Source organism: Ferrovum sp. JA12, assembly GCF_001431705.1.
Lineage (GTDB): Bacteria > Pseudomonadota > Gammaproteobacteria > Burkholderiales > Ferrovaceae > PN-J185.
In genome coordinates this window covers 280722-742094 of the sequence record NZ_LJWX01000001.1, presented here as the reverse complement: position 1 = coordinate 742094, position 461373 = coordinate 280722, and the positions used below count along the sequence as shown (strand labels likewise).

The following is a 461373-nucleotide window of genomic DNA, read 5'->3' as shown; positions in this document are numbered from 1 at the left end:
ATCAGAGTTGTCAGTGGTAATGACGTTGGCTCCTGACTCTGGAAAGTGGAACGTGGTGTAAATGACACCAGGCTGCATTCTTTCAGAAACGAGGGCCCGTAACACTGTCTCACCTGAGCGTGAAGCAATACCCACCCAGTCACCAGAGACGATTCCTCGCTCTTTAGCATCATCGGGATGAATCTCTAAACGGTCTTCATCATGGAAATGAACATTTTCTGTACGTCTGGTTTGCGCCCCCACGTTGTATTGAGACAAAATACGTCCCGTGGTCAAAATCAAAGGGAATCGTTTAGTAACGCGTTCTTCCGTTGGCACATACTGAGTAATGATGAAACGACCTTTACCGCGGACAAAATGATCCACATGCATTAAGGGAGTCCCCTCAGGATGATCATCATTGCAGGGCCACTGTACGCTACCCAAACGATCCAACTTTGCGTAGTTAACGCCTGAGAAGGTGGGTGTTAAGCGTGCAATCTCAGCCATAATTTCACTTGGATGATGATAGTTCATTTCGTAACCTAAGGCTTTAGCAAGAGCCACCGTGACTTGCCAGTCAGCAAGACCTGCCTTGGGTTCCATCACCTTTCTAACCCGTGAAATACGACGCTCTGCATTGGTAAAAGTACCATCTTTTTCTAAAAAGCTTGAGCCAGGTAGGAAAACATGGGCATATTTTGCCGTCTCATTCAAGAAGATATCCTGAACGATCACACAATCCATGGCTCCAAGGGCAGCTGTGACGTGTTGTGTATCAGGGTCTGACTGAACAATGTCCTCACCTTGGCAATACAAGCCCTTGAATGATCCCTCGAGAGCCGCGTCAAACATATTGGGAATTCGTAAACCAGGATCTCCTCTTAAGGAGACTCCCCAATCTTGTTCAAACAGTCCACGGGTTGTGTTGTCAGACACATGACGATAGCCTGGGAACTCATGGGGGAATGAACCCATATCACAGGATCCCTGTACGTTATTTTGACCGCGTAAAGGATTAACCCCCACCCCTTCACGACCGATATTACCCGTGACCATGGCAAGATTTGCAATACCGATAACGGCCGTAGAGCCCTGAGCATGCTCGGTAACACCCAAGCCATAATAGATAGCAGCGTTACCACCCGTGGCATATAATCTTGCGGCTTGACGTACTAAACCTGCAGGAACTCCGGTGGTAATTTCCAAAGCTTCAGGACTGTTTTCTTCCTTAGCAACCCAATTACGCCAAAGATTGAAAGACTCCATATCACAACGTTCGCCGACAAAATCTTCTTTAACCAGACCTTCCGTGATAATCACGTGAGCTAGAGCTGAAACAATAGCCACATTGGTACCGGGTCTTAACTGTAAGTGATAATCGGCTTTAATATGGGTGGTACTCACGAGCTCAATGGCTCGAGGGTCAATAACAATTAACTTTGCCCCTTCGCGTAAACGTTTTTTCATACGTGAACCAAATACCGGATGAGCATCGGTTGGGTTGGCACCCATGACTAAAACTACATCAGAATACTCGATGGATTTAAAAGTTTGTGTCCCAGCAGAAGTTCCATAGGTTTGTCCTAAACCAAAACCTGTGGGGGAATGACAAACTCTAGCGCAGGTATCCACGTTGTTGTTGTGAAATACCGCTCTAACCAATTTTTGCACTAGGTAAGTTTCTTCGTTGGTACACCGTGATGAGGTGATACCTCCAATGGAATCAACACCGTATTTCTCTTGAATGCCACGCAATTTTTTAGCAGCGAATTGAATGGCTTCATCAAAACTTACTTCTTTCCATGGGTCAGTGATGTGTTCACGAACCATGGGTTGCAACATACGGTCTTTATGAGTGGCATAACCCCAAGCAAAGCGCCCTTTAATGCAAGCATGACCTTCGTTAGCTTTACCGTCTTTCCAGGGAGTCATACGAACCACTTCAGAGCCTTTCATGTCCGCTTTAAAACCACAACCTACCCCACAGTATGCGCAGGTTGTAATGACACTATGCTCTGGCTGTCCTTGGGCAAGGATTGTTTTTTCAACCAAGGTGGCGGTTGGACAGGCATCCACACAAGCACCGCAAGAAACACACTCGGAATCCATAAAAGCTTGACTTTCACCTGGTGAGACGCGTGACTCAAACCCTCTCCCAGAAATAGTTAAAGCAAAGGTCCCTTGAGTTTCTTCGCAGGCCCGCACGCAACGATTACATACAATACATTTTGATGGATCATATTGAAAATAAGGGTTAGAGATATCTTTATCCGAATGAATATGATTTTTTCCCTCATAGCCATAGCGCACTTCACGTAGGCCCACTGCCCCTGACATATCCTGTAATTCACAATCACCGTTACTGGCACAGGTCAAGCAATCAAGGGGATGATCGGAGATATAAAGCTCCATCACCCCGCGCCGTAACTGACCTAATTTGGGGGATTGTGTACGAACCACCATGCCACTTTCAGCGGGGGTAGTACAAGAAGCTGGAAAGCCACGTCTTCCTTCAACTTCAACGAGGCACAAACGACAGGAACCGAAGGGCTCCAAACTATCTGTGGCACAGAGTTTAGGAATTTGCGTGCCAAGCTCCATCGCCGCACGCATAATTGAAGTGCCCTTCGCCACTGTAATGGGAAAACCATCAATGGTCAGAGTCACTTGTTCTTGAGAGTTAACTTCTGGGGTACCAAAATCTATGTCATGTACTGATACTGTATCCATTTCGCCTCCAACTTAAGCTGCATGCTGTTCGGTTTTTGCTACATTAAAATCCTCTGGAAAATTATCCAGAGCTGACAAAACTGGGAAAGGAGTCATGCCACCCATGGCACACAATGAACCATTGAGCATGGTGTCACACAAATCTCTTAATAATATAGTTTGCGTCTCAGCCTGTTCTGGGTGGGCTTGAATCTTAGCAATGACTTCCGCACCACGGGTTGAGCCAATGCGGCAAGGAGTACATTTACCACAGGATTCCAACGCACAGAACTCCATGGCATATTTTGCTTGTTCAGCCATATCCACAGTATCATCAAAGACCACTACTCCGCCATGACCTAAGACTGCCCCTTTTTGAGCCAAGGCCTCATAGTCCATGGGAATATCCAGCTTATCAGCAGGAATATAAGCCCCTAATGGCCCACCTATTTGAACGGCTTTGATAGGGCGTTTTGAGTAAGTGCCGCCGCCATACACATCAATTAATTCTCGAGCCGTCACACCAAAGGCTTTTTCAACAAGTCCACCACGAGCAATGTTACCCGCCAATTGAAAAGGGAGCGTTCCTCTTGAACGCCCCATACCAAAATCCGCATAAGCTTTAGCTCCCTGGGCTAGTACATAGGGAACAGCAGCCATGGTTAACACGTTATTAATAATAGTAGGACGGCCGAACAATCCCTCAAGGGCTGGCAAAGGAGGTTTGGCGCGAACAATACCACGCTTTCCTTCTAAACTCTCTAACAGCGCCGTCTCTTCACCGCACACATATGAACCGGCCGCCTTACGAATCTCTATGTCAAAAGTAAAAGAAGAGCCAAGAATATTTGAACCAAGATAATTAGCAGCCAAGGCGCGTTCTACCGCCTCATTCATAGTAGCCACTGCATGGGGATACTCTGAGCGAATATAAACATAACCCTTGGTTGCCCCCACCGCAATTCCAGCGATGATCATGCCTTCAATGAGCATGTAAGGGTCATCTTCCATGACCATACGGTCTGCAAAAGTGCCAGAGTCTCCTTCGTCAGCGTTGATCACTATATATTTCTGCTCTGCTTGAGCTTGCATCACTGTACGCCATTTAATGCCAGCAGGAAACCCAGCACCACCGCGACCACGCAATCCCGAGTCTAATACTTCTTGCACAATGTCAGAGGGCTTGAGTGTTATGGCCTTCTTAAGCCCTAACCATCCTTGATGTGTCTCATAATCCTCAAGTGACAAAGGCTCGGTCACCCCAATACGAGCGAAAGTGAGTCTTTCTTGGTTCTTTAAATAATCAATATCCTCAGTGACCCCTTGATACAAAGGATGCTCTCCAGCGTGAAGGAAGTTTGTTGAAAACAAATCAGCAACATCTTCTACGCTAATGGGGCCGTAAGCATGTCTTACCCCTTCCACAACCACTTCCACTAAGGGCTCTAGCCAAAACATTCCGCGCGAGCCATTGCGTTTTATATCGAGATCCACACCAGAGTCCTCCGCTAAACGAGCGATCTCTTTTGCTACCTCGTCAGCGCCAGCTGCTAAGGCCGCCGAATCACAGGGTACGTAAACAGTATGTTTCATAGGCTCTCCTTGGCTTGCTTGATCCACTTTTCTAGTTTCTCAGTGGTAGCATGAACTTTTAATTGACCATCAATCTCCACAGCAGGCCCTGTAGCACAAAGCCCTAAACAAAAAGCATGTTCCACATGCCAATCATGGTCATCAGCCAACAGGTCTGTCATTTCTTTGGTAAGTGTGCGACACCCCCGAGCTTGACAAGCCTCTGCCTGACATATCGCTAGAGTATGCTTAGCTGGTGGGGTCTTTTTAAAATGGTGATAATAAGTGATCACCCCGTGAATCTCGGCTCGCGATAAATTGAGTAGGGGAGACAACTCTGTGGCAGTTTGACTTGGAATAAAACCAAGACTGTCTTGGATATGATGCAAAATAGGTAAAAGCGCCCCTGGCACATCATGGTAGTGCTCCGCCGCTTGGCGTATTACTGATTCATATTGAAATTCGACGGTATCCAAGGATTCCCCCCACAATAAATGATAAGTTGTTGCATATAATTGCAAATATATCTTGACACCAAATACAACAATAACGTAATGTTTTCTAGGTTATTCCTAATAAATCTAGAAGTCAATTGCAATTAAAGAAAAACTTATCCTAGCTATAATTGCAACTTATTTCAATTTTAAAACGATTGTTTTATAAGGAGTTACACACTTTGAGGATCAATATCCTTCCTGAGTTCCATTTATCCTCTAATAATGGCATTGATCATTTTCCCTTATCCCGTACTTTAAAGCTTTTACGAGCTATTGAAACCTTAAATAACATGAAAGAGGCCAGTCAATCCGTGGGGCTCTCCTACCGACACGCCTGGAATTTGCTTGAGCAAGCGCAAGAACTCTTTGGCGGTCCTATTTTAGAGAGCGTCCCTGGTCGCGGTTCAAGGCTCACTGAGCTAGGGAAAAAACTGGTTTGGGCGGACAAACTCACTGAAGCCCGTTTAGGGCCATTGTTAGAGAGCATTAGTTCTGAGATCAGCGAGGATATTGAAGCTTTAACGAGACGCTCTAGACGAGTGCTACGTCTTTTTGCCAGCCATGGCTTTGCCGTAGCTCTACTAAATGACTATTTAAATCAACGGGGTATTGAATTAGACTTTAACTACCGAGGAAGCCGAGAGTCCCTTGATGCCTTTAACCGACAAATTTGTGATATTGCCGGCTTTCACGTCCCCTTAGGTGAACTTGAACAACCTTACTTAGACCTCATCAACGTCCCATTACCAGAAGACATTCGCTATATAGAACTCGCAAGGCGTAATCAAGGACTGATCGTAGCCAAAAACAATCCTAAATCCATTCGCCACATTGAGGATTTGTCTAGACCTGACGTGTTATTCGTTAATCGACAACCCAGTTCGGGCACACGACTCATCTTGGACATGCTATTGGATAAACATCAACTGGCCGTTAATTCCATCCAAGGATATGGCAATATAGAGTACACCCATGCTGCAGTGGGAGCCTACATTGCTAGCGGTAAAGCCGACGTGGGCCTTGGTGTTGAAACTGCCGCCAAGCTGTTTGGTCTAGATTTTATTCCCTTATATGCAGAGCGTTATTTTTATGTTTGTAACGAATCCTTGTTAAATGATAGCCGCTTCACTCCTATCCTATCAACTTTGTACGATGCTGACTTTTTGCAAGCCATGGGCCAGTTAACCGGCTATAGCGCCCAATACACCGGGCGAATCACACAAACAAAAGACACCTTCGGCCATGACAATCATTAAATACGATATCACCCAGTCCTTAAATAGCATTAAGCGGGAGGACTGGCAAATACTCTGTGAGGATCACCCCACACTTAACTATGACTTTCTAAAAGCCATGCATGACAGTGGCAGCGTGAGTCCCAAAACAGGTTGGGCTATGCTCTACCTGAGCGCTTGGGCTGACCAGCGTTGTGTTGGTGCTATTCCCTGCTATCTAAAAAGTCATTCCTATGGAGAGTATGTGTTTGACTGGGCTTGGGCGGAAGCTTATGAACAAATCGGCCAACCCTACTACCCCAAGCTACTGATGGCCATTCCTTTCACTCCTGTAACAGGACCCCGAATTTTAGGACGAGAAAACACTATTCGCCAACAACTGGTAGATCGCTTACTGGCCCTGGAGTCGGATTCAAATCTCTCTTCAATCCACTGCCTGTTCCCCCGCGAGGAGGATTGCGATCTTCTCTTGCATAAAGGTTTTTTAACCAGAGAGGGCGTACAGTTTCATTGGCATAATCAGCAGTACCAAAACTTTGATGACTTTCTAGCCACCATGAGTCATGACAAACGTAAGAAAATCAAACAAGAAAGGAAAAAAGTTCAGGCACAGGGTATTACCTTTAATTGGTTAACAGGTCGAGAGATTACTGAAGAACATTGGCGGTTCTTTGCCCAATGCTATCGACACACCTATCAAGCGCATAGCTCAACGCCTTATTTAAACCATGATTTTTTTACTCACTACCATCAAAGCGGCTTGCCAGAGTGCTGTTTAATTGTGGCCTATGAAGCGGGACAGATGATTGCCTGCGCCCTGAATCTCTTTAACCAGGAACGAGCCTTTGGGCGTTACTGGGGAGCCATCAAGTATGTGCCAGGACTACATTTTGAAACGTGTTATTATCAAAGTATTGAGTTTTGCATTCATCATGCTATAGGAGTTTTTGAAGGCGGCGCTCAAGGAGAGCACAAACTAGCTCGGGGCTTATCTCCTGTGCGAACCCAGTCCCTGCACCATTTACGCGATCAACGATTTCAACAGGCCGTGGAAGATTTTCTGATTAGAGAGGGCAAACACATTGAGCATTACCATTCAGAACTCAATGAGCATGCCCCCTTTAAAAAAACCTCACCTACTAATTAGCCCGTTGTCCAAAGAGTATCTTTTTGGACTCTTCCGTAACCGTTGGAGCGCTGTTAATGTCTTTGGCTCTTGCATAAGCGTTGACAGTGGCAGGACGCGCAGCAATCTCCTTAAACCAACGCTGTAAATGAGGAAAATCGGCTAAGTTTTGCTGTTGTCGCTCATGGGGCACAATCCAAGGGTAAATAGCCATATCAGCAATCGTATAATCGTTACCCGCCACAAATTGGCGATCAGCAAGTCGTTTGTTAAGGACCCCATAGAGGCGGTTGGTTTCATTGATATAGCGCGTCATAGCATAGGGAATCCTTTCTGGGGCGTATTGAACAAAATGATGGTTTTGTCCCGCCATAGGACCCAAGCCGCCCATTTGCCAGAACAACCACTGTAAGGTTTCCGTGCGCTGACGAATATCTTTACTTAAAAAGTAACCTGTTTTTTCACCCAGATACCATAAAATAGCACCGGACTCAAAAATTGAAATCGGCTCTCCTCCGCCTTGAGGGGCATGATCCACCAAAGCCGGAATACGATTATTGGGTGCAATTTTTAAAAAATCAGCCTTAAATTGATCTCCAATACTGATGTTAACGGGAACCAATTGGTAGTTTAAACCTGTTTCTTCTAGAAACATGGTGACCTTGTGGCCATTCGGTGTGGTCCAATAATACAGATCGTAAGTCATTCATTCCTCAATATGTTTTTATCATAAAGTTTAAGTTTTTATTATATTAACAGACCTTGTCCATGAAAATCCTCTTGAATCAGTTAAAAAAGTGAGGTAACGTAATCAGTTAGATTCATTTTGGAGCATACAATGACTAGTTTTGAACTACCCAAAGAATCTCTAGATCAACTGTTTATCACAGCTAGAACAGCTCATGCTTTTAAAGCAGACCCTTTACCTGAGGGAATATTTGAACAGCTCATTAGTCTCACACAGTGGGCGCCCACAGCTTTTAACTCATGCCCTGCCCGATTTGTTTTTATTACTTCAGAGAAGGCTCGTGAAAAACTGATTCCAGCCCTCTCGGCGGGAAACGTTGCTCAGGTACGCTCAGCACCAGTGACAGTGATTGTGGCTTATGACACAAAATTTTTTGACAATTTACCTGAATTATTTCCAGCCTATGATGCCAAAGCACTCTATGACAAGAACCCGACACTCGCTGAACAGGTCGCTTTTCGCAATAGTAGCTTACAAGGAGCCTATTTAATCATGGCTGCGAGAGCGCTTGGTCTTGATGCGGGACCTATGTCAGGTTTTAATGCTGAAGCAGTGAACAGTACTTTTTTTGCTGACGGCCGCTTTAAAGCTAACTTTTTATTAAATTTGGGTTACGCTGATCATTTAGCCACCCACCCCCGTGGTCCGCGACTAACCTTTAGTCAGGTGTCACAAATTTTATAACGCAATATTAAATAGTAATTTGGAGGTAAAAGATGACTTGGAGCGCTCTGAATAGAGAAAATACCATTGCTGGTCCTAAATTCAACCGATGGCTTGTACCGCCAGCGGCCTTAGCAATTCACCTTTGTATTGGTATGTCCTATGGTTTTTCCGTATTTTGGAAACCCATGGTAAATCTATTACCTAACGCAGATGCTCTGGCCTGCAAAAACCTAAGTACGTGGGACATGTTGTTTACCACCACTTGTAATTGGACCATTCCCATGGTAACTCCCATTTTTGAACTATTTATCGCGGTATTAGGCATTGCTGCGTTTATTTGGGGCGGATGGTTGGAGCATGCTGGTCCTCGTAAAGCTGGTTTTATTGCTGCCATAACTTGGGGTGGAGGCTTGGTTTTAGGTGGAATTGGTGTCATTAACCACCAACTCTGGCTTCTTTGGCTAAGCGGCATTGTTGGAGGGATAGGGCAAGGATTAGGTTACATTAGCCCCGTTTCTACCTTAATTAAGTGGTTCCCCGATCGCCGTGGCTTAGCTACGGGTTTTGCAATTATGGGGTATGGTGGTGGAGCCATGATTGGCGCTCCTCTGGCCGTTGCCCTGATGAAACACTACGCAGCCATCCCTGGCATTAACAACGTGGGTTTAACTCTGATTACCATGGGTATTCTTTACTTTATCATCATGTCCTTGGGTGCTTTTGGTTTCAGAATTGCACCAACAGGATGGAAACCCTTAGGTTGGACCCCCAAAGATGATGGTGGTAAAAAATACATGATCACCCAAAATCATGTGCATTTAGACAAAGCTTGGAAAACACCTCAGTTTTGGTTGGTATGGGGGGTTCTGTGCTTAAATGTGACGGCAGGGATTGGGGTCATTTCTATGGCAAGTCCTATGTTGCAGGATGTATTTGGTCCACATTTACTTGGCTTAGATATTTCATTTGATGCGGTCTCACCAGCGCAAAAAGCAGCTATTGCAGCCTCCGCCGCTGGTTTGGTTGGTTTAATCAGCTTATTCAACAGCTTAGGTCGTTTATTCTGGGCGTCAATGTCTGACTTCTTAGGTCGTAAATCCACCTATGCGGTGTTCTTTATTTTAGGTATCGCTCTTTATATAGCCATGCCTTCCATGGGTCACCATGGCAGTGCCGGTCTCTTTATAGTAGCAGTATGTGTGGTTTTATCCATGTATGGTGGAGGGTTTTCTACAGTACCAGCTTACCTCGCGGATTTATTTGGCACTCAAATGGTGGGGGCTATCCATGGTCGCTTACTCACCGCTTGGTCCGTGGCTGGAATTGTGGGACCTACATTAATTGCCAGTTTGCGTCAGGCTCAAATTGATGCTGGGGTTCCCCATAACTTGGTCTATGACCGTACTCTCTATATCCTAGCTGTACTCCTATTAGCTGGTATGGTGTGTAATTTACTGGTTCGTCCTGTGGATCCTAAATACCACATGACGGAAGAAGAATTAAAGGCAGAACGCTCAAAAGCTCATGAGCAAACAGCAGGAAAAGTTGCCGTTGAAGACACGGCTAGGGGTTCACTAGGCTTAGGCGGTGTCATCGCCTGGGCTGCCGTGGGAATTCCCTTTTTAATCGGTGTATTCATCGCTATTCAAAAAGCAGCCAAATTGTCCTAATTAACACGTTAATCGAGCCCCGCTAGAAACATTGCTAGCGGGGCTTTTTTATTTGATTGGCAGATTATCACCACCGGGCAAGATGGAGGGGACATTTATTCACCATAATGTACAAACCAAGTTGGCAGACCTTCGCGAAGGCTCACCGTAGGGAATCTTCTTGGATTCCAATGGGGAAAATCCAGTTACCACCAGTTCGACGTCCATACGAGTAGCGATGGTGTGTCAAGCAAGAGGCAGAGTTCAGATTCGCCCAACTCAGGTCTGCGAAATAGGATCTGCATCAGCTTCTCAAGATTGATTAGGGCGTAGCCGCGGGTATCCGTTACGGACAATAAGGCCCAAAAGCGTCAGTTGTTGAAGTTGAAAACTCTGACCTTCCAGCCGGGAAAGTTAACGGCTTGTTATTCTAAAACAGTTGCTGCAGCTTGTTGAGTTGTATCTCGATTTCCTGCAACTCTTTATCGGACAATTGACCAAAGACCTGTGATAAATACTCAAGATGCGGCTGAAAGGTCGTGTTAAAAGTTTTTTCACCAAGCTCTGTCAGCTTAATTAAGGTGCTTCGCTTATCTTTTGGATTTTCCACGCGCACAATCATCCCCTTTACCTCGAGGCGATCTAACACTCCCGTTAAGGTACCCTTGACCATTAAGGTTTTTTCACCAATCTCACCACAGCTCATGCCTGCTGTATTACCTAAGGTTGCGATCACATCAAATTGTCCAGTTGTTAAACCAAGGCTTTTTATATGGCGCTCAGAAAAGTTATCAAAGGCTTGATAAGTTCTCACTAAGGCACGAAGTGTAGGAAGAAATTGACTCATAGCAAAAAATCATCTTTTTAGTTAAAATGGTACGAATACGTACATTATAAGGAGTTTTAAATGCCCTACGCAATCGATCTTGAAGCAGGGAAAGAATATTGGTTTTGTACCTGTGGTAAAAGTGGCACTGGACTCTGTAATGGCGCCCATCAGGTCACAGACAAAACGCCCCATCACTTTATCGCGACAAAAAATGAAACTGTTTATATTTGTGGTTGTGGGGAAACCTTTAATAGTCCGTTTTGTGATGGAACCCATAAGGCGTCCACACAAGGGGTTATTTAACACAATTTTATAAGGTTTAAAGATAATGCGAATTTTACATACCATGCTACGAGTAGGACATCTAGAACAATCCATTGCCTTCTATCGCGATGTATTAGGCATGCAAGAGTTACGCCGCCGGGATTACCCTGAAGGGAAGTTCACCTTGGTTTTCATGGGCTATCAGCCTGAATCAGAGGGCGCAGTCATTGAACTCACCTATAACTGGGATACCCACTTTTATGATCTCGGTAACGGCTACGGCCACATCGCCTTGGAGGTGGAAAACGCCGAGGAAACCTGTAACAAAGTTCGCGCTCGTGGCGGTAAGGTTGTTCGTGAGGCAGGGCCCATGAAACATGGTTCTACCGTGATTGCCTTTGTGGAAGACCCGGATGGTTACAAGATTGAGTTTATCGAACGGCGCTCTCACTTAAGTGACTGAGCGCAAGCATAAGCGCTTGACCAAGCCCATTGGAAGTTATGTCCGCCTAAATGACCTGTCACGTCCACGCATTCTCCAATAAAATAACATTGAGGAATTACCGTGGAGGCCATGGTTTTACTATCCATCTGATGGGTATTAACCCCCCCAAGCATCACCTCAGCTTTATTCCATCCCAGGGTGGCCTTGGGGTGGAAGATCATATGTAACAGCAGCTCTTTCAATGAACTGCGCTCTGTGCGAGTTAATTCAGCAAAGCGACGTTGCTCTAGTTGACATAGGCTGGTTAAATGTTTTGCTAAGCGTTGCGGCAGATATTGCGCTAAGACGTTCTCTACCCATTTGCCTCCTGCCGACTCCATCATTTCCTGCCAGTGATGCTCCTCTAAAAATGACACCTCAAGCAGTTCATTCTCACGCCAATAGCTGCTGGCTTGCAATACAGCCGGGCCTGATAACCCTCGATGGGTGAATAACAAGTCTTCATTAAACCGAGCCACCCCATAATGTTCCTCGGGTCGGCCTGCGGCGATGCTAACGGGTACGCTTAATCCTGAGAGTTGAGTGAACGAACTCTCCGACTGATCAGTCAAAGAAAGGGGAACTAAAGCAGGCCTTGGCGTGACAACCTCCTGCCCCCACTGCTGAGCAAAGCGAAGGGCTCTATCGCTAGCACCAATTTTAGGCACAGGCAAACCACCCGTCGCCCATACCAGAGCATGGCTCTTGACCGAGCCTTGAGTGGTTTTAATGTGCCATTGGTCTTTGATGAACTGACAGTTTTCCACACTCACAGGGAAGCGAAGAGCAACTGAATGATTAAGGCATTGTTGTAGCAGTAGATCGATAATATCTTGGGCAGAGTGATCGCAAAATAATTGCCCACGATGTTTTTCATGGTAAGCGATACCCGCTTGCGTTAACCAGTCTTCAAAATCCGAAGGGCGGTAACGTGACAGGGCACTTTTAACAAAATGAGGATTACTGGATAAAAAATGTTGTGCGCTAGAATAACGGTTAGTAAAGTTACAAAACCCCCCACCACTAATTCGAATTTTTTCTCCGATTTTACGAGCGTGATCCAAGAGCAATACCCGTTTGTGACGCAACCCCGCTTGACCTGCGCAAAACAATCCCGCAGCCCCCGCGCCCACCACCACGGCGTCCCAAACAATTTCGTCATTGCCCTGCATGAATCCTCCTCAAACAGGATAGAATAAGCTATGAATGCTCCTTCTGAAACTCTTTTTTTTCAATCTGAGACACCCTTTATACAACTGTCTCAACCCTTTGTTGAAAAAGTCACCACACAGCCACTCCCGCAACCTTATTGGATCACTTGGAATAGTCGCCTTGCCCAGTCATTACATTTATCTCTGACCCCCACTCACCAGTGGCTGAATGTCTGCGCAGGACATATAGATCAAGCTTGGTGCAGTGTGTATTCAGGACACCAATTTGGAGTGTGGGCGGGACAGTTAGGCGATGGCAGAGCTCACCTCTTAGGTTCTGTTCAAGGTGCCCAGGGTCATCCTTTAGAGATTCAAATAAAAGGAGCTGGACTCACTCCCTTCTCACGCATGGGTGATGGGCGTGCAGTGCTGCGTTCAAGTATTCGCGAATATTTAGCCAGTGAAGCCATGGCAGCCCTACACATTCCCACCACTCGCGCTCTGGCATTGGTGGGCTCAAACCTAACCGTGCGTCGTGAGCGCTTAGAGACTGCAGCGGTACTCACCCGTCTTGCCCCCAGTTTTATTCGTTTTGGCCACCTTGAGCATTTTGCCCATCGCGGCCGTATGGCTGAACTCGTGAAGTTACTGGATTTTGTGATACAACATCACTATCCACAAGTGTTAGACAGTGATACCCCTTATATTGATTTATTTGAACAAATCGTAAGTCACACCGCCCGACTTATGGCCCAGTGGCAAGCGGTCGGGTTTTGTCATGGCGTGATGAACACAGACAATATGTCCGTACTGGGTATCACCCTTGATTATGGTCCCTTTGGTTTTTTAGATCATTTCGATTGGCAACACCGTTGCAATCATACGGACCAACAGGGTCGCTATGCTTATGATCAACAACCCCAAGCGGGCTACTGGAATTGTGCTGCCTTAGCCTCTGCCTTTTGGCCCTTAATTGCCGATGAAAACCTCCTGGCGGATAGACTAGAACGCTTTCATGAACGCTACCAATGGAGTTATTTGCAATTGTTTAGAAAGAAGCTAGGGTTACGTCAGGAGCAAAAAGATGACGCTACATTAATCAAAGATCTACTCGATTCATTACATGCTCATCAGGTAGATTTCACTCTATTCTTTCGCCTATTAAGTGACCTGACGCTGGCCCGCCCTGAGCTGGATAGCTCGCTTTTTGCTCCCCTTAATAGATCAATTAGCCTCTTTAACCTGTGGCTTGCCCGCTACCGCCAACGGTTGCATCAAGAGGAGTCTATAGATCATCTACGTCAGCCTCAAATGAAGCGCACTAACCCACGCTTTATATTGCGTAACTACCTCGCACAACAAGCTATTGAGCAGTCTATGGAGGGGGACTTTACCATGGTAAAAGAATTAAAAAGTGTGTTGGACACTCCCTTTGACGAGCACCCAGAGCATGAGGATTGGGCCGCGCTACCTCCCTCATGGGCGAGCGAGATCAGTGTCAGTTGCTCATCCTAACGCCATGCCAAATACCTCCTCCCTGCCAGCTCACACTCCACGCCACTACCGCTACTATGATCTCATCATGGCTGCCTTTGTGTGCATTTTACTGTGCTCTAATTTAATTGGTGCTGCCAAGCAAACCTATATCACCTTACCGTGGATAGGAACTCTCACCGTGGGGGCGGGGGTACTATTTTTTCCGATCTCCTATTTCTTTGGTGACATCCTCACCGAAGTCTACGGTTACGCCCGAGATCGCAGAGTGGTGTGGGCGGGCTTTGTGGCGTTATTATTCGCCTCCCTCATGGCCATGATTATAGTTCACCTCCCTCCTGCACATAATGCTTTCATGGCTACTTTCCAAGGGCAACTGGAAGGAGTTTTTGATAATGCTTGGCGCATAGCCGTTGCCTCTATTGTGGCGTATTGGTGTGGCAGTTTCTCTAACAGCATTGTCCTCGCTAAAATGAAGGTTGCCACTAATGGGCAATGGTTATGGATGAGAACCATTGGCTCCACCGCTGTGGGCGAACTGATTGACTCTTTACTGTTCTACGCCCTAGCCTTTTATGGCGTTTGGACCACCCATGACTTAGTCCAGATTGCGTTGTTAGAATATACTCTTAAAACACTCTGGGAAATTCTTGCCACCCCTCTTACTTACTGGTTAGTTAATCGGTTGAAGGCGGCTGAAAAAGAGGATTACTTTGACCGCGATACGCCTTTCACACCCTTTTCTTTGGATGTATAAAAGTGCCTGAATTACCTGAAGTTGAAGTCACGCGTTTATCACTACTGCCCCATCTCATCAATCATCAGGTGGAGAGAGCACAAATCCTCGTTCCAGCATTACGCTATCCTATAGATAGCGAACTCAGTAACAAAATAGTGGGCGCCACCATCACCGATATTGAGCGACGTGCAAAGTATCTCACCATTAAAACTACCCAAGGAAGCTTAATGGTGCACCTTGGTATGACGGGGACTCTCACCATCAACGCTCCAGGGACCCCTTTAAAAAAACACGATCATGCCTCATTTACGATTGGACAACATACTTTAATCTATAACGATCCCCGTCGTTTTGGTGCGTTAATTTGGGCAGAGCCTAATGAAGAAGAAAAGCGTTTTTCACCATTTTTTAAGAAATTAGGCATTGAACCCTTTGCTACATTGTTTAACGGTGACTATTTATGGCGTCATGCTCATACGCGAACCCAAGCCATTAAACCTTTATTATTAAGTGGGGAAATAGTGGTGGGGGTAGGTAACATTTACGCCAGCGAGGCCTTATTTAAAGCCGGTATTCTACCTCAAAGAAGCGCTAAACGAATCGCTAAAGAGCGCTATCACACTCTTGCCGCAACCATTCGAGAGACTCTGCATGAGGCCATTGAACTGGGTGGCAGTACGCTAAAAGACTTTCAGCATGGAGCTGCGCAACAGGGCTACTTTCAAATCCATCATCAAGTCTATGACCGGGCTGAACAACCTTGTTACGTCTGTCACACCCCCATTCGCCGCATCCGCCAAGCGCAACGCTCCACTTTTTATTGTCCTCAATGTCAACGATAATATGATATGACCTCACCTATTACCCTCTTAAGCGATCTGGATATTGCCCGTGCCTTAGCTCAACACTTAACACATTGGAGCTATCATCCCCCTGCCCTATGGCGCAAATGGTCTACCCATAACTGGCAACAGTCCATGGATCTAGCCCTTAAAATTAGTGCCATTGCTGAACGCTTAGACCATCACCCGAATCTTACTATCAAGTATGGGGAAGTTATTCTAGAACTATATAGTCACGATGTGACAGGGATTACTCAGCGAGACTTGGAGTTCGCCCGTATGGTTGAACAAAGTATTTAACATCATACCCTAGATAACTACTCGCTATGGATCGCGGCAATAGTTTTTGGGTAAAGCTCGTTTAATTCTTGGTTGTTAGATACGGTAAAGCCCAGATCACGAATTAAACCATCTTTAACACCGTAAACCCAAGCATGCACATTCACCTCTTGGCCACTGTTCCAGGCGTCTTGAACCATAGTAGTTTGACAAACATTGAGCGCCTGTTCAATAGCATTATATTCACATAATCGGTCGTAGCGTTCATGCTCGCAACTCACTGCGTCGATAAACGACTGGTGCTTGTCATGCACATCACGGACGTGACGCAACCAATTGTCAGCTATCCCAATACGCTGACCAAGCAGTGCAGCATGAACACCGGAGCAACCATAATGACCCACAACGATAATATGCTTCACTTTTAACACGTCCACAGCAAACTGAATGACCGATAAGGAATTTAAGTCCGTATGCACCACTACATTAGCCACATTACGGTGAACAAATACCTCACCCGGATCAAGACCCGTAATTTGATTGGCAGGAACTCTCGAATCTGAACAGCCGATCCATAAATACTCTGGTGCCTGCTGGGTGGCCAAATGACTAAAAAAATCAGGGTCTTGGGCTAATACCTCACTGACCCACTGACGATTATTATGAAATAGATGTTCTAGTGATTTACTCATTGGCCTAGTTTAACATGTGCGGAGGAAGGAGACTCAAGACTACTTAGTTATCTTAAACCTAGGCCCCCGTATATTGCCAAAGATAAGCGGCCACGAGAGCGCGCCAAGGGCTAAATTGGGCTAGCCAATGTTCCGTTTGTTTGTCTGACACATCATCAGGATGTTGCCACATGATTTGCAGAGCACGGCGCAGGGCAATATCACCATGTAAGGAACCATCAAGATAACCATAACCACGAAGTAGTCCATAATTGGCAGTCCAAGGACCTATGCCCTTAACACTTAATAACTGATGACTGAGTTCGTGCATGTGCCTAGGGTTATTACCATCTAACTCATCTAAAGAGTGACCTTGAGCAAAATCACATAATCGTTTAAGTGTTTCAGCCTTGGCTTTTGGAAAACCAATGGCTGATAAATCAGCTACAGATATGGCTGACAAGGCCACAGCATCTGGATAACAATACAAACCACTAGGAGTAGTTAGATCACAAAGCTTAATCATTCGGTGACGTAATTTAACAGCTGCCTTAACGCTGATTTGTTGCGATACCACCGCCCAACTTAGCGCCTCAAACACACTGGGAGTTAAGGCAAACCTTAAATCAGTGCCCATAGTAAACAACGGCTCTAATAGCTCACTACTTCCCCATTCTTGAGCAAAGGCATGAATGGGTTGGGTCAGGCCACACATTCTTTGAACACAACGTAAGAATGCAGCATTTGAATCGCGCTGAGGATGGCCGCCGTATTGAATACTAGCTGTCACTTGATGATTCTGAAAATTCAGCATTAGCTCAGCAATTGATCCGTACCAAACGACCCCCTTGCGTAAACTCTGACCGCTGACTACTTCTGCTAAGGCCTCCTCATCTCGCTGATGATAGGGCAAAATATCAGCAATTCGGTAACCTGAAGGCAGAGGCAGAATTAACTCGTGCCTAACACAATAAGAATCACTCAAGACTACAACCCTAAATCAGAAAGGCCAGGATGCTCGTCAGGGCGGCGCCCTAAGGGCCAATGAAATAATCGATCTACGTCATGGATTGGTAAATCATTAATACTTGCAAAACGGCGCTGCATCAAACCCCATTCATTAAATTCCCAGTTTTCATTGCCATAGCTGCGAAACCATTGACCCGAGTCATCACGCCATTCGTAAGCAAAACGCACTGCAATGCGGTGATGGGTAAAGGCCCATAATTCTTTAATCAATCGGTAATCAATCTCGCGCGCCCATTTGCGTGTTAAGAATCCATGAACCTCAGTTCGTCCTTTGGGGAACTCAGCACGATTGCGCCATAGCGTGTCCTCTGTATAAACCTGAACAACGCGATCAGGGTCACGACTGTTCCAGGCATCTTCCGCCATTCTGACTTTTTGTTTAGCAGTTTCTTCATTAAAGGGCGGAACGGGAGGCTTGGGTGTTGTCATAGATTCTCTCTTCTCAAATAAAAATAGACACTCTGAATAGTTAAAGTTCAATAGTTAAAAGACATATGATACCCCTATTGTAATGGGCACTTAACATGGTTAGCTATAAGCTCTCAATACCCGTCGACAGTTTTACCGTATTTCACCACGTAATATTACTTCCGAAGTAATCTGACAAAGAGTCTTACCCAGACATTCCAATCACTGCAATGTTAATTCAAAAAACAGTCTTAATCCCTTTTAATTCAGGGCTGCATTTCTAGACGCACAAATCTTTGATGATGCTAGCATCACCGGCAGTCTTAATCCCTTTTAATTCAGGGCTGCATTTCTAGACGCACAAATCTTTGATGATGCTAGCATCACCGGCAGTCTTAATCCCTTTTAATTCAGGGCTGCATTTCTAGATGGCGATGCCGTCGTATACAACAACGCTGTCATTTGTCTTAATCCCTTTTAATTCAGGGCTGCATTTCTAGTTAGCAACGCCAAGGTATTTGATGATGCACGAGCGTCTTAATCCCTTTTAATTCAGGGCTGCATTTCTAGTTAGCAACGCCAAGGTATTTGATGATGCACGAGCGTCTTAATCCCTTTTAATTCAGGGCTGCATTTCTAGATTGCTAGCGACAATGCTAGCACTAAAAAGCAACAACACTATAATCATGACCAACCCTAGAAGCATTGCGTATCGATTCAATGGCATGCAGAATGCCCCCAACCAAGGCCACCATGAAATAAACTAATATCTAATAACAATCGTTCTACGATTTGATATTTATGTTGATGGCTCGGTACAGAAAAAAATAACAGCCAATATCAATTAGTTGCTATATTAGGTTGGCGGAAGCGGTGAGATTCGAACTCACGGTGGGGTATCAGCCCACGCTTGTTTTCAAGACAAGTGCCTTAAACCGCTCGGCCACGCTTCCAAACTGACAGTGATGTGTATTACTTATTAAGCTCGCTATTCTACACTTATTTAATGCTTTTCGTCTAACACTTGAATTTTTGATGTATCATCCCTACTTGCAACTTATCAGACTCTCACGTAGTCTTAACTAATAATAATAACACTTCACTGATTTAACAATTACTGCAAGGAGTTTAATTATGGCAGGATCCTACAACACTTATACCCCCTCTGGACAACTGGACACGATGACTCACCGTGTGTTGAGAAACACCTACTGGTTATTGGGTTTATCCATGATTCCTACGGCCATTGGCGCGCTAGTAGGTATCAATATGAGCTTTTCTTTCATGATGGTATCGCCCATCCTCTCCAGCCTGTTATTTCTGGGAGTGGTCTATGGTCTATTCTTTGCTATTGAAGCCAATAAATACAGCTCAACCGGGGTATACCTACTGTTACTTCTTACCTTTATTTTAGGGGTTATGTTAGGACCCTTGTTACAGTTTGTATTGCATTTTCGTAACGGTGGTCAACTGATTACTTTGGCAACGGGCGGCACTGCCGTGGTCTTCTTTAGTTTAGCGGGGTTAGCGGGTACAACGCGTCGCAATTTTAGCGGTCTTGCCAATTTCCTCATCATCGGCTCCATTGTGCTCATGGTTGCAGTGATAGCTAACATTTTCTTGCAACTTCCCTTAATGCAAGTGGTACTGTGCGCTGGATTTATTCTCTTCTCGTCCTTAATGATTCTCTTTAATGTGAGTCAAATTGTGCATGGCGGAGAGACTAACTACATTACGGCTACCTTAAGCTTGTACATTAATATTTACAATATCTTCACCAGCCTGTTGCAGTTGCTAGGCATCTTCGGTGGTGAACGCGACTAAGCGCGCTCAAAAATAGCCACTGATTCAACATGGGCGGTATGGGGGAACATATTCACTACCCCAGCCGCCCTTAACTTGTATCCCTGTTGATGCACCATAACCTGAGCATCACGGGCCAAGGTTGAGGGATTACAGGACACGTATACCACCTTCTTCGGTAACACCTTGCCCAGTGAATTCACCACCGCTATGGCCCCATCCCGCGGCGGGTCAATGAGTAACTTATCCATGGGCCCCAACTCGGAAAAACTCTCTTCCGTCACGGTGAACAAATTCATGGTCCTAAATTCAACCAAGGATCTGAGGCCATTAAATTCAGCGTTATGATAAGCGCGCTCAATTAATTGTGGGTTACCCTCAACGCCCAGCACCCTCGCCCCTCCCCTCGCAATGGGTAGCGTGAAATTACCTAAACCACAAAAAAGATCCACAATACGTTCACCTGGCCGGGGGTCAAGGTGAGTCATTGCCCTTGTAACCAGCGAGCGATTGACCTGCGGGTTCACTTGGGTGAACTCTGTGGGGGAAAAGGGCATGGTAACGCCAAAGTCAGGCAAGCTATAGGTTAATCCTGGAAAATCCAGCGGATAAAAAGCTTGAGCGCTATCAGGTCCTTTGGTTTGAAACCAGATCACGAGATGATGACTATCAGCAAAAGCTTTGATCAGATGTTCATCTTCATGGCTTGGTAACGCTAAGATACGTAATACCAAAATAGTGACTCGCTCCCCTACCGCCACCTCCACCTGGGGTAATCGATCATGGATAGATAATTGAGTAATCAACTCTCTCAGTGGATCAATTAAACAACCAATATGGGGGGGCAATATATGGCATTCATGCATATCCGCCACAAAGCTCGAGGATTTTTCATGAAAACCCACCAATACCCCACCTTTTTTAGCCACATAGCGGACGGATAAACGAGCGCGATGACGGTACCCCCACTCGGGACCGTAGATGGGCGGTAAAATCGTTTCACTTTTCACTTTACCGATACGCTCAAGGTTATCCTCAAGAATGCGTTGCTTAAAAGCGACTTGAGCATCCGCTTGGGCGTGCTGCATATTACAACCCCCGCACCGACCAAAATGTGGGCAACGCGGTGTTGTTCGGGTGGGGCTAGCCGCGAGAATGGTGTCAATTTGGGCCAGATTAAAGGCGGTTTTTTCTTTGGTAATAGTGGCCTTCACTCGCTCATTAGGGAGCGCTCCATCCACAAACACCACCTTACCGTCTAAACGCGCCACGCCCATGGCTTCATGATCCACCGACTCCACTAACAGCGTTTTAGTGTGGCGGGACAAAGAGAGTTTTTCTGCCATGAATTAATAAGGTCCTAAGTCGATAACAAGGGGCGCCATCCCACCTTGGCGACGTTGTTCAAAAAAATGCTTTAAAGTTACTGTCACGGTCTCAAAAGCCAAATCCTGCCAAGGGATATCCTGCTCATCAAACAGTCTTACTTCACTGCTCTCAGAGGTCACTGAAAACCCCTCACTCACCATGGGAGCATTAAAAATACAGTGTACTTGATTAATATTAGCGATACTAATCACGCTGATTAATTCGCCCACCTCAATTTGTGCGGCGCACTCCTCAAAGGTTTCTCTTTGGGCTCCAGCCCTCAAGCTTTCACCATTCTCCATAAACCCTGCGGGCATTGTCCAATAACCCAACCGTGGTTCAATGGCACGGCGGCAAAGTAAAATCTGATTCTGCCAATGGGTGACACAGCCCACTACCACTTTTGGGTTTTGGTAGTGGATATCGCCGCAGGCGCCACATACGTGTCGCTCACGTTGATCCCCGTCAGGGACCGTCAGCGTAACTTGCGCACCGCAGGAGGAACAATATTTCATAGTTTTGATTACTCTCAAAGAGTGTTAAAATGAATTAAGTTAACATTTTAAACTATGCGCACACTTTTTTTTATTCTTCTCTTGTCTTTTTGTGCCTCACTCTCCTACGCTGAAGTGACTGTTGTACTTAACTCAGGGGATGGCACCATAAGTCTTATTGACCGCCATACCTATCAACCCATCAAACACTTTTATGTGGGCAAGGAGCCTCATCACCTCATGAGTCTGCCTGACAACAGTGCCCTGATTGTGGCTGACGCAGTGAGTAACGATCTGGTGTTTCTGAACCCCAGCACTGGTGAAGTAGAAAAACGTATCCCGCGCATCAGCGATCCTTACCAAATAGGTTTTAGCCCCGATAAAAAATGGTTTGTGGCCAACTCCCTGCGCCTTGATCGAGTGGATATCTATCGTGCTGAGGATTTTTCATTGGTGGCCCGTATTCCTCTGTCCTCTATGCCGAGCCACTTAGCCTTTACTCAAGATAGCAGTATGGTCTTCATTACCCTGCAAGGCAGTAACCAGTTGGCTGCCATTAATTTAAATACACAAAAAGTCGCTTGGATTATTCCCGTTGGCAACACTCCAGCGGGCATTATCATGACCCCTGATCAAGCGTATCTCTTGGTAGGAGCCATGGGGGATAACGGCGTGGAGGTGATCGATTGGCGCCTCGCCCGGGTCATTAAAAAAATCCCCACTGGAGTGGGGGCCCATAATTTTATGCCCCTTGGGGACAAGCGCCATATCTTGATTTCCAATCGTGGCGCGGATACGATCTCTATCATTGATACACAACATCTAACGCTCTCCCATACCTTCCCAGTACCAGGGGGCCCTGATGACATGGAAGTCTCACAGGATGGTAAAGAGTTATGGGTAACTTGCCGCTGGCTGCGGGAAGTGCGCGTGATTAATCTTACCAATGATCAGATCACTCATGTTATACCCGTTGGTCGTTCTCCCCATGGCCTGTTTTTTATGAGTCACGCACCCCGTCAATGAAGTACGGGTTAACTATATTGCTCCTGCTCTTACTGTCTTGCGCGGCGCAAGCCATAGAAACCTGTCAGCGTACCGTTTACCTAACCTTAGATAGCGGCAATATGGTTAGCGCCGAAAAAATTGCTGGCATATTGCAGCGCCATCATATTCTGGCCACTTTTTTTGTGACCAACAAACCCACTTACCGGGGGGATCATACGCTGGATGACAGCTGGCGCGATTATTGGTTAGCGCGTGTCAAAGAAGGTCATCAATTTGGCAGCCATACTTGGCGTCATGGCTATTTCAGGGGCGACCTAAAGGATGGGACAGTGCTTTACGTGACCGCTACAGGACACAGGGAGCATTTCAATCAGGCGGCCCTGTGCGAAGAGTTACAACACGTCAATCGTCGTTTTACTGAACTCACCCATCACCCTATGAGTCATCTTTGGCGTGCGCCTGGTGGCCATGTGACACCGCGCACTAACGAATTTGCTCAGTCCTGCGGTTTCTCGAGCGCAGTGGGCTGGGCCAAGGCGGGGTTTTTAGGTGATGAACTGCCCTCCGAGCGCTACCCTAACTCCCTACTCTTAAAGCGGGCTCTGGAGCATATTCAAAACGGTGATATACTCATGATGCACCTTGGTATTCAATCTCGTCACGATCCCTTTGTGAACGTCTTAGAGCCACTCATCGAGGGTCTTGAAGCGAAAGGTTTTTGTTTTAAACCCTTAACAGAACAGCCATGAACGAGCTATTAACCCCTCTTCAAGCCTTCATTTTTGAGCATTGGATCGAACCTCTGTTGGCGTGGTTAGGGCTTCAAGCTTATGTAGAAAATGCCTATGACGCACTGTATTTGGTTTTGCTTGGTATCATTGAAATAAGCCTGTTGGTGCTGGTTTTTCGCCCCTTAGAAGCCCTGCGTCCCGTAGAAAAATGGACTGATCGGCGTGCGCTGTCCTTGGATGTTCTTTATACTCTTTTGCATCGCTTGGGTTTTATTCCCTTGGCTCTCTTTTTTCTGCTCTGGCCCATCACCTACAGTCTTGACCGTACCCTGCGTATCCACGGTTTTATCCCCCTCTCTCTTGAGGACCTGTGGCCAGTACTCTCCCGCCATTTATGGCTCAGTTTTATGGCCTATCTCATTATGTTAGACTTTATCGGTTACTGGATCCATCGCTTGCAACACCGCCTGGAATGGTGGTGGGCTCTGCATGGTTTACATCACAGCCAGCGTCAAATGAGTTACTGGACCGATGATCGTAATCATTTATTGGATGACTTACTCACCGCCGCCATTTTCTCTCTTTTCGGATTATTCATGGGCGTCCCCCCCAGCCAACTGGTTATTCCCATGATGCTCACCCGCTTGGTGCAGAGCTTTGCCCATAGCAATGTCAATATTCGCTTTGGCTCATTGGGTGAAAGGCTCTTAGTGAGCCCCTATTTTCATCGTGTACATCATGGTATTGGACAGGGCAGTGAAAGTGGCGATAAAAGTTGTAATTTCGCCGTACTCTTTCCTGTCTGGGACATTCTCTTTGGCACAGCCAAATTTAATGAACCCTTAAGCGCCACGGGTATTGAAGACCAGCTTCAGGGGCGCTCCTACGGTGAGGGGTTTTGGTCACAACAGTGGCTGGGACTCATACGCTTAACCCGCGCTCTACAGGGACTAAAAGCTTAACTTGCCACTTGAAATCCTCTTAAGCATCCCCACCTACTAAAAAAATTATTTTCTTTTATAGAATTCGGAGTACATCTACTATGAGCGACAAACAGTCCATGCAGTTTCAAACAGAAGTGAATCAGCTGTTACATCTAATGATTCATTCTTTATACAGTAATAAAGAAATTTTCTTACGGGAACTCATCTCGAACGCCTCAGATGCCTGTGATAAGTTGCGTTTTGAGGCCATTAAACATCCTGCCCTATGGGAGGGGGATACTGAGCTGACAGTGCGTATCGCCCTCAATAAAGAGGAGCGCACCTTAACTCTCATTGATAACGGTATTGGCATGAGCCGTGATGAAGTTATTCATAATATTGGGACCATTGCCCACTCTGGCACCAAATCCTTTCTGAACCAACTCACCGGTGATGAAGCCCGAGATGCAGCACTCATTGGCCAATTTGGTGTTGGTTTTTACTCAGCCTTTATTGTGGCCGATAGGGTGACCCTCACCACTCGCAGAGCGGGAGCCCCCCTTGAGGAGGCAGTGCGTTGGGAGTCTCAGGGCGATGGCAGTTTTACCTTGGAAACCGTGACCCAAGCTGAACGTGGCACCACCATTGTTTTACATTTGAAAGAAGAAGAAAACCAGTTCCTAGAACCTTGGGAAATTAAAAATTTAGTGCGTCGTTATTCAGACCATATCCAACTGCCGATTGTGATGAAAACCGCGGAAGAGGATGAAACCCTAAACCAAGCCAATGCTTTATGGGCGCGCTCTAGGCAAGAGATTACCGATGAGGAATATAAAGAGTTTTATAAGCATGTTTCCCATGACTTTGAGGAGCCTATGGCTTGGACACACGCCAAGGTTGAGGGTAAACAGGAGTATACACAATTACTCTATATTCCCTCACACCCGCCCTTTGATCTGTTTGATCGCGAACAACGCCACGGTATTAAACTCTACGTTCGTCGCGTATTTATTATGGAAGATGCTGAGAAGCTGTTGCCTCACTACCTGCGTTTTGTTCGTGGGGTCATTGATTCAGCGGATTTACCGCTCAACGTGTCCCGTGAAATCCTGCAAGAGTCAAAGGATATTGATGCGATCCGCTTGGGCTCCACCAAAAAAATATTATCCTTGTTAGAGGATATAGCAAAAGACAGCACGGAGCGCTATCAAAAATTCTGGAACTCCTTTGGTCAAGTTTTCAAGGAGGGGGCAGCGGAGGAACATGCCAACCGCGACAAATGGGCAAAATTACTACGCTTTTCCAGTACTCACTTAGACGATGCACAGCAAAGCGTATCGCTGAGCGACTATCTCTCGCGCATGAAGCCGGAACAAAAGGCTATTTATTACGTGACCGCAGACAGCTGGACAGCTGCTAAAAACAGTCCTCATCTAGAAATTTTCAAGCGTCACGGTATTGAGGTGTTATTACTGAGCGATCGCGTTGATGAATGGGTAGTGAGTCATTTACATGAGTTCGAAGCTAAACCCTTGCATTCCGTGGCTAAGGGAGATCTTGACTTAAGCGCCTTAGGGGTTGACTCTCCTACCATTGAAACTCAGGAGAATGAAAAACTCAAACCCTTAATTGATGCCATAACCGAAGCCTTGGGGGAGCGCGTTAAGGAAGTACGAATTAGTCAGCGCTTAACAGAGTCTCCCGCTTGTCTTGTTATGGAAGAAGGTGCCATCTCCGGGCATTTGGAGCGCCTACTCAAAGCAGCAGGACAGGAGGTCCCTCAATCCAAACCCATTCTTGAAATTAATCCAGATCACCGGTTAATTACGCGTCTTCAGCTAGAGACCGATAATGAAAAAATCAAAGAATGGAGTTTGCTACTCTTGGAACAATCTCTCATTGCTGAGGGAGGGGTGTTAGAGGATCCGGCAGGTTTCGTTAGACGCATTAATCAGCTTATTGTGTAACTTTTAACAATTGCCATTAACTCCCCATTAATCCTACTTAATATAGGGTTAATGGGGTCGTACCATGTCATTCACGGGATCCATTAAAACGCCCTAGATCCTTAACAAATAATGAAAGGGGACTTTTTCTCGAAGCTATTAGTCATCACCACCAGGCTTGTACCTATTAGAGTAAATGCTGACCAAAAGCTTTTAACCATAACAGCCCCGCCACCGTTTTGGCATCATTGATACGTCCGTCAGCAACCCACTGAAAAGCATCCTCTAGGGGAAGCGCCAGAGTTTCAAGAAACTCCTCCTCATCACGATCATGGGCTTCGAAGTGCAAGCCACGGGCTAAAAAAAACTCAATTTTTTCAGTAGAATAAGCAATACATAAATGTAACGTAGTGAGATGTAACCAGTGATCTGCGCGGTATCCCGTTTCTTCCAGCAATTCTCTCTGAGCGGCCACCAGGGTGGGCTCATGGGGCTCTAATTTACCAGCAGGAATTTCAATATAGTGACGTTGGTTGGGATAGCGATATTGGTACTCGAGGAGGACACTGCCGTCCTCCATTAACGGAATTATGGCAGCAGCACCACTGTGCACAATATATTCACGCACGGCCTCAGCTCCGTTGGGAAGTGAGACAGAGTCGCGGCGAACATCTAATAGTCGCCCTTTAAATATCTCTTCAGTGGTTAATTGTGATTCAGTGAAATCGGGGAAACCATCAAGAATATTTTTCATAATCATTATCTGAATGAACGGGTAATGGAATTCACACACAGATCAATCAGAGACTGAGGGATTATACCCAACACAAAAATAACTAAACCATTTAAGCCAATGAGAATTAGATGATCTGGTTCTGCGACCAAGGGCTCCTCAGATACAGGATCATCCATATACATCAGCTTGATCACTCTGAGATAAAAGAAAGCCCCGATCAGTGACATAATCACTGCATACACCACCAGCCAAGTATAGCCTGCGTCCAGCACTGCGCTTAACACCGAGAGTTTGGCAAAGAATCCCACCGAGGGAGGAACACCGGCCATGGAAAGCATCACCAGCAACATCATAAAAGCGATCCATGGGCTACGATTATTGAGGCCCTTAAAATCCTCCAGTCGATCCCCCTCAAAGCCATGGCGGGAGAGCAACATCACAATCCCTAAGGCGGCTATTGACACAATCACGTAAGAGGCCACGTAAAACATGGAAGCAGCATAGCCGGCAACGCTGGCGGAGAGAATCCCTAGCAGTAAATAGCCCATATGCGCAATGGTAGAATAGGCCAACATGCGTTTAATGTTGGTTTGTGCAATGGCCACAATATTACCCAGGCCAATAGAGAGTACTGCCATAATGACCAGCATGGGTTGCCAATCACTCACCATGGCACCCAGTGCCCCTACTAATAAACGAATAATAAAAGCAAAGGCAGCAATCTTGGGTACTGAAGCCACAAATAAGGTGACGGAGGTGGGAGATCCCTCATACACATCAGGAATCCACATATGAAAAGGAACTGCTCCAAGCTTAAAGCCTACTCCGGCTACCACAAACACTAAACCAAACACCAAAATGGCTGGATCAATGGTATTCGCCGCAATGGCGTTGGCCACTTCTGGAATCATTAAGGAGCCCGTGGCACCATAGAGCATGGATAAGCCATAGAGCAATAAACCGGAGGCCAGAGCAGAGAGCACAAAATACTTCATGGCCGCCTCTGTGGCTTGTTTAGACTCTCTTTGTAGAGCAATCAAAGCACATTGAGCGAGTGATAGCATTTCAAGACCCAAATAGAGAACCAGGAAATGATTAGCAGAGATCATTACCATGATGCCTAGTAGGGCAAAGAGCATTAATACAAAAAACTCTCCCTTAAACAACCCTCGTTGTTGCGAATACAAGCGGGAATAGGCAAACACAAAGCCCATGGTAATCAAAGAAAATATATTTAAAGTACGGGTTAATTCATCACTGATAAACATGCCACCAAAGGCCGTCATCGCAGTCCCAGCGCTAAGCGTCAAGACACTAATACCGGTAGCAATTAAGGATAATTGGGCCAGCACATAGGTATAAAACCGATTTTCATCATTAATCCATAGATCCAATAACAATAGCAAACACAGTGCTGTTAAGAGAACTATCTCAGGAAGTGCTGGGGCAATACTGGCAAAGGCAAAGTTCATTGATGCTCCATTAATACTTAATCGCTGACGACTGTTGAATCAACTGATTCACAGAAGTGTGTAACGTACTCGTAATTAATTGCGGATAAAGCCCCATGGCAATAATTAACACCACGATAATGGCCAAAAAAAACTTCTCGCGGGCGGTAACATCTTCTAATTGTGCCACCTCAGCGTTGGCCACTTCCCCAAAAATCACGCGTTTATACATCCATAATATATAAGCTGCCCCAAACACTAAATTGAGAGAGGCCAGTAAGGCATACCAGAAGTTCACTTTAATGGCGCCAAGAATTACGGTGAACTCTCCTACAAAGCCGCTTGTTCCAGGTAGTCCCGCACTCGCCATGGCAAAGAGCATGAGAAACGCTGCAAATACTGGCATTGTATTGGCAACCCCTCCATAGGCCTTAATGTCTCGCGTGTGCATCCGATCGTATAACACCCCAATACATAAAAACATCGCAATGGAGACAAAAGCGTGGGAAATCATTTGTAGAATACTGCCCTCAATACCCAGGGTATTAAACATAAAAATACCTAAGGTAACAAAGCCCATGTGCGAGACAGATGAGTAGGCAATGAGTTTCTTCATATCCTTTTGTATTAAGGCCACTAAGGCCACATAAATGATCGCCACCAAGGATAAACCAATCATCATACCCGACAAGGTATGGGCTGCGTTAGGGGTAATGGGTAGGCTAAAACGCAAAAAGCCGTAGGCTCCGGTCTTCAGTGTAATGGCAGCTAAAATTACCGAGCCTCCGGTGGGCGCCTCCACGTGAGCATCGGGCAACCAAGTATGAAAAGGCCACATGGCAGCTTTCACGGCAAAGGATGCAAAAAATGCCAAGAAAATCATAATCTGTACAGGTAAAGCTAAGCTTAGGGCTTGAAATTTCAAAATATCAAAGCTGCGACCCGCTTCAAAATAGAGATAAATAAAAGCCGCTAACATCAATAAGGAACCCATCAGGGTATACAGAAAGAACTTGATGGAGGCATAGACCCGTTGTGGTCCTCCCCACATACCAATAATCAAGAACATGGGGATTAGGGTCGCCTCAAAAAATACGTAAAAGAGAACCGCATCAAGGGACTCAAAAATACCATTAATTAAGCCCGATGAGATTAAGAAAGCTGCCATATATTGCGCTAAATGCTTGCGAATCACGACCCAGCCGGCAATCACCACTAAAATCGTTACAAAACTGTTTAGCAAGACAAACCACAGAGAAATGCCATCGATACCTAAAGAATAATTAATATTATAGGCTTTAATCCAGGGCACCAATTCCACAAACTGCATGCCTGGGGTAGTAGATGAAAATTGGGCATACAGCGGCAGGGTGACTAAAAAGCTTAACACCGCCCCTAACAATGACAGACTTAGGGTGAGACGCCGTACCTCGTGCTCTGTAAGCGCCACGAGACAGCCCATGATAATGGGTAACCAGATACTAAATGACAAATAGGCATGGAAATTCATATCAACCGTTCACCCTTACCCTCTTATAAACCAAAGACTCATGAGCGCAAACACACCAAAGATCATGATAAATGCATAATGATAAATATAGCCCGTTTGCAACTGCCGCAAACGACCCGCAAAACGACTTATGGAGCGCACTGAACCCATGACCATGGTGCCATCAATTAACGTGATATCGCCATAGTGCCATAACTTGTCACCCAAGAATAACGTCCCCCGTGAGAGCACTCGATCATTAAACCAGTCAAAGTAATAGTTATGGCTTAAGAGAGTATAAACAACGCCTGCATGGGCTTTGATTTTCTCGGGCAAGGCTGGCATGAATACATACAACACCGCTGCCAAGACAATGCCAGCAAGGGCTAACCACAGAGGGGCTGAAGAGAGAGCACTGATCATAAAGGCCACCGGCGTCGTGAACTCCTCCCGCAACAAATGCACCGCCGTGTGCTGGGGATTAATCATTATGGCTGTACCAAAGTAATCACCCATGATCATGGGGCCGATTAACAAATAGCCTGCAATCAAGGATGGGATAGCCAACAGTACTAAAGGCAAAGTAATCACCCAAGGGGATTCATGTAAATGCTCTTTAGTGTGATGATCCATTCGCTCCTGCCCGTGAAAGGTCATAAAGAACATACGGAACGTGTAAAAAGCCGTGATGAATACCCCAGCGGTCACAGCAAACTGCGCATACCCTGCCCCATACAAGGTGACGGTACTCAGCGACTCAATAATTAAGTCCTTAGAAAAAAAGCCGGCAAAGGGAGGAATACCTGAGAGGGCTAGGGAGCCGATTAAAGCAGTCAGATAAGTAATCGGCAAATATCTTCTAAGCCCCCCCATATGGCGCATATCCTGATCGTGATGCATGGCATGGATGACGGAGCCTGCTGCTAAAAAGAGCAGGGCTTTGAAGAAAGCATGGGTACCCAAATGAAAAATCGCCACAGGATAAGCTGAAGCGCCCAAGGCCACTGTCATGTATCCTAATTGCGACAGGGTGGAGTAAGCAATGACTCGTTTAATATCGTATTGAATAACTCCTAAAAAGGCCATGAATAGCGCAGTGGAGGCGCCGATAACTAAAATAAAGGAGCGCGCTGTATCAGAGACTTCAAAAAGTGGCGACATTCTGGACACCATAAAGATCCCAGCCGTCACCATGGTGGCCGCATGGATTAAGGCCGATATGGGAGTGGGACCCTCCATGGAATCGGGTAACCAAACGTGTAAGGGCATTTGCGCTGACTTACCCATAGCGCCGATAAAAAGTAAAATACAAATAACGGAGATTAAGGACCAGCTGTAGCCACTGATCAACATGATGTGTTGATGTATAAGCTGCGGCACCATGGAGAACACCGTGGCGTAATCCAGTGAATGAAAGTAAGCTAGAATCAAACCAATACCTAACAGAAAACCTAGATCACCCACCCGGTTGACCAAAAAAGCCTTGATGTTAGCTACCACAGCCGTAGAGCGCTGAAACCAGAAACCGATTAGTAAGTAAGACACGAGTCCCACCGCTTCCCAACCAAAGAACAGTTGGAGGAAGTTGTTTGACATGACCAGCATGAGCATAGCAAAGGTAAAGAGGGATATATAGCTAAAAAAACGTTGATAACCCGGGTCGTCTCGCATATAGCCCACGGTATAAATATGCACTATGAGAGAAACAAAGGTCACCACCAACATCATGGTCACTGTTAATGGGTCTAACAAAAACCCCACATGAAAGGATAACTCCCCAGCACTCATCCAGGTATATAAGTTACCGTTAAAGGTGTGGCCCGCCAACACATCTTGGGCAATGGCGAGGGACGCCACAAAGGATACCAATACTCCGGTGATAGTCAGTACATGACTGAGAGTTCGACCTAGGGTCTTACCCAGCAATCCGGCCAAGAGGGCGCCCACCAGAGGCGCCATCGGAACGATGAGATAAAGCGATATCATGCTCACAGCTTATTCCTTGAGTTGGTTAATATCATCCACATTAATAGTGCGGATATTTCTAAAGAGCACCACTAAAATAGCCAGCCCAATCGCCGATTCCGCCGCGGCTACCGTTAAAATAAAAAAGACAAAAATTTGCCCCGCCGTATCGTTCAAATAATGGGAAAAGGCAATGAAGTTCAAATTAACAGCAAGCAGCATTAATTCAATACACATTAATAAAATAATGACATTTTTACGGTTTAAAAAAATCCCCACGATACTGATAGCAAACAGTACCGCAGCGAGCATCAAATAATCAGTTAAATTCAAACTCACAGATCTCTCTCCGCCGGCATTTTAATGATTTTAATACGCTCTGAGGCTTTCACACCCACCTGCGCGGCCGGATCCATATAACGCGAATCCTTTCTACGCCGATGAGTCAGCGCAATGGCCGCCACAATGGCTAAAAGTAAAATCGCCGCCGCTAACTCAAAAGGATAAACATACTGGTTATACAACAATAACCCTAACTCTTGGGTATTACTCACTCCTGTGGTATTGCCCACAGTGGTCATCTTGGCAAACTGTTTACTGCTCACCACCAGCACCATCTCAACAACCATTAAAATCGCTACCCCAGCACCCAGTGGTAAATGTCTCCAAAATCCCTCACGCAAGCGATCAAGATCAATATTAAGCATCATCACCACAAACAAAAAGAGCACCATCACGGCGCCAACATAAACTAAAACCAGGGCAATTGCTAAAAACTCTGCCTCCAGCATCATCCACAGGGCCGATCCCGTAAAAAAAGACAACACCAAAAACAGCGCCGCATGCACGGGGTTACGGGCAGTAATGACGCCCAGTGCCGCCACAATCAAAATCACAGCAAAGGCCGTAAATAATAGAACAGAAGAAGTCATCAATCTCTCATTCCTTTAACGATAAGGAGCATCTTGGGCTCGATCCTGGGCGATCTGTTCTTCATAACGATCACCAATAGCCAATAATTTATCCTTGGTCATTAATAAATCTCCACGTTGTTCCCCGTGATATTCAAACACGCGGGTTTCCACAATAGAATCCACAGGACAGGATTCTTCACAAAAACCACAGAAGATACACTTGGTGAGATCAATGTCGTAACGGGTGGTGCGTCTTGAACCATCGGCACGCACCTCAGACTCTATGGTAATCGCCATGGCTGGGCAAACTGCTTCACATAATTTACAGGCAATGCAACGCTCCTCACCGTTAGGATAGCGTCGCAGGGCATGCAGTCCTCGAAAACGTGGCGACTGAGGGGTTTTTTCTTCCGGATATTGTACCGTGATCTTACGTGAAAAGAAGTGTTTTCCCGTCACACCCATACCCTTAATCAGCTCACTTAACATTAAGCTTTTAACAAACTCTGCGATGGCACCCATCATCTACTCCTATCCATGGAACCAAATATTCAGTATGGGCATGGAGCGAAAGGGGGCTTGCACCAGAATCCCCACTACCACTAGCCATACTAACGTCAAGGGAATAAACACCTTCCAGCCTAAACGCATGATTTGATCATAGCGGTAGCGTGGAAAAGTGGCTCTAAACCATAAGAACAAGAACAACACAAAGGCCATTTTAGCAAACAGCCAAAGAATACCATCTGGAATAAAGGACACAGGAGAGAGCCAGCCTCCCATAAACATAATAGAGGTGAGTGCGGCAATTAAAATCATGTTGGCATATTCTGCTAAAAAGAAAATAGCAAAGGCCATCCCTGAATACTCCACATGAAAACCCGCCACAATCTCTGACTCACCCTCCGCCACATCAAAGGGTGCACGATTGGTTTCCGCGGTGCCTGAAATCACGTAAATCACAAACATAGGAAATAAGGGCACCCAATTCCACTGCAGCAAGCCATAGGCACCTCGTTGAGAGAGGACAATGTCCGTTAAATTCAGGCTCTTTGACATCATCAACACTGTAACTAGAGCAAACCCCATAGCAATTTCATAGGACACAATTTGCGCTGCTGAGCGTAAGGCCCCTAAAAAAGCATATTTAGAGTTAGAGGCCCACCCGGCGATCACTACCCCGTAAACGCCCACGGAAGTAATGGCCATGATATAGAGTAAGCCGGCATTGACATTAGCTAACACTAAATCAGGACCAAAGGGAACCACCGCCCAAGCAGCTAAGGCTGGCATGATGGCTAAAACTGGGGCTAACACAAACAAAAAACGGTTAGCTCCGGTGGGCACCACGATCTCTTTCATGAGCAATTTAATCGCATCGGCAATCGGTTGCAGTAAGCCCTTAGGTCCCACGCGATTGGGACCAATACGTATTTGCATATAGCCAATGACTTTTCGCTCAGCCAAGGTCAGATAAGCCACCGCTCCTAGAAGAGGCAGTACAATAACGATGATTTTAAGCAACGTCCAGACGAAGGGCCAAAGAGGGCCAAAAAAGTCCATTAAAAATTGCATTAACTGATGGCCTCCACAGTAATAGTTGGGTGCTGAATAGCCAATTCCTGTGTCTCTTTGAGCCCACTGGGAATCCAAATAACCTGATCAGCCAAGTGATTATTTATCTTTAGCATTAATTGTGTTGTGCCAACACCCTGCCCAACTCGCACTAATTGCCCCTCTGTTAGACGCAGTTTGCTCGCAGTGAGCGCGGAGAGTTCAACATGACGACACTGCCCCAGCGCACTCTCTTGCAAGGGCACAGAATGACGCGTTAGTGCATCGATTTGATAGGGTGGTACCTCAGTTAAACGTTCCAGCATATTGAGGGAAGCGCGCATTTTTAAAGCTGGTAAATACTGTTTATGGTTATTTAATTTTTGTTCAATCACCGACACCCAATTGTTTTCGCTATCGCGATATACTTCCTCGAGGGTATCGTATTGATAACCAGGCAGCTCAAAGAGGTTCGCCAGCACCCGTAATACTTTCCACAGGGGTCGACTCTCACCCTTGGGATGAATAGCAGCCTTAACTGTTTGCACATGACCCGCCATATTAATAAAGGTCCCTGGCGTTTCAGTGAAGGCGGCAATGGGTAAAATGACATCGGCCCAGTTAGGCAAATCTCCCTTAAAGGCATGCATCGCCACCACAAACTCTGCGGCCTGTAATGCCTGCACAGCCCCCTGCGCATTGAGTGCGTCAAGATTTGGCTCAAGCCCTAATACCATTAGGGCTTGGCGTGGTTGGTCCAACATTTGCTGGAAATTCATACCTTGATACTGGTGCGCTCCAAGACTTCCTTGATAAGGCAGCACGCCAGCGATATAGGCAGCCATCGCGTTAGCACCTTGCGGCAAGTAGGACAAGGTGGCACCCGTTAAACGACACAGCTCTTGGGCCAAGCTCCATAACGTGGCATAGTCCTCGTGCTGCTCAGCCAAATGACCCAGCACCACGGTCTTAGGGCCATCAGCTAACAAGCTGTAGGCAATGGCTAAGGCCTCAGGACTCACCACAGCTCCCATCATGGGCGCACAATTGGCGCTAACCGACTGCCCTGATTGCTGGGCAGCGGCCTCAACTACTTGTGCTAATAAGCTGGGCAAAACACTGGGAGTGCCCACCAGCTGTTGGCCCGTAGGCATTGCCAAATCATCAGTAAAAGAGTTAATCAAGTGAACGTCAGCACCATTTTTTACGGCATGACGAAGGCGCACTGCCAGTAAAGGATATTCAAGGCGAAGTCTGGAACCCACCAACAAGACAGACTTTAATCGCGACCATTCATCAATGGCCATCCCTAACCAAGGTACCGAAGCCTCAGCATGGTCCATAGAAAAATCACGTTGGCGCAAACGGTGATCAATGTTAGAGGAGCCCAAATCACGCAGCAGTTTTTGCGCCAACCATAATTCCTCTAAAGAAAGTTGTGGGCTTGCCCACAACCCTAGAGCGTTAGCACCGTGAGCTGATTTAATTTTACTGAAGGCATCCACCACCACTTGCAGAGCCTCTACCCAATCCGCCTCACGCCATTCACCTTGGTCTTTAATCATGGGTTTTAACAAACGATCGTCACTGTTAACCGCTTCAAAACCAAAACGATCTCTATCAGACAACCAACATTCATTAATACTATCGTCTTTACCAGGCACCACCCGCACTACTTCCTTCTTCAACTTAACTTCCACCATAAGTTGACTACCCATAGCATCATGGGGACTGACACTGGGTGAGCGTTGTAGCTCCCAGGTCCGCGCACGATATCGGAAAGGTTTTGAAGTAAGGGCCCCCACCGGACATAAATCGATAACGTTACCCGAGATTTCAGAGTTAACGGTGCGGTCGACAAAGGCTAACACCTCAGATCGTTCACCCCGACCACCAACACCTAATTCCATCACCCCTGCAATCTCCTGACCAAAGCGCACACAGCGCGTACATAAAATGCAACGCGTCATTTCTGTTTGAATCAAGGAGCCTAAGTTTTTATTACTGACCACTCGTTTTTCTTCTTTAAAACGAGAGGCACTACCACCATAGCCCACACTGATATCTTGCAATTTACACTCACCCCCTTGGTCACAAATAGGGCAATCCAAGGGGTGGTTGATTAATAAAAACTCCATCACCGCTTTTTGAGCATTAATGGCGTATTCAGAATGAGTAAACACTCTCATCCCCTCAGTAGCCGGGGTTGCGCAGGCAGGCAGTGGTTTGGGCGCCTTTTCAACCTGCACGAGACACATGCGGCAATTAGCGGCAATGGAAAGTTTTCTGTGATAACAAAAATGAGGAATTTTAATACCCAACTTTCGTGCCGCATCCATTACCGTGCGACCACTTTCCACTTGGGTGGTTTGACCATCGATTTCAACTGTCACCAGAGCCATGATTACGCCGCCTTTTCAGAAACTTGTGTCGCCCCCACAAGACAATGCTTGTGCGTAATGTGGTACTCGAATTCATCGCGATAATGTGTGACAAAAGCGCGTACAGGCATGGCTGCTGCGTCCCCTAGGGCGCAAATGGTTCGCCCTTGAATATTGTTGCTTAAGGATAACAATAAATCCAAGTCGTCACTACGTCCCTCACCTTTTTCGATACGGTGAACAACACGATACAACCAGCCTGTGCCCTCTCGACACGGAGTACATTGACCACAGGACTCTTCATGATAAAAGTAAGACAATCTCTCCAATGCTCTGACCATGCAAGTACTCTCATCCATGACAATAACAGCACCGGAACCTAGCATAGACCCTGCCTTAGCAATAGAGTCGTAATCCATATCCGTGTCCATCATGATGTGTCCAGGAATAACAGGCATAGAGGAACCACCGGGAATCACCGCTTTAATTGTCTTACCCCCTCTCATACCTCCCGCCATCTCCAATAATTGAGCAAAAGGAGTGCCCAGGGGGACCTCGTAATTACCGGGGCGATTCACATGTCCTGATACGGAAAAAATTTTGGTACCACCGTTATTTGGACGACCCAAATTCAGATAAGCTTCCCCCCCCTGACGGATAATCCAGGGAATATTAGCAAAGGTTTCTGTATTATTAATGGTGGTAGGCCGACCATATAAGCCATAGGTGGCTGGAAAAGGAGGTTTGTAACGTGGCTGACCTTTTTTTCCTTCCAGTGACTCTAACAGGGCTGTTTCTTCGCCACAAATATAAGCGCCATAACCATGGTGATTAAACAATTCAAAAGAAAAGTCACTGCCTAAAATACGCTCGCCTAAAAACCCTGCCGCTCTTGCTTCGGCAACCGCTTCTTCACAACGCTCATACACTGACCAAATCTCGCCATGAATATAGTTGTAACCGCGGGTAGCACGCATCGCAAAACCCGCTATAATCATGCCCTCAATCACCGCATGGGGATTATAACGCAGGATATCGCGATCTTTAAAAGTACCAGGCTCTCCTTCATCTGAGTTACACACCACATAGCGTTCACCACTCACTTCTTTGGGCATAAAGGTCCATTTGGTGCCAGTAGGAAAACCCGCTCCGCCTCGTCCGCGCAAACCAGACTTTTTCACCTCATCAATCACCGCCTCAGCACTCATGCCACTTAATATTTTTTTAAGGGCTTCATAGCCACCGCGTTTCACATAATCATTTAAACGCCACGTATGTTCTTTGTTGTCACCTAGTTGACCTAATATCACTTGGGTCATGACTGTAACTCCTTTAACAAGTCGTCTAATTTCTCTTCACTCACAAAAGAGCGCATCTCATGGTTATTGATTAAGAGCACAGGCGCATCGCCACAGGCCCCAAAGCATTGCCCTTCCTTAAGACTAAAGAGCCCATCTGCAGTCACTTCGTTAAAGTCAATGCCTAATCGCTCCTTGAGTTTTTTACATACAGCATCCGCACCAGAGAGAGCGCAAGGCAAATTAGTACAAAGAGTAAGCTTATACTTACCCATAGGTTTAGTGTTATACATCTCATAGAAGGTGGCCACTTCATACACGGCGATGGTCGGCATACCTAAATAAGCCGCCACACTATCCATAACCTCTGTAGATAACCAACCATGCTCCTCCTGAGCAATTCTTAAGGCTGACATCACAGCCGATTGTTTTTGCTCGGGAGGATACTTGTTTATCTCGTGATCGATTTTTTCAAGGGATGCTTTAGATAATAAGCTCACCGGTCAATCTCCCCAAACACTATGTCTTGCGTACCAATAATAGCCACCAAGTCAGCAATCATATGCCCCCTCGTCATTTCATCCAAGCCTGACAAATGTGCATAACCGGGTGCACGAATTTTTAAACGATAAGGTTTGTTGGCGCCATCTGAAATCATGTAAATAGAAAACTCCCCCTTAGGCGCTTCGACACTGGCTAACGCTTCACCGGCAGGAATATGCATCCCCTCAGTGAATAATTTAAAGTGATGAATCAGTTCTTCCATATTGGTCTTCATATCCGTCCGGGAAGGAGGAGCCACCTTATGATTTTCCGTAATCACCGCCCCTGGGTTAGCCCGTAACCAATTGACACACTGGCGGATAATCAGGTTTGACTGACGCATCTCCTCAATGCGGACCAAATATCGATCGTAACAATCACCGTTAACCCCCACTGGAATATCAAACTCAAGATCTCCATAGACCTCATAGGGTTGTTTTTTACGCAAATCCCAGGCCACCCCAGAGCCCCTTAGCATGGGACCCGTGAAACCTAAGTTGAGTGCTCGTTCAGGACTGACCACACCAATCCCTACGGTTCTTTGTTTCCAAATACGGTTATCAGTCAGTAAGGTTTCATATTCGTCTACCAAGGCAGGGAAACGCTCAGTAAAGTCCTCAATGAAATCAAGCATGGAACCATGACGGTTAGCATTGAGGTGATGAGCTTTACTGTCACTGCGTCCGCCTTTATTGGCCAAATGCTGGGGCATGCGCTCTGGTAAATCACGATAGACGCCACCGGGGCGATAATAAGCAGCATGCATTCTGGCCCCAGAAACCGCCTCATAACAATCCATTAAATCCTCACGCTCACGAAAAGCATAAAGAAAGACGGTCATGGCGCCCACGTCCAGAGCATGGGCTCCAAGCCATAGCAAGTGATTTAAAATACGCGTGATCTCATCAAACATTACGCGAATATATTGAGCACGCCGCGGCACCTCAATGTGCAATAACTTTTCCAGAGCCAACACATAACCATGCTCATTACACATCATGGACACGTAATCCAAACGATCCATGTAAGGTACGTTTTGTAAGTAAGTACGGGTCTCAGCAAGCTTCTCAGTAGCACGATGCAATAAACCGATATGAGGATCAGCGCGTTCAATCACTTCGCCATCTAACTCCAGCACTAAACGTAATACACCATGGGCCGCAGGGTGCTGCGGGCCAAAGTTCATGGTGTAATTTCTAATCTCAGCCATGGTGCTCATTATCTCCATAATTATCTGGGCGCGTGATACGCGGGACTATTTCTCTTGGCACCAAGGTTAACGGCTGATAAACCACCCGTTTTTGCTGCTCGTCATAACGCATTTCCACGTAACCTGATACCGGAAAATCTTTTCTAAAGGGATGCCCGATAAAACCATAATCCGTTAACAAGCGACGTAGGTCAGGATGCCCCTCAAAAAGAATCCCAAACAAATCAAAGGCCTCTCTTTCCATCCAGTTAGCCGCTGACCAAATGGACTCAACGGACGACAAAACAGGTAAGGTATCATCTTGAGCAAACACTCTAACCCGTAAACGAAGATTATGTTCAACGGACAACAGGTGACAGACAATGGCGAAACGCGGCCCCCTTTCACGCCCTTCATATGTGAGATAATCGACGCCACACAAATCAATGAGTTGCTCAAAGTGAAACTCATCTCTCAAGATTTTCGCGGTAGCGGGCCAACTGGCAGCCTGCACTTCTAAAGTTAGTTCTTTTAAACGAATAACGCTGTTATCCAGTGCCTCAGCCAAACGCTCAGTGAGTTCCGCTTGTAAACGCTCTAATCGGACATTTATCATGATCAAGCCGCGCGTGCGATGGTAGTGGTACGGCGAATTTTTTGCTGCAATTGAATCACCCCATAGAGTAACGCTTCAGCAGTGGGAGGGCAGCCTGGAACATAAACATCCACTGGCACAATACGATCACAACCCCGCACCACTGAATAAGAATAATGATAGTACCCGCCACCATTAGCACAGGAACCCATGGAAAGTACCCAACGAGGTTCTGCCATTTGATCGTAAACCTTGCGTAAAGCAGGGGCCATTTTATTGCAGAGAGTACCCGCTACAATCATTAAATCTGACTGACGTGGACTGGGACGAAAAACGATACCAAAGCGATCCAAGTCGTACCTTGCCGCCCCGGCATGCATCATTTCAACTGCACAACAAGCCAAACCAAAGGTCATGGGCCACAGAGACCCTGTACGCGTCCAATTGATAATAGTATCGAGACTTGTGGTCACAAACCCTTCTTTTAATACCCCTTCCAGAGCCATAGCGCGACGCCTCCTAAAACAATAATTTGCCTATTCCCACTCCAAAGCTCCCTTTACCCACTCGTAAACAAAACCTACCACGAGAATTAACAGGAAGACCATCATGGCCACAAAACCAAACCAACCGATATCCTTGACCACGACAGCCCAAGGAAATAGGAATGCAATTTCCAAATCAAATAAAATAAATAGAATAGCAACGAGATAATAGCGGACGTCAAAACGCATGCGAGCGTCTTCGAAGGCTTCAAAGCCACACTCATAGGGAGAGTTTTTTGCTTCATCAGGGCGACTAGGGGCCAATAGCTTGCCTAGCAAGGGAGGTAATACTCCAATGGCTATTCCTACCAGAATAAATAGTAATACAGGCAAGTAATTTTGCACCATCACCTACAACTCCCCCTCGTAATGGTGCCGATGAGCAGACTCGAACTGCTACGGCTTTCGCCACCGCCCCCTCAAGACGGCGTGTCTACCAATTTCACCACATCGGCAATATTTTTAATTTATTCGTACGTTTTGCGTACAATTTTACACCTCTTTATTTCGGAATTTCAGAGGATTTAGAATCCGAAACCGACGGTACTTGCGGCGCCACTTTTGGTTGCGCCGGCTGAGTAATTGTCGTTTGTTGCATCACGCTAGTTGAGTCATTTGCATGACCTGAGAACCAAGTTAATAATAAACTGGTAGCAAAGAATACCGCAGCCAATATCGCTGTGGTGCGGCTTAAAAAGTTACCGGCTCCTGAGGCACCAAACAACCCTCCCGCTGAGCCACTACCAAATGCAGCACCCAGATCCGCGCCCTTGCCGTGTTGTATTAAAACGAGACCAATGACCCCGATTGCCGCTAAAACATGGACAACCCATATAACAGTATGCAACATTCTTAATTTTCCTGTACTACTGCAGACTTAGGCTGCAGCTTCAATAATCGCAATAAAATCCTCTGCCACGAGGGAGGCTCCGCCAACGAGGGCACCGTCCACATCGGGTAAGGACATCAATTCTAACGCGTTCGACGGTTTCACGCTACCACCATAGAGAATATTTAATTCCTGCGCGCTGACCCAATCTAGCGATTCAACGCGCTGACGCAAGGTCTGATGAACCTCCTGAACCTGTTGAACCGTGGCACTCTTTCCAGTACCAATGGCCCAAATGGGCTCGTAGGCAAGCACCACCTGTTGCAACTGCTCAATAGCTAAAGTATTGAGCACTGCATCTATCTGACGGGATAAAACCGATAAGGTTTCCCCTTTTTCACGCTCTGCCAAAGTTTCACCAACACACACGATGGGTTTTAGATGGTTATCAACGGCAATCTTAGCCTTCCGAGCCACCTGCTGATCCGTTTCGTGATGACGCTGACGACGCTCAGAATGTCCTACAATTACATACTCACAACCAAAGTCCTTAAGCATGCCAGCATTCACTTCTCCTGTAAAGGCACCATAACCCGTCTCAAGACTCACATCTTGAGCTCCCCAAACAATCGTGCTGGAGTGAAGTAGTTGTTGGGCTTGCGCCAGATAGGGATAAGGGGGAATCACCGCCACTTGAACAGACTGAAAGCGCGCTGACCGATGAATCAGGGAGTTAATTAGCGCCTCGTTTTCAGTTAGAGAACCATTCATTTTCCAATTACCAGCCACTAACTTTTTGCGCATACTCTCCCCTTTATGCTAATTATTAATTATCCAAATTTACCTGTGATGTAATCTTCTGTGGCTTTTTGATTGGGTTTTGTAAATATTTTATCGGTCTCATCAAATTCAATGAGTTCGCCCAGGTACATATAAGCCGTGTAATCAGACACGCGTGCAGCCTGCTGCATATTATGCGTCACAATCACAACAGTGTAATCGGTTTTAAGGTCATCTAGCAATTCTTCAATGTGTGCGGTGGAGATTGGATCCAGAGCTGAGGTGGGTTCATCAAGGAGAATTACCTCAGGTTTAATGGCAATACATCGAGCAATACATAGGCGCTGTTGCTGCCCACCAGAGAGGCCGTAACCGCTTTGATTTAACTTATCTTTCACTTCTTTCCATAAAGCGGCCTTGGTCAACGCCCACTCCACCCGCTCGTCCATTTCTGCGCGCGATAACCGCTCATAGAGCTTTACCCCAAAGGCGATGTTGTCATAAATTGACATGGGGAAAGGCGTGGGTTTTTGAAACACCATACCCACCCGCGCACGAAGCAGCGTCGGGTCACTGCGGCTATTGAGTACATTCTTCCCATCCAAGAGTATCTCTCCAGTGGCACGATTTTGTGGATAGAGTTCATGTAATCGGTTAAAGGTTCTCAATAAAGTGGACTTTCCACAACCCGATGGACCGATGAAAGCGGTAACTTTATTTGACTTAACGTCCATCGAGACATTCTTGATAGCGTGGTACTTACCGTAGTAGAAATTTAAGTTTCTCACGGAGATACGTAAATGAGGATCAATATGCTGTTGAGTCATTGGGACACCTATTTAAAACTAGCCATGAGTCTTTTGACGAAAAAAAACACGCGCTAAGATATTTAATAATAATACGCTAAAGGTGATTAAAATTGCCCCACCCCAAGCTAATTGATGCCAGTCATCATAGGGACTCATGGCGAACTGAAAAATGACCACAGGTAAATTTGCCATGGGTTCATTCATATTGAGTGAAAAAAACTGGTTGTTTAATGCGGTAAAGAGTAGGGGGGCAGTTTCACCACTAATCCGAGCTACGGCCAACAGTATCCCCGTTGCTATCCCCGCCCGAGCCGCACGATAGGACACCATAGTAATCATCTTCCATTTTGGCGCCCCCAAAGCAATGGCCGCCTCTCGTAAACTGTCAGGAACCAGTTTCAGCATATCGTCCGTGGTTCTGACTACCACCGGAATGACAATCAGTGACAAGGCAAAACCACCCGCAAACCCTGAAAAATGTCCTACCTTGGCAACATAAACAGAGTAAATAAACAAACCCAAAACAATGGAGGGGGCGCTGAGTAAAATATCGTTAATAAAACGGGTCGCAGAAGATAACCAATTATTGCGACCGTATTCAGCCAGATAAGTCCCCGCCAAAATACCAACTGGAGTACCCACTAAGGTGCCAAGACCTGCCATCAACACACTGCCTATCATTGCATTGAGTAACCCACCCATTTCACCAGGAGGAGGGGTAGAGGAAGTAAACATTTGCCAGTTGATGGCACCCATCCCTTTTATGAATAGGGTAGCTAAAATCCATGTTAACCAAAATAAACCAAAAGCCATAGCAAGGGCAGAGGCAAACATATTAAAGTTATTCACATAACGACGGCGTCGATAGATTTTACGTGAAGTAATACTCAGATGTTTTTGCATATTAGCTCTTCGTTCCCTCTAAACGGTTCATGCGCAGTAACATCCATTTGGCAAGGGCCAGCACTACCGTAGTAATAAAAAACAAAATTAAACCCAATTCAATCAAGGAGGAAGTATAAAGAGTTCCCACCGCCTCTTGAAACTCATTAGCGAGAGAGGAGGCAATACTATTGCCGGGTGCCAATAAGGAGGTTTGTAAGCGCTGCGCATTCCCTATCACAAAGGTAACTGCCATGGTTTCCCCTAGCGCTCGCCCCAAACCCAGCATAACACCGCCTACCACGCCAGCTCTAGTATAAGGCAACACCACTCGCCAGATAACTTCCCAGGTAGTGGACCCCAGTCCATAGGCTGACTCTTTTAAAACGACAGGCACCAATTCAAACACATCGCGCATCACAGCAGTAATAAAAGGAATAATCATGATGGCCAATATAATCCCTGCCGCTAACATGCCAATGCCAATAGGTGGGCCTGAAAACAGGAAAGCTAACCCAGGAATCTGACCAAAGGCCTCCTTCAATAAAGGTTGTACTGTTTTTTGAAAAATCGGGGCAAAAACAAACAAACCCCACATTCCATAGATAATACTAGGGATGGCAGCCAACAACTCTATGGCCGTACCTAGAGGACGTCTCAACCATTTGGGAGACATTTCGGTGAGAAAAATAGAAATACCAAAACTAATGGGTAAGGCGATCACCATGGCTATCGCAGAACTCACCAAGGTGCCATAAATCTGCACTAAAGCGCCAAACTTCTCTTGCACGGGGTCCCAATCATCAGAGAATAAAAAGCCTAAACCAAAGGCCTTGATGGAGGGCATGCTAGTCACCACCAAGGAGACTAAAATAGCCACTAGGGTGAGTAAAACTAACAACGCAAACAAACGAGTGAGGTTTTCAAAAACCATATCGCCAAAGCGATACAACCGCTCCTTTGAGGAGCGGTTGAGAATTGGTAAGGTTGGCTGTAATGGGGATTCGTTTAATTTCATATTATTTTTACTGCATTTTATTAACCCTGTTTCCTCAAAAACAGCCCATACCGACTGATACCAAACACTTTTAGTAAATAGATTTACCAGAAGTATCTTTAATATTTTTCCAAGACTCTTCAACCTGTTTCACCACAGATTTAGGCATTGGAATATAGTCAAGTGATAAAGCGGCCTTTGCTCCATTATTATATGCCCAGCTGAAAAACTTGAGGGCAGCTTTTGCATTCTCAGGCTTTTCCTGAACTTTGTGCATTAAAATAAAAGTAGCGGCGGTGATTGGCCATGAATCTTTTCCTGGTTCATCAGTTAAAATCTCATGGAAACCTTCTTCAGCCACCCAATGGGCATTTGCTGCTGCAGCGGCAAAGCTCTTGCTTTCAGGACTAACAAAACGACCGTCTTTGTTTTTCATAACAACATAAGTCATTTTATTTTGCAAGCCATAAGCGTATTCAACATAACCAATAGAGCCATCTTGCTGTTTAACGTAAGAAGCCACCCCTTCATTACCCTTACCGCTAATGCCAACAGGCCATTTAACAGAAGTGCTGCTGCCTACTTTGGCTTTCCATGCCTCGCTAACTTTAACGAGATAATTGGTGTAGTTGAAAGTGGTTCCTGAACCGTCAGAACGGGAGACCACAACGATATCTTCATTGGGTAACGCTACTCCTTTATTTAAGGCGGCAATAGCAGGATCATTCCATTTTTTTACGGTTCCCAAGTAGATATTAGCCAACACTTCACCAGTTAATTTTAATTCACCCGGCTTAATACCCTTAACGTTAATCACTGGAACAACACCACCGATAACCATTGGCCACTGAATTAAGCCATTTTTTTCTAAATCTGCTTTTTCCAAAGGTTTATCCGAAGCGCCGAAATCAACGGTTTTCGCTTCAATTTGTTTAATTCCCCCACCCGAACCAATGGATTGATAATTCAAACCAACGCCTGTTTTGGTTTTGTAAGCCTCGGCCCATTTTGCATAAATTGGGTAGGGAAATGTGGCGCCAGCACCGGTGATATTGGTTGCCGAGGCAGCCAATGCAAAGGACATCATGCCCAGCGTTGCTAACATTCTAGATAAGGTTTTTGACATATTCAAAACGCTCCAATCAAAGATAAAAATAGATAACTCTTGATAGATTACAGTCAGTTTGTGACATTTTCATGACGAAACCGACTCGTTCACGTTATTTATCGACCACCAACAACCGACCCAAATCACGCCAATGTTGCGATTCCATCTCAAGATTGGCTGCGCTCAAGGGATTGCGTTGCAACCAACGGGAGCTGATCTTGAGCATGTAGCCACGATTTAGGGTAATTAGTGTCATCTTAGGAACGGCCAATTGATGACGATCGCGATGAATGAGCACAGCTAAACGCAAAGCAAGTATCATTGCCCAACCAATCTCATTAGTGACCCGTGGTACCACCTTATTGAGACGGCCACGTTGTGCTTGCAATAACCCCCCCACAATGGCCTGCTCTTGTTTAGAAAAACCCGGCATATCGGCATTATCAATAATGTAAGCAGCGTGACGATGGAATCCTGCATGGGCGATGGACAGTCCAATTTCATGCAATTGCGCCGCCCACGACAAATAGAGGGAGTAACGCTGAAAATTGTCCTTATCTACCAGTTGTTTAAATAATTTTAAGGCTAACAACTTGACCCGCTCCGCTTGCGCGTGGTCCGTGTGATAGCGTTGCGAGAACTCATTGACTGTCACCACGCGAATATCATCTTGGTGCTCAATGCGCCCAAGCATTTCATAGAGCACCCCTTCCCGTAAACCGCAATCAGTGGTACTCATTTGTGTGATGTTGAGTTCCTTGAAAATAGTCAACATAATAGCGAGGCCACCCGCTAAAACTGGAATACGATCTATTTTCAATCCTGGCAGCTTGAGTTGATGGGTATTACCCACTTCAATTAAGCATGTTTTAAGAAACTCGAGCCCATCAAGGGTAATCACCCCTGCTGGATAACCATTTTGTTCAAGTAATTCTGTGAGCGCCTTAGCTGTCCCGGAGGATCCCACAGCCAATTGCCAATGACGCGAGGAAAACTGCTTTTTCAGTATCTGACATTCTGTGGCAGCCGTTAATTCTGCCAGCTTAAAGGCCTTTTGACTGACCTTACCACCAGGAAAGAATCTTGCTGAGTAAGTCACGCAGCCCATGTAAAGACTTTCTACCACCAAAGGACGAAAACGTTGGCCAATAATAAATTCTGTTGAGCCTCCACCAATGTCAACCACTAAACGTCTTTCGTTGGTACGGGGTAAAAAATGAGAGACGCCAATATAAATAAGGCGCGCTTCCTCATGACCGGCAATAATTTCAATAGGCACACCCAAAATCGCCTCTGCCTGCTGTAGAAACTGTTGCGCATTTTTAGCTACTCGGAGGGTATTGGTCCCCACTACGCGTACTGCGTTACTAGGTAAACCCCTAATGCGCTCTGAAAACCGTTTTAAGCAGTTAAGCGCCCGCTGCTGGGAGGGTTGATCGAGGGTTTTATCTTTTTTTAATCCCGCCGCCAAACGAATCGTTTCTTTTAAGGCATCAAGAGTATAGAGTTGGCCGTTAATTACCCGTGCCACTTCCAATCTAAAACTGTTCGAACCAAGGTCAATGGCCGCAATCACTGAATGAGGCATAACTCACTTTGTATCTATACAAAAGCCATAGTCTATCAAATAACACAGCGAACTATGGCAATTTATTCTCAACTAAAACCCAAGTAAAGAAAATTTGACTCAAAAAAATGAGATAGCTCAGTAAGCCATCTCATCGGTAACTAATCATATCGTGCATCACTTGACACACGCATAACCTAGGAGATAGTCATGAGTACACAATGGGACAATCTCACGCTTGATGAGCGCATCATCGCCGTTAAGCTATACTGTTTGCGACACAGCGACTTCGTACAGCTCGCTACCAGCACACAAGTTGGCAAGACGGTACTTAAGTAAAGACATACCCACCGTGCGCACCGACGAGTGTGACATCGAGTTCGGGCGATCGTTTGTACAAAGGCTCAAACGGGGGCATTGGCGCGCCCATGGATGAGCACGCCATAAATGAGATCGCCGAGTTCGTCAAAGGATCTTTCTCAGAATTACAGTAATTTTTCGGCAACCGATTGCTTCATAAAATGGCGTGAGTAACGGTGATCCATAAACGCCGTAGGTAACAATAATAAGCAATCTGCGGTATTAAAATCAGGATCCCAAGCAGGTTCACCACACACATAGGCCCCCACACGTAAATAAGCTTTAATCAAAGGGGGAACTTCTGCTTTAACTAAACCAGCTACCTCAAGACGCTCTAGAGGCAAAGCACATTTAGGAAAAACACGCCATTCAATAGGCGCCAAATGATTATCTGCTAATTGCCGATAAATATTAGCTGCCGCGTAACCACCATCTATCATACTGATGCTTGCACAACCCATTAAATATTGTACTTGATGAGATTTAATATAGTCCGCCAAACCTGACCAAAGCACAGCAATGGTGGCTCCGCTGCGATAATCTGGATGAACACAAGCGCGCCCTACCTCCATCACACGATCGCGCAAATAGGACAAACGTGTTAAATCAAATTCTGTATCCGAGTAAAAACCGCCCGCTTTCTCGGCTTGGTTAGCATTTAAAATACGGTAGGTACCTACCACCTCATTGGTTCGCGTATCGCGTGCCAACAAGTGATCACATAATGCATCAAAGCGATCAATATCTAGACCTGGTTCTGGGCTATTCAAACAAGCTCCCATCTCTTCAGCAAATACGCGCCAACGTAATTTTTGAACAGCACGAATGTCTGCCTCAGAGCGTGCATACTGAAATACCAATCGGGGCTGTTTAGGGGTAGCTAAATTTTTTTCAATTTGAAACATTAATGACGTCCTTTTGTCATGTTTGTAGGGTTAATATGTAACTTTGCCTTTACTAAAACGTTAAGCTTTTATTAAACTTTTATGAAAAACCCAACCAACCCCTCACAAAAACAATTTTTAAATCGTGAATTAAGTCTCTTGGCCTTTAATCGACGGGTGCTTTACATGGCACAAAATGAAAAGACACCCTTACTTGAGCGCCTTCGTTATCTGTGTATTGTGAGTAGCAACCTAGATGAATTCTTTGAAATACGTGTAGCAGGCTTAAAAGAGCAAATCAATCAGGGAATCACCTCATCGGGTCCTGACGGCTTGTCACCCCAGCAGGTTTATGAACTGGTTAGCCAAAAGGCTCATGCTTTAATTGACGAACAATACGAATTACTCAATAACATTATTTTACCACGCTTGGCGCAAGAAGGCATTTGCTTTCATCGTCGCGGTAAATGGACTGATGAGCAAAAAACATGGGCAAGGGATTACTTCTTTCGCGAGATCTTTCCTGTATTAACACCAATAGGTTTAGATCCTGCCCACCCTTTCCCACGTATCCTTAATAAAAGTTTAAACTTTGCTGTAGAACTCAGTGGGATTGACGCCTTTGGGAGAAATGCTACCCATGCCGTGGTTCAAGCACCTCGTTCGCTGCCACGTTTTATTCGCCTCCCAGAAAAAATTGCCGGCTGTCCCTATGGCTTCATTTTTCTCTCTTCTGTGTTACATGCAAACGTTGGTGAGTTGTTTCAAGGCATGACTATCAATGGTTGTTACCAGTTTCGAGTCACCCGTAACAGCGAATTATTTCTTGAAGAAGAAGATGCTAAAAATTTACGCTTAGCCTTAGAGGGGGAGCTTAGCCATCGACAATTCGGCGATGAAGTTCGCTTGGAAGTGGCAGAAAACTGCTCAGAGGACATGGCACAATTTTTATTGAACACCTTTAACTTATCCCACCGTGATCTCTACCGAGTGAATGGTCCAGTTAATTTAGTGCGCCTCATGCAAGTAGCTGACATGGTGGATCGCCCTGACCTTCGTTTTCCACGATTCAAACAAAACCACCCTAAAGAACTCGCCGGTAAAAACCAAGATATTTTTGCTTCGCTGAGAAAAAAAGATATTTTGCTCCACCATCCTTTTCAATCCTTTTCATCAGTGGTTGATTTTATCGCTCAAGCCGCCAACGATCCTCAAGTATTAGCGATCAAGCAAACCGTTTATCGTGCAGGGACTGACTCTGAACTGATCGATGCCTTAATTGATGCCGCTCATCAAGGTAAAGAAGTGACCGTAGTAGTGGAGCTTCTTGCGCGCTTTGATGAGGAAGCCAATATTAATTGGGCGGCTAAATTAGAGGAAGCTGGGGCACACGTGGTGTACGGCGTATATGGTTTTAAAACCCATGCAAAAATGGCCCTAGTGATTCGTCGAGAAAACGGTCAATTAAAACGCTATGTGCATTTGGGAACCGGTAACTACCACTCAAAAACCACTAAAATTTATACTGATTTTGGTTTGCTCACTAGCCATGAAGGAATCACCAGTGACGTTAATGAGGTGTTCTTACAAATCACAGGACTAGGTAAACATGCTCCCTTAAAGCATCTCGCCCAATCTCCCTTTACACTGCATTCAGAACTCATGAATGCCATTCAACATGAAATAAAAATTGCTTCCCAAGGTCGCCCCAGCCACATTATTGCCAAGATGAACTCACTAACCGAACCCTTAATCATCAGCGCTCTCTACGAGGCCTCACTGGCGGGGGTAAAGGTGGATTTAATTGTTCGCGGGGTATGTCTATTACGCCCTGGTGTTAAGAATTTATCTGACCATATTCGAGTGTTTTCTATTATTGGTCGCTTTTTAGAGCATCATCGTATCTTTTACTTTTATAACGATGCCAAAGAAAGTGTTTATATTTCAAGTGCAGACTGGATGGAAAGAAATTTCTTTAGACGCATTGAGGTATGTGTCCCAATTCTAGACTCTAGTATTAAAAGGCGGGTAATTAGTGAAGGATTAAAACCTTACCTGCGCGATACATTACGTGCCTGGCAAATGGACAGTGATGGCAGCTATCACTTACGTCGACCCCGCAGTGGCTCAGGTTTTAATGTTCATGAATATCTATTAAATCGTTATCAGGACAGTAAGGCATCATGACCGTCTTCATTCCTATGGAGTAATACATGGATTTAATTTTATGGCGCCACGCTGATGCCGTTGACAGCTCTCCCGATCACCTGAGGCCACTTAGCGCTAAGGGAGTGGATCAGGCCACACGAGTGGCTAATTGGTTAAAACTATCTTTACCACAACAACACTACCGGCTAATTGTCAGCCCTGCACTGCGCACACAAAGTACTGCCAGAGCGTTGAGTGAGCATTTTGAAACTAACCGCTTATTGGCAGTTGGAGGCAGTGCCGAGGATATTATTAAAGCTAGCCAATGGCCCCACTCACCGCTTCCTGTCATTATAGTGGGACACCAACCCACCCTAGGACAAGTGGCCTCATTACTGATTGCTGGACAAAAAGATTCTTGGAGTATTAAAAAAGGGGCTATCTGGTGGCTAACCTACAGAGAGCGCCGTGATTCACCGCAAGTGGTGTTACGTGCGGTATTAAACCCCGACATGGTATAACGCTCAAAGCTATGCTACCAATTGTTTGGCGATGGTATCAGCCCAATGATTGACGCGATCAACATCCTGACCCTCGACCATGACTCTAATCACCGGCTCTGTGCCAGAGGAACGTAATAACACCCTCCCCTGTTGCGCTAAATCCTGTTCGGCCTCTTTCACCACTGTCCACACAGCGGCCTCCTCGGTTAACTTAAACCCCTGCGGGGTAGGGACATTAATTAATTTCTGTGGATAGAGTGTTAACTTACCCAACCATTGAGACAGGCTAGCATTTTGATATGTCAGAGCAGCGAGCACTTGAAGGGCAGAAACAATCCCATCGCCAGTACTATGTTTATCTAGACATAAAATATGACCAGAGTTCTCGCCACCATACATCCAGCCACGCTCAAGCAGTGCTTCAAGAACATAGCGATCCCCCACCTTAGCCCGATAAAAAGGTACCCCAAGCTGGACAAAAGCATTCTCCACGGCGAGATTAGTCATCAAGGTACCCACTACCCCTCCTGCAAAAACGTGGCGAACCAATTGATCTTTGACTATGGCAAACAGTAATTCATCACCATCGTAAATTCGCCCCTGTTGATCCACCATGATCAAACGGTCGCCATCGCCATCTAAGGCGATACCAAGGTCAGCTTGTTCGAGCAGTACTTTTTGTTGTAAGGCGTGGGGATCAGTGGCTCCCACCCCATCGTTAATATTTAGCCCATTGGGCTGATTACCCATTGTAATGACTTCTGCCCCCAATTCATGAAACACCAAAGGAGCCACATGATAAGTGGCGCCATGGGCGCAATCCACCACTAGCTTTAACCCCTTCAAATCAAGCTGACTAGGAAAGGTACTCTTACAAAATTCAATATAACGTCCTGGGGCATCATCAATACGTTTTACTCGACCAAGATACTGAGACTCAAGACAGGTAAAAGACTTTAGTAATTCTTCCTCAATGGCCATCTCGACCCCATCAGCAAGTTTGGTGCCCTGTTCCGAGAAGAATTTAATGCCATTATCAGGATAAGGATTATGGGAGGCGCTAATCATGATGCCCGCCTGTAATCGTAGTGCCTTTGTTAAGTAAGCCACCGCAGGCGTTGGCATAGGCCCCACCAAAAGTACATCCACTCCCGCAGCAGATAATCCAGCCTCCAGTGCTGACTCCAACATATATCCTGACACACGGGTATCTTTTCCAATAACCACCCGTGGACGAGTGGTGGCAGAGTGATAGGATTGCGTCAACACTTTCCCAGCAGCAAAACCTAAACGCAATACAAACTCGGGGGTAATAGGCGTCACCCCAACTCGTCCACGAATACCATCTGTACCAAAATATTGTCTTGCCATTATGTTGCCACTCCTTGTGTGATGGCCTGCCACAGCAGTAAGGCTTGGTTGGTTTCTTTCACATCATGGACACGTAGTATTTTAGCGCCACACAGGGCAGTCCAAAGAGCCGCCACCACACTGGGAACTAACCGCTCATGGACCGCTGTATGAGTGAGCTTACCTAAAAAGGTTTTACGTGATACACCAATTAACATTGGGCAACCCAAGTCCTTAAAACGTGGCAGTGCATGCATTAAACTTACGTTGTGCTCCACAGTTTTACCAAAACCAAAACCCGGATCAATATAGATTTTATCTTGATTTATCCCCGCCGCCGTCAACTCGCTGATTTTATTTTGCAAAAAGGTATACACTTCATCCACCACATTGATATAGTGTGGCTGATTTTGCATATTTCGAGGGTCGCCCTGCATATGCATAATGCACACCTCCACCTTAGCCTCTTGGCAATATTGTATGGCCAGAGGATGGCTGAGTGCACTCACATCGTTAATCATATTCACGTCATATTGCAAAACTCTGGCCATGACCTCATGATGCCTGGTGTCCACTGACAGGGCCGCACCGCAACCCTTTAATGCTTTGACGACAGGCAATACTCGACGAATTTCCTCGTCGATACTAACCGGCGAAGCCCCAGGTCTCGTGGATTCACCACCTATATCTAAGAGGGTTGCGCCCTCAGCAATTAATTGATGGGCATGACTGATGGCTCGATCAAGAGTATTAAACTGCCCGCCATCAGAAAACGAGTCTGGCGTGACATTCACAATACCCATGATTTTAGGCAAGGAATTGAGGGGGAATGAAGACATGAATGATACAAAAATAAATAAACAATCCCGGTGAAACCGGGATTGTTTGAGTTTAACTTATACTTCTTCCGCAGGACGTGTGGTGGGAGCGACTGCAACACCCGATGTCCCTGTGGGATTTTGAGGCGGTGATTTTTGTGAAGCAGTAGGCTTTGGAGGACGTGGTGGACGCCCTTCCATAATATCCTCAATCTGCTCTGAATCAATGGTTTCCCATTCCAACAAGGCATGGGTCATGGCTTCAATTTTATCGCGATGACTTTCAATTAGGCGACGGGCTAGGGCATATTGTTCGTCAATAATGCGTCTAATTTCAGTATCCACTTTTTGCATGGTAGACTCTGATACATTTTTATGGGTTGTAACACTTCGTCCCAAGAAAACTTCACCCTCATTCTCACCATACACCATGGGTCCTAAAATATCCGACATCCCCCATTGGGTCACCATACGGCGAGCCATATCAGTAGCCCGCTCGAAATCATTGCTAGCTCCCGTAGTCATCTGGTTCATAAAGACTTCTTCAGCAATGCGCCCACCAAATAGTACGGAAATATTCTGTAAAATTTGTTCGCGATTCATACTGTAGCGATCCTCAACTGGTAATTGCATAGTTACTCCGAGTGCACGCCCCCGAGGAATGATCGTGACCTTGTGAACAGGATCAGTTTTATTAAGTAACCGAGCGACCACAGCATGACCTGATTCATGATAAGCAGTATTACGACGTTCATCCTCAGGCATTACCATGGAGCGACGTTCAGCACCCATAATAATTTTATCTTTTGCTCGCTCAAAATCATCCATATCCACTAAACGTTTGTTGAAACGTGCAGCAAATAAGGCAGCCTCATTAACGAGATTCGCTAAATCAGCTCCAGAGAACCCGGGGGTTCCGCGAGCAATAATGTCAGCTTTGACATCAGGCGCGATAGGCACTTTACGCATGTGTACCAAGAGAATTTGTTCGCGACCACGAATATCAGGCAAAGGCACCACCACTTGCCGATCAAAACGTCCTGGTCTTAACAAGGCAGGATCCAATACATCGGGCCGGTTAGTAGCCGCGATAATAATGACACCGGACGTTCCCTCAAATCCATCCATTTCAACGAGCAATTGGTTAAGCGTTTGTTCACGCTCATCGTTACCCCCGCCCAAACCTGCACCCCGTTGGCGACCAACAGCATCGATTTCATCAATAAAAACGATACAGGGAGCATTTTTCTTGGCTTGTTCAAACATGTCACGCACCCGTGCTGCGCCCACACCCACGAACATTTCCACAAAATCAGAACCAGAAATACTGAAAAAAGGAACTTTAGCCTCCCCAGCAATGGCTCGGGCTAAAAGAGTTTTACCCGTTCCCGGACTACCCACCATCAATACACCGCGGGGTATGCGACCACCCAGTTTTTGGAATTTACTGGGATCTCTTAAAAACTCGACCAGCTCACCCACTTCTTCCTTGGCCTCATCTACTCCAGCCACATCAGCGAAAGTAACGGGGTTGGTGTTTTCATCTAACATTCTTGCCCGGCTTTTACCAAAGGAAAAGGCCCCGCCTTTTCCACCACCTTGCATTTGTCGCATGAAGAAAATCCACACGGCAATTAATAACAACATGGGGAACCATGACATGAGAAGGTTCATGAATAAAGAAGGCTCTTCTTCCGGTTTAGCGGAAACATTGACACCATACTTTAATAGATCACTAACCATCCATGGATCAGAGGGAGTATAGGTAGTAAAAGACTTACCATCACTTTTCTCACCGCGCAGCGCATGGCCGTCAATAACTACACGGCTAACATGACCAGCTTTCATTTCATTAATAAATGCGGAATAGGAGAGCACCTCTCCAGAATTTGATCGCCCCTGGAATTGGCTCACAAGCAACATGAGCACGACGCCAACAAAAACCCAAGCCAACACATTTTTGAAGATATTGTTCAAGACAGCAACCTCCAAGACATTGCAAATTTACCGTGGGACATCCCCACGTTAACCCATTGTACTACTAAATAACTGAATTATTCAGCCCCTAAATACCTATCGAGAGCACTTTGAGCATTCTCCCGTAGGGTTTTTCCCAACAAATACACTTCCGTAGACCGATCCCTTGACGCAGCGGGCTTACGCGTCTGTAGCGTCACAAAAACAGCGCGCATTAACCTGACAAAGTCTTCAAAATCAATACCATGAAAAACTTTGACTAAGAACTGGCCATTTGGTTTCACACTCTGTACAGCAAATTCCAATGCGGCAACCCATAATTCTGTTGCACGTGCCTGATCATAAAGGGCTACACCACTTATATTGGGGGCTAAATCTGATAAAACAAGGTCAACCTTAGGCTGAGGCAGGCTATCCATCAGTTTTTGACGAATCACTGGATCATTAAAATCACCCTGTAAAAAATCCACCCCAACAAGTGGATCCATAGGTAAAATGTCAATGGCTATGATGCGTCCTTTACCTTTCAATCTTTCCTTGGCCACTTGCGACCAACCACCGGGAGTCGCTCCCAAATCCACCACCGTCATACCCGGCATCAATAACTTATCACGGTCATCAATCTCCATGAGCTTATAGGAGGCTCGCGAGCGATATCCCTCCAGCTTTGCTTTTTTAACAAAGGGATCGTTGACATGCTCACGCATCCACGCTTTACTGGTGCGCGTCGGCTTCATTAAGAGGGCGGTAAATAACCAAGATTTTACCCACTTGCTGGACCCAAGCAGCACCTAGACGCTGACAAATGGTTAAAGCCCATTGATCACGTTGCTCTTTATCATCACTGGAAAGTTTAATTTTAATCAACGGGTGAGCCAGTAAGGTGCGATGGGTTTCTAAAAGTACCGCCTCAGTGAGTCCCGACTGACCCAATAAAATCACCGGATTAAGAGCGTGTGCTCTAGCGCGTAGCAATGAGCGCTGCTGTGAACTCAAGAGTGGTGCCACAAGGCCCTTAGGAATCACTTTAGACGTATCTGACATCGAGGATTTCATATTCTTTCACCCCTCCTGGAGTGATAACTTCAACTACATCACCTGCGTACTTGCCAATTAAGGCCCGTGCTATGGGAGAACTAATGGATACTTTGCTCTCTTTAATATCCGCTTCATCCTCTCCTACTATCTGATAAGTAAACTTTTCACCAGAGGATAATTCTTCAATATCCACAGTAGAGGCAAACACACAGCGACCTTCTGCATCTAAGAGTTTAGGATCAATGACTTGAGCATTAGATAGTTTGGCTTCAAGCTCAATAATTCTACCCTCTATAAATGATTGTCTTTCCTTTGCTGCGTCGTATTCAGCATTCTCAGACAAATCACCCTGGGCACGAGCTTCGCTAATAGCCTGAATGACGTTGGGTCGCTCCACATGTTTTAAACGATGCAACTCCGCTTTTAAGCGCTCAGCCCCTACTACGGTCAGTGGAATGGTGCTCATACTGTTACTCCCTACTTCACTATAGATTGTTGTAATGTTTGTAAATCATAGACAGCGAGATTCTCTGTCTGCGCCAAAGCCATACCCAAACAAGCGGCCTTAGCGCCAGCAATGGTGGTGTAATAAGTAATTCTGCCCTGCAAAGCGGCATTTCGAATCGACCAAGAGTCTTGAACCGCACGAGAGTGCTCTTCTACCGTATTAATAATCATATCAATCTCACGATTTTTGATCATGTCAACAATATGTGGTCGACCCTCCGCCACCTTATTAACTGAAATCGCCTCAATGCCTGCTCCATGAAGAGCCTGAGCAGTCCCCTTGGTGGCCACCAAAACAAAGCCAAGGGCTGACAGGCGTCTCGCCACATCCACCGCATTGGCTTTGTCCATGTTTTTAACACTCAAAAACACCTTGCCGGAGGTGGGATATTTTACTCCTGCGGCAATTTGCGACTTTAAAAATGCTTCGGCAAAAGTAACCCCCACACCCATTACTTCACCAGTGGATTTCATTTCAGGACCTAAAATCGTATCCACGCCGGGGAATTTAATAAAAGGAAAAACCGCTTCTTTCACCGCGTAATATGGTGGAATAATTTCATTCACCACCCCTTGTGAGGCCAAGCTCTGCCCCACCATGCAACGAGCAGCGATCTTAGCGAGTTGACGTCCTGTGGCTTTTGCCACGTAAGGAACCGTCCGTGATGCACGGGGATTAACTTCTAAGACATACACACTCTCGCCTTGAATAGCGAATTGGACGTTCATCAATCCCACCACTCCCAAAGCTTTGGCCATGGCTACAGTTTGACGACGTAACTCATCCTGCAAAGCCTCACTCAAACTAAAGGGTGGCAACGAACAGGCGGAGTCACCCGAGTGAACCCCCGCTTGTTCGATGTGCTCCATAATACCCCCAATAATCACACTCTCGCCGTCACTGACCGCATCCACATCGACTTCCAAGGCATCATTTAAAAAACGGTCTAATAAAATAGGGGAATCCTCTGTCACTGCCACCCCGTTCATTCCGTCCGTATCAGAAATGACTTCACGCAAGTATTTTTCTAAGTCTGCTTGAGTGTGCACAATTTGCATGGCACGACCGCCCAGTACATAACTGGGCCGCACCACAATCGGGTAGCCTAATTCTTGCGCTAACTTCAATGCGCTCTCACGATGAAAAGCAGTCCGATTATCGGGCTGTTTTAACCCTAGTTCATGCAACAACTGCTGAAAACGTTTTCTGTCTTCAGCACGATCAATACTGTCAGGTTGAGTACCAATAATAGGAACTCCCATCCTCTCCAATCCCTTGGCAAGCTTTAAAGGTGTTTGTCCACCAAACTGAACAATAACCCCTTCAGGTTTTTCAATGGCGACAATTTCCAATACATCTTCAAGCGTTAAGGGTTCGAAATAAAGACGATCGGAAGTATCATAATCCGTTGAAACCGTTTCCGGATTACAGTTCACCATAATGGTTTCATAACCATCTTCACGTAAGGCTAGAGCCGCATGGACACAACAATAATCAAACTCGATCCCCTGGCCAATTCGGTTAGGGCCTCCACCCAGTACCATAATTTTTTTACGTTCACTAGGATGAGCTTCACATTCCTCCTCATAGGAAGAATATAAATAGGCGGTAGCAGTGGCAAATTCGGCAGCACAGGTATCCACCCTTTTATACACAGGATGAATATGATGCTGGTGACGGGCTTGACGAACCTGTTCTTCAGATCCCTTGATGAGCGATGCGATACGACGATCAGAAAACCCTTTACGTTTTAATCTTTTCAGGGTCAGCGGGCTAAGAGCCTCCTGAGGATCATGCTTAATTCTTTGCTCTTCAACAATCAAATCCTCAATCTCAGCTAAGAACCAAGGATCAATATGACTTAGACGATAAATTTCCTCGATACTCAAGCCCTCGCGCATCGCCTGACCCACATACCATAAGCGATAGGGACCGGGGTTCGCAATCTCAGCCTCAATGGTGGCCATCTCACCTGGCATATCATCTAAGCCTTGGGCTCCCGTTTCTAAACCGCGTAGCGCTTTTTGCAAGGATTCTTGAAAAGAGCGGCCAATCGCCATCACTTCTCCCACAGATTTCATTTGCGTTGTGAGTCGATCGTTGGCCTGCGGAAATTTCTCAAAGGCAAAACGAGGGATTTTAGTGACGACATAATCAATTGCAGGCTCAAAAGAGGCCGGAGTTGCTCCCTGCGTAATGTCGTTACTTAATTCATCTAAGGTATAACCTACCGCAAGCTTAGCTGCCACTTTAGCAATAGGAAAACCGGTGGCTTTTGAGGCCAAGGCAGAGGAGCGTGAGACGCGGGGATTCATCTCAATAACGATCATTCGTCCATCCTTAGGATTGACCGCAAACTGCACATTAGAACCGCCGGTTTCCACCCCAATCTCTCTTAAGACTGCCAGAGAGGCATCCCGCATAATCTGATATTCTTTATCCGTTAAGGTCTGAGCAGGGGCCACCGTAATAGAGTCCCCCGTGTGCACACCCATGGCGTCCAAATTTTCAATGGAGCAGATAATAATGCAGTTGTCTTGTCGGTCACGCACAACTTCCATTTCATATTCCTTCCACCCGATGACCGACTCTTCCACCAATAGCTCTCGGGTGGGTGAAGCATCAAGACCCCGCTCACAAATCGCCACGAACTCCTCATGATTGTAAGCTATACCACCACCGCTACCGCCCATGGTAAAGGACGGCCGAATAATAGCCGGATAACCCACAAGGGCTTGAACCTGTAAAGCTTCCTCCATGCTATGCGCAATGGCGGAACGGGGCGTAGCTAAACCAATACGGGTCATAGCCGCTTTAAACTTTTCACGGTCCTCTGCCTTATCAATGGCCTCTTTACGGGCACCAATCATCTCCACGTGGTAACGCTCCAGAACTCCCTCGCGTGCTAAATCCAAAGCGCAATTTAAAGCTGTCTGGCCACCCATAGTAGGCAGTAGCGCATCGGGCTTTTCTTTAGCGATAATTTTTTCAATGGTTTTCCAGTGAATCGGCTCGATATAAGTGACATCCGCCATCTCAGGGTCGGTCATGATGGTAGCAGGATTTGAATTCACTAAAACAACCCGGTACCCCTCTTCCCGCAAAGCTTTACAAGCCTGCGCGCCTGAGTAATCAAACTCACACGCCTGACCAATCACAATCGGGCCGGCACCAATGATTAAAATCGAATGAATATCAGTTCTTTTTGGCATAACACAATCTCAAGGTGAGTTGGCTTTCATCAAATCAATAAAATGATCAAACAGAGAAGCAGCCTCGTGAGGGCCTGGACTGGCTTCCGGATGACCTTGAAAACTAAATGCGGGACAATCGGTGCGCGCAATACCTTGCAAACTCTGATCGAACAAGGACACATGGGTAACCCGACAATGATCAGGCAGTGTTGTGGCATCCACCGCAAAACCATGGTTTTGGCTAGTGATCATCACCCGACCCGAGGTTAAATCCTGCACAGGATGGTTGGCCCCATGGTGACCAAACTTCATTTTCATGGTCTTCGCGCCAGAGGCAAGGCCTAACAGTTGATGCCCCAAACAAATACCAAACAACGGAACTTTCTGAGCAATAAACTCTTTGATGGCTTCGATTGCGTAGTCACAAGGCTCTGGGTCTCCCGGACCGTTGGACAGAAAAATACCATCCGGCTTATAGGACAAAGCCTGGGTCGCTGACGTTTGCGCAGGCACCACCGTTACTTCACAACCGCGCTCAACCAACATACGAAGGATATTTTGTTTTACGCCAAAATCGTAAGCCACCACTTTAAACTTCCCTGCGACAGAGGCCAAAGGCTTAGGTTGGCTTGCCAACTGCCACACGTTTTGGGTCCATGTATAGGGCTCTTTTATGCTCACTACCTTAGCTAAATCAAGACCAGCAAGACCTGTAAAAGATTGCGCCTTGAGGAGTGCCTCCTCAATATTTATATTATCCCCCGCCATCAAGCATCCTGACTGAGCCCCTTTTTCTCTCAGTAGGCGAGTCAGTTTACGTGTATCCACGCCAGCAATTGCTACCACATGTTGATTTTTTAAGAAATCAGGCAATGACTGTTGTGCTCTAAAGCTGGACAATAAACGAGGTAGATCGCGAATAATTAAGCCAGCTGCCCATACCCTGGTGGATTCTGCATCCTCATCATTCACCCCTACATTACCAATATGGGGATAGGTTAAGGTCACCATTTGCTTAGCGTAAGAGGGGTCAGTCAAAACTTCCTGGTAACCTGTCATGGCAGTATTAAACACCACCTCACCTACACTAGCACCTTCCGCACCAATGGACACACCACGAAATACCGACCCATCTGCTAATACTAAAACAGCAGGCACAGTCATATTATTTGATCTATCCAAGACCATGACAATGAACTCCAGACGGGATTAGATATGAAAAACGGGAAGGACGTTTTAGTTCACGTCTTCCCGTTTCCGATTGTTAAAATTCTACCAGATTAGGTCAATCAAATCAAGATGATGTGGGGGGAGTGTAGAGAACAAGTGCTTTTATCCGGGTTTGATAGCCAATGATTTGTCCGGTTTTAATTATCTTTCAAGGACAGTTAGTAACGAAACGGGCAGTCCATACTAAAGCTTTTTGTCCTATGGGCTATGAGAGTTCAAACAATTACTTATCACGCCCCTTAAACTCACTGAGTAGGTGATGCAAGGGCTTTAAACCTAACACATCTTCCATGTCATACAATCCAGCATTTTTCCCCTGTAAAAACTTCGCCGCCTTGATTGCTCCCTTAGCAAAGGTATCCCGACCACTGGCTTTATGAGTAATCTCTACTCTCTCCCCATCCCCTAAAAAAGAGACCGTGTGATCGCCCACCACATCACCACCGCGCAAGGTTGCAAAACCAATAGTGTCGGGGTGACGCTCACCCATTATCCCTTCGCGACCATACAAGGCGACATCCGCGAGTTTGACCCCACGCGCATGAGCGACCACCTCACCCAATCGCAAAGCGGTTCCTGAAGGAGCATCTACTTTATGACGATGATGGGCCTCGGTAATTTCCACATCAAAACCCTCGGTTAATAGGCGCGCCGCCAAATCCAGTAAAGATAGCGTTACGTTAACCCCTACACTCATATTAGGCGCCATCATAATCGCTATAGTCTCTGATGCCTTAAAAATAGTTTCACGCTCATCAGGACTAAAACCCGTGGTACCAATGACCATAGGGATGTTTAAATCCCGGCATAACTCTAGATGCCGCAAGGTTGCTTTAGGGCGGGTAAAATCAATGAGCACTTGAGTGGATTCTAAACTCTTGCGGCTCGCTGCACTAATTTGAATCGTAGTACTCACACCGGACCAATCCCCAGGATCGCGGCCAATTAAGATATGCTCCGGGCGCTCAAGAGCAGCGCTTAATGTTAAGGAAGCATCAGTTAATACTTCATCAATCAACACCCTACCCATTCTGCCAGTACTGCCGGCAATAGCTACCCGAATACTCATTTCACAATCTCCGCATCTTGATATTCCACCGCTTTTTCAGGGGGGTAATCATTAATAAAGTGGTCCAGCCGATCATGCTTAAAGTAAACAGTTAAATGATAGGGCTTACTCAATAATCCCTTGTCGCGGGTATAAAAAACATAGTCCCACTGATTGGCATGAAAAGGGTCTGCCAACAGGGGAGTCCCTAAGACGAGACTGACCTCATTTCTGGTCATGCCAGATTTTAACTTCTCCACCATATTGGTATTAATGGCCGTGCCCTGCTGTATACCCATTTTATAGGGATGTAAACTACAGGCAGAGAGCAACAGCCAGCACAGTAAATAACAATTTTTAATCCACTTTATTTTAACCACAGGCAATTTAACCTCAACTATAACCCACAGATTGACAAGAATTTGCCTATAATACCTTATCTTGATACTAAAACACGACTCATGAGTGATCCACATAATTTAAAAGATATTGGTCTTAAGGCTACATTGCCGCGACTCAAGATATTAAGCTTATTTGAACACTCAGAAGTTCGCCATATGAGTGCTGAAGAAATCTATCGCCGTTTATTGCAAGAGGGCATGGAAATAGGTTTAGCCACAGTCTATCGCGTATTAACTCAATTTGAACAGGCAGGTCTATTGGTACGTCACCATTTTGAAGGCAATCGCGCCGTATATGAGCTCAATGGGGGTGAACATCATGACCATTTAGTCTGCATGCAATGCGGGCACGTGGAGGAATTTCACGATCCTGAAATTGAAAAAAGACAAAACAAAGTCGCCAAGGATCGTGGCTTCGTTATTCATGATCATTCCCTTCATCTTTACGCGGACTGCATTCGTGAGAATTGTCCGCGTAAATCAAATCACGCTATTTAATTACAGACTTCAGGGTTTTCCCCATTTCAGCAGGGTTACGGGTAACTTTAATACCACACTCTTCCATCACAGAAAGCTTCTCCTGAGCCGTCCCATGTCCGCCCGATATAATCGCTCCGGCATGACCCATGCGTTTGCCTGGGGGAGCTGTAACCCCGGCAATAAAACCAACCACAGGCTTCGTCATGTTGTCCTTAATCCATCTGGCACAGGATTCTTCATCCTCTCCACCAATCTCCCCCACCATAATCACTGCTTCAGTGGCGGGATCATCATTAAAGAGTTTCATGACATCAATATGCTTCATCCCATTCACAGGATCACCACCAATGCCCACGCAGGAGGATTGACCTAAACCTAATTCACGTAATTGTCCCACTGCCTCGTAGGTCAGCGTTCCTGAACGAGATACAACACCAATGGGACCTTTTTTATGAATATGCCCTGGCATAATACCAATCTTGATTTCCTCTGGCGTAATCAACCCTGGGCAATTGGGACCAATTAAGATGGTTTTCTTACCTTGCATATTATAACGAGTACGAATCATGTCACGCACCGGGATTCCCTCAGTGATACAAATCACCAAATCCATCTGCGCTTCCACTGCCTCATCAATGGCTGCAGCGGCAAAGGGAGGCGGCACGTAAATGACTGATACCGTGGCTCCGGTCTGCTCCTTAGCTTCTTTCACTGTCTCGAAAATAGGAATTGCTTCATAAAATTGGCCACCTTTTTTAGGGGTCACTCCGGCCACAAAACACTCTCTTCCGAAGGCGTACTCTTGACACATCTTGGTGTGGAACATGCCTGTTTTACCAGTAATGCCTTGGGTGAGCACACGCGTATTACGATCGATCAGTATTGACATATCAACCTCTTGCGGCGTCAACTACTTTTTGAGCAGCTTCAGCCATATTGTTTGCAGAAATAATGGGTAATCCAGATTGGGCCAATATTTGCTTACCTAACTCCACATTGGTCCCCTCAAGACGCACCACCAAGGGAACAGACAGATGCACTTGCTTAGCCGCCTCAACAACACCGGTGGCAATCACATCACATTTCATAATGCCGCCAAAAATATTGACCAAAATGGCCTCAAGATGTGGGTTTTTAAGCATTAATTTAAAGGCTTCGGTAACTTTTTCTGTAGTAGCCCCTCCACCTACATCAAGAAAGTTGGCTGGACTGCCCCCATAGAGCTTAACTATATCCATGGTGGCCATGGCGAGCCCTGCCCCATTGACGAGGCATCCTATGTTGCCATCAAGCGAAATATAGGAGAGATCAAAACGAGAAGCCTCAATCTCACTGGGATCCTCTTCATCAAGATCACGAAGCCCTACAATTTCAGGATGACGATAGAGCGCATTACTATCAAAATTCATTTTGGCATCCAGGGCCAACACCCGTTTATCTCCTGTGACTACCACGGGGTTAATTTCCGCTAAACTGGCATCTTTTTCGTCAAACGCTTGATAGAGACCTTGAAGCAGTTGGGCTGATTGCGACCATAGGTCACTCTCAATACCAATAAATTTAGATACCGCAAGACACTGATCCAAGGTTAAACCCTCGACCGGATCAATAAAAATGGTCATGATTTTTTCAGGGTTACGTGCGGCAACCTCTTCAATGTCCATCCCCCCTTCAGGACTGGCCATCAACGCTACGCGCTGAGACTGGCGATCTACCACCATACCGACATACAGCTCTTTTTTGATATCCGCCCCTTCTTCAATAAGGAGACGACGCACCTTTTGCCCATGGGAATCAGTTTGATGGGTAACTAAATTCATACCAAAAATCTGTTCAGCATAGGTATGCAGCTCTGTTGGCGTCTTGGCAACTTTTACGCCCCCTCCCTTTCCTCTCCCCCCTGCATGAATTTGTGCCTTGACCACCACCACGGGAGAAGCCAAGGTTTGCCCAGCTAAAACAGCCTCATCAACACTAAAACAAGGAATACCACGAGGAGTGGGAACACCGTATTGGCGAAGTATTTCTTTTGCTTGGTACTCATGAATTTTCATGGATTACCCTTATTTGTATACAAGTTAATCAAAAAAAGCCCAGCTTAAAACTTTCATTTTATCAGATCACGCCTCGACAAAGAGAGGCTTTCAACGCTCTTTTTTCTTACTTTTTGGCCACATGCCACTGCGGATAAAACTGAGCCACCACGGGCCCTGTGGTATCCAGTGCATGGCAACCATCTAAATGGGGAGGTTTGTTGGGAGAATGGGATTCAGCTGAGCCATAACGGGTTTGGAAGGCTACGGTGGCGAGGGCACCAATCATCTCTGTTAAATGAGTGCACCCTTTGACGCCGCCAAAACGCTCTTTAACTGCTCTCGTAAAACCTGGAGCAATCCTTAATCCTTTGAGAGATTGGTAATGATCAGTAATGGATTCGCAAAAACCGGGGTAGGGCCTCGCCTCAGTTTTTGCATAGGCGTTAACAATGGTCATCTCTGCGTCAATAGTGATGCCAAGAAACATATCGTGAATCGGCTCTCCTGTCTGACGAATACCGTTCATAACAGGGAAATCATAACCTTTTATATCAAGCAAATGTCCTTCAATGTCGTAATGACCATCCTCTCTCTCATACCCCTCAATCACGATACTTCTGCGGTGTAATAATTTTCGTCCACTGGACTTTTCAGATACCATAAGTCACCCCGTAAAAAAACAATTCCAAAGAACTCCACTATGATACTCTTGAAGTTACTATTTCAACTTGCTACAAAGGTAAGTATAAAAGAAGAAAGAGGTCAGTCTTGAAAGTTTTTCTGATTGTTCTATGGCTATCGTTACTGACATTACCACGCGTGATCTGTGCTAACGATTTATCATTGCCTGACAATCTATTAATTAGAGCCTATCACGCTCATCTCCAACAGCAACTCAATGTATTGCAATCAGTGATCACTGAACTGGGGGATGACGAACTCGCTGATTATCCTCGTTACTGGTATCTGGTTGATAAAATCAATCAGGGAGGGGCGGTTACCACTGTCAACCAGGTCTGGCAATTCAAAAAGGATTTTCCACATAGCCCGCTTTACAAGTCACTGCATAACGCCTTAGCTTACGCCCTGTACAATAGTCATCAAGAGGCTCTTTTTCTAGCTACTCTAGAGGAACCTGATCAGCATAACGTCAACTTGCTATGCGCTAAACTTTCCCTTACCTTAAACGACTCCTCTTCCGCAGCACTCGTCCAGGAAGCCAAACGATTATGGCTTGAAAACCCTGACAATCATTTTTGTTCGCTGTTAATCGGCCCACTTCGCAGTGTAATGGCGGTTGACCAACATGAACTATGGCAATCTCTCAATGAGGCCCTTTATAACCATCAAGACCTACGCTCGCGTTTGATTAATGAGGCGCTACCCAAAGCAGAGCAGTTACGTGAACGAGACTGGCGGCAAGCCAATAGCGATCCCAAACACTTTCTTAGTCATATGTTAAGCTACGCCCATCTTAATCCTGGACAAACTGTACTCCTTCTTCACGCGCTACAACTTCTGGCCAAGGAAGATCCCATAGAAGCCTCACACTGGTGGCACAATCACGCCTCGATAGTGGATACCAATGGGCGTGATTGGGGATGGGCAGAAATTGCTTATCAAGGAGCTCTAAAACTAGATCCCCACGCCCTGTCTTGGTTTCATCTTGCTAAACTTGGCATTGATCAAGAGGATTACCGCGCCTCTCATGTGCGCACCGCCCTCAGAGAAGAGCAATGGCAAGAGGTGCTTAAGGTCATTGATTCCATGCCCTTAAAAGAACAAAAACTACGTATGTGGCAATACTGGAAAGCTCAATCACTCAACCACTTACACCAAGAATCCACAGCACAACCCATCCTCCAAGCACTGGCTAAGGAATCGGACTTTTATGGTTTGTTAACGCAAGATGAATTGCATTTAGAGTTACCCCATAAAGTAGCTATCCCGCCTGTTAGTAAACAAGAAATCGCGACGCTAGAGCCAACCTTACAACGGGCCATAAGGTTACATCGCTTAAATATTAAACCCATGGATAGACTTGAGTGGAATCTTGCTAACCAACCCTTTAATGCTCGTCAACACTTGATCGCAGCGCACATCGCCTATCAATTACAGTGGTTTGATCGAGCTATTTTTAGTGCCAGTCAAGCAGGCCCCATGGAGGACATAAACTTAAGCTACCCCACCCCATTTGCCAGCACGCTTGAGGAGAGTGTAAAAAAACGCCACCTTGATGAGGCCTGGGTTTATGGACTCATTCGCCAAGAAAGTCTGTTTGCCCCCCAAGCCCGCTCAAGAACTGGGGCGCAGGGTCTCATGCAAATCATGCCCCCTACGGCGCGCTGGATTGCCAAGCATTTATCCCTTAAACGCTTTTTACCAGATCAGACCACTGAGCTAGCCACCAACCTTAACCTTGGCACCTACTATTTACAACACCTGCTAGACCAGCTCAATACTACCGCTCTTGCCACCGCAGGCTACAATGCCGGCCCCAGACGCGTGAAGCAATGGTTAAATCCCACACCCATGGACGGCGTTATTTTCATCGAAACAATTCCTTTTAATGAAACCCGGGATTATGTAAAAAGAGTCATGGCTAACACTGTTCTTTACAGCAAACGATTAAATAAACCCTATATTCCCCTAAAGGAGCGTATTGGTATAGTGCCTACGGTAGCCAACCTACAACCCATTCACGGCGGTGAACCATAATGGAAATCTACCAAGTGGGCGGGGCGGTACGGGATGAAATATTGGGGCTCAAGGTGCAAGATCGTGATTACGTCGTGGTGGGCGCTAGCATTGATGACATGGTTGAGCAGGGGTTTAAACCCGTGGGCAACGACTTTCCGGTATTTCTTCATCCTTTGACCCACGAAGAGTATGCGCTAGCTCGTACTGAACGCAAACTGGGGCGAGGCTACAAGGGCTTTATTGTGCAAACAAGCCCCGATGTCACCCTTGAGGAAGATTTGCGCCGCCGGGATCTTACTATCAATGCCATGGCACGCTCACTGGATGGACGACTCATTGACCCCTATGGTGGCATACAGGACTGCCAGAATCGGACACTGCGTCACGTTAGCGAGGCCTTCATTGAAGACCCTGTGCGTATTCTTCGAGTAGCCCGTTTTGCGGCTCGCTTTAAATCCTCCCTGGGGTTTACTGTGGCCCCTGAAACCCTCACCTTAATGAAGCAGATGAGCGCCTCTGGCGAATTAGACTCTTTAGTACCCGAACGGGTATGGCAAGAGATGGCACGCGGTCTTATGGAAGAGACCCCTTCGGAGTTTTTTCGCGTATTAGACAACTCGGATGCTCTGTTTAAAATCTTCCCCGCGATCATAGAGGGTTGGCCCCATTATCAACAGCGCTCTTTGGATTTTCTTGATCAACTCGCCTCACTAAAGAGCCCACTTTGTCAGCGCTATGCGGGTTGGCTCCTGGCATTGTTCGCCGCCGACCACTCTAAGAAGCCAATGATTGAGCGCATTGCTCAACAACTCAAGTGCCCAAAAGAGTGTCAAGACTTATCTCTTCTCGCCTACACCCTGTCGCAAGAAAAGCTCGATCTTATTACGCACTCTGCAGAACATACCCTCTCTCTCGTCGAGAAAGCCGATGGCCTTCGTCGAGCGCAACGCTATCAAGAGGCGTTAAGGTTAGTGTTACTACTTCAGCAACACACTGTGGCAGAGGTTGCCTCGCACCCGCTTTATCAGGCCGCCTCGTTGCTCAAGCAGGTGAAACTACCCACCGACAACACTTTGAGTGTGCCACAAAAAATCGCTCTACTCAGAGCATTACGCATTGCAGCCTTACATCAAGCATTCTTCTACTAGAGTCCCAATTGCATTAAGGCATGGCTGTTCTCCGTGCCACGCCCTAAAACTAATACCTTAAAGAGCTCACCCATCTCAGCGGGACTCATTAATAAATTAACCTGCTGTGATTGGCGCAGGGTATTTTCATTGACGGTTAGGGTGGGGCTTGTCAGCTCATCTAGAATGCCATGCTTAAGCAAAAACTGGGCTTGCGTTGCATATTCCATCACTACCAAACCCTCTTCTCTAGCACGCTTGGCGAGGGCGGTAAAGTCTACGTGGCTAGTGATATCTTGTAGGCCTAATAAAAGTAGTGGATTAGTATGGGCCAGATGGCGGTAATGGCACATGAGAGTTCCTTGATGGCGTTGCGGGTGATAGAACTCACGTGCCGGAAAGCCATAATCAACAAAATAAGCAGCTCCTTCCCTCAAACTGCTCGCCACATTGCCCATTAAAGCCAAGGCACTCAGGTTCACCTCCGTGAGATAAGGTAAGAATTCCGGGTTTAAAGAAGGTAGTACCTTAACTAAGGCTGGATTATTAAGAGGCCGCGCTTTTTCAACCAAATCTCCTGCGTCGGCAGCCACCCCCCACTGCCACCACCCTTCCTCTCTTAACTCAACGCGGTGTACGGCAAAGGCATCTAATACCTCATTAGCGATGATGATCCCATCTAAGTTTGATGGCCATTGACTAAGCCACTCTACCCTCTCAGCGAGGGGTTTTGGTAGAGTGGCGATGGTTTGGCGTTGACGCTCTTGCAACTCAGGACTCACTTCTAAAATAAAATAGCGTTGTGGTAGCATTGTTTGGGCCTCAAGACTCAGCAATAAATCTACCGCAAGCTGACCTGTTCCCGCTCCTAACTCTAAGATTGCTCTACTGTTTAGGTCAATTTTTTCCAAATAAGGTAAAAAGCTACGCGCTAAGGTTTTGGCAAAAAGGTCCCCCAATTGCGGAGCAGTGACAAAATCTCCAGCGCCACCTAATTTTGTGGCGCCCGCTACGTAGTAGCCCAGTTGCGGCTCATAGAGTGCAAGATTCATATAAGTCGCAAAATCAATCCAACCACCATGATCTTGAATCACCTGTAGGGTTCTATGAAGTAATTGTGCACTATGGGCTAACTGATTATCGTTAGGGAGCATAGACTGGGGTAAAATAAAGGGTGTTAATTTATTCATAAGCATTATTCTATGTCATTTTCAGAGATTCCACTGTCCGCCACCATCATTCGTTTAAGAGAACGATTACTCTCGCAAATGGGCAAGGCCATTAGTGATTACCAAATGATCGAAGAAAACGATCGGTTAATGGTATGTTTAAGTGGCGGGAAAGACTCTCATACTTTATTCGACTTACTGCTTGAGATGCAAAAAAGATCGCCAGTTAAATTTGATTTAATTGCGGTCAATCTTGACCAAAAACAGCCCGGCTTTCCTGAGCATATTCTCCCTGATTATTTAGAACAACGAGGGGTGGCCTATCGCATTATTGAAGCGGACACTTACTCTTTGGTGAAAGAAAAGATCCCCTTAGGAAAAACCACCTGCTCTCTATGCTCCCGTCTGCGCCGAGGCGTACTCTACCGAACAGCCAAAGCCTTAAAGGCCACTAAAATCGTCTTAGGACACCATCAAGACGACATGTTACAAACGTTCTTCCTGAATTTATTCTATGGCGGGCGCTTGAAGGGAATGCCGGCCAAACTGGTCTCTGATGATGGTCACCATGTGGTTATTCGCCCTCTGGCCTACAGCCGAGAAAAAGATATTGCACGCTACGCCAAACACCGTCAATTTCCAATTATTCCTTGTGATTTATGTGGCTCACAGATGAACTTAAAAAGACAACATCTCAAAGAGTGGTTGCTAACTATGGAGCAAGATCATCCAGGCCGCCTGGAGAGCATTAGCCAAGCATTACAACAGGTGAGTCCTTCCCACTTGAATGATCGGAACCTCTTTGACTTCATGACACTCAAAGCTACAGGACGCGTTGATGAAAACGGTGATACTCTGTTCGATGATCAGGAATTAGAACGCGGTGCATTTCGTTTAAATGAACAGCTAGAAAAACGGATACGTTTCATGAGAATACCTAATTCTGATAAAATAAACGATTAGATTAAGGAAGTGAGAGTTATGAACCCCAATATTGCTTATTTACCCCCTAAAAAAATTAATTCTTTTTATCCGCCACAACGCACCATGATGGGACCCGGCCCTTCTGAAATAGCGCCGCGCGTGTTAGCCGCCATGTCTTTGCCCTGTATCGGCTACTTAGATCCTATTTTTGTGGAAATGATGGATGAATTAAAATCTCTGCTACGTTACGTTTACCAAACAGACAATGCCCTTACCTTCCCCGCTTCAGGGCCAGGCTCCGTGGGCATGGAGATGTGCTTTGTCAACATGGTAGCGCCTGGAGACAAAGTCATTGTCTGCCGTAATGGAGTCTTTGGCGGACGCATGATTGAGAACGTAGAGCGCTGTGGTGGGGTCCCTGTAGTAGTGGAAGATACTTGGGGAGAACCCGTTGATCCCAATAAATTAGAGGACGCTCTCAAACAACACCCCGATACTAAAGTAGTGGCCTTTGTATTAGCAGAAACCTCCACAGGCTGTATGTCTGACGCTAAAACCTTAGTTGATATTGCTCATCGCTACGGTGCGTTGACTATCGTTGATGCAGTGACTCAGCTCACCGGTGCACCCCTGTTTGTGGATGCTTGGGACATTGACGCGATCTACTCAGGGAGCCAAAAGTGTCTCTCTTGCACACCCGGATTATCCCCTGTGTCCTTCGGTGAGCGGGTAGTGGAACTGGTTAAAAATCGCCAAGGGAAAAGTCAAAGCTGGTTTATGGACTTAGAGTTAGTATTAGGTTATTGGGGTAACACGAACCGTACCTATCACCACACTGCCCCCACCAATGGACTTTACGCACTCCATGAAGCGCTCCTTCTGGTTCGCGAAGAGGGCTTGGAGAATTCCTGGGCAAGACATCACCGCCATTACTTGGCCTTCAAGGCGGGCATTGAAGCCATGGGACTTGAATATTTAGTTAAAGAAGAGCATCGTCTGCCGCAAATGAATGCAGTAAAAGTCCCTGAGGGGATAGATGAGGCTACCGTTCGTAAAACTCTTTTAAATGAGTTCAATCTTGAGATAGGCGCAGGACTCGGTCCCTTAGCCGGAAAAATATGGCGTTTCGGTTTAATGGGCTACTCCGCCAAGTCTGAGAATGTTATGCTTTGTTTATCGGCTCTAGGCTCTGTATTGCTTGATTTGGGTTACCCCATTCAATTGGGACATCCTGAAGCAGCAGCCCATCAGTCCTATGCTGAACAGCATGCAGCTGAAGCACTACGCAAAAAAATTAAAGTCGCTTAATTAAAAACTTTAGCGGTAGCTTGATAAATGCAGCCGGTCCCAGATAACACTGGTGAGACCGGCTGAATTCATTGTATAAAAGTGTAAGCCTGGCGCTCCAGCACTAAGTAATGTATCACAAAGATGAGTAACAACATCCAAGCCAAACGCACGAATGGAAGCACTGTCATCGCCGTAACCTAACATTTTTTGACGTATCCAGCGCGGAATTTCTGCCCCACAAGCTTCAGAAAAACGACTTAATTGACTGAAATTTCCGATGGGCATTATCCCCGGTACAATAGGGATGGTAATGTGTTGTTGTTCGCAGCGCTCGATAAAATCAAAATAAGCATCTGGATTATAGAAATATTGCGTAATAGCCGCGTTGGCTCCAGCCACCACTTTTTCTTTAAAGTGAATTAAGTCTTCCTGAGCCGAACGCGCCTGAGGATGAGTCTCGGGGTAGGCGGCCACCTCAATAATAAGCTCTTGACTCACCTCTTCGCGAATAAAACGCACTAACTCACTGGCATAACGAAAATCTCCGCCGCCATAGGTACCAGAGGGTAAGTCACCCCGCAAAGCCACCACATGACGAATACCATGCTCAAGGTACTGATCAAGGGTATCCTTTAGCATAGCTTTGGTACTACCGATACAGGAGATGTGGGGAGCTGCGCTGTCACCAGCCTTAAGAATATCCAATACCGCACCTAGGGTTCCCTCACGCGTGGACCCCCCCGCACCAAAGGTGACGGAGAAGAAAGCAGGGTGAAGCTGCGACAACTGACGCTGAGTATGACGCAACTTCTCAACGCCTTCCGCTGTTTTGGGCGGAAAGAATTCAAAGCTAAATAATTTGGCAAATCCCTTTTGACTTTCCACTATTAGTAACGATAATGTAAAGGTTTAAAAGGACCCTGTGGACTAATACTTAAATAAGTAGCTTGCTCTTGGGTTAACGTGGTGAGATGAGCACCAATTTTTTTAAGATGTAACCTCGCTACTTTTTCATCCAAGTGCTTAGGAAGAATATAAACTCCCACCTCATACTTGCCAGGGTTGTTCCACAGCTCAATTTGAGCCATGACCTGATTCGTGAAAGAGGCTGACATGACAAAGCTTGGGTGACCTGTGGCACAACCCAAGTTCACTAAGCGACCTTCAGCCAACACGATGATACGTTTCCCCTCTGGGAAAATCACGTGATCCACCTGCGGCTTGATATTTTCCCACTGATATTGACGCAGTGAGGCAATATCAATTTCCGAATCAAAATGCCCAATATTACACACAATAGCATCATGCTTCATGGCACGTAGATGGTCATGGGTTACTACATGAACATTTCCGGTTGCGGTCACAAAAATGTCTGCTAAGGGTGCTGCCTCGTCCATGGTCACAACTCTAAAGCCTTCCATGGCAGCTTGCAGAGCACAAATTGGATCAATTTCAGTAACCCATACGGTGGCCCCCATACCTCTAAAGGCTTGAGCACAACCTTTACCCACATCCCCATAACCCGCCACCAAGGCAATTTTACCGGCCACCATCACATCGGTAGCGCGTTTAATCCCATCTAGCAAGGATTCACGACAGCCATACAAGTTGTCGAATTTAGATTTAGTCACGGAGTCATTAACGTTAAAAGCGGGGCATTTTAACTCACCTTTTTTCAACATCTCATTTAAGCGGTGAACTCCAGTGGTAGTTTCTTCGGAAATGCCGCGAATATTTTCAAGTAAATGAGGGTATTTATCATGCAACACCAGGGTTAAATCACCACCATCATCTAAAATCATATTGGGAACCCAGCCATTGGGACCAAAGATAGTTTTCTCAACACACCACCAAAACTCTTCCTCGGTCTCTCCTTTCCATGCAAACACAGGAATACCGACTTCAGCTATGGCCGCGGCAGCTTGATCTTGGGTAGAGAAAATGTTGCAAGAACTCCAGCGCACATCAGCGCCCAAGTCCACCAAGGTTTCAATTAATACGGCGGTTTGAATCGTCATGTGTAAGCAACCAGCAATACGCGCGCCCTTAAGGGGCTTGACACCAGCATACTCTTCACGCAAAGCCATTAAGCCAGGCATTTCACGCTCGGCAATTAAAATCTCTTTCCGACCCCAGGCAGCAAGGGATATATCGGCCACTTTAAAATCTGCTTCATTCTGTGTTTGGGCTAAGGCACTCATTGGTATCACTCCTTAAATTGCTTGTTTTAGGGCGCTGACGCGATCTAACGCTTCCCAGGAAAATTCTGGTTCTTCACGACCAAAATGGCCGTATGCTGCAGTTTTGCTATAAATGGGACGTAATAAATCAAGATCTTGAATAATGCCCTTGGGCCGTAAATCAAAGTGATTTAGTACCAATTCAGCTAAGCGTTCATCTGAGAGTTTTCCTGTTCCAAAAGAATTGACCATTAAACTAACTGGTTTTGCGATGCCAATGGCATAGGCCACCTGAACTTCACAACGCCGAGCTAAACCCGCTGCCACAATATTTTTTGCCACATGCCGCATCGCGTAAGCCGCAGAGCGGTCCACCTTGGAGGGATCTTTACCTGAAAAGGCTCCCCCACCATGACGGGCAGCACCACCGTAAGTATCAACAATAATTTTGCGTCCAGTTAAGCCACAATCGCCCATGGGGCCACCCACTACAAAGCGTCCCGTAGGGTTGACCAAATACTTGATATCCCCATGAATCAAATTGCTTGGTAGGACGGGTTTAATGATCTCTTCAATCACGGCTTCTTTTAGATCTGCATGGCTAATCGCAGGATCATGCTGTGTAGAGAGTACCACTGTATCAATGCCTACCGCTTGGCCATCTTGATAACGAATAGTAACTTGGGATTTGGCATCTGGTCTTAAAAAGGGCAATCGTCCATCTTTTCTTAATTGTGATTGGCGCTGAACCAAACGATGGGCCAAATGAATGGCCAAGGGCATAAAAGTATCGGTCTCGTCAGTGGCATAGCCAAACATTAGTCCTTGGTCTCCTGCCCCTTGATCAAGATCGAGACCCGATCCCTCATTAACCCCTTGGGCAATATCAGGACTTTGACGATTGAGTGCCGTTAATACGGCGCAGGTTTGATAATCAAAACCTATATCAGAACTATTATAACCAATGCGTTTCACCACATCACGGGCCACATCGATATAATTGATATTAGCTGTAGTAGTGATTTCTCCAGATATGACGATCAGTCCGGTACTCGTTAGTACTTCACAGGCTACACGAGCACGTGAATCCTGAGCTAGAATAGCATCTAATACGCCGTCAGAGATTTGATCGGCAACTTTATCCGGATGACCTTCGGAGACGGACTCCGAGGTAAAAAGATATTGACTCATGGCGACCCCCGCCTTTTCTCAAAAAAATGAGTATAAATAATATTGTTATTGAAAGCAACTCTGGAATAATTGACACACAATATGAAAATTAGTTTGTTTTTTTTATGGTTATTACATTTTTTACCCTTAAGCGTCATTAATACTTTGGGTATACTGGTGGGTAATCTTGCTTACCTTGTGGCCAGTCAGCGGCGCCGCGTCACGCTCACCAACCTCGCTCTGTGTTTTCCACAGTGGAGCGAAGCAAACTGTCAACGTATCGCAAAAAAACATTTTCAGGCCTTTGCCACCCATATTCTCTCCCAAGGAATGGCCTGGTTTACCCCCCTTCATCAAATGAAAAAAATCATTCACTACGAGCATTTTGAGTACTTAGAAGAAGCGCTCAGGGAGGGACCAGTTATTATTTTAGCGCCTCATTTCTTCGGCATGGATACAGGGGGGATTTGTTTGGCCGCTGATGTCAACCTTCTCTCCTTATACGCCCGACATAAGAATCTTGATATCGATCAACAAATACAACGTCATCGACTGCGCTGGGGACGAGGCAAAATGTTTTCTAGGCAAGAGGGTATTCGTCCCATTGTGCGTGATTTAAAAACTGGCTGGGCTTTTTATTATCACCCCGATCTCGACTTTGGCCCCAAAGAGTCTATTTTTGTGGATTTCTTCACTCAACAAGCAGCCACTGTCCCGGCCTTAGCGCGTCTGAGTAAACTGACTCAGGCCAAAGTGATTCCCAGCTACGCCTATCAAGATTATGCTAACGGTCGTTTAACTATCCGCTTTTATAAAGCCTGGGATCATTACCCCAGCGATGACCTCACCTTTGATACAAGACGCATGAACGCTTTTATTGAACAGCGTATTCTAGAAAAACCTGAGCTGTATTTATGGAGTCATAAACGATTTAAAACTCGGCCCCCAGGGGAATCGCCTGTCTACAAATAAAATAGGTAAATGGCTAAAAAAGCGCTAGCATTTCTTTACATACAAAATATGAGGAGTTTCATGCAGTTTCAGTTCACCAAAATGCAAGGCTCTGGTAATGACTTTATTGTTATTAACGCCATAGACCAACCTATCAATTTATCTGTACAAGATTGTCAATGGTTGGCCGATCGCCACTTTGGCGTGGGCTGTGATCAAATCCTCTTGGTTGAGAAGCCCCACCATAGTGACCATGATTTTCGTTATCGAATACTGAACGCCGATGGTAGCGAAGTGGAAAATTGCGGTAATGGAGCACGCTGTTTCGCCCGTTTTGTGGTAGATCAACAACTCACCACAAAACATCAACTATTAGTTGAAACGGCGGGAGGCGTTATCTCGCCTCAGTTACTGGCTGATGGACGAGTGTGCGTGAATATGGGAGTCCCGCAATTTAATCCTGTGGCCATTCCCTTTGTGGCTTCACAAGAACAATTACTCTACTCTCTTCAGGTCGGGGAGCTCGACAGAGAGATCGCTGCGTTATCTATGGGAAACCCTCACGCGGTACAAATTGTAAGTGATATTAATAATGCACCAGTAGCCAGCGAGGGGCCTCTTATTGAACATCACGAACGCTTCCCCCAACGAGTGAATGCAGGGTTCATGCAAATCCTTGACCGCGGTCATATTCAACTGCGCGTGTATGAGCGTGGCGCCGGCGAAACACTGGCCTGCGGGACAGGGGCCTGTGCTGCGGTGGTCTCTGGTATTCGCCAACATCTTCTTGATCAACGCGTTACAGTCTTCACACGAGGGGGGGAACTCACTATTGAATGGGCAGGTGGCATCTCCCCTGTGTTGATGACAGGTGATGCTATAACAGTTTTTGAGGGTAGCGTGATGCTACCCAAACACACGAGGTAAATATGTCTTTTTCATCGGCACAAGTAGCCAATTGGCTCACCCTTCACCCTGATTTTTTTAACGAACATAGCCACCTTCTCACCGAGCTATCGATTCCCCATCCCCACGGCACTCATGCCGTATCCTTAAACGAAAGGCAATTAATTGCTTTACGTGACAACAACCGTAGCTTAGACAAAAAATTAAGTGAATTGATCGGTTACGCTAAGGAGAATGATGATATCAGCGCTAAAATTCATCGCTTTAGTTGTGAGTTAATCAGCCAGCGCCTCCTCTCAGGAGTACTAGCAACCACTTACCACAGTCTGTCAGAACACTTTCACGTGCCCCATCTCACTATGCGACTGTGGGCAGTAAGCTCTGATGAGCGAGAAACACAAGAAGCCATTGAATTTAGCACCACGAGTCGTGAGACACAACATAGCGTTGAGCAGTTAAACGCTCCTTTGTGTGGTGATCAATTACCGCACCATATTAGCCAATGGTTATTAGGAGAAGAGAAGCACTGCGGCTCTTTTGCGTTGTTGCCACTCAAACAGGAACGCACCTTTGGCGCGCTCCTGTTGGGCGCTGAAGATAAGCAACGTTTTTATCAGGGTATGGGTACCCTATACCTAGAACGTTTAGCGGAACTCATTGCTTATAGTATAAAACGTCACTCCCATGGACAAGATATCATTGACTGAGGACACGGTTAATGCCTATTGCGCTTATCTAGAACATGAGCGACGCTTATCTGCTTTAACAGTGAAGCATTATCGCCGTGACCTCTCTCTTCTCACCGAGTATCTCTCGCCACGCAGTGTGATGGAGGCAACCCCCCAACTGATCCGTCATATGATTGGTAAACTGCACGCCAAAGGCCTTGGGGAGCGCAGTCTTAGCCGACTATTGTCTGCTTGGCGAGGGTTTTATCAGTTCTTAATCCGGCGGCAATTGATGACGAATAACCCCTGTCATGACGTGCGCTCACCTAAGATTAAAAGGAATTTACCCCACGCCCTCTCTCCTGATAGGGCGCAACAACTCATGGCAGAGCTGGGGGAGGATGCCCTGTCTTTAAGAGACCATGCTCTATTAGAATTGTTGTATTCCTCGGGACTACGTCTGCAAGAACTGGCCTCATTAAATCGCGGGGATATACAATGGGATGAGCATACACTCAGAGTGACTGGTAAAGGTTCAAAAACACGGATAGTCCCTATTGGGCGCTTTGCTGAGGAAGCGCTCAAGGTTTGGTTAGGTGTTGCTATGGAACGCCATCCTGAGGCCACTGCTCTTTTTTTAAGTCGCCATGGACAGCGTTTGAGTATGCGCAGTATTCAGCAACGAGTGAGCCTACGAGCGCAACAACTAGGGCTCGACGATCATGTACATCCCCATGTATTAAGACACTCTTTTGCATCCCATGTTCTACAATCAAGCGGCGACTTAAGGGCTGTACAAGAAATACTGGGGCATGCAAGTATCGTCTCAACACAGGTTTACACCCATCTTGATTTTCAGCACCTAGCTCAGGTCTATGACAAAGCACACCCACGCGCAAAAGTGAAGACTAAAAAGGATAACTCATCGTCATCAGAATAGTTCGTCGGAATCCATACTGCGGCGCGCCCACGCCGATACCTGTTCCATCACGAAGCAAATAACTGCGATCAAAGAGATTTAATACGGTTAAGCGTGCCTCAATATTATGGTAATCCTTAAAGTGATGACTTAAGGATCCATTTAAGGTGGCGTAAGCAGGCAGGGTTTGTGTATTGGCAAAACCACTGCGCAAACCACTACCAAATAGACCATCTAAAGAATAGTTAAGGAACTTACCTCGGTATAAGAGAGAGCCTGACAACGTATAGCGTTGATCATGATCCAGGTAGACCCAGTTTTGTGCAATATAGTTAATTTCATTTGCTGAGAAATTGTATTGTCCTGTCGCAACACCGTTAGCCTCAGCACGACTCACCGCAAAATTTACATTACCAGACCAGCGCTCATGATGATAACTCGCTGACCACTCACTACCGTAGATCACGCCCTCATTGTAATTAAAGGCTGAATAAATGAGCGCATTACCAAACTGCCCTTCATCCTGTAAGTCTTTCACGTAGCTGTAATAACTATCCCAACTTAAGTTCCAATCACTGTTTAAGCGATAATCCACCCCCATATCAAAATACTGAGTACGCTCAGCCTGCACGGTTAAATTAGCCCCCGAGGGCGATTGATTGGTGGTATTGGCGTAGGCCGCTACGGTGGTGGTATTAATTAACTCATTGGCGGGAGGAGTAAAGTAATTGGCATAGCCCACATGCCAACTGGTGCGCTGATTTGGTTGATACAGAAAATTGACTCGTGGACTTAGTTGATTAGCGTTAGTGATCCCTGCCACTTCATCAAAGCGTAGGCCATAGTTCATGGTCCAGTGGCGCATAAATTGCCACTTATCAGAGAGATACAATCCTAGATAACGACTATTTGAATTACTGTTATTGGTTACCGTGACAGGCAGTGATGAAGCATAGTTAGCATTATTTAATTGATTTAAGTAATACACCTGCGAGGAGTTGTCCGTTAAAAATCTTTCGTTTTGAGCCATCAGCCCCCAGGATAAAGTGTGCTCCGTATTCACCTCGTAATGGGTATCGTTTTGAACTCCCAAGGCCTCATTACGACGGGTGATGTGACTACTCACGCCTGTATAAAATAAATCGCCCAACTGCGGATCAGGTAAATATTGGATTTGACTCATGCGGTGATACAAAGACCACTGTGTGTTAAGGGAAGACGACAAACGACTTTTAAGACTTAACACTTGAAAACTATTGAGCTCATTTTGCTGATCATTTAATTGACTCGATAATGGAGTCGATGTTAACGTAGAATTATATTGTGGAGCCAAGCCGATACGATTAGGAATTTGGAACGCATTACTAGCTTGACCAAACATAACACTAATTTGCTCGTCCGTATTGACATCATAGGCCAACAAACCAAAACCATTAGTCTGCTGTGTACGGTCATGTAAGGCATTCAGCCCACCCTGTGGATTTTGAATGCCGAGCCCATTGGTGAGCCATGAAGCGGAAAGGTTATAACTGAGTTTGCCTCGGGTCCCGTTAGCCAGAATACCTGTCTGAAAATAATCCCTTGAGCCGGCACTCACAGCAATCTCCCCATAGGGATCAGAACCCGCTCCCGCCGTATGCATATCCACTACTCCTGCCGTATCATAGCCATAGTCAGCAGGCAAAGCACCAGCCAGTAAATTCATGCTGGAGATCATGCGTGAATCAAAAATCTGACCAAAACCACTTAACCCAGAGGGGATGAGAATACCATTAAGACGATACTGTAAATTTCCATGGTTACCACGCACATGAATTTGTCCAAAACCATCTTGTACTACGCCCGGTGCCTGAAGGAGTATTTCATTCAATGGAGTGTTATCCCCTTGAGGTAAGGATTGAATATCTGTATCAGAAAAATGGTATTGAGAGACCCCTTGAGTACTCACTTGATTGCGGTTGGTTTTTTCAGGTGGTGTCGCATTCACAATGACAGGACTCATCATCACAACAGGAGGATCCTCCTCAGCCTGAACGCAAAACGGAGAAGCAGTAATCAGTAACACAGTACAAAGTATAAAAGGCGCTTTCATGGGCCTAGGCTCCTTATCTCAATTCATCACATAACATAACATCACGCCACCTATTAGCCAGTAGCGAAGCATCTCATTAATATGGGGGAGGAGCTCGGGAGAAAAAGACAATAAGAAGAGTAGAAATATATTGATCACATAGCGCATCAATGGTGATGAGTGAAATTAAATACCAGTTTTGTGAGGCGATCGGGGGGGCACCTCCTCCCTCATGAGTCACTTGATGAGAGACTAATTGACACACTACGCAATCATGATCCAACACACTAAGGTGGTAATGGGTGCTTTCTAACCACTGAATGGCACAGAGCAGGCATACCAATACCAATACTCTTAAATATCGACATGAATAGGGTTTGAATAGCGTCTTGATCATGACAACACATTAATCTTTTGCCACGCTTGAGATTGCCAGCGCAACCATAAGGAAATACCTAAGCATATAGTATATACCAAGGCGGCCACCCAGCCACCCACTGCCCCCCATCCCCACTGAGGTAGAAAATTCACCCAACCTTGATGGGGCAAAAAGGTCAGCATATGGCATAAGGGCATGAATACTAACCAAGATAATAGGAGTAGCATCAGGGTTGGAAAGCGCACATCTCCAGCACCACGCAAACAAAAGGAGCTAGATAAGTTTAAGCCATCAAACACTTGGTATGCTGCTGCAATCCATAACAGCTTTTGTCCTAAATCCACCACATTGTGATCAAAGCGTCCCTCAGCAGTAAACATTCTCATCACCCAAGGACCATTTAACGCAAGCAATAATCCCGTGACCCCCATGTAGATCATGGAAATCAGCATAATAACGCGAGCGCAACGCATCGCCCAATCTTTATTACCCGCACCAATGGATTGCCCCACCAGCGTTGTCCCAGCCAACGCAATACCAATGGCTGGCATATAAGCCACGGATGTCAACATCATCACAATTTGTGTTGCAGCCCCATCCACAGGACTCAAGCGCACTTGCATTAACTGAAAAAGAGCCAGCCCAATGACATCTACTGCGGGAAACAAGCCCGTAGGGATGCCTAAACGAAATACTTGTATTAAACCTGATAAATCCGGCTTCCAGCAAGAAAGACTTTGAAATTCTCGGTGAAACAAAGGACCCATAAAAAACATTAAGCCCACTAAAATCCCAATTAATAAGGCCACAGTACTGGCCCATGCAGCTCCTCGAATACCCATGTGTAAATGCACAATAAATAACTCATTAAGTAGTGCATTGGTGAGCATCACCGTCAGCATGACCCAAAGAGTCACACGCGGTCGACTGATGCCATTAAAAAAAGAGTTAAGCGAGTAGAGAATTGCCGATACAGACCCTCCCAGAAGTCGGGGCATCCAGAACTGATCCGCCAACTCACCAATGTGGCCATTGAGCTCAAAGTGCCCTAAAAACCACTGGCCATGAAAAGCTACTAATAAAAAGAGGGGAGTTGTTAACAATGAACCCCAGATACCACTCCAGGCGGCACCAGCGGCCTTGGTATAGTTGCCAGCTCCGTAGGCTTGCGCCACCAAGGTTTGAACACCCATACCCACACCGCCGATCAGAAGAAAGAATACAAATACCAAGTAATAACATGCCCCCATGGCGGCCATGGCATCGGTGGAAAGTTTACCTATAAACCAAGTATCTGTTAAGTTTAAAACCACTTGTAAACTACTATTAAAAAATAGTGGGGCCGCCAAAGTGATAATGGCGGGAACATCCACGTGGGCTACCCCCCTCTCATCGATGCGTTGTGCCGGTAACTGACGGACCATTAGCTTTGCCTTGAATGTTGCTGAGATACCAGACTCGGCGCACCAATCAGCATTAGTACTAAAAACATTGCGTTAAGGTAACCCAAGACTCCAAACATACGGCTAATGGTTAAACCCTGTGATAAACCTACTAGAATCAATAAAGAAGCGGCAATCATAAACAAAGCATTAAACATATTAGTTAAACCCAATACGGCAGCGCGATGATGCAAAGGAGTATGTTGTTGAATCCAAACATACATAGGAACAATATACATTCCTGCAAAAAAACCCAAACCAACTACCTCAAGTAAGGCATAGATAACTCTATTGGAACTCGGCAGAGTATCTATGACACTCAAACAGAGTGATAGCACACTCATAGCAATTAAAGATGCGGCAATTAGCAGACGAGATAGCCGGGTGGATAACAAGCGGCCAGACAGAAGTGAACCCGCAGCCACCGATAAGGACAACAGTGTCCAAAATAGCGTCACCAAATAGGAACTGCCAGAGAGAACTTCTTTGCAATAATTAGGTAATTCCGTGAGATAGATAGCCCCAAAAAACCAAAACCAAGAATTACCTACCATCGCTGCCCATAAACCAGCCCCTTGCCTCACTATGGCCAAGTGGGTGAGAAGTCCCTGAAAGGGATTGGCACTAATTGATACCGACTGATCACACACTTGAGTACTGGTTATTTTAAGGCTCGCCCATAAACCCAGCAGAGCCATGAATATCACCGCCAAAATAAGACAATAAATTCCCCTATTACCTAAGGGAATTAACAACGCACTTAAATTAGTCCCCAAAATAATCGCTAAAAAAGTACCGAGCTCCACCCAGCCATTGGCTAAGGCCAAGTTATGTTTCCCCACCAACTCTGGCAGGACGGCATATTTCACGGGCCCAAAAAATGCTGAGTGCACCCCCAACAAAAAAATAATGCATAAAATACCCCATAAGGAATGCTGCAATATAGCGAGGGATCCCAGCAGCATTAAGCCCACCTCTAGGCCTTTAAGAAGGCGAATTAAACGCGTTTTAATCAGTCTATCCGCAAGGCGTCCCGCCATAAGAGAAAAGAGTACAAAGGGGGTAATAAATAACGCTGCAATGATATTGACCCACCAAGCACCCTCCTGAAGACCCCAACTCTCCGCCTGAAAGGTGAAAATAATAATCAAGGCATTTTTATATAAATTGTCGTTGAAGGCGCCACAAAACTGCGTCCACCACAGGGCAGTTAATGTTTTGCGCAAACTCATTTTAAAGGCACTTCACCTTGGCAAACTTACGTTTACCCACTTGAATTATGCCCACCATCCCAGATAAAAATAAGAAACTCTTATCTAAAACAGGTTCACCATTAAACTTGACGCCATTATTGTGAATTAAACGAATGGCTTCACTGGTGCTCTCCACAAGATGAGTCTGTTTCATGACTTGCGGAATGGCTAAACCCATCTCTCCCACCACGATGTCAATCTCCACAAGATTCTCTGGAACGCCACCATGGCGAAAACGAGACTCAAAATCCTCCAGCGCTTGTTTGGCAGCGGCAAGACCATGAAACCTCGCGACAATCTCCTGCGCTAGTAATACTTTAATGTCCCGAGGATTACGTCCCTCAGCAACTTCTTTGCGGTAGTTAGCAATGCTTGAGAGTGAAGAAAAGGACAACAACTCATAATAGCGCCACATCAGTTCGTCGGAGATAGACATCAGCTTACCAAACTGATCACTAGGCGCCTCATTGATACCAATATAATTGTTTTGTGATTTCGACATTTTGTTAATGCCATCAGTGCCCTCTAATAATGGCATTGTTAATATAGTCTGGGGAGGTTGCCCGAAATGCTTTTGCAGTTCACGGCCCATTAACAGGTTAAACTTTTGATCCGTGCCACCCAATTCCAAGTCAGCCCTTAAAGCAACGGAGTCATAGCCTTGCACCAAGGGATAAAGGAACTCATGAATGGCGATGGGTAATTCTGCCTTAAAGCGTTTAGCAAAATCATCGCGTTCAAGCATTCTGGCCACCGTGTGGGTGGCGGCCAGTTTAATTAATCCGGCGGCCCCCAGCTCATTCATCCAAGTGGAGTTAAAAGCTACGGTAGTGCGCTGGGGATCTAAAATTTTAAAAACCTGAGACTGATAGGTTTCAGCGTTTTGCGCCACCTGCTCTAAAGTGAGTGGCGGGCGAGTGGCATTGCGCCCTGTGGGATCGCCAATTAAACCCGTAAAGTCTCCGATTAAGAAAATAACGTCGTGACCCAAGTCCTGCAATACCTTAAGTTTATTAATGAGTACCGTATGGCCTAAATGTAAATCAGGTGCCGTAGGGTCAAAGCCAGCCTTAACTCGCAGAGGTTTACCGCTCTCAAGACGTTCTTTAAATTGCGTTTCTGGCAGAATTTCCTCTGCACCACGTTTAATTTCATCAAAATCAGTATTTACAATCATTTAAATAGCTTAACCTTACTAAAAAACCCAAAAAAAGACCCTGAAGGGAGCGTTTGTCCAAAAACCAGGGTTCTGGTAAACTTAAAGATATGGATATAGTAAAAAATATTATTGAATTCCTTAAACATTGGATTTTAACTCAAAACTCACTCACTAAGGCCTCTGATTCACGCCGCAGTGGTATGGTCGCAAGTTTACTGATGTTACTCTTTGGTGGAGCAACAGCCTTCGGTATCACCCCAGGGTTATCCACCGGGAGTCACAGCGTCACCCCAGTGATTGAAGATATTACCCGAACACAATTAACAGGGGTGATGACTCCTGGCCTCTATACTCAGCAAGACAGCGTTCACAACGGCGATACCCTAGCCTCTCTCCTATTTAGAATGGGGGTTGACGACCAGGAAGCTCTCGCTTTTATTGGTAAGGATAAGACGGCAGTAACTATTTTTAGAAGCATGGCGCCAGGTAAACCCATAAGTATTCAAAAGAACAATAATGGTACCTTAATTAGCCTGCGCTTTCCTCTTAATGAGAAAGACACCCTTAAGGTTACTCGTGTCGCTGATCATTTTGTAGCCAGTATTGTAGTCTCCCAAGAGACCAAAGAGCTATTACAAGCCACCGGTACCATCAATAGTTCGCTTTTTGCAGCGGCTGATAATGCTGGGCTACCCGATAGCATCACTCGTCAGCTAACTCATTTGTTTTCTACAGATATTGATTTTCATAATGATCTTCGCCGTGGAGATACTTTCTCAGTGATTTATGAAGCTGCCAGCGACGAGTTTGATCAGATTAAACCTGGACGAATTATGGCGGCAGAATTTGTTAATAAAGGACAGGCTTTTCGACGAGTATTTTATGCCACGAATGATGGGGGAGATTACTTTACCCCAGAGGGTGTGGGCATTAAAGCATCCTTTTTACGCTCTCCCATCCCCTTCTCACGGGTTACCTCAGGTTTTACCATGGAACGCTTCCACCCTATTTTTAAAACATGGCGCGCCCATAAGGGGATTGATTTAGCCGCTCCCATGGGCACCCCTGTTGAGGCTGTGGCTAACGCTGTCGTGGTGTTTGCAGGTTGGAAAAATGGCTATGGGAATGTGATTGAATTGCGTCATAGTAATGGAGTGGATACCGTATACGGTCATCTTTCAGGTTTTGTACGCGGTTTACGAGTGGGTGAACATATTCGCCAAGGTGAACTCATTGGTTATGTAGGGATGACGGGCTGGGCAACCGGTCCGCATCTTCACTATGAGTTTAAAATTAACAACGTACAGCGTGACCCACAGGGTCCTGAAGTACGACGCTATCTTAATGCTTCCATTAACATCGCAGGGCGAGCTAGAAACCAATTCTTAGTTTCTACGGCCCCTTTAATTAAAGAATTAAACGCCATCCGTGGCACAGCAAGCGCCGCAGCTAACTTCGAGTAGCCCCTCATCCACTCTCTACATCGGTTTGATGTCAGGAACAAGTATGGATGGAGTGGATGGTATATTAGTTGACTTGGGTAATGCTTTGCCAAGGGTACTCAAGCATACTCATCTTCCCTTTCAAGACAGCTTAAAACAAGACCTCATCCAACTCAATGATTCTGGCAAAACAGAGCATGAATTAGAAAAGGCCGCTCTCACTGCCAATACCTTAAGTCAACTTTACGCCCAATGTGTGGAACAGCTGACAGATGACCCATCATCCATTAAGGCCATTGGTTGTCATGGACAAACCATACGTCATCGACCGGAAAAAGGATTTACTGTTCAATTGGTTAACGGGGCACTCTTGGCCGAACTTACTGGAATAAATACTATTTGCGACTTTAGATCCAGGGATATTGCAGCGGGCGGACAAGGGGCCCCTCTTGTTCCCATAGTGCATCAAGCGTGGTTTAGTGACAAGAACAAACATCGTATCATCCTTAATTTAGGCGGCATTGCCAATCTCACCAGTCTTCACCCTCACCAATCTGTGTTAGGTTTTGACTGTGGCCCGGCAAACCTTTTGTTAGATGGATGGATTTACCGCTCAACGGGTAAGTCATTTGATAGTGCTGGGGCATGGGCTAGGGGCGGTCAGATCAATACTCAACTATTAAATCGGTTACTAAAACATCCTTTCTTGTCTCTCCCTCCGCCTAAGAGTACAGGAAGAGAGAGCTTTAATATATCGTGGCTACTTAATATTGAAGGAGTCAACCAAATCAAGGCTCAGGATGTACAGGCCACCCTCACTGAATTCAGTGCGCTATGTATTATTGAATCTGTTACCGTGCTAAAAAGTGATCTTCCTTTAGAGATAGTGTGTGGCGGTGGAGGAGCTCTGAATTTATTTTTGTTAGAGAGAATCGCCAATCACTTACAAGACATTCCCATTATCACCACAGAAAAATTGGGTATGGATATTCACCAAGTGGAAGCAGCAGCTTTTGCATGGCTTGCCTATGCTTTCGATCAAGGTTTAGCAGGAAATGTCACTTCAGTGACAGGCGCCAAACACCCAGCGATCCTTGGCGCCCTCTATCCTGCTTAAATCTTCTTAATTAACCCTGTCCGCGATTGGCCGAAGCGCCGCGAATTAACGTACCTATACCCTCATCAGTAAGCACTTCAAGGAGTAGCGCATGGGGAACCCTACCATCAATAATATGGGAAGTTTTAACACCATTTTGTACCGCATCTAAAGCGCAATCCACCTTAGGGAGCATCCCCCCTGAAATGGTCCCGTCGGCAATTAATGCCTGAACTTTTGCGGTGTTGAGACCCGTTAACACTTGCCCTTCCTTATCGAGTACCCCCGAGGTATTTGTGAGCAATAGAAGCTTTTCCGCTTGCAGGGTTACTGCAAGCTTTCCTGCCACCAAATCAGCATTGATGTTATAGGCCTCACCATTTTCTCCCACTCCCAAGGGAGCGATCACAGGGATAAAGTTCTGTTTCGAGAGTAAGTTAACGATATTAGGATCAATACTCACTACCTCCCCCACTTGGCCAATATCAATTTCCTCATCGGATTGCTGAGGATTACGAATTTTAAGTTTTCTGGCATGGATAAAGTTACCATCTTTACCAGTTAACCCCACAGCGTTGCCGCCAGCGCGATTAATTAAGGTCACGATATCTTGATTAACTAAGCCACCCAACACCATTTCCACTACATCCAAGGTTTCCTCATCCGTAACGCGCATTCCTTGAATAAACTCACTTTGTTTCCCCACTCTCTTTAAAAGCTCCCCAATTTGCGGACCACCGCCATGCACCACCACTGGGTTCATACCAATTAGCTTTAACAACACCACGTCTCTAGCAAAGCCCTCTTGCAGCGCCACATCAGTCATGGCATTACCACCGTACTTGATCACAATAGTTTTACCATGAAAGCGTTGAATGTAGGGTAACGCTTCAATTAATACGGTAGTTTTAAATTCAGGAGAGATGAGACTTGTCATGGCGTGAACTCGAAGTGATAAATTGTGCCCATTTTATGACAAAATGGCCTTAAACCCAATAGACAGTTTTAGTCATTAATTTTGAGCTGATTGCCATAGCCCTTTTAATCCACTCTGGGAACTCAAAAGCACCCAGTGATTCGGCAAGCTTAGCGTGAGATTGTTCATCTTTACGCATTACCTCAATGATAGCTCTTGTTTTAAGATCTTCATTATTTAATTTCTCTAAATGAGAGTTAAGATGGAGTTCAACTTGTTTTTCTGTTTCCTTCAGAAAGGCCAAGTTCCATCCGTCTCCAGCAATCCCAGCACTAATACCCATTAAAAAAGCACCTGTATACCATACTGGATTTAAGTAACTCACTCGACCACCTAATTCTTTAATTCTCGTCTCACACCAGGCGAGGTGATCAAGTTCCTCCTGTGCCGCCTCTTTCAAAGCATCACGTGTATAAGTTTGCCTAGCTGTCAAAGCCTGTCCCTGATAGAGCGCTTGCGCGCAGACTTCACCTGTGTGATTAATTCGCATCAAACGAGACGCAAAGCGACGATCTCGCTCAGATAAATCTAAATCTCTAAGTTCCCCTCCAGGGGTGGCTCTTCCAGCTTGCTGTGAGGTTACTAATACTCTAAGACTGCGGTCAAAGGCAATGATGAGCTGATCTAGCAAAACGGCCATGGCTTACTATCCTTAAAGTGTTTTATTGATGGTGAGACAGGTTTTTTAAATAACAGTTACAAGTATTTTATCTGAATTCAAAAAATCCTTTTCAAATACGTTAAGTTTTTCTAAATCATTAAAACAATATTTGTTAATTTTTGTTAACAAAAAAATACGGCGATATTTAAATATGAAAGAATTGTGACAATTTATAACTTTACTATCCTGAAAGAGAAAAACTCCAGATCATTTGTAAATTATCAAAGTGTTAATTTTGTATCAAAAATTCATTAAAGCCATCATTTTTTCATTTGTAAGCTATTCTTATTAATAAGAAAATTAACCCATTGATTTTATTGATTTTTTTAAGAAAATAAACTTTCATCTGTAATGGATGGAGTTTACACATGAAAAAATCGCTACTCGCTTTAGCAGCCCTAGCATCTGTTGCTGGTATAGCTAACGCTCAAGATGGTGTTCAGTTATACGGTGTGTTAGATGCAGGTGTAGTTCAAGCTACCAATGCAGCTGACATTTCACCAACTTTCGTTACTGGTTTAGTTCCTACAGGTTCTTCAGCTAAAGCCGCTGATCGTGGTACGGTTCTAGGCATGATGAACGGTGGAGAATCTGCTACTCGCTGGGGTATTAAAGGTTCTGAGGATTTAGGTTCTGGTCGTAAAGTAAGCTTTACGTTAGAGTCAGGTTTTAGCATTGGTAATGGTACCTTAGCCCAAGCAGGATTAGCAGGTAGCAGCACTAACCTGTCTGCAGCTGACACCAGCTTAAATGGCCAACTATTTGGGCGCCAAGCTCACTTGGATTTGTCTGATCCATATTATGGCGAATTACAGATTGGTCGAGTATACAACTTACAAGCTGATATCGTTTCTGGTGGATACGATCCAGTTGATTTTCAAATGTTCTCACCTATCGCTTTCTCAGGTTTTTACGGCGGTGGCGGTACAACAGATAATTTCCGTATTGATAATTCTTTGAAATACATCAAAGCCTACGGTAATTACAAGTTCAAATACTTGCATTCCTTTGGTGGGATCTCAAACAGCTACAACGCAAGAAGTTCCGATCAAGCTACCATCGGATATGAAAACACACGTTTTGGCTTACAAGGTGGTTATCAATACACCCACGATGTATCAGAACTTGCTGTGCCTGGAACTTTAACGGGTACAACCACACCAATTCCAAATGCCGTGGCAGTGACATTTAATGATTTAAGGTCATATATTCTAGCTGGTAAATACAACTTCAATCAAAAACTTACCGTTAAAGGTGGTTATGAATTTGTACAATATTTACCTCCAAGTAACTACAGCGCTGACCAACAACTCAACAGCATTTACACCTACACAGTAGCCTCAAGCACTGCTGGTGGATCTAAACAGTACAATGTATATTGGTTAGGTGCTGATTATAACCTTTCAGATAGAATCAAATTATCTGGTGGTTACTATTGGGTAACGTTACAAGCCGGCGGCACAGCTGGAGACGGATACGATAAATATGCGTCTGTTGCTGCTGAGTACTATTTGAGCAAACGTACCAACTTTTATGCTGCAGTGATGAATGATACCAAACAAGGAGCAGCAGCAGCTGGTGCCGCTTATCCTTCAACATTCAATACCTACGGTATTGGTGTACGTACCAAGTTCTAATCTCTTGCTTGTTAAGACCAGTCTAAGGCAAGAATGCAGTAAATTAAACCCACTGTGGCAACGCAGTGGGTTTAATATTAACTATGTATGTGATCAATTTTCATTTCTGCACTAATTTCACTCGCGTAATACTTATCAATCATTTCAACACTAGTTCGTGAATTTCTTGCGAGTGTTAAGAGATCTGTTTTCTTACCATAAAGAAGACGATAGGTAATTGCAGAATGTCTTAATGAATATAATGTTCTTTTCAATCCATTAGAAGAAAATCTTAAATTACAATTAATTAAAAGCTTTCTAAAGTTATTTTCAAGGATGGTAATGGCTGCTTGACGATCACTCACTTCAGGAAGAAATAGATAATCCTTTGGTTTATTTAAACCAAATTGTTGATAATATTCAACCAATCGCTGATATGCAAAAACAGCTCCGGGCAAGGTAATGGTTTGTCCAGTATGACGTTTGGTTTCAGGTAAATTTAACCTCAAATAAACATATTTACCTTTAATTATTTCCACATGTTGATGTTGAATGATTTTAAGATCAACAGGCCGAATAAACGAGTTAATCATAAACCTTATAACCCAATTTAATCCAAACATTATATTTTGTTGATTAGTAAAAATACCATTTTTTATATTTCTATGAGTTGGTGGGTAGGGTAATTCATGCAACGATGAGTATCTAATACTTTCTTTACAAAGTGTTTTATATTCATTTAAGGTAAACCAACCCCTTGGCTTTTTTTGAACTTTTATTTTAGGTATGTAGGGGATATCGTTTATCCAATCGTTTAATTTGGCGGTTACAAATATTTTTTTTAAAGCAACCAAATACTGAGATATTGTCACATTATTATATTCAAAGGTACTTAAATAGTTTAGAAAAGAACTAATATCTTGATGAGTCACTTCGTCAATGGAATAACGTTTAAAGTAAGGAAGAATATGTTTAAGAATTCTTGAGCATGTCATTCTAAACGTGTGAGAGGTGATTTCATTGCGTAATACCTTTGAACGCTCATTATTTATGGTTAGGTCAGTAATCGTCTTAAAACTAGGAATTACGTTAGGAGTCTTTAGGAAGTTAAAATGGCTTTGTTTAAGTTTAATTTCCTGATTATTTTTCTTGTTTATACCTGTAGTGTTTAAAGTTATAGTTTTCGCTGGAGCGTTACTCTGATGACTCTTGTCTTCACTAGTGAAAGTATTTCTTGGGATCACTCCAATATGACTGTTTTCAATGGGAATAAAAAACTCATGACTATTATTAGTATTATTTGTCAAACTCAAGATGCTGGGTTTATCAAATAGAATGCTATCTAAATTACTGACATGGAGTAACTTTCCTCGAACTAGTATAAGAAAATTGTCCATAATCAATTGATGGTCAATTTTTTCACCTAACTTATATTCTTTTATAATCATATTAATATCTTTTTTAATTGTCTATTGTTGAAAATATAATAAAAAAAAATTGATTAGAAAAAAAATTTGTAATTTTTTATTTTCAACAAGTTTTTACATTTAGTAAAAATGTAATAAAATATGTAAAAAAATGTAACAAACGAGTTCGTAAAAAAACCCCAATATCAATTGAGGTTTTTATTTAATTAGCTGGTCATTTCCATTCAATTAACTCATAAGCCAAATAATCTTCATTTCCAGTTCCCCCTCTTCCTGGTATTAAAAACGTTCCGTTTTGCACCCTTAATACCCAGCGTCCAATTTCTGGAACAAACCATATATCGTCAAATCGTTTATTTTCTTTTTTGTAGTAAAACTCATTACTCTCAAAACGTATATTACTTCTAATATGAAAGGCATTAAATTTCCCAGCTCGAGTTGTTATAGACTCCCAGCCTACATACTCAACATCTTTATGCCAAGAATATAAAGAGAATGGATCATCAACAACAGAGTATTGATTATCTGCACTTATTTTTCCAGGTAATAGTTCTTTTGGCCAGATTTGATCTGGATTTTGAAAGACAACTTCCGGTTGCCAATGAGGATCTTCTTTTATTTCTCCCCATGATGTCTGGACCTCATTAGGAAGTTTTCCGTTTTTCTTACTTATTCTTTGAATAACAATGTCAGGGCTAACAGAAACTACCGTTTCAGTGATTTCGTCTACAATTTGATTTTTATATTTGTCCCTAACTTGATATTTCCAAAATTGACCAACTTCTGGATGACGTACTGCTTTGACATTGTTTGTAGAAGATATTTTTTTTAAATCGTAGGTATTTTCTTGAGTAGCACAAGAAGTAATTAACAAAGAAACTCCGAAGAATAAAAGACTTCTTCTGAATTTAAGAAATTTACTCATAACTTAACCGCCATTATATTTTTCAAGTAAACCCCTTACGTAAACATGTAAGGGGTTTATTGACGTCATTAATTTAGTTTTTTAAAAACAAAAATTAGAACAAGTGGCGAACACCCACTCCATAAGTATTAAATACTGATGGGTAGGCTGAGACGGTTGGATATCCAACTGCAGCAACTCCTGACTTGGTGTCGTTCATCACGGCAGCATAGAAGTTGGTTCGTTTTGACAAATAATACTCATAGGCAACAGAAGCATATTTATCATATCCGCTTCCACCATCAGCACGTACTGTAATCCAGTAATAACCTGCGGAGATTTTTTGTTTTGGTGTCAAATCATAGGTACCACCAGCAAAGAACACATGGAAGTCTTTGTTAATACCGTTTTGTTGACCAACGATAGTATAAGAATATACGTTTGTAAGAGTAGCATCAGCTGCATAGTTGCTCGCAGGAGTATAAGTAATATATTCGATACCACCTTTCAAAGAAAGTCTTTGATTAACATTATATCTTCCAGCCAACAAAGCTGCTCTAAGATCGTTATAGGTTACGTTCACACCATTTGGTACAGGAATACCATTTGTTGGAGCTGCATAGCCGGTAGAAGGAGTATAAGAAGTTAACGAACCAGGGAAAGAAATACCTGTTACGTCATGAGTATATTGGTAACCAGCTTGAACACCAAAACGGCTATTTTCATAACCTACGCTTGCTTGATCTGAGCTTCCAGCATTGTAGCTGTTAGAGATACCACCAAAAGAATGTAAGTATTTAACTTTGTAATTACCGAAGGTTTTTTCATACTTCAATGAGTTGTCAACACGGAAGTTATCTGTTTGTCCACCACCACCATAGAAACCAGAGAAGTTAATTGGTGAAAATTCTTGGAAATTAACAGGATCGTATCCACCTGAAATCACATCAGCAAACACATTATATACACGACCAATTTCCAATTGACCTAATTGGTTGTCAGATAAACCTAAATAAGCTTGACGACCAAATAATTGACCATTCAAACTTGTATCAGCATTTGAAAAGACATTTGAGCTACCAGCCAAACCTGAGGTAGCTAATTGACCATTAGCTAGGTTGAAACCTGACTCTAATACAAAGAAAGCTTTACGACCAGAACCTAAGTCTTCAGAACCTTTAATACCCCAACGAGTAGCTGATTGACCACCATTAATAAGCCCATCAACTGTTCCAGTTACAGGCGATTTACCTAAGTAAGGCGCGCTTGTTGGAGTCAGTCCGGTTACAAATCCATTTTTGGAGATGTCTTGGTTATTGGTGGCCTGAGCAACGCCCATATCTAAAACACCATACAACTGAATGCCGTCTTGTGCGTGAGCTACGCTGGCGACTGAAGCTAATGCTGCTAAAGCGAGTAGCGATTTTTTCATGTGTAAACTCCATCTATTAAAAATGAACTATGTAAAACTTCATACAAAAGATTTACAAAATATGTAAAAGCCTAGATAACTAGGCTTTCATGAGTGAACTATAACTTGAATTAGGTGAGTTCATCCATGTTTGGAAGTGTAATTTGTAAATTAACAACAAGCGTGTTGCGTATAAACAACATTTGAATATTACCAATCACCGCCAATGGCTTTTACAAAGCTGACAACGGCAATCATTTGCGCTGACCTCACTTTAGTTTCAGCAATCTGAGTTTGAAGCTTGGTATTCTCAGCATCAATCACTTCTAAATAACTACTGGCCCCCTCAAGGTAGCGGTTTACCGCCAAATCATAAGTGGTTTTTGCAGCGATAGTAGCCTTTGATTGTTCTGTGAGTTCAGTTTGTAGATGATTTAAAGAGGCCATACTGTCCTCTACTTCTTTAAATGCTGTTAATACTGTTTGACGATAGGTAACGATTAACTCTTTATTTTGTGCATTAGCCAAATCCACCAAACTCTGTCTTCTACCTTCATCAATTATTGGTAAAAAGGCCAGCGGACCCAACGCCCAAGTACTATTAGGCACTGATAACAAGTTACCATAGCCACTGTTTTGGTAGCCCCCAAAGGCAAATAAATTAATCGTTGGGAAAAATGCCGCCTTTGCCACCCCAATTTCTGCGTTGGCTGATGCCACTCGACGCTCAGCGGCGGCAATGTCCGGTCGACGTTGTAGTACTTGAGAGGGAAGAATAGTTGGCAAGTTAGGATAGGTTTCAGAGAAACTAGTGACTGGTTCTATCCTAAAGGTACTAGGATTTTCACCCACCAAAACTGCTATCGCATGCTCGTAAATGGCTCTCTGCGCTAACAAACCCTGCAATTGTCCCTTAACTTGATCCAATAAACTCTCAGCTCGAGCCACGTCCAAGCCTGACACGACTCCCTCGTCATGACGATTTTTAATAATTACAAACTCTCTCTCGTAGGCTTTGATAGAGTCATCGAATATAGCTATTTGTGTGTCATAACCTCTTAACTGAAAATAAATTGAAGCCAATAGGGCTTGTTGGCTCAAACGAACAGTTTCTATGTCAGCTCGGCTAGCCTCTTCCAGTAACGCCGAGGATTTGGCCTGATTACGCAACCTACCCCAAAAATCAAGCTCGTAATTAATCCCTGCACCAATTGCCGTATTGCCATAAACACTATAGTTTAAGCTGGAGCTTCTTAGAGGTCTGTTTAAGGACTGTCTATTAGTTAAATAGTTACCGGTTGCATCGATCTCGGGATACAGTTGAGCGTTATTCTCATTAGCGATAGCGAGCGCTTGATCATGTCTTGCAAGAGCAATACCCAATTGCAAATTGGCTGTATCTATCTTAGCCTCTAGATGGGTTAGCGTTGAGTCATTAAAGTAGTGCCACCAATCCCCTTTGGCTTTATCGTCCATGGGGGCTGCTGTGCGCCAAACACCATCCTCTTTAAAATGAGGAGCTATCTCAGCCTCAGGACGCTTATAATCTGGCGCCAGTGAACAGCCGTTAAGAACCAGAGGTAAAACAACAAATGCTGAATACCACCGTTTCATGATTAGTTCCCACCCGGCTGTTGAGTAGTAGAGACTTGAGGTTTTACCAAGTCCCCGGTTTCAATAGAGTCAGAGGGACTGTCCACCACTTGATCATTAACACTTAAGCCTTTGATCACTTCCACTTCACTACCATAATCTCTTCCAACCACAATGGGTTTTAAGGTGATATGATTATCTGTACCTAATACCGCCACCTTCAACCCTCCTGCTCTAAAAATCAAACAACTTGAAGGAACTCTTACGGCGCTACTATTTTCTGGCAAATCAAACTTAACCTGCGAATACTCTCCAGGTTTTAATGTTTCATCTTTATTTTCAACTAACAACTCCACCAGCATCGTACCACTGACGTTACTGATTCCTCCGGAAGTAGTTTCCACCTTAGCGGTAAAAGTACGGTTAGGAAACTCAGGCACCGTAAGCGTCGCAGTCAGACCATTTTTAATTCGATCACTGTATATTTGAGGAACGGGTACATAAAGGCGCAGTGGGTCAACACTTGACACATTAAATAACTCTGTTCCTTTACCAGCGCTGATCAAAAACCCAACATCGGTTTTTCTAGCAGTAATAATGCCATCAAAAGGGGCAATAACGCGTTTAAAACTCTCAAAGGCTTCTATTCTTGCCACATCCGCTCTGGCTGCCAAGACATCTGCTTTACGTGCTTCATAATCAGCAATATGGACATCAGTTTCTTGTTTTGATACAGAGTCTTTAGCTAACAGGGCTTTCCACCGTTTCATGGTAACAAAAGCTAAATTCTCATCGGCCTGCCTTCTCACCAAATTAGCCTGAGCTTGACTTAATTGTTGATCCAATTCTGGCGTATCAATAACAGCCAGTAATTCACCTTTTTTTACTTTAGCGCCTATATCGTGATACCAAATCTTCAAATACCCATCTACACGAGCTAAAATCGGTGCGTCAATAAAAGGCTGCAAGGTTCCAGGCAACACCAGAGTATTACCGTTACCCCCCACATGAGGGTGAATAATAGCCACCGACTCAATTGCCTGCTCGGCGCTCCAAGTGGCCTGTTTTTTGTAGTCAATATAACGCTTAATTCCGCCCCACAGCGCAATCAGTAAAATCACTGCAACGGCAATGATTAATTTACGCTTTAGGTTCGGAACACTCTTAACTTCAAAATGTACTTCTTCCGAATCGTGATGCATTCCAACACTCCTTTAAAACGATGCTAACTTACACGGGATCATGTGACTCGTCGTCCCATGTTTGTTCAACTTCATCAAATCGATCATTACGATGTACCAAACTAAACACAGCCGGTACAAACAATAAGGTGGCAAAGGTGGCAAATAACAAACCACCAATGACAGCTCGCCCTAAAGGCGCATTTTGCTCACCGCCATCCCCTAAACCGAGAGCCATGGGAATCATACCAATTACCATAGCTGCTGCCGTCATTAACACAGGACGAAAACGAGTTACCCCAGCCTCTAATGCTGCTTGAACAGGATGCTTGAGTTCTTGCAAACGTTCACGGGCAAAACTCACCACTAAAATACTGTTAGCTGTGGCCACCCCCATGCACATAATTGCTCCAGTTAATGCAGGAACCGACAAAGTAGTGTAAGTGGTAAATAGTATCCATACGATACCGGCTAAGGCTGCAGGTAACGCTGTAATAATCACAAAAGGATCAAGCCAAGATTCAAAATTAATCACAATCAAGAAGTAAATTAGGACAATAGAAGCAATCAATCCTAAGCTTAACCCCATATAAGAGTTTTCCATAATAGGTACCTGACCACGGAGTATCACACTAGCACCCCTTGGCAAATCTTTCTTATTTTGATCAATAATAGTTTGGATATCCTTAGCGACACTCCCCAAATCGCGCCCTTGCGTTGACGCATAAATATCAAAGGCTGGCTTAATGTTGTAGTGAGAAATCACGGAGTCTGACTGGGTACGAGTTATGGACCCTAGCCCTCCTAAAACTTGCAAACCTTTAGAGTTAGGAGCTGTAATAGGAATATTTTCTAAGTCAGCCAAAGAATTAATACGATACTGCGGCATTTGAATAACAATAGGATAGGACACTCCATTACTTGGATTTAACCAGAAAGTAGGAGCCACCTGACTCGTTCCCGCCAACGTTGCCACTAGGCTATTGGTCACATCCGCTTCCGTCAAGCCAAAGTTATTGGCCTGAACGCGATCGATGTCGATATTAAACTGCGGATAATTGGTGGCTTGCTGCAGACGAACGTCAGCGATACCAGGAACCTCCCTGGTTTGTTTCTCGATTTTTTTAATAAAAGCCAAATTCTCAAACTTATTGGGGCCATTCACTTGTATATCAATAGGTGCCGGCGCGCCAAAATTCAAAATTTGACTAGTAATGTCGGCGGGTAGAAAGGCAAAACTAACTCCAGGAAAATCGCGCGGCAGAAACTCACGCAGATGCTTGACATAGGCACTAGTAGACGTATGATTTTCATTTAAGTGAATGAGAATGTCCCCATCTTGAGGACCTATCGTCCCAGTATTACTATAAGAAGTATTAATACCACTCACCGATAGACCAATATTATCTACAATAGTATCTAACTGATCACTAGGAATATGTCGCCTGATATCATCTTCTATTAGGTTAAACAATTTGGCTGTTTCTTCAATACGCGTGCCCACTTGAGCACGGACATGAATTTTCATATCCCCAGAATCCACAGTAGGGAAAAAATTACGTCCTAGCATGGGATATAAACCAATACAAGATATCAACACAAAAGCGGTAAATCCCCAAGTAAATTTCTTGGGGTTAGTTAACACCAGTATTAAGAAAGAACGATATCCTTCACGAAAAGCAGCAAATTTTCTTTCAAATTGCTGTTGAAAGGTCGAGAAAAAATGCAATATTAAACGTAATTGAGAACGCTTAACACGAACCGCCTCGTGACCTTCCTCAGGGAGTGCGTGATGAGCTGTATGCACCCTTAAGAATTTATTGGCCATCATCGGTACAAATGTTTGCGACAAGATAAAAGAAGCCAACATTCCAAACACTACCGCTTCAGCCATTGGTACAAAAAGATATCTTGGCACTCCGGTGAGAGAGAACATAGGCACAAACACAATGCAAAAACAAAGAGTGGAAACAAACGCTGGCTGAATAATTTGCTTTGCTGCATCAATAATCGCCACTCTCACCTGCTTACCCTGCTCCAAATGGTAGTTAATGTTTTCAATGACTACAGTAGCATTATCTACCAGCATCCCCACGGCGAGTGCCAAGCCGCCTAAGGTCATGACATTCAGAGAATTCCCAGAAATCGATAACAAAATGACTGCTGATAATAGGGACAACGGGATTGACAGAGAAATAATAATGGTTGAGCGCCAGCTGCCCAGAAACAATAGAATCATGACGCTAGTTAGAACAATGGCGATCAAACCCTCGCGAACCACACCAGCTAAGGCTGCCTTCACAAAAATCGACTGATCTCCAACTAAGTCAACATGTAAACTCTTTGGTAGAGTTTCCTCTAGTTTTGGAATAATGTCTTTCGTTCCTTGAATAATATCCAAGGTTGAGGTGGCACCATTTTTAAGAATCGTCATCAATACAGAGCGCCGACCATCATTTCTAACAACGTTGATCTGGGGCGGAAAACCGTCTCTTACATGAGCCACATCACGAATAAAAATAATGGCGCCATTAATTTTTTTAATAGGTAAATCGTTTAACTTTTGAAACGCTTCAGGGCTATCGTTAATCTTAATATTGTACTCAAAGGTCCCGATTTTTTCGGTTCCAGCTGACAAAATTAAGTTCTGGTTCTTTAAGGCTGTGGACACATCATCCGGCGAAATCCCCTTTGATTGCATAGCTTGAGGATCCAAGTCAATTTGGATCTGTCTCACCTTGCCACCATAGGGTGAGGGAACAGCGCTGCCTCTGACCGTGGCTAGCTGTGGGCGAATAAAGTTTTGACCCAAGTCAAAGATACGGTCCTCAGAGAGAACTTTACTCGATAAGGCCAACTGTAAAATAGGTACTGTTGCCGCGTTATAATTCAAAATCAACGGAGGGGTAATACCAGGAGGCATTTGTTTTAAAACGGTTTGAGAGATGGCGGTGACCTGAGCATTAGCAGTTCGAATATCCACATCAGGCTGAAAGAAGATTTTTACAATCCCGTAACCAAATAAAGATTGGGACTCTATATGTTCGATATCATTCACAGTGGAGCTTAAGGAGCGTTCATAGTAGTAAACAATCCGCCCAGCCATGTCCTCTGGAGGCATACCACTATATGTCCATACGGCACTGATGACGGGGATATTAATTTGAGGAAAGATATCAACCGGTGTTTTAAAGGCAGAAATGACACCAAATAATGTAATGATTAAAGACATCACAATAAAGGTGTTAGGTCTCTTCAGCGCAAGCTTAACAATCCCTATCAAAACTCAAACTCCTCAAATCTAATAGACAATCATAAAAGGTGATGCATTGTGACACAAGAAATCAAAACTTCTGTTACCGATTGTAAATGGATCAATTTAGTCTGAATAATTGCCTCAAAGCTATCCCAGGCTCTATGGCTTTCATAAATGCTTCGCCGATCAAAAAGCTATTCACCCCTTGAGAGCGCATCATATTAACGTCTTCTCGGGTTAAAATACCACTTTCAGTAATTATGATGCGCTCTTGCGGAATATGTTTCTGTAAATTTAGCGTCACATTTAATGAGGTTTCAAAGGTTTTAAGATTGCGATTATTAATACCCATCAATTGTGTGGGAACTCGCAGGGCTCTCTTTAGCTCAATCTCATCGTGGGACTCCACAAGAACGGCAAGACCCAAGCTTTGCGCTAATTGACACAGAGTATGCATCAGATCATCTTCCAGAATGGATACTATGAGTAATATGGCGTCAGCCCCAATGGCTTTAGACTCATAGATTTGATATTCATCTATTATGAAGTCTTTTCTTAGAATTGGTAAAGTAGAGGCGTAGCGAGCCTCTCTTAGGTATTCAATACTCCCCTGAAAGTACTCCTCATCAGTTAATACAGACAAACAGGCTGCTCCATTTTCCTCATAGCTCTGGGCAATGGCAGCAGGATCAAAGTCATGACGAAGCACCCCTTTACTAGGACTTGCGCGTTTAATTTCTGCAATGATGGCGGCCTGTTGAGTGGTTAATTTACGCTCCATTGACCCCACAAAATCTCGACATAAGCCAGAAGACATAGCCATCTCTCGCATTACCTCTAACGATACTTGTTCTTTAGCTGCAGCCACTTCCTCAAGCTTAGTCTCGACTATTCTCTTTAAAATATCATCCATGATTAGCTGCCTTTTTAATTTGATCCTTCAGTTTCTTTGCGTCCCCTATGGCAATCACATCTAGGGCTTTTTGCACGCCAGCCTCAAAACTCTCTACTAAGCCAGTGATATATATTGCAGCTCCCGCATTCAGAGCAACAATGTCTCTGGCAGGCCCCGGGAAATTATCCAACACCTGATCAATAAAAAACATGGATTCCATGGGGTTATTCACGAGCAGAGGATTGAGAGGCATCCTTGTAAAACCAAACTGCTCTGGAGTTATCTCATAATACCGAATTACCCCATTTTTTAGCTCGGCAACACTGGTGGGGCCTGCTAAAGAAATTTCATCCAGCCCATCATGACCGTGAACCACTAAAGCCCCCTCACTTCCTAACTCTTTTAACACTTCCACCATAAGACGAGTTAAATGAGGACTAAACACCCCCAGTACTTGAAAAGGAGCATTGGCCGGATTAGTCAGGGGTCCCAGAATATTAAACAAGGTTCTAATACCCAATTCTTTACGCACATGAGCCGTATACTTCATTGCTGTATGATGATTTGGGGCAAACATAAAAGTCCAGCGATAACGCTCCAAAAAATCTTGTACACGCGCTAAACTCCAAACACTGACTGGCAACCCCATTGCCTCCAAAACATCCACGCTGCCACTCAAAGAGGATACTGAACGTCCGCCGTGCTTCGCCACAGCAGCGCCTGCCGCGGCCACTACAAAAGATGAAGCCGTAGAAATGTTAAAGGTATGTAAACCATCACCCCCCGTGCCACAGGTGTCAATCACTGGGGCATCCATCCTCACTTCTACCCGCTGGGATAACGCTCGCATCACTTTGGCAGCGGCAACGACTTCCTCAATACTCTCCCCTTTCTTTGCCAATAAACTCAAAACCGCTGCAGTTTGTATTTCTGAAATGCGGCCAGTTAGAATCCCTTCCATGACGTCGGTCATCTGTTGGGAGTTAAGAGAATTTCCCGCCAAAAGATGTGTTAACACTGATTTCACGACCATTACATCGCCTCGCGAATTTCAAAATCATGAGTTACCGAGGCGGTTTTACCTAACATAAAAGTTGCCGAACAATATTTTTCCGCTGAGAGCTTAATCGCCCGTTCCACTAATTCAGGCTTCAAATCTACCCCTGTTACAATAAAATGAAAATGAATTTTAGTGAATACCTTAGGGTCCGTTTCAGCCCGCTCACTGTCAATTTCAACCACGCAATCAGTAACTTGCGCTCTTGAGCGCTTTAAAATTAACACCACATCAAAAGAGGTACAGCCTCCGGCGCCAAGGAGCATAGCCTCCATGGGACGAACACCAAGGTTTCGCCCCCCAGACTCAGGGGCGCCATCCATTAAAAAAGTATGGCCACTGCCACTTTCCCCCAAGAAACTCATTCCTTCAACCCACTTTACCCGTGCTTTCATTATTGCGTCCTTTAGTCTTAGCATACTTGAACATTATAACAACGCATTGACATTAGGAAAGACTCAAGTTTATAATAGTCGGCTATCGAATAACATTGTTGGTAAAGTGCCATGAAAACCTTTTCGGCTAAAAACCATGAAGTACAGCGCGACTGGTTCGTCGTTGACGCACAAGACTTAATCTTGGGGCGTCTTGCTAGTCAAATAGCTCTCAGACTTCGCGGCAAACACAAACCTATTTACACCCCACACGTTGATACGGGTGATTTTATTGTAGTGGTTAATGCAGATAAAATCCGTGTTACCGGTAATAAAGGTGAAGATAAAAAATATTATCGTCACTCAGGCTACCCTGGTGGGATCTATGAAACCAATTTCAATAAAATGCGTGCACGTCATCCCGCTCGCGTTCTTGAAAAAGCAGTTAAAGGCATGTTACCTAAGGGTCCTTTGGGTTATGCCATGATTAAAAAAATGAAAGTGTATGCTGGAACTGACCATCCACATGCAGCTCAACAACCTAAACCTTTAGTTATCTAGGCGTTATTATGATCGGACAATATTATTATGGTACCGGCAGACGTAAAAGTGCTGTGGCCCGTGTTTTCATTAAAAATGGTTCTGGTAAGTTTATCGTCAACGGTAAACCTCTGGATGTATATTTTTCCCGTGAAACAGGTCGTATGGTAGTGCGTCAACCATTGGAGCTCACTAATCATATGGGTGGATTTGATATCCGTGTTAATGTGGCAGGTGGTGGTGAATCAGGCCAAGCCGGTGCAGTTCGTCACGGAATTACCAGAGCTCTAATAGACTATAATCCGGAACTTAAATCAGCACTTAAGCAAGCAGGTTTAGTTACCCGAGATGCCCGTGAAGTGGAACGTAAGAAAGTGGGTCTACACAAAGCTCGTCGTCGTAAACAGTTTAGCAAACGATAACAGTATTGAAAGTAAAAAAAGCCGGTTCTACCGGCTTTTTTTATTGCTGCGAAAATCTTTTTTTAAGCGATAATAGCGTAAAGAGTTAGGGAGATCTCAAGGATGATTAAAGTAGGTATTGTTGGCGGAACAGGGTATACAGGAGTTGAGCTATTGCGTCTGTTGGTCCAGCATCCTGAGGTTAACCTGACCGCGATCACTTCAAGACAAGATGCTAATAAACCAGTCGCTGATGTTTTTCCAAACTTGAGAGGACGCGTTGATCTCGCCTTTGTTGACCCCCACAGCCAAGAGCTTTCTCACTGTGACGTGGTGTTTTTTGCTACCCCGAATGGCATAGCCATGAAAGACGCACCTAGTCTTTTGAGGAAGGGCGTCAAAGTCATTGATCTGGCGGCGGATTTTCGCATAAAAAACATTCCTCTCTGGGAAAAGTGGTACGCCATGGAGCATGTAAGCCCAGAGTGGGTAAAACAGGCGGTATATGGTCTACCCGAAGTCAATCGTGATGAGATTAAAAAAGCTCAATTGGTGGCTAATCCGGGTTGCTACCCCACCGCTGTGCAATTGGCGTTTATTCCTTTAATCAAGGCAGGGGTTATTCATGCTAATACGCTCATCGCCGATGCCAAATCTGGAGTATCTGGCGCCGGCAGAAAAAGTGAAATACAAACACTCTTTTCTGAGGCCTCCGATAATTTTAAAGCCTATGGTGTCAGTGGCCATCGCCATCTTCCTGAAATTAGTGAACAACTCAGTAACCACCATCAAGGCCCCGTTAATCTTATTTTTACACCCCATTTGACGCCTTTAATTAGAGGGATTCATGCGACCTGCTACGCCACATTAAAGCACACAGTAGATCTGCAACAACTATTTGAAAACCATTATTCTAATGAGCCTTTTGTTGATGTGATGCCCTTTGCCAGCCATCCTGAAACACGTTCTGTGAGAGCATCAAACTATTGTCGTATTGCCCTTCACCAACCGCCTCACAGTGAGGTCGTGGTAGTTTTATCGGTCATTGATAATCTCGTGAAAGGAGCCGCTGGACAGGCTGTACAAAACATGAATTTAATGTTTGGACTCAATGAAACCATGGGTTTAACGCAAGTTCCTGTGTTGCCTTAGGTGATTCTCTTAAACCTCACTCAATTTAGTCCATGGCGCCTAACCTTACAATCCGTTACAAGTAGTGCCGCTAACTTATGCCACACTAAGGCCACCTAAAATACAAGAAATTCCGTTTTATTAATTAGGGTTTGGAATCCGCTAAAGATGCTTGAAATTGTTAAGTTAGCTCTAAGACGTCCTAATACATTTATTGTCATGGCGTTGGTGATTTTTTTATTTGGAGTTATTTCCATTATTAAAACACCTAAAGACATTTTTCCGGAAATTAATTTACCGGTGATCAGTGCCGTATGGACATATAGTGGTATGCCTCCAGAGGACATGGCTGGGCGGATTGTTTACTACTATGAACGCTCCTTAAGCTCCACTGTGAATGATATCGAACATATAGAGTCCCAATCTTTATTTGGTTACGGGATTGTAAAAATCTTCTTTCAGCCTGATGTGGATATTCGAACTGCTAATGCTCAGGTCACCGCCATCTCTCAAACCGTTTTAAAACAAATGCCTCCTGGTATTACCCCTCCGTTGATTTTGAATTATAACGCGGCAACAGTACCTATTTTACAGTTGGCCTTATCGAGTAAAGTTCTCTCTGAGGACCGTATCTTTGACTTGGGTCAAAACTTTATTCGCCCACAGCTAGCCACGGTCAGAGGCAGCGCTGTTCCCTCACCCTATGGTGGCAAGGTGAGACAGATCCAAATTGACTTGGATCCTCAAGCTATGCAATCAAAAAGAGTTTCACCGGATGACGTCGCAAGAGCTCTGAGCCAACAAAACTTAGTACTCTCTCCTGGAACCGAAAAAATTGGTTCCTTTGAATACAACGTAAAGATTAACGACAGTCCAGATGAGTTTACTTTACTCAACAATCTTCCCATTAAAAACGTAGGGGGAGTCACTATTTTCATTCATGATGTAGCCCATGTCCGTGATGGTTTCCCTCCACAAATTAATGTGGTGAGAGATGATGGTCGGCGCTCTGTATTGATGACGATTCTTAAAAATGGTGCCACCTCAACCTTGGATATTATTCAAGGAACGAAAGAATTGATTCCTAAATTAAAAGAAACCTTACCTAACAACCTCGTTTTAAAAGTGGTAGGGGATCAATCCATTTTTGTAAAATCTGCGATCAGTGGTGTAGTACGCGAAGGAACTATTGCCGGCATTTTAACTAGCGTCATGATTCTATTGTTTCTGGGCAGCTGGCGCTCAACGATTATTATTTCCATGTCTATCCCTCTCGCCATTTTATCGGCAATTATCTTTCTTTCTCTCACCGGTAACACGTTAAATGTGATGACGTTAGGTGGTTTGGCTCTTGCCGTGGGGATGCTGGTAGATGATGCTACGGTGGTGATTGAAAATATTAACCATCATTTGGAAATGGGAAAACCCACTACCAAAGCTATTATTGATGCAGCAAGGCAGATTATTCAACCTGCTCTGGTTTCAACATTATCTATTTGTATTGTATTTGTGCCCATGTTCTCTCTAACGGGGGTACCCAGATATTTATTTATTCCAATGGCTGAGGCCGTTATCTTTGGTATGCTCTCATCCTTTGTATTGTCGCAAACTTTCGTACCTACGGTGGCCAACAAGTTACTTAAATATCAGACTCAACACTTTAAACATGAGCATCACACTGATGCACATCGTCCCGAACATGATCCAAACTTTAAAGTTCATCGCTCTGTTAAAGCATCTATCTTCCAGTTTTTCATCAATATTCAGCAAGGCTTTGAGAAACGTTTCACTAAAGTGAGGTTGGTTTATCGCTCCATATTACATTTTGCACTGGACCACCGTAAAAAATTTATCACTCTATTTTTAGGCTTCGTCATTGTTTCCTGCGTGACTTTATTTCCCTTGTTGGGGAAAAACTTTTTCCCAGAGGTGGACTCAGGCGATATGAAAATTCATATCCGCGTACAAGTGGGAACGCGTATTGAAGAGACCGCCAAACAATTTGATTTAATTGAAAACACCATTCGACGTCTGGTGCCTCAAAATGAACTCGATACCATTGTGGACAATATTGGGCTATCCGTGAGTGGTATTAACACCGCTTATAGCAGTACTGGTACCATTGGTCCTCAGGATGGAGATATTCTCATTCACTTAAATGAAAACCATCATCCCACGAAAGAGTATATGAAAAAGTTAAGAGAAACTTTACCCAGAGCCTTTCCTGGTGTGAGTTTTGCCTTTCTACCTGCTGACATTACGAGCCAAATACTAAACTTTGGTGTGCCAGCTCCCATTGACATTCGAGTAGATGGCCCCAATCATGATAACAACCTTAAATTTGTCAGGGCTATTTTAAAAGATATTCGTAACGTGCCTGGAATTGCTGACCTTCGCGTGCAACAGGCCACTAACTATCCTCAGTTTAATGTGGATATTGATCGCTCTCAAGCCAAAAACTATGGTTTAACAGAAGGGGACATTACCAACAGTTTGGTGGCCACCTTGGCAGGCACCAGTCAAGTGGCGCCTACTTTTTGGTTAAATAATAAAAATGGGGTTTCCTACCCGATTGTAATTCAAATGCCACAATATAAAATCAACTCTCTGGCAGACCTTGCCAACATTCCGATTACCACTAAAGAATCCTCCTCGATGCAAGTGTTAGGCGGTTTAGGATCCATTGAACGTGATCAATCTGACTCGGTGATTTCCCATTACAACATTAAGCCTTCTTTTGATATTTTCGCCTCCTTGCAGGGCAGGGATTTAGGAAGTATTTCTGGTGACATTGAAACTATTATCCAACATCACCATCAAGAGCTACCTAAGGGAGTCAGCGTTAAACTTCAAGGACAGGTGCCTATTATGCAGGACTCTTACCGTGGTCTTAGTTTAGGCTTGGTAGCATCCATTATTTTAATTTATTTCTTAGTCGTGGTGAATTTTGAGTCATGGCTTGATCCTTTTGTAATTATTACAGCGTTACCGGCAGCCTTAGCTGGGATTGTGTGGATGCTCTACTTGACCGGAACCACTTTATCCGTTCCTGCCTTAACTGGCGCTATTATGTGTATGGGGGTGGCTACGGCCAATAGTATTTTGGTGATCAGCTTTGCTCGGGAACGATTAGCTATTGTCAAAGATTCCACTCAGGCTGCCCTTGAGGCCGGTTATACCCGATTTAGACCTGTGCTCATGACCGCTTCAGCTATGTTAATTGGTATGATCCCCATGGCTCTCGGGTTAGGGGATGGGGGTGAACAAAACGCTCCACTTGGTCGGGCAGTGATTGGTGGTTTGCTTTTAGCAACTATTGCTACCTTGATTTTTGTACCCGTGGTCTTTAGTGTTGTGCACGCCAATGACACCTTTGAGGATGAACCAGAAGCTACGGGTAACCTGTAGTAACTTGAGTTGCGCACAATGATGAGATTAGCAGTATAATGTAGTACAACTTTAGTACTATTTAATTGAGGTATAGCCATGAACGCACCATTAGATGAAGCTCTATCCCCGGTTTTATTGTCAGATAGCGCCACTGTAAAGATTCGCTCTATTCTTGAGGAAGAGAATAACCTCGACTTAAAACTCAGAGTGTTTGTTTCAGGGGGGGGCTGCTCAGGTTTTCAGTACGGTTTTACTTTTGAAGAACAAAAAGCCGAAGATGATACCGTTGTACAAAAAAACGGCGTCGAGCTTTTGATTGACCCCATGAGTTTTCAGTATCTAGCAGGCGCTGAAATTGATTATAAAGAGGATTTAGAGGGAGCACAGTTTATTATTCGTAACCCCAATGCCACCACCACCTGTGGGTGCGGCTCATCCTTCTCAGTTTAAAGGCTAAAGATATTCTTTAATCTTTAACACAGCAGCACGGTTAGTTTCTGAAAAACACTGATCGGCAGCTTGTTCAATGGGTAACCATACAAAATCAATATGCTCCCGTGGCGCCAGGATAATCTCTTGGCGCTCAGGTAAACATAAGCCAAACACATGCTCCGTATTATGAATCACCCCCTCGGCATAGCGATGTCGCCAATGGGGATAAATTTCATAAACCTGTTGCCAATGCCAATTCTTTAGCTGAAAATCTTGACAATTAAGTCCTGTCTCTTCCATCACTTCACGACAGGCAGCGCTCTCAAGGGGCTCCCCTACATAATCACAACTGCCCGTGACCGATTGCCAATAACCGTGGTGGTCAGCACGGTTTAGTAACAACACTTCACCGTGCCGTGTGTAAATGACCACCAGCACTGAAATGGGGATTTTATTGCCCATACCAATATTTACTTCGCGGGGTGCTTATTAAAATCACCCGCCATAACTTCTGCAAAACTAGCCGGAGTCACCCATTTTCTGAAGGCTGCATTGACATCATTGACACTAACCTGTTGCGTCTCTTTTTCTAATTTATCCACATAGGTCATATCATGATTATCAAACAACAATTTTGTTAACAGTTCAGCTAACCCGTCATCCTGAGCACGCCCTAAGGCAGCGGACTGCAGTAAGGATTGCTTAGCTTCTTTTATTTCAGTCTCGCTAAAGCCGTCCTTGAGGGCTTTATCTGTTTCTTCCTGAAAGGCATTCTCTAGACGAGCGAGGTTTTGTGGAGCATAAATGGCATAGGCGCCGAGAGTACTGTTTTTAGTCAGATTATTGAGCCTTAAAAAGGAACCTACGCCATAACTAATACCCTCTTTTTGGCGGATCCGTGTGGCGAGACGTGAGCTTAAAAAACCACCCCCGAAAATAGTATTAGCCACTTTTAAGGCAGGTGCCGTGGGATCATCCTCCATGATGGGTAACGGCAATTTCATAATAAAGATGGCGTTGGCCTTATCGGGAGTATTCAGCACATCTTTAAATGCTACAGGGGCCACATATGTGTTTAATACCACCTCATAGGACGATTGACTCACCCACTGATCGAGACCTTGATTGAGTACCGCCTTAATTTTTACGGGATCAAAGTCACCCACTACAGCCACTTCCCCATGGTTAGCACCGTAGAAATCATGATAAAACTTCTGAATTTTATCAAGAGTCACCGCCTTTATATTCTCTTCAGACTCATCGAAGGTAGGACTATAGCGAACATCCCCCTTAGGATAATGATTAAAGTGACGTGACAGGGCATTACCGGCGATAGCCTGAGGATCAGTTCTCTCTTGCTCAATCGAGGCAATAGCTGCAGCTTGTAACTGCTTAAACTCACTTTCTGGGAAGCTCGGATGACGTAAAATCTCTGTGACTAACGCTAAGGTGTCGGAGAGATGATCGCGATCCGTTAACATACTTACCGACACTCCTGTAGGTCCACCGCTGAAACTGACCTGCGCTTTTAATTGCGTAAAGCGGTCGGAGATTTGTTGACGCGTCATCTTATCGGTACCACGATCAAGAAGCCCTGCCACCATATTCGCTACGGAACTTTGATCTATTAAGTTCTCTGCATTACCAAAATGCAAGTTCAGTTGAGCAAATACCGTTGCTCCTCTGGTTTTCTTAGGGAGCAGTGCGTAGCGAATACCGGAGGGTAAACGTCCCCATTGTGTGCGTTGTTGGATATTCATGGGAGAGACATCAAAGGCTTCAGCATGGTCTATCTGTTGTTTACCCGTGAAGTCTTTTAATTGCTCCTTCGCATCCACTCGTGCGGCGAAAGGCACTCTATCAGGCTTTGCGGTGGGAATAAACTCACCCATGGTACGATTACTGGATTTAAGCCACGTCTCTGCCACTCGCTGAACGTCTTGAACGCTGACTTTTTGAATTCGGTCGCGATTTAAGAAAAACAAACGCCAGTCGCCGTTAGCAATGGCCGTGGATAGAGAAATCCCAAAACTTTCAGGATCATTAAAAGTTTGCGTTATATCATTTAATAAATTGGCTTTAGCTCTTGAAACCTCTTGCTCGGTAATAGGCTCATCATGAACGCCTTCAATGGTTTTCATGAAAACTGGAGCAGCCTTATCCAGAGATTGTTCTTTACTTAAATCAGCCTCAAAGTAAATGACTCCCGGTTCATCTAAGTTAAAGCTCTCCGCAGACACGGCAGTAGCCAGCTCTTTTTCTACTAAGGCTTTGTGTAAGCGCCCCGAAGGCGTATCGCCCATAATATAAGACAATACTCTGAATGCTGCATTATCTGGATGGGCAGCTGCTACACTGTGATATACCGCTTCAATATATTTGACATCGCCTACGCGCCTTAAGGTCACACTTCTCTCGCCATCTTGAATAGGGTCCAAGGTATAGGTAGGTTCAATGACTCTTTTGGGTTTAGGAATCACACCAAAATCTTTACTGATCAGTGCCAAGGTTTTATCAGGATCAAAACTACCTGCCACCACTAAAGTGGCGTTATCTGGTTGATAGTATTTTCTGTAGAAGGCTTGCAAATGGGGAATTGAAACGTTTTCAACATCGGTACGAGCACCGATAGTGGATTTACCATAGTTATGCCATTGGTAGGCGGTAGCCATCAATTTATCCATGAGCACACTGCTGGCATCATTTTCGTCTTTTTCCATTTCATTGCGCACCACGGTCATTTCACTGTCTAAATCTTTGCGCGCAATAAAGGAATGCACCATGCGATCAGCTTCCATGGCGAGAGCCCAAGAAAGATTACTCTCTGAGGCAGTAAAGGTCTCAAAATAATTAGTGCGGTCAAACCAAGTAGTGCCGTTAGGACGCATCCCACGATGGCTCAAGTCAGCGGCAATGGTGGGATGCTTGGGGGTTCCTTTAAACATTAAATGCTCAAGTAAATGAGCCATTCCTGTCTCACCATAGTTTTCCATGCGCGACCCTACGCGATAGGTAATATTCACTGTGGTGGTGGGTTTTGAGCTGTCCGGCGCTAAAATCACTTGTAAACCATTTTTTAAATGATACTCAGTGACCCCTTCCACTGACGTCACTTGTGTGACACCAGCAGGTAGAGCGGGGCTCTTAGCCCAGCCTGCCAGTGACAGTGTCATCAACCCAAGAGCTAGAATGTGGCGCATCTTGACCATTAAACGACTCCTTTAGCGTAAAATACTTAACTTGAAAAACCTAATATAAGAACTTATTTATGGTTCAGGGTTCCCTGTGACTTGACTCATTTTAAAGAGTAGAGCTCAAGAATAACAAGGAACTATGCTATCATTGATCTGTTGTGGAGGATAGAATGCCTTTATATGAATATCGTTGCCAAGCCTGTGGCAAAGCCAGTGAAATGCTGCAAAAAATGTCAGACCCACCTAAAACTCTTTGCCCACACTGTGGCCAAGAGGCTTTGGCCAAACAAGTGAGCGCCGCGGGCTTTCAGCTCAAGGGTTCAGGTTGGTATGTGACAGATTTTCGTGGTCAAAAAAGTGGTTCCACCAGCGCCACTCCAAGCACGGCCAGCGCCGACAGCGCTCCTGCCACGAACAATACTAACAGTAATAATAATTCATAATGAAACGTTATTTTTTGACTGGTATTGTGGTTCTCATTCCCGTGGTCATTACCGTTTGGGTGTTGCGTCTCGTCATCACGAGCCTTGATCAAATCTTTGATATTCTTCCCATTGCATGGCGGCCTGAAACCCTGGTTGGGCTGCATATACCAGGACTTGGTGTGCTTGTGGCACTGTTAATTGTCATTTTAACTGGCGCCGTGGCCACCAACTTTCTGGGTCGAAAACTCCTTGACATGCTAGATGACATACTAGGTAAGATCCCTTTAGTAAAAAGTATTTACTCGGGTGTTAAACAAGTCAGTGATACTTTGTTTTCAAGTTCGGGACAAGCTTTTCGCCAAGTGCTACTAGTGCGCTACCCGCATAATGATGTCTGGACCATCGCCTTTCAAACCGGCGTCCCAACCCAAAGCATCGCCAGAGAGTTCAGTGAACCCCATGTGAATGTTTATGTCCCCACCACGCCCAATCCCACCTCGGGATTTTTTCTAATGCTCCCTAAAAGTCAAACCATTGAACTGGATATGAGCGTTGATATGGCCTTAAAATACATTATTTCTATGGGCGTTGTGGATCCCACCTCACACACTAAAGCTGCTATCCATTCCATTAATCCATCTAATTAATTTCTTCTGAGACACAGATACTATGCGTACTAATTATTGTGGTCTAATCGACGACCAATATCTTAACCAAACCATTACTGTTGAGGGCTGGACCCATCGTCGCCGCGACCATGGTGGAGTGATTTTTATTGATCTGCGTGATCGCGAGGGGCTATTGCAAGTGGTTGTGGACCCTGATAATGGAGCGGCCTTTAAACAAGCCGAAGAGATTCGCAGTGAATTTGTCTTAGCCATTACCGGCAAAGTGCGCAGCCGCCCAGAGGGGACCGTTAATAGCTCCCTTAAAAGCGGGGCTATTGAACTGCTGGCTGAGCGCATTACCATTTTAAATAGCTCATTACCACCCCCATTCCAAATTGATGATGATTACATTTCAGAGCCGGTACGCTTAGAGTATCGCTACTTGGATTTACGGCGTCCCATGATGCAGCATAATTTTAAACTACGTTATCGTGCGGCCATGACGATGCGTCACTATTTAGATAAACAGGGTTTTATTGATATTGAAACCCCCATGCTCACCAAATCCACTCCTGAGGGAGCCCGTGATTATTTGGTTCCAAGCCGTATTCATGACGGTCAGTTCTTTGCCCTCCCCCAGTCACCTCAATTATTTAAACAATTATTAATGGTATCGGGCTTTGATCGCTATTATCAAATTACCAAGTGCTTTAGAGATGAAGACTTGCGTGCTGATCGACAACCTGAATTCACACAGGTGGATATTGAGACCTCCTTTCTAAACGAAGAAGAAATCATGACGCTGATGGAAGGCTTGGTTCAACACTTGTTTCATGAAACCATCCAAGTAGATTTACCCAATCCCTTCCCACGCATGAGTTGGCATGAGGCCATGCACCGCTTTGGCTCCGACAAACCTGATTTACGTATCCCCTTGGAGTTTACCGAACTCACGGACTTGATGAAGCAGGTGGATTTCAAGGTTTTCCGTGCTGCCGCTGATCTCAAAGATGGTCGCGTCGTGGCGCTCAATATTCCAGGCGGAGCAACCCTTTCTCGTAAAGAAATTGACGACTACACGCAGTTTGTCAGTATTTATGGAGCAAAGGGCTTGGCTTACATTAAGGTCAACGATAAATCAGCACTCAATGAAACGGGCTTACAGTCCCCGATAATTAAATTTCTTACCACTGATGTATTACAAGAAATCATCAGCCGTACCGGTGCTAACAATGGTGATCTCATTTTCTTTGGCGCCGACCGCACTAAAGTGGTGAATGATGCCATGGGTGCGCTACGCCTCAAAATAGGCCATGAAAGAGGGTTTTCTCAAGGGGGATGGCAACCCTTATGGGTAGTGGATTTCCCCATGTTTGAATTTGATGAGGAAGAAAACCGCTGGGTCGCCCTACATCACCCCTTTACCGCCCCCAAAGATGGTCATGAGGACTTTCTTACCTCAGACCCCAGTCAAGCAGTAGCTAAGGCCTATGATGTGGTATTAAACGGCTGGGAGATCGGTGGTGGATCCGTGAGAATTCACCGCGAAGAAGTGCAATCCAAGGTATTTCGTGCCTTAAACATTGGCCCTGAGGAGGCGCAAAGTAAATTTGGCTTTCTATTAAAAGCACTCCAATATGGCGCACCACCCCATGGTGGCATTGCTTTTGGTTTTGATCGATTAACCGCTATGATGACGGGAGCCGAACAAATTCGCGATGTGATTGCCTTTCCTAAAACACAACGGGCACAATGTTTATTAACGCAAGCACCCAGTGTAGTGGATGAAAAACAACTCAGAGAACTGCATATTAAATTACGTTAATTGTCGACGAGTTGGGATCGGTGCGCCACGGGTAAGTCTAGCGCGCCGATAAATCACTGAGTAAGGTTTTACCAAGTTCAACACCCCACTGATCAAAGGGATTGATTTGCCAGATCACAGACTGCGTAAAAACCTTGTGCTCATAGGTGGCAATCAATGCCCCTAGCGTGTGAGCATTTAATTGATCCAGCCAAATGAGATTACTGGTGGTCCCTCCTTCAAAACAGCGGTGAGGGACTAAGCGAGACAACTGTGGTTCACTATAGCCTTCCTTAATTAAGCGCTGCCGGGTCGTCGCCTCATCGCGGCCAAGAGCCATGGCTTGCGCCTGGGCCATCATGCTTCTATGGATAAGTGTCTGATGTTGATCAAAACGCGGTAGTGAGTCATCTCTGTCAGATCGCACTGCAATAAAGTCTACAGTCGTGTTCAGTCGCCCCTGGTGGACTGCTTGGTAATAGGCATGTTGCCCATTAATACCTAGCCCCCCCCACACCAAAGGACTCGTCCCATAATCTATGCTTTGACCTAATTGATTGACATGCTTGCCATTGGATTCCATATCAAGCTGCTGGATAAACTCCGTGAAATAACTCAAACGGCCATCGTAAATGGCCATTAAATGGGCATCTTTATGTAAGAAATTACGATTTAACACGCCTAATAGGGCGAGCATAACAGGTAAATTCTGCTCTGCTGGCGCATGTTTAAAATGCCAATCCATAGCGCTAGCGCCTGCCAAAAGCTCTTTAAATACGGGCCAGCCATAGGTTAAAGCAATGGACAGACCGATGGCTGACCACAGAGAATACCTGCCGCCAATATGGTCCCACATTGCAAACAAACGCTGTTCAGAAAAACCCATTTCACGGGCTGTATCTTGAGCGGAGGTGACTACCACAAAGTGTTTTTCTAAATCTTCGTCGGTACAGCCCTGTGCCTTTAGCCAATCCACAATGGAGTAATAGTTTTCAAGCGTCTCAAGGGTACTTAAGGATTTTGAGGAAAGAATAAATAAGCTCTGAGGGGCATGAAGTTGGCTTAACAATTGTTGTAGGGCCCAAGGATCAGGATTGGCTAAAAAATGGGTTGCCTTGGTGTAATGCTGATAAGGCTCTAGGGCTTTGACTACCATTTTAGGACCCAGATCTGATCCGCCAATACCAAGGTTTACCACTGTGTTAAGAGTGTCTCCAGAGAACCCCTTCAACACTCCTCCTTGAAACTGTTTGGTTAACGTCTCTAAACGCTGCAGCTCACAATCTATCTCACGCTGAATAGAATCAGGCCAAGTGGGGCTGTTAGGTTCACCGCACCTTAAAGCCATGTGTAGCGCTCCACGCTCCTCAGTAAAATTCATTTTTTCACCGGCAAATAACCGTTGCCGCGCCATGTCAAAGCCCACCTCATTAAGTAACGCCATCAGTTGGCCTAACAAAGATTGATCGAGGGCCTGATAAGCATAGTTAAGCGTTATGCCTAAGACACTGAACTGATAGCTTGAAATACGCTCTTGATGACTTCTAAAAAGATGGGGTAGGGAGTAGTGGGGCTGTTGGAGAGTCGCTTCTAAGCGATTCCATAGCGGCGTCTGATTAATTAATTGAATATCCATAGATGTTAATATCGCCTACCCATCATTAAGAAAAATAAATTTTTATGGGTTCACATAGCTCACCCATTCTTTATTGGGATGTTTATATCCCGTAACAACTCGCTATAATAGAACTTTATTGATAGAAATGCCACGATGATTGCCCACAACACCCTCTCACCCTATCAAAAAAACACTGCTTTATTGGTGGTCCTGTTACTACATGCCTTGATACTCTATGGTTTGATAAAGCAAACTAAGCATTTAACGCTTCGTCATCATTCCATTATGGTAGAGACACTTGTTTTTTCGTCCCGCAACAATAGCGCTCAAAGTATTAATCTTAATATTCTTAAACATAGCGCTCCGTCTAAACCATTAATCAGTACAACACCCATTAAAGAACCCCTATCCAAACCACCCATTCATGCTCCGGTAACACTACCCACTTCACCAGCCAAAGCCGCTGTAAAAGAGAGTACTAATACCCCCACTCAATCACCCACTAAAGCACCTAGTACAAGCTCAGTCAAACAGGCCCCCAGCATTGATACTCACTATCCCTGCCCCCCCCCCCTAATTATCCCGCTTCAGCAAGACGTAACGGTGAAGAAGGTGTCGTATTACTGAGTTTTTTAATTAACCAAGCAGGGCAAGTGGAACTCAGTAAAGTGTTACAATCAAGTGGTTCCAGTGCCCTTGATGAAGCGGCGCTAAGCGCTTTGAGCCAATGCCGTTTTACTCCCGCCACGGAGAATGGTAAAGCTATCGCTATAAGGGTAACTATTCCCTATGTATGGCGTCTTAATCAATAATTAAGTAGAAAAGGTCAACATGCAACGTAACGTTTTTTTCTTCCTTAATCGGGGATTGGTGTATTTACTTATGCCCCTCAGTTGTTTCAAGGCTTCTGGTGCAGAGATATCTCCCTCAAACAATAACGCTCTGAGTAATCCCTATGGGCTGGATGCACTGTGGGCAAATGGGGATCTCATTGCTCGAGGTACCCTCGTGATTCTACTCATCATGTCAGTGGCCAGTTGGTATATGTTAGTGATAAAACTCCTAGAGCAAAGACGTTTATTTCGCACTTCCGTTGAAGAGAAAAACGCCTTTTGGCAAGGCCCATTAAATATGAGCGTCTTAGACCAATTACCCCCTCACTCGGCTTATCGTTTTCTGGCTCAGTCCGGTATTCAAGCGAGGGAAGAGTATCAGGGGCAACTGTCGCAACATATTTCTTTAAATACTTGGGTGGAAAATAATTTAAACCAAGCCTTTGATCAAGTTCAAGCGCGCCTTCAAATTGGTTTGGCTTTATTGGGAACAGTGGGCTCAACGGCTCCCTTTATTGGTTTATTTGGAACGGTATGGGGCATTTATCACGCTCTGACTGCCATCGGTATTTCAGGGCAAGCCTCCATTGATAAAGTGGCAGGTCCCGTAGGAGAGGCTCTCATTATGACTGCTATCGGTCTTGCGGTGGCAGTGCCTGCGGTACTCATTTATAACTGGCTTTTAAGACGTAATAAAAACGCCATGACAGCGCTTCACGGTTTTGCCAACGATTTAGAAAAAGTCTTGTTAGGCGGCAGAACCCCACAACGTTAAGACGAATTATCTATGGCCATTGATCTTAAGGATTCAGGAGAGGGTGAGGAAATTATCGCCAGCATCAACACGACCCCTTTAGTGGATGTCATGTTGGTTTTACTGATTATTTTCTTAATCACCATTCCGGTGGTCGTCCATACTCATCAAGTAGTGCTCCCTAAAGAGACCACCACCCGGGAAATCATTGCACCACAGGATATTAACTTAGCCATCACTAAAACAGGTTCTCTCTATTGGCAAGACCAAAGGATTGACGTGAAAGCGCTGGGGATAAAGCTTAAAACCATAGATGGTAAAACAGTACATATATTGATTCGCGCTGACGCCAATACTCCCTACCACTTTATTGCGCCAATACTCCATCAATGCCATGAAGCGGGGATCAACACCATTGAATTCATTACTGAACCTGTGCATTCGTCATCATGACTATTCGATTAAAAGACAATGAAGCTGCGCCATTAATCGCCATCAATACCACACCATTGATTGATGTAATGTTGGTGTTGCTGATTATGTTAATTATTACCATTCCAGTCCAATTGCATTCGATTAATATGAGTACTCCACACAACATGGTCAGTAGTCGCACCATAACAGCCCCTATCATGACCATCACCATTAATGCATCAGGGCAGTACAAAGTGAATCAACGACCGGTTACCCAAGATGCTTTAGATCAGCAATTATTAAGTCTTTCAAAATCCTCCAACCCACCAGAAATACATATCAAACCCAGTGGTGATTCGCCCTTTACAAACCTTGCGCATATCCTAGCCCTGGCACAAAACCTGAAAATTTCTAAAATAGGTATTGATGACACACCCTAAATTAAGAGTTTTTCATGCAGTATTCCACGGCGATCGTTGAAAATAAAAACCCCTTGTAAAACGCCGTCTTACAAGGGGTCAAATAAGATGACTTAACTATTACGTTGGGGGTCAGAAAGGGATATCGTCCGCAAAATCATCAAACTTAGTGGCAGCTTTAGTAGTTCCCCCTGAGGCCGGGCTGGGATGCTCAGATTGCATATCCATCGGAGGCTCACTGCTACCCCCTGCCATAGAGCGCCCACCCAACATTTGCATACGGTCCGCAATCACCTCAGTGGTATAGCGCTCCTGGCCTTCTTTATCTTGCCACTTACGGGTTTGCAAACGTCCTTCTAAATACACTTGCGAACCCTTTTTTAAATATTCTCCTGCAATTTCTGCTAAACGCCCAAAGAATGCTACCCGGTGCCACTCGGTTTTTTCTTGTTTTTCGCCGCTTTTATCTTTCCATACATCCGTAGTGGCCACACTAATATTGGCAATGGCAGCGCCATCAGAGGAATAACGCACCTCAGGGTCGCGGCCTAAATTACCCACTAAAATCACTTTATTTACCGATGCCATACTCTACTTCTCCCTTGATTCATGACTGGCTTTAATTTTCATGGGCAACGCCACAATTAACCAAGTCAACATTAATATAACGCAAAACAAAGGGACGCTTGAGGGGCCAAACTCTTTGGCCAGCAGACCTGCCACCGAGGCCCCAACAAATGTCCCCATAAACTGAATTGAACTGTATACCCCCGATGCTGCCCCCTTGATATCGGGTGGAGCAATGGTGGTAATAAATGAAGGTAAGCTTGCCTCTAACATATTAAAACCCGTAAAAAACACAAACAATGCTGTCACCAGGCCATAAAAGCTATGCATACCCACCCACAATATCACCTCAGCCATCAATAATACCGCAATCGCTGTCAAAAAGACTGTTTTACGGTGCTTACCATGGGACAGCGCCACTCCTGGAATCATCAAAACAAAAGAGCCAATCATTACGGGCAAATAGAGCTTCCAGTGCTCTACAGCCTGAAAGCCGGTTTGCACAAGAGCTTGGGGAAGAACTACAAACATGGCCATCAATGAGCCGTGTAACACAAAAATCCCCCAATCCAAGCGCAATAACTCACTGTGAGTTAAGACTGTTTTGATGCTCTCCCAAGTGCCACGAGCCGGGATGCGATGTTGTGGATTCGGGGTCACCCAACGCACCATGACAATGGCAAATAAAGCCAACACTCCCGTCATGGCAAAAATTCCCGGAACCCCAATTTGTGGCTCTAATACCGGCGCTAAAATCATTGAACCGCTAAAAGTGAGGCCAATGGTGACTCCTATCATAGCCATGGCTTTTGTACGCTGCTCAATTCGAGTTAAATCTGCGGTCATGGCGATAATCGCCGAAGAAATTGCCCCGGCCCCTTGAATCATGCGCCCAATAATAATCCCTTCAATACTGTGAGCGCCGGCCGCCACAAAACTGCCCACAGCAAAAATCAATAACCCGCCCATAATGACTGGCTTTCGTCCAATGCGGTCAGATAGCCAACCAAAGGGAATTTGTAATAGAGCCTGGGTTAATCCATAGGCCCCCATAGCCAAACCAATTAATGTTTTATTCCCCCCACCCGGAAGATGTGCCGCATACAAGGCAAATACAGGTAGAATGATAAACATTCCCAACATACGCAAGGCGAACACACTAGCAAGACTTAAAGTGGCTCGGCGCTCAATAGGTGTCATAGTAACTTTAGTTCTCATTTTTCCACAGGATAAAAAAGTAAAATATTTATCTTATATTAACAGGTTAAGCCTTTCATTTTATACCATGAAAAAGAAACAAATTGTTGAAAGTCCCGTGATCCGAATACGGGGGGCCAGAACCCATAACCTAAAAAATATTGATATTGATATTCCCCGCCATCAGTTAGTGGTGATTACCGGTTTATCAGGATCCGGTAAATCCTCTCTTGCCTTCGATACTCTCTATGCCGAGGGACAAAGGCGCTATGTGGAGTCTCTCTCTGCCTATGCCCGTCAATTCTTACAACTCATGGAAAAGCCAGATGTTGACTTAATCGAAGGGCTCTCTCCTGCCATCTCCATCGAACAAAAAGCTACCAGTCATAATCCCCGTTCGACAGTGGGTACGGTCACTGAAATTCATGATTATTTACGCTTACTCTTTGCCCGGGTAGGGGATCCTTACTGCCCCACTCATCAACAAAAACTGGAGGCGCAAAGCGTGTCACAGATGGTGGATCATGTATTAACATTACCTGACAATACGCGCATCATGATTCTCTCGCCACTCGTGGTGGGACGCAAGGGACAACAGGTAGACTTAATTAATGAGTTGCGGGCTCAGGGTTTTGTGCGCTTACGAGTGGACTCCGTAGTGCAAGACATTGACAATATTCCCCCCCTTGATAAGAACAAGAAACACTCAGTGGACATTGTGGTGGACCGCTTAAAGGTTAAACCTGATATGCAGCAGCGTTTGGCTGAGTCTTTCGAGACCGCACTGCGACACAGTGATGGGCGAGCTATTGCGGTAGATTTAGATCAGAACACAGAGCATCTTTTCTCCTCCACCTTTGCTTGCCCTATTTGTAGTTTTTCAATACAAGAATTAGAGCCTCGCCTCTTCTCCTTTAACAACCCTATGGGGGCCTGTCCCAAGTGCGATGGACTGGGCGAGATTAGCTTTTTTGATGCTAAACGAGTAGTGGCTTTCCCACAATTGAGTTTAGCTGGCGGTGCTATTAAAGGTTGGGATAAGCGTAATCAATTCTATTTTCAATGGTTAACCGATCTCTCTAAACACTATCACTTCAAACTCGATACCCCCTTTGAAGAGTTAGAGGAGTCTATACAACATCTATTACTTTTCGGCTCCGGTAAAGAAAAAATCACCTTTCATTACCCAGGCGACAAAGGACGACTGCGCAGTCAACAGCACCCTTTTGAAGGAATTATTCCGATTCTTGATCGACGTTATAAAGAAACAGATTCCATGGCTGTACGCGAGGAACTCGCTAAACTGTTAAATGACAAACCATGCCCCGATTGCCAAGGCTCACGCTTACGTATTGAGGCGCGGGAGGTCAGGATTAATCAATACACGCTTCATCAAATCAGCGCCTTACCCTTGCGCGAAACCTTAAGTTTATTTCAGCAACTGACTCTTAAGGGTAAAAAACAAGCCATCGCTGATAAAATCTTGAAGGAAATTATTGCCCGCTTACAATTTTTAAACAACGTCGGCTTAGAGTATTTACAGCTTGAGCGCTCCGCCGATACCCTCTCAGGAGGCGAAGCTCAGCGTATTCGTCTTGCGTCACAAATTGGTTCAGGGCTCACGGGGGTGATGTATGTGTTAGATGAACCCTCCATTGGTCTACATCAGCGTGATAATCATCGACTACTTGAAACCTTAAACCGTCTACGCGACCTCGGTAATTCCGTTATTGTGGTTGAACACGATGAGGATGCTATTCGTGCGGCAGATTTTGTGGTGGACATGGGACCAGGTGCAGGGGAACACGGCGGTGAGGTGGTGGCAAAGGGGACCCCTCAGGATATTGAAAACAGCCCTCACTCCCTCACGGGAGAATATTTAAAGGGTAGTAAAGCCATTGCAGTACCTGAGCAGCGTCATCAGCCCGATGAGCGCCGGTTGATCATCCGCGGCGCCCAAGGCAACAACCTCAAGAAAGTGAATCTTGAGCTCCCTGTGGGGCTATTTATTGCCATCACAGGGGTCTCGGGTTCAGGTAAATCCACTTTAATTAACGACACTCTCTATCACGCCGTGTCCCGTCACCTCTATCACAGCAGCACAGAGCCAGCTCCCTTTGAGGGAATCCAAGGCTTAGAGCATTTTGATAAAATCATTAATGTGGATCAAAGTCCAATTGGTCGAACACCGCGCTCTAACCCTGCCACTTATACGGGATTATTTACTCCCATCCGCGAACTCTTTGCCGGCATTCCCCAATCCCGTGAACGCGGCTATGGTCCAGGTCGTTTCTCTTTTAATGTGAAAGGAGGGCGCTGTGAGGCCTGCCAAGGGGAGGGCATGGTGCGCGTGGAAATGCACTTTTTACCTGATATTTACGTACCCTGCGATGTGTGCCATGGTAAACGCTATAACCGTGAAACCCTGGAGATTCATTATAAAGGGAAAAGTATTGATGAGGTATTGGCCTTAACCGTCGAAAAAGCCCTGGAATTTTTCAATGCGGTCCCCATTATTGCCCGTAAATGTCAGACCTTGATGGATGTGGGCTTGGGCTATATCACCCTTGGGCAATCGGCCACCACCCTCTCAGGGGGAGAAGCGCAGCGAGTTAAATTATCTTTAGAACTCTCTAAACGCGATACTGGGCGTACGTTATTTATTCTTGACGAACCCACCACCGGCCTTCACTTTCATGATATTGACCTGCTTCTCAAGGTTCTTCATAGGCTGCGTGACCATGGCAATACGGTAGTAGTCATTGAACACAATCTTGATGTCATCAAAACCGCAGACTGGATCGTTGATTTAGGGCCTGAGGGTGGAGCACTAGGTGGCCATATTTTAGTGGCTGGAGCGCCACAGGATATTGTTAAAAATGAAACTAGTTATACGGGACGTTTCTTGGCCCCCTATTTAAAAAATAAGGTTATTCAGTGATTAATTTACGTTCACCTTGGCGCCGACATCGTTGGGGAATACGCGTTGTGTTATGGGGTTCCGCCATCCTTGCGGGACTGTGTGTAGTGGGTTTTTCCCAACTAGCCAACAAAGCCTTAGATATATTTTTCAACCTGTATACTCACCATTGGTGGTCTCCTTTCATTTTAGCCCCCGGCGTTGGCATGCTGACAGTCTTTTTAACGCAACGCTATTTTCCAGGCAGTCAAGGTAGTGGCATTCCTCAAGTAATCGCAGCCACTGAGCTTGCTCGAAAAAACAAACCCGTCAACAGCTTAGTCTCCTTAAGGATACTAATTGGTAAAGTTTTTTTAGGTTGTTTCGCACTAATTGGTGGCTTTTCTGCTGGCCGCGAAGGCCCATCAGTACAAGTGGCTTCCTCGATAATGGCCCTTGCTCATCGTTTTTTACCTCACGCTAGAGCCATCAGAAAAGCTGATTTAATTTTAGCTGGCGGTGCCGCTGGCATTGCAGCAGCCTTTAATACGCCTTTAGCAGGAGTTATTTTTGCTGTGGAAGAATTAGGTCGCCGTTTAGAAACCCGTACCAGCGGGGTATTAATTAGTACTATTATTCTCTCCGGGCTGGTATCCATTGCCCTGTTAGGTGATTATCAGTATTTTGGTCGCCTGAGCATGCACGAACAAGAATCTTTTGCCATTATTCCCTCCTTGATCATTTGCGCAGGAGTGTGTGGTTTACTGGGCGCGCTCTTTAATTTTTTATTACTTTCGCCACAAAAGTCAGCCCATTTACCTATCTGGCTGTGGCGTCAGGCTCACCCAGTTTTATTTGCCGGGGTATGTGGTGTAGTTGTTGCCATCTTGGGAGTGGTCGTTAAGGGAGCCTCCTTTGGCAGCGGCTATGGTATTACTAAATCAATTATTGAAGGACATCAAAGTGTCAATTGGGCCGTACCTATTTGCCGTTTTTTAGCCACTATAGTCACTTATTTCTCAGGGATGCCGGGCGGAATTTTTGCTCCAGCGCTCTCCGTTGGGGCCGCCTTGGGTTATAACCTCAGTCATGTTCTGGGAGGGTTTAACAGTGCGGTTCCTATTATGACACTGTGCATGGCAGGTTTTCTTGCAGCAGTAACTCAAGCTCCTATTACCTCAGCCATTATTGTGATGGAAATGGTGGATGGCCATGGTTTATTGATCAGTCTCATGGCGGTCTCTCTCATGGCCAAGGGAGTCAGCTCCCGCTTTGGAGGAGAGTTATATCAACAGTTAGGACATTACTTTTACATGAACACCCTGACAAAGTTGGATGATGAAGTCAACCCGTCAACTCTTCCTGCCGAAGATCATAGTAAACCTTGAATATTGTGTCTTTGTATTTGGGCGTCAAGGTCTTTCTCACTACTCTAGTTTGTAGTATGTTGATTGCGCTTAATCATTTCTTGAGCCATAGATTGAAACTGAGTGGTGACTTCACTTTCAATAAAGTCACTACCAAAAATATCAGCAAGCCACGAATCAGGCTCAATAATAGCCTGGTAATCTAAATTAACCTCTTGCCTATTATCCAAGGCAGTGATTCGCATGGTTGTTTGCATACTTTTAACGGTTCCTGAGAGGGTTTTACTGATAATACTGAATTCAGGAATGACCTTGATTTCTCGGATATTTTGATAATCCATAGAAATAATTCCCCACTGTGCCTCACCCACCTCGCGAATACGATACAAGTTATCTTCGTGATCTAGGATAGTCACGCTCTCCACATTATGTAAAAACTGTGGGAAATGGGTGAAATCTGTTAACACTCCCCATGCAACACTCACTTTTACAGGAACATGTATCTGAGCAGTCACCTTAAAGACCGCATCTTGGTGATCCACATGAACCCTCACAGAGGTTGTCGTCTCCTCGGCATCAGTCAAGGCAGGCCATAGGCAAAAAAAGCCTACAGCACCGAGATACAGAAACCATTTAATAAGTTTTATAGGGTAAAAACTTGCCTGATAGCGTAATGTGTACTCGATCCCCTGCTTCATTCTTTTCACGCTCAAGGTCCATTTTAAAGTCTATTGCAGACATAATGCCATCGCCAAACTCCTCATGAATAAGCTCCTTAAAGGTAGTGCCATATACTTGCACTAACTCATAGAAGCGATAAATTAAGGGGTCTGTAGGTACCGCCTCGGGCAGTGATCCTTTATAGGGCACTTGGGTTAACCAGACCAATGCCGCCGTGGGTAATTCAAAATAATCTACCACAATCTGCGCTTGACTGGGAGTAAAGGTCATTTGTCCAAGACAGCCTGCCGTCACCCATTCTTTTGATAATCCTAATTGGTTTGCTAAGCCTTTCCAAGTTAAATTTTTATTAACCTTGTTTTGTAAAATTAATTGCGTGACTTCATGACGATCCATGGACAGCTCCTCTTAACAATGAACAACGGAAAACATAAGAAAAAACAGACCAAAAAAAACCCCAATTAAATAATTGAGGTTTTGAATGGAGTATATAAGACAAATAAACCTTAAACTTCTTGAGCCTCTGCCTGAACTTCACCTTCTAAGGGGCGATCAAGTAACTCAACTAAAGCCATGGGAGCATTATCACCCTGACGGAAGCCAAATTTTAAAATACGAAGATAACCACCATTACGGGTTTTATAGCGTGGGCCTAACTCATTAAATAATTTAGTGACCATATCGCGATCACGTAAACGATTAAACGCCGTACGGCGATTATTTAAGGTTGCCTCTTTTCCTAAAGTAATTAAAGGTTCTGCGACGCGACGCAGCTCCTTAGCCTTAGGCAAAGTAGTCTTAATGACTTCATGGCGTAGTAAGGAGTTGGTCATATTACGCAACATGGCCAGACGATGGCTTGAAGTGCGATTTAATTTACGGTTGCTTAAGCGGTGACGCATAATTGTATTCCTTTCAACAAATCTGTCTTAGCGACGTTCGGCCAAATTAGCTGGTGGCCAGTTCTCAAGTTTCATTCCTAACGTCAAACTTTTAGACGCCAAAACTTCTTTAATTTCATTAAGGGACTTACGTCCTAGGTTAGGTGTTTTAAGTAATTCAGTTTCTGTACGTTGAATCAAATCACCAATATAATAAATATTTTCAGCTTTTAAGCAATTGGCAGAACGCACAGTTAACTCCAAATCATCCACAGGCTGCAATAAAATTGGATCCACTTGCGGGACTTTAGCTGTCTCGGTGGTCATGGGGGTGCCTTGCAAATCAGCGAAAACATTCAACTGTTCCATCAGAATGCGAGCAGCAAAACGCACTGCTTCCTCAGGATCAATAGCACCGTTAGTTTCAATATCCATCACCAATTTATCGAGATCCGTACGTTGCTCAACACGGGCGCTTTCTACGGAGTAGCTCACTCGATGAATTGGACTAAAGGAGGCGTCAAGTTGAATCCCCCCCACGGTACGCGACTCTTGATCCACACCACGCATAGTAGAAGGCTGATAACCACGACCTTGTTCAACTTTAATCTGCATATCAATCTTCCCACCCGCAGTTAAATGGGCAATGATATGATCAGGATTAATGATTTCAACGTCATGTTGAGCTTCAATATCACCCGCTCTTACCACCCCAGGACCTACTTTAACCAGTTTCAAAATAGATTCTGTGTGATTATGTAACTTCAATACAATGCCCTTGAGGTTCAACAGGATATCTACAACATCCTCTTGAACACCTTCCACAGTAGAGTACTCATGTAATACCCCAGCAATCTTCACTTCTGTTGGGGCAAAACCAGACATGGAAGATAAAAGAATACGACGTAGCGCGTTACCTAACGTATGCCCATAACCACGCTCAAAGGGCTCCATAACAACCTTAGCATAGGTTGGTGAAATGTTTTGAACCTCAATACTGCGAGGTTTTAAGAAAGAGGCGTTTTGGTTTTGCATCATTTGTCCTTGTCAACTTCTAACAGGAAATCATCCCAATTATTTAGAATATAGTTCGACTACGAGTGATTCATTCATAGTAGAAGACAACTCACTGCGCTGAGGACGTGCTTTAAACACTCCCTTCATGGCTTTGGCGTCAACCTCTAACCATTCTGGAAAACCGCGGTTTTCAGCAGCCTCAACAGCACCTTTAATCCGTAACTGAGCCCTTGATTTTTCAGCAATTTCCACTGAATCTCCAGGACGCAAAATAAAGGAGGGAATATTCACACGGCGGCCATTGACGAGAACTCCATTGTGACGAACCACCTGGCGAGCTTCGGCACGTGATGCACCAAACCCCATTCGGTAAGCCACATTATCAAGACGTGACTCGAGATTTTGCAATAACACCTCACCGGTAATACCACGTGAGCGTTCTGCATCATGATAAACACTGCGAAACTGTCTCTCCAACACGCCGTAAATACGACGGATTTTTTGTTTTGCCCTTAACTGACCACCATAGTCAGATAAACGGCTTTGTTTCTGACCATGTTGGCCAGGTGCATAAGCACGTCTTTCAATTGCACATTTATCAGTGAAACACTTCTCACCTTTTAAGAAAAGTTTTTCACCTTCACGGCGACACTGACGACATTTTGCATCCAGGTTTCTTGCCACAATCGTTCTCCTGATCCTGGGTTAAATACGACGCTTTTTAGGGGGACGGCAACCGTTATGAGGTACCGGCGTCACATCTGAAATACTGGTGATTTTAAAACCAGCAGCATTCAAAGCACGAACCGCTGACTCTCGTCCAGGTCCAGGTCCTTTGATTCTGACTTCAAGATTTTTCACACCACACTCTTGAGCAGCTTTACCGGCATGCTCAGCAGCAATTTGCGCTGCAAAGGGAGTACTTTTACGAGATCCTTTAAATCCATTACTGCCTGAGGTAGCCCATGATAGAGCATTACCTTGTCGGTCTGTAATGGTCACAATGGTGTTATTAAAGGACGCATGAATATGAGCGATGCCTTCTGCTATATTCTTTTTAACCTTTTTGCGAACACGGTTTGCTGTATTTGCCTTAACCATTCAAATATCCTTTCAATTACTTCGTTGAACGTACTGCTTTACGTGGACCCTTACGTGTCCGCGCATTAGTTCTTGTGCGCTGACCACGGCAAGGAAGACCACGACGATGACGGCTACCACGGTAGCTACCAAGATCCATTAACCGTTTAATATTTAATGACACCTCACGGCGTAAGTCACCCTCGACGGCATACTTGGTGACTTCCACGCGCAATTTTTCCATATCGGCGTCAGAAATATCTTTAATTTTAGTGCTAGCATTAACTCCTACTGCCCCACAAATATTGCGTGCAGTGGAACGTCCAATACCATAAATTGCTGTCAAAGCAATTTCTGCATGTTGATGATTCGGGATATTAACCCCAGCAATACGTGCCATAAAACGACCTCGATCTTGTTACGTTAAATCACCAGATTAACCCTGGCGCTGTTTGTGGCGAGGATCTTCACAAATCACTCGCAATACCCCTTTGCGTCGCACTAACTTGCATTTACGACATACTTTTTTTACTGATGCTTGTACTTTCATGTTTTTCTCCTACATTCTCATTACTTGGCCCGGAAAGTGATCCGACACCTTGTTAAATCATAAGGGGTAAGTTCAACTGTCACCTTGTCACCTGGCAAAATACGTATATAGTGCATACGCATCTTTCCAGAAATGTGCCCTAACACCACATGATCGTTTTCGAGTTTGACGCGAAAAGTTGCGTTAGGCAGCGTCTCTAAAATTTCACCCTGCATCTCGATCGTATCTTCTTTAGCCATCGACTCTGGTCTTATCCTTTAAAGTTAGCTTTTTTTAACATACTTTCATATTGCTGGGCCATGGCATAGGATTGAACCTGAGACATAAAGTCCATAGTTACCACCACAATAATCAATAATGAAGTACCCCCAAAATAAAAGGGAACGTTAAACTTTACAATTAAAAACTCAGGTAGCAAACAGACTAAAGAAATATAAATAGCCCCCGTTAAGGTTAATCGCGTCATAATTTTGTCTATGTAACGCGCTGTTTGTTCACCGGGACGAATACCAGGCACAAAAGCACCACTTTTCTTTAAATTATCTGCTGTTTCCTTACTATTAAATACTAATGCAGTATAAAAGAAACAAAAGAAAACTATGGCTGCGGTGTATAACAACACATATACGGGCTGTCCAGGGCTTAACACCGAACTAATATCCTTTAACCAGTGAAACTTTTCATGGCTACCGAACCAACCAGCCAAGGTCGCTGGAAATAAAATAATACTACTAGCAAAAATTGGAGGGATAACTCCAGCCATGTTTAACTTGAGGGGTAAATGGGAACTTTGACCACCATAGATTTTATTACCCACTTGGCGCTTTGCATAATTAACAATAATCTTTCGCTGACCTCGTTCCACAAAGACTACTAAAGCAGTCACCATGGCCACCGCTGCAAACAGAACAAGGGCCGTAAACCATGAAAAAGCACCCGTTCTCACTAGCTCTAAGGTACTGCCTATCGCGCGTGGTAAGCCCGCCACAATACCAGCAAAAATAATCATTGAAATGCCGTTGCCTATACCACGCTCAGTAATTTGTTCACCCAGCCACATTAAAAACATGGTGCCAGTGACTAGAGTAATCGCAGTGGTTAAACGAAAGGCTAAACCTGGGTCAATCACTAGACCAGGCTGCGCTTCTAAAGCCACCGCAATGCCCACCGCCTGAAAAAAAGCTAACACCACAGTGCCATAACGGGTGTATTGAGTAATTTTTCTGCGTCCTGCCTCACCTTCTTTTTTTAAAGCCTCAAAGCTTGGCACCACCGTACCTAATAACTGCATAATAATTGATGCAGAAATGTAAGGCATAATCCCAAGGGCGAACACAGTAAAACGTGATAAAGCTCCCCCTGAGAACATATTGAACATACCTAATATGCCACCTTGCTGACTATTAAATAATCGAGCCAATTCTACCGGATTAATACCAGGCACAGGAATATGCGCCCCAATACGATAGACCACCAATGCGCCCAAAACAAACCATAGTCGACGTTTTAAATCACCAAATTTATCTTGATTCATGGTGGAAGAGGTAACCATTAGTTTGCCTCTGCATCCACGGTAACGCTACCACCCGCTTTTTCAATAGCGTCTTTAGCACCTTTTGTCACTAAAAGACCTTCTAACTTAAGAGCTTTGGTAATATCGCCTTTCAAAAAGACTTTTGCAGCGCCCGCCGAAGTTGAGACTAAGCCAGCCTGCTTTAAGGATAATAAATCAATCACTTCTGCATTGACTTTCATCAAATCAACTAGACGAACTTGCTCCGTTTCATGACGGTTAACTGGTTGGAAGCCGCGTTTTGGTAAACGGCGCTGCAGAGGCATTTGCCCCCCCTCAAAACCAACCTTGTGAAAACCACCAGATCGGCTTTTCTGACCTTTATGACCGCGACCAGCAGTTTTACCAAGACCACTACCAATACCACGGCCAACACGTCGACGATCTTTTTTTGCGCCATCAGCAGGTTTAATTGTGTTAAGTTCCATATTTCTATCCTTAATGATTACACCACACGAACCAAATGACTAACTTTGTTAATCATGCCTCGGTTCTCAGGAGTATCGATGACTTCTACCACATGATGCATACGCTTTAATCCCAAACCTTTCACGCAGGCTTTATGAGATTGAATAGCACCGATGGTACTTTTGAACAAAGTCACCCGTAATGTTTTGTGTTGCGTTACTGACATAGCTAATTACTCCGTAATTTCTTCTACAGTCTTACCACGCTTAGCAGCAATTTCCGAGGGGCGACGAGTAGCGAGCAGACCGTTTAAAGTTGCACGAATCACATTGTAAGGGTTTGTAGAACCAATACATTTTGCTAACACATCGGTTACTCCCATCACCTCAAACACTGCCCTCATCGGTCCACCCGCAATAATACCGGTACCCTCTGAAGCAGGTTGCATAAATACTTTAGCTGCGCCATGCTCACCGATTACTTGATGATATAAGGTTCCATTTTTCAGATTCACCTTAACCATTTTACGGCGAGCCTGCTCCATGGCTTTTTGAACAGCCACAGGAACCTCACGGGATTTACCTTTACCCATTCCAATTCCACCATCGCCGTCACCCACCACAGTCAATGCTGCAAAGCCTAAAATACGACCACCTTTCACCACTTTGGTTACACGGTTAACTGCCACCATTTTTTCGCGCAGACCGTCGCCACGCTCATCTGTATTTTCAATTTTCGCCATTTGCTATCCCGCTGGGTTTCGCTAATTAAAACTTCAATCCGCCTTCACGGGCAGCATCAGCCAAGGCTTTAATGCGACCGTGATAACGGAAACCTGAACGATCAAAGGCCACACTTTCAACTCCAGCCTTGAGCGCTTTTTCAGCAATGCGCTTACCCACAGCACTTGCTGCCATGATATTGCCACCGTTGGCAATCTCTTTTCTTACTTCAGGTTCCAGAGTAGAAGCACTTGCTAATACTTTAGCCCCTGTTGCATCAATAATCTGCGCATACACATGCTGATTGGTACGATGTACAGTTAAACGTACCGCGCACAACTGAGTGATTTTTGCACGGGTTTTACGTGCGCGCCGAACTCTTCCGTTGTCATGCATCATGATCTAGTCGCCTTATTTCTTCTTAGTTTCTTTCAAAATGATTTTCTCATCCACATAACGAATCCCTTTACCTTTATAAGGTTCAGGTTTGCGATATGCGCGGACTTCTGCAGCCACTTGACCGACTACCTGACGATCAATCCCTTTAATAATGATCTCAGTTTGGCTAGGTGTCTCAACTTTAATACCTGCCGGCATTTGATGAACCACTGGATGGGAGAAACCAAGAGTTAAATTTAATTTGTCACCCTGAGCCTGAGCACGATAACCCACGCCTACGAGAGTTAATTTCTTTTCCCAACCTTTAGTCACACCATTGACCATATTAAACACTAAGGCACGAGCAGTACCTGACATGGCATTGGCAAATTGACTATTGTTAGCCGGTTTAAACGACAAGACGTTATCATTTTGTTCAACGCTCACCGCGTCACCAATATGCTGACTTAGAGCGCCCAAAGGACCCTTTACCACCACCTCACCTGCCGCAAAAGTAATCTCAACCTTTTCGGGAATGACAACTGGGTTATTTGCAATACGTGACATAGTCTTCTCCTTACGCCACGATACACAACACTTCGCCACCCACATTCTGGTGTCGTGCTGCTCTATCAGTGATTACGCCAGCCGGAGTAGAAACAATAGCTACTCCTAACCCATTCATTACCTTTGGAATATCTTGGCAACTCTTATATATACGTAGTCCAGGACGGCTTACTCTCTCAATCAACTCAATGACTGGACGGCCTGCATAATATTTAAGAGCCAACTCAAGAGTTGGTTTGTTATCATTTTGATGGACTGAATAACCATCAATATAACCCTCTTCTTTAAGTACCTTAGCAATAGCTATTTTTACCTTAGAAGAAGGCATTGATACACTAGTTTTTTCCGCACGCTGGGCGTTACGGATACGAGTTAGCATATCGGCGATTGGATCTGTCATGCTCATTGAATGCGCTCCTGGTCCTACCAACTGGCTTTGATCATGCCTGGAATTTCTCCACGCATAGCGATCTCACGGAGCTTATTACGCCCCAAACCAAATTTTCTATACACACCACGCGGCCTTCCCGTTAATGCACAACGGTTGCGCAGTCTCGTCGGGCTTGAGTTACGAGGCAAATTTTGCAAAGCAACTCGAGCTTGATAGCGGGCATCGTCAGTTGCCTTGCTATCGTTAATCACACTAAACAATTGAGCACGTTTTTCAGCAAACTTCTTAACCAAATCACGGCGCTTTTGTTCTCTATTAATTAGTGAGAGTTTAGCCACATCAAACCTCAGACTTTCAAAGGAAATTTAAAGGCAAGCAAAAGCGCTTTCGCTTCTGCATCTGTTTTAGCACTAGTGGTAATTGTGATATTCATACCACGTACTGCATCAATTTTGTCATACTCGATTTCTGGAAATATAGTTTGCTCTTTTACCCCCATACTATAGTTCCCACGACCATCAAAAGAACGACCGGAAATGCCTCGAAAGTCACGAATACGAGGTATAGCAATCGAAATTAAACGATCTAAAAACTCATACATTCTCTCGCGTCTTAAGGTGACCATACAACCTATGGGATAACCTTGACGAATCTTAAAGCCTGCTATAGATTTCCGTGATTTGGTTACCACAGGTTTTTGACCAGCAATTTTTTGCATATCGCCCACAGCATGCTCAATGACTTTTTTATCAGCCACCGCCTCACCAACACCCATATTCAAAGTAATTTTGGTTATCTTGGGCACTTCCATTACTGAATCATAACCAAACTCTTTCATCAAGTTTGGAACCACTGTTTCTTTGTAAAAACTATTAAGACGGCTCATATATTAATCCTTACGCGTCCACCACTTCACCATTAGACTTAAAGAAACGAACACGTCGCCCATCTTCAAGTACTCGAATACCTACTCGATCTGCTTTCTGTGTGGCAGGGTTGTACAACGCCACATTAGAAATATTAATCGGCATTTCTTTTTCAATAATGCCGCCTTGATCACCCTTTACAGGATTAGGTTTCTGGTGTTTTTTAACACGGTTAATACCCTCTACCACCAAACTTAGTTCAGCAACGCTACGAACCGTACCGCGCTTACCTTTATCTTTACCTGTGATAGCTATAACTTCGTCACCTTTGCGGATTTTACGCATGAGACACTCCTATAAAACTTCCGGCGCCAGGGAAACGATTTTCATAAATCGTTCTGTACGCAACTCACGGGTGACTGGCCCAAAAATACGTGTACCAATGGGCTCCAGCTTTGCATTAAGCAAAACTGCCGCGTTGCCATCAAACTTAATTAAAGAGCCGTCTGAACGACGAACACCTTTAGCAGTTCTCACCACAACAGCGTTGTACACCTCACCTTTTTTAACACGACCACGAGGTGCAGCAGATTTAATGCTGACCTTGATCACATCACCAATATTGGCGTAACGGCGTTTTGAACCGCCCAACACTTTGATGCACATAACAGATTTAGCGCCGGTGTTGTCGGCGACATCTAACATTGATTGCATTTGAATCATGGCTTATGCCTCACTCCAACTTGTTCCGCCGACATATTGTCTTAGTGCCGACGGGGTTATTTTGACCCCACGGCGCGACGGCTAGTTTTGGATCCCGTTAGGGACTGAAAAAACGTTGCTTCCGAAGAATCGACAATTCTAACCTAAGAACTTACTTTACGCAAGCCCCTTTTATCTTAAACTGTTTCTGCACGAGAAACTAAATGAGCTACTTTCCATGTTTTTGTTTTAGATATGGGGCGGCACTCTTCAATAACCACTACGTCACCGTTGTGATAATCGTTAGCCTCTGCGTGAGCGTGGTATTTTTTTGATCGACGAATAACTTTCCCTATAACTGGGTGCGTGACTGTTCTTTCTACCAGCACCGTCACTGTTTTATCCATCTTATCGCTAACGACGGTTCCCGTTAAGGTACGCGCATTAGTGGTTTTTTCGCTTTTCATTTCTGTCATGATTGAATAGCCTTCTCACGAATCAAAGTTTTCACTCTAGCGATATCTCTTCTTAACTTCAAAAGATCACTAGTCTTATTACTCTGTTGGGTTGCAATTTGAATCTTTAAACCAAATCGAGCTTTCATTAAGGAAACGAGCTCTTGGTTTAGTTCTTCAACAGATTTACTACGTAATTCTTTAGCTTTCATAACCCTTACCCTAACTGTCTGGTTACAAAGGTGGTTGCTATTGGCAACTTCGCAGCAGCCAACGTAAAGGCCTCACGAGCCAATTTTTCATCCACACCATCCATCTCATACAGCACTTTACCTGGTACAATTTCAGCCACGAAATACTCCGGACTACCTTTACCGTTACCCATACGTACTTCAGCAGGTTTGCGGGAAATAGGCTTATCTGGAAATATACGAATCCAAATACGACCACCTCTTTTAATATGACGCGTCATAGCTCTACGAGCAGCTTCAATCTGACGTGCAGTTAAACGACCACGTTCAGTGGCTTTCAAACCAAAATCACCAAAAGAAACTTTGGCACCACGGGTAGCAACACCTGTGTTTCTACCTTTTTGCTGTTTACGATATTTTGTTCTAGCTGGCTGCAGCATTTCGCGCTCCTGACTTACGTGGTTTTTTCTCGGGCTCAACCTGTGGCGCAGGAGCTGCTGCCACTAAAGATTGTTCACCACGACCCATAATCTCACCTTTAAACACCAGTACTTTTACACCAATAATGCCGTAGGTTGTCTTGGCTTCGGAGAAACCATAGTCAATATCAGCACGTAATGTATGCAACGGTACACGACCTTCGCGATACCATTCAGTACGTGCAATCTCAATACCATTAAGTCGTCCACTACTGGTGATTTTAATACCCTGGGCACCTAATCTCATGGCATTTTGCATTGCGCGCTTCATAGCGCGACGAAACATGACACGTTTTTCTAATTGACTGGTAATACTGTCCGCAATAATTTGTGCGTCCAGTTCTGGTTTACGAATTTCTTCAATATTGACGTGGACAGGGACACCCATCAGCTTTTGTAAACTGCTACGTAACCCCTCAATGTCTTCACCTTTTTTACCAATTACCACCCCTGGACGGGCACTAAAAATGGTGATTTTGGCATTTTTAGCAGGGCGTTCAATTAATATCTTCCCGACGGAGGCATGAGCTAATTTTTTCTTTAAAAAATCGCGCACCTTAATGTCATCTTGCAACATCTTTGGAAATGCTTTTGAATTCGCAAACCATTTAGAAGACCAATTTTTTAATACACTTAAACGGAATCCCGTTGGATGAATTTTCTGTCCCATATCTATTCCTTATCAGCCACAGTGATGAAGATGTGGCAGGTTGGTTTAACGATACGATTGCCACGACCCTTTGCACGGGCAGTGAAACGTTTCATCACTGGTCCTTTTTCCACATAGATGGTGGATACTTTTAATTCATCCACATCCAATCCAAGATTATGTTCGGCGTTAGCTATTGCTGACTCCAATACTTTCTTAATAATCTTGGCACCTTTTTTAGGACTAAAAGTTAATAAATTTAACGCTTGATCAACTTTCATCCCACGTACCTGATCAGCCACTAAACGACCTTTTTGTGCTGACAGTCTTACACCTTTTAACATCGCTTGAGCATTCATGAATTACGGCCTCCTACTTCTTACCAGGCGCCGCTTTCTTGTCAGCCGCATGGCCTTTAAAAGTGCGCGTCATTGAAAACTCACCTAATTTGTGACCTACCATGTTCTCTGTAACATAAACAGGAATATGTATTTTCCCGTTATGAACAGCAATGGTTAAACCTACAAAATCAGGCAATACGGTTGATCGACGTGACCAGGTTTTAATGGGCCGCTTATCTTTAGAAGCAATCGCGGTTTCCACTTTTTTAATTAAATGCCCGTCAACGAAGGGTCCTTTTTTTACTGAACGTGCCATAGTCGAAATCCTTAAGCAGAATGACGGCGGCGAACAATCATATTGTTCGTGCGTTTATTCTTACGAGTACGATAACCTTTGGTTTGTACTCCCCATGGGCTGACAGGATGACGTCCTGCGGCCGTTTTACCTTCACCACCACCGTGTGGGTGATCAACTGGGTTCATGGCAACACCACGAACTGTTGGGCGAATACCACGCCAACGTTGTGCACCCGCTTTACCAATTGATCTGAGGTTATGCTCTTCGTTACCCACCTCACCGATGGTGGCGCGACATTCTACATGTACACGGCGAATCTCACCGGAACGTAAACGTAGTTGAGCATAAGCCCCCTCACGGGCCAATAACTGCACTGAAGTTCCTGCTGAACGGGCCATTTGAGCCCCTTTCCCTGGTTGCATTTCAATGCAATGAATTGTGCTACCCACTGGAATATTTCTCAAGGGCAAGCAATTACCTGGTTTAATAGGTGCCTCAGAACCACTCATTAATTGCGCACCTTGTGCCACCCCTTTTGGAGCGATAATATAACGTCTTTCTCCATCGGCATAACACAACAAAGCTAAGTTAGCGGTTCTGTTTGGATCATACTCTAAGCGTTCTACCGTTGCTGGAATACCATCCTTATTGCGACGAAAATCCACTATACGATAATGTTGACGATGCCCCCCACCCTGATGACGAGTAGTAATATGTCCGTTATTGTTACGACCAGCATGTTTGTGCTGTTTTTCTAACAAACTGTGAACGGGTTCGCCTTTGTGTAAATCTGGGTTAACTACCCTAATCACACTCCGACGACCGGGAGAAGTGGGTTTCATTTTAACAATAGCCATTTCTTATTCCCCCGCTACCAAATTAATTTCTTGACCTGGCTTGAGACATACATAAGCCTTTTTCCAATCTTTACGTTTGCCATTAAAACGTCCTGAGCGCTTCACTTTACCCTTAACGTTAACAACTTGAACGCTTTCAACTTGCACTTTAAAAAGCATTTCTACAGCCGCTTTAATTTCAGGCTTGGTTGCATCTGGAACGACTTTAAAAATCACCTGCTCGTTTTTGTCGGCCACAAAAGTGCTTTTTTCCGAAATTAAAGGAGCCTCGATGATGTTAAGCAATCTCTCTTCTTTGAATGCTAGACTCATGACAATACCTCCTCGAATTTCTTCACTGCCCCACGGGTTAAAATCACTTTAGGAAAGCGTATTAAACTAACGGGATCTGCCTCTTGAACCTCCAAAACTAAAGTGTTAGGTAAGTTGCGCGAAGAGAGATATAGGTTTTCATCTAAGCTATCGGTAATAATCAAAACACGATCAAAGCCCATGTTCTTGATTTTGCCAGCTAATTGTTTGGTTTTTGGTGACTCTAACTCAATATTTTCTATCACGGAGAGCCTGTCTTCACGTACTAGTTGTGACAAGATGGAACAGATCCCTGCACGATACATTTTTCGGTTGATTTTATGAGTAAAGTTTTCATCTGGACTTGATGGGAAAATTTTACCACCACCTCGCCATAATGGACTTGATGCCATCCCGGCTCGAGCACGACCGGTACCCTTTTGACGCCATGGCTTACGAGTTGACTTTGCAATTTCAGCACGGCCTTTTTGAGCACGCGTACCCTGTCTTGCATTGGCTTGAAAAGCAACCACCAGTTGATGCACTAAAGCTTCATTATACTCACGAGCAAATAATTCATCAGAGGCAGCTACAGTAGAGGTAGCCTGTCCATTATCATTAATTAACTTGAGATCCATATTACGCCCCCCCTTTTACAGCAGGCTTGACAATCACATGCCCGCCCTTAGAACCGGGGATTGAGCCTTTAATCAGTAGCAATTGACGTTCGTTGTCAATCCTTACTATCTCCAGATTTTGAGTGGTACTCTTCACATCACCCATATGACCTGCCATGCGCTTTCCTGGAAACACACGTCCTGGATCTTGCGCCATACCGATCGAACCTGGGCTATTATGGGATACAGAGTTACCATGACTAGCACGGTTTGAACTAAAGTTGTGTCGTTTAATTGCGCCAGTGAAACCTTTACCTATGGAGGTTCCGGTGACATCCACCATCTGACCCACTTGAAAAACATCGGTAGTTAGGGTTGCACCAGCTGAAAAACCTTGTGCCACCTCTAGGGTTACTGGAAATTCGCTAATAATCGTACCTGCAGTCACCCCTGCTTTGGAGAGATGCCCTGCAATAGCTTTATTGATACGGCTAGCACGACGATCACCAAAGGTTACCTGAATGGCGCTGTAGCCATCATTAACAGGCGTCTTGATTTGTGTGACGCGATTGTTGCCCACCTCAACTACGGTAACAGGAATAGAGTCACCGTCGTCGCTGAAGACACGCGTCATGCCGATTTTACGGCCGACGAGTCCTAGAGTCATTCTACTATCCTTTATGTTTGTTAACCCTTGCGGGTACCGATTACAATTGATCGGTGAATAATTACTACAACCAAGGGGCTGAATTATACCCCTATAAATCTAAAATTACAACTTAATTTCAACATCCACGCCCGCAGGCAGATCTAATTTCATTAAGGCATCCACCGTTTTATCGGTTGGGTCCAAAATATCCATTAAACGCAAATGGGTACGAATTTCAAACTGATCACGAGAGGTCTTGTTCACATGAGGTGAACGCAACACATCAAAGCGTTCAATGCGAGTAGGCAAGGGCACTGGTCCCTTGACTACAGCACCAGTTCTTTTGGCGGTTTCAACAATCTCTAAAGCTGACTGATCAATTAAACGATAGTCAAAGGCTTTTAAACGAATGCGAATTTTTTGGTGAGCTATTGCGGTTACCATAATTTATCCTTACTCAATCACTTTAGCGACCACACCGGCACCAACCGTACGGCCACCTTCACGAATCGCAAAACGCAATCCTTCTTCCATCGCAATCGGCGCAATCAATGTCACCGTTACAGATACGTTATCACCAGGCATCACCATCTCGGTTCCTTCTGGCAACTCAATGGCTCCCGTCACATCCGTAGTACGGAAATAAAACTGTGGACGATATCCTTGGAAGAACGGCGTATGACGACCCCCTTCATCTTTTGATAATACATAAATCTCAGCCGTAAACTTAGTGTGTGGCGTAATAGAACCTGGCTTAGCCAATACTTGACCACGCTCCACATCCTCACGCTTGGTACCACGTAACAATACCCCAACGTTATCACCTGCCTGACCTTGATCAAGCAACTTGCGGAACATCTCAACACCTGTACATACCGTCTTCTGAGTAGCCTTCAAGCCCACAATCTCAAGCTCTTCACCTACCTTAACTACACCACGCTCAACACGACCAGTCACCACCGTACCACGACCTGAAATAGAAAATACATCCTCAACCGGCATCAAAAACGCACCGTCAATAGCACGCTCAGGCTCAGGAATATATGTATCCAACGCCTCAGCTAAACGCCAAATTGCCGGTTCACCAATCTCAGACTGATCGCCTTCCAATGCCTTCAATGCACTACCAATCACAATCGGCGTATCATCACCTGGAAAATTGTATTTCGATAACAGTTCACGAACTTCCATCTCCACCAACTCAAGCAACTCTTTATCGTCTACCATGTCAGCTTTGTTCATGAACACCACAATATATGGCACCCCAACTTGACGTGCCAACAATATGTGCTCACGGGTCTGTGGCATAGGACCGTCCGCAGCAGACACCACTAAAATCGCTCCATCCATCTGTGCCGCACCAGTAATCATGTTCTTCACATAATCCGCGTGACCAGGACAGTCTACGTGCGCATAATGACGATGGTCCGTCTCATACTCCACGTGTGCCGTGTTAATCGTAATACCTCGGGCCTTCTCTTCTGGCGCTGAATCAATCTGATCGTAACTCTTCGCCTCACCCCCGTACTTCTTCGACAACACAATCGTTAATGCCGCCGTCAAAGTCGTCTTACCATGATCCACGTGACCAATCGTCCCCACGTTTACGTGTGGCTTCGTACGTTCAAACTTGCCTTTTGCCATGAATGTCGTCCCTTAAAAAATGACTTTACTTCTTGTTAATAATCGCCTCAGCCACGTTTCGTGGAGCTTCAGCATAATGTTTAAATTCCATCGTATAAGTAGCCCGTCCTTGGGTTGCAGAACGAAGAGTCGTGGAGTAACCAAACATCTCAGCCAGTGGCACCTCAGCCTTAATGACTTTAACTCCAGCCACATCTTCCATTCCTTGCACCATACCGCGACGTGAGGACAAATCACCCACCACATTACCCATGAACTCGGGAGGAGTTTCTACCTCCACCGCCATCATAGGCTCAAGTAATACGGGGCTCGCTTTCCTCATACCATCTTTAAAGGCCATTGAAGCCGCCATTTTAAAAGCGTTCTCATTAGAATCCACATCGTGGTATGAACCAAAGTGCAGAGTTACCTTTACATCTACCACTGGAAAACCTGCTAAAACACCATTAGGTAATGTGTCAACTAAACCTTTCTCAACAGCAGGAATAAATTCGCGCGGTACTACGCCACCCTTAATCGCATCCACAAATTCAAAACCTTTACCTGCTTCATTGGGCTCAACTTTCAAGACTACGTGACCATACTGACCCCGGCCTCCAGACTGCTTGATAAATTTACCTTCTGCATTATCCACTTTACTGCGAATCGTTTCACGGTAAGCCACCTGAGGTTTACCTACCCCCGCTTCAACACCAAACTCTCGTCTCATACGGTCAACAATAATCTCTAAATGTAATTCACCCATACCAGAGATAATGGTTTGACCTGATTCTTCATCGGTGTGTACACGGAAAGAGGGGTCTTCTTGTGCTAAGCGATTCAGCGCAATACCCATCTTCTCTTGATCTGCCTTGGTTTTAGGCTCAACTGCTTGCGAGATAACGGGCTCAGGAAATATCATCTTTTCAAGAGTAATAACGTGCTGCGGATCACATAATGTGTCTCCGGTAGTCGCTTCTTTTAGCCCTACTGCAGCGGCGATATCCCCTGCACGAACTTCCTTGATCTCTTCACGTTGGTTTGCATGCATCTGCAAAATACGTCCAACACGCTCTTTTCTACCCTTAATAGGGTTATAAATAGTGTCGCCTGAGTTAATTACCCCAGAGTATACACGGAAGAAAATTAACTGACCTACGAATGGATCCGTCATAATTTTGAAGGCCAAACCTGAGAAGGGCTCATCATCAGAGGCTTTACGCTCGCCCATTTGACCATTCTCCAATTCTCCATCCACAGGAGGAATATCAATGGGTGAAGGCAAGTATTCTACTACCGCATCCAACATGGCCTGTACGCCCTTATTTTTGAACGCACTACCACAAAGCATAGGTACGATTTCACCTGCAATGGCACGGGTGCGAATACCTAAGCGAATCTCTTCTTCAGTGAGTTCGCCCGACTCAAGATACTTGTTCATTAGCTCTTCAGAGGCTTCAGCAGCTGCTTCCACCATTTTTTCACGCCACTCTTGAGCCACTTCTTGCAAATCAGCAGGAATTTCTAGAAATTCAAATTTCATGCCTTGCGAAGCTTCATCCCACAAGATTGCTTTCATGCGAACTAAATCTACCACTCCGGCAAATTTATCTTCTGCACCAATGGGAACCTGAACAGGTACAGGGTTACCACGCAAACGTTCACGAATCTGGTTGTATACTTTAAAAAAGTCAGCCCCTACACGATCCATTTTATTAACGAAGGCTAAGCGGGGAACGCCGTATTTGTTAGCCTGTCGCCACACTGTCTCCGACTGAGGTTGAACACCACCCACAGAATCGTATACCATGCAGGCGCCATCTAATACACGCATGGAGCGCTCCACTTCAATAGTGAAATCTACGTGCCCAGGAGTATCAATAATATTGATTCGGTGCTCCGGGAACTTACCTTCCATACCACGCCAAAAACAGGTGGTAGCAGCTGAAGTGATAGTAATTCCACGCTCCTGCTCTTGCTCCATCCAATCCATGGTAGCAGCACCGTCATGCACCTCACCTATTTTATGCGAGACGCCAGTGTAAAACAGTATACGTTCAGTGGTGGTTGTTTTACCCGCATCAATGTGGGCAGATATACCAATATTACGATAACGCTCAATAGGAGTTTTGCGAGCCAATTTATTTACCTTCCGATTGTTTCAATTAATACACCTTGGGCCCAGTCTTTATACTGAGCCCAAGGCGCCTTTACTTAACAGTTAGGATACAACTAGTGTTGTCGATATCTGCTTGACGCCTTAGAGTTGGCAGCAGATCAACTCCTAACTTAAAAACGATAATGCGCAAAAGCTTTATTAGCTTCAGCCATACGGTGAACTTCTTCACGCTTTTTAATTGCGCCACCGCGTCCTTCAGCGGCATCTATTAATTCACCAGCCAAACGCAGACCCATAGACTTCTCACTACGTTTTCTGGCTGCTTCGCGCAACCAGCGCATAGCCAAGGCCGTACGGCGACTAGCGCGAACTTCAACTGGCACTTGATAGTTAGCCCCTCCAACACGCCGACTCTTAACCTCAACAATGGGCTTTGCGTTATTTAGGGCAGTCACAAACACTTCCAATGGATCCTTTCCTGATTTAGTGGAAATGGCGGCCATGGCACGATAAACAATCTGTTCTGCAACAGATTTTTTACCTGAATCCATAATAACGTTTACAAATTTGGAAATGTCAGTGTTACCGTACTTTGGATCTGGTAGCACTTCACGTTTTGGCACTTCGCGACGACGTGGCATAAATCTTCTCTCTAATTAATTAAGCTGCTTTAGGGCGTTTAGCACCGTACTTAGAACGGCTCTGCTTACGATCTTTAACACCCGCTGTATCCAAACTACCACGAACAGTGTGATAGCGAACACCAGGCAAATCTTTCACACGACCACCCCGTATAAGAACCACCGAGTGCTCTTGAAGGTTGTGACCTTCACCACCAATGTAGCTACTGACTTCAAAGCCATTGGTTAGACGAACACGAGCCACTTTACGTAACGCAGAGTTAGGCTTTTTAGGTGTTGTCGTATAAACACGAGTACATACGCCACGTTTTTGAGGAGAACCTGCTAGCGCTGGCACTTTACTCTTGGCTTTCTTCAAAGCTCGTGGCTTACGAATTAATTGGTTAATTGTTGGCATTGTTAATCCACTTTATCTCTACTAATAGTCGATTTGGGATAAATCGCATTTATCCCAAAAAAGACTGTTGATTTTATGGCCTATTGGCCCCCTTGTCAAGCCACTTGCTCATTATTGGTGGCTTCACCTAGCGGAATATCTGCAATATCTAGGTTTAAGCCAGCATTATTAGCACTTTTAGGTTGTTTTTTACGTACATTGTGATATGCCAATCCTGTTCCCGCAGGGATGAGTCGACCGACAATCACATTCTCTTTCAAGCCACGTAGTTCATCACGTTTACCCATAATTGCGGCCTCCGTGAGAACACGAGTGGTCTCTTGGAATGAAGCGGCCGAGATAAAGGAATCTGTTGAGAGTGACGCCTTGGTTATACCTAAAAGAATATTTTCATAGGTGGCAGGACGCTTATTCTCAGCAATAATTTTATCATTCTCATCCAGCAACTCTGCACGCTCCACCTGCTCTCCAGTGATAAAGTGTGTTTCACCCGGATCCAGAACTTGAACGCGTCTTAACATCTGGCGCACAATCACTTCAATATGCTTGTCGTTAATCTTAACCCCTTGCAGACGATACACATCCTGTACTTCATCAGTAATGTATCTCGTCAGCGCTTCTACACCCAGCAGGCGCAAGATGTCATGGGGGTCTGCGGGGCCATCAACGATCACCTCACCCTTATTAACAATCTGTCCGTCATGAACTGTCACATGCTTATCTTTTGGTATCAGGTAATCATGGGCAATACCATCCATATCAGTGATCACGAGACGCTGCTTACCTTTCGTTTCCTTACCCGTTGATACGGTACCAGTCATCTCTGCTAACAGACCAGCATCTTTGGGTGAGCGCGCTTCAAACAACTCAGCTACCCGTGGCAGACCACCAGTAATATCCCGAGTTTTCGAAGACTCTTGAGGGATCCGTGCTAACACATCACCGACTCCCGCTTGCTGGCCATTCTTCACTGTGATAATAGCCCCGATTTGGAAGGTGATATTAACCGCTTGATCAGACTGGGCTAATTTCACTTCCTTACCTTTATCGTCGAGTAATTTAACCTGAGGTCTCAACCCTTTAGATTGAGTCCCTGCGCGACGCTTAGGATCGATTACTACTAAGGTTGAGAGTCCAGTAACATCATCGATTTGTTTGGCAACCGTTACGCCTTCTTCAACGTTTTCAAAACGAACTTCACCGGCGTACTCGGTGATAATTGGTCTGGTATGAGGGTCCCAGTTAGCCAGCACCTGCCCAGCCTTGACTTTATGACCATCTTGAATTAACAGTGTCGCACCATAAGGTACTTTATGACGCTCACGTTCACGACCAGACTCCTCAGTGATAATCACTTCCCCACTTCGCGAGATAACAATTTGCTCTTGGCGCGCATTGGTCACATAGCGCATTCCGGGAGAGAAGCGAATGACACCATTTGACTTACTTTCAACTTGAGACACCACAGCAGCACGTGAAGCAGCCCCCCCAATGTGGAAGGTACGCATAGTTAACTGGGTACCTGGCTCACCAATGGATTGAGCGGAAATCACACCCACTGCCTCACCCACATTCACCAAACCACCACGTCCTAAGTCTCGGCCGTAACACTGTGCACATAAGCCATAACGAGTCTCACAGGTTAATGGGGCACGTACTTTTACCTCATCAATACCCGCTGCTTCAATAGCATCCACGGCATCCTCATCAAGTAATGTTCCAGCAGGAATCAATACCTCTTGCGTATCAAGACTGATCACGTCAGTGGCCGCTACGCGACCTAAAATTCTATCTTTTAAAGGCTCAACAACTTCACCGCCTTCTACCAGGGCTTTGAAAATCATCCCTTCTTCGGTACCGCAATCTAGCTCAACAACCACCAAGTCTTGGGTTACATCCACCAAACGTCTTGTCAGATAACCTGAATTAGCAGTTTTTAGTGCAGTATCTGCCAGTCCTTTACGAGCACCGTGAGTAGAAATAAAGTACTGCAATACGTTAAGACCTTCACGGAAATTCGCCGTAATAGGTGTTTCAATGATTGAGCCGTCAGGCTTAGCCATCAGACCGCGCATCCCCGCCAATTGACGAATCTGAGCTGCCGAACCACGGGCGCCTGAGTCTGCCATCATATAAATGGCGTTAAATGACTCCTGAGTGGTGGTTTTACCGCTGCGATCAACCACTGGTTCACGACCCAGTTGATCCATCATGGCCTTAGCTACTTGATCGCCTGCGCGCCCCCAAATATCAACAACCTTATTATAGCGCTCACCTTGAGTTACTAAACCCGAGGTGTATTGAGATTCGATTTCTTTCACTTCTATTTCTGCTGAAGCAATAATACTTTCTTTCTCTTTAGGTACTAACATATCATCAATACAAATTGAGATCCCAGCACGGGTAGCCATGCTGAAGCCTGTATACATGAGTTTATCAGCAAAAATTACTGCCTCACGGATACCGCAACGCCTGAAAGCAGCATTAATTAAGCGTGAAATTTCTTTTTTCTTCAGTGTTTTATTAATAAACTCAAAAGGTAGCCCCTCTGGCAAAATCTCAGACAACATGGCACGGCCAACCGTGGTTTCATATCGTGTGATTTTTTCCACGCGCTCACCAGATTCATTACGGAAAGCTTCTTTAATTCTGACCATAACCTTCGCCGTAACATCTGCCATGCGCGTTTCAAAGGCACGAACCACCTCTGATACATCCGCAAAAACCATGCCCTCACCCTGTGCATTGACACGCTCACGAGTAATGTAATAAAGACCTAGCACGATATCCTGGGAAGGCACGATGATCGGGTCACCGTTAGCAGGAGACAAGACGTTATTAGAGGAGAGCATCAGTGTTCTGGCTTCCATTTGCGCTTCAAGGGACAAGGGTACGTGTACCGCCATTTGGTCACCATCAAAGTCAGCGTTAAAGGCTGCGCAAACTAATGGATGCAGTTGTATAGCCTTGCCTTCAATTAATACTGGCTCAAATGCTTGGATACCTAATCGGTGAAGAGTAGGGGCACGATTCAACAGTACGGGGTGTTCACGAATAACATCCTCAAGGATATCCCATACCTCTGGTATCTCTTGCTCCACCATGCGCTTAGCAGCTTTGATAGTGGTAGCTAAACCCATCACCTCTAAGCGATGGAAAATGAACGGTTTAAATAACTCCAGCGCCATTTTCTTTGGCAAACCACATTGGTGAAGTTTTAACTGTGGCCCCACGACAATCACAGAACGACCTGAGTAATCCACACGTTTACCCAACAGATTCTGACGGAATCGACCGCTCTTCCCTTTGATCATATCAGCCAATGATTTAAGCGCACGTTTATTAGCGCCTGTCATGGCTTTACCGCGACGTCCGTTATCCAGCAATGAATCCACTGCCTCTTGTAACATACGTTTCTCGTTACGGACAATAATTTCAGGGGCTTTCAACTCCAATAAACGTTTTAAACGATTGTTACGGTTAATCACGCGACGATACAAATCATTTAAGTCACTGGTAGCAAAGCGACCACCATCTAACGGCACTAAAGGACGCAACTCGGGCGGCAATACTGGCAATACTTCCATCACCATCCAGTCTGGCTTAATGCCGGACTTTTGGAAGGCCTCAAGAATTTTGACACGCTTTGCATATTTTTTAATCTTAGTATCCGAAGCGGTACCTGAGAGTTCTTGTCGTAAACGCTCAATCTCAGAATCTAAATTAATTTGACGCAATAACTCGCGAACGCCCTCAGCACCCATACTTGCTTGGAACTCATCACCATACTCTTCAACTTTTGCTAAATAATCTTCTTCCGTAAGAAGTTGGCAACGCTGCAAAGGGGTCATTCCTGGATCTGTGACCACGAACGCTTCAAAGTAAAGAACACGCTCAATATCCCTCAAGGTCATATCAAGTACCATACCGAGACGGGAGGGAAGTGATTTTAGAAACCAAATATGTGCTACGGGACTCGCGAGCTCAATATGACCCATGCGCTCACGACGCACTTTGGATAGCGTGACTTCAACATTACATTTTTCACAAATAACGCCACGATGTTTAAGACGCTTGTATTTGCCACACAAACACTCATAGTCCTTCACTGGACCAAAAATCTTAGCGCAAAATAAACCATCTCTTTCTGGTTTGAAGGTGCGGTAATTGATGGTCTCAGGTTTTTTAACCTCACCATAGGACCATGAACGTATCTTTTCTGGAGAAGCGAGTCCAATACGAATTGCATCAAACTCTTCTTCTTGCGTTACTTGTTTAAATAAATCTAAAAGTGCTTTCACTTTTTTACCTCCAACGGTTATGCCACGAGGCTTACAATGATGTTATCGTCAAATATGTAACCCATTAATTTCTTTCTAAATCAATATCAATACCCAGTGAACGGATTTCTTTCACTAACACATTAAACGACTCAGGCATTCCTGCAGAAATCTTATGTTCGCCTTTAACAATGTTTTCATAGACCTTAGTACGTCCTGCTACATCGTCAGACTTAACGGTTAACATTTCCTGTAACGTGTAAGAAGCACCATAAGCCTCAAGTGCCCATACCTCCATCTCACCAAAGCGCTGTCCACCAAACTGAGCCTTACCACCAAGAGGCTGCTGCGTGACGAGACTATATGGTCCCGTAGAACGAGCATGCATCTTGTCATCAACCAAGTGATGCAGCTTGAGAATGTGCATGTAACCCAAGGTTACCGGACGATCAAAACCTTCTCCTGTACGCCCATCAAATAAACGCATTTGTCCATTTCTTGGCAAACCAGCGAGCTCAAGCATGTCCTTAATCTCAGCCTCTGTGGCTCCATCGAATACGGGGGTCGCAAAGGGAACGCCTTTTCTCAAGTTTTTAGCTAGTTCCATCAGCTCTTCACCCTCAAGATCAGCTAACGCTTCTTGTTTACCGGTACCGTTATAGACACGCTCAAGGAATTGACGCATTTTGATAGCATCAGTTTGTTGGTCAATTAATTGACCAATAACATGACCCAATCCTTTGGCAGCCCAACCCAAATGAGTTTCAAGAATTTGTCCCACATTCATTCGAGAAGGAACGCCCAATGGGTTTAGCACAATATCAACCGGCGTGCCATTGGCAGTAAAGGGCATATCTTCTACCGGAACAATTTTTGAAATAACCCCTTTATTTCCGTGACGACCTGCCATTTTGTCCCCGGGCTGTAAACGACGTTTAACAGCCAAGTAAACTTTTACCATTTTTTGGACACCAGGCGGCAATTCATCGCCTTGGGTCAATTTTCTTTTTTTCTCATCAAAGAAAGCATCAAATTCTTTTCTTTTTTGATCAAGACTCTCTTTGAGTTGTTCGAGTTGCAATTGCGCATCATCTTCAGCAAGACGAATATCAAACCAATCGTAACGACCCACTTCCGTCAAATACGTCTTAGTAATCTTGGTACCCTTAGCTAATTTCTTTGGTCCACCTTTAGCTGTTTTACCTGTTAACAAGCGTTCAATACGGCCAAATGTATCATTTTCAACAATACGCAACTGATCGCCTAGGTCTTTTTTATACTGAGATAACTCATCATCAATGATTTGCTGAGCACGGGCGTCACGATCAATTCCCTCACGGGTAAAGACCTGTACTCCAATCACCGTCCCTGACATACCGGATGGAACACGTAAACTAGTATCTTTCACATCCGAGCTTTTCTCACCAAAGATAGCACGTAACAGTTTTTCTTCAGGAGTAAGCTGTGTTTCTCCCTTCGGAGTCACCTTACCAACTAACACATCTCCTGCTTCAACTTCAGCACCAATATAAATAATACCTGAGTCATCCAAGCGCCCTAACATTCTCTCCGATAGGTTTGAAATATCACGGGTAATCTCTTCAGGACCAAGCTTAGTATCTCGCGCCACAACAGAGAGCTCTTCAATATGAATTGAAGTAAAGCGATCCTCCGCCACAATACGTTCAGAAATCAGGATTGAATCTTCAAAGTTAAATCCATTCCATGGCATAAAGGCTACTAATAAATTTTGGCCCAGAGCCAACTCACCCATGTCAGTGGAGGCACCATCGGCTATCACGTCATCACGTGCAATTCGGTCTCCCACTCTTACGATTGGACGTTGGTTAATATTAGTGTTTTGGTTGGAACGACGATATTTAATTAAGTTATAAATATCTACGCCTACTTCCCCTGCTTGTGTTTCATTATCATTAACCCGCACCACAATTCGAGAGGCATCCACATAATCCACGATTCCACCACGACTTGCTTGAACAGTGGTACCAGAGTCAACTGCTACAGTTCTCTCAATACCGGTCCCCACTAAAGGTTTCTCAGCTCGTAGACATGGTACTGCCTGACGCTGCATGTTAGAACCCATGAGCGCTCGGTTAGCATCATCATGCTCTAGGAACGGAATCAGCGAAGCTGCCACAGATACAATCTGCGCTGGCGCAATATCAATATGTGTAACCCGATCGGAAGTCGCTAAAGTAAATTCGTTATGATGACGGCAAGATACCAAGTCATCAACAAACCGCCCTTTACTATCAACCTCAGCATTGGCCTGAGCAATAACATATCGTCCCTCTTCAATAGCAGAGAGCATTTCAATTTCATCAGATATGCGACCGTTATCGACTTTTCTGTAGGGGGTTTCTAAGAATCCATACTCATTGGTTCTAGCATACAACGCCAATGAGTTGATCAACCCAATGTTAGGACCCTCTGGTGTTTCAATAGGACATACTCGTCCGTAATGAGTTGGATGAACGTCACGGACCTCAAATCCCGCACGTTCACGCGTAAGACCACCAGGCCCTAGTGCTGATACACGACGTTTGTGGGTAATTTCAGACAAAGGATTTGTTTGATCCATAAATTGCGACAGCTGACTTGAACCAAAAAACTCTTTAATAGCAGCTGAAATTGGTTTTGCATTAATTAAGTCATGGGGCATTAAGTTTTCTGACTCAGCCTGAGACAGACGCTCCTTGACCGCACGCTCAACTCTTACCAGTCCTGATCTGAATTGGTTCTCAGCTAGTTCTCCCACTGACCGAACTCGACGATTACCAAGATGATCAATATCATCAATTTCACCGCGACCGTTTCTTAATTCAACTAGGATTTTAATAACATCAACAATATCTTCATTTGACAGCACCGCCGAGCCCGTCAGTTCATTTCGACCAACACGACGATTAAACTTCATGCGACCCACAGCGGATAAATCATAGCGCTCTTCATTGAAGAAAAGACCTTGAAATAAAGCTTTTACTGCCTCTTCAGTGGGCGGCTCACCGGGACGCATCATTCTATAAATAGCAACCTTGGCAGCCATCAAATCAACGGTATCATCCACTCTTAAGGTTTGTGAAATGTAAGGGCCTTGATCTAAATCATTGGTATAAATAGTTTTAAATTGTTTTATACCCGCCGCATTAAACCTAGTTAATGTAGCCTCAGTGATTTCATCGTTCGCTTGAGCCAATAATTCACCGGTGTCGGTATCTATAATGTTGTGGGCAATAGCACGACCTAATAAGAAATCCTCTGGCACTTCAATACTCTTTAGTCCAGCCTGCTCCATTTCACGTATATGTTTTACAGTAATTCTTTTATCGCGAGGAACAATTACTTTACCTTTCGATACGATATCAAATCGCGCCACGTCACCACGCAGACGCTCAGGTACAAGTTCCATAGAAATAGAGTTCTTTTCCATGTGAAACGTATCAAATGCAAAGAATGAGTCAAGAATCTGCTCGGGAGTGTAACCCAGTGCTTTCAATAATATAGTCACCGGCATCTTCCTGCGTCTATCCACACGGAAATAGAGATAATCCTTGGGATCGAACTCAAAATCTAACCAGGAACCGCGATAAGGAATAATCCTTGCTGAAAAAAGCAACTTACCCGAGGAGTGTGTCTTACCGCGATCATGCTCAAAGAACACACCAGGGCTACGATGCAATTGGGAAACAATCACTCGCTCTGTACCATTGATCACAAAGGATCCATTCTTTGTCATCAGAGGGATTTCACCCATATATACTTCCTGCTCTTTAACCTCTTTAACGGTAGGTTTAGAGGCTTCACGATCCATAATTTTCAAACGGACGCGAGCGCGCAGGGGTGAAGCATAGGTCATGCCACGCTGCTGACATTCAATTACATCAAAAGCAGGGTCACCTAACAAATAACTCACGTACTCCAAGCTGGCATTACCAGAATGGCTAACAATCGGGAAAATAGAACGAAAGGCCGCTTCAAGACCTTGATTTTTTCTATTATTAGGGACAACTTCCGCTTGCAAAAATTCTGAGTATGAATCAAGCTGTGTAGCAAGCAAAAACGGAACTTCGAGAATACTTTGACGTTTAGCAAAACTTTTGCGGATACGTTTTTTCTCGGTGAATGAGTAACTCATGTTATCTCCATGTCGTTAAGACAAATGCGTACGGCGACCCCTCCAAAGGGACCGCCACTAACCAGGCCGCTTATACTTCAAGCCAGATGAATGGCGCCCCATTCATCCTGCCCACATAGATCAATTACTTGATTTCGAAAGTAGCGCCAGCTTCTGCTAATTGCTTAGCAATAGCATCTGCATCTGCTTTTGACACACCTTCTTTAACAGGTTTTGGTGCACCATCTACTAAGTCTTTAGCTTCTTTCAAACCAAGACCTGTAATGGTACGAACAACTTTAATTACGTTAACTTTGTTATCGCCTGCGCTGGTAAGAATAACGTTAAACTCTGTTTTTTCTTCAACAGCGGCAGCAGCACCTGCAGCTGGAGCTGCAGCAACTGCAACAGCCGCAGCAGCGGAAACACCAAATTTCTCTTCCATGTCTTTGATTAACTCAGACAATTCAAGAACCGTCATTCCTGCGATTGCATCTAAAATTTCAACTTTACTTATTGCCATTTTCTAAACTCCTAAATTAAACAGTAGCTTGTTTTTGATCTCGTACAGCGGCAACACCACGTACGAACTTAGCCGGAACTTCGTTAAGCGTCTGAACGAATTTCGCCACCGGTGCTTGCATTGTTCCCATTAACTGAGCAATGAGTTCATCACGACTTGGCATCGAAGCAAGATTAGCGACTTCCTTGGCGGACATGACATAATTTGCCATGGCTCCACCCTTGATAATCAACTTATCATTTTGCTTGGAAAATTCATGTAACACCTTAGCAGCCGCCACAGGATCATCTGAAATACCATAAACTAATGGTCCAATCATATGATCGGATAACATTGAAAAAGGTGTATCAGTTACTGCACGGCGAACTAAGGTATTTTTCAGAACACGGAAGTAAACTCCCGAAGCCCTGGCCTTGGCCCTTAAAACAGTCATGTCACTGACTTCCATTCCACGATACTCTGCCAGAATGATGGATTTTGCATTGGCCACTTGGCCTGCAACTTCAGCAACTACCGCTTTTTTCTCTTCAAGATTAAGACTCAAGGTCCGTCCTCCTTACCAGAATTACAGAATCACAAAATTATGATTCCAACCACGGCGACCTTCATTTCAGGGCTTCGGCGCTAAACAAGCCACCATTACTACCAGACCTTCCATCAGGGACCGCCATCTGCGTAGGCTGTTTTTCAACGATTAAACTCAACTGAGTCCCTACGGTCTTTGATGTCCAGTTGAATCAGCTTCCCGACTCAACCGCCCAAAGTTCTTTACACTCTTATCAAGCAGCCACCACAGAGGAGCCATCCACACGAATGCCAACGCCCATGGTACTTGATACTGAGATTTTTCTTAAATAAACACCTTTGGCTGTACCCGGACGCGCACGATTGAGAGCACCCAGCAATGCCTGAAAGTTTTCTTCTAAGGCTTCAACACTAAATGAAGCGCGTCCAATAGAGCAGTGCACCAAACCGGCTTTGTCTGTACGGTATTGAACTTGACCAGCTTTTGCGTTAGCCACGGCACCTGCTACATCTGCTGATACCGTCCCCACTTTCGGGTTAGGCATTAACCCACGAGGACCTAATACTTGCCCTAATGGCCCGACAATTCTCATGGCATCTGGGGTCGCTATCACTACATCAAAATCCATGAAACCATTTTTAATTTTTTCCGCGAGATCTTCAAAGCCAACGTGTTCCGCGCCAGCCGCTTTGGCTTTTTCAGCATTTTCACCCTGCGCAAAAACAGCCACCCTCATGGTCTTACCGGTCCCTCTAGGCAATACCACTGAACCTCGTACTTGCTGATCGGATTTCTTAGCGTCAATACCTAAATTAATCGCCACATCCACTGATTCATCAAACTTTGCTGTTGCTGTTTTCTTAACCAATTCAAGAGCGTTAGCAATTGGGTAAACTTTTGTCCGATCTACCTCTGCCAACAAGGCTTTTAGTCGTTTTGATTGCTGTGCCATTATTTCACTCCCTCAACTTCAATCCCCATACTGCGTGCGCTACCGGCAATAGTGCGCACCGCCGCATCCATATCTGCAGCGGTCAGGTCAGGCATTTTAGTGGTTGCAATAGCTTCTGCTTGAGCACGAGTTAATTTACCTACTTTATCGGTATGGGGTTTTGGACTACCTTTGGTCACACCAGAAGCTTTCTTAATTAAAATAGTCGCTGGTGGTGTTTTCATCACAAACGTAAAGCTCTTGTCAGCAAAAGCCGTGATCACGACAGGTACCGGTAAACCAGGTTCCATGCCTTGTGTTTGTGCATTGAAAGCTTTACAGAATTCCATAATATTGAGACCACGCTGACCTAGCGCTGGACCTACAGGGGGGCTTGGATTTGCTTTTCCTGCAGGAATTTGTAGCTTAATGTAGCCTACAATTTTCTTTGCCATAATAACTCCTTAATATGGGTAATAGCGGATCCCTAAAGACCCTTCCCGTTAGTTAACCCTAATTGCTTAGGACTTTTCTACTTGCCCAAACTCTAATTCAACCGGTGTTGCACGACCAAAGATTAGAACTGAAACACGTAATTTGTTTTTATCGTAATTAACTTCTTCAACATTGCCATGGAAGTCTGTAAACGGACCATCCTTCACTCTAACTGACTCACCCACCTCAAAAAGAATCTTAGGACGTGGTTTTTCCACTCCTTCTTGAACTTGATGCATGATCACGTCCACTTCTTTATCCGTGATAGGAGAGGGCTTATTAGCCCTACCACCCACAAAACCTGTGACTTTAGGCGTACTTTTAACTAAGTGCCAAGACTCATCGGTCATATCCATTTGCACTAAGATGTAGCCTGGAAAAAACTTACGCTCACTAATACTTTTTTGACCACCTTTCATCTCAATAACTTCTTCCACTGGCACTAAAATCTCTCCAAACAGCTCTTGCATTCCGGATCGAGCAACGCGCTCAAGAAGAGCTTTTTTAACACTCTTCTCAAATCCTGAATAGGCATGCACCACATACCATCTCATTGTCATCACTCAGTCCGTCCTAATAATCGTTGCACCAATGCAAGTAACCCCCAGTCAACTAGCCAAAGAAATAATCCCATAACTAACACCAGAGCAAATACTACTAATGTTGTTTGATACGTTTCTTTTTTACTGGGCCACACAACACGTTTAGTTTCAGCCACTGCATCTTGAGAAAAACGAAAGAATTCCTGACCCGATGCTGTAAACCAAGCAACCAGTACGCCAAGCCCAAGACCCACCAACACCGAAAGAACCCGAAACAACAGGGCGTGTTCTGATAGTTGATAATATCCAATGAGCCCTGCTGCTACCAATACCAAGGCAAAAGCAAACTTAAGCTTATCCGCCATCAAATTTATTAATCCTTATCTATGCTTACGCACTTTTGGCAGGCCAGGAGGGCCTCGAACCCCCAACCTACGGTTTTGGAGACCGTCACTCTGCCAATTGAGCTACTGGCCTGTTACCACAACAACACTGGTGGGTATTTGATCGCTTAAATACCCACCTAAACAGTCTTACTCAATCACTTTAGCGACCACACCGGCACCAACCGTACGGCCACCTTCACGAATCGCAAAACGCAATCCTTCTTCCATCGCAATCGGCGCAATCAATGTCACCGTTACAGATACGTTATCACCAGGCATCACCATCTCGGTTCCTTCTGGCAACTCAATGGCTCCCGTCACATCCGTAGTACGGAAATAAAACTGTGGACGATATCCTTGGAAGAACGGCGTATGACGACCCCCTTCATCTTTTGATAATACATAAATCTCAGCCGTAAACTTAGTGTGTGGCGTAATAGAACCTGGCTTAGCCAATACTTGACCACGCTCCACATCCTCACGCTTGGTACCACGTAACAATACCCCAACGTTATCACCTGCCTGACCTTGATCAAGCAACTTGCGGAACATCTCAACACCTGTACATACCGTCTTCTGAGTAGCCTTCAAGCCCACAATCTCAAGCTCTTCACCTACCTTAACTACACCACGCTCAACACGACCAGTCACCACCGTACCACGACCTGAAATAGAAAATACATCCTCAACCGGCATCAAAAACGCACCGTCAATAGCACGCTCAGGCTCAGGAATATATGTATCCAACGCCTCAGCTAAACGCCAAATTGCCGGTTCACCAATCTCAGACTGATCGCCTTCCAATGCCTTCAATGCACTACCAATCACAATCGGCGTATCATCACCTGGAAAATTGTATTTCGATAACAGTTCACGAACTTCCATCTCCACCAACTCAAGCAACTCTTTATCGTCTACCATGTCAGCTTTGTTCATGAACACCACAATATATGGCACCCCAACTTGACGTGCCAACAATATGTGCTCACGGGTCTGTGGCATAGGACCGTCCGCAGCAGACACCACTAAAATCGCTCCATCCATCTGTGCCGCACCAGTAATCATGTTCTTCACATAATCCGCGTGACCAGGACAGTCTACGTGCGCATAATGACGATGGTCCGTCTCATACTCCACGTGTGCCGTGTTAATCGTAATACCTCGGGCCTTCTCTTCTGGCGCTGAATCAATCTGATCGTAACTCTTCGCCTCACCCCCGTACTTCTTCGACAACACAATCGTTAATGCCGCCGTCAAAGTCGTCTTACCATGATCCACGTGACCAATCGTCCCCACGTTTACGTGTGGCTTCGTACGTTCAAACTTGCCCTTCGCCATATCAATTTCCTTAACAATACTCAGCCTTAAGCCGATCAAAAGTTAATAAAGAGTTACCAATACCTTGGAGCCCATGACCAGGATTGAACTGGTGACCTCTCCCTTACCAAGGGAGTGCTCTACCACTGAGCTACATGGGCCATGTTTACCCAAAATCTGGAGCGGGTGAAGGGAATCGAACCCTCGTCGTAAGCTTGGAAGGCTTCTGCTCTACCATTGAGCTACACCCGCGTAAAATCCAGCACACATTTTGTTCACCATCTTAAAAAAACTGGTGGAGGGAGAAGGATTCGAACCTTCGAAGGCAGAGCCGTCAGATTTACAGTCTGATCCCTTTGACCGCTCGGGAACCCCTCCAAAATGAACCAATTATTGTGTACTACGTTACCCTCTCTTGTCAATGAAAGTTAAGAAAATTTCTAAAATAATAGTTAGATTCTGCGTAAAACTCTTATTTATGCCTATAAAATCATTTAAATACCCAAGTTTTAGAAGCAAAATAATTGAATACCATACCTCCGAGAGAGCCAGCCGCCACCGCTACAACTGGATATTCTTTTGGAAAAGCAAACAGGATGACGAGAAAAACATATAAGCCATTATTTATAATAGCTCCTATTATATTAGCTGAAAAGTAATGAATCCATTCCAAAAAAAGATTTTTTTCCAACGTCTTTCTAAAAGTATAGGTGCGGTTAATCCACCAAGTTACTGTTACAGCGAGAAAAAAACTAATTACTTTAGCGCTAATTAACCCCGCTCCACACCATTTGTGTAGCACTGTAACAACGCCAGCATCTACGACAAAACCACAGGAGCCCGCTAAAATAAAAAAGAGGTAATGACGGTTCGCTAACTGCTGGACACGCATTGCAACCACCTTATTTGTTTTTTATTCATCATGTTTCATCTTTTATCACAGGGTATAATCTATTATTCATTATAAAACAAGCGACTTGAATGAACCCGACTCTTTCTCTCATTGTTCCCATGCACAACGAAGCCGGTAATATTGAACTTCTTTATGAGAGACTTCATCGTGTGTTATCTCCAATGCAAATTACTTGGGAAATGTTATGTATTAATGACGGGAGTACTGATAATACTCTTGACGAGCTACTTAAAGCACAACTCCATCATTCACAAATCATTGTGATTGATTTAACCAGAAACTTTGGCAAAGAAGCGGCACTGTCGGCAGGGATTGACTTTGCAAAAGGCGAGGCGGCTATTCCTATCGATGCTGATCTACAAGACCCCCCTGAAATCATTCCACAAATGATTGATCTGTGGCACAAGGGTTTTGATGTAGTGCTTGCAAAAAGAAAAACACGGGATGGAGATTCATTTGTTAAACGAAATACCGCTCACTGGTTTTATACAATAATTAATCAACTCAGTGAGGTAGATATACCCCAAGATACCGGGGATTTTAGGCTCATTTCTCGTCCAGTTCTCAATGCATTAAAACAACTTCCAGAACGTAGACGGTTTATGAAAGGACTCTTTGCGTGGGTTGGATTTAAAACTGCTGAAATAGAATATGAGAGACCTGAGCGGCATACTGGTCAAACTAAGTTCAATTATTGGAAACTGTGGAATTTTGCTTTAGAAGGGATCACCTCGTTTAGTGATGCTCCCCTTAAAATCGCTTCATATTTTGGAATACTCGTTTCCTTACTATCTTTTCTCTATGCCATCAAAATAGTCGCTGATACTTTGTTATACGGCAATCCAGTAAAAGGCTACCCTTCACTCATTGTTGCTATTTTATTTTTTTCTGGCGTACAGCTTATTGCTCTTGGGGTTATTGGGGAATATCTTGGAAGAATCTACTCGGAAAGCAAACAAAGACCAATCTACTTAGTACGTAATATTTGGCAAACAAACAATCATGACAATACTTAAATTTACACAATAAATCTAATTGTTTAGTACAAATAATAAATTTAAGTAATCACCAGGGATCCTAAGCGTGAGTTCAATTCAGCATAAATTAAAAATAGATGGCTTAAGGGGTGTAGCCATTTTATTCGTACTAATATTTCATTTTTTTCCAGAAAAATTTCCCGCTGGCTTTATTGGAGTAGACATATTCTTCGTCATCTCAGGGTTCTTTATGACGAAAATTATTTTTACAGATTTAGATCAGCATGACTTTCAGTTGGTTAATTTTTACCATAGAAGAATAAAAAGATTAATTCCGTCAATATTAACAGTTGTGACATTAACCTTTTTGGTAGGCTACTTTTTTCTAGGTTCCCATGCATTTACAGAACTATCCAAAGAATCCCTAGGAAGTCTTTTTTTCTATTCAAACATTCTCTTCTTAAAGGAAGCAGGGTACTTTGATCAACATAGTCTTTATAAACCTCTCCTTCATTTTTGGAGTTTAGGAATTGAAGAACAATTCTATTTCATCTGGCCATTATTATTAATTTGGATCTTTAAAAATAAGGTGAATCGCCTTTATTTTTTGATAATCATAATCACTTTCTCTTTTTCTCTTAATCTATTTTATTTCTTGTCTGGAAATTATAATATTGATTTTTACTTACCTTTTACACGTTTTTGGGAATTAGGTATTGGCGCTGTCATTACACTTGTAAATATCAAACCATTAAAAATCTCTCTCTCATATTTTGGTACATTACTGCTCATTCTCTCCCTATTTATAATTAAAGATTCTTCGCAATACCCTGGTTATATCGCATTGATACCAGTATTCGCTACTTCTTTGATTATTTTGGCTGATGATTATTCGATTATTAGTACTTATCTCTACTCAAATAGGTTTCTAGTTTGGACTGGAAAAATCAGTTTTAATTTATACTTAGTCCATTGGCCGATCATAGTTTTCTTTTTTTTATTTAACGCAGAAGTAATAAAACATCTTAGATTTCCTCTACTAGTATTATCGTATCTTCTTGCGTCCTTAATTCATTATTTTATTGAAAACCCACTAAGGTATAGCACGTACAAACCGCTAGCACCATTACTCATCTTTGCTAACATTGCATTAGGTTTATTAGCTGGATTCTCTTATATGAATCACGGTCAAATCTTTAATAAGCCTGTTTCTTTGATCGAAGAAAAAAATATTCAACAAATTACATGGAATGATACCAGTGACGATTTATGTAAAAAATTCACTTCTCTGAATACTACTTTTTGTAAAATTTATGGCAATAAAAACAATATAACTGTAGCTATTATTGGAGATAGTACAGCCAATCATCTAGGTCCTGGAATAGCCAAATATATGGACTTAAATAAAGAAGGATTAATTAACTTAGGAGATGGTACTTGCCCAATAATTTTGGGATTAAAAGAAAATAGTGGCTGGGGAGGACCCCGCTCAAAAGAGGGAAAAAATTGTGTACAAGACACATCGCTGATTATTAATTATTTGTTATCTACATTACAAATTAAAACCGTTATACTAGGATTCTGGCTTCATGAAATGGACTTTTGGGGCGTCAACAAAGACGAGGTAGGAGTAGCGCGTTTAAGCACTTTAATTATCAATGAAGCCAATCTGTTTCATCGCCATAATATAAAAACAGTTGTTACATTTGGTAGTCCTTATACAAATGCAGACATAATAATATGCATGAGACCTACCATGTCAGAAACATCTTTTTGTAAGAATAAGTTTTATTTAATCTACGAAGATAATCTTTTTAATTCTTTACAACGTAAACTTGAAAATCAAGTGATTACTTTCAACCAAGCACAGTATTTAGAAAAATTAAATATAAATTATATTTATGACTCTAGCGACTTACTCATATTAAGAGATGATCATCATTATAGTTACCACGGCTCAGCATTAATTGGAGAAAAGTTAATTCAATTAATCAAATAAAGTTATCAACTTTTATTATTTAACCGCCTAATATCACTAAATTTTTTTTCTAATTCTTTCCTCATCTCTCTTCTGATGAGAGCTGCCTCATACCTTCTCACTTCATCGCTAGTTACTGGAATAAACTTAGGGACCGCTGTGGGTTGGCGATTCTCATCCATGGCCACCATAGTTAAAAAACAACTGTTTACGTGACGCACTACTTTCGTCAAAATATTTTCCGCAATGACCTTCACCCCCACCTCAATGGATGAGGTACCAGTGTAATTCACTGAAGCCAAGAATGTTAATAGCTCCCCCACATGAATGGGCTGTTTAAAAGTTACTTGGTCAACACTCAATGTCACCACATGTCGACCCGCATACCGACTAGCGCAAGCGTAGGCTACTTGATCCAGTAATTTTAGAACATCACCACCATGCACATTACCAAAGAAATTGGTTTTATCTGGCGTCATAAGTACTGTCATGGTCAGCTGATGTGAGGGGATTTTCATGTGATATAACTCTTTTTAAAGATCATAATTGAAATATCTGTTGCTAAAGGCTATTTTGATTCACTCTTAGAGACAGTTCTTCTGCTCTCTCTCGGCGTTCACTATATCGATCTGTTAGATAGATTGAAATATCGCGTGTCAATAACGTGAACTTAAAGAGCTCCTCCATCACATCAACGACTCGTTCATAGTAAGAGGAATCTTTCATCCTACCCATCTCATCAAACTCTTGAAAAGCCTTTGCCACCGAAGATTGATTAGGAATGGTAATCATCCTCATCCATCTACCTAAAATTCGCATCTGATTCACAGCGTTAAAAGATTGCGAACCACCTGACACCTGCATTAAGGCTAAAGTTTTACCCTGAGTTGGGCGAAGCGCTCCTTGAGAGAGTGGGATCCAATCTATTTGAGCTTTCATGATTCCTGTCATAGCACCGTGACGCTCGGGCGAGCACCAAACCATACCCTCGGACCAATTTGCAAGACTTCGTAACTCAATCACTTTGGGGTGAGTGTCAGGCTGATCATCAGGCAAAGGGAGACCACTGGGATCAAAAACTTTAACTTCGCCCCCTAGTGCCTCTAGAAGTCTTGCTGCCTCCATAATTAACAGTCGACTGTAGGATCGCTCCCGCAAAGAACCATATAATAGAAGAAAGCGTGGACGGTGAGAGGATATACCAATCTTTGCAAAATTCTCAATCCCTGGTAACTCAAATAATGCTTTATCAACATTAGGAAGATTAATCATTTGATTTAGCACTTTCACTCCCTATATTAATGACTATTTCACCATCTTCTTTAACAAAAGTATTTTTTTGTGGATTAGGGAGAATATCTAATACCAGTTCTGAAGGCCGGCATAATCGTGTTCCTTTATTTGTGACAACAAAGGGTCTATTGATTAGAATGGGATTAGCCAACATAGCCTCTAATAATTCATCATCTGATAGGGTGGGGTTCCCAAGCCCTAATTCTTCATAGGGTGTCCCCTTTTGACGTATTGCTCCGCGCACATCTAACCCTGCACCCTGAATCAACTGAATGAGTAGCTCACGGGTTGGGGGAGTGTTCAGATATTCAATGATGATCGGCTCCTCTCCGCTGTTACGGATCATAGCCAAGGTATTACGAGACGTTCCACATGCTGGATTGTGATAAATAGTGACCATTAAAAAATTACCTTAAATTAATAAAAATTTTGGCTCTCCACCAAATAAGGGGGCACTTTAATCAATTTAGCCCAAACTAAATCCTTGATTTTGCGATAAAAAAGGGATTAAAACCCCCAAGAACAATATTATCCTAAATTGACCAGGTTTTTCTACAGTAAAAGTCAGTGGTTATCAACCTCTATGATGAGAAGTGAAATACAACCGCTTAGCCCGTTGTAGCCACTGCCACAGCAAACAGGTTCGTAAAAAAGCATATCCTATAATTCAACATCAGTGCATGATGACTTATAGAGAACCCAGTGGTGAGATAAAAAACAATAGAGGGATCTTGGCGTTATTGAGAATCAGGCCAGACAATCTCACTCAAGATAAACAGACTAACAGAGATCTGTTCTTAGACAGGTATCCAGCTATTGCAGCCATTTATCCCTTCCAACAACCACTTCATACGCTATTGATGAAAAGAGCTTTAACGCAACGGGCATGTGGTGAAGTGATTCCTGTATTCCTAACGATGTTAACTGAGTTAAAACAAAGTGCCTTTAAACCAGTGGCTGCTTTAGGTAAAACACTCAGCTCATGGAAAGAGGAGAGTGCCAGAATGTGGCGGTTTAGTAAATCTAATGGCATTACAGAAGGATGCCACCGTAAGATGAAACTGATTCAAAGAAGAGCTGATTGATTCAGAAACTTTGAGAATGTCAGAGTGCGTGTTAAGGGGCTCTGTGGATGATTAAAACTGCCCCCCTAAATGAGAAAGAGCCAAAGAACGCACTGATGGGTTCCAGGCCATTAAGAGTGGTGCGACGGAGGGAGTCGAAGATAAGCCTGAAAGCCTTTATACAATGGAATTAAAATAATTACTAATTTAAAATACCAACATAAATACCAACAACTAACGTTGTTCAATTTTTAAATTATATTAATGAACAACGGCCTTCTCGCCACATTTAACAACTTTCCCACAGACGTACACAATGTGCCGAATTCTACGCTATTTTTCAGCATCTATCCAGATTAACAATAGGCATTAATACATAATTTTAAATTAGAAACTATGTTCTATAGTGCCTTTTAATTTGCATAACTTTAAGTGTATGAACAGGTCTACCAGGTACACTTAGTTCAACCTCATCACCCTCTGCCATCTCAAGAAGTGTTTGAGCAAGTGGTCTGTTCTCATTAATAATGCCTGCATCTAAATTATCTGGTCCAGAAACAATCTGTACTTGGATATTTACATCAGGCACAGCTATATCAATGTAAGTGACATGATCTCCCGATTGCACAACTAATGATTCAAAATCATGAACCGGCAAACCATTGCGCCCTACCAAAACAACCAAGTTATCATCCACTGAATTTTCGAGTGGATTTACGCCGATTTCCTTATCTTGTTGATCCAGATTAAAGATTTCGTTATCAGTTTTTGATTGTTGCTCTGAAGCTTTGATCGAGGAATAAGTGCGAAATTCCGTATAAACACTTCTCGGTGCATTTTCAGCTCCAATTGGTTCAATTCCACGTTCAGATAAAGTTTTAACAAGATCCTGAAGGACCTCGCCTTTGTGCATTACATAAGTTGAAGCAAAACAACGCCAAAACCTCCAGCCGGCACGCTCTAAAATACGTTGGCGATTCATGTCTGCGTCCCACTTGTCTGGTCCATGATAGCGATCCCCATCACACTCGACGGCGAGCCTTGCATCATGGTTCCCCTCAACGACCATATCGATTCTAAAGTCTCCCACCTTAATTTGAGGGATTACACGATAGCCCCGTTCAACAAGCTCATCATAAACATCCCGTTCAAAAGGTGACTCACAAAGTTCTCGTAAGTCATCTACTCGTTGTTCGTCTTGTGCAAATGGGTAAACAAAGTGAGAAACCAAACCTCTGCGTAAATGGTCTTTTTCACTTAAATCATTCAGTTCAGCGCTTCTTACCAAATACATTCGATCTCTAGCACGAGATGCAGCAACATTAAATCTTTGAGAAAACGTATCACGACCTAATGCTGTAATTGATGAATTTGGAGCTACTACCATTGAGAGAAACATAATGTCTCGCTCTTTACCCTGAAATGTTCTGGCATCACCACAGGCTATCTTGAACTTTTCAATGACCTCTGGACCCAACTCATCTTCTAACATCTGCCAAATTTTCAAAGCCTGTTTTTCCCCCAGCAAAGATACAACACCTATGCTACGGTTAACCATTTTAGGGTCAGCACATATTGCTGCAATTTCATCAACAATAAAATGCGCTTCAGCAAGGTTGGTATTATCGGTCTTATTGACGAATCCATCCTCCACAAACACATCAATCAGTGGGGGATCAAGTCGCTCTGAAACCTTGGGTAAGCGCAAGGGTTTAAGTTCGTTATTGTAAAACTCTCTTTTAGAATATTCGATAATTGGACTTACACAACGGAAATGCTCTTTAAGCATCACAGAGTGTTGAGCAAAAACCACTTTACAAAGGTCGTAAATAGAACGCTCCGGAGTCATTTGCGCGCGGAAATTTGCTACTTGATTAGTTAGAAACCGTGCCATAAGACTTCGAATTTTCTCCTCTTCAATACCCACGCCCTCAGGAGAAACTTGCTTATCATCTCCAACAATTAATATTTTCTTGGCGCGCAGAATCGCGGGTAGAGCTGTTAGATCCGACTGGGAAGCCTCATCAATGATAACAAGATCAAACACTCCTAATTCAGGTGGGAGAGACTCAGACACTCTATAATGCGGCATTATCCAGCATGGAATAGCAGGATTTGCTTGTGCTGCTGCATGACGAGCGTCCTGACGGTATCGAACTGCACGTTTTCCAGTGCCTTTACCAATTTTGCTAATTGCATTCGAGAAAGCAGCAAGTGCTTGGCGAATGTTAGGTGTGGCATTGCATGCTAGTTTATGCCAAGTGCGTTTAGAAACAACATCTTGATAAGCTCTCGCTAAATCTGCTTCGGCTTCGGATCTTTGAACACTTAGTTGTTTAAGGTCCTTACGTACATCTATGCTCTCAAGATAATTGGATAAACGTCTTAGGCGCCAAGCCTGTGCCCAAGAGCCAGGCAGAAAATCATCTACTGTCTGAGTCACGGGAATAGATTCAAGTTTTGAAGCCCAATCAGGTGCGCCAGACTCGCGAATGAAAATACAATTTTCAGACACGACTTTAAGATGTGAAGATAGCCCATGCAAACGCCTTAACTCTTCCATTAAAGCTGTCCATTCCGCTTGCATTTGAGCATCAGGTATTTGTGGATTACCAAGTGTTTCCGTGCAAAATGAATTAATTTCTTCAATAATCCGGCCATTACAACCGGCAGTAATTTCTTGAAATCGTTCTTTGAGAGCCCATGTATCCGCTAATCTATTACGTGTGAGATGATGAATCAGGAAAGACTCAAATCTTTGCAAGTTTTCTTCGTTATTAGTAGTTTCATCCCCATGAGTCCAAGAAGGTATTATTACCTTAGCTTTTTCATCTAATACTCTTTCTACTGCGATGAGGTTTTTTGTAGACCTAAACACGCCTAATGCGTCAACAGCCAAATGAAAATGTGAGGGGTCATTAGCTGGTAGATTTTTAACATACACTTCAGAAGCCAATACATTCCATCTTGTGACTAGCGTTCTAAGGCATTTAATATGGCTTATATAATCAAGTATATGCGCCCAATCTAAATTTCCGTTTGGTGGTGCACTTAAAACCCGTATCGTTTGTAAAGTCTTTTTCTTATCAGCTTTTCCGATAATCCCTGTAATTCCAAATGGAGACTTACCAAGAGCTAAATTATTAACGGCTTGAATTAGCTCATGATCTTGATCAATGTCATGAGGTGCTTCAACAGGTTTTTCAAGGAAACGCCGCCTATCTTGATTTGCCGAATCTATTTCTTCTAATAATGTTTCAAACATCTGGAAAATGTCTTTTGAGTGACCATTTTTTAATTTCACTCGGAGAGTTTTAAACCAATCATGTCCAGATTGATGAAGTTGTGTTTTAAGTAGCTTTATATTAGAAATTTGCTCTGCAAGTGACGACGCTAATTGAAACGTTTCTTTTGATGAGTTCGCCAATGGTGGGACTGTCCCATCTTCAATAGCAGATTTAAGTTTGCTCAACTGCCCTAAATCTTGATGTACACGCAAGAGATCTCTAGAATCTGGGAAAGAAGATACTACAGGTAATTTCTTATCTAAATAGTCAAGGTCTAAACCTAAATGTCTTCTCGCCTCTCTCAAAGCGGCGATATTATTCTCATTAAATTGAGGCTTATGCTCGTCACCAATAGTGAGATCATCTTCGATCCATTCGAAGCTGCCTTGCTCAGTAACAAGTTCTTTAGCCGCTTCTTGCGGATCTATAGCCTCTCCATCAATCAATAACTTGCTTAGGTTTGCCACAGCCAATTTTGTTATTGCACGATCAAGACTAGATATCCGCCCATGGAGTCCATCGATATGTGTTTCAAGTTGAGATATTTCACGTCCTAAGGATACTCGGTCAATACGTTGCACTTCTGATGCTATTTTGCTAACCGCAAACTCAAACTGTTTCATTCCTTCCTGCTCGCTACTCAACAAGCTGATTGCTAAAGGACGAATATCTTCTGGGAGATATTCTCGCAACACACTCAGTGCGGGATCTCGCATGGACGTTACTAAAACTCGCTTCCCCAATGCCAGATTGTGGCAAATGATATTTGAAATGGTATGTGTTTTACCTGTACCTGGGGGCCCTTGGACAATCACGCCAGGTGATTGCTCCAGCAACTGAATAATGCGAACCTGTTCTTCGTTATAGGCTTTAGGGAAAAACAAGTCGGCCACTGAAGAGGTTTGGGTCAATCCACCGCCATCTGAACCATACACATTAGAAAGCCCCCTAAAACTCGGCAGCTCTATTTCAACATTTACGTTTGATGGTTCTGTCACAACACATGCAATAGCTTCAGGTAATATAACCGCACCTTCAGAAAGATGTTGTTTGAATCTCTCTAAGTCTTGAATATACACACTAGTACTGCGCGGCCTCGCAAACAATACCCAAGTATCGGTAACCTTCAAGCCTAATTCGGCTTTAGGAAGCATCCTGTCATCTGAGGCAGTTTCGTTTGGCCAATAAACGCCCTGCGAATCAAGATATGTAACTGCTGAAGTAAGCAAAAACTCAAAAGTTGTGTGATCAAAGGGAGAGAAAGTTTGTTTAGCATTTAAGAAGTGCTCTTTGCTGATATGCTCTAAATCTGCAACTCCCTGATTATCTGCCGCGGAAAATATTTCAAGCTCTAGCCTAGCATCTACATCTCTTGGCCTGACCTCTATATCCATAGTCAATTCATTAAATGAAATTTCAACCAGCCTAGTAATTAATGGGTATGAAACTAAAGTATCCCCCATCTTCCAAACTGCTATACCAGTGCCCCAAACCAGCTCTAATTGTGACTCAATTATTGAACCCTCTAATTGTTGCTTTAGTGTAAAGAGAGCCTTATAAAGACTAATTGATTCGCGGCGAATTTTTTCTTCAATTGACCAAGGAGTCCACCGATTTTTAATATAGATTTCCAGTTGCGTTTCTACTTCTTTTTTCTGTTCATAACTATCAAGAAATACAAGTTGCTTAGGATCTAAAGGCTTATATTCAACATTTTTAAATGTCATTTCTAGTCCCAACTCGATGAGCTGCTGGGCTTCGATATATTTCTTAAGGGAAGGCTCCTTTGTAGGGTTATTGGTGAGATCTATCCAAGCTTGGAGTATATGGCTGAGAATATCAGGTGGTTTTTGTTCATGAAGTCGGTTAAGGATTAACCATACTTCATCCCCACTATCTTCGGTTGAAATGTTAAGGTGAACGCCTGGTAATTTTGCAATTCCATTTTCATGTCTACAAAAAAGATGAGAGGCAACATTCGTAGCATGCTTGCTGTTCATTGCAGCGCTTTTTTGAGCGTAATCGATTAAGGCTAGCAGTCTTTCTTGTTCTATTGCCATACATCACCCTACATAAATTATTTCTAAATTGTATTATGAATTTACTTGTTTGAAGTATAAATAATGTAATAACCGCCTTTTATGTGATTAAGATTGTTACAGAAGCTGATCTTCTTTGTAGAGTGTCGGCCAGAAGGCGATTGCACCGTCCGAAAACCAAATTCTGAAAGCGCACACAAGCGGTAGCAATTGAACGTGCAAAAAAATTAAATCCAAAAGCGGCTGTTAATATTAATGAGTTCGAAATACAAATTCTGGGAATCCAGATAAGTGGCGTAAACCATAAGGGTAATGCTGTAACTACATATCCGCCGTATTGCACGAAGCTTGACGCTGTGATGGCATAGCGTAAACTATGACTTATGATGATTAATGGCGAATTTGTTGAAACGGCGTTTACAGTCGATGAAGTGAATCAGGCAATTGCTGAGGAAAAACGGCGCGGAATTCAAGACGCGCCCTGCACTTTTCTAAAAGATGAGCAGTTAGATGCCGCCAAACGTGAGCAGCAAGATCGTTAATGGGCGTTGGTGCAGAGTGGTGCCCGCACACAAGAATCCATGTTTTTTATTCATTCCGATATTGCAAAATCACTCAAAATTCGCCACAGGACTGTTGAGTTTTAAACTTGCCTGCGTTTTCTGGGCTCGTTAGCCCCCATTACTCATGAGAACCCTTCATAAATGTTTCTCGCATACGGAATTTCAAAGCAATAGCTTCCCCATCACCAGGGGCTCTATCGCCTTCTTGCCTATCGGCGAAGGCAATATCGTCTGGACCAAACCCACGCTCACTCAACATATCGGCCAACAATCTTGGATCTTCATTGAACAGAACTTCTCCAGAAGGAAGCTTAACAGACAATTGATTAGCCACTTGATAAACTCTGAGTAATGGAGAATCTGGATACACTAACAAAGGGTCTCTGGCTTCTCGGCGTAAGTGAGTAAGCAGCTTGTGGTGCGGGAAACGGTCTTGAAATTTCGGGATAAGGCAATTAAAAATTTCATCAGCCATTTCGGCATTGCCCTGGCAATTGTGCATCGTCCATGCGCCAATTGCTGCCAATACTTCTTGCATCGGGTCTTTATTTCCATTATTTTCATTGTTCATTTTTTCTCATCCAAGTTACCAATTAAGATCATACCGCCATACATATCTGTCACGCTTCGCAAGCCCACACCATGTGCGCTAAAGCCTAATGCTTCCTCATAAGCTGAATAATTAAATCGATCATGGTGGTGACCATGAAAAGTGAATTTAACTTTCATGCTCTGTGCCAATACATCAATACCTCGGAATCCGTGAGGGTGACAAGTAGGGGCTTCGTGCGTAACTAAAATATCAGCTTGTTGGCCGTACAACTGTATCCAGTCATTCCAGAAAATAGTACTCTTGTGCAGCAGTGCTTTGCCCACCAAGGGTGGTGCAGGCAATCTGTCTGGTTGATTGCCTTCCTTGCTCATTTGACGGTAAAGTTTCCAGCGCTCAGCATCCAACATCTTTCTGGTATAGGTTTCGTAATCTGGATAAATAGGCTCAATTTCGGCGCTTGCTTGTGGATACCAAACTGACTCACGGAAAATACCGCCTAGCCCTGCTACACGTAGTCCATCAATTTCAACTACGCGGCCATGCAGGTTCCTGTCAGCCAATGCGGATCCAAACAGGTTGTCATAATCAGCTTTGCTATCTGTATCATGGTTGCCAGGAATGAAATAGACCTCGGTAAGTTCTATAACCTCTGCAAGTTCTTGTTCAAGTGGACGCTGCGCTTGGATGTCGCCTAAGAAAATAATAGCTGCAGGCTTCTCTGCTTGCACCACTGGGAGCACATGGCGAAAGTCACTGTGTACATCACCAAACATTAAAATCATTTTCTCTTCCCTTGGGGCGCATACTCAACTCCATGTAACATGCGAACTTGTTTTAACCCCTCACTTGTTAGGCGATAAATGCCTAAAAGTGGTGGAATACATAGAACAAGGTCACGCGTACTTCGCTCTTTTTGGTATTCATTTTTCTTCATTGCCAACTCCTTTGCTTTGCTTCATGTAATGAGAGTGGAATCAACGTCCCTTGTCTACACCCTTGTGTTTATTAACCTTTGTGGGCTCTGGTGGCAACTTAACGACAACATCTTCGGCAACGCGCATCTCTACAACCTCTACCTGTGGTAGGACGGTCTCAAGTGCAGACTCTTTGATCCGCGCTTGACGTGCTAGCTCGTCTGCCGCCCTCGCTTGTGTTTTCGCAACTTTACGCTCAGCCAAAATTCTCTCAGTGTTGGTCATACCGAGATATGGATCAGATTCTTGCACTCGCTTCTCTATGGTTGGTGGTGTGCGAGATAACTGACGTTTTTCACTTGTGAGCTGCACGCGCATTGCTTCTAGCTGAGGATCTACAAACTTGATGGCAATGCCTTGGGCTACGGCAACCTCAATCACGCGCTTCTGGAAGGCAGCAGAACCAGTAAGTGTTAAATTGCTACCAAACTTTTCACGTGCCAGCAACAAGCCTGCAACAATGGCTTCATCACTGTTTTCATCCAAAACTGCAAGGTGTCTACCTTCATCTCTAAGGACCGCATGACCACGCAGTCGGTAGGTAATGTCGCTGTTTTTATCTACAGTCTGCACAAGGTTTGATAACACCTTTGCCGCATAATCTCTTCTAGCAAGACGCCTGCGCTTTTGCTCATCCTCATCATCCACTAGAATAATGGTGCCAATTGATGGTGTAGTAAGCTGTACGGCGCGCGCGGTATCGTCTAGCTCTCGAAAGGCCACAAGCGCCTCTTCGTTGCCATCTTGAGCGCGGTCCTGCAAGAAAAGGCGCCAGGCATTCGCCTGATTTGGTTGGATAGAATCACGTAAGATCTGGCGCTCTTCACTAAGTGCGACATTAAGTTCTGCTTTTGCAGTAGCAGCTTTGAGTTTTCCTAGTGAATGTGCAGCTTTTCTAGCCGTGCCTGAAAGTCCGGCAAGGGTGGCCGCCTGCTCTGCTTTAAGCTTTTCAGCAAGGGCCGTGCGGTGTGCTTTAGCTACACCATCAAACACCTTAAGACGCTGAGATAGCTCTGCGTCAGTTACTTTGCGCATGGCTTTGAAGTCCATCCAAAGAATCGATGGTGCTGCCTTTACGTTACGTGGCTTTGTTACCTGACTATTAATTTGATGTTCATAAACTTGGCGCAAAATCGGCGCAGCCTCTTTCCATGGCAAGCCCAATTCCTTCATCAAAAAATCACTTGGTGTGAGAGCACGGCTTCCAGCTTGGATACGTGGACTGCCATCTGTTGCGGTCGCTACTTGGTACTTCTCAAGGTTGAGGCCATGACTGTGTGAAAGTAGACTTAGTAGCTGTGCGCAATCCAGATTCTTGCGAATCTCTGCATATCGCTCTTTATCTGCCGCCAACTCGTAGCGCTCGCGCTGTTCGGCAGTAACACGCCCGATTATGCTGGATGGTTGAAGTTCATGAAGCTGTTCGGTCCGGCTGGCTCTGCTGGAGATTTGATGTCCATATCCTCGAACAGGCTTACTGGTGCTTCCTGAGTTTGTATGATCTCCTCTGTCACTACTGCCGTCTGACTCTCTGCTTGTCGAATCGGTGGCACCGCTGGCATTGGCTCCATCGCCTCCTCCACGCTCATCTGCTTGTCGCAAGCCCAAACGATCTTGCTCTCGTGATGGCTCGGTTCGTACATCCACGCCATCGTTATCGCGCAGTAACATTTCACTCCGGCTTTGAATTCCATCCATGTCGCGTGGCTGCAATCCTGGCAGGCGATTTCTGGTGGGGGTATTTTCTTTTCGTCCATGATTTGAGACAGAACTGGTGAGGCCATGATGTTTCCTTTCGATTTCGTCTAAAAGTTGCTGACGCGTTTCGGCATCAGCAGGTTTGTATACTTCTTTGTAGAATTTGCTGCTTTGATGGATATAGCGAATTTCGCGCGCCTTGGTTTGGTGCCACTCCTCCAAAATTGACGCAACATATTTAGGTTCTTTTCTGGGCTGCATTTGTTCAAAGTATGCAATTTTTGCTTTGTCGGAAATAACAGCAAGTTTTTCATCGGTTGAACGCTCGATGAATTGACGCTGAAAAAACACACCTTTTAATCGCATAGCTCGATCTGATCCGTGTGGCTTTATCCTGAAACTCTCATTGAACTGGCCTTCATGCATCTTGGAAACGACCCCATGAACTTCAAGCAACTTGCCAAAGTCATCCCAAGTGGTAATATTTTTCGCTAGTATTTCCTTCTGCAGAGTAATTTCAAGACTGGCTTTTTTTTCGTTAAAAGTTCCGAGTGCATTGGGCTTTGCGCCGGTGTAGCGCGCTAAAATATCGACAGCATTCTCTGGCGTGATTTTTGGATTATCTTTAGGACTAGCAAAGCCATGCCTCGCATTAAATGATTCTTGGAATGCATCAATGTATTTAAGGTTGTCTGAGGCTTGCCCGAGGAATCCAAGTGGCTCAATAGATTTACCTGTGAGTAAATCACGCTTGCCAATGCCGATATGAATATGCGTCAGGCGTTCTACATTTTCACCTGTAAGTGAGTTGGTGTAACTAAGCATCTTTGGACGATGAGCTTCTGCATAGAACGCGATTCTGTGTCGCTCTGATTCTGGCCATGCTGCAAACGTATGGTTACGGAACTCATCAACGGCACGTTGGAGCATTTCATCTGTGACGTGATTTTCTGAAAAAGACAAGGTAACGTGATCATAGCGATGACCCTTACCTTCATGTGCCGAAGTGGAAATTTCAAACACGTCTAAGTCCCCGAACAATGGAATCCGTTGATCGAGCTGGTCGCGATGAAGCTCACGCCCTTTCTTGCGGCCAGTTTCCAAATACTCTTTGAACCCGCCATCAGCTCCGCCAACTTCAACAATCATTGACTGGCCTCTTGCACCTGAGACAACATGAAGTCATTGAGAAGTTGTAATTGGGTTGAGATTACCTTGAACGTATCATCGGAAATTGTTCTTGAAAGATTCGCAGCATTTGCTCGGTGTGCAAGCTGATTTAAATTATTGGATGCTTTGGACAGAAGCAAAACAGCTCGCGAGGCAGTAGGTGATTTAGCGACAACTAGAGTTGTATTGTTAACAACATGGAGTCGGAAAAATTCAGACTGCTTTAAACCGGCAGCCATAAATTTTCTTTCGTACATCTTGAACGTGCCTTCAGTCATCCGAAAGGCAACTGATTTTGTGAACTTCTCTGCATCCAACTTTTCTGGCCTTGCCATGATAATTTTCTCCTTTTAGTAGGCTTGCCCACGTCCATCCGCACAAGGATGGTACCTAGCGAAACACACCCTAAAGGTGGTGTGGAGCGTAAGGGGTTAAGGGGAATATCCCCTTAGCACAGGTCAAAGTTTCAAAAATCGTAGATTTTTGTAAACATTGACTGTCGTGCCTCTGTTTGCAATGTAGGAATTGTATTTATAAAGTCAGGAAGACATTGTTATAAAAGGAGAAGAACACGGAATACATAGGAGTATCACGGAATATGGATTCCGTGGTTTTCAAACTATTTATACAAATTCGATCAGATTCACTAAATTGCTTAGAGAAGGTGTTGTTTGTACTTCATAAAGTTTGGTACCTGTACCTGCATATTTTCCAAACTGAATTTTGTTATTAGAGATTGTTCTTAGAGAGCTGATTGTTGGAAGTGCTTTCTTATTTTCCCACCGCCCTAATATCATTCTTTGGCTACCAATCGCATTGGCAAGCTCACTACAATTATTCACCTCTAAAACATTTTTTAAAGAAATAACCCATTGTGAAACGAATCGTTTCGCAATTTCAATGCGCTTTAATTCCTCTTCTGTTTTTTCTTGACGTCCAGGTAGCCTATTATTTAATAGCCTGTCGGTATCCCTGAACTTTCGAATTACTTTTTTTGCTGCTCTGATAATATTTTCTTGTCCGGCCAACTCGTCCTGTAGCTCTAATATCCTTTTTTCGGCACGCTTAACATCATGTTTCGCAGCATCTGCATCTGCCTCAAGCATTGATTTATAAGAGCCATTTTGTGACCTAAATAAATTAGTACAGAACTCTATATTCTGTATTTTCCTCTCAAATTCCATCTTCGAGAATTCATTGTGTGTCGCTAGTTCTTCAGGCGTATAAGGTTTTACGCAAAGTAAATCTTCAGAATCTTCTTGCTCAATTTGATCCTCAATCCACGGATGTTGGACCCAATTATTGGATGTTAAAACCACATAATCAATTGCAATTTCGCTATTCAGTTGCGACCTAAGTTGAGTAAATGAAATTTTTGGTAACTCTCGCTCTTGGAAATTGGCAACCCAAGCATTGCGTAATGCCATTAGTTTCGCTGCTTTTCTTAAACTTATATTCAACTCTGTAGCAATTGGCTTCAAATAACTCTCATTGAAGCTTTGTTTAATTACCTTTTTTGGTAATTCATTTGCGAGTTTTCCAGATAAATAAATCGAATAAACAATATCTGTTTTGAAGCAGCTTATATAAGGAACACTTTCCATCCATGTTGTTTTTAAGCTTTCAGCAAAAACCTTGAATGAAATCGACAACCCATCAAAAAGCATAATAATTTAACCTCTCATATTGTAACTTCTAAATACATATTTATATTATATATAGATAATACAGTAGTTACAACGTAACTTATATAGTCATATTTCAGGAATAAATCGATATACAACGAAAGCAAACTAATTAAAAAATGAATACGGAACGAGATAACGTCAAAGCTGCATTGATAGAAGTTACAGGTGGGAGCCGACGAAATAAGACCGCCCGATTACGTGATTATTACGATTGGGTGATGGAAGCAAAAGCCGCAGGTGCGAGTAATAAAGTTTTGGTAAATGCTTTAGCAAAAAATGGACTTATTTTTGATATTGATACTTTCAAACATGCACTTCACAGAATCAAAAAAGAGCGAGTCATCGATGCCTTAATCATTAAGTCAGCTGCAGAAGTAATACCAGTAGTAGAAAAATCAAAAAAAATTGAGCACAAAAATGTTAGTTATCCAACTCTGAACTCAGAAAAACCCAATAAAGACGCGGCAATTAACAGAATTGAAGATGTAGATTTAATCAATAAAACAAGCCTCCCAGGATTTGGGAAAACTAAACCAAAAGCACCAAATTAATTAAGGATAATAAAATGAGATCTGTCGTATTGAATTTGAATGGGAATGTGGGTAAATCTACAGCTTGTAACGAAGTGGTTTACCCACGATTGCCAAAAGGCACTGAAGTAATTTATGTAGAGTCGGACAACTCAATCCCTGGAAAAATTGCAGGCAGTAAAGAAATTGAGGCTACGTCTGAAGAGTGGGCTTGGCTGATTGAATACCTAGCTACCAACATTGTGGGGCATGACATTATTGTTGACATTGGCAGCACCGACTCAAAAAAAATCAAAGCATTATTCACTGAGTTTCATGGTTCTGTGGATGAATTTGATTTGTTTATTGTGCCACACAGCCCTGATGGTAAGTCTGAGGATACTGCCCTGACAATTGATTTCTTGCAAAACATGGGTGTCCCAGCAGAAAAAATAAAAATGATATTTAACATGGTTCCTGTCGGTGCAAAATTGGAAAAGATATTTGCCGACTTATTTGCATACCATGAAGAACATAAAAATTTTGTAATAAATACTTCAGCAGTTATCTACAAAACGGGGTTGTTTGAGCGCATTAAAAACACGGACAACACTGTTGAGAGTATCAATTTAGACAAAACAAATTGGACACAACAAATAATTGATGCGCATCCTAAAAAGGATGATCCCAAGGTAAAAGAAGCTATCGCATATTACTCATGGATGAAAACCAACAAAATGATGGCTACCTCTCTAGTAGCAGATTTTGATCGTGCATTCAAAGCAGTTATGGGAAAACCTTTACAGGCAGAAGCTACCAAAAAGGTGAGTAGCCATGCTTGATAAAAAACCAGATCATTTTGATGGGCTTGTCGCTGAATGGATTGGTGAAGTCGGGCAACTCCACCAAAAAATACAACAATTACCAAAAGCAATGGATGAGGCTTTATTACCCACCATAAGATTGTTAAATGATTTATCTAAACAGCGCGTTGACGTTAAAACATACTCAATGCAATCAACCTATTTGCCATCAAACCCAATTTCATCCTTGCAAACAGTGCTTATTGCAGGACTATCCTTTGGTTTCGGATTTGGCGCACAAGCTATACATCTTTCAGCGTTTGGTGCTGCCACAGTGGGAATAACCGTTGGCGTTATCGTCAGTCAGGCTACTTTGTATTTTCAGAAAAACCAAGAAAATCGACTGAAACTCGTAAAGCCCAAAAAAGCCTCAACCTCATGGACGGAAGCTGATTTCCAACGAGCAATAGTCAATACAAAAATATCGATTAGAACGGTAGCTGCATGTCGTGATGTGCTTGTTGACAATGCATCCATTGGCGCAGCCGCGATCACACATCAAATCTTACCAGGTCAAATCTATAAAGCTTTACCTGAACTTCGTGAACGCGAGATGTTATCCAGAATTTAAGAGTCAAAAGCGCTGTACCCAATCGCGACAACGACCAGGCACAGCTGACCAAGGCAATCTAACCAGGAGATCACACATGGCTACAAATATTTTAACACCAACGCAATTGCAATACAGACTGCCAAAAACGGATAAGCAAAAACTTCTCGCAAGCATGCCATGCGAAATCCAATATCCACATGGAATTGTTCCTGATTCAGTGCTGCAGCAAAGTTCGGAATACTTCCCAGCGCTTCAGGGACAAACCAATATTTCTAAAACTGAAATGATTCAAATCATGACCACAGAAGTCGAGTATCAAAAAGCTGTTTTCGTTAAAAAATACGGCAATATTTTCGGCTAATTTACTAAGGAGATTCAAATGAAAGATGAAGTGAAAGTTGTAGATAAAGAACTTGAAGAAATTAAGGGCAAGTTAAGAATAATTGGAATTATGTTTGTAATTTTCATTGCTCTTTCTCCACTCAAAAATCACTTAGAACTTATTACAAGAGCGGGCCTGTCAGTATTTTTGTCACCATTAGCGCTATATGGAATTTTTAAATATAAGGAAAGGAAAGCTAAATGAAAAAGCGTCTTTTAACACTCGCACTGCTGGCAGTAATGACTAATGCTAATAATCCTGCTTATGCAGTTTTCTGCGCAAATTGTGCTACTGAATGGACTCAGGTATTAAACAGGATTCAGCTTGCTGCCCAGTACGCTAAGCAAGTGGATCAATATACAACCCAGTTGCAGGAATACCAAGCTCAGTTGCGGAATTTGGAATTGAATCCCACCAGCATCATGAGCTCGGACGTTTCACGGCTAATGAATGGTATTGGCAGCATCATGCAGTCAGGGCAATCCATTGGTGGTTCTATGGCTAAGATTGATGAGAACTTTACTAAAGAATTTAAAAATCCGCTGGATGGGAATTTTTCAGAAAAATTCAAAACTTGGACAACAGCAAGCCAAGACACACTGGGTGCAGCAATGCGTTCTGCTGGTATGCACCGAGATTCTTTCGCATCAGATACTGAGGCTTTAACTGCTTTGTTTAACAAGACACAAACTAGCCAAGGCACAGTTGCTGCCGTTCAAACTATGAGTGAGATCAATGTAATGCAAGTCCAACAGATGCAGAAGCTCCAGGATCTGATTGCTACCCAAAATATTGCTACTAGCAACTATATGGCTGGGCAAAATGCCAAGGCTCAAGCCGCTGTAGATGGTGATTCTGCCATTCAAAAGGGATTTTTGGCAATTAAACCAAAGGAACTGCCAAAACTTGATACATCCCAAAAAACTTACAAAAAATGGGATTTGTTCCAATAAACAGTTATTTATCTGAAAGGTTTTTTATTATGAAAAAGATATTTTTGTTATCCATTCTACTTTCACTGTCCGCATGCGGATCTAAGCTCGATAGCTCTAAGCTAGACGGTACATACGTTAGTGATTTTACTAAATCAAGTTACACCTTCAAAAATGGCACAGTTATTGAGAGCAGAAACGGTATGAAACTGGATGAGAGTCCATACCTTATCGACGGTGATGCTATAAAAATTCATGGATTTCCATTCACCTTATTTAAAGATGGAACTGAAGATTTAAATGGTGGATCTGCGTTTGGAAGATTGGTGAAAAAATGAAAACTCTCATATTTTTAATTTTGTTATTTTCTTTCAAAGTCGCACATGCTGCCGATACACCAGATATTTCAATAGTTAATACTGTTAATGAGGCGATTAAACTCGCAAGTGCATCCATCATGCCGCAGGCGCTGATCTGGCTCGGATCACTCATGTCCATACAATTTGTAGTGACAAACCTCCACGTACTAAAAAGTGAGGGTGATTTGACCTCTTTTTGGGCAAAATTTTTAGGCAGTTTGATGTGGTTCAGTTTTTGTATCTATGTTTTAAAAAATGGACCTGAATACATTGACTCTGTAGGTAATGGTGTATTGACTAAATTTGCGCCTAATTTACCTAGCCCAGGTTCAGTCATTACTGCCACACTTAGCCTATGCTCTTCTATTTTAATTGGAATAGCCGCGACTGGCACATCAATAGCAGGGGTTGGAAATAGCTCTATCGGTAGTGTGCTGGTAGTGATCTTATTTACTGTCTTCGGAGCAGGAATGTTTATGGCAATAAAACTCATTATGCTGCAATTAGAATTAGGTTTAATTGTAATGATGTCACCACTGAGTTTTTCTTTCCTTGGATTGAATGCTTTAAAAGATCAGGGCATTGCACCATTCAAATCTTTAATCTCTTTGGTGTATCGAATAATTTTACTTGGAATTGTTTATTCTGCTTTCGGCAAGATCATTGATGTCGCTGGCGTACAGCTAGATAGTTTTTCATGGGGCAATCCATTTGATTGGGGCTCAATAATAAAGGTTATTTTTGCGATGTTATGTTCGTTCCCTGTCATCGTATATCTTGTGTGGAAATCGGACTCAATTGCTGCCTCTCTGGCTGGCGGTAGTACAAATATGGGTACAGCTGATGTGGCTTCTGCGGCTGCGGCAGGAGCGGCTTTAGGTGCTGCTGCAGGATCTGGTGCTGGTGCAGTGGCTGACTCGGCGACAAAAGCCGGTCAGACAATGAGTGACTTCATGAAAAGTTTGGGAAATTCCGGATCTGTATCAGATGCTTCTTCATCTGGAACTCGTGGCTTTGATTCTCCAGTGGTAGGAGACGCCCCAATTTCCCCAAAAAAATCCCCACAAATGTCTTTACAAGAGATGCGAAATCACCCTTCATCTATAGGAAACAATCCAAAACCAGAGTCATCACCTTTAACAGGAGTTACGCAATCGTCTGCGTCCCCCATAACTACTGGATCGTCTAATGTCAGACCTTTACCTGGTCAATCGGCTTCACCTAGTGGATCTGGTCAAGCTGCTGGAATTGGTGGTGCGCCGAGCTCTACCGATCAAAATATGGGGCAATCGAATAAACCAACATTCAGAGATCACCTTTCTAAACTGAACGACCACGTTGCGAAAGAGCAAGCAACAACGCATGTGAGCATTAACACACACCATTCTGACTAAGGATTAAAAATGAAATACACAGATTTTAGGGATAGAACTTTCGACTTTTTATTCAAAACGCTACCAGCTGAAGATAGATTGCAAGGCTGGCCAGACAGTAAGGTAAAGAGTTTCATGCAGCTTTTAGCATATGGAATTGACAAAGCTTTTATATATTTCTTTCTATTTATTGCTCTGCCAGCGCTGTTTATTCTAAGTTTGTATGCGGCATGGCAAAGAATTAGTGGAATTTTTTAAATATATTTTAGATATAAATCATGAATCAATTTGTAAAAAATACTGAAGAGGATATGGAATTGCGCGCAGCACATGAGCTAATAAAAGAACAATCTGCAGTGGCTCGCCCGCCGCTTATATTAATCAAGAAACATTTATAGTTTTATAGGCTGCCATGAATTTTGACATTAATAAATCCAAACAAATATTTGTTGATACCAGCCAGCACACTGTTGGCGACGATCAATTGCTACGATCGACATTTGAAGTGTACTTTCCCCATATACTCAAACTAAGAAATGCTGGTTATTCGTTCAAGCAGATCGCCGATCTGCTTGAACAATGCGATCTCAGTCTGGACTGTTCGATGGTAGAGCAATACTTTGAAGATCAACTGATGGAGAAAAGAAATAAGAATGCGCAACTGATAGATGAGATGACCGAAATCATACGACAATTTACTGAAGCCAACCAAGACAAGAATGATACGGAAAAAGTCGTACCTGTGACTTCAGCTGGCATGCGCCACACAACGACCTCCTCACCGAATGAAGGTTTGCACTGCTTAGCGTTACTGCCAGTCAAGCCGCTAGAGCGACGGGATGGCGTGCCTGAAGAAGTCTATATGGATGGACAATTGGAGCATCCAGCCATTCCAGGGCTTATGCTATCAAAGGACGAGCGATTGTATGGGAAACAATTAGAAGTCGTGGATCATAATGGGGAAGCTTACCTTGAATCAGTAAAGGATAGAATATTCAGAATTAAGTGGGTAAAACCTATATCAAGAATAGAAACTGAAACAGGAGCTAATTTTGTAAAGATGAACTACGAGCTATTTAAGTATGTTGGCACTGGAAAACTACCTGAGTAATTCGGGTATTCGTAAAGTTTTGTGTATTCGCTAATTATTAGGTAATGCTACAAGCTAATTAAACTTCGTAAAATAATGTTGATTCTACTTTTTGACTGTCTGCTTTACGGCAAGCTATTTAGTAGGTCAAAGGGCAAAAAACTGCCCAAAGCAATGGGATGGACTCCCCCTCCCCGAAAGGGCACCGAAGTGTCAAACTGGAGTTTCCACACAACCAGTTAGAGAAAGGGAGTTCATCATGAGAATTGTACGAGTTGGCGTAGATTTGGCAAAGGATGTTTTTCAGCTTCACGGTGTTGATCGAGACGACAAAACTGTTTGGCAACGTAAGCTGAATCGTAATGAATGGATCAAGGTGCTATTGGAAAAAGTCGAGCCAGGATGCGTGATTGGAATGGAAGCTTGTGGTGGAGCGCATCATTGGGCGCGGCTGCTTCAATCCAAGGGATTTGTTGTTAGATTAATAGCACCGCAGTTTGTTAAACCTTATGTAAAAAGTAACAAGAATGATATGAATGACGCAGAGGCGATTTGCGAAGCCATGAGCCGACCTCATATGCGTTTTGTCAATATCAAGAACACCGAACAACAAGACATTCAGGCCACACATCGTATTCGTGCAGAGTTGATGGATCAACGTAAAGCTAAATCCAACCAAATACGCGGCTTGGTTTCAGAATATGGTTTGGTTGCGCCTAGAGAAATATGTCACTTACGTTCGGCAATCCCTTATTGGTTGGAAGAGCTGGATAATGGCTTAAGTGATCGCTTCCGTCGATTATTACATGGTGTATGGCATGACTTGTTAATTCTGGATCAACGCATCAAAGCGCTTGATCAAGAAATTGAAGTACTTGCAGCTAATGATCCTGTGGCAAAACGCCTACAGCAGTTGAGAGGCGTTGGTCCAATGATTGCAACCGCATTATTGGCGACAGTAGGTGATGCTTCCCAGTTTAACAATGGACGTCAGATGGCTGCGTCTTTAGGATTAACACCAAAACAAATGAGCTCAGGTGGAAAGAGCAAACTGCTTGGTATTAGTAAACGGGGCGATTCCTACGTACGATGTTTGCTGGTACATGGCGCACGTTCAATGATCCAAATGGCTAAGCATAAAGAAGATCATTTGAGTCAATGGGTGATGCGTATTGCGAATAACCGTCATCCGAATATAGCCGCGGTGGCGATGGCGAACAAAACCGTCAGGATTGCATGGGCGATGATACGTAAAGGCTTAGATTACCAACCAGAGTTAGCCTCAGCTTAACAAGGTAAAGTTTGACAGAAAGTGATCAATATTAGGATTGCAAAACAAACCGCGTGATGGCCAACAGGTCGAACCGGCACAGGAAAGACCCGAGAATGTCTGTGGCATCATAGCCCGTCAAAGCAATGGGGAGCCTGTGCGCGAATAGCCCATCAGGGTCGTGCATTTCAAATGAAATGCGGTATTAAGAGACCGGATATACGTGAGCAGTCGCACCAACAAGCCAAAATCGGATTGTTTGCAAAAGAGGAGGAGTCCATATACAATCATTCGTTCGAGCCATCACAGGCTCACCAGTCTGGCCAAATCTGGTAACTGGATTTTGATAATTTCTCTGTTTTGAATAAACGCAGTTTAATCATAGCGAAAAATCCGCTTGGCTAAAAGAATGATAACCTTTAGGAGGGGCTACCGACTCTTACTATGCCGACCTGCTCTTTTAAGAAATCCCCACGGGAATGAATATCCTACCTCAATCTGTATCGGAAGAACTACCCTCCTTGAGCTCGGAGAACTTGGCTGCCATCGTCGGGTTGCCCCGAGTCAGTTTTTTGATTGTCACGTCTTGCGCCTTGTCGTTCGCAAGACGAAGGTTCCGATCGGTACCGAGCAGAGCGTCCTTGGTTTTCTGCAAGTGGTCGATTGATTTATCGATCTCCTCAATCGCCTTTTTAAAGCTGTTGGATGCAAGGTCGTAGTTCCTCGCGAATGAGTTCTTGAATGCCTCGAGATTGTTTTCAAAGTTCGTGATGTCGATGTTCTGCGCTCTAACAAGAGCAAGTTCTGATTTGTACTTAAGTGAGTTCATTGCAGCATTCCGCAGCAATGTGATGATTGGTATAAAAAACTGGGGTCGGACGATGTACATCTTCGAGTATCGATGGGACATATCGATAATACCAGTGTTATATAGCTCGCTATCAGGTTCGAGCAGGGAAATCAGAACCGCGTACTCGCACTTCTTTTCTATACGATCCTTGTCGAGTTCCTTCAGGAAGTCTTCATTCTTCTTTTTGGTAGCAGTTTCGTCACTCTCATTCTTCATCTCGAACATGATCGAGACGATTTCGGTGCCCTCTTCATCTGAGTCGCGGAAGATGTAGTCACCTTTACTGCCGGCTCGCGCATCATTGTCTTTCTCGAAGTACGATCTCGGAAATGCAGTGGCACGAATTCGGTTGAACTCGGTCTCACAGTGCTGTTCAAGGGTTTCACCGACCATCTTGGTCGATAGCTTGGCCTTCAAGTCCCGAAGGCGCTCAATTGCATCATCTCGATCCTTAATCTGCGTCTCGTACTTTTCTTTCAGAGATTTTTCTGCGAGATGCTTTTCAAGTTCTACCCGTTGCAAGCCATTTTTCAGTTCGTCGCGTTCTTTTTCGACTACATTTACTGCCTCGGTTATAGCGAGTTTTTGTGAGATATTGCTAGCGTCGATCTTTGCCTTTAGCTCCTGAATTTCTGTATCCTTTGTTACAGCGGCTTTCTGCAATTCGTTCACATGCTTTGCCTCAGCTAACATTGAAGTAACTTGCTTATCATGCTTCGCTTGCTCAAGTTCGTTAGCAAGTGCGTCGCGCTCTTTTTCTACTGCGCTTAGCGCCTCAGATACAGCTAGCTTCCGCGCAACCTCGCCGGCATCTAGCCTAGCCATCAGCTCCTGAATTTCTCTGTCCTTCGCAGAGACAGCCTTCTGAGATTCACTGATAACGTTGGCTTTGGCGAGTTCGACTGCGTTTCTCTTATCCTGTTCGGCCAGCTCAAGTCGCTCATGCAATTGTTTCTCGAAGTCGCCATCACGAACTTGCTTAAGGATGTCAGCGTACCCGGCCTCATCAATCTTGAATGCTTTCCTACAATGCGGGCAGATAATCTCATGCATTTTTAAACTCCTCCAGCTTTCATTAAAATTTGCTTGAGCATCTCTGGAACAGTTCCTTTTGCCTCGATTGTTGCTGTTCGGTAAGCGTATTGGTTCTTTGCGAATTCGATTCCGGCAGCGCTCTCAATCTCCGCACATGATATTGCCCATTCCGCCCAATTAGCTTCAAGGTAGGCCTCAAGGTGGTCGCTCAATGTTGCTACACAATCTGTGACTTGCTCCAGTGGGAAATCAATCTCAATTTCGCCTAGATATCTCAACAGCCGACGATTTTCAGTCGAATAGTTCGTACGCTCATTGTCTATAACAGCCTGTTTCTTGCCCACAGCTTTAGCTCGCCCCTCGAAACCGCCATCACCATCGAAGACCACATAAGTCGGAATTCCTAGGCAAGTAAGGATGGCATGAGCTAGCGGAATTCCACCTTTACCACCTGCAGAAACAATAGACAACCCCTGAGATTCAAGGCGACCCATGGCATCTCGATCACCAATCCCATAGAATACTGCGACCTCTGTATCCCCCTCGACTAGCAGCACACGCGCTGCGAACAACGCAACCGAGAGGCGACTGGTGACGATGCCATCGAGTTGACGGCCAATCTGGCCAGCATCAACTGTCCCATCTAGTTTCGTCTTCACATCCTCAATGGTGGCAAAGTGGACAGTTACCACCGGAGTCTCGTCAGACGATCTTGTGAGACGTCTGACCTGATCAAAATGCCTAGCCTCGAGGAAGTAGGGACTATGAGTCGCATAAGTTACTTGAATACGTTTACCTGTATCCTCGGCAAGTGACCTGAGTACCTTCGCAAAAGCATGCGCCTGGATCGGATGCTGAAAAAGCTCGGGTTCTTCAATAGCCAAGCAAATGACACCCTCTGCTGAAGCTGAGCCCGACTGTGCCAATAGCTGGAGGGCTGAGATTAGAAGAGTACGCTGAAAGCCGTGCCCCTGTCGTTCTACAGCAGTCTGGGTTGTACCGTCCAGCACCGTCACATCGAATGTCGTGCGAGGAGCTTTGAGTTCCACATCGGCCGGAGAAACCGTGACCGCCCGACCAGGTGCATAGGATGCAACGACCTCGTTGAGCTGCGTGGTAATGGCATCAAGCTGCTCTTTGAACTTCTCTTCATAGACTTTCTGCTGCTTCGCACGTGACTCCTCTACAATTTTCGCAATCTCCTCATCGGCAGCGGCACGATCGATTGAACGCTCAAGTATTCGGCCGATGATGCTAGACTTACCGTCGATCGACTCCTCACTTGCGCGAAGGTCGGCAGTGACCAAGACAAAGTCGAAGAGACCACTCATCTTACCGCCACTATTGAATCCAAAAAAATTGGTCTGCAAGGCTTCAGGAGCATCGACAAGTTGGTCCGTGTGAGATGCCTCCCATGCCGTCATTGCCTGTTCAACAGCAGCGCCGGTGTTGGCCACTGGAAGATTCAAATCTGGGGTGTCTTGCCGGAGCTGGGCGTACAAATCTTTCTTCGCAGTCGCACCGTTTGCTGCCTTGATTGCGTTAAAATCTGGAAAGCCCTTTGCATTGGCAGAGAGCATATCGGAACCATCAGGTGACCGACGCTTCCATGCAGTGAATGTCACAACGCCATCCGGAGCATATTTGCCAAGTGCTTCGCGATCCTTTTCGGTGAGATCAGCGAATGTAACCTGGACTTCAATGTCTTCTTCAATCGCCCCAAAGGAACAGTCATTCTCAGTCAATGAACTAGGTTTTCCGTTAAAGAACCAGTCGAGAGCACGAAGTACAGTTGACTTGCCAGCACCATTCGGCCCAATGAAAGTCGTGACAGAGTCGAATGGGATCGTCACATCTTTCAATGTGCGAAAGTTTTTGACACGAACGATTTGAATCTTCATAGCAGCTCCCAACTCCTTGTGTGACTTACTGGTTTATGTCTCGTATTAGCAGATAAGAGCCTTCCTCCGTTTACATAACACGGGGGACTATAGATACGTATAGTTCGTAGCCTAACAGGCTGGCTTAGATAATTCAAATTGTGAACCTTAGAAGTCTTGAACTTGAATAGAAAAAGTACTAATCTGCGTGCCAGATTGCCTCCTCGATCTGGGATCGAACTAATTTAGTTGAGAGACCGCTATGGGCCGAGCCTGTGTCAAAACACCTATAAATTCAATCTGAAATAACCACATTAATCTAGATATTGTATAATGTAACCATCTGATTACATTGTTTTTATTTAAATATGAAACGATTTATACAAGGTCAAGATAGAACACAAAGTACTCTGCTTCCAGAGTTGCTGGATGAATATATAGCAGAAGATAACCCAGTACGCGTGATTGATGTCTTTGTAGATCAGTTAGCATTATCGGAATTAGGGTTTGTAGGTGTGAACCCAGCTCAGACGGGTCGTCCGTCTTATCATCCTGCTGCCATGCTCAAACTCTACATTTACGGATACCTCAACCGCATTCAATCCAGCAGACGCCTGGAAGTTGAAGCTAACCGCAATGTCGAGCTCATGTGGTTGATTGCAAGACTTAATCCTGATTTTAAAACCATTGCCAGATTCAGGAATGAGAATGGCCCTGCCATACGCAAAGTGTGCAGCCAGTTTGTAGAACTGTGCCGTCGTTTGAATTTATTTGCTGATTCCATGATTGCCATTGATGGCAGCAAGTTCAAAGCCGTCAACAGCTCTGATAATAACTACACACAAGCCAAGATTAAAAGTCGCATGCAAGAAGTGGAGAAGAACATCCAACAATACCTGGATGATTTAGAAGCCGCTGATATTAGCTCCCCTAAGCAATCAACACCCCATCAAGTACGATTGACTGAACGAATCGCTATGTTCCAAGCACAGATGAAAGCATTGGAAACGATTGAATCTGAGGTGCAGTCATCTCCAGATAAACAGCTCTCACAAACGGACCCTGATGCACGCTCCATGCAACATCGTGGCGGTGGCATCGTTGGCTATAACGTTCAAGCCGCAGTGGATACGCAACATCATCTCATCGTGGCACATGAAGTAACGACGGCTGGTCATGATCGGACGCAATTAGCGAACATGGGTAAGCAGGCCAAGGACGCATTGCAACAAGAGGCACTGACGGTGGTAGCGGATAAAGGCTACTACAAGGGTGAGGAAGTGGCGGCTTGTGTTGAGAACGGAATTACGCCGATCATGCCGAAGTGCTTAACCTCAGGCAACAAAGCCAATGGTTTATTTGATAAACGCCACTTTGTGTACGATCCCAAGAGTAATACCTACCAATGCCCAGCAGGGGAATTGCTGATAGAACGCTACCGTTCGTTGGAGTCTGGTAAAAATCTCACCACATACTGGAGTTCTAACTGTAAGCATTGCACACTAAAGTCTAGTTGCACTACCAGCGATCAAAGACGGATTAAGCGTTGGGAAAATGAAGCAGTCCTAGATAAAATGCAAGTGAATCTAGAAAGCATGCCTGATGCCATGAAGATTAGGCGTTGCACCATAGAACACACCTTTGGCACCTTGAAGCACTGGATGGGTGCTTCGCACTTCTTGATGAAAACCAAGTCACATGTCAGTACGGAAATGAGTTTACACATTCTGGCATACAACATGAAACGCGTGATGAATATCATGGGAAGTGTGGCATTGATGAAGGCGATGGCTTCATAGGGCCTGTGGCCTTACTTTGTGCCAAAGTTGACTAACAAACTTCGATCTAAACAATTACTGGTTTTACTACAGAACAATATTACAATTCATTGACTCTGGCGTTTTGACACAACCTCGGCCGAAAGTGTCGATCATAAAGGTCTGCTGCAGGAAACTCAAACTCAACAATCAAGCAAACGGGGCACCTCAAAATACGTCAAATCAACATATTTGAAATTTAACTAAAATCTTCTTCAAACTTCTAATACACAAAACTTTACGAAGCCCCACTTTCAGGCATTACCATCAGTTATTCAAGTAGTTATAATCTCATACTGATTTAAGCGCTTTTTGCTGCCTGTCGCTTCTTACTTTTTGAAGTATGCGATAACCTTTCGCCCGCGCTTCAATGTCTGGCTTCTGCTGAAAACTGTATGCAATCACATGCTGTCTTTCAGCAAATATTTTTTTCTTCTCTCTCTCGACGACAATGGGCTGCCCTCTCTCCTCAAGGATTTCTGGTGATAGTGTTTTGAGGTAATCAAGTACCTTGTTCGGAAACCTTACTTTGTTGCCTGTGGCTTCACCTAGTCGTAAACTAGTTTCGAGAGCATCTGCAAGTTTCTGACTGGTAATTTCAACGAGTAAGGTTTTGCTTAGTCCCAATATTTTTTTCAAATGGTGGCTTACGCTCAAATCTAGTTCAAAAGTAAGATTTTCAGAAGATGCGTTATCCACATCCATGGCTTGTTGAGGGAGGAAGGCTTTGGTAGGAGGGATGGTAAAGTTATTTTGTTTATATATATCTTGTTTTATTTGTTGTTTACCATATGTGGGTGATCCATCCGTGGTTTTTAACGGATGGTTTTTTGTGGCTAGGTATAGAGGTTCGTCCGTAGCTTCTTGTACCCAAGTAAATGTTCCATTTTCATTCTTAAAGCGAGTTTGACTAAAAAAACCGCCTTGTATCAAATCTTTCTTCACAGTTCGCCAAACGTTATCAGTTATGTGTAGTTTGTCCAGCATGTATTTAATTTGAATTACCCACCCATCAGGACGGCCTAACATCCAAGCTAGCACAGTACGTGCATTTAAGCTTAAGGTAGGATGTTCTAAGAGCGCATCCTGCACAATGGAGAAAGCCTCTCTCTTACTAGACTTGCGAACACTAAAGCTACTCATTATTTTGCGGCAGATTATTTTAAATTTGCATCTAGCCAATTCTTGACGTCTGTAGTCCTCCAGAAGGACTTCCGACCGCCCTCGATATGTAAAGCCGCAGGGAAACCATTTTCCTTTATTAGTGCGTAAATTTTGGTCTTTGAAAATGGTACAATTTCCTGCAACTGAGGAAGCGTAACTATTTGTGCGCTGTTCATTTTTTGCCTTTCATATTTTAAGTGTTCAAAATTGAGCTATTGAACCACTTGGATCCATCCGGTATGATGTATGGATTAAACTATACAACGGTATAGATTCACCATGCAAGTAAAAAAGCGAGAAAAAGTGAAGAAATTTAAAATCAATGAAAAAGTTAGCGAAAAAATTCGAGAATTTATTGGGCAGCGATTTGCAACATTTTCTACTAGAGCTAAATTTAAAGAACTAGAGTCTAAAAGCGGTATTTCTGCAACCAAGTGGCAAAATTTTTTCTACAAAAAGCAAGAAGCGACACAAGAAATCATTAAATTCTGGCTAGAAAACTATTCAGATGACCAGCTATATTCAGGCGGAGCGCCTGAATATGTTGAGGAATTTCTGATAGATAAAAATGTTAGCGTAATCTTAAGAGGGCTGATTGTTAACACTTTTAAAAATCGTGGGCGATTTAGTGAGCTCGAAATGAAAAGTGGAATTAGTGCGTACAGTTGGAAAAATTTCTACTACGCAAAGCAAGAAGCTACACAAGAAATGGTTGGTTTTTGGTGTTCCTTCAAGCCGGAGTCATCTGCTCTTCTTCTGCGTAGCGACAGTAAGCCATTATCATCCACCCCATTAACTCTTGCCGATCGTTTGAATTGGGTAATCCGAGTTTACGGCCCCAGTGATGCAGATTATTTATTTGAATACTTATCCAAAAAAATAAGCAACAACAACATCCCATCAGAAGATTGGGAGAAACTTTTTCATAAAACAATTGAGCCAACTTTAGAAATGGTAATAGCCATATGTCAGTGGATACCAAATTTTACTGAGTGGATAATTTGCGGCTCCGTGAGTAGCTCTCAAACAAACCCACAAGTAACCCAAGCTAAAAAGGATGCGATAAAAACGAAGGATAGCTGACAGGAAGAACGAGTTATTTTCAATTAAAAAGAAAATACTTAAATTAACTTTTTAACCTTCAGCTCACCCAGATAATCAGCCCACTGTTGCATCATTGTTGTGCGTTGTTCAATAAATTTTGTGCGGTTATAAGCTGTTCCTAGCGTGTCTGGCACACTATGCGCGAGTTGGTGTTCAATGATATGCGGATCAAAATTCAGTCGTTCGTGCAAAATAGTTCTTGCCATTGCTCTAAAGCCATGCCCCGTAATTTCAGTTTGCGTGTTGTAACCCATGCGTTTTAAGGCAGCATTAATTGCTGCTTCAGACATTGCTCGCTTAGGATCATGGCCATTGTTGAAAACGTACTCACGGCTCCCGGTCACTGGAAACAAATCACGCAGAATTTCGACAGCTTGTTTTGATAGCGGTACTAGGTGATCTGTTTTAGTTTTGGTAACTAGATACTTCCATGTACCGGCATCTAAATCAATATCGACCCATTTTGCTTTGCGTAGCTCACCTGGACGAACAAACACCAAGGGTGCCAATCGCAATGCTTGCCTCACCACAAAAGTGCCAGTAAATCCATCAATCGCGCGCAACAATTCTGCCACTTGTTTGGGTTCGATTAGGCTCGCCATATGTTTAACTTGCGGCTGAGGCAGAGCGCTAGATAAATCACTGGCAGGGTTATTTTGACACTTTCCATGTTGCTTGGCATATCTGAAAACTTGGCTAGCGATGTTTAGTACTTTGTGGCCAGTCTCGACTTTATTACCGTCACAAATGCGTTTAATACAAGCTAAAACCTCCATTGGTGTGATGGTATCAATAGGCTTTTTACCGAGCCATGGCAATAAGTGTATTTCAAGGCGGCGCATTGTATTGTGCTGGTAGCTTGCTACTTTTCCTTGCTTGGCCACAAGTACCCATTCACGCGCTATAGCTTCAAAGGAGTTGGTCAACGCGTCTATTCGCGCTGTTTTAGCAGTCTTTTTTGCTTCGGATGGATCAATACCCCTATCGAGCAGCTTGCGTGCTTCCAACTGCTTTGCACGAGCGTCAGCTAAGGTAACTACAGGGTAAGTGCCGAGTGAAAGTGTTTTTTGTTTGCCATCGAATCGATAGGCAACTCGCCAAAGTTTGGAGCCTGTAGATTTGATAAAAAGATACAAACCTTTTTCATCTGATAGTTTGTAATCTTTATCAGCGGGTTTGGCTGCCTTGATTTTGATGTCGTTTAGCATTTGTTGGTATCGTAATTAAAAAAACATAGATACCAACACTTATACCATCATATTATTACGGTTGCAAACGAACTAATTGGAACTGTGTAGAACTGGAATAAACAATAAAATTATTATTAATTAATAACTTAAGGTCTAAAATGAACTGTTTTGAACTGAGAAAAACTCTTTAATGGTGCCGACAGTAAGAATCGAACTCACGACCTTCTGATTACAAATCAGCTGCTCTACCATCTGAGCTATGCCGGCATTTAGGCGTCTTATTCTACCCGATTACTTTATGATTGTCAGGTTAGGCCTAGATTTTTTATTACTTGGTAAAGATTCTGTCTCTATGATTGAAGGCTCTTCAAGGCCCGTAGCCACTTCATCAGGTACAGAGTCATCTGCCTCCATCTCGAAAAACATGCCCTCACCAGTTTCCTTAGCATATAAACCCATAACCGCTCCCCAAGGAACACTTACCTCCTGGGATACCCCTCCAAAACGAGCGTTAAATTGAATAAAATCATTTCCCATTTGCAACCCACGAGTTGCACTAGGGCTAATATTTAAAACAATTTGACCATCCTTAACGAATTGAACCGGAGCTCGTGTTTGCGGGTTCACGGCAACGTGAATCAAAGGAGTCAATCCATTATCACAACACCACTCCCATAAGGCTCGCGATATATAGGGTTTGGTTGAGGTAGCCATGAATTACTTTCTCATAGCTTTTTCAGCGGGACTCATAGAATCAATAAATGCTTGTCTAGCAAAAAGTCTTTCAGCATATTTAAGTAAAGGCGCTGCATTTTTTGGCAAAGTGATTTCATAATGCTCTAAACGCCACAGTAATGGAGCAATAGTAACGTCTAGCATTGAAAACTCTTCTCCCAGCATGAACTTCTGTTTGATAAATACCGGCGCTATTTGTGCTAGGCTCTCACGAACTGCAGCCCTTGCTTTGTCAATTAATTTGGCATTTCCGCCTTCAATAATTGACACTTGATTAAATAGTTCTTTTTCAAACCGGAAAAGAAATAATCTAGCTCGTGCACGCATGACAGGATCAGCCGGCATTAGCTGTGGGTGAGGAAACCGCTCATCAATATACTCATTAATAATGTTTGATTCAAATAAAATCAAATCTCTTTCAACTAAAATTGGCACTTCATTATAAGGGTTCATAATGCCAATATCTTCTGGCTTATTAAACAAATCCACATCAATGATCTGAAAATCCATGCCCTTCTCATATAAAACAATACGGCAACGATGGCTAAAGGGACACGTTGTGCCTGAATATAATGTCATCATAAAAATTATTCTCTTACTGGGCGTTAATTAATGTATATCTTTCCAATACTCTTTTTTAAGTGCAAAGGATAGGGCAAAACCTAAAATTAGGAAAATCATGACACCATAACCCATATGAATTCTAGTCTCTCTGGCAGGTTCAGCCATAAAAGTCATATAGTTTACAAGATCATAGACGAATTGATTATACTCTGCGGCAGTTAATTTTCCCGGTTTTTCTATAACCAAACTCTCTGCTGTTAAATGCTGAGGGTCTGCATGGTCTGAGAGAACTTGTGTACCCTGTAAGGCATATAAAACATGAGGCATAGCCACATTAGGGAAAACTATGTTATTCCAACCAGAAGGACGGGAGTCGTCCTGATAAAATCCTTTAAGATATGAATAAAGCCAATCAGGACCTCTTACTCTCGCTTCAACAGATAAATCCGGGGGAGTCACACCAAACCACTCCTTAGCATCCCTTGAACTAAAAGCAACAACCATGTCGTCACTAATTTTTGATCCTGTTAAAATTAGATTTTTTTCAATCTGTTTTTTATTCAGACCAATTTTTTCCAAAACATCGTAACGTACAAATTTGGCACCATGGCAAGTCACGCAATAGTTAATAAAGTATTCGGCACCTCTTTGCAAAGAAGGGTAATCCGTTCCATTGGTTTTAATATGCTGCAAAGGTACCGTTTCTTCCGCCTGAGCAGAGAACTGATAAACGCTAAGAAGCATCAACAAAGAAACAAGTGGTAACTTTTTCAACATTACACTGACATTCCTCATTAAGTTAACCTTTCAGGAACCGGCTTAGTCTTATCCCAACGACTAACCCAAGGCAGGAGTAAGAAAAACCCAAAATAAATGACAGAACATACTCGAGATACGGGATTGACATACCAAATAGTTGGATTCTGGGTTCCCATATAACCCAATACCAGAAAGGCACAGAAAAACATATATAACGATGTTTTATAGAGCGTTCCACGGTAGCGTATAGATTTTACTATACCCCTATCAAGCCAAGGTAAAAGTAAAAAAATTGCCACTGATAACCCCATAGCAATCACGCCTAATTGTTTTTGAGGTACTGCTCTTAAGATAGCGTAAAAAGGAGTGAAGTACCATACAGGTTCAATATGTGAAGGGGTTTTCAGAGGGTCCGCTGGAATAAAATTATTTGCTTCTAAAAAATGTCCCCCAAACTCAGGAGCAAAGAAGACGATAGCAAAGAAAATAATAAAAAATGCCATCAACCCCACTAAATCCTTCACTGTATAATATGGGTGAAAGGGTATACCGTCTAAAGGAATACCTGTACTAGGATCTTTTACTTTTTTTATTTCGATACCATCTGGATTATTTGACCCCACCGTATGCAACGCTACAATATGTAAAAAAACTAAAACACACAGCAGTAAGGGAATAGCTATCACATGAAAGGCAAAAAATCGATTGAGTGTTGCATCTGCAATCACATAATCTCCCCGAATCCACAAGGCTAAGGGTGGACTTAAGGCATCAATTAATGAAACGATTACTTGAGCCCCCCAATAAGACATTTGTCCCCAAGGTAATAGATAGCCAAAAAACGCTTCGGCCATTAAACAAAAGTAAATAGCCATCCCCAATAACCAAATTAGTTCTCTTGGCTTTTTATAAGATCCATATAATAGCCCTCGGGTCATATGCAAATAAATTACTACAAAAAACATAGATGCCCCGGTGGAATGCATGTAACGTATCAGCCAACCATAATCCACATCACGCATGATATATTCCACGGATGCAAAAGCCAGTTTTGCATCAGGCTTATAATTCATCGTTAAGAAAATCCCTGTTACGATTTGCATAACCAGTACAATGGTGGCTAATGAACCAAAGTAATACCAAAAGTTAAAGTTTTTCGGAGCGTAATATTGGGCAAGATGGTCGCGCCATACCGCAGTGAGTGGAAATCGATCATCTATCCAATGTTGCAATTGCGATAATGTGGCTTTCATAATCAAGCCTCTCCCTTGTCATCACCGATTAGAATTTTTTTATCGGACAAATACTTGTATGGTGGAATTCTCATATTAAAGGGCGCAGGAACAGATTTAAACACCCTAGCTGACATATCGTATTTAGAACCATGGCAAGGACAGAAAAACCCACCAGGCCAATCTCCACCCATTCCATCAGCGGCTCCTACTTTCATTTTACTCACAGGCGAACAACCCAAATGGGTGCATATACCTACCACCACGAGAATTTCCGGATGGCTATCCATAGCTCTCTGAATATTTTTGCAATAGGACGGCTGTTCAGAGCTATTTGAATCTGGGTCTGCCAAAAAATGCGTATTGCTGTTGAGCTGCTTCATCATTTGTGGCGTACGGTAGACAATCCATACTGGTTGACCTCGCCATTCTTGAGTGATCATCATGCCCGGCTCAAGAGAGGCTACATCTACCTCTACAGGTGCCCCAGCGGATTTAGCTTTGGCACTAGGCAACATACTACTTAATAAGGGAGTAGCAATAGCAGTTACTCCTGCGGCCCCCATTGCAACTGTAGCACTTACCAGAAACTGACGCCTGCCAGAGTTGGTGTTATCTTGTTTCATAACTTATTACCTATTTAGGCTAATACAATATATGTCTTTTTTATTTTATCAGATCAGCTTAAGATACTTAAACTTCTTTTGGTAAAATATGGGAAATTATTCAATTACTTAAGAATCAATCTAAACTTATCTTGCTATCTATACATTTATGAAAAAACTCTGGCTTGTTTTTGCGCAATCTGTCACCGTGTGTCTTGCAGTTATCTTTATCATAAGCCTATTTCGCAATGATTTGGTTACACACACTACAGTGTTAAACACCTTAGGGTCATCTAAAGACAATAAAACCAGCTCCCCTTATTCATTTCGTGTGGCGGCTAAAAAAGCGATGCCTTCAGTGGTTAATATTTTTACCACTAAAGAAGTAGGAAATCCTCATAGCTCAATTTTTCCGAACAATCCTGAGCTGAAGAAGTTTTTTAACGATAATTTTCCTAGCCAACCTGAAAAGCAACTTAGTCTTGGATCAGGAGTGATTGTAATGGCAAAAGGTTATATTTTGACTAATGATCACGTTATCGATGGCGCTCAAGAAATTCAAGTAGTTCTCTCGGATGGACGTGTAGCAAAAGCAGAGGTAGTGGGAACTGATCCAGAAACAGATCTGGCTGTATTAAAAATTAACTTAAACAATCTATCACCCATCACTTACGGCTCCTCAACGCAGGTAAGTGTAGGCGATATTGCCATTGCTATTGGTAACCCCTTTGGCGTTGGTGAAACAGTCACTATGGGGATTGTCAGTGCTTTAGGTCGCAATCGTCTGGGGCTTAATACCTTTGAAAACTTTATCCAAACCGATGCGGCAATTAATCCTGGTAACTCTGGCGGGGCGCTGGTAGATGCCAACGGCGATTTGATTGGGATTAATACAGCCATTTATTCAAAATCCGGTGGTTCACAAGGTATTGGTTTTAGTATCCCCGTCAGCACGGCCAAAAATGTCATGCAAGCCATCATTGAACATGGGGAGGTGGTTCGTGGTTGGATTGGTGTTCAAGCCCAAGATTTAACCCCTGAACTAGCAGATTCTTTTCATCTGCCCAATACTCAAGGAGCTTTACTTTCTGGTATTCTCAGCCAAGGACCAGCGGACAAAGCAGGAGCTAAACCAGGCGATATTTTAATAGAAGTCAATGGGCACCCTATTAATGATTCTCAGGATATGTTGAATCAAGTGGCTATGTTGACTCCCAACACGCAAACTACAATTAAAGTATTAAGAAATGGCAAACCCATTATGCTACAACTCCTTGTTGACAAGCGTCCCAAAGGGCATATTAAGAATCAAGAGGATCAGGACTCGGCTCCTTAACAAGGGGACTCATACGACTTGCAGCTATAATACCTATTTCATATAGTAACCATAAGGGTAGCGCAAGAAGAGTTTGAGAAATTGCATCTGGGGGAGTAAAAACCGCCCCTACAATAAACGCACCAACAATAACATAGCGTCTGGCACCACGTAGCTGCACCACAGATAAAATACCAAATTTAACTAGTAATATAACAGCCACCGGTGTCTCAAAAGCCAAACCAAAAGCAATAAACATATTGATTACAAAACTAAGATATTTATCAATATCCGTCATGATTTCTACGCCTTGAGGCGCGGTATTGGCAATAAATCCAAATACAAATGGAAAAACACCAAAATAAGCAAAAAGCATACCGCAATAAAACAAAAAAGTACTACTAAAAATCAAGGGGAGTGCAAGTTTTTTCTCATGGGAATATAGGCCCGGGGCAATAAAACCCCAAACTTGACTGAGAACATAAGGCAGTGCAATCAAAAAAGCTACCAAGCCAGCGACTTTCATGGGTACAAAAAAAGGAGTGGTAACCTCCGTTGCAATCATATGCCCTCCCATGGGCATTTTTTTTAATAACGGCAGGGCGAGCCATGTATATAGGCGATTGGCTATAGGTAATAGACACAAAAAAACCACAAACACAGAACCTACAGCCCTGATTAATCTTGTACGAAGTTCTACTAAATGCGTTATAAACTCTTGGACGCCACTACTTTCTTCTATCACGTTGCCTCCGTGGGTGGCGTTTCATCTAATGAAAATGCATATTGCGTACTCTTAATGGGTTGACTTCTAGTAGGGCCCTTTGCTCTGACGCTGTAAGGGTCTCCCGCCACCCCAACGATAGCAACAATTGCTATATCCGTCTTTATGTTATCGGTGTGATCAAGCACCATCTCACTGTTCTCACGTAAATGAATGGTATTCTGTTGAGTATCTTCTAACGGAGTATTTAAGAAATCCCCAGCATTTTTCTTGGATTGATACAAAGCATCTTGCGCTTGTTGTTGAGCATCCTTAATTTTTTCTTGAATATCTTTCAACTGCGCTTTTTCTAGCTCATTATCAATCTCGGCCTTTACCGTAGCAGCATAGCGACTGAAACGTCCGAATAGAATCCCTACTGCGCGGGCCACACGTGGTAACCTCTCAGGGCCAATTGCAATCAGAGCAACTAATGCTACTAAAGCAATTTCAGAAAAGCTGTAATTAAACATGAATTAGATCAATACATGGAGTGATAATCATGAATGATCTTTATTTTTATTTGTTACATCTTGATTTACCGTATTCGCCGACATCTCTTCAAGAGGTTTTTTCTCATCTTTTTCAGTGTGGACTGAGGTATCGTTAGCAGCCATTCCTTCTTTAAAACTTTTTACTGCTCCACCAAGATCTGATCCAATGTTACGTAACTTCTTCGTACCAAATACCAATACCACAATTAATAAGATAAGTAATAAATGTTGAATAGTGAATAAGTCACCCATGAAGCCCTCCGCTATAAGTAATGTTTATTGTTATATTCTAAATGGTTAAATGATTCACTACAAACTACCGCCACCCATAACGTGTACGTGTAAATGGAAAACCTCTTGTCCACCAGCCTTCCCGGTGTTGACTAATGTTTTATAGCCCTCACTTAATCCCTCTTGCTTGGCGAGCTGAGAGGTCATCAGCATTATTTTACCCAACAGATCCCTATCCTCGGGTTGACAATCCATAAGGGTGGGAATATGTTTTTTAGGAATAATCATAAAATGCACTTTCATATGGGGACGAATGTCATGAAAAACAAAAACATCCTCATCTTCATATATTTTTTTACTTGGTATCTGACCAGCTATGATGTTACAAAACACACAATCTGACATACTACACTCCCCCCTTTCTTGACGCTTTTTCGTCTATGCCTGAGATACCTTCTCGCCTTGCAAGCTCCGCTAATACATCGTCTATAGTTAAATCAAAATGTGCAAGCAATACCATTATATGAAAAAGTAAATCTGCACTCTCTTTAATAACTTCAAGTTTTTCACCATCTTTAGCAGCAAGAATAGTTTCAAGAGCCTCTTCTCCTACTTTTCTAGTGATTGTATTAATACCCTTACTATACAAAGAAGCTACATAAGAGGAATCTGGTGAGGATTTTTTTCTGGCGACCAATGTTTCCGTTAATCTTGACAAGACATTTTGGTAGCTGCTCATCATTCAAATCCCTTATGATAAATACTGGCAGGAGTTTTTATTACAGCATCTACCTCTACCCAAGATTGATTTTGCCATTTTTTATAAAAGCAATGAGCCCTACCAGTATGACAAGCGACTCCACCTACTTGCTCTACTATTATTAGTAACGTGTCGCCATCACAATCTAGTCGAATCTCTTTTACTTTTTGAAAATGCCCCGATTCTTCACCCTTATGCCAGAGTCGATGACGAGAACGAGACCAATAAATAGCCTCACCTTTATCTATGGTCATACTCAAGGATAGCTGATTCATCCAGGCCAGCATTAGAACTTGGTTCGTGTTAACGTCTTGGGCAATAACCGGAATCAGACCTTGTTCATTCCACTGAATTTGAGATAACCAATCGCTCATAACCTCACCTCAACCCCCTGGTCTCGCATGTAGTTTTTTGCCTCTCTCACAGTATATTCACCATAATGAAAAATACTGGCAGCCAGTACAGCATCTGCGTGACCTAATTGAATACCATCCACCAAATGCTGAAGACTCCCCACACCACCACTTGCAATAACTGGAATACCCACTGCTTCACTTATTTTTTTGGTTAACTCTACATCAAAACCAGATTTAGTCCCATCACGATCCATACTGGTAATCAATAACTCTCCAGCACCCAATTGATAACAGGAAGTTGCCCATTCCACGGCATCTAAGCCAGTTTCTTTCCTACCACCATGAGTGAAAACACCAAATCCTGATGAAGTATTAGCTCGTTTAGCGTCAATAGCCACAACAATACATTGTGAACCAAATTTTTGCGATGCTTCAAATATGAGTTGTGGATTTAAAATAGCTGCCGTATTAATGCTGACTTTATCGGCGCCCACGTTAAGTAAAGTTCTCACGTCATTCACCTGTCGCACCCCACCACCCACTGTTAAGGGAATAAATATTTGCGAAGATACCTGCTCAATGATAGGCAATATAAGTCCTCGTTCATCTGAACTAGCCGTAATATCAAGAAAAGTAATCTCGTCAGCACCTTGCTCATCATAACGCTTAGCGATTTCAACGGGGTCTCCTGCATCTTTAAGCCCCACAAAGTTAATTCCTTTAACAACGCGCCCAGCATTGACATCAAGACAAGGAATAATTCTTTTAGCTAATGGCATAAAAAGTTAGATACTTGTTTTAGGAGGGTGCGATAAGGATATAGCAAGCTCATTTGCCACTTTAAAATCTAACTTCCCTTCATAGATTGCGCGACCCGTTATGGCACCCATAATACCTTCTTCCTCAACCTCACATAAGGCTCTTACGTCATCTAAGTTTGAGATGCCACCACTCGCAATCACGGGAATGATCAATTGTTGTGCAAGGGCCACGGTGGCGGGAATATTCACACCCGTTAGCATACCATCGCGACCAATATCGGTATAAATAATAGCTTCCACACCATAATCTTGAAAGCGTTTAGCAAGATCATTAACTTCATGACCGGTAAGCTTAGACCATCCATCTACAGCCACCTTTCCATCCTTGGCATCTAATCCCACAATCACATGACCTGGAAACGCATCACAAGCCTCATGTAAAAACCCGGGGTTTTTAACGGCAGCTGTGCCAATAATCACTTCAGTAACACCACTATCTAGATATCTTTCAATGACATCCAGATCTCGTATTCCACCACCCACTTGAATAGGGATATCACCATTGATTTCATCAACAATTTCTCGGATAGCTCTCTCATTTTGTGGCTTTCCTGCGAAAGCACCATTTAAATCGACCAAATGAATACGTTGTGCACCATGATTAAGCCAAAATCTAGCCATGGCGGCAGGCTCTTCCGAAAACACAGTGGCTTCTTCCATCAAACCTTGTTTAAGACGAACGCAGTGTCCATCTTTAAGATCAATAGCAGGTATTAAAATCATAATTTTTTAAGGTTTCCATTGAACAAAATTTTCTAATAAAGTCAGTCCTGCTGTAGCACTCTTTTCAGGATGAAACTGAACTGCAAACAAATTATCTCTAGCTACCGCACTGGTAAAAGCATCTGGATAATGCGTTAACCCGCATACAATAGGCTCTTTTTCTCTGACGTAATAACTATGGACAAAATAGAATCTACTGTAATTTGGGATAGATTTCCATAGTGGATGAAAGGTACTCTGCTCAACTTGATTCCATCCCATGTGAGGAACTTTAAGACGATTACCTTCTTTATCAAAAAGCTGTGTTTCTGAAAAACGTTTTACCTCACCTTTAAAAAAGCCTAAGGCAAAACTATCTCCTTCCTCAGAGAACTCAAAAAGCATTTGCAAACCCAGACATATACCCAGAAAAGGTTTGTTTTTGGCGGCTTCCATTAGGACATCAATTAAATTTAGGCGTTTTAATTCACGCATGCAATCTGGCATTGCTCCCTGCCCGGGAAATACCACACGCTCAGCCACTTTAATTAAATCTGGGTCTGAAGTCACTTTTATAGATTGTAACGGTGCTACCCGTTGAAGCGCTTTCTCTACCGAACGAAGATTACCCATTCCATAGTCAATAATGACAATTTCACTCACAATTCACTATCAACTCTTGTTAAAGAGCTCCTTTAGTAGATGGAATAACACCAGCTATTCTTGGATCATGCTCAGTGGCCATACGAAGAGCGCGACCAAACGCCTTAAATACCGTCTCAGCTTGATGATGTGCATTTCGTCCCTTTAAATTATCTATGTGGAGCGTCACTTGTGCGTGATTCACAAATCCTTGAAAGAACTCAAAGAATAAATCTACATCAAAATCGCCAATCCGCGCCCGAGAAAAAGGCACATCAAAAAATAAACCAGGTCTCCCGGATAAATCTACTACCACTCTTGATAAAGACTCATCTAACGGAACCATGGATAAACCATAGCGTTTTAACCCTTGTTTACTGCCTACGGCGATAGCAAAAGCTTGGCCTAGGGTAATCCCAATATCTTCTACGCTATGATGCGCATCAATATGAAGGTCTCCCTGGCATTGAACAGAAAGATCAATTAATCCATGACGAGCGACTTGGTCTAGCATATGGTCAAGAAATGCCATCCCTGTGTTAAGTGAGGATAAACCTTGTCCATCAAGATTAATCTCAACACTTACTTTTGTTTCCAAGGTATTACGTTTGATTTCAGCCGTTCTCATGGTTTAATTCAATGCTAATTTGAGTGCATTTAAAAAAAGAGTATTTTCTTGCTGCGAGCCAACCGTAACTCGCAAACAATCTTTTAAACTAATATGTGCATTAGTTAAGTTTTTAATTAATATACCACGTTCAAGAATTCGTTTAAATACGTCTTGTGCATGGTCTATTTTTAATAACAAAAAGTTAGCTTCACTGGGGAAAAGCTGAACTTGATTTAACTCAGAAATTTCTTGGATCAAGCGGATACGCTCTACCCTGATAGAGTTGGTTTGCGTTTGAAAAAGATCATAATGTTTAAGTAACACCAAAGCAGCCTCTTGATCCAACACTGAAATGTTGTAGGGTAAACGAACCTTATTAATTTGATTAACCACGTCAGGTGGACCCACTAAGAAACCCAACCTCACCCCAGCTAGACCCAGCTTTGACAAGGTGCGCATAATCACAAGATTAGGAAACTGCATTAGTCGGGAGAGCATCGTATGATCTGTAAAAGGAAAATAAGCTTCATCGATTACTACAAGCTTTTTACTCGTCTCCAATACAGCCATTAGTGTCTCTTCATCAAAGCAGTTACCCGTTGGGTTGTTCGGGTACGCTAAAAAAATAACCTCCGGTTGATGCCTATTAATAGCTGATAAAATTTCGTTCTTATCTAAGGCAAAATCATGATTAAGTGGCACCCCTACATAATTCATCCCAACAAAGGTTGCAATCATTTTAAACATGACAAACGAAGGGTCGACGCCTAACACCACAGCATTGGGCTTTGCTATTGCTAAAGCGATCATTTGTATAATTTCATCTGATCCGTTTCCTAAAACAATTGCTGCATCAGGATGAATTGAAAATACTCTTTTTATCTCATCCTTCAGCAGTGTTGCATTCGGATCAGGGTAACGATTTAATGATAAAGATCGCAAACTACTAGTTAGTATTTCTTGTAATGGCGTAGGTAAAGGATAAGGATTCTCCATGGCATCGAGCTTGATCAAGCCCTCAGAACTGGGTACGTGATACGCACTTAAAGCGCGAATTTCAGGGCGAATATAGTCCATTATCATTCTAACCGAAACTCTGCTGAACACGCATGGGCAACCAACCCTTCTCCGCGGGCGAGCTCTGAAGCTACTGCGCCCAAATGCTGCGCACCCTGTTGCGAAACTTGTATGATACTTGATCGCTTTTGAAAATCGTACACGCCAAGAGGGGAAGCAAAACGTGCAGTGCGACCCGTTGGTAAAACATGATTAGGCCCAGCACAATAATCCCCGAGGGACTCTGAGCTAAACTTCCCCATAAAAATGGCTCCTGCATGTTTAATTTTATTCAGCAAATCTTCAGGTCTTGCCACCGATAACTCAAGATGCTCTGGCGCAATATGATTTGAAATGTCGCAAGCCTCATCTAAGCTTCCTACTAAAATCATAGCCCCGCGGGATGCTAAGGAGGCACTAATTACATCGCGTCTTGGCATAGTCTCAAGCAATTGATGAATAGCCACCTCAACCTGTTGTAAATAGTCCGCATTTGGGCATAGTAAAATTGCTTGGGCAATTTCATCATGTTCAGCCTGAGAGAATAAATCCATAGCTACCCATTTAGGATCCGTGGTACCGTCCGCAATCACTAAAATTTCTGATGGGCCCGCTACCATATCAATACCTACCACTCCAAACACACGCCTTTTTGCTGCGGCAACATAAGCGTTACCAGGACCAACAATTTTATCCACTGCAGGAATAGTTGCAGTTCCGTAAGCCAGAGCCGCCACCGCTTGCGCACCACCCACCGTAAACACTTGATCGACTCCCGCCACAAATGCCGCCGCCAACACCAATGGGTTCTTAACATCATCAGGGGTTGGCACCACCATAATAATTTGCTCCACTCCGGCCACCTTAGCTGGAATAGCGTTCATCAATACCGAGGACGGATACGCCGCTTTACCCCCTGGAACATAAATTCCAACACGATCCAAGGGAGTGATTTTTTGCCCTAGGACTGTTCCATCCATTTCAGTATAGGTCCAACCTTCAGCCTTTTGTCTTTCGTGGAAGCTTTGAATCCTTGAGGAAGCCGTTGTAAGGGCTTCTTTTTGTACTTTAGGTAAGGCATCAAAGGCTTTTTTGCAATCGTCTAAGGATACGCTGAGTTCATTCACATACTGAATGTCCCGTCGATCAAACTGTTTCGTATAAGCAACTAGCGCCTTATCACCTTGCTTTTTGACTTGCTCAACGATATCTGCCACTCTTTGATCCAAAGTCACGTCTTGTGCTGCCTCAAAAGCAGTTAATAGATTGAGTTTTTCAAAAAAGTCTTTGTCTGTTGAGTTTAATTTTCGCATTATCATGTTAAACAGCCTGCAAAATTATTCATAATAAATTCAATGTCATCACGCTTAAGCTTCCAAGAAGCCACGTTGATGACTAGCCTTGCACTAATAGGAGTGATTTCCTCAACCGCTTCCAAATTATTAGCTTTTAATGTATTACCACTACTCACTAAATCCACAATCACGTCAGCAAGACCCGTTAATGGGGCAAGCTCCATGGAACCATATAACTTTATTAAATCAACGTGTACCCCTTTTTGGGCAAAATGTTGTTGTGCTGAATACATATATTTTGTTGCTACTTTTAACCTAGCCCCTCGTTGAATAGCTCCTTGGTAATCAAACCCTTTAGGGACAGCGACCATCAGACGACAGCGTGCAATATTTAAATCAAGAGGTTGGTACAGCCCTTCACCGCCGTGCTCAATTAATACGTCTTTACCTGCCACCCCAATATCCGCAGCGCCATGCTGAACATAAGTAGGCACATCAGAGGCCCTCACAATAACCAAGCGGACACGAGGATTATTGGTGGGAAGTATTAACTCACGTGAGACTTCAGGATCAACAAGAGGAATAATCCCAGCCGCATTAAGTAAAGGTTTTGTATCCTCAAAAATTCGTCCCTTTGATAAGGCGACGGTAATTCCGTCAAATACACTCATGAGTGTACCTCCGTTGTTTGACGCTTTATATTAGCTCCTAAATTAGACAATTTTTCTTCTATGCGTTCATAGCCACGGTCCAAATGATAAATTCGGTCTACCACCGTTTCACCTTGCGCGATAAGTCCAGCAATAACAAGACTTGCCGAGGCTCTTAAGTCAGTGGCCATGACGGTTGCACCATCTAATTTTGACACACCTCTAATAATGGCCGAGTTACCTTCTACTTCGATATTAGCACCTAAACGTCGTAACTCCTGAACGTGCATAAATCTATTCTCAAAAATTGTCTCAGTCACTACTGTGGTTCCATCTGCCACAGCATTCATAGCCATGAACTGAGCTTGCATGTCTGTAGGGAATGCTGGATAAGGTGCTGTTCGCAAACTCACGCCATGGTTCGTTCCCTTCATACGAATTTTTATTGATTCATCATTGTGCTCTATGAACGCGTTAGCCTCTGCCAGTTTATCCAACACCGCATCTAAACTTCGTGCACGAGCTCCTCTCAATAATATCTCTCCTCCCGTGGCAGCCGCTGCAACAAGGAAAGTACCTGTTTCAATTCGATCCGGCATAATACTGTAATCAGTACCCGTGAGATTCTTAACTCCCTCAATGGTAATCACATCACTTCCATGACCTTTTATTTTGGCACCCATTTTAATTAAGCATGAGGCCAAATCTACGACCTCAGGTTCACGGGCGGCATTTTCAAGAACAGTGGTTCCCTCCGCGAGTACCGCTGCCATCATTAAGTTTTCAGTACCGGTTACAGTCACTGTGTCCATAAAAATTCGCGTACCTATTAATTTTTTTGCATGAGCAACAATATAACCCTGCTCAATATCAATGTGGGCTCCCATGGCTTGCAATCCCTTAATATGAAGATCCACGGGACGTTCACCTATAGCACAGCCACCAGGTAACGAAACTTTAGCTGAACCAAAACGAGTTAATAGCGGCCCTAAAACCAACACAGAAGCACGCATTGTTTTAACTAACTCATAGGATGCGAAGGAGTTAATATCTGAGGTGCTGGATAAACGTATACTATTTTTCTGATGCTCCACCTGAACCCCCATACTCATTAATAATTGTATGAGGGTATTAACATCCTTTAAATCCGGTAGATTGGTAAAAGCAATCACTTCTGAAGTTAAAAGTGACGCGCAAAGCAAAGGCAGTGCTGCGTTCTTAGCACCGGAAATAAAAACCTCTCCCTTAAGAGGAACTCCTCCATGAATAACTAATTGATCCACAACAATCCTTTATTTAAGTCCTGCTTGCCATTGCTCTGGGGTCAAGGTTTTCATGGAAAGTGCGTGTATTTCGGCGCGCATTCTATCGCCCAAGGCTTGATATACTAACTGATGTTGAGCAATTTTTGATTTACCAGCAAACTCAGTACTCACGATGATTGCTTCAAAATGATGCCCATCGCCTGCTACTTCTACTAACTGGCAATTTAACCCTTTCTCGATATAACTTTTAATGTCTTGTGGCGTAACCATTTATACTCCTGTTTATCCTCTTAAACGCCAACCGCTTTTGAGGATGGCCAATGTAATCCATAACAAAATCAAGCCCACCCCTCCAACCACCGCCAGCGATGCCCATGGAGAGACGTCCGATTGACTGAAAAAACCATAACGAAACCCATCTATCATATATAAAAAAGGGTTTAAACGAGAAATTGTATTCCATGGGGAAGACAAGCTTGAAATAGAATAAAAGGCTCCTGATAAAAATGTTAATGGAATGATTATAAAATTTTGCCAAGCGGCCATTTGATCAAATTTCTCTGCCGCAATACCTGCAATAATGCCAAGAGTGGCAGCCACAATGGAAGATAAACAGGCAAACAATATAATCCATAACGGATTGGCAAAAGGAAGTTGGAAGAAAAATAAGGAAGTACATAAAACGACTATCCCAACAATCATGCCACGCGCCATGGCAGCTACCACATAAGCCCAGTAAAACTCCAGCTCAGATAATGGAGTTAGCAGTATAAATACTAAGTTACCCGTCACTTTAGATTGGATAAGGCTTGAAGAGCTGTTTGCAAACGCATTTTGTAACATTGACATCATAATCAACCCAGGTATTAAAAAGACACCATAACTAATTCCAGGATATACATTGCTGTGGGTTGATAGGACATGAGCAAAGATAACTAAATATAGCAGTGTAGATACGAGAGGCGCTAAGATGGTTTGAAAAGAAACTTTCCAAAACCTCATCACTTCTTTTATTAATAATGTCTTGAAACCTATCATGATGAGCTCTCGCCCCCTTCCTGCATAATAGATACAAACACTTTCTCCAAAGATCCGTTACCGCCCTCTTTGAGCAAATTTTCTGTTGTATCCAATCTAATTAAATTTCCTTTTTTTAAAATAGCCACTCTATTGCACAAAGCTTCAGCTTCCTCCAAATAGTGGGTGGTCAACAATATAGTATGGCCGTCTTGATTCAATCTTTTAATGAAATGCCAAAGTGTTTGCCTTAATTCAACATCTACTCCTGCAGTGGGTTCATCCAAGACAATAACCGGCGGACGATGAACTAACGCTTGAGCTATAAGAACCCTTCTTTTCATTCCTCCAGACAAGGTTCGCATATTCTTCTCTGCTTTGTCACTGAGTTGCAAATTACTTAAAATCTCGTCAATCCAATCATCGTTGTTCTTTATACCAAAGTAACCTGACTGAATCCTTAAGGTCTCTCTTACCGAAAAAAAAGGATCAAAAACCAGTTCCTGTGGCACCACCCCAAGACTTCTTCTGGCTTCTTTATAATCCAGTGTCACATCATGCCCCATAACACGCAAAAAACCAGCAGAGGGCCGAGATAATCCAGAAAGCAAATTAATTAATGTAGTTTTTCCTGCTCCATTAGGGCCTAAAAGGGCAAAAAACTCACCTTGATCAATGGTTAAATTAACTGAGTTTAAGGCTAATAAATGATCAAAGCGCTTTTCAGCGCCTTGTATTTCAATGGCTGGAATCATAATGACTCAAAGTAAATTATTTAAACAAAAAAGCAACACCATACAACTCAGCAAGAGTTCTTAGATTGGCAGGGATGTGCGAGAAGGATAACTGCTTTTTTGCAGCCTCGGCATCTCTTTTCCATTGTAAAATCATAGCTAGAGCAGAGGAATCAATTTCAGTGGTTTCTGAGAAATCTATTAATACGTTATTTTGCCTAACAAGAGACGATCCTTCGCCAACGATATTATTTACCGTATTAATTACAATAGCACCTTTAGGTTTAAAAGTTTGAAAGTTTAATTGAATCATTTTCGTTCTGCTAACTTACTTTTTTCTTGCAATGCTCCTATCAAACCATCAATACCATTTTTAATGATTTGCTCGTTAAACTCACCCCGATAGTTGGTCACCAAACTGACTCCATCAACGCGAATATCATATACTTTCCAACCGTCAACCTGTTTTTCCATGGCGTAATCGATAGGAATCTCATTTCCGCCAGAGGGGATCACAACCGTGTGCACAATGATATCCGCATTCGCATCATCGCCCGTCGCCTCAGACCCCTTTATTTGTAACACTTGATCTTTGTACTGACTCAATGAGGAGGCATACGTTCTAACTAGTAAATTTCTGAAATTATCCACTAATTTCTGCTGTTGAGTACTATCTGCTTTTCGCCAGTTTTTGCCCATAGCAAGTCGTGTCATACGAACAAAATCAAAATGGGGTAATACTTTATCATTAATTAAAGCATAGGCTTTTTGACGGTCGCCGTTACGTATGGCTTTATCAGCCTTAAGTGTTGCAATGACCTCATCTGCTGTCTTTTTTATTGTGTCTACAGCACTAACATTATCTGATTGAGCAAAGACGTTTATCGTTAACAATAACAAAGCCAGAGACAATAATTTAACTATTGATTTCACTTAGCAGCTCCTTTGTCTGTAGAAGAATCCTGAGCTTTGTTATACAAGAATTGTCCGATTAGTTTTTCTAATACAACAGCTCCTTGGACTAGCTTAATTTGATCACCATTTTTTAGGTACTTCTCGTCACCACCCGCATCAAGACTGACATATTGCTCACCCAATATCCCAGAGGTCAAGATAGATGCAGAGGTATCCACAGGAAAATGAAATTGACTATCAATGGCTATTTTAACTTCAGCATTATATTGTTTGCTATCAAATTGAATGGCTTTTACCCGTCCAACCAATACACCAGCACTTCTTACGGGAGCTCTTTCCTTTAATTGACCAATATTGTCAAAGTGCGCTATGACTATATAGGTATCTTTGTTACCGCTCAAATTCAAATTGCCGACCTTAAAAGCCAGCATTAAAAAAGAAAAAAAGCCCAATAATACAAAAATACCTACCCACAAATTGAGTGTACTTCGTTCCATTTAATTCCATCCTTTCAACATAAATGCAGTAAGAACCAGGTCTAGCGCCAATACCGCTAAAGAAGAGCTCACAACCGTTCTGGTGGTGGCACCAGAGACCCCCTCCGCAGTGGGAGGAGCTTCGTACCCTTCAAAAGTTGCTATGGCAGAGATAGCAACACCAAAAACAACACTCTTAATGACCCCATTAACAATGTCATGTTCAAAATCTACTGCCGATTGCATCTGAGACCAGAATGAACCACTGTCAACACCTATTAAAACGACAGCAATCAAATAGCCACCTATAATACCCATAGCGCTAAATAGTAAGGCTAATAAGGGTAATGAAATCACTCCGCCCCAAAACCGGGGAGCCACAACTCTAGACATAGGATTTACTGCCATCATTTCCATGGCCGACAATTGCTCAGTTGCTTTCATTAGCCCAATTTCTGCAGTAATAGCTGACCCTGCTCGACTGGCAAATAACAGAGCGGACACCACTGGTCCGAGCTCTCTCACCAATGACAGAGCAACCAGTACACCAACACTGTCTTCAGAACCGTAACGCTGCAAAGTTTCATGGCCTTGTAGCCCCAATACCATACCAACAAACAACCCCGATACTAAAATAATAATTAAAGATTGCACTCCAGCGTAGTAAACTTCCCGGATTGTCAGCGAAAAGCGCTTAAAGCTCACTTTCGAATGTAACAAAATTGAAAATAGAAAGGCAGCAACAGCACCTATACGCTCTATGATTTTGAGCGTTCTATCACCTACCACCTTAATTCCTGATACTAAATTAACCATGATTGATCTTAGTTATCCATTAGTTCTAAATCGTGTCTCAAACTTTGGGCTGGGTAATGAAATGGCATAGGTCCATCCATTTCTCCCCAAATAAATTGATGAACAAAGGGTAAGTTTGACCCTCTTATTTCATCAGGTGTTCCCTGTGCAACAATCACCCCATCGGACACAAAATAGATATAATCCACAATTTTTAATGATTCTTGAACATCATGAGTCACTAATACTGAGGTGGTGCCTAACGTATCGTTTAGTTTTCTAATTAACTGGCCAATCACTCCCAGTGATATGGGATCAAGGCCAGTAAAAGGTTCGTCATAAAGCATTAGCTGCGGATCTAGTGCAATAGCTCTAGCTAAAGCAACCCGTCTGGCCATGCCACCAGACAACTCTGAGGGCATCATATGGTACATTCCCCTTAAACCCACTGCATTTAATTTAAGTAGGGTTAAGTCTTGAATCAATGCTTCTGATAAGTTGGTATGTTCACGCATTTGAAATGCTACGTTGTCAAATACCGATAAATCAGTGAATAGTGCGCCAAACTGAAACAACATTCCAATTTTTCGACGAAAACGATATAACTCAGACTGACTTAAATTATTGAGTTTCTCATTTGCTACCGTGACACTCCCTTCCGAAGCTCTTAATTGCCCACCCATCAAACGCAATAATGTGGTTTTACCACAACCACTTAAACCCATGATCGCCACCAAACTTCCTTTCGGAACTGTCAAATTAACCCCCTTAAGGACTAAACGCGAGTTATATCCGAAATTCAGGTCTGTAATATCTACTAAATTAGTCACTATGTTGGATAGTCATTTGGATTAAAAGTGATTATTTTAAACCAGTTAATACGTTTACGTATAAAATCATTTGACACCCTGTAGTAGGTAATTTTCTGCATGAGCTAACCGCTCACTTGATCCCAATAAAACAATAATATCTTGCGCCATCAGTTCAGTATCAGCTTCTGGAAATAAGTTGCGGACGCCATGCCTTCTAATGGTGGTAATTTCAGTACCCTGACACCCCTCAAGCAAATCTTTTATTTTTTTACCTTTAGCATAGGCATCATCCATTATTAAAACTGATATTAATCTAGGCTGGCACCCTTCATCCACTTCCACATTCTCGTCACTGACACCTCTAAAAAAACCACGCATGAGATGATATCTTTCCGCACGCACCTGCCTGATTCTTTTGAGTACTTTTGATAAGGGAATACCGAGCTCAAGCATGGCATGGGAGGCCAGCATTAATGAACCCTCCAGAATTTCAGGGACCACTTCAGCTGCTCCTGCATGTTTAAGTTTATCAAGATCCGTGTCATCATAGGTTCTTACAATAACCGGTATTCCAGGTTCCAATTCTCTAACATGATTAATTATTGCTAAGGACGTAGCAGTGTCCGCAAAAGTAACAATCACTGCCGAAGCGCGGTGAATACCTGCAGCGATAAGTACCTCACGACGACTGGCATCACCGTATACCACCGATTCTCCAGCAACAGCGGCAGCACGAACGCGTTGCGTGTCTTTATCTAAGGCAATTACCATTAATGATTCTTGTTCCAAAAAACGGGTAAGGTTTTGACCGCTACGACCATAACCACATACTATAATATGGTCTTTGGTACTATAAGTTTTCGCTGCCAACTGGTGTAGTGCTACTGCGCGCATAGACCATTCACTCTCACAACAATATAAGACTATCCGATCACTCATTTGAATAAGTAAGGGGGATACCATCATAGAAACCAACATTGACGCTAGGACGATTTGTAGAATCTGATGCCCAATAAAATCAAAACTCACCGATTGGGCAAGTAACACAAAACCAAACTCACCGGCGGGGGAAATTGCTAGAGCGATGCGCAGCGATACAGAATCAATATTCCTCCAAATCCTACTTGAAACATAAGCGACTACCAATTTAACGATTAAGATAATCATGACGCCGGCCATTACCCATAAAACGTTATCTATAACTATATGTAAATTTAATAAAGCTCCAATAGTAATAAAAAACAATCCCAATAGAACGTCTCTAAAGGGTTTGATATAGTCTTCAACTTGATAGCGATAATCCGTTTCAGAAATTAATATTCCAGACATAAAAGCACCCAAAGCAAGAGATAGTCCAGCTTTCTCGGTGATAAAAGACATGCCTAAGGTAACCAGCAGTATATTGAGTAAAAAAACCTCGGAGGATTTTTGTTTTGCTACCCAAAAAAATAATTTATCAAGGATTTTTTTTCCGATTCCAAGCAACAAAATTAATATCAGTAGCGCTTTTATTAAGGCAAAACCTAGAATCTTTAATAAATAATTATGTGGAACAGACAATGAGGAAATTAAAATCAAAAAAGGAACCACTGCTAAGTCTTGAAATAGCAGAATACCCATTATCCGCTGTCCGTGGATAGATTTCATTTCTAAACGCTCTGTAAGTAACCGAGCCATGATTGCCGTAGACGACAGTGATAATGCTCCGGATAAAATTAAATTTGCTTGCCAAGATAAGGCTAGGAAGTAGCCAAGAGCAAAAAAAACAAGAAATGAGGACGCTAACTGAACGCTACCAAGACCAAATACTGTTTTTTTCATGGCGGCCAACTGACCCAGACTAAATTCTAGTCCCACCGTAAACATCAAAAAGACAATGCCAAAATTGGCTAACTGAACCGTTGTCTCTTCCTGAGGTACTAAGCCTGTGGCGTTAGGACCAATAATAATCCCTGCCAAGAGATAGCCAAATACAGGAGGCAATCCTAGACGTTTACATAAAGAAACAGCTAGGATGGCAGATATTAAAAGAATTAATGTTAGATTGAGCGCATCCATACACGCCTCAAGTATAATTGTAATTTATGATAAATCATTTTATGAATACACATTTATTTACCGATCAAGAAATTCTTGAGCAGGCCAAGTGGGTACTGCAAATTGAAGCAGACGCCCTTCAAGCTCTTGGATCACGTCTAAACAAGGATTTTGTAAGGGCACACCATTTATTAATAAATTGCCAAGGTCGAGTAGTAGTCAGCGGCATGGGTAAGTCTGGGCATATAGGGAAAAAAATCTCCTCTTCCTTAGCGAGTACCGGCACACCATCCTTTTTCATGCATCCTGCCGAAGCAAGTCACGGTGACCTAGGAATGATCTTACCAAATGATGTGCTTATCGCTCTATCTAATTCTGGGGAAAGTGATGAATTACTGGCCATTGTTCCTTTACTAAGAAGACGTGGGACAAAAGTGATTAGTATAACTGGTAGCGACACCTCCAGATTAGCGCTTATCGCAGATGTACATATCAATGCTGGAGTAGAAAGAGAAGCTTGTCCACATAACCTAGCTCCCACTACCAGTACCACCGCCGTTTTAGCTCTTGGTGACGCTCTCACCGTGACCTTGTTGAAATCTAAGGGTTTTACAGCAGATGACTTTGCTAGAACTCACCCTGGAGGCTCTCTCGGAAAACGGCTATTGCTATCTGTTAACGAAATTATGCATTCAGGTGATTTATTACCCGTTAACCATATTGGTGATAATCTCATTCAGGCCCTTAAGATCATGTCTGAAAAAGCCCTAGGTTTAACTGCCATCGTCGATGAAAATAACAGGCTTCTAGGTATTTTCACAGATGGAGATCTCAGAAGGACGATTGAAAAGTATCCAGCCGGGTTAAACCAAATGACGATTGGAGAAGTAATGACCGGTAATCCTATTTCTGTTGTATCTGGATCCTTAGCCGTTGATGCGGCAGAACTTATGCAAAGTAAAAAAATATTTGGGATTTGTGTGTTGAACGAACACGGAGTGCTCATAGGTGCATTTAATATGCATGATCTGTTACGTGCAGGAATTGTATAAATGACAACCGCATTAAAAACCTTATCTCAAAGAACTAAACTCATTAAATTAATTGGTTTTGATATTGATGGAATCATGACCAATGGACAGCTGTACTTTACCAATAGCGGTGAAGAAATGAAGTCTTTTCACGTCAGAGATGGATTAGGTATTAAATTACTGCAGCGCGTTGGAATAGAAGTTTCTATTATTACAGGCCGACAAGCCAATATCATTAATATTCGCGCTCAAGAATTAGGTATTCGTCATGTGTTTCAAGGCGTTGATGACAAGCTAAAAGTATTCGAAAAACTCATGCAGGCACAAGGATTAACTTGGGAAGAGTGTGCTTACATGGGGGATGACTTACAAGATTTACCCATCTTGAAAAGATGTGGTATTTCACTCACTGTCCCTGAAGCGCCCCCCATTATACGTAATCAAACTGATTGGATTGCTTCTATCGGAGGCGGGCTTGGCGCGGTTCGCCAAGCTTCAGAATTTCTTTTAAATTCAAGAGGGCAGTGGCAAGAGGCTGTTGCACCATGGCTCGTATAACTCAAAATATTGAAGCTCTAGGACCGCTTGTAATTACCTTACTCATGGCTTTGGTAACAGGTTGGTTATGGCGCGTTGTAGAACACAGCGAAGTCAATAGCGTGAATTCGAAGGAACATAAGCCTGATATTTTAATGAGTCATTTCATGGCTCAGCAACTAGATGAAAAAGGGCGCGTCCATTACACCCTTAACGCGCACCAGATGACCCACTATCCCGATGATAGTAGCTCCTATTTCAATCATGTTTTATTCACCACCTTCGAACCCAAAGAGCCTCCTGTCACGGTACAATCTGCTCATGCAGTGCGTTTCGATAATTTAGATAAAATTATTTTTACTGGAGATGTTGTTGTGACAAGACGGTCCACCATTGACCAGCCAACAACAATACTTAGGACGCAAACGCTTACTGTATATTTGAAAAAAGGAATCGGTGAAACTGACCAACCTGTGGTGATTACTTATGGGATTAACATCCTGACTGCTGCTAGTATGAAAGTTAATACAAACACTAAAATTGCTGAATTTGGACATGCTAAAGCCACTTACTACCCAAAAAAATCACATTAAGATTTTTATAATTTTTTTATTAGTTACCTCTTTATCAGCCAAAGCTGATAAAGCAGACAAGGATAAGCCCATCAATATAGAATCGGATAAAATGACTGCTGACGACATAAAAAAAATCTCTTACTTTGACGGGAATGTGGTGATGACACAAGGCACCATTCGTCTAACTGGAGAACATATAATCGTTTCAGAAGATAAAACCGGTTTCAAACATGCTACCGCTTTTGGCGATCCGGTAACTTTCAGACAAAAAAAAGAAGCCTCCGATCAGTGGGTGGATGGTATTGCTAAGCATGTTGAATATGATGAGAAAATTGGTCGAGTTGAATTATTTAATAAAGCCATAGTCAGGCAAGGCAAAGATGAAATTAAAGGGAATTATCTTTCTTACGATCTTAATACTGAGTTTCTTCAAGCGGAAGGAAAAGATAAAAACAATATCAAAACTCCTAAGGGTAGGGTTCATATGATTTTCAAGCCTGAGGATAATAAAGCACCAGCCACTGGTAAACCCTCAACCTTCACTCCAACACTAAAAACGGATGGCGCCACTACCCCATGAGCGAATTAAGAGTAGAGCATTTAGTTAAAAAATATAAATCCCGAGTGGTTGTAAAAGATTTATCTCTTAAAGTCATGAAAGGAGAAATAGTTGGTTTACTAGGTCCAAATGGAGCAGGGAAAACCACTTGTTTTTATATGATTGTAGGACTGGTTCCCTTAGATGGCGGTGAAATTTATCTTAATACAACTCGTTTAAGCCTATTACCGATCCACAAGAGATCTCAACTGGGAGTATCTTATCTTCCTCAAGAAGCTTCTATTTTTAGGCGCATGACTGTGGCTGAGAATATTCTTTCCGTGCTGCAACTGAGAAATCTTAATGAGGACGAATGTACTGAAGAATTAGATAGCCTCCTTGCAGATCTTCATATTTCTCATTTACGAAATAACCCTGCAATTAGCCTCTCAGGAGGCGAAAGACGACGTGTTGAAATTGCTAGGGCACTGGCAACTAGCCCTCGCTTTATTCTACTAGATGAACCTTTTGCAGGGGTTGACCCCATTGCCGTCATGGATATTCAACAAATTATTCGCTTTCTAAAAGAACGGGGGATTGGAGTTTTAATTACTGACCATAACGTACGTGAAACACTTGGTATTTGTGACCGTGCCTATATCATAAACCAAGGAACTGTTATGGCATCCGGGAGACCTGATGAGATCATCCATAACGAGAATGTTCGTAAAGTTTATTTGGGTGAACATTTTAAACTTTAAAAATGAAACAACATCTACAGCTAAAGCTGTCCCAACAACTTGCTCTGACCCCTCAACTTCAACAAGCTATCCGCTTGCTACAATTGTCCACTATAGAACTTAACCAAGAGATAGAACATGCGTTAAATGAAAATCCGTTACTCGAGCTTGCTGAAGATTTAAGTGAATCAGGTGGGGTACAAAGTAATACCCTTGAAAAAGATACTTCAAAAGAAGACAAGCCATTCGACGATGACAGTTTTGAACAAGATAGTACTTGGGAAAACCTGTCTATTCCTACTGCAAATAGACAAGACGACGAACATGGCGAAGACTACTTCTCAGTGGAAGAAAAAATAAGTCTCGTCGACCATTTAAAGCAGCAATTACAATTATTACCCCTGACACAGAAAGACAAACTCATCATTAGTCAGTTAATTGCAAATATCAATGACTTAGGCTACCTAGAAACACCTCTCGAAGAAATTATGGAACAATTTCCAGGAGAAGTTGAAATCGAGTTGGAAGAAATGAAGACATGCCTAAAGTTACTACAAACTTTAGATCCACCTGGAATTTGCGCAAGAACATTGGCTGAGTGTTTATTAATTCAACTGCACTTACAATATGCCTCTGATCCTTATTATCATCTTGCAATAATAACCTGTAAGGATCATCTAGTATTACTAGGAAATCGTGACTACATTAAATTAAAAAAAGTCTTAAAAATAACCGACGAGCAATTACGGTCTACCATACAGCTTATTACGCAGCTTAACCCAAAACCTGCTGAACATTTTTTTCTGCAAGACACAAAATATATTATTCCTGATGTGATTGTAAAAAAATATAAAAAAAAATGGGTTGCGCAGCTTAATCCTCAGGTACTACCCCGTTTAAAAATCAATCAACTTTATGCAAACTTATTACAAAAAAATAATAGTTCTAGCTCTCTTCAACAACAACTACAAGAGGCACGCTGGCTAATCAAAAACGTACAACAACGTTTTGAAACAATCTTAAAGGTATCTCAAGCTATTGTTGATGAGCAACAAGCATTTTTTGAGAATGGTGACATATCAATGCGACCGATGGTACTCAAGGAGATAGCTGATTTAGTAGGTTTACATGAATCAACTATTTCTCGAGTCACCACTCAAAAATATCTATTTAGTCCAAGAGGAATATTTGAATTAAAATATTTCTTTAGTAGTCATGTTTCAACGGAAACAGGGGGCATGGCTTCGTCCACATCTATTAGAGCATTAATTAAACAACTAATTACTAATGAAAATCCAAAAAAACCATTATCAGACAATCAAATTTCAGATATTCTGAATGAAAGAGGTATAGTGGTAGCTAGACGAACTGTTGCAAAATATCGAGAGTCTATGCAAATTTACCCGACCAACCAACGTAAAGTTATCTAATAATTAGGAGGTTTTATGAAAATTAATGTTACTGGACAGCATATTGATGTTACACCTGCCATGCGCGATCATATTTCTGAAAAGTTACAACGCATTAAAAATCATTTTAACTACCCTATAGATGTCAACGTTATCCTCAAAATTGAAAAACTTGATCATCATATTGAAGCCAATGTAAGAGTTAATGGTAAAGATATTGTTGCTCAAACTTCTGGTAATGATATGTATGTTGCCATCGACGACTTAGCACATTTACTTGATCGGCAAATTATTAAGCAAAAAGAAAGGAATCAAAATAGCCGTGGTAATGATAGTATAAGACACCTGAATGGTGAGTAAATCTATCTCATAAACTAGCTACTATGGATTCAATTCAAAAATTACTTAAACTTAGCCATGTGTTGTTAGATGTGGAAGTAACAAGTAAAAAAAGGTTATTCGAACAAATTGGAATTTTGTTTGAAAACAAAAATCAATTATCCAGAGGCTTAGTATCGGATGCATTGTTTAACCGTGAAAAGTTAGGTTCCACGGGACTAGGTCACGGGTTTGCCTTGCCACACGGTCGTTTTAAGGGATTAAAAACTCCACTATGTGCATTTATGAGACTTAAGGGCAGTATCCCCTTTGAGTCACCAGACGGTGAGAACGTTAAAATGGCCTTTATCTTATTAGTCCCTGACCACGCAAATGAACAGCATTTAGCATTATTAAGCGAAATTGCTGAAATGTTTAGTGACGAGGAGCTCAGGAAGACCCTATCTTCCTCTGATTCTGTTGAGACTGTTTTTAAGGAAATTATTCATTGGACTCCCCATGCCAGACGTCAGCGTTCAACGACTCTTTGATGATACCCAAGAAAAAAATGGCTTGGTATGGCTAACCGATGGTAGCGGTAAGGATAGAATTGTTCCCGTAGGTAGCCTCACTGACAAAAATATAGGTACTATTGCTCATTTAAACTTGACCCACCCCCATCGCTTCCAAGTACTAGGGCAAATGGAGCTCACGTATTTGAGAAGTCTGAGAAAAGAACAGCTTGCAGACGCATTAAACAGGCTCTTTTCAGATAACTTAACTGCTATTTTTATTGCAGAGAACAGTGAGGTATTTGAACCCCTTAAGGATATGGCTGTTAACAAGCAAGTTGCCCTGCTAGGCTGTTCTCTATCGAGTGCCGATTTAATTAATAATCTTAATTATTACCTCAGCCAAGAATTAGCTGAAGAAACCACAGTCCATGGAGTGTTTATGGTGATTCTTGAGGTGGGTGTGTTAATTACCGGTGACTCTGCCGTAGGTAAAAGCGAGTTGGCACTGGAACTCATTTCTCGTGGTCATGGTTTTGTGGCTGATGACGCTGTAGATTTATATAAAATTGGGCCTGAAACTATTCAAGGAAAATGCCCACCTATGCTAAAAGATTTTTTAGAAGTACGTGGACTAGGATTAATAAATATACGCTCCATATTCGGGGAGACGGCAGTTCGTCCCCGAAAAAACCTGAAACTGATTGTTCACTTAGAACGACCTCCTGGTGGAGATTTAAGTGCTTTTGAACGCCTCCCTAGCCATACCCCCACCCATTCTATTTTAGGGTTAGACATACCTAAAGTAGTATTACCTGTAGCGGTCGGAAGGAATCTTGCAGTGTTAGTTGAAGCAGCGACGCGTAATTTTATTCTTATGCAACGTGGTATCAATAGTACTCAACAATTTCTTGATCGACAAAAAGAACATATGAACATAGAACATCTTGTTCATAAACAGCCGGATAATTAATAACCGTGGAACCTCATATAATTCTTATTAGTGGTCTCTCAGGCTCAGGTAAAACCGTCGCACTCAGAGCGATGGAAGATTCAGGTTTTTTCGCAATGGATAATCTTCCGGTTCCATTTGCGCTAGAAATTATTTCAGGGCTTATTAAACGTGGTGAAAGTAAAATCGCCATTACTCTTGATGCCCGAAGTGGTGAGGACATTATCCAGTTACCTCTGATAATACGAAAACTTAAAGATAACAAATGGCATAACCATTTCATTTTCTTAGACGCCAGCGACAGTGACTTAATTAGACGGTTTTCTGAAACACGACGCCCTCATCCTTTATCTGATGGGAATCTATCTATTCTGGAATGTATTACAGTTGAAAGAGAGTTGTTATCTGGGGTTACAGATATGGGTTACCGAATTGATACTACACAGATTACACCCAATACACTTCGCTCAAGAATGAAAGACTATTTAAATATTGACGCCAACCAATTAACTCTTTTTTTTGAATCCTTTGGCTTTAAACATGGTATCCCCTTGGATGCAGATTTTGTATTTGACGTACGTTGCATTCCAAATCCTTTTTATGATCCAAAACTTCGTACCTTAACGGGACAAAACATAGAGGTAATAAATTTTTTAGAAAATAATCCACTTGCTCAAAAAATGTTTTTCGATGTGAGCCATTTTATAAGCAACTGGACAACAGCGTTCGTTAAGGATAATCGAACCACATTAACTGTTGCAATTGGATGTACTGGTGGACAACATCGTTCTGTATATCTCGCTGATAAGTTGAAACTTTTTTTTAAGGAAAAATTTAATGTTCAAGTGATTCATAGAGAGTTAACTTAATTAATCTGTGCAATCACTTTTTTAATAGCTACGGGAATTGCTTTTTGCATAACCTCATCTAAGGTTAACCAGAGCCCATCATCCAAGAATGACGGTAAAATATTATTGTGTAATTGCCAATGTTCCACATAGAGCTCTATTGATCTATGTGTTAATTGATGACGAATTATTGGATAAGTGGTTTTGAAATCTCCGTTGATTTGGTTAGTAGATAACCATTTTTTTATATCAATAGAGGATTCAATAATTGGAAAAAACCATAAATCACGCCAAATACCATCCTCACGTTTAACCAAGAAAAACTTATTTTGATACTCTAGAATTAATACATGCAATGGAAGTTTTTGAGGGGGCAACTTCTTCTTTTTTTCTGGAAAACGCTCAATTTGATTGTCGTGCTTAGCCTGACATATATGTAATAAAGGACACTGATTACACAAAGGATTTGATCGAGTACAAACTGTGGCTCCTAAATCCATTAATCCTTGCGTGTAAGGAATAATCTCTTTTTCTGGCAACAGTGATTGAGCAATTTGCCAAAGTGTTTGCTCTGTTTCTCGACTATATATATTCCCCGCAATGGCAAAACAACGGGTTAAGACTCTTTTTACATTACCGTCTAAGATAGGTAATTTCTGATTAAACGAAAACACACCAATAGCACCAGCTGTGGACCGGCCAATACCTGGTAATGCCATGCGATCCTCTTGTGACTCAGGAAACTGTCCATGATGTATCTTAATAATTTGTTGCGCGGCTTGGTGTAAGTTTCTAGCGCGTGAATAATACCCCAATCCAGACCATAGCTCTAATACTTGATTTAGATCAGCCTCAGCCAGTTGTGTAATTGTTGAGAAACGTGATAAAAATTTTTTAAAATACGGGATAACTGTAGCAACCTGAGTTTGCTGTAACATTACCTCAGAGAGCCAGACTTGATAGGGATCGTTCACCTGTTGCCAAGGCAAGTGATGTCTACCCCATTGTTTTTGCCAACTGATAATTATTTGTGAAAAGGTCATAAGTATTTATTATGAATTACGCAGCAATTACCTATGGGCATTAATTATTTAGGGATAATTTGATTGGTTTTTTACAATAAATGTGCAACGTAAATTCTCTTGGTGAGCGGGTGAAGGGAATCGAACCCTCGTCTTAAGCTTGGGAAGCTTCTACTCTACCATTGAGCTACACCCGCAAAGAAACAAATGTGTAAGTATTTTATATTAGAATTAAGTTTGTAGCTTTTTATCATGCTAACATAAATAAACCATGAATATAATTGTAAACGGCGACACAATCTCAGTTGAACCCAATACTTCTCTAAGTAAAGTGATTCATAATTTAAATATTAAAAATCAACGTTTTGCTGTTGAAGTAAATGGGTTGATTATAACTCGTTCAGACTATGACTTTTATCATTTAAAAGAAAATGACAAGGTTGAAATAGTGATAGCAGTGGGTGGCGGATAATTTATGAATACAGATCAATTTATTATAGCAGGTAAAGAGTATCAATCCCGCTTGTTAGTAGGGACTGGTAAATATAATGACTTTAACCAAACCAAACAAGCCATAGATGAGAGTGGTGCGAACATAATAACGGTTGCCATACGGCGTACAAATATTGGACAGCATCCTAATGAAGAAAATTTATTAAATGTATTATCTCCAAAACAATATACATTTTTACCCAATACTGCAGGTTGCTTCACAGCGGAGGAAGCGGTTCGCACGCTCAGATTAGCTCGTGAACTTCTTGATGGCCATAATCTTGTCAAATTAGAAGTTTTAGGAGATAGTAAAACCTTGTTTCCTAATATGCCAGAGACTCTCTCGGCTGCTAAAACTCTTGTGAAGGAAGGGTTTGAAGTTATGGTTTATTGTAGCGATGATCCCATACAAGCTCGTCAACTAGAAGATATAGGTTGCGTGGCAGTGATGCCTTTAGCTTCCCTGATTGGTTCTGGAATGGGTATATTAAACCCTTGGAATCTCAGTATTATTATTGACCAACTAACAGTACCAGTAATTGTTGATGCAGGAGTTGGGACAGCCTCTGATGCAGTAATAGCAATGGAATTAGGCTGTGCAGGAGTTTTGATGAATACAGCTATTGCAAAAGCACAACATCCAGTCTTAATGGCTTCGGCAATGAAAAAAGCAGTTCAAGCAGGCAGAGAAGCCTTCCTATCAGGTCGTATGCCTAAAAAGCCTTATCAGGCTGAAGCGAGCTCGCCTACCAGTGGATTGATTTCTTAGTGAATCCTTTGTCAATAGGTCAACATGTTCGAAGCTATGTCTTGCGTCAGGGTAGACTCTCTCCGGGTCAGCAACGCGCTATTGATCAACTGTATCCACTTTGGGGAATTGTATTTAATGCTCGCCAGGGTCCCCTTTCTTTTGAAGAACTCTTCAATAGGCGCGCACCAACTATTCTTGAGATTGGTTTTGGTATGGGAGAGCCCACGATAGAAATCGCTAAAACCTTTCCTGAAAAAAACTTTATTGTTGTAGACGTTCATGGACCCGGAGTGGGCAATATTTTAAAACTGATTGACCAAGAGCAGATCACTAATGTTCGTGTACTACGTCATGACGCGGTGGAGGTAATCACTCATCTAATCCCCTTTAGCAGTCTTACTGGTATTCATATTTTTTTCCCTGATCCATGGCCCAAGGCAAGACATCATAAAAGAAGGCTAATTCAAAAACCTTTTATAGATCAATTAGCACAGCACCTAGAAAACAAAGGTTATATTCATCTTGCCACAGATTGGCAAGACTATGCAGAGCAAATGTTAAAAGTATTGTCCCACTGTACAGCCTTAACAAACACTGTCTCTGATTTTTCTGCTAGACCCTATTATCGACCTTTAACAAAATTTGAAAATCGTGGTTTAAAATTAGGACATAGTGTATGGGATTTGATTTTTGTTAAAGAAACTGAATAACTCCCTCTTGTTGTAATAATTTCTTTTTTAATTCAATTCCCAACCCAAAACCACCAAGTTTACCTCCGGAGGCGACAACTCGATGACAAGGTATAATAAATGGTAATGGATTGGCGCCGCAGGCAGTGCCCACTGCTCTGACAGCTCTTAAATGACCAGTAACGTTTGCAATTTCTTGATAAGTTTTCACCCTTCCGCGAGGGATAGCAGAAATTGCCTGCCATACTTTCTTCTGGAACACCGTTCCGTCTAAACGATAATCAATATTAATTGTATCAGTGGGATGATGAATAAGATGAATAATTTTCTCTATAACTGGCTTTAGATGCCTAGAGTACTGTATAACAGAATACGATGTTGATAGGGACAAAAATAAGTCTTGAAGACACGGTTGAACATCCACTCTTAAGAGTACTGAATGTTGAGACACTACCCCCAAATAACCCCAGGGTGAGAATTTGATCGCATAATAATCGAAATTCTCATTCATTTAAAAACAGACTAATTAAGTCATTCAAAAAAAGACGTCCTCGTTGAGTGGGTCGTAAATACCGATCCCTGAGGGTGATCAGATGACTCTCTTCCGCCAATTCCAGAACTGACTGAATGGTATTGATAGATAAACCTGTCCGCTCTTCAAATAAAGAAAGGGGAAACCCTTGATTTAAGCGTAGTGCATTCATCATAAATTCAAAGGGGAGGTGACTGTCGGTAATAATAGTCATCTCTTCTACTTTACCAATCGAATCAATTGATGCCAAATAGTTATTAGGATGTTTGATTTTTGCGGTTCTAATGATGCGATCAGGAAAAGAAATCTTACCATGAGCGCCAGGACCTATTCCCACATAATCACCAAACATCCAATAATTTAAATTATGCTTAGATTGATATTGCTCTTTAGCGTAGGCAGACACTTCATAGTGAAGATAAGACCGCTCAGCCAATAAGTCATATATTTGCTTTTCTAATAGAGCAATGTCATCTTGATCTGGTAATTGAGGAGGAAATTTATAAAATAAAGTATTGGGCTCAATAGTTAATTGATAAAAAGAAATATGGGTGGGATTAAAGGATATCACCTCCTGTAAATCTCGCATTGCTTCTTCATGGGTTTGACCAGGTAAACCATACATGAGATCACAGTTTAAATTATCAAAAATCATCCGCGCCTCACTAATCGCTAGGACTGCCTGCTCACGGTCATGTACACGACCAATGGCCTTCAAACAACGATCATTTAAAGACTGCACACCTAATGAAAGACGATTAATGCCAGCTTCTCTGAATCCACTAAACTTAACTGACTCGAATGTGCCAGGATTTGCCTCTAAAGTCACTTCACAGTTAGGCAACACCACAGCCAAACTTCTAATGCTACTCATTAAATAACTGATGGACTGTGCAGAGAGCAGACTTGGCGTTCCACCCCCTATAAATATGGATCTAAGTGGTCTTCCCCAAATTCGGGGTAATTGCTGTTGAAAATCTAATAACAGAGCATCAATAAACTTTCGTTCATCTAACGGCGACTTCAATTCATGAGAATTAAAGTCACAGTAAGGACATTTCTTGATACACCAAGGGAAATGTATATATAAGGAAAGCGGGGGTAAAATTTGCAATGACATGGTTCAATCTTTAAAAAAATTATCTTCCTTTAAAGCTCGGATAATACCCCTAAGTGCTAATGCACGATGACTAACTTGGTTTTTTTCTTCTACCGAAAGCTGTGCGGCAGTTTTATTTAAGGATGGGATATAAAATAATGGATCATACCCAAAGCCATTTTCGCCAGCGTATTCAAAAGCAATCTCTCCATACCACTTTCCAATGCTTATGATAGGGTCTGGATCCAAATCATAACGAACTAATACCATACAGCATATAAAATGAGCTTTTCGATGGAGCTCATCTTTTAAAATATTAAGTAACTGATGATTATTTTTATCATCAGAGTGCTCCTCTCCAGCAAAACGTGCCGAAATGATTCCTGGTGCTCCCATCAACACCTCCACACACAATCCAGAATCATCTGCAAGCGCTGGCATCTTAGTCAATTGCGCCACATGCCTTGCTTTATTAAGAGCGTTTTCTATAAATGTAGGATATGGCTCATCAGGTTGGGGTAGAGATAATTCCTTGGCGCCCACCACTGCAATGGATAAAGGTAACAACAAAGTGCGAATTTCTTCTAATTTACCCTGATTATGAGTGGCTACAATAATTCTTTTATTCATGCCTTCAACTAACCAGTATTTTTTTCTGTAATTCAATGAGTTGCTGGCAGCCTAGCTCACCTAATTGTAATAATTTATCTAACGTTTTTCGGTCAAAGGGTTCACCCTCAGCAGTACCTTGTAATTCAATAAATCGACCATCCTCTGTCATAACAATATTCATATCGGTATCACAATCAGAATCCTCATCGTAATCCAGATCTAGTACTGGCAAACCCTGAAATACGCCTACTGATACAGCTGCAACATGTTGAAGAAGAGGATTTTTTGTTAAAACACCTTGATTTAATAACAGATTAATTGCGTCATGAAGCGCAACGTAAGCACCTGTAATACTGGCAGTTCTTGTGCCACCGTCAGCCTGAATAACATCACAATCTATGTGTACAGTTCTCTCGCCAAGCACACCAAGATCTACCACTGCTCGTAAGGATCGCCCTATCAATCTTTGTATTTCCTGCGTTCTACCAGATTGCTTTCCAGAAACAGATTCGCGCTGCATTCTTGTGTGTGTGGACCTTGGTAACATCCCATATTCGGCTGTTAACCAACCTTGGTTTTTACCCTTCAAAAACGAAGGAATTTTATCCTCAATACTTACTGTACATAACACCTTTGTAAAACCAAACTCCGTCATGACGGCGCCCTCTGCATAACGTGTGGCTTGTCTGGTAAATTTAACTTCTCTTAATTGCTGAGGCTGTCGTTGACTTGGTCTCATAATTGTTCCTAAGTGAGTTATCATAGACGAATTATCATTTCGTAAAAAAATCATGACCCAATCTTTACACAGTATGACTGGTTTTGCATCCGAAATCAGGGAATTACCCTATGGTACCCTGTCTATTGATATTAAATCAGTAAATCATCGTTTTTTAGATATTCAGCTTAGACTACCTGATACTTTACGCTCTCTCGAGTCAATATTCAGAGAGCAAATCAGCCAATCTATACAAAGAGGAAAAATTGACTGTCGGGTGGATCTAAGGCCAAGAGATCATTCTGCTAATTTAACCTTACTGAATACATCTGCCTTAGAACAATTGCGCTCAGCGAGCTCTATTATTCAAGAAGTCTTTACAGATGCCACCCCCTTGTCCGTTGCGGATATTTTAAAATGGCCCGGGGTCTTTCAGATTGATAGCCTAGAGAATGACAAGGTTGAGCAGGACGCCTCAGCCATACTTAATCAACTTTTAATAGATCTTAATTCTTCTAGAAAGAGAGAGGGGGGGAAACTCGCTTCATTTCTCACAGAGAGAGTTCATGCACTAAAAAAAATAGTTTTTGAGCTCACTCCAGAGGTCCCTAACTTTGTAAAACAGTTTGAAGAAAGGTTAAAATTACGTTTTCAAGAAGCTTTAGGTGGCGAACATGAAGAGCGAGTTTATCAAGAAATCGCCTTGATGGCGGCAAAAGTGGATATTGAAGAAGAAATTAGTCGACTCACTCTGCATCTAGACGAAACACTTAGACTTATTCAAGAAGGTGGAGTGATCGGTAAAAAGCTTGATTTTCTCATGCAAGAATTAAACCGTGAGGCGAACACACTGGGCTCAAAAGCTATAGTTAATAAGCTCTCAAGTGGAGCATTGGACATGAAAATATTAATTGAACAAATGCGTGAACAAATACAGAATATAGAATGACAGGACAAATATTTATTATTTCAGCCCCTTCTGGTGCAGGCAAATCAAGCTTAGTTAATGCATTAATTAAGGACGATAGCCAAGTTTGTTTGTCTATTTCTCACACTACAAGGTTACCTCGACCTGGCGAGGAAAACGGAAAAGAATACTTTTTTGTGACTCGAGATACCTTTAGCGCGTTAATTAAGCAAGATATGTTTTTAGAATACGCGGAGGTTTACGGTAACTTCTACGGCACCTCCGCTCAAGTTATTCGCGATCAACTGTCTCAAAATAAAGATGTTATGTTAGAAATTGATTGGCAAGGGGCACGCCAAGTTAAAAAAATCTTCCCTAATGCGATAAGCATATTTGTTTTACCCCCTTCAATTGATACACTTAAACACAGACTTGTTGGCCGCGGTAAAGATAGTGAAGAGGTCATTAATCAAAGACTTGAGGCGGCGAGAGACGATATAAGTCATGAAGCTGAGTTTGATTATGCTATCATAAATGAAAACTTTAATTTGGCCTTAGAAGAGTTAAAAGCGATTGTTCGAAGCCAAAGATATCGAAGAAGTCGTCAGTTTCCTAAATATAAAAACTTATTTGAATTAAGCTAAGAGGTTTAATCATGGCAAGAATTACTATTGAAGATGCATTAGAAAACATTCCTAATCGTTTTGAATTAACCTTAGCTGCCACTTTTCGCTCAAGACAAATCGCCTCTGGATCAACTGCTTATGTGGATCCTAACAGGGATAAACCTACTGTTATCGCGCTTCGCGAAATTGCTGCAGGTAAAATTGGTATTGATATTTTAAACAAACCTAATACTAATAGTTAATGAAGTGCCCACTATTGCTCAAGTTGAAACCCTGACAGAGGTTTCCTCTAAACCCCTCATTAGTCTTGCTGCCAGCTACTTACGCTCTGAAGATATAGATCAGTTACAACTTGCTTTCAACTTAGCAGACAAGGCGCATACCGGACAAACCAGGAAAAGTGGTGAGCCATACATTACTCATCCACTATCCGTGGCCAGCATCCTTGCCGAATGGCATTTGGATGTTCAAGCTCTGATTGCGGCAATTTTACATGATACCGTTGAGGATACTTCTACTACTTCTCTAGAGATTGCTGAAAAATTTGGTAAACCCATTGCTGACTTAGTGGATGGGGTGAGTAAGCTTGATCGCATTGAATCCCAAACAGAACAACAAGCACAAGCGGAAAACTTTAGAAAAATGCTGCTTGCAATGGCTCGTGATGTTCGTGTCATATTGATTAAACTTGCTGATCGTTTACATAATATGCGTACGTTAAGTGCCATGAAAGAAACCAAGCAAAGACGTATTGCTAGGGAAACACTTGATATTTATGGTCCAATTGCTAACCGCTTAGGGCTTCATGCTGTATACCAAGAAATGCAAGATCTTTGTTTTTTTTATCTCTTCCCAAACCGCTATCAAGTACTCTCTAAAGCTGTTAAAGCTGCACGAGGTAATAGACGTGAAGTAGTGAGTAAAGTCTTAAATACTATCACTCAACGATTGGAACAATATGGTATTGACGCTACCGTCACTGGTCGAGAAAAAAACATCTACAGTATTTATAAAAAAATGATCGGTAAATCTCTTTCGTTTTCGGAGGTGTTAGATATTTATGGTTTTAGAATTCTGGTTAAAGACAGTCAGTCATGTTATTTAGCGCTTGGAGCACTGCATACACTCTATAAGCCTATCCCTGGAAAATTCAAAGATTATATTGCTATTCCTAAGGCTAATGGCTACCAATCTTTGCATACAACATTATTTGGTCCTTATGGGACACCTATTGAATTGCAAATTAGAACCTCTGATATGCATAAAATTGCAGAATCTGGGGTAGCCTCTCATTGGCTATATAAATCAACAGAAACACCTCTTACCGATGTTCAACAAAAAACCCACCAATGGCTTCAATCATTATTGGAAATGCAAACAGAAAGTAGGGATGCGGTTGAGTTTTTAGAGCATTTGAAAGTTGATTTATTCCCCGACCAAGTATACGTCTTTACGCCTAAAGGGAATATCAAGTCTCTACCTAAAGGTGCCACAGCTGTAGACTTTGCTTATGATGTACATACAGACATTGGTAACCGATGTGTTGCTGCAAAAATTAATAACGAATTATCCCCCTTGCGAACCACTCTAGCAAATGGAGATAGAGTTGAGATCATTACAGCAGACAACGGTGCTCCTAACCCGAGTTGGCTGAATTATGTTGTCAGTGCTAAGGCACGATCTAAAATTCGTCATTATCTGCGTACCATGCTTCTTGATGAATCCATCGAATTAGGACGACGACTTCTTAATCAGGCATTACGTGCCTTAAAAATTAATCCCGGTGATATCACAGATAGCCAGTGGGAATTCTTTTTAAAACGTGATCGTTGTAAAACACAAAACGAAGTATTAATAGAAATTGGCCTTGGAAAAAGACTCAATATTGTGGTAGCTAAAGGACTATTATCTAATACAATAAAAGAAAATCATGAACGGCCCGGATCCATTACTATCCGGGGTAGCGAGGGGATTGCCGTACAATTTGCAACCTGTTGCAGACCAATTCCCGGTGACACTATTATTGGTATTATAAAAAAAGGACAAGGTTTATTAATTCATACTCAAGATTGTAGGTCTATTAAGCAATATCGCAATGATCCTGACAAATGGGTTGATGTTGAGTGGGAAAATAATACTGGTAAATTATTTGATGTAGAAATAAAACTTATGACTGTCAATCGGCGTGGGGTATTAGCAACTGTTGCAGCGGCCATCGCTGACGCTCAGTCTAATATAGATAGCGTGTCAATCAATAAACCTGACGGCACTTATTCAGAAATTAATTTTACAGTTCAAGTAACTGATACCAGTCATTTAGAGGTACTTTTTCAGCGATTACGTGACATTCCAGAGGTTGTCAGAATTACACGGATACAAAACTAATTTAAGGATATAAAAATGAGTAAACAAGTGATCAATACACCTAATGCCCCAGCGGCTATAGGCACCTATTCACAGGCCATTCGTGTAGGGCAAACAGTATATTTATCGGGTCAAATAGGTCTCAACCCCAAGACCATGCTTCTTGAGGAAGGGATTGATAACCAAATAAAACAAGTGTTACAAAATCTTAAGTCTGTGGCTGAGGCGGCCGGAGGAGATATTAATGATTTGGTTCGATTAACGGTTTATCTCACTGATCTCACTCATTTTGCAAAAGTTAATGACTATATGTCACAGTATTTTTCACAACCCTACCCCGCACGTGCTGCCGTAGGAATCGCTACACTACCAAGGCAGGCCTTAGTAGAAATTGACGGGATAATGGTTATTAGCTAAAGAATGAAAGATCAATTAATTGATCTCAAGATTAATGAAAAAGCCATCAAACTCTTTAACAAACTAGGTATAACAAGAGTTATTGATCTAGTCCTTCATTTTCCCTATCGCTATATAGACGAGACAAGAATCACTTTAATTAGTGAAATGGCGATAGGGGAAGAGTGTCTGATAGAAGGAGAAATTATTTCTAGTGAAGTGCTATACCGACCACGTAAAATGTTGTTAGTTAAGGTTAAAGATAGCTCTGGTCTCATCACTTGTCGATTTTTGCATTTCTACGCTAGTCAAATTACTCAGTTATCCTCCGGGAAGAGTTTTCGGTTTTTTGGTGAACCTAAGTTAGGGTATAACGGAATCGAGATGGTTCATCCAAAATATCATGTGGCTAACCCCTTAAAAGAATTGGCTTCAACGCTAACTCCTGTTTACCCCACAGTTGCAGGATTAACACAACACGCTATAAAAAAGGCCATTGAATTAGCTTTTAAAAGCAACATATTAGAAGAAACTGTTCCGTCTTCAATGTTACAACCACTGCACTTACTAGGTTTTAGTGAGGCAGTAAAAATCCTCCACTATCCTCCTCCTAATAGTTCCATTGACTCACTGCTAGATAAAACACATATTGCTTGGAAACGAATAATTTTTGATGAACTCTTAGCGCAGCAAATTTCCGCAAGAATTAACTATCATCAACGTGAAACACGACAAGCTCCGGTACTTAAGGGCAATAAACAACAGCTTCAACAGTTTATTCAGCAATTAACCTTTAAGCTAACTTCTGCTCAAGAACGAGTGTTAGCGGAAATCATTTCTGATCTACATCGTCCTTACCCTATGCATCGACTGTTGCAAGGAGATGTAGGTAGCGGTAAGACGATCATCGCAACAATTGCTTGCTTACATACCATCTATGGAGGTTATCAGGCAGCTTTAATGGCCCCGACTGAAATTCTAGCAGAACAACATTTTATAAAAATTGAAAGATGGTTAAAACCTTTGGGAATAAGGACTCAATGGCTAACTGGAAGCATGAAAAAGAAAGATAAAGATGGAGCTCATCAAAATATTAAACACCATACAGTTGATTTAATCATTGGAACTCACGCACTGATTCAAAACGAAGTAGAATTCGCTAAACTAGGCTTAGCAGTAATAGACGAACAACATCGTTTTGGCGTAGAGCAAAGATTAGCACTACGTGTTCAAGCAAGCCAACATGGTCAATTTGAGCCTCATATGCTGATGATGACAGCAACCCCAATACCCAGAACGTTAAGTATGAGTTATTTTGCTGATTTAGATGTTTCAACTATTAATGAATTGCCTCAAGGTAGGCAACCAATTATTACTAAACTCATTGACAGCAAAAGACGGGACGAAGTGATTCAACGTATCCGAGAGGTTTGCCTAGCGGGACACCAAGCATATTGGGTATGCCCTTTAATAGAAGAATCTGAAACCTTAGAGTTGGAAACTGCGCGGGATACATTTAACTATTTACAGCAATATTCTCCAGATTTAAAAGTGGGTTTGGTTCATGGCAAAATGGACCGCTTAGAAAAACAAGCAATCATGGATGCTTTTTATAAAAATGATATCCATATTTTAGTGGCGACAACGGTTATTGAAGTAGGCGTAGATGTCCCTAACGCTACGATGATTGTTATTGATCATGCTGAGAGAATGGGCTTAGCTCAATTACACCAGTTACGCGGTCGAGTGGGGAGAGGATCTCAACTCAGTATATGTATTCTTTTATATCAAACACCATTAAGCGATCTGGCTAAGCAACGTCTTAAAATCATTTATGAGTCAAATGACGGCTTTGAATTAGCGCGCCAAGATTTACTGATTCGCGGACCAGGCGAGTTGCTTGGAGCAAAACAAAGTGGTGTCCCGGGATTCAGATATGCCAGCTTAGATCAACATGAAGATTTACTGTCTACCGTACAAAATGTAGCAGATGATATGATTCAAGAGTTTCATTTAATGGCATTAAATCATGTGACTCGTTGGCATGGTCAATTAACAGATTATTTAAAAGCATGAAATTATCTCTTTTTTTAAAACTGATGCGGTTAGATAAACCAATCGGTATTTTATTGTTACTCTGGCCCACCATGTGGGCGCTATGGATTGCTAGCAATGGCCATCCTGGATTTCATTTACTGTCTGTTTTTATTTTAGGTACAGTTTTGATGCGATCAGCAGGATGTGTGGTAAATGATATTGCCGATAGGAAGTTTGACCGTTATGTTGCAAGGACAAAAGACAGACCTATTACCAGCGGTCAAGTGACGGTCAAAGAAGCGCTGATTTTAACTCTATTACTTTTCTTACTTTCTTTTTTACTAATACTTAGTTGTAATACTTTAACTATTTTCTTATCATTAGTTGCTGTATTTCTCGCCGTTTCATACCCTTTTACAAAGCGCTTCTTATCAATTCCACAAGCTTATCTAGGAATTGCCTTTGGTTTCGGGATCCCCATGGCCTTTGCAGCACAACTAAATTTTGTGCCTTCAGTGGCAGGATTATTACTTCTTGCTAACTTATTTTGGGCCATTGCTTATGATACTGAATATGCAATGGTTGATCGAGAGGATGATATTAAGATAGGAATACATTCATCAGCTTTACTTTTTGGTAAGCATGATGTGTTAGCTATTATGTCTTGTTATGCCCTAACTTTATTCCTATTATTTATCGTTGGTGTTTTATTACATTTTGGCTTTGTTTATTTCATTTTCTTGCTGATTGCTACACTTATTGCCTTGTACCACTTTTCGCTAATACGTAAACGTGATAGCAAACAATGCTTTAAGGCTTTTTTACACAATAACTGGTTCGGTGGTGTCGTTTTTCTAGGAATAGTTGTAGGCACAACTTTGCGTTAAAAACGATATTTCAATCCTAAAGTCAGTAAATCCACACCGTTATCACCATTTATTCTGTTGTATTTAAGTTGATATCTGTCCAAGTTCCCTTGCAACAAGACATTCTCGCCTAAATTATAACTTAAGCCCAGCCCCATTTGATCATACGGCATTACGCTATCCATACTCCCTGATACGCCGAAAAGCCACGGGTGTGCTGAGGAAGCGGTACCTAATCTTCCCAACATATTCCATCTTTTACCAATAGGAACTGCGCCTTCCCCGCCTATTAAGTTTGATCTTTTTTTCAGAGTATCACTGTTCTCAACGGATAATCCGTCGCCAGAACCTAAGAAATTTGTATAGGGTAAAGCGCTTATACCGGAAAACCAGCCTTTCTCTTCTTGAGCGCAAGCCAAACCTGTACCTAGCATTAATACTAAGGCTGTAAGGTAGAGTTTTGTGATCATAGATTGCATAATAATATGTACTAATTTATATCTTTAACTTATAGATTCATCACTTTTAATTTTACTCTTTTAGGGAAAAAAGACAATTAAATTATTGAGTTAAGTATAGCCAATCTAACAGGCCATGGATAAAAGGAGAACTTTTTTTAGCGTTTTCATCGTTGACTAGACACACCAACGTATACCAGTCACCGGTTCTTGTTTGAACAAAACCTGCAACACCCTTAACATTATTTAAGGTACCCGTCTTAAGGAACATTTTATTAGTCTCCACTAAGTTTGATTGTTTTTCATACAGCGTTCCTTCAGTGCCCATTAATGGTAACGAGCTCACTACCTCATGCCCCACTGGATCACGCCAGATTGTCTGTAATAGACTATTTAACAATACGGGCGTCACAAACGCTTGCCTGGATAGACCTGAGCCATTGTCTATAAATAAATCTGTTGAATTAAGCCCCTTATTAGAGACGAACTGCTTGATCACTGCCTGTGCTAACTTGTAAGAGGTTTTATTATCTGCATCAACACTACCCGTATTCAAAAAAATCATGCGTGCCATAACATTATTACTGTATTTATTCATCAACGGAATAAGTACAAAAAGAGGTAAAGAACGATGCTCGACTAGTGTGGGTAAGATCTCATGGGGACCATTAAAAAGGATTTTTCCAGTAAACTGACCGCCTAATTGAGCCCATATTTGCCTCATACTATTCTCAATAATTGTTTCATTAGTCATGAGTCTTCTTGATATGTGGCCAATGCCACAGGATTGGGGCCATTCACCAGATACTTTAATCACTATTTTTTCCTGTTGAGTGGAGGTGACTACATTTAGGTTTTCCTCAGGATCTTTGGGACACGTTGCATTAGATGAGATTAACTTGTTAATCAAATATATATTTTTCCATTTAAAATCGGCTGTTAAGTGAATCGTCTTATTGATTGGGGTAATTATCAGTGCCACTCGGTCAAAGTCTATAGTGAGTGGATGAGGTATCAAGTTATAAACGCGATCTCCTTGGTGATCAAATCTATCTGGATTTTGATAGTCGATTTGGTAACGATCATTATCTATTAGAATATTGGCATTAATATTGTGAATACCCAGCATATATAAGTTTTGCCATAGGCTAAACCAGTCCTCTAAAGTGAAAAAGGGATCCCCCTGAGCACTGACGACTAAATCTTGATTAACTTCCCCACTTTTACTGATATACCCTTTAATGGAGGTAGACCAAGTATAATTTGGCCCCAAAAGCGACAAAGAAGAGTAAGCGGTCACTATCTTAATTATGGATGCTGGTTGGTACCTAGATCGTTCGTTGTAAGACAAAAAAGGAGTAGGGGAGGACACCTTCTGAATAACAACCCCCACATGATGAGGGTTAATACCCAACTCTTGTAAAATGCCTATTAAATGATCCGGTAATTCATCGGCTTCAAGCGGCGTACTTAGTCCTAAACCAACAATGAATACGAATAATAAAAAATTAAACAATAAAACTCTTGAATTTTGCATGACACACCCTTAATATATTAGCACTCACTCTCAATGAGTGCTAACAACCCTTTTTATTTACCTCTTAGGAGATTAGTAGTATGAAAATCCGTCCTTTGCATGATCGTGTTATTGTCAAACGCCTTGAAGAAGAGCGCAAGACTGCCTCTGGTATTGTAATTCCTGATACTGCCACAGAAAAACCTGATCAAGGTGAGATTCTGGCGGTAGGTAAGGGGAAAGTATCAGATGACGGTAGTATTCGTGCCCTTGAAGTTAAAGTTGGCGACAAAGTGTTATTCGGAAAATATTCTGGACAAACGGTTAAAGTTGACGGTGAAGAGTTACTCGTGATGCGTGAAGAAGACATCATGGGTGTTATCGAATCCAAATAATTAATCAGTTAGTCCATCTAATTGTCTTTTAAGGAGTTTTAATTATGGCTGCAAAAGAAGTTCGTTTTCATGATAATGCCCGTTCACGTATGGTTACTGGTATTAACATTTTAGCTGATGCGGTAAAAGTCACGTTGGGACCTAAAGGTCGTAATGTGGTGTTAGAGCGCTCTTTTGGCGCTCCCACCATCACTAAAGATGGAGTATCCGTTGCCAAAGAAATCGAGCTAAAAGATAAGTTCGAAAACATGGGTGCCCAGATGGTTAAAGAAGTGGCTTCTAAAACCTCAGACATCGCAGGTGATGGCACCACCACCGCTACAGTCTTAGCGCAAGCTATTGTTAAGGAAGGAATGAAGTACGTTGCAGCAGGAATGAACCCCATGGACTTAAAACGTGGGATTGACCGTGCTGTTATAGCAACCATTGAAGAGCTTAAAAAACTTTCCAAACCTTGCACAACCAGTAAAGAAATTGCTCAAGTTGGCTCCATTTCTGCCAACTCAGACAGTTCCATTGGTGAAATCATTTCTCAAGCTATGGAAAAAGTTGGTAAAGAAGGCGTTATTACTGTTGAAGATGGCTCTGGTTTACAAAATGAGTTAGATGTTGTTGAAGGGATGCAGTTTGATCGCGGATACCTCTCCCCCTACTTTGTTAATAACCAAGATCGTCAAATCGCATTATTAGAAGATCCTTTTATTCTTTTACACGATAAGAAAATTTCTAATATTCGTGACCTACTTCCCGTATTAGAGCAAGTAGCCAAAGCTGGACGTCCACTATTAATTATTGCTGAAGATGTTGAGGGTGAAGCGCTCGCTACGCTAGTTGTTAACAATATACGTGGTATTTTAAAAACTACCGCTGTTAAAGCACCTGGTTTTGGTGATCGTCGTAAAGCCATGTTAGAAGATATTGCTATCCTAACTGGCGGAACTGTGATTGCTGAAGAAGTAGGGCTTTCCTTAGAAAAAGTAACCCTGAATGATTTAGGCCGCGCCAAACGCATTGAAGTGGGCAAAGAAGAAACCACCATCATTGATGGTGCTGGTGACGAGAATTCAATCAAATCACGTGTTACCCAAATTCGCAAGCAAATTGAAGAGGCTACCAGCGATTACGATCGTGAAAAAATGCAAGAACGTGTAGCTAAACTAGCTGGTGGGGTTGCCGTTATTAAAGTGGGTGCAGCCACCGAAGTAGAAATGAAAGAGAAAAAAGCTCGCGTTGAAGATGCTCTTCACGCAACGCGTGCCGCTGTGGAAGAAGGTATTGTCCCTGGTGGTGGCGTTGCTTTACTCCGTGCGCGTTCTATCTTAAAAGATGTCAAGGGCGATAATGCAGACCAAGAAGCTGGTATTAAGATTGTGTCACGAGCCATCGAAGAGCCATTACGTCAAATTATTGCTAATTGTGGCGATGAACCATCTGTGGTAGTAAACAAAGTTCTAGAAGGTACAGGCAACTATGGTTACAACGCTCAATCTGGTGAGTATGGTGATTTAGTTAGCATGGGTGTTGTTGATCCAACCAAAGTCACACGTTCTGCCTTACAAAATGCGGCAAGTATTGCAGGATTAATGCTAACCACTGATTGCATGATAGCTGAGCTTCCAAAAGAAGAACCTGCTATGCCTGCAGGTGGCGGCATGGGTGGTATGGGTGGCATGGGTATGGATATGTAATCGCCAAGCCTTAGCTAATTTACACTCAGGCACCTTAAAAACCCGGTCACAAACCGGGTTTTTTTTCTCTACGATTTGGGTCTTATAGATTTCGTTACCGTTTTTTAGCAAAAACAAAAAGTGTTGCATTATTTATCAATCACATTAATATATAAGCATGTAAAAAGAATTAATTTTTTTACTATATAAAACTACATAGAGAGTTTGATTTAATACATTGGAGGAAGTATGCAAAATAATACAGCTCTTCGCGTTAGGGCTCACCCTAGATTTGCAGAATTAGTTGCAAAACGATCGCGTTTAAGTTGGACCTTAACCATTATTCAACTAGTTATTTATTTCGGTTTTACTATCATCATTGCTGTGAATCCAGGATTTTTAAAAGAGTCCCTTTCAGGTGGCACAACAACCATGGGAATCCCAGTAGGAATTGCTGTTATTGTTTCTGCATTTGTCTTATCAGCTGTTTATGTCTGGAAAGCAAACGGGGAGTTTGATGAAATTAACTCACAAATTATTGATGAGGTAACCAAATGAACCACTTAAAACAACAACTATATAAAGCCCTGATCCTTCCTATACTGTTCGCTAGTCAACTAAGCTTTGCTGTAGGTCCTGAATTAGGTCAAACAGAACGTCAGGCTACAAACTGGCATGCCATCATTATGTTTGTGGTATTTGTTGGTATTACACTTTTCATCACTAAATGGGCCGCCTCCAGAACCAAATCAGCGGCTGACTTTTATGCTGCGGGCGGAGGGATCACCGGGTTTCAAAACGGGCTAGCCATCGCCGGTGACTATATGTCGGCAGCCTCATTTTTAGGAATTTCTGCCCTTGTTTTCGCAAAAGGCTATGATGGTTTATTGTTTTCTATAGGCTTTTTAGTGGGCTGGCCAATCATTTTGTTCATGATTGCCGAGAGACTACGTAATCTAGGTAAATATACCTTTGCCGACGTCACTGCCTTTCGTTTCGCGCAAGGGCCTATTCGTTCCATGGCGGCAATTAATACCTTGGTGGTAGTTCTCTTTTATCTGATTGCACAAATGGTAGGAGCAGGACAATTAATCAAACTATTATTCGGTCTGGATTACGTCTATGCTCTGGTCATCGTAGGGATTCTGATGATTCTTTATGTTTTGTTTGGCGGGATGCTAGCAACCACCTGGGTCCAAATTATTAAAGCTGTTATGCTACTAGCTGGCGCCACCTTTATGGCTCTTGCTGTATTAAACAACTTTCACTTCTCTTTTGATGCCATGTTTTCAAAAGCAGTTGAAATATACGGGCAAGTTCATCATAGCGATGGACACAGCATCATGGCGCCCTCGCCAATAAAAGATCAAATATTCTTGGGAATAAATGTACCCGGCTGGGTTGATTCGGTTTCCTTTGGTATGGCCTTAATGTTTGGTACAGCGGGGTTACCACATATACTAATGCGCTTTTTTACAGTTGGTAACGCAAAGGAAGCCAGAAAGTCTGTGTTGTACGCAACAGGCTTCATTGGCTATTTTTATTTATTGACCTTTGAGGCTCTTGCAAAACACCCTATCTGAGCGGAATTAATTGCCGGATAAATGGCAAAAACAGGTAGAAGTGGGCGGCCATTGCTGGCAAGATTAAGGTTCTGAAGACTTGATCAACGCCCGATATGAATACTACGCAACGCAATGGAATTATGCAACGATGGAATGTCATTCAACACGAATTGATGCCGGAATTGCGGGACGAGGTAGGCGCGCTGACAGCGAAACTGGCGCAGGTGGTTCATACTCTGGAATGGGTGCGCATCGAGGAATTTGTGAGTTCGAGCTGGGGCGGCTACGGTCGTCCTGAGCATGATCGGGGCATGTTGGCGAACGCCTTTGTTGCCAAGGCGATATTGGGCATATCAACAACTGCCGGGCTGATTGAACGTTTGGCAATGGATCGCGCGTTAAAGCGCATCTGTGGTTTCTCGATGTGGCGTAAATTGCCGAGCGAAGCGACTTTCTCGCGTGCCTTTGCAGAATTTGCCGAAGCGGGGCTAGCGGAGCGCACGCATGCTGCTCTGGTGAAAGAAACCTTGGGCGAACAGTTGATCGGACATATCAGCCGTGATGGCACGGCGATTGAGTCCCGCGAGAAACCGGCCAAAAGGGCCAAGGTATCGGAACCTGCAGTGACAAAGAAACGCGGGCGTCCATGCAAGGGCGAAATTCGTGAAGCAAAGCTGGGAAAGCTTGAACAGCAACGCGGCAAACCGCTGGCTGAACTGCTTGAGGAATTGCCGCGTGAGTGTGATCGGGGCAGCAAGTGCAACGCGCAGGGTTACAAGAATAGCTGGAACGGCTACAAGCTGCATATTGATACAACGGACTGCGGTATTCCGGTGAGCGCGCTGTTATCGAGCGCCTCGATGCACGACAGCCTGGCGGCGATGCCGCTGTCTTTGATGACAGCGGAGCGCGTGACGAATTGTTATGACTTGATGGATGCGGCCTATTGCAGCAGCGTATTGCGGGACCACAGTCGCAGTCTGGGACATGTGCCGCTGATTGATCACAATCCGCGCAAGGGCGAGAAGATCGAGTTTACGCCCAGCGAGGCGCAGCGATACAAGGAACGCAGTCAGGCTGAGCGGATAAATGCCAGGTTGAAGGATGATTACGGCGGCCGGTATGTTCGGGTCAGAGGGAATGCGAAGGTCATGTCGCACCTGATGTTCGGGATGCTGGCGTTGACGGCAGAGCAGTTGATGCGATTACTGACGTAGCCGCATCAAGACTAACAGGTAAAAGACAGTAAAAGGGGCGTTGGCGAAAGTCGGCGCGGTAGCCTATGGGCATAACGGAGCAGAATCGATGATTTCGGACGGGTAAAGCGAAAAACATCGCTTGAAAAGTGAAAAAACTCACCCAAAGGTGAGACTTTCCCCGCTGAAACCATTGCGTTCAGCTATTTTGCAAGAAGCTCCTTTGTTATAGGTTTTGGCGCTATTATCTATGTAACACAAAATCCACAGTATTTAGATACCGCTAAGATGCTTGTTACCGGAAAACTGGCTCTACGAGGCGGTAACAATATGGCAGCTATTCACTTAGCAGATGCAGTTGGCGGAGATCTTTTCCTCGGCTTTATTTCTGCAGTAGCCTTTGCAACTATCTTGGCTGTGGTATCAGGTCTAACTCTCTCTGGCGCTTCAGCGGTATCACACGATATTTATGCCAACGTTATTGCCAAAGGGAGAACCACAGACGAACAAGAAATTAAAGTATCAAAAATAGCCACTTTGGCTTTAGGAGTTGCAGCGGTACTACTCGGTATTGTTTTTGAAAAACAAAATGTTGCTTTTATGGTGGGCCTTGCCTTTGCCGTGGCTGCTTCCTCTAACTTTCCCGTGCTGATCATGTCGATGTTTTGGAAGAATATGACAACACGTGGCGCAGTAATAGGTGGTTTAGTTGGGCTAATTAGCTCCGTGATTTTGATTATTCTGACTAAGTCTATGTGGGTGGATACCTTTCATATGGGTAAGGAAGCCATTGTGCCCTTTAAAAATCCTGCCATGTTCTCAATGATCTTATCTTTTATTTGCTGTTGGTTCTTTTCCATTACAGATAACTCAAGTTCTGCTAAAGAAGAAAGAGAGAAATTTGAGGATCAATATATTCGCTCTATGACAGGAATTGGTGCAGAAAAACCAGCTAAACACTAATTAATTATGATTCATTTAAAGGGCAGAAGATTTTCTGCCCTTTTTTTATTTTAATTTTAGTAATTTTCTGAGTTTTAAAAACATTAATGCCGTCATTAAAGCATCATTAATTGCATCATGGTTCGGCCAACTAGGAATTTCAAGCTCTTTTAAAATATAGTTGAAGTGTAAATCTACATTACTGTCCGTATGTTGTTTGAATTTGTAATCATAGAATAAGCCAGATACGTCTATTTTTTGTTGCGGTAGGGGAATACCAATCATTGGGATCAATAGTTTATTAATCATAGCCACGTCAAACTCCAAATAATAGCCCACTAAAGGTCTGCTACCTATGAAACGTACTAATTGATCAATAGCATTAATGGGATCGATTGCAGATGATAAATCCTTGTGTCTGATACGATGAATTTTTATACTATTAAAATGAATTTGGCCTTGCGGTTTGATAAATAATTGAAGCTTTTCACTGGTAAGTATCTGATTACCAATTATTTTAATTGCACCAATGGCAATAATTTGATCTTTTTCTCGGTTAAGCCCCGTTGTTTCACAATCTAAACTGACCCATTCATTTGCTGGTGGTGGCGCTAATAAAAAATCATATTCAGACTTTTTTAACTGTTTTTTGTACCACCGGTTTAGAAGTACTTGCCAAATATTAAAACGCATCGATTTTAAAATGATAATGAACAAGCTGTTTAAACCGTTTTACAATCTGCAACGCATCCTTAAACACATCTTTATCTAAAGTAGACAGTTGAGTAAGGTCAATTTGGTTATCAGGATGTAATCCCATAGACAGTTGCAGAAGACCTCGTTTGAGTCGTAGACTCATTAAATAACCAAGTGTTTCTGACAGATCAACAGCCATTTCCTCTGACAACATCCCCAGTCTTGTTAATTCCGTAATTCGTTCGTTCGTATTGGTGACTTTAATACCTAATTCTAACGAGAGACTTCTAACCCCATGAACAATTGGAAATATTCCTATCTTTTTAATATCAATTAGATTACTTTCTGTGGCACTTCCTAATATGCGACCGATCCAACTGATGTTAGAATCTCCTTCTAACTCTCCTGCTCGAGCGAATTGAGAATAAAAGGAAGGGTTGTCTCCTAGTCGCTCTCTGTAGTATGTTTTCAACTCCTCTAATAACAAAGGGTCTCCACAAATCGCTTCTGCATCAGAAAATATAGCTAAACGCATATGATTTTCTGGACTGGGGTGATAAATCCACTGTCGTAAAGACTCTTTAAACTCTATTAAGGTTTGACACCACAGTGGATTACGCATCATGACACCACCCAAACAGGTTGGGTAGCCTAGTTCTTCCAAGTAATTATTAAAACTCTCTGCTACAGTTGCTATATCAGGTCTTCTAAATGAATCATTAATAATTAGTGCATTATCTTGATCTGTCTTGAGTATTTGCTCACCTCTCCCTTCACTTCCCATGACTACAACGCAACTATTTTGCTGTATTTCAAAAGGGGCCACTAACTGCCAAAGGCGGGTAAAAACCTTTCTATTTAATTCAGTAATTAATTGCGAAATCATAGAAATTTTAACTTCACTTTCACACAGCAACTGAATCACTTTTGTTAAATTATCTACAACTTGTTTTAATTCTTCTGGTTTATTTACCTGTTGAATCTGCAACCAAATCAAATGAGAATGGTTTGAAATAAAGCTCATTAAATCTAATTGATCGAGTACTCCCACTAATTCTTTACCGTTTCTTACTACTAAACGATGAATACTATGACGAATCATTAAAATGAGTGCGTCTAGGACTGATTTTTGCGTATCAATTTCCACCAGCGACCAAGTAGCGAGGGGTCCTACCTCCAAAGTATGTAAGTCACGGTCAGTAAGTACGGCCTTTAATAAGTCTGTTGCAGTAAAAATTCCTAACTGATTTTGGTTTTCTATCAGCAGATGAGTCAGATTTTCTTTTTCTAATTTTTGACAAATTTCATAAATAGTTGTTGTATGGCTAACGATAACTGGAGTTCTTATAAAAGTTCTTTCCACTTTTGAATGTATTAATGAATGTAGTTCTCTTTGGCTAGTTCTTTCTTCTCTAGCTCTTAACTTATTAGATAAGTCTGCAAACAGGAGAGATCCAAATTCATTATTGGAGGCGATGAGTTTATTAATGGTAAGTTTTGGAATACGATAAACAATGAGTTCTTCTGCTGTCTTAAAATAGCCGTTTATTTGTCCAGCAATAATACCCCGTGCATCGAAACACTCATCTGGACCGTAAATATAGCTAATTTCTCCTCCTTCCTCGTGTTTTACATGTCCCTTAATGATCATCAACAAATAGTTTGGCTTATCTTCTGCAGATAAAACTACCTCACCCTCAGGATAATATTCAATATCAACGCTTGCGGATACCCAGCGTCGCTGTTCCATATTAAGTGTGTCAAAAGGAGGTACAAGAAAATTAAAATTTGTCATTAGTCTGATTACTCAGGATGTTCTATACTTTATATCAATTTATACGGAATATGATTTGTATGCACAAGAAAATAACTTTGTCTCAAGCTAAAACTTGGTCTGGACGTTTTAGCGTCCCCACCACAGAATTAGTTAAAACCTATACGGCCTCTGTATTTTTTGATAAAAAACTAGCGCTATTTGATATTCAAGGTTCCCTTGCCCACGCTCAAATGTTATCGGAGATCGGCATATTAAGTCAGCAGGACCTAAAAGCTATTCAATCTGGAATGACAACTATTAAAAAGGAAATTGAGAGAGAGGAGTTCCAGTGGTCACTAGACAGTGAGGATGTTCATCTTAATATTGAAAGGAGATTAACTGACTTAATTGGTGATGCAGGTAAGCGCTTACATACTGGCAGATCAAGAAACGACCAAGTGGCTACTGATATTAAACTATATCTACGCTATCAATTGGACACTATTCAACTGCATTTAATTGAGCTTATTAGTGCTTGCGTTTTACTTGCTCAACAGCATTATGACACGATCATGCCTGGATTTACCCATTTACAAGTTGCGCAACCGATCACCCTTGGTCATCATTTGCATGCCTATTGTGAAATGTTCGAACGTGATCTAGAGCGTTTAGAAGACTGCCGTAAGCGCCTTAATCGTCTACCTCTAGGATCTGCCGCTTTAGCAGGCACCAGCTATCCTCTAAATCGATACCGGGTCATGGAATTATTGGGCTTTGATGACATCACTAGGAACTCTCTGGACTCGGTTTCGGATCGAGACTTTGCTATTGAGTTTTGTTCCTGTTCATCACTGCTTATGATTCACCTATCGCGCTTATCTGAAGAGCTTATTCTTTGGATGAGCCCGCGTTTTGGTTTTATCGAAATTGGAGATGCTTTTTGTACGGGCTCTTCTATCATGCCCCAAAAAAAGAACCCTGACGTACCTGAACTTGCCCGGGGTAAGTCTGGCAGAGTGATTGGTCATCTGATGGGATTATTAACTTTAATGAAAAGCCAGCCACTGGCTTACAATAAAGATAACCAAGAGGATAAAGAACCTTTATTTGATACAGTAGAGACTGTTGCTCAAACTCTTCAAGTGTTCAGAGATATGCTCGGTGATATTAAAGTCTATACTGACTCCATGAGACAGGCTGCACGGGAAGGCTATGCAACCGCTACGGATCTTGCAGATTATTTGGTTAAAAAAGGGGTTCCATTCAGGGATGCTCATGAAATTGTTGCCAAGGCCGTTCTCCACGCAGAAAAAAAAGAAGTGGATCTAGACGCTTTAAGTCTAACTGAATTAAAAAACTTCTCAACACACATTGAAAAGGATGTGTATCAGGTATTAACCTTATCAGGTTCTGTTAATAGTCGCGACCTTCCTGGAGGAACAGCACCAAAACAAGTAAAAAAAGCTTTAAATCAAACTCTCACAAGGATAAAAAAACGTCTTTTGATTAGCCAAAAACGGCTATCAAGCACTTAATGAGCTACTTTTAGGGGCTTGCTCACGGCATATTTTACGCGTTTCAGGCCCCGTCAGTCTCTCACCAAACCAAGCGCAATGATGAATCCTCTGGCTTTTGCGTTGGTAATAAATGCAGTTGTTGCACACTCCAAAAGGTGTTCCACCGTTTAAACTTTGAATTTCAAATAAAATAGCGCGTAAAACTGTCACGCAGTATCTGATCCGATGTGCACTAATTTCACGGGCGCCACTTTGCCACAAACTTGCAGGATTAGACTCTTCTAAAAACGCTTCCCCTAAAGCACTTAACCTCAACCGTACGACTCTTTTATCAACATCATCTTGATACCTTTCAATCAAACCATGTCGATCTAATAGCAGTAGACTTTGTGATATGGTACCTTTGGTCACGTTTAAATATTCGGCTAGCGCTTGGGGCGTATTACTGAATCTGTTAACCTGTTGTAAAAAAAGAAGCGCTTGAATATGTACGGGTTGCAATCCTTCTTCGCCTCCAACGCGGCGATACTCACTGCGCATGACATTTGCCAAGCGATTAACAATATCTAACAGTACAATAGGATTTTTTAACATTCTAAAATAATATCGAGTCAAAACTACTGTGTCAAAATTAAAAAAACATATTTTTTCGTATCGTTTCGCTACTACACAACCAAAAAACCCTTGAAAAACAGTGTTTTTTAATGAAACAAAGGGTTTTTTGAACCCGTCAAGCAGTATTTAATAGGGTGTTGTAAAAACAACAACAACTCTTTAGATCTAATAAAATAAGGCTTCTTCAGAGTGTTAATAAATATAAATGATATTATTTTCTAATAAAAACGAAAAAATACTGTTTTTTAACAATGTGATAGACTTGTTTCCCATGAAATCCCCAAATTTGACTAAACTTTTTTTCTTTTCTATGTGGCTCACTCTTTCCTTAAACGGTTGCGGGTTAAGAGGCCCTTTGTATTTGCCACCAAAATCCACCCCCAAAGAACCCCCTAAAGCTAGCGTTGACATCAAACCGAGCCAACTTATATCGCACTAAGAATAACTAGGATTTAACTTTAATAATGGCCAATCTTACTCCTTTTCCCGAACTGTCATACCATGACAACCAACTCCATCTTGACGAAGTATCCCTCACTAAACTCGCCGAGCTCTACGGTACACCGCTTTATGTTTACTCATATAGTGCTTTAGTAAAGGCCTACAATGATTTCAAAGATGCCTTTAAAACCCGCGATACCTTGATTTGCTACGCCGTAAAAGCCAATGGCAATTTAAGCCTGTTAAGAGAGCTCGCTAACCTTGGTGCAGGTTTTGATATTGTTTCAATGGGTGAACTACAGCGAGTATTACAAGCTGGAGGAGATCCGCAAAAGATTGTTTTTTCAGGTGTCGGAAAAAGTATAGAAGAAATCAACTACGCTCTTAAAACCAATATATTTTGTTTTAACATAGAGTCAGAGCAAGAACTCTATCGTATTAACGAGTGTGCTTTAAATTTAGGTAAGAAAGCCAGTATTTCTTTTCGCGTTAATCCTGATGTGGATCCAATGACCCATCCCTATATCTCTACAGGGCTCAAAAACAGTAAATTCGGCGTTCCTTTTGATACGGCCATTGAACTATATCGTAAGGCCCATCTGCTCTCGCATGTCCAAATAAAGGGCATTGACTGCCATATTGGCTCTCAAATTACAGAACTAGAACCCTTTATTGAAGCATTAGAACGCATACTTGAATTAATACTTAAACTTAATGATCATGGCATCGCTATCTCTCACCTAGATTTAGGAGGAGGGCTAGGTATAACCTACAAAAACGAAACTATTATTTCTCTTAATGACTACGCACAAGCCTTACTGAGCCGTTTAAATAATTTTAATGGTCAATTAATATTTGAACCAGGACGCAGGATTATTGGTAACAGCGGCTTATTACTAACCAGAGTAGAGTATTTAAAACAATCACCCGACCACAACTTTGCGATTGTAGATGCGGCGATGAATGATCTAGTCAGACCTTCTCTTTATGATGCCTGGCACGAGGTAGTTGAAGTCAAGAAGCCCGCCATCGAATCAAATCAATTTTTTGATGTCGTAGGACCCGTCTGCGAAACAGGAGATATCTTGGCTTCAAATAGATCGCTGGAAGCACAACCAAAAGATTTACTGGCTATTTTATCTGCTGGAGCATATGGATCCTCAATGGGTTCAAATTATAACGCCCGACCTCGTGCCCCGGAAGTACTGGTTTTTCAAGACCAGCATTATCTGATTAGCCGACGAGAAAGTCATGAAGAGCTAACCCAACGTGAGCTGACAGACTTTTTCAATCTGCCTCCTTTATCAAAAATCATATAATTCTTAAATCATGTACATTTAGTATCGAATCGCTACATCCAATCATTCATCAATTCAAAATAACTTCAAATCTTTTGTGGTTTTATATTGTTTTGTTTCGTTCAAAAGTTAAAATTCTAGATACTAGGAGATTATTTATATCTCTTAACAAGAGTTAACTTTTATTTTAAGTTGATTCAGTTGTAGTCCCTTGCACGACTCATATAATTTGATCAACACGAAAAGGAGTAGTTAGTATGGCAACTGAAAAGAAAAAGTCGTCTACCAAGAAATCCGAAGCCAAAAAAGATGCTGCTAAAAAACCAGCGTCTAAGAAAGTCGCTGCTAAGAAACCTGTAGCTGCTAAGAAAGTCGCTGCTAAGAAACCTGTAGCCGCTAAAAAAGTCGCTGCTAAGAAATCCGTAGCTGCTAAGAAAGTCGCTGCTAAGAAACCCGTAGCCGCTAAAAAAGTTGCTGCTAAGAAACCCGTAGCCGCTAAAAAAGTTGCTGCTAAGAAAGTAGCTGCTAAGAAACCAGTAGCCGCTAAGAAAGTCGCTGCTAAGAAACCCGTAGCTGCTAAGAAACCCGTAGCCGCTAAGAAAGTTGTTGCTAAAAAACCCGTAGCCGCTAAGAAAGTTGTTGCTAAAAAACCCGTAGCCGCTAAGAAAGTTGTTGCTAAAAAACCCGTAGCTGCTAAAAAACCCGTAGCTGCTAAAAAACCAGTAGCCGCCAAAAAACCAGTAGCTGCTAAGAAAGTTGTTGCTAAAAAACCCGTAGCTGCTAAGAAACCAGTAGCTGCTAAAAAAGAGGCTCCTGTCAAACCCGTAGTAGTAGTAGCAGCACCTGCACCCGCACCAATTATCACAGCACCATTAATTAAACCAATGTTTTAAATTGGTAGGGTTGAAACTTCTAGGTATCAATCTGCTACCTAGAAGTATTTATTTAGGAATTTGTATCTGCTCCATTCTCATTTGAATAGTGTTTGTTTTGTTGATTAGTCTCTTTGTAGCACCATGTTTGTCATAATATCTTGGCCTAGGAATCATTGAGGCAAGTTGAGCTGCCTGACTGATATTAATGGCTCTTATGGGTAAATTAAAGTAATGTTGCGATGCAGATCCGCATCCATAAACCCCATCTCCCCACTCTATAACATTTAAATAAACTTCTAATATTCTCTTTTTACTCCATAAGCTCTCAAGCATAACAGTAATCATCGCTTCTTCCGCCTTTCTAAATAAATTGCGTTGGGAAGATAAAAAAAGATTTTTTGCTAGTTGTTGCGTAATTGTTGATCCGCCAGCTATTATTGTTTTACTTTGTAAATCTTTTTTAAGAGCGAATTGTATCCCCCGCCAATCAAATCCGTGATGAATAACAAAGTTTGCATCTTCCTCTGCAATCACCGCTCTTTTTAGTGAATTAGGGATGGCATAGTAGGGTACCCAGGTGACTTTTATTTCTGGAAGTTGTTGATGGGAAAGCTTCTCTACTTGGCGCTGTCTCATCATAGATGTGGGCACTGTTGGATTATGGTACTTCCACCAGATTATTTCAGCTAAAATCCACCCATTCCATAAAACAAACAACGCTAACAGTAATTGAGCTATTTTTTTTATGGCTTCCACCATGATAAAGAGTTTATTACTGACGCTCACTAATTACCTGTCTCAGAATCTCTCTGAGTTCAATCGTATTAGGACGACAGTGCCGCCAAAGATAAAAAGATTCTGCCGCCTGTTCAATTAACATGCCAAGACCGTCATGATATTTTTTTACGTTTGATTGTTTTGCTTGAGTTAAGAAGGGCGTTAATTGGGTGCCATAACTCATATCATAGGCATAGGTATTTTCAGAAAATATCTGCGTGGGATATGTCATGTCTTCACCTTTTATGGCCGCTGACGTAGCATTAATCACCACATCAAAGGAACTCAGTAGTCTTGGATGATGCAAAGACCCACCCCCTAACTTAAGTTGCTGAGTAGCTTTATGAGTCATCTTGATTTGATTAATGAGAGAAAATACTTTGTCTTCCGTTCTGTTAGCTATAAAGATTTCTTCGGGGGCCTGTTCTATGAGGGGTGCAAGAACACCTCTTACTGCTCCGCCTGCACCTAATATCAGGATTGATTGCCCAGTAATAGGTATTTGTAAATATTCACAATCGGCGATTAAACCAACGCCATCTGTATTATCCGCACATAGGCGCCCCTCTTCCATCCATAAAGTGTTTGCTGCGCACGCAAAACTCACTCTGTAACTGACTTGTTGAGCCATAAGATAGGCTCTTTCCTTAAAAGGTAAAGTAACATTTAAACCTTTTCCACCTGAATTAAAAAATTGCATTACATCAGGCTCAAAGTGGTCCACGGCAGGGGCCATCGCCTTATATTCAAGCAACTGACGGGTTTGACGAGCAAAATAACTATGAATAAAAGGGGAGCGGCTATGCGCGATAGGTTGCCCCATAACAGCGTATTGATCCATATTTAATTAACTTTGTTTCCAAGGTAAACCCGCATGACGCCAGCCACCTGATGTATTACGATGGCCGTGATGATCCTTATCTCCCTCAAAACCTTGTAATACATTATAAGAATTAATAAAACCAGATTCTGTCGCAAGTTTTGCGGCAGCATGGGATCTTGCTCCTGAACGACACATGAAAAACAAAAGCGTATCATGACCGACCTCAGAATGAATTTGTTGAATAAAACCTGGATTATTGGTACCGTCGGGATAGAAACTCCATTCAACATGTAATGAATCAGGCACATAACCGACCCAGTCTAACTCTGCTTGAGTACGCACATCAATGAGCCTTGATCCTTGAACCAATTGAAGCAAATCATAGGCCTCCTGAGGTAAGAGCGCACCGGCATAAGGAAGGTTTGCTTCATGAGCACGTTCTTGTGCTTTTAATAAAATATCAGGTAACTTTGTCATGTTTTTCCTTAACTTATATTAAATTTGTATTATTCTAATTGTACTCGCCAAATAAAGCTGAGAACAAAAAGTCTGTATCAATATTCACGAAAGCACTGATTTAGTGCAATATTGAAAACAATGCTTTATCTTGGTGCAAATCAGTTTGCTTAGGCTATTTTAAGTGCCTGTAAAAGTGAAAGAATGCTAATATTATTGCTTGGCATACAAAGTGCTTAACATAAAACTAGGATTCAGAGTCGTTAATAATTGTTGTTTATAAACACATTGAATTAATGGCTCCACAGATTAACCAACTAGGAGATGAAAATGGCAGTTCAAAAGATCATGCAAATGATTAAAGAAAACGAAGTTCAGTTTGTTGATTTTCGTTTTACTGATACCCGCGGTAAAGAACAACATGTATCTGTTCCCGTTAGCGCTTTTGACGAGAGTAAGTTTACTGAAGGTCACGCATTTGACGGATCTTCCATTGCTGGTTGGAAAGGTATCCAAGCCTCAGATATGTTACTTATGCCCGATCCCAGCACAGCCAATATTGATCCATTCATGGATGAAACCACCTTACTTTTAACTTGTGACGTCATTGAACCATCCGATGGTAAAGGTTATGATCGTGACCCCCGCTCCATTGCTAAACGTGCAGAAGCTTACTTAAAATCAAGCGGTATCGGTGATGTGGCTTATTTTGGTCCTGAACCCGAATTTTTTATTTTTGATTCTGTTAACTGGCATGTAGACATGTCAGGTTGCAGTGTCAGAATCCAAACTGAAGAAGCTCCTTGGTCCTCCGCCAAAGAATATGAGGGCGGTAATATGGGGCATCGCCCTGCTGTAAAAGGAGGTTATTTTCCAGTTCCACCCGTTGACTCCCTGCAAGACATTCGCTCTGCTATGTGCCTTGCCCTAGAGGATATGGGTGTGCCTGTTGAGGTCCATCATCATGAAGTTGCCGCTCCCGGCCAATGTGAAATTGGTACTAAATTTGCCCCACTGGTCCAACGCGCAGATTGGACACAGATTTTAAAATATGTAGTCCATAACGTTGCTCATTCTTATGGCAAAACAGCTACTTTTATGCCTAAACCCATCGTTGGCGACAATGGCTCTGGGATGCATGTACACCAATCCGTATGGAAAGACGGGAAAAACCTTTTCGCTGGTAATGGCTATGCCGGACTCTCTGAGTTTGCTCTGTATTATATCGGCGGGATTATCAAACACGCTAAAGCACTCAATGCTTTGACTAACCCTAGCACAAACTCTTACAAACGCTTAGTGCCAGGCTTTGAAGCCCCAGTAAAACTAGCTTATTCTGCGCGTAACCGTTCTGCAGCAATTCGTGTTCCTTTTGTTCAAAGTGACAAAGCACGTCGTGTTGAGGTTCGCTTTCCTGATCCAACTGCTAACCCATACTTTGCTTTTTCAGCCATGTTAATGGCAGGTTTAGATGGTGTACAAAACAAAATTCACCCAGGTGAGGCTTCTGACAAAGATCTTTATCATCTCTCTCCAGAGGAAGATGCAAAGATTCCAGCACCCGCTGCATCCTTAGAGGAAGCATTAGAAGCGTTGGATAAAGATCGTGAGTTCTTAACCCGTGGCGGTGTTTTCTCAAATGAAATGATTGATGCCTATATTGCATTAAAAATGGAAGAGGTAACATTGTTCCGTATGACTACACACCCTCTAGAATTCCAGATGTACTACAGTCTGTAAGGTAATTGTCCCTGGCTCAATAAGGGATAGTCTTGATGCTCACTAAACCCGCAATTTAGCTATAACTGGATTGCGGGTTTTTTTACTGATTTAATAATGAAAAACGAAGACTTTAAAGGACTTGATTTGATAACCACTGCGGTTATCGTTCTAAACCAACAACTCACCATTATGTTTATTAATACCGCAGCTGAAGATCTTTTTGCGGTTAGTCGCAAGAATCTATTTAATCACCATCTAGATCATCTTTTGCTAGATATTGAACGTCTTTTAGAAGACTGCCGTTTATCGCTAGAAAAAAAAATGGGCTTCATCGAGCATGAGTGGTCGTTTAATTCTATTTCCCATGTCAAACATATATTAAGCTGTACCGGCACACCACTTGATGATCAATGCTCTGGCATTCTTCTAGAGTTTCGCCCCATTAATCAACGGGTCCGTATAGAAAAAGAAGAAAAAATTATTCAAGACCAAGAAGTAAATCGGCAGCTTGTACGTAACCTGGCCCATGAAATTAGAAATCCGTTAGGTGGTATTAAAGGTGCTGCGCAACTACTTGAAAAAGAATTACATCAAACAGAATTAAAAGAATATACCCAAGTAATTAAAAACGAAACGGATCGATTGCAACTTCTTTTAGATAGAATGTTAAGTCCTAACAGTCGTCTGCACCAAACTGTCCCACTTAACATTCATGAAGTCTTAGAGAGAGTTCGTAGTGTTACGCTGGCTGAGTTTCCACAGCGATTAAGTATTTATCGAGACTATGACACAAGTATCCCTGAGTTTCTCGCAGATCGGGAGCAACTCATTCAAGCTATCCTTAATATCGTCAGAAATGCTGCGCAAGCCATTCAACATCATGGAGTTATTCGTTTACAAACCCGTATACTCCGGCAAATCACCCTAGCTAAAAAACGCTATAAACTAGGTATCGTTGTTAAAATTATCGACAACGGTCCTGGGATTCCACCACCACTTCAACCCCGTATATTTCAACCACTGGTATCAGGTCGTGAGGGTGGAACGGGGTTAGGTTTAATGTTGGCACAGAATTTGATTAGTCAACATCATGGAATGGTTGAGTTTGAAAGTCGGCCAGGATTTACCTGTTTTGATTTAATACTTCCGATTACCGAAACGGAATACAACTGAAATCGACTATGGCACAATAAGGATTAATATGAAACCTGTATGGATAGTAGATGATGATCGTTCAATACGATGGGTATTTGAAAAAGCACTAACTCGAGAGAATATTGCTTATAAAACCTTTTCATCTGCTCCTGAGGCTCTCGAAGCCCTAGAGGACCAACAACCACAAATAGTGGTGAGTGATATCAGAATGCCTGGTAACTCAGGATTAACTTTACTAGAAAAACTAAAACAACATTATCCAAACCTACCCGTTATCATTATGACCGCCTACTCTGACCTCGAAAGTGCTGTGAGTGCTTTTCAAGGAGGAGCTTACGAATACTTACCTAAACCCTTTGATGTGGATCATGCTATAGAATTAATTAGAAGAGCTATTAATGAGAGCACTGATCTCGAAAATACAATCATTGATGAATGCCTAACACCAGAAATCCTGGGTCAAGCCCCTGCCATGCAAGAGGTTTTTAGGGCAATCGGTCGCTTATCCCAATCTACTGCAACAGTTTTGATTACAGGAGAGTCAGGGACCGGTAAAGAATTGGTGGCACGCGCCCTACATCGACATAGTCAAAGAGCTAATAAGCCTTTCATTGCAATCAATACTGCTGCAATTCCCAAAGAACTCTTAGAATCAGAGCTCTTTGGTCATGAAAGAGGAGCCTTTACCGGAGCTAACACACTCCGTAAGGGACGTTTTGAGCAAGCGGAAGGTGGCACTCTATTTCTAGATGAAATAGGAGACATGCCCTCTGATCTACAAACGCGATTACTCCGGGTTTTATCCGATGGTCATTATTACCGCGTGGGAGGGCAAGCGCCCATCCAAAGTCATGTACGAATTATTGCTGCTACCCATCAAAACCTAGAACAACGAGTTAATGACGGACTTTTTAGAGAGGATTTATATCACCGACTCAACGTAATTCGTATTCGTATTCCATCACTGCACGATCGACGTGATGATATTCCACTCTTAGCACGTTATTTTTTACAAAAGAGTGCTCGCGAACTACAAGTGGAAACCAAGCGTTTCACAGACAGCGCTATGGCGTTCTTGAAAAATTTGCCATGGCGCGGTAATGTTAGACAATTAGAAAATCTATGCCACTGGGTTAGCGTCATGGCCCCCGGTGTCTCGGTGGACACGGCTGATTTACCTGAGGATATCAAAACTATCTCTGCCAATGACTCCAACGAAAAAGATATTAACGGTACAACAAACTGGCAAAATGCCCTAAAACATGAGGTAACTTCCTCGCTTGCTCAAGGCGAACAGAGAATTTTAAATCGTCTTGTTACTGACTTTGAGCGAATATTAATTGAACAGGCTCTCATTCATACCGCAGGGAAAAAAATTGAGGCAGCTCATTTGTTAGGTTGGGGAAGAAATACACTGACCCGAAAAATTCAAGAACTGGGGTTAGAAGAAGATAAGTCCACAAATAGTGGGGCATGATCCGAGGGTCGCTCATTACCTCTGGGATTAATGTCCACCTCACAAGCTAATAACGCCGGCACGAGGGCTTGACTCACCAAGATATGATCAATTCTTAACCCCATTTTACGTTTAAAAGCGTTCATCCTATAATGCCACCAAGTAAACCCAGAAAGATCCGGATGACAATGTCGAAAACCATCCACCAATCCTAAACTGAGCAGTTCTTGAAAAGCCTGACGCTCCAAATCAGTACACAATACCTCATCTTGATAGACCTTGGGGTCATAAACATCCATATCACTTGGAGCAATATTAAAATCACCTAAAATGATTAATTTTTCATGGGTCACCAATTGCTTTTTTAAGTACTCATTAAGCTCTTTAAACCACTTTAACTTATATTGATATTTGTCTGAGATAACTGACTCACCGTTTGGGCAATAAGCACTGATAACCCTCACTGTATTGATGTTGGCGGCTACAACTCGCTGCTGGGGATCGTCAAATCGGGGAATACCTACTTCAACGGAGGAGAGTTCATGACGACTTAATATCGCAACACCATTATAAGTTTTTTGGCCAGCCAGTGCTGCGTGATAACCCAAATCGCTAAAGTAGCTCAGTGGAAACTGACTGGTTTCACACTTAAGTTCTTGTAAACATAATACATCAGGTGCAGTGTTATGGATCCATTCACCCACTTGCTCCATACGGACTTTAATCGAATTGACATTCCAGGTGGCTATACGCATTTAAGCCATACCATGGTGTCTTAATAGGGCATCAATGGTTGGTTCTCGTCCACGAAACGCAACAAAAGAGTCTAAGGCGGACCTTGATCCGCCTTTAGCCAATATCTCTTCACGAAAATGATGACCAATGGTGGCGTTCAACACACCGTGTTCCTCAAATAAAGAGTAGGCATCCGCTGAGAGAACCTCAGCCCATTTATAACTGTAATAGCCTGCGGCATAACCTCCAGCAAAAATGTGACTAAAACCATGGGGAAACCGATGCCAATGAGGGGGTTGGATAACCGCCACTTGTTTACGAATACTCTCAAGCACTTGCAGAGGAGACTGGTTGGCTAATAAACCACAGTGAATTTGCATATCAAACAATGAAAACTCAATTTGACGAACAGTTTGCATTCCACTTTGGAAATTTTTTGCTTGTATCATGCGCTCAAATAGTGCTTTAGGTAAATGTTCACCCGTCTCTATATGCCCGGTCATTTCTTTTAATACATCCCACTCCCAGCAAAAGTTTTCCATAAACTGACTGGGGAGCTCCACTGCATCCCATTCCACACCATGGATACCGGAAACTGATAGATCATCAATTTCTGTTAACAAATGATGAAGTCCATGGCCAAACTCATGAAATAAGGTAATAACCTCATCATGGGTAAACGTTGCAGGTTTGTTGGCCACTGGCGAGGAGAAGTTACAGGTAAGATAGGCCACAGGAATAGTCCAATCATCACCACCACGACGACGACGTGTGATAACTTCATCCATCCATGCTCCACCACGCTTTCCTGTGCGCGCGTAAAGATCAATATAAAACTGCCCAACTGTTTGTTGTTGTTGATTAACCAGTGAATAGAATCTTACGTCCTGATGCCAAACTGGCGTACTCTCAGGGATGACTGACAGACCATACAATTTATGAATGACCCGAAATAATCCTGCCAAAACTTTATCCTCAGGAAAATAGTTTTTTACCTCAAGATCTGAAAAGTCATAACGCTTGATCCTCAGCTTCTCAGACACGTACGCTACATCCCAGGGCATCATCTCCTCTATAGCGCATTGCTGTGATGCAAAAGCCACTAAATCTTGCCAGTCCTGTAAAGCATAAGGTTTGGCTTTCATGGCCAGATCCTTAAGAAAATCCATGACTTCCTCTGCTGATTTAGCCATTTTGCTCTCAAGAGACAATTCTGCATAATGTTTAAAACCCAATAAAGCAGCCTGTTGAGCACGCCAATCTAGAATATTAGCAATAAGATGAGTATTATCCCATTCAGGTTTGCCAAATTCTGACGCGCGCGTTGCATAGGCATAATACAGTGTTTCACGCAGTGCTCTTGAGTGAGCATATTGCATGACCGGTAAATAACACGGAGCATGCAAAGTTAACAGATAACCTGACTGATGACTTTTTTGAGCTAAATCACGTGCAGTACTAATCACATCATCAGGTAAGCCCAATAACAGATCATCATCCGTGACAAGGTAAGTATATTCATTCATAGTATCTAGCAAATTTTGCTCAAACTTAGCAGCCGCTTCGGCCAGATCATTCTCTAGCTTTAAAAAGGTAGATTTCTCCGCCTCTGAAAGCTCTGCCCCTCCTAATCTAAAATCTCTTAACTCGTTTTCTACAATTTTTTGTCGCACAGAGGTGAGTTGATTAAAGTCCTCACTTGACTTTAAACATTTAAAACCCTCATAAAGTCTCTGGTGTTGAGCTAACCTAGCCCAATACTCCGTGATAATAGGCAAATTACGATTATAAGCATCACGTAATTCTGGAGTGTTAACCACAGAATTCAAATGAGCCACCTGACCCCATGCACGAGACAGTTCCTCATTAGCTTTTTCTAAAGGCCAAACAAAGTTCTCCCAAGTGGGTGCATGACTTTGCTCTAACACTTCTGCCAACGCATGCTGGCATCGTTCGATTAATTCTTTAATGGCTTCATCAACGTGCGTGGGTTGAATTTGGTCAAATTTGGGTAACCCAGAGAAGTCTAATAATGGATTCATTTGTATTTAAGCTCTTGCATCTTCGTAAATTAAAAAACCACCGATAATGGTATGGGATACTTTTCCTAATAGAGGACGGTTCACAAATGGCGTATTTTTGCCCTGACTTTTAAGTATTTCTGGGGTCACCCACCATTCTCTTTCAGGATCAAAAACACATATATCGGCCTGCTCGCCTACGCTGATCTTACCCGCAGAAATGCCTAAAATCTCAGCTGGGCGAGAAGTCACACGACTCAACGCCTGAGGAAGAGGAATTTTCTCCTCATTACACCATTTGAGAGTTAAGGGAAGTAAGAGTTCCAGGCCCGTTGCTCCCACCTCTGAAGCTTGAAATGGAAGTTGTTTAACATCTTCATCCACGGGTGAGTGATCTGATACGAGAACGTCAATAATGCCTTCTTTTAATCCTTGTCGTAGTGCTTCCTTGTCCTCTATACTCCTTAGTGGGGGAATTAAATGACAGTTAGAGTCAAAGTAACTGATGTCATGTTCTGTTAAGTGTAAGCTATTAATAGATACATCAGCAGTAATGGGTAATCCTTCCTCTTTCGCTTGTTTAATTAATCTTACTGCCTTAGCTGTTGAGATGCGGCATAAATGAATTCGTGCTCCTGTTTCTCTCATTAATTCTATGATGGTGTGAATTGCGACACTTTCTGCACAACTTGGTATAACCGGGAGGCCTAAACGGTTAGCCACCTCTCCATCATGGGCTACCCCTCCTTTAGATAAGTAAGGATCCTGGGGTTGTAGCCATACTGAAAAACCAAAGGTAGCCGCATAATCCATAGCTCTTAAGAGTACCTGCTTATCAGCAATCAATTGATTAGCTTGGGAAAATCCAATACAACCTGCTTCTTTTAGCTCACCCATTTCCGTCAGACGCTCACCTTTTAATTGCATGGTTAACGCCCCCAAAGGATAGACGTTGGTCTGATTTTTACCCTTAGCTCGATGTTTGAGCATTTCAACCAAGCCCGGCTCATCTAATGGGGGATCTGTATCAGGAGGGCACACAAGAGAAGTCACACCTCCTGCGCTAGCTGCCAGCATCTCACTCTCGAGGGTAGCCAAATACTCAAAACCAGGTTCTCGCAAACGTGCTGATAAATCCACTAGTCCTGGAATAATAAATTTTTCGTGGGCATCAATAATACGATTAGGAACAAAACCCTGTGGTGCTTTATCAATTGATATGATTTTTCCTGCTGCAATAAACAAGTCTGCCGCAAGAACAGTTTGGTTGTGAGGATCGATGATTTTCCCTCTAGTTATCTGGATTTTCATATACTCTTCTCCGCACCGGTATTACCCACTAAGATCGACATGACTGCCATACGCACTGCAATGCCAAAAGTAACCTGTGACAAAATCACTGATTGAGCCCCATCGGCCACCTCAGAATCGATCTCTACACCACGATTCATTGGTCCAGGATGCATCACAATAGCATCTGGTTTTGCATACATCAGTTTATCTCGGGTTAATCCATAAAACTTAAAGTATTCGTCACGACTAGGTAACAGTGCACCATTCATCCGCTCATTTTGCAGACGTAACATAATCACCACATCCACTCCTTTTAAGCCCTGTACCATGTCATGAAAAACATGTACCCCCATTCTTTCGACATTTCTGGGAAGGAGTGTTTTTGGGCCAATAATACGTACTTCTGATACACCTAAGGTAGTCAGGGCATGAATTTGTGAACGTGCCACACGCGAATGCAATACATCGCCCACAATGGCAACTTTTAACTGATTAAAATTACCTTTGTAATGACGAATAGTGTACATATCAAGCAAAGCTTGAGTAGGATGCGCGTGACGACCATCACCTGCGTTGATAACATGGATATTAGGGGCCACGTGATTAGCAATTAAGTGTGCCGCACCGCTATCAGCATGACGCACCACAAACATATCAGCCTGCATAGCAGATAAATTGTCTACTGTATCAAGTAATGTCTCTCCCTTACTTTGACTAGAAGCGCTAACATTCAAATTAATAACGTCGGCGGATAAACGTTTTGCCGCAATCTCAAAGGTGGTTCTTGTTCTGGTGGATGGCTCAAAAAATAAATTAAACACTGATTTGCCTTGCAAAACAGGAACCTTTTTAATTTCCTGGTGAGCAACATATTCATAAGACTTTGCTGTATCTAATATTTGATAGAGTATCGCCGGAGGTAGCCCTTCAATGGTTAGCAAATGTTGAAGTTGTCCTGCTTGATTTAACTGAATATTTTTATTCATTACCTAGAGACTCCATATAGCTCTGTAGAATAATTGCAGCAGCTTGTGCATGCTGCATGAGGTTCCTGTCCTTGACTTTCATACCACGCTCTTTCATGATTAAATCTGCTTCAAGGGATGTATAACGCTCATCAATTAATGTGGTTTTGATTCCAGTTAATTGTTCCAACTGTTGAGCAAATTGACGACACTCCTGGCTCAAAGGCTGTTCGTTACCCTCTTTATCCAAAGGAAGTCCTACCACTAACAGTACGGGATCCCAATTCTTTGTAATGGCTAATGCCTGATTCAATCGTTCACGATAACCAGTGGTTTCTATAGTTTGTAGTGGCCTTGTGGAGTTGAGCGTCGCTTCACCAATCGCCACCCCTGTATAACGTAACCCAAAATCAAACGCCAGTAGCGTCCCCCTAGGCATGTCCCGCCTCACCGCTTAGCATAGACAAATCAAAACCTAATAATTGCACCGCTGCGTTAAATCGCTGTTGCACAGGCACTTTAAAAATAATCTCCAAATTAGCTTCAACAGTTAACCAGCTATTAAGTTTAATTTCTTCCTCTAGTTGACCCGCCTCCCAGCCAGCATACCCCAAAGTGATAAATACTTGCTCTGCGCCAGCACCCTTAGCAATATCTTCTAAGATATCTTTCGATGTGGTTAATGCCAGTTGATCGTTTATTTTCAAACTGGAGCGCCATTCACCCACTGGCGAATGCAGTACAAACCCCCTATCCGTTTGAACTGGGCCGCCCAAATGGACAAAACCCTCTACAGAATCAGGGTGTTCTAACGGCACTTCAATTTGATTAAATAACTGAACCAAGGTAATGTCTGTAGGTCTGTTGATGACAAGACCTAAGGCGCCTTGCTCATTGTGGCGACAGATATAAGTAAGGGTTCCTGAAAAATTAAGATCCTGCATGGCAGGCATGGCGATAAGAAAATGATTGGTTAAATTTACCGTTGTCATGCTAATGATTATCTCATAAGTCATAAGAATTCGATGACGTTTTACGGGTGAAAAATGCAAAGCACACAAGTTAACTCTTTAAAAAAAGCACTGTTTTGGTTCCGTCGAGACCTACGTTTATATGACAATCGTGGTTTAAGCTATGCTCTGAACAATTTTCACAATGTCTACTGTGTCTTCGTATTTGACAGAAATATTCTTGATCAACTACCCAACAAACAAGATCGTCGAGTAGAGTTTATCTGGCGCTCACTTGAAGAGCTAAAACACAACTTAATCGCCCATGGCGGAGATTTAATTATAGTTGACGGTTTCCCAACCAACATTATTCCTCAATTGGCACAACAACTATCAGTAGATGCCGTGGTGACAAATCATGACTATGAACCTTACGCGAGACAAAGAGATAAGGCTATTGAAGAAAATCTACAGGTGAGCAATATCAAGCTATTCACTTTTAAAGACCACGCAGTTTTCGAAAAGGAAGAAGTTCTGACAGCACAAAAGAAGCCCTATACTGTTTTCACTCCCTACAAGAATAATTGGTTAAAACAACTATCAGCTGAGCACTATAGCTTAGAAGAAGTAGATTTCTCTCATCTTGCAAAATCTAATCTTATTAATTACGTAATACCGACTTTGACTGATCTTGGTTTTATGTCAACTAACTTAACTGAGTTAAAGATTATTGCTGGAGAGTCGGGTGCAAGGAATCTACTCAAGGAATTTATACCCAGGATGCCCTATTACCATGAACGTAGAGATTTTCCGGGCATTAGGGGTGTTTCTTATTTATCCGTTCATTCCAGATTTGGTACGATATCTGTTAGAGAGTTAGTCAGACAGGCACTTCAACTAAATAACCAAGGATCCGCAAGCTGGTTAAATGAACTGATTTGGCGCGATTTTTATTTTTCTATTCTTTGGCATTTTCCGCATGTTACAAAAGGAGCCTTCAAAAAGGAATGGGATAAGTTAATGTTTGAAAATAACCCTACATGGTTTACAGCATGGTGTACTGGAAATACGGGCTACCCTATTATTGACGCCGCCATGAGACAACTGATACAAACTGGGTTTATGCATAACCGTTTGCGAATGATCAGCGCTTCTTTTCTGGTAAAAGACTTACAAATTGATTGGCGCTGGGGAGAGTCTTTTTTTAGTGTGCATTTAAATGATTTTGATCTGTCTGCCAACAATGGTGGATGGCAATGGTCTGCCTCCACTGGTTGCGATGCACAGCCATGGTTTAGAATTTTTAATCCCATTGCCCAATCGGAGAAGTTTGATAGTGAAGGGGGTTTTATTAAACGCTATTGTCCTGAGTTAAAGAGTATCCCATCTACCAAAATTCATAGCCCATGGCTGTTATCGGAGTTCGAGCAACAACAATATCACTGCCTCATTGGGATAGATTATCCAGCGCCTATAGTCGATCATAAGATAGCTAGAGAGAAAACACTGGCTCTTTATAAGATGATCTAATGACTAATAACTGACTCATCAGTTTGTCTAAAGACAAAGGTTCTGGTAATTCTGACCTCATCTGTGATGGCCTTCATGGTCTCTGAAAAAGGAGGGAAAGGGTCGCAAAGACGAATAATGTTGATAGCAGCCTGATCCAGAGCAATGACCCCGGAGCTTCTTAAAACCAGTAATTCTTGAATATGTCCGTTACTGTCTATAACTACGCTGACTCTTACATTTCCAGATAAAGGATTACCGTTAACTGGTGCGGGATAATTCACAGAACCAATTCTTTCCACTTTACCTCTAAAATCATTCTCATACTGCTGAATAACAGCATATTGATTATTAATACTATTTATAATTCTTTTAGTACCTACTCTCTCTGCCTCCAAGTGCTTAGCCATGTCTAAACTTTGCGTAATTAAATCTTTATGATCATTAATCGGGCTTTTTTTGAGACCCACGACAGGCAAAACAATATCTTTCTTTTTAAACCTTGTTATGTCTTTTGATGCTAAGGAGGGTTGAATATTAGGCTCTTTAGGGGGCACTAAATTCTCCGAAAACCAGGTTAAATTAACAGGGGCTTGTGTGTCAGAAAAGGGAAGAGTATTAATCTGAGGTAAGGGGTATTGAGATAAAAAAAACCATAATATACAGATATGAATAACCAGTGATAGTAATAATACCCATAAGAAAGTGGTTTTTTTTACCATAGATTACTGTACTAACTCACATTGGCAGGTGAGTTGCCATAAATCAATGGCACTGATTTTAATAGAATAAATCTCCCCTAATACTAGCTTATCCACTCCTTTAACAGACAACACTAAAGGTAAACCCTTAAGTCTTACGTTGGTTTCCCTAAGTGCTGTAGCTTGCCACTGGATAATATTTTCCTGCAGTAGCCACCGTAGCGACCAATACTTTTCCATCATTCTCTGAAAATCTAAATATATTCCATAGGTCACATCAAAGGATCTGTTTATATCGGTAAACTCATTACTATTTATAAAACAGTTTTCTAACCGATTATTAATAAGATTTAATAGTTGCCATTGATTAACCAAGTCCACATAACGACGCAATGGAGAACTAGTCCAAGCATACCTCTTTAACCCTAACCCTTTATGGGCTTTGGCCTCAGTACTCATATAGGTTTTACCATTTTCTTGAACTCTAAAGAGTCCAGTGAGCTCACTCTCTGCTAATAACTGTGCCCAGTGACTATTCACCTCAATCATAAGTTCTGCCACCAAGGTGTCTAGGGAAGAGCCTCTAGGTCTTTGGGTGATGCTTATGCGATCCTCTGTTACCACAAAATCATAATCAATATATTGTGTTTGTGGTCTGTCGTTCACACCACGGTTACTGGCAATTTTCCGGGCAAAATACAATAATATTTGTAATGGATGTTGGTAGGGATGCTGTGCGACCACGTCTCCTTCTAAAAAGTAAGGCTGTAATTCATGAAGCCTTAAATTATCTTCAATCCATATTTTTTCAATCTTGGTTATTCTGTCTGTAATCTCAAAACTTTGTTTATCCACTGTCAGATAACAAGACAAACAAGGATTCCAGTTTTTTTCTTTTAAGCTAAAACAATCAATCACCACTTGCGGCAACATAGCAATTTTATTACCAGGCATATATACCGTAGATAGTCGCTGTCGGGCATATTGCGACAAGGGCGAGTCTGGATCGATACCTAAAGCTGGAATAGCAATATGGATACCCACTTGCCAATGGTATTGATCGTGCTCGGTGAGACTAAAGGCATCATCTATTTCAGTAGTAAAGGCATCATCAATACTAAAACCAAGTACTGTTGCCTCAGGGAGTGGCTGTAGTATTTTTTCTTTATCAAAGGCAGGCAATGAAATTTCAGGAATAATATGATCATGTATAAATTTTTGCGTAAAAAACTCATGGCTGTCACTTAACAGACCACAAAAAGTGACCAACTCTGGCAATGACATATTTAATTCATTAGCAATAAATTCAGCTGTCTTGTACTCCCAAGTATTCTTATCTGGTTTATATAAAATTGTTTGGTAATGGGATTTCAACCAATCAGGAGTGTCTCCTTGTTGAATTTGATGAAGAGACAGTTGTTTTTGTTCTTCTTGAAGCCTTTTCTTTTCAAGACCAAACAAGGCGGCTTTTAAGTTCTCATCGGAGGCTCTTCTAAATTGACCTCGGCCACGCTTATAAAAATAAATTGGTGCATGAAATAAAGCTAAATAAAAGGAAGCTAACTCAAGGCTATTAGGTAAGCGACCCAAATATTCTTTACCTAATTCTTTGACATCTATTGTATCGCCAGTTGTTGAAACCTCCCAGAGTAATTGCACATCTAGTTCTTTTTGTAGCTCTTTTGCTTGAGCTAGGAATTGCTCAAGTGGAGTAAATTCAAATTCAAAAATAACCGCCTGGCGTTTAATCTTAACTCTTTTACCAAATGGGGTTTCTACCATTAAGCTCGATTCAGATGGCGTTAAAATTGTTGCAACTCTAAGCTCTCCCTCGTCCTCATAAAAAACATTCATGATTGTAGGGCACTTAAAATACGTTGATGTATACCGCCAAAGCCACCATTACTCATTACGAGAATATGGTCACCTGGTTTTGCTTGTACACAGATTTGATCCACTAAATGATCTAACTTGTCACTTGTTATCAATTTTGTTTTTAATGGATTGAGTGCACTTTCTATATCCCATCCTAAATTAGCGCTATAGACAAAGATATAATCAGCCTCTGCCAGGCTAAGAGGTAGACTTTCTGCCCAAACCCCTTGCCTCATCGTATTTGAACGAGGTTCAATAACCGCTAGAATTCTTTGCTCTTTTACTTTTTCTCTTAGTCCTGAGATCGTGGTGGCGATAGCAGTTGGATGGTGGGCAAAGTCATCATAAACCGTAATATGATTGACTGTACCCTTGACTTCCATTCGTCTTGCTATACCCTTAAAGCGCTCTAAACCCATGCTTATTTCATCAATGGTTAATCCTATCACTGACAAAGCAGTGACCACAGCGCGGGCATTGGCCTCGTTATGAACACCCAATAAACTCCATGGAACAATTTTCTTTGTACCTGATAGTTGATGCACTATGGTTATTTGCCCATCATGAGTAGAAATTGTATAGGGACCTTCTTTAGCAAACGGTATCAAATGAGACCATGTACCCTGTGCAATGACGTCTAAAATATTACTATCTCCATCATTATAAATAATAGAACCTTTAGCAGGGACTGTTCTCAGAAGATGACAAAACTGGGTTTTAATGGCTTCAAGATCTTTAAAAATATCAGCATGATCAAATTCAAGATTATTTAAGATAGCTATTTCCGGATGATAATGTATGAACTTTGAGCGTTTATCAAAAAAAGCGGTGTCATATTCGTCAGCTTCAATGACAAACCAAGGTTTTTCTTGGGTATTGCTAAAGTATTGAGGTAGTCGTGCGGAAACATTTAAATTATGGGCCACCCCACCAATTAAAAAACCCGGGGCGTAACCTGCATGGTCCAGTATCCATGCAGCAAGTGAGGTAGTAGTAGTTTTACCATGGGTCCCAGCAATAGCCAGCGTACGACAATGTTTCAATATATGTTCAGACAGCCATTGTGGCCCTGATGTGTAGTCCAAATCATTATCAAGAATAGCTTCCATTAATGGATTGCCACGGCTCACCACGTTACCAACCACAAATAAATCAGGCTTTAAGTTAATTTGCTCAGCAGCAAAACCCTCAATCAGATAAATTCCTTGGGCCTTAAGCTGCGTACTCATGGGTGGGTAAACGTTCACATCACAGCCTGTGACCTCATGTCCCGCTTGTTTTGCCAATACCGCAATACCACCCATAAAGGTGCCACAGATACCTAAAATATGAATATGCATAAATTAATTGGATTTTTTGTAAGGATCATAACCTAAGTTAGGCGCTAACCAACGTTCGATTTCTTCAACAGTCATTGCTTTACGTTGAGCATAACTCTCAATCTGATCTCTATCCAGTTTGCCAACAGCAAAATAGCGACTTTGTGGATGAGAAAAATAAAAACCACTCACCGCAGCAGTGGGTAACATGGCAAAACTCTCTGTCAATATTATTTGAGCATTCTTTTCAACGTCAATTAGCTTAAATAACTGGTCTTTTTCTGTATGATCTGGACAAGCAGGGTATCCTGGAGCAGGACGAATACCCTGATATTTTTCAGCTATTAGATCTGCGTTAGTAAGTGCTTCCTCTGGCTCATATGCCCAAATCTCTTTACGAACATATTGATGGAGCCACTCTGCCGTGGCTTCAGCTAGTCGGTCTGCTAAGGCTTTTAACATAATGGAGTTGTAATCATCATGTTTCGACTCAAATTCCTCTAACTTCGCATCAATATCGAGGCCTGCGGTGACTGCAAAACAACCAAGGTAATCTTCTAAACCAGAAGATTGCGGCGCAACAAAATCGGCCAAACTATAATTAAATCTATCGGCAGCTTTCTGATTTTGTTGCCGTAAAAAATGAAAAGTAGTTAATAACTGGTGGTTTTCTGGGTCAAGTACAGCAACATCTTCGCCCTCATGCACAGCGCTTGCAGGAAAAATACCTACTACCGCTTTAGCGGTTAACCACTGCTCAGTTATGATTTCCTCTAACATCTTTTGACCATCATAAAACACTGACTTAGCAGACTCCCCTACAATGGGATCTGTCAGAATATCTGGAAACTTCCCAGACAGCTCCCAGGTTTGAAAAAAAGGTGCCCAATCTATGAATTCCACCAGTTCCTTAAGAGGAACTTGATCAAATACTGTAATACCTAATTTTTTTGGTTTGGGTGGGACATAGTTGTTCCAATCCACCATAAAACGATTTTTTTCTGCCTCAAGAAAAGGGACTAATGATCCTTGTCCCTTTTTAGATTCATGTTGCTGACGAATGCGCTGTGTATCTTCTTTAAGCTTTTCAATAAAAGGAGCCTTTAATTCGTCGCTAAGTAGCTGGCTACAAATACCTACCGCACGAGAGGCATCGGGTACGTAAATGGTAACACCACATGGGTAGTAGGGTTCAATTTTGACAGCGGTATGAACTCTTGAGGTTGTGGCACCGCCAATAAGAAGTGGAATAGAGAATCCCTCACGTTGCATTTCTCTTGCTACATGAGCCATTTCTTCAAGGGAAGGGGTGATTAATCCTGACAAACCGATGATATCAACTTTCTCTTCCTTTGCGGTTTGTAGGATTTTATCTGCGGGGACCATTACTCCCATATTCACTACTTCAAAGTTGTTACATTGCAAAACTACCGCTACAATATTTTTTCCGATATCGTGAACATCACCCTTTACCGTTGCAATTAAGATTTTCCCCTTAGAACGAGTATCGCCAGATCTCGCTTTTTCGGCCTCGATGTAAGGAATAAGATGAGCAACAGCTTGTTTCATTACGCGAGCAGACTTCACCACCTGCGGTAAAAACATTTTTCCTTCACCAAACAGATCGCCCACCACATTCATGCCATCCATCAGTGGACCTTCAATAACTTCAATGGGTAGCTTATACTGAAGGCGAGCCTCTTCAGTATCCTCAACGATCCAGTTAGTAATCCCTTTAATCAATGCGTGAGTTAATCTCTCCTGTACGGTTTTTTGGCGCCAACTCAAGTCTTCTGCCTGTGTTCTGGACTCACCTTTTACTTGACTGGCAAAAACAACCATCCTCTCAGAGGCATCATGTCTTCGGTTGAGAATAATATCCTCAACATGTTCGAGTAACTCCGGGGCAATTTCATTATAAACACCGAGTTGACCTGCATTAACAATACCCATGGTCATACCAGAACGTATGGCATGATATAAAAATGCTGTGTGAATTGCCTCTCTTACCGGTTCGTTCCCTCTGAAAGAGAAACTAACATTTGATACGCCACCACTTATTTTTGCATGAGGTAATGTCTGACGAATGATTCTAGTGGCTTCAATAAAATCCACGGCATAATTATTATGTTCCTCGATACCTGTTGCAATAGCGAAGACATTGGGATCAAAGATAATATCTTCCGGAGGGAAATCTAATTTCTCTCTTAGTAAATGATAGGAGCGCGTACAAATATCAACTTTTCTATCTAGGGTATCCGCCTGACCCAACTCATCAAAAGCCATGACAATCACGGCAGCACCATAACGCAAAACCAGTTTAGCTTTCTCTAGAAACGCTTCTTCCCCTTCCTTGAGACTGATTGAATTGACAATGGATTTACCTTGGACACATTTTAAACCGGTCTCAATTACTTGCCAGTCTGATGAATCAATCATGATTGGCACTCTTGAGATATCTGGCTCTGCCGCCACCAAATTCAAGAAACGCTTCATTGCCTCTTTGGAGTCCAACATGGCTTCATCCATGTTGATGTCAATGATCTGCGCGCCACTCTCCACTTGATTTCGAGCAACAGCTAACGCTGCATTAAAATCACCAGCTAAAATTAATCTCGAAAATGCTTTAGAACCCGTTACATTGGTTCTTTCTCCAACATTTACAAACAGTGAGTTGTCTGCAATATTCAGTGGCTCAAGTCCTGAGAGGCGTAACTCTGGTGTAATAGTTGGAATAACTCGCGGAGGGATATTGCGAATTGCCTCAACAATTGCCTTAATATGTGCTGGAGTTGTCCCACAACATCCCCCCACAATGTTAATAAAGCCAGACTCAGCAAACTCTTTTAGCAATCGTGCGGTAACTTGAGGACTCTCATCGTAACCTGATTCAGAGAGTGGGTTAGGGAGCCCTGCATTAGGGTGAGCGCTCACGTAAGTATCAGAAATACGAGCCATTTCCTCCACGTATGGACGCATTAATTCCGCGCCTAAAGCGCAATTTAACCCTATCGAGATAGGTTTAGCATGCTTTAGGGAGTTCCAAAATGCTTCCGTAGTTTGCCCGGTTAAGGTTCTTCCACTTTGATCTGTAATCGTGCCTGAAATCATGACAGGCAAACGCATAGCGTGCTGATCAAAATAACTTTCTATAGCAAAAACAGAGGCTTTTGCATTTAAAGTATCAAAAATTGTTTCCACTAGCAAAATATCAACGCCACCTGCCACTAATCCATCAATCGCTTCAAGATAGGTTTCAACTAGAGTATCAAAATCTACATTTCTATAACCGGGATCATTAACATCTGGTGAGATTGAAGCGGTTTTTGTGGTGGGACCAAGAACACCGGCAACAAATTTAGGTTGGTCTGGTTTTTTGGCCAAAAATTCATCCACCGCTTCTCGGGCTATAAGGGCGGCAGTTTTATTAATTTCATAGACCAAATCCTCCATATGATAATCAGCCATTGAGACACGATTAGCATTAAAGGTGTTGGTTTCAATAATGTCTGAACCCGCTTCAAGATAAGCCTGATGAATGGCTTTAATAATGTGTGGCTGCGTTAGAACTAAAAGGTCATTATTGCCTTTTAAATCATGCGCAAAATCCTGAAAACGATCGCCTCGGTAGTCTGCTTCAGTTAACTTATAGCCCTGAATCATGGTACCCATGGCGCCGTCAAGAAAAACAATTCTTTGCTTGAGTAGTTGTTGTAATAGAGTAGTTTTATTTTGCATAGCCAGCTATTTTACACGCTCTAGGCTATCTTTCAAAAACTACGATAGATATCGAGATAGGGGCGGCCAGTAGCTGGATGATCTCCTCCTTCACCACCGGGCATGCGGGTCCGCACCGGGCAGATCGAGTAATTGAGATTAAGTGAGACGTGACTTGCCGATGCGATAAAGTAGGCAATTGTCAGCACTTTGCGAATTGCGCACATACGATGGTGCCACGCGCGACGACTCAGCGCCGCCACGGATTGCACAACATTGGGCCGAGAAGCGCCGAATTTGAGCAGCTCCCGTTACAGAATCGTTACGCGTCGCTATGGCTTCAGATGAAGTACCCGCATCCTCCACCGCATCCACTCGTCGAGCTGTCGTCAGCCTGTGGGATTTGCGGCAGATTGAAGTAATCCTTCCACACTAGTACATAGCTCTGCAGTTGCTCGACCTATAGTGGTCTAATTTTCGTGGACACCTTGATAGGAGGATAATAGCTATCAGAGAGGGTTTGATGATGAATTAGAAACGTATATTTGATGATCATTACAAGGTTGAGGTTGTTCGAAGGATCCTTGATCAGGGACTTTCTGTTCCCCAGGTAAGTAAGAACCTAACAATTAGTGAATCTTCCATCAGGCGGTGGGTTGCTCAATATCAGACAGAGCTTCAGAGAAGTGCAGGTATCGGTTAACCATTAACTGAAGAGCAGCAACGAATTCGGCAACTTGAGCATGACAATCGTCAATTGCAACAGAATAATAAAATATTAAAAAAAGCGTCGACCTTCTTTGCCCGAGAACTGAGATGATTTACAAGATTGTTTCGTTGCTGAGAAAGGAGGCCGTACCTATACAGTCAGCATAACTTGCCGGTGTTTGAAAATGTACTGGCTAAACAATTTAACCCTGATCAAATGGATTAATCTTGAGTGTCTGATCTGACCTATGTTCGAACCCGGTCGGGCTGGTTATACTTAGTGGTAGTTTTTATCTAAATTGTAAGTAGGGTCGTAGGCTGGGCTATGGCCCGTCCATGCCCGCCGAGCTTGTCTGTTCGGCTCTACAGCGTGCGATTATGTCACGCAATCCTACACCTTGCCTTAGCGTGCATTCGAACTGTGGCAATTAATATGCCAAATTACTAAATAAGCATGGCTGGATTAGCCGTATGAGCCGCAAAGGTAACTGCTGGGATAATGCTGTGATGGAGCGTTTCTTCCTGAATCTCAAGACGGAGCGTATTTAGTAACGAGATTATACCAACCGGGGAGAGGCCATTCGAGACATTACTCAATACATTGTGGCGTTCTACAATACCAAGCGGTTGCATTCAACCTTGAGGTATCTGCCACCTACAATTTATAACTAGAGAGAAGTCACAAAAAACCCGTCAGAATGTCCAAAATGACTTGACCACTACACAGTTTCTTAACCGCTCACCCTGCTCGGCAACGCCTTCTATCCGATTCTTATGCATCAACTCGCAGTTTTGCTCCGCGCTTCCTCTTTACGGTCGGTGACACTTCCGCAGCTTTGCTCGCTGTGGCCAACTTACGGCGGGACTTTCACCCAAATGAGTGCGGGGCCCCATACTGGGCGCACAAAAAAGGCGCCCGAAGGCGCCATGAGGAGAGTCTAAATAACCGAACTATTCAACACGTTCGCCATGTAAAACCAAATCCAAACCTTCTCGTTCCTCTTCTTCTTTGACTTTCAGGCCAATTAACAGGTCAATAACTTTGAGGATAATGTAGGACATCACAAAACCATAGACCAGAGTCACTCCAACGCCTAAAGCTTGAGTTGCGAGACTTCCATCGACGCCGCTTATTTCTTTAACGTTAAAGACCCCTGTTAAAAGAGCACCTACAATCCCACCGACACAATGAACACCAAATGCATCTAAGGAATCATCGTAACCCAATATGTGTTTCAAGCTTGTGGCGGCCCAGAAACAGATAACTCCTGCTGCAATACCGATGATTAGTGCACCTGTGGTATCAACAAAACCTGAGGCTGGAGTAATAGCAACTAATCCTGCAACGGCCCCTGAGGCAATACCTAATACGCTAGGTTTTCCTTTGATTACCCATTCAGCAAACATCCAAGCAAGAGCCGCTGCGGCAGTAGCTACTTGAGTGACAACCATAGCCATTCCTGCACGGCCATCAGCAGCAACAGCTGACCCTGCGTTAAATCCAAACCAACCCACCCATAACATTGAAGCACCTACTAATGTTAAGACTAGGTTGTGTGGCGCCATAGGTTCTTTGCCATATCCCACTCTTTTACCCATCACTAATGCGGCGGCAAGCCCTGCAATCCCCGCGTTAATATGCACAACCGTACCGCCAGCGAAATCAAGCACCCCTTTACCGGCTAACCAACCACCTGGTTCCCATACCCAATGGGCAATAGGCGAGTACACTACAATTGACCACACTGCCATAAACATCATCATGGCGGAGAACTTCATGCGTTCAGCAAAGGCACCACATATTAATGCTGGAGTAATGATAGCGAAGGTCATTTGAAACATCATATATACCGATTCAGGAATATTTGTTGCAATATGAGAGACCATTACTTTAGAAGCATCATGTTGGTAGAGCATGCCATGGAGCATAAAGCGATCTAAATTACCCAACCATCCAGAGCCTGGCATAAAAGCAAGGCTATAACCAATTACCACCCATAAAACAGTGATTAAACAGGTAATGGCAAAGCTTTGCATAAGAGTTGCTAATACGTTTTTCTTACGCACCATACCACCATAAAACAAAGCCAACCCCGGAATGGTCATAAATAATACCAACGCTGTGGAAGTTAACATCCATGCCGTATCACCTGAGTTAATCTTACTGAAATCAGTTAAAAACGGTGCTGTAGGTGCTGGTGCGGCAGCGGGGGCTGCCGCTGGTGTTGCTGCCGCCGGTGTTGCTGGTGTTGCCGCTGCTGGAGTTGAGGCTGCTGGTGCACTAGCCTCATCCGCCAGTGCATGGTGCGAACCAACAGTTAAAGCTAACACTACCAGTGCCGCCTTGAAGCTGTTCATTAACATTTTCATTTTTTTCCCCTTTATAACGCTTCAGAACCGGTTTCACCGGTACGAATACGAATTACTTGTTCTAACTCAAAGACAAATATCTTGCCATCACCTATCTTCCCAGTATTGGCAGATTTTTCTATAGCCTCCAATACTTGATCTAACATCTCGGAGGCAATAGCTGCTTCTAATTTTACTTTCGGTAAAAAATCCACCACATACTCAGCTCCTCGATATAACTCAGTGTGTCCCTTTTGCCTGCCAAACCCCTTCACTTCAGTGACCGTGATCCCTTGTACCCCTATGGCACTTAAGGCCTCACGTACCTCATCAAGCTTGAATGGCTTAATTATTGCCGTCACAAGTTTCATTTGCGTCTCCTCATTAATTAACCTTAAAATTTGTAGATACCTTGCATACCATAAGTCAACATGTTTTGCGTTAATGATCCGTTACTTGTTCCAAAAATAGGATTGTCAGCACGGTCAGCACGCAACTCAGTTCTGAGTTCAAAGTTTTTAATTGGCGCGTATCCTAAAGTAACCGTTACTTCACGAACAGTATTAGCTCCGAGTGGCGTACCACCTCCGCTGTAGGCTATAGCTACACCTTGTTCGTCACGTAATTGTTCTGCTCGTAACGAAACGCGATACTGGTCGTTAAATTGATGATTTAAGTACGCTGCAATACCCCAATAAGTCTCTGTCCCAACAGTATTGATAGAGAGTGCTGCATTTTGCTGTGTAACATAATCTGCGTCTACAATAAAGGTGGTTTGTGAGGTCAAATTAGTGGTGAAAACTGTATCGTAGATATTTCTTAAACCACTACGTCCACCATTAGTTGGTAGTAGCGCACTGCCTCCAATGGTATTAGTTGTGTAGGTTACAGGCGAAATATTTCCTGGGCTGTATGTCCCGCCGACTTGTGGCATTGCTTCTGCACCAGAATAAATACTTGCCACTAATGATGTGTCGGGTGTAAACGTTTCGTTCAGTGCGAGCTCGAATGTTTTAGAACCGGTTTGCGCGGTAGCTTGATCCCAGCCATTATTAACCCCTACCGTTAAAGTGGTTGAGCTTGTTAATGCATTAGCAATTCTGATTCCAGTATGAGTAAAAGGTTGATGATTATAGAGAATCGACCTTGTCATATTGGTATTTAGTGTGCTGTCAAAGGACTCAGCACCGGCAAGCGATGGAAACTTGCCTAAAATAGTTGTCCAATCACCTTTTGCGTATTGAATGAATGCTTGTGGTAGGGCAAGACTTCCCCCGCTGAAAGGTTGCGCTGTATTATTCGTACAAATTCCGTAAGAACAAATTACACCCGCGTCAGAACCTGCAATAACGTTTACCAGTCCACCAAAACCTTCTTTAGGTTGTTTTGCAATCACCACACCCAATTGATGAAGACCAAAAGAACTCTTGGTTGGATCGATAACTTGTATATTTGTATTAGGGGTTTGATTGTGACCAATATAACTGGCATCAATATACTCTTTATCCGTGATGCCGCTGTTCGTCAATATGGTTTCCAAAGTGGGTTTATTTGCGTCAGCGGCGGGAGCTGCTGTGCCGTCTGCATAAACCAATTTTGGTGAAACCGAGAAGATTAAACCCATTAATGCTATCAGCGATTGTTTTTTCATTGCATGCGTTCTCCCAAACGATACTACAAGTTAAAATATATAGGCTTGTTACATAAAAATGTTAAGCATGAAGCATGCCAACAGTTGTTTTTAATTTCTCGGGGGAGATGGATTGGGAGGATCAACCAAAAACAGAAACAATTTATTTTCTTTTAACCAATATAATCAATGGCTTACTAATTGATTTTTTGGATTGCTTTAAGGTAATTAAAAAAAATAAAAATCCGTAACTCTGTTAGTTAATAGACAAAGGGGGGGCTGCTTTAATCAAAAGATTTATTAACTCACAACTAAAATGATACATAAAACTAGATATAGTTACATTTTATGCATCAAAACAGTGCATTTTGATAATTTTGCACTAATACAGTCAGCAAATGACGAGGTGTTATTACCCGTAATCACTGTTTTGAATACGTTTTCTTGTTCTAACTCAAAGACAAATATCTTGCCATCACCTATCTTCCCAGTATTGGCAGATTTTTCTATAGCCTCCAATACTTGATCTAACATCTCGGAGGCAATAGCTGCTTCTAATTTTACTTTCGGTAAAAAATCCACCACATACTCAGCTCCTCGATATAACTCAGTGTGTCCCTTTTGCCTGCCAAACCCCTTCACTTCAGTGACCGTGATCCCTTGTACCCCTATGGCATTTAAGGCCTCACGTACCTCATCAAGCTTGAATGGCTTAATGATTCGCTGTGATCAGTTGCACTTGAACACGAATTTGTTAACTAGAACTTATAAATACCTTGAACACCAAAAGTATTCATATTACTGCTGTTACTGTAAACAGGTAAGTCAGAATGGTCGTATCTCTCTTCTACACGGATTTCTGTGGTTTTAAATGGTGCATATCCAAAAGTAATCGTTGCCTCACGAACATTATTGGCTCCAGGTGCAACGCCTCCAACATATGCTCCTGAGTTAGGATCAGTAGCCCAGCCACTATTGTCCCTTAACTGTTCGGCACGTAAAGAAACTCGATACTGGTCATTAAATTGATAGTTCAAGTAACTTGCTACTCCTGCGTATGAGGCTTTACCACTCACACCTGGGACATTTTCTTGTGCAACATAATCTGCATTCAATATAAAGGTTAATGATTTGGTTAAGTTAGTAGAAAAAACCGCGTCTAATAGATTTCTAGTACCGCTGGCGATAGCATTAGTGGTTTGCGGCAACCCTGGAATAGGATTATGGTAAGCAAATCCCGCGTTTGGGAAACTGTTTTCAACGCCTGAGTAAGCACTTACAATCAAAGAAGTGTCCTGAGTAAATGCAGTACTCAAACCAACCTCAAGAGTTTTTTGTGTATTAGTATCAGTGACCTGATCCCATCCGTTATTAATCCCAAAGATGATATTAGTCATGTCTGATAAGGCCGTGGTTAATCTAATACCTGTATTTGTAAAAGGTATTTTGCCAAAAAGAATTGAACGCGTAATATTCGTGTCCGCAGAACTATCAATCACCTCGGCACCAGCTAGGGTACCAAACTTCCCACCAATTAATGTATAACGACTCTTAGCGTATTGAATGTAAGCTTGGGTAAGATCTATTGCTTGATTACTTGCCCCATAAGATGACATGGTCTGAGCATCTCGCCCTGCCGTTATATTTAATAATCCCCCAAAGCCCTCCTTCGGTGTTTTTGAAATAATTAAACCAAACTGATGTAATGCGAAAGAGTTTTTATCTTGGTTAAATACCTGAATAGAAGGATCAGGTATTTTATTGCTAGCGATATAAGAGGTATCAAAGTAGCCTTTTATATCAATTTCTGAATTTTTCAAGATATCTGTTAGCGTAGGGCCACTTGACTCTGTGTTACTATCAGCTATGACTATTGTAGAAATAATTAATCCGCACACAGCGCTTAGCGCTATGAATATACCTTTAAAAAGCATGATTTTCTCCCCCCGAAGGTAACGCTTAAAAACTTAAAAGTTATTTTTTATATGGTGTTACAAATTTTAACAATTACAAATTATATCTCAACTGAATCAATTCTTATCTCGTTTAGTTTAAGAAGGTTAATTAATAAAAACAAAATTTTTATTTACCCATTTCTCCTCATAAGCGTTTATTCATATTAAAATTATGCAACAATTTCAAGGAGTTTTCAGATGTTTAATAAAATTGTAATAGATGAAACTATAAACCAAATCTTATCAATTGTTGGCAAAACACCTATTAAAGATATTGAACAGAATTTACGTCAAATACTGAATAACTTTTTTAGTAACAGCGGCTGGGTAACAAGAGAAGAGTTTGATATTCAAAAATCGATACTTTTAAAAACCCGTGAACGTCTAGAAGAACTAGAACAGAAAATCAATAATAGCTAAAAAAGCTAATAACATTGATAGATTGACGTAAATTGAAATATAAAAGCCAAGAAAAAAACTTATAATGTAATCTTTTTAATTATCTTCTCGCTCCTTTAGGTTTATGTACAAAAGAAATTTAAATAAATTTGTATTACTGACAGGAGCACTGGGTGTGATGGCTTCACTTTCAGGTTGCGCGGTGGGCCCTGATTTCCATTCTCCGAGATTATCCAAGAATGCAGGTTATGTTGAAAGTTCATCACCAAATCAAATAACCCCTTCAGGACGAATTAACCTAGACACAAAAAGTAGCATTCCCGGCGACTGGTGGAATCTGTTGGGCTCACAAAGCCTCTCCGACTATGTTGAAATGGTGATTCAAAACAATCCAACCCTTTCGGCTGCCGAGGCGAGCCTCAGGCAGGCCAAACAAAATGTTATTGCCCAACAGGGTTTCTTTTTTCCAAGCATTGGTGCTGACTATGCTTTATCAAGAAATAAATTAGCCGGTAATTTAGGTGGTAACTCACCAGGTATTCAAGGCAATGGTAATGTTATTTCAACTTACGTCAACCCAAATAATAACGCGCCTTACAACGGTCCTGTTTATTATAACTTTCATACTGCTGAAGTGACCTTAAGCTACACTCCTGACATTTTTGGAGCCAATAGAAGAGCTGTTGAGTCGCTGGAAGCGCAGGAAAAAATTACTGCCTATCAGCTAGAAGCCGCCTATATCACTCTCACAGCCAATGCAGTCGCTGCGGCTTTACAACAGGCATCACTGAAAAGTTTAATTGAAGCCAACCAGCAAATTATCAAAGATAATCAAATATTATTCAATCTTACTCAACATCAACTTGACCTTGGCTACGCTAGTGCAATAGATCTAAATAATCAATTAACACAACTCACCCAAGCCCAACAACAAATTGTTCCTCTAGAACAGCAATTAGAACAAACCAATGATTTAATACATGTTTTGTCAGGACATTTTCCAAGTGAACAGATTAAGACGCATTTTGTCTTATCCGAATTTAAGCTTCCGCATACCTTACCTGCTTCAATCCCTTCAGATCTAGTTAGACAAAGACCCGATATTCTTTCGGCAGAAGAACAAATTCGATATGCTAATGCGCAAGTGGGGGTGCAACTGGCAAACCGTTTTCCACAATTTAATGTAACGGGTGCCATCGGTGGCGCGGCAGATGCCTTTGATCAGCTTTATCATAATGGCGCTGGTTTTTTTAACCTTATTGGTGATTTATCGTTACCTATCTTTGACGGTGGAACACTAAGCGCTCGAGAGCAAGGAGCCAAAGAAGCTTTTTCCCAAACCGTTTCACAATACAAATTGACAGTTCTCAATGCGTTTCAGAACGTGGCCGATACGATGCATGCAGTACAAAATGATGCCAATGCATTAAATCGTGCTGAAAAACTACTAAATACTAATCTACAGTTGTTGAGTATGACGCAATCTCAAGAAAGATTAGGTTTAATTAATCAACTAATTTTATTAAATGCTGATATTACCTATCAGCAAGCGAAAATAAATTATATACAAATGAGAACCAATCTACTTGGCGATGCAGCGGCATTGTATGTTGCTTTAGGTGGTGGTTGGTGGAACAAAAAACCATTAGATACCCTAATAAAAAAACCTTAATATGATAAAAAAAATCGCAATTACTGTTGTTGTACTTCTTCTCATTGCTTTAACACGCTGGTTAGAAAGTAGTCATATCACAACAAAAGTTCTGGCAGAACCCCCCTTAATCAATAAAGAACAAATTTTATTAACAGGGACTCAAAGCCAATTTGTTAAAATTAAACCTGTGGTGGCTTATGATTTCCGGTCTAACAAAGAATCTGTTGGGTCGATTGCTTTTAATGATTTAAAAACTATCCAGGTTTTTCCTAACTACCCCGGAAAAATTCACGCAGTGTTCGTAAAGTTAGGTGAAGTAGTTAAAATTGGACAGCCTCTTTATAGTATTGATAGTTCTGACTTATTACAGGCTGAATCCACTTTAATCGCGAATGCTGCAGCTAAAGAATTAAGTACTAAGGCGCTAAGTCGCGCTAGAGCTTTATACAAGCTGAAGGCCATGTCTGAAAAGGACTATCAGCAGGCAATTTCAGATCAACAAACAGCGGAAGGTAATTACCAAAGTGCTATTAAAAATTTAAAAATTTTTGGTAAAACCGACGGAGATATCCAATCCATAATTCTCAATAAAAGGGCTGATGCTGATTTGGTTGTACGAAGTCCCCTCAGTGGCAAAATCATTACTTTTAATAACCCTGCCCCTGGTGCTTATGTACAACCTGGTACATTACCCGCCCCCATGGCTGTATCGGACACAAGTATTAAATGGATGATTGCTAACGTTGCTGAATCCGATATTTCTGCAGTCAAAGTTGGACAGAGTGTTGATGTAAGAGTCCCATCACTGAATGATCGTCATTTTATGGGTGTTGTAAGCAATGTTGGGGCACTGGTGGATGCTAACACACACAGTATATTAGTTCGCTCAGATATTAAGGACAATACTGAACTTCTCATCCCTGGTATGTTGGCCTATTTTACTATTACTACTGGAAACCTAAAAGGAGTTCCAGCGGTTCCTTTTGATAGTGTGGTGAGACAAGGCGATGGCTCTCTAATTGTATGGACTACCCACAATGGTCGTCTGTTTGAAAAAAAACAAGTACAAATTGGCTTACAACAAAACGGTTTTTATCAAATTACATCAGGGTTAGAAATTGGTGAATCTGTCGCCACTCAAGGGGCTGTTTTTGTAAGTCATGCCTATGACATGTCGGCGGAGTAGTTCATGTTAAAAAATCTTTTGGCATTTTCCTTAAGTAACCGTCCGATCATAGTAATACTCTTATGTAGTTTTCTTTTCATTGGACTAGGTGCCTATTACAAGCTTAACGTTGAAGCTTATCCGAATCCCGCACCGGTCATTCTTGAAATTACAGCACAATCCCCAGGGTTATCAGCGGAAGAAATGGAGCGCTACTATACCATTCCTATGGAGATTGGTCTGGCTACCACTCCCGGTGTTGAGGTCATTCGCTCTACATCTTTCACAGGGTTATCCTTCATAAGAGTCACTTTTCATTATGGAGTGGACTATTATTTTGCCTATACACAAGCAGCGCTGAGTCTACAACAAAATACCACTTTGCCTAATAACATTATTCCTCAAATCCAAGCTTCAAGCCTCGTAGGAGAAGTCTACCGTTATGAATTAATGGGCCCACCCCATTTCGGCTTAACGAATTTAAGAACCGTTCAAGACTGGGTTGTACAGAGACGTTTGCTGTCAGTACCTGGTGTCGTTCAAGTTAACACTTGGGGAGGAACCACGAAGGAGTTCGAAGTTGAGGCTGATCCAGAAAAGCTTGAACATTTTGGTATAACAATTCCTCAATTACTAAGCGCCATTAATAACGCCAACATTGATGTGGGTGGCAGGACAATTAACTTTGGCCAACAATCTATTAATATCAGAGGCATTGGATTAATCAACTCTGGTGGCGATATAGATCTGACTAAGGGATATAAAGTGGATGATATTAACAATATTGTCCTAAAGCAAACCAACTCTTTTCCGATCACTATTAAAGATGTAGCCAATGTTTATGTAGGATATGTTCCTCGACTTGGTAGAGCAGGGAGAGACCTGAATAATGACGTTGTTGCGGCCATTGTGGTGATGAATAGAACCATGCAAACCAACGAGGTGGTGGCAAGAATTAAAGAAGAAGTAAAAAAGATTAATCATGATGGGTCTCTTCCCGCTGGTGTTCGTTTAGTTCCTTTTTATGACAGAACCTCCTTAGTTGCTGTCACCACCCATACGGTTTTACACAATCTCGTATTTGGGTGTTTGTTAGTATTTTTTATCCAATGGATTTTCTTGGGAGACTTAAGAAGTGCGATTATTGTTAGCGTTAATATTCCGGTAGCTTTATTCTTTAGCATTATTATTTTAGTTATCACCGGTGAATCCGCTAATTTACTCTCCCTTGGCGCTGTCGATTTTGGCATTATTGTGGATTCTGCTGTCATCCTTGTAGAAAATATTTTCCGTAACTTTCAGAAGGCGCCAGATGGTCGTCGTGATCTGATTCAGGATCAAGAGCAAAGTGGTTTTAGACAGTTATTAATGAGTAAGGGCTGGACCAATCGTTTACGAATTATCTTTATTAGTACCATCCAAGTTGATCGAGCTATCTTGTTTTCTACTGCCATTACAGTGGCAGCCTTTATTCCCTTATTCACCATGGAAGGCGTGGAAGGCCAAATTTTCGGGCCCATGGCGCGCACCTATGGCTACGCTTTAGCTGGAGCACTGCTCGCAACTTTTACGATTACTCCAGTGCTCGCCTCCTATTTACTACCTAAGGAAGTAAAGGAGACTGAGACAATTATTGTTGAAAAAATGCGCCACTTTTATAAACCTATTTTGCGTTGGGCATTAGAAAACGTTAAAAAAACTGTGGGGATCGGTGTTGCATTCTTATTAATTTCGATCATTATTTTTATGCGCATAGGTTCTGAGTTTCTACCCACTCTTGAGGAAGGAAATCTATGGATCAGAGCCACTTTACCGCCCACCATTTCTCTTGAATCGGGCATGCCAGTTGTGGATACGATGCGAAAAATCATTATTAAGCATCCTGAGGTGATCACTGCCGTCTCACAACATGGCCGTCCTGATAATGGTAGCGATGCAGCAGGATTCTATAACGCTGAATTTTTTGTCCCACTAAAACCCTTTGATGAATGGAAAAGTGGTTATACCAAAAATGACTTGATTAATAGTTTACAAAAGGAATTTACTAGTCGTTTCCCTGGTGTTGAACTAAATTTCTCACAATATATTCAAGATAACGTTGAGGAGGGACTATCTGGCATCAAGGGGGCTAACTCCATTAAGATTCTTGGCCCCGATCTTGCCACACTTGAAAAACTGGCAGATCAAGTTCAAGCAGAGATGTCAAAAATCAAAGGGGTGACTGATTTAGGTGTATTTCGCGTACTGGGTCAACCTAACCTCAATATTAATATTGATCGCGTCAAAGCAGCGCGCTATGGTCTTAACACAGGTGATGTGAATACCTTTGTGCAAGCCGCCTTGGGGGGAACACAGGCCACTACCGTCTATGAGGGCGATCGCCAATTCGCTCTTACTGTTCGGCTCTCACCAAATTTTAGAAAAGATATAGAAACCATCAGCCAACTTAGAGTGGGGTATACAGCACCTAATGGAGCCATGGCCTATATTCCACTTAAAGAACTAGCTACTATTTCTCTTGATACAGGCGCTTCTTATATTTATCACGAAAGAAATCAACGATTTATTCCTGTTAAGTTTAGTGTCCGTAATCGTGATCTTGGAAGTACCGTCACCGAAGCTCAGGAACGAATTGAGAAAAATATTCTCTTACCAGAGGGTTATCGCATTGTATGGTCTGGAGAATTTGAAGAACTACAAAAAGCCAAAAAACGTTTAGCACTGATCCTACCCATTGCCCTGGCTCTTATTCTATTGCTTCTCTATACTTTATTTAATTCCCTACGCGACAGTTTACTTGCCCTGGCCGCCATTCCCTTCTCCATAGGTGGGGGTATTATGGCTCTGGCAATCACTGGCTTACATTTTAGTATTTCTGCTGCGATTGGCTTTATTTCCTTATTTGGCGTATCCGTGATGAATGGGATCTTAGTAATTACTTATTATAATCAACTACGTTACTCAGGATTACCTCCATTTGAAGCCATGTTTAATGCAGCTGATCAGCGCATGCGGCCCATGTTAATGACCGCCCTCTCTGCCTGTATTGGTCTATTTCCCGCCGCCATCTCCACCGGTATTGGTAGTCAAGTTCAAAAACCCTTGGCAACGGTGGTAGTGGGGGGGATGTTACTTGGACCAATTATGTTACTGATAGTGGCTCCTGCATTACAAATGATGTTTCTTGGCAATAACAATGAGCCAGATAACACAAGTGAGGAGGGTGGGGATGAGGACATTTAAATAGTATTAAAGCATACCTAGGGTTAGCATAGCGCTTTCACTCATTCTGTCCCGAGTCCAAGGGGGTTCCCACACCAATTCAACTTTAGCGCTATTAACCCCTGGAGCCTCCATAATCCTTTTTTCAACCTCACCTGGAAAAGTCTGTGCCACTGGGCATCCTGGCGCAGTAAGTGTCATGGCTACATTGACGTGACCTATTGAGTAATCAATCTCAAGACCATAGATTAACCCTAAGTCATAAATATTTACTGGAATTTCAGGATCATAAACAGTTTTCAAAGCCGCTACTACTAACTCTTCTAATTCGTCTTGAACCGCTTCTACCGTTGATTCCTGAGAGAGAGACTCTGATTCTTTGGTTGGGTCTTTATTAAACCAATCTAATACAGACATAGCTTACTCCGTGGTAACTGGTTGATCTGAGTTATTCAATGCTGCATGTAAGGTGTGCCATGAAAGGGACGCACATTTGACACGCGCTGGAAATTCACTGACCCCTGCCAAGACAGATAATTTACCTAAATCCGTTGCTGGTTGTTCCCCAGTAGTCACCATTTGATGAAAACCTTCAAACAACTTCTCTGCTTCTTGAATCGTTTTACCTTTAAGCGCTTCGGTCATTAATGAAGCAGAAGCCGTTGAAATAGCACAGCCTTGGCCTTCAAATTTAATATCTACAATACGCTCATTGTCAACAATCAAATATAATTCTAAGCTGTCACCACAGAGAGGGTTAAAGCCCTCTGTATGACGATTGGCATTCACTAACTTGCCGAAATTACGTGGATGCCTATTATGATCAAAAATAACTTCCTGATATAACTCTCTTAAATCACTCATTTTAAAAACATCTCCGTAACACGGTGTAAAGCAGCAAAAAGGGCGTCAATGTCTTCTTTAGTGTTATAAAGGGCTAATGAGGCACGCGCTGTAGCAGGAATCTTAAAATAATCCATGACCGGCATGGCACAATGGTGTCCGGTACGAATAGCCACCCCCTCGCTGTCTAAGATGGTCCCAATGTCATGGGGATGCACTCCATCCATAACAAATGAGAAGACACTCACTTTATTGACGGCTTGTCCAATTATTCTTAATTGAGGAATCAGGTGAGATTGCTCCGTGGCATAAGTTAACAACTGAGCTTCATGATCAGCGATTTCATTTAAGCCAATGGATTGAACAAACTCTATAGCTCTACCCAACCCAATCGCTCCAGCAATGTGCGGTGTCCCTGCCTCAAATTTATAAGGAAGATGATTATAAGAAGACTTTTCAAAAGTCACCTTGAAAATCATATCTCCACCAGATTGGTAGGGTGGCATAGCATTAAGTAAATGTTTTTTACCATAAAGCACGCCGATTCCCGTGGGGCCGTAAAGTTTATGCCCAGAGAAAACAAAGAAGTCACAATCCAACTCAACCATATTCACCGCTTGATGAAGAATTGATTGAGCACCGTCCACTAATACCAAGGCTCCAACTTGATGAGCTTTTTCAATCATATACTGTACAGGATTCACTGTTCCCAGTGCATTGGATACCTGGGTTACACCCAGCATTTTAGTTTTAGGTGACAGCAAGGCTTCAAACTGAGTTAAATCCAAAGTTCCAGTTTCATCAATGGGAATGACTTTTATAAAGGCACCTGTTTGTTCAGCAATCATTTGCCAGGGAACAATGTTAGCGTGATGCTCCATCTGACTAAGTAAAATTTCATCACCCGGTTTTAAGTTAGCTCTTCCCCAGCTGCTGGCAACCAAGTTGATAGCCTCTGTGGCCCCACGAGTAAAGATAACTTCCTCACGATGTTGGGCGCCAATAAATCCTTGAACGATATCACGAGCTTTCTCAAAGGCATCTGTAGCATCTTGACTTAACTTATGAACGCCGCGATGAACATTAGCATTCAACGTATCATAGTAGTGGGTCTCAACATCGATGACTGACTGAGGTTTTTGAGTCGTCGCTGCATTATCTAAATAAACAAGTGGCTTACCTCTAACAGTACTTTTTAGTATAGGAAACTGCTGACGAATTTCATTGACATTAAACATTCATATTCTCACGAAGTAGTGTTTCAACGGTTAATCTTAAATCTACATCATTGATTTGATGGGCTACTTCCAAAACAAATCCCTCTACCAGCATTTTTTTTGCTGCGTCTTTGTCAATCCCTCGCGCGCAGAGATAAAACCACTGTTCCTCATTAATTTGTCCGATGGTGGTACCGTGAGAACACTTCACATCATCTGCAAAAATCTCTAACTGTGGTTTGGTATCCACCTCCGCCTGATCAGACAAGATTAAATTATGATTAGTCTGCTGTGATTGAGTTCTTTGAGCATCTTGATCAACCAAAATCCTGCCATTAAAAACAGCCCTACCTGCCCCATCTAGGACACCTTTAAATAATTCACTGCTTGTGCAGTCAGGTACTTGATGATGAATGAGAGTATGAAAATCCTGCAAGGACTTGTGGGTAATGTGATACATACCGTTGATGGTTGCCTGTGCACCAACTCCCATCAGTTGATTAGTAATCGTGTTTCTTGCCCATTGGCCAGAGAGCGCAAAATAGGATCCATGAAAATAACTCTCTTGTAACTGATGAATAGCCGTATAAGAAAAGTGAAAACCCTGTTCAGACTCTTGTTGCAGCTTAATGTAATTAAATGAGGCATTGTCCTCTATGGCATATAATTGAACTGTACTGTTTAAGTAAGGTTCTTGCGTCAAGCTCATAAATTGTTCGATTAATGTCAGCTTAGCCCCTTTACCAACTTTTATGAACTGTCCAGCAAAATGGCCGCTCATCGGCTGTGTAACAAGATGAACTAATAAAATAGCATCCGTTACTTCACATTGATCGTCAATCTTAAGGCTAAATCCCTGGTTGACTAATGCACCGTTTAAAGCAGTTAAGCCGTCTTGGTGATGAAGAGGGGCCAACCTTTTCTGGTGCTCCTCTTGCTCCAGGGGGCTCATGGCAGAGTATTCTAGTATGGCAACCCCGTCTGGTAATTGATCTAAAGTAGAAAGTTCATTATTTATAATGCCATCCACCGTCACTATTTTATATTTGGCTTTAGGTAATAATAAATGAGTATTAACCTGATCTTGACTAATAACGCCTTGCTGACCCATCGCAAGTGAAAGGGGAAGCTTTTGCAACGCTACCGTTGAGGTATATTTCCAGTCCTCCATTTTTAGAGTCGGAAAATTCAATGCATTAAACTTCTCCCAAGCTTTTTGGCGATAAGCTTTAACTATAGGATTATCACGCTCACTGACTGCTTGATACTGTTCTTGATAATGATTAATCACTTCCATTTTACAAATTCACCGTTGTTTGTTTAGCGGAAGAATCAATCCATGCATAACCTTCTTTTTCCAGTTCTAGAGCAAGTTCTGGTCCTCCGGAGCGCACTATCTTGCCACCTGCCAACACATGTACAAAGTCTGGTTTAATATAATCAAGTAGACGTTGGTAATGGGTAACTAGAATCATAGCTCGCTCTGGGCTTCTCAAGCTATTAACCCCCTTAGCAACAATTTTCAATGCGTCAATATCTAGCCCTGAGTCTGTTTCATCCAAAATAGCGAGAGTGGGTTCCAACACAGCCATTTGCAGTATTTCGTTGCGTTTCTTTTCTCCACCAGAGAAACCCTCATTAACGGAACGATAGAGCATGGCTTCGTTCATTTCCATCAGCTTGACTTTTTCTTTTACCAAATTTAAGAAATCCATGGCATCTAATTCTGGTAAGCCTTGATGTTGTCTTTTAGCATTTAGTGCGGCTTTTAAAAGGTAAATGTTACCCACTCCAGGAATCTCTACGGGATACTGAAACGCTAAGAACAGCCCTTCTCTCGCACGCTCTTCTACGTCCATTTCAAGTAAGTTCTTACCGTTGTAAAGGATCTCTCCCGCAGTCACATCAATATGCTCTCTACCAGCCAACACATTTGACAAAGTACTTTTCCCTGAACCGTTAGGCCCCATAATGGCATGAACTTCTCCAGGATTAACCGTTAAATCAATCCCTTTAAGTATTAATTTATCAACAACCGTTGCTTGTAACCCTTTAATTTCTAACATAATAGTCTCTCTTTAACCCACACTGCCTTCTAAACTTACCCCAAGAAGCTTTTGCGCTTCCACCGCAAACTCCATCGGTAATTCCTTAAATACTTCCTTACAGAAACCGTTAACAATCATTGATACGGCATCTTCTGCGGACAAACCTCGTTGACGGCAGAAAAACAATTGATCCTCACCAATGCGTGAAGTGGATGCCTCATGTTCCACCTGTGCTGAGGCATTTTTAACCTCAATATAAGGAAAGGTATTAGCAATACAACGATCGCCCATTAACAGTGAATCACATTGGGTATGATTTCTTGCATTGGTAGCACTTTTGGCGATACGTACTAAGCCCCGATAGGATTGTTTACCAAAGCCTGCTGAGATACCCTTTGATACAATAGTACTTTTAGTGTTTTTACCAATATGAATCATCTTGGTACCGGTATCAGCTTGTTGACGGTGATTAGTTAATGCTACAGAATAAAACTCTCCCACTGAATCATCGCCACGCAATATTACACTGGGATATTTCCACGTAATGGCAGAACCCGTTTCAACCTGAGTCCATGATATTTTTGATTTTGAACCCCGACAATCCCCACGTTTGGTGACAAAATTATAAATTCCACCGCGCCCTTCCTTGTCTCCTGGATACCAGTTTTGTACGGTGGAATACTTAATTGTCGCGTTCTCTAGGGCTACCAGCTCTACCACCGCTGCATGCAGCTGATTTTCATCTCGCATTGGGGCAGTGCACCCTTCCAAATAACTAACATACGCATCTTTATCTGCAATGATGAGGGTGCGCTCAAATTGTCCTGTGTTTTTAGCATTAATTCTAAAATAAGTGGATAACTCCATTGGGCAACGCACCCCTGGTGGAATATAGACAAAAGATCCATCACTAAATACTGCGGAATTAAGTGCTGCGTAGAAGTTATCTTGTACTGGCACCACAGTGCCCAAATACTGACGGATTAACTCAGGATGATGTTGAACTGCCTCTGAAAAAGAACAAAAAATAATTCCTTTTTCAGCAAGCTTATCTTTAAATGTAGTTGCTACCGAAACGCTATCGAATACCGCGTCAACTGCCACTCCTGCTAGTATTGCTCTCTCATGCAGGGGAATTCCTAGTTTTTCGTAGGTTTTAAGTAACTCTGGATCCACTTCATCTAAGCTTTTAGGCCCTTCTTTTTGAGATTTTGGAGCTGAATAATAAATAATATCCTGGTAATCTATAGCTGGGTAATGCACTTCCGCCCATTCTGGTGGAGTCATCGCTTGCCATTTTCTAAAAGCATTTAAGCGCCATTCAAGTAAAAATTCTGGTTCATTTTTTTTAGCTGAAATGACGCGAACGGTATCCTCCGATAATCCTTTAGGAATCTCATCTGACTCCACATCGGTTTCAAAGCCATGCTGATACTCTTGGCTAATGATTTCTTCTATTTGTGTTGTTGAGTTATTCATAGTCTTACCTGTTCAATGTTGGTCGGACGTTGCATCACGATAGGCTGAGCTACCGGGACGGTCATTTCTGCAAGGCTGACACTGGCTAATGCGTCATTGATTGCTTGGCTGATTTTTTGCCAATTGGCTTTTACTGAACAAGACCGTTCCCTGTGACAGTTACCTGGTTGACTGGCTGTGCCACAATCAGTCAACCCAATAGGCCCTTCTAAGGCACCAATAATATCTGCCATAGTAATATTTTCAGGAGTTTTAGCTAATAAATAACCACCTTTAATACCGCGGTGAGATTCTAGTAGTCCTGAACGGGTCAGTGTTTTTAATACCTTAGTGGCCGTAGGCACATTAATGCCAATGGCATGAGCAATATCTTGAGCTGAATGAAGACATTTGGGTTCTCTCGCGAGATATGTCATCATTAGTGTCCCATAATCGGTGAGTTTCCCCATCTTGATCATTTGTAATAAAGCCTCAGATATAATGTTTAAAGCACTTTCATTAAAGTGGACTATTATAGTACTATTTTGTTCCCCGGCGCACAAACTTATATTGCTGGGTTTTTTTTAAAAGGATTAGTATGGTTCCTCACTTATCAACAGCATTAACAGGTCCATTGCAATCATTGGAATCTCATATTTTAGATGCCATGCCCACCATTGAGCACTGGTTTCGTCAACAGTGGCTTGAGCATCCAGCACCGCTTTATACCTCCGTTGATCTACGTAACTCTGGCTTCAAATTAGCACCAGTGGACACCAACTTATTTCCAGCAGGCTTTAACAACCTACGGCCAGAATTTTATCCCTTGTGTATTCAGGCATTAATGACTGCTGTGGAAAAAATTTGTCCTGATACCCGACAATTTCTTCTCATTCCTGAAAACCACACACGAAATACTTTCTATCTTGAAAACGTAGCAGTTCTTAAAACTCTGTTACAAAAGGCAGGCTTTGCAGTGCGTATAGGAACCTTCCTACCAGAGATTCAAGAACCCACTCGCTTTGACTTACCCTCAGGGGAACATTTAATACTAGAACCCATCATCCGTTCAGGGCGGCGAGTGGGCTTAAAAGATTATGATCCGTGCGCCGTCATATTAAATAATGACTTATCGGCGGGAATTCCTGAACTTCTAAAGGGAATAAATCAGCCTATTGTGCCACCTCTTTTTGCCGGCTGGACCACCCGCAAAAAATCTGTACACTTTTCAGCATTTAATCAAGTGGCCCAGGAATTCTCAGAATTGATCAAACTTGATCCATGGGTTATTAATCCCTACTTTAGTCACGCGGCCAATGTTGACTTCAACAGTAGTGGCAGCCAACTCTCTCTGGCAGAAAAGGTGGATGAGTTACTGGATCGGATTAAAACAAAATATCAAGAATACGATATCAAGGATGATCCTTTTATTATTATCAAAGCTGATTCAGGTACATACGGTATGGGGATCATGACCGTAAAAAGTCCAGATGATGTAGTGAATTTAAATAGAAAACAGCGCAACAAAATGTCTGTTATCAAAGAAGGTCAAGTGGTTCGGGAAGTATTACTTCAAGAGGGAGTGTATACCTTTGAGAATGTGGAGGGAGCCGTGGCTGAGCCTGTGGTATATATGATTGATCATTATGTAGTAGGAGGCTTTTATCGTGTTCATACAGAGCGTGGTATTGATGAGAACCTCAATGCACCAGGAGCTAAATTTGTCCCGTTGGCTTTTGAAACTGAAGCTATAGCGCCTGATCAAACGCAAAGCTTTGATGCTCCACCTAATCGTTTTTATACCTATGGGGTAGTCGCGCGCCTTGCAATGCTGGCAGCTGCCAGAGAACTTGAACAGATGGAAAGCGTCTATAACTCTAATCTGTAAGGAAAATACCCCATGAAAATAGCTTTTATTATTGATCCCTTTAAAAGTCTTAATATAAAGAAAGATTCCACCTTGGAGCTCATCCGTGCCGCACAACTGCGCCACCATGAAACGGTGGTTATAGAACAACATCAATTATATTTGTTAAATAATCAAGTCATGGCCATAGCTCAGGAAGTGTTTTACAACGCGCAGCAAGGTCATTATTTAGGGGCTCAATTTAAGACTCCACTCAATATTTTTGATGGAGTCTTCATGCGCCTTGATCCACCTCTTGATATCAACTATATAGTAACCACTTACTTACTTGAAAAAGCAGAAAAAGAAGGGGTTTTGATCCTAAATAAGCCAAATAGCTTAAGAAGTTTTAACGAAAAGCTCAGTACTACTTTATTTCCTCAATTTACCCCAGAACTGATAGTCACGAGTCTTGCCGAGGAAATTAAAAACTTCGTTAGCGAGCAGAGAGAAGTTATTTTAAAACCCCTTGATGCCATGGGTGGCAGTGGCATATTTAAAATTAACGCCCAGGATCCTAATCTGAACGTCATTATCGAAACGTTGACGCAGGACGCCACGCGCTCGGTAATGGCACAACGTTTTATTCCAGCCATAGAAGCGGGTGACAAACGAGTACTCATTATCAATGGCGAAGTGGCTCAGCATGCCCTAGCGCGCATCCCTAAGCAGGGAGAAACCAGGGGTAATCTTGCGGCTGGAGGACGGGGAGTGGCCATGCCTTTAACAAAAAAAGAACAGGAAATTGCCACTACCGTAGCGCCATTTTTACAAGAAAACGGGCTCTTTATTGTGGGCCTTGACATCATCGGGGAATATCTCACAGAAATTAACATCACAAGCCCCACCTGTATGCGCGAAATTCGTGATCAAACAGGAGAGGACATTGCAGACAAAACAATAAAAGCTCTTGAAAAAATTCTTAATTACTAAGCGCTTACGGCCGCAAAACAAATATGTTCAATTAACTCAGCAAAACTAATCCCAGCCACCTGTGCTGATTGTGGTAATAAACTCATTGCCGTTAAGCCTGGCAGAGTATTGACTTCTAAACACCAAGCTCTACCTTGGTCATCTAATCTAAAGTCGCTACGACTATAACCCGTTAGCTTCAATACTTGATGGATCTGAAGAGCCAAATTCTGCACCTGATCGACAATCCTGTTATCAAGAACTGCTGGAAATACTTCCTCTGCTCCGCCAGGTTGATACTTGGCCTCGTAATCAAACACTTCACCATGCTTTAATATAATTTCGCCCACTGGCAACGCCCTGTTTTGTAGTACTGGACAAGTTAATTCACGACCCCTAATAAACTGCTCAACCATGACTTCATCATCATGCTCTTTAGCCAAAGCTATGGCTTCAGCAAGTTTCCCTGGGTGTCTGACTACTGACAAACCAACTGTTGAACCTTGCTTACTGGGTTTAACCACCACCGGCCAACCTAGGTGCTGTTCTACATCAGCCGCAGTAACTGGTGCCATTAACCAATGGGGGGTAGGGATTCCCGCTTGTCGCAGTAGTCGCTTGGTCATGTCCTTATCCATAGCCAGAGCACTGCCTAACACAGCGCTACCCGTATAAGGAATGCCTGTCATAGCGAGTAACCCTTGCCAACGTCCATCCTCCCCTGCGCCTCCATGAAGAGCGATGAACCATAGATCAGCATCTAATAATTGTGGATTATTTAACCAGGTTAATACAGACTCTAGTCCTTGATCTTTTTTGCTGGGTGGAGTCATTGCAACAGATCGCGTAAAGAGTTGCTGCTCTTCTTCAGGACCTAACAGCCCCACTAAAGTATCGATAGCCTTAACGCGGTGTGAACGCTCACGCAGTGCTTTTACCACCTGAGCCGCACTGGCTATAGAGACGTCTCTTTCTGTGCTATCGCCACCGAATAACACATTAACTTTTAATTGTCTTTTATCCATAATGATTAACCGCTATTTCTTAATCCTGCCGCAACGCCGTTAATGGTTAAATGAATCGCTCGCTCTACCGATTCTGTTGCTTCCCCATGACGATAACGACTCAAAAGATCTACTTGTAAATGATTTAAAGGATCAAGATAGGGTCGTCTTTCACGAATACTTCTACCCAGAGTAGGATTGCCTGTTAAAAAGTCCTGTTGATTAGTAATTGCCTTTAATTGCGTAACCGTCAGCTCAAACTCTCTTTCGATTTCAGCAAATACTTGTACTCTTAACTGCTCGTCTTTTACTAATCCCACATAACGTTTAGCAATAGTAAAGTCAGTTTTTGCTAATACCATATCCATGTTAGAGAGCAGTGTTTGCATAAAAGGCCATTTCTGATACATATACTGTAGCTGTGTTAAACCATCTGCGTGGCGCTCCATGAAAGCATTTACGGCACTGCCAAAACCATACCAACCGGGCAAAATGATACGCGATTGCGCCCAACTAAATACCCAGGGTATTGCTCTTAAATCCTCAATACGCGTAGAAGCTCTTCGGGAAGCGGGTCGACTGCCAATATTTAATGTAGAAATTTCACTAATAGGAGTTGCTTCTCTAAAAAATTGGTCAAACCCAGGGGTCTCATATACCAATGAACGATAACGCTCAAATGACGTAACAGATAACTCTTCCATTACCTGGTAGATACGCTGCCACTCCTCTGTGCTGCCATTATTATTAATTAAAGTTGCCTCCAGAGTGGCGGCCACTAAAGTCTCAAGATTACGGCGCCCGATGCCAGGATCTGAATATTTACTTGCAATCACTTCACCTTGCTCGGTCAACCTTATTTGAGCATTAACGCTACCCTGAGGTTGCGCTAGGATGCCGTAATAACTGGGGCCGCCACCACGACCCACCGACCCTCCGCGTCCGTGAAATAAACGCAGTTCGATGGCAAAACGTTGAAATACCTCAACCAAGGTTTTTTCGGCCTTATACAACTCCCAATTAGCCGTTAAAAAGCCACCATCTTTATTACTATCCGAATACCCCAACATCACTTCTTGAATATTTTGTCGACTAACCAGTAACTGTTTATAAATCGGCAGAGAGAATAATTGCTCCATAATTTGCCCACAGCCTCTTAAGTCGCCGATGGTTTCAAACAATGGAATGATATTCATCTTAAGCTCTGCATTGTTTCCTGGTATGAGTAAACCCACTTCTTTTAATAATAGAGCTACTTCTAAAATATCACTGACACTGTCCGTTTTAGAAATTATGTAATTTGTAATTGCCTTCTCACCCAACTCTTTATGCATCTTTTTGGCTACTTCAAAAATAGCCATTTCTGTCAATGTCTGTTCACTGTAATGAGTAAACATTGAGCGCAAAGCTCGTGGGTTATTGATCTCAGTTATCAATAACTCAATTCGCTGTGCTTCATCTAAAGAAAGATAATCATGACAGACTTGAGCTTTTTGGAGCAATTCTGCTAAGGTTTTTGCGTGTACTTCGGAGTGTTGTCGCAAATCCAGAGAAGCCAAATGAAAACCAAAAACATCTACAGCACGCTCTAAATGTTTTAATCTTCCGTCACTGAGTGCCTGCGAACCATGATGAGTTAGTGATTGAGAAAGTAGTGATAAATCCCGCTTTAACTCCATAACACTGGTATAAGCCTTAACGGTTTCAGTGGAGAAACTCGCTCGATTTTCTTGTAAATGCTGTTGTGTGGCTTGTAAGCGCAAATAAATCGTAGTTACGGCGCGACGATAAGGCTCCTCTTGACGACTATCCTCGGTTTCAGGCGCCAATTGGGCCAAGGCAAGTACTTCATCACTGACACTGACTAAACGTGAGGAGAGCGACAACTCACCGCGTAACAATATTAATTCTTGGAAGTAAAAATCAAAAATCACGTGACTATGGCGACGCAAAGCATACTCGGTGACTTCTGCCGTTACAAAAGGGTTTCCATCTCGGTCTCCACCGATCCAACTGCCCATTTTCAATGGCAGTAGCGGTTGCTTAGCTACCTCATGATAATCCTTATCCTCGCTCACCAAACGTTCTAACTGGATACAGAGTCTTGGTACTTCCTTTAAAAAAGTATAGCGGTAATAAGACAAGCCGTTTTCAATTTCATCGTTCACTCTTAATTTGAAGGTTCTCAATTCATTAGTTTGCCACAGGGTTAAGATAGCGCGACGAATAGATGCCTCGTTTTCCTCAAGCTCCTCGGGTGTCATGGATATTCTGGTGCGCTCACCCAGGCGTTTTGCGATCATCAAATGACAATCTAATACGGATTTTCTTTGTACTTCTGTGGGGTGAGCAGTTAATACTGGGGCAATTAGGGCTTTAGTGAAGAAATCTCCTAACTGCTTAGAGGTAATATGATGTTTTTTAACCCTCTCAAGAGCCAATTGTATACTGCCTTCCCGAGGCGGAGCACCGCGTTGAGAGTACACTATTCGACGACGATTATGATGTAAATCTTCCGCTATATTTGATAAATGAGAAAAATAACTAAATGCTCTGACTACTGCAATAGTATCCTCTGCCGAGAGACCATCTAAACTGTGTTCAAGTTTAAGTAAATCCGCAGGATTATCATCACGCCGGTATTGAATTGCACTTTGGCGAATACCTTCAATTAAATTAAAAATAGCCTCACCTTCTTGATCTCTTAGCGTATCGCCAAGGATGCGCCCAAGAAAGCGTACGTCCTCCTTAAGTGGTAAGTCTTTTTCTAGAGAGTGCTCATTCATAGCAAGAACTCCAGAAATTGTTCAGCTTCATGCTAAACTTATTTTTATTTAATTTTATATATTGCTTATTCATGTCAGTACAACTCCCTATAACTATCGCCACCCGTGAAAGTCGTCTGGCCCTTTGGCAAGCTGAACATATCCGGTCCCAATTATTACAATTATATCCACAGCTTGAGGTTTCGTTGTTAGGAATGACAACCCAAGGTGATCAAATTCTGGATAGAACCTTATCGAAAGTAGGAGGAAAGGGTTTATTCGTTAAAGAATTAGAAATAGCTATGACGGAAGGAAGAGCTCGTCTTGCTGTTCATTCTATGAAAGACGTACCCATGGAATTACCCCCGCTTTTCAATATGGTGGTGGTGGGTACACGAGAGGAGGCAAATGACGCCTTGATTTCTAATCATTACACCAATCTCTCTGAGTTACCACAGGGAGCTATCGTTGGCACCTCAAGTTTACGGCGCGAATGTCAACTTCGAGAACGCTATCCCCACCTGACTATTACTGCCCTGCGTGGCAACCTTGATACCCGACTTAAAAAATTAGATCAGGGTGAGTATGATGCCATTATTCTGGCTTCAGCAGGCTTAAAGCGCTTAGGTCTAGGTCACAGAATTAAAGCACACATTAGTCTTGAGGACAGCATCCCGGCGGTAGGTCAAGGAGCTTTAGCTATCGAATTTAGAAATGATGATAAAGAGCTTGAGGCACTCTTAGCGCCTCTTATCAACCAGCAAAGTGCCCTGTGTGTACTATGTGAACGCACTTTATCAAAAGAATTAGCCGGTAGCTGTGATGTTCCCCTTGGGGCCCATGCGGTAATCAACAATGGACAGCTTAATCTTAATGCCTTTGTGGGGCGAGCAGATGGCTCACTCGTGATCCGCGCCCATGTCACGGGTCATCCCGATGACTACGTTGCCATTGGACTTAAAGCGGCAGATCAGTTAATAAAACAGGGGGCAAAAGCCATATTAGACGCTTGCCGAGCATCATGAATGATGGGTTAAAGACTCATAAATCACATACTATTTTATTAACTAGACCCCAGGGTCAAAACCAAGAGTTACGTGTCTTGTTAGAACAAGAAGCAGCGCAAGTGTATGAATTGCCTACTATTGAAATTAAGCCACTAGATCCCCCTCATTTACCTCGATCTTCCACCAATCAAGACTATGATCGCGTTATCTTTATTAGCAGTAACGCCGTCAAATTTGGCTGGTCAGCTGTAGACTCCCTGATTTCCAAACAAACCGAGCTGTTTGCAATAGGTAAGGCCAGCGCCTTAGAGCTCATAAAACAATCACAACGACCAGTGATGTACCCAACCAATAAAAGCGATAGTGAGGCACTGCTGGATATGCCCGAGTGGCAGAGAGTGAGCGGTTTAAAAGTCCTTATCTGTCGAGGCCAAGGAGGACGCGAATGGCTAAAAGGGGTTCTGGAGGAACGTGGTGCTCAGGTGGATTATATAGAATGCTACATACGGGGACTACCAGAGACAAATTTATCAACTTTAGATAACGCAATAGCGAGTCAAGCGGTTATACTAATTATGAGTAAAGAATCCTTAAATAACTTATGGGCATCACTTGATACACTGAGAATAGATCAACTAAAAAACATGATTTTCCTAGTCTGTCACGAACGTGTTAAGGAATACGCAAAAGAACTTGGAATAAAATCAATTTTTTTAACTGATCACAGCTATCAATCTATTTTAAAAACTTGGCGTCACATCACCACTTAAAACATGACTACAGAAACCCATCACACCCCGACACAGCCCGTGAAATACTACAAATTATTTGGCTGGTTGAGCATTATTGCATTTTTAGGGACTTTTTCTTTATGGTTACAATATCGTCATGACGATTTGCAATTGCGACGAGATTTAGCAAGTCGCCTTAACGAAGCTGATCGTTTAGTGAAAAAGAATCAAGGGGAATACACCGAAGTCCAAGAGGCTTTAAAAGAATCTAATCATCGTATTAGTATCCTTGAATCACAAATAGCTGACTCACAAAGTCAGCAAATTGTTTTACAAAGTATGTATCAGGAATTAGCCCGTAATCGTGATGACTGGGTTCTAGCGGAAGTGGAACAATTAGTTGATGTGGCCAATCAACAACTGCAACTCACCGGCAATGTTCAATCGGCCCTATCCGCACTCCAATCTGCCGATATGCGTTTACAAAAGCTCAATCGCCCTGCATTATTATTTTTACGCAAAGCCATCAATCAAGACATTGATCGTTTGCGTGCTGTCCCTTTCTTAGATATCACGGGTATTAGTCATCATATCGATGACGTTGCGCGCAGTATTGATATTATTCCCTTGGCCTCAGACACAAGACCTGCTAAAAAAACCATCGTAAACGAGAAAAATAAATCTAATACTTTTTCTCGCATCGGCCATGAGCTATTGGTTGAACTTAGCCAATCCGTACAAATCAAGAGAATTGATATCCCTGAACTACCCTTGTTAAGTCCAGAACAATCCTTCTTTTTACGGGAGAACCTACGTTTAAGACTGGTATCAGCGAGACTGGGAGCCTTGTCTCATAACAATGTTACCTACGATGCGGATTTGAATGCAGCGCAAGAGTGGCTGAAAAGGTATTTTGATCTAGAGTCGCCCATTGTTAAGAACGATTTACAAATTATTCAACAATTAAGCCATACCCCGGTCAATATGTCTGTCCAAGATATTAGCGCGACATTAGATGCAGTACGACGGGCCAGGTCACAGAAAGAGGGTAATCATCGATGAGCGGTTTATTATGGTTTATCGCCCTCTTTGTGGTTGCTACAATTGTTGCTATTGCGGTGGGTCTTAATACCGGCTATGTACTCATTGTCATGGCACCATGGCGCATTGAAATATCACTGGCTATGTTTGTTATTGGCATTATTGTTCTGTGTCTTGGTTTATATACTTTCTCAAGGTTGGCCTATTTAAGCTTAAGTTTACCTAACCGAGTTCAAGCCTATCGTCAAAAACGGTCTAAAAACCGTGCACGAAGCGCTCTGTACCAAGGCCTGACGGATTACTTTGAAGGCAACTTTAAACGTGCAGAAAAACAAGTTGAGCTAGCTTTAGAAAACGGGGAGTCGCCTGCTTTGAGCGCCATTGTTGCCGCTCGCTCTGCACATGAGTTACATAAATATGAGAAACGTGATCTATATTTAGCAAAAATTAACGAGTTGGGACCTGAAACACGCCTATTACGTTTAACTACCCATGCCGACTTATTACTCGATGAGCGTCGTTTTAATGAAGCGTTAACCCTCTTAAAAGAAGCCCATCGATTATCGCCAAAACACGTGCGTGCGCATCAGTTATTACTCAAAGCACAACTGGCAACCGGCGCATGGCGTGCGGCCATTGAGACCCTTGATTTACTTGAACACTTACACGCTATCGATGAAGTGCATGCACTGCCCATCAGAAGAAATGCTTGGCAACAACTATTAAGATACTCCGCAACTTATTTGGATGATCTCAAAGCTACTTGGAAGAGTATCCCCAGTGCTTTACGTTTAGACAACCTTTTGGCACACACTGCTGCTGGTTATTTTATTGATCTGAAGGCCCATGATGAGGCACTCGTCATTATTGAAAAAAACCTAGAGAAATCCTGGGACGATGCCCTAGTAGCCCTCTATGGAGAGTGCCGTAGCCAATTTAATCGCACGCAAATCGAAAGGGCGGAAAACTGGTTAAAAGCGCATCCTGATAATGCTGTCTTACTCTTAACGTTGGCTAAATTATGCATACGCGAGTTGCTGTGGGGTAAAGCCCAAAGCTATTTAGATGCCAGTATTTTTATTGAACCCAGTCGTGAGGCTCAACTTCTACGACAAGAATTAGCAGAAAAAATTGGGCCCGCAAAACAGTCTCCTGCACGCAACAGTAACAATATCGATCCAGATTTTGGTGTTGCCTAAGTAGTACGCTTGTTATCTACCGAGGGTGTAAATGGATCGGAATAAAACTCATCCTCCGGCAAACCTCTGGTTTGCGTAAAGGTATTAAAACCAGACTCAACCATAATCGGCGCACCACAAGCATAAACTTGATAATCAGATAAATCAGGATAGTCTGCTAGGATTGCTTCATGAACCAACCCAGTTCTGCCTTGCCATTCGTCTTCCTCAAGGGGCTCCGAGAGTACTGGAATAAAGTTAAAATTTTCATCAACCCAGCTTTGTACCAATTCGTTGTAATACAAATCTTGCTTACTTCTCACTCCCCAATATAGGGTCATAGGGCGTGTAATCCCCTTGTGCCGCGCCGATTCAATGATACCTTTAATTGGTGCGAAGCCCGTGGCCCCTGCCATAAAAACAATAGGTTTATCAGAGTCTTCCCTAAGAAAAAAAGTACCTAAGGGACCTTCGAAACGCAAAATAGTCTTTTCCTTTAGCTCATTAAAGACGTACTGTGAAAAACTCCCCCCTGGATAATTACGAATATGTAATTCTAGAATACCCGTTTCATGGGGAGCGTTAGCTAAGGAAAAACTTCTTTTTTTACCATCTTTAAGGAGGAAATCAATATATTGTCCGGCCAAGAATTCGAACTTTTCTTGTGCAGGTAACTTAAGTTTTAATATAGCCACATCGTGATTAGGTTTTACGATTGATTCTACGCGGCAAGGAAGTTTTTTAATTTGAATATCTTTCATTCCATTAACCTGCCGAATTTCAATAGTGACTTCGGAAATTGGTTTAGCGCAACACAATAGCGCATACCCCTGTGCTATCTCCTCGTCATTCAGCGCTGAACTCTGATACTCACCACGGTCTAGTAATCCCTCTATTACTTTACCCTTACAGGACCCACAGGCGCCACTACGGCAACCGAAAGGAAGAATGATCCCTTCCTTATGGGCTCCTTCTAAGATAGTATCTTCTTCATGACATTGAAACTGGTTGCCGCTAGGGCTTAAAGTAACCTTTACTGACATACGTTTATTCCTGAACAATTAAGGTAGATAACAATGCAACCTTGGTTAATCATAGGAGCTGGAGATGTGGCAGCACGCATGATACCTCTAATAGGTCATCGTGTACGACTCTTCGCTCTTTGTCGTCACCCAGAAAAAGCCAGTTTTTGGCGGTCCTTAGGGGTTATCCCTATTGTTGGGGATTTGGACAATCCTAACAGCTTAAAAAGAATTGCCGGAATTGCCCATGGCATTTTTCATTTCGCTCCACCTAATGCACAGGGGATAAATGATTTCAGAACCCGCCACCTTATCTCTGCTCTTTCAAGGTCAAATAGTTTACCACAGCGGCTTATTTATATTAGTACAACCGGCGTTTATGGCGACCATCAAGGTCGATGGGTAGATGAAACCACGCCCACACATCCTACCTCGGGCAGAGCTAAAAGACGGGTAGACGCAGAAAATCAACTGCGCCAATTTGCTAAGCGTAAAGCAATAAAACTGACTATTTTGAGGGCACCGGGCATTTATGCTGAAAATAGGCTCCCCTTAACTCGCTTAATAGAGAAACTTCCCCTCATTATTGCCGAAGAAGACACTTGGAGTAACCATATTCACGCATTAGATCTTGCTCGAGCTGCGGTGTTAAGCATGTATCAGCCTTATCACTCAAGGGTCTATAATGTGGTGGACAATCAACCTATGCAAATTGGTGAATTCTACGATTATCTAGCAGATTTCTTGAAATTAAGCCGAGCACCCCGTCTCACGAAAAGCCAAGTTAAAACCACGATTAACGAAATTAGTTGGAGTTTCATGGCAGAATCACGTAAAATTGCAAATCTCAGGTTAGTAAAAGAATTATCCTTTGAATTTCTGTATCCATCCGTGCTGAATTGTCTAGCCAAACTCAATTATAAGAATTAAAATTTATAAATTTTCCATAACTTCGCCGAAAAACTAGACAAAATACTTGAAAATCAGGAAAATTGGCACTATGAAGAAAATCTTGATCATGCATGGCCCTAATTTAAACTTATTGGGAACCCGTGAACCCGATATTTATGGCAAAACGACACTTGAGGACATTAATTGTCAATTGGCTGAGCTGTGTCAGGGGCATGATGCATCGGTAATTTTTTTCCAAAGTAATTGGGAAGGGGCATTAATTGACCGCCTTCATCATGCAAAAGAAGAGGGCGTTGATTACATTATCGTTAACCCTGGGGGATTAACTCATACCAGTGTTTCTTTAAGAGATGCTCTGGCAGGTATAAAAATACCCTTTATTGAAGTTCATCTTTCTAACATTTATGCCCGTGAAAGCTTTCGTAGCCATTCTTATTTATCCCCCCTTGCAGAGGGAGTGATCAGTGGTTTGGGGGCTAAAGGCTATCACCTGGCACTTACTTATTGGCTGGAACGTCTATGACTATGGATTTAAGAAAATTAAAAAAATTAATTGACCTCGTGGAAGAGTCAGGAATTACTGAGTTAGAAATCACTGAGGGCGAAGAAAAAGTTAGGATCTCTAAGGCGCCCGGTCATTTTGTTATGCCGAGCGCCATGCCAACTTATCAATATAATACTTCGCCACAAGGAGTAGCCATGCCCTCTGCGGCTACTACCACCGCAGCACCTGTCGCAGATGTTGCCAGCCCAGAGGACGAGGGGCACGTGGTCAAGTCACCCATGGTAGGGACCTTTTATCGCTCTCCCTCACCAGGTTCACCGCCCTTTATTGAAGTGGGTCAGAGTGTCTCGGAAGGACAAACCCTATGTATTATAGAAGCCATGAAATTACTCAATGAAATTGAATCTGATGTGGCTGGTACCGTAAAACGTATTTTAGTTGAAAATGGTCAACCTATTGAATATGGACAACCCCTGTTCATCATCTCTTAATAAATAGGCAAAAAAATATGTTTGATAAGATTCTAATTGCCAATCGCGGTGAAATAGCTCTGCGAGTTCAGAGGGCTTGTCGTGAGTTGGGTATTAAAACTGTGGCGGTTCATTCTGAGGCTGACGCTGATGCCAAATATGTGATGTTAGCCGATGAATCTGTTTGTATTGGCCCGGCCTCTTCCTTACAAAGCTATCTTAATATTCCTGCCATTATTTCAGCTGCCGAAGTCACCGGCGCACAAGCTATTCACCCTGGCTATGGGTTTTTATCAGAAAATGCTGATTTTGCTGAACGGGTAGAAAACAGTGGTTTTACTTTCATTGGTCCAAAAGCTGAAACAATTCGCTTAATGGGCGATAAAATCAGTGCGAAGAGCGCCATGAAAGCCTCAGGGGTACCCGTAGTCCCGGGTTCTGAGGGACAGCTTCCTGAGGATACTAAAGAACTAAAAAAGATTGCTCAGCAGATTGGTTACCCTGTATTAATCAAAGCTGCCGCCGGTGGTGGTGGTCGCGGGATGCGTGTGGTGGAAAAGGAAGAAGATCTCTTATCTTCCTTACAAATGACGCGCACTGAGGCGAAAGGCGCCTTTGGTAATGATACGGTTTATATGGAAAAGTATCTCAGTCAACCGCGCCATATTGAGATTCAAGTTCTATCCGATGAACATGGTAACGCGGCTTATCTTGGTGAACGAGATTGTTCTATGCAGCGCCGCCATCAAAAAATTATCGAAGAAGCCCCTGGTGTGGGGATCAGTGAAAAATTAAGACAAAAAATTGGCGAGAGTTGTGTGGCTGCCTGTAAACGTATTAAATATCGCGGAGCTGGTACCTTTGAGTTTCTCTATGAAAACGGTGAATTTTATTTCATTGAAATGAATACTCGCGTTCAAGTGGAGCACCCTGTTACTGAACTCATTACCGGTATTGATATTGTTCAAGAACAGATTTGTATCGCTGCCGGTCACAAACTCTCCTTTAGGCAAAAAGAAGTCATGTTAAACGGCCACTCTATTGAGTGTCGCATTAATGCCGAGGACCCTTTTACTTTTATGCCCTCACCCGGACGTATTAATCAGTACCATGCGCCAGGTGGTCCCGGTACCCGGGTTGATTCACACATTTACCAAAATTATTTTGTTCCTCCCTATTACGATTCTTTAATCGCAAAAGTTATCACCCATGGGGCTACCCGAGAACAGGCACTGGCTAGAATGCGTATTGCTTTATCTGAGATGGTGGTAGAAGGGATTAAAACTAATATCCCCCTGCATCAACAGTTGCTTAACGATCCTGAATTTATTAAAGGCGGCACCAGCATTCACTATTTAGAAGAAAAACTCTCTTCAAGTAAAAATTAATGGCCTGGAATCAAATTCATTTCGCGGTTTCTTCGGATTTAGCCGAACCACTCTCTGACGCGCTACTTCACCATGGCGCATTGACAGTTAGCATTGAAAACTTTGATTTTCCAGGTCAACCTGAATTCGAGGTATTTGGTGAACCGGGTTATGAAACTAGTGAGCTGTGGCCTTGGTGTACCCTAAAGGTTTTAATTGATATATCAAATAATGCCCAGACAATCATGCAAGCTGCGTGCGATGAATTGGCTTTATCTGAGACCCCAGCTTTTCAGGTGGACACCATTGAAGACCAGGATTGGGTACAACTCACCCAGAGCCAATTTGAGCCCATTCAAATTAATGATCGGTTATGGATTGTCCCCACCTGGCACACCCCCCCTGATGAAAGAGCGATTAATATTAGAATTGATCCTGGACAGGCCTTCGGTACGGGTGGGCATCCCACTACGCAATTATGCTTAAATGCTCTCTTAAAGGAGTTAACCCCCCAATCTGAAGTTTTAGATTATGGATGTGGCTCTGGTATTTTAGCCATTGCTGCAGCCAAAGTAGGGGTGAAATCCGTGGTGGGAGTAGATATTGATGACGCTGCAGTGAGTGCTGCAATACATAACGCTGGGCTAAATAATGTAAGCGCTCACTTTTATAATAACCAAGACTGGAAAAGCATACAACAGTTTGACGTGGTAGTAGCCAATATTTTAGCCGCACCACTTAAAGTGCTGGCACCGCTACTTAGCTCCTACGTGAAACCGGGAGGACTCCTAATCATGTCTGGTTTACTCGCCAAACAAACGGAAGAAATGATTAACTGCTACAGTCCTTGGCTAAAACTGACTCAACTATCACAACAGGAAGAATGGGTCTGTTTAATGGGTAAAAAATAACTTCAGTTTTAACAGGAAATATAATGAGCCAATTAACACAACGCCGATATAGTAATACTCATCAATGGGCCTCCCCCGTTGACCAAGATACCTTTCTTATTGGCATAACTGATTTTGCTCAACAACAATTAGGGGATGTGATGTTTGTTGATTTGCCTCAGGTGGGGCGAGTGGTCAGTCAAGCTGAGAGTTCGGCCACCGTGGAATCAGTAAAGTCCGCCTCTGATGTGTACTCACCCCTATCAGGCACTGTGATTGAGGTGAATAGCGCATTAATTGATCAGTTAGAAAAGATTAATAATGATCCCTATGGCAGCTGGCTTTTCAAGATAAAATGCGACAATAGTCAAGAATATGATGATTTATTATCGGAAGACGCCTATCAACAACTGATCTCTTAAAGGAGAAAAATATGGCAACCGTTACTCTAGGTGGAAATAGCTTATATATTGCAGGTGAATTTCCAATTATTGGTTCTCACGCCAAAGACTTTTTTTTAACTAATGATAAGCTTGAAACAGTGACGTTAGAGAGTTATCAAGGAAAAAGAAAAGTATTAAATATTATTCCCAGTATCGATACTCCCACCTGCGCCACCTCTACCCGTACATTTAATGAAACGGCACAACATCTTGATAACACATTAGTGTTGATTATTTCTGCCGATCTGCCCTTTGCCATGAAGCGTTTTTGCGGCGCAGAGGGTTTAGATAGGGTTATTAGCTTGTCTACCTTCCGTGATCCTGGCTTTCATCGACGCTATGGCGTGGATATTGTTGATGGGCCCTTACGCGGCCTCACTGCTAGGGCTGTGGTCGTTCTTGATGAAAACAACCAAGTAATTTACACCGAACTGGTGTCAGAAATTGCTAATGAACCTAACTATCAAGCGGCCTTGTCTGTTTTAAATCAATCATGAAAACTCTAATTTGCGGCTCCATGGCTTATGACACAATTATGGTCTTTGAGGACCGTTTTCAACATCATATCTTGCCTGAGAAAATTCATTCCTTAAGCGTGGCTTTTTTAGTGCCAACCTTAAGAAAAGAGTTTGGTGGAACCGCAGGGAACATTGCCTACAACCTTAATTTATTGGGCACTGATCCTTTGATTATGGCAACCGTGGGTCATGATTTCACGGAATACCAACAGCGATTAGAGTCATTAAACATTTCAACGCGCTATATCCGCCATTTGAATGACAATTTTACCGCTCAGGCTTTTATCACAACGGACCTGGATGACAACCAAATTACTGCTTTTCATCCGGGAGCTATGAACTTCTCTCAACTCAATCAAGTAGAAGAGGCCGAACATGTCTCCTTTGGCGTGGTCTCTCCCGACGGAAAACAGGGGATGATCGAACATGCCAGCTCATTTGTTAAACAAGGAATTCCTTTTTTATTTGATCCTGGACAAGGTTTACCTATGTTCAGTGGTGAAGAATTACTGAACTTTATTGAGCAGGCCAGTTATTTTGCTGTGAACGATTATGAAGCCCAATTGTTAGTGGATAAAACTCAACTTTCAATAGAGGATCTTGCTCAAAGAGTAGAGGCTGCTGTAGTGACAAAAGGGGCTGAGGGATCGGTTATTTATACTAATAACGAAACCATTCATATTCCCGCTGTCAGAGCAGAAAACATTGTCGACCCCACCGGTTGCGGTGATGCCTATCGTGCAGGGTTAATCTATGGCATTACGCATGGCTGGTCTTGGGCTAAAGCCGGACGCCTAGCCGCTCTAATGGGATCCCTTAAAATTGGTCACCGTGGCGGACAAAATCATCACTATTCTTTAGTAGAAATAACCACACAGTTTAGACAACATTTTGATTTGGATCTTTATACGTGATTCGTGTGACGTCTTTTATAAAGCTTATTTTTGTCTCGTTTCATGTGGTAGTAGGCGTCGTAACTTGTACCCTGATATTTCCCATTTCCTCAAAAAAAGTGCGTATGGGATTAATTAGAAAATGGGCACAATTACTTTTATTTTATTTACGTGTTCGCGTAGAAACTATTGGTGAGCTTCCTGACTTTAAAAAGCAAACTTATATTCTGACTTCTAATCATATTTCTTGGGTAGATATTTTTGTTATTCACTCCCTACACCCTGTACGGTTTGTGTCTAAATCTGAGGTAAGACATTGGCCTGTATTTGGTTGGTTAGCGGATAAATCAGGGACTCTTTTTTTACAAAGACAAAATAGACGTGCCACCCAAGCTATTGGTAATGACATGGTCTACGCCTTAAGAGAGGGAGATTCCTTGGGACTGTTTCCAGAAAGTACTACTTCTAATGGTCAACAAATCCTACCCTTTAAAAGCTCTATGTTGCAACCTGCGGTAAGTGAAAAAACACCCTTTTTACCCATTGCAATTCGTTACTATCTGAGCAATGGAAAAATTAATCCCTATATCCCCTTTGTTGGAGACATGAACTTTGTTTCATCATTACTTGGGGTAGTTAAGAGCCCCCAAACCACGGTGAAAGTAGCCATTGGTCACATCATCACGCCTGTAGATGTGCACCGCAGAGAATTGGCACAGATTCTAGAAAAAGATACTCAAACTCTACTTCATGAAGTGCTTAAGTGAAGCCTCTTCTCTACAGCTTACTTGAAACAATTTACGGTCCTCGAGACGTAGCGCAGTCAAGCAGCCACCCCATAAACATCCGGTATCTAAAGCAAGAATATTTGATTCCATATGTAAGCCTAGAGCTGACCAATGCCCAAAAATAATGGTATCTTTTTTTGTTTTACGATTTGGAAAGTCATACCAAGCATAAAGATCTTTAGGTTTTTCTTGTATTTTCCCCTTAAAAGAAAAATCCATTTTGCCTTCTTTATCAATTAATCTTAGTCGGGTCATGGCGTTAGTTATCACTCGCAAACGCTCCATACCCACTAACTCATCGCTCCATTTAGCAGGTTTATTACCATACATATGAATTAAAAATTCTAAGTAATCTTCACCTCTAAGTGCAGTCTCGACTTCAGCCCCCAAGGACAGAGCTTCAGTAATGCTCCACTGCGGTAAAATACCAGCATGTACCATAGTCACCCCTTGATCATGATAAATCATGGGACGCCAGCGTAACCACGTTAACAGTTCATCTTTATCCGGAGTGTTAAAAATGCCATCGAAGGTATCACTTGCGTGAGCCTTTTGATAACCCTCCGCAACACATAATAAATGCAAATCATGATTACCCAAGATGCTAACAGCGGCGTTACCTAGATTTTTAATAAAGCGTAATACCTCAAGTGACTGCGGACCACGATTAACGAGATCTCCAACAAACCAGAGTTGATCTTGACGAGAATTAAAGTTTACTTTATCTAATAACTGCTCGAGGGGAGTAAAACATCCTTGAACATCGCCAACGATATAAATACTCATGCTTTATTTTGCTGCTGACACCATATAATTAACGGCCGCCTTGACTTCATCATCGGTTAAAGCGGGATTGCCCCCTTTGGCAGGCATACTATTTTTTCCCTTTATGGCGCTTTTATATAGAACATCCATTCCTTGAGCGATTCTAGGTGCCCAGTCTTTTTTATTTGCAAATTTAGGTGCGCCTAAAGCCCCTGAGCTATGACAACCCGTGCAAATAGATTCAAAAGTTTTTTTACCTACACCAGCATTATCGTTACTCGCTAACGTCGCTTTTATAGGGGAGGGAGAGGAGGAGGGATTAGCAGTTTCAACTGGTAAACTGTTAGTCTTAGCCTGGGTGACACCAACCATCTCTTGTTTTGGTGTCTCACTAATGACAACGGTAGCCAGGGGCTGTATTCGTTTATCAATCTCTTGGTTGGACGTATGGGGCTGTGGCTTTAAACTGAATAAATAATGCTGCAATAATAAAACCAATGCAACTCCGGCAACGGTGAGTAAGACACCTTGGACAATATTTAGAAAAGAAGACTTTGTATTAGACATAATCCAAATCCATTGATATATACTACTTAATTATAGCTTTTTTGTGTCTAATGAATAAAAAATATAAAATGACACTTTCAATAAGTATATTACTGTAATAACTTTGTAATGATGTGTTATCGTGCGCTCGTAGCTCAGTTGGATAGAGTGTTGGTTTCCGAAGCCAAAGGTCACAGGTTCGACTCCTGTCGAGCGCGCCAAAATCTAAGGGTTGTGTTCAATTAAAAAGTATTTAATCATTTGCACATTAAGATTGGGAGATGTTCTACTGAGTACCCCGATCGCAAATTCTATCCGCGTTAAGGATCCAGAAGCACAAATTGATTATTTAGTTCTGAAGGGATCTGAAGGGATACTGGAAGGAAATCCTGATATAAATCAGGTTATCGCTCTCCCTCATAGAACCTCTTTTATTCATCGTATTAAAGAATATTTCTCTTTATGGCGAAAATATGATGTGGCCTTAAGTCCAGTCTCCTCGGATCGGGCAAGATTATATGGCTTTATAGCCGGCAAAAAATTTTATGGTTTTTATAATGAACATACCTCACAACTCTCAAAATTTTTTTTGACAGACGGTTTTTTATTTGACAATATCAACACTCATACGGTTATTCATAACCAAAAACTATTAAGCTTTATTGATATCAAGCCTAGTAATAAAGTTATCCCGCCTTTTAAAGAGTTAAACCTAAGTAACACCGTTTTAACACAAGAATATATAGTGATTCATCCATATCCTAAGTTTAATTACAAAATGTGGGATAAGAATAAATGGGTAGAATTAGTGCGTTATATTCAGGAAAGAAATATCGCTGTGGTATTAACAGGTGGCTCCGAAAAAGACGAAATAGAATATTGTAAAGATATAGAAAAAGCCACTCAATGTAAAAATTTGGCTGGAAAACTGTCATTAGGAGAGGTGGCACATTTAATTAAAGGGGCAAAATACTTTGTGGGACCTGACACTGGAATCACACATATTGCCGCGGCCACCGGAGTTAGAACTATTGCATTATTTGGCCCAACTAACCCTGTAAAATGGGGACCCTGGCCTTATAATTATTCACATGGAAACCCTTGGTCTACAAACAGTAATAATACAATAATGAATATATCCATTATTCAAGGTGAACAAACATGTATACCCTGTGGAAAAGAGGGTTGTAAAAATACTATCATTAGTTATAGTGACTGCTTACTTTTAATGCCTACAAAATTAATAACAAAACAACTCAATATTTAAACTTTTCATGCAATCTGTAATTAACTTATCCATCTTAATACCCACATACAAACGTTTAGACCTTCTACAGGAATGCTTGCATTCTATAACGCAACAAAATGTGCTGCCAAAAGAGGTTTTAATTGGTAACGATGATAATAACAATTTTATATCTGAAGAAAAATAAGAAATTTGTTTAACCTTCCAATTAGTGTGATAAATCGAAACATATCCCTTGGACAAGCTAAAAATGTTGATGATTTAATACAAAGAGCTAATTCCCAATGGTTAATGATCATTCATGACGATGACTTACTTATCAGCAATTCATTAGAGAAATTCTTTTCCTATATAGATAAAGATAATGAAAATAATGTTTATTTTGGTATGCAAAAATTATTGGAAAAAAATAGACTTCATACTGATCATGAAGGAATTGATTTCAATAACAAGTTCCATAGAAATATAAACTTAAATAATTCTAGTTCATTTGACATTGTTTCAAATCAGTCTCTCCCTAGTAACGGTTTTATAATAAACACAAATAGAGCCAAGCAAATTGGGTATACATACCATATCGAATTTAATAATTATGGAATTATAAAGGATGCTTGTGATTATGCTTTTTCATGGAAATGTTTTAAAAATAATTTAAATTTTAAATTTTTACCTATTTTTACTACTATATATCGCATTACAGAAGGCAGTGTGTCAAATTCTAAGAATATAACAATACTTGAATCTGCATTAACAGAATTAGACGTGTTTTTAAATTTCGATTTAAATAATTTCCAAAAAAATGCTATACAAAAAAAGTTTAAGAAACGCTGTGTCAAATCTCTTAAGACCTGTGTTCGTACACAACAATGGAGTCTACTTAGTAAATTATTTCTTTTAACTTTTGATTAAACAATACTACTTCAAATACATTTAATGGGAGCCAGGGAAATAAAACGTTTATATGTACAACTGGAAGAGCTTTACCGGTTAAATAAGTTAAGATCCTAAGGGAAATCTAAATCTTTAATATAAGTATATAGTGTATTTAAATTTCTTTTTTATGAACAGATGCCAGTAAACATGCCATCATGAAACTATAAAACATTATCATGTATTTAAATAAAATAACCATATCTGACAAACCAGCGACTATTTGAGTTACTAGAAAAACAATCAATATTAATGAATTATTTTTAGTAACCTCATTAACGATTTGAGTTTTTAACACTTTTATTGCGTTAACTAATGGGAAAATAAAGTTTATCAAATAAATAATAGGACCAAAAACGCCATACCAAACAATTAACGTTAACAATTCGTTATGAAAATGCGCATAGTAAGTCATTAGTAACGTTTCCTTTGCAGAAAAGGACAATAACTCCGGTCTTAACAATAATCCCCCATATCCTTTTTGGCCCCAGCCGTACCAAGGCTCTTTAAGCATTAAATCCCAACCAATTCTGTAAAATGTAATTCTCTGTCCAACAGATGTGACTGGAGCCATACCTCCCGACCAAGGATAGTTTTTTATTTCAAGATAGGCTTGGCTTAAACGTAAAGAGACTGTTTGATTATATTTAATTAATAAAATTAATCCTGCCATGAATAATAGTAAAAATAAGAGTTGATATTCTGTTTTAAGATTTTTTCTTTTAAACAATATCAAAAGGATAGGAATAATTATTAAGTTTTCCCAACCAGTTCTACTACCTGTCTTTACAGATATATAAATTCCCATAAGAAAACCAATTACTTTTAAACAATTTATATATATATTTTTATTGTGCGATATAAAAAACGTCGCCAACAAAATCATACTCATTGATAGCGTAATTTCGCCATAATAAATCGGATTTAAGAAAAGGTCTGTGAAACGATCGCCATACTGTCGATCTAAAAAAAATAAATTTGTGCTTACATAAGAAAGTATTAATGCAATAGGCAAGGATTTTTCTAAAACCCCCATAAAATTAAATTTCTTTTCGGATAAATAGATAAAAATTGGTATTGCGAATAAAAATCGTAACTTATCTAAGTATTCATGAATGTGCCAATCCCATCTTAACAGTTGATTAATTAAAATTACTAACGGATAAATAACAAATATCATTAACGAGAGATTGTTATTTCTCCAATTAAAATTAATTATATCTTTCTGTATGATTAATGATGTAACGCATAAAATAGAGATTAGCTTATACCATTCACCAAATGCCCTTTCATATGTAAAAAAAACAATTGGTGAGAGAGTTATGAGAATATAAATTAATGAGGATAGCCTATCTTGATTAAAGGTTTCTGGAATAAATTTTTGTGTCGGTAGTCTAATGATTTTCATTAAATAGATTTAAGTTCCATTGTCGACAAATCAGAAAATATATCTGAAATAGATAATTTGATTAAATAAGCGGCTTGATCTGATAAACCATAAGACATAAAAATATTGTCATGCTTAATCGCGATACCTGCACAAAACTCTATTCCTTTTTTTTCGAAGTTGAACTTTTTACTCGTACGAAGTTTTCTCAAGGACTCATCTAGTAAGTGAAATTGATGGTAAAAGTAAATTTTTTCTTTTTTATATCTTTCCTTATTCGTTAATTTTAAAAAAAGCTTTTTTATTATATTCATTTTTTCTCTATGGTGCGAGACAAAAACATAATTATTATTAAATTGTATCGCCGTAGAAGAGCCTGAAACAAAGAAACGTTGATATTTTTTTTTACTTTTGTAAAACAAACTTAAAGTACCATTTTTATATAAGTAAATTTCTAATGGATCAATATTATAAATAATGTATAACTCGTTATCTTTTACGAGGGGGACCCAGTTTTTCTCTCTTTCTTTGTTTTGTGGTGAGGGAATAAGAGTAAACTCTTTCAGTTTGTTTCCAACCAACTTCGCAATACACATTGTATTAATAAATTTTTTATTTTCTATATTTAAACCTGAGAATATTACCCAGTTTTCATTATTCCATTTAAAAAGTCTACCGTCCTCTAATCCGTAACTACACTCCCTGTATTGATTAATGATTCCCTCATCGTCAATAATAGAATAGTTTTTAAAATTGAATTGATCATCATAGTTGACTATCCAATTTTCTGAATAAAAAAACCCCTTTCTATTTTTCTTATTTTTGTCCTCTTCTATTACTCTTAACATTACTTTCAATTCATCATTTTCAGAAATCAATGATGGATTAAATAATGTCATATCTGTTGCAATATCAATTTTTTTTATTTGTTTAGTTAGATCTGTGAATTTCATAATTTACATAATTAATTATTGAATTGGTTGCGTCAACTGTCCCTATTGGAGTTAGTTGAATTTTTTTATTTAACCCTTTTTTCCATATTAAATATATTTTATTCAACGCTTGAACGATAGAATCTAATTCATTCGAGTTTGCTATGAAACTATTATATTTATTTAATAATGTATTAAATTGCTTGTTGTTGTGTGTGATTGCTATGATCGGTCTTCGTGCCCACAGGTAATCATAAAATTTAGATGGAATATATTCTGCACAATCTGCAGTATGACCATGAATTATTAACAAATAGTCCATCTGCTGCATTTTTATTTGTATTTGCTCTCTACCTGATATTTTCTTTTTATGATCATATTCAAGACGACCAACTTCTATGAACTGGTCATTTAATTTATTTTCATTTATGAATAGCTTTGCATGACTATCAATACTTCCCCCATAGCATTCGATTTTAAATACTTTAGCACTGTCTGGACTGTCTTGTTTAAACTTTAAAAAAGCTTCTGCAAAACCTTTTATTGTTCTCACATTAGATAAAGAACCAAAGTGTCCAATATGGATACAGTTTGGATCTCTAACATATTCCGCCGATACTATAGGCGGTTCTGCACCGGGTAGAATTACTTTACCTTTGTCTCCCAGCTCCGGGTGTCTTTTTTTGCACTGAGCATAGCCTGCTCTGTAAACCACCAAACAAGATCCGCCTCACGGCAAATCATTCCCTCTAGTTTCGCCCAAAACTTTAAGTTTCTAGTCTTAGGGAGGGTTCCCGGAAAAACCATGGGATCATGGATTTCTGCAATCCATGGTTTTTTAGTCATTCGCTTTAACCAATAGCCTGCCCAGTGTGCTGAATAGGCACCTCCAGTAGAATAAATTAACTCCGGATTAAATCGTTTAATACAGATATAACCCCAAAATATCGCAGCAGGGGTCCATGACCACTGACTTTGTAGACCACAGATTAAACGCTCTAGTAAAATAAAAGGGGATAAAAGCAGTGAAGCAAATCCAGTACTGATTCGATAAAACAGTCCACGACCGTATTGTTGTGCAATTAAATGCCGTAAATCAAAACGTAAGCCCGCAGGTCCCCACGGCAAAAGTTGATGATGATAAAACCTAGTATCTTTTTTTCCGGTCACTGCACTGAGTACAATTGGCTCAATCTCTGCATTAATTAAATGTGGGATTTTATCGGTGATAGTGAGACTTGCCGCCCTGCCATCCATATTAAATCCATGAGAGAGAATTAACCACTTTCTCTCGCTCATTCCTCACCTCGTTGAGAAGCGAGCTTTACGCCTAACTGTTTTAGTTTTCGATACAGATGAGTTCGCTCTAATCCCACTTTTTCCGCCACCCGTGACATATTGCCTGACTCATTTTGGATATGATACTCAAAATAGGCCTTTTCAAATAAATCCCGTGCGTCTCTCAAGGGCATATCAAAACCAATCATATTAAAATGATTTTTTTGTTGCTGATCAAAATCTGAGGAGATTTTCAGGACATCTTCAGCAACGACCTCCGTATTAGTAGTTGTCAGAGCGAGGGTGCGAATAGCGTTAGTGAGTGCAGGTAAATTACCCGGCCATTGTAATTGTCTTAAACTATTCAAGGCTGATGAGGTAAAGACCTTATTTGGAATTTCACCTACCTCTATCAATCTGCCCAATATTGCGGTTGCGATCTCCGGAATATCTTCCGCATGGTCGCGCAAAGGAGGAATAGAGAGAGTTAACTGAGATATACGGGTGATCAGCTCAGCTTCGATGATGTTTTCACTAATGAGCGCTCCCACGGCCATACTTGACGCGCAAATTAACCGCACATGATGCTTTTCTAATTTTCCTAGTAACTGAGACAAACCACGCTGCTCTGGTTTGCTAAGCGTTTTAATCTCTTGAATAAAGATAATCCCGCCCTGACATTCACTTAAAGGCTCAAAGGGATTATCTGCTAACCACTCGTTAGTCTCCGGGGCATACCAGGGCGTATTAGGTTGATGAAGATAGCGAGCTGCAAGCTCAGTTCCGCAGCCCACTTCACCCACCAGCAATAGAGGAGCTAAGCGATTAGAAACCTGATCCAAGCGTCTTTTTAACTCACTAACTACTGTGCCTTTGCCTAATTGTAGAATAGACAAATCGGGACGATATTGTGTCTCCCCTTTACGTAATGCTTTTTCAACGGTAGCCAGTAACTTTGGCAGAGTAATGGGTTTTTCTAAAAAATCTACGGCACCAATCCGTGTGGCTTCCACTGCGGTATCGACGGTTGCATGACCGGACATCATAACTACTGGCATGTTTAATTGACCCAAACTGACCCACTCACGAAGGAGAGTAATTCCGTCCATTTCAGGCATCCATATATCAAGCAAGACCAAATCTGGACGTATATTCTGTCGAATTTGTCGTGCTTCCCAAGCATTTGCAGCCAAGGTGATTTCATAACCCTCATCGGATAAAATTTCAGATAATAACTCTCGGATACCTATTTCATCGTCAACAACCAATATATGATTCGCCATCACACTTTCTCCGCCATAGGGAAACTGATATTGACCACAGCTCCTCCACTATCTAAATTTCCAGCCTCTATACTACCTTGGTGCTCTTCTATTATTTTCTTAACAATAGCCAAACCAAGACCCGTTCCTTTGACTTTAGTTGTGACATATGGCTCGAATATCCTAGTTAAAAATTCTTCGGAAAAACCAGGGCCATTGTCACTAACACACAGGACTACTTTGTTTTCGTGTAAATTTGTCATGATTGTTACTTTCGCCTGATGATGGTCTTGTAGTGCATCTAACGCATTTTGTAATAGATTATGAATCACCTGTCTTAAGCGCTGGGGATCACCTTTGATTAAGGGTAAATGATGAGTTAAGTTCAATGTAATTTGTTCTCCGTTTGATTCATATAACCCCATAATCTCTAGAATAAGATCGTTGATATTGACCAAACTAATTTTAGTGGCTGAGGATCTTGCGTATTCACTAAAATCATTCACCATATTTTTCAAAGCATCTACTTGGTTAACAATGGTAGTAATACTCTTATTTAATAGCTCTTGTTCTGTAGGCGGAAGCTTTTCTGATAACTTTAACCTTAATCGTTCTGCGGACAATTGAATCGGTGTTAGCGGGTTTTTGATTTCATGGGCTAACCGTCTTGCTACCTCAGCCCATGCCGCATCACGCTGAGCTTGAACCATTTTTGTAATATCATCAAAGACTAAAACATAATCACTATTGTTGCCACCTGGTAAGCGCGATCCTCTAAAGTGAATTTTTTTCATCCCACCTTTGGTTTTAACATCAATGTCTCCATCCCATGTAAAATCCATGGCCTCTGCAAAGCGCTGTTCGATATACTGACTCAAATCCGTTAGCTCTGAAATAAAGTGACCCCATTCTTGAAGAGCGACATGACGAACTCTAATTAGACGTATCCCAAGGATCTCATTTGCGCTAACGTTAGCGCTCTTTAGCACTAAACGTTCATCGAGAACAATGACTCCCGTAGATAAATTAGAAAGAATATTTTCCTGATACTGTTTGGCTTCTGTTAATTTCTCTTGGGCTCGTTCTCTGGCCTCAGAGGTATCCTTTAACTTCTCTGTCATAGTGTTAAAAGATTGGCTAAGCATACCCAGCTCGTCATTACTAATAACGGGAATTTTTCTACTATAATCCCCTAGACCAATGACTTTTGTGATTTCTGCAAGGAGCCCTAAGGGTGCACTGATTTTTTCTGAAATAATAAATGCTGAAATAATGGCACTCAACATACTCAATAACAATACTAAAGACAAATTTAAAGCATAGATTCTCTTTAATCCAGCCCTTGCTAACAGTAACTCCTGGTAACCGCGATAAGCAGCTTCCACACTGTCGGCTTCCTGCGCCAACTCCTTTGAAATAGGTTGAATTACTTGTAAGGCCTTTAAGTTCTCTTCAAAGGAGAGGGTATTCACAGGAACCACCACCCTCAGAAACTGACCCTTTCCAGGACGGCTTTCTACCATTTTATAAGGTCGTTGAGTTCTTATTTGATGCATCATATTACTGCTTGTGGGTAATGCTTCTGGGACCAAGGTGTCACTTTGTGCGCTAGCAAAGGACAAGACCGCTCCTGTTTTTGAAAATAAAGTAGCTTCTTGGACCCCTGATTGCTCACGCAGATGATAGAGCATTGTTCCTTCATCGATAATCGATGCTTCAGATAACTGCTGCGCCATAGTTTCTGCTTTTTGAGTTAAATCATTCAGAAGAGTGTCATAAGTGGTTCTCCCTAAATCTAACCCAGCGGTCAGAGCTTTATCTACATTGACATCAAACCATGATTCGATACTATTAGATAAAAACTTAACAGATACCCCATAAACCAAGGTCCCTGGAATAATTGCCATTAATATAAATATCATTAATAGCTTTAAAGTTAACTTTGATCCAAATACTTTTGCTTTAATTTTTTTATAAAACAGCAATAACTGGACGAGGATTAAAAAAACCAGTATCAGTGCAACACCAGCACCGATTGCTAACAATCGGGGATAATTTTGTGCAAAAAGGGAAGTGTTTCCTGTGGCCTCAGACAATAAATAAAGCAGGAGGACGCCAAACACCGCAGAAACTAATACAAACCATTTTAACCAAGAAAAACCGGTTAATTTTTCTGTTTTCACGGTTTAATTATCCATTGGTAAGGGGTTGAGGATAAGGTCCAATCAGTATTGGCTATAGCATCTATTTGAAAGGGTTTGGGGAGTTGAGAGACATCTAATTTCAACTGGAGTGTTGCTTGATAAGCTTCGCCTTTTTTTAGTAAATTGCCTTCACCCAATACCCAGTTACTAACCTGACCCACTGCCAGTAAAGCCTCTGACAAGGAGTTGTATGTTACATATACAGAACCTAGATAAAAACGATAAGAACGTGTTAATGGATTAAAAGTTAATTTTCTTTCTTGTTCTGAGGAATAAATTTTTTTGTTAAACCAATACCACCTGGTTTGAATAATGCCACAACTTAAATTGAAGAATAGTGGAATACCTCGGTTTAAGGCTTGCTCTAAAGTAGGATTGAGCTGCACACTATACCGAGCGTTAATTAACCCCTTTTGATAGTCTATTGAAACCGTTGAAGAATCAATATTAATGCCCTCAGAGAGAGTATTTAAAGAAATACAACTTAATAGCAAGACAATAAAAAACTTAATTTTTTTGACATACCGCATAGTAAAATCCGTCATGACGACTATCTGGTGTTATAAAACCATCCTCTGGATCAGTACCATTTAACATGGTTGCATCGGCGTGTTGATCCAGAAAAGCTTGTATTTGTTCACTAGTTTCCTCTTTAAAGATTGAACAGGTTACATAAACCAGTTTTCCTTTTGATTTTAACAAAGGCCACAAACTTGTTAGTAAAACTTTTTGCTCAGTCACTAACTGCTTAATGTCGCTCTCACGTCTTAACCATTTAATATCAGGGTGACGCCTTACCACCCCGGAACCCGTACAGGGAACATCCAACAAAATACGATCAAAAAGTATACCATCCCACCAATTTGTTACATTTTGTGCATCTTCTGCCTTAATACCAAGACTGGGTGTTGGTAAATCAAGTCTCTTTATATTGTCTTTTACACGCTGTAATCGCTCTGGAGATTTGTCTAGTACTAATAAATCAATATGTGGATTATTTTCCAACAAATGGCAGGTTTTACCTCCTGGTGCAGCACAAGCATCCAGTACACGAGCGTGCCGAAATAAATCCATATACGAAGCTGCATATTGTGCCGACAAGTCTTGCACTGACACCGCTCCCTGATTAAAGTCCGGTAATTGGTCAACGGGGCAAGGAGTACTTAAAATCACCGCCTGCTGTCCATGCCATGTTACGTCTAAATTTTTGTCTGCGAGTTTGTTTAAATATTCCTCTGTGACCATGTATTGTTGATTGACCCGAAGAGTGAAGGGAGCTCTTTTTTGCGCTTGCTCTAGAATATTTATCCAGTTTAATGGGTATTGTTGTTTTATTTTATTTATCCACCATTGGGGATGATTAAAAACTGCCTCTTCATTGTGCATTACCTGGCTCATTAATTTTTCTTTTTCTCGCAAAAATGTTCTTAATACTCCGTTAACAAAGGGTTTTAAAGCATGGCTCTCTAGTTTCATCGCGGCATTAACCGCCTGAGAAACCACAGTAAACGCTTCGTCATGGGTATATATCAATTGATAAAAAGCAATTAATAAAAGGTTTTCGATAGGGGGAGGAGGGGCTTTTTTACATAATCGCCTAAGGATAAATGTTAATTGCCAACCAAAGCGCAGTACTCCATATATATAACTTTTTACAGCACCAATACTAACTTGATCGCTCTTAATTTGTTTTAATACTATAGACAGGGATTGCTCTACGTTTTTACCTTGAAATACGTAGAGTAATATCAAGGAAGCCAGACGTTGATTTTCTTCCATTACTGCCCTAACCGCTCACCCAAAGTAAGCGAGTAGCCGCGCAAAAACTCACTGGACGAAATGGGTTTCCCTCCGGGTTTTTGTAAAGTTTTAATGGATACACTGCCAATACCACATTGAATTTCTATCTCTTTATCTAAATTAATAATAGTACCGGGAAGTTGCCTGCTCTGTGTATTTTTCACTTCGGCTTGGTATATTTTTAATACTTCCTTGTGGTGGAGTGTTTTAGCTACATAATGGGGTTGCCAAGCTCTAATCTGTCTTTCTATTTGTGTTGCAGAGAACTCCCAATTAATAAATGTCTCTTTTTTACTTATTTTCTGAGCGTAAGTCACACCCAAAACGGGTTGTTTGTGCCGAACTAAGGCGTTTTGCTCTACTAGAGCTAATACATCACCCAGCCCATTGATACCAAGAGCTATTAATTTATCAGCTAAAGTCTTGGCGGTATCTTGTGCACTAATCGAACAAGTATAGGTTTGTAACATGTCCCCCGTATCTAACCCCTCATCCATTTGCATAATAGTAACTCCCGTTTCATCATCACCGGCCTCAATAGCCCTTTGTATAGGGGCCGCTCCTCGCCAACGAGGTAAAAGGGAAGCATGGACATTAATACAGCCATACGGAGGTATCTTTAATATACTTGCTGGAATAATCAGCCCATAGGCCACTACGATAACAATATCCGCCTTGAGTGTCTGAAACAGTATTTCAGTTGCGTCATCTTTTAATGTTGCAGGCTGATAAACTGGAATGGCCAGGTCAAGGGCCACTTGCTTTGTGGGGCAAAAGGAAAGCTTTTGGCCACGACCTGACTCACGATCAGGTTGCGTAAAAACGGCCACTGGGTAATGACCTTGTTTTACTATTCCCTGTAGGTGTTGAGCCGCAAAATCTGGCGTACCGCAAAATATAATTCTCATTACAGCGTTTCTCTAATTCTTTTTTTAAGTTTCGTTTTAATACGATTTTGTTTTAATAAAGATAAGTATTCCACGAATACTTTACCTTCTAGATGGTCCATTTCGTGCTGTATACAAACCGCCAACAAGCCCTCGGCTTCTAATTCAAAACTCTCACCCATCTCATTGAGAGCCTGGATCTTTATTTTTCTTGCCCGAGTTACCTTGTCATAAATTCCAGGAACCGATAGACAACCCTCTTCATTAATAGCTTCTCCTTCTTTTTGAATAATGACAGGATTTATAAAAACCTGTAACTGATTTTGCTCAGGGGATAAATCCAAAACTATGACCCTCTCATGGACGTTCACTTGAGTTGCAGCGAGGCCAATACCAGGAGCCGCTCTCATGGTTTCAGCCATATCTTGAACTAATGTCTTAATCCGTTGATCTACCTTAGAGACAACTTTAGCAATAGTATGGAGTCTTTCGTCTGGATAATGAAGTATTTGTAATAAAGCCATATATATAAGTAGGTAAAGTGTATTTGTTTAATATTGAAATTATATCCGTAGCGATAATATTTAGAGCATGTTTATAGCTCTTTAAAGAGAGTTAAAATCATATCAACCTGCGTATTAAAGAAGTCATTTCTATTTTATTTTTTAATAAAACACCTGCTATTTGTAACGTTATGATTTAAAACAATTATTTTTTATATTTTCATTTTTTTACGATTATTTGTTTGTTTTTTAAGGCATAAAGTGAAATGATCATGATAGGATTAAATATGTTCATGATTCAAAAAATCAATTAACTTTTTACTTTATTTAATTAAATCAGTTGGTTGCGTTTACCGCTTCATTTTAAATTTGACTAATAGGGCGGTTATGACATGGTTGATATATTGATTTTTGTATATGAGAATTTTTTTGACAGTGGTATTTATCCTAGTAATAGTACCTTACAAACACGACTATTTGCTGCAGGGTTTAATGAAAAGGAAGTTAATTTAACTCTAGACTGGTTTGATCATCTGGATAAGCTATCTGTGGCAGCAGAGACAAATCAAGAACTTAACACAACAATTCGCTGTTTACATGCGCAAGAACAAGAAAAAATCTCTGCATCCATTTGGGGGTTTTTATTGTTTTTAGAACAAAATAATATTATTTCGCCTTCTCAACGAGAGTGGGTATTAAGTAGTATCATGTCGCTAGATATAAATGAAATTGATCTTGAACGCGTTAAATTAATTACATTAATGATTTTATGGCGCCAAGGTCAGTCCTCTGAAACTCTTTTATTAGAAGAGCTTCTACACGAAAATGAGTTTTTACTCCACTAAACAAAAAACATTTATCCGTGAGTACACAACTACTAATTGTCGAGTCACCCTCGAAAGCAAAAACTTTAAAAAAGTATCTTGGTCCAGATTTTGAGATTCTGGCCTCCTATGGTCACGTACGTGATTTGGTACCAAAAACCGGAGCAGTGGATACCGAGCAAGGTTTTGCCATGAAGTACCAGTTAATTGAACGTAACGAAAAGCATCTCGAACAGATCCTAAAAGCCGTAAAGAATGTTGATACCGTCTTATTAGCTACTGACCCAGACCGTGAAGGGGAAGCTATTGCCTGGCATCTTGCAGAGATTATTCATGGTAAAAAAGGATTAGAAAAAAAGCCTCTAAAACGAGTGGTCTTCTACGAAATCACACAAAACGCTGTAAAACAAGCGGTTGCCAACCCGCGAGAAATTTCCGAAGCCCTTGTTAACGCACAACAGGCGAGGCGAGCGCTCGATTACTTGGTGGGTTTTAATCTCTCTCCTTTACTATGGAAAAAAATTCGCCGTGGATTGTCCGCAGGTCGAGTACAAAGCCCGGCCTTGCGTTTGATTGTTGAGCGTGAAATTGAAATTCGTGCCTTTTCTAGTAAAGAGTATTGGAGTATTCACTTAGATAGCCATCAAGAAAAACAAAGCTTTAGTGCTAAGCTCATTCAGTTTGCTAATAAAAAAATTAATAATCTTGATATTGACTCAGAAGCTAAACACTTAGAAATTGTTAGTCAATTAACCAGCAAAACCGGACGAGTCACTCGGGTTGAGAAAAAAAGAAAACAACGACATCCAGCTCCTCCTTTTACCACCTCAACGCTGCAACAAGAGGCCGTTAGAAAACTAGGCTTTACTACTGATCGCACCATGAAAGTCGCGCAACAACTCTATGAAGGGGTTGATATTGGTGGGGGAGCAGTGGGATTGATTTCCTACATGAGAACTGACTCTGTGAATCTGTCGCAAGAAGCCCTAAGAGATATTAGAGGACATATCACGGACCAGTTTAATCAAGAATATCTTCCTGAAAAACCTAACTTTTATGCTAATAAAACTAAAAATGCTCAAGAAGCTCATGAGGCGATTAGACCTACCTCTATTGCCCGTACACCCGCCAACGTTAAAGAACACTTAAGTACTGATCAATTTAGACTCTATGAAATGATTTGGAAACGTACTGTCGCAAGCCAAATGACTCAAGCTCAGTTTGATACGGTGAGCGTTGATATCGCTGTGAATGATGGAAAAGCACTTTTCAGAGCTAGCGGTCAAACCTTGGTATTTCCGGGTTTTATTGCAGTATATCGTGAAGACCTGGATGAAGAGTCACTCAACAATGACGATGATGAAGCCCGTTTACCAGTGCTATCTGAGGGAGACATCTTAGATATTGATCGAATTTGGGGTGAGCAGCATTTCACTCAACCCCCACCCCGCTACACGGAGGCGAGTTTAGTAAAAGCGCTAGAAGAATTTGGTATTGGTAGACCTTCTACCTATGCCAGCATTATCAGTACGTTAATTAATCGTGATTATGTGTTACTGGATAAAAAACGCTTCACTCCAACTGATGTGGGTGAAGTGGTTAATAAATTTTTAACAGAGCACTTTACACGCTATGTGGATTACGATTTCACTGCCAAACTTGAAGACCAACTGGATTTGATTTCAGAGGGAAAACTAGAATGGGTTCCTGTAATGGAAGAGTTTTGGCGTGATTTTTCAAAACAGATTGAAGACAAAAGTCAGGTTTCTCGAGCTGAAGTGACTCAAGAAGCTTTAAACGAAGCATGCCCGCAATGTGGCGAACCGTTAATGGTACGTTTGGGTAAACGCGGTAAATTCGTGGGCTGCAGTGCTTATCCCGAGTGTAACTACACACGTAATGTTGATAATGGAGCAACTCTTGCAGAACCTGTTCTGTTAGGTGAACACCCTACTAAACAGCTAGCAATTTATTTGATGAACGGACCCTACGGACCTTATGTTCAGTTGGGAGAGGTTTCGGAAGATAACAAAAAACCCAAACGTGTTTCTATCCCTAAACCCGCTTCTCTGGAAAACTTTTCTATTGACCAAGGTATACAACTCATTGATTTACCTCGTGAATTAGGCTCTCATCCTGAGTCGAATAAAAAAGTAACTGTTAATATTGGCCGCTTTGGTCCTTATATTCAACATGATGGTGGCTTTCGTTCAATCCCAAAAACCGATGATATTTTTAGTATTACGCTTGAACGAGCACTAGAGATTTTAGCGCAACCCAAATCTCAGGGACGCGGTGCTATCAAAAGCCTTGGTAATCATCCACAGGATAATCAAGCCATTGGGGTATACAGTGGCCGTTACGGTCCCTATGTTAAACATGGAAAAACAAATGCCACGCTACCCTCAGGCACTGATCCTGAAAATATTACCCTTGAAGAAGCGCTTGCGCTATTAGCTGAAAAAGCTGGTAAACCAGCCAGCAAGAAGAAAATCAGTACCAAGACTATTAAAAAGGTCACCAAAGGTGCTACCAAAAAAAGTGCTAGCAAAAAAAGTACTACAAAAAAAACCGGTAACAAACCCACCACCGCCAAGAAGTCTAAAGCCACTTCTTCAGATAAAGAATAACTTAACTTTACTTCTCAAATAATCAAAGAAATATAATAAATTCTTTTGTGGCTCAGGGAGTTGCCATAGGCCACTTATTTGGCCTCTTCTGAGGTAGTGGCGATCAAAGGTAGTTTGTGTAATTCCCCATTTCTTTAAAAATTGTTGGCGGCCATTATTTTTCTCAATTTTTCCTGTGGATTTTGACATAAAGTGATAAACCCTACTTGCACCTACTCCAAGAAAAATACGGCAGCCTGCTTGCCACATTTTCATTGAAAAATCGTTGTCACTACTCATGCCAGGAGAAAACTCCTCACTATAGCCCCCCACCTTATCCCACCATTGTCGATGCACAACGCACGGCGGCCAAGTGGCGCCATACCAGTTGGTTTTATCTTTTTGTAAGTATTCAGAAAGAAGTTGAGTTTTATTAAGTGTTTCAGGAGAAGCACCATAATCACTAACAATGACACATTTATTTCCCGTTTCTCTAGGTTCAATCATGGTACCAGAGAGCATAAAAGAATTAGTATTTAACTGTTGTATCACGTCGAGTAGTGCACTATCCCATTGTGGACAGACCACCATATCATCGTTTAAATAAACAATATATGGCGCTATAGATTTTTTTACCGCTAGATTTAAAGCACGACAGATACCAATATTTTTCTCAGAGTGGGTATATTTATACTGTTGCGATAGTAACCAATCAAGCGTCCCATCGATACCCTCGTTAATATGGATAATAACCTCATGTGGGACAACTGTGTTTTGTTGTATTGACTCTAAACAGGTTTGTAAAAGAGTTAAACTGTTCCAAGTAGGGATAACTATAGAAAAAATAGCCTCCCCATGGGTGTTTAAATTAGATGTCAAGGTTAGTGACGCCAAGTGCGTTAGATTCGATGAATTGACGGCGAGGCTCCACTTCGTCACCCATTAAAGTTGTAAAGACTTCATCAGCCTTAATCGCATCTTCAATTTGTACTCTAAACAGTCGTCTAACCTTTGGATCCATGGTGGTTTCCCACAATTGCTCCGGATTCATTTCACCCAAACCTTTATAGCGCTGTATTGATAAATTTCGTCTTACATCAGAGAGTAACCATTCAAGGGCTTCCTTGAAAGAATATACTTGCGCTGATTTTTCCCCACGCATCACTTTTGACTCTAAGTTATTCATAGTAACAAGTAAATTACCCGCTTTTCTTAGCTGAATATAATCACCACTGTTTAGGAAGTCTTGCTCCAAATAACTGATATGATAATTTCCATGGGACAAACGAGTTAACATCAAACGCCATTTGTTATGTCTATCATCAAAATTGGCCATGACTTCGATTCCCTTAGAAGGGAGAGCCTTTGATAAAAGTTGAGCCGCTTCCTGCGTGGCTTCTTCAGTCGTGAAGTCAATCATGGGGTGTACCATCAAGCTCTCCAATACCTCTGTGTCAATCACCCTTGCTAATCGTGTGATAATAGCCTGAGCTAATAAATACTCTTTTGCTACGGCCTCCAGTGTTGACCCCGATAAGGTCCCTTGCGGATGCTCAATCGCTGCGGAATCTAATGCTTGAACTAATAAATATTGGTTTAGTTCTAGGTCATCTTTTAAATATTGTTCTGATTTACCATGTTTTACTTTGTATAAGGGTGGCTGAGCTATATAAATATGTCCACGCTCAACAAGCTCTGGCATTTGACGATAAAAAAAAGTCAATAAAAGAGTTCGGATATGGGAGCCGTCAACATCGGCATCAGTCATGATGATAATTCTGTGATAACGTAATTTTTCAGGAGTGTACTCATCCTTTCCAATACCTGTACCAAGAGCGGTAATTAAGGTGACAATTTCTTGTGATGATATAAGTTTATCGAATCGAGCTCTCTCAACATTTAAGATTTTCCCCTTAAGCGGTAAAATAGCTTGAAACTTTCTATCACGTCCTTGTTTTGCAGAGCCTCCTGCTGAGTCTCCCTCAACCAGGTACAGCTCACACATAGCAGGATCTTTTTCTTGGCAATCTGCTAATTTCCCGGGTAACCCCAAACCATCCAACGCCCCTTTACGCCTTGTCATTTCTCGGGCTTTTCTAGCAGCTTCCCTCGCTCTTGCTGCATCAATAATTTTATTCACTATTATTTTTGCTTCAACAGGGTTTTCAAGCAAGAATTCTGATAGTTTTTGACCAATGACTTCCTCTACAACAGGACGCACCTCAGAGGAAACTAACTTTTCTTTTGTTTGTGAAGAGAATTTAGGATCAGGAACCTTTACAGAGAGCACGCACATTAAACCTTCACGCATATCATCGCCAGTAGTTTCTATTTTGGCTTTTTTGGCAAGTTCATTGTCTTCAATATACTGATTTAAGGTACGTGTCATTGCCGCTCTTAAGGCCGTTAAATGGGTACCCCCATCCCGTTGTGGAATATTATTTGTAAAACATAGCACCGACTCTTGATAAGAATCGTTCCATTGCATTGCAACGTCCACACTTATCCCTTCTCTTTCCCCCTCAGCCTGGAATACCGATGGATGTAAAACTGTTTTGTTTCTATTTAAATAATCCACAAAACCTTTTACCCCACCTGAAAAGGAAAAGTTTTCAACTGTCGCGGTTCTATGGTCAGTTAAAACAATTTTTACGCCATTATTGAGGAAGGATAACTCTCTTAGTCGTTTTGCCAGAATGTCATAATGAAACTCAATAAGACCAAAGGTCTCTACATTAGGCATGAAATGTACTTCTGTACCTTTATCTGTGGTATCACCCACGACAACCAACGGAGCCACTGCGTCTCCGTCCTTAAACTTCATTTGATGGATTTTCCCATCTCGTCTAATGGTAAGCTTTAACCAAGACGATAATGCGTTCACAACCGATACACCAACACCATGTAAGCCACCAGAAATTTTATAGCTATTCCCGTCAAACTTACCCCCCGCATGCAACACCGTCATAATTACTTCAGCTGCAGATCGTCCCTCTTCAGGATGGATGTCTGTTGGAATACCACGACCATTATCAGTGACGCTAATTGAGTTATCTAAATGTATGGCAACATTAATTTCGTTACAATGCCCTGCTAAGGCCTCATCAATAGCGTTATCAACCACCTCAAAAACCATATGATGCAACCCTGTGCCATCATGGGTATCACCGATATACATACCCGGTCTTTTTCGAACAGCTTCTAGTCCTCTTAATACCTTAATATTTTCTGAAGTGTATGTTTCTACTACTGCTTTATTATCTTCCACTATGATTAACCTTAAATTTTTACATGATGTTTTCTTAAATTTTCAATCTTGACTATTTAGATTCTCATGGGCATCACTACATACTTAAATTGTTCGCCCTGGTGGGGATCGGTGATTAACATACTGCTATTGGCATCACCAAAAGAGCAAGTCACACTCTCGTGTGTTAAGTGATTAAGAACATCAAGTAAATAAGAAATATTAAAGCCGATATCTAAAGCTTCCTGTTGATAATCAATATCAATTTCTTCTTGTGCTTCTTCTTGTTCATTATTGCTGCAAACTATAGCTAAACAATTTTTTGATAGCAATAGCCTGACTCCACGAATTTTCTCGTTAGAGAGTATGGAAGCTCTTTGTAATGCTTGCAATAAACCTTGTCTATTAAGTGCAATATGTTTTGCATAATTCACAGGAATGACGCGGGTATAATCGGGAAATTTGCCATCAATGACTTTTGAGACGAGCTCAATATCTGAAAATTCAAAAACCACTTGATTTTCTCTTAGGGTCATCTTCACCAAATCATCTGTTGATGACAATAATTTAATTAATTCTGAAACGGTTTTTCTGGGCAGAATAAGTTCAATCTTTTCATGATGTTCAGAAATCTTTTCTGTGGCATAGCTTAATCGATGTCCGTCAGTCGCCACTACTGTTAAATTGTTTTGATCAACTGAAATCAATGTGCCATTTAAGTAATAACGTACGTCCTGTAAAGCCATAGCAAATTGTACTTTCTCTAACAAACTCTTTAATACTTTTTGCGATAGTGTAATAACTTTACCCGTTTCTTTACTAACACTCACTTGGGGGAAATCATTTCCTGGTAAGGTTTGTAAGCTAAAACGTCCCTTGCCGGAACGAACAGCTAAGCGATTATCTTTTGACTCAATGGTCACCACAGAGTCCACCGGAAAGCTTTTTAAAATATCAAATAGTTTCCTGGCTGAGAGGGTCAATGAAGATTGTTCAGTCGCCTGTTCCGTAAGAAGGGATTTGGTTTTTACTTGCACCTCGAGGTCGGTGGCCGTCATGTACAAATTGGTCCCAGAGGTTTCAATCAGTACATTGGATAAAATGGGCAGTGTATGCCTTCTTTCAACAATGCCAATTACGGCTTGCAAAGGTTCTAATATTCTGTCACGTTGACTTCTAATTATAATCATTAATATACCTTAATTAGTAATTAATAGGAGTTTCAATATTCAGTGGATAACTTCTAAAAACACTGTTAAAACATTATTTTACGTTATTTAAATTATTTGGGATAACTTAATTATTTCATGATGATATTTTGTGGATAAGTTTTAAAAAAACAAAAAACGTTGTTTTATACACAATCTATTCACTTCTTATACATTACTTATCCTCTATTTTATTAACTGCTTAAAATTTGTTGTAATGCTTGGTAATCACGCAAAATGGTTTGGTCACTGATACATAATTCTTGCATTTTACGGCAAGCATGCAAAACTGTAGTGTGATCTCTTCCACCAAAGGCATCACCGATATCAGGCAAACTTAATGATGTGATATCTTTTGCAAGTGCCATAGCCATTTGTCTTGGTCTTGCTAAGGAACGAGTCCTTTTCTTTGAAAACATATCAGCCACTTTGATTTTATAGTAGTCCGCCACGGTTTTTTGGATGTTTTCCACTGATATCTGTCTATGCTTTAGAGCAAGTAGATCTTTTAATGACTCTTTAGCTGAAAGCAAAGTTATAGGTTCATTTTTAAAACCTGAGTAAGCCTGTACACGTTTTAAAGCTCCTTCTAACTCTCTGACATGAGAGCGTATATGTTTAGCAATAAAAAATGCCACATCCTCATTTAAATCAATATGTTGTTGCTTAGCCTTATTAATCAAAATAGCAACACGCATTTCCAACTCAGGGGCTTCTACAGCTACTGTTAAACCCCAACCAAAGCGCGATATTAAGCGCTCTTCCATACCCATAATTTCCCTTGGGAAACTGTCGCAAGCAATAATTACCTGTTTGTGTGATTCAACCAAGGCATTAAATGCAAAAAAGAATTCTTCTTGCGTTCTGGTTTTGCCACCAAAAAACTGAATATCATCCACCATGAGCACATCCAAGGAGTGATATTCTTTTTTGAATGAATCAAAAGATTTATGTTGATAGGTTCGTACTACATCTGAGACATATTTTTCTGCGTGAACGTACTTTACCCGTGCTTTGGGATTACGACGCACCACTTCGTTCCCAATTGCTTGAATTAAGTGGGTTTTACCTAACCCTACACCACCATAAATAAACAAAGGGTTATAGGCTTGCCCTGGGTTTTCTGCCACCTGAATTGCTGCTGCACGGGCTAACTGGTTTGCTTTACCTGCAATAAAGTTGTCTAAGGTAAATTGTGGGTTTAATTTACTAGGGTAAGGTGTTTGTTGAGGCTCCGTTAAGGGAATATTTTGGTTATGAGTAACGCTGTTAATAGTGGGTTTAGCATTTATGCGTTGAGTAACGAGAATAACCTCAGTAAACCCTTCTTTTTTTGCTAATTCTTCGATTTTTACAAAAAAACGATCTTTAATCCATTGTAAAACAAAGCGATTATTGGCGATAATAGTGAGTTGACCATTATCTTCATTAACCAATAGTGGTTCTATCCAAGTAGCAAATTGCTGCTCCGGGATTTCCTGACGAAACTGATTTTTTATGTGATTCCAGAATGACATTATCTTATTGATTATATTAGTTATTATTTATTATTTATTGATAAAACAATAAATAGTAATTTCTTATTTTACATGGCTTAAAAAAAGTTATCCACTGATATATTTTTAACTTGTGGATACATTTATCTTGACTTAGGTCTAAATTTACGGTTAAATTGCGGGTTCACTAATTAGTTTTGTGAGTCTTGTCATGAAGCGTACTTACCAACCATCAGTTACCAAACGTAAACGCACACACGGATTTCGTGTTCGCATGAAAACAAAGGGTGGCCGTGCAGTGATTAATGCACGTCGCTCACGTGGACGTGCACGTTTAGCTGTTTAAGGATTGTATTAAATATCATGGCCAACGAAATACTCTTCGTAGGCTGTGATTTTAATACTGTTTTAACACGCCGATGTGGAAAAAAAACCAAGCTTTTTAAACTGTTTGCCCACCCAAACGGGCTTGATCATGCTCGTTTTGGTCAAACGGTGGCTAAAAAGATTTGTCCTAAAGCGGTATCTAGGAACTATATGAAGCGTGTTATTCGCCATCTATTTAGACAGCATGCAACAGAGTTAAAAGGGTTAGATGTGGTGTTAATGCATCAAACTCCTTTTAATACTAATAACTACAAAGATGTAGTTTCAGAATTTGAATACTTAATACAAGCTATTCAATCATGTCGCGATTTTTCCAAATTCTAATACGTCTTTACCAATGGGGCTTAAGTCCTTTATTGGGAAGATCTTGTCGCTTTGAGCCCAGTTGCTCTCATTTTACCTATGAGGCTCTCGGTCGTCATGGTATGATCAAAGGCGGTTTTTTATCAATTAAACGTATTTGCAAGTGTCACCCGTGGCATAGAGGCGGATACGACCCTGTTCCTTGAGAGACGATCCATGCCAATGCAACGAATGATTCCATTATTAATTTTTATTTTTTCAAGTTTTATGTTGTGGAACGCTTGGCAGCAAGAGCATTCACCTAAATCCTCTGTCATTGCGTCACAATCTAAAACCTTAGCTAATAATCAAGTACCATCTGTGATGAGCTCGGAGCACACGGGTAAGTCTAAGGCTGAAAGCTTAATTAATGGTACCGCTGCTGATATCTCTAAGCAAGGCGACCGTGTTAGAGTGGTTACTGATTTATTTCAAGCAGAGTTTGATACTTTAGGCGGAGATTTGAAACGCTTAAAATTATTAAAGCAACTGACCACTGGAGAGGATGCCGGCAAGCCTTTAGAGCTGTTTAATGACGTTGGTAATATTCCCTATGTGGTCCAAACGGGGTTAATTGGCAAGGATATGCCAAATCACACAACACTATATGTGCCCAGTGTGATGAGCGCTTCGCTGATGCCTAATCAAAACACTGTTACCGTATCTTTTACAGCTACCGTTCCTAATCAGGTAGAACTCATTAAAACCTATACTTTTACGCGCGGCTCATACTTAATTACCTTAAACACAACGGTACATAATTTAGAAAAACAACCTATTAAAGTAGATAGTTACTTTCAGTTCTTAAGGGGATCTAAAGCTCCACCTGGAGACCCTAGGTTTGTAAGCACTTACACTGGACCAGCCTTCTATACTGACGCAACAAAGTTTGAAAAAATAAGCTTTAAGGATATTGATAAAGGAGCTCACGATTTACCTGGGCAAGCCAATAACGGTTGGGTCGCGATGGTCCAGCATTACTTTGTTTCTGCGTGGTTACCGGCACCGGGAACACAACGAGAATTTTATGCCAGAAAAGTAGGTGATGATTTATACACTGCTGGTTTGATTATTCCAGTGAAAGATGTTTCACCCGGGGGGTCTTCCTCTGTGGAGGTACCGCTTTATGCGGGCCCACAGGAGGGAGAAAAGTTAAAAGCTTTAGCGCCAGGATTGCAGTTAACCATTGACTTTGGGCGTTTGACTATTATCGCTACTCCAATATTTTATGTACTTAATCTAATTCATTCTTGGGTTAATAATTGGGGCGTCGCAATTATTCTGCTGACTGTGTTAATTAAGCTGATATTTTTCCCTCTTTCGGCGGCAAGTTATAAGTCCATGGCCAAAATGAGAACCTTACAACCAAAAATGACTCGCTTAAAAGAACAATTTGGGGAAGATAAGGCGCGCTTAAACCAAGCCATGATGGAATTATACCGAACAGAGAAGATTAACCCTTTAGGGGGGTGCTTGCCTATGGTGGTACAAATCCCAGTATTTATTTCTCTTTATTGGGTATTATTAGAAACTGCGGAATTACGTAACGCCCCTTTTATAGGCTGGATACATGACTTATCTGCTAAGGACCCTTTTTATATTCTGCCTTTGATTATGACGGCTTCTATGTTTATTCAGCAGCGCATGAGCCCAAAACCGCCGGATCCTGTTCAGGCTAAGGTAATGATGTTTATGCCGTTAATGTTTAGTTTTATGTTTTTCTTCTTTCCCGCAGGGCTTGTTTTGTATTGGGTTGTCAATAATATTTTATCTATTGCACAACAATGGCAGATTACAAAAATGATGGGAGATGGCAATAAAAAATGATGTTATTGTTGCTATAGCCACCGCTCCAGGTCCTTCAGGCGTTGGGGTGGTGCGTCTCTCTGGCTTTGATTTAACACCATTTGTAAGTGGCATTTTAAAAAAAAACGTGCTCACCCCTAGATTCGCTGAGCTCAGTTGGTTTCATGACACAACGGGGGACATCATTGATCAAGGCTTGGCTTTGTGGTTTCCTGCTCCCTATTCTTATACCGGGGAGGATGTGTTAGAGCTACAAGGCCACGGTAGCATGATGGTATTGTCCTCGTTAATAAGCGCTTGCCAAAGCTTTGGAGCCCGTCTTGCAATGCCGGGGGAGTTTACCCAAAGAGCTTTTTTTAACGGTAAGCTAGATTTAACCCAAGCTGAGGCAGTCATCGATTTAATTCATGCCGATAGCCAGGCCTGTGCTAAGGGAGCCCTGCGATCCTTAAGTGGAGTTTTTTCAAAAAAGGTGAGTGTTCTTCGTGAGTCACTTATTGAGTTAAGAATGTTTATTGAGGGGAGCATTGATTTTTCAGAGGAAGGTTACGATTTTCTCGCGACGATTCCCCCCCATTTATCTCCTCAGTGTATCGAAGAACAACTTTTTAGTTTATTAAAGGACGCCTCAGATTCTTTGGTATTTAATCAAGGACGTCAAGTAGTATTGATAGGCGCACCCAACGCAGGTAAATCCAGTATTTTGAACGCCTTAAGTCAAGATGACTTAGCTATTGTAACGGAGATTCCGGGCACCACGAGAGATGCAATTAAGCATCAAATTGTGGTTCAGGGAATACCTTTTCATATTATTGATACCGCTGGTTTAAGAGAAACCACCGATAGAATTGAGCTAGTTGGTATTGAGAAAACGTGGCAAGCTATTGATAAAGCAGATATGGTATTACTGGTGATTGATGTTGAGAAGGGAATTACCTTAACAGATCAGCAGTTAATAGATCGATTAAGCGCCTCTCTGCCGATTATAAAAGTAGCGAATAAAATTGATTTACTGGCTGATGCCGGGTTAAGTGATCAGTGGATCAAGGTTTCTGCTAAAACCATGTTTGGTTTAGATGAGCTAAAAAATAAACTCATTGAAGTGAGCGGTGTTAAGGTTAGTACGGCCCCCCCTTTTCTTGCGCGGGAAAGACATGTGGCCGAATTAAAAACATGTTTACATCATTTGCGCCTCTCACAACAGGTAAGCGAAATCGAATTCGTGGCGGAAGAACTCCGTTTGACGCAGCAAGCCTTAAATTCTGTAACGGGTGAGTTTACGGCGGATGATTTGCTGGGTGAGGTTTTTTCTAAATTTTGTATTGGTAAATAATGTTTCACGTGAAACATTTTACGGGTGACTGGATACTGGCCCATAATGTTCCACGTGAAACATAACTATATTTTTCCTTCTCGTTGCAGTATGATAACTCTCCCTCAATAAGCCTTGTTTTGCCATTAAATATGAATTACCCGGACCGTTTTGATGTGATTGTTATAGGTGGTGGCCACGCAGGAACGGAGGCCGCTCTCGCTGCGGCTCGTTCTGGCTCTAAGACTCTCCTATTGACCCATAACTTGGATACTTTAGGCCAAATGTCTTGTAACCCTTCCATTGGTGGTATAGGTAAAGGCCATTTGGTGAAGGAAATCGATGCTTTGGGTGGGGCTATGGCCTTAGCGGCCGATCAGGCGGGTATTCATTTTAGGATTTTAAATGCGCGTAAAGGTCCGGCAGTTCAAGCGACACGTGCCCAGGCGGATCGTGTGCTATACAGAAAAGCTATACGCTTCCGTTTAGAAAACCAAAAAAATCTTTTACTGTTTCAGCAAGGAGTAGATGATATTTTGGTTGAAGGGGGTCGTGTGTCGGGGGTGGTAACGCAAATAGGTATTCGTTTTTATGCGGAATCAGTGGTCTTGACAGCAGGAACCTTTTTGGCTGGTTTAATGCATGTGGGCTTACAGCAAAACCAAGGGGGGCGAGCGGGTGATCCTCCGGCGGTAAGTTTGGCCCATCGTTTGCGTGAGTTGGGGTTGCCAGTGGGTCGGTTGAAAACAGGAACTCCTCCGCGTATTGATGGAAAAACTGTTGATTACGAGAAATTGATCTCTCAGCGGGGTGATGATCCGGTTCCGGTATTCTCTTTTATGGGGAAAGCCAGCGATCACCCCCAGCAGATTCCTTGTTGGATTACGCATACTACTGAAAAGACCCATGAGATTATTCGTTCAGGTCTTGACCGTTCCCCGTTGTTTACGGGGGTAATTGAGGGGGTAGGCCCGCGCTATTGTCCTTCTATAGAGGATAAGATCCATCGTTTCTCTGATAAAAATCAACATCAAATTTTTCTTGAGCCTGAGGGGTTAAGTACTCACGAAATATATCCCAATGGTATTTCAACGAGTTTACCCTTTGATATTCAATGGCAATTGGTCCGTTCTATACCGGGTCTTGAACATGCGCACTTATTACGACCCGGTTACGCTATTGAATATGATTACTACGATCCAAGGGCTCTTAAACACAGTCTTGAATCTAAACATATTCAGGGGTTGTTTTTTGCTGGGCAAATAAATGGAACCACGGGTTATGAGGAAGCTGCGGCTCAAGGATTGCTTGCAGGAATTAACGCGGCACGCCATAGTCGCTCTTTGCCCGCCTGGGTGCCAGGACGTGAAGAGGCTTATTTGGGGGTGATGGTGGATGACTTGGTCACCCAGGGGGTGACTGAGCCGTATCGCATGTTTACAAGTCGTGCAGAGTATCGTCTCCAATTAAGGGAGGATAATGCTGATTTGCGTTTGACAGAAACCGGGTATGCCTTAGGTTTGATCGATGACCAAAGATGGTCCTCTTATAATGCCAAGAAAGAAGCTGTTTTAAAAGAAACGGAACGCTTGGAGTCTACTTGGGTGCATGTCAAAAATGTTGATAAGGATCTTTCCTTAAGTTTGTTTGGTCAGCCGCTAGAGCGCGACTATAGCGCTGTTGATCTTCTTAAAAGACCCGGTGTGACTTATCAGGATCTACAGCAGCTGGAGGAGGTTAAGGGAGAGGTGGAGTTGTCCCCAGAAATTACAAGGCAAGTGGAAATAGGGGTTAAGTATCAAGGATATATAGCTCGGCAACTCAATGAAGTGGACAGGTTAAAACAGTTTGAGGGCGTAAAGATCCCAGAACAATTTGACTATAAAATTATAAAAGGTTTATCGCGAGAGGTGGAGCAGAAGTTGATTTTACACCGGCCTGAAACCGTGGGTCAGGCAAGTCGCATAAGTGGTGTGACTCCAGCCGCTATTACCTTACTGATGGTGTACTTAAAACAGTATCAACTTACAAGCCAAGTAATAGGGTAAAGCAATGGATCAAACAATAGAAGAAGGTTTATTGGCGCTCAATTTAACTGTGTCGGCAACGGCGATAGCTCAATTTGTCGGTTATCTAGATTTGTTGGAAAAATGGAATCGTACTATTAATCTAACTGCCGTTAGGGATCGTAACAAAATGATTTTATTGCATTTATTGGATTCCTTGTCGGTTAATGAGTTGCTTAACGATCTGCAGATCACCGCTCTTTTGGATGTGGGTACGGGAGCAGGGTTACCTGCTATTCCATTACAAATCATTAATCCGTCTTGGCATATTTCTGCAGTGGAATCCAATCAAAAAAAATGTGCTTTTTTAAGGCAAGCCAAACTAGAGTTGTCCTTAGAAGCCTTTACCGTCGTCAATGAGCGAGTGGAGGATTGGCGCGTTAAAGAGTTCCCTTGTATTATTTCTCGCGCCTTTTCAGATTTGAACGATTTTGTAACGAGAACACAGCATTTGCTGACTGAGGATGGCGTATGGGTTGCCATGAAAGGTGTTGTTCCTTATGAAGAAATGGAAAAATTGCAAAAAAATTATCTTATTTCTGTACATTCTTTGACTGTTCCAGGGTTAAATGCTCAACGTCATGCTTTAATAATCAAAAATAGGTGATTGCCCATGCATGTTTTAGCCATTACTAATCAAAAGGGTGGCGTTGGTAAAACCACCACTGCTGTAAATGTCTGCGCTGCTTTAGTTAAGTTAGGGCAAAGGGTACTGCTGGTGGATTTAGACCCACAAGGCAACGCAACCACGGGTAGTGGTCTTGATAAAAGCAATTTAAAACACAGTATTTATGATGTGCTGCTAGACCCTGAGCTTGCTCACGGACAGGTATTTTCCCGCTCAGCGGCGGGTTACGACGTTCTTCCTGCAAACCGAAATTTAGCGGGTGCGGAGGTTGAGCTGGTGGCTGGGGAAAGAAGAGAGTTTAGGTTAAAAGATGCCTTAAATATTTGTCGCGACCAATATGATATGGTTTTGATAGATTGCCCACCAACACTAAATTTATTGACCATTAATGGCTTAACGGCGGCCACCAAAGTGATTATTCCCATGCAATGTGAATATTATGCGTTGGAGGGACTGTCGGATTTAGTCCAAACCGTTCGACGAGTTCGGGGTCATTTAAACCCAGATTTAGAGATAGAGGGCATTGTAAGAACACTGCTTGATCCAAGGAATGCATTAGCACAGCAAGTTTCCGAGCAACTACACAAACATTTTGGTGGGAAGGTTTATACAACAGCCATTCCAAGAAATGTTCGCTTAGCTGAGGCCCCCAGTCATGGCTTAACCGCTATTGATTATGATCGCTCGTCGAAGGGCGCTAAGGCATATCTAGCGCTAACTAACGAGATTTTAAGTCGATTAACTTCGATGAATCATCAATAAAGAGGTGGTAAATGGTTAAAGGTAAAGGTTTAGGTCGTGGTTTAGACGCTTTATTAGGTGGCGATATAGGAGTCTCCGATGGTCAAGAAAAGTTATCAACTTTACCAATAAGTGTCTTAACGCCAGGGCGATATCAACCAAGAACCGCAATGAGTGAGGAAGCTTTAAATGCCTTGGCTCGTTCCATTCAAGAGCAGGGTATTTTACAGCCTATACTAGTGCGTCCACTAGAAAAGCTAGGACAATACGAAATCATAGCGGGGGAGAGACGTTGGCGTGCAGCGCAACGAGCTGGTGTTAGAGATGTGCCTGTTATAATTAAGAATATTGCCGATAAAGCAACGCTGGCTGTGGCGTTAATTGAAAACATTCAACGGGAGGACTTAAACCCCATTGAAGAGGCTAAGGGTTTAGGGCGTTTAATTAAAGAGTTTAAATTAACCCATGAAGAAGTAGCGCAAGCTATTGGGCGATCAAGAAGTGCGGTAAGTAATTTGTTACGATTAATGGATTTGGATGATTTTGTACAGGCCTTAATTAATGAGGGACACCTGGAAATGGGGCACGCTAGGGCTTTATTAAGTTTACCAGCCCTAAAACAACGCTATTTTGCTCAACAGGCAGTGGAGTTGCAATGGACTGTAAGAGAAATGGAGAACAGGGTACGCCGAGAGTTAAGTGGTGCTAGTCCAAAAAATAACAACTATAATGATCCTGATGTAACTCGTTTACAAAACCAACTCTCGGACACCTTGGGTGCTGTGGTGTCCTTTAAAAGCGGAGCGAAAAAAGGAGCGGGCTCCTTGATGATACGTTATGAGAGTTTAGAACAGTTAGAAGGAATTTTGACATTCTTTAATATTTCAGCTCAGTAAAAGTATTTCATTGACCGTAATACTCTGAAACGTTTATAATCATTTCGATTTGCTACTTTATTTGTGATACATAAAAAAATTATCCGAATAATCTTGTTGCAGGCTTTACTAACCCTGTTAACTTCATTAGTTTTTTTGGGGTTAAAGGGGAAAAGCAACGCTTACTCATCAATGTTAGGTGGTTCCATCGTGTTTGTGCCAGGAATTGCTTACGCTCTTAGGAGTGCTTTGGTGAAGGGTAGTAAGCCGCAGGATTGGTTGGCCGCGCAATATGCGGGGGAGAGAATTAAGTTTTTTGTGACAACAGTATTGTTTGCGTTAGTCTTTAAGTACGACAGCAATTTGCAATTACTGGGGTTTTTTACAACTTTTTTAGTGGTGCTAACCGTCTATTGGTTAGCTTTGTTACAGGCTTAGAAGAATAGATAATTATGAGCGACGGTGCAGGCTTAACAAGTAGTGAATATATTCATCACCATTTAACTAATTTACAAGTTGGTCAGGGTTTCTGGACGCTCAATCTGGATACTCTCATTACATCAAGCCTCTTAGGGTTTTTAGTTTTAGGTCTCTTCGCATGGGTTGCGCGCAAAGCCACCTCCGGTATTCCTGGTAGGTTGCAGTCTGCGGTAGAAGTTATTTTTGAAATGGTGCAAAGCCAGGTTAAGGACGTATTTCATGGCGACCCAGGTATGGTGGCTCCTCTTGCGTTAACCATATTTGTTTGGGTGTTTGTCATGAACGCCGTAGACTTGCTTCCGGTCGATTTGATTCCGCACCTGATGGGGGAGGCCGGCGTTGGCCATTGGCGTGCAGTTCCTACGGCGGATCCTAATCTTACCTTTGCAATGTCACTAACGGTATTTGTTCTCATTTATGTATACAATTTTAGGGCGAAAGGTCTTGGTGGCTTTTTAAAAGAAGCTCTGACAGCTCCCTTCGGTGCCAAATTAGCGCCATTTAATCTAATTTTTAGGTTAATTGAAGATTTTGCAAAACCCATTTCCCTCGCCTTACGGTTGTTCGGCAATATGTATGCAGGCGAAATGGTATTTATTTTGATTGCGCTATGCCCAGCTTATTTGCAATGGCTGCTTGGTGCACCCTGGGCCATATTTCATATTTTGATTATTACATTGCAAGCGTTTATTTTTATGATTTTAACAATCATTTATTTGAGTATGGCCAACGAAAGCCATTAGTCAGGTAAGGGATAATTTTTTTAATTAGTTCGTTTTTTAAGGAGAAATTATGGAACATCTCGCATCATTACTGGGTAGCACTGCTATTGCCGTAGCCATTTTAATTGGTTGTGGCGCTTTGGGAACCGCTATTGGTTTCGGTATTTTAGGTGGTCGTTTCCTAGAAGGTGCTGCACGCCAACCAGAAATGATTCCTACCCTGCAAGTTAAGATGTTTATCGTAGCCGGTTTGCTTGATGCGGTAACAATGATTGGTGTGGGGATTGGTTTATTTTTACTTTTCGCCAATCCATTCGTACCGATGCTTAAAGGTTAATTCGTTAATAGATAAACGGAGTTAAAGGCATGAATATTAATGCCACGCTGCTGGGTCAAGCAATTACTTTTGCTATTTTGATCTGGGTAACAATGAAGTTTATTTGGCCGCCTATTACTGTGGCGCTTGATGAACGGGCAAAAAAAATAGCTGATGGTCTGGCTGCTGCAGAACGCGCAAAGTCAGATTTGGCTACTGCTGAAACCAAGTCTCAGGAAGCCTTAAAAGAAGCTAAAGAAAAAGCCGCTGAAATTATTTCACTGTCTGAAAAACGACGTAATGAGATTATTGAAGAGGCAAAAAATGAGGCAAGAGCTGAGGCTGAAAGAGTGCTGGTTCAGGCTAAAGCTGAGGTGGCGCAGGAAATGAACAAGGCTAAAGAAGAGCTACGCGCGCAAGTGGCGGATCTCGCCATGGCCGGGGCAGAAAAAATTCTAAGACGTGAAATTAACCCCGCGGTACATGCTGAGTTGTTGTCATCGATTAGAGCAGAGTTATAAGGAAGGTATATGGCTGAGTTGTCAACTATAGCAAGGCCCTACGCTCAAGCGATTTTTCAGATTGCCCGTGAACAAGGTCAATATGATAGGTGGTCAGAGGCTTTGGCAAGGCTTGCGTTGATTGTTAAAGAGGACTCCTTCGCTAACGTGATAGGTGATCCGCGTCTGGAACAAAAAGCTCTAAAGCAATTGATAGTTTCTTTGTTGCCTGAGATTAATGCGGAGATTAGCCGTCTGGTAGACGCATTGGTTGAAAGTCATCGCTTGGCTATTGTTCCTGCCGTGTACAGTCAATTTGAGCAGTTGCGTCACGGTCAAGAGGGTGTTTTAGACGCTGTTGTTGAGAGTGCTTTCGCAATGAGCGATAGTGAAAAGACTGCTTTGCAGCAAGATTTACAAAAGAAATTTGGTCGTAAGGTTCAGGCAGAGGTGTTGGTTAAACCTGAACTCATGGGTGGTATAAAAATAATTATCGGTGACATCGTTATTGATGGATCAGTAAAAGCCAAGCTTGAACAAATGACCGCCGCTTTAAAACATTAAGTCGATGAGTTAATCCCTCATAGGTTAGGAGAATAGTATGCAGTTAAACCCGTCTGAAATTAGTGAACTTATCAAAGCAAAAATAAAAGATTTGCCTGTATCAGCTGAAGCAAAAACAAAAGGTACAGTCATATCCGTAACTGACGGTATTGTCAGAATCCACGGGCTGGCTAACGTGATGCAGGGTGAAATGCTTGAATTTCCAAAGAACACCTTTGGTTTGGCTCTTAACCTTGAACGTGACTCGGTGGGTGCCGTCATTTTAGGTGAATACGAGCATGTGAGTGAAGGTGACGAAGTTACCTGTACTGGCAGAATTCTAGAAGTGCCCGTGGGCCCAGAGTTAATTGGCCGTGTGGTGGATGCCCTCGGTAACCCCATTGATGGGAAGGGGCCAGTCAACGCAAAAAACAGCTCACCAGTTGAAAAAATTGCGCCAGGTGTGATTTGGAGAAAATCAGTAACTCAGCCTGTTCAAACAGGCTTAAAGTCTATCGATTCCATGGTTCCAGTTGGTCGTGGACAGCGTGAATTAATTATTGGTGACCGACAAACAGGAAAAACTGCCGTAGCGATTGATACGATTATCAATCAAAAGGGCCAAGATATGATTTGTATCTATGTGGCTATTGGGCAAAAAGCATCGTCCGTGGTAAACGTAGTTAGGAAACTGGAAGAGCATGGTGCCATGGATTATACCATTGTGGTGACTGCTACCGCCGCAGAATCAGCTGCTTTACAGTTTATTGCTCCTTATGCCGGTTGTGCGATGGGTGAATATTTCCGTGATCGCGGGCAAGATGCACTGATTATTTATGACGACTTAACTAAGCAAGCTTGGGCTTATCGTCAAATATCATTGTTACTACGTCGACCACCAGGTCGTGAGGCTTACCCAGGCGATGTATTTTACTTACACTCACGTTTACTAGAGAGAGCTGCGCGAGTTAGTGAGGAGTATGTAGAAAAATTTACCAACGGTGAAGTGAAAGGTAAAACAGGTTCTTTAACGGCCTTGCCTATTATTGAAACACAAGCCGGTGACGTGACAGCCTTTGTGCCCACCAATGTGATCTCTATCACGGATGGTCAAATCTTCTTAGAAAGCGATTTATTTAATGCTGGGATTCGTCCAGCAATTAATGCAGGTATTTCCGTATCGCGGGTTGGAGGAGCAGCACAAACTAAAGTAATTAAAAAGTTAGGTGGTGGTATACGTCTTTCCTTAGCCCAATATCGTGAGCTTGCAGCCTTTGCTCAGTTTGCCTCAGATTTAGATGATACGACACGTAAGCAACTTGAACGTGGTCGCATGGTGACTGAACTTATGAAGCAAGTTCAATATTCAACATTGTCTGTTTCTGAAATGGCGGTGACTTTATATGCCGTTAACAGTGGCTTTTACGATGATGTCGAAGTGAAACGTGCGCTAGCTTTTGAGTCTGGCTTGAAGGCTTATTTAAAAGATAAGTTTGCGCCACTAATGAACAAAATTGAAAGTAGCAAAGACTTGGACAAGGAAGCTGAAAAAGAACTTCAAGCGGCCATACAAGACTTTAAGATGAACGGTGTGTATTAACCATCGTAGGGTTAGTAGCTGAGAATGATTAAGTTACTCTATTGGAGTTGAAATGGCAGGTTCTAAAGAAATTAGGGTAAAGATTAAGAGCGTACAAAATACGCGCAAGATCACGAAAGCCATGGAAATGGTAGCCGCCAGTAAAATGCGTAAAGCTCAGGAACGCATGAGAGCAACGCGCCCTTATGGTGAAAAAATCCGCCAAGTAACCGCACACTTAGCAAATGCACATCCTGAGTATCAACACTCATATTTAGTCCACCGTGAAAGCGTTAAGTCGGTAGGTTTTATTTTAGTGACCTCTGACAAGGGGTTATGTGGTGGCTTAAACACTAACGTACTAAGGCAGTTAACGCACGCCATGAGTCAGTGGGATAAGCAGGGTGTAAAAGTTGAACTTGTGACTATTGGCAACAAGGGTTTAGGTTTTATACAAAGAATGGGTGGCAAAATAATAGCACAGGTCACTCAGTTGGGTGATACGCCCCATTTAGAAAAGTTAATTGGACCGGTTAAGGTAATGTTAGACAGATACGCCAATGGCGACATTGATGCTGTGTTTATTGCCTACAACCGCTTCGTTAACACCATGAAACAAGAGCCTACTATAGAGCCATTACTACCTTTAGCAAAGGGTCAACTAGAGGAACATGAGAAGCAAAAGACCAATAATGCTTGGGATTATATTTATGAACCCGATCCCAAAGCGGTGATAGATGAATTAATGGTGCGTTATGTGGAAGCGTTGGTTTATCAAGCAGTAACAGAGAATATTGCTTCTGAACAAAGCGCCCGCATGGTAGCCATGAAAGCTGCATCTGACAATGCAGGTAACGTGATTGGAGAATTGCAATTGATTTATAACAAATCAAGGCAAGCTGCGATTACTAAAGAGTTATCTGAGATTGTGGGTGGGGCAGCAGCGGTTTAACATTCTGATTAATATTTAACGATTAGGACACACACATGAACCAAGGAAAAATCGTCCAGTGTATCGGTGCAGTGATTGACGTAGAGTTTGCACATGATCAAATACCAGCTGTTTATGATGCTTTAATTATGGATGGCAGTGAGCTGACCTTAGAAGTTCAGCAACAATTAGGTGATGGTATTGTACGTACTATTGCGCTAGGGTCCTCTGATGGCTTGCGAAGAGGGATGATTGTTAAAAACACAGGTGCTCCGATTTTAGTCCCTGTTGGTCCGCAAACACTTGGTCGCATTATGGATGTATTGGGCCGCCCTATTGATGAAGCGGGTCCTGTCAATACAGAAAAAACCTCTTCAATACATCGTAAGGCTCCTGCCTACGACGAGCTCTCACCCAGTCAAGAACTGTTAGAGACGGGTATCAAAGTTATCGATTTAATCTGCCCTTTTGCTAAAGGCGGAAAAGTTGGTTTATTTGGTGGTGCTGGGGTAGGTAAAACCGTCAATATGATGGAGTTAATTAATAACATCGCCAAAGAGCACGGTGGTTACTCCGTATTTGCTGGGGTCGGTGAACGAACCCGTGAAGGTAACGACTTTTACCATGAAATGAAAGACTCTAACGTATTGGATAAGGTGGCATTGGTTTACGGTCAGATGAATGAACCCCCTGGTAACCGTTTGCGTGTGGCCTTAACGGGTTTAACTATGGCTGAGTATTTCCGTGACGAGGGACGTGATGTGTTGTTCTTTGTGGATAATATTTATCGTTATACCTTGGCGGGTACCGAAGTCTCCGCCCTATTGGGACGTATGCCCTCTGCGGTAGGTTATCAACCCACCTTAGCTGAAGAGATGGGCCGCTTACAGGAGCGTATTACTTCAACCAAGGTGGGCTCCATTACATCAGTGCAAGCAGTATATGTTCCAGCTGATGACTTAACAGATCCTTCACCCGCCACCACTTTCTTGCACTTAGACTCGACGGTTGTGTTGTCCCGTGATATTGCCTCTTTAGGTATTTATCCTGCGGTGGATCCCTTGGATTCCACCTCACGTCAGTTAGATCCCTTGGTGGTTGGCGACGAGCATTACAGCACAGCACGAGCTGTTCAGGCCACTTTGCAGCGCTATAAAGAGCTGCGAGACATTATTGCTATTCTTGGTATGGATGAGTTGTCTCCTGAGGACAAGCTCGTGGTAGCCCGTGCCCGTAAAATTCAACGCTTCTTGTCACAGCCTTTTCATGTTGCTGAAGTATTTACTGGCTCACCAGGTAAATATGTTTCCCTTGCAGAAACCATTAAAGGCTTTAAGGGAATTGTTAACGGAGACTATGATGCTCTACCAGAACAGGCATTTTACATGGTAGGGACCATTGAAGAGGCTGTTGAAAAAGCTAAAACTATGCAATAAGGGAGTACAGCATGACCCAATTAATCCACGTGGATGTGGTCAGTGCCGAGGAACTCATTTTCTCGGGAGAAGCTGAGTTTGTAGTGCTTCCTGGAGAGATGGGGGAGCTTGGTATTTATCCAAAACACACCCCACTCATCACCCGTATTCGCCCTGGTTCAGTCAGAGTTCGAGTACCAGGACGCGAAGAAGAAGAGCTGGTTTTCGTGTCAGGGGGTATTTTAGAAGTGCAGCCGGACCTGGTTACCGTATTAGCTGATACCGCTATTCGTGGTCATGACTTGGATGAAGCCAAAGCCCTAGAAGCCAAAAAATTAGCAGAAGAGGTATTGGCTCAACAATCGGCCACCATGGACTATGCAAAAGCCTCCGCAGAACTTGCGAGCGCTATGGCACAATTAGCGGCTATTCAAAAACTGCGTAAAAGTATTCGCTAACAAAGGTGGTGGGTGAGTTTCATGCAATCAATCCCACCCCAACATCTAACCTCTTCCCTTAGTGTGGTACTTCTGGCTGCAGGGCAGGGAACGCGTATGCGTAGCTCTTTGCCTAAGGTTTTACACACTCTTGCGGGAAAACCGTTAATTAATCATGTTTTAGAGCGAGCCCAGGAGCTTGATGCTAGGCAGCGTCTAGTGGTGGTAGGGCACCAAGCCTCGCGACTTCTTGAGCATTTGAAAAATGAGCAGGTAGACACCGTAATTCAACAACCACAATTGGGTACAGGACACGCTCTACAACTTTGTTTACAGAACATACCAAACAGCTGCGATACCGTTTTAGTGGTCTATGGTGATGTGCCTTTATTACAAACAAATACCTTACAACAATTAATTTATTTGTGTGATGGGCAACATCTCGCACTCCTCACTGAAATTATTGAAGAGCCTCATGGCTATGGAAGGATCTTAAGAGATTCAAGTGGCCAGGTGGTAGGTATTAGGGAACAAAAGGATGCCTCTCAAGAAGAACAAACTATTCGTGAAATCAATACCGGTATTATGGCTCTGCCACGCTCCAAACTTGATCAATGGTTGTCTGCACTAACTACCCATAATGCTCAAGGTGAATATTACCTCACAGATATTGTGCAACTGGCCCATCAACAGGGAATTACTATTCATACCTGTCAACCCCTTTACTCGTGGGAAGCAATGGGAGTCAATAGTCAACAGCAATTATCTTACCTGGAGCGGGCCTATCAACGGCACTGTGCAGAAACTTGGCAAAGCCAAGGGGTAGCGATCAGTGACCCTAACCGCTTTGATGTACGGGGCACACTCCATTGCGCGCAAGATGTTAGTATTGATGTAGGCTGTATTTTTGAAGGAGAGGTGGTGCTGCAAGAGGGGGTTAAAGTCGGTCCCTATAGCTTATTAAAAAACTGTACTGTGGAGAGCCATACAGAAATTCTAGCTTTTTGTCATATTGAGGGTGCCCACATTGGAGCCCATAATCGAATTGGACCCTATGCAAGAATTCGACCTATGAGTGTTACCCAAGATCAAGTTCACATTGGTAATTTTGTGGAAATTAAAAAAACCACCTTGGGTCAACAATCAAAAGTCAATCATTTAACTTATCTTGGCGACACTATCGTCGGCGAGAGGGTGAACGTGGGAGCAGGCACCATCACTTGTAATTATGATGGTGTCAATAAACATCAAACAGTCATCGAAGATGACGTATTTATTGGTTCTGATACACAACTGGTAGCCCCTGTGACCATTGCCACAGGTAGCACTATTGGTGCAGGATCCACCATCGTCAGTTCAACGCCGCCCAATCAACTGACTTTATCGCGCTCAAAGCAACAATCCATTGCCCGCTGGCAACGTCCTAAACCGCGCAAAAGTTAAGGGTGTTTTTTCTTTAAACTGATCGCTACCAAGTCGTTAAGTACCGGTATCATCTGAGCGTAGCCTCCCACCATACTAGGTGAAGTACGGTATTCACCGTTAATAATTAAAGTGGGAACAGCATCCACGCCATAGCTCATGGCTAATTGATCACCGCGTTGTAGTTCAGATTGAACGCTGAAGGAGCGATAGATATTAATAAACTGTTGGCGGTTAACGCCTTGTTTTTGTATCCAATCAAACAACTCATCCTCTGAGAACAAGTTGATATTTTCCTCGTGTATGGCTTTAAAAATACGTTCATGCAATTGCCCCACTAAGTGCAAAGCGTTAATGGCGTAATAGGTTTTAGCCGTCACAGCCCACTGACTGCGACCAAAACTCACGGGAATACGTTTGAAGACAACATTTTTAGGTAATGTTTTAGCCCACGCTTCAATGGTGGGAGCAAAATGAGCACAGTGAGGACAAGCATAGGAAAATACTTCGTCCACTTCGATTAATTGGCTACTCTCTGCTGGCACGGGGGAATCTATCACCACATAATCCTTACCTTTAACGGGTGGGGCGGCGTGGGCTAGGCTAATTAAGGCAAAGAAACTCAAGCTACAGAAAAGGATGTTGATAAGTTTTTTCAAGATGACCTCACTCGATTTTTATTATTTAACTACTACCGTATTATTTAAACCATTACTTTTAAGGGTGCTTATCAGAGTATGAACTTCATCCATGTTGGCCAACGGACCAACACGCACTCGGTACAGTTTCTCATTGCCACTCTTTGGCGCCATGATGCTAGCATCAACACCAATTAACGCCAAGTTCGCTCTTTGGTCCTCAGCTTCGCGGGCTTCCTTAAAGGCTCCTGTTTGAACATAGAAGACCGATGAGGAGGGCACTTGAGCACTTAACTCTTGCGAACGACTGGTAAAATCTTTTTTTGCGGGGGGGGGCAGTTGATTGTTCTCCGTCACTGGAGCGCTCGCTTCCAGAGGGGCTCCACCGGGAGCGATCACAGGATGGTTATCACCAGTGATAGGAGTATTGGGTTCAGCACGGCTGGATGAGGGAACAACGGGTTGTGGGGAGAGAGGCGTAATGAGAGCCCCTACAGAACCATTACTTCCCTCCACCGTGGTGGGGTTAATAATACCGTGTTTGGATACATCAGGCATATCATTAATGGGTTGATCTGAACTTGTATCCACAGAATCCACTTTTTTAACAAAAGGATTGGGCATGTGGGTGACATAGATGGCGGTCACCGCAGACAATATCACTCCTGCCACAAGACCAATGAGCACTCCTTTAAAAAGAGCTAACCCATTGCCACCAGTGGGCCTTGAGTGACGAGAGCGGATTTCGGGTGGATTCATGAATGAGTTCTTCCTACATGGTTAAGGGAGCACTGACCCCAAGTAATTTTAAGCCATCTTGCAGCACAATGGCTACAGCTAAAATTAAGGCTAAGCGGGCACGGCAAAGAGTTTCATCGGCCACTAAAAACTGTTCTGAGTTATAGTAACTGTGTAAATCTGAGGCGAGCTCTTTTAAATAAAAGGCGAGGGTGTGGGGCGCATAGTCCCTAGCCGCCAGGTTAATCATAGCAGGATAATCTTCTAACCATTGCATCAGCTTAAACTCATGTTCAAGATTTAGTTGACTCACGTCACAGTGGCGGAGAAGCGCTATATCCTGCCCCCATTTGTTTAATACACTATGAATTCTTGCGTGAGCGTATTGTATGTAATACACAGGATTATCATTAGAGTGCGATTTGGCAAGATCTAAATCGAAGTCAAGATGCTGATCTGATTTTCGTAATACATAAAACAATCGTGCCGCGTCATTACCCACCTCGTCACGGAGTTCCCGCAAGGTCACAAACTGCGCTTTACGGGTAGACATTTGTATTTTTTCTCCACCACGAAAAAGACTCACAAATTGTACAAGAGGAATCATTAAACGCTCACTGTTGTAACCCAATGCAGTGAGTGCCGCCTTGACCCGGGGGATATAACCATGGTGGTCGGCTCCCCACACGTCTACTATCAGATCAAAGCCTCGTTCAAACTTATTGACGTGATAGGCAATGTCCGAGGCAAAATAAGTGTAAATACCATTTTCTCTTTGGAGAACTCGGTCTTTTTCATCACCAAAGTCTGTAGATTTAAACCACAGGGCCCCATCTTGGCGATAGAGATATCCTTTTTTGTCTAGCTCTTCCACAACTTTTTTTACGGCACCCGAGCTAAAGAGGGACTGTTCAGAAAACCATACATCAAAACTCACCCCAAATTCTCTTAGATCCTCTTGACAGTCTTGCAGTTGAAGAGCTAACACTCGTTGGTGAATGTCTCCATAATGGTCTTTTAATAGGAGCTTGGCTCTGGCGATTAACGCATCCATATATTTCTCAATGCTTTCATCCTCCTCATTCTGGTCAGGCACGGGGAGATGGAGTAATACCACCTCATCTTGGTGATAAAGCTTGTCTTCCCATAGCTCTTTTAACATATAAGCCATCTCAGTGACATACTCACCTTGGTAACCATTACTTGGGAAGGCAATGGTGGAGCCAAAAAGAGCAAGATAACGTAGCCAAGTGGAGAGAGTTAATATATCCATTTGCCGGCCCGCATCATTGACATAGTATTCACGGCTTACCCTAAAGCCTGCTTTCTTTAGGATATTAGATAATGAGGCCCCATAAGAGGCACCACGCCCATGACCCACATGTAAGGGGCCAGTAGGGTTACTTGAGACGAATTCTATTAATAGTGAGCGTTGCTGCCCTGCTGATGTATTGCCCCATTGTTCTTGCTGTGTCAGCACATGTTGAATAACCTGTTGCTTGGCGCTGGAATGAACAAATACGTTGATAAAACCTGGGCCAGCAATTTCGCAGCGATCAATCAGAGTATTGTTGGGCAGAGCCTCAATAATTTTTTGAGCTACTTCTCGGGGTGGCAATTTAACCAGTTTAGCGAGCTGCAAGGCACCGTTATGGGCAAAGTCGCCATGGTGACTTTGTTTTGGACGCTCAAGGGCAATCGGTGACACATCCGAGCAAGCTACAGCTTCTATGGCTTGATGAAATAGATGATTGAGTTCAGTTAATAGTGATACCGGTGATGTATTCATAACTTAAATAATATAAGGGTAATTATGCATTATAAAGGGTATTGTGAAGCCTCAACAATCAATTGGGTCCACATCGATGATCCAACTCACCTTGGCGGGAGCCATGGCATATAAATGCTCAGTCCATTGACTTAAGGCGAGCTGTAATTGAGCTCGCTGATCTGATTGAATAAGCAGTTGTAGGCGATACCTTTGACCCACTTTGGCTAAGGCAGGAGACACCACATCATAGAGTGTAATAGTCTTGAGGCGTTGTTGCGCAGCAAGGCCTTTTCTGGCGGCATTCATAAACTCCTGGAGGGCAGTAAGGTCTATGGATGAGCCACGTAGTAGGGCCTGGTAGCAAAAGGGAGGAAAGCCAATTAAGCGTCTTTCATTTATTTCATTGGCCGCAAAACGATTATAGTTATGTTCAATTAGCGCCTGAAAAAGAGGATGCTGTGGGAAGGCGGTTTCGATGTATACCTCGCCACTGTCCGCACTACGTCCCGCGCGACCGGAGGCTTGTAGTAATTGTGTAAATAAGCGCTCACTTGCTCTAAAATCAACGCTGTACAAGGAGTTATCTACATTAATGGCAGCAACTAAGGTGAGTTTTGGAAAGTCATGACCCTTAATTAATATCTGTGTACCCACCAGAATATCTACGTGTCCTTCACTGATTTCCTGGATTTGCGTGGCCCATTGTTTACTTTTTAGCGTATCACTATCAATTCTTAAAATGCGTGCCGTAGGAAAAAGATTCTGTAAATACTCTTCAATTTTTTGGGTTCCTTCACCCAGGGTAGAGAGGTCAGGGCTGTGACAACGAGCGCAACGGTGATCAAGAGGGCGCTGATAATCACAGTGATGGCAGCGTAGCTGTTGTTGTCGTCGATGGACCACGAGTCGTGTTTGACAATGCTCACAGGTAGCGAGCCACTGACACTGATTACAGATGAGGACTGGGGCAAAACCACGGCGATTAATAAAAACCATAGATTGTTGTTGTTTGGCTAAACGCTCGCCCATGGCATTCACTATAGCGCTACTCATCACTAGATGCTCCCCCTGTTCGGCTTTCACGAGGTGTATCGTTGGTAGGCTGGCTCCTGGATGAGCTCGCAATGAGAGTTCAATATGTTTGTAGCGCTGTTGTTTGGCGTTCCACCAACTCTCCAGTGACGGCGACGCTGAACCGAGGACCACAGGGATTTTTTTATACTGGCCCCGCACCAGAGCCAAATCCCGTGCATGATAACGCATTCCCTCCGCCTGCTTATAGGAGGAATCATGTTCTTCATCCACAATAATAAGTCCTAAGTTAGACAGAGGCGCAAATATCGCAAGTCGGGTTCCCAGCACCACGTTAACCTGCTGTTTAAGAATGTCAATCCAGCGTTGTGCCCGCTCTTTTTCCCCTAAAGCGCTATGTAAGCTAACTATGGCCGCTTCTGGAAAGCGCGCTTGAAAACGCTGTTCAATTAAGGGCGTGAGATTAATCTCTGGCACCAAAATCAATACTTGTTGACCGCGTTCAAGGGTTTTTTGTACTAACTCTAAATACACTTCAGTTTTACCACTGCCCGTAATGCCCTGCACCAGCCAGGCATAAAATTGATCATGCGAGCCATCAATACTCTCCACGGCATGACGCTGTTGTGGATTCAGGAGCGGGGCTTGATTGGTTTTTACCTTAATGCCAGCGACTCTCCTTTTGGGGGACTGCCAGGTAGTGGTTTTTTTTAAGGCGGGAGGGAGGGCATGCATGACCACGGGTCCTAGAGGATGGTGATAGTACTGACTAGTGAAACGTAGTAAATACATCACTTCAGTGGGAAGCGGATCAATATCATGCCAGAGGCAGAGAGCTTTTTTTATTTTTTCGGGGGGTAACTGACAGTCTTGTTTGACATGAATAACGATTCCAGTTTTTTGACCACGACCAAAGGGCACTAAAACCCGTCGTCCTACATCCGCAAGGGTTGCCTCATCACATTGATAATCAAACAAAGTATTAAGGGGAAGATCCAAGGCAACTTCAATGAACATTATGTTTTAGGCCCTATTATGACCTGTGGATAAGTATGTGTATAACTTGTAAAAAGCTTGATGGCGTAACGATTCTTTACAGTTTTATGATTCGTCAAGCACTTTCCTAAAAACTTTTATCTATTAAAAACAATGGGTTAAAAAATCGTTTATTTAGCCCTATGATTAATAAAGAAATATTTTTACTGCATTGTTATTGTGCATAAAACTAAAATACCCACTTATTCATTTATCCTTTTTGGTGCAGTTTTCTACTCACCTTGTGTACGGCATCAACCAACACTGATACATGCTCAGGGGAGGTGAAACGGGAAATACCATGGCCTAGGTTAAACACGTGTCCAGGATGAGGGCCAAAGGAGGTAAGAATGCGTTCAACCTCTTTTTCAATGGCCTCTGGGGAGCCGAACAATACCGAGGGGTCCATATTGCCTTGCAGGGCCACTTTTTCACCTACTCGCCTTTTGGCCTCCGACAGTTCTATACTCCAGTCTAAACCTACCGCATCAAAACCTGCCTCAGCAATACTCTCAAGCCACAGGCCACCACCCTTGGTGAAGACTATGTTGGGAACCTTTCTGCCTTCAGCATGCTGTGTCAGTCCTGCAGCAATGCGACGTAAATATTGCAGAGAAAACTCTTGGTAGGCGGGGGTGGTGAGTGTTCCACCCCAGGTATCAAATACCATGACTGCTTGAGCTCCGGCAGCAATTTGTGCATTCAAATAGAGAATAACGGATTCAGTGGTCACCTCTAAAATTTGATGTAACAATTCAGGACGACGATAGAGCATTCCTTTAATATGTCTAAAATCCTCCGATCCGCCGCCTTCTACCATATAGCAAGCTAGCGTAAAGGGACTGCCTGAGAAGCCAATTAACGGCACGCTCCCAGCCAGAGAGCGTTTAATCTGACTCACGGCATTCATCACATAACTCAGATGGGTATCAGGATCAGGCACTGATAAATTGTTGATCTCCCATTCATTGCGCAAAGGGCGCTCAAGCTTAGGCCCTTCCCCTTCAGCAAAATACAGTCCTAAACCCATGGCATCAGGGATGGTAAGAATATCAGAAAACAAAATCGCTGCATCCAGGGGGTAACGGGCTAGGGGCTGTAAAGTAACCTCGGTGGCTAAATTTGGGTTTTTACACAAATCAAGAAAGCTTCCTGCACGCGCTCGGGTAGCATTATACTCAGGCAAGTAACGACCCGCTTGACGCATAATCCATAATGGAGTGTAGTCAGTGCTCTGGCGCATTAATGCTCTGAGGAAGGTATCATTATGTAGCATAGTAGCCTTAACGTGGAAGTACCGAAGAACCCATTAAATATTCATCCACTGCACGGGCAGCTTGGCGACCTTCACGAATAGCCCACACCACTAAGGACTGACCACGTCTTATATCGCCGGCAGCAAATACTTTATCTAAGTTTGTTTGGTAATTATCGGTGGAAGCTTGAATATTACCACGAGTATCAAGTCCTACTCCCAAGCTTTTGAGTAATCCCTCATGGATAGGATGTACATAGCCCATGGCCAGCAACACTAAATCAGCCTTCACTTCAAACTCAGAGCCAGGGATCTCTTTCATGACCATTTGACCCTGTTCATTTTTTTGCCAATCAAGACGCACCGCTAACAGTTTTTCAACGTTGCCATTGTTACCTAAAAAGGCTTTGGTGGCCACACTCCAGTCTCTCTCGCAACCCTCTTCCTGCGAGCTTGAGGTTCTGAGTTTCATGGGATAATTTGGCCAAACTAGGGGTTTATTTTCTTTTTCAGGGGGACGAGGCATTAGTTCAAACTGAGTGACTGACAGTGCTCCTTGACGAATGGAGGTGCCCACACAGTCGGAGCCTGTGTCGCCACCACCAATCACCACCACATGTTTACCTGTGGCCAGAATGTTGTGGTCAAGGCTATCCCCGGCATTTCGTTTGTTTTGCTGGGGCAAAAAGGACATTGCAAAATGTACCCCATTTAATTCACGGCCTGGAACCGTTAAGTCCCGTGGGTGTTCAGAGCCACCGGTTAAAAGCACAGCATCAAAGCCCGTCAATAGCTCTTCATGGCTTAGGGTCACTCCCACATTGACGTTAGTTTTAAAACTCACTCCCTCCACTTGCATTTGTTTAACTCGGCGGTCAATTAAATGTTTTTCCATTTTAAAATCAGGGATACCATAACGCAGTAAGCCGCCGATACGATCATTTTTTTCAAATACGGTGACCTCATGACCCACACGGGCCAATTGCTGAGCAGCAGCCAGCCCCGCTGGGCCAGAGCCCACCACAGCCACTTTTTTACCGGTTTTTTGTGCTGGAACCTCTGGCGTAACCCAACCTTGCTCCCAACCGTGATCAATAATTGTCCGCTCAATATTTTTAATGGTAACGGCATCATTATTGATATTTAAAACACAGGCTGATTCACAGGGGGCTGGACAAATGCGTCCAGTAAACTCGGGAAAGTTGTTGGTGGAATGCAGTGTCTCTAAAGCACTTCTCCAATGCCCCTTATAAACCAAATCGTTCCAGTCAGGAATAATGTTGTTCACTGGGCAACCTGTCTGACAGAAAGGAATTCCACAATCCATACAACGTGAGCCCTGAGAACTTATCTCGTCTAAGGCTAAGGGAATGGTGAATTCAGAAAAGTTTTTAATCCGCTCCCCAGGAGGTTCGGCGCTCAGATCTTGACGAGCGACCTCCATAAATCCAGTAATTTTACCCATGTTGTGTCACCTTATTCTCAAGCTGTTGTTCACGTGCTAGTTCAATTAAAGCACGACGATATTCCATTGGCATAACCTTCACAAAACGTGGCAAATACGCACTCCAATTAGCAAGTATAGTGTTAGCGCGTTCACTGTTTGTATAGTGGGCGTGTTTCTCAATCAGACTTTTTAGTAACTCGGTGTCAGATTTACCCAAATGATTGACTTTGACTCGCCCATGGCTGTCGAGATTACCGCGACTCTCTTCAAGGGCAGAGTCCTCTTCAGGGATAGGTTCAAGCTCAACCATGGCCAGGTTACAACGTTTCTCAAAATCACCTGCCTCATCCAGGACATAGGCAACACCGCCGCTCATGCCTGCGGCAAAATTGCGTCCCGCTTCACCCAGCACCACCACCGTACCCCCTGTCATATATTCGCAACCATGGTCGCCCACACCCTCAACCACCGCCGTCGCACCAGAGTTTCTTACAGCAAAGCGCTCACCAGCCACACCTCGGAAATAACACTCCCCAGAGATGGCGCCGTAGAGGACGGTATTACCCACAATAATGTTTTCCTCTGGTGTAATAGGACACAGGGGATCGGGATGGATCACGATGCGTCCACCGCAAAGCCCTTTACCTACATAGTCGTTGGCTTCACCTATTAGCTCAAAACTAATCCCTTTGGCAAGGAAAGCCCCAAAGCTCTGGCCTGCCGTTCCGTGTGCTTTGACGACAATGCTATCCTCAGGTAACCCCTGGTGACCATAGCGTTTAGCCACTTCCCCAGAGAGCATCGCCCCTACCGTTCGATTGACATTGCGAACTTCGGTGTTAATGGTGACATGCTTTTGATCTTCAAGGGCATCTTTAGCAGCAGCAATCAACTGATGATCTAAGGCGCCGGTGAGGCCATGGTCTTGCTTTTCTTTCCAAGAACGAGCTACCTCCTTCGGCATTTGGGGTTGATGAAAAACCCTTGAAAAATCTAACCCTTTAGCTTTCCAGTGATCAACCCCTTTTTTCATGTCCAGCATATCAACACGGCCAACCATTTCGTTAAAGGTCCTAAAACCCATTTGTGCCATGTATTCACGCACTTCCTCAGCCACAAAAAAGAAATAGTTAATCACATGCTCAGGTTGCCCGGTAAATTGTTTAATCAACTGCGGATCCTGAGTGGCAACCCCCACAGGACAGGTATTAAGGTGACATTTTCTCATCATAATACAACCCTCTACCACGAGAGGGGCTGTGGCAAAACCAAACTCATCAGCGCCCAGTAGTGCTGCTACCACCACATCGCGACCGGTTTTCATTTGTCCATCCGCTTGAACGCAAATACGGCCTCGCAGTTTATTAAGTACTAAGGTTTGCTGTGTTTCAGCAAGACCCAACTCCCATGGGGAGCCGGCATATTTGATGGAAGACAAGGGCGAAGCGCCGGTTCCGCCATCATGGCCTGAGATAGTCACGTGATCCGCATGGGCTTTAGATACCCCTGCAGCCACCGTGCCCACGCCCACTTCAGAAACCAATTTAACGCTCACTCGCGCTGCAGGATTCACATTCTTTAGATCATGAATGAGTTGTGCCAGGTCTTCAATGGAGTAAATATCGTGATGAGGTGGCGGTGAGATGAGTCCCACACCTGGCACAGAATGGCGTAACTTACCAATATACTGACTGACTTTATGTCCAGGTAATTGCCCTCCCTCACCAGGTTTCGCACCTTGTGCCATTTTAATTTGGATATCATCGGCATTCACCAAGTATTCGGCTGTGACGCCAAAGCGTCCTGAGGCCACTTGTTTAATGGCTGAGCGCATTGAGTCCCCATTGGCCATGGGTTTAAAGCGTATAGGATCTTCACCCCCTTCGCCCGTATTTGACTTGCCACCGATGCGGTTCATGGCAATAGCTAAAGTGCTGTGAGCCTCATGGGAAATAGAGCCCAATGACATGGCTCCCGTGGCAAAGCGTTTTACAATAGATTGCGCACTTTCCACCTCCGCTAAGGGGATGGGTTGCGGCACGGATCGGATGGCAAAGAGGCCACGCAGGGTCATCAGCTTTTCTGATTGATCATTAATGGCTTTAGCATATTCTCGATAGGTGGTGTAACTACCGGTTTTAGTGGCCTGCTGTAGTTTTGAAATACTCTCAGGAGTCCACATATGCGCTTCACCACGAATACGGTAAGCATATTCTCCCCCCGTATCAAGGGTTCCCGCGTAAAGAGGTGAATTTGAAAAGGCTTGGCGATGGAGCCTAAACACTTCTTCAGCCACCTCCGATAAACCAATACCTTCAATTTTGGTGGCAGTACCGGAGAAATAGTCATTAACAAACTGGCTATTAAGACCCACAGCTTCAAATATTTGGGCCCCCATATAAGACTGGTAGGTGGAAATCCCCATTTTTGACATAACTTTTAGAAGCCCCTTGGAGACAGCTTTAATATAGCGTTTATGAGCTTCCTTAGGCGTTACGTCAGCGGGTAATAAATCACCCAAGTGATCAATGGTCTCAAAGGCGAGATAGGGATGAATTGCCTCAGCACCGTAACCTGCTAGCAGTGCAAAATGATGAACTTCGCGAGCTGACCCCGTTTCCACCACTAAACCGGTGTTAGTGCGTAAGCCACGTTTAATGAGATGGTGATGCACTGCGGCAGTAGCCAGCAGTCCTGGGATAGCAACGCTATGTTGGTCCACGCCACGATCAGAAAGAATTAACACATTCACGCCCTGATTAACGGCTTCTTCAGAGCGAAGGCACAGGGTTTCCAGGGCGTATTGCATGCCTTGCGTTCCCTCTGCTAAGGGATAGTTAATGGACAGGACCTGAGCTCTAAATTGCTTTTGTGTGAACTGATCAATGTGTCTTAACTTATTCATATCCTCGATGGATAAAATAGGTTGTGAGACTTCCAATCGGGCCTGTGGCGAGCTGTTGTCCAAACCCAGTAAATTAGGTCTTGGACCAATGAAGGACACTAAAGACATGACCAATTCTTCACGAATAGGATCAATTGGTGGATTGGTTACTTGGGCGAATAACTGACGGAAATATTGATACAAGGATTTAGGGCGATTGGAGAGGACTGCCAGTGGCGTGTCATCACCCATGGACCCCACGGCTTCTTGACCTGAAGTGGCCATGGGGACTAATAAAAACTTCAGTTCCTCTTGAGTCACGCCAAAGGCTTGCTGACGATCAAGCAGCGTTGCTTCATCCTCTTTCATTTTTTCTGTGGTGCTGGGTAAATCTTCTAAACGTGTTTGCGTTTTAAGTAACCATTCACGATAGGGGTGCTGGCTGGCTAATGCAGTTTTCAGCTCAGCATCACTAATAATTCGCCCTTGCTCCATATCGATCAATAACATTTTACCGGGCTGCAAACGCCATTTTTTTATGATTTTTTCCTGCGGGATAGGTAGCACCCCCATTTCTGAGGCCATTAACACTAAATCATCACTCGTTTGTAAGTAACGGGCAGGACGTAGACCATTGCGATCGAGGGTGGCGCCAATTTGACGACCATCGGTGAAAGCTACCGCCGCCGGCCCATCCCAGGGTTCCATCAGGGCAGCATGATACTCATAGTAGGCGCGACGCTCTTCATCCATTAAAGGATTACCGGCCCAGGCCTCAGGGATAAGTAGCGTCATGGCTTGGATTAAAGGATAACCGCCAGCCACTAACAACTCTAACGCATTATCAAAGCTGGCGGAGTCAGATTGGCCCTCATCAATTAATGGCCAAATACTCTTTAAATCCTCGCCCAGTAAAACAGATTCCATAGCGGCCCGTCGCGCTGCCATCCAATTGACATTGCCTCGTAACGTATTAATTTCACCGTTATGAGCAATCATTCTAAAGGGATGAGCTAAATCCCAGGTGGGGAAGGTGTTAGTGGAGAAGCGTTGATGAACAAGCGCCAGCGCAGAAACCATAGCTGGGTTTTTAAGATCAAGATAATAGGTACCCACTTGATCAGCAAGCAACATGCCCTTGTAGATGATAGTTTTTGATGACAAGGACGGAACATAAAACTCCTTACGGTCAATACCAAGAGCGAGTACTTGATGTTCACTGCGTTTTCTCGCCACAAACAATTTACGTTCAAAGGTGTTCTGGTCAGGGCAATTCTCTCCCTGAGCAATAAATATTTGTTTAATAATTGGTTCAACAACCTTAACGCTTTCCCCAAGACCTGTGTTATCGGTGGGCACAAGACGCCAGCCCAATACTTTTTGACCGGCATCGATTAAGCATTGGCTAAGAATTTGTTCGCATTCAAGTCGTTTTTTCTCATTCTGAGGCAGAAAAACCATACCCACTGCATAATGGTTAACTTCGGGTAAAGAGATATTGAGATCCGCCGTGACTTGCCGTAAAAAAGCATCGGGTATCTGAATTAAAATTCCCGCTCCGTCTCCTGCCAAGGGATCCGCACCCGTTGCGCCGCGGTGGGTCAGGTGCTCAAGAATCTGTAAGCCTTGTTGAACAATGCTATGACTCTTATTTCCTTTAATATGGGCAACAAAACCCACACCGCAAGCATCGTGTTCGTTAACGGGATCGTAAAGACCTTGTTTGGACGGAATGTAAGGATGGTTCACTCGAATAACCTCTACCAATCAATAAAGTACTAATTGTTGTAAATGGCCAAAAAATAAGGCTAACTATACCCAGACAGCTTTTTTTTACCTAGGTTGCACGGGCAAAGGTTAAGTAGCTTAGCAGTAAGCTAAGTTTTTATACTGGGCATAGGATAATACAGCCATACGCGGTTGAGATCAACCTTTTGTCACGTTTTTGTCGCTGATCAGTCATCTGTCTTGGGTGAAGGGCCAAGAGTCTGTTTGATTTTATTGCTCTCTGAGAAACTGTGCCGGCCTAAGCGTGGTGGAGACCTTGAGAAACATGATCCACAGTCTCTTCAGCCACGGCTGGCCACACCGTTAAAGAGAAGCGTAGGGGGAAGAGGCGGTCCGCGAGCCCTAGTTGGGATACTGTGGTTGTCAGACCACAAACCCGGTTGCTCGCTACGGATTACGGATACCTAAACTTTAAACAGGCTTTTCATCGGGCGCACCAATCAATGAGCTACTTGCGGGCAAGAGAATATGCTCGATCACACGCTGATCCACATCGTTAAAAAGCATGGCTTCGCCAAGAGCGCGCAATAAAACATAACGGATTTTTCCTGCCTCCACTTTCTTGTCGCCACCCATTAAGGATAAATATTGACTGACCCCAAGGTCTGGAGCCTTAAGCGGTAAATGTAGTGCACGTGATAAAGCAATAATGCGCTGGAGGTCTGCTTGGCTAATCAACCCCAGTAGTTGAGAGACGGCGCTGGCCATTAGCATGCCAATGGCCACCGCTTCACCGTGAAGCCAGACTCCATAACCCATGCCCGTCTCAATGGCATGACCAAAGGTATGACCAAAATTAAGAAGTGCTCTGATTCCGGTAGTTTCATACTCGTCCTCTGCCACCACCTGTGCCTTATTCTGGCAAGAGCGGTAAATAGCTTCGCTGAGAGTTGTAGGATCACGTTGGTTAAGTTGTTCTGTATGGTTTTCAAGCCATTCTATAAAGTCTACATCACGGATAAAGCCATATTTAATCACTTCAGCTAAGCCAGCACGATATTCCCTATCGGGCAGTGTGGTCAGTGTATTGGTGTCAGCGAGCACCAAACGTGGTTGATGAAAAGCACCAATTAAATTCTTGCCCAAGGCATGATTAATTCCGGTTTTCCCTCCCACAGAGGAGTCCACCTGCGACAATAAAGTGGTTGGAATTTGAATAAAGGGCACACCACGTAAAAAAGTCGCGGCAGCAAAGCCAGTTAAATCACCAATCACTCCCCCGCCCAAAGCAATCACTGTTGAGCGGCGCTCAAATCGTGCTTTAACTAAAGCATCACAGATGAATTGATAGGAGGTGAAATTTTTATGGCTTTCACCGTCTGGCACTATACATTCATTAATGGCTAAGTCACCGGTATTTAAGGTGTTTTTTAAGGTGGATAAATATAAAGGTGCCACTATGTCATTAGTTACAATCATGACTTGCTTGCCGTTCAGATGGGGTTTTAGTAATGAAAAATTATCTAATAAGCCGCTACCAATATGAATAGGATAAGCCCGGCCAAATAAATCAACGCTAAGTGTTTTCATAAGTGGTGAGGTATGTATTAATGGTTTTTTCAATGGTGGTGACTAATTTATCAACACTGTGATTGCCTGTATCTACAGCAAAATGAGCAGTTTCTTGATAAAAGGGATCCCGTTCAATAAACAGTTGCTGTAATTTTTTAAGCGGGTCGGTATTTTGTAATAGGGGTCTTTGGCGATCCTTCTTGGTTCTTTTCCATAAATCCTCAACCCGTGCTCTGAGATAAATGGTGACGCCTTTTTGATGAAGACTTTGACGTGTTTCATTATTTAAAATTGCGCCGCCGCCAGTGGCCAGAACAATACCGGGTTTATCCACCAGCTCCTTAATTAGCTCAGCCTCGCGACAACGAAAGCCCGCCTCTCCCTCTAATTCAAAAATTGTGGCAATAGAGACTCCGGTACGCGTTTCCAGCTCATGGTCCGCATCGATAAATTCTAAATGGAGTTTTTTGGCCAACTGTTTACCTACAGTGGTTTTTCCAGCCCCCATTAAACCGATTAAAAAAATATTAGGAAATGTATTCATGCTGTTATTGTACCTGCGCACCGCATATAATGGCGAATAACCGATGACGAGATTGCCACTTATGTTATTTAAAAGACTGCTCATGCCCTTTGGTGTATTAATGGCCCTAGGCCTCATCGGGGCAGGATTGGTAGCCCTGGCCATGGCCTTAATTTACCCCAGCCTCCCGTCTCTCGAGGCGATGACAGATTATCGACCTAAGGTGCCGCTACGCGTGTTTACCGCAGATAATCAGTTAATCGGTGAGTTTGGCGAAGAAAAACGCATTGTTCTGAAATTACATGCTGTCCCACTGCGCATGCGCCAAGCCATTCTGGCGGCAGAGGATGATCGCTTCTATCAGCACGGGGCGGTAGATTATCAAGGAATTTTGAGGGCTCTTTTTGCGGATATTTTTTCTGGTAGTGCTAAAGAGGGCGCAAGTACCATTACCATGCAAGTGGCTCGTAATTTCTTTTTAAGTAACGAGCGCACCATAACTCGTAAAGTATCAGAAATTTTATTAGCTTATAAAATTGAGAGCAATCTCTCTAAAGATCAAATTTTAGAGCTCTATATTAATCAAATCTACCTCGGCCAACGTGCTTATGGTTTTGGTGCTGCCGCGTATGTGTATTACGGTAAAGCCCTTGATCAACTGTCAGTGTCTGAAATGGCTATGTTAGCAGGCTTACCCAAAGCTCCTTCGCGCTACAACCCGATGATTAATCCCAAACGGGCTGCCTTGAGGCAGCAATATGTATTACGCCGCATGCGTGAGTTAAATTATATCAATGTGGCTGAGTACAGCTATGCCATGGAGCATCCTGGGCATGTGGCAGATAGCCACTCTACTTACTCCGTTAAAGCGGATTATGTGGCTGAGATGGTGCGCCAATATATGGTTAAAGCCTACGGAGAAAGAGTTTATGGATTAGGCTATAAGGTTATAACCACCCTCTACAAAGCCAATCAAAATGCAGCCTTTGAGGCAGTTCGTCGTGGTGTGATGGCTTATGATCATCGTCACGGATACAGGGGACCTGAAGATAGCGTGGAGCTTCCTGATCACGCCATTACTGATGCAGACCTTGAGGATGCCTTGTCGGATTATGATGTGAGTAATGGGCTCTACCCTGCTGTAGTGGTAGATGCTTCAGTGCAGGAAGTGAGGGCCTACGTGAAATCCCTGGGGATGATGGTGTTGCGGGGTAATCAATTGTCTTTTGCGCATGCAGGACTTGTGGCTAACGCCAAGCAAAACATAAAGATTCAACGAGGATCTATTATTCGGTTAGAGCAAGATGAGGCGGGGCTATGGACCATTTCACAGTATCCCAAAGTGGAGTCAGCACTGGTTTCTTTAGATAGTCATACGGGAGCCATTCGCGCGTTAGTAGGCGGGTTTGATTTTGATAACAGTAAATATAATCATGCCTTACAAGCCTATCGACAACCTGGCTCGAGCTTTAAACCCTTTATCTATTCAGCCGCCCTTGAAAAAGGCTATATGCCCGCCACCTTAATGGATGATTTGCCTCTGACTATTAATGATCCAAATATTAATGGCGGGCAGCCATGGCAACCCCATAATTACGAAAATGAATATCTGGGTCCGATGCCACTGCGTTTGGCCTTGGCCAAATCTAAAAATATGGTGGCTATTCGTTTGCTGCGCGCCATAACTCCTGCCTATGCCCATCAGTATATTACCCGCTTTGGTTTTGAAGCAGATCGCCATCCTCCTTATTTGAGTATGGCTCTGGGATCAGGGTTAGCCACTCCTATGCAAATGGCCTCTGCCTATGCCGTCTTTGCTAACGGAGGCTTTCGTATCAAACCTTTTTATATTGATCATATTGTGGATGCAAAAGGCAAAATCATCAGTCAAACCATTCCTCATATCGCAGGGGAGGGGGCGGAACAGGTCATTGATGAGCGCAACGCGTTTATCATGCGCAGCATGCTCAAGGAAGTGATCCTACAAGGTACGGCAGTAAAAGCACAGGTATTAGGACGCAGTGATTTAGCGGGCAAGACTGGGACGACTAATGACTTAGTAGATGCTTGGTTTACAGGTTTTCAGCCTTCCTTAGTGGCCGTGGCATGGGTGGGGTTTGATAAACCGAGTACTTTGGGTTCTGGGGAAACCGGCGCCCATGCCGCGCTACCCATTTGGATTGATTATATGAACGTAGCACTCAGAGGAGTCCCTGAGAGCACTGAGAGCATCCCAACTGGTGTGGCTTATGTGCCGATTAACCCTGCCACAGGCAAACCCGATAAAGCGGGCTCGGTGATGGATTATGTTTATACAGATACCACGCAATAACCACTATGGCACAAGGTAAAGCACGCCAACGTGAACAGTTGGCTTACTTAACGGCGCGAATTCTGGCCGAGGACGGTTCTTTGGATTTTGATCAAGCTAGACGAAAAGCTGCTCGTCAAGCTGGGGTCCATAAGGCACAACATTTACCAGATAAGCATGAGATTGAGGCAGCCTTAAGAAGTTGGCAAAGTCTGTATCAGGGACAAGAGTTACCTCAAAGACGAGCACAATTGCGTCGCCTGGCCCTCAAGATCATGCAAAGATTTGAGGAGTTTAACCCCTATCTTGTGGGGGCAGTGTTAAGTGGTCACCCTGGAACTCATTGCGATATTACGATTCAGCTTTATTCTGACTTCCAGAAAGAGCTTGAAATAGTACTGTTAAATCAAAGAATAGAGGTTAGTGGTCAGAGTAGGGCGGTAAAACTGGGTGAGCGCACATTTAATGTTGAGATCTATTCGTTTGATGAAGAAGGGGTTGTTATCAACTTACATGTGTTCCCCAAAAATGCTGAGCGATTAATTCCTAAGAACACGGATAAACGCGCTCTGGATCGAGCGCGTATAAGGCAGTTACAAGAGTTAATTAATCAAGAGGACTGCAACATTTCAGCGGCTTGAATGGCAAAGTATGTGAGAATTCCATCAGCTCCTGCCCGTTTAAAAGCCAACAACGACTCTACAATACACTTTTTATCCAGCCAGCCTGAATTAATGGCTCCTTGAAGCATAGCGTATTCACCGCTCACTTGATAAACAAAAGTAGGAACCTTAAAGGTTTCTTTTACGCGATAAACAATGTCGAGATAGGGCATACCAGGCTTTACCATCACCATATCAGCCCCTTCCTCTAAATCGAGACCTACTTCCCAGAGAGCTTCGTTACTGTTAGCAGGGTCCATTTGGTAGGTTTCTTTACTGCCTTTACCCAGCTGTTTTGCCGACCCCACTGCATCACGAAAAGGGCCATAGAAACTAGAGGCATATTTGGCAGAATAGGCCATGATTCTGGTATGAATAAAGTGATGCTTGTCCAATTCCCCACGAATTATTCCCACTCGTCCATCCATCATATCTGAGGGAGCCACCACATCTGCCCCGGCCTGAGCTTCTACCAGGGCTTGTTTAGCCAATGCATTGAGAGTGTCTTCATTCATCACATACCCACGCTCATCAATAATGCCGTCCTGTCCGTGACTTGTGTAAGGATCAAGGGCCACATCCGTGATGAGACCAAGCTCAGGAAAGCGTTCTTTAAGCACGTGCACGGTGCGTGGCAATAATCCCTCAGGATTCCACGCTTCTTCGGCGTTGAGGGTTTTTTTGCTGCTATCAATCACTGGAAATAAAGCTAAAGCAGGAATACCGAGGCGCAGGCAACGCTCAGCAGTAAAACACAGTTTATCGATACTTTGTCGGTGGATACCGGGCATCGAGGGCACTACTTGCTCACTGTTTATCCCCTCAATAACAAAGACAGGATAGATTAAGTCATTGTTTATTAACGTATTTTCTTGAACAAGACGGCGCGTAAAAGAGTCGAAACGGTTACGTCTTGGGCGACGGATCGGAAATTTACCTAATACGTGCATACACAATTCCTTTAAAAATTAAAAATGATTGAACTTTATCATTTAACCCTCACTCTATAACGGTGTTAGTCATTATTATTATTAATGACCAACACCTGCTCTCTCCCTATGCAGGTGCCTTATCTTATAAAGGCCTTCACCCCCTACCCTTCCCAATTGTAGGGGGTTTTTTTTACCCTTCTTTTTCTAAGTTATTGCCTTCATTGTCTTTTTTGAAAAAAGAATGTAGCAGTTCCGTCACCTCATCAAAGCCCTGACGATTATGACTAGAAAAGGGTATGACGTGATAAGGGAGCTTTAAGGATTTTAACTCCTCTTTCACCTCTTGTAATACTTTGGTTTGTCCACCTCGACCCAACTTATCCGCTTTAGTTAACAAAATAAGTAAGGGTTTGCCTGTGGGCTCAAACCACTCAAGTAACTGACGATCTAAAGGGGTCAATGGGTGACGAATATCCATTAACACCACCAAGGCCCGGAGTGAGTCGCGATAGGTTAAGTATTGAGACAGCAGTTTTTGCCAATGCAACTTCACTGAGAGTGGCACCTCAGCATAGCCATATCCTGGTAAATCCACTAAAAAGCAGTCATCTCCCAGTGAAAAGTAGTTAATATGCTGCGTTCTTCCGGGAGTCTTACTGGTAAAGGCCAGTTTTCTTTGCTGCGTTAAACAGTTAATGGCGCTGGATTTGCCGGCGTTAGAGCGACCGGCAAAGGCAACTTCCACAATATTATCTGGGGGCAAGCCCTGCCAGTCGTTGACAGTAATAAAAAATTTAGCTTGCTGAAAATTCACTGTCTTTTATCCTTAATTCGCCAGTTGGCAAAATACCTTTTCTGCTGCCTCAAGGGTTTCGTGAAGTTCTTGGGTACCATGAACCGTGGACACAAAGCCTGCTTCAAAGGCTGAGGGTGCAAAATACACTCCTTCGTTAAGCATGCCATGGAAAAATCGCTTAAATAACGCATTATCGGCACCCATCACTTCCTTGAGATTCGTTGGGCATTGTGCTTGAAAATGTAAGCCAAACATGCCACCTACGGCGCACGATGACAGATTAAAACCATACCGCTCAGCAATATTAGTGATACCATCCATCACCGCTCGTGTCATGTCTCCTAGGCGTTCATATAAACCTGGCTCACTCGCCAGTTGTAAATTAATTAAACCGGCGGTCACCGCAACAGGATTACCTGACAGTGTACCCGCTTGATAAACCGGACCCAAAGGAGCCAAATGCTCCATGATCTCACGTCTACCACCAAAAGCGGCAAGCGGCATGCCACCACCAATTACTTTACCCAATGTGGTTAAGTCTGGGGTGATACCATAAATGGACTGTGCTCCTCCCAGAGCCACTCTAAAACCTGTCATCACTTCATCAAAAATAAGTATTGCCCCGTATTCTTGAGTCACCTCACGACAAGTCTGTAAGAAAGAATGGTGAGGCAGTACCATATTCATGTTACCCGCAATAGGTTCCACAATAATGGCTGCAATACTGTCGCCATATTCTTTAAAACATGCTTGTAAAGCATCCACATCGTTGTAGGGTAAGACTAGCGTGTGCGAAGCTAAATCAGCAGGGATACCCTTTGAGTCAGGTTGCCCAAGAGTGAGGGCTCCGGAGCCTGCCTTAACTAGCAGCGCATCACCGTGACCATGATAACAGCCATCAAATTTAACTATATTCGTGCGACCGGTGAAACCGCGCGCGAGCCGAATGGCGCTCATAGTGGCCTCTGTGCCAGAGCTTGTGAGACGAACCATTTCCAGGGAGGGCATTAGAGAGATAAGGCGCTCGGCAAGATTAATTTCAAGCTCCGTGGGTGCACCAAAGCTCATGCCGTCTTGAGCAATCGCACATACGCCTTGAACAATCTCTGGATTAGCGTGGCCATGTAATAAAGGACCCCAAGAACACACATAGTCAATATACTCTTGCCCTGCGGCGTCCCAAAAACGGGGTCCTTTTCCTTTTTTAAAAAAACGTGGCGTTCCTCCTACACTGCGGAAGGCGCGCACGGGTGAGTTGACCCCACCTGGGATTACCAGCTGGGCGCGATCAAATAGCTTTTCATTGGACGTGGTCATGGTGCATCCTTGATTCAGTAATAAGTTGTTGAAATTGTTGGATGGTAGTACTCAACCGCTCTAGGTTTGACAGAGCACTCACCACCGCAATGGCTTGTGCTCCGGCATTTAAGACCTGCGCTGCATTATGGGGAGTGATACCGCCTATGGCAACTAGCCCAACTTGAGCGATACTCCACTCATGAGAGCGAAAGAGGGTTAAGGGTGCTGCCAGAGCATGGGGTTTGGTGGTTGATGGAAAAACACTGCCAAAAGCCACATAATGGGCGCCATTTTCATGAGCCCTCTGAGCTAATTCTAGGCTTTGATAGCAAGAAGCCCCCACCATTAGCGAGTGATTGTGATAGTGTTTTGCCAATTCGCTAAGAGACAAATCTTCTGCTCCTAAATGAACCCCATAGGCGTTAACTTCCAGGGCTAAGTCCACGTTATCGTTAATAATAAGATAACCGTGGTGTTCCAGTAACAGTTCCTGAAGGCATCGTGCTTCCTCCAGTTGTCTTGGTGCAGAGAGATGTTTTCTGCGGTATTGAAACCACAATACCCCATGTTGCAATAGAATCTCTGCCCAGCCAAGGAGTTCTTGCAAGGGTAAGGATTCTGGCGTAATGGCATAAAGACCCGTTGGTGTTGCGAATTTAATGTGTGTCACCCGCTTGCCGATCCTCTCGTGCCCAGAATAAGCGATCTGGTATTCGTTGCCCCATCCCCAAACGGAAGGCGTCTTTTAGGGTTTGCCAGGTATATTCCTGTGCCTCAGCCACGGCTTCGGCAATGTCTAAGCCTTGCGCGAGACCTGCAGCGATGGCAGAGCTTAAGGTGCATCCTGAGCCATGGTAGCTACCAGCTAGTCTCTCCCAACCATCGGCGCGAATCACGCCTTCACGGCCGTAGAGAGTATTGATCACTTGCGTAGTATGATGGTGAGTTCCCGTAATTAGGACGTATTCACAACCTGTGGCGAGAATTTCCTCGGCCGCCAGGTTTAAGTCTTGATGGTCTTCTTCTTGACTGTCATCGGCGGTAAGTCGCAGTATTTCAAGGGTGTTTGGCGTGATGATAGTGGACTGAGGAATGATTAAATCTTTCATAGCAGCGATCATGTCTTCAGAAGCCAGTTCATCACCGCGACCACTTGCAAAGATGGGATCCAGCACCAAGGGAATCTCTGGGTAATCAGAGACAATTTCAGCAATGGCCGCAATACTCTCAAGGCTGCCCAGTACCCCAAGCTTAAACACAGCCACTGGCACGTCCTCAAGAATACAGCGCGCTTGATCCGCCACCCACTCTGCATCCAGAGGAAAAATGTCTTCCACGCCTGTGGTGTCTTGGACGGTGACGGCGGTGACTACCGATAGAGGATGACATCCCATACTGGATAAAGTCATAATGTCAGCTTGTAATCCGGCCCCTCCGCTAGGATCGGTGGCGGCGAAGACAAGCACTGCGGGTGGTGGAGTGGTCATGATACAGTTGCTCTTAAGGGCGTCCGGTTTTATGATGTTTGTTTTATGTGTTAGCACAGTTAAACTCTGTTGACTAACCTATGTCTTATCATTTTAACTCAATTCTTTAGGAAAAGTATGAATACAGCAGCACCTTTTAAAACCTATTTATGTCTTATTTGTGGTTATATTTACGATGAAGAACAGGGCGACCCTGAGGAAGGGTTAGCTCCAGGAACCCGTTGGGAAGATGTTCCTGTGAATTGGGTCTGCCCGGAATGCGGCGCTAGGAAAGAAGATTTTGAAATGATTGAAATCTAACCATTACTCCAATCTACCCATCCTTGGTAGGCAGTAATGAGAATTAATACGCCAAACAAAATTCGATAGATAGCAAAAGAGGTGAAGCGGTGACCACTGACAAAGCGTAAGAGCGCGCGAACAGTGACAAAAGCAAATATAAAAGAAAATAAACTGCCTACAGCAAAGAGAGTAATATCTTCACGATGAAAGAGGTGGTGATACTTAACAACTTCGTAGAGTGTCGCTGCAAACAAAGTGGGGATGGCGAGAAAAAAAGAAAACTCTGTGGCAGCTTGCCTGGATAAACCAAAAAACAAAGCTCCCATAATCGTGGCCCCTGAGCGTGAGGTGCCGGGAATCAAGGCTAAGGATTGGCAAAAACCGATTTTCAGGGCGGTTCGCCAATCCATATCGTCCACACGATGAATGATGGTTTTGTTTTGTCTTGACTCAATCCATAAAATAAAGAAAGCGCCGATGATAAAAGCCAAGGCAACTGGCAGAGGTGCGAATAAAGACGCTTTAATTTTTTTTGCAAAAAGTAAGCCTAATACTGCGGCGGGTAAGAAAGCGAGTAGGAGATTGGCCACAAAGCGTTGTGCTGATTTTTGGCTGGGTAACTCAGTAATAACCTGTGAAATTTTTCGTCGATATTCCCAACACACCGCTAAAATAGCGGCAAATTGTATAACGATTTCAAATACTTTGCCCTTCTCATCATTAAAATGTAATAAGCTACCTGCTAAAATCAAATGGCCCGTAGAGGATACTGGTAAGAACTCCGTTAATCCCTCCACGGTCCCTAATAGTGCCGCTTTTATCAGTAATAAACTACTCATACTTACCCCTACAATTTCTTGTATAAATCATGCCCAGTATGACTAAATTCCTGGGCTTTTTCAGCCATGCCTTGAGTGAGCGCTTGCTCATCGCTTACGCCAACGGATTTCGCGTAATCACGGACGTCTTGTGTGATTTTCATAGAACAAAAATGCGGACCACACATGGAGCAAAAATGAGCCAGTTTAGCTCCCTCTTGAGGCAGTGTCTCATCATGGAATTCACGGGCTTTATCTGGGTCAAGACCTAGATTGAATTGATCTTCCCAGCGGAACTCAAAGCGCGCTTTAGAGAGCGCGTTGTCTCTGATTTGTGCTCCAGGATGGCCCTTAGCCAGATCCGCCGCATGGGCGGCAATCTTATAGGCCATGATGCCGTCCTTCACATCGTTTTTATCAGGCAATCCCAAATGCTCCTTGGGTGTCACATAGCAGAGCATGGCGGTACCAAACCAGCCGATCATAGCGGCTCCTATGGCTGAGGTGATATGGTCATAACCGGGTGCTATATCTGTGGTGAGAGGACCAAGGGTATAAAAAGGAGCTTCGTGACAAAGCTTTAATTGCCAGTCCATATTTTCTTTGATCTTATGCATCGGTACATGCCCAGGTCCCTCAATCATGGTTTGTACATCATGACGCCAGGCAATGGTGGTTAATTCCCCTAAGGTCTCCAGTTCTGCGATTTGAGCACGATCATTGGCGTCATAGATGGATCCTGGGCGAAGGCCGTCACCCAAGGAGAAGCTCACATCATAGGCTTTCATGATGTCGCAAATATCTTCAAAATGGGTATAGAGGAAGTTTTCTTTATGGTGCGCCAAACACCATTTAGCGAGGATAGAGCCACCGCGTGACACAATTCCTGTCATTCTCTGGGCGGTAAGGGGAATGTAAGCTAAGCGAACACCAGCGTGGATTGTAAAATAATCTACCCCCTGTTCTGCCTGTTCAATTAAGGTGTCCTTGAAAATTTCCCAGGTAAGCTCCTCGGCTTTCCCATCTACTTTTTCTAAGGCTTGATAGATGGGCACTGTGCCAATGGGGACTGGTGAATTACGAATAATCCACTCGCGGGTTTCATGAATGTTTTTACCGGTGGATAAATCCATCACAGTATCCCCACCCCAGCGAATAGCCCAAGTCATTTTTTCAACTTCTTCTTGAATACTAGAACCCAGCGCTGAATTACCAATATTAGCGTTTATTTTAACCAAGAAGTTACGACCAATAATCATCGGTTCTATTTCAGTATGGTTAATATTGGCAGGAATTATAGCTCGTCCAAGAGCCACTTCTGAGCGTACAAACTCTGGTGTAATAAGAGCGGGTATGGCGGCATCAAAGGAGTGTCCTTGATGTTGCTCAGCGAGTAGGCGATGGATGTCTTGTCCTTGTGCCTTAAATGCTTCCAGCATTTCTTCACGTCGCGAGTTTTCACGTAGGGCTATGAACTCCATTTCAGGTGTAATAATACCCTGACGTGCATAGTGCATTTGTGTCACATTGTGTCCAGGTAGTGCACGGCGTGGTTGGCGTTTTAATTCAAAACGGAAACTTGCTAGTTGCGGATCCGTTAAGCGTTCTTGCCCAAAAGTAGAAGTGGGTCCTGTTAATAACTCCGTATCACCACGCTCTTCAATCCATTTTTCACGCAAGGCATTGAGGCCTTGGCGAATATCAATATTGACCTGTGGGTCAGTGTAGGGGCCTGAGGTATCATAAACAGTGATCGGAGGATTCGACTCATCACCCTGTTGACTCGGGGTTGGGTTTTGTGAAATCTCCCGCATTGGAACCCTGATGTCAGGGCGAGAGCCGGTAACATAAATTTTCCGTGAGCGCGGCAGAGGTTGAATGGCATTCTCATCAACGCTAGCGTTTTGTGATAAAAATGGGGGTTTTGCATTCATGGACAAATAACTCCAGCAAATAATAACAAATGAATTAGACTATGAGTGTACCTTGAAAAGTAGATTTCGTCCCTTAACGAGAGAGTTTCTTTTTAAATTTAAGGTTTTTGGTAGAATAAAGTTTTTTAAACGCCTTGGAGTCATTCGTGAATATTGAGCAAGCCCGTTTTAATATGGTTGAGCAACAAATTCGTCCTTGGGATGTGCTAAACATTACTGTTCTTGATTTGTTGTATGAGGTAAAAAGAGAAGATTTTGTTCCTCAGCAGTATCGGAATATGGCTTTTATGGATACCGAAATTCCTCTTGCCCATGGAGAAGCGATGCTCTCTCCTAAATTAGAGGCGCGACTTCTTCAGTCGCTGGCCTTAAAGGATAATCATAAGGTATTGGAAATTGGTACCGGTAGCGGTTACATGGCAGCGCTCATCAGCCGCTTAGCTCATTCTGTGACAACCCTTGAAATTCACCATGATTTGGCCCAACAAGCACAAACTAAATTAACCCACCATGGCCATCATAATGTGTCCGTAATCATTGGTGATGGCGCTAAAAGTTATGGTGATGCAAAAACTTGGGATACAATTTTGTTAAGCGGTTCAGTGCCACAATTACCCCAAGTGTTTCTTGATACGCTAGCGGTTGGCGGGACGTTGGTGGCGGTAGTGGGTGTTTCTCCCACCATGGCAGTGACTCGGATTAAACGTGTGGGTGAGAAGGATTATCATAGTGAAGTGTTATTCGAAACGGTGGTTCCGGCTTTGCATCACATAGCGAAAGCGTCACGTTTTGAGTTTTAATCACTCTTCTTCATAGCTCACCGATAGAATATCTATCTCCCGTCTGCCAGAAGGGCTAAGAAAACTGATATGGTCCCCCTCATGAGCTTTTAATAGGGCCTTAGCGATGGGGGAAATCCAACTGATTTTACCCATTGAAGGATTGGTTTCATCAATGCCGACAATTTGTAGACGCTGCTCATGACCCTGGTCATCGCTCATTAACACATAGGCGCCAAAAAAAATTTGATCATTACCCTTTTGCAACGAGGGGTCTACAACTTGAGCTATTTCTAAGCGTTTAACTAAAAAACGCAATCGTCGATCTATTTCTCTGAGGCGACGTTTGCCATAGATATAATCGCCATTTTCAGAGCGATCGCCGTTAGAGGCTGCCCAGGCTACCGTTTCCACTATCTTCGGACGTTCCTCACGAATGAGCCACTCCATTTCAGCTCGAAGGCGCGCAAACCCTTCGGGTGTGATGTAATTGGGGCCTTTGATGGGTGGACCAGATGGTTGCGGCTCATCCTCATCCTGATCTGTTTCTTTAGTAAAGGCTTTGTTCATAGTTTGCTGTGGGCTATTTGGCGTTGGATTAGTGTCAAAATGGTGCTGGTGGCACCTTGATGGGTGAGGGTGAAGTGTTGTCCAGCCTCACCCATAGCGGTTCTTTTGCGGGTGTCATTTAAGAGTTGTGGAATGATACTCAATAATTCGTCGGTTTTTTCAAAACGCACTGCAGCTCCTGCATCCAAGGCGAAATGCACCGCTTCTTGAAAGTTATAAGTGTGTGGACCCACAATCACAGGGCAACCCATGGCGGTGGCTTCAATAAGATTTTGGCCGCCAAAGGGTAAGATACTGCCGCCCATCACGGCAAGATCTGCCCCTTGATAATAGTTACCCATCTCACCCATGCTGTCACCTAACAATACCCCTACGTTATCTGGGATCGGTTGCTGTTGGCTGCGGCGTATAAAACGAATATTTTTCTTATGGAGCAGCGCGGCCACCTCTTGAAAGCGTTGTGGGTGTCGAGGAACAAGGATTAACAGTTGATGCTCTATATTCAAGCGCTGGAAAAGATTAATGATGATTTCTTCTTCACCGGGTCGGGTACTTGCGGCAAGCCATACTTTTCGCTCTTGAGACCACAACCGTCTTAGATTGTCCTGGGAGTTTTGTTGTAGTGCTCTTGCTGCGTCAAATTTGATATTGCCAACCACTACCACCTCTTGAGCGCCTAATAGTTTAAAGCGCTCGGCATCTTGGGCCGACTGGGTAGCAATAACGCTTAGCTGCTGCAAAATGTTTTTTGTTAAGGGTTGGTAACGTTGGTAGCGCTCATAGGAGCGTTGCGATAACCTAGCGTTGACCAATAAAAGGGGAATAGACTGTTGGTGGCATTGACTAATTAATTCAGGCCAAATTTCGGTTTCTAACAGAATCCCCAAGTCAGGTTGAAGACGATTTAAAAAACGTTTTACAGCACCAGGTGTGTCATAGGGAAGGTAATAACGCAAAGCTAAAGTGTTGAGAACTCTTTCCTCTGTACTCCTTCCAGTAGGGGTCATGTGGGTGAGAATAATCTTATGATCTGGATATAAGATGTTAATTTGTTGAATTAAAGAAACAGCAGCTCGAGTCTCACCCACTGAGACGGCATGCAGCCAAATTACAGGGCCTTGTTTAATCAATGGAATAAAACCTAAACGCTCTAACCAGTGTTGACGATAACGTGAATCTAGGCGACTTTTCCACAGCAGGCGTAAAAAAGCAAAGGGTAAGAGAAGGGCAATAATAAAACGATAACGAATCATAGACACAATTTTAAAATAGATTCCACATCAGGCACCATACCTATTCCACCAACATTAGTGGCCCGTTCGCCACCATACACTCCAGTAGCTTGTGGATCGGTGTCCGTATAAATTGCAATGACTTTTTGTTTTAAAGCTACTGCTAGGTGGGTAAGTCCCGTGTCAACGCCAACCACCCACTCAGCCTCTTGTAATAGGCTCGCTAATGTGGTGAGATCGAGTCTTGGTAGTGCGATGGCGTGATCAATCTGTTGAGCAATGTGTTGTGCTCTATTTTCTTCCTTAATGTTTCCTGAAGGAAGTAAAACGGTAATCCCCATGCGTGCTAAATGATGCCCTAAGCGAATCCATGAATCCACTGGCCACTCTTTACTGGTTCGGCTTGTAGCATGAAGAAATACTACCCAAGGGGTACTAGGTCGCAAAGTGGGTGATAAAGGAGGCGCGACAATTCCGTAATCAACAGGAGTATCAGGAGTGTACCCCAATACCTGTCCTAATAATTGACGATTACGCTCCACCGCATGAAGCTGCCAGGAGATATGATGGGTATATTGGTAGCACAAGGACGCCAAGGGTTCACGAATACTGTCCCAGTGATAACCGTGGCGAAGTCCAGGTAATACTCTGCAAAGCAGTGCACTCTTCAGCAAACCTTGGCAATCCACGGACAGATCATAGGATTCTGTATTGATGTTTTTTATAACGTTAACCAATTCGTACCAATTGGAAATATGTAGCCAATGCTTTTTCCAGCGTCGCAGTGCAACAGCTTGAATTCGATTTAAACCCTTGTGAAGTTGAGGAATATCTCTAAAGGATTCTTCTACGAGCCAATCCACTTTAAGGGATGGATTAAAACGTAGGGCATCCGTTAGAGCAGGTAGTGCATGAATAACATCCCCCAATGATGAGGTTTTAATTAGTAGAAGTTTTGTCATGAGAGCATTGTAGGATGCTGGCATTAAACTGGCTATATTTTGTTGGAAATTTGACAGAATTGAACTCTTGCCAAGAATGATTTGAGCATAATTATTCTTAAAATTTACTAATCCTACACCATGTTAGAATAATCCAATGAAAATCCTAGTGACAGGAGTGGCAGGATTTATCGGCATGCATACCGCATTAAGGCTGCTTGAAATGGGTCATAGTGTGATGGGTGTTGATAACTTAAATAGCTATTACTCCATCGACCTCAAGGAGGCTCGGTTAAACCGATTGCGCTCCTTTAATAGTTTTGCTTTTTATCAAGGGCAAATAGAAGATCGTTCGTTTATAGAACAGATTTTTACGCAACATTCTATTGAGTATGTTATCCATTTGGCGGCACAAGCAGGGGTTCGCTATTCTTTGCAAGCGCCCCAAGCCTATGTGGATAGCAACATCACTGGGTTTTTAACTATCTTAGAAATGTGTCGTGATTATGCTGTTCAGCATTTACTTTTTGCGAGTTCATCTAGTGTCTACGGAGCAAACCTCAGTATGCCGTGGCATGAAGGACAGGGAGTCGATCATCCTTTGAGTTTTTATGCTGCCACCAAACGCGCTAATGAGGCCATGGCTCATTCCTATAGTCATTTATTTGCCATTCCCTGCACGGGACTGCGTTTTTTTACTGTTTACGGCCCTTGGGGTCGCCCTGACATGGCTTACTTTAAGTTTGCTCAGGCGATGCTTGATCACCAACCTATTACAGTATTTAATCAAGGGCAGATGTATCGTGACTTTACTTATATTGACGATATTGTGCAGGGTATAGTGGCATTACTCGATCGCCCTCCAACACCCAATCAGCAGGATACAGAGTTCGCGCTTGATCCTGCCACCAGTCATGCCCCTTGGCGTATTTTAAATATTGGTCATGAAGAGCCGGTGTTGCTAATGGATATGATTACAGAGCTGGAGGGACTACTTAATAAAAAAGCACTCATTGATTGGCAACCTTTTCAAAAGGGTGATGTGCTGTCAACCTATGCCAGTAATGAGCGCTTGAGAGCTTTAGTGGGCCCATTACCTAAAACCAGTTTACATGAAGGTCTTCTTAAGTTTGTTACGTGGTATCAAGCGTGGAGACAACGATGAGTTTGTCGGTCATTATTATTGCTAAAAACGAATCCCACGACATCGTGAAGTGTATAGAATCGGTGAGCTTTGCCGATGAAATTATTGTCATTGATGGCGGTAGCAGTGATGATACGGTAGCTAAAGCGCAAGCCTGTGGTGCTATTGTCCATGTAAATAGTCATTGGCAAGGTTTTGGTTTTCAGAAGAACTTAGCCCTCCACCATGCAACCCAAGAGTGGGTTTTATCTATCGATGCCGATGAGCGCGTAAGCCCAGAGCTCAAAGAAGAAATACAACAAGTGATAGCGCGTCAATCCTTTACAGTTTTTAGGATACCGCGTTCCTCCAGTTACTGCGGTCACTTTATGCGTCATGGTGGATGGTGGCCAGATTATGTGGTTCGGTTATTTAAGCGCGGCGATGCTACTTTCAGTTTAGATCGAGTGCATGAGCGCTTAGAATCCGATAAACCCTTGGGGACCTTGCGCCATCCTCTCATTCATTACACCTATGACACTCTTGAGGAAGTGATAGCCAAAACCAATCACTATTCAACTCTTGGTGCTGACATGCTGTTTGATAAAGGAAGAAAAGCCTCCTTAACCATAGCAACCCTCAAGGGGTTATGGGCATTCATACGCACTTATTTTTTAAGGGCGGGTTTTCTAGATGGAGGCTTTGGGTTTTTATTGGCAGTGAGTAACGCTCAGACCACCTTTTATCGTTATGCTAAACTATGGCTTAAGCGCTAGCTAAAGATTGCATACGCCATAATTTAGTGTAGTAACCATCCTGAACCAATAGATCTTGATGGCGTCCCATTTCCACAATCTGTCCTTGCTTTAAAACAAGAATCCGATCAGCGGCCTCAATGGTGGATAACCGATGAGCAATGACCACTGTGGTGCGTCCCTTCATTAAGGTTTCAAGGGCGGCTTGAACCAAGCGTTCTGACTCGGTATCAAGAGCTGAGGTGGCTTCATCTAAAATGAGTATCGGCGCATTCTTAAGAAGAGCGCGAGCGATAGCTATGCGTTGACGCTGCCCGCCAGAGAGACGAGCGCCATTTTCACCCACTAAGGTTTCAAGACCTTGCGGCAGCATATCAATGAACTCAAGGGCATGGGCGGCCTTGGCAGCTTTTTTGATGTTATCCAAGGAGGTTCCGCGCAGCGGCCCATAGGCGATATTATGAGCAATAGTATCGTTAAACAGCACCACGTCCTGACTGACTACCGCAATATGGGACCTTAAACTCTCTAAGGTGAGAGCATTTAAGGGATGTCCGTCTATAAATATCGTGCCACGTTGAGGCTGGTAAAAGCGTGGAATAAGGTTAGCAAGAGTGGTTTTCCCGCTGCCTGACTGCCCTACTAGGGCCACGGTTTCTCCTGCACGAATAGTGAGTTGAATTCGGTCTAAAGCGGGTCGTGATTGATTTTTATATTGAAAAGTCACTTCATCAAAACGGATTTCACCCTGAACAGCATGAATCGCATGATTGCCATCGTTGATTTCTATGCGCTCATCAATTAATTCAAAAACGCTCTCCGCTGCAGCGAGCCCCCTTTGTAAGGATTCACTGATGTCAGATAAACGCTTTAAGGGAGCCAATAACATAATCATGGCAGTGATAAATGATACAAAACCACCTACTGTCGTTTCATCTGCTCCTGCTTGAAGAGTGGCCATCCAAACAATGATTGAAATGGCTATCGCAGCAAAAAACTGGACTAACGGAACATTCGCGGCGGAAGTGGCGGCTTGTTTGGTATTTAAACGACGTACTAAATTACTTGCTTGATGAAATCTTTCCGACTCTAATTCAGCGCCACCAAAAACTTTAATCACCTTTTGACAATTAATGGTTTCATCCACCACGGTACTAATGCCTCCCATGGCATCTTGTGTAGCGCGGTTAACTTGTCTTAATTTACTGTTTACTCGTTTCACTAAAAAGGCAATGGGCGGCGCTGCAAGGAGAGTGATACTGGTGAGTTTCCAATTAAGAATTAATAACCAACCTAGTAAACCAATCACCACAAAGGTGTCGGTGACTAAATTAGTGATGACGGAGGTGGTAGCGGTCATCACTTGACTGACATCATAAATTAGTTTCGAAATGAGGGTGCCAGCCGGGTGTTCATCAAAATAAGAAACAGGCACATGTAGCAAGCGTTCAAACATTTTTGTGCGCAGATCCATGACTACTTTGTTCCCCACCCAGTTCATGGCAAATTTTGAGATAAAGTTTGCTACGCCACGAATTACAAATAGCCCGAGCAGCATAAGAGGAACCCAATGCATCCAAACCGGATCTTTATGAACGAAGCTTTTATCCAATAAAGGTTTGAGTAATGCTGGCAGAGTGGGTTCTGTGGCCGCAGTAATCACCATGCCCACTATAGCCAAGGCAAATTGATTTTTGTAGGGCACCACTTGGCGAAGTAAACGGCGATATAGGCCAGTATTTAATAAAGAAACAGTCAATTTACTCACAGTGATAGATTTGTCTAAGGATCAATAATTAATACAGTATAGCTTACCTTTGTTAACACCGACGAAGAGCGAATCTGTTAAGATACATGAAAGCAAAAACCTCCGAGTTAATAATGAATACAGTTTTCCAGAAAATATTAATTGCTCTTTTCTTTACATGTATAGTGCTGGCAACTCAAAGCCATCATTTTATGTCTGTTTACCACTTTCCACCTGCCGCCTTCGCTGTGATGTATTTAGGGGGAGTCTTTTTACGTCGACTTAGTTGGTATGTATATTTTATTTTATTGGTGGCACTCATAGATGGCCTCACGATTAGTCTTGGTGCCGCTACAGGGGCTTATATTAGTTGGTCATATCTATTTATATTTCCTGCCTACGGTGTATTGTGGTTGGCAGGCGTGTGGGTCGGTGTTAAAACCCCAGTTACCATGCTTCAGAGTTTATTAAACACGATGATCAGTTTCCTCAGTATTTTGGTGGCAGAGGCTATTGCAAGTGGTAGCTTCTATATATTGAAAACGCAATCGCCGCACAATTTTAGTGGTTTTGTGAACTATTATTTAACTTGGGCTTACCAGTCAGTGGAGTCTTTTTTCTTCTGGGTACTCCCCATTATGTTAGTGAGTTATGTGGCGAAAGTGATTGCTGGATTAGTGCCAGCACAACACCATCAGGATGACCTTAAATCTTAGCGAGGTGTATGGATAAACATTTTGTTAACTTAGAGAAGAAGATTGAGCGTGCTATTGCGCAATGTGATTCCTTACGCGCTGAGAATCTTCAGCTCAGGCAAGATCTATTACAAAAAATAGATGAAATGAGGCACCTTAGCGATAAAGTTGAAGAAGCCAAACACCGTTTACACCAACTCATGAATAAAGTAGCTGGAGACCATGAATGAGCTCAGAGCGCCAACACCATGCTGTGGTTGAATTTAAGATTTTTGATCGCTCTTACCGTTTAGCCTGCGATACTGATCAAAAATTATTACTTGAACAGGCGGCCAATGAGTTTATCCGTCGTATACAAGAAGTTAAAGAGAAAAGCCAAGGTATGGGCCCTGAAGGGGCTGCTATCATGGCGGGTATTAATTGCATGTTCGAGTTGTTGGAAATGAAAGCGGTGAGCTCTTGGGACGTTAATGACGTGAAACAAAAAATAAAGTCATTAGAAACCCGCTTGGAGCGTTGTTTTTATGAGCAAGATAATCTATTCTAATAATCCCCTGTTAAGTTTGTTACGGTTATAAATTCTTTGAACCGATAATCATCTAACCTGGAGATTTATTCTAATGAAGTTTGTTGTGCCGCGTCCCATGGGATGCGCCTGATGACTTCGGTAAGTCGCCACTCTTATAGAGCCTGGGTTCAAGATGCTAACCGGACGGCTTAGCGGGGGGATTTTCTCTAAGTTGTAGCCTTATAAAGATTCTTCAATGCATGGGTGCTAAAGGCTAAGGAGGGAAGCAACCGATAATCCTTCTGCTTTATCGTCTTCTATCTCCATGTGTTTCCTAACCGGTCATGATAATTTTAACCCGTTCTGTGGCCAACCATGATTTTAATCACGCCCAACATACCCTTCTAAGAAAATGATAATTAGATTAATTAACCCATAATTAAGGGTAGTCAATATCAGGTTTGATTAAACCGTAGTCAATGAAGGAATGTCGTGAGTAACACAAACTCCGCTGAGAGGACTGAAACACGGTTGTATTTATCGAAACGTTTAGCCAGTCTTATTCTGCAAGGGGTAGCATTGAGAGTTGGTTAAGTAGTGATGTCATCTTTGTTTGCTTGAGTAGGAGGGCTTAGCATGACGGGAGCCACCTCTAAGAGAAATTGTTTAAAAGCCCGTGCCACAGGGGAGTGACGTTTATCTTTATGGTGAACAAGATGCCAATCACGCACAATGGGAAAGCCTGGCACAGGCAGAGTCACCAACCGATGTGTTTCAAGCTCCAAGGTAATGGTGTGCTCTGACAGAAAGGCGATACCCATGCCGGCGATAGCAGCCTGTTTAATCGTCTCATTGCTGCTCATTTCCATCCGGGGTTTGACAACTAGTCCGTGTTGGGACAGATAGCGCTCAAACAGCTCTCTCGTTCCAGAGCCTTTTTCCCTTAACAGAAAAGGCTCTGCGGCGACTCTCTCAAGAGTGAGTCTTTTGGCTTCAGTCAGAGGGTGATGCGGTGGTGCCACAATTAAATGAGCGTTTCTGGCGAAGGGTTGATGAATTAAATCCATCCCTTCAGGAGGCTGTCCCATAATGGCAAAATCTACATCATTTTCCATTAATTGCTCCACAATGCCAGCACGATTGTTAACGGACAGTTTTAATTGTACTGCTGGGTATTGCTCACAAAAGCGCGCCAGAAGATTAGGAGCAAAGTATTTAGCGGTACTGATGATGGCAATATCAAGTCGACCACTTACTCCTTCCCTTAAACTCTCAAGAGCCTCTCTCGCTTCTTTCATTTGTTTGGCTATAATTCTAGTATGTTCAAACAGTTCTTTGCCGGCATGAGTTAAGAAAATACGTTTACCCATATGCTCAAAAAGAGGAAGTCCTGCTAGATCCTCCAGTTGTTTAATCTGCATGGATACGGCAGGCTGGGTTAGATGCAACTCTTCGCTAGCGCGAGAAAAGTTAAGATGCCTGGCAACGGATTCAAATATTTGTAACTGACGGAAAGTGAAATGCATTAGGATGCCTCTTAAGTATAAGAATATCTTATACTATTTACATGTGACTCGTATACTATTTTATGATGACAGTTTTATAACACTACTTAAGTATCCACCAAAAAACTGAAGTGGTGAACGTTTTTAAAAAAATCTCATTAGGGGGAGTAATTATGGCAATTCGTATCGGTATTAATGGTTATGGTCGTATTGGACGCAATGTGTTGCGGGCATTGTATGAATCGGGTAGAAAAGATATTCAGGTGGTAGCTATTAATGATTTAGGCAACTCTGAAACTAACGCCCACCTAACACGTTACGACACTGCCCACGGTAAGTTTCATGGGGAGGTACATGTTGAGGGGGATTCTATCGTTGTAAATGGTGACAAAATCAAAGTATTTTCACAGCGTAATCCCGCTGATATTCCTTGGACCAGCGTAGGTGCTGAGGTGATTCTTGAATGTACGGGATTATTCACCACCAAGGAAAAAGCTTCCGCTCATTTAACCGGTGGCGCTAAAAAAGTCATTATTTCAGCTCCTGGTGGTAAAGACGTAGATGCTACCGTGGTGTATGGAGTGAATCACCAGGTACTCAATTCATCCATGAGCGTGATTTCAAACGCCTCTTGCACCACCAACTGCTTGGCTCCTTTAGTAAAACCCTTACATGAAGCCATTGGCGTTGTTAAAGGCCTTATGACAACCGTTCATTCTTATACTAATGATCAGGTATTAACCGATGTTTATCATAGCGATTTGCATCGTGCCCGTTCAGCCACTATGTCTATGATTCCTACCAAAACAGGTGCCGCGGCCGCAGTGGGCCTAGTCTTGCCTGAATTAAACGGTAAGCTCGATGGTTTTGCGGTTCGTGTTCCCACTATCAACGTTTCTTTAGTGGATTTAACTTTTGAGGCAGCCCGTGACACCACGGTGGAAGAAATCAATGCCATTATGAAAAGTGCAGCAGAGGGACCTCTCAAAGGAATATTAAACTACAATACAGCCCCTCTCGTATCAGTGGACTTTAATCATGACCCCGCCTCCAGCACCTTTGATGCCGGCTTAACCAAGGTATCCGGTGGTAATTTAGTTAAAGTATTATCCTGGTACGACAACGAGTGGGGGTTTAGTAATCGTATGTTAGATGTGACCGCAGCTTGGATGGCCTCAAAATAATCCTTCGGAGAGCCATTAATTATGACTATATTACGTATGCAGGATTTATCCCTCGCACAGCAGCGCTATTTAATTCGCGTCGATTTTAATGTACCGTTAAAAGATGGGGCAATCACTGACGATACCCGAATTAGAGCTAGCCTGCCTACCATTGAGTTAGCCCTTAAACACAATGCTGCCGTGATGCTCATGTCTCATCTCGGGCGTCCCACAGAGGGCGTCTATGAAGAGGAGTTTTCTTTAAAACCTGTAGCGGCGCATTTATCACAGCTTCTTGGCCGCGAAGTCAAACTCATACAAAACTGGTTGCAAAGCATGCCTGATGTAGCGCCAGGGCAAGTAGTGATGTTTGAAAATGTGCGCTTTAATCCAGGGGAAAAGAAAGACGATGAGGCCTTGTCAAAGAAAATGGCAAGCCTATGCGATGTGTTTGTGATGGATGCTTTTGGCACGGCTCACCGCGCTGAAGCCTCTACGCATGGCGTTGCAAAATTTGCTAAACAAGCCTGCGCGGGACCACTCTTGGCTGCAGAACTGGACGCCCTTGGACAAGCCTTAAAAGAGCCTAAACGGCCATTGGTAGCCATTGTGGCGGGTTCTAAAGTATCCACAAAACTCACTGTACTCTCTACCTTATCAGAAAAGGTGGATCAATTGATTGTGGGCGGCGGTATTGCCAACACCTTTTTATTGGCAGCAGGTAAAAAAATTGGTAAATCACTAGCAGAACCAGACTTGGTGGCTGAGGCACAAAAAATCATAGATGCGGCCAGAGCACGAGGAGGTGATGTACCTATTCCTGTTGATGTGGTAGTGGGTAAAGCCTTTTCAGAAAAAGAACCTGCGGTGCTTAAGAGTGTCGATGACGTGGCTGATGACGATATGATTTTTGACATTGGCCCTAAAACTGCCCAGCAGTTAGCAACTATTTTAGAAACGGCAGGTACCATTGTGTGGAATGGTCCGGTAGGTGTGTTTGAGTTTGATCAGTTTGGCGAGGGAACAAAAACCTTAGCTCTTGCTATTGCTCGTTCTAAGGGTTTTTCCATTGCTGGTGGTGGCGATACTTTAGCCGCGGTGGCGAAATATAAAATTGCCGACCAAGTCTCTTACATTTCAACAGGTGGGGGGGCTTTCCTTGAATTTTTAGAGGGGAGAGATCTGCCTGCGGTAAAAATTCTGGAAGAGAGAGCTGAGCAAGGTTAAGGCAATATTAATAATCATAGGGAGAGGTGGGTTATGCCAAGACGCACAAAAATAGTTGCTACCATTGGGCCTGCATCAAGTACGCCAGAGGTATTAGAGAAAATGATTATGGCGGGTATGGATGTGGCCCGTCTTAACTTTTCTCATGGCACCGACGAGGACCATTTGGCGCGTGCAGAAATGATCCGCAGTATTGCAAAAAAACTGGGTCGAACGGTAGGTATTCTTGGTGACCTGCAGGGACCTAAAATTCGGGTGGGTAAGTTTAAAGAACAACGTATTACTTTACAGCCAGGGGCATCATTTATTCTCGACGCAGATTGTCAGTTGGGAGACGCCACGCGAGTAGGGCTTGATTACAAAGCGTTACCACAAGATGTCAAGGCCGGTGATGCTCTCCTGCTTGATGATGGCAAGATTGAGCTTACCGTCATCAAAGTGGTAGGTAATGAAGTCTTCACAGAAGTGGTTCAAGGTGGGGTACTCTCCAACAATAAAGGCATAAATCGACGAGGTGGTGGGCTCACTGCCCCAGCTTTAACGGATAAGGACATTCAGGATATTCATCTTGCCGCTCGGTTGAAAGTGGATTATTTGGCCGTTTCTTTCCCGCGCTCTGGAGAGGATATGCACTATGCTCGTCGCCTCCTTAAGGAGGCAGGATGGGAGGCTCAAATGCAAGCCAAAATTGAGCGTGCAGAGGCTATTGAAGCCTTAGAGGATATTATTCGAGCGAGCGACTCGATTATGGTAGCCCGTGGAGACTTGGCTGTGGAGGTGGGGGATGCCGTAGTGCCTGCCCTACAAAAGCGGATGATTCGTTTAGCAAGACAGATGAATCGCACTATTATCACGGCTACGCAAATGATGGAGTCAATGATTTCAAGCCCCGTTCCCACTCGAGCGGAAGTCTCCGATGTGGCTAATGCAGTATTAGATGGAACGGATGCAGTGATGCTCTCTGCTGAGTCGGCGGCAGGGCAATTTCCTGTGGAAGCCATTGCGGCTATGGCTCGCGTATGTAATGAAGCAGAAAAAGAAGCTATGCCCGATGTGATGATTTTAGACAATGACCCCATTGATCGAGTGGAAAAGGCTGTGGCGCGGGCCGTCATTCATACAACGCGACATTTGCAAGTTAAAGCTATTGCGGCGCTTACCCAAAGTGGTACAACAGCACTATTGGTCTCTCGTTCAGACATGGATGTACCGATTTATGCTTTAACGCCCAATGAGAGTACGCAGCGACGAGTCACCTTGTTTCGAGGCGTCTACCCCATAGATTTTCAGCATGAACATAAATCCTCTGCCGAAGTGATTGCCATGACAGAGAAAAAACTGTTAACCTTGGGAGTTGTGGATACTGGCGATATCATTCTTCTTACCATAGGGGACCCCATTGGTATTCCGGGGGGCACCAATACCCTTAAAATTATTAAAGTGGGCGATAACTCACCATTATTATGAACGCACTGATAGAAACAACTATTACTTCCTTACCCTTGGTGGCCAAGGGCAAGGTTAGAGATATTTATGCTGTAGGAACAGATCACCTTTTGATGATTACCACAGATCGCTTATCAGCCTTTGATGTGGTCTTTCCCAATGGTATTCCTGGAAAAGGAAAAATTTTAAATCAATTTAGTTTGTTTTGGTTCAAAATGTTTGAACCCATAATCAGCAATCATCTCTCTGGCATTGCCCCTGAATCGGTGGTAGCGGCCAATGAAGTAGAACAGGTCAAGGATCGCTCGGTGGTTGTTAAACGATTAAAAGCCGTGCCTTTGGAAGCGGTGGTAAGAGGCTATTTAGAAGGATCAGGCTGGAAAGAGTATCAGTTAAGTCAACGGGTTTGTGGTATTGTTTTGCCCCAAGGTCTGCCCCGCGCTGGCAAATTACCCCAGCCTATTTTTACTCCAGCCACCAAAGCTCTAGTGGGAGAACATGATGAGAATATTTCCTTTGAGCAAGCCTGTCAGCGTGTAGGAGAGAGTCTTGCCACGCAGGTGAGAGAGGTATCGGTAAAGCTTTATCAGAGAGCAGCGGATTATGCGCTACAACGAGGCATTATTATAGCGGATACAAAATTTGAGTTTGGCCTTGACGAACAAAACCAGTTGGTTTTAATGGATGAAGTACTCACCCCGGACTCCTCACGTTTTTGGCCTAAGATCACTTATAAGCCAGGGGAGAGCCCTCAGAGTTTTGATAAGCAATATGTCCGTAATTGGTTAGAATCTATCCATTGGAATAAAACGCCTCCGGCGCCAGCGTTAACGGATGAGGTGATTCAAGCAACATACAGTAAATATGTTGAGGCTTGGCAGTACTTGTCAAAATAAAACCTAGTCGTGTAATACCTCTACAAACCATCGTGATCTGTTGGTTATCGAATCGTCATGAATTGAGGGATGTTTTATCACTTAAGTTTAATTGGAAGAGAGTTCAGTCTTTCATGTAAGAAGCTCATGGATAATTAACCACTCTTCTTCACTAATCGGGGTAATTGATAAACGATTTCCTTTAGATAGTAAACGCATGTTAGCCAGCTCTGGCTGTTCTCGGAGTTCTTTTAAGCCAACCCAACGAGTTTTTTTAGTGATTTTTACGTCCACATGAAACCAACGGGGTTTATCAAGAGTGGCTTTCGCATCAAAGTATTTTGAATGGGGATCAAACTGTGTCTGATCAGGATAGGGGTGACTCACCACTTTACCTATCCCTACGATACCAGGCTGAGGACAACTGGAATGATAAAACAAAACCACATCGTTGAGTTGCATGTCACGCATCATAAAATTACGTGCCTGATAATTTCTTACCCCAGTCCAAGCCACAGTTTGTTGAGGCATTGATAGCACATCATCAATACTGACTTCTTCAGGTTCTGATTTCATCAGCCAAATTTTTTTAGGCATAGGGGATATAACCTCTCTACTATTTTGGTTGGTTAAAGTCATTTAACCAAGTACGCCATTGATCAAACAGTAAGGGGTTTTTGGCGGCAATCACCGATCTTTTCCACGGGTTGGTGATATTCCAAAAAGTCTGATGGTCCAAAGTGGTGAAGATTCCCCCAGCTTCTTGTAAGATTAATGAGCCTGCGGCGTAATCCCAAAGCTTCTGTCCGCCATGTAAATACACGTCAAACTTACCCACTGCCACATGGCACCATTCTAAGGCACAGGCGCCAAAATTGCGTTGTGAGGAGTAGGGTGGACTAACACTTAAACGTTCTGCAAGAGGCCAAGGCAAACGCTTAAAATCAACGGAAGCAATGGCTTCATCTAGTGCCTTAAATGAACATTCGTTAACTATTTTTTGTTCATTCAAAAAAGCTCCGCCACCCTTTTCAGCGCTAAATACTTCCTCGGTGATGGGGTTATAGACCACGCCAAGGATAGGTAATCCATGGTGCAAAAGCGCCACTGATAGAGCAAAGTAATCGATGCCATGGGTAAAGTTTGTGGTGCCATCAATAGGATCAATACACCATAAATACTCAGGAGTCGACTGCCACACACTCTGTTGTTCCTCGGTACTCATTTCCTCGCCCAGAATGGGGCAGTTTTTCAAAGTAAGGAGCGCTAAAGACAGGGAGGACTGGGTCATTAAATCCGCTTCAGTACAAAGGCTTCCATCTTCTTTACGGTGGTGTTTGACTTGACGGTAACGCGGAACTACCTCTTCAAGGGCAATAGATTTAACTAAAGTAATCAATGGTTTTCTCATAAGCTCATGATAGCATTAGTTAATTCATTATTGCTCAGGGTATGCATTGATTATGCCTCGTTTTTATAGTTCAGTCCCTATTCCAGCCAGTCAATTATGGCAACTGCCACAGACGATATTTCATCATGCTGTAAGAGTGCTAAGGCTAAAGGTGGGCGATGAGTTCACTCTCTTTGATGGAACGGGTGTTGAGCATTCCGCGCGGTTGGTGGCCATTGAAAAACATAGTGCTGAAGTGGCGCTTTTATCACAACAACTCGTTAATCGTGAGTCGCCTCTTCATCTCACTCTTGCCCAAGCGCTCATTCATCATGACAAAATGGATTGGGTCATTCAAAAGGCGGTAGAGCTTGGCGTGAAAGAAATCATGCCCATAGTCACAGAGCGCTCTCAAGTGAAGTTGTCTCAAGACAAAGCACAACAACGCTCTGAGCGCTGGCAAAATATTGCCATTAGCGCCTGCGAGCAAAGCGGTAGAAATCATCTTCCAGTTATTCATGTTCCTCAGGCTTTAGAGAGTTGGCTGACCCAACTCTCTAGCCCAAAGCGCCTCATGCTCCATCCACAGGCAACACTTTCTTTATCCACCATAGATTATCAACAGGGTGAGTCTGTAGTCTTTGCGGTGGGGCCTGAGGGAGGGTTTAGTGAAGAGGAAAAAAATAAGTTACTTAGGCATCAATTTATCCCCTTGGCTCTGGGTCCTCGAATACTTAGAACGGAGAGCGCAGGATTAGCAGCGCTTGCCTGTGCAGAGCTTTTATGGGGAGATTTTTGAGTAAGCTAAAAGAGAGGGTGAATGCTTTGTAGGCTGCATTCCTTACCGAGGGTTAGGTGTAACCGTTAACTGTCAAAAAGAGTTTATATACCTAATTCGGCAATGATGATTATAATCATGGGTATGTATAAAACTGACTCTTTTGTAAATTGGTTCCGTTCTGCGGCACCCTATATCCATGCCTTTCGTGATCGAACCTTTGTGATTGCTTTTGGTGGAGAAGTGGTGGCGGATGGTAAATTCATTGCCCTGACCCACGACTTGAATCTTCTGCAAAGTTTAGGTGTGCGTTTGGTATTGGTGCATGGCGTAAGACCTCAAACTGAGGCGCGTCTTCAGCAAAAGGGACTTAAACCACGTTATGTGAAAGGAATTCGTGTCACTGATCCTGATGCTCTAGGGTGTGTGATCGAAGCCTCTGCTACCTTGGGATTTGAAATAGAGGCACAAATGTCCATGGGGATAGCCAATTCCCCTATGGCGGGTTCCTCTATTCGTATAGCCAGTGGGAACTTTGTGATGGCTCGTCCAATTGGTGTCGTGGATGGAGTGGATTTCCAGCATACGGGAGTGGTACGCCGCGTGGATGCGGTGGGCATTAGGCGCAGATTGGATGATCAGGAAATTGTTTTATTGCCGCCCTTAGGCTATTCCTTAACAGGCGAGCTATACAACCTGACCGTGGAAGAAGTGGCCACTGCTACGGCTATTTCTCTGTCTGCGGATAAACTCATTTTTATGACTGATACTCCTGGCGTAGTCAATACTCAAGGAGAAACTCTCTCTGAGATGAGCGCTGTGGAAGCGGAGAGCTTACTTAAACAGGCCGCGCTATTAACGGAAGATGTGGCCTTTTTTCTTCCCTGTGCTGTGCGCGCCTGTCAACAGGGGGTATCAAAAACTCATTTGATTAGTCGTCACGTGGATGGAGCACTTATTCAGGAACTCTTCACTCGAGAGGGTATCGGTACCATGGTGACGCGCGATATGCATGATGTGTTGCGCCCTGCTACAGCAGATGATATTCCAGGCTTAGTGCGTCTTATTGAGCCGTTAGAGGCGGACGGTGTTCTCGTTAAACGTAACCGCTCGCTGTTAGAATCTGAGATTCACCGTTTCTTTGTGATGCTGTATGAAGGGCAGATTATAGGATGTGTCGCCTTGTATCCCTTTACTGAAGAGGGGTCGGCTGAGCTCGCTGCCCTCGCTATTAACCCTGGTTTTAGAAATATTGGCCGAGGGGATAAGTTACTGAAATATATTGAGTCTCAAGCAAAAAGTATGGGTATTAAGCGACTCTTTTTATTAAGTACGCGAACGGGTCAGTGGTTTGTGGAAAGAGGTTTTCTTGAGACCACCCTTGATCTGTTACCTAAGAAAAAGCAGGAGCTTTATAATTATCAACGACGCTCGAAAGTATTTGTTAAACAATTGGTTTAAAGGATTAAAGACTATGACGGTGAGAATGGTAAATTGTGTTAAGTTAAAAAGAGAAGCGCCAGGATTAGAGCGTCCCCCCTACCCAGGAGACCTTGGTATGAGGATTTATAACGAAGTCTCGCAAGAGGCTTGGGCTGGTTGGGTGCGCCATCAAACCATGTTAATTAATGAAAATCGTTTGAATTTGGCTGAGGCCTCCGCAAGAAGTTATCTCTCAAAGCAAATGGAAGCCCATTTCTTTGGTGACGGAGCTGAAGTGGCTTCAGGTTATGTTCCACCTAAGGCTTGATTGGTTTTAGAAAGGAAGAGAGACTTCCTTTTCGACTTCCTCAACAGAGGTATGACGAACGTCTTTACCCTTGACGAGAAAAATAACGTATTCAGCAATATTTTTCGCATGATCTCCAATGCGCTCAATGGCTTTGGCTGCAAACAACAGTTCAATAGAGTTGGAAATGGTGCGTGGATCCTCCATCATGAAGGTGATTAGTTGACGCAAAATCCCACGAAAAGATTCATCTACATCTAAATCATCACGTAAGATTTTCATGGCGCTATTGGCGTCGAGTCTCGCAAAAGAATCTAGTGCGCGACGCAACATATCAACGGCCAAGTGAGCCACATGACGTAAATCTACAGGACGGTTATGCATCAATCGGTCGGAGGTATGGATCATTTTAGCCATACGGGCAATTTTTTCTGCCTCATCGCCCATACGCTCTAAGTCGGTAATGGTTTTAATGATGGCAATAATGAGACGCAGATCACTGGCAGCGGGCTGACGTCGGGCGATGATAAAAGTACAGTTTTCATCAATACCCACTTCCAGAGCATTGACATGATGATCTTCACTGATCACATGATCAGCCAGAATTAAATTACCCTCATGCAGCGATTCAACGGCTTTTTCAATCTGTTCTTCAACTAAGCCGCCCATTTCTAGAACTTTAGCGCGAACCGCCTCCAATTCCACATCAAACTGTTTAATTGTGTGTAGGGTGGTTGACATAGGCTTACCTCTTAATCAGTGTGAGCAACATATAAAAGTGATAATGACTATATTAGTAAGACCCATCTTTATGCTAAACGTTCTCTTACTTCAACACCGGTACTTGTTGCTAAGATAAGAGTATCTGCTGGGCGTTTAGCAAAGAGACCGCACATGACTACCCCAGTCAAAGCATTAATTTCGTCCTCCAGTTTGACTGGATTCATGATGGATAAATGGTGAATATCCAAAATGATGTTACCGTTATCTGTTATAAAACCCTCTCGAAGGACCGGTTGACCACCTAGTCTCACTATTTCACGGGCCACATAGCTACGCGCCATGGGGATCACCTCTAATGGCAGTGGAAATTGACCCAATAGTGGTACCAGTTTTTTTTCATCGGCGATACAAACAAAGCGTTTGGCCACGGCCGCAATGATTTTCTCACGGGTTAAGGCACCGCCGCCTCCCTTAAGCATAGCAAAGTGTTCGGTAATTTCATCGGCACCATCAATATAAACGGGTAATTCATCCACGCTATTTAGATCAAAGACTGGGATTCCGGCCGCCTTCAGTAATTTAGTAGAGTTCTCTGAACTCGATACTGCCCCTTCAATACGATGCTTAACTTTAGCGAGCTCTTGAATAAAAAAGTTCACGGTTGATCCTGTACCGACGCCAATAACAGCATCATCTGGAACATAGTCGATGGCCCTTTTGGCGGCCAATTGTTTTAGTTCATCTTGAGTCATGATTTCCTCTCTCCTTGTCACTCAGAATAGCCGTTCATTGCCTACTTCTCAATGTTTTTTTGATTAAAAATTAGTGACAATCAGCCTTCATCATGTTCTGACACATATGAAGACCATCCGACCTATCGGAGAATGAAAGCATCGTTCAGGCAGAGGCTGTTGGATGATGAATTTATCCGCTATTCTAACGAAACAGATCCTGGATGGCTGAGGTTGGTAATTTTTTCGAAGGCCCAGGCGATCTCTAACATAACTCACCCAGGCTCACTCGTACTCCAGATAGTTTGATGCTGCACAAGAAGCTTACAGCCTACAGTAAACAGAGCCACCACGCAGTGCGTGGAGAGGCTGTTGAGCCGGGCGCCACCCATGATCTGCCGCTTCAGTTTATTTAACAGGAGTAAGCGTAAAAGATCGTATTCGCTAGGGTAATCTGTGGCTCAAACGGCTACTCTGCGCGATGGCACAGGCGGCAGCACAAACCCGAAGCGGGCTCAAGGCAAAATTTGAGTCCTTCCAGGCACGCAAGGGCTACAAAAAATCAGTTATTGCCTTGGCCCACAAAATGCTTAGAAGCATCTATGCCATGCTGAGTAAGGGCAAACCATATACAAGGATTCCGTCGTCAATTATAAGGACTTAATGGTTCTGCGAAATGCGCCACGGTGGTTAAGAATGCTGAACAAATACGGTTGGCTGGCACAATAACGGAAGAAGAAACACTGAGGGAATTTTTTTATGGCCACAGGGCTCATCAGGCGCCCAATGGTTTTTACGTCTTAAATCAAGGGCGTTTTCACAGTAAATAATCCAACATACCGAGTCAGCAAAGAAAATAAATAAACAACAGATTAAAGTTGAACGTTGCTAAATTAATTGCCCGCCTTCCTTAAATCGTATTAAGCTTCTGCGTATATACTTAGGATTATTGAGACAAATTGGTCATAAATGAAAATAGATTATCTTGAAAAAATACTTAATGCCACACGCGTGTATGATGTGGCCATTGAAACCCCGCTACAGGAAGCTCCCAATTTAAGTCACCGATTAAATAATACTGTATTACTGAAAAGAGAGGATATGCAACCAGTATTCTCGTTTAAGTTACGGGGCGCTTATAACAAAATGGTTTCTCTGACGCTCAAAGAGGCTAAAAAAGGGGTGATTGCGGCCAGTGCAGGGAACCATGCTCAGGGCGTTGCCCTCTCTGCGCAGCGTTTGGGGATGCGGGCTGTAATCGTGATGCCCGTGACCACTCCCTCTATAAAAATTGATGCAGTCAAAGCCCGCGGGGCAGAGGTGGTGTTAAGTGGAGTATCCTATTCAGAAGCCTATGATCACGCCTTAAAACTCGCTCAACAAAAAGGCTATACGTTTGTTCATCCCTATGATGACCCTGAGGTAATTGCAGGTCAGGGTACCATCGCCATGGAAATATTGCGTCAATATTCTAAACCTATTCATTCCATTTATGTGGCTATCGGAGGGGGAGGACTCATTTCAGGGGTAGCGGCTTACGTTAAACGATTGCGTCCTGAGATCCGTATTGTCGGAGTACAACCCATTGATTCGGATGCTATGCGCCAGTCTTTGGAGGCGAATCGACGAGTGAAGCTGGATCAAGTGGGGCTCTTTGCCGATGGCGTGGCTGTGCGTCAAGTAGGTGTGGAAACCTTTAAGCTCTGTAAGGAATGGGTGGATGAAATTGTTACGGTCTCAACCGATGAAATTTGTGCCGCCATTAAGGATGTGTTTGACGATACCAGAGCCGTTCTGGAGCCCGCTGGTGCGTTAGCCATCGCTGGCATGAAGAAGGTGGTCAAGCGCGATAAACTGAAGGCGCAACATCTCATAGCCATTGCTTGTGGCGCCAACATTAATTTTGATCGACTGCGTTTTATCGCAGAGCGTTCAGAGCTTGGTGAACAAAGGGAGGCAGTGTTTGCTGCCACCATTCCAGAAGAGCCTGGTAGTTTTAAAGCCTTTTGTGATTTATTGGGTGAGCGAGCGATTACTGAGTTTAACTATCGTTTTGCTGAGACTGTCGAGGCCCATGTGTTTGTGGGCGTTAGCATTATGCATCAACTGGAAAAACTGCAGTTATTTAACAATCTAAAAGAGCACGGTATTGAGTCGGTAGATTTAACGGATAACGAAATGGCTAAACTCCATGTGCGTCATATGGTGGGAGGACACGCTCCGCGGGTTAAAAATGAACGACTTTATCGTTTTGAGTTTCCCGAGAGACCTGGTGCACTCACTCGTTTTTTAAATAATATGAGTGAAAACTGGAATATCAGTCTTTTTCACTACCGTAATCATGGTGCCGATTACGGTCGTGTACTTGTAGCCCTTGAGGTACCACCACTAGAAAACAAGGCATTTCAACAGTTCTTGACTGGGCTGGGCTACCCTTATGTAGAGGAAACACAAAATCCTGCTTATCAACTTTTTTTAGGTACTAAAGCGACTTAATCCAAAGGGTTTTAATATTAGTGAACTCTCTAATGCCATGAGCAGAGAGTTCCCGGCCGAAACCAGATTGTTTGGTTCCCCCAAAAGGGACTCGGGGATCTGAGCGCACCAGGGAATTCACAAAAGTGGCTCCAGCTTCAATTTGGTCGGCGAGATGGCGAGCGCGCTCCGTATCCTTTGACCATACACTAGAACCCAAACCATAGGGAGTATCATTAGCAAGTTCAAGAGCCTGCTCTTCATTATCTGCTTGCATCAAAATCGCTACAGGGCCAAACAGCTCCTGTTTCCATACGGGGGAGTGAGTGGTCACATTCTCCAAGACGGTGGGTTCGTAATACCACCCTGTTCTATTAGGAATGTTGGCGCCAGTTAAGGCTACTGCACCATGTTCAAGGGCTGAGGCAACCTGCTTAGCCAGTTGATCGCGTAGGTCGGATCGCGCAAGTGGACCGATACGGACATCCTCATCCAAGGGGTTACCCATGGTGAGCTCTTTGGTGAGTGCCACGAGTTGAGCCTTAAAGGACTCATACACTTCCTTCACCACAATAAAGCGTTTAGCAGAAATACAGGCTTGTCCACCATTAGTAAAACGGGAGATCATGGCTTGGTTTAGGGTCCAAGAGAGATCTGCGTCAGCCAACACCACGAAAGGGTCTGATCCGCCCAGCTCTAAAATACACTTTTTTAAGGCGGCGCCAGAGAGGGCAGCCACTGCTCGCCCTGCACGGTCAGAGCCTGTCACGGTCACCGCATGAATATGGGGACTATCAATCACTTCTTTGACTTTATCATCCTCAATCATTAAATGACTGATTAAGTTTTCAGGAAAACCGGATTTAACAAACAGTTCAATGATTTTAATAGCGTTTCGCGGTACGTTAGGAGCATGTTTAAAAACAACGCCGTTACCTGCCATGATGGCGGGCACTGCAAAACGCAGCACTTGCCAAAGTGGAAAATTCCATGGCATAACGCCAAAGATGAGTCCTAAGGGGAAATAGTTGATTTCAGCCACCACATCCGCTTCTTTAATCAGTGTTTCCGCTGCCAGAAACTGAGCACCGCGCTCAGCGTAAAACACACACAGTTGAGCGCACTTTTCAACCTCTGAGCGGGCTTCTTTAATAGGTTTACCCATTTCAGTGGTCATCAGTACAGCTAATTCCTCGCGTTCTGCTAACAGAGTGTCATGTAGGCGCTTAAAGAGTAGAGCGCGTTCAGCGAAAGGGGTTTTCTTCCATTCATTTTGTGTCTGATGGGTGAGAGATAACTGAGTGTGAATATCTTTAGAATGGAGGGTCGTAAAGTTCTGGAGTAATTGTTCAGTGGTAGGGTCAAGGCTCACGAAAGGCATGATAGCAACTCTATTGATTTGGAAACTAACTAGATTAACTCTAAAAGCTAAGGGATACCAATATATCTTGCTTTTAAATTGATTACTTTTTTTAACGAAATACTTATATTAAGACGAATTTCTTGTCATTTTGTTCAATGTCCAACTGTTTATCATGGTGTGTAGAATACCGGGTTGTTTAGTTTAGCTGTCACATATCTTGTATAGTATTGTAGATAATTAAAAGTTATGCTTATTAAGAAACCCAGTAAGGGATTCTGAGCAGAATGATTACAACTCAACAGGGATCATGGTGAAATTAATCTTATTAAATGGTAGAGGTTATGTTGTATTTTAATTATCGAAGAATGACGCGGTGTTTTCTTTTGGTTATCCTTACAACCACCTGCAGCCACGTATTAGCAAGAAATCTTTATAGTTATGTTTTGGTGGGACCAAATAATCAAGAGATTGTGAGAACCATTGTAGATAACAACACTTGTCCTGTTCTTAACTCAGGAGTGACTTCCTATCCCATGACCTTAAGGGTAGGGAAAGAAAACAATTCCCAATACTCAGAAAATCAATCATTTTTTCCAGTTGCGGTATGTGAACTCAACTGGCCAACCAATACCCCCCGCCTGATGTTGGACGGTCGGCTGCTCCCTCATTTACCTTCGGCAGTTAAAAAAGTGGCCATTATCGGTGACACGGGTTGCCGAATCAAAGCCCCTTTTGCTTATCAAGCCTGTAATGATGTTGCCAAATGGCCACTGAAGCAGGTATCCCTCGCCATAGTCAAGGATAAACCCGATGTGTTAATCCATGTGGGAGACTATCTTTATCGAGAAAGTCGTTGTATTACTCTAGGCTGCCAAGGGAGCGTACATGGTTATGGTTGGGATAGTTGGCAAGCGGACGTATTTCAGCCTATGCAGGCAATGATGGCCAGTGTACCCATGGTGTTGGTGCGCGGTAACCATGAATCCTGTCAGCGCGCTGGTAAAGGGTGGTATCGCTTTTTTGATCCCTATCCTTACCACCCAGGGCAAGCTTGTATCAATAAGCGAGAGACTGTGATAGATAACCCTTATTCTGTTGTCATTAATCAGCATACACAGTGGCTGATATTTGATTCTGCTGAGATTAAAGAAGCCCATCCAGATTTGAACTTGTCTCAATTTATTCAGAAAATGGCAGCGTTACAGAGGCTACTCAAACCCCACTACCAGCATTGGTTATTATTGCATCATCCCTCATTAGGATACGCCTATAGTCGTTTATTGGCTTGGAATGGGGGCACTTATGAGGTGTATCAGGCCATACAAAAAACTGCAATACAGCCACCGCTAATGGGTCAATTTGATTTATTTTTACAGGGGCATATCCATACTTTTGAGATCAGTAATTATCAAGAACCTGATTTACCCATCAATGTGGTATCGGGGATGGGAGGGACGCAACTTGAGGATCGTTTTCCTGAGAACAATTTAATTGGTTACGCGGTAGAGACCGGAGTGCATATTAAAAAACAGGTGAATGATCAGCAATTTGGTTATCTGATTTATACTGAAGAAAGCAATGCACCTCAATTTATTGTTAAGGATGCACAGGGCATAGTTCAACAAATATGTCATGTCAGTTTTGAGAATAAAGAGTTTAGTTGTTTGAAGCAATAGTTAAATGGCCTGTTTAGGTATAGCGCTCAAATGACTGGTTAATAAAGTAGCCTCTAGAGTTATTTACTTCTTTGGTCATACGTTGGGTGTCAGGTTGACTAAGATAACCCAATTGGAACCTTAACATTACTGAACACTGGATTACTTTGCATCAATACACAGAAAAACAAATACGCTCCATTATCACCGGTCTTATTCTCTCCATTTTTCTGGGAGCTCTAGATCAGACTATTGTGAGTATTGCTCTACCTAATATTGCCCATGAGTTTGCCGATATAAAATGGCTCTCTTGGGTAATCTCAGGATACTTGTTAACCTCGACGCTAGCTACTCCCCTGTACGGTAAGTTCTCTGACCTGTACGGGCGTCGCCATTTACTGACTTGGTCAATAGTGATTTTCTTAGTGACCTCAGTGGGCTGTGCCTTATCGCAAAGTATGTTGATGCTAGTGGTGTTTAGGTTAATTCAAGGGCTCGGTGGAGGGGGCTTGATTTCTCTCGCTCAAGCCACCGTGGCTGACGTGATTTCTCCTCGAGAGAGGGGGCGCTACCAAGGTTACATAAGTGGTATGTATGCCGTCGCCAGTGTTATTGGGCCACTCTTTGGTGGTGCGTTAACTCATGCACTGTCTTGGCGCTATATCTTCTGGATTAACCTACCCATCGGCTTAGTGGCCTTGGTTATATCAAGACGAGCCTTAAAGGTACTACCTATCCCTAAAATCAAAAAACAAATAGATTGGTTAGGTATAGCCTTGTTAACTTTAACTTTACTGTCCTTGTTAACCGCATTTACACTCCTTGGCCAATATGGTCGTATTACGCAAACCATAGTGATTTTAATTGCGGTGTCTGTATTGGGTACAGTGCTCTTTGTGGTGACAGAAAAATATGCTAAAGAGCCTGTAATCCCTTTGTCATTACTGGATGTCAGAGAGTTCTCTGTGGGTATCCGGGTGTTATTTGTGGCGTTTATGCAAATCCTTACTTTGACGATTATGGTTCCCTTAGAGCTTAGGATGGTGAACGCCATGACAGCCAGTGACACGGCTTGGCGTCTCTTACCCTTATCGTTATCAGTACCATGTGGTGCGTTTATCTGTGGGCAATTGATGTCCAGAACAGGACATTACAAAGTCATTCAGCTAATGAGCCAATGTATCGCCTTTCTTGGCATGATGAGTGTGGCGTGGATAGCTTCACAGGACACATTTTTACTGTGTAGTGCCTTATTTATGTCGGGAGTGGGCATTGGTGGGCAGTTCCCAACTACGTTAGTGGCCGTTCAAAACGCTGTACCTAAACACACAATCGGCATTGCCACAGCCACCACGGCCTTATTTCGCTCCATGGGAGCCACCATTGGCGTATCTGTTTTGTCGAGTGTTCTTCTAGCTTTATTACAATATTATTTACCTCTCGAGCAAAAAATGGGTATTGATATGATTAAGCAGTTTATGGTGTTACCCTTGGGGAGTGGTCATGACCTGATGGTGTTTGAATTGGCTTCAAAGCAAGCCTTTAGATGGGTTTATTTTCTGTTAGCACTGCCTACATTAATGTCTATTTATCTTATTTTAGGAACTAAAGAGCAGGTTTTAAAAACCCACTAGAACCAATCAGTCAAATTTGAGCTCTATAGTTGACTACAGTTAATTTTTAGCAAAGGATATCCCCATGAAACGTTATTGGCTTATTGCGTGCTTACTTATAATCAGTTTATCAAGTCAAGGGGAGTCTCCTAAAAGACCCGATAACAAGACTATAGCGAGTTGGGGGCAAGCTGATTATATTTTACTTGGTGAGGTACACGACAACCAAGGAGGCCATGCCTTAAGGTTGGAATGGATTAAGGAGTTGATTAAAAACAAGGGTTTCGCCTTGGCCTTTGAGCAGTTGGATGCGATCAATCAACCAGCAATCAACACTGAAGAGGAGACTTTACTGAAAGAGCCTTCTCCTTATACAGATGCACAGTTAAGAGCGCTAGCTAAATCAGGCAATTTTGCCTTCAAAGGATGGCATTGGCCTTATTACGCACCGTTATTTAATTTGGCCCTCACCAATAAAATGCCTGTAGTGGCCACCAACTTAACACAGCCTGAAATGATGAAAATCATGATGGGGCAAGAGGGGCAAGTGGGACTGCCTCCTGATTGGACGTCAACTATGACTCAGGAGATGGACAGTCGAGTAGAAAGAGGTCATTGTAATATGCTACCCAAAGACATGATCGCGCCAATGGCAGAGGCACAAATAAGACGCGATCAAACGATGGCAACATCCTTGGTTGCCGCCCATCATGCCTCTCATTTACCCATCATACTTGTGGCCGGTAACGGCCATTTAAGAAATGATTTGGCAGTACCCTTTTGGTTAAGAGAGTTTGATCCTCAAGCTAAGATTATTTCTGTTGCTGTGATGGAAGAGGGCAATGATGATAATGAGCCACAGAATGACTTTAACCAGGTTTATTTTGTGCCAGCACAGGACCGTACCGATCCCTGTGAGGAACTGAAGACACATCATTTTAAAATGCCCCATCAAAAACAATAATATTTTAATTTACACTTTATTAATTTTGGTAACGGAATTAATAAGTAGAATAATCACATGAAGATCAAATTTTTCCGATTTGTCCTGTTTTTGAGCATTTTCAGCCTATTGGTTGGTTGCGCAGGGATGAATATGGGCCCCGGATATATGGGTGGCCCAGGTTTCTCTGATGCTCCAGATTTTACAGAACCAGGGGCTATGATGGGTATGGAACCCATGTTTGGACCACCTGAAATGGGTATGTTTGGTGGCTTTGGCGGATTCGGCGGTTTCGGTGACATGGATGGAGATTAATTAAGTATGAAGCAACTCAAAATCTTAGGGTTAATATCCAAACTTCTGTGTGTAGGTCTAGTAGCCGCATTGTTTGCAACGGTAATGACCCAAGCTACGTCGTTGCCTGTTTCAACCCACTATCAAAGAGTAAGTGATCGTCTTGATGTGTTAAAAAATAAATTAGCAATAACCCAAGATGAAGAAACGTACTGGCAGGGCTATCGTCAAAGTATATTAGATAATGTTAAGAGTAATGAAATATTATTAAAGCAAGAAAATCAACAAGACATTTACACCGCTCCGCAGTATTTTGCAGCACGTTTACAACGAATTAATAACCTGAGTCATCATTTGAACTTGATTACAGAGAGATTTAATGAGTTATATAGTCATTTAACCTCTGAACAAAAGGCGGTGGCTGATCAGTATTTCGAAACAAGACGTCGGTCTTTTCAAAATAACCATCAATAGTTATATATAAGGTTAGTATTATTTATGGACTTTCTTACCAATTGAACATTGATTAATCCTTATGATATTTATCTAAGTAATTCAATATAAGCTCTTATAAAGAGTTTACCTTTAACTTGTCAGTAAACACCCTCTGAATGACAGCCCTGCCAGTATTCCTTACATTATTGACTAGAAATACGACTATGGCTAGGGACATGGCTAATTCATGAACTACTAAATTAGTAGGTGGTTACCAAAGCCCAGCGACGTTGACGGGTTGACGTCGGACACCAGAGCAATAGCTTGAAGTAGTTAAACAGATCAACGAACCAGGGAGTCCCGTCTCTCTGGTAGCTCGTGAACTTAGCCTCCCCCCGCACAACTCTTTCAGTGGTGTAAAGCTTCTTTATAAGGATCATTGGTGGCCAGCGGCGAACAATACAGTGGTGCTTGCTAGAAAAGCTTTAGGAAGTAGTCAAACGGATAAAATAACTAAAAAAAGATTTAGGGAGAAAGGATCTAGAGAACAAGATTCTTAAGGAGGTAGTAGACTTTGCCAAAGCAAAAAAGTGGATTGCATACTCGCTAGTATTGCCCGGGGAAGGCTTAGGCTGGAACCAATCGCTTTTAGCGGAGTGTGTAATCTATGAGCCGAATCAAATCGTTAAATGGCCCTGAATACATGAAAACTATGGTGTAATTAGTCTGGAAAGTGATAATTTCAGAAATGAATTATGGTGGTAATTGAAAAAACTATTAATTAAATTTAAAATTTACCTAGAAATTATGTTAGAGAAGAGCCTGTTTTTTAATGGTGCCGCAGACCGGAATCGAACTGGTGACCTACGCGTTACGAGTGCGTTGCTCTACCGACTGAGCTACTGCGGCTTTTAGATATTTTAACACAGGGTGAGTTGAAGCAATAACACCTTAATGAGATATGTTAGCGCAAAGTAGTAATGTCCGGTTTCTCCCAAATAGAAATGTCCGCTGGTAGTTAAACTCACGCTGTTAGAAACAGTGGCGGATATTTTGAAGATGGACAAACTCATGAGTCAAAAAGAAGTGAAGCGAGCCCAGATGCTGGATCTGTTGACAGAGGGCAAAATCGACCAACAGGAAGCCGCGCGGCGACTGGGTATCACTACCCGCCAGGTGCGCCGCCTGACCCGGCGTTATCAGGCAGCGGGGCTGTCCGGACTGATCAGCAGGAAGCGCGGCAAGGCATCGAATCGGCGGCTGGACGATGCCATCTGCACGATGGCCATTGATCTCATTGGCGCGCATTACAGCGACTTCGGGCCGACGCTGGCCTGCGAGAAGCTGGCCGAACTGCATGAGGTAAATCTGTCTGTCGAGACCACGCGCCAGCTAATGATCAAGGCGGGCCACTGGCACCCCAGGAAAGGCGGCTCCATATGCGCACACCCGATGCGCGAGCGTCGCGCCCGCTTCGGCGAGATGATCCAGATCGACGGCAGCCCCCACGACTGGTTTGAAGACCGCGGCGAATATTGCACTCTGCTGGTATTCATCGACGATGCTACCGGACGGCTGACGCAACTGCGCTTTGCACCGAGCGAAACCACGCTGGACTATATGCAGGTGTTGCACGATCATATTCTGGCGCACGGCGTACCTGCGGCGTTGTACTCTGACCGCCACAGCATCTTCCGCATCAACGCCAAGGAGTCCGATCCGGAGGCCGAAACACAATTCTCGCGTGCGGCGCGCGAGCTGGGAATCGCATGCATCCACGCGCACAGCCCGCAGGCCAAAGGACGCGTGGAACGCGCCAATCAGACCTTGCAGGACAGGCTGGTCAAGGAAATGCGACTGGCCGGCATCAACAACATGGACGAGGCCAATGCGTGGTTGCCGGGCTATATCGAGGACTTCAACAGGCGCTTTGCGGTCGCGCCCAAAGACCCGTCTGACGCGCACCTGGCCTATGCCGGAACACCCGCCAGCCTGATGCGCACCCTGTCGGTTCAAGTAACGAAAACGCTCTCAAAAAACCTGTCTTGCCAGCATGAAAACCAGTTGCTGCAGGTCGAAACGACGGGCACGGGTCTGGGACTACGGGGCGCGAAAGTGACGGTGCATCGGCACTTTGACGGCACGTGTGAACTGCTTTGGAGAAAACGCGAATTGACATACAGCGTGATGGACAAACCGGAACGACAGTCGGCGGTGGCCGATGGCAAATCGGTCAATGCACGAGTCGACAAGGCACTGACTCGGCGCAACACCGGACACAAGCCTGCAGCCAATCACCCCTGGAGAAAAATGCCCGTCGGCAAATCCGCCCACGACGGGCAGCGCGCAACACCGTAGCGCAAGGGAAACAGCAAAAGCGGACATTTCTACTTTGCAGGAAAGCGGACATTTCTATTTAGCGTTGACAACACCTTAATGAGATATTTGGCTCGGATCAATAAACATTACATCTCTTGTAGATGTTACCAGATGTTGTCCTGCATCCACAAAAATTGTACTACCAGTAAGGCTATTTACCTCTGTCAGATAAAGTACTGTTTTTGCAATATCCTCTGGGGTCGCTGCTTTTTGTAGAGGGTTGAGTTGCTGTATTTGTTCGAAATGACTTGTGAGTTGGGGGCCTGAGGGGAGTATTATGCCTGGCGCTATACCCATTACCCTGACATGTGGCGCGTAGTGTTGAGCCATTAAAGGAATAGCAGCAGATAAGGCGGCTTTAGATAAGGTATAGGAAAAATAATCTGGGTTCGGGTTAATGAGTTTTTGGTCTAGCAAATTAACAATTAATCCTTGCCTGTTTATTTCTTTTTGTAGATGGAAAAATGACTCAGAGAGAATTAAGGCTGCTTTAACGTTAATGGCCATATGCCAATCAAAAAGGGCCATATCAATATGATCGGGATTGTCATACTCAAACAAAGAAGCGTTATTCACAAGCAACATAGGATGTCCTAAGTGAGTTTTGACTTCTTGGCAAAGAGTGGTTACTTGTGCCATATCTCCTAAGTCACAGGACAGAGTTATTGCACGCCTCCCCATATTCTGTATTAATGATTGAACTGAACTGGCTTCATTTTTGGATTGATTATAATGAATAGCAATATCCCAACCATGGTTGGCAAGGGTCAAGGCGATGGCTTTACCTATACGTTTCCCCGCACCGGTAATCAAAGCAATAGGGCGGTTATCAGTCATGGTAATAAAGTCTCAAGGGGGGTAGGGTTAATGTTAAAAAAATACTTTAAAGGTTGTATGGCTTGATTTTGTAAGATATTGTCTTCACTCATAGATGCTAAGTTATCACGGCTCATAAGAGTTTTACCAGGCAGATGTTCAAAAACAAGAGCCTGTAAATATCCCAATGTGTGGGGTAAGGGAATAACTAAGGGCTTTTTGTTTATGGTGCGTCCAGCAACCTCCACTAATTCTTTTAAAGAGTAAACCGAGGGTCCTGCCAGCTCAATGACCTGATAACAGGTGCTCTCAAGTTGAAGGGCTTGGCTGATAGCTAAGGCCACATCCCCTACATAAACAGGTTGGAAACGACTAGTGCTTGAGGCAAGAGGTATCACTGGAAATACGCGACAAAGGGAGGCAAAGAGCTGAATAAACTGATCATCACGCCCAAAAATGACAGAAGGTCGCACAATAGTCCAATTGAGAAGGCTCTCTTTGATCACCTTTTCCCCTACTCCTTTACTGCGTTGATACATTGAGGGGGCGTTAGGGCCGGCTCCTATTGAACTGACATGAATTAATCTGGTGAGGGATGAGGATTTCATTGCCGCTACAAGACGTGTCGGCAACTCTACATGAGCCTCATTAAAACCAGGACCAAAGGGTTCCCCTCTTTTATCGTGTAACTGCCCCACAAGGTTAATGACGAAGGAGGATGGGCCGCTTGCTGAAAATAGTTGCGTTAATTCATCAAGGTTATAGTTCGAATTCAGAAACCAACTGGCTTCCTTAGCGTGGTGAGTGGCCTCATGGTGGCGCGAGACAATAACAACTTGATAGTTATTTCGGAGAAGAATGTCTGTGAGATGACGGCCGACAAAGCCACTGCCGCCGATAAGAATAACGGTAGCAGTGGGTGTCATGAAATGAAATTAAGTGGCATGAGACATCTCGGGTTGATTCGAACGACGAATGCGGACTACGATATCCACACTCTCCTGAATCATACCAGGAGGAAGCTGCGGTAATCCCTCTACGCGAAGAAGATCTGATTCAATATCAGAGAGCTCGCCTGATTCCACATCAAAAAAGTGATGGTGTGCACCTGTAAAAGTATCATAGAAAACCCGTTCAGGATCTACGATAATTTCACGAACCAAACCTTTTTCTGCAAAAAGATTTAGTGTGTTGTATATGGTTGCTTTCGAAACTTCAGCATGGGTTTCATTGACCAGGGCGAGAAGGCGCTCAGCAGAAATGTGCTGTCGACGTTCAAATAATTTGTCAGCAATCATCAACCGTTGTTGCGTTGGAATGATACCGTGTTGTTTAAGTAAATCAGCTGTTCTATTCATGATATATACCTCTATGACAAGAGTCTCTCCTCTGTAGTTCCTAGTGTACTAAAAAAAAGAGTTAATTTTCAATGGGTCAGAGCTTTAGGAAGTGGAAAAACTACATTTTCTGGGGTGCCAGATAACTCCTTGACTTCGTCCGCTCCCAGTTCCTTAAGGCGATTAATCACCTCATCAACCAGTATTTCAGGTGCTGAAGCCCCTGCCGTCACTCCAATTGAAGTCTTGTTAACTAACCAGTCTGGGTTGATATCTTGAGCGCGATCAACCATGTAAGCACTTACTCCAAGGTTTTCTGCAACTTCTCTTAAACGATTTGAGTTAGAACTCGTGGGAGAGCCCACCACAATTACTACGTCAGCTTGCTTACTCAGCTGTTTAACTGCATCTTGACGATTTTGTGTAGCGTAACAAATATCATCTTTTCTTGGACCCTGAATAAGGGGAAAACGCTTCTTTAATGCTTGAATTACTTTTTGAGCATCATCCACGGATAAAGTAGTTTGCGTTACAAAAGCTAACTCATTAGGGTTGTGAATGGCTAGCTTGGCGACATCCTCGGGAGTTTCGACCAAATAAATGTTGTTTTTAGCTTGCCCTAAGGTGCCCTCTACTTCTGGGTGACCTTTATGACCAATCATCACAATTTCTCGTCCCATACTGTTAAGTCTTGTGACTTCAGTATGCACTTTAGTGACTAATGGACAAGTGGCATCAAATATCTTTAGTCCGCGATCATGAGCTTCTTGACGTACTTTGAGAGAAACGCCATGGGCACTAAAAATAACAGTGGCGCCCGTTGGAACTTCTACTAATTCTTCAATAAATATAGCGCCTTTGTTTTTCAAATCCTCTACCACAAAACGATTATGAACCACCTCATGGCGGACATAGATCGGGGCTCCAAAACGTTTGAGTGCTTGCTCAACAATATCAATGGCGCGGTCAACGCCGGCACAAAACCCTCGGGGATTAGCCAGCAAAATGGGGATGGCTTTATCCATATTATTCGCAGTCCTCTGGTGGAAAACCAAAACGCTCCTCTAACCATGGATTGGCATCATTATGATAGCCTCTCACCTCCCAAAAACCAGGGCGATCCTTGGCGTGTAACTCAATGGCTTTTAACCATTTAGACCCCTTCCAGGCGTAGCGTTTGGGTACAATCATACGAACCGGTCCGCCATGCTCTTGGGTGATCGGCTTATTAAACAGTTGATAGGCAATAATTACATCATCATCAAGTAGCGCTTCAAGAGGTAAATTAGTCGTGTAGTTATCATAACCGTGCAGAGTAACAAAACGAGCTTCATTGAGAGGCTCAGCTTTCAGTAAGAGGTCTCTGGCAAGCACGCCGCGCCAAACCATATCCAGTTGAGACCAACGGGTAACACAATGAAAGTCAGCGGTCACTTCATTTTGTGGCAGAGAAAGTAAATTTTGCCAGTTAAGTTGTTGTTCATGGTGAACTAGGCCAAACACCTTAAGTTCCCAGTTTTCTAAAGGAATATCAGGACGAAAACCTAAATCAAGAATAGGAAAGTTTGACACCTCCGTTTGTCCCGGGGGAATTCTAGGATTATCACTCACTGCCCCAGGCTTCATGGGGCGCTGAGTAACCAATATTTTTGCACGAATGAGTTTTAGCCAATCAGTCATTTTTTTTAGAAAAACCATCCAATATTAGACATATTACCCCTAGGGTAATGGCGGAATCAGCCAGGTTAAAAGAGGGCCAATAATGCTCTCCTACGTGCCACTGAATAAAGTCTGTGACAACTCCTGTGTGTAAACGATCAATTAGATTACCGAGGGCCCCACCAAGAATCAAGCTTAAACCACTGGAAAAAAACCTTTCTTGCTGATGTCGATAAATTAATATTAATAACCATAATACAGCTGCCATGGCAATGGCGGTGAAGAAATAACGTTGCCAACCGCCTGCGTTAGCCAATAAACTAAAGGCGGCTCCTGGATTTTTAGCTAATACAATATTGAAGAAGGCATTTATGGTGATCATTCCTTGATAAGGAATTAAGTGCGCTGATACCCAGCTCTTTGTCCATTGATCCACGCTGATAACCAGTAAAACAATAACAAAGTAGAGTGTGATTTTACGCATAGTGACGATTTTCTTGTTGGCCAGCAATATTTTTAATGCAGCGCCCACACAGTAGGGGGTGAACACTGTCCTGACCAACGTCAAAACGATAGTGCCAGCAGCGTTCACATTTTTGATGATCACTGGCTTTCACAGATACCTTAAAACGGCTAGTTTGACTGTTACAAGCGATGTCAATTACAGATGGCCCCTCAAGCTCTGGTTGTGCCAATGGATGAAGACTTACCTCGGCAGTGATCAGAATAAAGCGTAAGTCGTCTTGGACGGGCTGTAGAAACGCCAGTAGTGTGGAATCAACATATAGCTCTACCTCCGCTTTCAATGAGGATCCAATTGAGCCCTCAGTTCTTGCTTGCTCTAATTGTTTTTGGACTAAAGATCGCAACTCTCTTATGGTCATCCATTCTTGAAGAGTCACGGTGGCATTATTGATGACTGGCATGCAATACCATTGTTCATGAAAAATTGACATGTCCGATTCTTCGGGTTGTTGATGAATAGTAAGCCAAGCCTCTTCAGCGGTAAAGGTTAGAATGGGCGCTATCCAGCGCAGTAATGCATGAGTGATATGAAATAAAGCTGTTTGCGCTGAGCGTCGAGCTGCACTGTTCACGTGAGAGGTGTAGAGTCTATCCTTCAGAATGTCAAGGTAGAAACCGCCCAAATCCTCAGAGCAGAAAGTTTGGATTCGTTGCGCTACCAAGTGGAACTCAAAGCGTTCATAGTAGCCTTTAATTTCTTCCTGAAGCGCTGTGGTCAAACATACGGCGTAACGATCAATGTCTAACCAGTTCTCTACCGGAGTGGCGTGTGTATGGATATCAAAATCAGAGATGTTGGCCAATAAAAAACGTAAGGTATTTCTAATACGTCGATAAGACTCCACCACACGTTTTAAAATTTCATCGGATAAATTAAGCTCTCCCGAATAATCTGTGCTAGCAACCCACAGGCGTAAGTTATCAGCCCCCAGATTTTTGATCACTTCTTGAGGAAAGATCACATTGCCGAGAGACTTACTCATTTTACGGCCTTCACCGTCCACCACAAAACCGTGGGTGAGAAGTGCTTTATAGGGTGCGTGAGATTTCATCCCAACTGATGTGAGCAGAGAGGACTGAAACCAACCACGATGTTGATCCGACCCTTCCAAATACAGATCCGCAGGGCTGTGAACTTCTGCGCGTTGATCGAGTACTGAAAAATGTGTGGTTCCTGAATCAAACCAAACATCTAAGGTGTCCTTAAGGGCTCGATAATGTTGGGCGTCATCTCCCAATAACTCATCAATGGCGGCATCAAACCAAGCGTCAATTCCCTCAGTTTCAATACGCTGAGCAATTTTCTCAGTAATTTCTTTAGTATTGGGATGAAGTTCACCTGTTTGTTTGTGCACATAAAAGGGGATAGGTACTCCCCAAGCGCGTTGCCTCGAGACGCACCAGTCGGGACGGTTTTCAATCATGGCTTTGAGTCGCGCTTGTCCCCAATGTGGAAAAAAGGCGGTGTTTCCTACTTCTTTTAAGGCAGTAGCTCTGAGGGAAGGGGAATGCTCAGGTTGATTATCCATGGTAATGAACCATTGTGCTGTAGCTCTAAAGATAATCGGTGTTTTATGTCTCCAGCAATGGGGATAACTATGATTAAATTCATTGTGTGCTAATAAATGTTTGGTTTCTGTTAGTTTAGCCACAATAATAGGATTCGCTTTCCATACAAACTGCCCAGCCACTAGAGGTGTCCCCTCTATGAAGCAACCATTATCGGCGACAGGGCTTTTCACAGGTAATTGATAACGAAGCCCAACTATATAGTCATCCATACCATGAGCAGGAGCGGTATGAACTAACCCTGTTCCAGAATCAGCGAATACATGATCCCCTAAAATCATGGGGACTTGTTTATCAAAGAGTGGGTGAGTAAGAAGTAGTCCTTCTAATTCACGCCCTGGCATGCTTGCAATAGTGTTTCCTGATAATTGATAACGGAGAAGACAGTCCTTAACTAAATCACTGGCTAGCAATAAATAATTATTATTCGTTTCTATTAGGCTGTAGGGGAGTTCTGGATTAACGCATACCGCTTCGTTGCCAGGTAATGTCCAAGGAGTCGTGGTCCATATGACGGCTAAAATAGGTTTATCATTGAGTGATAGGTGCAGTTTTTCTTCTAAATCTTTTTTATTAGTAACAGTAAACCCCACATCAACAGCAGGAGAGATTTTGTTTTCATATTCCACTTCTGCCTCAGCCAAAGCCGAGCCGCAATCTAAGCACCAATTAACAGGTTTTTGGCCTTGATGAAGATAGCCTCGTTGCCATAACTGACTTAAGGATCTAACAATATTAGCCTCTGTTGCCGGAGAAAGCGTGAGATAAGGGTTATCCCAGTCAGCACTCACGCCAAGGCGAATAAAATCCGCTTTTTGTTTAGTTACTTGCTCAAGAGCATAAGTGCGGCACAATTGTCTGAATTGTTTGGCATCGATGTTTTTACCGTGTTTTTTTTCTACTTGTAATTCAATAGGTAAACCATGGCAGTCCCACCCTGGAATATAAGGCGCATCAAAACCAGAGAGAGTTTTACTCTTAATAATGATATCTTTTAGAATTTTATTAACAGCATGACCAATATGAATATCACCATTCGCATAGGGTGGGCCGTCATGAAGAATATATTTAGGACGACCTTGGGTGATTTGGCGTAATTGTTGATAACGTTTTTGCTCCATCCAGCGTTGAATCCATTGCGGTTCACGCTTTGCAAGATCCGCACGCATAGCGAAGGTGGTATCGGGTAAATTAAGTGTTTTTTTATAATCAGTCATAGTGTGTGTGATGTAAAGTAGGCTTTTGCTTGTTCAGCGTCTGAATCAATTTGTTTAATCAAAGCATCAAGAGTAGTGAATTCTGCTTCATCACGTATCTTATGATAAAAATTGACATGAATCCGTTGACCATAAATGGTCTCATTAAAATTAAAGAGGTGAACCTCTAACCAAGGTTCATGGTTGGATTCTACCGAAGGTCTGGTTCCAAGACTGGCTACCCCTTTAAGTGACTCTTTATTTAGTCCCTCTACTGTAACAGCAAAAATACCTTGTAATGGGGGTATTCTTCTCCCCAAAGGGATATTGGCTGTGGGATAGCCTATGGTTCTGCCTAATTGTTTACCAAAGGCTACACGCCCACTGATAAAGAAAGGACGACCTAGTAGTTTGCGAGCAGTGTCTAGTAGACCGTGCTGTAAGGCTTCACGAATAGCGCTACTTGACACGCGTTCTTGTCCCACCTTATGGCTGTTCATAGATTCACAGATAAAGCCTGATTCTTTAGAACGGGTAGCGAGATAAGCAAAATCTCCTTGTCGTTTGGCGCCAAAACGAAAATCATCACCAACCAGTAAATAACGGGTATGCAGTTGTTGATTGAGGATGCGATTAACGAATTCTTCTGCTGAGGTGTTAGCTAAATCATGATTAAAGCGTAAAATCACCACGTGATCTACATTGACCGCTTCAAGTAATTCAATTTTTTCTCTTAGGCTAGTTAAACGAGGTTGACTGAATTGAGGAGCGAAAAAATCTTTAGGATGGGGTTCAAAGGTCATGACCACACTATCTAAATGACGTGCTCGTGCCTGAGTTACCACTTGTTCGATCATCATTTGATGACCTAAATGGACTCCGTCAAAGTTGCCTATGGTTAAGGCACAAAAGTTGGTTAAGGGTTGAGATAACCCTAAATGAATGTGCATCTTAAGACGTAAAATATGTAATTTTAACGTTTCTTGGCGTTTTTGTCTGAACTGAATTCTATAGTGTCCTGTATCCTTTTTATAAATTGTTTAAAGGTAAACCCTTTGCGCATAGAGTGCAGAGGCTCTTCTCAACTCATCTAGTTAATTCAATACGAGCTTGAAAGCAATGCCGGCTAGGAGAATAGCGAGTAGAGGACGAGTGATTTTCTCTGAAATTTTGCTATTTAGTTGGGTACCAAGCCAAATACCTGGAATGGAACCAATTAATAAATTAACGAGTAATGAAAAGTTAATTTCCCCTAGAGCCAAATGCCCCATGCCGGCAATCAGAGTGATGGGGATGGCATGGGCGATATCTGTGCCAATTATCTTTGATAAAGGGAGCTTTGGGTATAAAAGTAGAAGAGCCGTGGTTCCTACTGCCCCCGCGCCCACTGAGGATAGGGTTACTAACGAACCAATGATCATCCCTATAACAATTGAGATAGGACGCTTATAAGGAATCTCTTTGGCTAGTTTAATGGTGTCTTCGCGGCGATAAAGGTTGCGCCAACCCCACAACAAGGCTAAAGCGGTAAGAAACAAAGCAAGCGCTAAAGAGTAGCGAATGGCTCCTCGGAAACTCTCCTGATGCCAACGACTACCAGCTAATGACAGGGTAATGAGAGAGGCTGGAATACTGCCTAAACTTAAATAAGTCACAGCGTGCCAATCAATATTTTTTTTACGATGATGAATGAGAGTACCGCTGAGTTTGGTAATTGCCGCGTAAAGAAGATCCGTCCCCACTGCGCTCAAAGGATTGATTTTAAATACTAAAATGAGTAAAGGGGTCATCAAGGATCCACCGCCCACTCCGGTTAATCCGACTAGAAATCCACCTAATAACCCAGACAGGGCGTAAGACCAATGCATGTCTTGTGTAACCAAAATAAAAAGACATGTTAACCATCAATCCTATAAAATATTAAGGAATATTATCTTTTTTCTATAAAACTAAATGTTATATAGGATCGACCTCCAATGAAATTACAACAATTAAGATATCTTGTGGAAGTGGCTCAAGCAGGACTTAATGTGTCACAGGCTGCTGAGAACCTTCATACCTCTCAACCTGGAATTAGTAAACAAATTCGTTTACTGGAAGAAGAACTTGGAGTGGATGTCTTTGTGCGCAATGGTAAACGTATTGTTGGGATTACAGAACCTGGGGTACGTATAGTTAAAATGGCACAAAATGTTTTGTTGGAAGCAAAAAATTTACTTGAGGCAGGACGTGAATTTAGTCATGAAAGCGCAGGAAGCCTCACTATCGCAACCACCCATACGCAAGCACGTTATGTGTTGCCTCCTATTATTCATCAATTTGCACAGCGTTATCCGCTCGTAAAATTAGTTCTGCATCAGGGAAACCCCATAGATGTGTCTGAAGAGGTGGTAGCAGGAAAAGCGGATATTGCTATTGCTACTGAAGGGATGGATCAATTTGCTGATTTATGTGTTCTACCCTGTTACCAGTGGAATCGCTGTCTAGTGGTGCAACCTACTCATCCTCTGTTAGCGGAAAAAAAAATCACTCTCAAACAATTAGCGAAGTATCCATTAATTACTTACGATTTTTCATTCACAGGTCGCTCTAAAATCAATCAAGCCTTTGAGCGAGAAGAGTTAACTCCAAATATGGTACTCACCGCTCTTGATGCAGATGTGATTAAAACTTATGTTGAGCTTGATATGGGCGTGGGGATAATTGCTGCGATGGCTTACGATAAAGAACGTGATAGTGGTTTGAGAGCCATTGATGTCAGTCATCTTTTTGAAAACAGTACTACCCGTATTGGTATTCGACGCGGTGCTTTTCTGCGACAGTATACCTATGATTTCATCGAGCTATTTGCACCACAATTGACTTCTGATATTGTCCGAGAAGCAATTGTTAAAGAAGGTGATGACAATTAACTTAACCATTCCTTTGATCTATTTTTGAAGGAATGGATTGAATTATGATCTACGCTACCTAGTCTTTAGATTGTTAGAGCCAATACCCAGCACTCTGTTGTGAGTGCGGTGACTAGAGTTTGAGTGGCGGTCCTTATTTTAAAGATTAAGTGAAAAGACTTGGAGATTAGGCTCCTTCTTTTTTGAAATGATGAAAACGTATCCCCATTAACCACAAACTTAAAAAGTAACTTATTGCGGCAATAGTCAACAAGGGGATTAATCTAATTAACCGTTCTAGAGTACTGCCTGTTAACCATAGCGAAGGGCTACCTTGCCCCCACCACAAAATAGCACTCATGATGAGCGTTGCCATAGCAATCTTAAAAAGATAGAGAGGCCAGCCTGCCTTAGCATGATAGAGTCCGCGTTTTTTTAAGCCTAGTAATAGCCAGGTGGCGTTAATACATGCGCCTAACCCTGTGGCAAGAGCCAAACCTGCATGAGCAAAAAATTGCATAAAGAGAGCATTCATTATTTGCGTAATCAAGAGAACCATAATAGCAATTTTGACGGGAGTTTTAATGTCCTGTCTGGCATAAAACCCGGGAGCAAGAATTTTGACACCAATTAACCCTGTTAAACCAAGACTATAAGCGATCAAGGCATGGTAAACCTGAGTGGCATCAGACTCCATAAAAGCACCTCTTAAAAACAGCGTACTGATAAGAGGAATGCCCGCTACGGCCAGTGCCGCTGCCGCAGGAATCGTTAATACGAGGGTTAGTCTTAAACCCCAATCCAGTAAATCAGAATAGCGATCCTCATGACCTAAACTGTGATGCTTAACCAGTGAGGGCAATAAAATAGTACCTAAGGCTGCACCTAATAACCCTGTGGGAAACTCCATTAATCGATCAGCATAAAATAACCAGGAAACGCTACCTGTGGGGAGAAAAGAAGCAAAAATAGTGCTCACTAATAAGCTGATTTGCCCAACAGATACGCCAATAATAGCAGGAGCCATCAGTTTTAATACTCGCCTAACCCCTTGGTCATGTAAAGCCAAGCGAAAGCGTGGCAACATATTAATATGTTTTAAGAAAGGAATTTGAAAGAGTAGTTGAAATAGCCCTCCCATCAATGCTCCCCAAGCTAATGCCATGATGGGAGCATGAAGATGGGGGGCTAAGAAGAGGGCACATAAAATAAAAGATAAATTTAATAACACAGGTGTGAAGGCTGGAATCCAGAAACGATTCCATGTATTTAATATCCCTGCCGATAAAGATACTAAGGTAATAAAAAATATATAAGGAAAAGTGACTCTTAATAAATCAACGGTTGTATGAAATTTGACGCTGTCAGCTCTAAACCCTGGTGCGGATAAGTAGACAACTTGTGGAGCAAAGATAATACCCAGTAAAGTTGTGATAAACACTACAAGAGTAAGAAAGCTCGATACATGATCGATGAGGCTTTTAGCAGACTCGTCGCCATGTTGGGCTTTGACGTCAGCTAACAGTGGGACAAAGGCTTGAGAGAAGGCGCCTTCAGCAAAAAGACGACGTAATAGATTAGGAATCCTAAAAGCCACAAAAAAAGCATCTGTTAAGCCTCCTGCACCAAAAGAATGAGCAATAACGGCATCACGAATGTAGCCCAATATACGTGATAGTAACGTCATACTACTGGTTTGGGCTAACGCTTTAATAAGATTCATGGTGATTGTTAATAACAAGTATTGTTTATTGATAAGGCTGTTAGGTCCACTTATCTTACCGTATTTAAGATCTTAATCGCCATGTTAATGATGGCAGATGAGCATAAGACTTTCTGGTAGGGAGCCTGTTGAGCTGGCAATCCCATATCAAATCCTCTACGAGAGTCTGACGGCTTGGATCCGGTTGTTGGGGAAAAAGATACCGCGCGACATACGTTTATTCCTAACTCCCAGCGTCAAGGGTAAACCGAAACGACAGTCGGTGGTGGCCGATGGCAAATTGATCAATGGCCAAGTTGATAAGGCATTGACACGACGCAACACCGTGGTGCAAGGGAAACAGCAAAAGCAGACGTTTCTATTTGGCGTTAAGGGTAGTGTAGTGAGGGATTGATTTTTAATAGAAAATAATTTAAAATACACAGTTCACTATTTATGTGTCTTAGAATAATTACCCTTTTCTGAGACTTAATGATTTTTAAGGAGTCACACATGGCTAATACCGCTCAAGCGGAAAAACGTGCCCGCCAAGCTGAAGCAACCCGCGCTCACAATATGTCTTTGCGCTCAACCTTGCGTACGGCTGTGAAAAAAGTACGTAAAGCAGTGGAAGCAGGCGACAAAGTTGTTGCACAGACTGTTTTTAAGGATACTGTGAGTACCATTGATAGTATCGCTGATAAAAAAATTATTCATAAAAATACCGCTGCACGTACTAAGAGTCGTCTTTCTGCTGCAGTCAAATCAATGGCCGCTTAATACCCGCAGTTTAAATTAAGCACGTGACGGCGGCGATAGTAATATCGTCGCCGATTTCATTTGTAGTTAACCATTTTGAGGTAAGTTGTAATGAGCCACTTGATGAATACCTATGCAAGACAACCCATTGCTTTTGTGAAAGGAAAGGGAGCGTGGTTGTGGGATGAAAATGACCGTGTTTATCTGGATGCCCTCTCAGGGATCGCTGTGAACGGGGTGGGTCACGCCCATCCAAAGTTAGTCAAAGCAATCAGTGATCAGGCGGCACAACTTATTCATACCTCGAATATTTACCGTGTGTTAAGACAAGAGGAATTGGCCAATAAATTATGTGCCATAGCACAAATGGACCAAGCGTTTTTCTGTAGCTCGGGCGCTGAAGCCAATGAAGCAGCGATTAAATTAGCTAGACTTTACGGCCACCATAAAGGTATAGAGCAGCCGACTATCATTGTGATGGAGAAAGCATGGCATGGACGCACTATTGCCACCTTATCGGCGACCGGCAGTCGTAAAGCCCAAGCAGGCTTTGAGCCTTTAGTGGCAGGCTTTGTGAGAGTGCCTTTTAATGACTTAGACGCTGTGAAGGCTGTAGCCCAAAATAATCGTAATATTGTCGCTGTATTGTTGGAGCCCATTCAGGGAGAGGGCGGTATTCGTGTCGCTGATACAAGCTATATTCAAGCCTTAAACCAGCTCTGTCATCAACATGATTGGCTCTTCATGATCGATGAAGTGCAAACAGGGATTGGTCGTACAGGTGGCTGGTTTGCCTTTGAAGACATGGGCGTGAAGCCTGATGTGCTGGCCTTAGCCAAGGGTTTGGGCTCAGGCGTTCCCATTGGCGCTTGTCTTGCTGCAGGTAAAGCAACCGACGTATTTAAGCCTGGTAATCACGGTACCACCTTTGGTGGTGGCCCGTTGGTGTGTGCTGCTGCTCTGGCTACCTTAGAAATTATGACAGAGGAAAATCTTCTGCACAATGCGGCGCATTTGGGGCAGTATATGAAAGAGCGCTTAACTACTGAGTTATCACCTCTCCTGGGGGTGGTGGATATTAGAGGAAAAGGTCTTATGTTAGGTATCGAGTTGGATCGCCCCTGTGCAGAGTTAGTGACGCACGGCTTAGCTCAGGGTTTGTTGATCAATGTGACCTCCGATAAAGTGGTACGTTTATTGCCTCCCCTTATTATCAACCAAGAGGAAGCCACAAAGATTGTAGATTTAGTGATCTCTCTAATTAAAGATTATTTAAACGGGTGAGCTTGTGAAACATTTTCTGCAGCTAAAGGATTTTACAAAGGAAGAGTTTGATTATCTCTTTCAGCGTGCAAAAGTTATCAAGGCAATGTTTAAGGCCTATGCCATTTACCATCCATTAAAGGACCGTATGCTGGCCATGGTCTTTGAAAAACAAAGTACTCGTACAAGGGTTTCCTTTGAAGCAGGTATTCATCAGCTAGGGGGCTCTTCTATTAATCTTACTACTGGTGAAACACAGTTGGGTCGCGGTGAGCCTATTGAAGATGTGGCAAGAGTTATCTCACGCATGGTGGATTTGGTGATGATTCGCACCTTTGATCAGTCGATAATTGAACGTTTCTCTGCTTACTCTCGGGTGCCTGTTATCAATGGGCTGACGAATCAATATCATCCCTGTCAGATTATGGCGGATATTTTTACCTTTATTGAGCATCGTGGTTCAATGAGTGGTAAAACGGTGGCCTGGATTGGTGATGGCAACAATATGGCTAATACTTGGTTGCAGGCTGCGCACTTATTTAATTTTCAGCTACATGTCTCTACCCCAGAGGGATATGGCATTGATATTAGCCAATTTCCTGAGGAGGAGCTCTCCCATTTGCAAGTATTTAAAGATCCCCTAGAGGCGGTTAATCAAGCGGATTTAGTCACTACGGACGTGTGGACCAGTATGGGTTTCGAACAGGAAACAGAAGAGCGCAAGAGTGCCTTTGCTCCCTTTCAGGTGAATAGCCTATTGATGCAACAGGCTAAGGACGATGCACTCTTTATGCATTGCCTGCCAGCCCATCGTGGTGAAGAAGTTTCAGGGGAAGTCTTAGAGGGCAATCAAAGCGTGGTCTGGGATGAGGCGGAAAACCGTCTTCATGTACAAAAAGCGTTAATGGAATATTTATTATTAGGTCGTTTACCCAATTCTTAAAGGTTTAACAAACATGAGTATGAGTGATGTAAAAAAAGTTGTGTTAGCTTATTCTGGTGGTTTAGATACCTCTGTTATTTTGAAATGGTTACAAGATACTTATCAATGTGAAGTGATTACTTTTACAGCAGATATTGGTCAAGGTGAGGAGTTGGAGCCCGCCCGTGCTAAGGCTCTGCAATTTGGTATTCGTCATATTTATATTGATGATTTGCGTGAGGAGTTTGCCCGCGACTTTGTGTTCCCCATGTTTCGTGCCAATGCTATTTATGAGGGGGAGTATTTACTGGGAACCAGTATTGCACGACCTTTAATTGCCAAACGCCAAATTGAAATTGCCAGAGAAACTGGCGCCGATGCCGTCTCCCATGGTGCAACAGGAAAAGGCAACGATCAAGTTCGCTTTGAGTTGGGTTACTACGCCTTAGAGCCTAGCATTAAAGTCATTGCTCCTTGGCGTGAATGGGATTTAACTTCCCGTGAAAAGCTCTTGGCTTATGCAGAGAAACATGGCATTCCTGTGGAAATGAAACATAAAACAGGCGGCAGTCCGTATAGTATGGATGCCAATTTATTGCATATTTCCTATGAAGGTAAAGGGCTAGAGGATCCGGCACGGGAACCTGAAGAGGATATGTGGCGCTGGACGCTATCTCCTGAACAAGCCTCTAATGAAGCACAATATATTGATTTAACTTTTAATCAAGGCGATGTCGTGGCCATTGATGGCAAAGCCATGACCCCGGCTCAGGTATTAACAGAGCTTAACCGTTTGGGTGGTATGCATGGTATTGGTCGCCTAGATTTAGTGGAAAATCGTTATGTGGGGATGAAATCACGGGGCTGCTATGAAACACCTGGAGGAGCTATTTTATTAAAAGCTCATCGCGCCATTGAATCGATCACGTTAGATCGCGAAGTGGCTCATTTGAAGGATGATCTAATGCCCCGTTATGCTTCTTTAATTTACACAGGATATTGGTGGAGTCCCGAGCGTCAAGCCCTGCAAAAATTAATTGATGATACCCAAGTTCATGTCAATGGTTGGGTTCGTTTAAAATTATACAAAGGAAACGTGATGGTAGTAGGTCGTGACTCAACAACCGACTCCCTGTTTGATCCTGCTATTTCAACTTTTGAAGAGGATGGTGGCGCTTATCAGCAGTCCGATGCGGCCGGTTTTATTCGTTTAAACGCTTTGCGCATGAGAATTGCCGCCCGGTTGAGAAAATAATAGGAAAAGATTATGCCTTCTTTTGATATTGTTTCTGAAGTAGATAAACAGGAAATTAAAAATGCGGTGGAGCAGACTAACAAAGAAGTAGGCAACCGTTTTGACTTTAAAGGCTCTGACGCCCGTGTTGAGCAATCTGACTATGAGTTAACTGTCTTTGCCGATGATGAATTTAAATTAGATCAAGTTAAAGAAATTCTGAATATGCGTCTTGTTAAGCGTGGGATAGATATTCGTAGTCTTGATTTGAAAAATATCGAAGCCATTAGTGGCAGCAAGGTAAAGCAACAGGTGACGGTAAAAGTGGGTATTGAAACTGAACTAGCAAAGAAAATCATTAAATTACTGAAAGACAGTAAAATGAAAGTACAGGGCTCTATTCAAGGAGAAGTAGTGCGGGTTTCTGGTGCTAAAAGAGATACGTTGCAAGAAGCTATTGGGCTCATTAAATCCAGTGAGCTAAATCAACCACTGCAATTTAATAACTTTAGGGAGTAGCAAGACGAAGTGCTCTGTCGTAGAGAAAGTTCTTTTTCTCTCCCGTAATATTAACCGCAAGTTTTACCGCATCACTTAATGAAAGTTTACTGAGTAGCTCAGTGATCAGCTTGTCATGGCGGGTTTCATCGAGAGTTCTTTGATCAACTTGATACGCTTCCACGGCCAATACATACTCTCCCTTGCGACGGTTAGGGTTGTCACTAACCCAGATGATGGCCTCGCCTAGAGTGGTTGAATGAACTTCTTCAAATAATTTAGTTAATTCTCGCCCTATCACAATAGATCTATCTTCACCAAACACATCACAGAGAGTACTTAAGGTCTCCTTGATGCGATGAGGGGCTTCATAAAAGAGGAGAGTGTAAGGTTCTTCCTTGAGTTCTTTGAGTAGCGTCGCTCTTTCTTGAGTTTTGGTGGGTAGAAAACCAATGAATAAAAAGCGCCCATTCTTAAAGCCGGTTACGCTCATTAATGAGATGGCGGCATTAGCCCCGGGAATGGGAGAGACTGGAATATGGTGTTGGTGAGCCAGTTGTACGAGAACTTGTCCCGGGTCACTAATGCCAGGCGTGCCAGCGTCTGAGATGACAGCAATAGATTCTCCTTTAAGGAGTTTATCAACGAGTTGTTGGCTTTGAGAGTGTTCATTATGTTCATGTAACGAACACAATGGCGTGGTGATGTCATAATGAGAGAGCAGTGGCTGAGAGTGTCGGGTATCTTCAGCGGCAATCAGCGACACCTGTTGTAGGGTAGAAATCATTCTTTGGCTAGCGTCAGCTCGGTGACCGATGGGGGTTGCCACCACAAAGAGAGTGCCCGGTGGAGTATGATTCATCAAAAGTCCTAGGAAAAAAAGATGACAGAGTTCTAAGACAAGTATAATCTTTTCATATTTCTTATCAATAAAAAGCGACTATGGATTTAATTAAACGCGTGACACGTCATTTTACTGATAGTGCAAACTTAAAACTAACTTTAGCTAATGAGCTCTCGTCACCCATTGCCATGGCTGCTGAAAAAATGTTTCAGTGTCTTCTTAATGAAGGTAAAATTTTGGCTTGTGGTAATGGTGGTTCTGCTGCCGATGCGCAGCACTTTGCGGCGGAATTACTGAATCGTTTTGAGATGGAGCGCCCGCCATTGGCCGCCATCGCTCTAACCACCGACTCTTCAACCCTTACCTCCATTGCCAACGATTATCATTACAACGAAATTTTTTCCAAACAAGTTAGGGGGTTAGGGCACAGTCGGGATGTGTTGCTGGCTATTTCTACTTCAGGTAATTCAGCTAATATCATTGAAGCCGTTAAAGTTGCCCATGAGCGTGAAATGTCGGTGGTGGCGCTAACTGGTAAAGGGGAGGTCAAATGGCTGAGCTCTTAGATGGTAATGATGTGCATATTTGCGTGAACTCAACAGTCACAGCGCGTATTCAAGAGGTGCATTTGTTGGTGTTGCACTGTTTGTGCGATGCTATTGATTGTATTTTATTGGGAGTTGAAGAATGATCGGATATAGAAAGAAAAAAATATTAGGGCTGCTTCTTATTTTATTTACACTCCCTTTATTACAGGCTTGTTTTCCAATTGTGGCAACTGGTGTCGTGGGAACTGGATTTGTGATTGCAGATAGAAGAACTTCAGCCACTCAACTTGAAGACCAAGAGATAGAAATTAGAGCCAATAACAGTATTGATGAAAAATACAACGATAAAGTTCATGTGGTGACCATGAGCTTTAATAGACATTTACTCTTAGTGGGTGAAGTACCTGATTCTCAGACCCTGAATGACGTGGTAAGTCTGGCCCAAAAAACCACTAATGTTTTAACAGTCATTAATCAATTAACTGTGGGACCTAACTTGTCCTTGTCTAGTCGAGCAGAGGATGCCTATATCACCAGTAAGGTTAAGACAAGATTTTATACCGATGCAAACGGCACCTTCTCTCCCGCACAGATTAATACCACCACGGAGAATCATGTGGTGTATTTAATGGGCATACTCACCCATAACGAAGCGGATTCAGCAACGCAAATTGCCAGCACCACTACAGGGGTGGTTAAAGTTGTTCGTGTGTTTGAATACATAGCTCATGTTCCTGACAGCGAAAAGCTACATGACCAATCTGGGACTCAGCCTACTACTAAGACTAAGCCTGAGGACGTGCAGCCTGCCTCTCCTGCTGAGGACGCTTTGCCGAACGCCACTCATGCTGTGACACCATAAGCTGATATGGTTTTTTTTGAACAGAAAATTGTCTCTCCTGGGCAATGTATTGAGCGTATTAAGTTGTTATCGCGACCACTGGTATTTACCAATGGGGTGTTTGATATCCTCCATCGCGGTCATGTAACTTATTTGGCGCAAGCAAGATCCTTGGGTGCTTCTCTCGTGGTAGCTCTTAACAGTGATCAATCTGTTAAACGACTGGGTAAAGGAGAGGATCGCCCTATTAATTCTTTGCAAGATCGTTTGGCCGTTGTGGCCTCCTTGGAAGCGGTGAGTCTTGTGACTTGGTTTGAGGAAGACACCCCTCTTAGGCGAATCGAAGATATCCTGCCCGATGTATTGGTTAAAGGGGGAGATTGGAGTGTGGATAAAATAGTAGGAGCCGATTTAGTAAAAGCCCACGGCGGTAGTGTCTATTCTGTACCTTTCGAGTATGATCGATCAACCACTCAATTACTCTCCAGAATTCGCCGTTTATAATTCCAGAAATCCTTCTTTAAGAATGCTGATCTATATAATATCCCAAACCTTGTAACGTGAGATGTTCCACGCCTTGATGGGGGAGGGATAAGTGTGGGCTGATTAGAGGAGCGTTGCCACCGCTAAGAATTAATGAAATGGACGATCCATCGGACTCTTTGATGAATTGTTTATGGCGCTCCATAATGGCTCCCACTGTGGCGTCAATGGCGCCGCGCGTGAGGGCGTTGGCGCTATTCTTAGGCCACGTGTCGGCCTTCCCCGTGACCCAGGGCAGATTGGCTGTACCCACGTGAAGTGCTCTAGTCATCATGGTCAGGCCTGGGATAATGATTCCTCCTAGAAATCGGTGATCATGATTGAGGGCATCTATGGTGGTGGCTGTTCCTGAGTTCACCACTAATACTGAGCCCTGTAGTCGCTGTCTTGCGGCAAATAAAGATAACCATCTGTCCACCCCAAGCTCTTGAGGCTTGTCATAGCAGTTAATGAGTGGGGCAAGCTGACTCTCTCCCGTTAAATAGAAAGTCGCTATTTTTAATGGGGCACTCATCTCATGGAGTCGCTGGTTGAAGCGTTTACTGGAGACATTGGCAACATACAAGGCTTGTGGATGATAAGAGTTAAGAAGAGGCAACACCAAGTGTATGTCTTGGGTGGGGATACTTCCTTGATTGAGCCATGCTCCGTCATGCCTTAATCCCCATTTAATAAATGTATTACCAATATCTAGTGCTAGCTTCAAGATAATCTCCGCAGGCTCACTTCACCTGAATGCACAATAGATTGACCACTTTGATGGCCTATAACAATCGCACCATTATCTAATATATCCTCATGCACGCCGATCAGTGAAGCGTCATTGGGCATAATTAATTCAATACTCTCTTGATAGTGAACGCAATGCGCTAAATAGCGTTTTTTAAAGTGTGCAAAGCCAGATTGTTCAAATTGTGTTAAATAAAGACTCAATTGGTTAAGTATTAAGGCCAGTAACTTTTCTCGAGGAGGAGCTATTCCTGAGGCATTTGAACAATTTTCTAACGGTTGATCAACGGACTGTTGAAGAGTGGAGTTATTACCTACATTTATCCCGACCCCTATTACTAACTGACAGGAATCCTCTGTATAGTTGGCGCATTCCACTAAAATTCCCGCCAGTTTTTTATGTTGTCTCAGCAGATCGTTAGGCCACTTAATTTTAACCTCGGACACCTCAAGTAGGTTTAGAACATCGCATAGGGCGAGGGCAATCACAAGAGGAAGAGCAGTGGTGAGAGGAAGCGGTAAATGAAATAAATAATTCACAGAAAAAGTCAGGGACTGCTCTGTGTCAGAGAGCCAAGTTTTCCCTTGACGAGCGCGGCCATGGGTTTGATTGAGAGCGAGGATACAGGTAGGAGAATGAATAGTCTGTTGTTTGAGAGCTGTTAATAAATAATCGTTACTGGAGGGTAATTCATCAATAACCTGAATATCAAACAGGTTATTATGTAGATACTGACTGAATAGTGTTGTTTGCCAAAGGGGGTGCTTAGTCATGGTCTACAATGCCGTAATGGAGTTGACTGGTAAATACCTCCTGTTGATAGGCCATAGAGCTAAGAATTTTATTTAGTAGTAATTGCACACGGTGAAAGAGGGGGCTGTCTTTTTGATAGTTAGCGGGGGCGATAAAATCCACCCGTTTGGCTTTCAGTAGCTTAATGCAAGTAGCTTGATCCTGGGCGTCTTCACTTGGATACACGGCAATAGTATGCCCACCGTTTTTTTTAGTAAGCGCCATACTTGGCACATCAGTCATGCCATCACCGATATAAATAATATTTTCAAAAGGAATGGGTCGTAGCCACTCTGGCATGTGTTCATTAATTGATTCCTCTAAGGCTTCTTTTCCTTTATTAACACGAAAGAGATATTGGGTTTTAGTGGTGTCTGTAATGAGTTGTTTGGGAAATGTGGCGAGACCCTGAAAGTTGAAATGGTATTCTGAAGCGTAGATTTGCTTAAAAAACTTACGGATAGAAATACCCTCTAAAATTTCTTTCATTCCGGCGGAAATAATGTAGTGCTGAATCGTCACGCTACCTTGGCTTTGGCGTTTAACGTATTGATTGATTTTAGAAAACCATTCTTGTACACCAGGGAAGTATTCAATATCTTTACCCATTTTACGAAAATCATCGCGGCTGATATAAACCCGTCGGTTATTAGCTTCCTCCAACAATAAACGCATATAAACCAGCATTTTCTCTCCCCCAGTCTGTTTCGCGTCTTCCTCTACCCACCGCCAAAATTCCTCGGGTTGAATTCCGAGTTTGGGTAATACGGTATACTCCTGCATAGGTTGCGGGCACAGTGTGCCATCAAAGTCATACACCATAGCAATGGTGTTTTGAACAAACTCAGGCGTAGAAGTCATAGGGTGTTCCTAAATGGTAATGAAGATTATTTTACTCTCCGTGAATAAAAACCTAAAAATACTTTTCAAAGAATTTGTTGTAAACAATTACCTTTTTCAACTTGAGTGCTTGAGCACTAGGGCTTAAACTAGCACTATTCCATTTTTTATCGAGTTATATGGCTGCCAACTTTATACGTCAGATTATTGAGGAAGACTTAAAACATAATCAAACTTCAGGTCGTGTTGCGACCAGGTTTCCTCCTGAACCGAATGGTTACCTACATATTGGTCATGCCAAATCCATTTGCTTAAACTTTGGTCTTGCTCGAGATTTTGAGGGACAATGTCATTTACGTTTTGATGATACCAACCCGACTAAAGAAGATACAGAGTATGTAGACTCCATCATTGATACGGTACGTTGGCTAGGCTTTGATTGGGGCTCCCACTTATATTATGCCTCTGATTATTTTGAGCGTTGCTATGCTATTGCTGAGTCGCTTATTAACAGAGAGCTTGCCTATGTGGACAGTCTTAGCGCAGAGCACATTAGAGAGTATCGAGGAACATTGACCTCTCCTGGAAAAAACAGCCCTTTTCGTGAGAGAAGTATCGCCGATAATTTAACGCTATTTCGCGCTATGCGCGCAGGCACATACCAAGATGGAGAACATGTTTTACGTTTAAAAATAGATATGGCATCGCCTAATATGAATTTACGCGACCCAATTATCTATCGTATTCGACATGCGGCACATTGGCGTACCGGTAATGCTTGGTGTATTTATCCAATGTATGATTATGCCCATGCGATTTCTGATGCTTTAGAATCCATTACCCATTCCATCTGCACCCTTGAGTTTGAGGACCATAGACCTCTTTATGATTGGGTAATTCAGCACGCCGATATTCCCTCTGAGCCTCATCAATATGAGTTCTCTAGGTTAAATTTGACATTCACCATGATGAGTAAACGCAAGCTGTTAGATCTCGTTAATCAAGGGCATGTGTCGGGCTGGGATGATCCACGTATGCCAACTTTAGCGGGGCTTAAACGACGTGGTTACAGCCCAGGATCAATCCGTACTTTTTGCGAGAGAATTGGTGTTTCCAAAGCGGAAAGCTTAATTGATGTGACGGTTCTTGAGGATTGTTTGAGAGAGGACTTGAATCTCAACGCTCCCAGAAGAGTGGCTGTATTACATCCCGTAAAATTAATTATTGATAATTATCCTGAGGGAATGAGTGAGGTGTGTCTTGCTCCTAATCATCCCCATTATCCAGAATGGGGGAAGCGTGAACTGCTATTTACCCGTGAGCTTGTGATCGAACGGGATGATTTCATGCAGCAACCCGTAAAAGGATTCTTTAGGCTCACTCCAGGCTCTGAGGTTCGTTTGCGTTACGCTTATGTGATTCGTTGCACCGGGTTTGATGTAGATCCTCACACTGGAGAGTTACTCACTATTCATGCTGAGTATTTACCTGAAACAAAAAGTGGTACACCCGGTGCTGATACCGTCAAAGTAAAAGGTAATATTCATTGGTTGTCACCTTCACAAGCATTGAAAGCGGAGATTCGACTGTTTGATCGCTTATTCAAAGACCCTAATCCTGGTGTTTTAGAGAACTATGAGCAAGCCCTGAATCCCGATTCACTCATTGTTCTAAAAGACTCACTGGTGGAGCCTCAGCTTTTTAATACGCAAGCTGGACAATCCTTTCAGTTTGAACGTCTGGGCTACTTTTGTCTTGATGAGGTGGATAGTCAACCACACAGCCCAATTTTTAATCGAGCTGTGAGTTTAAGAGATACTTGGAACAACCCTAAAGGGAAGTAACAGGATGCTTAATTTTGTCTCTTTCAATGAGTGCGTAAGCAGAATGATTATGAATGGATTCAAAGTTTTCTGATTCCACAATATAGTGATCAATTCTAGGTTCTTGATTTAATCGGTGAGCAATGTCACGAACCATATCTTCTACAAACTTAGGATTATCGTAGGCGCGTTCAGTCACCCATTTCTCATCGGGTCGTTTTAATAAACCAAAGAGCTCACAAGAGGCAGATTCCTCAGCGACTCGTATCACTTCCTCGATCCACATGAAACGATTTAGGCGTGCTGTGATCGTGACATGGGAGCGTTGGTTATGGGCACCATAATCAGAGATTTCTTTCGAGCAAGGGCAAAGGGAGGTAACGGGCACCAGTACTTTCATGGTGAAAGTGACTTGCCCTTCGTGAATTTCTCCAATAAAGGTCACATCGTAATCGATTAACGAGCGAACTCCTGAGACAGGAGCTGTTTTATTCACAAAATAAGGAAATTGCATTTCAATATGGCCGGCCTGTGCGTCAAGGCGCTCCACCATTTCTTGGAGCATCGCGCCAAAGGAGGTCACTGAAATTTCTCGTCCTTCGCGATTAAGTATTTCCACAAAGCGAGACATGTGTGTCCCTTTAAAATGCTGTGGTAAGTGTACGTACATATTAAAAGAGGCAATGGTATTTTGTGCATCGCCTAATTCACGATCGGACACTCTAATAGGATGACGGATACCTTTTATCCCAACACGATCAATGGCAATCTGACGTGTATCAGCTGTTGATTGGATATCGGGAATAAGATGGTTATCAGGGGCGTTCATAATGTCTCCAAGTGGACTGATATTTGTTTGAGGTGTTTTACCCACGTTAAGTTCCACTTCGCCGTAATTGTAGTGAGGATAGTCTGGCCTCAATTGCGTTGAGTAGACCTTTGGCATCAAGACCGACTTCCTGTAAAAGTAATTTAGGATCGCCTTGGTCTATCCATTTATCAGGTAATCCTAGCTGTAGTAGTGGGATGGCTAGAGCATGGGTTGCTAATACTTCAGCAATGGCACTTCCTGCTCCTCCTTGGATGACGTTTTCCTCAACGGTTACAAGAAGTTGATGATTTAGCGCCATAGCTAAGATTAAGGATTCATCTAGTGGCTTAATAAAACGCATATTTACCACCGTCGCGTTAAGTTCTTGGCCAGCCTGTAGTGCTGGGCCTAACACTGACCCAAAGGCCAGTATTACCACATATTTACCTTGACGACGTATCTCTGCACGACCAATTTCCAAGGTTTCAAAATCTTTGACAATCTTTTCTCCTGGCCCGCTACCTCTAGGGTAACGCACGGCCGCAGGTCCTTGGTGATAATAGGCAGTAGTCAGCATTTTTCGGCATTCATTTTCATCGGCAGGAGCCATGACTACCATGTTTGGTAGGCAACGCAGGTAGGTTAAATCAAAGCTGCCACAATGAGTGGCGCCATCGGCCCCCACTAAACCCGCCCGATCAATGGCGAAGGTGACAGGTAAATTCTGTAGGGCGATGTCATGAATCAGTTGATCATAGGCCCTTTGTAAAAAGGTTGAGTAGATTGCCACTATGGGTTTTAACCCTTCTGCAGCAAGGCCGGCAGCGAAAGTGAGCGCATGCTGTTCAGCAATACCTACATCAAAATAACGCTCAGGATATTGCTTGGAAAACTCCACTAAACCCGATCCCTCACACATGGCGGGAGTAATGCCCACCAGCCGGCTGTCATGCTCAGCCATATCGCATAACCACTCACCAAAAATTTGTGTATAAGAGAGTTTAGTACTGGGTTGTTGGGTAATGCCAACGGCAGGATCAAAGGGGGTCACCCCATGATAGAGAATAGGGTCTAATTCGGCCGGCTCATAGCCTTTGCCTTTTTTAGTAATAATATGCAAGAACTGCGGTCCAGAGAGGCGTTTTACATTAGTCAGAGTGGATACCAAAGTGTCTAAATTATGGCCGTCAATGGGACCAATATAGTTAAAACCAAATTCTTCAAAGAGTGTGGCGGGAGGATTCATAAAACCTTTAAAATGTTCTTCCCAGCGTTTGGCCATTTCTAATATAGGGGGAGCCACTCCTAACACTTTTTCACTTTGTTTTCTGACGCTGTTATAGACTCGGCCTGACATGATACGTGCCAAATAATTGCTCAGAGCTCCCACGGGCCTCGAGATCGACATTTCATTGTCGTTTAAAATAACAATTAAGTCAGAGCCTGTATTGCGCGCATTGTTCATGGCTTCAAAAGCCATGCCACCAGTGAGTGCTCCATCACCAATAACGGCCACCACTTTTCTTGATAAACCGAGCTGTTTAAAGGCTGTAGCCATACCTAAGGCGGCGCTGATGGAAGTGCTCGAGTGAGCAGTACCAAAAGCATCATATTCACTCTCACTGCGTTTTGGAAAGCCAGACATTCCTCCTTTGATACGCAGTTGTTTCATGCCCTCACGACGCCCAGTGAGAATCTTGTGCGCATAGGTTTGATGGCCAACATCGAAGATTAAGCGATCATCTGGTGTATTAAATACCCAATGTAATGCCACGGTGAGTTCGATAGTGCCAAGATTGCTGGATAGATGGCCGCCAGTGGAAGCTACAGATTCTAAAACGAACTGTCTTAATTCTTTTGTTAAATCAGTTAATTGCTCTCGCCCCAGTGCACGTAGTTGATGAGGCCAATTGACAGTATCTAAAAGTGGCGTAGGCGTAAAGGTTGTCATGAGTTAATGTTGGCGTTGAACAAATAGTTGGCTCAGTTGCATTAGATAACGGGCAGAATCACCTAATTGCTCAATTAATAAGTAGGTGTCACGAGCAAGTCGCTCTAGCAAACGCTGCGCTTCTTCCACACCCATTATACTCACATAAGTGGGTTTGTTGCGAGCCGCATCCTTGCCAGCTGTTTTTCCAAGCGTGATGGAGTCACTCTGGGCATCTAGTAAGTCATCTTTAATTTGGAAAATAAGGCCTAAATTCTGTCCGATGACGCTGAGTTGTTTATATTGACTTTCTTGGAGCGCTTGTCCGCAATGGGCGCCTATCAGAATTGAAGTCTCAATTAACGCGCCTGTTTTCATTTTATGCATCTTCTCAAGAAGCTGTATATCTATCGGTTGATTAACATGAAGTAAATCAATAGCCTGCCCCCCTCCCATACCAAGGGAGCCTGATGCTTGGGCGAGTAGACGAATTAACTGTAACTGTTTTTCAGCATTGTTATTGGCATGACTTAACCATTCAAAGGCTAAAGTCTGTAGTGTATCGCCAGCAAGAAGCGCAATGGCTTCGCCAAATTTGACGTGGCAGGTGGGTTGGCCCCGTCTGAGTACATCATTATCCATGGCAGGCATATCATCATGCACTAAAGAATAAGCATGAATGAGTTCTATGGCACCAGAGGCCACACACAAATCATGGATGTTTGCTTGAGTAATCTGGCCACTGGCAAAACATAGTAATGGGCGAATACGTTTACCAGCTCCAAGAACAGCATAGCGCATTGCCTGATGTAGTTCTTGAGGTTCTAATTCTGGGGCAGGGAGGTGAGTCTCGAGAAATTGATTAACCAGATTGATGCAACCCGCTGACCAATTGTCAAAATCAGGAAGAGGATGATCCATTTTCAAACTCGTTAAGTTCACCATGGGTTAGGATTAAGACTTTTTGCTCAGCTTCTTTTAATTGTTCCTGACAAAAACGGATTAGCTCAGCGCCACGTCGATAAGTTTCAATGGCCTGTTCCAAAGGGAGCTGTCCGCCTTCTAGCTGTGAGAGTAAAGACTCAAGCTCTTTGATGGCATCCTCATAGGTTAAGGTTGATTTGGTTTGACTGGTCATGTAGTGTTTATTATTAGCAAAATGGTTAGCAATATTCTCTTAATGATAGTCTACTTGTTCTTCCTTCGCCATGGCTTAATCCTTATTTGTACATGACCCATTTTATATATGTCATTCGTTAGCCAATAAATGTCTCTTGCCTGTTTTAGGAGGGGGGGTTAGAATGCTTGGCTAACCTTTGATTTTTAAAGGGTAATGGGTGTTTTTATTAACTCTGCATTCTTTGTTTCCCGGGAGGGTGTGGCTATGTCTAAATTGGGATCAGTGATTGAACTTGCTTCTGCTACGTCACAGTTACCTGTGCGTTGGTATTCCGACCCTTTAGTAGCTGAAATAGAAGCAAAGTCGATTTTTGCCCATGGACCGCGCTATGTGGGTCATGAATTATTAGTGCCTAATCAAGGCGATTACTATGTGCTACCTTGGCGTCAAAATGGCCAGTTATTGGTTAATGATGAACAGGAGCTACGGTTATTATCTAACGTTTGCCGGCATCGTCAAGCACTCATGCTAGACGGTCGCGGCAACGCGCAAAATATCGTCTGTCCTCTACACCGCTGGACTTATGATTTACAAGGTCAACTTGCTGGAGCGCCTCATTTTCCTGGAAAACCCTGTTTGAATCTTGACAGCTCACCATTGACATCCTGGAATGGGCTGCTTTTTGACGGTTTTGATGTAAAAAAAGAGCTTCAACATTGCATGGTCAATAAAGAACTTAATTTCAATGGCTATATGTTAGATAGCGTTAAAACCGCTCACCATCATTTTAACTGGAAAACTTTTATTGAAGTTTACTTGGAAGACTACCATGTGGTGCCATTTCATCCTGGTTTATCCGGATTTGTGAATTGCGATCAATTAAAGTGGCAATATGGAGATTGGTTTAGCGTGCAAACAGTAGGGGTCAAGGATCACTTGTTAAAACCAGGCAGTGATGTCTATCGCTCTTGGCACGATGTAGTGCGACGTTATAACCAAAACCAAGATCCATCCTTTGGCGCGATTTGGATGGTGATTTATCCAAATATTATGGTTGAATGGTACCCCAACGTACTGGTAGTCAGTACCGTATGGCCTGATGGTCCTGAACGATGCACGAATATGATTGAATTCTATTACCCTGAAGAGATAGTTTTATTTGAAAGAGAATTTGTTGAAGCACAGCAAAAAGCTTATTTTGAGACAGCCCTAGAGGATGACGAGATTTGCTTGCGCATGTCTGAGGGTCGTAAAGCTTTAATCGCTCGTGGCTTAGATGACGCAGGCCCCTATCAATCACCCATGGAGGACGGTATGCAACACTTCCATGAGTTCATCAGGCGTCATGTGTCTCCTCGCCTATAGTCTTCAATGATGAACCTCTTTCCTCGTCTTGGTGCAGGATGGATGCTGGTGGCGGGGGTTAGTTTTTCTTGTATGGGCTTATTGGTCAAATTTGGCGCCAACTATTTTAGTTCCGCAGAATTGGTGTTTTATCGCTCTATTGTTGGGTTTATCTTCATCGGTATGTCTGTGTTAGTAGAAAAACGTTCCTTACTGACTCCTTATTGGCCTTTACACATCGTCCGTAGTGCCGCAGGATTAATATCTTTATGGCTATTTTTTTATGCTATTTCACATTTACCCTTGGCAACCGCGATTACATTAAATTACACATCCCCTTTATTTTTAGCTCTATTACTCACTGTTATTGCTCGAGAGAAGCTCAATCCTTTGTTACTGTTTGTATTGTTATTAGGTTTTGTTGGAGTAGTGTTTATTTTAAAACCGCATATTAACGATAATCAGTGGTTTGCTGCGTTAATGGGGTTATTGTCAGGCTTTGGGGCGGGCGTTTCTTATTTGGTGGTGCGTACCATGGGTCAAAAGGGTGAGCCTGAATGGCGAGTGGTATTTTATTTTTCTGCCTTTTCTTCTGTGGTGATGGCGCTGGTTATGTTTTTTCCTCTGGGCAACGCTGTGCCGCAGTCTTGGCAAGTGGTTAAACAGCATTTAGGAATCTTAGTTGGTGTAGGGGTGGCAGCTACTTTGGGACAGTTAACGATGACACGAGCTTATCGTTTGGGAAAAACTTTATTAGTAGCAAACCTTGCCTATGCCACCATTGTTATTTCAGCTGTGATGGGAGTTATATTTTTCAAAGAATGGTTAAGTACTGGGGCCTGGGTAGGAGTAGCCATAGTTATTTCATCAGGCATTTCGGCGAGTTGGTTAACCAATAAAAGAGCGATGGAGTAAACAATAATGATGAATCCTGTATTAAATGCCCAAGAATTACTTTTAGACCACGAGAAATGGATCATTATTGATTGCCGATATCAACTCACAAAGCCAGATTGGGGGTATCAGCAGTATTTGGACAATCATTTACCTGGTGCCCGTTTCGTGCACTTAGATCGTGACCTATCAGGGGTTAAAACAGGGACTAATGGCCGTCATCCGCTGCCTCACCCTGATCATTTACAAGCTTTGTTCAGGCAGTTGGGCATCAATCAGAACGCCCGTGTGGTGGCCTATGATGATGCGGGAGGATGTTTTGCCGCGCGGTTGTGGTGGAGCCTGAAATGGCTCGGTTTTGATCAGGCTGCAATATTAAATGGCGGTATCGAGTCTTGGGTGAGGGTGGGCGGTGAGTTAACGCCAGAGCTCCCTCAGGTTAGCCCAGGTCATTTTACAGGCGAACCTCGACAAGAGTGGGTGATAGGGGTGGATGAGATTGAGAAAAATCTCAACAGCCAATATCATCTTTTAATGGATGCTAGGTCAAGTGATCGGTTTAGAGGGGAAAATGAGAGTATTGATCCTAGGGCTGGGCATATACCCGGAGCCATTAATCGCCCCTTTACAGATAACTTGGATGAGTCTAAATGTTTTAAGCTTCCGCAAAAACTACAACAGGAATTTGGTAGGCTCCTTGAGCCTTCCCCAAATCGTCAGATCATTCATCAATGTGGGTCTGGAGTCAGTGCCTGCCATAACTGGTTAGCCATGCATTACGCTGGAATGACTCCCGCATTAAAACTGTATCCTGGATCTTGGAGTGAGTGGGTTGCAAATCCATCAAGACCCATAGCGAGATAACTTTTAGTCCCCTGTAAGCCGAACAACGATACTCTTTAAACAGAGTGCTAGGGGCTACGAAGTTGCGTCAAGACATGTATTTGAATTTTCTTGAAAAATTGTCTATAATAAAAGGCTTTTCTGTATTTTTAATTGGTTTACTTATGTTTAAGTTAACCAAAACCCAATAGGTGATGACATGGTTGTAATTCGTTTATCTAGAGGAGGCGCTAAAAATCGCCCTTTCTATAATGTGGTAGTGGCCGATTCTCGCAATCGCCGCGATGGCAGATTTATTGAGCGTGTGGGTTTTTACAATCCCGCTCGCCCGGAAGCCGCTGATGGGTTAAGGCTTGATCTGGCTCGTGTTAATTATTGGAAAAGCCATGGCGCACAAGCGTCTGATGCTGTTGAAAAACTTATTAAGTTAGTTCCAAAAGCTGGGGTTGCCGCTGCCTAAGTGGGTGGTAATGGGGCGTATAGGAGCCCCCTACGGAGTGAAAGGAGGCTTTCATGTTGTTGCCTTTACGGAGGACGTGAATTCCTTAACTCAGTTTTCTGCTTGGTGGATTGGTTCTGAGGACAATTGTCATGAGGAATCAGTGGCGGAATGTCGTGTTCACGGAAATGGCTTAGTAGCGAGGTTACATAGCATTGCTGATCGAGATCGAATTGCCTTAGAAAGAGGGCAACTTATTTTGATTCCTCGGCAATTACTCCCAGAGCCCGATGAAGACGAGCTTTACTGGACTGATATGATTGGTCTGAATGTTTACAATATTGAGGGGCAGCCTTTAGGACAAGTCACCCGATTACTTGAAACAGGTGCGCAAGATCTTTTGGTGGTTAGGCAAGCTCAAACCGAAAGGTTAATACCCTTTGTTGAGCCGATTGTCATAGAAGTGAATGTTGCCCAACAACGTATTGTTGTGGATTGGGGAGTGGATTACTGATGTCGTTTCAGATAGATGTCATTACACTTTTCCCGGATCTCATAGAGCAGGCGGCACAATATGGTGTGACAGGTCGTGCCAAGGAAAATAATCTTTGGCAGCTTAAAACTTGGAACCCTAGAGATTTTACCCATGACCCGTATCGGACTGTTGATGATCGTCCTTATGGTGGTGGGCCTGGAATGGTGATGCTTGCTCAGCCGTTGAAAGAGGCTATCCAAGCAGCCAAAAAACACCAAGCTGATCAATGTATTGATTCGCCAAAAGTGATTTTTTTAAGCCCTCAAGGGGCACTATTAACTCACCAAAAGGCGGTTGATCTGAGTCTGGGAGCGGGGTTGATTTTATTAAGTGCCCGTTACGAGGGCGTTGATCAACGATTAATCGATCGTTACGTGGATGAAGAGATTTCAATCGGTGAGTATGTACTCTCCGGTGGGGAATTGCCGGCCTTGGTACTAATGGATGCCGTATTGCGTCATTTACCAGGGGTGCTGGGAGATAGTCGCTCAGCTGAGCAAGAGTCCTTTGTCGGGCATTGGTTAGATACCCCTCATTACACCAGGCCAGAGGTGTTTGAGGATATGGCAGTACCTCCTGTGTTGTTATCAGGGCACCATGCTCAAATAGAGCGTTGGCGTCATGAGCAGGCGGTGATTAAAACATGGCAAAAGCGCCCAGATATGTTGGCACACCAACCTCTTTCTGGGGATGATAAAAAAATTGTAGAGAGCTTAATCGCTCAACAATTAAATAAGGAGCAGTAAGATGAATTTGATTCAACAATTAGAACAGGAAGAAATGCAACGTCTTGGGAAAAATATTCCTGATTTTGCTCCAGGTGACACCGTAGTGGTGAGCGTAAACGTGGTTGAAGGTGAAAGAAAACGAGTACAGGCCTTCGAAGGGGTAGTGATTGCTATTCGTAACCGTGGATTAAATTCTTCCTTTATTGTACGTAAAGTCTCCTCAGGGGAAGGTGTTGAAAGAACCTTTCAAACTTATTCTCCTTTAATTGCTAGTATTGAAGTGAAACGTCGCGGTGATGTGCGTCGCGCAAAGTTGTATTATCTGCGTAGCCGTTCAGGTAAGTCAGCACGTATCCGTGAAAAATTAGCTACACGTCAAAGTCCCGCGGCAGCCGTGACACAAAAAAATACAGCTGAATAAGCCATTAGCACTAACGAGCGTCAACTGATAGATCAATTTTGCGATGGCCTCTGGTTAGAAGAGGGGCTGTCGCAAAATACCTTAGATAGTTACCGCCGAGATTTGGTCCAGTTTCAACGCTGGTTAGAAACACACCATCCCAACACCTCCCTGAATGAGGTGGCTCAGCATCATATCACCGCTTGGTTTTCTTATTTATTTTTAATAAAACACAGTTCTGCACGCTCTTCAGCCAGAGCCTTATCAAGCTTGAGACGTTATTTCAGACGAGCAGTGCGTGATGGTCAAATAGTTAGCGATCCTACCTTAAACGTGGACTCACCCAAGTTACCCAGAAGTCTTCCTAAGACACTCAGTGAAGCCCAGGTGGAGTCATTGCTTGAAGCCCCTGACGTCAATACGCCCTTGGGTCTGCGAGACAGAGCCATGCTTGAACTATTGTACGCCAGCGGATTACGTGTTTCTGAATTGATTAGCTTAACGTTAGCCAGAATAAGTTTTGATGCAGGAGTGGTGCGTGTTAACGGTAAAGGAGGGAAGGAGCGGCTGGTGCCTATCGGCATGGAGGCTAATCGTTGGTGTCAACAATATGTGCATGAGTCGCGCCCGCAACTGTTGCAGCAACGACCTCACGAAACCTTGTTTATTAATCACCGCCAAGAACCGATGACCCGTCAGGGTTTTTGGTATTTAATTAAGCAATACGCTAAAAAAGCAGGTATCATGACGCCTCTTTCGCCCCATACACTTCGGCATGCCTTTGCTACGCATTTGGTTAATCATGGAGCCGATTTAAGAGTGGTACAGCTGTTACTGGGGCATGCGGATATTTCGACAACACAAATATACACTCACGTGGCCCGTGAGCGGTTAAAACAACTACACCAACAGCATCATCCGCGTGGATAAATGTTTAAGGAAGAGAACACACCATGACCTTGATTATCGTTACCATTTTATTTTCCTATGTTCTGGGTTCACTCTCTTTTGCAGTCATCGTCAGTCGTGCTATGGGGCTTCCTGATCCTCGCTCCTTTGGGTCTAAAAACCCAGGTGCAACCAATATGTTGCGTGGTGGTAATAAACTAGCAGCTTTACTGGTACTGTTTGGGGATGCGTTAAAAGGATGGCTGGCAGTATGGCTTACTAACCATGTTGTTTCCCCTCACCACTTGAACGCCCTTGAGGATATCGCGGCGCTGGCTGTATTTATCGGTCACGGCTACCCCATTTTCTTTGGCTTTAAAGGGGGAAAAGGAGTGGCTACTGCCTTAGGGATCTTGTTAGCTCTCAACCCTCTTTTAGGAGCTTTGACTTTTTTATCATGGCTATTCATGATAATCTTTTCGAGAATTTCCTCTCTCTCTGCTTTGACTGCCTTAGTGGTGGCGCCAGTATTAAGCCTATGGCTCTCACCCGCTTCTGTTCAACGTTGGACAGTATTCGTGTTAGCTGTATTATTACTGGCCCATCACCATAGTAATATACGTAAATTATTAAGTGGTAAAGAGACGGTGTTCAAAAAGCCCTAACCTCTTAAGCCTGGAATCATCCCTTTCATGCCCCGCATCATTTTGCTTAACCCGCCACGAGACATCATCTTCATCATTTTTTGCATTTGCTCAAACTGATTAAGAAGTCGGTTAACTTCTTGTACGCTGACCCCAGATCCTGCTGCAATTCTCTTCTTTCTGGAGGCCTTAATGATGGCTGGAAACCGTCTTTCTTGCTGAGTCATGCTGTTAATGATTCCCTCAATACGGTTCATGGCTTTGTCATCCACAGGCCCTTGTTGCGGTATATTTTTAGTCAGTTGTGCGGGAAGTTTGTCCATCATGGCGGAGAGTCCGCCGGCTTTTTTCATTTGAATTAATTGGGCCTTAAAATCCTCCAAATCAAAGTCTAGGCCTTTTTTAATTTTATTGGCTAGTTTTTCAGCCTCAACGTGATCAACGTGACGCTGAGCATCCTCAATTAAAGACAGCACATCCCCCATACCTAGAATGCGAGAAGCGATGCGGTCTGGATGAAATACCTCAAGCCCGGTTAGCTTTTCCCCCGTTCCGATGAACTTAATAGGCTTTTGTGTCACTTCCTTCACAGATAAAGCCACTCCGCCTCGGGCATCGCCATCGAGCTTGGTAACCACAATACCGGTGAGTGGTAATGCTTCACCAAAGGCTTTAGCGGTATTAACGGCATCCTGACCTTGCATGGCATCCACCACAAATAGCGTTTCAATGGGGTTTAAGCTCTGATGCAACGCTTTTATTTCTGCCATTAATACTTCATCCACAGCGAGGCGTCCTGCCGTGTCGACAATTAAGACATCAAAAAAATGACGGCGAGCAAAGTCCAAGGCTTTTTCTGCAATGGCCACCGGGGACTCACTGGCAGCGGAGTCAAAAAAATCCACTTCAAGGCTGTGCGCAAGAATTTTAAGTTGTTCAATGGCAGCAGGACGGTAAACATCACAACTAACCAACAATACTTTTTTCTTATCTTGTTCCTTCAGCCATTTGGCCAGTTTGCCGCTTGAGGTGGTTTTTCCAGAGCCCTGTAACCCAGCCATTAAGATGACAGCTGGGGGTTGGGTTAAGAGGGACAAGCCGACACTCGACTCCCCCATTAACTTAGTGAGCTCCTCATGGACCACGGCAATTAATGCCTGCCCTGGGGTCAGGCTTGTCATGACCGATTGACCGAGAGCCTTGGTTTTCACTTCTTCGATAAAATGTTTAACTACCGGTAAAGCCACATCCGCTTCCAGGAGGGCGATACGCACTTCTCTGAGCGTATCTTGAATGTTGCTTTCCGTTAGGCGGGCTTGGCCACGCAGTGTTTTAATGACGCCAGTGAGGCGATCTGTTAGTTGATCTAGCATAATCTCAACAATCCTTGAGGCTGATAATGGTAAACTATTACTATGATGATATCCGAATATAGCTATTATTTTATCACTGCTTTCCTCTATCTCATGCTAGGTATTAGAGATTGGTCCAGTTTTAATGAAATAGGGGTAAAGCCTGAACATATTGAGCGCCGGGAGCGCTCTACGCGAATTTTTCTATTAGTGGCTTGGCTTATTCACATTCAGCTACTGCACCAGAGCGTTGTAGTCAATAATCGATTGGATTTTTCTATAGGGCCCAGCTTGTCGCTCATCGCAGCCACCACTGTTGCCATGTATTGGTTAATTAGCTTTCGCCATCAAATGGGGTTGTTACGCCCCGTTATTTTGTTTCTGGCCATTCCTGGTGTGTTAGCGCCATTAATCTTTACTGAAGAGAAGGCGGTTAACTATAGTGGATTGGCTTTTAAAGTACATGTGATGGTCTCACTCATGGCCTATAGTTTGTTTGGTATTGCCACCATACACGCTTTATTTATTCGTGTGCTAGAGAAACGTATTTTATCCAAGACCTTGACCCATATTGCTCGCTGGCCTTCTCTTGTGGCCATGGATGCAATTTTGTTTCAGATGTTATGGATAGGATTTATATTTTTAACGGGGACCTTAATTAGCGGTATCTTTTTTTCCGAGAACATTTTTGGTAAACCCCTCGTGCTTAGCCATAAGGTGGTTTTCTCCTTTCTCTCATGGTTGATCTATGCGGTGTTAATGGTGGGGCGTCTTAACTACGGCTGGCGTGGTAGGCGTGCGGCTTTATTCGTTGAATCAGGTTTTATCATGTTGGTTTTGGCCTACGTGGGAAGTAAGTTTGTACTTGAGGTACTGTTACATCGATCTTGACAGTAAAGTCCAATCTGTAACATACTAACGTCTTGTTTTTATTAGCGAATTTTAATCTTGGATGATGTCCCTATAGGGGTGCTACTTAGCGTCTTAGCTGTTCTACTGGTATTGTCTGGTTTTTTCTCAATGGCTGAAACCAGCATGATGGCTCTTAATCGCTTTCGTCTTAAGTATTGGGTTGAGCAGGGCCATCATGGCGCTAAACTCACCCAAGAGTTACTTGAGCACACAGACCGTTTATTAGGCGTTCTACTCTTAGGTAACAATTTTATTAATGCAGCTTCCGCAGCCATTGTGACTGTTTTAACAGTCCGATTGCTAGGTAGGGGTGAGGTTGCCTTAACTATCGGTACCATTCTTGTCACCTTGGCTATTTTAATTTTTTCTGAAATTACACCCAAAATTTTAGGAGCAGCTTATTCAGAGACAATCGCTCTCCATGTGAGTTATATTCTAGTACCCTTGTTGCGCTTGTGTTATCCCATTGTTTGGTTTGTTAATTTATTTGTTCAAGCTTTGTTAACTATGACAGGTTTAAAGCCTAAGCAAAACAATTTGAATGCAGGAGTGACCCTAGAAGAACTAAGAGTAATGGTATTAGAAGGTAGCCGTTTTATTCCACAAAAGCACCATCATATTTTAATGAATTTATTTAACTTAACAGACGTAATGGTTAAGGATGTGATGATACCCAGAAGTCATATTGAGGGGATAGATCTATCCTCTCCGCTAGAGTTAATTGAACAGCAATTATCTACCTCCAACCATACCTTGCAATTGATTTATGATGGTGATCCAGACGCAGTGCTAGGAGTCTTGCATGTACGTAAATTATTTAATCAAGTTCATCAGGAACCAATAAGTATTGAGGCGATTAAAGCCATTACCGACCCGCCTTATTTTGTGCCTGAGAATACGCCACTTTTTACTCAGCTAAATAATTTTCAAGAGAACCGGCGTAAAATAGCTTTGGTAGTGGATGAGTACGGAGAGTTACAGGGATTGGTGTCGGTGGAGGATATCCTTGAGGAAATTGTCGGTGAGTTTAGTAGTCAATTACCTCATCAAAACAGTTACTTCACTGAGGAAGAAAAGGGGGTTTATCTTGTTGACGGATCCTGTTCTTTACGTGATTTAAATCGTAAACTCAATACCCGTTTTCATTTAGAGGGTCCCCGAACCCTCAATGGGTTGATTTTAGAGACACTGGAGGATATTCCGGAGCCTGGCACTGCCTTGAAAATTGACGGTTATCCAGTGGAGATTATTCAAACACAAGACCGCATGGTGAAAACGGTGAGATTACAAACTAACCCTATCTTATCTGCGAAGCAGCGAAGTTTAAATGACTAGAGATAATATCTCATTGATTGATGCCTTAGCTTTTTTAGGTCTTCTTGGTTTTGTCATGGGATGGATGATTTACCGTTTTGCTCATTACTACGCAGAGCGTATTCAGCCTGATAGAAATAAAGTAGCTCTCAGTAAATGGCGAGAATTGTTTGTAGGACTTGTTTGTACCTTGATCACTTGCTTTGATTTTTATATGCTACCTAACAAAGACTGGGCATGGCTAACTTTGATTCTCACCTGGACGCTGTTGTTATTGTTCTTGATAGATCTCAAGACCTGGTTGTTACCAGATCTGCTAACCTTACCCTTATTGTGGTTAGGCTTAATGATTCATGATTTTGGTGTGGGTGGAGTATCCTTACATGATGCATTATGGGGGGCAGTAATGGGATACTCCTTGCCATGGCTGATTAAAACCGGTTATTTTCTATTGACTCAGCGTCAAGGTATGGGGCAGGGTGACTTTAAATTATTAGCAGCTTTGGGCGCTTGGCTGGGTTGGCAAGCTTTACCACTTGTCTTGTTATTGTCCTCATCTATGGGTCTTGTGGTGGGGTTGTTTCTTATGTGGTGGCGTCGTAAAAGTCTTACAATGGCATTACCTTTTGGTCCATTTTTGGCTGTGGCGGGATATCTTATTTTATTAAAGCAAAGTCACTAAGGTTGGGGGAGACTATGAAACATTATATAATCGGAATGACCGGTGGAATCGGCTCAGGCAAATCCACTGTGGCTAAAATGTTTGCTGATTTAGGTGCCTGCGTGGTAGATACAGACGCTATTTCCCATCAGCTTACCGGCCCTCACGGCGGTGCTATGGGTGAGATTGAAGCTAAGTTTGGCGAAGAGTTTATTAACGACGATGGTAGTCTTAATCGCCAAGCCATGCGTGATTATGTATTTAATCACCCTCCCGCCAGAAAAAAACTTGAGGCTATTTTACATGGTCGTATACGTGAGGCAGTGAACAAGGTGATTGAACAGGCTACTGAGCCTTATATCCTATTGGTAGTCCCTTTGTTAATTGAAGTAGGTACCTATCGGCCAATTATTTCCCGTGTGTTGGTGGTAGACTGTGAGGAGTCAGCTCAAATTGAGCGAGCCAGTTTACGTCCTGATATGAACCCTGATGCGGTGAGGGCAATTATGGCAGCCCAAACTGATAGAAAAACCCGTCTTAGAGTGGCTGATGATGTGATTGATAACTCAGGCTCACTGAGTTTACTAGAGCCTGTGGTGAAACAACTGGATCAACGTTACCGTCATTTGGCACTTCATCGCTCACAGGAAGAAATATAACATCAACTTACCAATCAATTTAGGGTAACAGAAACTTAGGCCTGTGATAAAAAAGAGATGCATGTGATTACTTACGATTATCCCCTTAACGCTCAAATTCGTATGCTATTAAAGCTGACGCACCTCTTTGATCGTCTTTACAGTTACGTGGGACAGGATAATCCTAATGCTCACCATGCAGCCTTAATGACCTTGTTTGAGGTGTTGGATATTACCGTCCGTGATGACATTAAGTCTGATTTAATAATGGCTCTGGAAAGACAAAGGCAGGCTCTCATTGTCTTACGAGATAACCCTAAAGTAGATCAAGAGCCTCTTGAAAAAACCTTGGCTGAGTTAGAGTTAGCGGTTAATAACTGCCAGCAAACTAAAGGAAAGTTTGGCGAGTATTTACGTAATCACGAATGGTTAATGTCAGTGAAACAACGATCCACTATTCCAGGTGGATTGTGCGATTTTGACGCTCCCCCCTACCACTATTGGCTCATGCAACACGCTCAGACAAGACGGCAAGAATTACTTAATTGGATTGGCCCTATGGAAAGTACTTGGCAAGCCATGCAAGTACAATTATCCTTACTTAAGGATAGTGGCAAGTCGCAATCTTTAACTGCTGTAAAAGGGGCTTTTCAGCAAGCCAGAGTGGGGGCCGAGGCCAAATTACTGCGCGTTCAGCTAGATGAGTCGTTGGCGTGTACCCCCGAAATTAGTGCCAATAAGTATATGCTGAATATCCGCTTTCTACAGTTGGGAGTGAGTACCAGAGGAAACGTTTACAATGATGACGTTCCTTTTAACCTTATTACCTGTAGCTTTTAGGTTATTTCCCGGGCGCCTTGCAAGTGTTGCCAGTCAGAGCGAGTGGTGCTCACGCCTATCCCTACCCCATCCACTTCACTAAATACAGCGGTTTTCTTAATGGATGCAGCCACGTGGGCCACCCGTTGATCATTAAAACAAAAGTCCACCAGATCATGAAGTAAATGTTCGATAAGTTCCACGTGCTCTTTTTTTGACCAGCCTTGAATAAAATCCCGAATAGGTTCGTAGTCTACCGTATCCGATAATTGTTTGATTTTCCTCATGGCTTGAAAAGGAATGGTGAGGGTGACGTTCACCAATATATCCTGGGGCCCTGTTTTTTCAAAGGCATGCACGCCTAAGTGAACCGTGGCATGCAAATCCTCGATGGTACAAGTGTAATGACTCATAGTTAAAGGTTAGTGGAAAGAGAGGTTTTAAGTTTGGCTAATGCTCGTTGCTCAATTTGACGAATGCGCTCAGCGGACACCCCAAACTCATTGGCTAAATCATGGAGGGTAGCGCCGTGATGATCTTCATCCTGAAGCCAGCGTGCTGAAATAATTCTTCGACTGCGCTCGTCGAGTTGAGACAGCGCTGCGCCTAACCCATCACTGGATAATCTTTCTTGTTCCCTTTGGCTCATTTGTTCCACAGGTTCCAGCGAGTCGTCGGTGAGATAAGCGATGGGAGCATACTGTTGTTCTTCGGAGTCCTCTTGCGGTTCAAGAGAAATGTCTTGACCGCTCAAGCGCATTTCCATTTCGCTGACATCCTCAGGGCGAACCCCAAGTTGACGCGCTACCTCTGCCGTTTCCTTTGCAGACAGAGAACCAAAACCTGGTTTAAGGCTTCTCAGGCCAAAAAAGAGTTTGCGTTGCGCCTTAGTCGTAGCAATTTTAACCAGGCGCCAGTTTTTTAAAACATACTCATGAATTTCGGCTTTAATCCAATGCATAGCGAAGGAAACTAACCTGACTCCGCGTTCTGGGTCAAAGCGCCTAACGGCCTTCATTAAACCAATATTGCCTTCTTGGATTAAGTCAGCTTGAGGTAAGCCATAACCGTTGTATTGGCGGGCAATGGATACTACTAAGCGAAGATGAGAGAGGATCAGCTGTTGGGCGGCATTTAAGTCATTGTGATCGCGTAAACGACGGCCCAGTGAGGTTTCCTCTTCACTGGATAAGAGAGGAAAACGAGATACAGTCTGTATATATTGCTCAAGACTCCCAGCCAGGTTAAGGGCAGGGATGGGCAACACTAAAGTTTCACTCATTAATAAAACCCTCCACAAAAAATCTATTAAAGATATTTTAGCACTCCTGTTGTAAGAGTGCTAATTTCGTGAAGGGTTCCTCAGTCTCAAGACAATTAACGGGATGGGATTAAAGCAATTAACTCTTTTGGTTCTTGCCTTAAGGTATAGTCAGCGTCAATGAAGTGATAGAGAACTTTCCCTGATTGATCAATAAGATAGGTGGCCGGCATTGGTAAGGTGAAGGTATTGTCACCATTGAATGCAGGGATATCAATACCGAACTGTTGATAGATGGGTTTAAGTTCTTCTGCAAGAGTAAACACTAACCCTAGTTGGCGACTTACCGTGTTACCTACATCACTTAAAATATCAATGTTGATGTCCGCTTTTTGAGCGGTGTCTTGTGCATGTTCTGGGGTTTCAGGAGACATTCCCACCAATTGTGCTCCTCGTGCTGTGATCTCAGGCAATATGTCATGGAATGCCTTCATTTCGAGGTTACAGTAAGGGCACCAACCACCACGATAAATATTTAGGATGACAGGGCCGGTGGCTAGGTAATCAGCGAAGCGACGCGCTTCACCATGCTGATTTTTAAGACTAAAGTCAGGGAAGATGTCCCCTGTTTTAAGAGCGTTTTTAACCAAATCTGCTTTGTTTAAAGCTTCGGTGGCCGCGATCATTTTCTGCCACACTTCGGCAGGAACTTTCTCTTTCACGTTGTTTTTATATTCATTAAGTGCGTTGTTGAGAAGACTCATGATTACTCCTTTTTTGAATGTTGATTCAACTATACGCCTATCTTGTTTTTTATTCAACTCTTTGATTTGAAGATAAAAAACATTAAACTAGTGATGAGAGAAAATAATTTGGATGCAATATGGGCAGACACGCACAATTTAAACGTCAAGAGGTCATCGATAAAGCTGCTAAAACTTTTTGGGATCTGGGTTTTTACGCGACACGCATGACAGATCTTATTGCTTCCACAAAATTGCAACCAGGAAGTTTGTATGCAGCTTTTGATTCAAAGGATGCCTTATTTCTAGAGTGCATAGACAGTTATGGTCAACAGTTACTCTCTAACACTGAGCTGTTGCTCGCTCAACGCTCACCCAAGCAAGCCATTATTAATTATTTTGATTACTTGGTTGAGGAGGCGAGCACCAACAGCTCTCCCCATGGCTGCTTACTGGTGAACTCTCTGTTAGAGCTCTCAAGACTTGATCAACAGGTCAAGGGATTGGTGGAGAAATATCTGTTACAGATGGAGCAGCTGTTTGAGTCAGCCATCAATGAAGCGATAAGCCTGGGTGAAATCTCTACCAAAGGGTCCCCTAAGGAACTGGCCACTACTTTAATGGTCTGTATTTGGGGGATGCGTGTGTTATGTGAAACCAGCCAAGGGCGCGATAAAGTATCTGGCGTCGCGCACCAAATGTTGAAATTACTAGATCTCTAGCTTGTTCAATAAAGGAAACTTATGTCATCAAAATTAACCTTATGGTTAAGCGGTTTACTTATGCTCACCGGTTGCCAACAAGTTGTACGCCCACCTATGTCTACAGTGAAGCAAGTAGATTTAAAGCGTTTTATGGGCAGTTGGTATGTGATTGCTAGTATTCCCACCTTTTTAGAGAAAGATATTAGCAATGCCATTGAGACCTATCATTTAAATAGTGACGGGACGGTACAAACCGTTTTTACTTATCATGTGGACGGAGTCAACGGACCGCTAAAAAAAATGACTGGAAAAGCATTTATACAAGATACCAGTCACGCTAAATGGGCGATGCAATTCATTTGGCCTATTAAAGCGGATTATAGAATTGTCTATCTTGCTGAGGACTATTCTGTGGTTATCGTGGGTCGTGAAAAACGTGATTATGTATGGGTGATGGCACGCACCCCCTCTATTTCTCAAAGTGATTATGCAACCATGCAAGGCTATATAAAAAGTTGGGGTTACGACATAGAAAAACTCAAGATGGTCCCTCAAGTTTGGACTAAATAATGAAAATCGCCATTGTAGGGAGCGGTATAGCAGGGTTAATGGCCTGTCATCTTTTACACAAAGAGCATGACATTATACTGTTTGAGAAAGAGGATTATATTGGTGGTCATGTCCATACCCACCCTGTGAGTTGGGGAGACTTGCCTCAACAACAATGCTTTGTAGACACGGGTTTTATAGTTCATAACGATAAAAATTATCCCCATTTTGTGGACTTGTTAAAGGAGCTCAACGTTGCTACAGAAAACAGTGTCATGAGTTTCTCTGTGATGAGTGCGCAACATAAATTGGAATATGCGGGAACCAATATAAATACCCTATTTAGTCAACGAAAGAATATATTCAATCCTCGGTTCTGGAGTATGTTAGGTGAAATTCTGCGTTTTAATCGCCACTCGCCTCTCTGGCTTGAGCAATCGAGCCATGATTTGACGCTGGGAGAGTATCTTGAACAGTTCAAATTTAGCGATTGGTTTAAACAGTTTTATATTCTACCCATGGGCTCTGCCATCTGGTCCACGTCGATTAAGGACATGTACGCATTTCCTGCCCGTTTTTTTATTCGCTTCTTTGCCAACCATGGATTACTCACCGTCAATGATCAACCGCAATGGAAAGTTATTACAGGGGGCTCCTTTAACTACGTCAAAAAAATCACACAACCCTTTGTAAGTCATATTCGTCTCAATACTCCAGTTCAGCGTATCACTCGGCAAGAGCAGAGTGTTCTTCTTCATACCGCCAACTATACAGAAGAGTTTGATAAGGTGGTGTTAGCCTGTCATAGTCAACAAGCCTTGTCTTTGTTGAGTGAGCCAAGCTCTGCAGAAGAGCGTATATTATCAGCCATCCCCTATCAACAAAATGAAGCAGTGCTGCATTATGATGAAAGGCTATTACCGAACAATCGGCGTGCCTGGGCATCTTGGAATTATCTACTGGGTAATGAGCGCAATCAGCCTGCTGTGCTCACTTATCACATGAATCGTTTGCAGAATTTGAATGTAGATCGGGAGTTGTGCGTCAGCTTAAATGCATCACATCTCATAGATCCCAGTAAAGTGATCAAAACTATACAGTATGAGCATCCTCTTTTTACGCTCCCTGGAGAGCTGGCGAAAAGCCAGCATCATCTGATAAATGGACATAACAATACTTATTATTGTGGCGCTTGGTGGGCCAACGGTTTTCATGAGGACGGTGTAGTGAGCGCAAAACATGCGGTGAAGACACTGTTGAGTTGTCATCATGCATAGTGCTATTTATACCGGGTGGGTCAGGCACAGGCGCTTCATGCCGGTATCTCACCATTTTAGTTACCAAATATCCATGTTCTATTTAGATTTACAAGAAATAGATCAGTTAGTGAGTCAGTATAGGATTTTCTCTAAGAATCAATTTAATTGGTTACAATGGCGTCGTCGAGACTATTTAGGGGATCCTGGAAAGTCTTTGTATGATGAGGTGAAAAGAGTGATTATTGAACGCACTGGTATCACCAATGTGGGTGCCATCAGACAACTCACTCATCCCCGTTACTTTGGCTTAGGTTTTAATCCGGTCAGTTTTTACTATGCGTTTCATGAAGACAATCAAGCTCTGTGCGCTATGGTGGCTGAGGTCAGTAATACTCCTTGGTTAGAAAAGTATATTTATGTGTTACCCATTCATGATGGTGATAAAAAGACAACCAAATATACCTTACAGCACGACAAAGAGTTCCACGTTTCTCCTTTCCTGCCTATGGCAATGAACTATCTTTTTCGCCTGTCAGCGCCACACAGTACTTTGTTTGTACATATGGAAAACTGGCAACAACAAGATAAAGTCATTGATGCAACCATGGTTTTACGCCAACAACCTTTTTCTAAACAAGCTTTATTGACCACTTTACTGCGTTTCCCTCTTATGTCATGGAAAGTGGTTTTTGCCATTTATTGGCAAGCCACTAAATTATGGCTAAAAAAAGTTCCGTTTTATTCTCATCCTTAAATTGATCGAGCTGAATAATCATGTCAAGCACTGAACACATTTCCTCAATGTTTCCAAATATGTCAAACCATAAGAAGATGTCATGGCTTGATCGATTCGCTAAGAAAACAGTTTTTAAATTACTTTCCTCTTTACATTCTGGGCGTCTCACAATTATCGATGAAGCTCAACAGCGTTGGAGTTTTGGTGATGCCAACGAGGCACATGAGTTTATTGTTCAAGTACATGATGCACGATTTTGGCAGACCTTATTCAGGGGCGGTAGTGTGGGAGCTGGGGAAGCTTATATGGAGGGTTATTGGGATTGCATTGATCTCACTGGCTTACTGCGCTTAATCCTTAACAATCGAAGTCTTTTAGATCAGATGGAAAGAGGTTGGGCAAGAATCAGTTATCCCTTGCGGTCTATACAGCATTACTTAAGACGCAATAGTAAGTCAGGGAGTCAAAAAAATATTTCTGCTCATTATGATTTAGGGAATGAGTTTTATTCACTATGGCTGGATCCATCAATGTTCTACTCGAGTGCCTACTTTGAAAAACAAGATAGTACTCTAGAGGAGGCTTCTTGGTACAAGTGTCGACTCATTGCTGAGGCGCTTGAATTAAATGAATTAGATCATGTTTTAGAAATCGGTAGCGGATGGGGTGGTTTTGCCTGCTATGCAGCCAAACAGTATGGTTGTCGAGTCACCACTGTGACCATATCCGAAGAACAGTATCAGTATGTATTAAATCGTATTCAAACATGGCAGCTTACCCATCTCGTGGACGTACAGCTTAAAGATTATCGAGATGTGGAAGGGGTTTATACCAAACTTGTTTCTATTGAAATGATTGAGGCCGTGGGGGCGGAGTTTTTACCTACCTACTTTGAGCATTGCTCAAAGCTACTGGCGCCACAGGGTATTATGCTCATTCAAGCAATCACTATCAATGACCGGCGTTATCAGCAAGCTCTTCGAGAAGTTGACTTTATTCAAAAATATATCTTTCCAGGTGGCTTTTTGCCCAGTATCAGTGAAATGTTAAAAGTCATGGTTCACTGTACCGATTTTCAATTAAGTGATTTACACGCCTTTAGTGGCCACTATGCAAAAACGCTCAATATCTGGGCTGATAAGTTTTTAAACTGTACAGACAAGGTGCTTAACATGGGGTTTAATCACCAATTTATTAGGAAGTGGCAGTTTTATTTAAACTACTGTGAGGCAGGTTTTGCTGAGCGCGATATTGATGTGGTACATATGAAATTAGTTAAACCTCAATGGCGTAAGTTGGTCAGCGACGCCCTGTAACGGGGTTACGTGCTGTGCTGAAATAACTGATCAGTAATGTTAGAACAATGGAAAGGACGATTAACACTAAGCTGTAGACGACAAAGATTTTGCTATTAAACGCCGTGCTATGGTGTGTTAGATGGGTAAAAAAGATATTTTCGAAGCCGTGATGCAAGCCATTTAATATAGCCCAACTCATTAACACACCTAAAAAAATAATAAGCGTCGTTTCAATTAATATTATTTCTAATAGTGGCAATAAAAGCTGACCCGGTGTTGCACCAAAACATAGAGCGATGTACCGTTCATCCTGGCTATTTAAATGATAATGACGAATAGCGCTAATTAATAATACACTTAAGAGCAGTCCCATAACCACCATAAAAACAGTAGCTAGGTGATTAATGAAGTCACGTAGGCGAATTGTCCTTTCAATCCATGGTAGGTCGATATTTACTGTGTGTATGAAGCCTAGGGCTTGCCAGCTTTTTAATGTGATCTGTAAGTCCTGACTAGAGCGGGTTGCTAAGGTAACGATCACTGCATCAGGAATCGGATTGTTATGAATATGTGTCAGTATGTCTCTGAGGTTGGGATCTTGTTTAAGTTGTAATAGACCTGCCTCTTTGGCGATGAATTCAGTATGAATAACATTCTTTTCTTGACTGAGTATCTGGCGTAATTGGGTAACATCAGTTGTAGAGGCGGATGTGTTAAGAAAAATGACGGCATGAATATTATGCAACAGATCATCTGCGTAGGCGCCATAGTCGCGGCTAAGATTCATGGCGCTCAAAATAAATGCAAAACAGAGCGCCATTGAAAACATTAATAAAATCACATTAAAGCGTGTCTTTTTAAAGATGTGTTTAAGTTGGATCAGGGAGGAGGAATGTGAGAGTATCATAATGAAATATCAACATAAAGTTGTTCAGTATCATCCGTTACGCGTGCGTCCATTAATTCAATTACTCGGTGTGTGTGGGGGGGGAGAGTCATAGTAGGTTTTACACTATCAATAATCGTTGCGCCTTGTTCTAGGCGTGTTTTTAAGAGCTGATTGATCAGTTGGCGGGCCTCTGGGCCAAGATGCTCCAAAGAGTCATCAATTAGGATTAAATCAGGTTCATGAATGAGCGCGCGGGCTAATAACAATTTACTGTATTCGCTATCTGAAAATGTGAATACCTCATCTCGATAGCGGTGTCCGAGTTCTAATTCAGCCAGTATCTGTTTCCCTTTTTTCTCGGCAACAGCCCAATTCTGACCACCAATCAGTAAGGGCTGAATAACATTCTCTAGAGCGCTAATATGGTTAATCAATGGCAACCAGCGTGCAACGGACCCCATTTTCCGTCTCATTCGTGCAAGTTCTGTTGCATTCATTCGCTTCAGAGATTGATCATGTATTCTTAAATCTCCCCGGGAGACGGGTATGAGTCCCATGATTAACATGAAAACAGTGGTTTTACCAGCACCAGCTTTTCCTATGACAGTGATATGTTCACCCGTATTGATTTCACAGTTTAAGTCCTTGAGTACTTCATAACCTGAAGGGTAGGTATAGTTGACTTGTTCAAATCGTATCATTCTATTAAAGCGTCCACAAAGGAGTTGGCTGAGAAAGGCTGTAAATCCTCTAACTGTTCTCCAACACCCACAAATAAAATCGGTTTAGGACATTCTCCAGCAATGGCCGCTACCACTCCACCGCGTGCTGTTCCATCTAACTTGGTAATAATAAGTCCAGTTAAGCCAAGGGCTTCGTCAAAGGCTTTCACTTGAGTGAGGGCATTTTGTCCGGTATTAGCGTCTAATACTAAAATCACTTCATGGGGTGCACCAGGATCCGCTTTTTGGATAACACGTTTAACTTTTTTAATTTCTTCCATTAAATGAAGCTGAGTAGGAAGACGCCCTGCTGTGTCGGCCAACACCACCTCTATTTGCCTGGCTTTTGCCGCTTGTATCGCATCAAAGATCACCGCAGCCGAGTCTCCTTTTTCTTGGGTAATCACCTCCACTTGGTTGCGCGCTCCCCAGGCTACCAGCTGGGCAACGGCTGCGGCTCTAAACGTATCGCCTGCGGCCAGTAAGACGCTGTAGTGATGGTTCTTAAAATGTTGGGCAAGTTTGCCGATAGAGGTAGTTTTACCTGCCCCATTGACTCCTGCAAAAACCAGAACAAAGGGTTTGGCACGCTCTGGATTTAAGTTTTTTTCCAGAGGAGCCAATAAATCAATTAGCATTTTGCGTAAAATAGGTTTGAGATCTTGAGCTTGGGTTACTTGGCTTTTTTTGGCTTCTGTCTTGAGGTGATTGATTAATCGTTGCGTGGTTTTAACACCCACATCAGCTAAAATAAGGGCTTCTTCTAACTCGTCGAACCAAGCCTCGTTTAATCCACCGGTAAATAATCCGCTGATTTTGCCTTGCAGGTTGTCGCGGGTTTTTTTAAGGCCATGTTTAAGGCGCTGTAGCCAGCCTTCCGGCTCCATTGTTGGGGGGGTAGTTGCCTTGGGTGATTTCTTAAAAAAACTAAACATTGGATAATGATAACTCTATCTATACTCAAAAGGAGATTTTACCTGATCTATGGCGAAGGAAAACAAAGGGAAAGTTAAAATTATTGGTGGTCACTGGCGTGGTCGATGGCTCGAGTTTGCCGGAGTGGCAGATTTAAGGCCGACACCCAATCGTGTTCGTGAAACCCTTTTTAATTGGTTGGGCCAAACATTAGTGGGTTATAAATGCCTAGATCTTTTTGCTGGAAGTGGTGCGCTAGGTTTTGAGGCGCTCTCGCGAGGTGCGTCACAGGTGGTATTTGTGGAGAATTTTCGTCCGTCAGTGAATTATCTTAAAGACAATGCTACTAAATTAGGTGCACATAATGCCACCATTGTTAGTGCCGACAGCTGGCAATGGTTGAGTTCTATTGTAGAAGTATACGATATCATTTTTTTAGACCCACCCTTTACCAAGACAGATTATGCTAGTCTTCTAGAGCTTGTAGTCACAAAATTGGCTCCTGGGGGGCTGGTCTACTGTGAATCACCGAGGGGGCTTGGAGTGAGCGAGAAATGGCTAGTTGTTAAACAAGATCAAGCGGGTCAAGTACAATATCAACTATTACGAGCAATATAGGACTTTTATGAAAACCAAGGCCGTTTATGCAGGAACCTTCGATCCCTTAACCCTGGGTCATGAGGATTTAATTCGTCGTGGCGCTAATTTGTTTGGTGAAGTGATTGTAGCCATTGCTGATAGTCGCAATAAGCGACCTTTGTTCTCCTTAGAAGAACGCGTTGAGTTAGCCCGTCAGTGTGTAAGTCATTTTGATAATGTTCGTGTTGAGGGATTTTCTGGCTTACTGGCCGATTTTCTTAAAATAAACCACGCGAATGTAATTTTGAGAGGTTTACGGGCCGTATCTGATTTTGATTTCGAGTTTCAAATGGCCGGAATGAACCGTCGCCTACATCCTGATGTCGAAACATTATTCTTAACGCCTTCTGATCAATATATGTTTGTTTCATCAACGATTGTACGTGAAATTGCATTATTTAACGGCGATGTAAGTCAGTTTGTCAGTTCCAAAGTGATTTCCGCTCTGCACAAGAAAATTGAGTCGTTGCAAAAAGGAGGTAATTAAATGGCTTTAATGATTACCGATGAATGTATTAATTGTGATGTATGTGAGCCTGAGTGCCCTAACGATGCGATTAGTCAAGGTATTGAGATTTATGAGATTAATCCTAACAGTTGTACCGAGTGCGTGGGTCACTATGATACTCCTCAATGTCGAGAAGTATGTCCTGTGGATTGTATCCCGCTCAATCCTGAGTTTAATGAAAGCCAGGAAGAGCTGAAAGAAAAATACGATTTATTAATGAAAAAGAAAAATCAAGCCGCTTAATGAGGGAGCTTAAATTTATGGGTTTTTGGAAAAAAGGCTTATTGGCCACCTTAGCGTTATCTGTTCTTACTACTCCAGTGTGGGCCTCTGATGAACCCAATGAAGTACTTACTCCAAAAAGAATGTTTGAGTTCTTTGTTGGGGAGATTGCAGCACAACGTGGGCAATTTGATGTTGCCATCGGGGAGATGACGGATCTTGCTAAAGATACGAAAGACCCACGCATTGCTCAGCGTGCCACAGAAATGGCGTTATATGCGAAACAATATCAGGCAGCTGTACATAACCTTGATTTATGGCTAACTGAGGAGCCAAACGCTCCCGAAGCGCATCAGATTCTATCAGCTTTGTTGTTTAGTAATGTGTCGGTGGATGAGCTGACAACAGTGATTAAAGATTGGCTCAGCACTAATCCAAAGGGAGTGGATGAGATGTTTGACCGACTCACGCCACCTATAGTCCAAATGCATGATCCCAAACAAGCTTATCAATTAACAAAAAATATTACTGAAAACTATGATCAAAGCATGGCGGCTCAATATTTGTTGGCGATCACCGCCTTTCAGGCTGATCAGTCGGATGAGGCCTTGTCAGCAGTTAATAACATGTTAGATATTAAAGGTGATTCAGAAAAAGCCGCTCTATTGAAGGGGCAGATTCTAGGGCATACTCATCCTGCCGATGCGTTAGATTTCTATCAACAATTTCTTGATCAATATCCTGATTCGCAAAGTATTAGACTAAGTTACGCACGCGAATTAGTGAATCAAAAACATTTCCAAAAAGCACGCGATCAGTTTACTTATTTAGTTAAGAAGAATCCCCATAATGTTGATATTAAACTTGCCGTAGCCTTATTAAACTTACAGCTTAAAGATTATGGCGCGACCATGAACCAACTCAATGATCTACTAAGCCAGGGTAATTCTGATGCCAATGTTATTCATTATTATTTAGGTGAGACAGAGGAAGAGCAGAAACATTGGCAACTGGCTTTAGATCAATACGCTCAAGTGAAAGAGGGCGATCAGTATTTTAATAGTCAAATCAGATTAGCCTTGTTGACGGCTAAACAAAAAGATCTGGCCTCTGGCCTTGATATATTGCATCGATTGCGCGCCCAAGATGATCAAGAGGTTGAACAATTATTCTTTAGTGAAGAGCAAATGAGGCGTGATGCAGGGGACTTGAAGGGAGCTTACAACCTTCTTGATCATGCGTTAAAGCAACAACCAGAGAATGTAAATATGCTCTATGAACAAGCGATTTTGGCTGATCGCCTTAATCATTTTGACGTGGTTGAGGATAATCTAAAACGAGTTATTGCCCTTCGACCTAATTACGCGCAAGCCTACAATGCCCTTGGATATAGTATGACTGAGAGAGGAGTACGACTTGATGAGGCCAAACGATTAATTGAAAAAGCGCTGACGATTACACCTAATGATCCTTTTATTTTAGATAGCTTGGGTTGGGTGGACTACCGTTTAGGAAATAATACAGATGCTCTCTACGCCCTTAAGCAAGCTTATACTCTTCAAGAGGATCCTGAAATTGCTGCCCACTTAGGCGAGGTATTATGGCAGTCAGGTAACCCAGAGGAAGCCCGTAAGCTTTGGCAGAAGAGCTTGGCTGATCACCCCAATAACGATGCATTGAAAGAAACTATTCATCGCTTCATGCAGTAGGTTTTTCAGTGTTAAAAAAAATCTGTCTGTTGTGCTGTGTGGTGTTACTCGCTTCCTGTGCCACACATCACAATTTAGATATTACCGATGATCAGGTTGAAGGAAGTGGTGTCATTGATCATGTATCATTTATTGGCCGAATTGCTGTGGCCAATACTGAGCATAGTGATAGTGGCTCTATTGAATGGCAAGGTGATTTTTTAAGGCAGCAAATTGTTTTACTCTCTCCCATTGGTACCACGGTGGCTGAAATCAATCATCGCCCAGAGCAAACGCAATTGAGTTTATCGCAGGAGCAAACAGTGGTGGCTCAGAATGTGGAAGAGGTGACGCGCCGGATGCTGGGTTATCCCCTCCCCTTAGAGGGGATGCCTTGGTGGGTAATAGGACAAAGCTGGCCATCTAGTCCCGTGAACATTGTTAAAGATGCGGCGGGAAGAGTAAGTTCTTTAAGTCAGGATAATTGGCTAATTACTTACGGACAATGGCAAAAAATAAACAATCTGTGGCTCCCCAAGAGTATTAGTCTGACTCAAGAGGATATAAGAATTCGTATCCATGTGGATAAGTGGCATATTGTAAGGCACTAAAATGGTCTCTCAAACGTTGTCTGTGTTAGCGCCAGCTAAACTGAATTTGTTTTTACATGTTATCGGTCAGCGTCAGGATGGTTACCATCTATTGCAGTCTCTCATGACTTTTGTGGATTTTAATGATGAGATTAACCTGGAATTAAGGCTAGATGGCCTGATTAGGCGTGTTGGACACTATAGTATTCCTGAGGATCAAGATCTGGTCATCAAAGCAGCTCGCTTGCTCCAGAGTTATACCAAAAGTACCTGTGGCGTGGATATTTCGTACAACAAAAAAATTCCCATGGGGGCAGGGTTGGGAGGAGGCAGTTCCGATGCCGCAAGTGTTTTGATAGGATTAAATCAACTATGGAAGATAGCGGTAAGTAGACGGGAGTTGGCGGAAGTTGCACTGACTTTAGGCGCAGATGTGCCGTTTTTTATAGGTGGAGAGAGTGCTTTTGTGGAAGGGATTGGCGAAATAGTAACACCTCTATCCCTTCCGCCGCGTTGGTTTATGGTGCTTAACCCTGGTATTGGGGTCAGTACGGCAGAGGTCTTTCGTGATTCAGAATTGACAAGAGATTCACAACCAGTCAAAATGTCAAACTTTTCAGGAACATTTGGGCGCAATGATTTGCAGCCTGTAGTTGAAAAACGTATTCCTGAAGTGAAGCGCCTGTTAAACTGGCTTAAACAATGGGGGGATGCCAGAATGTCTGGCTCAGGGACCTCATGCTTTGTGGCCTTTGATCGGGAAGAAGAGGCTTATCAAGCCTGGCTGGTAAAGCCCAGCGAATGGAGTGGATTTGTAGCTCGCAGTATGAACTGTCATCCATTGCGAGAGTGGTTGTAAACAGCAGGGGAGTCGCCAAGTGGTAAGGCACCGGATTTTGATTCCGGCATTCGTAGGTTCGATCCCTACCTCCCCTGCCATTTTTATTTAAACTTATTATTAGTCAGAGGTTGTTAAGCCTTCCATGTCGTCTGCTAACTTAATGGTTTTTACTGGAACAGCTAATCCAAAGCTGGCCAGTGAAGTGGCTAATCACTTAAATATTTCTGTAGGTAGAGCCACTGTGGGTCGTTTTAGTGACGGCGAAGTCATGGTGGAAGTACTTGAGAATGTCCGCGGTAAAGACTGTTTTATTTTGCAGTCCACTTGCGCCCCAACGAATGATCACTTGATGGAAATAATGGTCATGACCGATGCGTTGCGTCGTGCCTCGGCCGCGAGAATTACAGCCGCTATTCCTTATTTTGGTTATGCGCGACAAGATCGACGTCCGCGTTCAGCGCGGGTGGCTATTTCTGCTAAAGTCGTCGCGAATATGTTGCAAGGTGTTGGCGTTGATAGGTTGCTAACCATGGATTTGCATTCTGATCAAATCCAAGGTTTTTTTGATATACCGGTGGATAATGTCTATTCCACGCCGGTGTTTTTAGGGGATATTTGGCGCGAGGCTTACCCGAACCTGACAGTGGTTTCTCCTGATGTGGGTGGGGTGGTTAGAGCGCGCGCTGTGGCCAAAAGATTGGAAGCGGATCTCGTTATTATAGATAAACGACGTCCTAAGCCGAATGTGGCTCAAGTGATGAATGTTATTGGTGAAGTGGTTGGAAAAACCTGTCTAATTATGGATGATATGGTGGATACAGCCAATACCTTATGTGAGGCAGCCGCTGCGTTAAAGGCCCATGGCGCTAGTAAAGTATTGGCATACATTACTCATCCTGTCTTATCAGGTAAAGCGCCTAACCGTATTAAAGAGTCCGCCTTGGATGAATTGGTGGTCACCGATACGATTCCGCTATCAGAATTGTCTGCGGATTGTTCAAAAATACGTCAGTTAGGCATTGCTGGATTAATGGCAGAAACCATTCGTCGTATTAGCGATGAGGATTCTGTGAGTTCTTTATTTATGGAGTAGTAGTACCCTTATTATCTGGTCGCGGATAGTGAGGTTTTTATAATGTAATGTAAAGGAAATCAACATGGAAATTAAAGTAACTCAAAGAAGCGTACAGGGCACTGGAGCGAGCCGCCGCCTGCGCCGTCAGGGACGTGTTCCTGGTATCGTCTATGGTGGAGGAGCTGAAGCGTTAGCTATTGAACTGGATCATAATGAGATCTTTCATAAACTACGTCAAGAATCATTTCATTCCTCCATTCTTACCATGAAAATGGATAACAAAACAGAACAGGCTCTATTGCGTAATGTGCAAATGCATCCCTTTAAGCCAATCGTCTTACATGTTGATTTTCAGCGCGTTAGCGCCAATGAAAAAATCCATATGAAAGTACCTTTCCATTTTGTTAATGGTGATACTTCTCCTGCTGTAAAACTCTCTGGTGCTATCATCAGTCATATTTTCAATGAAGTAGAGGTATTATGTTTCCCGCAAAATCTACCAGAATTCATTGAGGTAGACTTAAAAGACTTAACGGTTGGCCATTCATTACATTTGGCGGACGTGAAAACCCCAGATGGCATTGAATTTGTGGCGGTGGTCAAAGGTGAAAATCCTGCAGTGGTATCTGCAATATTGCCGCGTGCAGCCAAAGCAGAAGATGACAATGCTCCAGTTGTATCAGCCGCTGATGTTCCGGCAGCCAACCAAAAAGCACCCGCTGGCTCTGACAAATAGTCGTTGTTTAATACATCTATGGGTAAGGAAAGATATTTCTTACCCATATTGTAATCGTATCTCATGGAGTCCACTTTGCGTTTAATTGTGGGGCTAGGAAATCCTGGTAAAGAATACGAACTTACGCGCCACAATGCGGGGTTTTGGTTTGTTGAGCGTATAGCTCAAAGCGTTAACGGAAAATGGACCTTAGAATCCCGTTTTCAATCTCAAGTCACCATGGTCCGAATTCATCAACAGGATATTTGGTTGTTAAAGCCGCTTACTTTTATGAATGCTAGCGGTAGATCGGTATCTTTGTTTAGTCATTTCTATCGGATTCATCCTTCTGATATTCTAGTGGTTCACGATGAGCTCGATCTCTCGGCTGGCGAGGTGAAATTAAAGTTTGGTGGTGGTAGTGCTGGTCATAACGGTTTAAAGGATATCACACGCACTTTAGCCACTCCTGAATATTGGCGCCTGCGCTTAGGCATTGATCACCCTGGTGAGCGACACAGGGTAGCTGATTACGTGTTAAACCGACCCACTCATGCAGAACATTTAGCTATTGAGGGGGCCATGGATCGAGTAGAACATGTGATGGCAGAGTTTTTAGTTGGCTCGAAAGACAAGGCAGTAAAATTACTTCATTCAAAACAAGGATAAAGATCATGACCTCTACTTTTTTTCTACGTCCTGTATCAAGATTTTTTTTAGTTTGTTGTTTACTCTTTGCCTTCACTGCCCATGCCGAATCAAAGCAGGAAATTGATGCGGAAGTAAAAGAAACAGTCCAACACTTTGCTCAATACTCTAGTGCCGGATTGGATTTAATGCATCAGTCACAGGGATATTTAGTCTTTCCAAACATTGTGAAGGCTGGCATGGGTATTGGGGGATCCTATGGTGAAGGGGTACTCATTGTGGGCGGTAAAACGGTTGGTTATTACAATATTGCATCCGCTTCTTTTGGCTTTCAGTTAGGGGTAGAGTCCCATAGTGCTGTGATTTTGTTCATGAAACAATCTGCGTTAAGCCATTTTCGTAATAGTCCCGGATGGCAAGCAGGCGTTGATGGCAGCGTGGCGCTCGCAACATTGGGGGCGGCAGGTAAAATTAATACACAAACGCTCAATCAACCTATTATAGGGTTTATTTTTTCAAATAAAGGCTTGATGTTTGATTTAAGTCTTGAGGGATCTAAGATCACTCAAGTTTATCGTTAGATAAGGTGAGTTAAGTTATGAGTTTACAGTGCGGTATTGTTGGGTTGCCTAATGTTGGTAAATCTACCTTATTTAATGCATTAACTAAAGCGCAGATTGCAGCAGAAAATTATCCTTTTTGCACCATTGAGCCTAACGTGGGAGTGGTT

At 43.0% G+C, this 461373-nt stretch carries 465 protein-coding genes, 11 tRNA genes, 1 other RNA gene and 6 pseudogenes (2 of these 483 running past the window's edge); 209 read left to right on the top strand and 274 right to left on the bottom strand.

Annotated elements, in window-relative coordinates; all coding sequences use genetic code 11:
- The 3 genes in view from fdhF to FERRO_RS03935 are tightly spaced (at most 12 nt apart) and all read right to left on the bottom strand, a layout consistent with a single transcriptional unit that may run on beyond the window.
- Positions 1-2712 carry the 5' portion of a formate dehydrogenase subunit alpha gene (fdhF, locus tag FERRO_RS03945; RefSeq protein ID WP_056929546.1) on the bottom strand. The gene continues 159 nt to the left of window position 1, outside the view, so the window shows 2712 of its 2871 coding nt (coding positions 1-2712); it begins with the start codon at positions 2710-2712; its stop codon lies beyond the left edge, outside the window.
- A 12-nt stretch (positions 2713-2724) separates the two neighbouring features.
- A complete protein-coding gene (locus FERRO_RS03940) occupies positions 2725-4284 on the bottom strand; it encodes a formate dehydrogenase beta subunit (RefSeq protein ID WP_056929545.1) in 1560 nt (519 codons plus the stop codon).
- A complete protein-coding gene (locus FERRO_RS03935) occupies positions 4281-4784 on the bottom strand; it encodes an NAD(P)H-dependent oxidoreductase subunit E (protein ID WP_056929544.1) in 504 nt (167 codons plus the stop codon). The genes FERRO_RS03940 and FERRO_RS03935 overlap by 4 nt, the downstream gene beginning before the upstream one ends.
- A gap of 155 nt (positions 4785-4939) precedes the next feature.
- Here FERRO_RS03935 and FERRO_RS03930 point away from each other — a divergent pair, with 155 nt between their 5' ends.
- Both FERRO_RS03930 and FERRO_RS03925 read left to right on the top strand, forming a co-directional pair.
- Positions 4940-6016 carry a helix-turn-helix transcriptional regulator gene (locus FERRO_RS03930; RefSeq protein ID WP_056929543.1) on the top strand — a complete coding sequence of 359 codons (1077 nt, stop codon included), beginning with the start codon at positions 4940-4942 and terminating at the stop codon, positions 6014-6016.
- Positions 6003-7142 carry a GNAT family N-acetyltransferase gene (locus FERRO_RS03925; protein ID WP_056929542.1) on the top strand — a complete coding sequence of 380 codons (1140 nt, stop codon included), beginning with the start codon at positions 6003-6005 and terminating at the stop codon, positions 7140-7142. Before FERRO_RS03930 ends, FERRO_RS03925 begins: the two co-directional genes overlap by 14 nt.
- Here the strand turns inward: FERRO_RS03925 and FERRO_RS03920 are convergent.
- The gene (locus tag FERRO_RS03920; RefSeq protein WP_056929541.1) at positions 7135-7827 is read right to left on the bottom strand and encodes a glutathione binding-like protein; all 693 of its coding nucleotides are present in this window, start codon (positions 7825-7827) and stop codon (positions 7135-7137) included. The genes FERRO_RS03925 and FERRO_RS03920 overlap by 8 nt on opposite strands.
- A gap of 132 nt (positions 7828-7959) precedes the next feature.
- Here FERRO_RS03920 and FERRO_RS03915 point away from each other — a divergent pair, with 132 nt between their 5' ends.
- Both FERRO_RS03915 and FERRO_RS03910 read left to right on the top strand, forming a co-directional pair.
- A complete protein-coding gene (locus FERRO_RS03915) occupies positions 7960-8553 on the top strand; it encodes a malonic semialdehyde reductase (RefSeq protein WP_056929540.1) in 594 nt (197 codons plus the stop codon).
- Positions 8554-8585: 32 nt separating this feature from the next.
- Positions 8586-10205: an OFA family MFS transporter gene (locus tag FERRO_RS03910; protein ID WP_056929539.1), complete on the top strand. Its 1620-nt coding sequence runs from the start codon at positions 8586-8588 to the stop codon at positions 10203-10205.
- Between the two features lie 409 nt (positions 10206-10614).
- Here FERRO_RS03910 and FERRO_RS03905 read toward each other — a convergent pair whose 3' ends face one another.
- Positions 10615-11031, bottom strand: coding sequence for a MarR family winged helix-turn-helix transcriptional regulator (locus tag FERRO_RS03905; protein ID WP_056929538.1), 417 nt, complete (start codon positions 11029-11031; stop codon positions 10615-10617).
- A 60-nt stretch (positions 11032-11091) separates the two neighbouring features.
- On the opposite strand from FERRO_RS03905, the gene FERRO_RS03900 reads away from it, so the two are divergent.
- Positions 11092-11316: a CDGSH iron-sulfur domain-containing protein gene (locus FERRO_RS03900; protein WP_056929537.1), complete on the top strand. Its 225-nt coding sequence runs from the start codon at positions 11092-11094 to the stop codon at positions 11314-11316.
- Positions 11317-11341: 25 nt separating this feature from the next.
- Complete coding sequence (gene gloA / locus FERRO_RS03895; protein ID WP_056929536.1) at positions 11342-11740, top strand: lactoylglutathione lyase; 399 nt, start codon at positions 11342-11344, stop codon at positions 11738-11740.
- Here gloA and FERRO_RS03890 read toward each other — a convergent pair.
- Positions 11725-12933: an NAD(P)/FAD-dependent oxidoreductase gene (locus tag FERRO_RS03890; protein WP_056929535.1), complete on the bottom strand. Its 1209-nt coding sequence runs from the start codon at positions 12931-12933 to the stop codon at positions 11725-11727. The two genes, gloA and FERRO_RS03890, sit on opposite strands and share 16 nt — an antisense overlap.
- A 30-nt stretch (positions 12934-12963) precedes the next feature.
- Between FERRO_RS03890 and FERRO_RS03885 the strand changes: the two genes are divergently transcribed.
- From FERRO_RS03885 to FERRO_RS03870, 4 genes are read left to right on the top strand one after another with little or no spacing between them, the layout of a single operon-like run.
- Complete coding sequence (locus FERRO_RS03885) at positions 12964-14427, top strand: protein adenylyltransferase SelO (protein WP_056929534.1); 1464 nt, start codon at positions 12964-12966, stop codon at positions 14425-14427.
- A 4-nt stretch (positions 14428-14431) separates the two neighbouring features.
- A complete protein-coding gene (locus FERRO_RS03880) occupies positions 14432-15163 on the top strand; it encodes a queuosine precursor transporter (protein WP_056929793.1) in 732 nt (243 codons plus the stop codon).
- Positions 15164-15165: 2 nt separating this feature from the next.
- Positions 15166-15987 carry a bifunctional DNA-formamidopyrimidine glycosylase/DNA-(apurinic or apyrimidinic site) lyase gene (mutM, locus tag FERRO_RS03875; RefSeq protein WP_056929533.1) on the top strand — a complete coding sequence of 274 codons (822 nt, stop codon included), beginning with the start codon at positions 15166-15168 and terminating at the stop codon, positions 15985-15987.
- A gap of 6 nt (positions 15988-15993) precedes the next feature.
- On the top strand, positions 15994-16287 hold the full coding sequence (locus FERRO_RS03870; protein ID WP_056929532.1) for a 4a-hydroxytetrahydrobiopterin dehydratase: 294 nt from the start codon (positions 15994-15996) through the stop codon (positions 16285-16287).
- Between the two features lie 17 nt (positions 16288-16304).
- On the opposite strand, the gene can is transcribed toward FERRO_RS03870, so the two are convergent.
- From can to FERRO_RS03850, 4 genes are all read right to left on the bottom strand, one after another.
- Positions 16305-16958 carry a carbonate dehydratase gene (can, locus tag FERRO_RS03865; RefSeq protein ID WP_056929531.1) on the bottom strand — a complete coding sequence of 218 codons (654 nt, stop codon included), beginning with the start codon at positions 16956-16958 and terminating at the stop codon, positions 16305-16307.
- Positions 16959-17016: 58 nt separating this feature from the next.
- A complete protein-coding gene (locus tag FERRO_RS03860; RefSeq protein ID WP_056929530.1) occupies positions 17017-17922 on the bottom strand; it encodes a DNA-3-methyladenine glycosylase family protein in 906 nt (301 codons plus the stop codon).
- Between the two features lie 2 nt (positions 17923-17924).
- Complete coding sequence (locus FERRO_RS03855) at positions 17925-18395, bottom strand: nuclear transport factor 2 family protein (RefSeq protein ID WP_056929529.1); 471 nt, start codon at positions 18393-18395, stop codon at positions 17925-17927.
- A gap of 841 nt (positions 18396-19236) precedes the next feature.
- Positions 19237-19327, bottom strand: a tRNA-Ser gene (locus FERRO_RS03850).
- 181 nt (positions 19328-19508) lie between these two features.
- On the opposite strand from FERRO_RS03850, the gene FERRO_RS03845 reads away from it, so the two are divergent.
- A complete protein-coding gene (locus FERRO_RS03845) occupies positions 19509-20198 on the top strand; it encodes a Bax inhibitor-1/YccA family protein (protein WP_056929528.1) in 690 nt (229 codons plus the stop codon).
- On the opposite strand, the gene rlmD is transcribed toward FERRO_RS03845, so the two are convergent.
- A complete protein-coding gene (gene rlmD / locus FERRO_RS03840; RefSeq protein ID WP_056929527.1) occupies positions 20195-21523 on the bottom strand; it encodes a 23S rRNA (uracil(1939)-C(5))-methyltransferase RlmD in 1329 nt (442 codons plus the stop codon). The genes FERRO_RS03845 and rlmD overlap by 4 nt on opposite strands.
- A gap of 3 nt (positions 21524-21526) precedes the next feature.
- Positions 21527-22060, bottom strand: coding sequence for an NUDIX hydrolase (locus FERRO_RS03835; protein WP_056929526.1), 534 nt, complete (start codon positions 22058-22060; stop codon positions 21527-21529).
- A gap of 54 nt (positions 22061-22114) precedes the next feature.
- On the opposite strand from FERRO_RS03835, the gene FERRO_RS03830 reads away from it, so the two are divergent.
- The 4 genes from FERRO_RS03830 (at position 22115) to htpG (ending at position 26668) form a co-directional block, all read left to right on the top strand.
- A complete protein-coding gene (locus FERRO_RS03830) occupies positions 22115-23065 on the top strand; it encodes a YncE family protein (protein WP_056929525.1) in 951 nt (316 codons plus the stop codon).
- The gene (locus FERRO_RS03825) at positions 23062-23796 is read left to right on the top strand and encodes a polysaccharide deacetylase family protein (RefSeq protein WP_056929524.1); all 735 of its coding nucleotides are present in this window, start codon (positions 23062-23064) and stop codon (positions 23794-23796) included. The genes FERRO_RS03830 and FERRO_RS03825 overlap by 4 nt, the downstream gene beginning before the upstream one ends.
- A complete protein-coding gene (locus FERRO_RS03820) occupies positions 23793-24740 on the top strand; it encodes a sterol desaturase family protein (protein ID WP_056929523.1) in 948 nt (315 codons plus the stop codon). Before FERRO_RS03825 ends, FERRO_RS03820 begins: the two co-directional genes overlap by 4 nt.
- An 80-nt stretch (positions 24741-24820) precedes the next feature.
- The gene (gene htpG, locus FERRO_RS03815) at positions 24821-26668 is read left to right on the top strand and encodes a molecular chaperone HtpG (protein ID WP_056929522.1); all 1848 of its coding nucleotides are present in this window, start codon (positions 24821-24823) and stop codon (positions 26666-26668) included.
- 166 nt (positions 26669-26834) lie between these two features.
- Here htpG and FERRO_RS03810 read toward each other — a convergent pair whose 3' ends face one another.
- From FERRO_RS03810 to ppx, 23 genes are all read right to left on the bottom strand, one after another.
- Positions 26835-27401, bottom strand: a complete 567-nt coding sequence (locus tag FERRO_RS03810) for an NUDIX domain-containing protein (RefSeq protein ID WP_056929792.1) — start codon at positions 27399-27401, stop codon at positions 26835-26837.
- 5 nt (positions 27402-27406) lie between these two features.
- Positions 27407-28855 (bottom strand): NADH-quinone oxidoreductase subunit NuoN, encoded by a 1449-nt coding sequence (gene nuoN / locus FERRO_RS03805; RefSeq protein WP_056929521.1) that lies wholly within the window; start codon positions 28853-28855, stop codon positions 27407-27409.
- A gap of 10 nt (positions 28856-28865) precedes the next feature.
- Positions 28866-30344, bottom strand: coding sequence for an NADH-quinone oxidoreductase subunit M (locus FERRO_RS03800; RefSeq protein ID WP_056929520.1), 1479 nt, complete (start codon positions 30342-30344; stop codon positions 28866-28868).
- Between the two features lie 15 nt (positions 30345-30359).
- Positions 30360-32309, bottom strand: a complete 1950-nt coding sequence (nuoL, locus tag FERRO_RS03795) for an NADH-quinone oxidoreductase subunit L (protein ID WP_056929519.1) — start codon at positions 32307-32309, stop codon at positions 30360-30362.
- A 9-nt stretch (positions 32310-32318) separates the two neighbouring features.
- Positions 32319-32627: an NADH-quinone oxidoreductase subunit NuoK gene (nuoK, locus tag FERRO_RS03790; protein ID WP_082601167.1), complete on the bottom strand. Its 309-nt coding sequence runs from the start codon at positions 32625-32627 to the stop codon at positions 32319-32321.
- A complete protein-coding gene (locus FERRO_RS03785; RefSeq protein WP_056929518.1) occupies positions 32624-33220 on the bottom strand; it encodes an NADH-quinone oxidoreductase subunit J in 597 nt (198 codons plus the stop codon). Before FERRO_RS03785 ends, nuoK begins: the two co-directional genes overlap by 4 nt.
- Positions 33221-33235: 15 nt before the next feature.
- Positions 33236-33724, bottom strand: a complete 489-nt coding sequence (gene nuoI, locus FERRO_RS03780; protein WP_056929517.1) for an NADH-quinone oxidoreductase subunit NuoI — start codon at positions 33722-33724, stop codon at positions 33236-33238.
- 9 nt (positions 33725-33733) lie between these two features.
- The gene (nuoH, locus tag FERRO_RS03775) at positions 33734-34777 is read right to left on the bottom strand and encodes an NADH-quinone oxidoreductase subunit NuoH (RefSeq protein ID WP_056929516.1); all 1044 of its coding nucleotides are present in this window, start codon (positions 34775-34777) and stop codon (positions 33734-33736) included.
- Positions 34777-37158, bottom strand: coding sequence for an NADH-quinone oxidoreductase subunit NuoG (nuoG, locus tag FERRO_RS03770; protein WP_152975690.1), 2382 nt, complete (start codon positions 37156-37158; stop codon positions 34777-34779). The genes nuoH and nuoG overlap by 1 nt, the downstream gene beginning before the upstream one ends.
- Positions 37159-37160: 2 nt before the next feature.
- On the bottom strand, positions 37161-38456 hold the full coding sequence (nuoF, locus tag FERRO_RS03765; protein ID WP_056929515.1) for an NADH-quinone oxidoreductase subunit NuoF: 1296 nt from the start codon (positions 38454-38456) through the stop codon (positions 37161-37163).
- Positions 38453-38935, bottom strand: coding sequence for an NADH-quinone oxidoreductase subunit NuoE (gene nuoE / locus FERRO_RS03760; protein WP_056929514.1), 483 nt, complete (start codon positions 38933-38935; stop codon positions 38453-38455). The genes nuoF and nuoE overlap by 4 nt, the downstream gene beginning before the upstream one ends.
- On the bottom strand, positions 38932-40188 hold the full coding sequence (locus FERRO_RS03755; RefSeq protein ID WP_056929513.1) for an NADH-quinone oxidoreductase subunit D: 1257 nt from the start codon (positions 40186-40188) through the stop codon (positions 38932-38934). Before FERRO_RS03755 ends, nuoE begins: the two co-directional genes overlap by 4 nt.
- A complete protein-coding gene (locus FERRO_RS03750; protein ID WP_446718614.1) occupies positions 40181-40780 on the bottom strand; it encodes an NADH-quinone oxidoreductase subunit C in 600 nt (199 codons plus the stop codon). Before FERRO_RS03750 ends, FERRO_RS03755 begins: the two co-directional genes overlap by 8 nt.
- A gap of 5 nt (positions 40781-40785) precedes the next feature.
- Complete coding sequence (locus FERRO_RS03745) at positions 40786-41268, bottom strand: NuoB/complex I 20 kDa subunit family protein (protein WP_056929511.1); 483 nt, start codon at positions 41266-41268, stop codon at positions 40786-40788.
- 30 nt (positions 41269-41298) lie between these two features.
- Entirely contained in the window at positions 41299-41655 is a 357-nt protein-coding gene (locus tag FERRO_RS03740) for an NADH-quinone oxidoreductase subunit A (protein ID WP_056929510.1), read from the bottom strand.
- Positions 41656-41677: 22 nt separating this feature from the next.
- Positions 41678-41762: transfer RNA gene (locus FERRO_RS03735), tRNA-Leu, on the bottom strand.
- Positions 41763-41809: 47 nt separating this feature from the next.
- Positions 41810-42157: a preprotein translocase subunit SecG gene (gene secG / locus FERRO_RS03730; protein ID WP_056929509.1), complete on the bottom strand. Its 348-nt coding sequence runs from the start codon at positions 42155-42157 to the stop codon at positions 41810-41812.
- 27 nt (positions 42158-42184) lie between these two features.
- The gene (gene tpiA / locus FERRO_RS03725) at positions 42185-42940 is read right to left on the bottom strand and encodes a triose-phosphate isomerase (RefSeq protein WP_056929508.1); all 756 of its coding nucleotides are present in this window, start codon (positions 42938-42940) and stop codon (positions 42185-42187) included.
- A 26-nt stretch (positions 42941-42966) separates the two neighbouring features.
- On the bottom strand, positions 42967-43743 hold the full coding sequence (gene pstB / locus FERRO_RS03720; protein ID WP_056929507.1) for a phosphate ABC transporter ATP-binding protein PstB: 777 nt from the start codon (positions 43741-43743) through the stop codon (positions 42967-42969).
- Between the two features lie 18 nt (positions 43744-43761).
- Positions 43762-44628 carry a phosphate ABC transporter permease PstA gene (gene pstA, locus FERRO_RS03715; RefSeq protein WP_056929506.1) on the bottom strand — a complete coding sequence of 289 codons (867 nt, stop codon included), beginning with the start codon at positions 44626-44628 and terminating at the stop codon, positions 43762-43764.
- Between the two features lies 1 nt (position 44629).
- Positions 44630-45625 carry a phosphate ABC transporter permease subunit PstC gene (gene pstC, locus FERRO_RS03710; protein ID WP_082601166.1) on the bottom strand — a complete coding sequence of 332 codons (996 nt, stop codon included), beginning with the start codon at positions 45623-45625 and terminating at the stop codon, positions 44630-44632.
- A gap of 70 nt (positions 45626-45695) precedes the next feature.
- The gene (gene pstS, locus FERRO_RS03705) at positions 45696-46730 is read right to left on the bottom strand and encodes a phosphate ABC transporter substrate-binding protein PstS (RefSeq protein WP_056929505.1); all 1035 of its coding nucleotides are present in this window, start codon (positions 46728-46730) and stop codon (positions 45696-45698) included.
- Positions 46731-46824: 94 nt separating this feature from the next.
- Positions 46825-48300 carry an exopolyphosphatase gene (gene ppx, locus FERRO_RS03700; protein WP_056929504.1) on the bottom strand — a complete coding sequence of 492 codons (1476 nt, stop codon included), beginning with the start codon at positions 48298-48300 and terminating at the stop codon, positions 46825-46827.
- A 189-nt stretch (positions 48301-48489) separates the two neighbouring features.
- Here ppx and FERRO_RS10510 point away from each other — a divergent pair, with 189 nt between their 5' ends.
- The gene (locus FERRO_RS10510) at positions 48490-48618 is read left to right on the top strand and encodes a hypothetical protein (protein WP_275044303.1); all 129 of its coding nucleotides are present in this window, start codon (positions 48490-48492) and stop codon (positions 48616-48618) included.
- Positions 48619-48764: 146 nt separating this feature from the next.
- Here the strand turns inward: FERRO_RS10510 and FERRO_RS03695 are convergent, their stop codons facing one another.
- Positions 48765-49544 (bottom strand): GNAT family N-acetyltransferase, encoded by a 780-nt coding sequence (locus FERRO_RS03695; protein WP_056929503.1) that lies wholly within the window; start codon positions 49542-49544, stop codon positions 48765-48767.
- Between the two features lie 81 nt (positions 49545-49625).
- Between FERRO_RS03695 and ppk1 the strand changes: the two genes are divergently transcribed.
- Positions 49626-51710: a polyphosphate kinase 1 gene (ppk1, locus tag FERRO_RS03690; RefSeq protein ID WP_056929502.1), complete on the top strand. Its 2085-nt coding sequence runs from the start codon at positions 49626-49628 to the stop codon at positions 51708-51710.
- Between the two features lie 26 nt (positions 51711-51736).
- Positions 51737-52192 (top strand): SixA phosphatase family protein, encoded by a 456-nt coding sequence (locus FERRO_RS03685; protein WP_056929501.1) that lies wholly within the window; start codon positions 51737-51739, stop codon positions 52190-52192.
- Positions 52193-52201: 9 nt separating this feature from the next.
- Here FERRO_RS03685 and glmM read toward each other — a convergent pair whose 3' ends face one another.
- The 10 genes from glmM to FERRO_RS03635 all read right to left on the bottom strand — a co-directional run bounded on the left by glmM (position 52202) and on the right by FERRO_RS03635 (position 63717).
- Positions 52202-53545 (bottom strand): phosphoglucosamine mutase, encoded by a 1344-nt coding sequence (gene glmM, locus FERRO_RS03680; protein ID WP_056929500.1) that lies wholly within the window; start codon positions 53543-53545, stop codon positions 52202-52204.
- Positions 53545-54363 (bottom strand): dihydropteroate synthase, encoded by an 819-nt coding sequence (folP, locus tag FERRO_RS03675; protein WP_056929499.1) that lies wholly within the window; start codon positions 54361-54363, stop codon positions 53545-53547. Before folP ends, glmM begins: the two co-directional genes overlap by 1 nt.
- Before the next feature lie 57 nt (positions 54364-54420).
- Positions 54421-56319: an ATP-dependent zinc metalloprotease FtsH gene (gene ftsH, locus FERRO_RS03670; RefSeq protein WP_056929498.1), complete on the bottom strand. Its 1899-nt coding sequence runs from the start codon at positions 56317-56319 to the stop codon at positions 54421-54423.
- Positions 56320-56396: 77 nt separating this feature from the next.
- Complete coding sequence (locus FERRO_RS03665) at positions 56397-57056, bottom strand: RlmE family RNA methyltransferase (protein ID WP_056929497.1); 660 nt, start codon at positions 57054-57056, stop codon at positions 56397-56399.
- Positions 57034-57363, bottom strand: coding sequence for a YhbY family RNA-binding protein (locus FERRO_RS03660; protein ID WP_056929496.1), 330 nt, complete (start codon positions 57361-57363; stop codon positions 57034-57036). The genes FERRO_RS03665 and FERRO_RS03660 overlap by 23 nt, the downstream gene beginning before the upstream one ends.
- Positions 57347-57823, bottom strand: a complete 477-nt coding sequence (gene greA, locus FERRO_RS03655) for a transcription elongation factor GreA (RefSeq protein WP_056929495.1) — start codon at positions 57821-57823, stop codon at positions 57347-57349. Before greA ends, FERRO_RS03660 begins: the two co-directional genes overlap by 17 nt.
- Before the next feature lie 11 nt (positions 57824-57834).
- Positions 57835-61077 carry a carbamoyl-phosphate synthase large subunit gene (gene carB, locus FERRO_RS03650; RefSeq protein ID WP_056929494.1) on the bottom strand — a complete coding sequence of 1081 codons (3243 nt, stop codon included), beginning with the start codon at positions 61075-61077 and terminating at the stop codon, positions 57835-57837.
- A gap of 9 nt (positions 61078-61086) precedes the next feature.
- Positions 61087-62223: a glutamine-hydrolyzing carbamoyl-phosphate synthase small subunit gene (gene carA, locus FERRO_RS03645; protein WP_056929788.1), complete on the bottom strand. Its 1137-nt coding sequence runs from the start codon at positions 62221-62223 to the stop codon at positions 61087-61089.
- 289 nt (positions 62224-62512) lie between these two features.
- Entirely contained in the window at positions 62513-63358 is an 846-nt protein-coding gene (dapB, locus tag FERRO_RS03640; protein WP_056929493.1) for a 4-hydroxy-tetrahydrodipicolinate reductase, read from the bottom strand.
- The gene (locus FERRO_RS03635; protein ID WP_160318094.1) at positions 63355-63717 is read right to left on the bottom strand and encodes an outer membrane protein assembly factor BamE; all 363 of its coding nucleotides are present in this window, start codon (positions 63715-63717) and stop codon (positions 63355-63357) included. The genes dapB and FERRO_RS03635 overlap by 4 nt, the downstream gene beginning before the upstream one ends.
- A gap of 81 nt (positions 63718-63798) precedes the next feature.
- On the opposite strand from FERRO_RS03635, the gene fur reads away from it, so the two are divergent.
- On the top strand, positions 63799-64236 hold the full coding sequence (gene fur, locus FERRO_RS03630) for a ferric iron uptake transcriptional regulator (protein ID WP_056929491.1): 438 nt from the start codon (positions 63799-63801) through the stop codon (positions 64234-64236).
- On the opposite strand, the gene sucD is transcribed toward fur, so the two are convergent.
- The 3 genes from sucD to FERRO_RS03615 form a co-directional block, all read right to left on the bottom strand.
- A complete protein-coding gene (gene sucD, locus FERRO_RS03625) occupies positions 64229-65107 on the bottom strand; it encodes a succinate--CoA ligase subunit alpha (protein ID WP_056929490.1) in 879 nt (292 codons plus the stop codon). The genes fur and sucD overlap by 8 nt on opposite strands.
- A 1-nt stretch (position 65108) precedes the next feature.
- Entirely contained in the window at positions 65109-66272 is a 1164-nt protein-coding gene (gene sucC, locus FERRO_RS03620; protein ID WP_056929489.1) for an ADP-forming succinate--CoA ligase subunit beta, read from the bottom strand.
- A gap of 106 nt (positions 66273-66378) precedes the next feature.
- Positions 66379-66915, bottom strand: a complete 537-nt coding sequence (locus FERRO_RS03615) for a DUF2889 domain-containing protein (protein ID WP_056929488.1) — start codon at positions 66913-66915, stop codon at positions 66379-66381.
- A 107-nt stretch (positions 66916-67022) separates the two neighbouring features.
- On the opposite strand from FERRO_RS03615, the gene FERRO_RS03610 reads away from it, so the two are divergent.
- Complete coding sequence (locus FERRO_RS03610; protein ID WP_056929487.1) at positions 67023-68972, top strand: lytic transglycosylase domain-containing protein; 1950 nt, start codon at positions 67023-67025, stop codon at positions 68970-68972.
- Positions 68972-70102 (top strand): CCA tRNA nucleotidyltransferase, encoded by a 1131-nt coding sequence (locus FERRO_RS03605; protein WP_056929486.1) that lies wholly within the window; start codon positions 68972-68974, stop codon positions 70100-70102. Before FERRO_RS03610 ends, FERRO_RS03605 begins: the two co-directional genes overlap by 1 nt.
- On the opposite strand, the gene FERRO_RS03600 is transcribed toward FERRO_RS03605, so the two are convergent.
- On the bottom strand, positions 70099-71271 hold the full coding sequence (locus tag FERRO_RS03600; protein WP_160318093.1) for a class I SAM-dependent methyltransferase: 1173 nt from the start codon (positions 71269-71271) through the stop codon (positions 70099-70101). The two genes, FERRO_RS03605 and FERRO_RS03600, sit on opposite strands and share 4 nt — an antisense overlap.
- 12 nt (positions 71272-71283) lie before the next feature.
- Between FERRO_RS03600 and ttcA the strand changes: the two genes are divergently transcribed.
- Together ttcA and FERRO_RS03590 are read left to right on the top strand one after the other, a co-directional pair.
- Positions 71284-72213, top strand: a complete 930-nt coding sequence (ttcA, locus tag FERRO_RS03595; RefSeq protein ID WP_056929484.1) for a tRNA 2-thiocytidine(32) synthetase TtcA — start codon at positions 71284-71286, stop codon at positions 72211-72213.
- Positions 72214-72231: 18 nt separating this feature from the next.
- The gene (locus FERRO_RS03590; protein ID WP_056929483.1) at positions 72232-73482 is read left to right on the top strand and encodes a pyridoxal-phosphate-dependent aminotransferase family protein; all 1251 of its coding nucleotides are present in this window, start codon (positions 72232-72234) and stop codon (positions 73480-73482) included.
- 9 nt (positions 73483-73491) lie between these two features.
- Here the strand turns inward: FERRO_RS03590 and metF are convergent, their stop codons facing one another.
- The 3 genes from metF to metK are packed head-to-tail and all read right to left on the bottom strand — an operon-like array spanning position 73492 to position 76835.
- Positions 73492-74349: a methylenetetrahydrofolate reductase [NAD(P)H] gene (metF, locus tag FERRO_RS03585; protein ID WP_056929482.1), complete on the bottom strand. Its 858-nt coding sequence runs from the start codon at positions 74347-74349 to the stop codon at positions 73492-73494.
- A gap of 2 nt (positions 74350-74351) precedes the next feature.
- On the bottom strand, positions 74352-75665 hold the full coding sequence (gene ahcY / locus FERRO_RS03580) for an adenosylhomocysteinase (RefSeq protein WP_056929481.1): 1314 nt from the start codon (positions 75663-75665) through the stop codon (positions 74352-74354).
- 12 nt (positions 75666-75677) lie between these two features.
- Positions 75678-76835: a methionine adenosyltransferase gene (metK, locus tag FERRO_RS03575; protein WP_056929480.1), complete on the bottom strand. Its 1158-nt coding sequence runs from the start codon at positions 76833-76835 to the stop codon at positions 75678-75680.
- 81 nt (positions 76836-76916) lie between these two features.
- Between metK and FERRO_RS03570 the strand changes: the two genes are divergently transcribed.
- Genes FERRO_RS03570 through xerC form a run of 4 tightly spaced genes read left to right on the top strand, consistent with a single transcriptional unit; the run spans position 76917 to position 80279 of the window.
- Positions 76917-77786, top strand: a complete 870-nt coding sequence (locus tag FERRO_RS03570) for an LpxL/LpxP family acyltransferase (RefSeq protein ID WP_056929479.1) — start codon at positions 76917-76919, stop codon at positions 77784-77786.
- A gap of 60 nt (positions 77787-77846) precedes the next feature.
- Positions 77847-78692 carry a diaminopimelate epimerase gene (gene dapF, locus FERRO_RS03565; protein ID WP_056929478.1) on the top strand — a complete coding sequence of 282 codons (846 nt, stop codon included), beginning with the start codon at positions 77847-77849 and terminating at the stop codon, positions 78690-78692.
- A 2-nt stretch (positions 78693-78694) separates the two neighbouring features.
- On the top strand, positions 78695-79378 hold the full coding sequence (locus tag FERRO_RS03560; RefSeq protein ID WP_056929477.1) for a DUF484 family protein: 684 nt from the start codon (positions 78695-78697) through the stop codon (positions 79376-79378).
- Positions 79356-80279 (top strand): tyrosine recombinase XerC, encoded by a 924-nt coding sequence (gene xerC / locus FERRO_RS03555; RefSeq protein WP_056929476.1) that lies wholly within the window; start codon positions 79356-79358, stop codon positions 80277-80279. Before FERRO_RS03560 ends, xerC begins: the two co-directional genes overlap by 23 nt.
- Here the strand turns inward: xerC and FERRO_RS03550 are convergent.
- The 5 genes from FERRO_RS03550 to tyrS all read right to left on the bottom strand — a co-directional run bounded on the left by FERRO_RS03550 (position 80248) and on the right by tyrS (position 86580).
- Positions 80248-82350 (bottom strand): TonB-dependent receptor, encoded by a 2103-nt coding sequence (locus tag FERRO_RS03550; RefSeq protein WP_056929475.1) that lies wholly within the window; start codon positions 82348-82350, stop codon positions 80248-80250. The two genes, xerC and FERRO_RS03550, sit on opposite strands and share 32 nt — an antisense overlap.
- 76 nt (positions 82351-82426) lie before the next feature.
- Positions 82427-82726 carry a hypothetical protein gene (locus FERRO_RS03545; protein ID WP_056929474.1) on the bottom strand — a complete coding sequence of 100 codons (300 nt, stop codon included), beginning with the start codon at positions 82724-82726 and terminating at the stop codon, positions 82427-82429.
- Entirely contained in the window at positions 82723-84132 is a 1410-nt protein-coding gene (locus tag FERRO_RS03540; protein ID WP_056929473.1) for an MATE family efflux transporter, read from the bottom strand. The genes FERRO_RS03545 and FERRO_RS03540 overlap by 4 nt, the downstream gene beginning before the upstream one ends.
- The gene (locus FERRO_RS03535) at positions 84132-85382 is read right to left on the bottom strand and encodes an MFS transporter (protein WP_056929472.1); all 1251 of its coding nucleotides are present in this window, start codon (positions 85380-85382) and stop codon (positions 84132-84134) included. The genes FERRO_RS03540 and FERRO_RS03535 overlap by 1 nt, the downstream gene beginning before the upstream one ends.
- Before the next feature lies 1 nt (position 85383).
- Complete coding sequence (gene tyrS / locus FERRO_RS03530; protein ID WP_056929471.1) at positions 85384-86580, bottom strand: tyrosine--tRNA ligase; 1197 nt, start codon at positions 86578-86580, stop codon at positions 85384-85386.
- A gap of 53 nt (positions 86581-86633) precedes the next feature.
- On the opposite strand from tyrS, the gene FERRO_RS03525 reads away from it, so the two are divergent.
- The gene (locus FERRO_RS03525; RefSeq protein WP_056929470.1) at positions 86634-88025 is read left to right on the top strand and encodes a M23 family metallopeptidase; all 1392 of its coding nucleotides are present in this window, start codon (positions 86634-86636) and stop codon (positions 88023-88025) included.
- Positions 87991-89121 (top strand): anhydro-N-acetylmuramic acid kinase, encoded by a 1131-nt coding sequence (locus FERRO_RS03520; protein WP_275044302.1) that lies wholly within the window; start codon positions 87991-87993, stop codon positions 89119-89121. Before FERRO_RS03525 ends, FERRO_RS03520 begins: the two co-directional genes overlap by 35 nt.
- Positions 89122-89131: 10 nt before the next feature.
- Here FERRO_RS03520 and argB read toward each other — a convergent pair whose 3' ends face one another.
- On the bottom strand, positions 89132-90037 hold the full coding sequence (gene argB / locus FERRO_RS03515) for an acetylglutamate kinase (protein ID WP_056929468.1): 906 nt from the start codon (positions 90035-90037) through the stop codon (positions 89132-89134).
- A 49-nt stretch (positions 90038-90086) separates the two neighbouring features.
- A complete protein-coding gene (gene coq7 / locus FERRO_RS03510; RefSeq protein ID WP_056929467.1) occupies positions 90087-90716 on the bottom strand; it encodes a 2-polyprenyl-3-methyl-6-methoxy-1,4-benzoquinone monooxygenase in 630 nt (209 codons plus the stop codon).
- 389 nt (positions 90717-91105) lie between these two features.
- Between coq7 and FERRO_RS03505 the strand changes: the two genes are divergently transcribed.
- Positions 91106-92374, top strand: a complete 1269-nt coding sequence (locus FERRO_RS03505; RefSeq protein WP_056929466.1) for a porin — start codon at positions 91106-91108, stop codon at positions 92372-92374.
- 77 nt (positions 92375-92451) lie between these two features.
- Here the strand turns inward: FERRO_RS03505 and FERRO_RS03500 are convergent, their stop codons facing one another.
- The 9 genes from FERRO_RS03500 to FERRO_RS03460 all read right to left on the bottom strand — a co-directional run bounded on the left by FERRO_RS03500 (position 92452) and on the right by FERRO_RS03460 (position 104472).
- The gene (locus tag FERRO_RS03500; protein WP_056929465.1) at positions 92452-93801 is read right to left on the bottom strand and encodes a phage integrase SAM-like domain-containing protein; all 1350 of its coding nucleotides are present in this window, start codon (positions 93799-93801) and stop codon (positions 92452-92454) included.
- A 193-nt stretch (positions 93802-93994) separates the two neighbouring features.
- Complete coding sequence (locus tag FERRO_RS03495; protein WP_056929464.1) at positions 93995-94705, bottom strand: hypothetical protein; 711 nt, start codon at positions 94703-94705, stop codon at positions 93995-93997.
- A gap of 94 nt (positions 94706-94799) precedes the next feature.
- Complete coding sequence (locus tag FERRO_RS03490; protein ID WP_056929463.1) at positions 94800-96116, bottom strand: porin; 1317 nt, start codon at positions 96114-96116, stop codon at positions 94800-94802.
- 189 nt (positions 96117-96305) lie between these two features.
- Positions 96306-97709, bottom strand: a complete 1404-nt coding sequence (locus tag FERRO_RS03485) for an efflux transporter outer membrane subunit (RefSeq protein ID WP_056929462.1) — start codon at positions 97707-97709, stop codon at positions 96306-96308.
- Positions 97710-97711: 2 nt separating this feature from the next.
- Positions 97712-98890, bottom strand: a complete 1179-nt coding sequence (locus FERRO_RS03480) for an efflux RND transporter periplasmic adaptor subunit (RefSeq protein ID WP_056929461.1) — start codon at positions 98888-98890, stop codon at positions 97712-97714.
- Positions 98891-98918: 28 nt separating this feature from the next.
- Positions 98919-102152 (bottom strand): efflux RND transporter permease subunit, encoded by a 3234-nt coding sequence (locus tag FERRO_RS03475; protein WP_056929460.1) that lies wholly within the window; start codon positions 102150-102152, stop codon positions 98919-98921.
- A gap of 91 nt (positions 102153-102243) precedes the next feature.
- Positions 102244-103038, bottom strand: coding sequence for an indole-3-glycerol phosphate synthase TrpC (gene trpC / locus FERRO_RS03470; RefSeq protein ID WP_056929459.1), 795 nt, complete (start codon positions 103036-103038; stop codon positions 102244-102246).
- Positions 103031-104053 carry an anthranilate phosphoribosyltransferase gene (gene trpD, locus FERRO_RS03465; protein ID WP_056929458.1) on the bottom strand — a complete coding sequence of 341 codons (1023 nt, stop codon included), beginning with the start codon at positions 104051-104053 and terminating at the stop codon, positions 103031-103033. Before trpD ends, trpC begins: the two co-directional genes overlap by 8 nt.
- Complete coding sequence (locus FERRO_RS03460; protein ID WP_056929457.1) at positions 104053-104472, bottom strand: OsmC family protein; 420 nt, start codon at positions 104470-104472, stop codon at positions 104053-104055. Before FERRO_RS03460 ends, trpD begins: the two co-directional genes overlap by 1 nt.
- A 111-nt stretch (positions 104473-104583) precedes the next feature.
- Here FERRO_RS03460 and rplM point away from each other — a divergent pair, with 111 nt between their 5' ends.
- The 5 genes from rplM (at position 104584) to erpA (ending at position 110363) form a co-directional block, all read left to right on the top strand.
- A complete protein-coding gene (gene rplM / locus FERRO_RS03455; RefSeq protein ID WP_056929456.1) occupies positions 104584-105012 on the top strand; it encodes a 50S ribosomal protein L13 in 429 nt (142 codons plus the stop codon).
- Between the two features lie 8 nt (positions 105013-105020).
- Positions 105021-105413 carry a 30S ribosomal protein S9 gene (rpsI, locus tag FERRO_RS03450; RefSeq protein ID WP_056929455.1) on the top strand — a complete coding sequence of 131 codons (393 nt, stop codon included), beginning with the start codon at positions 105021-105023 and terminating at the stop codon, positions 105411-105413.
- A 102-nt stretch (positions 105414-105515) separates the two neighbouring features.
- Positions 105516-106544: an N-acetyl-gamma-glutamyl-phosphate reductase gene (argC, locus tag FERRO_RS03445; RefSeq protein ID WP_056929454.1), complete on the top strand. Its 1029-nt coding sequence runs from the start codon at positions 105516-105518 to the stop codon at positions 106542-106544.
- A gap of 147 nt (positions 106545-106691) precedes the next feature.
- Positions 106692-109931 carry an efflux RND transporter permease subunit gene (locus FERRO_RS03440; protein WP_056929453.1) on the top strand — a complete coding sequence of 1080 codons (3240 nt, stop codon included), beginning with the start codon at positions 106692-106694 and terminating at the stop codon, positions 109929-109931.
- A 78-nt stretch (positions 109932-110009) separates the two neighbouring features.
- Positions 110010-110363 (top strand): iron-sulfur cluster insertion protein ErpA, encoded by a 354-nt coding sequence (gene erpA / locus FERRO_RS03435; RefSeq protein WP_056929452.1) that lies wholly within the window; start codon positions 110010-110012, stop codon positions 110361-110363.
- Positions 110364-110366: 3 nt separating this feature from the next.
- Here erpA and nudB read toward each other — a convergent pair whose 3' ends face one another.
- Both nudB and FERRO_RS03425 read right to left on the bottom strand, forming a co-directional pair.
- Complete coding sequence (gene nudB / locus FERRO_RS03430; RefSeq protein WP_056929451.1) at positions 110367-110807, bottom strand: dihydroneopterin triphosphate diphosphatase; 441 nt, start codon at positions 110805-110807, stop codon at positions 110367-110369.
- An 8-nt stretch (positions 110808-110815) separates the two neighbouring features.
- Positions 110816-113554, bottom strand: coding sequence for a M16 family metallopeptidase (locus FERRO_RS03425; protein ID WP_152975689.1), 2739 nt, complete (start codon positions 113552-113554; stop codon positions 110816-110818).
- A 155-nt stretch (positions 113555-113709) separates the two neighbouring features.
- Between FERRO_RS03425 and FERRO_RS03420 the strand changes: the two genes are divergently transcribed.
- Genes FERRO_RS03420 through aspS form a run of 3 tightly spaced genes read left to right on the top strand, consistent with a single transcriptional unit; the run spans position 113710 to position 116397 of the window.
- Positions 113710-113982 (top strand): FmdB family zinc ribbon protein, encoded by a 273-nt coding sequence (locus FERRO_RS03420; protein ID WP_056929450.1) that lies wholly within the window; start codon positions 113710-113712, stop codon positions 113980-113982.
- Positions 113982-114611, top strand: coding sequence for a DUF502 domain-containing protein (locus FERRO_RS03415; RefSeq protein ID WP_056929449.1), 630 nt, complete (start codon positions 113982-113984; stop codon positions 114609-114611). Before FERRO_RS03420 ends, FERRO_RS03415 begins: the two co-directional genes overlap by 1 nt.
- A 22-nt stretch (positions 114612-114633) precedes the next feature.
- On the top strand, positions 114634-116397 hold the full coding sequence (gene aspS / locus FERRO_RS03410; protein WP_056929448.1) for an aspartate--tRNA ligase: 1764 nt from the start codon (positions 114634-114636) through the stop codon (positions 116395-116397).
- Positions 116398-116434: 37 nt separating this feature from the next.
- On the opposite strand, the gene pgi is transcribed toward aspS, so the two are convergent.
- Positions 116435-118012, bottom strand: a complete 1578-nt coding sequence (gene pgi / locus FERRO_RS03405; protein WP_056929447.1) for a glucose-6-phosphate isomerase — start codon at positions 118010-118012, stop codon at positions 116435-116437.
- 135 nt (positions 118013-118147) lie between these two features.
- On the opposite strand from pgi, the gene FERRO_RS03400 reads away from it, so the two are divergent.
- From FERRO_RS03400 to FERRO_RS03385, 5 genes are read left to right on the top strand one after another with little or no spacing between them, the layout of a single operon-like run.
- Positions 118148-118621: a hypothetical protein gene (locus tag FERRO_RS03400; protein WP_056929446.1), complete on the top strand. Its 474-nt coding sequence runs from the start codon at positions 118148-118150 to the stop codon at positions 118619-118621.
- Positions 118555-118806 (top strand): TonB family protein, encoded by a 252-nt coding sequence (locus tag FERRO_RS09920; RefSeq protein WP_082601164.1) that lies wholly within the window; start codon positions 118555-118557, stop codon positions 118804-118806. Before FERRO_RS03400 ends, FERRO_RS09920 begins: the two co-directional genes overlap by 67 nt.
- A 19-nt stretch (positions 118807-118825) precedes the next feature.
- Positions 118826-119602 carry a MotA/TolQ/ExbB proton channel family protein gene (locus FERRO_RS10505; protein WP_082601163.1) on the top strand — a complete coding sequence of 259 codons (777 nt, stop codon included), beginning with the start codon at positions 118826-118828 and terminating at the stop codon, positions 119600-119602.
- A gap of 12 nt (positions 119603-119614) precedes the next feature.
- Entirely contained in the window at positions 119615-120034 is a 420-nt protein-coding gene (locus FERRO_RS03390; protein ID WP_056929444.1) for an ExbD/TolR family protein, read from the top strand.
- On the top strand, positions 120031-120435 hold the full coding sequence (locus FERRO_RS03385; RefSeq protein WP_056929443.1) for an ExbD/TolR family protein: 405 nt from the start codon (positions 120031-120033) through the stop codon (positions 120433-120435). Before FERRO_RS03390 ends, FERRO_RS03385 begins: the two co-directional genes overlap by 4 nt.
- Before the next feature lie 111 nt (positions 120436-120546).
- Here FERRO_RS03385 and FERRO_RS03380 read toward each other — a convergent pair whose 3' ends face one another.
- On the bottom strand, positions 120547-121002 hold the full coding sequence (locus FERRO_RS03380; protein ID WP_056929442.1) for a single-stranded DNA-binding protein: 456 nt from the start codon (positions 121000-121002) through the stop codon (positions 120547-120549).
- A gap of 3 nt (positions 121003-121005) precedes the next feature.
- Positions 121006-122181 carry an MFS transporter gene (locus FERRO_RS03375; RefSeq protein WP_056929441.1) on the bottom strand — a complete coding sequence of 392 codons (1176 nt, stop codon included), beginning with the start codon at positions 122179-122181 and terminating at the stop codon, positions 121006-121008.
- A gap of 85 nt (positions 122182-122266) precedes the next feature.
- Here FERRO_RS03375 and uvrA point away from each other — a divergent pair, with 85 nt between their 5' ends.
- The gene (gene uvrA / locus FERRO_RS03370) at positions 122267-125119 is read left to right on the top strand and encodes an excinuclease ABC subunit UvrA (RefSeq protein ID WP_056929440.1); all 2853 of its coding nucleotides are present in this window, start codon (positions 122267-122269) and stop codon (positions 125117-125119) included.
- Positions 125116-126465: a chloride channel protein gene (locus FERRO_RS03365; RefSeq protein ID WP_056929439.1), complete on the top strand. Its 1350-nt coding sequence runs from the start codon at positions 125116-125118 to the stop codon at positions 126463-126465. Before uvrA ends, FERRO_RS03365 begins: the two co-directional genes overlap by 4 nt.
- Before the next feature lie 44 nt (positions 126466-126509).
- Here the strand turns inward: FERRO_RS03365 and FERRO_RS03360 are convergent, their stop codons facing one another.
- The 49 genes from FERRO_RS03360 to FERRO_RS03120 form a co-directional block, all read right to left on the bottom strand.
- Entirely contained in the window at positions 126510-127142 is a 633-nt protein-coding gene (locus FERRO_RS03360; RefSeq protein ID WP_082601161.1) for an SRPBCC family protein, read from the bottom strand.
- Positions 127078-127521 carry a cyanase gene (gene cynS / locus FERRO_RS03355; RefSeq protein WP_056929437.1) on the bottom strand — a complete coding sequence of 148 codons (444 nt, stop codon included), beginning with the start codon at positions 127519-127521 and terminating at the stop codon, positions 127078-127080. Before cynS ends, FERRO_RS03360 begins: the two co-directional genes overlap by 65 nt.
- A 110-nt stretch (positions 127522-127631) precedes the next feature.
- Positions 127632-128027 carry a 50S ribosomal protein L17 gene (gene rplQ, locus FERRO_RS03350; protein ID WP_056929436.1) on the bottom strand — a complete coding sequence of 132 codons (396 nt, stop codon included), beginning with the start codon at positions 128025-128027 and terminating at the stop codon, positions 127632-127634.
- Between the two features lie 27 nt (positions 128028-128054).
- Positions 128055-129041 carry a DNA-directed RNA polymerase subunit alpha gene (locus FERRO_RS03345; protein WP_056929435.1) on the bottom strand — a complete coding sequence of 329 codons (987 nt, stop codon included), beginning with the start codon at positions 129039-129041 and terminating at the stop codon, positions 128055-128057.
- Positions 129042-129080: 39 nt separating this feature from the next.
- A complete protein-coding gene (gene rpsD / locus FERRO_RS03340; protein ID WP_056929434.1) occupies positions 129081-129707 on the bottom strand; it encodes a 30S ribosomal protein S4 in 627 nt (208 codons plus the stop codon).
- A 21-nt stretch (positions 129708-129728) separates the two neighbouring features.
- Positions 129729-130124 (bottom strand): 30S ribosomal protein S11, encoded by a 396-nt coding sequence (rpsK, locus tag FERRO_RS03335; protein WP_056929433.1) that lies wholly within the window; start codon positions 130122-130124, stop codon positions 129729-129731.
- Positions 130125-130140: 16 nt separating this feature from the next.
- On the bottom strand, positions 130141-130503 hold the full coding sequence (gene rpsM / locus FERRO_RS03330; RefSeq protein WP_056929432.1) for a 30S ribosomal protein S13: 363 nt from the start codon (positions 130501-130503) through the stop codon (positions 130141-130143).
- A 36-nt stretch (positions 130504-130539) separates the two neighbouring features.
- Entirely contained in the window at positions 130540-130653 is a 114-nt protein-coding gene (rpmJ, locus tag FERRO_RS03325; RefSeq protein ID WP_056929431.1) for a 50S ribosomal protein L36, read from the bottom strand.
- A 20-nt stretch (positions 130654-130673) separates the two neighbouring features.
- On the bottom strand, positions 130674-130892 hold the full coding sequence (gene infA / locus FERRO_RS03320) for a translation initiation factor IF-1 (protein WP_056929430.1): 219 nt from the start codon (positions 130890-130892) through the stop codon (positions 130674-130676).
- A gap of 11 nt (positions 130893-130903) precedes the next feature.
- Positions 130904-132205 (bottom strand): preprotein translocase subunit SecY, encoded by a 1302-nt coding sequence (gene secY, locus FERRO_RS03315; protein ID WP_056929429.1) that lies wholly within the window; start codon positions 132203-132205, stop codon positions 130904-130906.
- Positions 132205-132654: a 50S ribosomal protein L15 gene (gene rplO / locus FERRO_RS03310; protein WP_056929428.1), complete on the bottom strand. Its 450-nt coding sequence runs from the start codon at positions 132652-132654 to the stop codon at positions 132205-132207. Before rplO ends, secY begins: the two co-directional genes overlap by 1 nt.
- Positions 132655-132671: 17 nt before the next feature.
- Complete coding sequence (rpmD, locus tag FERRO_RS03305; protein ID WP_056929427.1) at positions 132672-132860, bottom strand: 50S ribosomal protein L30; 189 nt, start codon at positions 132858-132860, stop codon at positions 132672-132674.
- Between the two features lie 6 nt (positions 132861-132866).
- A complete protein-coding gene (gene rpsE, locus FERRO_RS03300) occupies positions 132867-133376 on the bottom strand; it encodes a 30S ribosomal protein S5 (protein ID WP_056929426.1) in 510 nt (169 codons plus the stop codon).
- Positions 133377-133401: 25 nt separating this feature from the next.
- Positions 133402-133755, bottom strand: a complete 354-nt coding sequence (gene rplR, locus FERRO_RS03295; RefSeq protein ID WP_056929425.1) for a 50S ribosomal protein L18 — start codon at positions 133753-133755, stop codon at positions 133402-133404.
- A gap of 12 nt (positions 133756-133767) precedes the next feature.
- Complete coding sequence (rplF, locus tag FERRO_RS03290; RefSeq protein WP_056929424.1) at positions 133768-134301, bottom strand: 50S ribosomal protein L6; 534 nt, start codon at positions 134299-134301, stop codon at positions 133768-133770.
- A gap of 10 nt (positions 134302-134311) precedes the next feature.
- Positions 134312-134707 carry a 30S ribosomal protein S8 gene (gene rpsH, locus FERRO_RS03285; protein ID WP_056929423.1) on the bottom strand — a complete coding sequence of 132 codons (396 nt, stop codon included), beginning with the start codon at positions 134705-134707 and terminating at the stop codon, positions 134312-134314.
- 17 nt (positions 134708-134724) lie between these two features.
- Entirely contained in the window at positions 134725-135030 is a 306-nt protein-coding gene (gene rpsN / locus FERRO_RS03280; protein WP_056929422.1) for a 30S ribosomal protein S14, read from the bottom strand.
- 8 nt (positions 135031-135038) lie between these two features.
- Positions 135039-135578: a 50S ribosomal protein L5 gene (rplE, locus tag FERRO_RS03275; protein ID WP_056929421.1), complete on the bottom strand. Its 540-nt coding sequence runs from the start codon at positions 135576-135578 to the stop codon at positions 135039-135041.
- Between the two features lie 10 nt (positions 135579-135588).
- Positions 135589-135903, bottom strand: coding sequence for a 50S ribosomal protein L24 (rplX, locus tag FERRO_RS03270; RefSeq protein WP_056929420.1), 315 nt, complete (start codon positions 135901-135903; stop codon positions 135589-135591).
- A 9-nt stretch (positions 135904-135912) separates the two neighbouring features.
- Complete coding sequence (gene rplN / locus FERRO_RS03265; RefSeq protein ID WP_056929419.1) at positions 135913-136281, bottom strand: 50S ribosomal protein L14; 369 nt, start codon at positions 136279-136281, stop codon at positions 135913-135915.
- A 176-nt stretch (positions 136282-136457) separates the two neighbouring features.
- Complete coding sequence (rpsQ, locus tag FERRO_RS03260) at positions 136458-136727, bottom strand: 30S ribosomal protein S17 (protein WP_082601195.1); 270 nt, start codon at positions 136725-136727, stop codon at positions 136458-136460.
- Between the two features lie 5 nt (positions 136728-136732).
- Positions 136733-136927, bottom strand: coding sequence for a 50S ribosomal protein L29 (rpmC, locus tag FERRO_RS03255; protein ID WP_056929417.1), 195 nt, complete (start codon positions 136925-136927; stop codon positions 136733-136735).
- Between the two features lie 5 nt (positions 136928-136932).
- Positions 136933-137346, bottom strand: a complete 414-nt coding sequence (gene rplP, locus FERRO_RS03250) for a 50S ribosomal protein L16 (RefSeq protein WP_056929416.1) — start codon at positions 137344-137346, stop codon at positions 136933-136935.
- The gene (gene rpsC / locus FERRO_RS03245) at positions 137330-138055 is read right to left on the bottom strand and encodes a 30S ribosomal protein S3 (RefSeq protein WP_056929415.1); all 726 of its coding nucleotides are present in this window, start codon (positions 138053-138055) and stop codon (positions 137330-137332) included. Before rpsC ends, rplP begins: the two co-directional genes overlap by 17 nt.
- Positions 138056-138057: 2 nt before the next feature.
- Positions 138058-138393 (bottom strand): 50S ribosomal protein L22, encoded by a 336-nt coding sequence (gene rplV / locus FERRO_RS03240; RefSeq protein ID WP_056929414.1) that lies wholly within the window; start codon positions 138391-138393, stop codon positions 138058-138060.
- Positions 138394-138406: 13 nt separating this feature from the next.
- The gene (gene rpsS / locus FERRO_RS03235) at positions 138407-138691 is read right to left on the bottom strand and encodes a 30S ribosomal protein S19 (protein ID WP_056929413.1); all 285 of its coding nucleotides are present in this window, start codon (positions 138689-138691) and stop codon (positions 138407-138409) included.
- Positions 138692-138702: 11 nt separating this feature from the next.
- Positions 138703-139530 (bottom strand): 50S ribosomal protein L2, encoded by an 828-nt coding sequence (rplB, locus tag FERRO_RS03230; protein ID WP_056929412.1) that lies wholly within the window; start codon positions 139528-139530, stop codon positions 138703-138705.
- A 3-nt stretch (positions 139531-139533) separates the two neighbouring features.
- Complete coding sequence (gene rplW / locus FERRO_RS03225) at positions 139534-139842, bottom strand: 50S ribosomal protein L23 (RefSeq protein ID WP_056929411.1); 309 nt, start codon at positions 139840-139842, stop codon at positions 139534-139536.
- Complete coding sequence (gene rplD / locus FERRO_RS03220; protein ID WP_056929410.1) at positions 139839-140459, bottom strand: 50S ribosomal protein L4; 621 nt, start codon at positions 140457-140459, stop codon at positions 139839-139841. Before rplD ends, rplW begins: the two co-directional genes overlap by 4 nt.
- 1 nt (position 140460) lies before the next feature.
- Entirely contained in the window at positions 140461-141105 is a 645-nt protein-coding gene (gene rplC, locus FERRO_RS03215; protein ID WP_056929409.1) for a 50S ribosomal protein L3, read from the bottom strand.
- Between the two features lie 105 nt (positions 141106-141210).
- Entirely contained in the window at positions 141211-141519 is a 309-nt protein-coding gene (gene rpsJ / locus FERRO_RS03210) for a 30S ribosomal protein S10 (protein WP_056929786.1), read from the bottom strand.
- A 21-nt stretch (positions 141520-141540) separates the two neighbouring features.
- Positions 141541-142731: an elongation factor Tu gene (gene tuf / locus FERRO_RS03205; RefSeq protein WP_056929397.1), complete on the bottom strand. Its 1191-nt coding sequence runs from the start codon at positions 142729-142731 to the stop codon at positions 141541-141543.
- A 25-nt stretch (positions 142732-142756) separates the two neighbouring features.
- Positions 142757-144850, bottom strand: coding sequence for an elongation factor G (gene fusA, locus FERRO_RS03200; RefSeq protein WP_056929408.1), 2094 nt, complete (start codon positions 144848-144850; stop codon positions 142757-142759).
- A 149-nt stretch (positions 144851-144999) separates the two neighbouring features.
- Positions 145000-145470: a 30S ribosomal protein S7 gene (rpsG, locus tag FERRO_RS03195; protein ID WP_056929407.1), complete on the bottom strand. Its 471-nt coding sequence runs from the start codon at positions 145468-145470 to the stop codon at positions 145000-145002.
- Between the two features lie 19 nt (positions 145471-145489).
- A complete protein-coding gene (rpsL, locus tag FERRO_RS03190; RefSeq protein WP_056929406.1) occupies positions 145490-145867 on the bottom strand; it encodes a 30S ribosomal protein S12 in 378 nt (125 codons plus the stop codon).
- A 95-nt stretch (positions 145868-145962) separates the two neighbouring features.
- Positions 145963-150168: a DNA-directed RNA polymerase subunit beta' gene (gene rpoC / locus FERRO_RS03185; RefSeq protein ID WP_056929405.1), complete on the bottom strand. Its 4206-nt coding sequence runs from the start codon at positions 150166-150168 to the stop codon at positions 145963-145965.
- Between the two features lie 64 nt (positions 150169-150232).
- Positions 150233-154303 carry a DNA-directed RNA polymerase subunit beta gene (gene rpoB / locus FERRO_RS03180; RefSeq protein WP_056929404.1) on the bottom strand — a complete coding sequence of 1357 codons (4071 nt, stop codon included), beginning with the start codon at positions 154301-154303 and terminating at the stop codon, positions 150233-150235.
- A gap of 124 nt (positions 154304-154427) precedes the next feature.
- Entirely contained in the window at positions 154428-154805 is a 378-nt protein-coding gene (rplL, locus tag FERRO_RS03175; RefSeq protein WP_056929403.1) for a 50S ribosomal protein L7/L12, read from the bottom strand.
- A 16-nt stretch (positions 154806-154821) separates the two neighbouring features.
- Entirely contained in the window at positions 154822-155349 is a 528-nt protein-coding gene (rplJ, locus tag FERRO_RS03170) for a 50S ribosomal protein L10 (RefSeq protein WP_056929402.1), read from the bottom strand.
- Between the two features lie 235 nt (positions 155350-155584).
- Positions 155585-156283: a 50S ribosomal protein L1 gene (rplA, locus tag FERRO_RS03165; protein ID WP_056929401.1), complete on the bottom strand. Its 699-nt coding sequence runs from the start codon at positions 156281-156283 to the stop codon at positions 155585-155587.
- A complete protein-coding gene (gene rplK / locus FERRO_RS03160; protein ID WP_056929400.1) occupies positions 156283-156717 on the bottom strand; it encodes a 50S ribosomal protein L11 in 435 nt (144 codons plus the stop codon). The genes rplA and rplK overlap by 1 nt, the downstream gene beginning before the upstream one ends.
- A 66-nt stretch (positions 156718-156783) precedes the next feature.
- Positions 156784-157317 carry a transcription termination/antitermination protein NusG gene (nusG, locus tag FERRO_RS03155; protein ID WP_056929399.1) on the bottom strand — a complete coding sequence of 178 codons (534 nt, stop codon included), beginning with the start codon at positions 157315-157317 and terminating at the stop codon, positions 156784-156786.
- Positions 157317-157664 carry a preprotein translocase subunit SecE gene (gene secE, locus FERRO_RS03150; protein ID WP_056929398.1) on the bottom strand — a complete coding sequence of 116 codons (348 nt, stop codon included), beginning with the start codon at positions 157662-157664 and terminating at the stop codon, positions 157317-157319. Before secE ends, nusG begins: the two co-directional genes overlap by 1 nt.
- Before the next feature lie 36 nt (positions 157665-157700).
- Positions 157701-157776, bottom strand: a tRNA-Trp gene (locus tag FERRO_RS03145).
- A 56-nt stretch (positions 157777-157832) separates the two neighbouring features.
- A complete protein-coding gene (gene tuf / locus FERRO_RS03140; protein ID WP_056929397.1) occupies positions 157833-159023 on the bottom strand; it encodes an elongation factor Tu in 1191 nt (396 codons plus the stop codon).
- A 65-nt stretch (positions 159024-159088) separates the two neighbouring features.
- Positions 159089-159163 (bottom strand) — tRNA-Thr (locus FERRO_RS03135).
- Between the two features lie 17 nt (positions 159164-159180).
- A tRNA-Gly gene (locus tag FERRO_RS03130) sits at positions 159181-159254 on the bottom strand.
- A gap of 41 nt (positions 159255-159295) precedes the next feature.
- Positions 159296-159380 (bottom strand) — tRNA-Tyr (locus tag FERRO_RS03125).
- 112 nt (positions 159381-159492) lie between these two features.
- Complete coding sequence (locus tag FERRO_RS03120; RefSeq protein WP_056929396.1) at positions 159493-159894, bottom strand: GtrA family protein; 402 nt, start codon at positions 159892-159894, stop codon at positions 159493-159495.
- An 89-nt stretch (positions 159895-159983) separates the two neighbouring features.
- Here FERRO_RS03120 and FERRO_RS03115 point away from each other — a divergent pair, with 89 nt between their 5' ends.
- Both FERRO_RS03115 and FERRO_RS03110 read left to right on the top strand, forming a co-directional pair.
- Positions 159984-160931: a glycosyltransferase family 2 protein gene (locus FERRO_RS03115; RefSeq protein WP_056929395.1), complete on the top strand. Its 948-nt coding sequence runs from the start codon at positions 159984-159986 to the stop codon at positions 160929-160931.
- Positions 160932-160998: 67 nt separating this feature from the next.
- The gene (locus tag FERRO_RS03110; protein ID WP_056929394.1) at positions 160999-162891 is read left to right on the top strand and encodes an acyltransferase family protein; all 1893 of its coding nucleotides are present in this window, start codon (positions 160999-161001) and stop codon (positions 162889-162891) included.
- 5 nt (positions 162892-162896) lie between these two features.
- On the opposite strand, the gene FERRO_RS03105 is transcribed toward FERRO_RS03110, so the two are convergent.
- From FERRO_RS03105 to arsC, 3 genes are read right to left on the bottom strand one after another with little or no spacing between them, the layout of a single operon-like run.
- Positions 162897-163388, bottom strand: a complete 492-nt coding sequence (locus tag FERRO_RS03105; protein ID WP_056929393.1) for an acyl-CoA thioesterase — start codon at positions 163386-163388, stop codon at positions 162897-162899.
- A gap of 43 nt (positions 163389-163431) precedes the next feature.
- On the bottom strand, positions 163432-164142 hold the full coding sequence (gene arsH / locus FERRO_RS03100; protein ID WP_152975707.1) for an arsenical resistance protein ArsH: 711 nt from the start codon (positions 164140-164142) through the stop codon (positions 163432-163434).
- Positions 164135-164563: an arsenate reductase (glutaredoxin) gene (arsC, locus tag FERRO_RS03095; RefSeq protein ID WP_056929391.1), complete on the bottom strand. Its 429-nt coding sequence runs from the start codon at positions 164561-164563 to the stop codon at positions 164135-164137. The genes arsH and arsC overlap by 8 nt, the downstream gene beginning before the upstream one ends.
- A 262-nt stretch (positions 164564-164825) precedes the next feature.
- Between arsC and FERRO_RS03090 the strand changes: the two are divergent.
- Positions 164826-165248 (top strand): annotated as a pseudogene (locus FERRO_RS03090) (transposase); the annotation flags it as partial.
- 373 nt (positions 165249-165621) lie between these two features.
- Here the strand turns inward: FERRO_RS03090 and FERRO_RS03085 are convergent.
- Positions 165622-170574 (bottom strand): AAA domain-containing protein, encoded by a 4953-nt coding sequence (locus tag FERRO_RS03085; RefSeq protein WP_056929390.1) that lies wholly within the window; start codon positions 170572-170574, stop codon positions 165622-165624.
- A gap of 362 nt (positions 170575-170936) precedes the next feature.
- Here FERRO_RS03085 and FERRO_RS10160 point away from each other — a divergent pair, with 362 nt between their 5' ends.
- A complete protein-coding gene (locus tag FERRO_RS10160; protein WP_160318092.1) occupies positions 170937-171095 on the top strand; it encodes a hypothetical protein in 159 nt (52 codons plus the stop codon).
- 139 nt (positions 171096-171234) lie between these two features.
- Here FERRO_RS10160 and FERRO_RS03080 read toward each other — a convergent pair whose 3' ends face one another.
- The 6 genes from FERRO_RS03080 to FERRO_RS03060 all read right to left on the bottom strand — a co-directional run bounded on the left by FERRO_RS03080 (position 171235) and on the right by FERRO_RS03060 (position 177178).
- Positions 171235-171687 (bottom strand): hypothetical protein, encoded by a 453-nt coding sequence (locus FERRO_RS03080; RefSeq protein WP_056929389.1) that lies wholly within the window; start codon positions 171685-171687, stop codon positions 171235-171237.
- Positions 171684-172451, bottom strand: a complete 768-nt coding sequence (locus FERRO_RS03075) for a metallophosphoesterase family protein (RefSeq protein ID WP_056929388.1) — start codon at positions 172449-172451, stop codon at positions 171684-171686. Before FERRO_RS03075 ends, FERRO_RS03080 begins: the two co-directional genes overlap by 4 nt.
- Complete coding sequence (locus FERRO_RS10155; protein WP_160318091.1) at positions 172448-172603, bottom strand: hypothetical protein; 156 nt, start codon at positions 172601-172603, stop codon at positions 172448-172450. The genes FERRO_RS03075 and FERRO_RS10155 overlap by 4 nt, the downstream gene beginning before the upstream one ends.
- Positions 172604-172643: 40 nt before the next feature.
- Entirely contained in the window at positions 172644-175490 is a 2847-nt protein-coding gene (locus FERRO_RS03070) for an LPD7 domain-containing protein (protein WP_056929387.1), read from the bottom strand.
- A complete protein-coding gene (locus tag FERRO_RS03065) occupies positions 175487-175846 on the bottom strand; it encodes a plasmid mobilization protein (protein ID WP_056929386.1) in 360 nt (119 codons plus the stop codon). The genes FERRO_RS03070 and FERRO_RS03065 overlap by 4 nt, the downstream gene beginning before the upstream one ends.
- Before the next feature lie 288 nt (positions 175847-176134).
- A complete protein-coding gene (locus tag FERRO_RS03060; protein ID WP_056929385.1) occupies positions 176135-177178 on the bottom strand; it encodes a hypothetical protein in 1044 nt (347 codons plus the stop codon).
- Between the two features lie 137 nt (positions 177179-177315).
- Here FERRO_RS03060 and FERRO_RS03055 point away from each other — a divergent pair, with 137 nt between their 5' ends.
- The 11 genes from FERRO_RS03055 to FERRO_RS03005 all read left to right on the top strand — a co-directional run bounded on the left by FERRO_RS03055 (position 177316) and on the right by FERRO_RS03005 (position 184551).
- Entirely contained in the window at positions 177316-177750 is a 435-nt protein-coding gene (locus FERRO_RS03055; RefSeq protein ID WP_056929384.1) for a hypothetical protein, read from the top strand.
- Positions 177751-177764: 14 nt separating this feature from the next.
- Positions 177765-178550 (top strand): hypothetical protein, encoded by a 786-nt coding sequence (locus tag FERRO_RS03050; protein WP_056929383.1) that lies wholly within the window; start codon positions 177765-177767, stop codon positions 178548-178550.
- Complete coding sequence (locus FERRO_RS03045; RefSeq protein WP_056929382.1) at positions 178543-179142, top strand: hypothetical protein; 600 nt, start codon at positions 178543-178545, stop codon at positions 179140-179142. The genes FERRO_RS03050 and FERRO_RS03045 overlap by 8 nt, the downstream gene beginning before the upstream one ends.
- Before the next feature lie 76 nt (positions 179143-179218).
- Complete coding sequence (locus FERRO_RS03040) at positions 179219-179485, top strand: hypothetical protein (protein WP_056929381.1); 267 nt, start codon at positions 179219-179221, stop codon at positions 179483-179485.
- 18 nt (positions 179486-179503) lie between these two features.
- Entirely contained in the window at positions 179504-179710 is a 207-nt protein-coding gene (locus FERRO_RS03035; RefSeq protein ID WP_056929380.1) for a hypothetical protein, read from the top strand.
- Positions 179707-180459 carry a P-type conjugative transfer protein TrbJ gene (trbJ, locus tag FERRO_RS03030; protein WP_056929379.1) on the top strand — a complete coding sequence of 251 codons (753 nt, stop codon included), beginning with the start codon at positions 179707-179709 and terminating at the stop codon, positions 180457-180459. The genes FERRO_RS03035 and trbJ overlap by 4 nt, the downstream gene beginning before the upstream one ends.
- A 29-nt stretch (positions 180460-180488) precedes the next feature.
- Positions 180489-180776 (top strand): hypothetical protein, encoded by a 288-nt coding sequence (locus FERRO_RS03025; RefSeq protein WP_056929378.1) that lies wholly within the window; start codon positions 180489-180491, stop codon positions 180774-180776.
- The gene (locus FERRO_RS03020) at positions 180773-182191 is read left to right on the top strand and encodes a hypothetical protein (protein ID WP_056929377.1); all 1419 of its coding nucleotides are present in this window, start codon (positions 180773-180775) and stop codon (positions 182189-182191) included. Before FERRO_RS03025 ends, FERRO_RS03020 begins: the two co-directional genes overlap by 4 nt.
- Before the next feature lie 9 nt (positions 182192-182200).
- Entirely contained in the window at positions 182201-182428 is a 228-nt protein-coding gene (locus tag FERRO_RS03015) for a hypothetical protein (RefSeq protein WP_056929376.1), read from the top strand.
- 154 nt (positions 182429-182582) lie between these two features.
- Positions 182583-183281, top strand: a complete 699-nt coding sequence (locus tag FERRO_RS03010) for a hypothetical protein (protein WP_056929375.1) — start codon at positions 182583-182585, stop codon at positions 183279-183281.
- A gap of 238 nt (positions 183282-183519) precedes the next feature.
- Complete coding sequence (locus FERRO_RS03005; RefSeq protein WP_056929374.1) at positions 183520-184551, top strand: IS110 family transposase; 1032 nt, start codon at positions 183520-183522, stop codon at positions 184549-184551.
- 472 nt (positions 184552-185023) lie between these two features.
- Here the strand turns inward: FERRO_RS03005 and FERRO_RS03000 are convergent, their stop codons facing one another.
- Both FERRO_RS03000 and FERRO_RS02995 read right to left on the bottom strand, forming a co-directional pair.
- Positions 185024-186433, bottom strand: a complete 1410-nt coding sequence (locus FERRO_RS03000) for a DUF2130 domain-containing protein (RefSeq protein ID WP_056929373.1) — start codon at positions 186431-186433, stop codon at positions 185024-185026.
- A 2-nt stretch (positions 186434-186435) separates the two neighbouring features.
- The gene (locus tag FERRO_RS02995; protein ID WP_056929372.1) at positions 186436-188316 is read right to left on the bottom strand and encodes an ATP-dependent nuclease; all 1881 of its coding nucleotides are present in this window, start codon (positions 188314-188316) and stop codon (positions 186436-186438) included.
- Between the two features lie 347 nt (positions 188317-188663).
- Here FERRO_RS02995 and FERRO_RS02990 point away from each other — a divergent pair, with 347 nt between their 5' ends.
- Positions 188664-190094: an IS1182 family transposase gene (locus tag FERRO_RS02990; RefSeq protein ID WP_056929371.1), complete on the top strand. Its 1431-nt coding sequence runs from the start codon at positions 188664-188666 to the stop codon at positions 190092-190094.
- 309 nt (positions 190095-190403) lie between these two features.
- On the opposite strand, the gene FERRO_RS02985 is transcribed toward FERRO_RS02990, so the two are convergent.
- The gene (locus FERRO_RS02985; protein WP_056929370.1) at positions 190404-191255 is read right to left on the bottom strand and encodes a hypothetical protein; all 852 of its coding nucleotides are present in this window, start codon (positions 191253-191255) and stop codon (positions 190404-190406) included.
- A gap of 14 nt (positions 191256-191269) precedes the next feature.
- Complete coding sequence (locus FERRO_RS10625; RefSeq protein WP_056929369.1) at positions 191270-191452, bottom strand: helix-turn-helix transcriptional regulator; 183 nt, start codon at positions 191450-191452, stop codon at positions 191270-191272.
- 103 nt (positions 191453-191555) lie between these two features.
- On the opposite strand from FERRO_RS10625, the gene FERRO_RS02975 reads away from it, so the two are divergent.
- Complete coding sequence (locus FERRO_RS02975) at positions 191556-192359, top strand: hypothetical protein (RefSeq protein ID WP_056929368.1); 804 nt, start codon at positions 191556-191558, stop codon at positions 192357-192359.
- Positions 192360-192397: 38 nt separating this feature from the next.
- Here FERRO_RS02975 and FERRO_RS02970 read toward each other — a convergent pair whose 3' ends face one another.
- The 7 genes from FERRO_RS02970 to petA form a co-directional block, all read right to left on the bottom strand.
- Positions 192398-193588: a tyrosine-type recombinase/integrase gene (locus FERRO_RS02970; protein WP_056929367.1), complete on the bottom strand. Its 1191-nt coding sequence runs from the start codon at positions 193586-193588 to the stop codon at positions 192398-192400.
- A 173-nt stretch (positions 193589-193761) separates the two neighbouring features.
- Positions 193762-193837, bottom strand: a tRNA-Thr gene (locus FERRO_RS02965).
- A gap of 24 nt (positions 193838-193861) precedes the next feature.
- Complete coding sequence (locus tag FERRO_RS02960) at positions 193862-194284, bottom strand: ClpXP protease specificity-enhancing factor (protein WP_056929366.1); 423 nt, start codon at positions 194282-194284, stop codon at positions 193862-193864.
- Between the two features lie 3 nt (positions 194285-194287).
- Positions 194288-194887, bottom strand: a complete 600-nt coding sequence (locus FERRO_RS02955; RefSeq protein WP_082601159.1) for a glutathione S-transferase N-terminal domain-containing protein — start codon at positions 194885-194887, stop codon at positions 194288-194290.
- 27 nt (positions 194888-194914) lie between these two features.
- A complete protein-coding gene (locus FERRO_RS02950) occupies positions 194915-195646 on the bottom strand; it encodes a cytochrome c1 (protein ID WP_082601158.1) in 732 nt (243 codons plus the stop codon).
- A gap of 17 nt (positions 195647-195663) precedes the next feature.
- Positions 195664-196881 carry a cytochrome b gene (locus FERRO_RS02945; RefSeq protein ID WP_056929363.1) on the bottom strand — a complete coding sequence of 406 codons (1218 nt, stop codon included), beginning with the start codon at positions 196879-196881 and terminating at the stop codon, positions 195664-195666.
- A gap of 2 nt (positions 196882-196883) precedes the next feature.
- Positions 196884-197486, bottom strand: coding sequence for a ubiquinol-cytochrome c reductase iron-sulfur subunit (gene petA / locus FERRO_RS02940; RefSeq protein ID WP_056929362.1), 603 nt, complete (start codon positions 197484-197486; stop codon positions 196884-196886).
- Positions 197487-197634: 148 nt separating this feature from the next.
- Between petA and FERRO_RS02935 the strand changes: the two genes are divergently transcribed.
- Positions 197635-198801 carry a Do family serine endopeptidase gene (locus FERRO_RS02935; RefSeq protein WP_056929361.1) on the top strand — a complete coding sequence of 389 codons (1167 nt, stop codon included), beginning with the start codon at positions 197635-197637 and terminating at the stop codon, positions 198799-198801.
- Here the strand turns inward: FERRO_RS02935 and tatC are convergent.
- From tatC to FERRO_RS02820, 23 genes are all read right to left on the bottom strand, one after another.
- Positions 198767-199525: a twin-arginine translocase subunit TatC gene (gene tatC, locus FERRO_RS02930; RefSeq protein ID WP_204374727.1), complete on the bottom strand. Its 759-nt coding sequence runs from the start codon at positions 199523-199525 to the stop codon at positions 198767-198769. The two genes, FERRO_RS02935 and tatC, sit on opposite strands and share 35 nt — an antisense overlap.
- On the bottom strand, positions 199522-200016 hold the full coding sequence (gene tatB, locus FERRO_RS02925) for a Sec-independent protein translocase protein TatB (RefSeq protein ID WP_056929360.1): 495 nt from the start codon (positions 200014-200016) through the stop codon (positions 199522-199524). Before tatB ends, tatC begins: the two co-directional genes overlap by 4 nt.
- A 27-nt stretch (positions 200017-200043) precedes the next feature.
- Positions 200044-200289, bottom strand: coding sequence for a Sec-independent protein translocase subunit TatA (gene tatA, locus FERRO_RS02920; protein WP_056929359.1), 246 nt, complete (start codon positions 200287-200289; stop codon positions 200044-200046).
- A 57-nt stretch (positions 200290-200346) separates the two neighbouring features.
- Entirely contained in the window at positions 200347-200673 is a 327-nt protein-coding gene (locus tag FERRO_RS02915) for a histidine triad nucleotide-binding protein (protein WP_056929358.1), read from the bottom strand.
- 1 nt (position 200674) lies between these two features.
- A complete protein-coding gene (locus tag FERRO_RS02910; RefSeq protein WP_056929784.1) occupies positions 200675-201007 on the bottom strand; it encodes a phosphoribosyl-ATP diphosphatase in 333 nt (110 codons plus the stop codon).
- Positions 201007-201402 (bottom strand): phosphoribosyl-AMP cyclohydrolase, encoded by a 396-nt coding sequence (gene hisI, locus FERRO_RS02905; RefSeq protein ID WP_056929357.1) that lies wholly within the window; start codon positions 201400-201402, stop codon positions 201007-201009. The genes FERRO_RS02910 and hisI overlap by 1 nt, the downstream gene beginning before the upstream one ends.
- Positions 201399-202163, bottom strand: a complete 765-nt coding sequence (gene hisF, locus FERRO_RS02900; RefSeq protein ID WP_056929356.1) for an imidazole glycerol phosphate synthase subunit HisF — start codon at positions 202161-202163, stop codon at positions 201399-201401. The genes hisI and hisF overlap by 4 nt, the downstream gene beginning before the upstream one ends.
- Before the next feature lie 6 nt (positions 202164-202169).
- Positions 202170-202928 (bottom strand): 1-(5-phosphoribosyl)-5-[(5-phosphoribosylamino)methylideneamino]imidazole-4-carboxamide isomerase, encoded by a 759-nt coding sequence (hisA, locus tag FERRO_RS02895; RefSeq protein ID WP_056929355.1) that lies wholly within the window; start codon positions 202926-202928, stop codon positions 202170-202172.
- 6 nt (positions 202929-202934) lie between these two features.
- Positions 202935-203570 (bottom strand): imidazole glycerol phosphate synthase subunit HisH, encoded by a 636-nt coding sequence (hisH, locus tag FERRO_RS02890; protein ID WP_056929354.1) that lies wholly within the window; start codon positions 203568-203570, stop codon positions 202935-202937.
- A 19-nt stretch (positions 203571-203589) separates the two neighbouring features.
- The gene (gene hisB, locus FERRO_RS02885; RefSeq protein ID WP_056929353.1) at positions 203590-204177 is read right to left on the bottom strand and encodes an imidazoleglycerol-phosphate dehydratase HisB; all 588 of its coding nucleotides are present in this window, start codon (positions 204175-204177) and stop codon (positions 203590-203592) included.
- 3 nt (positions 204178-204180) lie between these two features.
- Positions 204181-205236: a histidinol-phosphate transaminase gene (gene hisC / locus FERRO_RS02880; RefSeq protein WP_204374726.1), complete on the bottom strand. Its 1056-nt coding sequence runs from the start codon at positions 205234-205236 to the stop codon at positions 204181-204183.
- Between the two features lie 2 nt (positions 205237-205238).
- Positions 205239-206528: a histidinol dehydrogenase gene (gene hisD, locus FERRO_RS02875; RefSeq protein WP_056929783.1), complete on the bottom strand. Its 1290-nt coding sequence runs from the start codon at positions 206526-206528 to the stop codon at positions 205239-205241.
- Between the two features lie 2 nt (positions 206529-206530).
- Positions 206531-207181, bottom strand: coding sequence for an ATP phosphoribosyltransferase (gene hisG / locus FERRO_RS02870; protein WP_056929351.1), 651 nt, complete (start codon positions 207179-207181; stop codon positions 206531-206533).
- Positions 207178-208443, bottom strand: a complete 1266-nt coding sequence (murA, locus tag FERRO_RS02865; protein WP_056929350.1) for a UDP-N-acetylglucosamine 1-carboxyvinyltransferase — start codon at positions 208441-208443, stop codon at positions 207178-207180. The genes hisG and murA overlap by 4 nt, the downstream gene beginning before the upstream one ends.
- A 9-nt stretch (positions 208444-208452) precedes the next feature.
- Positions 208453-208695: a BolA family protein gene (locus tag FERRO_RS02860; protein ID WP_056929349.1), complete on the bottom strand. Its 243-nt coding sequence runs from the start codon at positions 208693-208695 to the stop codon at positions 208453-208455.
- 12 nt (positions 208696-208707) lie between these two features.
- Positions 208708-209463: an ABC transporter permease gene (locus FERRO_RS02855; protein WP_056929348.1), complete on the bottom strand. Its 756-nt coding sequence runs from the start codon at positions 209461-209463 to the stop codon at positions 208708-208710.
- Positions 209460-210197, bottom strand: a complete 738-nt coding sequence (locus tag FERRO_RS02850) for an ABC transporter ATP-binding protein (protein ID WP_056929347.1) — start codon at positions 210195-210197, stop codon at positions 209460-209462. The genes FERRO_RS02855 and FERRO_RS02850 overlap by 4 nt, the downstream gene beginning before the upstream one ends.
- 16 nt (positions 210198-210213) lie before the next feature.
- Complete coding sequence (locus tag FERRO_RS02845; protein WP_056929346.1) at positions 210214-210489, bottom strand: STAS domain-containing protein; 276 nt, start codon at positions 210487-210489, stop codon at positions 210214-210216.
- Positions 210486-211109: an MlaC/ttg2D family ABC transporter substrate-binding protein gene (locus FERRO_RS02840; protein WP_056929345.1), complete on the bottom strand. Its 624-nt coding sequence runs from the start codon at positions 211107-211109 to the stop codon at positions 210486-210488. Before FERRO_RS02840 ends, FERRO_RS02845 begins: the two co-directional genes overlap by 4 nt.
- Positions 211106-211588, bottom strand: coding sequence for an outer membrane lipid asymmetry maintenance protein MlaD (gene mlaD, locus FERRO_RS02835; RefSeq protein ID WP_056929344.1), 483 nt, complete (start codon positions 211586-211588; stop codon positions 211106-211108). Before mlaD ends, FERRO_RS02840 begins: the two co-directional genes overlap by 4 nt.
- Entirely contained in the window at positions 211589-212383 is a 795-nt protein-coding gene (gene mlaE / locus FERRO_RS02830) for a lipid asymmetry maintenance ABC transporter permease subunit MlaE (protein WP_056929343.1), read from the bottom strand. It lies immediately after the preceding gene.
- A gap of 8 nt (positions 212384-212391) precedes the next feature.
- Positions 212392-213195 (bottom strand): ABC transporter ATP-binding protein, encoded by an 804-nt coding sequence (locus tag FERRO_RS02825; RefSeq protein ID WP_082601156.1) that lies wholly within the window; start codon positions 213193-213195, stop codon positions 212392-212394.
- A 63-nt stretch (positions 213196-213258) separates the two neighbouring features.
- Complete coding sequence (locus FERRO_RS02820; protein ID WP_056929341.1) at positions 213259-215232, bottom strand: cation:proton antiporter domain-containing protein; 1974 nt, start codon at positions 215230-215232, stop codon at positions 213259-213261.
- Between the two features lie 41 nt (positions 215233-215273).
- On the opposite strand from FERRO_RS02820, the gene FERRO_RS02815 reads away from it, so the two are divergent.
- From FERRO_RS02815 to rapZ, 10 genes are read left to right on the top strand one after another with little or no spacing between them, the layout of a single operon-like run.
- A complete protein-coding gene (locus FERRO_RS02815) occupies positions 215274-216263 on the top strand; it encodes a KpsF/GutQ family sugar-phosphate isomerase (protein ID WP_056929340.1) in 990 nt (329 codons plus the stop codon).
- Positions 216264-216800, top strand: a complete 537-nt coding sequence (locus FERRO_RS02810) for a KdsC family phosphatase (RefSeq protein WP_056929339.1) — start codon at positions 216264-216266, stop codon at positions 216798-216800. It begins immediately after the preceding gene.
- Positions 216788-217372, top strand: a complete 585-nt coding sequence (gene lptC / locus FERRO_RS02805; protein WP_056929338.1) for an LPS export ABC transporter periplasmic protein LptC — start codon at positions 216788-216790, stop codon at positions 217370-217372. The genes FERRO_RS02810 and lptC overlap by 13 nt, the downstream gene beginning before the upstream one ends.
- Positions 217335-217934, top strand: a complete 600-nt coding sequence (gene lptA, locus FERRO_RS02800) for a lipopolysaccharide transport periplasmic protein LptA (protein ID WP_056929337.1) — start codon at positions 217335-217337, stop codon at positions 217932-217934. The genes lptC and lptA overlap by 38 nt, the downstream gene beginning before the upstream one ends.
- Positions 217931-218653 carry an LPS export ABC transporter ATP-binding protein gene (lptB, locus tag FERRO_RS02795; protein ID WP_056929336.1) on the top strand — a complete coding sequence of 241 codons (723 nt, stop codon included), beginning with the start codon at positions 217931-217933 and terminating at the stop codon, positions 218651-218653. The genes lptA and lptB overlap by 4 nt, the downstream gene beginning before the upstream one ends.
- Before the next feature lie 2 nt (positions 218654-218655).
- The gene (locus FERRO_RS02790) at positions 218656-220062 is read left to right on the top strand and encodes an RNA polymerase factor sigma-54 (protein ID WP_056929335.1); all 1407 of its coding nucleotides are present in this window, start codon (positions 218656-218658) and stop codon (positions 220060-220062) included.
- Positions 220063-220077: 15 nt separating this feature from the next.
- On the top strand, positions 220078-220401 hold the full coding sequence (gene hpf, locus FERRO_RS02785) for a ribosome hibernation-promoting factor, HPF/YfiA family (protein WP_056929334.1): 324 nt from the start codon (positions 220078-220080) through the stop codon (positions 220399-220401).
- A 23-nt stretch (positions 220402-220424) separates the two neighbouring features.
- Positions 220425-220910 (top strand): PTS sugar transporter subunit IIA, encoded by a 486-nt coding sequence (locus FERRO_RS02780; RefSeq protein WP_056929333.1) that lies wholly within the window; start codon positions 220425-220427, stop codon positions 220908-220910.
- Positions 220879-221844 carry an HPr(Ser) kinase/phosphatase gene (gene hprK, locus FERRO_RS02775; protein ID WP_056929332.1) on the top strand — a complete coding sequence of 322 codons (966 nt, stop codon included), beginning with the start codon at positions 220879-220881 and terminating at the stop codon, positions 221842-221844. The genes FERRO_RS02780 and hprK overlap by 32 nt, the downstream gene beginning before the upstream one ends.
- Before the next feature lie 5 nt (positions 221845-221849).
- Positions 221850-222692, top strand: a complete 843-nt coding sequence (rapZ, locus tag FERRO_RS02770; RefSeq protein ID WP_204374723.1) for an RNase adapter RapZ — start codon at positions 221850-221852, stop codon at positions 222690-222692.
- Here rapZ and mutY read toward each other — a convergent pair.
- Positions 222689-223714, bottom strand: a complete 1026-nt coding sequence (mutY, locus tag FERRO_RS02765; RefSeq protein ID WP_056929331.1) for an A/G-specific adenine glycosylase — start codon at positions 223712-223714, stop codon at positions 222689-222691. The two genes, rapZ and mutY, sit on opposite strands and share 4 nt — an antisense overlap.
- 105 nt (positions 223715-223819) lie before the next feature.
- Positions 223820-223890: transfer RNA gene (locus tag FERRO_RS02760), tRNA-Gly, on the bottom strand.
- Between the two features lie 74 nt (positions 223891-223964).
- On the opposite strand from FERRO_RS02760, the gene thiS reads away from it, so the two are divergent.
- Genes thiS through trmB form a run of 3 tightly spaced genes read left to right on the top strand, consistent with a single transcriptional unit; the run spans position 223965 to position 225646 of the window.
- Positions 223965-224165, top strand: coding sequence for a sulfur carrier protein ThiS (gene thiS / locus FERRO_RS02755; RefSeq protein WP_056929330.1), 201 nt, complete (start codon positions 223965-223967; stop codon positions 224163-224165).
- A gap of 3 nt (positions 224166-224168) precedes the next feature.
- Complete coding sequence (locus FERRO_RS02750; RefSeq protein ID WP_056929329.1) at positions 224169-224954, top strand: thiazole synthase; 786 nt, start codon at positions 224169-224171, stop codon at positions 224952-224954.
- Positions 224954-225646, top strand: a complete 693-nt coding sequence (gene trmB, locus FERRO_RS02745) for a tRNA (guanosine(46)-N7)-methyltransferase TrmB (protein ID WP_056929328.1) — start codon at positions 224954-224956, stop codon at positions 225644-225646. Before FERRO_RS02750 ends, trmB begins: the two co-directional genes overlap by 1 nt.
- On the opposite strand, the gene FERRO_RS02740 is transcribed toward trmB, so the two are convergent.
- From FERRO_RS02740 to rph, 4 genes are read right to left on the bottom strand one after another with little or no spacing between them, the layout of a single operon-like run.
- The gene (locus FERRO_RS02740) at positions 225630-226136 is read right to left on the bottom strand and encodes a methylated-DNA--[protein]-cysteine S-methyltransferase (RefSeq protein WP_056929327.1); all 507 of its coding nucleotides are present in this window, start codon (positions 226134-226136) and stop codon (positions 225630-225632) included. The two genes, trmB and FERRO_RS02740, sit on opposite strands and share 17 nt — an antisense overlap.
- Complete coding sequence (gene hemW, locus FERRO_RS02735; protein WP_056929326.1) at positions 226129-227277, bottom strand: radical SAM family heme chaperone HemW; 1149 nt, start codon at positions 227275-227277, stop codon at positions 226129-226131. The genes FERRO_RS02740 and hemW overlap by 8 nt, the downstream gene beginning before the upstream one ends.
- 3 nt (positions 227278-227280) lie before the next feature.
- Positions 227281-227886, bottom strand: a complete 606-nt coding sequence (gene rdgB, locus FERRO_RS02730; protein WP_056929325.1) for an RdgB/HAM1 family non-canonical purine NTP pyrophosphatase — start codon at positions 227884-227886, stop codon at positions 227281-227283.
- 4 nt (positions 227887-227890) lie between these two features.
- Positions 227891-228607: a ribonuclease PH gene (rph, locus tag FERRO_RS02725; protein WP_056929781.1), complete on the bottom strand. Its 717-nt coding sequence runs from the start codon at positions 228605-228607 to the stop codon at positions 227891-227893.
- Between the two features lie 52 nt (positions 228608-228659).
- Here rph and FERRO_RS02720 point away from each other — a divergent pair, with 52 nt between their 5' ends.
- From FERRO_RS02720 to ubiA, 7 genes are read left to right on the top strand one after another with little or no spacing between them, the layout of a single operon-like run.
- Entirely contained in the window at positions 228660-229535 is an 876-nt protein-coding gene (locus FERRO_RS02720; protein WP_056929324.1) for a YicC/YloC family endoribonuclease, read from the top strand.
- Positions 229532-230137, top strand: a complete 606-nt coding sequence (gene gmk / locus FERRO_RS02715) for a guanylate kinase (RefSeq protein ID WP_056929323.1) — start codon at positions 229532-229534, stop codon at positions 230135-230137. Before FERRO_RS02720 ends, gmk begins: the two co-directional genes overlap by 4 nt.
- A gap of 11 nt (positions 230138-230148) precedes the next feature.
- A complete protein-coding gene (rpoZ, locus tag FERRO_RS02710; protein WP_056929322.1) occupies positions 230149-230361 on the top strand; it encodes a DNA-directed RNA polymerase subunit omega in 213 nt (70 codons plus the stop codon).
- Positions 230362-230374: 13 nt separating this feature from the next.
- Entirely contained in the window at positions 230375-232504 is a 2130-nt protein-coding gene (locus tag FERRO_RS02705) for a RelA/SpoT family protein (protein WP_082601193.1), read from the top strand.
- 15 nt (positions 232505-232519) lie between these two features.
- Positions 232520-232900: a RidA family protein gene (locus FERRO_RS02700; RefSeq protein ID WP_056929321.1), complete on the top strand. Its 381-nt coding sequence runs from the start codon at positions 232520-232522 to the stop codon at positions 232898-232900.
- Positions 232901-232903: 3 nt separating this feature from the next.
- Positions 232904-234955 (top strand): ATP-dependent DNA helicase RecG, encoded by a 2052-nt coding sequence (gene recG, locus FERRO_RS02695; RefSeq protein ID WP_056929320.1) that lies wholly within the window; start codon positions 232904-232906, stop codon positions 234953-234955.
- A complete protein-coding gene (gene ubiA, locus FERRO_RS02690) occupies positions 234952-235803 on the top strand; it encodes a 4-hydroxybenzoate octaprenyltransferase (protein ID WP_056929319.1) in 852 nt (283 codons plus the stop codon). The genes recG and ubiA overlap by 4 nt, the downstream gene beginning before the upstream one ends.
- Here the strand turns inward: ubiA and FERRO_RS02685 are convergent.
- Positions 235800-236261, bottom strand: a complete 462-nt coding sequence (locus FERRO_RS02685; protein WP_056929318.1) for a hypothetical protein — start codon at positions 236259-236261, stop codon at positions 235800-235802. The genes ubiA and FERRO_RS02685 overlap by 4 nt on opposite strands.
- A gap of 82 nt (positions 236262-236343) precedes the next feature.
- On the bottom strand, positions 236344-237777 hold the full coding sequence (dacB, locus tag FERRO_RS02680) for a D-alanyl-D-alanine carboxypeptidase/D-alanyl-D-alanine endopeptidase (protein WP_056929317.1): 1434 nt from the start codon (positions 237775-237777) through the stop codon (positions 236344-236346).
- An 80-nt stretch (positions 237778-237857) separates the two neighbouring features.
- Between dacB and groES the strand changes: the two genes are divergently transcribed.
- The 6 genes and pseudogenes from groES (at position 237858) to FERRO_RS02650 (ending at position 243542) form a co-directional block, all read left to right on the top strand.
- Positions 237858-238151: a co-chaperone GroES gene (gene groES / locus FERRO_RS02675; RefSeq protein ID WP_056929316.1), complete on the top strand. Its 294-nt coding sequence runs from the start codon at positions 237858-237860 to the stop codon at positions 238149-238151.
- 44 nt (positions 238152-238195) lie between these two features.
- A complete protein-coding gene (gene groL / locus FERRO_RS02670; RefSeq protein WP_056929315.1) occupies positions 238196-239839 on the top strand; it encodes a chaperonin GroEL in 1644 nt (547 codons plus the stop codon).
- 228 nt (positions 239840-240067) lie between these two features.
- Positions 240068-240376 carry a DUF485 domain-containing protein gene (locus FERRO_RS02665; RefSeq protein WP_056929314.1) on the top strand — a complete coding sequence of 103 codons (309 nt, stop codon included), beginning with the start codon at positions 240068-240070 and terminating at the stop codon, positions 240374-240376.
- A pseudogene (locus FERRO_RS02660) lies at positions 240373-241374 on the top strand (sodium:solute symporter family transporter); the annotation flags it as partial. The gene FERRO_RS02665 and the pseudogene FERRO_RS02660, both read left to right, overlap by 4 nt.
- A 122-nt stretch (positions 241375-241496) precedes the next feature.
- On the top strand, positions 241497-242600 hold the full coding sequence (locus FERRO_RS02655; protein WP_056929312.1) for an IS5/IS1182 family transposase: 1104 nt from the start codon (positions 241497-241499) through the stop codon (positions 242598-242600).
- A 171-nt stretch (positions 242601-242771) separates the two neighbouring features.
- A complete protein-coding gene (locus tag FERRO_RS02650) occupies positions 242772-243542 on the top strand; it encodes a sodium:solute symporter family transporter (protein ID WP_082601154.1) in 771 nt (256 codons plus the stop codon).
- Between the two features lie 45 nt (positions 243543-243587).
- Here FERRO_RS02650 and FERRO_RS02645 read toward each other — a convergent pair whose 3' ends face one another.
- Together FERRO_RS02645 and FERRO_RS02640 are read right to left on the bottom strand one after the other, a co-directional pair.
- Positions 243588-244214 carry a 3'-5' exonuclease gene (locus FERRO_RS02645; RefSeq protein ID WP_056929779.1) on the bottom strand — a complete coding sequence of 209 codons (627 nt, stop codon included), beginning with the start codon at positions 244212-244214 and terminating at the stop codon, positions 243588-243590.
- Positions 244204-246012 carry a DUF294 nucleotidyltransferase-like domain-containing protein gene (locus FERRO_RS02640; protein ID WP_056929310.1) on the bottom strand — a complete coding sequence of 603 codons (1809 nt, stop codon included), beginning with the start codon at positions 246010-246012 and terminating at the stop codon, positions 244204-244206. Before FERRO_RS02640 ends, FERRO_RS02645 begins: the two co-directional genes overlap by 11 nt.
- Before the next feature lie 59 nt (positions 246013-246071).
- On the opposite strand from FERRO_RS02640, the gene argH reads away from it, so the two are divergent.
- A complete protein-coding gene (gene argH / locus FERRO_RS02635; RefSeq protein ID WP_056929778.1) occupies positions 246072-247508 on the top strand; it encodes an argininosuccinate lyase in 1437 nt (478 codons plus the stop codon).
- Here the strand turns inward: argH and FERRO_RS02630 are convergent.
- Complete coding sequence (locus FERRO_RS02630; RefSeq protein ID WP_056929309.1) at positions 247497-248084, bottom strand: MarR family winged helix-turn-helix transcriptional regulator; 588 nt, start codon at positions 248082-248084, stop codon at positions 247497-247499. The two genes, argH and FERRO_RS02630, sit on opposite strands and share 12 nt — an antisense overlap.
- A gap of 226 nt (positions 248085-248310) precedes the next feature.
- Between FERRO_RS02630 and lptM the strand changes: the two genes are divergently transcribed.
- From lptM to FERRO_RS02615, 3 genes are all read left to right on the top strand, one after another.
- Positions 248311-248544 (top strand): LPS translocon maturation chaperone LptM, encoded by a 234-nt coding sequence (gene lptM / locus FERRO_RS10620; protein WP_152975688.1) that lies wholly within the window; start codon positions 248311-248313, stop codon positions 248542-248544.
- Positions 248545-248569: 25 nt separating this feature from the next.
- A complete protein-coding gene (lysA, locus tag FERRO_RS02620) occupies positions 248570-249865 on the top strand; it encodes a diaminopimelate decarboxylase (protein ID WP_056929307.1) in 1296 nt (431 codons plus the stop codon).
- A 236-nt stretch (positions 249866-250101) separates the two neighbouring features.
- Positions 250102-250737, top strand: a complete 636-nt coding sequence (locus tag FERRO_RS02615) for a histone H1-like repetitive region-containing protein (protein ID WP_056929306.1) — start codon at positions 250102-250104, stop codon at positions 250735-250737.
- 48 nt (positions 250738-250785) lie between these two features.
- On the opposite strand, the gene mtgA is transcribed toward FERRO_RS02615, so the two are convergent.
- The 3 genes from mtgA to FERRO_RS02600 are packed head-to-tail and all read right to left on the bottom strand — an operon-like array spanning position 250786 to position 252796.
- Complete coding sequence (gene mtgA / locus FERRO_RS02610; RefSeq protein ID WP_204374722.1) at positions 250786-251505, bottom strand: monofunctional biosynthetic peptidoglycan transglycosylase; 720 nt, start codon at positions 251503-251505, stop codon at positions 250786-250788.
- Positions 251492-252337: a shikimate dehydrogenase gene (aroE, locus tag FERRO_RS02605; protein ID WP_056929304.1), complete on the bottom strand. Its 846-nt coding sequence runs from the start codon at positions 252335-252337 to the stop codon at positions 251492-251494. The genes mtgA and aroE overlap by 14 nt, the downstream gene beginning before the upstream one ends.
- Positions 252338-252343: 6 nt before the next feature.
- Entirely contained in the window at positions 252344-252796 is a 453-nt protein-coding gene (locus FERRO_RS02600; RefSeq protein ID WP_056929303.1) for a rhodanese-like domain-containing protein, read from the bottom strand.
- A 309-nt stretch (positions 252797-253105) separates the two neighbouring features.
- Here FERRO_RS02600 and glnA point away from each other — a divergent pair, with 309 nt between their 5' ends.
- From glnA to ntrC, 3 genes are all read left to right on the top strand, one after another.
- A complete protein-coding gene (gene glnA / locus FERRO_RS02595) occupies positions 253106-254515 on the top strand; it encodes a type I glutamate--ammonia ligase (RefSeq protein WP_056929302.1) in 1410 nt (469 codons plus the stop codon).
- A 96-nt stretch (positions 254516-254611) separates the two neighbouring features.
- The gene (gene glnL / locus FERRO_RS02590) at positions 254612-255670 is read left to right on the top strand and encodes a nitrogen regulation protein NR(II) (protein ID WP_056929301.1); all 1059 of its coding nucleotides are present in this window, start codon (positions 254612-254614) and stop codon (positions 255668-255670) included.
- Positions 255671-255698: 28 nt separating this feature from the next.
- On the top strand, positions 255699-257129 hold the full coding sequence (gene ntrC, locus FERRO_RS02585) for a nitrogen regulation protein NR(I) (protein ID WP_056929300.1): 1431 nt from the start codon (positions 255699-255701) through the stop codon (positions 257127-257129).
- On the opposite strand, the gene xth is transcribed toward ntrC, so the two are convergent.
- From xth to FERRO_RS02555, 6 genes are read right to left on the bottom strand one after another with little or no spacing between them, the layout of a single operon-like run.
- Positions 257081-257863, bottom strand: coding sequence for an exodeoxyribonuclease III (gene xth / locus FERRO_RS02580; RefSeq protein ID WP_056929299.1), 783 nt, complete (start codon positions 257861-257863; stop codon positions 257081-257083). The two genes, ntrC and xth, sit on opposite strands and share 49 nt — an antisense overlap.
- On the bottom strand, positions 257864-259885 hold the full coding sequence (locus FERRO_RS02575; RefSeq protein ID WP_056929298.1) for a M3 family metallopeptidase: 2022 nt from the start codon (positions 259883-259885) through the stop codon (positions 257864-257866).
- 6 nt (positions 259886-259891) lie between these two features.
- Positions 259892-261175, bottom strand: coding sequence for a dihydroorotase (locus FERRO_RS02570; protein ID WP_056929297.1), 1284 nt, complete (start codon positions 261173-261175; stop codon positions 259892-259894).
- Positions 261172-262143 (bottom strand): aspartate carbamoyltransferase catalytic subunit, encoded by a 972-nt coding sequence (locus tag FERRO_RS02565; RefSeq protein WP_056929296.1) that lies wholly within the window; start codon positions 262141-262143, stop codon positions 261172-261174. Before FERRO_RS02565 ends, FERRO_RS02570 begins: the two co-directional genes overlap by 4 nt.
- Entirely contained in the window at positions 262136-262561 is a 426-nt protein-coding gene (ruvX, locus tag FERRO_RS02560; protein WP_056929295.1) for a Holliday junction resolvase RuvX, read from the bottom strand. Before ruvX ends, FERRO_RS02565 begins: the two co-directional genes overlap by 8 nt.
- Positions 262554-263114, bottom strand: a complete 561-nt coding sequence (locus FERRO_RS02555; RefSeq protein WP_056929294.1) for a YqgE/AlgH family protein — start codon at positions 263112-263114, stop codon at positions 262554-262556. Before FERRO_RS02555 ends, ruvX begins: the two co-directional genes overlap by 8 nt.
- Before the next feature lie 54 nt (positions 263115-263168).
- Between FERRO_RS02555 and FERRO_RS02550 the strand changes: the two genes are divergently transcribed.
- Positions 263169-264602: a cryptochrome/photolyase family protein gene (locus FERRO_RS02550; RefSeq protein ID WP_056929293.1), complete on the top strand. Its 1434-nt coding sequence runs from the start codon at positions 263169-263171 to the stop codon at positions 264600-264602.
- Here the strand turns inward: FERRO_RS02550 and FERRO_RS02545 are convergent.
- From FERRO_RS02545 to metH, 4 genes are read right to left on the bottom strand one after another with little or no spacing between them, the layout of a single operon-like run.
- Positions 264599-265303 (bottom strand): energy transducer TonB, encoded by a 705-nt coding sequence (locus FERRO_RS02545; protein ID WP_056929292.1) that lies wholly within the window; start codon positions 265301-265303, stop codon positions 264599-264601. The two genes, FERRO_RS02550 and FERRO_RS02545, sit on opposite strands and share 4 nt — an antisense overlap.
- A gap of 3 nt (positions 265304-265306) precedes the next feature.
- Positions 265307-267136, bottom strand: a complete 1830-nt coding sequence (locus FERRO_RS02540) for a ribonuclease catalytic domain-containing protein (protein WP_056929291.1) — start codon at positions 267134-267136, stop codon at positions 265307-265309.
- On the bottom strand, positions 267133-268497 hold the full coding sequence (mpl, locus tag FERRO_RS02535) for a UDP-N-acetylmuramate:L-alanyl-gamma-D-glutamyl-meso-diaminopimelate ligase (protein ID WP_056929290.1): 1365 nt from the start codon (positions 268495-268497) through the stop codon (positions 267133-267135). Before mpl ends, FERRO_RS02540 begins: the two co-directional genes overlap by 4 nt.
- Positions 268498-268500: 3 nt before the next feature.
- A complete protein-coding gene (gene metH, locus FERRO_RS02530; protein ID WP_056929289.1) occupies positions 268501-272214 on the bottom strand; it encodes a methionine synthase in 3714 nt (1237 codons plus the stop codon).
- 520 nt (positions 272215-272734) lie between these two features.
- On the opposite strand from metH, the pseudogene FERRO_RS09915 reads away from it, so the two are divergent.
- Positions 272735-273573: pseudogene (locus FERRO_RS09915) on the top strand (IS3 family transposase).
- 279 nt (positions 273574-273852) lie between these two features.
- On the opposite strand, the gene FERRO_RS02520 reads toward FERRO_RS09915, so the two are convergent.
- The 5 genes and pseudogenes from FERRO_RS02520 to FERRO_RS02500 all read right to left on the bottom strand — a co-directional run bounded on the left by FERRO_RS02520 (position 273853) and on the right by FERRO_RS02500 (position 278814).
- Positions 273853-275259 carry an ammonium transporter gene (locus FERRO_RS02520; protein ID WP_446718613.1) on the bottom strand — a complete coding sequence of 469 codons (1407 nt, stop codon included), beginning with the start codon at positions 275257-275259 and terminating at the stop codon, positions 273853-273855.
- Between the two features lie 23 nt (positions 275260-275282).
- Complete coding sequence (gene glnK / locus FERRO_RS02515; protein WP_056929286.1) at positions 275283-275621, bottom strand: P-II family nitrogen regulator; 339 nt, start codon at positions 275619-275621, stop codon at positions 275283-275285.
- A gap of 23 nt (positions 275622-275644) precedes the next feature.
- Positions 275645-276901, bottom strand: coding sequence for an outer membrane beta-barrel protein (locus FERRO_RS02510; RefSeq protein ID WP_056929285.1), 1257 nt, complete (start codon positions 276899-276901; stop codon positions 275645-275647).
- 393 nt (positions 276902-277294) lie between these two features.
- Positions 277295-277600: pseudogene (locus FERRO_RS02505) on the bottom strand (P-II family nitrogen regulator); the annotation flags it as partial.
- A gap of 38 nt (positions 277601-277638) precedes the next feature.
- Positions 277639-278814 (bottom strand): outer membrane beta-barrel protein, encoded by a 1176-nt coding sequence (locus tag FERRO_RS02500; RefSeq protein ID WP_056929284.1) that lies wholly within the window; start codon positions 278812-278814, stop codon positions 277639-277641.
- Positions 278815-279033: 219 nt separating this feature from the next.
- Between FERRO_RS02500 and FERRO_RS02495 the strand changes: the two genes are divergently transcribed.
- The 4 genes from FERRO_RS02495 to FERRO_RS02480 all read left to right on the top strand — a co-directional run bounded on the left by FERRO_RS02495 (position 279034) and on the right by FERRO_RS02480 (position 285296).
- On the top strand, positions 279034-279255 hold the full coding sequence (locus FERRO_RS02495) for an accessory factor UbiK family protein (protein WP_056929283.1): 222 nt from the start codon (positions 279034-279036) through the stop codon (positions 279253-279255).
- Between the two features lie 157 nt (positions 279256-279412).
- Positions 279413-280906 carry an efflux transporter outer membrane subunit gene (locus FERRO_RS02490; RefSeq protein WP_160318090.1) on the top strand — a complete coding sequence of 498 codons (1494 nt, stop codon included), beginning with the start codon at positions 279413-279415 and terminating at the stop codon, positions 280904-280906.
- Position 280907: 1 nt separating this feature from the next.
- Positions 280908-282074: an efflux RND transporter periplasmic adaptor subunit gene (locus FERRO_RS02485; RefSeq protein ID WP_056929281.1), complete on the top strand. Its 1167-nt coding sequence runs from the start codon at positions 280908-280910 to the stop codon at positions 282072-282074.
- A gap of 3 nt (positions 282075-282077) precedes the next feature.
- On the top strand, positions 282078-285296 hold the full coding sequence (locus tag FERRO_RS02480) for an efflux RND transporter permease subunit (RefSeq protein ID WP_056929280.1): 3219 nt from the start codon (positions 282078-282080) through the stop codon (positions 285294-285296).
- Between the two features lie 6 nt (positions 285297-285302).
- On the opposite strand, the gene FERRO_RS02475 is transcribed toward FERRO_RS02480, so the two are convergent.
- The 7 genes from FERRO_RS02475 to FERRO_RS02445 are packed head-to-tail and all read right to left on the bottom strand — an operon-like array spanning position 285303 to position 291311.
- Complete coding sequence (locus FERRO_RS02475; protein ID WP_056929279.1) at positions 285303-285692, bottom strand: SUF system Fe-S cluster assembly protein; 390 nt, start codon at positions 285690-285692, stop codon at positions 285303-285305.
- Positions 285693-285695: 3 nt separating this feature from the next.
- On the bottom strand, positions 285696-286139 hold the full coding sequence (sufU, locus tag FERRO_RS02470; protein WP_056929278.1) for a Fe-S cluster assembly sulfur transfer protein SufU: 444 nt from the start codon (positions 286137-286139) through the stop codon (positions 285696-285698).
- On the bottom strand, positions 286136-287356 hold the full coding sequence (locus tag FERRO_RS02465; protein ID WP_056929277.1) for a cysteine desulfurase: 1221 nt from the start codon (positions 287354-287356) through the stop codon (positions 286136-286138). Before FERRO_RS02465 ends, sufU begins: the two co-directional genes overlap by 4 nt.
- Positions 287349-288632 (bottom strand): Fe-S cluster assembly protein SufD, encoded by a 1284-nt coding sequence (gene sufD / locus FERRO_RS02460; RefSeq protein WP_056929276.1) that lies wholly within the window; start codon positions 288630-288632, stop codon positions 287349-287351. The genes FERRO_RS02465 and sufD overlap by 8 nt, the downstream gene beginning before the upstream one ends.
- A gap of 1 nt (position 288633) precedes the next feature.
- Positions 288634-289401: a Fe-S cluster assembly ATPase SufC gene (sufC, locus tag FERRO_RS02455; protein WP_056929275.1), complete on the bottom strand. Its 768-nt coding sequence runs from the start codon at positions 289399-289401 to the stop codon at positions 288634-288636.
- A gap of 12 nt (positions 289402-289413) precedes the next feature.
- Positions 289414-290862 carry a Fe-S cluster assembly protein SufB gene (sufB, locus tag FERRO_RS02450; RefSeq protein WP_056929274.1) on the bottom strand — a complete coding sequence of 483 codons (1449 nt, stop codon included), beginning with the start codon at positions 290860-290862 and terminating at the stop codon, positions 289414-289416.
- Positions 290859-291311, bottom strand: coding sequence for an SUF system Fe-S cluster assembly regulator (locus FERRO_RS02445; protein WP_275044301.1), 453 nt, complete (start codon positions 291309-291311; stop codon positions 290859-290861). Before FERRO_RS02445 ends, sufB begins: the two co-directional genes overlap by 4 nt.
- Positions 291312-291439: 128 nt before the next feature.
- On the opposite strand from FERRO_RS02445, the gene gshA reads away from it, so the two are divergent.
- On the top strand, positions 291440-292729 hold the full coding sequence (gene gshA, locus FERRO_RS02440) for a glutamate--cysteine ligase (RefSeq protein ID WP_056929272.1): 1290 nt from the start codon (positions 291440-291442) through the stop codon (positions 292727-292729).
- 12 nt (positions 292730-292741) lie between these two features.
- Positions 292742-293680: a glutathione synthase gene (gene gshB / locus FERRO_RS02435; protein WP_056929271.1), complete on the top strand. Its 939-nt coding sequence runs from the start codon at positions 292742-292744 to the stop codon at positions 293678-293680.
- Here the strand turns inward: gshB and FERRO_RS02430 are convergent.
- Both FERRO_RS02430 and ppc read right to left on the bottom strand, forming a co-directional pair.
- Entirely contained in the window at positions 293677-294684 is a 1008-nt protein-coding gene (locus tag FERRO_RS02430) for a D-alanine--D-alanine ligase family protein (protein WP_056929270.1), read from the bottom strand. The two genes, gshB and FERRO_RS02430, sit on opposite strands and share 4 nt — an antisense overlap.
- Before the next feature lie 5 nt (positions 294685-294689).
- Positions 294690-297449: a phosphoenolpyruvate carboxylase gene (gene ppc / locus FERRO_RS02425; protein WP_056929269.1), complete on the bottom strand. Its 2760-nt coding sequence runs from the start codon at positions 297447-297449 to the stop codon at positions 294690-294692.
- Between the two features lie 71 nt (positions 297450-297520).
- Between ppc and hemC the strand changes: the two genes are divergently transcribed.
- Genes hemC through FERRO_RS02405 form a run of 4 tightly spaced genes read left to right on the top strand, consistent with a single transcriptional unit; the run spans position 297521 to position 301406 of the window.
- Entirely contained in the window at positions 297521-298453 is a 933-nt protein-coding gene (gene hemC, locus FERRO_RS02420; RefSeq protein WP_056929268.1) for a hydroxymethylbilane synthase, read from the top strand.
- Complete coding sequence (locus FERRO_RS02415) at positions 298450-299205, top strand: uroporphyrinogen-III synthase (protein ID WP_056929267.1); 756 nt, start codon at positions 298450-298452, stop codon at positions 299203-299205. The genes hemC and FERRO_RS02415 overlap by 4 nt, the downstream gene beginning before the upstream one ends.
- 3 nt (positions 299206-299208) lie before the next feature.
- Positions 299209-300228 carry a uroporphyrinogen-III C-methyltransferase gene (locus FERRO_RS02410; protein ID WP_056929266.1) on the top strand — a complete coding sequence of 340 codons (1020 nt, stop codon included), beginning with the start codon at positions 299209-299211 and terminating at the stop codon, positions 300226-300228.
- Positions 300225-301406 carry a heme biosynthesis HemY N-terminal domain-containing protein gene (locus tag FERRO_RS02405; protein ID WP_056929265.1) on the top strand — a complete coding sequence of 394 codons (1182 nt, stop codon included), beginning with the start codon at positions 300225-300227 and terminating at the stop codon, positions 301404-301406. Before FERRO_RS02410 ends, FERRO_RS02405 begins: the two co-directional genes overlap by 4 nt.
- Here the strand turns inward: FERRO_RS02405 and FERRO_RS02400 are convergent.
- Positions 301403-302428, bottom strand: a complete 1026-nt coding sequence (locus tag FERRO_RS02400; protein WP_056929264.1) for a CDP-6-deoxy-delta-3,4-glucoseen reductase — start codon at positions 302426-302428, stop codon at positions 301403-301405. The genes FERRO_RS02405 and FERRO_RS02400 overlap by 4 nt on opposite strands.
- A gap of 33 nt (positions 302429-302461) precedes the next feature.
- Here FERRO_RS02400 and FERRO_RS02395 point away from each other — a divergent pair, with 33 nt between their 5' ends.
- From FERRO_RS02395 to FERRO_RS02355, 9 genes are all read left to right on the top strand, one after another.
- Entirely contained in the window at positions 302462-303337 is an 876-nt protein-coding gene (locus FERRO_RS02395) for an SDR family oxidoreductase (protein WP_056929263.1), read from the top strand.
- Positions 303338-303407: 70 nt separating this feature from the next.
- Positions 303408-303842: a type II 3-dehydroquinate dehydratase gene (gene aroQ / locus FERRO_RS02390; RefSeq protein WP_056929262.1), complete on the top strand. Its 435-nt coding sequence runs from the start codon at positions 303408-303410 to the stop codon at positions 303840-303842.
- Between the two features lie 2 nt (positions 303843-303844).
- Positions 303845-304315, top strand: coding sequence for an acetyl-CoA carboxylase biotin carboxyl carrier protein (accB, locus tag FERRO_RS02385; protein ID WP_056929777.1), 471 nt, complete (start codon positions 303845-303847; stop codon positions 304313-304315).
- 17 nt (positions 304316-304332) lie between these two features.
- Positions 304333-305682 (top strand): acetyl-CoA carboxylase biotin carboxylase subunit, encoded by a 1350-nt coding sequence (gene accC / locus FERRO_RS02380; RefSeq protein WP_056929261.1) that lies wholly within the window; start codon positions 304333-304335, stop codon positions 305680-305682.
- Positions 305682-306572, top strand: coding sequence for a 50S ribosomal protein L11 methyltransferase (gene prmA, locus FERRO_RS02375; protein WP_056929260.1), 891 nt, complete (start codon positions 305682-305684; stop codon positions 306570-306572). Before accC ends, prmA begins: the two co-directional genes overlap by 1 nt.
- 23 nt (positions 306573-306595) lie before the next feature.
- On the top strand, positions 306596-306973 hold the full coding sequence (gene gcvH / locus FERRO_RS02370; RefSeq protein ID WP_056929259.1) for a glycine cleavage system protein GcvH: 378 nt from the start codon (positions 306596-306598) through the stop codon (positions 306971-306973).
- 11 nt (positions 306974-306984) lie between these two features.
- Positions 306985-307491, top strand: a complete 507-nt coding sequence (gene tpx, locus FERRO_RS02365) for a thiol peroxidase (protein ID WP_056929258.1) — start codon at positions 306985-306987, stop codon at positions 307489-307491.
- On the top strand, positions 307488-308426 hold the full coding sequence (locus tag FERRO_RS02360) for a carbohydrate kinase family protein (protein ID WP_056929257.1): 939 nt from the start codon (positions 307488-307490) through the stop codon (positions 308424-308426). Before tpx ends, FERRO_RS02360 begins: the two co-directional genes overlap by 4 nt.
- A 5-nt stretch (positions 308427-308431) precedes the next feature.
- A complete protein-coding gene (locus FERRO_RS02355; RefSeq protein WP_152975687.1) occupies positions 308432-309172 on the top strand; it encodes a lysophospholipid acyltransferase family protein in 741 nt (246 codons plus the stop codon).
- Here the strand turns inward: FERRO_RS02355 and FERRO_RS02350 are convergent.
- Both FERRO_RS02350 and FERRO_RS10090 read right to left on the bottom strand, forming a co-directional pair.
- Complete coding sequence (locus tag FERRO_RS02350; RefSeq protein ID WP_056929255.1) at positions 309149-309979, bottom strand: symmetrical bis(5'-nucleosyl)-tetraphosphatase; 831 nt, start codon at positions 309977-309979, stop codon at positions 309149-309151. The genes FERRO_RS02355 and FERRO_RS02350 overlap by 24 nt on opposite strands.
- A gap of 3 nt (positions 309980-309982) precedes the next feature.
- A complete protein-coding gene (locus tag FERRO_RS10090; protein WP_152975686.1) occupies positions 309983-310525 on the bottom strand; it encodes a c-type cytochrome in 543 nt (180 codons plus the stop codon).
- A gap of 123 nt (positions 310526-310648) precedes the next feature.
- Between FERRO_RS10090 and FERRO_RS02340 the strand changes: the two genes are divergently transcribed.
- The 4 genes from FERRO_RS02340 to FERRO_RS02330 all read left to right on the top strand — a co-directional run bounded on the left by FERRO_RS02340 (position 310649) and on the right by FERRO_RS02330 (position 312659).
- Positions 310649-310725 (top strand) — tRNA-Arg (locus tag FERRO_RS02340).
- A 53-nt stretch (positions 310726-310778) separates the two neighbouring features.
- Positions 310779-311771: a glycosyltransferase family 9 protein gene (locus FERRO_RS02335; protein ID WP_160318089.1), complete on the top strand. Its 993-nt coding sequence runs from the start codon at positions 310779-310781 to the stop codon at positions 311769-311771.
- A gap of 7 nt (positions 311772-311778) precedes the next feature.
- Complete coding sequence (locus tag FERRO_RS10615) at positions 311779-311937, top strand: glycosyltransferase family 2 protein (protein WP_152975685.1); 159 nt, start codon at positions 311779-311781, stop codon at positions 311935-311937.
- A 5-nt stretch (positions 311938-311942) separates the two neighbouring features.
- The gene (locus tag FERRO_RS02330; RefSeq protein WP_160318088.1) at positions 311943-312659 is read left to right on the top strand and encodes a glycosyltransferase; all 717 of its coding nucleotides are present in this window, start codon (positions 311943-311945) and stop codon (positions 312657-312659) included.
- A 136-nt stretch (positions 312660-312795) separates the two neighbouring features.
- Here FERRO_RS02330 and FERRO_RS02325 read toward each other — a convergent pair whose 3' ends face one another.
- The 10 genes from FERRO_RS02325 to def are packed head-to-tail and all read right to left on the bottom strand — an operon-like array spanning position 312796 to position 322954.
- Complete coding sequence (locus tag FERRO_RS02325; protein ID WP_082601151.1) at positions 312796-314088, bottom strand: O-antigen ligase family protein; 1293 nt, start codon at positions 314086-314088, stop codon at positions 312796-312798.
- On the bottom strand, positions 314088-315020 hold the full coding sequence (locus FERRO_RS02320) for a hypothetical protein (protein ID WP_056929251.1): 933 nt from the start codon (positions 315018-315020) through the stop codon (positions 314088-314090). The genes FERRO_RS02325 and FERRO_RS02320 overlap by 1 nt, the downstream gene beginning before the upstream one ends.
- Entirely contained in the window at positions 314998-315714 is a 717-nt protein-coding gene (locus tag FERRO_RS02315; protein WP_152975684.1) for a hypothetical protein, read from the bottom strand. The genes FERRO_RS02320 and FERRO_RS02315 overlap by 23 nt, the downstream gene beginning before the upstream one ends.
- Entirely contained in the window at positions 315645-316298 is a 654-nt protein-coding gene (locus tag FERRO_RS02310; protein ID WP_056929249.1) for a hypothetical protein, read from the bottom strand. Before FERRO_RS02310 ends, FERRO_RS02315 begins: the two co-directional genes overlap by 70 nt.
- Positions 316295-317563, bottom strand: a complete 1269-nt coding sequence (locus FERRO_RS10500; RefSeq protein WP_446718610.1) for a sigma-54-dependent transcriptional regulator — start codon at positions 317561-317563, stop codon at positions 316295-316297. Before FERRO_RS10500 ends, FERRO_RS02310 begins: the two co-directional genes overlap by 4 nt.
- A complete protein-coding gene (locus FERRO_RS02300; protein WP_056929247.1) occupies positions 317560-319722 on the bottom strand; it encodes an ATP-binding protein in 2163 nt (720 codons plus the stop codon). Before FERRO_RS02300 ends, FERRO_RS10500 begins: the two co-directional genes overlap by 4 nt.
- A complete protein-coding gene (locus tag FERRO_RS02295) occupies positions 319719-320273 on the bottom strand; it encodes a DUF4390 domain-containing protein (protein ID WP_160318087.1) in 555 nt (184 codons plus the stop codon). Before FERRO_RS02295 ends, FERRO_RS02300 begins: the two co-directional genes overlap by 4 nt.
- Positions 320251-321522 (bottom strand): 16S rRNA (cytosine(967)-C(5))-methyltransferase RsmB, encoded by a 1272-nt coding sequence (rsmB, locus tag FERRO_RS02290; protein WP_056929245.1) that lies wholly within the window; start codon positions 321520-321522, stop codon positions 320251-320253. Before rsmB ends, FERRO_RS02295 begins: the two co-directional genes overlap by 23 nt.
- On the bottom strand, positions 321522-322451 hold the full coding sequence (gene fmt / locus FERRO_RS02285) for a methionyl-tRNA formyltransferase (RefSeq protein WP_056929244.1): 930 nt from the start codon (positions 322449-322451) through the stop codon (positions 321522-321524). The genes rsmB and fmt overlap by 1 nt, the downstream gene beginning before the upstream one ends.
- Complete coding sequence (gene def / locus FERRO_RS02280; protein ID WP_056929243.1) at positions 322451-322954, bottom strand: peptide deformylase; 504 nt, start codon at positions 322952-322954, stop codon at positions 322451-322453. The genes fmt and def overlap by 1 nt, the downstream gene beginning before the upstream one ends.
- A 371-nt stretch (positions 322955-323325) precedes the next feature.
- On the opposite strand from def, the gene FERRO_RS02275 reads away from it, so the two are divergent.
- Positions 323326-323778, top strand: coding sequence for a DUF494 family protein (locus tag FERRO_RS02275; protein ID WP_056929242.1), 453 nt, complete (start codon positions 323326-323328; stop codon positions 323776-323778).
- Between the two features lie 17 nt (positions 323779-323795).
- Positions 323796-326387 (top strand): type I DNA topoisomerase, encoded by a 2592-nt coding sequence (topA, locus tag FERRO_RS02270; protein WP_056929241.1) that lies wholly within the window; start codon positions 323796-323798, stop codon positions 326385-326387.
- Here topA and FERRO_RS02265 read toward each other — a convergent pair.
- The 4 genes from FERRO_RS02265 to dnaA all read right to left on the bottom strand — a co-directional run bounded on the left by FERRO_RS02265 (position 326373) and on the right by dnaA (position 332350).
- Positions 326373-327245 (bottom strand): glycosyltransferase family 2 protein, encoded by an 873-nt coding sequence (locus tag FERRO_RS02265; RefSeq protein WP_204374720.1) that lies wholly within the window; start codon positions 327243-327245, stop codon positions 326373-326375. The two genes, topA and FERRO_RS02265, sit on opposite strands and share 15 nt — an antisense overlap.
- Positions 327235-329634: a DNA topoisomerase (ATP-hydrolyzing) subunit B gene (gyrB, locus tag FERRO_RS02260; RefSeq protein ID WP_152975683.1), complete on the bottom strand. Its 2400-nt coding sequence runs from the start codon at positions 329632-329634 to the stop codon at positions 327235-327237. Before gyrB ends, FERRO_RS02265 begins: the two co-directional genes overlap by 11 nt.
- A gap of 56 nt (positions 329635-329690) precedes the next feature.
- Positions 329691-330803: a DNA polymerase III subunit beta gene (gene dnaN / locus FERRO_RS02255; protein WP_056929239.1), complete on the bottom strand. Its 1113-nt coding sequence runs from the start codon at positions 330801-330803 to the stop codon at positions 329691-329693.
- Between the two features lie 212 nt (positions 330804-331015).
- Complete coding sequence (gene dnaA / locus FERRO_RS02250; protein ID WP_056929238.1) at positions 331016-332350, bottom strand: chromosomal replication initiator protein DnaA; 1335 nt, start codon at positions 332348-332350, stop codon at positions 331016-331018.
- Positions 332351-332528: 178 nt separating this feature from the next.
- Here dnaA and rpmH point away from each other — a divergent pair, with 178 nt between their 5' ends.
- The 19 genes from rpmH (at position 332529) to glmU (ending at position 348840) form a co-directional block, all read left to right on the top strand.
- Positions 332529-332663, top strand: a complete 135-nt coding sequence (gene rpmH, locus FERRO_RS02245) for a 50S ribosomal protein L34 (RefSeq protein ID WP_056929237.1) — start codon at positions 332529-332531, stop codon at positions 332661-332663.
- Between the two features lie 17 nt (positions 332664-332680).
- Positions 332681-333028, top strand: coding sequence for a ribonuclease P protein component (rnpA, locus tag FERRO_RS02240; protein WP_056929236.1), 348 nt, complete (start codon positions 332681-332683; stop codon positions 333026-333028).
- Entirely contained in the window at positions 333004-333213 is a 210-nt protein-coding gene (yidD, locus tag FERRO_RS09910) for a membrane protein insertion efficiency factor YidD (protein ID WP_082601150.1), read from the top strand. Before rnpA ends, yidD begins: the two co-directional genes overlap by 25 nt.
- 10 nt (positions 333214-333223) lie before the next feature.
- Positions 333224-334873, top strand: a complete 1650-nt coding sequence (gene yidC, locus FERRO_RS02235) for a membrane protein insertase YidC (protein WP_056929235.1) — start codon at positions 333224-333226, stop codon at positions 334871-334873.
- Entirely contained in the window at positions 334857-336185 is a 1329-nt protein-coding gene (gene mnmE / locus FERRO_RS02230) for a tRNA uridine-5-carboxymethylaminomethyl(34) synthesis GTPase MnmE (RefSeq protein ID WP_056929234.1), read from the top strand. Before yidC ends, mnmE begins: the two co-directional genes overlap by 17 nt.
- A 131-nt stretch (positions 336186-336316) precedes the next feature.
- Complete coding sequence (gene mnmG, locus FERRO_RS02225; RefSeq protein WP_056929233.1) at positions 336317-338212, top strand: tRNA uridine-5-carboxymethylaminomethyl(34) synthesis enzyme MnmG; 1896 nt, start codon at positions 336317-336319, stop codon at positions 338210-338212.
- Between the two features lie 4 nt (positions 338213-338216).
- Complete coding sequence (rsmG, locus tag FERRO_RS10230; RefSeq protein WP_056929232.1) at positions 338217-338837, top strand: 16S rRNA (guanine(527)-N(7))-methyltransferase RsmG; 621 nt, start codon at positions 338217-338219, stop codon at positions 338835-338837.
- Between the two features lie 6 nt (positions 338838-338843).
- Complete coding sequence (locus tag FERRO_RS10225; protein ID WP_056929231.1) at positions 338844-339620, top strand: ParA family protein; 777 nt, start codon at positions 338844-338846, stop codon at positions 339618-339620.
- An 11-nt stretch (positions 339621-339631) separates the two neighbouring features.
- The gene (locus FERRO_RS02210) at positions 339632-340495 is read left to right on the top strand and encodes a ParB/RepB/Spo0J family partition protein (RefSeq protein ID WP_056929230.1); all 864 of its coding nucleotides are present in this window, start codon (positions 339632-339634) and stop codon (positions 340493-340495) included.
- Positions 340496-340558: 63 nt separating this feature from the next.
- Positions 340559-340912 (top strand): ATP synthase subunit I, encoded by a 354-nt coding sequence (locus tag FERRO_RS02205; protein WP_082601149.1) that lies wholly within the window; start codon positions 340559-340561, stop codon positions 340910-340912.
- Between the two features lie 14 nt (positions 340913-340926).
- Positions 340927-341697, top strand: a complete 771-nt coding sequence (gene atpB / locus FERRO_RS02200) for a F0F1 ATP synthase subunit A (protein ID WP_056929228.1) — start codon at positions 340927-340929, stop codon at positions 341695-341697.
- A gap of 49 nt (positions 341698-341746) precedes the next feature.
- Positions 341747-342013, top strand: a complete 267-nt coding sequence (atpE, locus tag FERRO_RS02195) for a F0F1 ATP synthase subunit C (protein ID WP_056929227.1) — start codon at positions 341747-341749, stop codon at positions 342011-342013.
- Between the two features lie 29 nt (positions 342014-342042).
- Positions 342043-342513 carry a F0F1 ATP synthase subunit B gene (locus tag FERRO_RS02190; protein WP_056929226.1) on the top strand — a complete coding sequence of 157 codons (471 nt, stop codon included), beginning with the start codon at positions 342043-342045 and terminating at the stop codon, positions 342511-342513.
- Positions 342514-342522: 9 nt separating this feature from the next.
- Positions 342523-343056 carry a F0F1 ATP synthase subunit delta gene (locus FERRO_RS02185; RefSeq protein ID WP_056929225.1) on the top strand — a complete coding sequence of 178 codons (534 nt, stop codon included), beginning with the start codon at positions 342523-342525 and terminating at the stop codon, positions 343054-343056.
- 37 nt (positions 343057-343093) lie between these two features.
- Positions 343094-344635 (top strand): F0F1 ATP synthase subunit alpha, encoded by a 1542-nt coding sequence (gene atpA, locus FERRO_RS02180; RefSeq protein WP_056929224.1) that lies wholly within the window; start codon positions 343094-343096, stop codon positions 344633-344635.
- A 52-nt stretch (positions 344636-344687) separates the two neighbouring features.
- Positions 344688-345566, top strand: coding sequence for a F0F1 ATP synthase subunit gamma (gene atpG, locus FERRO_RS02175; RefSeq protein WP_056929223.1), 879 nt, complete (start codon positions 344688-344690; stop codon positions 345564-345566).
- Positions 345567-345601: 35 nt separating this feature from the next.
- A complete protein-coding gene (gene atpD / locus FERRO_RS02170; RefSeq protein WP_056929222.1) occupies positions 345602-346981 on the top strand; it encodes a F0F1 ATP synthase subunit beta in 1380 nt (459 codons plus the stop codon).
- An 11-nt stretch (positions 346982-346992) separates the two neighbouring features.
- Positions 346993-347418 (top strand): F0F1 ATP synthase subunit epsilon, encoded by a 426-nt coding sequence (locus tag FERRO_RS02165; RefSeq protein ID WP_056929221.1) that lies wholly within the window; start codon positions 346993-346995, stop codon positions 347416-347418.
- Between the two features lie 21 nt (positions 347419-347439).
- On the top strand, positions 347440-348840 hold the full coding sequence (gene glmU / locus FERRO_RS02160; RefSeq protein WP_056929220.1) for a bifunctional UDP-N-acetylglucosamine diphosphorylase/glucosamine-1-phosphate N-acetyltransferase GlmU: 1401 nt from the start codon (positions 347440-347442) through the stop codon (positions 348838-348840).
- Here glmU and FERRO_RS02155 read toward each other — a convergent pair.
- The 9 genes from FERRO_RS02155 to FERRO_RS02115 form a co-directional block, all read right to left on the bottom strand.
- On the bottom strand, positions 348837-349478 hold the full coding sequence (locus FERRO_RS02155) for a thiol:disulfide interchange protein DsbA/DsbL (protein ID WP_056929219.1): 642 nt from the start codon (positions 349476-349478) through the stop codon (positions 348837-348839). The genes glmU and FERRO_RS02155 overlap by 4 nt on opposite strands.
- A 21-nt stretch (positions 349479-349499) precedes the next feature.
- The gene (locus tag FERRO_RS02150; RefSeq protein WP_056929218.1) at positions 349500-350216 is read right to left on the bottom strand and encodes an SPOR domain-containing protein; all 717 of its coding nucleotides are present in this window, start codon (positions 350214-350216) and stop codon (positions 349500-349502) included.
- A gap of 13 nt (positions 350217-350229) precedes the next feature.
- Positions 350230-351984, bottom strand: a complete 1755-nt coding sequence (gene argS / locus FERRO_RS02145; protein WP_056929217.1) for an arginine--tRNA ligase — start codon at positions 351982-351984, stop codon at positions 350230-350232.
- Positions 351985-352035: 51 nt separating this feature from the next.
- Positions 352036-354015: a replication restart helicase PriA gene (gene priA / locus FERRO_RS02140; protein WP_056929216.1), complete on the bottom strand. Its 1980-nt coding sequence runs from the start codon at positions 354013-354015 to the stop codon at positions 352036-352038.
- A 229-nt stretch (positions 354016-354244) separates the two neighbouring features.
- Entirely contained in the window at positions 354245-355309 is a 1065-nt protein-coding gene (gene hemE / locus FERRO_RS02135; RefSeq protein WP_056929215.1) for a uroporphyrinogen decarboxylase, read from the bottom strand.
- 7 nt (positions 355310-355316) lie between these two features.
- Entirely contained in the window at positions 355317-356753 is a 1437-nt protein-coding gene (locus FERRO_RS02130) for a glutamate synthase subunit beta (protein WP_056929214.1), read from the bottom strand.
- Positions 356746-361368, bottom strand: coding sequence for a glutamate synthase large subunit (gene gltB, locus FERRO_RS02125; protein WP_056929213.1), 4623 nt, complete (start codon positions 361366-361368; stop codon positions 356746-356748). Before gltB ends, FERRO_RS02130 begins: the two co-directional genes overlap by 8 nt.
- A gap of 450 nt (positions 361369-361818) precedes the next feature.
- Positions 361819-362937 (bottom strand): 3-dehydroquinate synthase, encoded by a 1119-nt coding sequence (gene aroB, locus FERRO_RS02120; protein WP_056929212.1) that lies wholly within the window; start codon positions 362935-362937, stop codon positions 361819-361821.
- Positions 362924-363463 (bottom strand): shikimate kinase, encoded by a 540-nt coding sequence (locus FERRO_RS02115; protein WP_056929211.1) that lies wholly within the window; start codon positions 363461-363463, stop codon positions 362924-362926. The genes aroB and FERRO_RS02115 overlap by 14 nt, the downstream gene beginning before the upstream one ends.
- Positions 363464-363524: 61 nt before the next feature.
- Between FERRO_RS02115 and FERRO_RS02110 the strand changes: the two genes are divergently transcribed.
- Both FERRO_RS02110 and FERRO_RS02105 read left to right on the top strand, forming a co-directional pair.
- Positions 363525-365774: a penicillin-binding protein 1A gene (locus FERRO_RS02110; RefSeq protein WP_160318086.1), complete on the top strand. Its 2250-nt coding sequence runs from the start codon at positions 363525-363527 to the stop codon at positions 365772-365774.
- A 5-nt stretch (positions 365775-365779) separates the two neighbouring features.
- Positions 365780-366394, top strand: coding sequence for a hypothetical protein (locus FERRO_RS02105; RefSeq protein ID WP_056929209.1), 615 nt, complete (start codon positions 365780-365782; stop codon positions 366392-366394).
- On the opposite strand, the gene hemB is transcribed toward FERRO_RS02105, so the two are convergent.
- The 5 genes from hemB to thiD all read right to left on the bottom strand — a co-directional run bounded on the left by hemB (position 366364) and on the right by thiD (position 370929).
- Positions 366364-367365 (bottom strand): porphobilinogen synthase, encoded by a 1002-nt coding sequence (gene hemB / locus FERRO_RS02100; protein ID WP_056929208.1) that lies wholly within the window; start codon positions 367363-367365, stop codon positions 366364-366366. The two genes, FERRO_RS02105 and hemB, sit on opposite strands and share 31 nt — an antisense overlap.
- Positions 367366-367537: 172 nt before the next feature.
- Positions 367538-368161 carry a ribosome biogenesis GTP-binding protein YihA/YsxC gene (gene yihA / locus FERRO_RS02095; protein ID WP_056929207.1) on the bottom strand — a complete coding sequence of 208 codons (624 nt, stop codon included), beginning with the start codon at positions 368159-368161 and terminating at the stop codon, positions 367538-367540.
- A 12-nt stretch (positions 368162-368173) separates the two neighbouring features.
- Positions 368174-369460 carry a glutamate-1-semialdehyde 2,1-aminomutase gene (gene hemL, locus FERRO_RS02090; protein WP_056929206.1) on the bottom strand — a complete coding sequence of 429 codons (1287 nt, stop codon included), beginning with the start codon at positions 369458-369460 and terminating at the stop codon, positions 368174-368176.
- Positions 369444-370112 carry a thiamine phosphate synthase gene (gene thiE / locus FERRO_RS02085; RefSeq protein WP_056929205.1) on the bottom strand — a complete coding sequence of 223 codons (669 nt, stop codon included), beginning with the start codon at positions 370110-370112 and terminating at the stop codon, positions 369444-369446. Before thiE ends, hemL begins: the two co-directional genes overlap by 17 nt.
- Positions 370099-370929: a bifunctional hydroxymethylpyrimidine kinase/phosphomethylpyrimidine kinase gene (gene thiD, locus FERRO_RS02080; protein WP_056929204.1), complete on the bottom strand. Its 831-nt coding sequence runs from the start codon at positions 370927-370929 to the stop codon at positions 370099-370101. The genes thiE and thiD overlap by 14 nt, the downstream gene beginning before the upstream one ends.
- A gap of 117 nt (positions 370930-371046) precedes the next feature.
- Here thiD and FERRO_RS02075 point away from each other — a divergent pair, with 117 nt between their 5' ends.
- Positions 371047-371229, top strand: coding sequence for a rubredoxin (locus FERRO_RS02075; protein ID WP_056929203.1), 183 nt, complete (start codon positions 371047-371049; stop codon positions 371227-371229).
- Here FERRO_RS02075 and FERRO_RS02070 read toward each other — a convergent pair.
- Both FERRO_RS02070 and thiC read right to left on the bottom strand, forming a co-directional pair.
- Positions 371226-372050: an undecaprenyl-diphosphate phosphatase gene (locus FERRO_RS02070; protein ID WP_056929202.1), complete on the bottom strand. Its 825-nt coding sequence runs from the start codon at positions 372048-372050 to the stop codon at positions 371226-371228. The two genes, FERRO_RS02075 and FERRO_RS02070, sit on opposite strands and share 4 nt — an antisense overlap.
- 8 nt (positions 372051-372058) lie before the next feature.
- Positions 372059-373963, bottom strand: coding sequence for a phosphomethylpyrimidine synthase ThiC (gene thiC / locus FERRO_RS02065; protein WP_056929201.1), 1905 nt, complete (start codon positions 373961-373963; stop codon positions 372059-372061).
- Positions 373964-374109: 146 nt separating this feature from the next.
- Here thiC and FERRO_RS02060 point away from each other — a divergent pair, with 146 nt between their 5' ends.
- Positions 374110-374763 carry a protein-L-isoaspartate O-methyltransferase family protein gene (locus FERRO_RS02060; protein ID WP_192839850.1) on the top strand — a complete coding sequence of 218 codons (654 nt, stop codon included), beginning with the start codon at positions 374110-374112 and terminating at the stop codon, positions 374761-374763.
- Here FERRO_RS02060 and greB read toward each other — a convergent pair whose 3' ends face one another.
- Genes greB through waaC form a run of 3 tightly spaced genes read right to left on the bottom strand, consistent with a single transcriptional unit; the run spans position 374764 to position 377506 of the window.
- Positions 374764-375312, bottom strand: a complete 549-nt coding sequence (greB, locus tag FERRO_RS02055; RefSeq protein ID WP_056929200.1) for a transcription elongation factor GreB — start codon at positions 375310-375312, stop codon at positions 374764-374766. It abuts the gene before it with no gap.
- On the bottom strand, positions 375309-376565 hold the full coding sequence (locus FERRO_RS02050) for a 3-deoxy-D-manno-octulosonic acid transferase (protein WP_056929199.1): 1257 nt from the start codon (positions 376563-376565) through the stop codon (positions 375309-375311). The genes greB and FERRO_RS02050 overlap by 4 nt, the downstream gene beginning before the upstream one ends.
- Entirely contained in the window at positions 376562-377506 is a 945-nt protein-coding gene (gene waaC, locus FERRO_RS02045; protein WP_160318085.1) for a lipopolysaccharide heptosyltransferase I, read from the bottom strand. The genes FERRO_RS02050 and waaC overlap by 4 nt, the downstream gene beginning before the upstream one ends.
- Before the next feature lie 136 nt (positions 377507-377642).
- Between waaC and FERRO_RS02040 the strand changes: the two genes are divergently transcribed.
- Both FERRO_RS02040 and FERRO_RS02035 read left to right on the top strand, forming a co-directional pair.
- Positions 377643-378650 (top strand): NAD-dependent epimerase/dehydratase family protein, encoded by a 1008-nt coding sequence (locus FERRO_RS02040; protein WP_056929197.1) that lies wholly within the window; start codon positions 377643-377645, stop codon positions 378648-378650.
- Positions 378647-379384 carry a glycosyltransferase family 2 protein gene (locus FERRO_RS02035; RefSeq protein ID WP_056929196.1) on the top strand — a complete coding sequence of 246 codons (738 nt, stop codon included), beginning with the start codon at positions 378647-378649 and terminating at the stop codon, positions 379382-379384. The genes FERRO_RS02040 and FERRO_RS02035 overlap by 4 nt, the downstream gene beginning before the upstream one ends.
- Here the strand turns inward: FERRO_RS02035 and msbA are convergent.
- The gene (gene msbA, locus FERRO_RS02030; RefSeq protein WP_204374717.1) at positions 379374-381131 is read right to left on the bottom strand and encodes a lipid A export permease/ATP-binding protein MsbA; all 1758 of its coding nucleotides are present in this window, start codon (positions 381129-381131) and stop codon (positions 379374-379376) included. The two genes, FERRO_RS02035 and msbA, sit on opposite strands and share 11 nt — an antisense overlap.
- Before the next feature lie 113 nt (positions 381132-381244).
- Here msbA and FERRO_RS02025 point away from each other — a divergent pair, with 113 nt between their 5' ends.
- The 4 genes from FERRO_RS02025 (at position 381245) to ssrS (ending at position 382536) form a co-directional block, all read left to right on the top strand.
- On the top strand, positions 381245-381826 hold the full coding sequence (locus FERRO_RS02025; protein WP_152975682.1) for a hypothetical protein: 582 nt from the start codon (positions 381245-381247) through the stop codon (positions 381824-381826).
- Positions 381827-381834: 8 nt separating this feature from the next.
- The gene (locus FERRO_RS02020) at positions 381835-382035 is read left to right on the top strand and encodes a hypothetical protein (RefSeq protein WP_056929194.1); all 201 of its coding nucleotides are present in this window, start codon (positions 381835-381837) and stop codon (positions 382033-382035) included.
- Positions 382032-382352 (top strand): cell division protein ZapA, encoded by a 321-nt coding sequence (locus FERRO_RS02015; RefSeq protein ID WP_056929193.1) that lies wholly within the window; start codon positions 382032-382034, stop codon positions 382350-382352. The genes FERRO_RS02020 and FERRO_RS02015 overlap by 4 nt, the downstream gene beginning before the upstream one ends.
- Before the next feature lies 1 nt (position 382353).
- Positions 382354-382536: non-coding RNA, 6S RNA (ssrS, locus tag FERRO_RS09900), on the top strand.
- 367 nt (positions 382537-382903) lie between these two features.
- On the opposite strand, the gene FERRO_RS02010 is transcribed toward ssrS, so the two are convergent.
- Positions 382904-383839: a LysR family transcriptional regulator gene (locus FERRO_RS02010; protein ID WP_056929192.1), complete on the bottom strand. Its 936-nt coding sequence runs from the start codon at positions 383837-383839 to the stop codon at positions 382904-382906.
- Positions 383840-383991: 152 nt separating this feature from the next.
- On the opposite strand from FERRO_RS02010, the gene gap reads away from it, so the two are divergent.
- Genes gap through FERRO_RS01990 form a run of 4 tightly spaced genes read left to right on the top strand, consistent with a single transcriptional unit; the run spans position 383992 to position 388550 of the window.
- The gene (gene gap / locus FERRO_RS02005; RefSeq protein WP_056929191.1) at positions 383992-385002 is read left to right on the top strand and encodes a type I glyceraldehyde-3-phosphate dehydrogenase; all 1011 of its coding nucleotides are present in this window, start codon (positions 383992-383994) and stop codon (positions 385000-385002) included.
- 21 nt (positions 385003-385023) lie between these two features.
- Positions 385024-386208 (top strand): phosphoglycerate kinase, encoded by a 1185-nt coding sequence (locus tag FERRO_RS02000; RefSeq protein WP_056929190.1) that lies wholly within the window; start codon positions 385024-385026, stop codon positions 386206-386208.
- A 33-nt stretch (positions 386209-386241) separates the two neighbouring features.
- Complete coding sequence (gene pyk, locus FERRO_RS01995) at positions 386242-387675, top strand: pyruvate kinase (RefSeq protein ID WP_056929189.1); 1434 nt, start codon at positions 386242-386244, stop codon at positions 387673-387675.
- Positions 387672-388550 (top strand): phosphoribosylaminoimidazolesuccinocarboxamide synthase, encoded by an 879-nt coding sequence (locus tag FERRO_RS01990; protein WP_056929188.1) that lies wholly within the window; start codon positions 387672-387674, stop codon positions 388548-388550. The genes pyk and FERRO_RS01990 overlap by 4 nt, the downstream gene beginning before the upstream one ends.
- A gap of 111 nt (positions 388551-388661) precedes the next feature.
- Here FERRO_RS01990 and FERRO_RS01985 read toward each other — a convergent pair whose 3' ends face one another.
- Positions 388662-389126: an EVE domain-containing protein gene (locus FERRO_RS01985; protein WP_056929772.1), complete on the bottom strand. Its 465-nt coding sequence runs from the start codon at positions 389124-389126 to the stop codon at positions 388662-388664.
- Positions 389127-389145: 19 nt separating this feature from the next.
- The gene (locus FERRO_RS01980; RefSeq protein ID WP_056929187.1) at positions 389146-389940 is read right to left on the bottom strand and encodes an inositol monophosphatase family protein; all 795 of its coding nucleotides are present in this window, start codon (positions 389938-389940) and stop codon (positions 389146-389148) included.
- Positions 389941-389992: 52 nt separating this feature from the next.
- Between FERRO_RS01980 and FERRO_RS01975 the strand changes: the two genes are divergently transcribed.
- The 3 genes from FERRO_RS01975 (at position 389993) to FERRO_RS01965 (ending at position 392447) form a co-directional block, all read left to right on the top strand.
- On the top strand, positions 389993-390718 hold the full coding sequence (locus FERRO_RS01975; protein WP_056929186.1) for a 16S rRNA (uracil(1498)-N(3))-methyltransferase: 726 nt from the start codon (positions 389993-389995) through the stop codon (positions 390716-390718).
- A gap of 117 nt (positions 390719-390835) precedes the next feature.
- Positions 390836-392158, top strand: a complete 1323-nt coding sequence (argA, locus tag FERRO_RS01970; RefSeq protein WP_056929185.1) for an amino-acid N-acetyltransferase — start codon at positions 390836-390838, stop codon at positions 392156-392158.
- A 13-nt stretch (positions 392159-392171) separates the two neighbouring features.
- Entirely contained in the window at positions 392172-392447 is a 276-nt protein-coding gene (locus FERRO_RS01965) for an oxidative damage protection protein (RefSeq protein ID WP_056929184.1), read from the top strand.
- Positions 392448-392453: 6 nt separating this feature from the next.
- On the opposite strand, the gene phoU is transcribed toward FERRO_RS01965, so the two are convergent.
- Together phoU and rpiA are read right to left on the bottom strand one after the other, a co-directional pair.
- A complete protein-coding gene (phoU, locus tag FERRO_RS01960; protein WP_056929183.1) occupies positions 392454-393167 on the bottom strand; it encodes a phosphate signaling complex protein PhoU in 714 nt (237 codons plus the stop codon).
- A 68-nt stretch (positions 393168-393235) separates the two neighbouring features.
- A complete protein-coding gene (gene rpiA, locus FERRO_RS01955) occupies positions 393236-393901 on the bottom strand; it encodes a ribose-5-phosphate isomerase RpiA (RefSeq protein WP_056929182.1) in 666 nt (221 codons plus the stop codon).
- A 427-nt stretch (positions 393902-394328) separates the two neighbouring features.
- On the opposite strand from rpiA, the pseudogene FERRO_RS10400 reads away from it, so the two are divergent.
- Positions 394329-394609, top strand: a pseudogene (locus FERRO_RS10400) (IS110 family transposase); the annotation flags it as partial.
- Positions 394610-394849: 240 nt separating this feature from the next.
- Entirely contained in the window at positions 394850-396376 is a 1527-nt protein-coding gene (ilvA, locus tag FERRO_RS01945; protein WP_056929180.1) for a threonine ammonia-lyase, biosynthetic, read from the top strand.
- Here the strand turns inward: ilvA and FERRO_RS01940 are convergent.
- Positions 396363-397736 (bottom strand): NAD-dependent succinate-semialdehyde dehydrogenase, encoded by a 1374-nt coding sequence (locus FERRO_RS01940; RefSeq protein ID WP_056929179.1) that lies wholly within the window; start codon positions 397734-397736, stop codon positions 396363-396365. The genes ilvA and FERRO_RS01940 overlap by 14 nt on opposite strands.
- Positions 397737-398188: 452 nt before the next feature.
- Between FERRO_RS01940 and FERRO_RS01935 the strand changes: the two genes are divergently transcribed.
- The 5 genes from FERRO_RS01935 to FERRO_RS01915 all read left to right on the top strand — a co-directional run bounded on the left by FERRO_RS01935 (position 398189) and on the right by FERRO_RS01915 (position 402697).
- On the top strand, positions 398189-399394 hold the full coding sequence (locus FERRO_RS01935) for a metallophosphoesterase family protein (RefSeq protein ID WP_160318084.1): 1206 nt from the start codon (positions 398189-398191) through the stop codon (positions 399392-399394).
- A 146-nt stretch (positions 399395-399540) separates the two neighbouring features.
- Entirely contained in the window at positions 399541-401007 is a 1467-nt protein-coding gene (locus tag FERRO_RS01930; protein ID WP_160318083.1) for an MDR family MFS transporter, read from the top strand.
- Between the two features lie 64 nt (positions 401008-401071).
- Positions 401072-401950, top strand: coding sequence for a ChaN family lipoprotein (locus FERRO_RS01925; protein WP_056929176.1), 879 nt, complete (start codon positions 401072-401074; stop codon positions 401948-401950).
- Between the two features lie 126 nt (positions 401951-402076).
- Complete coding sequence (locus FERRO_RS10150) at positions 402077-402244, top strand: hypothetical protein (protein WP_160318082.1); 168 nt, start codon at positions 402077-402079, stop codon at positions 402242-402244.
- A 6-nt stretch (positions 402245-402250) separates the two neighbouring features.
- Positions 402251-402697: a Spy/CpxP family protein refolding chaperone gene (locus FERRO_RS01915; protein ID WP_056929174.1), complete on the top strand. Its 447-nt coding sequence runs from the start codon at positions 402251-402253 to the stop codon at positions 402695-402697.
- 794 nt (positions 402698-403491) lie between these two features.
- On the opposite strand, the gene FERRO_RS01910 is transcribed toward FERRO_RS01915, so the two are convergent.
- Positions 403492-403567, bottom strand: a tRNA-Thr gene (locus FERRO_RS01910).
- Between the two features lie 162 nt (positions 403568-403729).
- Between FERRO_RS01910 and FERRO_RS01905 the strand changes: the two genes are divergently transcribed.
- Positions 403730-405016: an ISNCY family transposase gene (locus tag FERRO_RS01905; protein WP_152975674.1), complete on the top strand. Its 1287-nt coding sequence runs from the start codon at positions 403730-403732 to the stop codon at positions 405014-405016.
- A gap of 75 nt (positions 405017-405091) precedes the next feature.
- Here the strand turns inward: FERRO_RS01905 and FERRO_RS01900 are convergent, their stop codons facing one another.
- From FERRO_RS01900 to FERRO_RS01860, 9 genes are all read right to left on the bottom strand, one after another.
- Positions 405092-405874, bottom strand: coding sequence for an SDR family oxidoreductase (locus FERRO_RS01900; protein ID WP_082601144.1), 783 nt, complete (start codon positions 405872-405874; stop codon positions 405092-405094).
- On the bottom strand, positions 405871-406779 hold the full coding sequence (locus FERRO_RS01895; protein WP_082601143.1) for a complex I NDUFA9 subunit family protein: 909 nt from the start codon (positions 406777-406779) through the stop codon (positions 405871-405873). The genes FERRO_RS01900 and FERRO_RS01895 overlap by 4 nt, the downstream gene beginning before the upstream one ends.
- 9 nt (positions 406780-406788) lie before the next feature.
- Positions 406789-407211, bottom strand: a complete 423-nt coding sequence (locus FERRO_RS01890; protein WP_056929173.1) for a Fur family transcriptional regulator — start codon at positions 407209-407211, stop codon at positions 406789-406791.
- 68 nt (positions 407212-407279) lie between these two features.
- On the bottom strand, positions 407280-408215 hold the full coding sequence (gene ispH, locus FERRO_RS01885; RefSeq protein WP_056929172.1) for a 4-hydroxy-3-methylbut-2-enyl diphosphate reductase: 936 nt from the start codon (positions 408213-408215) through the stop codon (positions 407280-407282).
- Position 408216: 1 nt separating this feature from the next.
- Positions 408217-408870 carry a sulfite oxidase-like oxidoreductase gene (locus tag FERRO_RS01880; RefSeq protein WP_056929770.1) on the bottom strand — a complete coding sequence of 218 codons (654 nt, stop codon included), beginning with the start codon at positions 408868-408870 and terminating at the stop codon, positions 408217-408219.
- On the bottom strand, positions 408863-409333 hold the full coding sequence (lspA, locus tag FERRO_RS01875) for a signal peptidase II (protein WP_056929171.1): 471 nt from the start codon (positions 409331-409333) through the stop codon (positions 408863-408865). Before lspA ends, FERRO_RS01880 begins: the two co-directional genes overlap by 8 nt.
- Positions 409326-412160: an isoleucine--tRNA ligase gene (ileS, locus tag FERRO_RS01870; protein ID WP_056929170.1), complete on the bottom strand. Its 2835-nt coding sequence runs from the start codon at positions 412158-412160 to the stop codon at positions 409326-409328. The genes lspA and ileS overlap by 8 nt, the downstream gene beginning before the upstream one ends.
- On the bottom strand, positions 412157-413089 hold the full coding sequence (locus tag FERRO_RS01865) for a bifunctional riboflavin kinase/FAD synthetase (protein WP_056929169.1): 933 nt from the start codon (positions 413087-413089) through the stop codon (positions 412157-412159). The genes ileS and FERRO_RS01865 overlap by 4 nt, the downstream gene beginning before the upstream one ends.
- A gap of 144 nt (positions 413090-413233) precedes the next feature.
- Complete coding sequence (locus FERRO_RS01860) at positions 413234-414007, bottom strand: sulfite exporter TauE/SafE family protein (protein WP_056929168.1); 774 nt, start codon at positions 414005-414007, stop codon at positions 413234-413236.
- A gap of 108 nt (positions 414008-414115) precedes the next feature.
- Here FERRO_RS01860 and cysB point away from each other — a divergent pair, with 108 nt between their 5' ends.
- On the top strand, positions 414116-415051 hold the full coding sequence (cysB, locus tag FERRO_RS01855; RefSeq protein WP_056929167.1) for an HTH-type transcriptional regulator CysB: 936 nt from the start codon (positions 414116-414118) through the stop codon (positions 415049-415051).
- Between the two features lie 166 nt (positions 415052-415217).
- Here the strand turns inward: cysB and murJ are convergent, their stop codons facing one another.
- Positions 415218-416753: a murein biosynthesis integral membrane protein MurJ gene (gene murJ / locus FERRO_RS01850; protein ID WP_056929769.1), complete on the bottom strand. Its 1536-nt coding sequence runs from the start codon at positions 416751-416753 to the stop codon at positions 415218-415220.
- A 97-nt stretch (positions 416754-416850) separates the two neighbouring features.
- Here murJ and FERRO_RS01845 point away from each other — a divergent pair, with 97 nt between their 5' ends.
- From FERRO_RS01845 to FERRO_RS01820, 6 genes are all read left to right on the top strand, one after another.
- Positions 416851-417147: a hypothetical protein gene (locus tag FERRO_RS01845; RefSeq protein WP_056929166.1), complete on the top strand. Its 297-nt coding sequence runs from the start codon at positions 416851-416853 to the stop codon at positions 417145-417147.
- A 98-nt stretch (positions 417148-417245) separates the two neighbouring features.
- Positions 417246-417512: a 30S ribosomal protein S20 gene (rpsT, locus tag FERRO_RS01840; protein WP_056929165.1), complete on the top strand. Its 267-nt coding sequence runs from the start codon at positions 417246-417248 to the stop codon at positions 417510-417512.
- A gap of 90 nt (positions 417513-417602) precedes the next feature.
- Positions 417603-418775: an aspartate aminotransferase family protein gene (locus FERRO_RS01835; protein ID WP_056929164.1), complete on the top strand. Its 1173-nt coding sequence runs from the start codon at positions 417603-417605 to the stop codon at positions 418773-418775.
- A 4-nt stretch (positions 418776-418779) separates the two neighbouring features.
- Positions 418780-419697, top strand: coding sequence for an ornithine carbamoyltransferase (argF, locus tag FERRO_RS01830; protein WP_056929163.1), 918 nt, complete (start codon positions 418780-418782; stop codon positions 419695-419697).
- A gap of 19 nt (positions 419698-419716) precedes the next feature.
- Positions 419717-420931 (top strand): argininosuccinate synthase, encoded by a 1215-nt coding sequence (locus tag FERRO_RS01825; protein WP_056929768.1) that lies wholly within the window; start codon positions 419717-419719, stop codon positions 420929-420931.
- 12 nt (positions 420932-420943) lie between these two features.
- Complete coding sequence (locus FERRO_RS01820) at positions 420944-421429, top strand: YajQ family cyclic di-GMP-binding protein (RefSeq protein ID WP_056929162.1); 486 nt, start codon at positions 420944-420946, stop codon at positions 421427-421429.
- Here the strand turns inward: FERRO_RS01820 and rsmI are convergent.
- The gene (gene rsmI, locus FERRO_RS01815; protein ID WP_056929161.1) at positions 421419-422270 is read right to left on the bottom strand and encodes a 16S rRNA (cytidine(1402)-2'-O)-methyltransferase; all 852 of its coding nucleotides are present in this window, start codon (positions 422268-422270) and stop codon (positions 421419-421421) included. The genes FERRO_RS01820 and rsmI overlap by 11 nt on opposite strands.
- 80 nt (positions 422271-422350) lie before the next feature.
- On the opposite strand from rsmI, the pseudogene FERRO_RS01810 reads away from it, so the two are divergent.
- The 3 genes and pseudogenes from FERRO_RS01810 (at position 422351) to rfaE2 (ending at position 424145) form a co-directional block, all read left to right on the top strand.
- Positions 422351-422943, top strand: a pseudogene (locus FERRO_RS01810) (phosphoheptose isomerase).
- Entirely contained in the window at positions 422940-423662 is a 723-nt protein-coding gene (locus tag FERRO_RS01805) for a BON domain-containing protein (protein ID WP_056929160.1), read from the top strand. Before FERRO_RS01810 ends, FERRO_RS01805 begins: the two are co-directional and overlap by 4 nt.
- A gap of 6 nt (positions 423663-423668) precedes the next feature.
- Positions 423669-424145, top strand: coding sequence for a D-glycero-beta-D-manno-heptose 1-phosphate adenylyltransferase (gene rfaE2 / locus FERRO_RS01800; RefSeq protein WP_056929159.1), 477 nt, complete (start codon positions 423669-423671; stop codon positions 424143-424145).
- Positions 424146-424161: 16 nt separating this feature from the next.
- On the opposite strand, the gene FERRO_RS01795 is transcribed toward rfaE2, so the two are convergent.
- Genes FERRO_RS01795 through FERRO_RS01785 form a run of 3 tightly spaced genes read right to left on the bottom strand, consistent with a single transcriptional unit; the run spans position 424162 to position 426567 of the window.
- Positions 424162-424890: a type III pantothenate kinase gene (locus tag FERRO_RS01795; protein WP_056929158.1), complete on the bottom strand. Its 729-nt coding sequence runs from the start codon at positions 424888-424890 to the stop codon at positions 424162-424164.
- Positions 424887-425687: a biotin--[acetyl-CoA-carboxylase] ligase gene (locus tag FERRO_RS01790; RefSeq protein WP_056929157.1), complete on the bottom strand. Its 801-nt coding sequence runs from the start codon at positions 425685-425687 to the stop codon at positions 424887-424889. The genes FERRO_RS01795 and FERRO_RS01790 overlap by 4 nt, the downstream gene beginning before the upstream one ends.
- The gene (locus tag FERRO_RS01785; protein WP_056929156.1) at positions 425680-426567 is read right to left on the bottom strand and encodes a haloacid dehalogenase-like hydrolase; all 888 of its coding nucleotides are present in this window, start codon (positions 426565-426567) and stop codon (positions 425680-425682) included. Before FERRO_RS01785 ends, FERRO_RS01790 begins: the two co-directional genes overlap by 8 nt.
- A gap of 158 nt (positions 426568-426725) precedes the next feature.
- Here FERRO_RS01785 and FERRO_RS01780 point away from each other — a divergent pair, with 158 nt between their 5' ends.
- Positions 426726-428390, top strand: a complete 1665-nt coding sequence (locus FERRO_RS01780; protein WP_056929155.1) for a glutamine--tRNA ligase/YqeY domain fusion protein — start codon at positions 426726-426728, stop codon at positions 428388-428390.
- On the opposite strand, the gene folE2 is transcribed toward FERRO_RS01780, so the two are convergent.
- The 4 genes from folE2 to xseB are packed head-to-tail and all read right to left on the bottom strand — an operon-like array spanning position 428377 to position 432248.
- Complete coding sequence (folE2, locus tag FERRO_RS01775; protein WP_056929154.1) at positions 428377-429198, bottom strand: GTP cyclohydrolase FolE2; 822 nt, start codon at positions 429196-429198, stop codon at positions 428377-428379. The genes FERRO_RS01780 and folE2 overlap by 14 nt on opposite strands.
- A 46-nt stretch (positions 429199-429244) precedes the next feature.
- Complete coding sequence (gene dxs / locus FERRO_RS01770; RefSeq protein WP_056929153.1) at positions 429245-431131, bottom strand: 1-deoxy-D-xylulose-5-phosphate synthase; 1887 nt, start codon at positions 431129-431131, stop codon at positions 429245-429247.
- A 3-nt stretch (positions 431132-431134) separates the two neighbouring features.
- Positions 431135-432031 carry a polyprenyl synthetase family protein gene (locus FERRO_RS01765; RefSeq protein ID WP_056929152.1) on the bottom strand — a complete coding sequence of 299 codons (897 nt, stop codon included), beginning with the start codon at positions 432029-432031 and terminating at the stop codon, positions 431135-431137.
- On the bottom strand, positions 432012-432248 hold the full coding sequence (xseB, locus tag FERRO_RS01760; RefSeq protein ID WP_056929151.1) for an exodeoxyribonuclease VII small subunit: 237 nt from the start codon (positions 432246-432248) through the stop codon (positions 432012-432014). Before xseB ends, FERRO_RS01765 begins: the two co-directional genes overlap by 20 nt.
- A 246-nt stretch (positions 432249-432494) precedes the next feature.
- On the opposite strand from xseB, the gene FERRO_RS01755 reads away from it, so the two are divergent.
- From FERRO_RS01755 to plsY, 9 genes are all read left to right on the top strand, one after another.
- On the top strand, positions 432495-433595 hold the full coding sequence (locus FERRO_RS01755) for an aromatic ring-hydroxylating oxygenase subunit alpha (protein WP_056929767.1): 1101 nt from the start codon (positions 432495-432497) through the stop codon (positions 433593-433595).
- 6 nt (positions 433596-433601) lie between these two features.
- Positions 433602-434489, top strand: coding sequence for a DMT family transporter (locus FERRO_RS10080; RefSeq protein ID WP_056929150.1), 888 nt, complete (start codon positions 433602-433604; stop codon positions 434487-434489).
- 6 nt (positions 434490-434495) lie between these two features.
- Entirely contained in the window at positions 434496-435332 is an 837-nt protein-coding gene (locus FERRO_RS10075; protein ID WP_152975681.1) for a sulfurtransferase, read from the top strand.
- A gap of 178 nt (positions 435333-435510) precedes the next feature.
- Positions 435511-435771, top strand: coding sequence for a 30S ribosomal protein S16 (gene rpsP / locus FERRO_RS01740; RefSeq protein WP_056929149.1), 261 nt, complete (start codon positions 435511-435513; stop codon positions 435769-435771).
- A gap of 10 nt (positions 435772-435781) precedes the next feature.
- The gene (gene rimM / locus FERRO_RS01735) at positions 435782-436264 is read left to right on the top strand and encodes a ribosome maturation factor RimM (protein WP_056929148.1); all 483 of its coding nucleotides are present in this window, start codon (positions 435782-435784) and stop codon (positions 436262-436264) included.
- Positions 436264-437031 carry a tRNA (guanosine(37)-N1)-methyltransferase TrmD gene (gene trmD, locus FERRO_RS01730; protein WP_056929147.1) on the top strand — a complete coding sequence of 256 codons (768 nt, stop codon included), beginning with the start codon at positions 436264-436266 and terminating at the stop codon, positions 437029-437031. The genes rimM and trmD overlap by 1 nt, the downstream gene beginning before the upstream one ends.
- A 1-nt stretch (position 437032) precedes the next feature.
- On the top strand, positions 437033-437434 hold the full coding sequence (gene rplS / locus FERRO_RS01725) for a 50S ribosomal protein L19 (protein WP_056929146.1): 402 nt from the start codon (positions 437033-437035) through the stop codon (positions 437432-437434).
- 3 nt (positions 437435-437437) lie between these two features.
- Positions 437438-438343 carry a site-specific tyrosine recombinase XerD gene (gene xerD, locus FERRO_RS01720; protein ID WP_056929145.1) on the top strand — a complete coding sequence of 302 codons (906 nt, stop codon included), beginning with the start codon at positions 437438-437440 and terminating at the stop codon, positions 438341-438343.
- Positions 438344-438366: 23 nt separating this feature from the next.
- A complete protein-coding gene (gene plsY, locus FERRO_RS01715) occupies positions 438367-438966 on the top strand; it encodes a glycerol-3-phosphate 1-O-acyltransferase PlsY (protein ID WP_056929144.1) in 600 nt (199 codons plus the stop codon).
- On the opposite strand, the gene ffh is transcribed toward plsY, so the two are convergent.
- The gene (gene ffh, locus FERRO_RS01710) at positions 438963-440318 is read right to left on the bottom strand and encodes a signal recognition particle protein (RefSeq protein ID WP_056929143.1); all 1356 of its coding nucleotides are present in this window, start codon (positions 440316-440318) and stop codon (positions 438963-438965) included. The genes plsY and ffh overlap by 4 nt on opposite strands.
- Before the next feature lie 42 nt (positions 440319-440360).
- On the opposite strand from ffh, the gene FERRO_RS01705 reads away from it, so the two are divergent.
- The 5 genes from FERRO_RS01705 (at position 440361) to zapD (ending at position 444662) form a co-directional block, all read left to right on the top strand.
- Positions 440361-441188, top strand: a complete 828-nt coding sequence (locus FERRO_RS01705; protein ID WP_056929142.1) for a cytochrome C assembly family protein — start codon at positions 440361-440363, stop codon at positions 441186-441188.
- Positions 441189-441245: 57 nt separating this feature from the next.
- Positions 441246-442544, top strand: coding sequence for an HlyC/CorC family transporter (locus FERRO_RS01700; protein ID WP_056929141.1), 1299 nt, complete (start codon positions 441246-441248; stop codon positions 442542-442544).
- Positions 442537-443205: a prepilin peptidase gene (locus FERRO_RS01695; protein ID WP_056929140.1), complete on the top strand. Its 669-nt coding sequence runs from the start codon at positions 442537-442539 to the stop codon at positions 443203-443205. Before FERRO_RS01700 ends, FERRO_RS01695 begins: the two co-directional genes overlap by 8 nt.
- Before the next feature lie 14 nt (positions 443206-443219).
- Positions 443220-443843, top strand: a complete 624-nt coding sequence (gene coaE, locus FERRO_RS01690; RefSeq protein ID WP_056929139.1) for a dephospho-CoA kinase — start codon at positions 443220-443222, stop codon at positions 443841-443843.
- A gap of 63 nt (positions 443844-443906) precedes the next feature.
- Positions 443907-444662, top strand: coding sequence for a cell division protein ZapD (gene zapD / locus FERRO_RS01685; protein ID WP_160318081.1), 756 nt, complete (start codon positions 443907-443909; stop codon positions 444660-444662).
- On the opposite strand, the gene FERRO_RS01680 is transcribed toward zapD, so the two are convergent.
- The 3 genes from FERRO_RS01680 to FERRO_RS01670 form a co-directional block, all read right to left on the bottom strand.
- Positions 444659-445054, bottom strand: a complete 396-nt coding sequence (locus FERRO_RS01680; protein ID WP_056929137.1) for a dihydroneopterin aldolase — start codon at positions 445052-445054, stop codon at positions 444659-444661. The two genes, zapD and FERRO_RS01680, sit on opposite strands and share 4 nt — an antisense overlap.
- Positions 445055-445056: 2 nt before the next feature.
- On the bottom strand, positions 445057-445923 hold the full coding sequence (gene rpoH / locus FERRO_RS01675; RefSeq protein WP_056929136.1) for an RNA polymerase sigma factor RpoH: 867 nt from the start codon (positions 445921-445923) through the stop codon (positions 445057-445059).
- A 95-nt stretch (positions 445924-446018) separates the two neighbouring features.
- A complete protein-coding gene (locus tag FERRO_RS01670; protein WP_056929135.1) occupies positions 446019-446666 on the bottom strand; it encodes a peroxiredoxin-like family protein in 648 nt (215 codons plus the stop codon).
- A gap of 119 nt (positions 446667-446785) precedes the next feature.
- On the opposite strand from FERRO_RS01670, the gene FERRO_RS01665 reads away from it, so the two are divergent.
- From FERRO_RS01665 to FERRO_RS01645, 5 genes are read left to right on the top strand one after another with little or no spacing between them, the layout of a single operon-like run.
- Positions 446786-447367 carry a TetR/AcrR family transcriptional regulator gene (locus FERRO_RS01665; RefSeq protein WP_056929134.1) on the top strand — a complete coding sequence of 194 codons (582 nt, stop codon included), beginning with the start codon at positions 446786-446788 and terminating at the stop codon, positions 447365-447367.
- A gap of 21 nt (positions 447368-447388) precedes the next feature.
- Positions 447389-447919: a lipocalin family protein gene (locus FERRO_RS01660; protein WP_056929133.1), complete on the top strand. Its 531-nt coding sequence runs from the start codon at positions 447389-447391 to the stop codon at positions 447917-447919.
- Entirely contained in the window at positions 447919-449175 is a 1257-nt protein-coding gene (locus tag FERRO_RS01655) for an NAD(P)/FAD-dependent oxidoreductase (protein ID WP_056929132.1), read from the top strand. The genes FERRO_RS01660 and FERRO_RS01655 overlap by 1 nt, the downstream gene beginning before the upstream one ends.
- Entirely contained in the window at positions 449168-449911 is a 744-nt protein-coding gene (locus FERRO_RS01650; protein WP_056929131.1) for a DUF1365 domain-containing protein, read from the top strand. The genes FERRO_RS01655 and FERRO_RS01650 overlap by 8 nt, the downstream gene beginning before the upstream one ends.
- 59 nt (positions 449912-449970) lie before the next feature.
- Complete coding sequence (locus FERRO_RS01645; RefSeq protein WP_056929130.1) at positions 449971-451209, top strand: SAM-dependent methyltransferase; 1239 nt, start codon at positions 449971-449973, stop codon at positions 451207-451209.
- Here the strand turns inward: FERRO_RS01645 and FERRO_RS01640 are convergent.
- From FERRO_RS01640 to ftsY, 3 genes are read right to left on the bottom strand one after another with little or no spacing between them, the layout of a single operon-like run.
- Entirely contained in the window at positions 451193-452098 is a 906-nt protein-coding gene (locus FERRO_RS01640; protein WP_056929129.1) for a cell division protein FtsX, read from the bottom strand. The two genes, FERRO_RS01645 and FERRO_RS01640, sit on opposite strands and share 17 nt — an antisense overlap.
- Positions 452095-452781: an ATP-binding cassette domain-containing protein gene (locus tag FERRO_RS01635; RefSeq protein ID WP_056929128.1), complete on the bottom strand. Its 687-nt coding sequence runs from the start codon at positions 452779-452781 to the stop codon at positions 452095-452097. The genes FERRO_RS01640 and FERRO_RS01635 overlap by 4 nt, the downstream gene beginning before the upstream one ends.
- Positions 452778-453737, bottom strand: a complete 960-nt coding sequence (gene ftsY / locus FERRO_RS01630; RefSeq protein WP_056929127.1) for a signal recognition particle-docking protein FtsY — start codon at positions 453735-453737, stop codon at positions 452778-452780. The genes FERRO_RS01635 and ftsY overlap by 4 nt, the downstream gene beginning before the upstream one ends.
- Before the next feature lie 49 nt (positions 453738-453786).
- Between ftsY and rsmD the strand changes: the two genes are divergently transcribed.
- From rsmD to ychF, 12 genes are all read left to right on the top strand, one after another.
- On the top strand, positions 453787-454335 hold the full coding sequence (gene rsmD / locus FERRO_RS01625) for a 16S rRNA (guanine(966)-N(2))-methyltransferase RsmD (RefSeq protein ID WP_056929126.1): 549 nt from the start codon (positions 453787-453789) through the stop codon (positions 454333-454335).
- 7 nt (positions 454336-454342) lie between these two features.
- The gene (gene coaD, locus FERRO_RS01620; RefSeq protein WP_056929125.1) at positions 454343-454843 is read left to right on the top strand and encodes a pantetheine-phosphate adenylyltransferase; all 501 of its coding nucleotides are present in this window, start codon (positions 454343-454345) and stop codon (positions 454841-454843) included.
- Positions 454844-455107, top strand: coding sequence for a YfhL family 4Fe-4S dicluster ferredoxin (locus FERRO_RS01615; RefSeq protein ID WP_056929124.1), 264 nt, complete (start codon positions 454844-454846; stop codon positions 455105-455107). It begins immediately after the preceding gene.
- Positions 455108-455124: 17 nt separating this feature from the next.
- Positions 455125-456795, top strand: a complete 1671-nt coding sequence (locus FERRO_RS01610) for a tetratricopeptide repeat protein (RefSeq protein WP_160318080.1) — start codon at positions 455125-455127, stop codon at positions 456793-456795.
- Between the two features lie 8 nt (positions 456796-456803).
- Positions 456804-457385, top strand: coding sequence for a lipoprotein insertase outer membrane protein LolB (lolB, locus tag FERRO_RS01605; protein ID WP_056929122.1), 582 nt, complete (start codon positions 456804-456806; stop codon positions 457383-457385).
- A gap of 1 nt (position 457386) precedes the next feature.
- The gene (ispE, locus tag FERRO_RS01600; RefSeq protein WP_056929121.1) at positions 457387-458223 is read left to right on the top strand and encodes a 4-(cytidine 5'-diphospho)-2-C-methyl-D-erythritol kinase; all 837 of its coding nucleotides are present in this window, start codon (positions 457387-457389) and stop codon (positions 458221-458223) included.
- A 5-nt stretch (positions 458224-458228) separates the two neighbouring features.
- Positions 458229-458303: transfer RNA gene (locus FERRO_RS01595), tRNA-Gln, on the top strand.
- A 44-nt stretch (positions 458304-458347) separates the two neighbouring features.
- The gene (locus tag FERRO_RS01590) at positions 458348-459298 is read left to right on the top strand and encodes a ribose-phosphate pyrophosphokinase (RefSeq protein ID WP_056929120.1); all 951 of its coding nucleotides are present in this window, start codon (positions 458348-458350) and stop codon (positions 459296-459298) included.
- 64 nt (positions 459299-459362) lie between these two features.
- Positions 459363-460016 (top strand): 50S ribosomal protein L25/general stress protein Ctc, encoded by a 654-nt coding sequence (locus FERRO_RS01585; protein WP_056929119.1) that lies wholly within the window; start codon positions 459363-459365, stop codon positions 460014-460016.
- 63 nt (positions 460017-460079) lie between these two features.
- Positions 460080-460664 carry an aminoacyl-tRNA hydrolase gene (pth, locus tag FERRO_RS01580; protein ID WP_056929118.1) on the top strand — a complete coding sequence of 195 codons (585 nt, stop codon included), beginning with the start codon at positions 460080-460082 and terminating at the stop codon, positions 460662-460664.
- Between the two features lie 5 nt (positions 460665-460669).
- Positions 460670-461224: a BPSL1445 family SYLF domain-containing lipoprotein gene (locus tag FERRO_RS01575; protein WP_056929117.1), complete on the top strand. Its 555-nt coding sequence runs from the start codon at positions 460670-460672 to the stop codon at positions 461222-461224.
- A gap of 17 nt (positions 461225-461241) precedes the next feature.
- Positions 461242-461373 carry the 5' portion of a redox-regulated ATPase YchF gene (gene ychF / locus FERRO_RS01570; RefSeq protein ID WP_056929116.1) on the top strand. 960 nt of this gene lie beyond the right edge of the window, so 132 of the gene's 1092 nt are visible here — the first part of the coding sequence; it begins with the start codon at positions 461242-461244; the stop codon falls past the right edge of the window.

Coding starts and splice junctions, on each gene's coding strand:
- FERRO_RS03940 (WP_056929545.1), bottom strand. CDS start 4,284: ATGAAACATACTGTTTACGTACCCTGTGATTCGGCGGCCTTAGCAGCT.
- FERRO_RS03925 (WP_056929542.1), top strand. CDS start 6,003: ATGACAATCATTAAATACGATATCACCCAGTCCTTAAATAGCATTAAG.
- FERRO_RS03920 (WP_056929541.1), bottom strand. CDS start 7,827: ATGACTTACGATCTGTATTATTGGACCACACCGAATGGCCACAAGGTC.
- FERRO_RS03915 (WP_056929540.1), top strand. CDS start 7,960: ATGACTAGTTTTGAACTACCCAAAGAATCTCTAGATCAACTGTTTATC.
- FERRO_RS03910 (WP_056929539.1), top strand. CDS start 8,586: ATGACTTGGAGCGCTCTGAATAGAGAAAATACCATTGCTGGTCCTAAA.
- FERRO_RS03905 (WP_056929538.1), bottom strand. CDS start 11,031: ATGAGTCAATTTCTTCCTACACTTCGTGCCTTAGTGAGAACTTATCAA.
- FERRO_RS03900 (WP_056929537.1), top strand. CDS start 11,092: ATGCCCTACGCAATCGATCTTGAAGCAGGGAAAGAATATTGGTTTTGT.
- gloA (WP_056929536.1), top strand. CDS start 11,342: ATGCGAATTTTACATACCATGCTACGAGTAGGACATCTAGAACAATCC.
- FERRO_RS03890 (WP_056929535.1), bottom strand. CDS start 12,933: ATGCAGGGCAATGACGAAATTGTTTGGGACGCCGTGGTGGTGGGCGCG.
- FERRO_RS03885 (WP_056929534.1), top strand. CDS start 12,964: ATGAATGCTCCTTCTGAAACTCTTTTTTTTCAATCTGAGACACCCTTT.
- FERRO_RS03880 (WP_056929793.1), top strand. CDS start 14,432: ATGCCAAATACCTCCTCCCTGCCAGCTCACACTCCACGCCACTACCGC.
- FERRO_RS03870 (WP_056929532.1), top strand. CDS start 15,994: ATGACCTCACCTATTACCCTCTTAAGCGATCTGGATATTGCCCGTGCC.
- can (WP_056929531.1), bottom strand. CDS start 16,958: ATGAGTAAATCACTAGAACATCTATTTCATAATAATCGTCAGTGGGTC.
- FERRO_RS03855 (WP_056929529.1), bottom strand. CDS start 18,395: ATGACAACACCCAAGCCTCCCGTTCCGCCCTTTAATGAAGAAACTGCT.
- FERRO_RS03845 (WP_056929528.1), top strand. CDS start 19,509: ATGGCAGGATCCTACAACACTTATACCCCCTCTGGACAACTGGACACG.
- rlmD (WP_056929527.1), bottom strand. CDS start 21,523: ATGGCAGAAAAACTCTCTTTGTCCCGCCACACTAAAACGCTGTTAGTG.
- FERRO_RS03835 (WP_056929526.1), bottom strand. CDS start 22,060: ATGAAATATTGTTCCTCCTGCGGTGCGCAAGTTACGCTGACGGTCCCT.
- FERRO_RS03830 (WP_056929525.1), top strand. CDS start 22,115: ATGCGCACACTTTTTTTTATTCTTCTCTTGTCTTTTTGTGCCTCACTC.
- FERRO_RS03825 (WP_056929524.1), top strand. CDS start 23,062: ATGAAGTACGGGTTAACTATATTGCTCCTGCTCTTACTGTCTTGCGCG.
- FERRO_RS03820 (WP_056929523.1), top strand. CDS start 23,793: ATGAACGAGCTATTAACCCCTCTTCAAGCCTTCATTTTTGAGCATTGG.
- htpG (WP_056929522.1), top strand. CDS start 24,821: ATGAGCGACAAACAGTCCATGCAGTTTCAAACAGAAGTGAATCAGCTG.
- FERRO_RS03810 (WP_056929792.1), bottom strand. CDS start 27,401: ATGAAAAATATTCTTGATGGTTTCCCCGATTTCACTGAATCACAATTA.
- nuoN (WP_056929521.1), bottom strand. CDS start 28,855: ATGAACTTTGCCTTTGCCAGTATTGCCCCAGCACTTCCTGAGATAGTT.
- FERRO_RS03800 (WP_056929520.1), bottom strand. CDS start 30,344: ATGAATTTCCATGCCTATTTGTCATTTAGTATCTGGTTACCCATTATC.
- nuoL (WP_056929519.1), bottom strand. CDS start 32,309: ATGATATCGCTTTATCTCATCGTTCCGATGGCGCCTCTGGTGGGCGCC.
- FERRO_RS03785 (WP_056929518.1), bottom strand. CDS start 33,220: ATGACTTCTTCTGTTCTATTATTTACGGCCTTTGCTGTGATTTTGATT.
- nuoI (WP_056929517.1), bottom strand. CDS start 33,724: ATGGGTGCCATCGCAGAGTTTGTTAAAAGCTTAATGTTAAGTGAGCTG.
- nuoH (WP_056929516.1), bottom strand. CDS start 34,777: ATGCAATTTTTAATGGACTTTTTTGGCCCTCTTTGGCCCTTCGTCTGG.
- nuoG (WP_152975690.1), bottom strand. CDS start 37,158: ATGGCTCTGGTGACAGTTGAAATCGATGGTCAAACCACCCAAGTGGAA.
- nuoF (WP_056929515.1), bottom strand. CDS start 38,456: ATGACCCAAGTGATATTAGGTCAACTAGGTGACAACAAAGAACATACG.
- FERRO_RS03755 (WP_056929513.1), bottom strand. CDS start 40,188: ATGGCTGAGATTAGAAATTACACCATGAACTTTGGCCCGCAGCACCCT.
- FERRO_RS03745 (WP_056929511.1), bottom strand. CDS start 41,268: ATGGCTCTGGAAGGGGTATTAAAAGAAGGGTTTGTGACCACAAGTCTC.
- FERRO_RS03740 (WP_056929510.1), bottom strand. CDS start 41,655: ATGGTGCAAAATTACTTGCCTGTATTACTATTTATTCTGGTAGGAATA.
- secG (WP_056929509.1), bottom strand. CDS start 42,157: ATGTTGCATACTGTTATATGGGTTGTCCATGTTTTAGCGGCAATCGGG.
- tpiA (WP_056929508.1), bottom strand. CDS start 42,940: ATGCGCAAAAAGTTAGTGGCTGGTAATTGGAAAATGAATGGTTCTCTA.
- pstB (WP_056929507.1), bottom strand. CDS start 43,743: ATGACTCAACAGCATATTGATCCTCATTTACGTATCTCCGTGAGAAAC.
- pstA (WP_056929506.1), bottom strand. CDS start 44,628: ATGCAAAAACATCTGAGTATTACTTCACGTAAAATCTATCGACGCCGT.
- pstC (WP_082601166.1), bottom strand. CDS start 45,625: ATGAAATTAAACGAATCCCCATTACAGCCAACCTTACCAATTCTCAAC.
- pstS (WP_056929505.1), bottom strand. CDS start 46,730: ATGTCAAAAACCTTATCTAGAATGTTAGCAACGCTGGGCATGATGTCC.
- ppx (WP_056929504.1), bottom strand. CDS start 48,300: ATGCCTCATTCAGTGATTGCGGCCATTGACCTTGGTTCGAACAGTTTT.
- FERRO_RS10510 (WP_275044303.1), top strand. CDS start 48,490: ATGAGTACACAATGGGACAATCTCACGCTTGATGAGCGCATCATCGCC.
- FERRO_RS03695 (WP_056929503.1), bottom strand. CDS start 49,544: ATGTTTCAAATTGAAAAAAATTTAGCTACCCCTAAACAGCCCCGATTG.
- ppk1 (WP_056929502.1), top strand. CDS start 49,626: ATGAAAAACCCAACCAACCCCTCACAAAAACAATTTTTAAATCGTGAA.
- FERRO_RS03685 (WP_056929501.1), top strand. CDS start 51,737: ATGGATTTAATTTTATGGCGCCACGCTGATGCCGTTGACAGCTCTCCC.
- glmM (WP_056929500.1), bottom strand. CDS start 53,545: ATGGCAAGACAATATTTTGGTACAGATGGTATTCGTGGACGAGTTGGG.
- folP (WP_056929499.1), bottom strand. CDS start 54,363: ATGTCTTCATTCCCCCTCAATTCCTTGCCTAAAATCATGGGTATTGTG.
- FERRO_RS03665 (WP_056929497.1), bottom strand. CDS start 57,056: ATGAAGCCGACGCGCACCAGTAAAGCGTGGATGCGTGAGCATGTCAAC.
- FERRO_RS03660 (WP_056929496.1), bottom strand. CDS start 57,363: ATGTCAGATACGTCTAAAGTGATTCCTAAGGGCCTTGTGGCACCACTC.
- greA (WP_056929495.1), bottom strand. CDS start 57,823: ATGAGCACCATTCCACTGACCGTAGTAGGGGCTGAGCGCTTAAAAGCG.
- carB (WP_056929494.1), bottom strand. CDS start 61,077: ATGCCAAAAAGAACTGATATTCATTCGATTTTAATCATTGGTGCCGGC.
- carA (WP_056929788.1), bottom strand. CDS start 62,223: ATGACTGTGCCTGCTGTTTTAGTATTAGCAGATGGGTCGGTATTTCGT.
- dapB (WP_056929493.1), bottom strand. CDS start 63,358: ATGAGTATTCGGGTAGCTATTGCCGGCAGTACTGGCAGAATGGGTAGG.
- fur (WP_056929491.1), top strand. CDS start 63,799: ATGAGTGATCCACATAATTTAAAAGATATTGGTCTTAAGGCTACATTG.
- sucD (WP_056929490.1), bottom strand. CDS start 65,107: ATGTCAATACTGATCGATCGTAATACGCGTGTGCTCACCCAAGGCATT.
- sucC (WP_056929489.1), bottom strand. CDS start 66,272: ATGAAAATTCATGAGTACCAAGCAAAAGAAATACTTCGCCAATACGGT.
- FERRO_RS03615 (WP_056929488.1), bottom strand. CDS start 66,915: ATGGTATCTGAAAAGTCCAGTGGACGAAAATTATTACACCGCAGAAGT.
- FERRO_RS03605 (WP_056929486.1), top strand. CDS start 68,972: ATGGAAATCTACCAAGTGGGCGGGGCGGTACGGGATGAAATATTGGGG.
- FERRO_RS03600 (WP_160318093.1), bottom strand. CDS start 71,271: ATGAATAAATTAACACCCTTTATTTTACCCCAGTCTATGCTCCCTAAC.
- ttcA (WP_056929484.1), top strand. CDS start 71,284: ATGTCATTTTCAGAGATTCCACTGTCCGCCACCATCATTCGTTTAAGA.
- FERRO_RS03590 (WP_056929483.1), top strand. CDS start 72,232: ATGAACCCCAATATTGCTTATTTACCCCCTAAAAAAATTAATTCTTTT.
- ahcY (WP_056929481.1), bottom strand. CDS start 75,665: ATGAGTGCCTTAGCCCAAACACAGAATGAAGCAGATTTTAAAGTGGCC.
- metK (WP_056929480.1), bottom strand. CDS start 76,835: ATGAGTCAATATCTTTTTACCTCGGAGTCCGTCTCCGAAGGTCATCCG.
- FERRO_RS03570 (WP_056929479.1), top strand. CDS start 76,917: ATGAAAATTAGTTTGTTTTTTTTATGGTTATTACATTTTTTACCCTTA.
- dapF (WP_056929478.1), top strand. CDS start 77,847: ATGCAGTTTCAGTTCACCAAAATGCAAGGCTCTGGTAATGACTTTATT.
- FERRO_RS03560 (WP_056929477.1), top strand. CDS start 78,695: ATGTCTTTTTCATCGGCACAAGTAGCCAATTGGCTCACCCTTCACCCT.
- xerC (WP_056929476.1), top strand. CDS start 79,356: ATGGACAAGATATCATTGACTGAGGACACGGTTAATGCCTATTGCGCT.
- FERRO_RS03550 (WP_056929475.1), bottom strand. CDS start 82,350: ATGAAAGCGCCTTTTATACTTTGTACTGTGTTACTGATTACTGCTTCT.
- FERRO_RS03545 (WP_056929474.1), bottom strand. CDS start 82,726: ATGATCAAGACGCTATTCAAACCCTATTCATGTCGATATTTAAGAGTA.
- FERRO_RS03540 (WP_056929473.1), bottom strand. CDS start 84,132: ATGGTCCGTCAGTTACCGGCACAACGCATCGATGAGAGGGGGGTAGCC.
- FERRO_RS03535 (WP_056929472.1), bottom strand. CDS start 85,382: ATGAGTTTGCGCAAAACATTAACTGCCCTGTGGTGGACGCAGTTTTGT.
- tyrS (WP_056929471.1), bottom strand. CDS start 86,580: ATGATTGTAAATACTGATTTTGATGAAATTAAACGTGGTGCAGAGGAA.
- argB (WP_056929468.1), bottom strand. CDS start 90,037: ATGACAAGTCTCATCTCTCCTGAATTTAAAACTACCGTATTAATTGAA.
- coq7 (WP_056929467.1), bottom strand. CDS start 90,716: ATGGCCGTTTTGCTAGATCAGCTCATCATTGCCTTTGACCGCAGTCTT.
- FERRO_RS03505 (WP_056929466.1), top strand. CDS start 91,106: ATGAAAAAATCGCTACTCGCTTTAGCAGCCCTAGCATCTGTTGCTGGT.
- FERRO_RS03500 (WP_056929465.1), bottom strand. CDS start 93,801: ATGATTATAAAAGAATATAAGTTAGGTGAAAAAATTGACCATCAATTG.
- FERRO_RS03495 (WP_056929464.1), bottom strand. CDS start 94,705: ATGAGTAAATTTCTTAAATTCAGAAGAAGTCTTTTATTCTTCGGAGTT.
- FERRO_RS03490 (WP_056929463.1), bottom strand. CDS start 96,116: ATGAAAAAATCGCTACTCGCTTTAGCAGCATTAGCTTCAGTCGCCAGC.
- FERRO_RS03485 (WP_056929462.1), bottom strand. CDS start 97,709: ATGAAACGGTGGTATTCAGCATTTGTTGTTTTACCTCTGGTTCTTAAC.
- FERRO_RS03480 (WP_056929461.1), bottom strand. CDS start 98,890: ATGCATCACGATTCGGAAGAAGTACATTTTGAAGTTAAGAGTGTTCCG.
- trpC (WP_056929459.1), bottom strand. CDS start 103,038: ATGGATGATATTTTAAAGAGAATAGTCGAGACTAAGCTTGAGGAAGTG.
- trpD (WP_056929458.1), bottom strand. CDS start 104,053: ATGGTCGTGAAATCAGTGTTAACACATCTTTTGGCGGGAAATTCTCTT.
- FERRO_RS03460 (WP_056929457.1), bottom strand. CDS start 104,472: ATGAAAGCACGGGTAAAGTGGGTTGAAGGAATGAGTTTCTTGGGGGAA.
- rplM (WP_056929456.1), top strand. CDS start 104,584: ATGAAAACCTTTTCGGCTAAAAACCATGAAGTACAGCGCGACTGGTTC.
- rpsI (WP_056929455.1), top strand. CDS start 105,021: ATGATCGGACAATATTATTATGGTACCGGCAGACGTAAAAGTGCTGTG.
- argC (WP_056929454.1), top strand. CDS start 105,516: ATGATTAAAGTAGGTATTGTTGGCGGAACAGGGTATACAGGAGTTGAG.
- FERRO_RS03440 (WP_056929453.1), top strand. CDS start 106,692: ATGCTTGAAATTGTTAAGTTAGCTCTAAGACGTCCTAATACATTTATT.
- erpA (WP_056929452.1), top strand. CDS start 110,010: ATGAACGCACCATTAGATGAAGCTCTATCCCCGGTTTTATTGTCAGAT.
- nudB (WP_056929451.1), bottom strand. CDS start 110,807: ATGGGCAATAAAATCCCCATTTCAGTGCTGGTGGTCATTTACACACGG.
- FERRO_RS03425 (WP_152975689.1), bottom strand. CDS start 113,554: ATGGTCAAGATGCGCCACATTCTAGCTCTTGGGTTGATGACACTGTCA.
- FERRO_RS03420 (WP_056929450.1), top strand. CDS start 113,710: ATGCCTTTATATGAATATCGTTGCCAAGCCTGTGGCAAAGCCAGTGAA.
- FERRO_RS03415 (WP_056929449.1), top strand. CDS start 113,982: ATGAAACGTTATTTTTTGACTGGTATTGTGGTTCTCATTCCCGTGGTC.
- aspS (WP_056929448.1), top strand. CDS start 114,634: ATGCGTACTAATTATTGTGGTCTAATCGACGACCAATATCTTAACCAA.
- pgi (WP_056929447.1), bottom strand. CDS start 118,012: ATGGATATTCAATTAATTAATCAGACGCCGCTATGGAATCGCTTAGAA.
- FERRO_RS03400 (WP_056929446.1), top strand. CDS start 118,148: ATGATTGCCCACAACACCCTCTCACCCTATCAAAAAAACACTGCTTTA.
- FERRO_RS10505 (WP_082601163.1), top strand. CDS start 118,826: ATGCAACGTAACGTTTTTTTCTTCCTTAATCGGGGATTGGTGTATTTA.
- FERRO_RS03390 (WP_056929444.1), top strand. CDS start 119,615: ATGGCCATTGATCTTAAGGATTCAGGAGAGGGTGAGGAAATTATCGCC.
- FERRO_RS03385 (WP_056929443.1), top strand. CDS start 120,031: ATGACTATTCGATTAAAAGACAATGAAGCTGCGCCATTAATCGCCATC.
- FERRO_RS03380 (WP_056929442.1), bottom strand. CDS start 121,002: ATGGCATCGGTAAATAAAGTGATTTTAGTGGGTAATTTAGGCCGCGAC.
- FERRO_RS03375 (WP_056929441.1), bottom strand. CDS start 122,181: ATGACACCTATTGAGCGCCGAGCCACTTTAAGTCTTGCTAGTGTGTTC.
- uvrA (WP_056929440.1), top strand. CDS start 122,267: ATGAAAAAGAAACAAATTGTTGAAAGTCCCGTGATCCGAATACGGGGG.
- FERRO_RS03360 (WP_082601161.1), bottom strand. CDS start 127,142: ATGAAGCAGGGGATCGAGTACACATTACGCTATCAGGCAAGTTTTTAC.
- cynS (WP_056929437.1), bottom strand. CDS start 127,521: ATGGATCGTCATGAAGTCACGCAATTAATTTTACAAAACAAGGTTAAT.
- rplQ (WP_056929436.1), bottom strand. CDS start 128,027: ATGCGTCACCGCTTAAGCAACCGTAAATTAAATCGCACTTCAAGCCAT.
- FERRO_RS03345 (WP_056929435.1), bottom strand. CDS start 129,041: ATGCAAAACCAAAACGCCTCTTTCTTAAAACCTCGCAGTATTGAGGTT.
- rpsK (WP_056929433.1), bottom strand. CDS start 130,124: ATGGTTAAGGCAAATACAGCAAACCGTGTTCGCAAAAAGGTTAAAAAG.
- rpsM (WP_056929432.1), bottom strand. CDS start 130,503: ATGGCACGTATTGCTGGGGTTAATATCCCGAATCATCAACATGCAGAA.
- rpmJ (WP_056929431.1), bottom strand. CDS start 130,653: ATGAAAGTACAAGCATCAGTAAAAAAAGTATGTCGTAAATGCAAGTTA.
- infA (WP_056929430.1), bottom strand. CDS start 130,892: ATGGCTAAAGAAGATACGATCGAGATGCAGGGTGAAATTTTAGAGACG.
- secY (WP_056929429.1), bottom strand. CDS start 132,205: ATGGTTACCTCTTCCACCATGAATCAAGATAAATTTGGTGATTTAAAA.
- rplO (WP_056929428.1), bottom strand. CDS start 132,654: ATGGAACTTAACACAATTAAACCTGCTGATGGCGCAAAAAAAGATCGT.
- rpmD (WP_056929427.1), bottom strand. CDS start 132,860: ATGTCAGTAACGCAACACAAAACATTACGGGTGACTTTGTTCAAAAGT.
- rpsE (WP_056929426.1), bottom strand. CDS start 133,376: ATGGCGAAAATTGAAAATACAGATGAGCGTGGCGACGGTCTGCGCGAA.
- rplR (WP_056929425.1), bottom strand. CDS start 133,755: ATGATGCATGACAACGGAAGAGTTCGGCGCGCACGTAAAACCCGTGCA.
- rplF (WP_056929424.1), bottom strand. CDS start 134,301: ATGTCACGTATTGCAAATAACCCAGTTGTCATTCCCGAAAAGGTTGAG.
- rpsH (WP_056929423.1), bottom strand. CDS start 134,707: ATGAGCATGACAGATCCAATCGCCGATATGCTAACTCGTATCCGTAAC.
- rplE (WP_056929421.1), bottom strand. CDS start 135,578: ATGAGCCGTCTTAATAGTTTTTACAAAGAAACAGTGGTTCCAAACTTG.
- rplX (WP_056929420.1), bottom strand. CDS start 135,903: ATGCGTAAAATCCGCAAAGGTGACGAAGTTATAGCTATCACAGGTAAA.
- rplN (WP_056929419.1), bottom strand. CDS start 136,281: ATGATTCAAATGCAATCAATGTTAGATGTCGCCGACAACACCGGCGCT.
- rpsQ (WP_082601195.1), bottom strand. CDS start 136,727: ATGAAAAGCGAAAAAACCACTAATGCGCGTACCTTAACGGGAACCGTC.
- rpmC (WP_056929417.1), bottom strand. CDS start 136,927: ATGAAAGCTAAAGAATTACGTAGTAAATCTGTTGAAGAACTAAACCAA.
- rplP (WP_056929416.1), bottom strand. CDS start 137,346: ATGCTGCAGCCAGCTAGAACAAAATATCGTAAACAGCAAAAAGGTAGA.
- rpsC (WP_056929415.1), bottom strand. CDS start 138,055: ATGGGACAGAAAATTCATCCAACGGGATTCCGTTTAAGTGTATTAAAA.
- rplV (WP_056929414.1), bottom strand. CDS start 138,393: ATGAATGCTCAAGCGATGTTAAAAGGTGTAAGACTGTCAGCACAAAAA.
- rpsS (WP_056929413.1), bottom strand. CDS start 138,691: ATGGCACGTTCAGTAAAAAAAGGACCCTTCGTTGACGGGCATTTAATT.
- rplB (WP_056929412.1), bottom strand. CDS start 139,530: ATGGCTATTGTTAAAATGAAACCCACTTCTCCCGGTCGTCGGAGTGTG.
- rplW (WP_056929411.1), bottom strand. CDS start 139,842: ATGAGTCTAGCATTCAAAGAAGAGAGATTGCTTAACATCATCGAGGCT.
- rplD (WP_056929410.1), bottom strand. CDS start 140,459: ATGGATCTCAAGTTAATTAATGATAATGGACAGGCTACCTCTACTGTA.
- rplC (WP_056929409.1), bottom strand. CDS start 141,105: ATGACTCTAGGACTCGTCGGCCGTAAAATCGGCATGACGCGTGTCTTC.
- tuf (WP_056929397.1), bottom strand. CDS start 142,731: ATGGCAAAAGGCAAGTTTGAACGTACGAAGCCACACGTAAACGTGGGG.
- rpsG (WP_056929407.1), bottom strand. CDS start 145,470: ATGCCACGTCGTCGCGAAGTGCCAAAACGTGAAGTGCTACCAGATCCA.
- rpsL (WP_056929406.1), bottom strand. CDS start 145,867: ATGCCAACAATTAACCAATTAATTCGTAAGCCACGAGCTTTGAAGAAA.
- rpoB (WP_056929404.1), bottom strand. CDS start 154,303: ATGAGTTACTCATTCACCGAGAAAAAACGTATCCGCAAAAGTTTTGCT.
- rplL (WP_056929403.1), bottom strand. CDS start 154,805: ATGGCAATAAGTAAAGTTGAAATTTTAGATGCAATCGCAGGAATGACG.
- rplA (WP_056929401.1), bottom strand. CDS start 156,283: ATGGCACAGCAATCAAAACGACTAAAAGCCTTGTTGGCAGAGGTAGAT.
- rplK (WP_056929400.1), bottom strand. CDS start 156,717: ATGGCAAAGAAAATTGTAGGCTACATTAAGCTACAAATTCCTGCAGGA.
- nusG (WP_056929399.1), bottom strand. CDS start 157,317: ATGACAATGAGATGGTATGTGGTGCATGCCTATTCAGGATTTGAGAAG.
- secE (WP_056929398.1), bottom strand. CDS start 157,664: ATGGCGGATAAGCTTAAGTTTGCTTTTGCCTTGGTATTGGTAGCAGCA.
- tuf (WP_056929397.1), bottom strand. CDS start 159,023: ATGGCGAAGGGCAAGTTTGAACGTACGAAGCCACACGTAAACGTGGGG.
- FERRO_RS03120 (WP_056929396.1), bottom strand. CDS start 159,894: ATGCGTGTCCAGCAGTTAGCGAACCGTCATTACCTCTTTTTTATTTTA.
- FERRO_RS03115 (WP_056929395.1), top strand. CDS start 159,984: ATGAACCCGACTCTTTCTCTCATTGTTCCCATGCACAACGAAGCCGGT.
- FERRO_RS03105 (WP_056929393.1), bottom strand. CDS start 163,388: ATGAAAATCCCCTCACATCAGCTGACCATGACAGTACTTATGACGCCA.
- arsH (WP_152975707.1), bottom strand. CDS start 164,142: ATGATTAATCTTCCTAATGTTGATAAAGCATTATTTGAGTTACCAGGG.
- arsC (WP_056929391.1), bottom strand. CDS start 164,563: ATGGTCACTATTTATCACAATCCAGCATGTGGAACGTCTCGTAATACC.
- FERRO_RS03085 (WP_056929390.1), bottom strand. CDS start 170,574: ATGGCAATAGAACAAGAAAGACTGCTAGCCTTAATCGATTACGCTCAA.
- FERRO_RS10160 (WP_160318092.1), top strand. CDS start 170,937: ATGATGATTAATGGCGAATTTGTTGAAACGGCGTTTACAGTCGATGAA.
- FERRO_RS03080 (WP_056929389.1), bottom strand. CDS start 171,687: ATGAACAATGAAAATAATGGAAATAAAGACCCGATGCAAGAAGTATTG.
- FERRO_RS03075 (WP_056929388.1), bottom strand. CDS start 172,451: ATGATTTTAATGTTTGGTGATGTACACAGTGACTTTCGCCATGTGCTC.
- FERRO_RS10155 (WP_160318091.1), bottom strand. CDS start 172,603: ATGAAGAAAAATGAATACCAAAAAGAGCGAAGTACGCGTGACCTTGTT.
- FERRO_RS03070 (WP_056929387.1), bottom strand. CDS start 175,490: ATGATTGTTGAAGTTGGCGGAGCTGATGGCGGGTTCAAAGAGTATTTG.
- FERRO_RS03065 (WP_056929386.1), bottom strand. CDS start 175,846: ATGGCAAGGCCAGAAAAGTTGGATGCAGAGAAGTTCACAAAATCAGTT.
- FERRO_RS03060 (WP_056929385.1), bottom strand. CDS start 177,178: ATGCTTTTTGATGGGTTGTCGATTTCATTCAAGGTTTTTGCTGAAAGC.
- FERRO_RS03055 (WP_056929384.1), top strand. CDS start 177,316: ATGAATACGGAACGAGATAACGTCAAAGCTGCATTGATAGAAGTTACA.
- FERRO_RS03050 (WP_056929383.1), top strand. CDS start 177,765: ATGAGATCTGTCGTATTGAATTTGAATGGGAATGTGGGTAAATCTACA.
- FERRO_RS03045 (WP_056929382.1), top strand. CDS start 178,543: ATGCTTGATAAAAAACCAGATCATTTTGATGGGCTTGTCGCTGAATGG.
- FERRO_RS03040 (WP_056929381.1), top strand. CDS start 179,219: ATGGCTACAAATATTTTAACACCAACGCAATTGCAATACAGACTGCCA.
- FERRO_RS03035 (WP_056929380.1), top strand. CDS start 179,504: ATGAAAGATGAAGTGAAAGTTGTAGATAAAGAACTTGAAGAAATTAAG.
- trbJ (WP_056929379.1), top strand. CDS start 179,707: ATGAAAAAGCGTCTTTTAACACTCGCACTGCTGGCAGTAATGACTAAT.
- FERRO_RS03025 (WP_056929378.1), top strand. CDS start 180,489: ATGAAAAAGATATTTTTGTTATCCATTCTACTTTCACTGTCCGCATGC.
- FERRO_RS03020 (WP_056929377.1), top strand. CDS start 180,773: ATGAAAACTCTCATATTTTTAATTTTGTTATTTTCTTTCAAAGTCGCA.
- FERRO_RS03015 (WP_056929376.1), top strand. CDS start 182,201: ATGAAATACACAGATTTTAGGGATAGAACTTTCGACTTTTTATTCAAA.
- FERRO_RS03010 (WP_056929375.1), top strand. CDS start 182,583: ATGAATTTTGACATTAATAAATCCAAACAAATATTTGTTGATACCAGC.
- FERRO_RS03005 (WP_056929374.1), top strand. CDS start 183,520: ATGAGAATTGTACGAGTTGGCGTAGATTTGGCAAAGGATGTTTTTCAG.
- FERRO_RS03000 (WP_056929373.1), bottom strand. CDS start 186,433: ATGCATGAGATTATCTGCCCGCATTGTAGGAAAGCATTCAAGATTGAT.
- FERRO_RS02995 (WP_056929372.1), bottom strand. CDS start 188,316: ATGAAGATTCAAATCGTTCGTGTCAAAAACTTTCGCACATTGAAAGAT.
- FERRO_RS02990 (WP_056929371.1), top strand. CDS start 188,664: ATGAAACGATTTATACAAGGTCAAGATAGAACACAAAGTACTCTGCTT.
- FERRO_RS02985 (WP_056929370.1), bottom strand. CDS start 191,255: ATGAGTAGCTTTAGTGTTCGCAAGTCTAGTAAGAGAGAGGCTTTCTCC.
- FERRO_RS10625 (WP_056929369.1), bottom strand. CDS start 191,452: ATGAACAGCGCACAAATAGTTACGCTTCCTCAGTTGCAGGAAATTGTA.
- FERRO_RS02975 (WP_056929368.1), top strand. CDS start 191,556: ATGCAAGTAAAAAAGCGAGAAAAAGTGAAGAAATTTAAAATCAATGAA.
- FERRO_RS02970 (WP_056929367.1), bottom strand. CDS start 193,588: ATGCTAAACGACATCAAAATCAAGGCAGCCAAACCCGCTGATAAAGAT.
- FERRO_RS02960 (WP_056929366.1), bottom strand. CDS start 194,284: ATGGCTACCTCAACCAAACCCTATATATCGCGAGCCTTATGGGAGTGG.
- FERRO_RS02955 (WP_082601159.1), bottom strand. CDS start 194,887: ATGATGACATTATATTCAGGCACAACGTGTCCCTTTAGCCATCGTTGC.
- FERRO_RS02950 (WP_082601158.1), bottom strand. CDS start 195,646: ATGTTGAAAAAGTTACCACTTGTTTCTTTGTTGATGCTTCTTAGCGTT.
- FERRO_RS02945 (WP_056929363.1), bottom strand. CDS start 196,881: ATGAAAGCCACATTATCGCAATTGCAACATTGGATAGATGATCGATTT.
- petA (WP_056929362.1), bottom strand. CDS start 197,486: ATGAAACAAGATAACACCAACTCTGGCAGGCGTCAGTTTCTGGTAAGT.
- FERRO_RS02935 (WP_056929361.1), top strand. CDS start 197,635: ATGAAAAAACTCTGGCTTGTTTTTGCGCAATCTGTCACCGTGTGTCTT.
- tatB (WP_056929360.1), bottom strand. CDS start 200,016: ATGTTTAATTACAGCTTTTCTGAAATTGCTTTAGTAGCATTAGTTGCT.
- tatA (WP_056929359.1), bottom strand. CDS start 200,289: ATGGGTGACTTATTCACTATTCAACATTTATTACTTATCTTATTAATT.
- FERRO_RS02915 (WP_056929358.1), bottom strand. CDS start 200,673: ATGTCAGATTGTGTGTTTTGTAACATCATAGCTGGTCAGATACCAAGT.
- FERRO_RS02910 (WP_056929784.1), bottom strand. CDS start 201,007: ATGAGCAGCTACCAAAATGTCTTGTCAAGATTAACGGAAACATTGGTC.
- hisI (WP_056929357.1), bottom strand. CDS start 201,402: ATGAGCGATTGGTTATCTCAAATTCAGTGGAATGAACAAGGTCTGATT.
- hisF (WP_056929356.1), bottom strand. CDS start 202,163: ATGCCATTAGCTAAAAGAATTATTCCTTGTCTTGATGTCAATGCTGGG.
- hisA (WP_056929355.1), bottom strand. CDS start 202,928: ATGATTTTAATACCTGCTATTGATCTTAAAGATGGACACTGCGTTCGT.
- hisB (WP_056929353.1), bottom strand. CDS start 204,177: ATGAGAACGGCTGAAATCAAACGTAATACCTTGGAAACAAAAGTAAGT.
- hisC (WP_204374726.1), bottom strand. CDS start 205,236: ATGGACTATATTCGCCCTGAAATTCGCGCTTTAAGTGCGTATCACGTA.
- hisD (WP_056929783.1), bottom strand. CDS start 206,528: ATGCGAAAATTAAACTCAACAGACAAAGACTTTTTTGAAAAACTCAAT.
- hisG (WP_056929351.1), bottom strand. CDS start 207,181: ATGAGTGTATTTGACGGAATTACCGTCGCCTTATCAAAGGGACGAATT.
- FERRO_RS02860 (WP_056929349.1), bottom strand. CDS start 208,695: ATGGTTACGCCACAAGACATTAAAAGTTATATCGAGAAAGGGTTAAAT.
- FERRO_RS02855 (WP_056929348.1), bottom strand. CDS start 209,463: ATGATAGGTTTCAAGACATTATTAATAAAAGAAGTGATGAGGTTTTGG.
- FERRO_RS02850 (WP_056929347.1), bottom strand. CDS start 210,197: ATGATTCCAGCCATTGAAATACAAGGCGCTGAAAAGCGCTTTGATCAT.
- FERRO_RS02845 (WP_056929346.1), bottom strand. CDS start 210,489: ATGATTCAATTAAACTTTCAAACTTTTAAACCTAAAGGTGCTATTGTA.
- mlaD (WP_056929344.1), bottom strand. CDS start 211,588: ATGGAACGAAGTACACTCAATTTGTGGGTAGGTATTTTTGTATTATTG.
- mlaE (WP_056929343.1), bottom strand. CDS start 212,383: ATGGTTAATTTAGTATCAGGAATTAAGGTGGTAGGTGATAGAACGCTC.
- FERRO_RS02820 (WP_056929341.1), bottom strand. CDS start 215,232: ATGGATGCGCTCAATCTAACATTAATTCTTTTAATATCTGCCATCCTA.
- FERRO_RS02815 (WP_056929340.1), top strand. CDS start 215,274: ATGAATACACATTTATTTACCGATCAAGAAATTCTTGAGCAGGCCAAG.
- FERRO_RS02810 (WP_056929339.1), top strand. CDS start 216,264: ATGACAACCGCATTAAAAACCTTATCTCAAAGAACTAAACTCATTAAA.
- lptC (WP_056929338.1), top strand. CDS start 216,788: ATGGCTCGTATAACTCAAAATATTGAAGCTCTAGGACCGCTTGTAATT.
- lptA (WP_056929337.1), top strand. CDS start 217,335: ATGCTAAAGCCACTTACTACCCAAAAAAATCACATTAAGATTTTTATA.
- lptB (WP_056929336.1), top strand. CDS start 217,931: ATGAGCGAATTAAGAGTAGAGCATTTAGTTAAAAAATATAAATCCCGA.
- FERRO_RS02790 (WP_056929335.1), top strand. CDS start 218,656: ATGAAACAACATCTACAGCTAAAGCTGTCCCAACAACTTGCTCTGACC.
- hpf (WP_056929334.1), top strand. CDS start 220,078: ATGAAAATTAATGTTACTGGACAGCATATTGATGTTACACCTGCCATG.
- FERRO_RS02780 (WP_056929333.1), top strand. CDS start 220,425: ATGGATTCAATTCAAAAATTACTTAAACTTAGCCATGTGTTGTTAGAT.
- hprK (WP_056929332.1), top strand. CDS start 220,879: ATGCCAGACGTCAGCGTTCAACGACTCTTTGATGATACCCAAGAAAAA.
- mutY (WP_056929331.1), bottom strand. CDS start 223,714: ATGACCTTTTCACAAATAATTATCAGTTGGCAAAAACAATGGGGTAGA.
- thiS (WP_056929330.1), top strand. CDS start 223,965: ATGAATATAATTGTAAACGGCGACACAATCTCAGTTGAACCCAATACT.
- FERRO_RS02750 (WP_056929329.1), top strand. CDS start 224,169: ATGAATACAGATCAATTTATTATAGCAGGTAAAGAGTATCAATCCCGC.
- FERRO_RS02740 (WP_056929327.1), bottom strand. CDS start 226,136: ATGAATGAGAATTTCGATTATTATGCGATCAAATTCTCACCCTGGGGT.
- hemW (WP_056929326.1), bottom strand. CDS start 227,277: ATGTCATTGCAAATTTTACCCCCGCTTTCCTTATATATACATTTCCCT.
- rdgB (WP_056929325.1), bottom strand. CDS start 227,886: ATGAATAAAAGAATTATTGTAGCCACTCATAATCAGGGTAAATTAGAA.
- rph (WP_056929781.1), bottom strand. CDS start 228,607: ATGAGACCAAGTCAACGACAGCCTCAGCAATTAAGAGAAGTTAAATTT.
- FERRO_RS02720 (WP_056929324.1), top strand. CDS start 228,660: ATGACCCAATCTTTACACAGTATGACTGGTTTTGCATCCGAAATCAGG.
- gmk (WP_056929323.1), top strand. CDS start 229,532: ATGACAGGACAAATATTTATTATTTCAGCCCCTTCTGGTGCAGGCAAA.
- rpoZ (WP_056929322.1), top strand. CDS start 230,149: ATGGCAAGAATTACTATTGAAGATGCATTAGAAAACATTCCTAATCGT.
- FERRO_RS02700 (WP_056929321.1), top strand. CDS start 232,520: ATGAGTAAACAAGTGATCAATACACCTAATGCCCCAGCGGCTATAGGC.
- recG (WP_056929320.1), top strand. CDS start 232,904: ATGAAAGATCAATTAATTGATCTCAAGATTAATGAAAAAGCCATCAAA.
- ubiA (WP_056929319.1), top strand. CDS start 234,952: ATGAAATTATCTCTTTTTTTAAAACTGATGCGGTTAGATAAACCAATC.
- FERRO_RS02685 (WP_056929318.1), bottom strand. CDS start 236,261: ATGCAATCTATGATCACAAAACTCTACCTTACAGCCTTAGTATTAATG.
- dacB (WP_056929317.1), bottom strand. CDS start 237,777: ATGCAAAATTCAAGAGTTTTATTGTTTAATTTTTTATTATTCGTATTC.
- groES (WP_056929316.1), top strand. CDS start 237,858: ATGAAAATCCGTCCTTTGCATGATCGTGTTATTGTCAAACGCCTTGAA.
- groL (WP_056929315.1), top strand. CDS start 238,196: ATGGCTGCAAAAGAAGTTCGTTTTCATGATAATGCCCGTTCACGTATG.
- FERRO_RS02665 (WP_056929314.1), top strand. CDS start 240,068: ATGCAAAATAATACAGCTCTTCGCGTTAGGGCTCACCCTAGATTTGCA.
- FERRO_RS02655 (WP_056929312.1), top strand. CDS start 241,497: ATGAATACTACGCAACGCAATGGAATTATGCAACGATGGAATGTCATT.
- FERRO_RS02645 (WP_056929779.1), bottom strand. CDS start 244,214: ATGCGTTTTAATATTTGGCAAGTACTTCTAAACCGGTGGTACAAAAAA.
- FERRO_RS02640 (WP_056929310.1), bottom strand. CDS start 246,012: ATGACAAATTTTAATTTTCTTGTACCTCCTTTTGACACACTTAATATG.
- argH (WP_056929778.1), top strand. CDS start 246,072: ATGCACAAGAAAATAACTTTGTCTCAAGCTAAAACTTGGTCTGGACGT.
- FERRO_RS02630 (WP_056929309.1), bottom strand. CDS start 248,084: ATGTTAAAAAATCCTATTGTACTGTTAGATATTGTTAATCGCTTGGCA.
- lptM (WP_152975688.1), top strand. CDS start 248,311: ATGATATTATTTTCTAATAAAAACGAAAAAATACTGTTTTTTAACAAT.
- lysA (WP_056929307.1), top strand. CDS start 248,570: ATGGCCAATCTTACTCCTTTTCCCGAACTGTCATACCATGACAACCAA.
- FERRO_RS02615 (WP_056929306.1), top strand. CDS start 250,102: ATGGCAACTGAAAAGAAAAAGTCGTCTACCAAGAAATCCGAAGCCAAA.
- aroE (WP_056929304.1), bottom strand. CDS start 252,337: ATGGATCAATACGCTGTTATGGGGCAACCTATCGCGCATAGCCGCTCC.
- FERRO_RS02600 (WP_056929303.1), bottom strand. CDS start 252,796: ATGACAAAGTTACCTGATATTTTATTAAAAGCACAAGAACGTGCTCAT.
- glnA (WP_056929302.1), top strand. CDS start 253,106: ATGGCAGTTCAAAAGATCATGCAAATGATTAAAGAAAACGAAGTTCAG.
- glnL (WP_056929301.1), top strand. CDS start 254,612: ATGAAAAACGAAGACTTTAAAGGACTTGATTTGATAACCACTGCGGTT.
- ntrC (WP_056929300.1), top strand. CDS start 255,699: ATGAAACCTGTATGGATAGTAGATGATGATCGTTCAATACGATGGGTA.
- xth (WP_056929299.1), bottom strand. CDS start 257,863: ATGCGTATAGCCACCTGGAATGTCAATTCGATTAAAGTCCGTATGGAG.
- FERRO_RS02575 (WP_056929298.1), bottom strand. CDS start 259,885: ATGAATCCATTATTAGACTTCTCTGGGTTACCCAAATTTGACCAAATT.
- FERRO_RS02570 (WP_056929297.1), bottom strand. CDS start 261,175: ATGAAAATCCAGATAACTAGAGGGAAAATCATCGATCCTCACAACCAA.
- FERRO_RS02565 (WP_056929296.1), bottom strand. CDS start 262,143: ATGAATAAAAATATTCAGTTAAATCAAGCAGGACAACTTCAACATTTG.
- ruvX (WP_056929295.1), bottom strand. CDS start 262,561: ATGCCTAGGGGGACGCTACTGGCGTTTGATTTTGGGTTACGTTATACA.
- FERRO_RS02555 (WP_056929294.1), bottom strand. CDS start 263,114: ATGACAACGGTAAATTTAACCAATCATTTTCTTATCGCCATGCCTGCC.
- FERRO_RS02550 (WP_056929293.1), top strand. CDS start 263,169: ATGCAAAGCACACAAGTTAACTCTTTAAAAAAAGCACTGTTTTGGTTC.
- FERRO_RS02545 (WP_056929292.1), bottom strand. CDS start 265,303: ATGGTAAAAAAAACCACTTTCTTATGGGTATTATTACTATCACTGGTT.
- FERRO_RS02540 (WP_056929291.1), bottom strand. CDS start 267,136: ATGAATGTTTTTTATGAGGACGAGGGAGAGCTTAGAGTTGCAACAATT.
- mpl (WP_056929290.1), bottom strand. CDS start 268,497: ATGCATATTCATATTTTAGGTATCTGTGGCACCTTTATGGGTGGTATT.
- metH (WP_056929289.1), bottom strand. CDS start 272,214: ATGCAAAATAAAACTACTCTATTACAACAACTACTCAAGCAAAGAATT.
- FERRO_RS02520 (WP_446718613.1), bottom strand. CDS start 275,259: ATGAACAGCTTCAAGGCGGCACTGGTAGTGTTAGCTTTAACTGTTGGT.
- glnK (WP_056929286.1), bottom strand. CDS start 275,621: ATGAAACTTGTGACGGCAATAATTAAGCCATTCAAGCTTGATGAGGTA.
- FERRO_RS02510 (WP_056929285.1), bottom strand. CDS start 276,901: ATGAAAAAACAATCGCTGATAGCATTAATGGGTTTAATCTTCTCGGTT.
- FERRO_RS02500 (WP_056929284.1), bottom strand. CDS start 278,814: ATGCTTTTTAAAGGTATATTCATAGCGCTAAGCGCTGTGTGCGGATTA.
- FERRO_RS02495 (WP_056929283.1), top strand. CDS start 279,034: ATGTTTAATAAAATTGTAATAGATGAAACTATAAACCAAATCTTATCA.
- FERRO_RS02490 (WP_160318090.1), top strand. CDS start 279,413: ATGGCTTCACTTTCAGGTTGCGCGGTGGGCCCTGATTTCCATTCTCCG.
- FERRO_RS02485 (WP_056929281.1), top strand. CDS start 280,908: ATGATAAAAAAAATCGCAATTACTGTTGTTGTACTTCTTCTCATTGCT.
- FERRO_RS02480 (WP_056929280.1), top strand. CDS start 282,078: ATGTTAAAAAATCTTTTGGCATTTTCCTTAAGTAACCGTCCGATCATA.
- FERRO_RS02475 (WP_056929279.1), bottom strand. CDS start 285,692: ATGTCTGTATTAGATTGGTTTAATAAAGACCCAACCAAAGAATCAGAG.
- sufU (WP_056929278.1), bottom strand. CDS start 286,139: ATGAGTGATTTAAGAGAGTTATATCAGGAAGTTATTTTTGATCATAAT.
- FERRO_RS02465 (WP_056929277.1), bottom strand. CDS start 287,356: ATGTTTAATGTCAATGAAATTCGTCAGCAGTTTCCTATACTAAAAAGT.
- sufD (WP_056929276.1), bottom strand. CDS start 288,632: ATGGAAGTGATTAATCATTATCAAGAACAGTATCAAGCAGTCAGTGAG.
- sufC (WP_056929275.1), bottom strand. CDS start 289,401: ATGTTAGAAATTAAAGGGTTACAAGCAACGGTTGTTGATAAATTAATA.
- sufB (WP_056929274.1), bottom strand. CDS start 290,862: ATGAATAACTCAACAACACAAATAGAAGAAATCATTAGCCAAGAGTAT.
- FERRO_RS02445 (WP_275044301.1), bottom strand. CDS start 291,311: ATGGGGAAACTCACCGATTATGGGACACTAATGATGACATATCTCGCG.
- gshA (WP_056929272.1), top strand. CDS start 291,440: ATGGTTCCTCACTTATCAACAGCATTAACAGGTCCATTGCAATCATTG.
- gshB (WP_056929271.1), top strand. CDS start 292,742: ATGAAAATAGCTTTTATTATTGATCCCTTTAAAAGTCTTAATATAAAG.
- FERRO_RS02430 (WP_056929270.1), bottom strand. CDS start 294,684: ATGGATAAAAGACAATTAAAAGTTAATGTGTTATTCGGTGGCGATAGC.
- ppc (WP_056929269.1), bottom strand. CDS start 297,449: ATGAATGAGCACTCTCTAGAAAAAGACTTACCACTTAAGGAGGACGTA.
- hemC (WP_056929268.1), top strand. CDS start 297,521: ATGTCAGTACAACTCCCTATAACTATCGCCACCCGTGAAAGTCGTCTG.
- FERRO_RS02415 (WP_056929267.1), top strand. CDS start 298,450: ATGAATGATGGGTTAAAGACTCATAAATCACATACTATTTTATTAACT.
- FERRO_RS02410 (WP_056929266.1), top strand. CDS start 299,209: ATGACTACAGAAACCCATCACACCCCGACACAGCCCGTGAAATACTAC.
- FERRO_RS02405 (WP_056929265.1), top strand. CDS start 300,225: ATGAGCGGTTTATTATGGTTTATCGCCCTCTTTGTGGTTGCTACAATT.
- FERRO_RS02400 (WP_056929264.1), bottom strand. CDS start 302,428: ATGTCAGTAAAGGTTACTTTAAGCCCTAGCGGCAACCAGTTTCAATGT.
- FERRO_RS02395 (WP_056929263.1), top strand. CDS start 302,462: ATGCAACCTTGGTTAATCATAGGAGCTGGAGATGTGGCAGCACGCATG.
- aroQ (WP_056929262.1), top strand. CDS start 303,408: ATGAAGAAAATCTTGATCATGCATGGCCCTAATTTAAACTTATTGGGA.
- accB (WP_056929777.1), top strand. CDS start 303,845: ATGGATTTAAGAAAATTAAAAAAATTAATTGACCTCGTGGAAGAGTCA.
- accC (WP_056929261.1), top strand. CDS start 304,333: ATGTTTGATAAGATTCTAATTGCCAATCGCGGTGAAATAGCTCTGCGA.
- prmA (WP_056929260.1), top strand. CDS start 305,682: ATGGCCTGGAATCAAATTCATTTCGCGGTTTCTTCGGATTTAGCCGAA.
- gcvH (WP_056929259.1), top strand. CDS start 306,596: ATGAGCCAATTAACACAACGCCGATATAGTAATACTCATCAATGGGCC.
- tpx (WP_056929258.1), top strand. CDS start 306,985: ATGGCAACCGTTACTCTAGGTGGAAATAGCTTATATATTGCAGGTGAA.
- FERRO_RS02360 (WP_056929257.1), top strand. CDS start 307,488: ATGAAAACTCTAATTTGCGGCTCCATGGCTTATGACACAATTATGGTC.
- FERRO_RS02350 (WP_056929255.1), bottom strand. CDS start 309,979: ATGAGTATTTATATCGTTGGCGATGTTCAAGGATGTTTTACTCCCCTC.
- FERRO_RS10090 (WP_152975686.1), bottom strand. CDS start 310,525: ATGTCTAATACAAAGTCTTCTTTTCTAAATATTGTCCAAGGTGTCTTA.
- FERRO_RS10615 (WP_152975685.1), top strand. CDS start 311,779: ATGCAATCTGTAATTAACTTATCCATCTTAATACCCACATACAAACGT.
- FERRO_RS02325 (WP_082601151.1), bottom strand. CDS start 314,088: ATGAAAATCATTAGACTACCGACACAAAAATTTATTCCAGAAACCTTT.
- FERRO_RS02320 (WP_056929251.1), bottom strand. CDS start 315,020: ATGAAATTCACAGATCTAACTAAACAAATAAAAAAAATTGATATTGCA.
- FERRO_RS02310 (WP_056929249.1), bottom strand. CDS start 316,298: ATGAGCGAGAGAAAGTGGTTAATTCTCTCTCATGGATTTAATATGGAT.
- FERRO_RS02295 (WP_160318087.1), bottom strand. CDS start 320,273: ATGCGGTATGTCAAAAAAATTAAGTTTTTTATTGTCTTGCTATTAAGT.
- rsmB (WP_056929245.1), bottom strand. CDS start 321,522: ATGGAAGAAAATCAACGTCTGGCTTCCTTGATATTACTCTACGTATTT.
- fmt (WP_056929244.1), bottom strand. CDS start 322,451: ATGAGAATTATATTTTGCGGTACGCCAGATTTTGCGGCTCAACACCTA.
- def (WP_056929243.1), bottom strand. CDS start 322,954: ATGGCTTTATTACAAATACTTCATTATCCAGACGAAAGACTCCATACT.
- FERRO_RS02275 (WP_056929242.1), top strand. CDS start 323,326: ATGGTTGATATATTGATTTTTGTATATGAGAATTTTTTTGACAGTGGT.
- dnaN (WP_056929239.1), bottom strand. CDS start 330,803: ATGATTATAATTAGAAGTCAACGTGACAGAATATTAGAACCTTTGCAA.
- rpmH (WP_056929237.1), top strand. CDS start 332,529: ATGAAGCGTACTTACCAACCATCAGTTACCAAACGTAAACGCACACAC.
- rnpA (WP_056929236.1), top strand. CDS start 332,681: ATGGCCAACGAAATACTCTTCGTAGGCTGTGATTTTAATACTGTTTTA.
- yidD (WP_082601150.1), top strand. CDS start 333,004: ATGTCGCGATTTTTCCAAATTCTAATACGTCTTTACCAATGGGGCTTA.
- yidC (WP_056929235.1), top strand. CDS start 333,224: ATGCCAATGCAACGAATGATTCCATTATTAATTTTTATTTTTTCAAGT.
- mnmE (WP_056929234.1), top strand. CDS start 334,857: ATGGCAATAAAAAATGATGTTATTGTTGCTATAGCCACCGCTCCAGGT.
- mnmG (WP_056929233.1), top strand. CDS start 336,317: ATGAATTACCCGGACCGTTTTGATGTGATTGTTATAGGTGGTGGCCAC.
- rsmG (WP_056929232.1), top strand. CDS start 338,217: ATGGATCAAACAATAGAAGAAGGTTTATTGGCGCTCAATTTAACTGTG.
- FERRO_RS10225 (WP_056929231.1), top strand. CDS start 338,844: ATGCATGTTTTAGCCATTACTAATCAAAAGGGTGGCGTTGGTAAAACC.
- FERRO_RS02210 (WP_056929230.1), top strand. CDS start 339,632: ATGGTTAAAGGTAAAGGTTTAGGTCGTGGTTTAGACGCTTTATTAGGT.
- atpB (WP_056929228.1), top strand. CDS start 340,927: ATGAGCGACGGTGCAGGCTTAACAAGTAGTGAATATATTCATCACCAT.
- atpE (WP_056929227.1), top strand. CDS start 341,747: ATGGAACATCTCGCATCATTACTGGGTAGCACTGCTATTGCCGTAGCC.
- FERRO_RS02190 (WP_056929226.1), top strand. CDS start 342,043: ATGAATATTAATGCCACGCTGCTGGGTCAAGCAATTACTTTTGCTATT.
- FERRO_RS02185 (WP_056929225.1), top strand. CDS start 342,523: ATGGCTGAGTTGTCAACTATAGCAAGGCCCTACGCTCAAGCGATTTTT.
- atpA (WP_056929224.1), top strand. CDS start 343,094: ATGCAGTTAAACCCGTCTGAAATTAGTGAACTTATCAAAGCAAAAATA.
- atpG (WP_056929223.1), top strand. CDS start 344,688: ATGGCAGGTTCTAAAGAAATTAGGGTAAAGATTAAGAGCGTACAAAAT.
- atpD (WP_056929222.1), top strand. CDS start 345,602: ATGAACCAAGGAAAAATCGTCCAGTGTATCGGTGCAGTGATTGACGTA.
- FERRO_RS02165 (WP_056929221.1), top strand. CDS start 346,993: ATGACCCAATTAATCCACGTGGATGTGGTCAGTGCCGAGGAACTCATT.
- glmU (WP_056929220.1), top strand. CDS start 347,440: ATGCAATCAATCCCACCCCAACATCTAACCTCTTCCCTTAGTGTGGTA.
- FERRO_RS02150 (WP_056929218.1), bottom strand. CDS start 350,216: ATGAATCCACCCGAAATCCGCTCTCGTCACTCAAGGCCCACTGGTGGC.
- argS (WP_056929217.1), bottom strand. CDS start 351,984: ATGAATACATCACCGGTATCACTATTAACTGAACTCAATCATCTATTT.
- priA (WP_056929216.1), bottom strand. CDS start 354,015: ATGTTCATTGAAGTTGCCTTGGATCTTCCCCTTAATACTTTGTTTGAT.
- hemE (WP_056929215.1), bottom strand. CDS start 355,309: ATGCTACATAATGATACCTTCCTCAGAGCATTAATGCGCCAGAGCACT.
- FERRO_RS02130 (WP_056929214.1), bottom strand. CDS start 356,753: ATGGGTAAAATTACTGGATTTATGGAGGTCGCTCGTCAAGATCTGAGC.
- aroB (WP_056929212.1), bottom strand. CDS start 362,937: ATGAAAACACTTAGCGTTGATTTATTTGGCCGGGCTTATCCTATTCAT.
- FERRO_RS02115 (WP_056929211.1), bottom strand. CDS start 363,463: ATGAATACATTTCCTAATATTTTTTTAATCGGTTTAATGGGGGCTGGA.
- FERRO_RS02110 (WP_160318086.1), top strand. CDS start 363,525: ATGTTATTTAAAAGACTGCTCATGCCCTTTGGTGTATTAATGGCCCTA.
- FERRO_RS02105 (WP_056929209.1), top strand. CDS start 365,780: ATGGCACAAGGTAAAGCACGCCAACGTGAACAGTTGGCTTACTTAACG.
- hemB (WP_056929208.1), bottom strand. CDS start 367,365: ATGCACGTATTAGGTAAATTTCCGATCCGTCGCCCAAGACGTAACCGT.
- hemL (WP_056929206.1), bottom strand. CDS start 369,460: ATGACCACGTCCAATGAAAAGCTATTTGATCGCGCCCAGCTGGTAATC.
- thiD (WP_056929204.1), bottom strand. CDS start 370,929: ATGACCACTCCACCACCCGCAGTGCTTGTCTTCGCCGCCACCGATCCT.
- FERRO_RS02075 (WP_056929203.1), top strand. CDS start 371,047: ATGAATACAGCAGCACCTTTTAAAACCTATTTATGTCTTATTTGTGGT.
- FERRO_RS02070 (WP_056929202.1), bottom strand. CDS start 372,050: ATGAGTAGTTTATTACTGATAAAAGCGGCACTATTAGGGACCGTGGAG.
- thiC (WP_056929201.1), bottom strand. CDS start 373,963: ATGAATGCAAAACCCCCATTTTTATCACAAAACGCTAGCGTTGATGAG.
- greB (WP_056929200.1), bottom strand. CDS start 375,312: ATGAACAAAGCCTTTACTAAAGAAACAGATCAGGATGAGGATGAGCCG.
- FERRO_RS02050 (WP_056929199.1), bottom strand. CDS start 376,565: ATGATTCGTTATCGTTTTATTATTGCCCTTCTCTTACCCTTTGCTTTT.
- waaC (WP_160318085.1), bottom strand. CDS start 377,506: ATGACAAAACTTCTACTAATTAAAACCTCATCATTGGGGGATGTTATT.
- FERRO_RS02040 (WP_056929197.1), top strand. CDS start 377,643: ATGAAAATCCTAGTGACAGGAGTGGCAGGATTTATCGGCATGCATACC.
- FERRO_RS02035 (WP_056929196.1), top strand. CDS start 378,647: ATGAGTTTGTCGGTCATTATTATTGCTAAAAACGAATCCCACGACATC.
- FERRO_RS02025 (WP_152975682.1), top strand. CDS start 381,245: ATGAATACAGTTTTCCAGAAAATATTAATTGCTCTTTTCTTTACATGT.
- FERRO_RS02020 (WP_056929194.1), top strand. CDS start 381,835: ATGGATAAACATTTTGTTAACTTAGAGAAGAAGATTGAGCGTGCTATT.
- FERRO_RS02015 (WP_056929193.1), top strand. CDS start 382,032: ATGAGCTCAGAGCGCCAACACCATGCTGTGGTTGAATTTAAGATTTTT.
- FERRO_RS02010 (WP_056929192.1), bottom strand. CDS start 383,839: ATGCATTTCACTTTCCGTCAGTTACAAATATTTGAATCCGTTGCCAGG.
- gap (WP_056929191.1), top strand. CDS start 383,992: ATGGCAATTCGTATCGGTATTAATGGTTATGGTCGTATTGGACGCAAT.
- FERRO_RS02000 (WP_056929190.1), top strand. CDS start 385,024: ATGACTATATTACGTATGCAGGATTTATCCCTCGCACAGCAGCGCTAT.
- pyk (WP_056929189.1), top strand. CDS start 386,242: ATGCCAAGACGCACAAAAATAGTTGCTACCATTGGGCCTGCATCAAGT.
- FERRO_RS01990 (WP_056929188.1), top strand. CDS start 387,672: ATGAACGCACTGATAGAAACAACTATTACTTCCTTACCCTTGGTGGCC.
- FERRO_RS01985 (WP_056929772.1), bottom strand. CDS start 389,126: ATGCCTAAAAAAATTTGGCTGATGAAATCAGAACCTGAAGAAGTCAGT.
- FERRO_RS01980 (WP_056929187.1), bottom strand. CDS start 389,940: ATGAGAAAACCATTGATTACTTTAGTTAAATCTATTGCCCTTGAAGAG.
- FERRO_RS01975 (WP_056929186.1), top strand. CDS start 389,993: ATGCCTCGTTTTTATAGTTCAGTCCCTATTCCAGCCAGTCAATTATGG.
- argA (WP_056929185.1), top strand. CDS start 390,836: ATGGGTATGTATAAAACTGACTCTTTTGTAAATTGGTTCCGTTCTGCG.
- FERRO_RS01965 (WP_056929184.1), top strand. CDS start 392,172: ATGACGGTGAGAATGGTAAATTGTGTTAAGTTAAAAAGAGAAGCGCCA.
- phoU (WP_056929183.1), bottom strand. CDS start 393,167: ATGTCAACCACCCTACACACAATTAAACAGTTTGATGTGGAATTGGAG.
- rpiA (WP_056929182.1), bottom strand. CDS start 393,901: ATGACTCAAGATGAACTAAAACAATTGGCCGCCAAAAGGGCCATCGAC.
- ilvA (WP_056929180.1), top strand. CDS start 394,850: ATGAAAATAGATTATCTTGAAAAAATACTTAATGCCACACGCGTGTAT.
- FERRO_RS01940 (WP_056929179.1), bottom strand. CDS start 397,736: ATGCCTTTCGTGAGCCTTGACCCTACCACTGAACAATTACTCCAGAAC.
- FERRO_RS01925 (WP_056929176.1), top strand. CDS start 401,072: ATGAAACGTTATTGGCTTATTGCGTGCTTACTTATAATCAGTTTATCA.
- FERRO_RS10150 (WP_160318082.1), top strand. CDS start 402,077: ATGAATATGGGCCCCGGATATATGGGTGGCCCAGGTTTCTCTGATGCT.
- FERRO_RS01915 (WP_056929174.1), top strand. CDS start 402,251: ATGAAGCAACTCAAAATCTTAGGGTTAATATCCAAACTTCTGTGTGTA.
- FERRO_RS01905 (WP_152975674.1), top strand. CDS start 403,730: ATGAGTCAAAAAGAAGTGAAGCGAGCCCAGATGCTGGATCTGTTGACA.
- FERRO_RS01900 (WP_082601144.1), bottom strand. CDS start 405,874: ATGACTGATAACCGCCCTATTGCTTTGATTACCGGTGCGGGGAAACGT.
- FERRO_RS01895 (WP_082601143.1), bottom strand. CDS start 406,779: ATGACACCCACTGCTACCGTTATTCTTATCGGCGGCAGTGGCTTTGTC.
- FERRO_RS01890 (WP_056929173.1), bottom strand. CDS start 407,211: ATGAATAGAACAGCTGATTTACTTAAACAACACGGTATCATTCCAACG.
- ispH (WP_056929172.1), bottom strand. CDS start 408,215: ATGGATAAAGCCATCCCCATTTTGCTGGCTAATCCCCGAGGGTTTTGT.
- FERRO_RS01880 (WP_056929770.1), bottom strand. CDS start 408,870: ATGACTGATTGGCTAAAACTCATTCGTGCAAAAATATTGGTTACTCAG.
- lspA (WP_056929171.1), bottom strand. CDS start 409,333: ATGCGTAAAATCACACTCTACTTTGTTATTGTTTTACTGGTTATCAGC.
- ileS (WP_056929170.1), bottom strand. CDS start 412,160: ATGACTGATTATAAAAAAACACTTAATTTACCCGATACCACCTTCGCT.
- FERRO_RS01865 (WP_056929169.1), bottom strand. CDS start 413,089: ATGCACATTCATTTAGGGTTATCTCAACCCTTAACCAACTTTTGTGCC.
- FERRO_RS01860 (WP_056929168.1), bottom strand. CDS start 414,007: ATGCATTGGTCTTACGCCCTGTCTGGGTTATTAGGTGGATTTCTAGTC.
- cysB (WP_056929167.1), top strand. CDS start 414,116: ATGAAATTACAACAATTAAGATATCTTGTGGAAGTGGCTCAAGCAGGA.
- murJ (WP_056929769.1), bottom strand. CDS start 416,753: ATGAATCTTATTAAAGCGTTAGCCCAAACCAGTAGTATGACGTTACTA.
- FERRO_RS01845 (WP_056929166.1), top strand. CDS start 416,851: ATGAGCATAAGACTTTCTGGTAGGGAGCCTGTTGAGCTGGCAATCCCA.
- rpsT (WP_056929165.1), top strand. CDS start 417,246: ATGGCTAATACCGCTCAAGCGGAAAAACGTGCCCGCCAAGCTGAAGCA.
- FERRO_RS01835 (WP_056929164.1), top strand. CDS start 417,603: ATGAGCCACTTGATGAATACCTATGCAAGACAACCCATTGCTTTTGTG.
- FERRO_RS01825 (WP_056929768.1), top strand. CDS start 419,717: ATGAGTGATGTAAAAAAAGTTGTGTTAGCTTATTCTGGTGGTTTAGAT.
- FERRO_RS01820 (WP_056929162.1), top strand. CDS start 420,944: ATGCCTTCTTTTGATATTGTTTCTGAAGTAGATAAACAGGAAATTAAA.
- rsmI (WP_056929161.1), bottom strand. CDS start 422,270: ATGAATCATACTCCACCGGGCACTCTCTTTGTGGTGGCAACCCCCATC.
- FERRO_RS01805 (WP_056929160.1), top strand. CDS start 422,940: ATGATCGGATATAGAAAGAAAAAAATATTAGGGCTGCTTCTTATTTTA.
- rfaE2 (WP_056929159.1), top strand. CDS start 423,669: ATGGTTTTTTTTGAACAGAAAATTGTCTCTCCTGGGCAATGTATTGAG.
- FERRO_RS01790 (WP_056929157.1), bottom strand. CDS start 425,687: ATGACTAAGCACCCCCTTTGGCAAACAACACTATTCAGTCAGTATCTA.
- FERRO_RS01785 (WP_056929156.1), bottom strand. CDS start 426,567: ATGACTTCTACGCCTGAGTTTGTTCAAAACACCATTGCTATGGTGTAT.
- FERRO_RS01780 (WP_056929155.1), top strand. CDS start 426,726: ATGGCTGCCAACTTTATACGTCAGATTATTGAGGAAGACTTAAAACAT.
- folE2 (WP_056929154.1), bottom strand. CDS start 429,198: ATGAACGCCCCTGATAACCATCTTATTCCCGATATCCAATCAACAGCT.
- dxs (WP_056929153.1), bottom strand. CDS start 431,131: ATGACAACCTTTACGCCTACGCCACTTTTAGATACTGTCAATTGGCCT.
- FERRO_RS01765 (WP_056929152.1), bottom strand. CDS start 432,031: ATGGATCATCCTCTTCCTGATTTTGACAATTGGTCAGCGGGTTGCATC.
- xseB (WP_056929151.1), bottom strand. CDS start 432,248: ATGACCAGTCAAACCAAATCAACCTTAACCTATGAGGATGCCATCAAA.
- FERRO_RS01755 (WP_056929767.1), top strand. CDS start 432,495: ATGTCTAAATTGGGATCAGTGATTGAACTTGCTTCTGCTACGTCACAG.
- FERRO_RS10080 (WP_056929150.1), top strand. CDS start 433,602: ATGATGAACCTCTTTCCTCGTCTTGGTGCAGGATGGATGCTGGTGGCG.
- FERRO_RS10075 (WP_152975681.1), top strand. CDS start 434,496: ATGATGAATCCTGTATTAAATGCCCAAGAATTACTTTTAGACCACGAG.
- rpsP (WP_056929149.1), top strand. CDS start 435,511: ATGGTTGTAATTCGTTTATCTAGAGGAGGCGCTAAAAATCGCCCTTTC.
- rimM (WP_056929148.1), top strand. CDS start 435,782: ATGGGGCGTATAGGAGCCCCCTACGGAGTGAAAGGAGGCTTTCATGTT.
- trmD (WP_056929147.1), top strand. CDS start 436,264: ATGTCGTTTCAGATAGATGTCATTACACTTTTCCCGGATCTCATAGAG.
- rplS (WP_056929146.1), top strand. CDS start 437,033: ATGAATTTGATTCAACAATTAGAACAGGAAGAAATGCAACGTCTTGGG.
- plsY (WP_056929144.1), top strand. CDS start 438,367: ATGACCTTGATTATCGTTACCATTTTATTTTCCTATGTTCTGGGTTCA.
- ffh (WP_056929143.1), bottom strand. CDS start 440,318: ATGCTAGATCAACTAACAGATCGCCTCACTGGCGTCATTAAAACACTG.
- FERRO_RS01705 (WP_056929142.1), top strand. CDS start 440,361: ATGATGATATCCGAATATAGCTATTATTTTATCACTGCTTTCCTCTAT.
- FERRO_RS01695 (WP_056929140.1), top strand. CDS start 442,537: ATGACTAGAGATAATATCTCATTGATTGATGCCTTAGCTTTTTTAGGT.
- coaE (WP_056929139.1), top strand. CDS start 443,220: ATGAAACATTATATAATCGGAATGACCGGTGGAATCGGCTCAGGCAAA.
- FERRO_RS01680 (WP_056929137.1), bottom strand. CDS start 445,054: ATGAGTCATTACACTTGTACCATCGAGGATTTGCATGCCACGGTTCAC.
- rpoH (WP_056929136.1), bottom strand. CDS start 445,923: ATGAGTGAAACTTTAGTGTTGCCCATCCCTGCCCTTAACCTGGCTGGG.
- FERRO_RS01670 (WP_056929135.1), bottom strand. CDS start 446,666: ATGAGTCTTCTCAACAACGCACTTAATGAATATAAAAACAACGTGAAA.
- FERRO_RS01665 (WP_056929134.1), top strand. CDS start 446,786: ATGGGCAGACACGCACAATTTAAACGTCAAGAGGTCATCGATAAAGCT.
- FERRO_RS01660 (WP_056929133.1), top strand. CDS start 447,389: ATGTCATCAAAATTAACCTTATGGTTAAGCGGTTTACTTATGCTCACC.
- FERRO_RS01655 (WP_056929132.1), top strand. CDS start 447,919: ATGAAAATCGCCATTGTAGGGAGCGGTATAGCAGGGTTAATGGCCTGT.
- FERRO_RS01650 (WP_056929131.1), top strand. CDS start 449,168: ATGCATAGTGCTATTTATACCGGGTGGGTCAGGCACAGGCGCTTCATG.
- FERRO_RS01645 (WP_056929130.1), top strand. CDS start 449,971: ATGTCAAACCATAAGAAGATGTCATGGCTTGATCGATTCGCTAAGAAA.
- FERRO_RS01640 (WP_056929129.1), bottom strand. CDS start 452,098: ATGATACTCTCACATTCCTCCTCCCTGATCCAACTTAAACACATCTTT.
- FERRO_RS01635 (WP_056929128.1), bottom strand. CDS start 452,781: ATGATACGATTTGAACAAGTCAACTATACCTACCCTTCAGGTTATGAA.
- ftsY (WP_056929127.1), bottom strand. CDS start 453,737: ATGTTTAGTTTTTTTAAGAAATCACCCAAGGCAACTACCCCCCCAACA.
- rsmD (WP_056929126.1), top strand. CDS start 453,787: ATGGCGAAGGAAAACAAAGGGAAAGTTAAAATTATTGGTGGTCACTGG.
- coaD (WP_056929125.1), top strand. CDS start 454,343: ATGAAAACCAAGGCCGTTTATGCAGGAACCTTCGATCCCTTAACCCTG.
- FERRO_RS01615 (WP_056929124.1), top strand. CDS start 454,844: ATGGCTTTAATGATTACCGATGAATGTATTAATTGTGATGTATGTGAG.
- FERRO_RS01610 (WP_160318080.1), top strand. CDS start 455,125: ATGGGTTTTTGGAAAAAAGGCTTATTGGCCACCTTAGCGTTATCTGTT.
- ispE (WP_056929121.1), top strand. CDS start 457,387: ATGGTCTCTCAAACGTTGTCTGTGTTAGCGCCAGCTAAACTGAATTTG.
- FERRO_RS01590 (WP_056929120.1), top strand. CDS start 458,348: ATGTCGTCTGCTAACTTAATGGTTTTTACTGGAACAGCTAATCCAAAG.
- FERRO_RS01585 (WP_056929119.1), top strand. CDS start 459,363: ATGGAAATTAAAGTAACTCAAAGAAGCGTACAGGGCACTGGAGCGAGC.
- pth (WP_056929118.1), top strand. CDS start 460,080: ATGGAGTCCACTTTGCGTTTAATTGTGGGGCTAGGAAATCCTGGTAAA.
- FERRO_RS01575 (WP_056929117.1), top strand. CDS start 460,670: ATGACCTCTACTTTTTTTCTACGTCCTGTATCAAGATTTTTTTTAGTT.